At 56.9% G+C, this 451,811-nt stretch carries 436 protein-coding genes, 11 tRNA genes, 1 other RNA gene and 2 pseudogenes (1 of these 450 running past the window's edge); 214 read left to right on the top strand and 236 right to left on the bottom strand.

The window, feature by feature from the left end:
* From AC2TAD_RS02250 to AC2TAD_RS02235, 4 genes are all read right to left on the bottom strand, one after another.
* Positions 1–23, bottom strand: partial view of a beta-ketoacyl-ACP synthase III gene (locus tag AC2TAD_RS02250; RefSeq protein WP_353390221.1) — the 5' end (the start) only. The gene continues 949 nt to the left of window position 1, outside the view; 23 of the gene's 972 nt are visible here — the first part of the coding sequence; its start codon is at positions 21–23; the stop codon falls past the left edge of the window.
* 21 nt (positions 24–44) lie between these two features.
* Positions 45–1,133, bottom strand: coding sequence for a phosphate acyltransferase PlsX (plsX, locus tag AC2TAD_RS02245; RefSeq protein WP_170354442.1), 1,089 nt, complete (start codon positions 1,131–1,133; stop codon positions 45–47).
* A gap of 24 nt (positions 1,134–1,157) precedes the next feature.
* Positions 1,158–1,364, bottom strand: a complete 207-nt coding sequence (gene rpmF, locus AC2TAD_RS02240; protein ID WP_037316137.1) for a 50S ribosomal protein L32 — start codon at positions 1,362–1,364, stop codon at positions 1,158–1,160.
* Positions 1,365–1,570: 206 nt separating this feature from the next.
* Positions 1,571–2,107: a YceD family protein gene (locus tag AC2TAD_RS02235; protein WP_480865719.1), complete on the bottom strand. Its 537-nt coding sequence runs from the start codon at positions 2,105–2,107 to the stop codon at positions 1,571–1,573.
* Between the two features lie 85 nt (positions 2,108–2,192).
* Here AC2TAD_RS02235 and AC2TAD_RS02230 point away from each other — a divergent pair, with 85 nt between their 5' ends.
* From AC2TAD_RS02230 to AC2TAD_RS02220, 3 genes are all read left to right on the top strand, one after another.
* Positions 2,193–2,669, top strand: a complete 477-nt coding sequence (locus AC2TAD_RS02230) for an outer membrane protein assembly factor BamE domain-containing protein (RefSeq protein WP_170354440.1) — start codon at positions 2,193–2,195, stop codon at positions 2,667–2,669.
* A gap of 98 nt (positions 2,670–2,767) precedes the next feature.
* Complete coding sequence (locus AC2TAD_RS02225; protein ID WP_480865718.1) at positions 2,768–3,502, top strand: GNAT family N-acetyltransferase; 735 nt, start codon at positions 2,768–2,770, stop codon at positions 3,500–3,502.
* Positions 3,503–3,543: 41 nt separating this feature from the next.
* A complete protein-coding gene (locus AC2TAD_RS02220) occupies positions 3,544–5,352 on the top strand; it encodes an ABC-F family ATP-binding cassette domain-containing protein (protein ID WP_480865717.1) in 1,809 nt (602 codons plus the stop codon).
* Here the strand turns inward: AC2TAD_RS02220 and AC2TAD_RS02215 are convergent.
* The 3 genes from AC2TAD_RS02215 to AC2TAD_RS02205 form a co-directional block, all read right to left on the bottom strand.
* Positions 5,349–5,597, bottom strand: a complete 249-nt coding sequence (locus AC2TAD_RS02215) for a DapH/DapD/GlmU-related protein (RefSeq protein ID WP_480866636.1) — start codon at positions 5,595–5,597, stop codon at positions 5,349–5,351. The two genes, AC2TAD_RS02220 and AC2TAD_RS02215, sit on opposite strands and share 4 nt — an antisense overlap.
* A 113-nt stretch (positions 5,598–5,710) precedes the next feature.
* Positions 5,711–5,878, bottom strand: coding sequence for a maltose acetyltransferase domain-containing protein (locus AC2TAD_RS02210; RefSeq protein WP_480866635.1), 168 nt, complete (start codon positions 5,876–5,878; stop codon positions 5,711–5,713).
* Between the two features lie 27 nt (positions 5,879–5,905).
* Positions 5,906–6,661 carry a 3-hydroxyacyl-CoA dehydrogenase gene (locus tag AC2TAD_RS02205; protein WP_480865716.1) on the bottom strand — a complete coding sequence of 252 codons (756 nt, stop codon included), beginning with the start codon at positions 6,659–6,661 and terminating at the stop codon, positions 5,906–5,908.
* Between the two features lie 206 nt (positions 6,662–6,867).
* Here AC2TAD_RS02205 and AC2TAD_RS02200 point away from each other — a divergent pair, with 206 nt between their 5' ends.
* Entirely contained in the window at positions 6,868–7,896 is a 1,029-nt protein-coding gene (locus AC2TAD_RS02200) for a hypothetical protein (protein ID WP_480865715.1), read from the top strand.
* 72 nt (positions 7,897–7,968) lie between these two features.
* Here AC2TAD_RS02200 and tyrS read toward each other — a convergent pair whose 3' ends face one another.
* Positions 7,969–9,213, bottom strand: a complete 1,245-nt coding sequence (tyrS, locus tag AC2TAD_RS02195; RefSeq protein ID WP_170752715.1) for a tyrosine--tRNA ligase — start codon at positions 9,211–9,213, stop codon at positions 7,969–7,971.
* Positions 9,214–9,394: 181 nt separating this feature from the next.
* Here tyrS and AC2TAD_RS02190 point away from each other — a divergent pair, with 181 nt between their 5' ends.
* From AC2TAD_RS02190 to AC2TAD_RS02180, 3 genes are read left to right on the top strand one after another with little or no spacing between them, the layout of a single operon-like run.
* Entirely contained in the window at positions 9,395–10,507 is a 1,113-nt protein-coding gene (locus tag AC2TAD_RS02190; RefSeq protein WP_480865714.1) for an anhydro-N-acetylmuramic acid kinase, read from the top strand.
* A 40-nt stretch (positions 10,508–10,547) separates the two neighbouring features.
* Positions 10,548–11,312 carry a hypothetical protein gene (locus AC2TAD_RS02185; protein WP_480865713.1) on the top strand — a complete coding sequence of 255 codons (765 nt, stop codon included), beginning with the start codon at positions 10,548–10,550 and terminating at the stop codon, positions 11,310–11,312.
* Positions 11,305–11,940 (top strand): hypothetical protein, encoded by a 636-nt coding sequence (locus AC2TAD_RS02180; protein ID WP_480865712.1) that lies wholly within the window; start codon positions 11,305–11,307, stop codon positions 11,938–11,940. The genes AC2TAD_RS02185 and AC2TAD_RS02180 overlap by 8 nt, the downstream gene beginning before the upstream one ends.
* Before the next feature lie 6 nt (positions 11,941–11,946).
* Here the strand turns inward: AC2TAD_RS02180 and AC2TAD_RS02175 are convergent, their stop codons facing one another.
* Positions 11,947–12,837, bottom strand: coding sequence for a fatty acid desaturase (locus AC2TAD_RS02175; protein ID WP_480865711.1), 891 nt, complete (start codon positions 12,835–12,837; stop codon positions 11,947–11,949).
* A gap of 3 nt (positions 12,838–12,840) precedes the next feature.
* Positions 12,841–13,260, bottom strand: a complete 420-nt coding sequence (locus AC2TAD_RS02170) for a cupin domain-containing protein (RefSeq protein WP_480844877.1) — start codon at positions 13,258–13,260, stop codon at positions 12,841–12,843.
* Positions 13,261–13,346: 86 nt separating this feature from the next.
* Here AC2TAD_RS02170 and AC2TAD_RS02165 point away from each other — a divergent pair, with 86 nt between their 5' ends.
* Positions 13,347–14,765: a protein adenylyltransferase SelO gene (locus tag AC2TAD_RS02165; protein ID WP_480865710.1), complete on the top strand. Its 1,419-nt coding sequence runs from the start codon at positions 13,347–13,349 to the stop codon at positions 14,763–14,765.
* On the opposite strand, the gene AC2TAD_RS02160 is transcribed toward AC2TAD_RS02165, so the two are convergent.
* The gene (locus AC2TAD_RS02160) at positions 14,741–15,652 is read right to left on the bottom strand and encodes an FHA domain-containing protein (RefSeq protein ID WP_480865709.1); all 912 of its coding nucleotides are present in this window, start codon (positions 15,650–15,652) and stop codon (positions 14,741–14,743) included. The two genes, AC2TAD_RS02165 and AC2TAD_RS02160, sit on opposite strands and share 25 nt — an antisense overlap.
* A 193-nt stretch (positions 15,653–15,845) precedes the next feature.
* On the opposite strand from AC2TAD_RS02160, the gene AC2TAD_RS02155 reads away from it, so the two are divergent.
* From AC2TAD_RS02155 to AC2TAD_RS02135, 5 genes are all read left to right on the top strand, one after another.
* Positions 15,846–16,550: an endonuclease/exonuclease/phosphatase family protein gene (locus AC2TAD_RS02155; protein ID WP_480865708.1), complete on the top strand. Its 705-nt coding sequence runs from the start codon at positions 15,846–15,848 to the stop codon at positions 16,548–16,550.
* 75 nt (positions 16,551–16,625) lie between these two features.
* Positions 16,626–17,039 carry a Fur family transcriptional regulator gene (locus tag AC2TAD_RS02150; RefSeq protein WP_170752731.1) on the top strand — a complete coding sequence of 138 codons (414 nt, stop codon included), beginning with the start codon at positions 16,626–16,628 and terminating at the stop codon, positions 17,037–17,039.
* A 126-nt stretch (positions 17,040–17,165) separates the two neighbouring features.
* Entirely contained in the window at positions 17,166–18,047 is an 882-nt protein-coding gene (locus AC2TAD_RS02145; RefSeq protein WP_480865707.1) for a DMT family transporter, read from the top strand.
* A gap of 124 nt (positions 18,048–18,171) precedes the next feature.
* Entirely contained in the window at positions 18,172–19,449 is a 1,278-nt protein-coding gene (gene eno, locus AC2TAD_RS02140) for a phosphopyruvate hydratase (protein ID WP_480865706.1), read from the top strand.
* A gap of 325 nt (positions 19,450–19,774) precedes the next feature.
* Complete coding sequence (locus tag AC2TAD_RS02135; protein ID WP_170354408.1) at positions 19,775–19,942, top strand: hypothetical protein; 168 nt, start codon at positions 19,775–19,777, stop codon at positions 19,940–19,942.
* A gap of 36 nt (positions 19,943–19,978) precedes the next feature.
* On the opposite strand, the gene AC2TAD_RS02130 is transcribed toward AC2TAD_RS02135, so the two are convergent.
* The 3 genes from AC2TAD_RS02130 to mazG form a co-directional block, all read right to left on the bottom strand.
* Positions 19,979–20,428: a GNAT family N-acetyltransferase gene (locus AC2TAD_RS02130; protein ID WP_480865705.1), complete on the bottom strand. Its 450-nt coding sequence runs from the start codon at positions 20,426–20,428 to the stop codon at positions 19,979–19,981.
* A complete protein-coding gene (locus AC2TAD_RS02125; RefSeq protein ID WP_480865704.1) occupies positions 20,425–21,363 on the bottom strand; it encodes a nucleoside hydrolase in 939 nt (312 codons plus the stop codon). The genes AC2TAD_RS02130 and AC2TAD_RS02125 overlap by 4 nt, the downstream gene beginning before the upstream one ends.
* A 63-nt stretch (positions 21,364–21,426) precedes the next feature.
* A complete protein-coding gene (gene mazG / locus AC2TAD_RS02120) occupies positions 21,427–22,284 on the bottom strand; it encodes a nucleoside triphosphate pyrophosphohydrolase (protein ID WP_170354436.1) in 858 nt (285 codons plus the stop codon).
* Between the two features lie 66 nt (positions 22,285–22,350).
* Between mazG and AC2TAD_RS02115 the strand changes: the two genes are divergently transcribed.
* The 4 genes from AC2TAD_RS02115 (at position 22,351) to AC2TAD_RS02100 (ending at position 25,973) form a co-directional block, all read left to right on the top strand.
* Positions 22,351–23,514 carry a M20 aminoacylase family protein gene (locus tag AC2TAD_RS02115; protein WP_480865703.1) on the top strand — a complete coding sequence of 388 codons (1,164 nt, stop codon included), beginning with the start codon at positions 22,351–22,353 and terminating at the stop codon, positions 23,512–23,514.
* A 12-nt stretch (positions 23,515–23,526) separates the two neighbouring features.
* Complete coding sequence (speB, locus tag AC2TAD_RS02110) at positions 23,527–24,492, top strand: agmatinase (RefSeq protein ID WP_170752744.1); 966 nt, start codon at positions 23,527–23,529, stop codon at positions 24,490–24,492.
* A gap of 63 nt (positions 24,493–24,555) precedes the next feature.
* Positions 24,556–25,497, top strand: coding sequence for an agmatinase (gene speB, locus AC2TAD_RS02105; protein ID WP_480865702.1), 942 nt, complete (start codon positions 24,556–24,558; stop codon positions 25,495–25,497).
* A gap of 71 nt (positions 25,498–25,568) precedes the next feature.
* Positions 25,569–25,973 carry a DUF1499 domain-containing protein gene (locus AC2TAD_RS02100; RefSeq protein WP_480865701.1) on the top strand — a complete coding sequence of 135 codons (405 nt, stop codon included), beginning with the start codon at positions 25,569–25,571 and terminating at the stop codon, positions 25,971–25,973.
* Here the strand turns inward: AC2TAD_RS02100 and AC2TAD_RS02095 are convergent.
* Complete coding sequence (locus AC2TAD_RS02095) at positions 25,914–26,201, bottom strand: hypothetical protein (protein ID WP_480865700.1); 288 nt, start codon at positions 26,199–26,201, stop codon at positions 25,914–25,916. The genes AC2TAD_RS02100 and AC2TAD_RS02095 overlap by 60 nt on opposite strands.
* Before the next feature lie 63 nt (positions 26,202–26,264).
* On the opposite strand from AC2TAD_RS02095, the gene prfA reads away from it, so the two are divergent.
* The 3 genes from prfA to AC2TAD_RS02080 all read left to right on the top strand — a co-directional run bounded on the left by prfA (position 26,265) and on the right by AC2TAD_RS02080 (position 28,970).
* On the top strand, positions 26,265–27,320 hold the full coding sequence (gene prfA, locus AC2TAD_RS02090; protein ID WP_480865699.1) for a peptide chain release factor 1: 1,056 nt from the start codon (positions 26,265–26,267) through the stop codon (positions 27,318–27,320).
* Positions 27,317–28,162, top strand: coding sequence for a peptide chain release factor N(5)-glutamine methyltransferase (gene prmC, locus AC2TAD_RS02085; protein WP_480865698.1), 846 nt, complete (start codon positions 27,317–27,319; stop codon positions 28,160–28,162). The genes prfA and prmC overlap by 4 nt, the downstream gene beginning before the upstream one ends.
* A gap of 238 nt (positions 28,163–28,400) precedes the next feature.
* Positions 28,401–28,970, top strand: a complete 570-nt coding sequence (locus tag AC2TAD_RS02080) for a DUF4167 domain-containing protein (RefSeq protein ID WP_170354398.1) — start codon at positions 28,401–28,403, stop codon at positions 28,968–28,970.
* A 56-nt stretch (positions 28,971–29,026) separates the two neighbouring features.
* Here the strand turns inward: AC2TAD_RS02080 and rsmA are convergent, their stop codons facing one another.
* From rsmA to lptG, 5 genes are all read right to left on the bottom strand, one after another.
* Positions 29,027–29,869, bottom strand: a complete 843-nt coding sequence (rsmA, locus tag AC2TAD_RS02075; RefSeq protein ID WP_170752754.1) for a 16S rRNA (adenine(1518)-N(6)/adenine(1519)-N(6))-dimethyltransferase RsmA — start codon at positions 29,867–29,869, stop codon at positions 29,027–29,029.
* Between the two features lie 81 nt (positions 29,870–29,950).
* A complete protein-coding gene (gene pdxA / locus AC2TAD_RS02070; RefSeq protein ID WP_480865697.1) occupies positions 29,951–30,916 on the bottom strand; it encodes a 4-hydroxythreonine-4-phosphate dehydrogenase PdxA in 966 nt (321 codons plus the stop codon).
* The gene (locus AC2TAD_RS02065) at positions 30,913–32,163 is read right to left on the bottom strand and encodes a peptidylprolyl isomerase (protein WP_170752759.1); all 1,251 of its coding nucleotides are present in this window, start codon (positions 32,161–32,163) and stop codon (positions 30,913–30,915) included. The genes pdxA and AC2TAD_RS02065 overlap by 4 nt, the downstream gene beginning before the upstream one ends.
* Entirely contained in the window at positions 32,154–34,316 is a 2,163-nt protein-coding gene (locus AC2TAD_RS02060; protein ID WP_480865696.1) for an LPS-assembly protein LptD, read from the bottom strand. The genes AC2TAD_RS02065 and AC2TAD_RS02060 overlap by 10 nt, the downstream gene beginning before the upstream one ends.
* A complete protein-coding gene (gene lptG / locus AC2TAD_RS02055) occupies positions 34,316–35,416 on the bottom strand; it encodes an LPS export ABC transporter permease LptG (RefSeq protein ID WP_170752763.1) in 1,101 nt (366 codons plus the stop codon). Before lptG ends, AC2TAD_RS02060 begins: the two co-directional genes overlap by 1 nt.
* Before the next feature lie 240 nt (positions 35,417–35,656).
* On the opposite strand from lptG, the gene AC2TAD_RS02050 reads away from it, so the two are divergent.
* Genes AC2TAD_RS02050 through AC2TAD_RS02040 form a run of 3 tightly spaced genes read left to right on the top strand, consistent with a single transcriptional unit; the run spans position 35,657 to position 38,665 of the window.
* Entirely contained in the window at positions 35,657–37,123 is a 1,467-nt protein-coding gene (locus AC2TAD_RS02050) for a leucyl aminopeptidase (RefSeq protein ID WP_480865695.1), read from the top strand.
* Positions 37,124–37,127: 4 nt separating this feature from the next.
* Positions 37,128–37,586 carry a DNA polymerase III subunit chi gene (locus AC2TAD_RS02045; RefSeq protein WP_170354391.1) on the top strand — a complete coding sequence of 153 codons (459 nt, stop codon included), beginning with the start codon at positions 37,128–37,130 and terminating at the stop codon, positions 37,584–37,586.
* A 32-nt stretch (positions 37,587–37,618) separates the two neighbouring features.
* Positions 37,619–38,665, top strand: coding sequence for an aldo/keto reductase (locus AC2TAD_RS02040; RefSeq protein WP_480865694.1), 1,047 nt, complete (start codon positions 37,619–37,621; stop codon positions 38,663–38,665).
* Positions 38,666–38,758: 93 nt separating this feature from the next.
* Here AC2TAD_RS02040 and AC2TAD_RS02035 read toward each other — a convergent pair whose 3' ends face one another.
* Positions 38,759–39,745: a GlxA family transcriptional regulator gene (locus tag AC2TAD_RS02035; protein ID WP_353390162.1), complete on the bottom strand. Its 987-nt coding sequence runs from the start codon at positions 39,743–39,745 to the stop codon at positions 38,759–38,761.
* A gap of 131 nt (positions 39,746–39,876) precedes the next feature.
* Here AC2TAD_RS02035 and bcoG point away from each other — a divergent pair, with 131 nt between their 5' ends.
* From bcoG to AC2TAD_RS02020, 3 genes are read left to right on the top strand one after another with little or no spacing between them, the layout of a single operon-like run.
* Positions 39,877–40,791 carry a 3-dehydrocarnitine:acetyl-CoA trimethylamine transferase BcoG gene (gene bcoG / locus AC2TAD_RS02030; protein ID WP_170752771.1) on the top strand — a complete coding sequence of 305 codons (915 nt, stop codon included), beginning with the start codon at positions 39,877–39,879 and terminating at the stop codon, positions 40,789–40,791.
* A 47-nt stretch (positions 40,792–40,838) separates the two neighbouring features.
* The gene (locus AC2TAD_RS02025; protein WP_480865693.1) at positions 40,839–42,320 is read left to right on the top strand and encodes a carnitine 3-dehydrogenase; all 1,482 of its coding nucleotides are present in this window, start codon (positions 40,839–40,841) and stop codon (positions 42,318–42,320) included.
* On the top strand, positions 42,317–43,078 hold the full coding sequence (locus AC2TAD_RS02020; RefSeq protein WP_480865692.1) for an SDR family oxidoreductase: 762 nt from the start codon (positions 42,317–42,319) through the stop codon (positions 43,076–43,078). Before AC2TAD_RS02025 ends, AC2TAD_RS02020 begins: the two co-directional genes overlap by 4 nt.
* On the opposite strand, the gene AC2TAD_RS02015 is transcribed toward AC2TAD_RS02020, so the two are convergent.
* Both AC2TAD_RS02015 and AC2TAD_RS02010 read right to left on the bottom strand, forming a co-directional pair.
* Positions 43,075–43,257 carry a hypothetical protein gene (locus AC2TAD_RS02015; RefSeq protein ID WP_209194450.1) on the bottom strand — a complete coding sequence of 61 codons (183 nt, stop codon included), beginning with the start codon at positions 43,255–43,257 and terminating at the stop codon, positions 43,075–43,077. The genes AC2TAD_RS02020 and AC2TAD_RS02015 overlap by 4 nt on opposite strands.
* A 71-nt stretch (positions 43,258–43,328) precedes the next feature.
* A complete protein-coding gene (locus AC2TAD_RS02010) occupies positions 43,329–44,189 on the bottom strand; it encodes a helix-turn-helix domain-containing protein (RefSeq protein WP_480865691.1) in 861 nt (286 codons plus the stop codon).
* A 106-nt stretch (positions 44,190–44,295) separates the two neighbouring features.
* Between AC2TAD_RS02010 and AC2TAD_RS02005 the strand changes: the two genes are divergently transcribed.
* The 3 genes from AC2TAD_RS02005 to AC2TAD_RS01995 are packed head-to-tail and all read left to right on the top strand — an operon-like array spanning position 44,296 to position 46,294.
* Positions 44,296–44,499, top strand: a complete 204-nt coding sequence (locus tag AC2TAD_RS02005; protein WP_480865690.1) for a DUF2061 domain-containing protein — start codon at positions 44,296–44,298, stop codon at positions 44,497–44,499.
* Complete coding sequence (locus AC2TAD_RS02000; protein ID WP_480865689.1) at positions 44,492–45,370, top strand: fatty acid desaturase; 879 nt, start codon at positions 44,492–44,494, stop codon at positions 45,368–45,370. The genes AC2TAD_RS02005 and AC2TAD_RS02000 overlap by 8 nt, the downstream gene beginning before the upstream one ends.
* Positions 45,371–45,391: 21 nt before the next feature.
* The gene (locus tag AC2TAD_RS01995) at positions 45,392–46,294 is read left to right on the top strand and encodes an EamA family transporter (RefSeq protein ID WP_480865688.1); all 903 of its coding nucleotides are present in this window, start codon (positions 45,392–45,394) and stop codon (positions 46,292–46,294) included.
* On the opposite strand, the gene AC2TAD_RS01990 is transcribed toward AC2TAD_RS01995, so the two are convergent.
* From AC2TAD_RS01990 to AC2TAD_RS01980, 3 genes are all read right to left on the bottom strand, one after another.
* On the bottom strand, positions 46,291–47,694 hold the full coding sequence (locus tag AC2TAD_RS01990) for a DEAD/DEAH box helicase (RefSeq protein WP_480865687.1): 1,404 nt from the start codon (positions 47,692–47,694) through the stop codon (positions 46,291–46,293). The genes AC2TAD_RS01995 and AC2TAD_RS01990 overlap by 4 nt on opposite strands.
* Positions 47,695–47,878: 184 nt before the next feature.
* A complete protein-coding gene (locus AC2TAD_RS01985; RefSeq protein ID WP_480865686.1) occupies positions 47,879–48,817 on the bottom strand; it encodes a glycosyltransferase family 2 protein in 939 nt (312 codons plus the stop codon).
* 18 nt (positions 48,818–48,835) lie between these two features.
* Positions 48,836–50,440, bottom strand: coding sequence for a peptide chain release factor 3 (locus tag AC2TAD_RS01980; protein WP_480865685.1), 1,605 nt, complete (start codon positions 50,438–50,440; stop codon positions 48,836–48,838).
* Between the two features lie 109 nt (positions 50,441–50,549).
* Between AC2TAD_RS01980 and AC2TAD_RS01975 the strand changes: the two genes are divergently transcribed.
* The 8 genes from AC2TAD_RS01975 to AC2TAD_RS01940 all read left to right on the top strand — a co-directional run bounded on the left by AC2TAD_RS01975 (position 50,550) and on the right by AC2TAD_RS01940 (position 57,965).
* Complete coding sequence (locus AC2TAD_RS01975) at positions 50,550–50,912, top strand: SnoaL-like domain-containing protein (protein WP_480865684.1); 363 nt, start codon at positions 50,550–50,552, stop codon at positions 50,910–50,912.
* 70 nt (positions 50,913–50,982) lie between these two features.
* Entirely contained in the window at positions 50,983–51,762 is a 780-nt protein-coding gene (locus AC2TAD_RS01970) for an SDR family oxidoreductase (protein ID WP_480865683.1), read from the top strand.
* A 3-nt stretch (positions 51,763–51,765) separates the two neighbouring features.
* Positions 51,766–52,875, top strand: a complete 1,110-nt coding sequence (locus AC2TAD_RS01965; RefSeq protein WP_480865682.1) for a hypothetical protein — start codon at positions 51,766–51,768, stop codon at positions 52,873–52,875.
* Between the two features lie 87 nt (positions 52,876–52,962).
* Positions 52,963–54,021, top strand: coding sequence for a methyltransferase domain-containing protein (locus AC2TAD_RS01960; protein WP_480865681.1), 1,059 nt, complete (start codon positions 52,963–52,965; stop codon positions 54,019–54,021).
* 80 nt (positions 54,022–54,101) lie between these two features.
* Positions 54,102–55,187, top strand: coding sequence for an ABC transporter ATP-binding protein (locus tag AC2TAD_RS01955; RefSeq protein ID WP_480865680.1), 1,086 nt, complete (start codon positions 54,102–54,104; stop codon positions 55,185–55,187).
* 121 nt (positions 55,188–55,308) lie between these two features.
* Positions 55,309–56,091: a 5'/3'-nucleotidase SurE gene (gene surE / locus AC2TAD_RS01950; protein WP_480865679.1), complete on the top strand. Its 783-nt coding sequence runs from the start codon at positions 55,309–55,311 to the stop codon at positions 56,089–56,091.
* Entirely contained in the window at positions 56,088–56,738 is a 651-nt protein-coding gene (locus AC2TAD_RS01945) for a protein-L-isoaspartate(D-aspartate) O-methyltransferase (protein WP_170752802.1), read from the top strand. The genes surE and AC2TAD_RS01945 overlap by 4 nt, the downstream gene beginning before the upstream one ends.
* Positions 56,739–56,801: 63 nt before the next feature.
* Positions 56,802–57,965, top strand: a complete 1,164-nt coding sequence (locus AC2TAD_RS01940; RefSeq protein WP_480865678.1) for a peptidoglycan DD-metalloendopeptidase family protein — start codon at positions 56,802–56,804, stop codon at positions 57,963–57,965.
* 61 nt (positions 57,966–58,026) lie between these two features.
* Here AC2TAD_RS01940 and AC2TAD_RS01935 read toward each other — a convergent pair whose 3' ends face one another.
* Both AC2TAD_RS01935 and AC2TAD_RS01930 read right to left on the bottom strand, forming a co-directional pair.
* Positions 58,027–58,698 (bottom strand): helix-turn-helix transcriptional regulator, encoded by a 672-nt coding sequence (locus AC2TAD_RS01935; RefSeq protein ID WP_353390124.1) that lies wholly within the window; start codon positions 58,696–58,698, stop codon positions 58,027–58,029.
* Between the two features lie 21 nt (positions 58,699–58,719).
* A complete protein-coding gene (locus AC2TAD_RS01930) occupies positions 58,720–59,025 on the bottom strand; it encodes a hypothetical protein (RefSeq protein WP_170774376.1) in 306 nt (101 codons plus the stop codon).
* A gap of 219 nt (positions 59,026–59,244) precedes the next feature.
* On the opposite strand from AC2TAD_RS01930, the gene AC2TAD_RS01925 reads away from it, so the two are divergent.
* From AC2TAD_RS01925 to AC2TAD_RS01910, 4 genes are all read left to right on the top strand, one after another.
* On the top strand, positions 59,245–59,460 hold the full coding sequence (locus AC2TAD_RS01925; RefSeq protein ID WP_170354368.1) for a twin-arginine translocase TatA/TatE family subunit: 216 nt from the start codon (positions 59,245–59,247) through the stop codon (positions 59,458–59,460).
* A gap of 6 nt (positions 59,461–59,466) precedes the next feature.
* Positions 59,467–59,925: a Sec-independent protein translocase protein TatB gene (tatB, locus tag AC2TAD_RS01920; protein WP_480865677.1), complete on the top strand. Its 459-nt coding sequence runs from the start codon at positions 59,467–59,469 to the stop codon at positions 59,923–59,925.
* On the top strand, positions 59,922–60,794 hold the full coding sequence (tatC, locus tag AC2TAD_RS01915) for a twin-arginine translocase subunit TatC (protein ID WP_170752810.1): 873 nt from the start codon (positions 59,922–59,924) through the stop codon (positions 60,792–60,794). Before tatB ends, tatC begins: the two co-directional genes overlap by 4 nt.
* A gap of 111 nt (positions 60,795–60,905) precedes the next feature.
* Positions 60,906–61,748 carry an ATP-binding protein gene (locus AC2TAD_RS01910; protein ID WP_480865676.1) on the top strand — a complete coding sequence of 281 codons (843 nt, stop codon included), beginning with the start codon at positions 60,906–60,908 and terminating at the stop codon, positions 61,746–61,748.
* A gap of 63 nt (positions 61,749–61,811) precedes the next feature.
* Here the strand turns inward: AC2TAD_RS01910 and AC2TAD_RS01905 are convergent, their stop codons facing one another.
* The 10 genes from AC2TAD_RS01905 to alr form a co-directional block, all read right to left on the bottom strand.
* On the bottom strand, positions 61,812–62,456 hold the full coding sequence (locus tag AC2TAD_RS01905; RefSeq protein WP_170354364.1) for an SDR family NAD(P)-dependent oxidoreductase: 645 nt from the start codon (positions 62,454–62,456) through the stop codon (positions 61,812–61,814).
* A gap of 41 nt (positions 62,457–62,497) precedes the next feature.
* Positions 62,498–62,746, bottom strand: a complete 249-nt coding sequence (locus tag AC2TAD_RS01900; protein ID WP_170752815.1) for a hypothetical protein — start codon at positions 62,744–62,746, stop codon at positions 62,498–62,500.
* 265 nt (positions 62,747–63,011) lie between these two features.
* Entirely contained in the window at positions 63,012–64,535 is a 1,524-nt protein-coding gene (purF, locus tag AC2TAD_RS01895) for an amidophosphoribosyltransferase (RefSeq protein WP_170354362.1), read from the bottom strand.
* A gap of 626 nt (positions 64,536–65,161) precedes the next feature.
* Positions 65,162–65,758 carry a CvpA family protein gene (locus AC2TAD_RS01890; protein ID WP_170354361.1) on the bottom strand — a complete coding sequence of 199 codons (597 nt, stop codon included), beginning with the start codon at positions 65,756–65,758 and terminating at the stop codon, positions 65,162–65,164.
* A 41-nt stretch (positions 65,759–65,799) separates the two neighbouring features.
* Entirely contained in the window at positions 65,800–67,161 is a 1,362-nt protein-coding gene (gene radA, locus AC2TAD_RS01885) for a DNA repair protein RadA (RefSeq protein WP_480865675.1), read from the bottom strand.
* 121 nt (positions 67,162–67,282) lie between these two features.
* Positions 67,283–68,065 (bottom strand): DNA repair protein, encoded by a 783-nt coding sequence (locus AC2TAD_RS01880; RefSeq protein ID WP_480865674.1) that lies wholly within the window; start codon positions 68,063–68,065, stop codon positions 67,283–67,285.
* Positions 68,066–68,221: 156 nt separating this feature from the next.
* Positions 68,222–68,668: a paraquat-inducible protein A gene (locus AC2TAD_RS01875; RefSeq protein ID WP_170752820.1), complete on the bottom strand. Its 447-nt coding sequence runs from the start codon at positions 68,666–68,668 to the stop codon at positions 68,222–68,224.
* 536 nt (positions 68,669–69,204) lie between these two features.
* Positions 69,205–69,951, bottom strand: a complete 747-nt coding sequence (locus AC2TAD_RS01870; RefSeq protein ID WP_170724251.1) for an ABC transporter ATP-binding protein — start codon at positions 69,949–69,951, stop codon at positions 69,205–69,207.
* A complete protein-coding gene (locus AC2TAD_RS01865) occupies positions 69,948–70,730 on the bottom strand; it encodes an MlaE family ABC transporter permease (RefSeq protein WP_480865673.1) in 783 nt (260 codons plus the stop codon). Before AC2TAD_RS01865 ends, AC2TAD_RS01870 begins: the two co-directional genes overlap by 4 nt.
* Positions 70,727–71,761: an alanine racemase gene (gene alr, locus AC2TAD_RS01860; protein WP_480865672.1), complete on the bottom strand. Its 1,035-nt coding sequence runs from the start codon at positions 71,759–71,761 to the stop codon at positions 70,727–70,729. The genes AC2TAD_RS01865 and alr overlap by 4 nt, the downstream gene beginning before the upstream one ends.
* A gap of 218 nt (positions 71,762–71,979) precedes the next feature.
* On the opposite strand from alr, the gene AC2TAD_RS01855 reads away from it, so the two are divergent.
* A complete protein-coding gene (locus AC2TAD_RS01855) occupies positions 71,980–72,519 on the top strand; it encodes a GNAT family N-acetyltransferase (protein WP_480865671.1) in 540 nt (179 codons plus the stop codon).
* A 3-nt stretch (positions 72,520–72,522) separates the two neighbouring features.
* Here the strand turns inward: AC2TAD_RS01855 and AC2TAD_RS01850 are convergent, their stop codons facing one another.
* From AC2TAD_RS01850 to AC2TAD_RS01825, 6 genes are all read right to left on the bottom strand, one after another.
* On the bottom strand, positions 72,523–74,013 hold the full coding sequence (locus AC2TAD_RS01850; RefSeq protein ID WP_170354353.1) for a replicative DNA helicase: 1,491 nt from the start codon (positions 74,011–74,013) through the stop codon (positions 72,523–72,525).
* 224 nt (positions 74,014–74,237) lie between these two features.
* The gene (locus AC2TAD_RS01845; RefSeq protein WP_353390088.1) at positions 74,238–74,918 is read right to left on the bottom strand and encodes an orotate phosphoribosyltransferase; all 681 of its coding nucleotides are present in this window, start codon (positions 74,916–74,918) and stop codon (positions 74,238–74,240) included.
* A 129-nt stretch (positions 74,919–75,047) separates the two neighbouring features.
* Entirely contained in the window at positions 75,048–76,229 is a 1,182-nt protein-coding gene (locus AC2TAD_RS01840) for an ammonium transporter (RefSeq protein WP_480865670.1), read from the bottom strand.
* Positions 76,230–76,380: 151 nt separating this feature from the next.
* Entirely contained in the window at positions 76,381–76,857 is a 477-nt protein-coding gene (locus AC2TAD_RS01835; protein WP_480865669.1) for a CinA family protein, read from the bottom strand.
* Positions 76,854–77,351 carry a phosphatidylglycerophosphatase A family protein gene (locus AC2TAD_RS01830; protein ID WP_480865668.1) on the bottom strand — a complete coding sequence of 166 codons (498 nt, stop codon included), beginning with the start codon at positions 77,349–77,351 and terminating at the stop codon, positions 76,854–76,856. The genes AC2TAD_RS01835 and AC2TAD_RS01830 overlap by 4 nt, the downstream gene beginning before the upstream one ends.
* Complete coding sequence (locus AC2TAD_RS01825; RefSeq protein ID WP_480865667.1) at positions 77,348–78,478, bottom strand: bifunctional 2-C-methyl-D-erythritol 4-phosphate cytidylyltransferase/2-C-methyl-D-erythritol 2,4-cyclodiphosphate synthase; 1,131 nt, start codon at positions 78,476–78,478, stop codon at positions 77,348–77,350. Before AC2TAD_RS01825 ends, AC2TAD_RS01830 begins: the two co-directional genes overlap by 4 nt.
* Positions 78,479–78,661: 183 nt before the next feature.
* Here AC2TAD_RS01825 and dusB point away from each other — a divergent pair, with 183 nt between their 5' ends.
* From dusB to ntrX, 5 genes are all read left to right on the top strand, one after another.
* A complete protein-coding gene (gene dusB / locus AC2TAD_RS01820; RefSeq protein ID WP_480865666.1) occupies positions 78,662–79,645 on the top strand; it encodes a tRNA dihydrouridine synthase DusB in 984 nt (327 codons plus the stop codon).
* Positions 79,642–80,709: a two-component system sensor histidine kinase NtrB gene (locus tag AC2TAD_RS01815; protein WP_170354346.1), complete on the top strand. Its 1,068-nt coding sequence runs from the start codon at positions 79,642–79,644 to the stop codon at positions 80,707–80,709. Before dusB ends, AC2TAD_RS01815 begins: the two co-directional genes overlap by 4 nt.
* A gap of 34 nt (positions 80,710–80,743) precedes the next feature.
* Complete coding sequence (locus tag AC2TAD_RS01810) at positions 80,744–82,111, top strand: response regulator (RefSeq protein ID WP_170354345.1); 1,368 nt, start codon at positions 80,744–80,746, stop codon at positions 82,109–82,111.
* Positions 82,112–82,210: 99 nt separating this feature from the next.
* A complete protein-coding gene (locus AC2TAD_RS01805; protein ID WP_170354344.1) occupies positions 82,211–84,499 on the top strand; it encodes a sensor histidine kinase NtrY-like in 2,289 nt (762 codons plus the stop codon).
* Positions 84,496–85,905 carry a nitrogen assimilation response regulator NtrX gene (gene ntrX / locus AC2TAD_RS01800; protein ID WP_480865665.1) on the top strand — a complete coding sequence of 470 codons (1,410 nt, stop codon included), beginning with the start codon at positions 84,496–84,498 and terminating at the stop codon, positions 85,903–85,905. The genes AC2TAD_RS01805 and ntrX overlap by 4 nt, the downstream gene beginning before the upstream one ends.
* A 12-nt stretch (positions 85,906–85,917) precedes the next feature.
* Here ntrX and AC2TAD_RS01795 read toward each other — a convergent pair whose 3' ends face one another.
* Entirely contained in the window at positions 85,918–86,397 is a 480-nt protein-coding gene (locus AC2TAD_RS01795) for a hypothetical protein (RefSeq protein WP_209194490.1), read from the bottom strand.
* Between the two features lie 96 nt (positions 86,398–86,493).
* On the opposite strand from AC2TAD_RS01795, the gene trkA reads away from it, so the two are divergent.
* The 4 genes from trkA to hflX all read left to right on the top strand — a co-directional run bounded on the left by trkA (position 86,494) and on the right by hflX (position 91,045).
* Entirely contained in the window at positions 86,494–87,870 is a 1,377-nt protein-coding gene (gene trkA / locus AC2TAD_RS01790) for a Trk system potassium transporter TrkA (RefSeq protein WP_480865664.1), read from the top strand.
* A complete protein-coding gene (locus AC2TAD_RS01785; RefSeq protein WP_170752841.1) occupies positions 87,870–89,408 on the top strand; it encodes a TrkH family potassium uptake protein in 1,539 nt (512 codons plus the stop codon). The genes trkA and AC2TAD_RS01785 overlap by 1 nt, the downstream gene beginning before the upstream one ends.
* Before the next feature lie 126 nt (positions 89,409–89,534).
* Positions 89,535–89,774 (top strand): RNA chaperone Hfq, encoded by a 240-nt coding sequence (hfq, locus tag AC2TAD_RS01780; protein ID WP_005982826.1) that lies wholly within the window; start codon positions 89,535–89,537, stop codon positions 89,772–89,774.
* Positions 89,774–91,045, top strand: a complete 1,272-nt coding sequence (gene hflX / locus AC2TAD_RS01775) for a GTPase HflX (protein ID WP_480865663.1) — start codon at positions 89,774–89,776, stop codon at positions 91,043–91,045. Before hfq ends, hflX begins: the two co-directional genes overlap by 1 nt.
* A gap of 3 nt (positions 91,046–91,048) precedes the next feature.
* Here the strand turns inward: hflX and AC2TAD_RS01770 are convergent, their stop codons facing one another.
* The 4 genes from AC2TAD_RS01770 to hemB all read right to left on the bottom strand — a co-directional run bounded on the left by AC2TAD_RS01770 (position 91,049) and on the right by hemB (position 95,895).
* Complete coding sequence (locus tag AC2TAD_RS01770; RefSeq protein ID WP_480865662.1) at positions 91,049–91,444, bottom strand: SgcJ/EcaC family oxidoreductase; 396 nt, start codon at positions 91,442–91,444, stop codon at positions 91,049–91,051.
* 108 nt (positions 91,445–91,552) lie between these two features.
* Complete coding sequence (locus AC2TAD_RS01765; protein WP_480865661.1) at positions 91,553–94,015, bottom strand: penicillin acylase family protein; 2,463 nt, start codon at positions 94,013–94,015, stop codon at positions 91,553–91,555.
* A 169-nt stretch (positions 94,016–94,184) separates the two neighbouring features.
* Positions 94,185–94,757, bottom strand: coding sequence for a lipid-binding SYLF domain-containing protein (locus AC2TAD_RS01760; RefSeq protein WP_170354336.1), 573 nt, complete (start codon positions 94,755–94,757; stop codon positions 94,185–94,187).
* 139 nt (positions 94,758–94,896) lie between these two features.
* A complete protein-coding gene (hemB, locus tag AC2TAD_RS01755) occupies positions 94,897–95,895 on the bottom strand; it encodes a porphobilinogen synthase (RefSeq protein ID WP_480865660.1) in 999 nt (332 codons plus the stop codon).
* Between the two features lie 120 nt (positions 95,896–96,015).
* Here hemB and AC2TAD_RS01750 point away from each other — a divergent pair, with 120 nt between their 5' ends.
* Both AC2TAD_RS01750 and mfd read left to right on the top strand, forming a co-directional pair.
* Positions 96,016–96,540, top strand: a complete 525-nt coding sequence (locus AC2TAD_RS01750) for a component of SufBCD complex (RefSeq protein WP_209194497.1) — start codon at positions 96,016–96,018, stop codon at positions 96,538–96,540.
* 21 nt (positions 96,541–96,561) lie between these two features.
* Positions 96,562–100,020, top strand: a complete 3,459-nt coding sequence (gene mfd / locus AC2TAD_RS01745; protein ID WP_480865659.1) for a transcription-repair coupling factor — start codon at positions 96,562–96,564, stop codon at positions 100,018–100,020.
* Positions 100,021–100,156: 136 nt separating this feature from the next.
* Here mfd and AC2TAD_RS01740 read toward each other — a convergent pair whose 3' ends face one another.
* The 4 genes from AC2TAD_RS01740 to AC2TAD_RS01725 form a co-directional block, all read right to left on the bottom strand.
* Positions 100,157–101,815 carry a tetratricopeptide repeat protein gene (locus tag AC2TAD_RS01740; protein ID WP_480865658.1) on the bottom strand — a complete coding sequence of 553 codons (1,659 nt, stop codon included), beginning with the start codon at positions 101,813–101,815 and terminating at the stop codon, positions 100,157–100,159.
* Between the two features lie 56 nt (positions 101,816–101,871).
* On the bottom strand, positions 101,872–103,080 hold the full coding sequence (locus AC2TAD_RS01735; RefSeq protein ID WP_480865657.1) for a multidrug effflux MFS transporter: 1,209 nt from the start codon (positions 103,078–103,080) through the stop codon (positions 101,872–101,874).
* 75 nt (positions 103,081–103,155) lie between these two features.
* On the bottom strand, positions 103,156–103,815 hold the full coding sequence (locus AC2TAD_RS01730; protein WP_170354330.1) for a DsbA family oxidoreductase: 660 nt from the start codon (positions 103,813–103,815) through the stop codon (positions 103,156–103,158).
* Complete coding sequence (locus AC2TAD_RS01725; RefSeq protein ID WP_480865656.1) at positions 103,812–105,329, bottom strand: class I adenylate-forming enzyme family protein; 1,518 nt, start codon at positions 105,327–105,329, stop codon at positions 103,812–103,814. Before AC2TAD_RS01725 ends, AC2TAD_RS01730 begins: the two co-directional genes overlap by 4 nt.
* A 65-nt stretch (positions 105,330–105,394) precedes the next feature.
* Here AC2TAD_RS01725 and AC2TAD_RS01720 point away from each other — a divergent pair, with 65 nt between their 5' ends.
* Positions 105,395–106,018, top strand: a complete 624-nt coding sequence (locus tag AC2TAD_RS01720; RefSeq protein WP_170354328.1) for a helix-turn-helix domain-containing protein — start codon at positions 105,395–105,397, stop codon at positions 106,016–106,018.
* On the opposite strand, the gene AC2TAD_RS01715 is transcribed toward AC2TAD_RS01720, so the two are convergent.
* Entirely contained in the window at positions 106,007–106,243 is a 237-nt protein-coding gene (locus tag AC2TAD_RS01715; protein WP_170354327.1) for a hypothetical protein, read from the bottom strand. The genes AC2TAD_RS01720 and AC2TAD_RS01715 overlap by 12 nt on opposite strands.
* Positions 106,244–106,711: 468 nt before the next feature.
* Positions 106,712–108,526 (bottom strand): extracellular solute-binding protein, encoded by a 1,815-nt coding sequence (locus AC2TAD_RS01710; RefSeq protein WP_480865655.1) that lies wholly within the window; start codon positions 108,524–108,526, stop codon positions 106,712–106,714.
* Positions 108,527–108,818: 292 nt separating this feature from the next.
* Here AC2TAD_RS01710 and AC2TAD_RS01705 point away from each other — a divergent pair, with 292 nt between their 5' ends.
* Together AC2TAD_RS01705 and AC2TAD_RS01700 are read left to right on the top strand one after the other, a co-directional pair.
* A complete protein-coding gene (locus tag AC2TAD_RS01705; protein WP_480865654.1) occupies positions 108,819–109,592 on the top strand; it encodes a 3-hydroxybutyrate dehydrogenase in 774 nt (257 codons plus the stop codon).
* A 15-nt stretch (positions 109,593–109,607) separates the two neighbouring features.
* Complete coding sequence (locus AC2TAD_RS01700) at positions 109,608–110,633, top strand: patatin-like phospholipase family protein (protein WP_480865653.1); 1,026 nt, start codon at positions 109,608–109,610, stop codon at positions 110,631–110,633.
* Here AC2TAD_RS01700 and AC2TAD_RS01695 read toward each other — a convergent pair whose 3' ends face one another.
* From AC2TAD_RS01695 to AC2TAD_RS01680, 4 genes are all read right to left on the bottom strand, one after another.
* On the bottom strand, positions 110,634–111,311 hold the full coding sequence (locus tag AC2TAD_RS01695; RefSeq protein WP_170354323.1) for a DUF502 domain-containing protein: 678 nt from the start codon (positions 111,309–111,311) through the stop codon (positions 110,634–110,636).
* A 63-nt stretch (positions 111,312–111,374) separates the two neighbouring features.
* Positions 111,375–112,280: a pseudouridine-5'-phosphate glycosidase gene (locus tag AC2TAD_RS01690; protein WP_480865652.1), complete on the bottom strand. Its 906-nt coding sequence runs from the start codon at positions 112,278–112,280 to the stop codon at positions 111,375–111,377.
* A complete protein-coding gene (locus AC2TAD_RS01685) occupies positions 112,277–113,170 on the bottom strand; it encodes a PfkB family carbohydrate kinase (RefSeq protein WP_480865651.1) in 894 nt (297 codons plus the stop codon). Before AC2TAD_RS01685 ends, AC2TAD_RS01690 begins: the two co-directional genes overlap by 4 nt.
* A gap of 45 nt (positions 113,171–113,215) precedes the next feature.
* Positions 113,216–113,833 carry a thiamine phosphate synthase gene (locus AC2TAD_RS01680; protein WP_480865650.1) on the bottom strand — a complete coding sequence of 206 codons (618 nt, stop codon included), beginning with the start codon at positions 113,831–113,833 and terminating at the stop codon, positions 113,216–113,218.
* A 153-nt stretch (positions 113,834–113,986) separates the two neighbouring features.
* On the opposite strand from AC2TAD_RS01680, the gene AC2TAD_RS01675 reads away from it, so the two are divergent.
* The 4 genes from AC2TAD_RS01675 (at position 113,987) to AC2TAD_RS01660 (ending at position 118,739) form a co-directional block, all read left to right on the top strand.
* A complete protein-coding gene (locus tag AC2TAD_RS01675; RefSeq protein ID WP_170752876.1) occupies positions 113,987–114,730 on the top strand; it encodes an RNA methyltransferase in 744 nt (247 codons plus the stop codon).
* Positions 114,731–114,789: 59 nt separating this feature from the next.
* Entirely contained in the window at positions 114,790–115,935 is a 1,146-nt protein-coding gene (gene ctaA / locus AC2TAD_RS01670) for a heme A synthase (protein WP_480865649.1), read from the top strand.
* A gap of 1 nt (position 115,936) precedes the next feature.
* Positions 115,937–117,406 carry a carboxypeptidase M32 gene (locus AC2TAD_RS01665; RefSeq protein WP_480865648.1) on the top strand — a complete coding sequence of 490 codons (1,470 nt, stop codon included), beginning with the start codon at positions 115,937–115,939 and terminating at the stop codon, positions 117,404–117,406.
* A gap of 79 nt (positions 117,407–117,485) precedes the next feature.
* A complete protein-coding gene (locus AC2TAD_RS01660) occupies positions 117,486–118,739 on the top strand; it encodes a DsbA family protein (RefSeq protein ID WP_480865647.1) in 1,254 nt (417 codons plus the stop codon).
* 185 nt (positions 118,740–118,924) lie between these two features.
* On the opposite strand, the gene gyrA is transcribed toward AC2TAD_RS01660, so the two are convergent.
* Positions 118,925–121,660, bottom strand: coding sequence for a DNA gyrase subunit A (gyrA, locus tag AC2TAD_RS01655; protein ID WP_170752886.1), 2,736 nt, complete (start codon positions 121,658–121,660; stop codon positions 118,925–118,927).
* Positions 121,661–121,854: 194 nt separating this feature from the next.
* Here gyrA and AC2TAD_RS01650 point away from each other — a divergent pair, with 194 nt between their 5' ends.
* Positions 121,855–122,124 carry an usg protein gene (locus AC2TAD_RS01650; RefSeq protein ID WP_170752888.1) on the top strand — a complete coding sequence of 90 codons (270 nt, stop codon included), beginning with the start codon at positions 121,855–121,857 and terminating at the stop codon, positions 122,122–122,124.
* 4 nt (positions 122,125–122,128) lie between these two features.
* Here the strand turns inward: AC2TAD_RS01650 and AC2TAD_RS01645 are convergent, their stop codons facing one another.
* Positions 122,129–123,673 carry a caspase family protein gene (locus AC2TAD_RS01645; RefSeq protein ID WP_480865646.1) on the bottom strand — a complete coding sequence of 515 codons (1,545 nt, stop codon included), beginning with the start codon at positions 123,671–123,673 and terminating at the stop codon, positions 122,129–122,131.
* A 159-nt stretch (positions 123,674–123,832) separates the two neighbouring features.
* Between AC2TAD_RS01645 and AC2TAD_RS01640 the strand changes: the two genes are divergently transcribed.
* Entirely contained in the window at positions 123,833–124,498 is a 666-nt protein-coding gene (locus tag AC2TAD_RS01640; protein ID WP_170354312.1) for a lipid-binding SYLF domain-containing protein, read from the top strand.
* Here the strand turns inward: AC2TAD_RS01640 and AC2TAD_RS01635 are convergent.
* Positions 124,495–125,448, bottom strand: a complete 954-nt coding sequence (locus AC2TAD_RS01635) for a radical SAM protein (RefSeq protein ID WP_480865645.1) — start codon at positions 125,446–125,448, stop codon at positions 124,495–124,497. The genes AC2TAD_RS01640 and AC2TAD_RS01635 overlap by 4 nt on opposite strands.
* A 163-nt stretch (positions 125,449–125,611) precedes the next feature.
* Here AC2TAD_RS01635 and zwf point away from each other — a divergent pair, with 163 nt between their 5' ends.
* The 4 genes from zwf to AC2TAD_RS01615 all read left to right on the top strand — a co-directional run bounded on the left by zwf (position 125,612) and on the right by AC2TAD_RS01615 (position 131,109).
* On the top strand, positions 125,612–127,060 hold the full coding sequence (gene zwf, locus AC2TAD_RS01630) for a glucose-6-phosphate dehydrogenase (RefSeq protein WP_480865644.1): 1,449 nt from the start codon (positions 125,612–125,614) through the stop codon (positions 127,058–127,060).
* Entirely contained in the window at positions 127,057–127,728 is a 672-nt protein-coding gene (gene pgl, locus AC2TAD_RS01625; protein ID WP_480865643.1) for a 6-phosphogluconolactonase, read from the top strand. Before zwf ends, pgl begins: the two co-directional genes overlap by 4 nt.
* Before the next feature lie 4 nt (positions 127,729–127,732).
* Positions 127,733–129,340 carry a glucose-6-phosphate isomerase gene (pgi, locus tag AC2TAD_RS01620; RefSeq protein WP_480865642.1) on the top strand — a complete coding sequence of 536 codons (1,608 nt, stop codon included), beginning with the start codon at positions 127,733–127,735 and terminating at the stop codon, positions 129,338–129,340.
* A gap of 149 nt (positions 129,341–129,489) precedes the next feature.
* Positions 129,490–131,109 carry a long-chain-fatty-acid--CoA ligase gene (locus AC2TAD_RS01615; RefSeq protein ID WP_480865641.1) on the top strand — a complete coding sequence of 540 codons (1,620 nt, stop codon included), beginning with the start codon at positions 129,490–129,492 and terminating at the stop codon, positions 131,107–131,109.
* Between the two features lie 20 nt (positions 131,110–131,129).
* Here the strand turns inward: AC2TAD_RS01615 and AC2TAD_RS01610 are convergent.
* The 3 genes from AC2TAD_RS01610 to AC2TAD_RS01600 form a co-directional block, all read right to left on the bottom strand.
* A tRNA-Asn gene (locus AC2TAD_RS01610) sits at positions 131,130–131,204 on the bottom strand.
* A gap of 129 nt (positions 131,205–131,333) precedes the next feature.
* Positions 131,334–131,408: transfer RNA gene (locus tag AC2TAD_RS01605), tRNA-Asn, on the bottom strand.
* A 75-nt stretch (positions 131,409–131,483) separates the two neighbouring features.
* Positions 131,484–132,398 (bottom strand): MBL fold metallo-hydrolase, encoded by a 915-nt coding sequence (locus AC2TAD_RS01600; protein WP_480865640.1) that lies wholly within the window; start codon positions 132,396–132,398, stop codon positions 131,484–131,486.
* A gap of 44 nt (positions 132,399–132,442) precedes the next feature.
* Between AC2TAD_RS01600 and AC2TAD_RS01595 the strand changes: the two genes are divergently transcribed.
* On the top strand, positions 132,443–133,762 hold the full coding sequence (locus tag AC2TAD_RS01595; protein ID WP_480865639.1) for an ATP-binding protein: 1,320 nt from the start codon (positions 132,443–132,445) through the stop codon (positions 133,760–133,762).
* Positions 133,763–133,765: 3 nt separating this feature from the next.
* Here AC2TAD_RS01595 and AC2TAD_RS01590 read toward each other — a convergent pair.
* A tRNA-Ile gene (locus tag AC2TAD_RS01590) sits at positions 133,766–133,842 on the bottom strand.
* Between the two features lie 107 nt (positions 133,843–133,949).
* On the opposite strand from AC2TAD_RS01590, the gene purM reads away from it, so the two are divergent.
* From purM to rnd, 3 genes are all read left to right on the top strand, one after another.
* Entirely contained in the window at positions 133,950–134,996 is a 1,047-nt protein-coding gene (gene purM / locus AC2TAD_RS01585) for a phosphoribosylformylglycinamidine cyclo-ligase (RefSeq protein ID WP_480865638.1), read from the top strand.
* Positions 134,993–135,589 (top strand): phosphoribosylglycinamide formyltransferase, encoded by a 597-nt coding sequence (purN, locus tag AC2TAD_RS01580; RefSeq protein ID WP_480865637.1) that lies wholly within the window; start codon positions 134,993–134,995, stop codon positions 135,587–135,589. Before purM ends, purN begins: the two co-directional genes overlap by 4 nt.
* A 116-nt stretch (positions 135,590–135,705) precedes the next feature.
* A complete protein-coding gene (rnd, locus tag AC2TAD_RS01575) occupies positions 135,706–136,863 on the top strand; it encodes a ribonuclease D (protein WP_480865636.1) in 1,158 nt (385 codons plus the stop codon).
* 5 nt (positions 136,864–136,868) lie between these two features.
* Here the strand turns inward: rnd and AC2TAD_RS01570 are convergent, their stop codons facing one another.
* A complete protein-coding gene (locus tag AC2TAD_RS01570; protein ID WP_209194527.1) occupies positions 136,869–137,399 on the bottom strand; it encodes a hypothetical protein in 531 nt (176 codons plus the stop codon).
* A gap of 138 nt (positions 137,400–137,537) precedes the next feature.
* Between AC2TAD_RS01570 and AC2TAD_RS01565 the strand changes: the two genes are divergently transcribed.
* On the top strand, positions 137,538–137,948 hold the full coding sequence (locus AC2TAD_RS01565; RefSeq protein WP_480865635.1) for a SufE family protein: 411 nt from the start codon (positions 137,538–137,540) through the stop codon (positions 137,946–137,948).
* Positions 137,949–137,954: 6 nt separating this feature from the next.
* On the opposite strand, the gene AC2TAD_RS01560 is transcribed toward AC2TAD_RS01565, so the two are convergent.
* Entirely contained in the window at positions 137,955–138,611 is a 657-nt protein-coding gene (locus AC2TAD_RS01560) for a DUF1638 domain-containing protein (RefSeq protein WP_480865634.1), read from the bottom strand.
* A 79-nt stretch (positions 138,612–138,690) separates the two neighbouring features.
* Positions 138,691–139,389, bottom strand: a complete 699-nt coding sequence (locus AC2TAD_RS01555) for a corrinoid protein (protein ID WP_480495167.1) — start codon at positions 139,387–139,389, stop codon at positions 138,691–138,693.
* 291 nt (positions 139,390–139,680) lie between these two features.
* Between AC2TAD_RS01555 and AC2TAD_RS01550 the strand changes: the two genes are divergently transcribed.
* The gene (locus AC2TAD_RS01550) at positions 139,681–140,745 is read left to right on the top strand and encodes a PA0069 family radical SAM protein (protein ID WP_480865633.1); all 1,065 of its coding nucleotides are present in this window, start codon (positions 139,681–139,683) and stop codon (positions 140,743–140,745) included.
* 51 nt (positions 140,746–140,796) lie between these two features.
* Here the strand turns inward: AC2TAD_RS01550 and gltA are convergent, their stop codons facing one another.
* The gene (gene gltA, locus AC2TAD_RS01545) at positions 140,797–142,092 is read right to left on the bottom strand and encodes a citrate synthase (RefSeq protein WP_480865632.1); all 1,296 of its coding nucleotides are present in this window, start codon (positions 142,090–142,092) and stop codon (positions 140,797–140,799) included.
* A 121-nt stretch (positions 142,093–142,213) separates the two neighbouring features.
* On the bottom strand, positions 142,214–143,614 hold the full coding sequence (gene gltX, locus AC2TAD_RS01540) for a glutamate--tRNA ligase (protein ID WP_480866633.1): 1,401 nt from the start codon (positions 143,612–143,614) through the stop codon (positions 142,214–142,216).
* Positions 143,615–143,692: 78 nt separating this feature from the next.
* Here gltX and AC2TAD_RS01535 point away from each other — a divergent pair, with 78 nt between their 5' ends.
* The gene (locus AC2TAD_RS01535; RefSeq protein WP_480865631.1) at positions 143,693–145,738 is read left to right on the top strand and encodes a ComEC/Rec2 family competence protein; all 2,046 of its coding nucleotides are present in this window, start codon (positions 143,693–143,695) and stop codon (positions 145,736–145,738) included.
* Here AC2TAD_RS01535 and lexA read toward each other — a convergent pair.
* The 6 genes from lexA to AC2TAD_RS01505 all read right to left on the bottom strand — a co-directional run bounded on the left by lexA (position 145,732) and on the right by AC2TAD_RS01505 (position 150,557).
* Positions 145,732–146,430, bottom strand: coding sequence for a transcriptional repressor LexA (gene lexA, locus AC2TAD_RS01530; protein ID WP_480865630.1), 699 nt, complete (start codon positions 146,428–146,430; stop codon positions 145,732–145,734). The genes AC2TAD_RS01535 and lexA overlap by 7 nt on opposite strands.
* A gap of 78 nt (positions 146,431–146,508) precedes the next feature.
* Positions 146,509–147,681, bottom strand: a complete 1,173-nt coding sequence (locus AC2TAD_RS01525) for a molybdopterin molybdotransferase MoeA (protein WP_480865629.1) — start codon at positions 147,679–147,681, stop codon at positions 146,509–146,511.
* Positions 147,678–148,151: a cyclic pyranopterin monophosphate synthase MoaC gene (gene moaC, locus AC2TAD_RS01520; RefSeq protein ID WP_170354293.1), complete on the bottom strand. Its 474-nt coding sequence runs from the start codon at positions 148,149–148,151 to the stop codon at positions 147,678–147,680. The genes AC2TAD_RS01525 and moaC overlap by 4 nt, the downstream gene beginning before the upstream one ends.
* Positions 148,151–148,963 (bottom strand): indole-3-glycerol phosphate synthase TrpC, encoded by an 813-nt coding sequence (gene trpC / locus AC2TAD_RS01515; protein ID WP_170354292.1) that lies wholly within the window; start codon positions 148,961–148,963, stop codon positions 148,151–148,153. The genes moaC and trpC overlap by 1 nt, the downstream gene beginning before the upstream one ends.
* A complete protein-coding gene (gene trpD / locus AC2TAD_RS01510; protein WP_480865628.1) occupies positions 148,960–149,979 on the bottom strand; it encodes an anthranilate phosphoribosyltransferase in 1,020 nt (339 codons plus the stop codon). Before trpD ends, trpC begins: the two co-directional genes overlap by 4 nt.
* Positions 149,976–150,557, bottom strand: coding sequence for an anthranilate synthase component II (locus tag AC2TAD_RS01505; RefSeq protein ID WP_480865627.1), 582 nt, complete (start codon positions 150,555–150,557; stop codon positions 149,976–149,978). The genes trpD and AC2TAD_RS01505 overlap by 4 nt, the downstream gene beginning before the upstream one ends.
* A gap of 193 nt (positions 150,558–150,750) precedes the next feature.
* Here AC2TAD_RS01505 and AC2TAD_RS01500 point away from each other — a divergent pair, with 193 nt between their 5' ends.
* The gene (locus AC2TAD_RS01500) at positions 150,751–152,259 is read left to right on the top strand and encodes a divergent polysaccharide deacetylase family protein (RefSeq protein WP_480865626.1); all 1,509 of its coding nucleotides are present in this window, start codon (positions 150,751–150,753) and stop codon (positions 152,257–152,259) included.
* Positions 152,260–152,294: 35 nt separating this feature from the next.
* On the opposite strand, the gene trpE is transcribed toward AC2TAD_RS01500, so the two are convergent.
* The 5 genes from trpE to fabI all read right to left on the bottom strand — a co-directional run bounded on the left by trpE (position 152,295) and on the right by fabI (position 158,303).
* Positions 152,295–153,806, bottom strand: a complete 1,512-nt coding sequence (gene trpE / locus AC2TAD_RS01495; RefSeq protein WP_480865625.1) for an anthranilate synthase component I — start codon at positions 153,804–153,806, stop codon at positions 152,295–152,297.
* An 11-nt stretch (positions 153,807–153,817) separates the two neighbouring features.
* Positions 153,818–155,659 (bottom strand): peptidyl-prolyl cis-trans isomerase, encoded by a 1,842-nt coding sequence (locus AC2TAD_RS01490; protein ID WP_480865624.1) that lies wholly within the window; start codon positions 155,657–155,659, stop codon positions 153,818–153,820.
* Between the two features lie 79 nt (positions 155,660–155,738).
* Positions 155,739–156,914, bottom strand: a complete 1,176-nt coding sequence (locus tag AC2TAD_RS01485) for an aminotransferase (RefSeq protein ID WP_480865623.1) — start codon at positions 156,912–156,914, stop codon at positions 155,739–155,741.
* A 67-nt stretch (positions 156,915–156,981) separates the two neighbouring features.
* Entirely contained in the window at positions 156,982–157,491 is a 510-nt protein-coding gene (gene gpt / locus AC2TAD_RS01480; protein ID WP_170354285.1) for a xanthine phosphoribosyltransferase, read from the bottom strand.
* 5 nt (positions 157,492–157,496) lie between these two features.
* On the bottom strand, positions 157,497–158,303 hold the full coding sequence (fabI, locus tag AC2TAD_RS01475) for an enoyl-ACP reductase FabI (RefSeq protein ID WP_170354284.1): 807 nt from the start codon (positions 158,301–158,303) through the stop codon (positions 157,497–157,499).
* A gap of 136 nt (positions 158,304–158,439) precedes the next feature.
* On the opposite strand from fabI, the gene pdxH reads away from it, so the two are divergent.
* The 4 genes from pdxH (at position 158,440) to AC2TAD_RS01455 (ending at position 160,288) form a co-directional block, all read left to right on the top strand.
* Positions 158,440–159,045, top strand: a complete 606-nt coding sequence (gene pdxH / locus AC2TAD_RS01470; protein WP_170354283.1) for a pyridoxamine 5'-phosphate oxidase — start codon at positions 158,440–158,442, stop codon at positions 159,043–159,045.
* Between the two features lie 142 nt (positions 159,046–159,187).
* Complete coding sequence (locus AC2TAD_RS01465) at positions 159,188–159,694, top strand: cold-shock protein (protein ID WP_174821856.1); 507 nt, start codon at positions 159,188–159,190, stop codon at positions 159,692–159,694.
* A gap of 6 nt (positions 159,695–159,700) precedes the next feature.
* A complete protein-coding gene (locus AC2TAD_RS01460; RefSeq protein WP_480865622.1) occupies positions 159,701–160,168 on the top strand; it encodes a DUF192 domain-containing protein in 468 nt (155 codons plus the stop codon).
* A gap of 43 nt (positions 160,169–160,211) precedes the next feature.
* Positions 160,212–160,288: transfer RNA gene (locus AC2TAD_RS01455), tRNA-Pro, on the top strand.
* A 7-nt stretch (positions 160,289–160,295) separates the two neighbouring features.
* Here the strand turns inward: AC2TAD_RS01455 and AC2TAD_RS01450 are convergent.
* Positions 160,296–160,706 carry a hypothetical protein gene (locus tag AC2TAD_RS01450; protein ID WP_353389949.1) on the bottom strand — a complete coding sequence of 137 codons (411 nt, stop codon included), beginning with the start codon at positions 160,704–160,706 and terminating at the stop codon, positions 160,296–160,298.
* A 559-nt stretch (positions 160,707–161,265) separates the two neighbouring features.
* Between AC2TAD_RS01450 and AC2TAD_RS01445 the strand changes: the two genes are divergently transcribed.
* Positions 161,266–164,880: a vitamin B12-dependent ribonucleotide reductase gene (locus tag AC2TAD_RS01445; protein WP_480865621.1), complete on the top strand. Its 3,615-nt coding sequence runs from the start codon at positions 161,266–161,268 to the stop codon at positions 164,878–164,880.
* A gap of 300 nt (positions 164,881–165,180) precedes the next feature.
* On the opposite strand, the gene AC2TAD_RS01440 is transcribed toward AC2TAD_RS01445, so the two are convergent.
* A complete protein-coding gene (locus AC2TAD_RS01440; protein ID WP_480865620.1) occupies positions 165,181–166,725 on the bottom strand; it encodes a trimethylamine methyltransferase family protein in 1,545 nt (514 codons plus the stop codon).
* Positions 166,726–167,139: 414 nt separating this feature from the next.
* On the opposite strand from AC2TAD_RS01440, the gene AC2TAD_RS01435 reads away from it, so the two are divergent.
* Entirely contained in the window at positions 167,140–167,658 is a 519-nt protein-coding gene (locus tag AC2TAD_RS01435) for an outer membrane protein (protein WP_480865619.1), read from the top strand.
* 6 nt (positions 167,659–167,664) lie between these two features.
* Here AC2TAD_RS01435 and AC2TAD_RS01430 read toward each other — a convergent pair whose 3' ends face one another.
* Positions 167,665–168,852, bottom strand: coding sequence for a pyridoxal phosphate-dependent aminotransferase (locus AC2TAD_RS01430; protein ID WP_480865618.1), 1,188 nt, complete (start codon positions 168,850–168,852; stop codon positions 167,665–167,667).
* 258 nt (positions 168,853–169,110) lie between these two features.
* Here AC2TAD_RS01430 and cysS point away from each other — a divergent pair, with 258 nt between their 5' ends.
* From cysS to AC2TAD_RS01415, 3 genes are read left to right on the top strand one after another with little or no spacing between them, the layout of a single operon-like run.
* A complete protein-coding gene (gene cysS, locus AC2TAD_RS01425) occupies positions 169,111–170,508 on the top strand; it encodes a cysteine--tRNA ligase (protein ID WP_480865617.1) in 1,398 nt (465 codons plus the stop codon).
* Positions 170,508–172,142 carry a citramalate synthase gene (gene cimA / locus AC2TAD_RS01420; protein ID WP_480865616.1) on the top strand — a complete coding sequence of 545 codons (1,635 nt, stop codon included), beginning with the start codon at positions 170,508–170,510 and terminating at the stop codon, positions 172,140–172,142. The genes cysS and cimA overlap by 1 nt, the downstream gene beginning before the upstream one ends.
* A complete protein-coding gene (locus AC2TAD_RS01415) occupies positions 172,139–172,921 on the top strand; it encodes a squalene/phytoene synthase family protein (protein ID WP_480865615.1) in 783 nt (260 codons plus the stop codon). Before cimA ends, AC2TAD_RS01415 begins: the two co-directional genes overlap by 4 nt.
* Before the next feature lie 4 nt (positions 172,922–172,925).
* On the opposite strand, the gene AC2TAD_RS01410 is transcribed toward AC2TAD_RS01415, so the two are convergent.
* Positions 172,926–174,152: an MFS transporter gene (locus tag AC2TAD_RS01410; protein ID WP_170753011.1), complete on the bottom strand. Its 1,227-nt coding sequence runs from the start codon at positions 174,150–174,152 to the stop codon at positions 172,926–172,928.
* Positions 174,153–174,249: 97 nt separating this feature from the next.
* On the opposite strand from AC2TAD_RS01410, the gene AC2TAD_RS01405 reads away from it, so the two are divergent.
* Genes AC2TAD_RS01405 through AC2TAD_RS01390 form a run of 4 tightly spaced genes read left to right on the top strand, consistent with a single transcriptional unit; the run spans position 174,250 to position 176,348 of the window.
* On the top strand, positions 174,250–174,882 hold the full coding sequence (locus AC2TAD_RS01405) for a DNA-3-methyladenine glycosylase family protein (protein WP_480865614.1): 633 nt from the start codon (positions 174,250–174,252) through the stop codon (positions 174,880–174,882).
* Entirely contained in the window at positions 174,879–175,544 is a 666-nt protein-coding gene (locus AC2TAD_RS01400; protein ID WP_480865613.1) for an alpha/beta hydrolase, read from the top strand. The genes AC2TAD_RS01405 and AC2TAD_RS01400 overlap by 4 nt, the downstream gene beginning before the upstream one ends.
* 4 nt (positions 175,545–175,548) lie before the next feature.
* Positions 175,549–176,043, top strand: a complete 495-nt coding sequence (locus tag AC2TAD_RS01395) for an N-acetyltransferase family protein (RefSeq protein WP_480865612.1) — start codon at positions 175,549–175,551, stop codon at positions 176,041–176,043.
* A 2-nt stretch (positions 176,044–176,045) separates the two neighbouring features.
* On the top strand, positions 176,046–176,348 hold the full coding sequence (locus tag AC2TAD_RS01390) for a putative quinol monooxygenase (RefSeq protein WP_170354269.1): 303 nt from the start codon (positions 176,046–176,048) through the stop codon (positions 176,346–176,348).
* On the opposite strand, the gene AC2TAD_RS01385 is transcribed toward AC2TAD_RS01390, so the two are convergent.
* Both AC2TAD_RS01385 and AC2TAD_RS01380 read right to left on the bottom strand, forming a co-directional pair.
* Entirely contained in the window at positions 176,349–176,774 is a 426-nt protein-coding gene (locus AC2TAD_RS01385) for a VOC family protein (RefSeq protein WP_480865611.1), read from the bottom strand. It abuts the gene before it with no gap.
* 31 nt (positions 176,775–176,805) lie between these two features.
* Complete coding sequence (locus AC2TAD_RS01380) at positions 176,806–177,411, bottom strand: pseudouridine synthase (protein WP_480865610.1); 606 nt, start codon at positions 177,409–177,411, stop codon at positions 176,806–176,808.
* 211 nt (positions 177,412–177,622) lie between these two features.
* On the opposite strand from AC2TAD_RS01380, the gene AC2TAD_RS01375 reads away from it, so the two are divergent.
* Entirely contained in the window at positions 177,623–178,210 is a 588-nt protein-coding gene (locus tag AC2TAD_RS01375) for an HNH endonuclease (protein ID WP_170354266.1), read from the top strand.
* On the opposite strand, the gene AC2TAD_RS01370 is transcribed toward AC2TAD_RS01375, so the two are convergent.
* Together AC2TAD_RS01370 and AC2TAD_RS01365 are read right to left on the bottom strand one after the other, a co-directional pair.
* Positions 178,180–178,665, bottom strand: a complete 486-nt coding sequence (locus AC2TAD_RS01370; protein ID WP_480865609.1) for a disulfide bond formation protein B — start codon at positions 178,663–178,665, stop codon at positions 178,180–178,182. The two genes, AC2TAD_RS01375 and AC2TAD_RS01370, sit on opposite strands and share 31 nt — an antisense overlap.
* On the bottom strand, positions 178,662–179,240 hold the full coding sequence (locus AC2TAD_RS01365) for a YqaA family protein (protein ID WP_170752970.1): 579 nt from the start codon (positions 179,238–179,240) through the stop codon (positions 178,662–178,664). Before AC2TAD_RS01365 ends, AC2TAD_RS01370 begins: the two co-directional genes overlap by 4 nt.
* Positions 179,241–179,384: 144 nt before the next feature.
* Here AC2TAD_RS01365 and AC2TAD_RS01360 point away from each other — a divergent pair.
* A tRNA-Leu gene (locus AC2TAD_RS01360) sits at positions 179,385–179,470 on the top strand.
* Between the two features lie 122 nt (positions 179,471–179,592).
* Here AC2TAD_RS01360 and AC2TAD_RS01355 read toward each other — a convergent pair.
* Positions 179,593–181,086 carry a BCCT family transporter gene (locus tag AC2TAD_RS01355; protein ID WP_480865608.1) on the bottom strand — a complete coding sequence of 498 codons (1,494 nt, stop codon included), beginning with the start codon at positions 181,084–181,086 and terminating at the stop codon, positions 179,593–179,595.
* Positions 181,087–181,422: 336 nt separating this feature from the next.
* Here AC2TAD_RS01355 and AC2TAD_RS01350 point away from each other — a divergent pair, with 336 nt between their 5' ends.
* From AC2TAD_RS01350 to AC2TAD_RS01340, 3 genes are all read left to right on the top strand, one after another.
* Entirely contained in the window at positions 181,423–182,391 is a 969-nt protein-coding gene (locus tag AC2TAD_RS01350) for a TAXI family TRAP transporter solute-binding subunit (protein ID WP_170354262.1), read from the top strand.
* 103 nt (positions 182,392–182,494) lie between these two features.
* The gene (locus AC2TAD_RS01345) at positions 182,495–185,104 is read left to right on the top strand and encodes a TRAP transporter permease (RefSeq protein WP_170354261.1); all 2,610 of its coding nucleotides are present in this window, start codon (positions 182,495–182,497) and stop codon (positions 185,102–185,104) included.
* Entirely contained in the window at positions 185,101–185,532 is a 432-nt protein-coding gene (locus AC2TAD_RS01340; protein WP_480865607.1) for a universal stress protein, read from the top strand. Before AC2TAD_RS01345 ends, AC2TAD_RS01340 begins: the two co-directional genes overlap by 4 nt.
* On the opposite strand, the gene AC2TAD_RS01335 is transcribed toward AC2TAD_RS01340, so the two are convergent.
* The 3 genes from AC2TAD_RS01335 to AC2TAD_RS01325 are packed head-to-tail and all read right to left on the bottom strand — an operon-like array spanning position 185,533 to position 189,621.
* Complete coding sequence (locus AC2TAD_RS01335; protein ID WP_480865606.1) at positions 185,533–186,573, bottom strand: lipocalin-like domain-containing protein; 1,041 nt, start codon at positions 186,571–186,573, stop codon at positions 185,533–185,535. It abuts the gene before it with no gap.
* Positions 186,563–188,977: an ABC transporter permease gene (locus AC2TAD_RS01330; RefSeq protein ID WP_480865605.1), complete on the bottom strand. Its 2,415-nt coding sequence runs from the start codon at positions 188,975–188,977 to the stop codon at positions 186,563–186,565. The genes AC2TAD_RS01335 and AC2TAD_RS01330 overlap by 11 nt, the downstream gene beginning before the upstream one ends.
* The gene (locus AC2TAD_RS01325; protein WP_480865604.1) at positions 188,974–189,621 is read right to left on the bottom strand and encodes an ABC transporter ATP-binding protein; all 648 of its coding nucleotides are present in this window, start codon (positions 189,619–189,621) and stop codon (positions 188,974–188,976) included. The genes AC2TAD_RS01330 and AC2TAD_RS01325 overlap by 4 nt, the downstream gene beginning before the upstream one ends.
* Before the next feature lie 170 nt (positions 189,622–189,791).
* On the opposite strand from AC2TAD_RS01325, the gene AC2TAD_RS01320 reads away from it, so the two are divergent.
* Positions 189,792–190,226, top strand: a complete 435-nt coding sequence (locus tag AC2TAD_RS01320) for an ion channel (protein WP_170354256.1) — start codon at positions 189,792–189,794, stop codon at positions 190,224–190,226.
* Here the strand turns inward: AC2TAD_RS01320 and cls are convergent.
* The 3 genes from cls to AC2TAD_RS01305 all read right to left on the bottom strand — a co-directional run bounded on the left by cls (position 190,223) and on the right by AC2TAD_RS01305 (position 194,319).
* A complete protein-coding gene (gene cls / locus AC2TAD_RS01315) occupies positions 190,223–191,635 on the bottom strand; it encodes a cardiolipin synthase (protein WP_480865603.1) in 1,413 nt (470 codons plus the stop codon). The genes AC2TAD_RS01320 and cls overlap by 4 nt on opposite strands.
* Positions 191,636–191,658: 23 nt before the next feature.
* A complete protein-coding gene (locus AC2TAD_RS01310; RefSeq protein WP_480865602.1) occupies positions 191,659–192,633 on the bottom strand; it encodes an HAD family hydrolase in 975 nt (324 codons plus the stop codon).
* Between the two features lie 75 nt (positions 192,634–192,708).
* Positions 192,709–194,319, bottom strand: coding sequence for an arylsulfatase (locus tag AC2TAD_RS01305; protein ID WP_174821779.1), 1,611 nt, complete (start codon positions 194,317–194,319; stop codon positions 192,709–192,711).
* 197 nt (positions 194,320–194,516) lie between these two features.
* Here AC2TAD_RS01305 and AC2TAD_RS01300 point away from each other — a divergent pair, with 197 nt between their 5' ends.
* Positions 194,517–195,197, top strand: a complete 681-nt coding sequence (locus AC2TAD_RS01300) for a Crp/Fnr family transcriptional regulator (RefSeq protein WP_170751334.1) — start codon at positions 194,517–194,519, stop codon at positions 195,195–195,197.
* A gap of 2 nt (positions 195,198–195,199) precedes the next feature.
* Here AC2TAD_RS01300 and AC2TAD_RS01295 read toward each other — a convergent pair whose 3' ends face one another.
* From AC2TAD_RS01295 to AC2TAD_RS01255, 9 genes and pseudogenes are all read right to left on the bottom strand, one after another.
* Positions 195,200–196,351 (bottom strand): hypothetical protein, encoded by a 1,152-nt coding sequence (locus tag AC2TAD_RS01295; RefSeq protein WP_480865601.1) that lies wholly within the window; start codon positions 196,349–196,351, stop codon positions 195,200–195,202.
* A gap of 77 nt (positions 196,352–196,428) precedes the next feature.
* Positions 196,429–197,334 carry a tetratricopeptide repeat protein gene (locus AC2TAD_RS01290; protein ID WP_480866664.1) on the bottom strand — a complete coding sequence of 302 codons (906 nt, stop codon included), beginning with the start codon at positions 197,332–197,334 and terminating at the stop codon, positions 196,429–196,431.
* 9 nt (positions 197,335–197,343) lie between these two features.
* Positions 197,344–197,679 (bottom strand): annotated as a pseudogene (locus AC2TAD_RS01285) (vWA domain-containing protein); the annotation flags it as partial.
* A 251-nt stretch (positions 197,680–197,930) separates the two neighbouring features.
* Positions 197,931–198,914: a vWA domain-containing protein gene (locus AC2TAD_RS01280; protein WP_480865600.1), complete on the bottom strand. Its 984-nt coding sequence runs from the start codon at positions 198,912–198,914 to the stop codon at positions 197,931–197,933.
* Positions 198,914–199,384 carry a DUF4381 domain-containing protein gene (locus tag AC2TAD_RS01275; protein WP_480865599.1) on the bottom strand — a complete coding sequence of 157 codons (471 nt, stop codon included), beginning with the start codon at positions 199,382–199,384 and terminating at the stop codon, positions 198,914–198,916. Before AC2TAD_RS01275 ends, AC2TAD_RS01280 begins: the two co-directional genes overlap by 1 nt.
* Positions 199,381–200,328, bottom strand: a complete 948-nt coding sequence (locus AC2TAD_RS01270; protein ID WP_480865598.1) for a DUF58 domain-containing protein — start codon at positions 200,326–200,328, stop codon at positions 199,381–199,383. The genes AC2TAD_RS01275 and AC2TAD_RS01270 overlap by 4 nt, the downstream gene beginning before the upstream one ends.
* 9 nt (positions 200,329–200,337) lie before the next feature.
* The gene (locus AC2TAD_RS01265) at positions 200,338–201,315 is read right to left on the bottom strand and encodes an AAA family ATPase (protein ID WP_480865597.1); all 978 of its coding nucleotides are present in this window, start codon (positions 201,313–201,315) and stop codon (positions 200,338–200,340) included.
* Positions 201,316–201,426: 111 nt separating this feature from the next.
* Positions 201,427–202,566, bottom strand: coding sequence for an acetoin utilization protein AcuC (locus AC2TAD_RS01260; protein ID WP_480865596.1), 1,140 nt, complete (start codon positions 202,564–202,566; stop codon positions 201,427–201,429).
* Complete coding sequence (locus AC2TAD_RS01255; protein WP_480865595.1) at positions 202,541–203,623, bottom strand: AI-2E family transporter; 1,083 nt, start codon at positions 203,621–203,623, stop codon at positions 202,541–202,543. Before AC2TAD_RS01255 ends, AC2TAD_RS01260 begins: the two co-directional genes overlap by 26 nt.
* Positions 203,624–203,773: 150 nt before the next feature.
* Here AC2TAD_RS01255 and AC2TAD_RS01250 point away from each other — a divergent pair, with 150 nt between their 5' ends.
* The 3 genes from AC2TAD_RS01250 to AC2TAD_RS01240 all read left to right on the top strand — a co-directional run bounded on the left by AC2TAD_RS01250 (position 203,774) and on the right by AC2TAD_RS01240 (position 206,822).
* Positions 203,774–204,640, top strand: a complete 867-nt coding sequence (locus AC2TAD_RS01250; protein ID WP_480865594.1) for a YihY/virulence factor BrkB family protein — start codon at positions 203,774–203,776, stop codon at positions 204,638–204,640.
* Complete coding sequence (locus AC2TAD_RS01245) at positions 204,637–206,535, top strand: cytochrome c3 family protein (protein ID WP_480865593.1); 1,899 nt, start codon at positions 204,637–204,639, stop codon at positions 206,533–206,535. The genes AC2TAD_RS01250 and AC2TAD_RS01245 overlap by 4 nt, the downstream gene beginning before the upstream one ends.
* 98 nt (positions 206,536–206,633) lie before the next feature.
* The gene (locus tag AC2TAD_RS01240) at positions 206,634–206,822 is read left to right on the top strand and encodes a hypothetical protein (protein WP_170751314.1); all 189 of its coding nucleotides are present in this window, start codon (positions 206,634–206,636) and stop codon (positions 206,820–206,822) included.
* A gap of 2 nt (positions 206,823–206,824) precedes the next feature.
* Here the strand turns inward: AC2TAD_RS01240 and AC2TAD_RS01235 are convergent, their stop codons facing one another.
* Genes AC2TAD_RS01235 through AC2TAD_RS01225 form a run of 3 tightly spaced genes read right to left on the bottom strand, consistent with a single transcriptional unit; the run spans position 206,825 to position 209,052 of the window.
* Positions 206,825–207,541, bottom strand: coding sequence for an RlmE family RNA methyltransferase (locus AC2TAD_RS01235; RefSeq protein ID WP_353389861.1), 717 nt, complete (start codon positions 207,539–207,541; stop codon positions 206,825–206,827).
* 49 nt (positions 207,542–207,590) lie between these two features.
* Complete coding sequence (locus tag AC2TAD_RS01230) at positions 207,591–207,926, bottom strand: hypothetical protein (RefSeq protein ID WP_480865592.1); 336 nt, start codon at positions 207,924–207,926, stop codon at positions 207,591–207,593.
* Between the two features lie 13 nt (positions 207,927–207,939).
* Entirely contained in the window at positions 207,940–209,052 is a 1,113-nt protein-coding gene (locus AC2TAD_RS01225; protein ID WP_480865591.1) for a Ppx/GppA phosphatase family protein, read from the bottom strand.
* 241 nt (positions 209,053–209,293) lie between these two features.
* Here AC2TAD_RS01225 and AC2TAD_RS01220 point away from each other — a divergent pair, with 241 nt between their 5' ends.
* The 5 genes from AC2TAD_RS01220 to AC2TAD_RS01200 all read left to right on the top strand — a co-directional run bounded on the left by AC2TAD_RS01220 (position 209,294) and on the right by AC2TAD_RS01200 (position 212,707).
* Complete coding sequence (locus AC2TAD_RS01220; protein ID WP_170354240.1) at positions 209,294–209,590, top strand: virulence factor; 297 nt, start codon at positions 209,294–209,296, stop codon at positions 209,588–209,590.
* A 26-nt stretch (positions 209,591–209,616) separates the two neighbouring features.
* A complete protein-coding gene (locus AC2TAD_RS01215) occupies positions 209,617–210,543 on the top strand; it encodes a methylenetetrahydrofolate reductase (protein WP_480865590.1) in 927 nt (308 codons plus the stop codon).
* A 9-nt stretch (positions 210,544–210,552) separates the two neighbouring features.
* Positions 210,553–211,614 (top strand): methyltetrahydrofolate cobalamin methyltransferase, encoded by a 1,062-nt coding sequence (locus AC2TAD_RS01210; protein ID WP_170354238.1) that lies wholly within the window; start codon positions 210,553–210,555, stop codon positions 211,612–211,614.
* Positions 211,615–211,739: 125 nt separating this feature from the next.
* Positions 211,740–212,567: a polyphosphate kinase 2 family protein gene (locus tag AC2TAD_RS01205; protein ID WP_480865589.1), complete on the top strand. Its 828-nt coding sequence runs from the start codon at positions 211,740–211,742 to the stop codon at positions 212,565–212,567.
* A 66-nt stretch (positions 212,568–212,633) separates the two neighbouring features.
* Positions 212,634–212,707 (top strand) — tRNA-Gly (locus AC2TAD_RS01200).
* Between the two features lie 2 nt (positions 212,708–212,709).
* Here AC2TAD_RS01200 and AC2TAD_RS01195 read toward each other — a convergent pair.
* On the bottom strand, positions 212,710–213,567 hold the full coding sequence (locus AC2TAD_RS01195) for a class I SAM-dependent methyltransferase (RefSeq protein WP_480865588.1): 858 nt from the start codon (positions 213,565–213,567) through the stop codon (positions 212,710–212,712).
* A gap of 18 nt (positions 213,568–213,585) precedes the next feature.
* Positions 213,586–215,631: an ASKHA domain-containing protein gene (locus tag AC2TAD_RS01190; RefSeq protein ID WP_480865587.1), complete on the bottom strand. Its 2,046-nt coding sequence runs from the start codon at positions 215,629–215,631 to the stop codon at positions 213,586–213,588.
* A gap of 217 nt (positions 215,632–215,848) precedes the next feature.
* Between AC2TAD_RS01190 and guaB the strand changes: the two genes are divergently transcribed.
* The 3 genes from guaB to AC2TAD_RS01175 all read left to right on the top strand — a co-directional run bounded on the left by guaB (position 215,849) and on the right by AC2TAD_RS01175 (position 220,925).
* Positions 215,849–217,297 (top strand): IMP dehydrogenase, encoded by a 1,449-nt coding sequence (guaB, locus tag AC2TAD_RS01185; protein WP_480865586.1) that lies wholly within the window; start codon positions 215,849–215,851, stop codon positions 217,295–217,297.
* Between the two features lie 73 nt (positions 217,298–217,370).
* The gene (locus AC2TAD_RS01180) at positions 217,371–218,528 is read left to right on the top strand and encodes an RsmB/NOP family class I SAM-dependent RNA methyltransferase (RefSeq protein WP_480865585.1); all 1,158 of its coding nucleotides are present in this window, start codon (positions 217,371–217,373) and stop codon (positions 218,526–218,528) included.
* A gap of 171 nt (positions 218,529–218,699) precedes the next feature.
* On the top strand, positions 218,700–220,925 hold the full coding sequence (locus AC2TAD_RS01175) for an ATP-binding protein (protein ID WP_480865584.1): 2,226 nt from the start codon (positions 218,700–218,702) through the stop codon (positions 220,923–220,925).
* 4 nt (positions 220,926–220,929) lie between these two features.
* Here the strand turns inward: AC2TAD_RS01175 and AC2TAD_RS01170 are convergent, their stop codons facing one another.
* Positions 220,930–221,523 carry a gamma-glutamyl kinase gene (locus AC2TAD_RS01170; protein WP_480865583.1) on the bottom strand — a complete coding sequence of 198 codons (594 nt, stop codon included), beginning with the start codon at positions 221,521–221,523 and terminating at the stop codon, positions 220,930–220,932.
* 192 nt (positions 221,524–221,715) lie between these two features.
* On the opposite strand from AC2TAD_RS01170, the gene recA reads away from it, so the two are divergent.
* The 4 genes from recA (at position 221,716) to AC2TAD_RS01150 (ending at position 226,845) form a co-directional block, all read left to right on the top strand.
* Entirely contained in the window at positions 221,716–222,783 is a 1,068-nt protein-coding gene (gene recA, locus AC2TAD_RS01165; protein ID WP_170354230.1) for a recombinase RecA, read from the top strand.
* A gap of 138 nt (positions 222,784–222,921) precedes the next feature.
* Positions 222,922–225,591: an alanine--tRNA ligase gene (gene alaS, locus AC2TAD_RS01160; protein ID WP_480865582.1), complete on the top strand. Its 2,670-nt coding sequence runs from the start codon at positions 222,922–222,924 to the stop codon at positions 225,589–225,591.
* Position 225,592: 1 nt separating this feature from the next.
* Positions 225,593–225,880: a DUF1330 domain-containing protein gene (locus AC2TAD_RS01155; RefSeq protein ID WP_209194592.1), complete on the top strand. Its 288-nt coding sequence runs from the start codon at positions 225,593–225,595 to the stop codon at positions 225,878–225,880.
* A 362-nt stretch (positions 225,881–226,242) separates the two neighbouring features.
* On the top strand, positions 226,243–226,845 hold the full coding sequence (locus AC2TAD_RS01150) for a transglutaminase-like cysteine peptidase (protein ID WP_480865581.1): 603 nt from the start codon (positions 226,243–226,245) through the stop codon (positions 226,843–226,845).
* 135 nt (positions 226,846–226,980) lie between these two features.
* On the opposite strand, the gene AC2TAD_RS01145 is transcribed toward AC2TAD_RS01150, so the two are convergent.
* The 6 genes from AC2TAD_RS01145 to AC2TAD_RS01120 form a co-directional block, all read right to left on the bottom strand.
* Positions 226,981–227,610 (bottom strand): hypothetical protein, encoded by a 630-nt coding sequence (locus tag AC2TAD_RS01145; RefSeq protein ID WP_480865580.1) that lies wholly within the window; start codon positions 227,608–227,610, stop codon positions 226,981–226,983.
* Positions 227,611–228,128: 518 nt separating this feature from the next.
* The gene (gene typA / locus AC2TAD_RS01140; protein WP_480865579.1) at positions 228,129–229,946 is read right to left on the bottom strand and encodes a translational GTPase TypA; all 1,818 of its coding nucleotides are present in this window, start codon (positions 229,944–229,946) and stop codon (positions 228,129–228,131) included.
* A 74-nt stretch (positions 229,947–230,020) separates the two neighbouring features.
* Positions 230,021–230,356, bottom strand: a complete 336-nt coding sequence (locus tag AC2TAD_RS01135) for a DMT family transporter (protein WP_170354226.1) — start codon at positions 230,354–230,356, stop codon at positions 230,021–230,023.
* Positions 230,357–230,722: 366 nt separating this feature from the next.
* Positions 230,723–231,880 (bottom strand): HD domain-containing protein, encoded by a 1,158-nt coding sequence (locus tag AC2TAD_RS01130; protein WP_480865578.1) that lies wholly within the window; start codon positions 231,878–231,880, stop codon positions 230,723–230,725.
* Entirely contained in the window at positions 231,877–232,122 is a 246-nt protein-coding gene (locus AC2TAD_RS01125) for a hypothetical protein (RefSeq protein ID WP_170751284.1), read from the bottom strand. The genes AC2TAD_RS01130 and AC2TAD_RS01125 overlap by 4 nt, the downstream gene beginning before the upstream one ends.
* Positions 232,122–232,775: an alpha/beta hydrolase gene (locus tag AC2TAD_RS01120; protein WP_142633729.1), complete on the bottom strand. Its 654-nt coding sequence runs from the start codon at positions 232,773–232,775 to the stop codon at positions 232,122–232,124. The genes AC2TAD_RS01125 and AC2TAD_RS01120 overlap by 1 nt, the downstream gene beginning before the upstream one ends.
* Positions 232,776–232,953: 178 nt before the next feature.
* Here AC2TAD_RS01120 and iscR point away from each other — a divergent pair, with 178 nt between their 5' ends.
* The 9 genes from iscR to AC2TAD_RS01075 all read left to right on the top strand — a co-directional run bounded on the left by iscR (position 232,954) and on the right by AC2TAD_RS01075 (position 240,575).
* Positions 232,954–233,412 (top strand): Fe-S cluster assembly transcriptional regulator IscR, encoded by a 459-nt coding sequence (gene iscR / locus AC2TAD_RS01115; protein ID WP_170354223.1) that lies wholly within the window; start codon positions 232,954–232,956, stop codon positions 233,410–233,412.
* Between the two features lie 48 nt (positions 233,413–233,460).
* The gene (locus AC2TAD_RS01110; RefSeq protein WP_480865577.1) at positions 233,461–234,504 is read left to right on the top strand and encodes a cysteine desulfurase family protein; all 1,044 of its coding nucleotides are present in this window, start codon (positions 233,461–233,463) and stop codon (positions 234,502–234,504) included.
* 18 nt (positions 234,505–234,522) lie between these two features.
* Positions 234,523–236,043 (top strand): Fe-S cluster assembly protein SufB, encoded by a 1,521-nt coding sequence (sufB, locus tag AC2TAD_RS01105; protein ID WP_480865576.1) that lies wholly within the window; start codon positions 234,523–234,525, stop codon positions 236,041–236,043.
* Positions 236,044–236,114: 71 nt separating this feature from the next.
* A complete protein-coding gene (gene sufC, locus AC2TAD_RS01100) occupies positions 236,115–236,870 on the top strand; it encodes a Fe-S cluster assembly ATPase SufC (protein ID WP_170553354.1) in 756 nt (251 codons plus the stop codon).
* Positions 236,870–238,150 (top strand): SufB/SufD family protein, encoded by a 1,281-nt coding sequence (locus AC2TAD_RS01095; RefSeq protein WP_480865574.1) that lies wholly within the window; start codon positions 236,870–236,872, stop codon positions 238,148–238,150. Before sufC ends, AC2TAD_RS01095 begins: the two co-directional genes overlap by 1 nt.
* On the top strand, positions 238,150–238,635 hold the full coding sequence (locus AC2TAD_RS01090; protein ID WP_170751278.1) for a YIP1 family protein: 486 nt from the start codon (positions 238,150–238,152) through the stop codon (positions 238,633–238,635). Before AC2TAD_RS01095 ends, AC2TAD_RS01090 begins: the two co-directional genes overlap by 1 nt.
* On the top strand, positions 238,632–239,198 hold the full coding sequence (locus AC2TAD_RS01085; protein WP_480865572.1) for a YIP1 family protein: 567 nt from the start codon (positions 238,632–238,634) through the stop codon (positions 239,196–239,198). The genes AC2TAD_RS01090 and AC2TAD_RS01085 overlap by 4 nt, the downstream gene beginning before the upstream one ends.
* A 13-nt stretch (positions 239,199–239,211) precedes the next feature.
* Positions 239,212–240,432: a cysteine desulfurase gene (locus tag AC2TAD_RS01080; protein WP_353389804.1), complete on the top strand. Its 1,221-nt coding sequence runs from the start codon at positions 239,212–239,214 to the stop codon at positions 240,430–240,432.
* Between the two features lie 66 nt (positions 240,433–240,498).
* Positions 240,499–240,575, top strand: a tRNA-Arg gene (locus AC2TAD_RS01075).
* 242 nt (positions 240,576–240,817) lie between these two features.
* Here AC2TAD_RS01075 and AC2TAD_RS01070 read toward each other — a convergent pair.
* From AC2TAD_RS01070 to AC2TAD_RS01035, 8 genes are all read right to left on the bottom strand, one after another.
* Complete coding sequence (locus AC2TAD_RS01070) at positions 240,818–241,978, bottom strand: ABC transporter substrate-binding protein (protein ID WP_209197246.1); 1,161 nt, start codon at positions 241,976–241,978, stop codon at positions 240,818–240,820.
* Between the two features lie 29 nt (positions 241,979–242,007).
* Positions 242,008–243,894, bottom strand: coding sequence for an AMP-dependent synthetase/ligase (locus tag AC2TAD_RS01065; protein WP_480865570.1), 1,887 nt, complete (start codon positions 243,892–243,894; stop codon positions 242,008–242,010).
* A gap of 5 nt (positions 243,895–243,899) precedes the next feature.
* On the bottom strand, positions 243,900–244,673 hold the full coding sequence (locus AC2TAD_RS01060; protein WP_480865568.1) for an ABC transporter ATP-binding protein: 774 nt from the start codon (positions 244,671–244,673) through the stop codon (positions 243,900–243,902).
* Positions 244,670–245,434, bottom strand: a complete 765-nt coding sequence (locus AC2TAD_RS01055; RefSeq protein ID WP_480865567.1) for an ABC transporter ATP-binding protein — start codon at positions 245,432–245,434, stop codon at positions 244,670–244,672. The genes AC2TAD_RS01060 and AC2TAD_RS01055 overlap by 4 nt, the downstream gene beginning before the upstream one ends.
* Positions 245,431–246,528 carry a branched-chain amino acid ABC transporter permease gene (locus AC2TAD_RS01050; protein WP_480865565.1) on the bottom strand — a complete coding sequence of 366 codons (1,098 nt, stop codon included), beginning with the start codon at positions 246,526–246,528 and terminating at the stop codon, positions 245,431–245,433. The genes AC2TAD_RS01055 and AC2TAD_RS01050 overlap by 4 nt, the downstream gene beginning before the upstream one ends.
* A 4-nt stretch (positions 246,529–246,532) precedes the next feature.
* Positions 246,533–247,408: a branched-chain amino acid ABC transporter permease gene (locus AC2TAD_RS01045; protein ID WP_170751263.1), complete on the bottom strand. Its 876-nt coding sequence runs from the start codon at positions 247,406–247,408 to the stop codon at positions 246,533–246,535.
* A gap of 75 nt (positions 247,409–247,483) precedes the next feature.
* Positions 247,484–248,512, bottom strand: coding sequence for an alcohol dehydrogenase catalytic domain-containing protein (locus AC2TAD_RS01040; RefSeq protein WP_480865563.1), 1,029 nt, complete (start codon positions 248,510–248,512; stop codon positions 247,484–247,486).
* A gap of 187 nt (positions 248,513–248,699) precedes the next feature.
* Positions 248,700–249,158 carry a hypothetical protein gene (locus AC2TAD_RS01035; protein WP_170724299.1) on the bottom strand — a complete coding sequence of 153 codons (459 nt, stop codon included), beginning with the start codon at positions 249,156–249,158 and terminating at the stop codon, positions 248,700–248,702.
* Between the two features lie 457 nt (positions 249,159–249,615).
* Here AC2TAD_RS01035 and xylB point away from each other — a divergent pair, with 457 nt between their 5' ends.
* Genes xylB through AC2TAD_RS01020 form a run of 3 tightly spaced genes read left to right on the top strand, consistent with a single transcriptional unit; the run spans position 249,616 to position 253,321 of the window.
* A complete protein-coding gene (gene xylB / locus AC2TAD_RS01030) occupies positions 249,616–251,073 on the top strand; it encodes a xylulokinase (RefSeq protein ID WP_480865561.1) in 1,458 nt (485 codons plus the stop codon).
* The gene (locus AC2TAD_RS01025) at positions 251,070–252,023 is read left to right on the top strand and encodes an aldose epimerase family protein (protein ID WP_480865560.1); all 954 of its coding nucleotides are present in this window, start codon (positions 251,070–251,072) and stop codon (positions 252,021–252,023) included. The genes xylB and AC2TAD_RS01025 overlap by 4 nt, the downstream gene beginning before the upstream one ends.
* Positions 252,020–253,321, top strand: a complete 1,302-nt coding sequence (locus AC2TAD_RS01020; protein WP_480865559.1) for a cytochrome-c peroxidase — start codon at positions 252,020–252,022, stop codon at positions 253,319–253,321. The genes AC2TAD_RS01025 and AC2TAD_RS01020 overlap by 4 nt, the downstream gene beginning before the upstream one ends.
* Here AC2TAD_RS01020 and AC2TAD_RS01015 read toward each other — a convergent pair whose 3' ends face one another.
* Together AC2TAD_RS01015 and AC2TAD_RS01010 are read right to left on the bottom strand one after the other, a co-directional pair.
* Positions 253,322–254,833 (bottom strand): CRTAC1 family protein, encoded by a 1,512-nt coding sequence (locus AC2TAD_RS01015; protein ID WP_480865557.1) that lies wholly within the window; start codon positions 254,831–254,833, stop codon positions 253,322–253,324.
* Positions 254,823–256,040, bottom strand: coding sequence for an ROK family transcriptional regulator (locus AC2TAD_RS01010; RefSeq protein WP_480865556.1), 1,218 nt, complete (start codon positions 256,038–256,040; stop codon positions 254,823–254,825). Before AC2TAD_RS01010 ends, AC2TAD_RS01015 begins: the two co-directional genes overlap by 11 nt.
* Positions 256,041–256,191: 151 nt before the next feature.
* Between AC2TAD_RS01010 and xylF the strand changes: the two genes are divergently transcribed.
* From xylF to xylA, 4 genes are read left to right on the top strand one after another with little or no spacing between them, the layout of a single operon-like run.
* Positions 256,192–257,211: a D-xylose ABC transporter substrate-binding protein gene (xylF, locus tag AC2TAD_RS01005; RefSeq protein WP_170354203.1), complete on the top strand. Its 1,020-nt coding sequence runs from the start codon at positions 256,192–256,194 to the stop codon at positions 257,209–257,211.
* A gap of 60 nt (positions 257,212–257,271) precedes the next feature.
* Positions 257,272–258,570 (top strand): sugar ABC transporter permease, encoded by a 1,299-nt coding sequence (locus tag AC2TAD_RS01000; RefSeq protein ID WP_170751253.1) that lies wholly within the window; start codon positions 257,272–257,274, stop codon positions 258,568–258,570.
* Entirely contained in the window at positions 258,570–259,373 is an 804-nt protein-coding gene (locus AC2TAD_RS00995) for an ATP-binding cassette domain-containing protein (protein ID WP_480865554.1), read from the top strand. Before AC2TAD_RS01000 ends, AC2TAD_RS00995 begins: the two co-directional genes overlap by 1 nt.
* 9 nt (positions 259,374–259,382) lie before the next feature.
* Positions 259,383–260,690, top strand: a complete 1,308-nt coding sequence (gene xylA, locus AC2TAD_RS00990; protein WP_480865553.1) for a xylose isomerase — start codon at positions 259,383–259,385, stop codon at positions 260,688–260,690.
* Positions 260,691–261,578: 888 nt separating this feature from the next.
* Here xylA and AC2TAD_RS00985 read toward each other — a convergent pair.
* Positions 261,579–261,668 (bottom strand) — tRNA-Ser (locus AC2TAD_RS00985).
* 123 nt (positions 261,669–261,791) lie between these two features.
* Between AC2TAD_RS00985 and AC2TAD_RS00980 the strand changes: the two genes are divergently transcribed.
* The 8 genes from AC2TAD_RS00980 (at position 261,792) to AC2TAD_RS00945 (ending at position 268,776) form a co-directional block, all read left to right on the top strand.
* Positions 261,792–262,634 carry a DUF2059 domain-containing protein gene (locus AC2TAD_RS00980; protein WP_480865552.1) on the top strand — a complete coding sequence of 281 codons (843 nt, stop codon included), beginning with the start codon at positions 261,792–261,794 and terminating at the stop codon, positions 262,632–262,634.
* A gap of 5 nt (positions 262,635–262,639) precedes the next feature.
* Complete coding sequence (locus tag AC2TAD_RS00975; RefSeq protein ID WP_480865551.1) at positions 262,640–263,434, top strand: DUF2059 domain-containing protein; 795 nt, start codon at positions 262,640–262,642, stop codon at positions 263,432–263,434.
* Between the two features lie 209 nt (positions 263,435–263,643).
* Positions 263,644–264,261: a 50S ribosomal protein L21 gene (locus AC2TAD_RS00970; protein WP_480865549.1), complete on the top strand. Its 618-nt coding sequence runs from the start codon at positions 263,644–263,646 to the stop codon at positions 264,259–264,261.
* An 11-nt stretch (positions 264,262–264,272) separates the two neighbouring features.
* Positions 264,273–264,542 (top strand): 50S ribosomal protein L27, encoded by a 270-nt coding sequence (gene rpmA / locus AC2TAD_RS00965; RefSeq protein ID WP_010440093.1) that lies wholly within the window; start codon positions 264,273–264,275, stop codon positions 264,540–264,542.
* A 249-nt stretch (positions 264,543–264,791) separates the two neighbouring features.
* On the top strand, positions 264,792–265,328 hold the full coding sequence (locus AC2TAD_RS00960) for a GNAT family N-acetyltransferase (protein ID WP_170751240.1): 537 nt from the start codon (positions 264,792–264,794) through the stop codon (positions 265,326–265,328).
* A 37-nt stretch (positions 265,329–265,365) separates the two neighbouring features.
* On the top strand, positions 265,366–266,400 hold the full coding sequence (gene obgE / locus AC2TAD_RS00955) for a GTPase ObgE (RefSeq protein WP_170751238.1): 1,035 nt from the start codon (positions 265,366–265,368) through the stop codon (positions 266,398–266,400).
* On the top strand, positions 266,388–267,494 hold the full coding sequence (gene proB / locus AC2TAD_RS00950) for a glutamate 5-kinase (protein ID WP_480865548.1): 1,107 nt from the start codon (positions 266,388–266,390) through the stop codon (positions 267,492–267,494). The genes obgE and proB overlap by 13 nt, the downstream gene beginning before the upstream one ends.
* Positions 267,495–267,513: 19 nt before the next feature.
* Positions 267,514–268,776, top strand: coding sequence for a glutamate-5-semialdehyde dehydrogenase (locus AC2TAD_RS00945; protein ID WP_480865547.1), 1,263 nt, complete (start codon positions 267,514–267,516; stop codon positions 268,774–268,776).
* Here AC2TAD_RS00945 and AC2TAD_RS00940 read toward each other — a convergent pair.
* Positions 268,773–269,369, bottom strand: coding sequence for a histidine phosphotransferase family protein (locus AC2TAD_RS00940; RefSeq protein WP_480865545.1), 597 nt, complete (start codon positions 269,367–269,369; stop codon positions 268,773–268,775). The two genes, AC2TAD_RS00945 and AC2TAD_RS00940, sit on opposite strands and share 4 nt — an antisense overlap.
* Positions 269,370–269,412: 43 nt before the next feature.
* Here AC2TAD_RS00940 and AC2TAD_RS00935 point away from each other — a divergent pair, with 43 nt between their 5' ends.
* The 5 genes from AC2TAD_RS00935 (at position 269,413) to tsf (ending at position 273,200) form a co-directional block, all read left to right on the top strand.
* Entirely contained in the window at positions 269,413–269,595 is a 183-nt protein-coding gene (locus tag AC2TAD_RS00935; RefSeq protein ID WP_170769740.1) for a DUF3553 domain-containing protein, read from the top strand.
* A gap of 98 nt (positions 269,596–269,693) precedes the next feature.
* The gene (gene olsB, locus AC2TAD_RS00930; protein ID WP_480865542.1) at positions 269,694–270,449 is read left to right on the top strand and encodes an L-ornithine N(alpha)-acyltransferase; all 756 of its coding nucleotides are present in this window, start codon (positions 269,694–269,696) and stop codon (positions 270,447–270,449) included.
* A gap of 3 nt (positions 270,450–270,452) precedes the next feature.
* The gene (gene olsA, locus AC2TAD_RS00925; RefSeq protein WP_480865540.1) at positions 270,453–271,289 is read left to right on the top strand and encodes a lyso-ornithine lipid O-acyltransferase; all 837 of its coding nucleotides are present in this window, start codon (positions 270,453–270,455) and stop codon (positions 271,287–271,289) included.
* A gap of 167 nt (positions 271,290–271,456) precedes the next feature.
* Positions 271,457–272,248: a 30S ribosomal protein S2 gene (gene rpsB / locus AC2TAD_RS00920; protein WP_170751223.1), complete on the top strand. Its 792-nt coding sequence runs from the start codon at positions 271,457–271,459 to the stop codon at positions 272,246–272,248.
* Between the two features lie 76 nt (positions 272,249–272,324).
* The gene (gene tsf / locus AC2TAD_RS00915; RefSeq protein ID WP_170354186.1) at positions 272,325–273,200 is read left to right on the top strand and encodes a translation elongation factor Ts; all 876 of its coding nucleotides are present in this window, start codon (positions 272,325–272,327) and stop codon (positions 273,198–273,200) included.
* A 373-nt stretch (positions 273,201–273,573) separates the two neighbouring features.
* Here tsf and AC2TAD_RS00910 read toward each other — a convergent pair whose 3' ends face one another.
* The 3 genes from AC2TAD_RS00910 to AC2TAD_RS00900 form a co-directional block, all read right to left on the bottom strand.
* Positions 273,574–274,329 carry a helix-turn-helix transcriptional regulator gene (locus AC2TAD_RS00910; protein ID WP_170751221.1) on the bottom strand — a complete coding sequence of 252 codons (756 nt, stop codon included), beginning with the start codon at positions 274,327–274,329 and terminating at the stop codon, positions 273,574–273,576.
* Positions 274,326–274,775, bottom strand: a complete 450-nt coding sequence (aroQ, locus tag AC2TAD_RS00905) for a type II 3-dehydroquinate dehydratase (RefSeq protein ID WP_480865538.1) — start codon at positions 274,773–274,775, stop codon at positions 274,326–274,328. The genes AC2TAD_RS00910 and aroQ overlap by 4 nt, the downstream gene beginning before the upstream one ends.
* Positions 274,776–274,899: 124 nt before the next feature.
* Positions 274,900–275,895: an NADPH:quinone oxidoreductase family protein gene (locus AC2TAD_RS00900; protein ID WP_480865537.1), complete on the bottom strand. Its 996-nt coding sequence runs from the start codon at positions 275,893–275,895 to the stop codon at positions 274,900–274,902.
* A gap of 138 nt (positions 275,896–276,033) precedes the next feature.
* Here AC2TAD_RS00900 and AC2TAD_RS00895 point away from each other — a divergent pair, with 138 nt between their 5' ends.
* Together AC2TAD_RS00895 and AC2TAD_RS00890 are read left to right on the top strand one after the other, a co-directional pair.
* Positions 276,034–276,852, top strand: a complete 819-nt coding sequence (locus AC2TAD_RS00895) for an SDR family oxidoreductase (protein WP_480865535.1) — start codon at positions 276,034–276,036, stop codon at positions 276,850–276,852.
* A 22-nt stretch (positions 276,853–276,874) separates the two neighbouring features.
* Positions 276,875–277,903: a phosphotransferase gene (locus AC2TAD_RS00890; RefSeq protein WP_480865534.1), complete on the top strand. Its 1,029-nt coding sequence runs from the start codon at positions 276,875–276,877 to the stop codon at positions 277,901–277,903.
* A gap of 19 nt (positions 277,904–277,922) precedes the next feature.
* On the opposite strand, the gene AC2TAD_RS00885 is transcribed toward AC2TAD_RS00890, so the two are convergent.
* Positions 277,923–278,528, bottom strand: a complete 606-nt coding sequence (locus tag AC2TAD_RS00885; protein ID WP_480865532.1) for a DsbA family protein — start codon at positions 278,526–278,528, stop codon at positions 277,923–277,925.
* Between the two features lie 232 nt (positions 278,529–278,760).
* On the opposite strand from AC2TAD_RS00885, the gene AC2TAD_RS00880 reads away from it, so the two are divergent.
* On the top strand, positions 278,761–279,936 hold the full coding sequence (locus tag AC2TAD_RS00880) for a serine hydrolase domain-containing protein (RefSeq protein ID WP_480865531.1): 1,176 nt from the start codon (positions 278,761–278,763) through the stop codon (positions 279,934–279,936).
* Between the two features lie 49 nt (positions 279,937–279,985).
* The gene (locus AC2TAD_RS00875; protein WP_480865529.1) at positions 279,986–280,855 is read left to right on the top strand and encodes an acyl-CoA thioesterase; all 870 of its coding nucleotides are present in this window, start codon (positions 279,986–279,988) and stop codon (positions 280,853–280,855) included.
* On the opposite strand, the gene AC2TAD_RS00870 is transcribed toward AC2TAD_RS00875, so the two are convergent.
* The 12 genes from AC2TAD_RS00870 to AC2TAD_RS00815 all read right to left on the bottom strand — a co-directional run bounded on the left by AC2TAD_RS00870 (position 280,852) and on the right by AC2TAD_RS00815 (position 292,571).
* A complete protein-coding gene (locus tag AC2TAD_RS00870; protein WP_480865528.1) occupies positions 280,852–281,619 on the bottom strand; it encodes an SDR family oxidoreductase in 768 nt (255 codons plus the stop codon). The two genes, AC2TAD_RS00875 and AC2TAD_RS00870, sit on opposite strands and share 4 nt — an antisense overlap.
* A 111-nt stretch (positions 281,620–281,730) precedes the next feature.
* Positions 281,731–282,960: an acyl-CoA dehydrogenase gene (locus tag AC2TAD_RS00865; RefSeq protein ID WP_480865527.1), complete on the bottom strand. Its 1,230-nt coding sequence runs from the start codon at positions 282,958–282,960 to the stop codon at positions 281,731–281,733.
* A 110-nt stretch (positions 282,961–283,070) separates the two neighbouring features.
* A complete protein-coding gene (gene phoB / locus AC2TAD_RS00860) occupies positions 283,071–283,760 on the bottom strand; it encodes a phosphate regulon transcriptional regulator PhoB (protein WP_170354175.1) in 690 nt (229 codons plus the stop codon).
* A gap of 3 nt (positions 283,761–283,763) precedes the next feature.
* Positions 283,764–284,474 carry a phosphate signaling complex protein PhoU gene (gene phoU, locus AC2TAD_RS00855; RefSeq protein WP_170354174.1) on the bottom strand — a complete coding sequence of 237 codons (711 nt, stop codon included), beginning with the start codon at positions 284,472–284,474 and terminating at the stop codon, positions 283,764–283,766.
* 16 nt (positions 284,475–284,490) lie between these two features.
* Positions 284,491–285,288, bottom strand: coding sequence for a phosphate ABC transporter ATP-binding protein PstB (gene pstB / locus AC2TAD_RS00850; protein ID WP_170354173.1), 798 nt, complete (start codon positions 285,286–285,288; stop codon positions 284,491–284,493).
* A gap of 10 nt (positions 285,289–285,298) precedes the next feature.
* Positions 285,299–286,660, bottom strand: a complete 1,362-nt coding sequence (gene pstA / locus AC2TAD_RS00845; protein WP_480865525.1) for a phosphate ABC transporter permease PstA — start codon at positions 286,658–286,660, stop codon at positions 285,299–285,301.
* Complete coding sequence (gene pstC, locus AC2TAD_RS00840; RefSeq protein WP_480865523.1) at positions 286,657–288,129, bottom strand: phosphate ABC transporter permease subunit PstC; 1,473 nt, start codon at positions 288,127–288,129, stop codon at positions 286,657–286,659. Before pstC ends, pstA begins: the two co-directional genes overlap by 4 nt.
* A gap of 81 nt (positions 288,130–288,210) precedes the next feature.
* The gene (locus AC2TAD_RS00835) at positions 288,211–289,251 is read right to left on the bottom strand and encodes a substrate-binding domain-containing protein (protein ID WP_170354170.1); all 1,041 of its coding nucleotides are present in this window, start codon (positions 289,249–289,251) and stop codon (positions 288,211–288,213) included.
* Between the two features lie 197 nt (positions 289,252–289,448).
* A complete protein-coding gene (locus tag AC2TAD_RS00830; protein WP_170354169.1) occupies positions 289,449–290,495 on the bottom strand; it encodes a PAS domain-containing sensor histidine kinase in 1,047 nt (348 codons plus the stop codon).
* Positions 290,496–290,517: 22 nt separating this feature from the next.
* Positions 290,518–291,039: a gamma carbonic anhydrase family protein gene (locus AC2TAD_RS00825; protein WP_480865521.1), complete on the bottom strand. Its 522-nt coding sequence runs from the start codon at positions 291,037–291,039 to the stop codon at positions 290,518–290,520.
* Positions 291,036–291,677, bottom strand: a complete 642-nt coding sequence (gene gmk, locus AC2TAD_RS00820) for a guanylate kinase (RefSeq protein WP_170354167.1) — start codon at positions 291,675–291,677, stop codon at positions 291,036–291,038. Before gmk ends, AC2TAD_RS00825 begins: the two co-directional genes overlap by 4 nt.
* A 15-nt stretch (positions 291,678–291,692) precedes the next feature.
* The gene (locus AC2TAD_RS00815; RefSeq protein WP_480865519.1) at positions 291,693–292,571 is read right to left on the bottom strand and encodes a YicC/YloC family endoribonuclease; all 879 of its coding nucleotides are present in this window, start codon (positions 292,569–292,571) and stop codon (positions 291,693–291,695) included.
* Between the two features lie 309 nt (positions 292,572–292,880).
* Between AC2TAD_RS00815 and AC2TAD_RS00810 the strand changes: the two genes are divergently transcribed.
* Complete coding sequence (locus AC2TAD_RS00810) at positions 292,881–293,501, top strand: PAS domain-containing protein (RefSeq protein ID WP_480865518.1); 621 nt, start codon at positions 292,881–292,883, stop codon at positions 293,499–293,501.
* A 217-nt stretch (positions 293,502–293,718) separates the two neighbouring features.
* Here AC2TAD_RS00810 and AC2TAD_RS00805 read toward each other — a convergent pair whose 3' ends face one another.
* Positions 293,719–295,089 carry a class II 3-deoxy-7-phosphoheptulonate synthase gene (locus tag AC2TAD_RS00805; protein ID WP_353389721.1) on the bottom strand — a complete coding sequence of 457 codons (1,371 nt, stop codon included), beginning with the start codon at positions 295,087–295,089 and terminating at the stop codon, positions 293,719–293,721.
* Positions 295,090–295,258: 169 nt separating this feature from the next.
* Between AC2TAD_RS00805 and AC2TAD_RS00800 the strand changes: the two genes are divergently transcribed.
* A complete protein-coding gene (locus AC2TAD_RS00800) occupies positions 295,259–296,263 on the top strand; it encodes a GlxA family transcriptional regulator (RefSeq protein ID WP_170354163.1) in 1,005 nt (334 codons plus the stop codon).
* Between the two features lie 6 nt (positions 296,264–296,269).
* Here the strand turns inward: AC2TAD_RS00800 and AC2TAD_RS00795 are convergent, their stop codons facing one another.
* Both AC2TAD_RS00795 and AC2TAD_RS00790 read right to left on the bottom strand, forming a co-directional pair.
* Positions 296,270–296,797, bottom strand: coding sequence for a GNAT family N-acetyltransferase (locus AC2TAD_RS00795; RefSeq protein WP_480865517.1), 528 nt, complete (start codon positions 296,795–296,797; stop codon positions 296,270–296,272).
* A gap of 80 nt (positions 296,798–296,877) precedes the next feature.
* Positions 296,878–297,978 carry a PQQ-dependent sugar dehydrogenase gene (locus tag AC2TAD_RS00790; protein WP_480865516.1) on the bottom strand — a complete coding sequence of 367 codons (1,101 nt, stop codon included), beginning with the start codon at positions 297,976–297,978 and terminating at the stop codon, positions 296,878–296,880.
* A 150-nt stretch (positions 297,979–298,128) separates the two neighbouring features.
* Between AC2TAD_RS00790 and AC2TAD_RS00785 the strand changes: the two genes are divergently transcribed.
* The 7 genes from AC2TAD_RS00785 (at position 298,129) to AC2TAD_RS00755 (ending at position 304,245) form a co-directional block, all read left to right on the top strand.
* The gene (locus AC2TAD_RS00785) at positions 298,129–299,310 is read left to right on the top strand and encodes an ABC transporter substrate-binding protein (protein WP_480865514.1); all 1,182 of its coding nucleotides are present in this window, start codon (positions 298,129–298,131) and stop codon (positions 299,308–299,310) included.
* Between the two features lie 127 nt (positions 299,311–299,437).
* Positions 299,438–300,226 (top strand): ABC transporter ATP-binding protein, encoded by a 789-nt coding sequence (locus AC2TAD_RS00780; RefSeq protein ID WP_170354159.1) that lies wholly within the window; start codon positions 299,438–299,440, stop codon positions 300,224–300,226.
* A complete protein-coding gene (locus AC2TAD_RS00775) occupies positions 300,223–301,053 on the top strand; it encodes an ABC transporter ATP-binding protein (RefSeq protein WP_170751180.1) in 831 nt (276 codons plus the stop codon). Before AC2TAD_RS00780 ends, AC2TAD_RS00775 begins: the two co-directional genes overlap by 4 nt.
* A 1-nt stretch (position 301,054) precedes the next feature.
* Complete coding sequence (locus AC2TAD_RS00770; protein WP_480865513.1) at positions 301,055–301,489, top strand: hypothetical protein; 435 nt, start codon at positions 301,055–301,057, stop codon at positions 301,487–301,489.
* A complete protein-coding gene (locus AC2TAD_RS00765; RefSeq protein ID WP_480865512.1) occupies positions 301,489–302,499 on the top strand; it encodes a branched-chain amino acid ABC transporter permease in 1,011 nt (336 codons plus the stop codon). Before AC2TAD_RS00770 ends, AC2TAD_RS00765 begins: the two co-directional genes overlap by 1 nt.
* Positions 302,496–303,809: a branched-chain amino acid ABC transporter permease gene (locus tag AC2TAD_RS00760; RefSeq protein WP_480865511.1), complete on the top strand. Its 1,314-nt coding sequence runs from the start codon at positions 302,496–302,498 to the stop codon at positions 303,807–303,809. Before AC2TAD_RS00765 ends, AC2TAD_RS00760 begins: the two co-directional genes overlap by 4 nt.
* Positions 303,810–303,990: 181 nt before the next feature.
* Complete coding sequence (locus AC2TAD_RS00755) at positions 303,991–304,245, top strand: hypothetical protein (protein ID WP_247742620.1); 255 nt, start codon at positions 303,991–303,993, stop codon at positions 304,243–304,245.
* Positions 304,246–304,280: 35 nt separating this feature from the next.
* On the opposite strand, the gene AC2TAD_RS00750 is transcribed toward AC2TAD_RS00755, so the two are convergent.
* The gene (locus AC2TAD_RS00750) at positions 304,281–305,822 is read right to left on the bottom strand and encodes a helicase HerA-like domain-containing protein (protein WP_480865510.1); all 1,542 of its coding nucleotides are present in this window, start codon (positions 305,820–305,822) and stop codon (positions 304,281–304,283) included.
* Positions 305,823–306,259: 437 nt separating this feature from the next.
* Here AC2TAD_RS00750 and AC2TAD_RS00745 point away from each other — a divergent pair, with 437 nt between their 5' ends.
* Positions 306,260–306,856 carry an invasion associated locus B family protein gene (locus AC2TAD_RS00745; protein WP_170751172.1) on the top strand — a complete coding sequence of 199 codons (597 nt, stop codon included), beginning with the start codon at positions 306,260–306,262 and terminating at the stop codon, positions 306,854–306,856.
* A 57-nt stretch (positions 306,857–306,913) separates the two neighbouring features.
* Here AC2TAD_RS00745 and AC2TAD_RS00740 read toward each other — a convergent pair whose 3' ends face one another.
* The 4 genes from AC2TAD_RS00740 to AC2TAD_RS00725 are packed head-to-tail and all read right to left on the bottom strand — an operon-like array spanning position 306,914 to position 311,148.
* On the bottom strand, positions 306,914–308,122 hold the full coding sequence (locus AC2TAD_RS00740; RefSeq protein ID WP_480495711.1) for a beta-ketoacyl-[acyl-carrier-protein] synthase family protein: 1,209 nt from the start codon (positions 308,120–308,122) through the stop codon (positions 306,914–306,916).
* 9 nt (positions 308,123–308,131) lie between these two features.
* Positions 308,132–308,389 (bottom strand): acyl carrier protein, encoded by a 258-nt coding sequence (locus AC2TAD_RS00735; protein WP_170354151.1) that lies wholly within the window; start codon positions 308,387–308,389, stop codon positions 308,132–308,134.
* Positions 308,390–308,421: 32 nt separating this feature from the next.
* Positions 308,422–309,513, bottom strand: a complete 1,092-nt coding sequence (gene lpxD / locus AC2TAD_RS00730; protein WP_480865508.1) for a UDP-3-O-(3-hydroxymyristoyl)glucosamine N-acyltransferase — start codon at positions 309,511–309,513, stop codon at positions 308,422–308,424.
* Positions 309,514–309,546: 33 nt separating this feature from the next.
* The gene (locus tag AC2TAD_RS00725; RefSeq protein ID WP_480865506.1) at positions 309,547–311,148 is read right to left on the bottom strand and encodes a L,D-transpeptidase family protein; all 1,602 of its coding nucleotides are present in this window, start codon (positions 311,146–311,148) and stop codon (positions 309,547–309,549) included.
* 356 nt (positions 311,149–311,504) lie between these two features.
* Between AC2TAD_RS00725 and mepK the strand changes: the two genes are divergently transcribed.
* Positions 311,505–312,074 carry a peptidoglycan L,D-endopeptidase MepK gene (mepK, locus tag AC2TAD_RS00720; RefSeq protein ID WP_170354148.1) on the top strand — a complete coding sequence of 190 codons (570 nt, stop codon included), beginning with the start codon at positions 311,505–311,507 and terminating at the stop codon, positions 312,072–312,074.
* 294 nt (positions 312,075–312,368) lie between these two features.
* Here mepK and rpsI read toward each other — a convergent pair whose 3' ends face one another.
* From rpsI to AC2TAD_RS00705, 3 genes are all read right to left on the bottom strand, one after another.
* A complete protein-coding gene (rpsI, locus tag AC2TAD_RS00715) occupies positions 312,369–312,854 on the bottom strand; it encodes a 30S ribosomal protein S9 (RefSeq protein ID WP_170388395.1) in 486 nt (161 codons plus the stop codon).
* Positions 312,855–312,860: 6 nt separating this feature from the next.
* Entirely contained in the window at positions 312,861–313,319 is a 459-nt protein-coding gene (gene rplM, locus AC2TAD_RS00710; protein ID WP_170354147.1) for a 50S ribosomal protein L13, read from the bottom strand.
* A gap of 162 nt (positions 313,320–313,481) precedes the next feature.
* A complete protein-coding gene (locus tag AC2TAD_RS00705; protein ID WP_480865505.1) occupies positions 313,482–314,885 on the bottom strand; it encodes an aminotransferase-like domain-containing protein in 1,404 nt (467 codons plus the stop codon).
* 99 nt (positions 314,886–314,984) lie between these two features.
* Between AC2TAD_RS00705 and AC2TAD_RS00700 the strand changes: the two genes are divergently transcribed.
* Positions 314,985–315,212 (top strand): DUF1127 domain-containing protein, encoded by a 228-nt coding sequence (locus tag AC2TAD_RS00700; protein ID WP_170751163.1) that lies wholly within the window; start codon positions 314,985–314,987, stop codon positions 315,210–315,212.
* 57 nt (positions 315,213–315,269) lie between these two features.
* On the opposite strand, the gene AC2TAD_RS00695 is transcribed toward AC2TAD_RS00700, so the two are convergent.
* Positions 315,270–315,713: a PaaI family thioesterase gene (locus AC2TAD_RS00695; RefSeq protein ID WP_480865504.1), complete on the bottom strand. Its 444-nt coding sequence runs from the start codon at positions 315,711–315,713 to the stop codon at positions 315,270–315,272.
* Positions 315,714–315,771: 58 nt separating this feature from the next.
* Between AC2TAD_RS00695 and AC2TAD_RS00690 the strand changes: the two genes are divergently transcribed.
* The 4 genes from AC2TAD_RS00690 to gluQRS all read left to right on the top strand — a co-directional run bounded on the left by AC2TAD_RS00690 (position 315,772) and on the right by gluQRS (position 319,682).
* A complete protein-coding gene (locus tag AC2TAD_RS00690; protein ID WP_480865503.1) occupies positions 315,772–316,557 on the top strand; it encodes an enoyl-CoA hydratase in 786 nt (261 codons plus the stop codon).
* Between the two features lie 257 nt (positions 316,558–316,814).
* Positions 316,815–318,155: a methylenetetrahydrofolate--tRNA-(uracil(54)-C(5))-methyltransferase (FADH(2)-oxidizing) TrmFO gene (trmFO, locus tag AC2TAD_RS00685; RefSeq protein ID WP_480865501.1), complete on the top strand. Its 1,341-nt coding sequence runs from the start codon at positions 316,815–316,817 to the stop codon at positions 318,153–318,155.
* Positions 318,156–318,192: 37 nt separating this feature from the next.
* Entirely contained in the window at positions 318,193–318,807 is a 615-nt protein-coding gene (locus tag AC2TAD_RS00680; protein ID WP_480865500.1) for a class I SAM-dependent DNA methyltransferase, read from the top strand.
* Positions 318,804–319,682 (top strand): tRNA glutamyl-Q(34) synthetase GluQRS, encoded by an 879-nt coding sequence (gluQRS, locus tag AC2TAD_RS00675; protein WP_480865498.1) that lies wholly within the window; start codon positions 318,804–318,806, stop codon positions 319,680–319,682. The genes AC2TAD_RS00680 and gluQRS overlap by 4 nt, the downstream gene beginning before the upstream one ends.
* Here gluQRS and hisI read toward each other — a convergent pair.
* Positions 319,668–320,057, bottom strand: coding sequence for a phosphoribosyl-AMP cyclohydrolase (gene hisI / locus AC2TAD_RS00670; protein WP_480865497.1), 390 nt, complete (start codon positions 320,055–320,057; stop codon positions 319,668–319,670). The two genes, gluQRS and hisI, sit on opposite strands and share 15 nt — an antisense overlap.
* 48 nt (positions 320,058–320,105) lie before the next feature.
* Between hisI and AC2TAD_RS00665 the strand changes: the two genes are divergently transcribed.
* Both AC2TAD_RS00665 and AC2TAD_RS00660 read left to right on the top strand, forming a co-directional pair.
* The gene (locus tag AC2TAD_RS00665) at positions 320,106–320,558 is read left to right on the top strand and encodes an iron-sulfur cluster assembly scaffold protein (RefSeq protein WP_480865496.1); all 453 of its coding nucleotides are present in this window, start codon (positions 320,106–320,108) and stop codon (positions 320,556–320,558) included.
* A gap of 58 nt (positions 320,559–320,616) precedes the next feature.
* Complete coding sequence (locus tag AC2TAD_RS00660; RefSeq protein ID WP_170751151.1) at positions 320,617–321,255, top strand: MarC family protein; 639 nt, start codon at positions 320,617–320,619, stop codon at positions 321,253–321,255.
* 184 nt (positions 321,256–321,439) lie between these two features.
* Here AC2TAD_RS00660 and AC2TAD_RS00655 read toward each other — a convergent pair whose 3' ends face one another.
* The 5 genes from AC2TAD_RS00655 to sciP form a co-directional block, all read right to left on the bottom strand.
* Complete coding sequence (locus AC2TAD_RS00655; protein WP_280635687.1) at positions 321,440–321,562, bottom strand: hypothetical protein; 123 nt, start codon at positions 321,560–321,562, stop codon at positions 321,440–321,442.
* 101 nt (positions 321,563–321,663) lie between these two features.
* The gene (gene recG, locus AC2TAD_RS00650; protein ID WP_480865495.1) at positions 321,664–323,754 is read right to left on the bottom strand and encodes an ATP-dependent DNA helicase RecG; all 2,091 of its coding nucleotides are present in this window, start codon (positions 323,752–323,754) and stop codon (positions 321,664–321,666) included.
* Positions 323,751–325,877, bottom strand: a complete 2,127-nt coding sequence (gene ligA, locus AC2TAD_RS00645; RefSeq protein ID WP_480865494.1) for an NAD-dependent DNA ligase LigA — start codon at positions 325,875–325,877, stop codon at positions 323,751–323,753. The genes recG and ligA overlap by 4 nt, the downstream gene beginning before the upstream one ends.
* Positions 325,878–326,001: 124 nt before the next feature.
* Positions 326,002–326,718 carry a response regulator transcription factor CtrA gene (gene ctrA, locus AC2TAD_RS00640; protein WP_170354134.1) on the bottom strand — a complete coding sequence of 239 codons (717 nt, stop codon included), beginning with the start codon at positions 326,716–326,718 and terminating at the stop codon, positions 326,002–326,004.
* A gap of 82 nt (positions 326,719–326,800) precedes the next feature.
* Entirely contained in the window at positions 326,801–327,094 is a 294-nt protein-coding gene (gene sciP / locus AC2TAD_RS00635; protein ID WP_480865492.1) for a CtrA inhibitor SciP, read from the bottom strand.
* Positions 327,095–327,222: 128 nt separating this feature from the next.
* Between sciP and mnmA the strand changes: the two genes are divergently transcribed.
* Positions 327,223–328,368 carry a tRNA 2-thiouridine(34) synthase MnmA gene (gene mnmA, locus AC2TAD_RS00630; protein ID WP_170751143.1) on the top strand — a complete coding sequence of 382 codons (1,146 nt, stop codon included), beginning with the start codon at positions 327,223–327,225 and terminating at the stop codon, positions 328,366–328,368.
* Between the two features lie 3 nt (positions 328,369–328,371).
* Here the strand turns inward: mnmA and AC2TAD_RS00625 are convergent, their stop codons facing one another.
* The 17 genes from AC2TAD_RS00625 to AC2TAD_RS00545 all read right to left on the bottom strand — a co-directional run bounded on the left by AC2TAD_RS00625 (position 328,372) and on the right by AC2TAD_RS00545 (position 344,268).
* Positions 328,372–328,947, bottom strand: a complete 576-nt coding sequence (locus AC2TAD_RS00625; RefSeq protein WP_170354131.1) for a hypothetical protein — start codon at positions 328,945–328,947, stop codon at positions 328,372–328,374.
* 4 nt (positions 328,948–328,951) lie between these two features.
* Positions 328,952–330,106, bottom strand: a complete 1,155-nt coding sequence (gene lpxB / locus AC2TAD_RS00620) for a lipid-A-disaccharide synthase (RefSeq protein WP_480865490.1) — start codon at positions 330,104–330,106, stop codon at positions 328,952–328,954.
* Positions 330,106–330,900 (bottom strand): LpxI family protein, encoded by a 795-nt coding sequence (locus AC2TAD_RS00615; protein WP_480865488.1) that lies wholly within the window; start codon positions 330,898–330,900, stop codon positions 330,106–330,108. Before AC2TAD_RS00615 ends, lpxB begins: the two co-directional genes overlap by 1 nt.
* Positions 330,901–330,904: 4 nt before the next feature.
* Positions 330,905–331,690 (bottom strand): acyl-ACP--UDP-N-acetylglucosamine O-acyltransferase, encoded by a 786-nt coding sequence (lpxA, locus tag AC2TAD_RS00610; protein ID WP_209197038.1) that lies wholly within the window; start codon positions 331,688–331,690, stop codon positions 330,905–330,907.
* Positions 331,687–332,160 (bottom strand): 3-hydroxyacyl-ACP dehydratase FabZ, encoded by a 474-nt coding sequence (gene fabZ / locus AC2TAD_RS00605; RefSeq protein ID WP_170354127.1) that lies wholly within the window; start codon positions 332,158–332,160, stop codon positions 331,687–331,689. Before fabZ ends, lpxA begins: the two co-directional genes overlap by 4 nt.
* A gap of 72 nt (positions 332,161–332,232) precedes the next feature.
* Positions 332,233–332,763, bottom strand: a complete 531-nt coding sequence (locus AC2TAD_RS00600; protein WP_269149602.1) for an OmpH family outer membrane protein — start codon at positions 332,761–332,763, stop codon at positions 332,233–332,235.
* A gap of 61 nt (positions 332,764–332,824) precedes the next feature.
* On the bottom strand, positions 332,825–335,185 hold the full coding sequence (bamA, locus tag AC2TAD_RS00595) for an outer membrane protein assembly factor BamA (RefSeq protein ID WP_170751132.1): 2,361 nt from the start codon (positions 335,183–335,185) through the stop codon (positions 332,825–332,827).
* A 127-nt stretch (positions 335,186–335,312) separates the two neighbouring features.
* Positions 335,313–335,474 carry a hypothetical protein gene (locus AC2TAD_RS00590; protein WP_480865486.1) on the bottom strand — a complete coding sequence of 54 codons (162 nt, stop codon included), beginning with the start codon at positions 335,472–335,474 and terminating at the stop codon, positions 335,313–335,315.
* Between the two features lie 87 nt (positions 335,475–335,561).
* The gene (rseP, locus tag AC2TAD_RS00585) at positions 335,562–336,914 is read right to left on the bottom strand and encodes an RIP metalloprotease RseP (RefSeq protein ID WP_170354124.1); all 1,353 of its coding nucleotides are present in this window, start codon (positions 336,912–336,914) and stop codon (positions 335,562–335,564) included.
* 4 nt (positions 336,915–336,918) lie between these two features.
* A complete protein-coding gene (gene dxr, locus AC2TAD_RS00580; protein ID WP_480865485.1) occupies positions 336,919–338,091 on the bottom strand; it encodes a 1-deoxy-D-xylulose-5-phosphate reductoisomerase in 1,173 nt (390 codons plus the stop codon).
* Positions 338,091–338,873, bottom strand: a complete 783-nt coding sequence (locus tag AC2TAD_RS00575; RefSeq protein ID WP_170751126.1) for a phosphatidate cytidylyltransferase — start codon at positions 338,871–338,873, stop codon at positions 338,091–338,093. Before AC2TAD_RS00575 ends, dxr begins: the two co-directional genes overlap by 1 nt.
* Complete coding sequence (gene uppS, locus AC2TAD_RS00570; RefSeq protein ID WP_170354121.1) at positions 338,870–339,601, bottom strand: undecaprenyl pyrophosphate synthase; 732 nt, start codon at positions 339,599–339,601, stop codon at positions 338,870–338,872. The genes AC2TAD_RS00575 and uppS overlap by 4 nt, the downstream gene beginning before the upstream one ends.
* Positions 339,602–339,608: 7 nt before the next feature.
* On the bottom strand, positions 339,609–340,172 hold the full coding sequence (frr, locus tag AC2TAD_RS00565; protein ID WP_170354120.1) for a ribosome recycling factor: 564 nt from the start codon (positions 340,170–340,172) through the stop codon (positions 339,609–339,611).
* A gap of 186 nt (positions 340,173–340,358) precedes the next feature.
* Positions 340,359–341,354 (bottom strand): acryloyl-CoA reductase, encoded by a 996-nt coding sequence (gene acuI, locus AC2TAD_RS00560; RefSeq protein WP_480865484.1) that lies wholly within the window; start codon positions 341,352–341,354, stop codon positions 340,359–340,361.
* Between the two features lie 100 nt (positions 341,355–341,454).
* Positions 341,455–342,558, bottom strand: coding sequence for a dimethylsulfoniopropionate demethylase (locus tag AC2TAD_RS00555; protein ID WP_480865482.1), 1,104 nt, complete (start codon positions 342,556–342,558; stop codon positions 341,455–341,457).
* Between the two features lie 209 nt (positions 342,559–342,767).
* The gene (locus AC2TAD_RS00550) at positions 342,768–343,472 is read right to left on the bottom strand and encodes a DUF1326 domain-containing protein (RefSeq protein WP_480865481.1); all 705 of its coding nucleotides are present in this window, start codon (positions 343,470–343,472) and stop codon (positions 342,768–342,770) included.
* 4 nt (positions 343,473–343,476) lie between these two features.
* On the bottom strand, positions 343,477–344,268 hold the full coding sequence (locus AC2TAD_RS00545) for a DUF2182 domain-containing protein (RefSeq protein ID WP_480865480.1): 792 nt from the start codon (positions 344,266–344,268) through the stop codon (positions 343,477–343,479).
* 86 nt (positions 344,269–344,354) lie between these two features.
* Here AC2TAD_RS00545 and AC2TAD_RS00540 point away from each other — a divergent pair, with 86 nt between their 5' ends.
* The 6 genes from AC2TAD_RS00540 to AC2TAD_RS00515 all read left to right on the top strand — a co-directional run bounded on the left by AC2TAD_RS00540 (position 344,355) and on the right by AC2TAD_RS00515 (position 348,296).
* Entirely contained in the window at positions 344,355–345,086 is a 732-nt protein-coding gene (locus AC2TAD_RS00540; RefSeq protein WP_480865479.1) for a FadR/GntR family transcriptional regulator, read from the top strand.
* 10 nt (positions 345,087–345,096) lie between these two features.
* Positions 345,097–345,459, top strand: coding sequence for a DUF4345 family protein (locus AC2TAD_RS00535; RefSeq protein ID WP_170751115.1), 363 nt, complete (start codon positions 345,097–345,099; stop codon positions 345,457–345,459).
* Between the two features lie 35 nt (positions 345,460–345,494).
* Positions 345,495–345,841, top strand: a transfer-messenger RNA (tmRNA) gene (ssrA, locus tag AC2TAD_RS00530).
* Positions 345,842–345,932: 91 nt separating this feature from the next.
* Positions 345,933–346,364, top strand: coding sequence for an ester cyclase (locus AC2TAD_RS00525; RefSeq protein ID WP_170751113.1), 432 nt, complete (start codon positions 345,933–345,935; stop codon positions 346,362–346,364).
* 147 nt (positions 346,365–346,511) lie between these two features.
* Positions 346,512–347,765 carry a chromate efflux transporter gene (gene chrA / locus AC2TAD_RS00520; RefSeq protein ID WP_480865478.1) on the top strand — a complete coding sequence of 418 codons (1,254 nt, stop codon included), beginning with the start codon at positions 346,512–346,514 and terminating at the stop codon, positions 347,763–347,765.
* A 75-nt stretch (positions 347,766–347,840) separates the two neighbouring features.
* On the top strand, positions 347,841–348,296 hold the full coding sequence (locus tag AC2TAD_RS00515) for a ClpXP protease specificity-enhancing factor SspB (RefSeq protein WP_170354111.1): 456 nt from the start codon (positions 347,841–347,843) through the stop codon (positions 348,294–348,296).
* A gap of 8 nt (positions 348,297–348,304) precedes the next feature.
* Here AC2TAD_RS00515 and AC2TAD_RS00510 read toward each other — a convergent pair whose 3' ends face one another.
* Positions 348,305–348,868 carry a hypothetical protein gene (locus tag AC2TAD_RS00510; RefSeq protein WP_480865477.1) on the bottom strand — a complete coding sequence of 188 codons (564 nt, stop codon included), beginning with the start codon at positions 348,866–348,868 and terminating at the stop codon, positions 348,305–348,307.
* 206 nt (positions 348,869–349,074) lie between these two features.
* On the opposite strand from AC2TAD_RS00510, the gene fumC reads away from it, so the two are divergent.
* The 4 genes from fumC to AC2TAD_RS00490 all read left to right on the top strand — a co-directional run bounded on the left by fumC (position 349,075) and on the right by AC2TAD_RS00490 (position 351,525).
* Positions 349,075–350,469 carry a class II fumarate hydratase gene (gene fumC, locus AC2TAD_RS00505; RefSeq protein ID WP_480865476.1) on the top strand — a complete coding sequence of 465 codons (1,395 nt, stop codon included), beginning with the start codon at positions 349,075–349,077 and terminating at the stop codon, positions 350,467–350,469.
* On the top strand, positions 350,469–350,645 hold the full coding sequence (locus AC2TAD_RS00500) for a DUF4169 family protein (RefSeq protein ID WP_480865474.1): 177 nt from the start codon (positions 350,469–350,471) through the stop codon (positions 350,643–350,645). The genes fumC and AC2TAD_RS00500 overlap by 1 nt, the downstream gene beginning before the upstream one ends.
* On the top strand, positions 350,642–350,857 hold the full coding sequence (locus AC2TAD_RS00495; protein ID WP_170354108.1) for a ribbon-helix-helix domain-containing protein: 216 nt from the start codon (positions 350,642–350,644) through the stop codon (positions 350,855–350,857). Before AC2TAD_RS00500 ends, AC2TAD_RS00495 begins: the two co-directional genes overlap by 4 nt.
* Before the next feature lie 65 nt (positions 350,858–350,922).
* Entirely contained in the window at positions 350,923–351,525 is a 603-nt protein-coding gene (locus tag AC2TAD_RS00490; protein WP_480865473.1) for a DNA-3-methyladenine glycosylase I, read from the top strand.
* A gap of 6 nt (positions 351,526–351,531) precedes the next feature.
* On the opposite strand, the gene AC2TAD_RS00485 is transcribed toward AC2TAD_RS00490, so the two are convergent.
* From AC2TAD_RS00485 to AC2TAD_RS00470, 4 genes are all read right to left on the bottom strand, one after another.
* On the bottom strand, positions 351,532–352,413 hold the full coding sequence (locus AC2TAD_RS00485) for a fructose bisphosphate aldolase (RefSeq protein WP_480865471.1): 882 nt from the start codon (positions 352,411–352,413) through the stop codon (positions 351,532–351,534).
* A gap of 72 nt (positions 352,414–352,485) precedes the next feature.
* Positions 352,486–353,835 (bottom strand): cytochrome P450, encoded by a 1,350-nt coding sequence (locus AC2TAD_RS00480; protein ID WP_480865470.1) that lies wholly within the window; start codon positions 353,833–353,835, stop codon positions 352,486–352,488.
* Entirely contained in the window at positions 353,832–355,046 is a 1,215-nt protein-coding gene (locus AC2TAD_RS00475) for a hypothetical protein (RefSeq protein ID WP_480865469.1), read from the bottom strand. Before AC2TAD_RS00475 ends, AC2TAD_RS00480 begins: the two co-directional genes overlap by 4 nt.
* A 63-nt stretch (positions 355,047–355,109) precedes the next feature.
* Positions 355,110–355,862: a cytochrome c biogenesis CcdA family protein gene (locus AC2TAD_RS00470; RefSeq protein WP_170354104.1), complete on the bottom strand. Its 753-nt coding sequence runs from the start codon at positions 355,860–355,862 to the stop codon at positions 355,110–355,112.
* A gap of 105 nt (positions 355,863–355,967) precedes the next feature.
* Between AC2TAD_RS00470 and AC2TAD_RS00465 the strand changes: the two genes are divergently transcribed.
* A complete protein-coding gene (locus AC2TAD_RS00465) occupies positions 355,968–356,201 on the top strand; it encodes a sulfurtransferase TusA family protein (RefSeq protein ID WP_170354103.1) in 234 nt (77 codons plus the stop codon).
* Between the two features lie 52 nt (positions 356,202–356,253).
* On the opposite strand, the gene AC2TAD_RS00460 is transcribed toward AC2TAD_RS00465, so the two are convergent.
* From AC2TAD_RS00460 to purC, 7 genes are all read right to left on the bottom strand, one after another.
* Positions 356,254–359,040: an Rne/Rng family ribonuclease gene (locus AC2TAD_RS00460; protein WP_480865468.1), complete on the bottom strand. Its 2,787-nt coding sequence runs from the start codon at positions 359,038–359,040 to the stop codon at positions 356,254–356,256.
* 515 nt (positions 359,041–359,555) lie between these two features.
* Positions 359,556–360,890, bottom strand: coding sequence for a sigma-54-dependent transcriptional regulator (locus tag AC2TAD_RS00455; RefSeq protein WP_170354101.1), 1,335 nt, complete (start codon positions 360,888–360,890; stop codon positions 359,556–359,558).
* A 12-nt stretch (positions 360,891–360,902) separates the two neighbouring features.
* The gene (locus tag AC2TAD_RS00450; RefSeq protein ID WP_170354100.1) at positions 360,903–362,681 is read right to left on the bottom strand and encodes a sensor histidine kinase; all 1,779 of its coding nucleotides are present in this window, start codon (positions 362,679–362,681) and stop codon (positions 360,903–360,905) included.
* 36 nt (positions 362,682–362,717) lie between these two features.
* Complete coding sequence (purQ, locus tag AC2TAD_RS00445; RefSeq protein ID WP_480865466.1) at positions 362,718–363,386, bottom strand: phosphoribosylformylglycinamidine synthase subunit PurQ; 669 nt, start codon at positions 363,384–363,386, stop codon at positions 362,718–362,720.
* Between the two features lie 23 nt (positions 363,387–363,409).
* Positions 363,410–363,640: a phosphoribosylformylglycinamidine synthase subunit PurS gene (gene purS, locus AC2TAD_RS00440; RefSeq protein ID WP_170374301.1), complete on the bottom strand. Its 231-nt coding sequence runs from the start codon at positions 363,638–363,640 to the stop codon at positions 363,410–363,412.
* A 113-nt stretch (positions 363,641–363,753) separates the two neighbouring features.
* The gene (locus tag AC2TAD_RS00435; RefSeq protein WP_353389634.1) at positions 363,754–364,413 is read right to left on the bottom strand and encodes a MarC family protein; all 660 of its coding nucleotides are present in this window, start codon (positions 364,411–364,413) and stop codon (positions 363,754–363,756) included.
* A 128-nt stretch (positions 364,414–364,541) separates the two neighbouring features.
* The gene (purC, locus tag AC2TAD_RS00430) at positions 364,542–365,297 is read right to left on the bottom strand and encodes a phosphoribosylaminoimidazolesuccinocarboxamide synthase (protein WP_353389633.1); all 756 of its coding nucleotides are present in this window, start codon (positions 365,295–365,297) and stop codon (positions 364,542–364,544) included.
* Between the two features lie 185 nt (positions 365,298–365,482).
* Here purC and AC2TAD_RS00425 point away from each other — a divergent pair, with 185 nt between their 5' ends.
* Together AC2TAD_RS00425 and bmt are read left to right on the top strand one after the other, a co-directional pair.
* The gene (locus AC2TAD_RS00425; RefSeq protein ID WP_480865464.1) at positions 365,483–365,800 is read left to right on the top strand and encodes a DUF1476 domain-containing protein; all 318 of its coding nucleotides are present in this window, start codon (positions 365,483–365,485) and stop codon (positions 365,798–365,800) included.
* Positions 365,801–365,917: 117 nt separating this feature from the next.
* Positions 365,918–366,931: a betaine--homocysteine S-methyltransferase gene (gene bmt, locus AC2TAD_RS00420; protein WP_480865462.1), complete on the top strand. Its 1,014-nt coding sequence runs from the start codon at positions 365,918–365,920 to the stop codon at positions 366,929–366,931.
* Between the two features lie 3 nt (positions 366,932–366,934).
* Here the strand turns inward: bmt and AC2TAD_RS00415 are convergent, their stop codons facing one another.
* The 10 genes and pseudogenes from AC2TAD_RS00415 to AC2TAD_RS00370 form a co-directional block, all read right to left on the bottom strand.
* Complete coding sequence (locus AC2TAD_RS00415; protein ID WP_170354093.1) at positions 366,935–367,711, bottom strand: enoyl-CoA hydratase-related protein; 777 nt, start codon at positions 367,709–367,711, stop codon at positions 366,935–366,937.
* Positions 367,712–367,786: 75 nt separating this feature from the next.
* Entirely contained in the window at positions 367,787–368,242 is a 456-nt protein-coding gene (locus AC2TAD_RS00410; protein WP_170751080.1) for a cytochrome c-type biogenesis protein, read from the bottom strand.
* A complete protein-coding gene (locus tag AC2TAD_RS00405) occupies positions 368,239–370,203 on the bottom strand; it encodes a heme lyase CcmF/NrfE family subunit (protein WP_480865461.1) in 1,965 nt (654 codons plus the stop codon). The genes AC2TAD_RS00410 and AC2TAD_RS00405 overlap by 4 nt, the downstream gene beginning before the upstream one ends.
* A gap of 75 nt (positions 370,204–370,278) precedes the next feature.
* Positions 370,279–370,856, bottom strand: a pseudogene (locus tag AC2TAD_RS00400) (holin family protein).
* Complete coding sequence (locus AC2TAD_RS00395) at positions 370,847–371,458, bottom strand: holin-associated N-acetylmuramidase (RefSeq protein WP_480865460.1); 612 nt, start codon at positions 371,456–371,458, stop codon at positions 370,847–370,849. Before AC2TAD_RS00395 ends, AC2TAD_RS00400 begins: the two are co-directional and overlap by 10 nt.
* A 112-nt stretch (positions 371,459–371,570) precedes the next feature.
* Positions 371,571–372,017, bottom strand: a complete 447-nt coding sequence (gene ccmE, locus AC2TAD_RS00390; RefSeq protein WP_170354088.1) for a cytochrome c maturation protein CcmE — start codon at positions 372,015–372,017, stop codon at positions 371,571–371,573.
* A gap of 7 nt (positions 372,018–372,024) precedes the next feature.
* Positions 372,025–373,053, bottom strand: a complete 1,029-nt coding sequence (gene argC / locus AC2TAD_RS00385) for an N-acetyl-gamma-glutamyl-phosphate reductase (RefSeq protein ID WP_480865458.1) — start codon at positions 373,051–373,053, stop codon at positions 372,025–372,027.
* Positions 373,054–373,148: 95 nt separating this feature from the next.
* Positions 373,149–373,958, bottom strand: coding sequence for a glutamate racemase (gene murI / locus AC2TAD_RS00380; RefSeq protein ID WP_170751072.1), 810 nt, complete (start codon positions 373,956–373,958; stop codon positions 373,149–373,151).
* An 8-nt stretch (positions 373,959–373,966) separates the two neighbouring features.
* A complete protein-coding gene (locus AC2TAD_RS00375) occupies positions 373,967–374,845 on the bottom strand; it encodes a lysophospholipid acyltransferase family protein (protein WP_480865457.1) in 879 nt (292 codons plus the stop codon).
* Between the two features lie 80 nt (positions 374,846–374,925).
* A complete protein-coding gene (locus AC2TAD_RS00370) occupies positions 374,926–378,345 on the bottom strand; it encodes an indolepyruvate ferredoxin oxidoreductase family protein (RefSeq protein ID WP_480865455.1) in 3,420 nt (1,139 codons plus the stop codon).
* 169 nt (positions 378,346–378,514) lie between these two features.
* Here AC2TAD_RS00370 and AC2TAD_RS00365 point away from each other — a divergent pair, with 169 nt between their 5' ends.
* The 5 genes from AC2TAD_RS00365 (at position 378,515) to grxD (ending at position 385,234) form a co-directional block, all read left to right on the top strand.
* Positions 378,515–379,420, top strand: a complete 906-nt coding sequence (locus AC2TAD_RS00365; RefSeq protein ID WP_170354083.1) for a LysR family transcriptional regulator — start codon at positions 378,515–378,517, stop codon at positions 379,418–379,420.
* Positions 379,421–379,697: 277 nt separating this feature from the next.
* The gene (locus AC2TAD_RS00360) at positions 379,698–381,947 is read left to right on the top strand and encodes a mechanosensitive ion channel family protein (RefSeq protein WP_480865454.1); all 2,250 of its coding nucleotides are present in this window, start codon (positions 379,698–379,700) and stop codon (positions 381,945–381,947) included.
* A 153-nt stretch (positions 381,948–382,100) separates the two neighbouring features.
* Complete coding sequence (purL, locus tag AC2TAD_RS00355; protein ID WP_480865453.1) at positions 382,101–384,260, top strand: phosphoribosylformylglycinamidine synthase subunit PurL; 2,160 nt, start codon at positions 382,101–382,103, stop codon at positions 384,258–384,260.
* Between the two features lie 125 nt (positions 384,261–384,385).
* Entirely contained in the window at positions 384,386–384,622 is a 237-nt protein-coding gene (locus AC2TAD_RS00350; protein WP_170354080.1) for a BolA/IbaG family iron-sulfur metabolism protein, read from the top strand.
* Between the two features lie 249 nt (positions 384,623–384,871).
* On the top strand, positions 384,872–385,234 hold the full coding sequence (gene grxD / locus AC2TAD_RS00345) for a Grx4 family monothiol glutaredoxin (RefSeq protein WP_170354079.1): 363 nt from the start codon (positions 384,872–384,874) through the stop codon (positions 385,232–385,234).
* Here the strand turns inward: grxD and AC2TAD_RS00340 are convergent, their stop codons facing one another.
* From AC2TAD_RS00340 to AC2TAD_RS00330, 3 genes are read right to left on the bottom strand one after another with little or no spacing between them, the layout of a single operon-like run.
* Positions 385,235–385,582: an MliC family protein gene (locus tag AC2TAD_RS00340; protein ID WP_170751063.1), complete on the bottom strand. Its 348-nt coding sequence runs from the start codon at positions 385,580–385,582 to the stop codon at positions 385,235–385,237. It lies immediately after the preceding gene.
* On the bottom strand, positions 385,579–385,974 hold the full coding sequence (locus tag AC2TAD_RS00335; protein WP_170751061.1) for a cell division protein ZapA: 396 nt from the start codon (positions 385,972–385,974) through the stop codon (positions 385,579–385,581). Before AC2TAD_RS00335 ends, AC2TAD_RS00340 begins: the two co-directional genes overlap by 4 nt.
* On the bottom strand, positions 385,974–386,741 hold the full coding sequence (locus AC2TAD_RS00330; RefSeq protein WP_480865452.1) for a hypothetical protein: 768 nt from the start codon (positions 386,739–386,741) through the stop codon (positions 385,974–385,976). Before AC2TAD_RS00330 ends, AC2TAD_RS00335 begins: the two co-directional genes overlap by 1 nt.
* A 234-nt stretch (positions 386,742–386,975) precedes the next feature.
* On the opposite strand from AC2TAD_RS00330, the gene tkt reads away from it, so the two are divergent.
* Positions 386,976–388,997, top strand: coding sequence for a transketolase (tkt, locus tag AC2TAD_RS00325; RefSeq protein WP_480865451.1), 2,022 nt, complete (start codon positions 386,976–386,978; stop codon positions 388,995–388,997).
* Between the two features lie 160 nt (positions 388,998–389,157).
* Positions 389,158–389,508 (top strand): hypothetical protein, encoded by a 351-nt coding sequence (locus AC2TAD_RS00320; RefSeq protein WP_480865449.1) that lies wholly within the window; start codon positions 389,158–389,160, stop codon positions 389,506–389,508.
* A 42-nt stretch (positions 389,509–389,550) separates the two neighbouring features.
* Here the strand turns inward: AC2TAD_RS00320 and AC2TAD_RS00315 are convergent, their stop codons facing one another.
* Positions 389,551–390,489, bottom strand: coding sequence for a DUF808 domain-containing protein (locus tag AC2TAD_RS00315; protein WP_480865447.1), 939 nt, complete (start codon positions 390,487–390,489; stop codon positions 389,551–389,553).
* 182 nt (positions 390,490–390,671) lie between these two features.
* On the opposite strand from AC2TAD_RS00315, the gene gap (AC2TAD_RS00310) reads away from it, so the two are divergent.
* The 3 genes from gap (AC2TAD_RS00310) to gap (AC2TAD_RS00300) all read left to right on the top strand — a co-directional run bounded on the left by gap (AC2TAD_RS00310) (position 390,672) and on the right by gap (AC2TAD_RS00300) (position 392,974).
* A complete protein-coding gene (gene gap / locus AC2TAD_RS00310; protein ID WP_480865445.1) occupies positions 390,672–391,673 on the top strand; it encodes a type I glyceraldehyde-3-phosphate dehydrogenase in 1,002 nt (333 codons plus the stop codon).
* A 71-nt stretch (positions 391,674–391,744) separates the two neighbouring features.
* The gene (locus AC2TAD_RS00305) at positions 391,745–391,888 is read left to right on the top strand and encodes a hypothetical protein (RefSeq protein WP_170354071.1); all 144 of its coding nucleotides are present in this window, start codon (positions 391,745–391,747) and stop codon (positions 391,886–391,888) included.
* Between the two features lie 81 nt (positions 391,889–391,969).
* Entirely contained in the window at positions 391,970–392,974 is a 1,005-nt protein-coding gene (gene gap, locus AC2TAD_RS00300) for a type I glyceraldehyde-3-phosphate dehydrogenase (RefSeq protein ID WP_480865444.1), read from the top strand.
* Here gap (AC2TAD_RS00300) and coaD read toward each other — a convergent pair.
* The 3 genes from coaD to AC2TAD_RS00285 all read right to left on the bottom strand — a co-directional run bounded on the left by coaD (position 392,966) and on the right by AC2TAD_RS00285 (position 394,922).
* Positions 392,966–393,457, bottom strand: a complete 492-nt coding sequence (gene coaD / locus AC2TAD_RS00295) for a pantetheine-phosphate adenylyltransferase (RefSeq protein ID WP_480865442.1) — start codon at positions 393,455–393,457, stop codon at positions 392,966–392,968. The two genes, gap (AC2TAD_RS00300) and coaD, sit on opposite strands and share 9 nt — an antisense overlap.
* Before the next feature lie 85 nt (positions 393,458–393,542).
* Positions 393,543–393,980 (bottom strand): CBS domain-containing protein, encoded by a 438-nt coding sequence (locus AC2TAD_RS00290; RefSeq protein ID WP_170354068.1) that lies wholly within the window; start codon positions 393,978–393,980, stop codon positions 393,543–393,545.
* Positions 393,981–394,040: 60 nt separating this feature from the next.
* A complete protein-coding gene (locus tag AC2TAD_RS00285; protein WP_174821799.1) occupies positions 394,041–394,922 on the bottom strand; it encodes a LysR family transcriptional regulator in 882 nt (293 codons plus the stop codon).
* A gap of 125 nt (positions 394,923–395,047) precedes the next feature.
* Here AC2TAD_RS00285 and AC2TAD_RS00280 point away from each other — a divergent pair, with 125 nt between their 5' ends.
* Together AC2TAD_RS00280 and AC2TAD_RS00275 are read left to right on the top strand one after the other, a co-directional pair.
* Entirely contained in the window at positions 395,048–396,547 is a 1,500-nt protein-coding gene (locus AC2TAD_RS00280) for a CoA-acylating methylmalonate-semialdehyde dehydrogenase (RefSeq protein WP_170354066.1), read from the top strand.
* A gap of 162 nt (positions 396,548–396,709) precedes the next feature.
* Positions 396,710–397,294 carry a L,D-transpeptidase gene (locus AC2TAD_RS00275; protein ID WP_480865439.1) on the top strand — a complete coding sequence of 195 codons (585 nt, stop codon included), beginning with the start codon at positions 396,710–396,712 and terminating at the stop codon, positions 397,292–397,294.
* 53 nt (positions 397,295–397,347) lie between these two features.
* Here AC2TAD_RS00275 and AC2TAD_RS00270 read toward each other — a convergent pair whose 3' ends face one another.
* Both AC2TAD_RS00270 and AC2TAD_RS00265 read right to left on the bottom strand, forming a co-directional pair.
* Positions 397,348–397,824 (bottom strand): fasciclin domain-containing protein, encoded by a 477-nt coding sequence (locus AC2TAD_RS00270; RefSeq protein ID WP_170354064.1) that lies wholly within the window; start codon positions 397,822–397,824, stop codon positions 397,348–397,350.
* 70 nt (positions 397,825–397,894) lie between these two features.
* On the bottom strand, positions 397,895–398,746 hold the full coding sequence (locus AC2TAD_RS00265) for a class I SAM-dependent methyltransferase (RefSeq protein ID WP_480865437.1): 852 nt from the start codon (positions 398,744–398,746) through the stop codon (positions 397,895–397,897).
* A gap of 130 nt (positions 398,747–398,876) precedes the next feature.
* Here AC2TAD_RS00265 and AC2TAD_RS00260 point away from each other — a divergent pair, with 130 nt between their 5' ends.
* The 6 genes from AC2TAD_RS00260 (at position 398,877) to AC2TAD_RS00235 (ending at position 404,388) form a co-directional block, all read left to right on the top strand.
* A complete protein-coding gene (locus tag AC2TAD_RS00260; RefSeq protein WP_480865435.1) occupies positions 398,877–399,992 on the top strand; it encodes a carboxylate-amine ligase in 1,116 nt (371 codons plus the stop codon).
* A 103-nt stretch (positions 399,993–400,095) separates the two neighbouring features.
* Positions 400,096–401,238, top strand: coding sequence for an acyl-CoA dehydrogenase family protein (locus AC2TAD_RS00255; RefSeq protein ID WP_170354061.1), 1,143 nt, complete (start codon positions 400,096–400,098; stop codon positions 401,236–401,238).
* A 7-nt stretch (positions 401,239–401,245) separates the two neighbouring features.
* Positions 401,246–402,277, top strand: coding sequence for an enoyl-CoA hydratase/isomerase family protein (locus tag AC2TAD_RS00250; RefSeq protein WP_480865433.1), 1,032 nt, complete (start codon positions 401,246–401,248; stop codon positions 402,275–402,277).
* Positions 402,278–402,289: 12 nt separating this feature from the next.
* Positions 402,290–403,162, top strand: coding sequence for a 3-hydroxyisobutyrate dehydrogenase (mmsB, locus tag AC2TAD_RS00245; RefSeq protein ID WP_353389588.1), 873 nt, complete (start codon positions 402,290–402,292; stop codon positions 403,160–403,162).
* A gap of 96 nt (positions 403,163–403,258) precedes the next feature.
* Positions 403,259–403,651, top strand: coding sequence for a hypothetical protein (locus AC2TAD_RS00240; RefSeq protein ID WP_170751036.1), 393 nt, complete (start codon positions 403,259–403,261; stop codon positions 403,649–403,651).
* An 80-nt stretch (positions 403,652–403,731) separates the two neighbouring features.
* Positions 403,732–404,388: a site-2 protease family protein gene (locus AC2TAD_RS00235; protein ID WP_480865430.1), complete on the top strand. Its 657-nt coding sequence runs from the start codon at positions 403,732–403,734 to the stop codon at positions 404,386–404,388.
* 1 nt (position 404,389) lies between these two features.
* Here the strand turns inward: AC2TAD_RS00235 and uvrA are convergent, their stop codons facing one another.
* The 3 genes from uvrA to AC2TAD_RS00220 form a co-directional block, all read right to left on the bottom strand.
* Positions 404,390–407,248, bottom strand: coding sequence for an excinuclease ABC subunit UvrA (gene uvrA, locus AC2TAD_RS00230; RefSeq protein WP_480865427.1), 2,859 nt, complete (start codon positions 407,246–407,248; stop codon positions 404,390–404,392).
* A gap of 179 nt (positions 407,249–407,427) precedes the next feature.
* Positions 407,428–407,504: transfer RNA gene (locus tag AC2TAD_RS00225), tRNA-Asp, on the bottom strand.
* Between the two features lie 45 nt (positions 407,505–407,549).
* A tRNA-Asp gene (locus tag AC2TAD_RS00220) sits at positions 407,550–407,626 on the bottom strand.
* Between the two features lie 340 nt (positions 407,627–407,966).
* On the opposite strand from AC2TAD_RS00220, the gene AC2TAD_RS00215 reads away from it, so the two are divergent.
* On the top strand, positions 407,967–408,704 hold the full coding sequence (locus AC2TAD_RS00215) for a porin (RefSeq protein ID WP_480865425.1): 738 nt from the start codon (positions 407,967–407,969) through the stop codon (positions 408,702–408,704).
* Positions 408,705–408,792: 88 nt separating this feature from the next.
* A tRNA-Val gene (locus AC2TAD_RS00210) sits at positions 408,793–408,867 on the top strand.
* A 101-nt stretch (positions 408,868–408,968) separates the two neighbouring features.
* Here AC2TAD_RS00210 and AC2TAD_RS00205 read toward each other — a convergent pair.
* From AC2TAD_RS00205 to AC2TAD_RS00190, 4 genes are all read right to left on the bottom strand, one after another.
* Positions 408,969–409,982: a tyrosine-type recombinase/integrase gene (locus tag AC2TAD_RS00205; RefSeq protein ID WP_170751028.1), complete on the bottom strand. Its 1,014-nt coding sequence runs from the start codon at positions 409,980–409,982 to the stop codon at positions 408,969–408,971.
* Between the two features lie 107 nt (positions 409,983–410,089).
* Positions 410,090–410,641, bottom strand: a complete 552-nt coding sequence (locus tag AC2TAD_RS00200) for a recombinase family protein (RefSeq protein WP_170751026.1) — start codon at positions 410,639–410,641, stop codon at positions 410,090–410,092.
* Positions 410,642–410,959: 318 nt separating this feature from the next.
* Complete coding sequence (locus AC2TAD_RS00195; RefSeq protein WP_170756474.1) at positions 410,960–411,454, bottom strand: hypothetical protein; 495 nt, start codon at positions 411,452–411,454, stop codon at positions 410,960–410,962.
* A gap of 199 nt (positions 411,455–411,653) precedes the next feature.
* Positions 411,654–412,949, bottom strand: coding sequence for an MFS transporter (locus tag AC2TAD_RS00190; RefSeq protein WP_170751022.1), 1,296 nt, complete (start codon positions 412,947–412,949; stop codon positions 411,654–411,656).
* Positions 412,950–413,416: 467 nt separating this feature from the next.
* Between AC2TAD_RS00190 and AC2TAD_RS00185 the strand changes: the two genes are divergently transcribed.
* The 5 genes from AC2TAD_RS00185 (at position 413,417) to AC2TAD_RS00165 (ending at position 420,328) form a co-directional block, all read left to right on the top strand.
* The gene (locus tag AC2TAD_RS00185; RefSeq protein WP_170724319.1) at positions 413,417–414,448 is read left to right on the top strand and encodes an AraC family transcriptional regulator; all 1,032 of its coding nucleotides are present in this window, start codon (positions 413,417–413,419) and stop codon (positions 414,446–414,448) included.
* A 78-nt stretch (positions 414,449–414,526) separates the two neighbouring features.
* A complete protein-coding gene (locus AC2TAD_RS00180; protein ID WP_170751018.1) occupies positions 414,527–415,627 on the top strand; it encodes an alpha/beta hydrolase in 1,101 nt (366 codons plus the stop codon).
* A 283-nt stretch (positions 415,628–415,910) separates the two neighbouring features.
* Positions 415,911–416,732: a hypothetical protein gene (locus tag AC2TAD_RS00175; RefSeq protein ID WP_170354049.1), complete on the top strand. Its 822-nt coding sequence runs from the start codon at positions 415,911–415,913 to the stop codon at positions 416,730–416,732.
* Positions 416,733–416,775: 43 nt separating this feature from the next.
* Positions 416,776–418,215 (top strand): arylsulfatase, encoded by a 1,440-nt coding sequence (locus AC2TAD_RS00170; protein ID WP_170354048.1) that lies wholly within the window; start codon positions 416,776–416,778, stop codon positions 418,213–418,215.
* A gap of 328 nt (positions 418,216–418,543) precedes the next feature.
* Positions 418,544–420,328 (top strand): Na/Pi cotransporter family protein, encoded by a 1,785-nt coding sequence (locus AC2TAD_RS00165; protein ID WP_170751015.1) that lies wholly within the window; start codon positions 418,544–418,546, stop codon positions 420,326–420,328.
* A 230-nt stretch (positions 420,329–420,558) separates the two neighbouring features.
* Here AC2TAD_RS00165 and AC2TAD_RS00160 read toward each other — a convergent pair whose 3' ends face one another.
* The 5 genes from AC2TAD_RS00160 to AC2TAD_RS00140 form a co-directional block, all read right to left on the bottom strand.
* Positions 420,559–421,104 (bottom strand): hypothetical protein, encoded by a 546-nt coding sequence (locus AC2TAD_RS00160; protein WP_170751013.1) that lies wholly within the window; start codon positions 421,102–421,104, stop codon positions 420,559–420,561.
* 437 nt (positions 421,105–421,541) lie between these two features.
* Complete coding sequence (locus AC2TAD_RS00155) at positions 421,542–422,996, bottom strand: hypothetical protein (RefSeq protein WP_170751011.1); 1,455 nt, start codon at positions 422,994–422,996, stop codon at positions 421,542–421,544.
* A 597-nt stretch (positions 422,997–423,593) separates the two neighbouring features.
* Positions 423,594–426,002, bottom strand: a complete 2,409-nt coding sequence (lon, locus tag AC2TAD_RS00150; RefSeq protein ID WP_480865421.1) for an endopeptidase La — start codon at positions 426,000–426,002, stop codon at positions 423,594–423,596.
* 211 nt (positions 426,003–426,213) lie between these two features.
* On the bottom strand, positions 426,214–427,344 hold the full coding sequence (gene tgt, locus AC2TAD_RS00145) for a tRNA guanosine(34) transglycosylase Tgt (protein WP_480865419.1): 1,131 nt from the start codon (positions 427,342–427,344) through the stop codon (positions 426,214–426,216).
* 63 nt (positions 427,345–427,407) lie between these two features.
* The gene (locus tag AC2TAD_RS00140) at positions 427,408–428,319 is read right to left on the bottom strand and encodes a nucleoside hydrolase (protein WP_480865417.1); all 912 of its coding nucleotides are present in this window, start codon (positions 428,317–428,319) and stop codon (positions 427,408–427,410) included.
* 176 nt (positions 428,320–428,495) lie between these two features.
* Here AC2TAD_RS00140 and AC2TAD_RS00135 point away from each other — a divergent pair, with 176 nt between their 5' ends.
* The 3 genes from AC2TAD_RS00135 to AC2TAD_RS00125 all read left to right on the top strand — a co-directional run bounded on the left by AC2TAD_RS00135 (position 428,496) and on the right by AC2TAD_RS00125 (position 430,121).
* On the top strand, positions 428,496–429,386 hold the full coding sequence (locus tag AC2TAD_RS00135) for an SPFH domain-containing protein (RefSeq protein WP_170751003.1): 891 nt from the start codon (positions 428,496–428,498) through the stop codon (positions 429,384–429,386).
* Complete coding sequence (locus AC2TAD_RS00130; protein WP_170354040.1) at positions 429,386–429,664, top strand: NfeD family protein; 279 nt, start codon at positions 429,386–429,388, stop codon at positions 429,662–429,664. The genes AC2TAD_RS00135 and AC2TAD_RS00130 overlap by 1 nt, the downstream gene beginning before the upstream one ends.
* A 94-nt stretch (positions 429,665–429,758) precedes the next feature.
* Positions 429,759–430,121 carry an SUF system Fe-S cluster assembly protein gene (locus tag AC2TAD_RS00125; RefSeq protein WP_170354039.1) on the top strand — a complete coding sequence of 121 codons (363 nt, stop codon included), beginning with the start codon at positions 429,759–429,761 and terminating at the stop codon, positions 430,119–430,121.
* Positions 430,122–430,171: 50 nt separating this feature from the next.
* Here the strand turns inward: AC2TAD_RS00125 and AC2TAD_RS00120 are convergent, their stop codons facing one another.
* On the bottom strand, positions 430,172–430,498 hold the full coding sequence (locus AC2TAD_RS00120; protein ID WP_480865414.1) for a hypothetical protein: 327 nt from the start codon (positions 430,496–430,498) through the stop codon (positions 430,172–430,174).
* A 190-nt stretch (positions 430,499–430,688) separates the two neighbouring features.
* Between AC2TAD_RS00120 and AC2TAD_RS00115 the strand changes: the two genes are divergently transcribed.
* Positions 430,689–431,054, top strand: coding sequence for a HesB/IscA family protein (locus tag AC2TAD_RS00115; RefSeq protein ID WP_170354037.1), 366 nt, complete (start codon positions 430,689–430,691; stop codon positions 431,052–431,054).
* On the opposite strand, the gene AC2TAD_RS00110 is transcribed toward AC2TAD_RS00115, so the two are convergent.
* The gene (locus AC2TAD_RS00110) at positions 431,051–431,965 is read right to left on the bottom strand and encodes an isopenicillin N synthase family dioxygenase (RefSeq protein ID WP_480865411.1); all 915 of its coding nucleotides are present in this window, start codon (positions 431,963–431,965) and stop codon (positions 431,051–431,053) included. The genes AC2TAD_RS00115 and AC2TAD_RS00110 overlap by 4 nt on opposite strands.
* 123 nt (positions 431,966–432,088) lie before the next feature.
* Between AC2TAD_RS00110 and tpiA the strand changes: the two genes are divergently transcribed.
* Positions 432,089–432,838, top strand: coding sequence for a triose-phosphate isomerase (gene tpiA, locus AC2TAD_RS00105; protein WP_480865409.1), 750 nt, complete (start codon positions 432,089–432,091; stop codon positions 432,836–432,838).
* Between the two features lie 2 nt (positions 432,839–432,840).
* On the opposite strand, the gene AC2TAD_RS00100 is transcribed toward tpiA, so the two are convergent.
* Positions 432,841–433,152: a DMT family transporter gene (locus tag AC2TAD_RS00100; RefSeq protein ID WP_209196907.1), complete on the bottom strand. Its 312-nt coding sequence runs from the start codon at positions 433,150–433,152 to the stop codon at positions 432,841–432,843.
* 152 nt (positions 433,153–433,304) lie between these two features.
* On the opposite strand from AC2TAD_RS00100, the gene AC2TAD_RS00095 reads away from it, so the two are divergent.
* Complete coding sequence (locus AC2TAD_RS00095) at positions 433,305–434,192, top strand: hypothetical protein (RefSeq protein ID WP_480865407.1); 888 nt, start codon at positions 433,305–433,307, stop codon at positions 434,190–434,192.
* 38 nt (positions 434,193–434,230) lie between these two features.
* On the opposite strand, the gene AC2TAD_RS00090 is transcribed toward AC2TAD_RS00095, so the two are convergent.
* The 5 genes from AC2TAD_RS00090 to AC2TAD_RS00070 all read right to left on the bottom strand — a co-directional run bounded on the left by AC2TAD_RS00090 (position 434,231) and on the right by AC2TAD_RS00070 (position 440,716).
* Positions 434,231–435,607 (bottom strand): TRAP transporter large permease, encoded by a 1,377-nt coding sequence (locus AC2TAD_RS00090; protein WP_170354025.1) that lies wholly within the window; start codon positions 435,605–435,607, stop codon positions 434,231–434,233.
* Entirely contained in the window at positions 435,607–436,284 is a 678-nt protein-coding gene (locus AC2TAD_RS00085; RefSeq protein ID WP_170750993.1) for a TRAP transporter small permease, read from the bottom strand. Before AC2TAD_RS00085 ends, AC2TAD_RS00090 begins: the two co-directional genes overlap by 1 nt.
* A gap of 107 nt (positions 436,285–436,391) precedes the next feature.
* Positions 436,392–437,393, bottom strand: coding sequence for a DctP family TRAP transporter solute-binding subunit (locus tag AC2TAD_RS00080; RefSeq protein ID WP_170354021.1), 1,002 nt, complete (start codon positions 437,391–437,393; stop codon positions 436,392–436,394).
* A gap of 363 nt (positions 437,394–437,756) precedes the next feature.
* The gene (locus AC2TAD_RS00075; RefSeq protein WP_480865404.1) at positions 437,757–438,986 is read right to left on the bottom strand and encodes a sigma-54-dependent transcriptional regulator; all 1,230 of its coding nucleotides are present in this window, start codon (positions 438,984–438,986) and stop codon (positions 437,757–437,759) included.
* Positions 438,983–440,716, bottom strand: a complete 1,734-nt coding sequence (locus tag AC2TAD_RS00070; protein WP_170750991.1) for a sensor histidine kinase — start codon at positions 440,714–440,716, stop codon at positions 438,983–438,985. Before AC2TAD_RS00070 ends, AC2TAD_RS00075 begins: the two co-directional genes overlap by 4 nt.
* Positions 440,717–440,763: 47 nt before the next feature.
* Here AC2TAD_RS00070 and AC2TAD_RS00065 point away from each other — a divergent pair, with 47 nt between their 5' ends.
* Positions 440,764–441,945 carry a cytochrome P450 gene (locus AC2TAD_RS00065; RefSeq protein WP_480866630.1) on the top strand — a complete coding sequence of 394 codons (1,182 nt, stop codon included), beginning with the start codon at positions 440,764–440,766 and terminating at the stop codon, positions 441,943–441,945.
* A 4-nt stretch (positions 441,946–441,949) separates the two neighbouring features.
* On the opposite strand, the gene AC2TAD_RS00060 is transcribed toward AC2TAD_RS00065, so the two are convergent.
* A complete protein-coding gene (locus AC2TAD_RS00060) occupies positions 441,950–442,429 on the bottom strand; it encodes an Lrp/AsnC family transcriptional regulator (RefSeq protein WP_170354013.1) in 480 nt (159 codons plus the stop codon).
* Between the two features lie 141 nt (positions 442,430–442,570).
* Here AC2TAD_RS00060 and cobA point away from each other — a divergent pair, with 141 nt between their 5' ends.
* The 7 genes from cobA (at position 442,571) to infC (ending at position 448,193) form a co-directional block, all read left to right on the top strand.
* The gene (cobA, locus tag AC2TAD_RS00055; protein WP_480865401.1) at positions 442,571–443,347 is read left to right on the top strand and encodes a uroporphyrinogen-III C-methyltransferase; all 777 of its coding nucleotides are present in this window, start codon (positions 442,571–442,573) and stop codon (positions 443,345–443,347) included.
* Positions 443,347–443,661 carry a DUF2849 domain-containing protein gene (locus AC2TAD_RS00050; protein WP_170354009.1) on the top strand — a complete coding sequence of 105 codons (315 nt, stop codon included), beginning with the start codon at positions 443,347–443,349 and terminating at the stop codon, positions 443,659–443,661. The genes cobA and AC2TAD_RS00050 overlap by 1 nt, the downstream gene beginning before the upstream one ends.
* Positions 443,662–443,726: 65 nt before the next feature.
* Positions 443,727–445,391 carry a nitrite/sulfite reductase gene (locus AC2TAD_RS00045; RefSeq protein ID WP_480865399.1) on the top strand — a complete coding sequence of 555 codons (1,665 nt, stop codon included), beginning with the start codon at positions 443,727–443,729 and terminating at the stop codon, positions 445,389–445,391.
* Positions 445,381–446,142: a phosphoadenylyl-sulfate reductase gene (locus tag AC2TAD_RS00040; RefSeq protein ID WP_480865397.1), complete on the top strand. Its 762-nt coding sequence runs from the start codon at positions 445,381–445,383 to the stop codon at positions 446,140–446,142. The genes AC2TAD_RS00045 and AC2TAD_RS00040 overlap by 11 nt, the downstream gene beginning before the upstream one ends.
* Positions 446,139–446,546, top strand: coding sequence for a DUF934 domain-containing protein (locus tag AC2TAD_RS00035; RefSeq protein WP_480865395.1), 408 nt, complete (start codon positions 446,139–446,141; stop codon positions 446,544–446,546). Before AC2TAD_RS00040 ends, AC2TAD_RS00035 begins: the two co-directional genes overlap by 4 nt.
* Before the next feature lie 105 nt (positions 446,547–446,651).
* Positions 446,652–447,485 (top strand): ferredoxin--NADP reductase, encoded by an 834-nt coding sequence (locus AC2TAD_RS00030; RefSeq protein ID WP_170354002.1) that lies wholly within the window; start codon positions 446,652–446,654, stop codon positions 447,483–447,485.
* Between the two features lie 117 nt (positions 447,486–447,602).
* Entirely contained in the window at positions 447,603–448,193 is a 591-nt protein-coding gene (gene infC, locus AC2TAD_RS00025; protein ID WP_331251861.1) for a translation initiation factor IF-3, read from the top strand.
* Positions 448,194–448,228: 35 nt separating this feature from the next.
* Here the strand turns inward: infC and AC2TAD_RS00020 are convergent, their stop codons facing one another.
* The 3 genes from AC2TAD_RS00020 to AC2TAD_RS00010 form a co-directional block, all read right to left on the bottom strand.
* Positions 448,229–448,630, bottom strand: coding sequence for a hypothetical protein (locus AC2TAD_RS00020; RefSeq protein WP_170750977.1), 402 nt, complete (start codon positions 448,628–448,630; stop codon positions 448,229–448,231).
* A gap of 71 nt (positions 448,631–448,701) precedes the next feature.
* Positions 448,702–450,018, bottom strand: coding sequence for an aspartate aminotransferase family protein (locus AC2TAD_RS00015; RefSeq protein ID WP_480865393.1), 1,317 nt, complete (start codon positions 450,016–450,018; stop codon positions 448,702–448,704).
* Positions 450,015–450,773 (bottom strand): beta-keto acid cleavage family enzyme, encoded by a 759-nt coding sequence (locus tag AC2TAD_RS00010; protein ID WP_480865391.1) that lies wholly within the window; start codon positions 450,771–450,773, stop codon positions 450,015–450,017. The genes AC2TAD_RS00015 and AC2TAD_RS00010 overlap by 4 nt, the downstream gene beginning before the upstream one ends.
* A gap of 89 nt (positions 450,774–450,862) precedes the next feature.
* Between AC2TAD_RS00010 and AC2TAD_RS00005 the strand changes: the two genes are divergently transcribed.
* Positions 450,863–451,762: a MurR/RpiR family transcriptional regulator gene (locus AC2TAD_RS00005; protein WP_480865389.1), complete on the top strand. Its 900-nt coding sequence runs from the start codon at positions 450,863–450,865 to the stop codon at positions 451,760–451,762.
* Positions 451,763–451,811: the final 49 nt, after the last annotated feature.

Raw genomic sequence — 451,811 nt, 5'->3', positions numbered from 1 at the left:
ACAACAACTGAACGGCCTGCCATGTTGGGGTACTGCCTTTTTTGTTATTCGCCCGCCTTGGACGGTGCGTGGGCGGCATCTTGTGCAAGCTCGACCGTCGATGCAACCCGTGCCGCCAATTTTTCAGAGAACCCGGATTGCGCCAGGGTAAAGGCCAGTTTCACGGCGGCTGAAACTCCGGTGGCATCTGCACCGCCATGAGATTTCACGACCGTGCCGTTGAGACCCAGGAAAACCCCGCCATTCACACGGCGCGGGTCGATACGTTTCTTCAACCGGTTCAGCGAGGTGATGGCCAGAACCGACGCCAGCCGGGACAAGGGCGAGTACTTGAATGCCTGACGCAGAAGGTCCCCGATCAAGCTGGCCGTGCCTTCGCCGGTCTTGATTGCGACATTGCCGGTAAACCCGTCGGTTACAATGACATCCGCCTTGTCACCGGGGATGTCGCTCCCTTCAACAAAGCCCACGAAATCAAAGCTGGCCTGTTCCGCAAATTCCGAGATCATGGCGTGCGCTTCTTTCAATTCAGCGCGGCCCTTGTGTTCTTCGGTGCCCACATTCAGCAGGCCGATCCGGGGACGCTCTAGCGCCATGCCGTTGCGCGCGTATGAGGCGCCCATCAACGCGTATTGCAACAGATCCTTCGCGTCGGCGCGCACATCGGCGCCCACATCCAGCATCACGTTGAACCCCTGCGGGTTGCGCGAAGGCCACAGAATCGCGATAGCCGGGCGGTTCACACCCGGCAGTTTGCGCAGCCGTATCATCGACAGCGCCATCAGCGCGCCGGTGTTGCCGCAGGACACTGCACCATGCGCTTCGCCCTGACGCACTGATTCCAGCGTCGACCACATCGAGGTTTGCTTGCCGTTGCGCACAACCTGACTGGGCTTGTCCTCCATGGTGACCACGTCGGTGCAATCACGAAAAACGACGCGCCCGTTCAGGACACGCCGTTTGGCAACAAGCTTGCGAAGCGGGGCTTCAGGCCCGTGCAGGATGAACGCAATATCGGGGTTCTTATCCGCCGATTTGGCAATGCCCGCCACAACAGCGGCGGGTCCCGAATCTCCGCCCATAGCGTCAACCGAGATGGTGATCCGTCCGGCTTGCGAGGGCTGATCCGTCATGCCTTGGCCTGCGCGTTAAAAGGCTTAGGCCGCGTCTTCGTCCAGGTCGATTTCGTCGGCCTGCGCGACGACTTCGCGGTCATCATAGTGGCCGCAGGACGCACATACGTGGTGCGGGCGCTTCAGTTCGCCGCAGTTTGCGCATTCGTTCGGGTTTGCAGCAACCAGAGCGTCGTGTGCGCGACGGTTGTTGCGACGCGACTTGGAAACTTTGTTCTGTTGGACGGCCATGGTCTCAACCTTTGTCTACTGAGGGTCCGCAGATTCGCTGCCGACCGGGTTTCATTCTTCGTTTTTTACGTGGTTTGACGCGCGTTTAGGGGACGAGCCCCGCAATGTCCAACCCAAATTCCGATGAGCGCGCGAAAATACTGCGATTCTCGACATGTTCAAGCGATTTTTCTGAGGGCGTGCTATGACAGGAAATCTGTCCCGTGTCACTCGTCTTTTTTCAGTGCATCGCGCAGACTGGCAAGCCCGGCAAAGGGTTTGGCATCTTCATCTGTCATCGCCTGTTTGCCCGGCTCCGTATAGTCGGCCTGTTCCAGTTCCGCACCGTCCTTGCGGGGATATTGGGGCAGGGCAAGCGACAGGGCCTCGGTCATTACCAGGCCCGGGTCGATCTCGGGACCCAATGGTTCCGACTCGTCGCCTTCGGGGATTTCGAACTCTTCCTCGTCGGGGTCGGTCCAGTCGGCCAGATAGACCCGCGTGACGGGTATATCGATCCGGGTCGTAACGGGTTCGAGCGTGACCACACAGGGTTGAATCACTGTCGCTCCCAGCTTGCCCGCCAGCACCCAGTCGCGGTTACCCTGAGCCCGGACATCGCCAACAAAGCTCAGCTTGCGCAGGCCCAGCAGGCCCAGATCTTCTCGGATAACCGCAAGCTCTTTGGCGTCAGGGCGCAGGTCAAACGGGGTTGATGTGTTTTGGGGCAGGTCGGCCACCCGCAGAGATGTCTGGTTGCTCATTCGTGACCCTTTCCTGTGTTGAACCGGGGCTGCGGTTTGATGTAAGCGGATAGGGTCCGCAAGGGGCCAAGGCAAGAGGGTGCGCATGTTAAAGGTTGTGAACAGGTTGAAACCGGCGTCCAGAACGCTTGTCTTTACGGCCTGTCTGGCGGTGGCTAGCGCTTGTACACCGATTTTCGAGAATCACGGCTATATCCCTCCGGCAGAGGAACTGGCCGAGATAAAGGTCGGCGTCGATACCCGCGACAGCGTGATCGAGGCGGTTGGCGCTCCCAGCTCCTCTGGTGTAGTGCGGGATTCGGGTTTCTACTATGTGCGCTCGAAGGTGCGCCACTACGGCCCCAAGCGACCCGAGGTGGTCGAGCGTCAGTTGGTTGCTATCAGCTTTGACCAGCGGGGCGTGGTCCGAAATATCGAGCGCTTTGGTCTGGAAGACGGTATTATCGTGCAGCTTGACCGGCGTGTCACCGAGTCGAGCATCGAAGGCACGGGCTTTTTGCGTCAGCTTTTGGGTAATATCGGCAACTTCAATCCGGCAAACATTCCAGGCGCGACCAACTAATTCGTGGTTCTGTCTTGCCGTCGTCATGAGACGGTCACACATAGTGTGATACCCACGCGACAAGTTGAAACGGGTCGGCAACCGCGGAGGATGCGACCATGGCTCTATTGCTTGGCAAAGGCCGATATCGCGCGCGTCTGGCGCAAGACGAACAGGATCTGAGGGCGGCTCAGCGGTTACGCACCCTGGCCTTTGCGACGGATCAAACCGACAGTGACGCGTTTGATCCGATCTGTACCCATGTCCTGGTCGAGGATACCAGATCAGACGGGCGCCTGGTGTGCTGCTTTCGCATGTTCACGATGGAAAATGGGGCCGAGGTCGGTCGCAGCTATTCCGCTCAGTTTTACGATTTGTCCGCACTTGAGGATTTTCAGGGGCGGATGATCGAAATGGGGCGGTTCTGCATCCATCCCGATTGGACTGATCCCGATATCCTACGCATGGCCTGGGGGGCGATGACGGCCTATGTGGATCAGAACAACATCGAAATGCTATTTGGCTGTTCATCTTTTGCTGGCACCGAGACAGACAAGTATCTGGACGCGTTCGCAATGCTCAAACACCGCCATCTGGCGCCGAAACGCTGGCTGCCACGGGTCAAGGCGCCCGACGTGTTCCGCTTTGCCGCGCGTCTGCAGAGGCGGCCTGATGCGAAAAAGGCGATGCTGCGGATGCCGCCCTTGCTACGCACCTATCTGATGATGGGCGGCTGGGTCAGTGATCATGCGGTGGTGGACCGGCACATGAACACGCTGCACGTGTTCACCGGGCTTGAAATCGGGGCGATTCCGCCGGAGCGCAAACGGTTGCTGCGCACAGTGGCCGGGTAATCATCGTTGACGCCTGTGCCGTGCCGGTTTAGCTGGCGGGCATGGCGAGAATTCCTTTGTTGCAGATGTCCGGCATTTCCCTGACCTTCGGGGGCGATCCGGTGTTTTCCGAGCTTGATCTGGTGGTTCAACCCGGCGACCGTGTGGCGTTGGTGGGGCGCAACGGGTCCGGCAAATCGACCCTTATGAAAGTGATGGCCGGTCTGGTCGAACCGGATCAGGGCGACATCGTTGTGCCTCCGGGCAAGTCGGTCGGTTATATGGAGCAAGACCCGGGCATGGAGGGCTTTGCCACGCTGGGCGACTATGCCTCCAGCGGGCTAGAGCCGGGCGAACTGTATAAAGTCGAGCGCGCAGGCGAGGGGTTGAAGTTTGATCCAGCGCGCCCGGTTGAAACCGCCTCAGGCGGGGAGCGCCGCCGCGCGGCGTTGGCCAAGTTGATGGCCGAAGCGCCCGACCTGATGCTGCTGGACGAACCGACCAACCATCTGGATATCGAGGCGATTGCCTGGCTTGAACGCGAATTGGGCGCGACCCGTGCGGCTTATGTGCTGATCTCGCACGACCGCGCCTTTTTGCGTGCTTTGACCCGTGCGACTCTGTGGATCGACCGAGGCGCGGTGCGGCGGCAGGAACAGGGGTTCGACGCGTTCGAGGCATGGCGCGACAAGATCTGGGAAGAAGAGGATCAACAGCGCCACAAGCTGAACCGCCTGATCAAGTCCGAGGCGAAATGGGCCGTCGAAGGCATCAGCGCCCGCCGCAAACGCAATCAGGGCCGGGTGCGTGCCTTGCAAGCGTTGCGGGCCGAAAAATCGGCGCAGATCAAACGTCAGGGCTCGGCCGCGATGACGCTTGAGGCGGGGCCGAAATCCGGGCGAAAAGTAATCGAAGCCAAAGGCTTGGCCAAGGCATTTGATGCAAAACCCATCGTGCGGAACTTTGACCTTTTGGTGCAGCGCGGTGATCGTGTGGCCTTTGTCGGCCCCAACGGCGTGGGCAAGACGACGCTACTGAAAATGCTGCTGGGTCAGGAAACCCCGGATGAGGGCTCGATCACGCTGGGCACCAATCTTGAGGTCGCGGTCTTCGACCAGACCCGTGCCCAATTGGACCCCGAGATGACCCTGTGGGACAGCCTGACCGGGGATCCCGAAATGCGGGTTTCGGGCAAGGCCGATCAAGTCATGGTGGGCGGACAGCCCAAACATGTGGTGGGTTACCTCAAGGAATTCCTGTTCGACGAACGGCAGGCACGGGCGGCGGTTAAGTCCCTTTCGGGGGGCGAGAAAGCGCGGCTTTTGCTGGCCAAGCTGATGGCCAAAACCTCGAACCTGCTGGTGTTGGACGAACCGACCAACGATCTGGACGTGGAAACGCTGGACCTGCTGCAAGAGCTGCTGGACGACTATGACGGCACCGTTTTGCTGGTCAGCCACGACCGCGATTTTCTGGACCGTGTCGCTACGACGACCATCGCCATGGAAGGCAATGGCCGCGCCACGGTCTATGCGGGCGGTTGGTCGGATTACATCGCGCAGCGCGGCGATCTCCTGCCTAATAGGGAAGAGAAATCAAAGTCTTACAAGCCGAAGATCAAGCAGGAGGCACAGCCGAAATCGGGGCTTTCCTTCTCGGAAAAACACCGTCTTGAAAAGCTGCCTGCCGAAATGGAACGGCTTGAGGCCGAGATCGGCAAGCTTGAGGAACTCATGTCCGACCCCGAGCTGTTCACCCGCGAACCGGTGAAATTCCAGAAAGCAACCGAGGCTTTGGTCGAGCGGCAGGAAAAACTCGCCGCTGCTGAAGAGGAATGGCTGATGCTGGAAGAAAAGGCCGAGGGCGCTTAGGCTGGCAGAGCGCGGGCTGGGTTTCCAACCACGGTCTGCCCGGCGGCGACATCCTTTGTGACCACGCTGCCCGCGCCGATGGTGGCATTGTCGCCGATGGTGATACCAGGCAACAGGATTGCTCCGCCTCCGATCCAGACGTGTTTGCCGATTGTGACAGGCAAACCAACCTCCAGCCCCTGCGCGCGGTCTGCCGGATCTTTGGCATGTTGGGCGCAATAAATCTGTACATGGGGCCCGAACATCGTATCGTCGCCGATCCGGACCGGGGCCGTATCCAGAACGACGCAACCGGCGTTGAAATAAACTCTGTCACCCAGATGAATGTTCATCCCATAGGCACAGTGAAACGGTGCTTCTAGCAAACAGTCCGCGCCCACATGACCCAAGAGGGTGCGGAGTTCCGGCCCCATGTCGGTGCGCCGGTCCGGTGAGCTGGTGTTGTGCGCATGAACGCGCGTCTGGCTTGATCGCGCAAGGCGTTCAGTTCCGGGTCCAGACAACAATACCACTGCCCGGCCTCCATTTTCTCGCGTTCGGTCATGAGGCAGGCTTACCGCATCCTGAGCGCACCGTCGATGCGGATGACCTCTCCGTTAAGATAGCCCATTTCCACGATGAACCCGACGAGTCGCCCGTATTCGCGCGGATCGCCCAGACGAGCAGGGTTGGGCACATCGGCGGCCAGCTGTTGCTGTACCTCTTCAGGCAGCCCAGCCAGCATGGGGGTCATGAAGATGCCCGGCGCAATTGCCATCACACGAATGCCCGAGGACGCCAGATCGCGCGCCATGGGCAGGGTCATGCCTACGACCCCGCCTTTCGAAGCCGCGTAAGCGGCCTGGCCTTTTTGTCCATCAAACGCAGCGATTGAGGCGGTATTGATGATCACACCACGCGCGCCATCGGGTTCGGGGTCATTCTTGGCCATCTCGACCGCCGCCAGGCGGGATACGTTGAATGTGCCGACTAAGTTGATGTCTATGGTGCGTTGAAACGCGTCCAGAGGATGTGGGCCCTCTCGTCCAACTGTCTTGACGCCCACAGCGATCCCGGCGCAGTTCACGGCTGCGGTAATGCGTCCCATCCGCTCAACTGCGAAGGCCATTGCTTTGGAAACAGATGCTTCGTCGGTGACGTCCGTTGGTGTGAAATGGCCACCGATCTCGGCTGCGACCTGCGGGCCACGGTCGGCATCGCGGTCCAGAATCGTTACCTGCGCGCCCTTATCCGCGAAATGGCGTGCTGTAGCTTCGCCCAGTCCCGAGGCGCCTCCGGTGATCACGGCGGCGGTGTTCGATAGCTGCATTGCAGGTTCCTCCGAGTGATATGAACAAGTGTTCATTAACTTGGCAACCCCCTCGGTGTCCAGTGATCGAGCATGGGTTTGTTGTGTCTGGGGCGCAAAACCTAAAGGTATTCTCATATTCGGTTAATCCGCCTTTCACGCCCGGTCGCCACTTCGTGACTGAAGAAATTCGGGAATTTGAGTGTTTTGCGATTGGAGGTGCTGTGATGCGAAAATTTTTGAAAGGTAGTGCTTGCGGGCTGCTTGTCGTCCCGTTGGCTGGAGTAATTTATGTAGGCGAGGTCGCTGCTGCGACAGAGACCTGTAACTGGAAAACGGCGCGCGACGCGACCAAACGAGGAGACTACGCGTCTCTGTGCGAATGCGCGCAAGTAACACCCAGCTTTCTGGAACGTCTGCAGCGACAGGCGGATTTCGATACCACGCTGCGGGTCACCAGCGAACAATGCCCGGGCCTGACCGGTTTGCTGACCGATCTTCCGACTGCTTCGATAGGTGCAACGGGTTTGAACGGAGAAAGCCGCAGCAGCGAACAGTTCGCGGATGCTGGTCCCGGAGCAGGGGGCGGCGGCCCCGGTGATGGCGGCGGCGATGGCCCCGGCAATGGTGGCGGCGGCGGTGATGGCCCCGGTAATGGCGGCGGTGGCGATGGTCCCGGTAATGGCGGCGGTGGCGACGGCCCCGGTAACGGCGGCGGCGGCGATGGTCCCGGTAACGGCGGCGGCGGCGATGGTCCCGGTAATGGCGGCGGTGGCGATGGCCCCGGTAACGGCGGCGGTGGCGATGGCCCTGGTAACGGAGGTGGCGGCGATGGCCCCGGTAATGGCGGCGGTGGCAACGGCGGCAACAACGGAGGCCCTGGTAACGGCAACGGCAATGGTGGCAACCCCGGAAACGGTGGTGGCAACAACGGGGGTTCTGGTCCGGGCACCGGCAACGGCGGCGGTAACAATGGGCAGGGCGGCGGCTCTGGAAACGGCGGCGGCGGCAACGGAAATGGCGGAAACAACGGAGGCGGTAACGGCGCTGGCGGTCAGGGGAACGGAGGCAACAATGGTGGCCCCGGTAACGGTAATGGAAACAACGGTAACCCCGGCAATGGCGGCGGCAACACTGGCGGTTCCGGCCCCGGCACCGGTAATGGCGGCAGCAACAATGGTCAGGGCGGCGGCTCGGGCAATGGAGGTGGTGGCAATCGCAACGGTGGGAACAATGGCAACCGTGGGAACCGTTAACTTAACCCGCATATGAAATGACAACGCCCACCCTGCAAGGTGGCCGTTTTTTCAGGAACAGGCGTATGGGTTTTAGCCCAGTTGCACCAAAGCGTGACGTTTCTTCCCGGCGCTCAACTTGATCGGCGAAGACAGCGCGTCTGCGTCGATCATCAACCCTGCGTCGGTCAAGGGGGCGTCGTCCAGCTTGGCTCCGTTCTCGGCGATCAGGCGCTTTGCTTCTTTTCCGGACTTGGCCAATCCAGACTTCACGATCAGCTGAACAATCGAGGCAGGCAACTCAGCTGCTCCGACAGTCAGGGTCGGAAGATCATCGCCCACACCGCCTTTTTCGAAGACCTCACGCGCGGTTGCTTCGGCTGTAGCTGCGGCCTCGGCCCCGTGCAGTAGGGTCGTGACTTCGTTGGCGAGGCGGATTTTGGCTTCGTTGATCTCGGACCCTTGCAGCGCGGCCAGGCGGTCGCATTCATCGACGGGCAGTTCGGTGAATATCTTTAGGAAACGCCCTACGTCTGCGTCGGTGGTGTTGCGCCAGAATTGCCAGAATTCATACGCGCTGAGCATGTCTCCGTTTAGCCAGACTGCGCCCCCCTGCGACTTGCCCATCTTGCGGCCGTCACTGGTGGTCAACAGCGGTGTGGTCAGGCCGTAGATCTCGTGATCCAATACGCGGCGGGTCAGGTCGATACCGTTGACGATATTGCCCCACTGGTCCGATCCACCCATCTGCAGAACGCAGCTATAGCGGCGGTTCAGCTCTAGGAAGTCATAGGCCTGCAGGATCATGTAGTTGAATTCGAGGAAGCTCAGCGATTGTTCGCGATCCAGCCGCGATTTTACGGACTCGAAAGACAGCATCCGGTTGACCGAGAAATGCCGCCCGATATCGCGCAGGAAATCGAGGTAATTCAGGCTGTCCAGCCATTCCGCATTGTTCAGCATCAGCGCGCCGGTCTCGCTGTCATCATAGGACAGGTACTTGGCGAACACCTTCTGCATTCCTGCGATATTTGCGTCGATCTGTTCGGGGCCTAGCAGGGGGCGTTCATCCGACCGGAACGAGGGGTCACCCACCTTGGTCGTACCGCCACCCATCAGCGTGATCGGCTTGTGGCCGGTCTTTTGCAGCCAGCGTAGCACCATGATGTTCATCAGGTGGCCCACATGCAGCGACTGCGCCGTTGCGTCATAGCCGATATAAGCTGTTTGCACCCCGCTGATCAGCGCCTCGTCAAGGCCCTGATAATCGGTGCAGTCGGCGAGAAAGCCGCGCTCGATCATCGTGGCGATGAAATCCGATTTGGGGTGGTAGGTCATATCCGTGCCCTTTGGGTTTATGTTGCGGGGCAGTGTATAGGCGGTGGGGGTGGCAAGGAAAAGGCACCTTTTGCACGAAAAGCGCGCGCCACACCCGATGTGGCTTGCACTGTCTTCGCGTTACCGTGCAGGTTGAGGCCAACGCGCCGGATCAACGGGCGTGAGGAACACGAGGGCAAACATGGGTCGGGCGATCAGGAAAACAGGCGCAGTCAGGGCATTGGGCGCCATGTCGGGCACGTCTCTGGACGGTGTTGATACGGCTGTGGTCGAAACCGATGGTGTGCGCATTCTGGGCTTTGGTCCCAGCGGATACCGGGCCTATTCAGATGCCGAGCGCGCCATTTTACGGGCCGCGCTAGGCCAGTGGCACGGGCCCGACGTCGATGCCGCCGCCGAGCTGGTGACGGTTGCCCATGCCGAGGCGCTGTCCGAGTTTGACGAGATCGACCTGATCGGCTTTCACGGCCAGACCCTGGCGCATGAGCCGCGCGGGCGTGGGACGTTGCAAGTGGGCGACGGCGACGGTCTGACACAGGCGCTGGGTGTTCCGGTCGTGTGGGATTTCCGCAGCGACGATGTGGCGATGGGGGGCGAGGGTGCTCCGCTGGCGCCGTTCTTCCATTTTGCCTGCGCCAAGTGGATTGGCGCGACTGAACCCTTGTGTTTTCTTAACTTGGGCGGGGTGGGGAACCTGACCTATGTGGATACCAGCTTTGACGGCCCCGAGGCCCCCGGCGCGCTGCTGGCCTTTGACACCGGCCCGGCCAATGCGCCCGTGGATGACCTGATGCAGGCGCGGCTGGGCCTGCCGATGGACCGGGACGGCGCGCTGGCCCGCCAAGGGTCGGTCGGGGCGGGTGCGCTGGAGCTGTTTCTGTCCGAGCCGTTCTTTCGCAAGATGCCCCCCAAATCGCTGGACCGGAACGACTTTGCCGAGATGATCCGTCTGGTGCAGGAACTCTCGGACGCCGATGCCGTGGCAACCCTGACCGGCATGTGCGCCGCAGGCGTGATGCAGGGGATGGAGCATTGCCCCAAACCCCCCGCGCGTGTGCTGGTGACGGGCGGAGGCCGTCGAAATCCGGTGCTGATGGACATGCTGCGCGCGGGCCTCGATTGCGCGGTCGAGCCGGTCGAGGCCGTGGGTCTGGACGGAGATATGCTGGAAGCCCAAGCCTTCGCCTACCTCGCCGTCCGCGTGGCGCGGGGCCTGCCGACTTCTTGTCCGGGGACAACCGGGGTCAAAGCGCTTGTCGGTGGGGGTGTGGTGAGTAGTGTCGCCGCAGGCTGAGCCGGTTGTATTTTGAGGTACAACCTATAGGTTAGTTAACATGTTTTCGTTTTTGCGTTTTCGGTTTTTGAATGTGCCTGCATCGGCGTGTTTGTTTGTTTTGGCGAGCGTGGGAATAACCAAGGGCGCGGACCAAAAAATTTCTTTTCGTCAGTATATCCGTGGGGTCGAAGCTACACCGTTGTTGTATGAAAACGAGTCCGGGTGCGAAGCGCCCCAAAGGCTTGTTTCGATAACTTTTCAAAAGGAATATGAATCCCTTGGCACCAACTACGATCCATTTTTGCCACCAGAGTCGCGCCGTAAACCGGTCACAGTAAGAAGGTCGGGCAAGATTGAAGAAGACAAAACTGTTACACGGAGCGCAATAACTGTTTCGAGTGCGCGGTTTTCGAACACGGACACAGCTAGGGTGGAGTTTCGGAAGGCCAGCAGCCTTAACTTGAGCGGTAAGCTCTTTTTTTGCGAATATAGCGGATTTCTTGCTTTTGTGCGCGCAACAATTGATTTGTCGGGAGACCTTGGAGATTTCACCGCCGGATCAGATTGGGTGTTGGAGCCATCCACTGATCAACTTCGGATAGGGTATGGAAGTTCCAATCTACTTTCCGAAGAAGGTGAAATAGAATCCACGGGCATATTTCCATTCGATTTTCACCACGGTAACAGTCCTGGAAGTTTGTACATCGAGTTTTTTGCAGCGGATGTTCCTTTCGACCAAAAGAGTGGCGGGGACACGATGCCAGTGGATGTTCGGGCATTTGTGGATTTTGATATCGTGCTGGCGAGCGACATAGATGAATAGCCGAGCATTTCTCTTGTGTGGCGTATTGTTCGTTGTACTAGGCCAAGTTGTTCATGCGCGCGAATGGAAGGTTGTCCCACCAGAAACACCCGACTCCAACGTTTCCATCCAGGTGGCGGAGCATGCTTGCCCCGAACATTTCGACCCGGTTTCATTGTCTGCGGAACTGAAGGGTTTTCGAAAAAATCCAATTGAAGACAAAAAACCGGGCAATTTTTTCCCCGCGGGGTCCAGTCGGGCGAGGTCAGAAGGCGCACCAGATCTCGATACGCGTGTCGCGGTGACGGCGTGTCTGTATCGATCATATTTTCTTCCAATCCAAGCAAGCGTGACGTTTCTTGGCGATTGGGGCGAGGAACGGAAAGAAGCGCTTGAAATCCAACTGAGCGCTGAGAGCCAAGAAGATGGCCTTCGGCTGGAATACAACACATACTTGTTGAGCGGGAGCCGTGCTTTGGATGGTCTGAGGGATGTCGATAAAGAAGCGATTGAGGCCAATGTGGCTGGTTTTCTGGTCTTTCGCGTCGGGTACGATCCTGTGCGCTTGACTGGGGAAAATCACGATGGCGATTTGGTTCATCTGAAATCCGCAAATTTCAGCTTTTTCGTTCCGGTTTTCACAGAATAATCTGCACTAACGCTCAACCGACCGCCCATACTCCACCGAAAACGCACCATACCCGTCTGACGTCGATTTCAAATGCGCTCGGGTCCACTTGTGTAACGCTGGTAGCTGGTGAAAAGGGACATTCGGAAAAGCGTGGTGCTCGGCGTGGTAGGGCATGTTCCAGGCCAGAAAGCGGATCAGGCGGTTGGTGAAGGTGGTGCGGGAATTCTCGAGCATATTTGCGACCGGCGGGCAGAGCCCGTGTTCGGCCAGAAGGTACAGCCTTAGAAAGGGCTGGCCGACTAGAACGGGGAGCAGCCACAGCCACCACAGCACGGGTGATATAAATAGGCTGACAAGCGCTATGGCGTAGAGGCCCAGCAGCACCCGCGCCTCCAGCCGCATGGCTTTGTGCTGACGCGCCGGTAGATAGGGCGCGTTGATCCGGCCACGAACATTTTGCACCAGAACCTGCGCCATGCCGCGCCAATAGGGCCAGCCGCTGAGGTAAATCAGCAGGCTAGGCCAGTTATCGGGCTTGGGTTTGCCACCCAGTTCGGGATCATTCTCGGGGTGGTTGGTCCATTTGTGATGGGCCAGATGAAAATAACGGAACCAGACAAAGGGCAGGGCAATCGGAGTCGCCACCAGATGGCCCACGACCTCATTCATCCAAGGGGATTTGAACGGCGTCTTGTGCGTGCATTCATGGCTGAGGGTAAAGAGGAAGACCAACAGGATACCCTGAGGCAGGATCAGCAAAGGCCAGAAAGGCACCCGCGCGATGATGCCGATACTGGTGGCAGACAACGCCAGTAGATACAGCGCCAGATGCCGCAGCCCGGCCGTGTTGGACCGCTCTTGTAGCTTGTCTTTAGTCTCGGCTGGAATGGACGCGATGAGGGCGCGGTGATCCATGGCTTAGCTCTTGGGTATATCGAAACCCGGCGCAGCCAGCTCGAACCCGTCGAACTCGAACCCCGGAGAAACCGTGCAGCTGACCAGCGTATAGGCGCCAGTACTGCGCGCAGCCTGCCAGTGGTTTTTGGGAACGATCAGTTGGGGCGCGCCTTGGGTTAGATCTGAGGATAGGAAATGTTCGGTCGCCGGGCCGTCATCCGAGGCGCTGAGCGACAATATCAGCGGATCGCCAGCGTGATACAGCCAGATCTCGGTCGCGTCGACACGGTGCCAGTGGCTGCATTCCCCCTCGGCCAGTAGGAAGTAGATACAGGTGCCGGTGGCGCGGCCTGCGTTGTCGGCGCGCCATGTCTCGCGGAACCAGCCGCCTTCGGGGTGCTGTTGCAGGTTCAGGTGGTCGATAATCTCTTGTGCGGTCATGGGGCCCTCGGGGTGTTTGGGGCGATTATGCACGGGATCGCGCGATCCGCTATGGTATTCACGCAGAGGAGGAATATGTTTGCCGCATGACCCTTACGATCCCGTTTGACAACAGCTACGCCCGCCTTCCCAACAGCTTTTACGCTCGGCAGGCCCCGGTGCCAGTGAGAGCGCCGCAACTGATCGCCTTTAACAGCGATCTTGCGGCGATCCTTCGTGTGAGCCCTGGTGAGGTGCAGGATATGGCCGAAGCCTTTGCCGGGAATACGCTACCCGAGGGGGCAGAGCCGATCGCACAGCTTTACTCGGGGCATCAATTCGGCAACTACAATCCCCAGTTGGGAGACGGCCGCGCGGTGCTTTTGGGCGAGACTGTCGGAACAGACGGCGTGCGCCGTGATATTCAGCTGAAGGGATCGGGCCCCACGCCTTTCAGCCGTCAAGGGGACGGGCGCGCATGGCTGGGGCCTGTGCTGCGTGAATATGTGGTATCCGAGGCGATGCACGCGCTGGGCATTCCCACCACACGAGCTCTGGCGGCTGTCGAGACCGGAGAGATCGTGCTGCGCGAGGGCCCAATGCCCGGTGCTGTCCTGACCCGTGTTGCGCGCAGTCATTTGCGTGTGGGGACGTTTCAGGTTTTTGCTGCGCGGGGACAGTTGGACAGCCTGCGCCGCCTGACCGAATACGCGATTGAACGTCACTACCCACAAGCCGATGGACCCATGGGCCTGTTGCGCGCCGTCGTACAGGTGCAGTCCGAGTTGATTGCGGCATGGATGAGTGTTGGTTTCATCCATGGGGTGATGAATACCGATAACTGTTCGATTGCCGGAGAGACAATCGACTACGGCCCTTGTGCGTTCATGGACAGCTATCACCCCAATACGGTCTACAGCTCGATCGATCGGATGGGGCGCTATGCCTATTCGAACCAGCCCGACATCGCTGTCTGGAATCTGGCTCAACTGGCCACCGCCTTGATCCAGCAGATGGAGGACAAGGACGCGGCGGTTGAGGAAGCGACCGAGATCATTCACGCCATGCCCGACCTGTTGCAGCAGAACTGGTTAGCACGTTTCCGGGCCAAGATCGGCCTTGCGACCAAAGAGGATGGCGATCAGCAGATGATCTCGGACCTATTGGCACGGATGGCGCAGGGGCAGGCGGATTTCACCAATACGTTTCGCGCGCTGGGTAGTGACGCGGCGCGGGATCAATTCGCAGATCCTCAGGCATTCGATGCATGGTCCGAGGGGTGGCATTCTCGCTTGGAAAGCGAGGACGACTCAACGGCAACCATGTCCTCTGCGAACCCGGCCTTTATTCCTCGTAATCACCGCGTGGAACAGATGATACAAGCGGCGGTGCAGGGCGACTATGCACCGTTCCAGCGGTTGAATGACGTTCTTTCACGTCCCTATGAAGACCAGCCCGAGGCAGTTGACCTGACACATCCGCCGTCAGAGGCTGAGGTCGTTCACGCCACGTTCTGCGGCACCTGAGGGCGGCCCAGAATCTGGAATTGCAGACAAGCCTCTGACACGTCGATGGGCAAGGTCGGAGATATCAGCCCACTATCCGCCAGCATGACGGATTCGCGTTTGAGCTGGATTTCCCGTCCGGTTTCCGACTTCACATAGGTGCCCGACGTGCTGCGATCCGACAGGATCAGCTTGCCATCCTTCATGGTCAAAACCATGTGCAGGCGGGACACCCATGGTTGGCTCAATACCACGTCGCAATCCGGTGAACGGCCTATCTTTAACTCGCCATTGTCCTGACACCGCCACGAGCGCTCCTCGTGGGACACAACAAGCGTCAGCCCCTCGGGTGCGTTGAAATGCGCCTCGGTTCGACCATAAGACAAGGGCAGCCGCGTCTGGGTGAAAGTGCTCATGGTCGGGCTGACCAGAGAATGCGCGGCGAATAGCTCAGTCAGGCCCTTGAGGTTCAGCCGACCCAGTGGTTTGAGCATGCGGCGCAGGGAATCCGGCAACAACCTGGCGGCATCTTCACTGACGCATGCCTCACCGGGATTTGCCGCCGTTGCAAGGCGGGCGGTGATATTTACGGCCTCGCCATACACCCCTTTTTCGGCCAAAACGATCTGTCCGGAGTGGACGCCCACGTGAACGGACAGAGAAGTTTCAGGCGATCCCTCGATCAGCTCCAGCACTGCGTTTATTGCGGCATTGGCATCCAGAAAGTAGCTAAGGACATCGTCCCCCTTCTGCCCAACCTGCGTGCCGCCATGTTGGCGCAACACATGTCTCAACCGATCCAGTTCAAGTTGGATCAACCTTTGGGCTTCTGTGTCCCCGACAGCCTTGTAGAGCGGCGTGCTTCCCGAGATGTCGGCAATTACCAGAGTGGCGAAGGTGGTTTCCACGTGAAATCCTTAGGTTCAGTTTGCGGCACTCTAGCTGCGCAGAACAGTTTGCACACGCGATTTGCGCTTGTTTAACGCACTTTGTGGCGAAATTATCCTTTGAAAGTTGTTCTGTGCCTAACTCTTGGAAATTTCATGTTGCGCTGGGCGCAGGGCGTGGCACTGTTGGGGCTGATAATCAGCCCCGAACGCTATGACCTCTTTACCCACACTGCGTATTGCCAGCTACAATATCCAGAAATGTGTCGGTTTGGATTTCCGCCGACAGCCGCAGCGTATCATGCAGGTTATCGATAGCATGAAGGCGGATATCGTTGTTCTGCAAGAGGCCGACAAACGCCTGCCGCCGCGCCCGGCAGCCCTGCCGCACTTCATGTTGGACGAGGCCGGTTGGGAGATTGTCGATCTTGGAGGGGCGGGTAGTCTGGGCTGGCATGGCAACGCCGTGATCTGGAAAGGCGGTGCGATTGAGGTGCGTCAGACAGGCCATCACGATCTGCCGGGGCTTGAACCGCGAGGTGCGGTCAGAGTCGAATTTGACACCCCCATCGGCCCTTTGCGAGTCATGGGGATGCATCTGGGTCTATTGCCGGCTTCGCGCCGACAGCAAATTACTCATATCCGCCGATGTGACGAAGACCTGCACGATATGCCTACGGTTTGGGCTGGTGACTTCAATGAATGGTCGCGCCAGCCGGTACTGGACCATCTGGCGCCGGATATGCGTTTCCTGCCTCCGGTCCCCAGCTTTCCCGCCGCACAGCCGCTGGGTGCACTGGACCGGATCGCACTTGGTGCAGGGCTTGAGGCGGTGGTGCATGGTGTCCACGATGCGCGGCCTGCGCATATTGCATCGGATCACTTGCCCATCTGGGCTGATCTGCGGCGCTTGGCCTAAGATACAAATCCCCGGTGGCGCAGAGTGCGCAGACGTACTAAGACAGAGAACCGAATATATCCCCGAGGGTCACTCATGTCCGATACGATCATCGCCCGTTGCGAAGCCAAGGGCCTGCGCATGACAGGTCAGCGTCGTACAATTGCACAGGTGCTGCAACAAAGCGAAGATCATCCGGATGTCGAAGAACTGTATGCCCGCGCCTCAAAGGTCGATGCGGGGATCTCCATCGCCACGGTCTATCGCACTGTAAAACTGTTCGAAGAGGCAGGGATTCTTGAGCGTCTGGAATTCGGCGACGGTCGCGCGCGGTATGAGGATGCTGAACGGGATCACCATGACCACCTGATCGACATGCAAACAGGTCAGGTCATTGAATTCGTAGACCCCGAGATTGAAGCGCTGCAGGAAAAGATTGCTGCCAAGCTGGGGTATAAGCTGAAAGGCCACCGGCTGGAGCTGTACGGCGTTCCGCTGGAACAAGACTGATTCATCACGAATCCCGAACGGTGATCGCACGCGAATTCATGTTTCTCGCGTGGATATCTCTTGCCTGAGTGATGGGCTTGCGATTTCTGTGAAGGGGCGGGCAGCGCTTTTCTGACGGAACGGATCATGAATAACGTAAACGGCATTCTATTGGTCGTCGGCGCAATGGCGGCCTTTGCGCTTGAGGATATGTTCATCAAGCACCTGTCGGTGTCAGTTTCGACCGGTCAGATCATGATTCTTTTGGGCGCGGTCTGTGGATTGCTCTTTGCCATTATGGCAGTCGGCACACGCAAACGGATCTTTGACAGGGTCGCATGGCGCCCTTTGCCGCTGATCCGCGCAGGCAGCGAAGGGATAGGCGCGATTGCTTTCGTGACCGCGCTGGCTCTAGTCGATTTGTCCACGGTGGCTGCGGTATTTCAGGCCATGCCGCTGGCCGTGACTGTCGGGGCGGCGCTGTTTCTGGGGGAACAGGTCGGCTGGCGCAGGTGGAGCGCGGTAGGCGTTGGTTTCGTCGGGGTATTGATGATCATCCGACCGGGGCTTGAAGGGTTTCAGCCTGAGACCCTGTTAGTCGTTATTAGCGTTGTTTGCATTGCCGCGAGGGATCTGATCACGCGTCGATTGGATGCCGACATTGCGTCGTCGGTTGTGGCTCTGCAGGCTTTTATCGCGGCGATTTTGGGTGGGCTGGTGCTTATGGTAGTTCAGACGCAACCGCTTGTCCCACTTGGTTTTGCGCAGATGGCGCCACTGATCGGGGCCGTCATCTTCAGTGTCATCGGCTACTATGGCATCGTCACCGCTATGCGAGTGGGCGATGCGTCGGCGCTGACTCCGTTCCGCTACACGCGATTGGTTTTTTCGATTGCCGCGGGCATGATTATGTTTGGAGAGCGACCGGACCTGATGACGATTGCAGGGGCCTCACTCATCCTTGGCTCGGGCCTTTACACTTTCCTGCGGGAACGTCGTTTGGCGCGGGATATGGCCGCTGTGGCCTGACGGATCGTCGCAGGTTTGCGCAAACACCTGCCGTGAATCATGTTAGCGATAACATGCGTGGTTTACTTTTTGCCTCGTGATGCTATGAGGCGTGCAACTTATTGCAGCCACAGGGACGGGCCTCATGAGCACGATTATCGACATCCACGCACGCGAAATTCTGGACAGCCGGGGCAACCCGACGGTCGAGGTGGACGTGATCCTGGAAGACGGAACCATGGGCCGGGCGGCTGTGCCCTCGGGCGCGTCCACAGGGGCCTATGAGGCGGTGGAAAAGCGCGACGGTGATAAGGCGCGCTATATGGGCAAGGGCGTGCTGGAAGCGGTTGCTGCCGTGAACGGCGAGATCGCCGAGGAACTGGTGGGTTTTGACGCTACTGAACAGGTTGCCATCGACCAGGCGATGATCGAACTGGACGGGACCGAGAACAAGGGCCGTCTGGGCGCAAATGCCATTTTGGGCGTGTCGCTGGCCACAGCCAAGGCGGCGGCGGATTTTACCACCCAGCCTCTGTACCGCTATGTTGGCGGCACCTCTGCCCGCGTTCTGCCGGTGCCGATGATGAACATCATCAATGGTGGCGAGCATGCGGATAACCCGATCGACATTCAGGAATTCATGATCATGCCGACCTCGGCCAGCAATATCCGCGAGGCGGTGCGCATGGGGTCCGAAGTGTTCCACACACTGAAAAAAGAACTGTCCTCAGCCGGACTGGCCACCGGTGTCGGCGATGAGGGCGGCTTTGCGCCGAACATCGCCTCGACCCGCGAGGCGCTGGATTTCATCCTGAAGTCCATCGAAAAGGCGGGCTACAAGCCGGGTGAGGAAATCCATCTGGCGTTGGATTGCGCCGCCACGGAATACTACAAAGACGGCAAGTACGTGCTGGCGGGCGAGGGGATCACACTGACGTCCGAGGAAAACGCGGCCTATTTGGCAGCGCTGGTCAATGACTACCCGATCATCTCGATCGAAGACGGCATGTCCGAGGATGACTGGGACGGTTGGAAAGCCCTGACCGACGCCATCGGCAACGAGGTGCAACTGGTGGGTGACGACCTGTTCGTGACCAACCCCGAACGTCTGGCCGAAGGCATTGATCGCGGCTGCGCCAACTCGATGCTGGTTAAGGTGAACCAGATCGGCTCGCTGACCGAAACGTTGCGCGCCGTCGATATGGCGCACCGTGCGCGCTACACCAACGTGATGTCCCACCGCTCGGGCGAGACTGAGGACGCGACCATTGCCGATCTGGCCGTAGCGACGAACTGTGGCCAGATCAAAACCGGCAGCCTCGCGCGCTCGGACCGTTTGGCCAAGTATAACCAGCTGATCCGCATCGAAGAGTCACTGGGTGAAGTGGCCGATTACGCCGGGGCGTCGATCCTGAAGCGCTGATCAGCGTGAAACAGATAAATCTGACCCGGTCTTTCAAGGAAGGCCGGGTTTTTCATTTTGAAACCCGAATCCTGTGGCAACTAGAGAGCTGTGTGCCTTTAGTCGCACCCCCGAAGTACGCTGCCGGGCCGTTCTTGTTCGCCTCAAAATTGCAGTCAGGTGACGCTAGGTAAAGAATCTTCAATTATTTCTAGAAAAATTGTGCTTCGATTCTAATCCCTTGGCATAAGATTGAGGCCATAACTCCAATTATGTGTGAACTTTTACCTATTAGCGAGACCCCGCCGCCAAGTATCTTGGAGGAACTACAGAAAAGGAGAATACCATGTCAGGTTCGAAATTCCTTCTCGCGGTTTCGTTGATCGGTACTGTTTTCATGGCGGCCTGTTCGGCGCCCGGAGTGTACCCAATTTCAGGTCAGTCGGTCTCGACTTCCGACCCCGTGAAGAACATGGATTCCCCCACCTATATGTACAGCGGTGAAATGCGCTAAGGCGCGTTCTCCGGGGGGCTGAACAAACAATTGCTATCAGAGCTTTTTGCTCATCAAAACATACCGATCGCGCGGTTTGAAGCCAGTGCGCATATACAATTTCTGCGCGGTTTCATTGGTGCGGTCGACCTCAAGATGCAAAGCGGTTAGCCCGGCTCCGGCCAAGGCTTTCGGCAAATCTAACAGGACCTCTGTGGCGATGCCGCGCCCGCGCACTGCGGGGCGGATGTAAATCTCGTCGATGAAGGCATCCATGCCGCCGAACTCGATTGACCAGCCGAAGGTCAGTATGACGTAGCCAAGCGGCGCACGGGCAGGGCCAATCAGGTAGACGCAGCCATGTGGAATGCCCTCAAGCAGCGGTGCCAGTGCTGCGCGCCTGTGATCGGTATCTTGGTCGATGCCAGCTTCGGCGTGGAATGCCGAGACGAGGCCGATCAACCTGTCCAAATCCTCGGGGCGGGCGAGTTTTAATGCTGCGCTCATAGTCTTGCCAGCCTTTCGGTGAGCAGGTCAAAGAACCCCTGCGCGTCGACGTCACCCATGAACATGGCGTTTGCAGGGCGATCTGTGACGCGCCACCAATCGGCTACGGTCATCCCCAGTGTCAGCTCCGATTGGGTTTCGATCTCGACATTGATAAGGCGACCCGAGAACAGTTCGGGGCGGATCAGATAGGCGGTGACGCAGGGATCGTGCAAGGGTGCGCCCTCCGATCCGTATTTTTCCTTGTCGAACCGTTCGAAGAAATCAGTCATCTCGGCCACTGCGTGTCCGACCTTGCTGTCCAGCGCGCGGAAGGCGTCGTTGCGGTGTGGCGTGACCAGCGCGTCATGGGTCACGTCCAGTGGCATAACGACGATGGGCGCGCCGGATTTGAACACGATATCAGCGGCTTCTGGATCGACATAGATATTGAATTCCGCCGCCGGAGTGATGTTGCCGACCTCGAAATAGGCGCCGCCCATCAGGATGATTTCCTGTATGCGGTCGACGATATCAGGGGCCTTGGTGAAAGCCGTCGCGATATTGGTGAGGGGGCCCAGCGGGCACAGTGTCACCGTGCCCGGTTCCTGCGCGCGCAGGGTGTCGATGATGAAATCAACCGCGTGCCCTTGGGCCAGCGGCATTTGCGGATTGGGCAGAATGGGACCGTCCAGGCCGGTTTTGCCGTGCACATGTTCTGCCGTAACCAGGGGGCGGTTCAGTGGCCGATCACAACCTGCAAAAACCGGCACGTCCGTGTGGCCGGCCAGTTCGCAGACGATGCGCGCGTTCTTGGCGGTCAGCTCAAGTGGCACGTTTCCGGCGACAGCGGTGATGCCCAGCACGTCGATCTCATCCGGGCTGGCCAGCGCCAACAGGATGGCGACGGCGTCGTCCTGACCGGGGTCGGTGTCGATTATGATTTTGCGCGGCATGGGGGTCTCCGAGGGGCTAGAAGCGCGGACACTCGCAAGTGTCACAGCACTTGTCCAGCGGTTTCAGGCCCCGGTGGGCACATCTACCGGCGGGAGTTTGCCATTGGCGCGATGCTCCTCGGTTTTCACCTCGTCCCATAGGGCGTCCATCTCGGCCAAATCGCTTTGGCTGGGTGTTTTACCGCGTTCGGCCAGGCGGGATTCGACCTGTTCAAAGCGGCGGGTGAACTTGGCGTTGGTGCGGCGCAGAGCGGCCTCAGGCTCGATCCCCAGATGACGGCCCAGATTGACGATCACGAACAGCAGATCGCCGAATTCATCTTCGAGCGCGTCGGCATCCATGCTGTCGCGGGCCTCTTCCAACTCGGCGGCTTCTTCGGTGATCTTGGCCAACACATGGCTGGCATCGGGCCAGTCAAACCCCACGCGCGCGGCGCGTTTTTGTAGCTTATGGGCGCGCAACAGGGCAGGCAGGTTGGCGGCCACACCGTCCAGTGCGCCTTTCAGTTCCTTTCCTGCACGTTCAGCGGCTTTGATCGTCTCCCAATCCAGAGTCTGTTGTTCAGCCGACTTGTCACGGGATTCGTCACCGAACACATGCGGATGACGCGCGACCATCTTGTCCGACATGGTGCGGACCACGTCCTGAAAGGTGAAATGTCCCGCTTCTTCAGCCATTTGCGCGTGAAAAACCGATTGGAACAGCAGGTCGCCTAACTCTCCCTTCAGCTCGTCATAAGCCTCGCGTTCGATGGCGTCGGCGACCTCATAGGCTTCTTCGATCGTGTAGGGGGCGATGGTGGCGAAATCCTGTTCGATGTCCCACGGGCAGCCGGTTTGCGGGTCGCGCAGGCGACGCATGATTTCCAGCAGACGTTCCATGCCAGCGTCGCTATCGTGGATCAGAGGATTTTCGGCCATTGCGAACCCTTTCGTTCCGGTGTCAGATGCATCCATTCCGCAGTCCTGATCAGGAGTCCACCCCAGATGCCCGTCGTCAACCGAATTGCCGATTTTGCCGCCGACATGACCGCATGGCGGCAGCACCTGCATTCGATCCCCGAATTAGAGTTTCAGTGCCACCAGACGGCAGCTTTTGTCGCCGACCGGCTGCGTGAGTTTGGTGTAGATGAAATACATGAGGGCATCGCTACAACCGGTATCGTCGCAATCATCAATGGGCAGGCCGAGGGGGCGACGATCGGATTGCGCGCCGACATGGATGCGCTGCCGATCCCGGAAGAAACGGGCGTGGACTATGCCTCGAAACACCCCGGTAAGATGCATGCCTGCGGTCATGATGGGCATACTACGATGCTGCTGGGAGCAGCCCGTTATCTGGCCGAGACGCGAAACTTCGCGGGCCGCGCGGCGTTGATCTTTCAACCTGCCGAAGAAGAGGGCGGCGGCGCGGATATAATGGTGCAGGAAGGCATCATGGACCGGTTCGACATCGCGCAGGTCTATGCGCTGCACAATGCTCCGAACCTGCCCGAAGGCGCTTTTTACACCACGCCTGGGCCGATCATGGCCGCGGTTGATACGTTTCACGTTCACATTCAGGGCGTGGGCGGTCATGGTGCCATGCCCCACGAAACCCGCGATCCGGTGATGGCCGCCTGTGGCATCGCTCAAGCACTGCAGACCATCGTCAGCCGCAACCATTACGCGCTGGACGATCTGGTGGTTTCGGTCACCCAAATTCATACCGGGTCTGTCAACAACGTGATCCCAGATACTGCCTATATCAACGGCACCGTGCGCACCTTTGACCCGGAGGTGCAAAAGATGGTGATGGAACGCATGGCGCAGATCGTTGCCGGGCAGGCGGCCTCATACGGGGTTGAGGCCGAGCTGGATTACGAGGTCAACTATCCCGCCACCATCAATGATGCAGGCAAGGCCGGATTTGCTGCTGAGGTGGCCCGCGAAATCTCGGGCGAAGGGCTGGTGGTCGAAAACATGACCCGCAACATGGGGGCCGAGGATTTCTCGTACATGCTGAACGCGCGCCCCGGCGCGTATCTGAACCTGGGGCAGGGCGAGGGCGCCGGGCTGCACCATCCTAAATACAACTTCAACGACGAAATCGCGCCTGTGGGGGCTTCGTTCTTTGCGCGGATCGTCGAAAAGGCACAGCCGCTGGGCTGACAAGGAAAAGACATGGGACTGGAAGACGCAAAAACTCAGGTGGATGAAGCATTCACCAACCCCGATCTCAAGGGGCTGTCGTTCGAGAATACGTTTGGCGGGGCAACCTCATTCCTGCGGCGGCTCTATACGAAAGATCTGAAGGGCGTGGATATCGCCGTGACGGGCGTGCCGTTCGATCAGGCCGTTACCAACCGCCCCGGCACAAGGCTGGGTCCGCGCGCCATGCGTGAGGCGAGCGCGCTGCAGTCGCCAGACGCGCCCTATGGTTGGCCCTTTGATGCGCTCAGCGAGCTGGCCATCGTGGATTATGGAGATATGGCCTATGACTATGCCAATATCCCGGCCTTTCCCGACACGCTGACGGATCATATCCGTACCATTCTGAATGCCGATGTGGCCTCGGTCACTTTGGGCGGGGATCACTATATCAGCTTTCCGATCCTGAAAGCCTATGCCGAGAAATACGGGCCGATGTCGCTGCTGCAATTCGATGCGCATACCGATACCTGGGCCGATGACGACATGACCCGCGTGGACCACGGCACGATGTTCTACAAGGCGGTGAAATCGGGGATCGTGGACCCGAAACGCTCGGTTCAGGTGGGTATCCGCACCACGAACGAGGACACTCTGGGCGTCAACATCATCGACGCGCGCGAGGTATACGAGTCCGGCCCTGCCGCTGTTGCGCAAAAGATCAAAGGCATTCTGGGCGACAGCCCCGTTTATCTGAGTTTTGACATCGACGGGTTGGACCCGGCCTTTGCGCCGGGCACCGGGACGCCCGTCTGGGGTGGGCTGAGTTCGATCCAAGCGCAGATCATCCTGCGTGACATTGCCGGGATCAACATCAAGGGCGGTGATGTGGTCGAGGTCTCTCCGCCCTATGACACATCGGGCGCGACGGCGATTGCCGGGGCCCACGTGGCGACGCAGATTATTTGCCTTTTGGGGTGGAACAAGCTCATGCCTTAACCATTGGTTAGCCATCTTTCCGGTATCACCTTAACCAAAAGGTCGGACGGGAGAGATACGGGCATGACACAGTTTAACCAACCCATCAGCGGCAATGATCTGGCGCGGTTTTCGGGTCCGAACACGTTCATGCGCCTGCCGCAGGCAGACTCGTTGGCCGGGCTGGATGTGGCCGTGCTGGGCATCCCGATGGATATCGGCACCTCATGGCGGTCGGGCACGCGGTTTGGTCCGAAACAGATCCGCGCCGAAAGCGCGATGATACGGCCCAACAACATGGCCAGTTTTGCCGCGCCCTTCGACAGCCTTCAGATTGCGGATATCGGCGATCTGGCAATCAACACGTTTTCGTTGTCCGAAAGTTTGAAAATAATACGCGAAAGCTATGACGCGATTCTGGCGCAAAACGTGACACCAGTTGCGATGGGAGGCGATCACTCGATCACATTGCCGATCCTGCGCGCGATTGCCGCCAAACACGGGCCGGTGGCGCTGGTCCATGTGGACGCCCATGCTGACGTGAACGATGAGATGTTTGGTGAAAAGGAAACTCACGGCACCGTCTTCCGCCGCGCCTATGAAGAAGGACTGATCGTCCCCGACAAAACCTTTCAGATCGGTATCCGAGGCTCGGGCTATTCCGCGTCGGACTTCACCGAGGCCAAGGGCTGGGGGTTCAAGCAGTTCCCTGCGTGGGAACTGTGGCAACAGAATCTGACCGTGATCGGCGCACAAATCCGAAAAGAAATAGGAGAGCATCCGGTTTACGTTTCCTTCGATATCGACAGTCTCGACCCATCCTTTGCCCCCGGCACCGGCACACCCGAGATTGCCGGTCTGACCACCCCACAAGCGTTGCAGCTGATTCAGGCTTTGCGAGGGATGAATGTGGCAGGGTGCGATCTGGTCGAGGTGTCTCCGCCCTATGATCCTACGGGGAACACGGCGCTGACCGCTGCCAACCTGCTGTTTGAAATGTTGTGCATTTTACCCGGAGTGACGTGACGGTACGGGGTGTCAAACCTTGCAGAGGGGGCGCGTGCCGTTAGTTTGCCCTCAAAGCAAAGGGATAAATGATGAAGATGGTTCTTTGGCTGATCGTGGGGGCGGTGATCGCACTTGGGTTCTACATCCGACTTGCACCCTCGGACCCTGCGCGCTGGCATGTGGCGGTTGCTGGTGCTACGGATGAGGACATGCAGGGTGGGGTCATCCGTGTGGTCGAAACTGGGCCAGACGGCCTCGCAAAACTGGACGTGATAGCACAAGCCACACCCCGCACGACCGTTCTTGCCGGATCTGTCGAAGATGGAATGATCACCTATGTCACCCGTACCCAAGTAATCGGCTTTCCCGACTACACCACGGTTCAGCAGGACGGCGACGTTCTGCGTATCCATGCCCGCCTGCGCTTTGGACGTTCAGATTTTGGGGTAAACCGAGACCGTGTTGATGGGTGGCTTGCTGCGCTCCAGCTCTGAGGACAAACACCCTTCCGAGACCTCGCGCCACATCGGGACGTTTAGTGACATCTGGCACTGCGCCATGAACATGCGGCCATCGACTTGAAGGCAGATCATCTGGCCCAGATCCACGCGCGCGCCTGACTTGTCCGTGCAATAGCAGTCGCGCACCTTTCCGTCCGGCCCGACGTAATCCGCCATGGCAGGCACCGCAAACAGCGACAAAATCAAAATCAACCCCTTCATGACGGGTAGCTTAGCACAAGCTCGGCCCTTGACCAAAGCCGCAGATTAGGGGACACCGCCGGGATGATCCCCGAAGAACGCCTTGAGCAGATAACCCAGCGATTCCAGTATCTCGAAGCGGCCATGTCAGATGGTGCCTCGGGCGGGGATATTGCTGCTCTGGCCAAAGAATATTCCGACCTCAAGCCTGTGGTCGACCAGATCATGGCTTGGCGGCAACTGCACGCCGATCTGACTGAGGCTCAGGCGATGCTGGCTGATCCCGACATGAAGGAGCTGGCCGAAGAGGAAATCCCCGATCTACAAGCCCGTATCCCACAGGCCGAACATGCGCTGCAACTGGCGCTTTTGCCTAAGGATGCTGCAGACGCGCGCCCCGCGATGTTGGAAATCCGCCCCGGCACTGGCGGGGATGAAGCCGCCTTGTTCGCCGGTGATCTACTGCGCATGTATCAGCGCTACGCTGAGGCGCGTGGCTGGCGGTTCGAGATTATCGAGGAGCAGGCTTCGGACCTCGGTGGGGTCAAGGAAGTCGTGGCCCATATCAAGGGTGACAATGTCTTTGCCCGCATGAAATACGAATCCGGCGTCCACCGGGTGCAGCGCGTGCCCGAAACCGAAAGCGGTGGGCGGATTCATACATCGGCTGCGACGGTCGCAGTTTTGCCCGAGGCCGAAGATGTCGATATTCAGATCGACGCGAATGACATTCGGATCGACACAATGCGCAGCTCGGGCGCGGGGGGACAGCACGTGAACACCACCGACTCGGCGGTGCGGATCACTCACTTGCCGACAGGGCTGGTTGTGACCAGTTCCGAGAAATCGCAGCACCGCAACCGAGAGATTGCGATGCAGGTTCTGAAAACGCGTCTCTATGACCTGGAAAGGCAGAGGATCGACAGCGAACGTTCGGCAGATCGCGCCAGTCAGGTCGGTTCGGGTGATCGTTCCGAGCGAATCAGGACGTATAATTTCCCGCAGGGCCGTATGACCGATCACCGCATCAACCTGACCTTGTATAAGTTGGATCAGGTGATGCAGGGCGATCTGGATGAGGTGATCGACGCGCTGACCGCCGATGATCAGGCGCGCCTGCTGGCCGAGATGGCCCTATGAACGGTCTGCAAACAGCGGCTCAGGCGATGGTGGCAGCCACGTCTCGCCTGCGGGCTGCAGGGGTCGATGATCCGGCACGTGATGCGCGCGTCCTGCTGGCCCACGCTGCCCGAATCGAAGCCAGCCGGGTCACCCTGATTGCGCCGGAAGAACTGTCGCACGAGATCGCTGAACGCTATGATCAGCTTATTTCGCTGCGCGCCATTCGCGTTCCGGTGTCGCACCTTTTAGGCGAACGTGAGTTTTATGGCCGCAGGTTTCGCGTAAGTCGTGATGTTCTGGATCCGCGCCCTGAAACCGAGATTCTGATCGAGGCCGCGTTGAGCGCACCGTTTGATCATCTGTTGGATCTTGGAACGGGTTCGGGCTGTATTCTGATCACGCTGTTGGCCGAACGCGCAAGTGCTTCGGGTGTTGGTGTTGATCTAAGCGAGGCCGCCTGCCTGCAGGCGAGCGCCAATGCGGTTCAACATCAGGTCCAAGCCCGAGCCGAGATACAGCAATCAGATTGGTTTGAGAGCATAGAGGGGCAATTTGACCTTATCGTCTCAAATCCGCCCTACGTTTCGCTGTCAGAAATGAATGACTTGTCACCGGAAGTCCGCGAGCACGAGCCTCGTATGGCGCTGACGGATGAAGGGGACGGGTTAGGAGCCTATCGTCGCATTGCTGCCGATGTCCCGGATTATCTGGTCCCCAGCGGTCGGGTGCTGGTGGAAATCGGCCCGACGCAAGGTCACGCGGTTGCCGCGCTATTTCAGGCGGCTGGGCTGGCAGAGACGCGGATTATTCCTGATTTGGATGGCCGTGACCGTGTTGTCTTGGCCAGAATGCCTGGGTGACGGCACATACTGAGGCTGAAAAGCGCCGATTGATGTAAAAAAGCTGCGAATTTTGGGATAAAGCCCTTGTCTGAACGCGCAGGACATGTTTACTCAGGATTAGTCGGAGAGGTTGACGCTATTGCAGCGCACCCCTGACGCCAAGCCCAAAAAAGTCGACATCGCGTTCCGGCTAAAGCCTTTGAGCAATGCAAGATGCGACGTGATCGACAGTGAATGACAAGGCTGACGAAAGTAGATGAGATCTTCCAAATCCCGCTCGCGGGCCAAGAATAACCGCAATCGTCCTTCTGGCGGCAACGTTGTAAACCGGGTTTTTGACAGCTCGGGGCCGGAAGGCAAAGTGCGCGGCACGCCCCAGCAGATCATTGACAAGTACAACCAGCTTGCCCGCGACGCGCAGCTGTCCAACGACCGTGTGGCTGCTGAGAACTTTCAGCAACACGCCGAACATTACCTGCGTTTGCTGAGCGAAGCGCAGCGTGAAATGGAGGCACGTCGGGAAGAACAGGAACGCCAGAACCGCGAACGGCAGGCCGAACGTGACCGAGAACGCGCGGAGCGTCAGGAACGTGAAGCGGCCCGCCAGGCCGATCCGGCCGAAGCACCGCAACCAGACGTCATGGATTTCAACGCCGAAGCGGCCCCGGAATCCGGTTTGGTGGAAACGCCCGAGGCCAAGGGGTCTGATGTTCCCGAAAAGAAAGAAAAGCCTGCCCGCAAACCGCGTGCCCGCAAGCCCAAACCAGCACCTGCCGCTGAAGAGGCTACTGCCGACAAGGGTGATGCACCTGAGGCGGCCGAGTAGGCCACGTTGAATATGGAATGGAAAGCCCTGGTCAAGTGACCGGGGCTTTTTTGTTTTCAGCCCGCGCGGATTTGGCGCGCCAGTGCGCAGAAGGCTTCTAGCGGGACCTGTTCTGCCCGCTCGGTTGGTTGAATACCGGCGGCCAATAGGCGGTCTTCGATATCGGAAGCGACCCCTTTCAAGGAAGCGCGCAGCATCTTGCGGCGTTGGTTGAATGCGGCTGCGACGACACGCGACAGGGTTGCAGCATCCGCGGGATGCCGAGGTTCGGGCAAGGCGGTCAGATGGACAACGGCGCTTGATACTTTCGGCGGCGGGGTGAAAGCCCCAGGCGGTAAAGACATGGCGATACGCGCATCCGCCCGCCATTGCGCCAGGATGGCCAATCGGCCATACGCCTTGCTGCCGGGTCGGGCAACAATACGCTCGGCCACTTCGCGCTGAAACATCAGAGTCAGGCTTTGCCAGAATGGCGGCCACTCCGGAGGGGTCAGCCAGCGGACCAGCAGTTCGGTACCGACGTTGTACGGCAAGTTGGCTGCAACTCGAATCGGCGGGGTGAGATGCGCCATGGGGTCGATTTCCAGCGCATCACCATTGATGATTTCCAGTCGACCGGGGTAGGCGGCAGCAATCTCGTTCAAAGCTGCGATACAGCGCGTGTCTTTTTCAACTGCCACAACCTTGCGCGCGCCCTCTGATAAAAGCCCACGGGTCAAACCGCCGGGGCCGGGGCCGATTTCGAGAACGTCACAGGCGCTGAGATCACCGGCCTGCCGCGCGATTTTTGCCGTCAGGTTGAGATCCAGCAGGAAGTTCTGCCCCAACGACTTGCGGGCCGAAAGTTGGTACGCCGCGATGACCTCGCGCAGGGGGGGGAGTGTGTCGATTGCGCTCATGATCCGATTACCGTGGCGCGGGCTGAGGTAAAGCGCCAGTTTTTTTGCCTCTGGCGGGGATATTTTTTGCCAGGTGAAGGATCAAGCGCTTTTTGCCATGCGTTGGGCCAGTTTAAGGGCTTCGATCATACTGGATGGGTTGGCAATGCCTTTTCCGGCAATATCCAGCGCCGTGCCGTGATCCGGCGAGGTGCGTATGAAGGGCAATCCCAGCGTGACATTCACACCCATGTCGAAATCGAGGGTCTTGATCGGGATAAGCGCCTGATCGTGATACATCGCAACTGCTGCGTCGTACCTGGCGCGGGCCGCTGCGTGAAACATCGTGTCGGCAGGATGCGGGCCGGTGACCGTGTAGTCATCTTGCGGCAAGGCTTGGATCAGCGGCGCGATCCAGTCAAGCTCCTCATGTCCCATTTTGCCGCCTTCGCCTGCATGTGGATTCAAGCCAGCCACACTGATGCGAGGTTTTCTGATGCCGAATTGTGCACGCAGACCTTTGGCTGTGATCTCGATCGTTTCGCGCAAAAGATCTGGTGTCAGAGCGGCAGGAACGCGGGACAGAGGAATGTGGATCGTGGCAGGCACCACCCTAAGTTGGTCGCTGGCCAGCATCATCACGACGCGTTGCTGTCCTGCGAGGGCTGCAAGAAACTCGGTATGTCCGGGGTAAGCAAAGTCCGCGCCTTCCATCAGGGCCTTTTTATGGATCGGTGCCGTACAAAGCGCTGCGGCTCGACCGGACTGAACCATAGATACGCCGAGTTCGATCGCGTCGATAACGCTGGGCGCGTTGGCCGCAACGGGTTGGCCTGGTGTGTTGGCAGACGGAAAATCAAGGTGCAGCACAGGCAGGGCCGTCGCGCAGATCGCGGTCGCCTCAGAAAAATCTGTGATCCTCTGAATGGGCGTACCGGCAGGAAGATGGTTGGCATCTCCAATGTAGACAAAGGGGCATGTTCCGCGTAGCTCTGCCCAGGCTTTTGCGGCGATCTCTGGACCTATGCCTGCGGGATCACCACAACTCAGCGCGATTGGGGCTATCATTGCTCGATGATCGTTGCGTCCGCACGCAATTGCTCGAGTAGGCTTTCGGCAAAGGCAGTCAGACGTTGTTGGGTCAGAGCATTGGCGACATCCGCGCGCGAAGTTTCCTCGCCCCGGTCCAGAGTACGTGTGCACAGCATCAGGAATTTCAGCGTCTGGCCATTGTTGCCGGTCAGCGCGGTCGAGACCTCGTTCAAGTCCAGTTTCGATAATTCAAGTGCGACATCGCGAGGGATTTCCGACGGGCTGGCTTCAATCCGTTGCAGAACGTTTTCCGGTTGGTCTTTTGCAAGGCCATAGAGATCATCGCAATTATCAACCTCTTCGCGCAGATCGGCAGCACGGGCCAATGTTTCCGCGCTGCGGCCACCGGGAAGGTTGTAGATCGCGTAGTCGATTTTTGAATAGGTCGGAGTACCCGACGCAAGTTCGCGTAGGCCCCGAAGCTGAAACAGAGCGACTGCGTTTGGCAAAGAAATGGGTTGCGTTATTTCGCCATTCTTCAAACCAATGATGACCGGTTGCAGGGCGGGTGGCAGGTCGGTCAGGTTCAGCCAGTCTAACCGCCCCCCGTTGGTCCGGGTACCTGCCGCGGAATACTGCGTCGCAGCTGCCGAGAACGCATCGAATCCTTCCAGAAGTGCGATCTCTTCAGCCAACAATTCGACCTGTGCAACCGTTTGCTGATTTACGGGAATGATGACTTCGGACAGCAGAACTTGCAGCCCGCCACTGCCCGATTGACCAAGAGCACGGTTGACCTCGTCTTCTGATGGGCGCGCCTGCGACAGGAATCTCGCGCTGATAAAGTCGCGCCACGACAGTTGGTCGGCCACAAAATCGCGGACGGTCTCGCGCGAAACACCTGCCTCGGACAGAAGCTGAAGGAACTCATCCGTCGACAAGCGACCGCGGGCAGCAAATTCGTCAATGCCCAGCTGAACGGCCTCGGGGCTGGCAGATATCCCAGCTGCGCTCATGGCTTGTTTGCGCAGACGATCGTCGATCAGGGCTTGGCGAACCTCGGCGTCCGACGCTCCGGGCGCGCCAAGTACGGTCAAAAACTGCTGGCGCTGCTCAAGTTCGTACCATGTGACGATATCCTGATTGACCTTGATGGCTGGGGAAAACAGGCTCTGGGCCAGGCCCGGCGACACGCTCAGACACAAAGATACGACCGCAACATATGCGACTGGCCTGATCACAGCGGATCGGATGAGATTGGAGAAACCTGAAATCAACTGCATCTTCTCTTGAACTCTTGGCCACCACCTTCAACGGAGTATCCCGTCAGGGCTACCGTAAAGCCGAATTCAGTGGAAGGCTCAATACTAGATGACGAAGTAAAACGTCTGCTGACGGTCATGTTAACCTGCACGCATTCATTCTGGTACGTAACACCCAAGCCATACCGAATGGGTTCAGACTCGCTCAGATCGTAACGGGCGACGGCTTGGGTTAGCCAGTTCTGGTCGACCCTATAGCGTCCATCCAATCGAATTTCGGATATTTCATCGTCCACGTTCTCGTCTGGGTCTGGCTCCTGCCAGATATAGCTGCCCGACAACCTAACGGTTTTTTGCTGCCAGGCCGCGCGCATTTCGGCTTTGGCAAAACTGAAATCTCCGTTCAGCAAGCCGCGGCCTGCAAGTGACCACCCATTTGCGGTTTGCAATTGACCTGCAAGCAGCAGATCCGACGATGTTCCCTGCAGTCCCGATGTCAGATTGAACTCTGGGTCGGGATCTGCGCGAAACACTTGCCCGACAGTGGCCAAAGCCCGGCGACCGTTCGCTCCGTAGCGCGCCCAGTTGACACCAATGACGCCGGTTGCCCCATCTTCGCGTCGATCCGGGGCTGGAAATCGGGACAGCGACAGCAAGTTGCCCTGATCGAATTCCTGAAACGTACTTTCGTCGATTGGCACATCATTGGTCGAGACTTGCGTCCAACCGATCTGAGCAATTGGCTCCAGCACCTGCGTAGCCCCGGATTGCTCGCGCCGTGCCATGGGATAGCGCAGGGTCAAAGCCGCCCGGGGGGTGGTGCGGGTTTCTTGATCAGGGAAATTGCTGTCGTGGCGGATGTTGAACGTGTCAATCGAGGCCCCGAACCGTGCGTCCGCACGCAGACCCGAGGTGAAGATCCAACTGCGCAGCCATTCCGCGTCAAAGGTTGCTCGGGCCACATCTCGACCAACGACGTCCTCGTCACTTGTGCGTTCATGGGCGTGTGTAATGAAACTCAGCCGTGTTTCGCCGCCGATCGAAGTCGGAAAGTGGCGTTTCTGATAGTACAGATCGAATACACGAGATGGAATTTCGTCCTGATCTTCGCTGTCGCGCAAGGTTTTGTAGTGGATAAAGCTGGTGCGGAAGGCGGTGTCGCGTTTTATCCGCTCTAGCGCAACTTCGCTGCGCAGGCGGTCGAAATCGGGCAGGCCATAATCGGCCAGGTAGGCGTCATCGGACGTGGTTTTAATGTTGAACGTGAACCGATAGCCGTCATTCAGATTGAAAAAGCCATCTGCGAAGAAGTAACCGCGATCCTCTCCGGGCTGAAGATCGTCACGGGTGTGTGCGCCCAACAAGCGAAGTCGCCCACGCTTGAACGCCTGACGATACCGATACCCCAGCGTCCGAGTTTTTGAGGACAGATAGGGCGTCAATGTCAGGTCTTTGTGGTCTCCTAGCTTGAAGAAATATGGAACCTGAAGCCCCGTGCCCAACTGCGACGTTGTGCGAATCGAAGGCACCAGGAAACCAGTTGCCCGGTCCAGAGTGGGGTCAGGCAGACGCAAATAAGGGAAATAGAAGACCGGCAGGTCCAGAATTCGGAATTGTGCGCCTTCGAAATATAGTTGTCGTTCAAGCTGATCGTGGGTGACCTTGCGGGCCCTGATTTGCCATAAAGGCGGTCGGCCATCAGAACAAACATGACATGACGTGGCCGATACCTTGCTGAACTGTGTGTATCTGCCACCTGCGCGCGTAGCTTGAACCGATGCGACTTGGACCTGTTGGTCAAACACCATCCGCGCACCGATCAGCAAGCCGTTCTGAATACCGTCGTCCAGTTCAGCCGAATCCGCCAGAATCGTGGTTGAGCCGCCCTGATCAATGCGCACGGGGCCATCTAGGGTGAGTTGCCCGGTGTCCCGGTCATATGTGACCCGTTCAGCGGTAATTTTTGCATCGCCTTGAAATGCCTCGACATTACCTTCGGCGACCAGAACACGTTCGGGCGTGATGAAAATCCTGTCCGCAACCAGCAGGGCTGGCTGCTCTTCCTGCGTGGCGTCCGTAGGCGCGTTCACACCTGTTGGGGATTGTGCGTAGATCGTCGCGGGCAAGGTGATCGCGATGGCTGCCGACAACAGAAGGCTGGGAAGCAACCGCATCAGCCATCCTCCGCGTGAAGCAAGAGACCAAGCGACAACAGTATAGCAGCGAAAGGCGGAGCCCAGGCCGCGACGATAATAGGCAATTGACCGTTTTCCCCCAATATTTGGGCAAAGTTGCGCACGAAATAAATCGCGAATCCCAGAAGAACTGCAGATAGGACCGCAATTCCAGTGCCGCCAAATCTCACATGGCGCATGGTGAAGGCCGCGCCGATAAGAACCATCGAAACCAGAAAGAAGGGCCGCGCCAGTTGCACTTGCAACCAGACTTCGTATTGCTTGGTTGAAAAACCAGCCTCGCGCAGATCCCGGATCAACTCGGGCAGATCATAAACCGAAACGGATCCCTGCTGCCCCAATGTGTCGAGAATGCGCTGCCGTGTAAGCGACGTCGGAACCTCGAGCTGTTCGTGAACGACCGAGTTACTCTCGGGGTTTGTGTCTTCCTCGAGGGACCAGACCTTGGCATTGTCCAATACCCATTTGCCCGGCCTCAGCTCGGCATTGTCGGCCGAGACTTGCTGGGTCGGGGTTCCTTCCTGTGAGAAAGTGATGATCGTCACGTTATTTAGCTTCAGTGTTTCACCGTTGGACGTACCTTTGGCGTGAATTACGGACTGACCGTTCTGTGATCCCTGGCGTAGCCACAAGCCCTCGCTGCTGATTGAAAACGCTGACGTGCCGTTGTTGCGGTAAGAGTCGGACAGGCGATTGTATTCCTCGGATGTCGCCGCGGAGATCGGGTTCAGCAGAGCTACGGCCATGGCTCCGATCAATAGGGCCAGTGCGACTGGCGCTAATAAAGACCGTATGCCTGAGCGACCAATCGCGCGGGTAACGACCAGTTCAGAACTGCGCGCCAGCCCAACGAACAGAGCGATCGTTGCTAGGATAACCAGCAAGGGCAGCATTTCGCTGATCGCAGCTGGTGTGTTCAGCAAGGTCAGATGCAGCAAGCGCCCGAATGAAAGGTTTTCGTCGTCGAACCGGCGGGCCTGTTCGATCAGGTCGATCAGAATCAGCAACGTCAGGAAAATGCCGCCGATCACCATAAAGTTCTGCAAGAAGCGGCGGGCAAAGTATCGGTCGAGGATCACGGCAGACCCCTCGCCATTCCTGCTAACGCGAAAAAACCACTAGCCCTCAGGTCAGAATCACAACCGTTCGCGCCTTGCCGCGACGGCATATGCCTGCCCTGTCTTGCCACTTTGTTCTCCCCCGAACCTGCCGGAATTTTTTCTGGACTGTACTGCAATTGAAGTGCGGGGAAAACTGCTATCTGGTCAAGTTGATCGGGGCGGGCTAGGTCTTGGGTCACAGATTTTCAGGAGTTCCCAATGAGCAGTCTAATCCCGATCCAGTTTCAGGCTTTTGACGTTGGCATGATGGCACAAGCCGAGGGCCGAGTCGCGATCATCATTTCTGACGAGGGCAAGATGGGTCCTGCCGCGCGCCGGGCCAATCGCCTGACTCGTGGTGCTGTCGCGCGGCTGGTCGAAAGCGAACAGTTCGAAAAGGTGAAATCGGGCGAGGTGATCTCGTTGGCATGGCCCGGTGGCATGGCGGCCGAGGCGCTGGATATTCTGATCCTGCCGCGCCGCCCGGATGCGGCCGAGGCCCGCAAGGCTGGTGTCGCGCTTGCGAAACTGGCCGGTGGCAAGGCGCTGTTGGTGATGGCGGCCAACCAGACCCGCTCCGAGGATCTGGCCATGGGTATCGCTCTGCGCAGTTATGAGTTCGACGCGCACAAAACCAAAGACTCTGATCCAGCCGCGACGGTCACTATTGCGCATCAGAAATCTGACGAGGTCGAAGCCGCCTTTGCGCCGCTCTATGCTATTGCCGACGGCGTGCGTATGACGCGTGATCTGACGAATGAGCCCGCCAATATCCTGACAACAACAGAATTCGCTGACCGCTTGGCCGAGATGAAGGATCTGGGCCTTGAGGTTGAGGTTCTGGAAGAAGACAAACTGGAAGAGCTGGGAATGCGCACATTGCTGAGCGTCGGTCAGGGCTCGGTCAGCCCGTCGAAGGTTGTGGTGATGCAATGGAACGGTGGCGACAAGGGCGATGCCCCGCTGGCGCTGGTCGGCAAGGGCGTTGTGTTCGATACCGGCGGGATTTCGTTGAAGCCTGCGGGTGGCATGGAAGACATGACCATGGATATGGGCGGCGCGGGCGTCGTCGCAGGCACCATGCGCGCGCTGGCCAAGCGCAAGGCCAAGGCCAATGTGGTCGGGCTGGTGGGGCTGGTCGAGAATATGCCCTCGGGCAATGCCACGCGTCCCGGCGATGTGGTCACGTCGATGAAGGGCGATACGGTCGAGATCATCAACACAGATGCCGAGGGTCGTTTGGTTCTGTGCGACGTGATGTGGTACGCGCAGGAGCGGTTCAGCCCTGTGGGCATGGTTGATCTGGCGACCCTGACCGGAGCGATCATCATTGGTCTGGGGCATGAGAATGCGGGCGTCTTCTCGAACAATGACACCTTCTGCGAGGCCTTCCTGAAATCGGCCAAAGCCGAGGACGAAGGCGCGTGGCGGATGCCCTTGGGCGCGGCATATGACAAGCAGCTGAAGTCTCGCATCGCTGATATGAAGAACGTAGGCGGGCGGCCTGCGGGCTCGATCACCGCTGCGCAGTTCCTGCAGCGTTTCGTGAAAGAGGAAACGCCGTGGATTCACCTGGATATTGCCGGTGTTGCTTCGGTGGCTTCCGAGACGTCCTATGCTCCGAAGGGTGCGACTGGCTGGGGCGTGCGCGCGTTGAGCCGTTTTGTGCAGGACAATTTCGAGTAATCGGATGGGTGCTGTCTATTTCTACCACCTGACCCGGCAGCCGCTGGAATACACGCTGCCGGTTTTGCTGGACAAAGCCCGGCAGGCCGGGTGGAAGATTGTCGTGCGGGGAACAGATCCCGCACGGATGGACTGGCTGGATGAAAAACTGTGGCTGGGGCCGGATGACGGGTTCCTGCCGCATGGGCTTGCCGGTGGGCCGCACGATGCGGCGCAGCCCATTTTGCTGACGACCGGACCGGATGTGTCCAATGACCCGGCCTGCGTAATGGCGGTGGACGGTGCGCAGGTAGGGCCGGACGAAGTGAACGCTCTGGAACGGGTCTGTATCCTGTTCGACGGCAATGACGAACAGGCCGTTCAGCATGCGCGCGGGCAGTGGAAGGCCCTGACCGGCGCGGGGTGTTCAGCGCAATACTGGTCCGAAGAAGCGGGCCGTTGGGAAAAGAAAGCCGAGGCTTAAGCCTTGTGCGCAAGTTTTCAGGAGATCGATACATGGAAATGAAGCCCTTGGGCCGAACAGGCGTTATGGTGACCGACCTGTGCCTCGGAACAATGACTTTTGGATCGCAGACATCCGAGGCGGACGCTCATCGCCAGATGGATATGGCTCTGGAAGCTGGGATCAATTTTGTCGATGCGGCCGAAATGTATCCGGTCAACCCCATCGCCAAGGAAACCATCGGACGCACCGAAGAATACCTTGGCAACTGGAACGCAGCCAATGCTGCGCGTCGTGAGAGTTATGTTCTGGCGACCAAGCATTCGGGCGCCGGCATGGTCCATGTCCGAAACGGCGCGCCGATCACCGGTCAGACGATCCCCGAAGCCATCGAGAATTCTCTGCGACGATTGCAGACCGATTACATCGACCTCTACCAATTCCACTGGCCGAACCGGGGCAGCTATATGTTCCGCCAGAACTGGAACTACGCTCCGTCCGGCAAGAACACGGCCGATGTGTTGGACAATATGTCGGAATGCCTCGAGGCGCTGCAGGCGCAAGTTGATAAGGGCAATATTCGCGCTTTTGGTCTGTCGAACGAAAGTGCATGGGGCACAGCACAGTGGCTGCGTCTGGCCGAGGCAGGCGGCGGGCCGCGGGTGGCATCGGTTCAGAACGAGTATTCATTACTGTGTCGGCATTTCGACACTGACATGGCCGAATTGAGCGCGCATGAAGACGTTGGATTGATGGCGTTTTCGCCTCTGGCGGCAGGGTTCCTGACGGGCAAGTATCAAGAGGGCGCAGTTCCCGAGGGCTCGCGCATGTCCTTAGTGCCCGATATGGGCGGTCGACACCGTGATCGGGTTTTTACGGCGGTGAGCGCTTATCTGGACATCGCCGAGAGACATGGATTGGACCCGGTGCATATGGCATTGGCCTGGTGCCGCACGCGCCCATTTGTGATTACAGCCATATTCGGGGCAACAACAGTCGAGCAACTTGCCCATATTCTTGACGGGAAAGAGTTGAAACTTTCCAAAGAAGTGATGCGCGAGATTGGCGATGCGCATCGGGCACATCCCATGCCGTTCTAAAATCTTTCCAGAGGTGGATAGGGGGCTCTGCCCCCGCCGCCCGTTCCGGGCGACTCCCCCGAGATATTTTTGGCCAGATGAAGGGGGATCCGGTCAGTGATGGGTGGGGTGCGCGCGCTCTTGCCTGAGATCGCGGGCAGAAAGGCCGTGAGCGGTGCGAAAGGCGCGGGCAAAGCTGGATTGTGATCCAAAGCCAGTGGCCAGCGCCACATCCATCAACGACATGTCTGTGTCGGTGACCAGACGGCGGGCCTCGGCCAGGCGCAGTTGCAGGTAGTGGTCCTGCGGTGTGGTGTTCAGGCGCAGGCGGAATTGTTGCTGCAGGGTGCGGGGGCTAGTGCCTAGTGTTTCGGCGATATTGGCCAGCGGCAGCGGGTCATCCAGCGCAGATTGCATCAGGCTATTTGCCTTGGCCGTAAGGGCCGTGTGGCGGTGTGGCGCACCGGTACGGCTTTGCGGTTTTGCGGGGTCTGGCGCGCCGTCATAAAGGAACAGACCAGACACGCGCGCGGCAAAGCCTGCGCCGTGGCGCGCGGCGATGATGTGCAGCATCATTTCGACCGCCGGGATCGCGCCGCCTGAGGTTAGGCGGTTTTGAGAGACGGTGAAGCGGTCCGGGCGCACGTCGACCTCGGGGAAACGGGCTGCGAAATTGTCCAAGTCTTCCCAATGGGTTGTAGCGGCGTGGCCGTCCAGAAGGCCAGCTTCGGCCAGTAGCCAGGGGCCTCCGTCGATGCCGGCCATTGTGGCGCCAGTGTTTGCGACCCGGCGGAGACCAGCCAGCAGGCTGGGGGTGGCGTGGCGTGCCAGTTGGAACCCGGCAACCACAATCATCAGGTCGCAGCCTTGCAGGCGGGCCAGAGGGATGCCCGGCACGGTCAGGGCGCTGGTCAGCATCGCGGGCTGGGCCGTGGCGGTGACATAATCCCAGTCGAAGGCGGGGCGATCGGCCAGACGATTGGCTGCGCGCATGGGGTCTACAGCGGATGCAAAGCTGAGCGTATTGCAGTCGTCCAGCACCAGCACCGCCGTTTTCAGGGCGCGATGTTCGGGTTGCAGTATGTTTTTTGCGGATTTCATCAAGTTCGATTCGCATTCTGCCAAGTGTTTCCCCAAGGCTGCGTCAGAGTCGCGGGCAACGCAAATCGATTGCCGGGGAGAAGTCTGGGGAAAACTCAGGGCAAAACCGGGTATAAGCTGGGGAGAACGCCATGCCTTTGGAAATGAACCGCGAGGTCTTTATCACCTGTGCCGTGACCGGCTCGGGCGGGACGCAGGATCGCAGCCCGCATGTGCCGCGCTCGCCGCAGCAGATTGCCGACAGCGCGATTGCGGCGGCTAAGGCCGGGGCGGCGGTGGTACATTGCCACGTGCGCGACCCCGAGACCGGCGCGCCCAGCCGTCGGCTGGACCTTTATCGCGAGGTGACAGACCGGATTCGCGACGCGGATGTCGATGTGGTGCTGAACCTGACCGCCGGGATGGGCGGGGATATCGTGTTCGGTGGCGTCGAGAGCCCGTTTCCGGTGGCTGAGGGCACCGACATGATCGGTGCGTCAGAGCGCGTGGCGCATATCGCGGAGTGCCTGCCCGAGATATGTACGCTGGACTGCGGCACCATGAACTTTGCCGAGGCGGACTATGTCATGACCAACACCCCCGGCGCGCTGCGGGCGATGGGGCAGATGATGACGGATATGGGTGTGAAGCCCGAGATTGAAGCCTTTGACACCGGTCATCTGTGGTTCGCCAAACAGTTGGTGAAAGAGGGAATTCTGGAGCCGAACGCTCTGGTTCAGCTGTGTATGGGGGTGCCGTGGGGCGCACCGGATGATCTGAACACTTTTATGGCGATGGTGAACAATGTGCCTGATGACTGGACGTTCAGTGCGTTTTCCTTGGGGCGGAACCAGATGGCTTATGTGGCGGCTACTGTGCTTGCGGGCGGCAACGTGCGTGTGGGGTTGGAAGACAATCTGTGGCTGGACAAGGGTGTTCTGGCTGAGAACTGGCAGTTGGTCGAGCGTGCAGGGACCATCATTGAAAATATGGGCGCTAAGGTCATTGGGCCTGCTGAGGTACGCAAGAAGCTCGGTTTGACCAAGCGCGCGCCGGTGGCGAAGTAAGCGTGATTGGGGGCTAGCCCCCAAACCCCCGAGGTATTTTTAGCCAGATGAAGAGGCGGATCGATTTGAAAACAGCGGCAATCATTGGTGGTGGTGTGATCGGCGGCGGATGGGCCGCGCGGTTTTTACTGAACGGGTGGGATGTTCGGGTTTTTGACCCTGATCCTGAGGCTGAGCGCAAGATTGGGGAGGTTCTGGACAATGCGCGGCGTTCTTTGCCAGGGCTGAGTGATGTTCCGTTGCCACCCGAGGGTTCTCTGAGTTTTCATGAAGATATGGTTGAGGCCGTGCAGGGCGCGGAGTGGATTCAGGAAAGTGTGCCCGAGCGGTTGGACCTTAAGTTGAAGGTTTACAAGGGGTTGCAGGAGGCGTGTGATCCGGGCGCGATCATCGGCTCGTCGACCAGCGGGTTCAAGCCTTCGGAACTGCAGGAGGGCGCGCTGCGGCCTGAACAGATTGTGGTGACGCATCCGTTCAACCCGGTGTACCTGCTACCGCTGATCGAACTGGTGCCGACGGACAAGAACCCGTCCGACATGGTCGAGCGCGCGCAGGGGCTGTTGAAATCCGTGGGGTTCTTCCCGCTGCACATCAAGAAAGAGATCGACGCCCATATCGCCGACCGGTTCCTTGAGGCCGTCTGGCGCGAGGCGCTGTGGCTGGTCAGGGACGGCATCGCCACCACCGAAGAGGTGGATGAGGCGATTCGTATGGGGTTCGGCATCCGCTGGGCGCAGATGGGCCTGTTCGAGACCTACCGCGTGGCGGGGGGCGAGGCCGGGATGCGGCACTTTATGGCGCAGTTCGGACCAGCGTTGAAATGGCCCTGGACCAAGCTGATGGACGTGCCCGAGTTCACTGATGAACTGGTCGATATGATCGCCGATCAGTCGGATGCGCAATCGGGGATGCATTCGATCCGCGAACTGGAGCGGATTCGCGACAACAACCTCGTGGGGATGATGCGCGCGCTCAAGGCGCAAGATTACGGGGCAGGGGCTGTGCTGAACCAGCATGACGCGATGCTGAAACCCGGTGCGCTGCCGACGATGGAGGAGGCCGATCTGAGCCAACCGATCCTGACCTTGTCGCGCGCGGTGCCGCTGGATTGGACGGACTATAACGGCCACATGAATGAGGCGCGCTATCTGGAGGCCTTCGCCGCTGCCACCGACCGGTTCATGGAGATCATCGGTTGTGATGCGGACTATATCGCGTCGGGTGGCAGCTATTTCACGGCTGAAAACCACATCCGCTATGTGGATGAGGCCCATGCAGGCGCAAAGATACAGGTGCGCACGCAGATGCTGTTGGGGCAGGGTAAGAAGCTGCACGTTTTCCACAGCATGTGCGAGGGCGACAAGCTGCTGGCCACGGGTGAAAGCTTTCTGCTGCATGTCAGTCTAGACACCCGCCGTCCAAGTGCTCCGTCAGCGGAGATCGAGGCGGCCATGGCCCGTATTGCCGAGGCGCAGGCCGGGTTGCCTTATCCCGAGGGCGCGGGGGCGGCGATCCGTAAACCTGCATGAGCGCGCGGGTTCTGATCACGGCCGGGGCCTCGGGCGTTGGTCGGGCCATGGCAGAGGCTTTCGACGCCGTTGGCGCGCAGGTCTGGGTGGTCGATCTGGATGCAGAGGCGTTAGGTGCTTGCCCGAGCCATTGGAAACGGTCGCAGGTGGATGTGGCGGATGAGCCCTCGGTTGCTGCCCTATTCGCCGAGATTGCGGCGCATTGGGGCGGGCTGGATACGCTGTGTGCCAATGCCGGGATCGCCGGGCCGACGGCGCTGGTCGAGGATGTGGCGCTGGAAGACTGGCGTGCCTGTCTGGCGGTCAACCTCGAGGGGGCGTTTTTATGCGCGAAATACGCGGCACCTATCCTCAAGCGTCAGGGCAGTGGGGCGATTATCATCACCTCGTCTACGGCCGGGCAATACGGATATCCCAATCGCGCGCCCTATGCGGCGGCGAAATGGGGTGTCATCGGGCTGGCCAAAACACTGGCGATGGAGCTTGGCCCCCACGGCGTGCGTTGCAACACGATCTGCCCCGGCGCGGTCGAAGGCCCCCGGATGGAGGGCGTTCTGGCCCGCGAGGCCAACGCCAAAGGCATGACCCGCGACCAGATATATAACGGCTATGCCGCAGGTACCTCGATGGGGCGGTTTGTCGAGGGGCGCGACATTGCCGATATGGCCGTGTTTCTGGCGTCAGACGCGGCGCGGCTGGTATCTGGGCAAGTGATCGCGGTGGACGGGCATACCGTCAACCCCGACCCCAAAATTTAGCCCTGATTGGGACCGCGAATCTGGCGGATGGTCTGGCGGACCGCCTGCCAATCCTGCGCCTGTTGTATATTCCCGGCGGCCTCGCATTCGCGCATCTTCTGCGCGGCTTCAGCCTCGGCTCTGTCTCCGTGGGCGGAGTATAAGGCCCGTGCGTATTGGGCGGTTTGCATTGCGTCCATTCCTGTGCTCCTCCGTTCATAATCGGAATGCGAAAGGGTTCGCGCCCAGCGACGTTAGCACAGGATTGAGTTTAACGCATACTGTCACGTAATGCGCGCAGATGGCCGGGAAAATCCCGCGCGGTGACGTCGGCCTCGCGGACCAGAGTGTCAAAATGCCGGGTGAACGTTTCGATCCGGTCGCGGTCGCGGAACGCCATATAGTGGCTGCCCGCATAGAAAACGCAGAGCAAGGGGCCAAAGATCGTGACTGGTGCCGAATAAAGCCTTTTTGCATCAAACAGATAGATGCGCAGGCGGGGATAGAGTTGGTCGCACAGAGCAAGTAGATGGTCGATCTGATCCTGACGTGTTTGCAGATCCAGCCCTCGGTAGTACCCGGATGCGCTTGCGAAGCTTTCGATTTCAAACAAGGGCATGGCTATTTCGTAGTCCGATTGCGCCCGGCGCATCCAGGTCAACCGGTCTTCAGATGCGCCAATGGCCTGATCTGCCGTCCGCCCCAGATGTGGTGCATACTCCCATTCCAGAACGGCGCGAGTCTTTAACATATCCGGCAAAGTCGCTGGAACGTAACGGATTTTATATCCGGCGGCCTCTTGGTGCCATTCGAAAATCCGCTCATCCACCAACGCGCGGGCGGCCTCGGTCACAGTTAGCGCACCCGCCAAAAGTTCGGCCGCGCTTTCGGGTCTGTCCGATAGCGACAGGAGCCAATCCGCCGAAACCCCCAGCGCTGACGCGCAGCCACCCACCACATGGGCGTTTGGCAACCGGGCTCCATCGCCGGTCAACAGTTGAGACACGGTCGAGCGGTCAACGCCGATGTTCCGTGCCAGAGCACTTTGGCTAACGTGCCGCTCCTCCATCGCGCGGGCAAGGCGGAGGCGGAATTGTGCGGCACGGTCTCGTTTGTCGATATTTTCGGACATGTGTTTGGTTTTATCACAAATGATGAATTTTGTTAATCACATTCAGAATGTTCACCATCTGCGTGATCCGTAATTCTTAAGCCATAACAAAAATATGGGTGACGGAATGGAGACACGACGCAGATCAGTCGTGAAGGCCGTATTGTGGAATGCGGTGGGCCTTGTCGTGATGACCGTTGTGGGGTTGGTCGCAACCGGATCAGCCGCGATCGGGGGCGGTTTGGCATTGGCCAACACGGCCATCGGCCTGACGCTCTACGTGATTTACGAGCGTATATGGGCAGGTATCTCATGGGGCCGCAATGTCTGAGCGTGCAGGGCCTGAATGGGGCACCTTCGCCCTGATCCTTGGGTGCTATGGGGCGTGGTTGGTGATGCTTTTTTATTTGCCGCTTTGGGCCGCCGTGCCATTGGTGGGCGTCGTGGCGGCACTGCATTCTTCGCTGACGCATGAAGCGATCCACGGCCACCCCTTTCGGAAAAAGGCGTTGAATGAGGCGTTGATGGCGTTGCCGTTGACACTGTTCATTCCGTACCGCCGGTTCCGCGACCAGCATCTGGCGCATCATCGTGACGCGACGCTGACCGACCCCTATGACGACCCGGAATCTAACTATCTGGATCCACAGGTCTGGGCAGGTCTGCGCGGTTGGCAGAAACGCTTGCTGGCAGTGAACAATACGTTACTAGGGCGCATCGTTTTGGGTCCGGCCATTGGTCAATTTGTGTTCATGCGAAATGAGTTACGCTGCGTTTTCAAGTCTGAAATCCTGCGTGCCTGGGTATTCCATCTATGCGGTGTTTTGGTGGTGCTGTGGATTGTGTCGCTGTCGCCCATGCCAATCTGGGCCTATGTTCTGGCTGCCTATCTGGGGCTAGGCTTGGTGAAGATCCGAACCTTTCTTGAGCACCGCGCCCATGATCGGGCTTCGGCTCGTACGGTGATCATCGAAGATCGGGGGCCCTTGGCATTTCTCTTTCTTCACAACAACCTGCACGTGGTTCATCACATGAATCCAGCGGCGCCGTGGTACCGATTGCCCGCCCTTTATCGCGCAGGGCAAGACACGTACTTGGCGCGGAACGAGGCTTATGTCTATCGCTCTTACGCGCAGGTGTTTCGAGCCCATTTCCTAAGGGCCAAAGACCCAGTGCCCCATCCGCTCTGGCCAAAGGGGTAAATTGCGGCCACAAGGGGCGGTATGAGCCTCTGGATACCCGTCACCATCGCCGCCGCTTCGTTTCAGACCGTGCGGTTTATGCTGCAAAAATCACTGAGCAGCGTGAAATTGTCCGCCGCAGGTGCGACCTTTGCCAGATTTGCCTATTCGATGCCGTTGGCCGTTCTGGCGCTTTGGGTCGCGCTGCGGCTCAGCGAGCTGTCTTTGCCTTCGATGCCACCGATGTTCTGGCTGTTCGCGACCATTGGCGGCACAACGCAGATCTTGGCAACCATCTGTGTGGTCGCCTTGTTCAAGCAGCGCAACTTCGCGGTCGGAATCACCTTCAAGAAAACCGAGGTGATCCAGACCGCTATCGTCGGTTTCCTCGTTCTAGGTGATCAGATTTCAGCCGGAGCGCTAGTCGCCATTCTGATGGGCCTGACTGCAGTTCTGCTGCTGTCGAAAAACCCCGGAGGCGACGGCGCGTGGTGGAAACACCTGACCAATCGCGCGTCACGGCTGGGGCTGGGGTCGGGGATTCTGTTCGCCATTTCCTCGGTCAGCTACCGGGGCGCATCACTACAGCTTGGCGAGATCGACGCATGGTTCCGCGCTTTGGTGACACTGGCCGTTGTTGTGACATTCCAATTCGTCAGCATGGGGCTGTGGCTGCTTTGGCGCGACCGCGCAGAACTGCGCGCGGTGTGGGAGACGCGGCGCACCGGCATCTTCGTGGGCCTCACCAGCCTGAGCGGGTCGTTTTGCTGGTTCTTCGCCTTCACATTGCAGAATGCGGCTTATGTGAAGGCGCTGGGGCAAGTCGAACTGATCCTCAGCCTGTTTGCCTCGATCCTGTTCTTCCGCGAAACCATCACTCGGCGCGAGATCGCCGGTATGGCATTGCTGGGGGCTTCAATCCTGGCACTTGTGTTGACGATTTAAGAGGCGTCCGCCTCGGCCAGCGCCGTTACGCCTGCGCGGCGTTCGTCAAAGCTCAGCGCGATGAAGCTGGGCAGGTGATCACCCATGCCAACAACCGCCGGACCTGAATCATTGCGGCGGCCCCGGCCACGCGGTTCTTTGTCCTTTTTGCGGTCCGAGTCCTTCTTGCGCTCGGGCTTTTTGTCGGCCTTTGCCTCGTCGGTCGGCTTGGCCTTCTTCTCGCGTTTGGGCTTTTCGTCCTTGGGCTCTTCCTTGACCGGATTGTCCAGCCGGGGAATGTCCTTCTGGATCAGCTTCTCAATTGCGTCCAGCGCCTTTTCATCGCGGCCCGAGCAGATTGTGATCGCCTTGCCCTCGCGCCCCGCGCGACCTGTACGACCGATGCGGTGCACGTAATCCTCGGCATGGCCGGGGACGTCAAAGTTGAACACATGGCTAACAGAAGGGATATCCAGCCCTCGCGCCGCCACGTCCGAGGCCACCAGCAGGCGCAGTGACCCGTCGCGGAATCCGTCCAGGGTTTTCATGCGCTGCGACTGATCCAGATCGCCGTGAATGGCGGCGGCGTTATAGCCGTATTTCTTCAGCGATTTCGCGCAGATATCCACATCCGTCTTGCGGTTGCAGAAAATGATCGCGTTGGTGCAGCCTTCACCCTCGGAGTCGATCAGCGCGCGCAGAACCTTGCGCTTGGCGCTGGCCTCGCGGTCGCGGCGGCCACCTTTGAACATGACCACGCCTTGTTCGATCGTCTCGGAAGCGGTGGCCTGACGGGCAACCTCGATCCGGGCAGGGGCGGACAGGAACGTGTCGGTGATGCGCTCAATCTCGGACGCCATGGTGGCCGAGAAGAACAGCGTCTGACGGGTGAAAGGTGTCAGTGAGAAGATGCGCTCGATATCGGGGATGAACCCCATATCCAGCATCCGGTCGGCCTCGTCCACCACCATGATCTGAACACCGGTCAGCAGCAGCTTACCACGCTCGAAATGATCCAGCAGACGACCCGGCGTGGCGATCAGCACGTCGACTCCTCGATCAATCAGCGCCTCTTGTTCCTTGAAGCTGACGCCGCCGATCAACAGTGCTTTGGTCAGTTTCAGGTGCTTGGTGTAGGTGTCGAAGTTCTCAGCCACCTGCGCGGCCAGTTCCCGCGTCGGGCACAGCACCAGCGAGCGCGGCATCCGCGCGCGTGCGCGGCCACGGGCCAGCAGGGTGATCATCGGCAGCGTGAAGCTAGCAGTTTTGCCGGTGCCGGTCTGGGCGATGCCCAGCACATCCTTGCCCTCAAGCGCAGGTGGAATCGCTCCGGCCTGAATCGGGGTGGGGGTCTCGTATCCGGCTTCCTCAATGGCTTTGAGGACCTTCGGGTTCAGGTTCAGTTCGTTAAACTTTGTCATGTATGTCCGGTTTTTGCGGACACTAGACCTGGCCCGCGCGTATGAATGTGTGCCGGGCCCGGATGGCCATGCGCATCCCGCGCATTTCGGCTGAGGCGGGACATAACAAAAACGTTGGGCAGGGTCAAATGAAGAGGGTTTCAGACCCCTGTGCTCCGATACTGTGCAGATTTAATGCAACAATTCAGATGCTTCCAGGGAAGTGTTTCGCAAGCTTCCGGTCCAGATCCAGTGGCCGATGCCGGATCAACCCGTGTTGTTCAAGCCGTGCCAGCACGTCGGGCTGCGCGCCGCTGATCTCATCGAAAAACGCGCGCAAGCCGTCGATACCGTCCTCGCTTTCGATCCAGCTGAGCAGTTCGTTCATGTTCATCCCACCCTCATCCCGCGGGACATTTGGCGTCATTCCGGGTTTGTATGACCCACGCTCAAGTCGGAACCGGTAATGCGCCAGCCAGTGATCCCAATCCGGGGCGTGCCGGTGGCAGAGCGCAGCCTCGGCAAGTTCCGCTTTGCAGATCAGGCGTTCTCCATGCTGGAACAGCCCGTGAATGCGAAAGTTGATGCTCGGCAAACCGGTGCGGGCAAAAACCTTGCCTTGCAGGTGACTGAGAAACCCGCCCTTCACGAAAGAGCCATAGTTGGGATAAAGCGCTTGCACCGTCGCGGCGCGATCGGGCCCCGAGCGAATATACACTTTGTACAGGTCCTTGGCTTCGGCCACCGCCTCTTCCGGGCGGACACGGACAAAGGGGGTGTCCGGTGCTACCCCGGCCAGCAGATCGGCCACCGGGCGGTCGGGCCACAGAAACTCGTCCAGATCGATATGCAGCAACCAGTCTTCGCTAGCCTTTCGATAAGTGAAAGAGGCATTGGCTGTCTGGCGCACCTGATGCTTGTCGGGGCGCACCCGCTGACGATTGGCCCAGAACCCGTCGTCGCAATTGCGAACCTCAACCTTTGGATGCCGATTCAAGGCATTGAACGCCTTGGGGCAGGGCTCGTCCAGATAGACATGCATCCGATCAACCCCAATGTCGAGGTGATAGGCTACAAAGCGCAGAATGTCCGGGGCCGTCCCCCGGACCGTCGAGACGATACCCCAGGTCGGTTTAGCGCCCATGCGCGGCCCTTTGGCCGGTCACGTCATCATTTCCTTGGTGGCCGTTAGAGTCAGGTCAGGATAGTCCCGCACCACCCGGTCGATATCCCATTGCAGACGTGTCAAGTAGACGATGTCGCCGTCATGATCATGTGCGATGTGCTGTTTGTTGGCGTTGACGAACTTGTCCACCGCCAGCTTTTCACCGCTGACCCAGCGGGCCGAGGTGAACTGAGACGCCTCAAACCGTACAGGCAGGCCGTATTCCATCTCGATCCGGCTGGCGAGCACTTCGAATTGCAGTGCGCCGACGACGCCGACGATAAAGCCCGACCCGATCGAGGGTTTGAACACCTTGGCCGCGCCTTCTTCGGCGAATTGCATGAGGGCTTTCTCGAGATGTTTGGCCTTCATCGGGTCGCCAGGACGGACGGTTTGCAGCAGTTCTGGCGCGAAGGACGGGATGCCGGTGACGCGGATTGCTTCGCCCTCGGTCAGCGTGTCGCCGATGCGCAGCTGGCCGTGGTTAGGGATGCCGATGATGTCACCGGCCCAGGCTTCCTCGGCCAGTTCACGGTCGGATGCCAGAAACAGCACTGGGTTTGAGATTGCCATGGGCTTCTTGGACCGCACATGGGTCAGCTTCATGCCGCGCTTGAAATGGCCCGAGGCCATCCGCACAAAGGCCACGCGGTCGCGGTGCTTGGGGTCCATATTGGCCTGCACCTTGAACACAAAACCGGCCACTTTCTTTTCATCCGGTGCGATCTGGCGCGGTTCAGCCGACTGAACCTGCGGCTGCGGGCCATAGGCACCAATGCCTTCCATCAGTTCTTTAACTCCGAACGAATTGATCGCCGAGCCGAACCAGATCGGGGTCATATGCCCCTCCAAAACGGCTTGCGGGTCCAGCGCGGGCAGCAGCTCGCGCGCCATCTCGACCTCTTCTAGCAGTTTTTCCAGCAGGTGTTCTGGCACGTGTTCAGCCAGTTTCGGGTCATCCAGACCGTCGATCTGAATACTCTCGGCCACTTTGTTGCGGTCGGCGCGGTCCATCAGCTCCAGCCGGTCGCGCAGCATGTCATAGCAGCCGATGAAATCGCGGCCCACGCCAATCGGCCACGCGGCGGGCGTGACGTCGATTGCCAGCATTTCCTGAATTTCGTCGATGATCTCGAACGTATCGCGGCTTTCGCGGTCCATCTTGTTACAGAAGGTCAGGATCGGCAGATCGCGCAGGCGGCAAACCTCGAACAGCTTCTGCGTCTGGCTTTCCACACCTTTTGCACCGTCGATCACCATCACGGCGGCGTCCACAGCCGTCAGCGTGCGATAGGTGTCTTCAGAGAAATCGCTGTGACCGGGCGTGTCCACCAGATTGAACCGGAAGGTGCCATAATCAAACGACATGGCCGAGGCGGAAACCGAGATACCGCGATCCTTCTCCATCTGCATGAAGTCCGAGCGCGTGCGCCGCGCTTCGCCCTTGGCGCGTACCTGACCAGCCATCTGGATGGCGCCCCCGTACAACAGGAACTTTTCCGTCAGCGTCGTCTTACCCGCATCGGGGTGCGAGATGATCGCAAAGGTCCGGCGACGGGCGATTTCGGGCGGCAGGGTGGGTTGGTTCGAGGTATCAAGCATGACCGCGCGTATAGGCGGGGAAACCCGCCGAGGCAAGACAAAGGGGGTGGTTCGAATCGAGCACCTATGGCAATAAGAACATATAGAGAACAAATAATGGAGAGTATCAATGAATTTGAACGAAATTGCCGCCGAACTGGTCGCAGGCTGCCGCGAGGACCGCGCCAAGGAAAATCTTGAAAAGCTTTATGCCGAGGATGCCGTCTCGGTCGAGGCGCAGGATTTCATGGATATGGGTCGCGAAACCCATGGCCGGGATGCAATCCGCGGCAAGCATGAATGGTGGGAAGGCGCGCATGAGGTCTCGGGCGCATCGGTGAGTGATCCGATGCCACATGGTGAGGACCGCTTTGCCGTGATCTTTGAAGTGCAGGGCAAGGTGAAGGAAACTGGCGAAGCCTTTGATATGAAAGAAGTTGGTGTCTATCACGTCGCAAATGGCAAGATAGTGCGGGAAGAGTTCTTTTACTGATCTCTAACGACTGGTTTTCCCCATCTGGCCAGTGCTAGACATGTGGGCAACAACAGATGGGGAGGATCACATGGATCTGGGTATCAAAGGAAAACGCGCGCTGGTCTGTGCCAGCAGCAAGGGTTTGGGTCTGGGCTGTGCCGAAGCTTTGGCCGAGGCCGGTGTCAATCTGGTCATGAACGCCCGCGGAGCCGAGGCGCTTGAGGCGGAGGCCGCGCTTTTGCGGTCCGAGTACGGCATTGATGTGCAGACGGTGGCCTGCGATGTGACCTCGACCGAGGGGCAGGCGCAGGTGATCGAAGCCGCGCAGGGTGTTGATATCCTTGTGACAAACGCCGGTGGTCCGCCTCCGGGCATGTGGTCGGATTGGGAACGTGAAGATTTCATCAAGGCCATCGACGCCAACATGCTGACGCCGATTGCTTTCATGAAGGCGCTGCTGCCGGGAATGATGGACAAGGGTTGGGGTCGTGTGGTGAATATCACCTCGCAATCGGTGCGCGCACCGATCGCTGTGCTGGGGCTGTCGAACGCGGCGCGGACTGGGTTGACCGGCTACGTCGCGGGAACCGCGCGGCAGGTAGCCCCGCAAGGGGTGACAATCAACAATCTGCTGCCGGGTATCCACGCCACCGACCGCGCGGAGTCCTTAGATAGTGCAGTTTCGCTGCAGAAAAACATCTCGATGGAAGACGCCCGTGCCGAACGTGCCGCCACAATCCCGGCGCGCCGCTATGGCACACGGCAGGAATTCGGGGCCGCCTGCGCCTTTCTGTGTTCGCAACATGCGGGCTTTATCGTGGGCCAGAACTTCCTCTTGGACGGCGGCGGAACTAACTTGACGATGTAGGCGATGGCGCAAAACTTTTCACTGAAAGACCAGCTGTTTAATGCAGAAAAGACCCGCTATCTGGCGGGGCTTTTTTCGGCAGCCGACCCCGCTTTCGAGGCAGAGGCGTTCGAGGTTCAGGTCATGTCCCGCCTGCTGGATCTGGAATTGAAAGAGCGCATGGCGTGGATAGCCGACTGCCTGCAACAGGCTTTCCCTGGCGCGCTGCCGGACATTGCGCCCACGCTGCTGCGCGCGCTGCCGCCGCCACTGGACCCGTCAAAGAAAGATGATGATTTCGGTGATTTCATCTTTGCACCCTTGGGCGATTGGGTAGTGGCCGCTGGCCTCGATCATCCCGATCTGGCCTTAGATGTACTTGAGGAGCTGACGCAGAGGTTTTCGATGGAATGGGCCATTCGCGCGTTCCTGAACGCTCATCAGGAAACGGTGTTGGAACGGATGCAGGCATGGTGTGCCCATGACAGCTACCACGTGCGCCGTCTGGTCAGCGAAGGCACCCGCCCACGTTTGCCATGGGGGCAGGCGGTGGGGTTGGAACTGACCGACCCGCTGCCTTTGCTAGATCGGTTACACAGTGATCCGACGCGATACGTGACGCGCTCGGTCGCGAACCATCTAAACGACATCACCAAGAAAGACCCCGATCTGGTGCTGGACCGTCTGCAGCAATGGCGCGAGGGCGGGCAGGACGCAGATGAGTTGCGCTGGATGACCAGCCACACCCTGCGTGGATTGGTGAAATCGGGACATCCCGGCGCGATGAAGATGCTGGGCTATGATCCTGACGCCGCAATCTTGGCTGACATTCAGGTGCAAGGAGATGCCCGGATCGGGGGTGTGCTGAATTTCGATGTGGCGCTCTGTGGTGCCGGAGACCAGCCCGTTCTAGTGGATTATATCATTCACTTTCAACGCCCTGGCGGTAAAACCTCAGCCAAGGTGCACAAGTTGAAACAGACCGCGCTGCGGGATGGTGCGCTGACGCTAAGCAAGACCCACAAGCTCAAGGGCAATGCGACCACGTTCAAACTGGTGCCCGGCCCACACCGGCTGGAGGTTCAGGTGAACGGGCAGGTGCGCGCTGCCGTGGATTTCGATCTGCTCGGGTAACGCTTTTGTAAAATCGCACATGTGCGGATTGCGCCACGGCCCTTGCTGCATTAGCTGATCCCCTACCAGACACAAGGGATACCTTCGATGAAGCATGAATCGGTGCAGAACTATTACGGTGACGTCCTTCAAAGTAGCGCGGATTTGCAGACCAATGCCTGCTGCACGCCCGATGACATGCCGGATCATGTAAAGAAAATTCTCTCAAAAATTCATGATGATGTGCTGACGCGTTACTATGGCTGCGGTCTAATTGCACCGCTGGATCTGGAAGGGATGAGCATCCTTGATCTGGGCTGTGGTGCCGGGCGCGACGTCTATGCGCTGTCGGCGATGGTCGGCGAAAATGGCCGCGTGGTCGGCGTGGACATGACGCCCGAACAGTTGGATGTGGCCCGCGCTCATCAAGAATACCACGCGCAGGCGTTCGGCCATGGTGCGTCAAATGTGGAATTCCACCACGGCTATATCGAAAAGCTGGACGAGCTGGACCTTGAGCCCGGTTCCTTCGACATCATCGTTTCGAACTGCGTGATCAATCTGGCCACCGATAAAGAGGCCGTTCTGCGCGGCGCGCACCGTCTGCTGAAAGATGGCGGCGAGATGTATTTCTCGGACGTCTATGCTGACCGCCGCATCCCCGCCGCCATGGCCGAGGATGAGATTTTGTATGGGGAGTGCCTGTCGGGCGCGCTCTATTGGAATGATTTCCTGTCGATCTCGCGCAAGGCCGGGTTTGCCGATCCGCGCCGAGTGACACATCGCCCGCTGACCATCGAAAACCCGGTGCTGGAAGAGCGGGTTGCGCCCTTGAGATTCCTGTCGGCCACGTATCGTCTGTTCAAACTTCCCGAGCTGGAACCAGCTTGCGAGGATTACGGCCAAGCGGTGATTTACAAAGGCACGATCCCCCACGCGCCGCATCTGTTCGAGCTGGACGACCATCACGCGATCGAGGCGGGCAAGGTCTTTCCGGTGTGTGGCAACACCTGGATGATGCTGAAAGACACGCGATTTGCGCGCCATTTCGAGTTTGTTGGCGATTTCTCAACCCATTACGGCATTTTCGAAGGCTGCGGTGGCGAAAGTCCGTTCGAAGCTACTGGTACAAACACTGGTGAGGCCGCCTCGGGCGGTTGCTGCTGATCGCTTGCGCCTGACGGGCGGGGTTGCTATCCCCGCCTAAGCCCGATGGAAATGATCGGGAAAGGCTACGGGGTCCTTCGGTGACAGTGAATTCAACTCCTCCACGTCTGGAAATCCGCAATCTGGTCGCCCGGTACGAAGGGCGTGTGGTGGTGGATGACGTCTCGCTAAGTGTTCAGGCGGGGCAGGTGACGTGTCTGCTAGGGCCGTCTGGCTGCGGCAAGTCGACCACGCTGCGTATGATCGCCGGGGTCGAGATGCAGGAGTCCGGCCAGATTTATGTGGATGGCAAGCTGATCTGCGACACGGTGTTTCGTGTCCCGCCCGAGCGGCGCGAGATTGGGCTAATGTTTCAGGACTTTGCCCTGTTTCCCCATCTAAGCGTGGCCGACAACGTGGCTTTTGGTCTGAAGGGCCACAAGGACGAAAAACGCGCGCGGGTCGAGGAGTTGCTGACGAAGGTTGATCTGATGCGCTTCGTCGACAGCTATCCGCATCATCTGTCGGGCGGCGAACAACAGCGGGTCGCACTGGCGCGGGCTTTGGCGCCGCGTCCCCGGATCATGTTGATGGACGAACCGTTCTCGGGGTTGGATAACCGTTTGCGCGACGGTATCCGGGATGAGACGCTGGCGATCCTCAAAGAAGAAGACGCCGCCGTGGTTCTGGTCACGCATGAGCCCGAAGAGGCGATGCGCATGGCCGATGAGATCGCCCTTATGCGGCGTGGCAAGATCGTGCAGCAGGGCGCGCCCTATAATGTCTATACCCGGCCTGCGGACAAAGCGGCGGTGGCATTCTTCAGTGATGTCAATGTGTTGAAGGCGCAAGTTAATGGCGCTTTGGCAGAGACGCCATTTGGGCGCTTTTTGGCTCCGGGCGTACCTGACGGCACGGATGTTGAGATCGTCTTCCGCCCGCAGCATGTCAAACTGGATTTCGACCGTAACGGCAAAGGGCCGCTGCCCACGCCGACCGATGGCGTGGCCGCGCGTGGCGTTGTCCAGCGGGCGCGCTTTCTGGGCAATGAAAGCCTGGTCGAATTTCGCATGGACTATGACGGTTCAATCCTGAAAGCCACTGTGCCGAACGTCTTTGTTCCGCAGCCGGGACGTGTCATGTGGCTGACCATTCGCCGCGACCGGTGCTTTGTTTTCCCCGAATAATTCCTGACGTGGCAATTTAGACCCAGCTGATGCGTGAAAGCCGCAGTTTGCGTGTGCGCGTCGCTTGCCGAGGCGCGGGGCCGGGTCTATCAAGGGAAAAACGCAGGGATGGATGGGGCATATGCGTATTCTTCTGACCAATGATGATGGCATCAATGCACCGGGCCTGATCACGCTTGAGGCGATTGCCGCCGAGCTTGCCGGGCCGGACGGAGAGATTTGGGTCGTTGCGCCCGCGTTCGAGCAATCCGGCGTCGGACATTGCATCAGTTACACGCACCCGATGATGGTCGCTAAACTGGGTGAACGCCGATACGCCGCCGAGGGCTCGCCCGCTGATTGCGTGCTGGCTGGTTTGCATGACGTGATGAAGGATGCGCCGCCAGATCTGGTGTTGTCAGGGGTAAACCGGGGCAATAACTCGGCCGAAAACACGCTGTATTCCGGGACGATCGGTGGCGCGATGGAGGCCGCTTTGCAGGGTGTCCCTGCGATTGCCTTGTCGCAATACTTTGGCCCGCGCAATTTGGGGCTGGATGACCCATTCGAGGCCGCAACGCGGTTTGGGGCCGATCTGGTGCGCAAAATCTTGGATGCGACGCCAGCCGAGCAGGGCGATTATCGTCTGTTCTACAACGTAAATTTCCCGCCCGTTCCCGCCGACGAGGTTCTGGGCACTCGCGTGGCGGCCCAAGGATATCGCCGTGACACACATTTCTCTGTCGAGCCGCACAGCTCGCCATCGGGGCGGCGGTTCTTGTGGATCAAGGGCGGGTATCAGCACAACCCGACCGCGCCGGGGACGGATGCGGCAGTCAATCTGGCGGGTTATATTTCGGTCACACCGATGCGGGCGGATTTGACAGCGCATGACACGCTTGAGGCACTAAAGACAATCGAATGACCGGGTTGAGTGCAGAAACAAAGATGCAGTTCCTTTTTGCCCTGCGCTCTCGCGGGGTGACGGATGCGCGCGTATTGGCAGCGATGGAGCAGATTGATCGCGGCAAGTTCGTCAAGGGTTTGTTCGCGGACCGAGCGTATGAGGACACGCCGCTGCCGATTGCTTGTGGCCAGACGATCAGTCAGCCTTCGGTCGTGGGTCTTATGACTCAGGCGTTGGATGTGCGACCTCGGGATACGGTGCTCGAAATTGGGACCGGGTCCGGATATCAGGCGGCTGTCCTGTCTAAACTGGCACGCCGGGTCTACACGGTCGAGCGACATAAGCGGCTGGTGCGCGAAACCGGCGACCTGTTCCGCGAGTTGGGCCTGACCAATGTGACAGCGATGCTGACCGATGGATCATTCGGTTTGCCTGAACAGGCTCCGTTTGATCGTATCATTGTGACTGCGGCGGCCGAGGACCCGCCAGGGCCGCTCTTGGCGCAGCTCAAAATCGGCGGTATCATGGTTTTGCCGGTCGGGCAGTCGGATACGGTTCAAACATTGATCCGGGTTCGGCGAACGGAAACCGGCCTGGACTATGATGAATTATTGCCCGTTCGGTTTGTTCCCCTGCTTGAGGGATTGGGCAAAGACGAGGCGTAGAGGCTTTTTGAAAACCCACCGGAACCCCGATCAACAGGGGCAGGTGATGAGGACAGAAAAAAGATGAGAGCAGTTTCCAAATCAGCGATGATGCGCTGCGCGACCGGAATGGTTGCGCTGGCCGTATTAGCCGGGTGCGAAGGCCCGCTTGACTATGATCTTCGCGGTCAGATCGGAGGGTTTTCCACCACGGATGCGGCCCAGACGGCCACCACGAACCGCCCGCCGCCGGATGCGCGCGGCGTGATTACCTATCCGACTTATCAAGTTGCCGTTGCGCGCCGGGGTGACAAGGTCAGTGACATCGCAGCGCGGGTGGGTTTGCCCGAAGCAGAGCTGGCCACGTTCAACGGCCTCAAACCCACTGATACGTTGCGGGACGGTGAAGTAATCGCTCTGCCGCGAACGGTCAGTTCGGCAAGCTCGGTCGATATTGCGACAATCGCAGGGACCGCCATCGATGAGGCACCAGCGGATGGCTCGGTCCGCACGTCGACCTTGGCGCCTGCGCAGCCTACCGCGACACCAGCACCTCCTGCTGCGCCGTCAGGACCCGAACCCATCAGGCACAAGGTGAAACGCGGCGAGACTGCGTTCACGATCTCGCGCCTTTATGACGTGCCAGTGGACGCGCTGGCGGATTGGAATGGTCTGGATTCGGACTTTACGGTTCGGGAAGGTCAGTTCCTGTTGATCCCGATCAAGACGCAGTCCGCGCCGCAACAGGCCGCTGTGCCAGCAACCAATGTCACGCAGCCGGGGCAAGGATCACCCACTCCAACGCCGCCAAGTGCGACTCAGCCTTTGCCAGACGAACAGGTCGCTGCGCCGGTTCCTGCGCCGGATGTAACGGCTGAGGCACCGACCAATCAGAGCAACTCGGCGCTGGGTTTGCCGGTGACCGGGACAATCATTCGTACCTATAAGAAAGGTCAAAACGAAGGCATCGATATCGCTGCTGCACCGGGCGCCGCCGTTAAGGCCGCCGAGGCCGGAACCGTGGCTGCAATCACCGCGGATGCCGATCAGGTGCCGATCATCGTGGTCAAGCACAACAATGACCTTCTCACCGTGTATGCAAATGTCGAAGGCATAACAGTCAAAAAGGGCGATCGGGTGCGGCGAGGCGAGAGAATTGCAGCCCTAAGGGATGGTGACAATGCCTATGTCCATTTCGAGGTTCGCAAAGGGTTCGAAGCGGTCGATCCAGAGCCGTTTTTGAAGTAGAAAATGGCCCGGTCCGGGCCATGCTTCTGGCAGGGATATTCTCTGCCAGATGAAGGACGGATCAGGTTTGCGGATCGAAGTCGCTGAGGCGTTTTCCGGGCTCATCTGTGAACAGTTCGGGCAGGGGGCGGATGGCTTCGATCAGGTCAATACGGAAGACGCGGAAGCTGTCTCGCAGCTCACACCATGCGGTGAGTGTCCAGACGCGGCCCCAGTATTCCATATGAAGCGGGCGGATCGTGCGCTCGGTCAGCACGCCGTCGATGCGGCGGTAGTTGAGGTGCAGTTTCTGGCGTGATTTGATGGCGGCGCGGATCGGGGCCATATGCGCCAACCCACGCGCAGCATCGGCAAAGGGGTAGACGGCGAATTTCCAGGTATCTGCTTCGGCGACGACTTGCGTCGGCAGCACGGCGTCGATCTTGTCGGCCAGCGTCTCAGCGGCGGCTTTTAGCTCGGGGTCGGCGGCTTGGGCCACGATGGCCATGCCGAGGTTCAGCGCCTCAAGCTCGGCTGGGGTCAGGTTTACCGGGGGCAGGGTGATCTGTTCGCGCACCATGTAGCCGACGCCGCGCTCGCCCTCGACCGGGACGCCTGAGGCGACCAGCGTGTCCATGTCGCGATAGATCGTGCGGACCGACACCTCGAGCCGGTCCGCGATGTCCTGCGCGCGGTGCAGTTTGCCATCGCGCAGGATCTGGATGATGTCGAACAGACGATCCGTGCGGCGCATGTCACGCCGTCCGAACCGTGTTTAAGCAATCATGTTCCAAAGCACTTTCTCGTGACGCATCTGGATGCTGTCGGGTTTGATCGCCGTCATCAAGGCAGCGGCGAAGTCTTGTTGTGGGAACTGCGCGGCGGCATTCTGTGCCGCTTTCATGTCGGTCCAGACAACGTAGTCGGTCCAGCGGCCATCCTCGCCTTGGCTCAGCTGTCGATGCGCAAAGCCGGGGGCCGCGCGCACGAAGGCTTCGGTGGATTGGCTGAGCTTCACGAACGCCTCGGGCGTGGTGCTGTCTGCGAGCGAAAAGGTGACGATTTCGGCAACATGGGTCATTTCAATCTCCGTTGACCAGGTTTCGATGATCTCTTCCTAGTCACGTGCAACTGACATAAACCTGTCAGTTGAGAAAATCCAGCGCCCAAAAAACGCGTGAACGGATCGAATTCGAACGCGGATTTGATCTGGCGCACTGTTGTCCACCGCTCGTCAGGCGTAGACACATGGCCAAACAACATTCCCGGCGCGTGGCGTCGATGTAGAAGGAGACAAGACATGCTTAACAATATCGGCCTTCCCGGCCTACTGCTGATCGCCGTTGTGGTTCTGGTTCTGTTTGGCCGCGGCAAAATCAGCTCGCTGATGGGCGAAGTGGGCAAAGGCATCACCTCGTTCAAGAAGGGCGTCAAAGAGGGCGCGGATGAGCTGGAACAGGACGCGTCCGAGATGGCCAAGGACGTCACCCCCGAGACCGATAAAGACAAGGCCTAAGCGCAGATGTTTGATCTGGGCTGGACCGAGCTTCTGGTCATTGGCGTTGTTGCCCTGATCGTTGTGGGGCCAAAGGACCTGCCGGTGCTGTTCCGCAATGTGGGGCGGTTTGTTGGCAAGGCCCGTGGCATGGCGCGCGAGTTTTCCAGCGCCATGAACGAGGCTGCTGACCAGGCGGGCGTCAATGAGATCAAGAAGGGTCTGAACGCTGCCACCAACCCTGTCGGCAGCGCCATGGACGGCGTGAAAGAGGCCGCGCAGGATTTGGCCAAGAGCATGGACCCGACCAAGTTCGACCCCGACAGCGAGACCGGCAAACTGGCAGCCGAGCGCGCCGAGCAGGCCAAGAAGATTCAAGCCTCGACCGCGCGCGCCGCCGCCGAGCGTAAGGCGAAAGAGGCCGCAGACGCCCTGGCCAAAGCCGAAGAAGCCGAGGCTGCGTTGAAAACCGAAAGCAAATCATGACCAAGACCGACGAGATCGAGGACAGCTCGGCCCCATTGATCGAGCATCTGGCAGAACTGCGTACGCGGCTTATCCACTGCGTCGTGGCGTTTCTGATCGGGATGATCATCTGCTTTACAGTGGCCACCCCGCTGTTCAACTTTCTGACGCAACCGTTGTGTGACGTTCTGGCCGAGCGCGGGCAGGATTGTGGGCTGATCTTCATCTCGCCGCAGGAAGGGTTCTTTGTAGCCATCAAGGTCTCGCTGCTGGGTGGGTTCATTCTGGCCTTTCCCTATATCGGGATGCAGATGTGGCGGTTCGTGGCTCCGGGATTGTATAAGTCTGAAAAGAACGCGTTCCTGCCGTTCATGCTGGCCTCGCCCTTCATGTTCTTATTGGGGGCCAGCTTTGCCTTTTACGTGGTTACTCCGCTGGCCTATGACTTCTTCCTTGGCTTCCAGCAGTTCGGCGCTGAAGGGGAGGCCGTGACGGATGGCGTAACCGCCGCACCGCTGAGCGTGGTCTTTCAGGGCTCAGCACAGGAATATCTGAACCTGACGATCAAGTTCATCGTAGCGTTTGGTCTGTGCTTCCAACTGCCGGTTCTGCTGACGCTGATGGGCAAGGCGGGGCTGGTAACGGCCGAAGGTCTGGGTTCAGTCCGCAAATACGCGGTGGTCGCTATTCTGGTGCTTGCCGCGCTGGTAACACCGCCCGATGTGATTACTCAGGTGATCCTGTTCGTGGTGGTATACGGACTGTACGAAATCTCGATCTTCCTCGTGGCCCGTGTCGAGAAAAAGCGCGAAGAACAGCTGCGCGCTGACGGCTACTATGACGACGAAGAAGAGGCGGATGCCGAAATCGTCGACGAAGAAAGCAAGTAAACCGGCTTAACCCGGATCAGGCGCGCCCATTCGTGGCGCGCCTTTTTTATGCGCGGGTCTTGCCGCTTGCATCTGATCATGGTTTGAACCCCAAAACAGCCGGAGGCCCTGATGGATGACCAAGCCCTGAACCGCATTGCTGATGCCTTGGAGCGCATGGCTCCAGCCCCCTTGGCAGCCCCTGATTTCGGCGCGGCCCCGGCTTTTGTCTGGCATGTGGACCCTGACCGGCTCGAACCAGTGACCAAGGTTAACCGAGTCGATTTGGACCTGCTGGTGGGCATCAACCGCTCGCGCGACACGCTTCTGGACAACACACGGCGCTTTGCGGCTGGGTACAAGGCAAACAATGCGTTGCTCTGGGGTGCGCGGGGTATGGGCAAGTCCAGCCTTGTCAAAGCGGTCCACGGGAGCCTGCAAAATGAATACCCCGATCTGAAACTGGTCGAACTTCAGCGCGAGGACATGGGCTCGGTCGCGCGTCTGCTAAACCATCTGCGGGCCGCACCGCATCGGTTCATCCTGTTCTGCGATGATCTTTCGTTCAGCCATGATGACCAACACTACAAATCGCTCAAGGCGGTGCTGGACGGCGGTATCGAAGGCCGCCCGGAAAATGTGGTGTTCTACGCCACCTCGAACCGCCGACACCTGATGCCGCGGGACATGATCGAAAACGAACGCTCCAGCGCCATCAACCCGTCCGAGGCGGTCGAGGAAAAAGTCTCACTCTCCGACCGCTTCGGCCTTTGGCTGGGCTTCCACCCCTGCGATCAGGACGAATACCTCGCCATGATCAACCGCTACTGCGCCGCCTATGGCGTCAACGTCGCCCCCGACACCCTGCGCGCCGAAGCCATCGAATGGCAGGCCACACGCGGCGCACGTTCTGGCCGCGTAGCGTGGCAATTCTTCGTCGATCTGGCCGGACGCACCGGCGCGCATATAGGCTGATCCGCCCGCTTCATCTGGCCAAAAATACCTCCGCCGGAGGCATGGCCCGCAAGGGCCATTCTCTTATAGGGACGCCAAAATTCGGGCCGCCTCATCCGCAGGGCTCGTCAAAGCATCACGGTCCTCGCCGGGATGAAACCGCGCGCGCACGGCCGTAGGCATGGGCGCAGGTTCCACAATCGACACACGTGGCCCTGTGCGCTCGGTCTCAGCCGCCCAACTGCGGGCCAACGCCATCTGAGCGCCCTTGGTCGCGCCATAGATGCCATAGAACTTGTCGCCCGCTTTGGGGTCGTCAAAGAACACGGCATGACCGCTCTCGCCCAGCAACGGAGCGATATAGGGAATCAAAACCGAAGTCGCCGTGGCATTCACATTGACGGCCTTTGCCCATTCCTTCGGGTCGATAAAATGCGCAGGCGTCAGAGCCGAGCTGTGAACAGCCGTGTGCAGCCACAGATCCACCTTGCCCCAACGATCATGAATACCCCGGCACAGCGTCGCCATGGCGTTCGGGTCGGCGATGTCCATGGGGGCCAGCGTGGCCGCGCCACCTTTGGCCTGAATACGGTCATCCAGCTCTTCCAGCCCACCGGTGGTACGGGCGACAGCGACAATGTGGTACTCGGGGGCCAGCGCCTCGGCCAGAGCAGCGCCCAAGCCCCGTGACGCCCCAGTGATTAGGGCAATTTTGGTCTGATCGGTCATGACAGCGGTTTGAACCCCCGCAGGCAGGGCGTCAAGACGGTTTAGCTGCCGGGAATGGCGATGCGCCGGGTCTGGCCGCTTTGTCGCAGCATCACGCCATCCGGATCAATTGCCACCACAGTGCCCGAGGATACGCGGCTGCCGGGCTTGACCTCTTTCACTCGTCCCGACGACAATCGCATGAGCGCGCGCAAATCCGATTTCGGGCCAAAGACCCCAAGGAGGGATACAGAGTTCTTTTTAAGCGCGCTTTTTTGCGTGGCCGCGCTTTTGACGGTGGCGTTCGACATAAATTCCGGCCGGGCCGCAGCGGCCCGATCCCTTGTTGTGAGTGCTTGGTAGGCGGGGCCTTAACAAAGCCAACCAGTAAGAAAAACCCCCTTGGGGGATCACGAAAACGACAGCGAATGTGCCCGTGGAGAAGCCCTTGAGCTTACGTTTTCTTCGCCGCAGAGTTGTGGGCGAAAACCCACCGATCCAGTATGCACGGGCAAAAAGAAAGCCCGCATCACTTCAGTGACGCGGGCCTTCGTCATTACCGATTCGGTAGATAAACTAACCCGAGGCCAGTTTTGCGGCGTTCCACGATCCGCCGGGTACCTGCATATCCTCGCGTTTTTTGCTGACGCGGCTGCTGTTTTCCAGCGTGTCCAGGTAATCCCCACTGACGCTGCCAGTGATGTAATTACCGTCGAAACACGAACAGTCAAAAGCCTCGATCTCGGGGTTTCCTTCCTTGGCCGCCCAGATCAGATCGTCGAGGTTTTGATAAAACAATGCATCCGCGCCCAGTTCCTGCCGGATTTCTTCAATATCCTTGCCATTAGCGACCAGCTCATGCTTGGTGGGCATGTCGATGCCATAGACATTGGGATACTTCACAGGCGGCGAGGCGCTGGCGATATAGACTTTCTTCGCTCCGGCCTCGCGGCACATCTGCACGATTTTCTTGATCGTGTTGCCGCGCACAATGGAATCGTCGATCAGCAGCACGTTGTGACCTTTGAACTCCAACGGAACCGCGTTCAGCTTGCGGCGCACAGATTTTTGACGCTCTTCCTGACCGGGCATGATGAAGGTCCGGCCCACATAGCGGTTCTTTACCAAACCCTCGCGGTATGGGATGCCAGTTGCCTTGGCGACCTCCAGCGCGACGGGACGGGCGCTGTCCGGCACAGGAATAATGCGGTCGATATCCAGACCGGCGGCCTCGATCTGTCGGGCCAGTGTTTGACCCATGCGCATTTGGGTTTTGTAAACCGAAACCCCATCCAGCAGCGAATCCGGACGCGCCAGATAAACATACTCGAAAATGCAGGGCGTCAGTTGCCCATCAACCGCCTGGAATGTGTGCATGTTGCCGTCCAGATCGATCAAGATCGCCTCGCCGGGTTTCACATCGCGTAGTTTGTCAAAGCCGTTGATGCCAAAGGCCACATCCTCAGAGGCAAAGGCATAGTCGTCACCCTTTCCATCCACATCACGCTTGGCGACCGAAAGCGGTCGGATGCCATAGGGATCACGGAAGGCCAGCATTCCGACGCCTGCGACAAGACAGATCACCGAATAGGCGCCCTGTACCCGCTCCATTGTCATCTTGACGCCGGCAAACAGGTTGCGGATCGGTTCTGCATTGCCGTTAACCTTGATCGCATCGGCGACCTTGTCGGCCAGCACGTTCAGCAGGATCTCGGAATCCGAAGTGGTGCGCAGGTGGCGGCTGTATTTAGCGGTCACCTTTTCGCGCTGTTCGGCGGTGTTGGTGATGTTGCCGTTATGGACCAGATAGATGCCGTAGGGCGCATTGACGAAAAAAGGCTGTGCCTCGGCCGCGCTGAGCGAGCCTGCGGTCGGATAGCGTACATGGCCCATGCCAACTTTGCCCAGCAAGGTTTCTGCGTCCTTGGCGTTGAACACGTCTTTGACCAGACCGTTGGCCTTTTTCTCTCGGAAGAACTCTCCGGTATATGTGACGATCCCCGAGGCGTCTTGCCCCCGGTGCTGCAGCATCAGCAGCCCGTCATAGATTTCCGCAAAGACATCATGTGTCCTGCTTGCGATCCCCAAAATCCCACACATGTACGGGCTCCAATTTTCTATGACGATTTGAGAGGTTTCGGTGACTGGTGGTGCTGGATGGCAGTATCTGAGGACTCGATCGCCTGACAGGCGTTGAATGCGCGCGCTTTGTCCTTTGCAGGGGCGGGCACGTGAGAAAACAGATACAGCAAGATCGGCAGCTCCGATTCCATGTCAGTTCGGCTCTCACATAATGCCTTACGGTGCCTGTGTCATCAAAGGATCACAATTGCGATTTGACGCAGGTGGTTTTTGCGGGAATTGCGCTTCAAACAGTGACAGGTCAGGCCGCATGTGCTGTCATTTCTGTGATTACCAATTTTCTGTTTTGATACCATTCGGACGGACCTACCCATGTGGCAACACAAACAAGGACAAAAAAAAGAAACACAGCCAAAACGCAGATGTCACCGATGCCGTGGCATGGGTCGGTCTCCTTGTCCGATTTGCAACGGCGCGGGCGAAGTTGTCAAAAGCCGAGACATTCACGGAAAACCAATCTTTACACGGTGTACCGGGTGTTTTGGGCTCAAAAACATCAAATGCACGGTCTGTGCGGGTGAAGGGTTCACCTGAGCAATACAGTCTTGCCCAAAAAAAAGCCCGGTCCATGCCGGGCTTTTCGCTTATTCTGTGGTTGCCGGGGCGGCTTCGGGTGTGACCTCGCCGCCTTCTGTGCAGCTTGCCACCAACTCCTCGTATTGGCGTGTCACCCAACCGAGCGCTTCTTCGGGGTTCTGTTCTTCGATCTGACCGCTGAACTGTTCAAACACCTTGGCCGAGCGGCTTTCATCGACGATCGTATATGACTGACCTGTCATGACGGTATCGTAGACAAAGAATGCGATTGCGACCAGCAGGATGCCGCGCGCGATCCCGAAGAAGAAGCCAAGTGCTTGATCCAAACCACCCAGGGCTGAGCGTTGCACAAGCGACGAAAATAGAGGGGTGAAGATGCTGACCACGATCAGCGCCACCGCAAAGACCGCCGCAAAACCGGTGATAACAGACAATTCACAACTGTCTTGCAGGAAATCTCCGACGACCGGAATCTCTTTCACCAATGGCACCGCTTGAGGTGCAAAAATAAAGGCCAGAACCGCGGCGGCGACCCATCCCGCAATCGCCAGAATCTCACGCAACAAACCGCGGGAATAGGCCAGAAGGCCCGACACCACGATGATCAGGGCAACCACCCCGTCAATAATTGTAAAACCTTCCATGGCCCTCGCCTGTAATTTTTTCAGCCTCTTAAGGCGTTACCTTAACCTGCTCCGAAGGTTTCGCCAACAAACCCTACCAAATCAGAGGGGCGGGTGAGTGTCAGACCTGCCACAGTGCCAGTTTTGCCACCTGCCGGAGCTATGGCTGATGTGAAACCAAGTTTCTGGGCTTCTTTCAACCTATTTTCGGTTTGTGCAGCTGGTCTTAGGGCACCTGACAGAGAGATTTCCCCGAATACAACGGTGTCTGAAGGCAGAGCTGTATCCTCGCGCGCGCTCAGCAAAGCTGCGGCAACGGCAAGGTCGGCCGCCGGCTCGCTGATTTTTAGTCCGCCTGCAACGTTTAGATATACGTCCAAACCAGTGAAGGGGACGCCACAGCGGGCTTCTAGCACCGCCAGTATCATAGCAAGTCTACCGTTGTCCCACCCGACGACCGTGCGACGCGGTTGCGAATGTGGAGATGGCGCGACAAGTGCTTGTAATTCAACCAAAACCGGGCGCGTTCCTTCGATTCCGGCAAATACCGCCGAGCCAGGGCTGGGTGTTCCGCGCTCGGACAAAAACAAGGCAGAGGGGTTCGTGACCTGGGCCAGTCCTTTACCCGTCATTTCGAAAACGCCGATCTCGTCCGCAGGACCAAAACGGTTCTTCACCGCACGCAGGATACGGAACTGATGGCCACGTTCCCCTTCAAAATAGAGCACAGTGTCAACCATGTGTTCGACGACACGGGGGCCTGCGATCTGACCCTCTTTGGTTACATGGCCGACCATGATGATCGAAATGCCATGTCGTTTCGCAAACGTGGTCAATTCATGCGCTGCTGCCCTTACTTGTGACACCGATCCGGGGGCGCTGTCGACATTGTCGGCCCACATGGTCTGAATCGAGTCGATAATGGCAAGGCTGGGTTTTTCCGCTTCAAGCGTGGTAAGGATGTTGCGCAGGTTTGTTTCGGCCGCGAGTTGCACCGGCGCGTCCTCCAGTCCCAGACGGCGGGCGCGCATCCGCACCTGGGCGCTGGCTTCCTCGCCCGAGACATAGATGGTCTTGACGCCAGCACGAGCAAACCGTGCGGCGGCTTGCAACAGAAGGGTGGATTTGCCGATGCCTGGATCTCCGCCCACCAGCAGGGCCGAGGCGGGGACAAGGCCACCGCCCAGCACGCGATCCAATTCCTCGACCCCACACAATGTGCGAGGCGGAGGGGTTTCCTCGGTCGACAGGTCCGTGAGTGCGATGGTCTGGCCCCGCTTGCCGCCGAGGGATTTCTTGGCCGGGCCAGCCGAAAGGGGGGCTTCTTGTATGATCGTGTTCCACTCGCCGCAGCCGTCACAGCGGCCGGACCAGCGGGAATGCGTGGCGCCACAGGCCGAGCATGAAAAAGTCGTCTTTGCCATGCGGCCCTTGGTGCCTTAGGTAGGGCGGTTCTTCAAGCCCTTGCGGGCTTTCATCGCCGCCGGTGGCGCGCCACGTCCTCAAGCCCTGCGGGCCATCGTCCGCGGCGGGCGCCTGTGGCGCCTATTCAGCGGCGCGAGGGGGCGACATCGCGATGACACTGGATTCGGTGGACTTGTGCTCGTCCGACTGCGATTGCAGTTGCGTGGACAACTCGGGCAACAGGTCGAACAATTCGTCACGTAGGCGGGCGAGTTGCGATTTGGCGATGGACTCCTCGATCTCGACATCGCGGGTCCATTGCCGCAATTCTTGCTGGATGATTTGCGCGTCACCGATGCGCTGTTGGAATTGCTCGATCTCTTCTTGGCGCTGCTGGAGGAACGTACGTGCCCGCGCCACGCGTTCGTCGCTGTAGGTGACGGCGAGTTCGTGGCTGATCTGGCTCATTTGCGCGGCCAGTTCGAGGATTTCCGGCTCCAGCGATTGGAGGTCGGGATGTTGACGCAGAAAGGCAATACGCTCTTTGACCGCGTCGAATTCAGACGACATCATGAACGTGTCACCTCGGTCCGCAGCATGGGCCATTTGGTAGGCGTAGGTGATGTCATGCATGTTCATCGCGAACTTGCGATGCGCATTCTCAAGCGCCATCATTCGACCGTTTGCGGGCAGATAGAAGGCCAGCATGAGAATCAGTGCGGTCAATCCGATCTGGATAAACATGCCCGCATCTATAGCCGGTGTGGTGCCGAATCCGGCTTGCATGGACAGCCAGGGCAGGACCCCAAATGCCGATAAGGCGGTGGTCGTCACGGCCGCAAGCGCAGCCGCGCAGATTACGATAAAGGTCAGTCTTAAAAAGGCATTCTGAAATTGCAATGTTATGTTTTGGAGGGCGGCCATGGTTGTCGATCTCCTTCTAGAACCGGAACACACCGGAGCCGAAGCGGAGTAGACTTAACTTACAGACAGAGATCCGCCACGGACCCGAAAACTACTATTTGTTGCTGCTCGAAATATTAAGATGATACTTGGGTAAATGTTTTCAATCAATTAGCTTTAAGCTTTTCGTGAGGCGGATGTCATCTCTGTAATATGTCCCAATGCCAGTGAAGCCAGAATGCAGCCTGTAAACAGGTAGAGACCCCATGCGGTTTCGATGGTCGCGTAAGAGATGCCCTTGGCCAGCGTGATGTAGAGCGCGATCAGGAAAATATCGGCCATGGCCAGCTTGCCGAGGATGTTGAGCGCGGGCTGGACGCGCGGGTCCAGCAGGTTCCATTGGATCAGTGCGGTGCCGATGGTTTTGACGTAAGGCGCGAAGAGCGCGAAGACGGTGACGACCAGTGCGAGGAAGATATCGGATTTCCAGAGCGATTGCAGGCCAGTGATGACGCTGATTTCGCTTAGGCCGAAGATCGGCAGGAGGCCCGCGCGCATCAGCGGGGCGAACCATGCGATGGGGTAGAGGATCAGGAGCGAGAGGGTTGCGAGGCGGAGGGTCATTGCATTGGTAAATCCGGTTCTTGTTGCCAACACCTATGGGCCGACAAATCCAGTCGCAAGTTTTTCATTGAGGTCGCAATTGTCTATGTTTAAGTGTTTTGGGGCTTAGTCATTCTTCTTGGAGTTGTATTGCCTGATCCTGTGACAAAAATTGTATACGGTCCGTCTGCACTGAGCAAAGGTGTCTCTAATGCGTCGACAGGAGGACTAGGCGCTCTTCTGTCCGCCGGCAGTTCGGTTGCTGACAGATTGCCCTTCGACCGGGAGCAGCTTTTTGAAGTGCTGCATTTCCGGTTGTACAAAACGAACCGTGCTAGACAAAGGGCCAATTGGTTTGGAGGACGGATTTACAACAAGTTTTCTGGCGAAGATCCCGAATATATACCAGTTTCGGGAACACATTTGACGCAAACACTGGATGCAATCCGAATTCAGGCTCCGGACATTGTAGTTGCTAGTGGGCACTACTTGCTGAGGTATGACTACGCTAAACGGGCTTATGACCAATTGAAAAGCGAACGGCAGCGGGAAGGCGATTAACGCACCGCCTCAATCGGCCCCTCAGCACTGCCACTGATGAACTGCTCGACATAGGGATCACCCGACGCATCCATCTGCTCAACAGGGCCAGTCCACTGTATGACGCCTCCGTGCAGCATCGCCACATTATCGGCAATGGCGCGGACGGAACTCATATCGTGGGTGATGGTCATGGCCGTTGCGCCCATCTCGGTCACGATCTCGCGGATCAGGTCGTTGATGACGCCGGACATGATCGGGTCCAGCCCGGTGGTGGGCTCGTCAAAGAAAATGATCTCGGGCTCGGCAGCGATGGCACGGGCAAGGCCCACGCGTTTTTGCATCCCGCCCGACAGTTCCGAAGGGAACCGGTCGGCAACGTCCGATTTCAGGCCCACACGCCTCAGTTTATCAATCGCGATCTCGCGGGCATATTCCGCGGGGCGCTTGAGCGGGCCGCGCAGCAGACGGAACGAGACGTTCTGCCAGACGGGCAGAGAGTCAAACAGAGCCGCCCCCTGAAACAGCATCCCGAACCGGGCCAAAAATGCATCGCGGTCGCCTGTTGCGGCATCCTTGCCATCCACATAGATCATGCCGCTGTCGGGTTTGATCAACCCGAGAACGCATTTCAGCGCCACAGACTTTCCGGTTCCCGAACCGCCTATGATCACCATCGACGTGCCCTTGGGGATATCGAGGTTCATGCCTTGCAGGACTCGGTTATCACCGAAGGCTTTGTGTACATTCTCCAGCCGTATCATACCGAAAAGAACACCCCTGTGAGAATGAAGTTGGCGGCCAGGATCATGATCGCCGCCGCTTCGACCGAGGATTTGGTCGCACGGCCCACGCCCTGCGCGCCGCGGCCCGAGTTCATGCCATAGTAGCAGCCCATCACGGCCGTGATGAGGCCAAACGTAGCACCTTTGACCAGCGATGAAATCACGTCGTGCAATTCCAGAAAATTGACCGTGTTCTGAAGGTAAGCGGCAGAGTTGAAACCTAGGTTCTGAGTGGCAACCACATAGCCGCCTGCGATGCCGATCACGTCGCCCACGGCAACAAGCACTGGCACGGTCAATATGGCTGCCAGAACACGCGGTGCGGTTAAGTATTTCATCGGGTGCGTGGACAGGGTGACTAGCGCGTCGATTTGTTCGGTCACTTTCATCGTTGCGATCTCGGCCGCGATAGAAGAGGTCACGCGTGCCGCGATCATCAGACCACCAAGAACTGGTCCCAGCTCGCGTACCATGCCGATGGCCACGATCTGAGGTACCACGGCCTCGGCGTTGAAACGGGCGCCGCCAGCATAGATTTGCAGCGCCAACGCGCCGCCGGTAAAAATGGCGGTCAGGCCGACCACGGGCAGAGAAAGCCAACCGATATTCATCAGCGCAACGACAAATTCGCGTGGATAAAACGGAGGGCGGAAGACGTGCGATAGCGCATCCACTGTAAACAGTGCCACCTTTCCAAAGGTGGCAAACACAGTCAGGACGGCACGGCCTATACCGCCCAGCAGTCTCAAAGGGTTCATTCCACGTAACCTCGGGAATAGCGCGCACCGAGCGACGTGAGGATCTCGTAGCCGATAGTGCCTGCGGCCTCGGCGAGGTCGTCTACGGTCTGGTGGCCGTTGAGAATGCGCATTCGTTCTGGGTCCTCAGGCAAATCAGTGACATCCACGGTGATCAGATCCATGGAGATACGCCCAACGACGGGGCAGGGTTGACCACCTGCGAACGCATCAATGCCGCCCCCGATCGCGCGGTGCAGACCGTCAGCATAGCCCGCTGCAACGGTCGCGATACGTGACGGACGGCGCGCGGTCCAACTGTTGCCGTAGCCAACAGTCTCGCCCTCGGCCAACTCGCGGACCTGAATGACGGGCAGGTCCACAGTCACCACAGGTTTCGCGTCGGCAAAAGGCAGACCACCGTACAGACCAACACCGGGTCGGCAGAAGTCGAAATGGAATTCCGGCCCCAAAAGTAACCCTCCGGTCGCAGCCAAGGACCGTTGGGCCGAGACTCCATCAGTTATATCACGGAAAGTCTTTAGTTGTTGCCGGTTCATCGGGTGATCCGGCTCGTCCGAGCAAGCCAGATGCGACATAACAACCACCGGGTTCAGATCCTCAACCCGCGTGCGCAGCTCGGCCCAATCGGATGGTTCAAAGCCAAGTCGGTTCATGCCGCTGTCGAGCTGGATGCCAAATGAATGCGAGGGCAGGCTTTGTTCGTGGCGCAGAAACTGCTCGGGCGAGTTCAGCAAAGGTGTCAGGTCGTTCCCGCGCAGCAGTTCGGTATCGCCTTCCATATGCCCTGAGAAGACGCCGATCATCGGACCTGGGCCAACAGCTTCGCGGACGGCTGCGCCTTCTTCGGCGACGGCAACAAAGAACTTGCGAACACCTTCTTCGGCGAGGGTGTCACAGACAGGACCCGCACCCAAGCCATAGGCGTCTGCCTTGACCACGGCGCCGGTCTCGACATTCGTTTTCGTATCTAGTGCGCGCCAGTTGCTGGCGAGCGCATGCAGGTTGATCGTCAGACGTGCGGTACTCATGGAACTGTTCATGACATTGGATCGCTGCAGGTCAAGGGGGTACGCACCGTTTATTGCCGGTTTGACGGGAACGTGGGCGAGGAATGGCTTGTCAGTATGGCAAACAAGGAACCTATGCGCCGAAAAGATCAGGGCTTATTGTTTTCACTGCGTCATCAACACAAGATTGGTGCGAGAATCATTTACGCTCATCCTGAGCGTCGGCAGGAGTAGAATTTGTGCAGTTTTCATCAGGTGTTACTGGCATGGAAGCCGAAATCCCCGAGTTCTTCCGGGCCGTTTTCAGCGCATCCGAAGGCTCGGACGAAGGCGAAGCGTTGAAGGCGCTGACTGTTGCACTGATCAAGACCACTGAGGCCGATGATTTGCTGTGCGTGACAGTGCATACATCCGAGCGCCTGTGCGGGTGCATTTTCTTTTCTCGCCTGACCTATGACGAAGACCCGCGCAAGGTGGTGCTGATGTCCCCGGTTGCGGTTGCTACAGATCGTCAGAAGCAAGGGATCGGGCAGAAGTTGATCGCGTACGGGTTGGAACAGGTTCGCCAAGCAGGGGCCGAGGTCGCGGTGACTTATGGTGACCCGGCCTATTACGGTAAGTCGGGGTTTCAGTCGATGACACCAGAGTTCGCGCGACCGCCCCACGATCTGAGCCAGCCGCATGGGTGGCTTGGCCAATCGCTGAACACCAAGGAATTTAGGCCAATAGCCGGGCCATCGCGCTGTCTGCCAGCCTTCGATCAGCCCGGGTTGTGGTGACTGTCAGTAGCCTTCGATCTGGCCGTCCTGCTGCCAGGGTTTGACCAGGTTGCCAAAGCGAGTGAACTGCGCCTCAAACGACAGTTCGACCGTGCCGATGGGGCCGTGACGCTGCTTGCCGACAATGACTTCGGCCTTGCCATGCAGGCGGTCCATGGCCTGCTTCCACTCTTCCATTTTTTCCAGCTCATGATCGCCGGGCTTTTCACGCTCTTTGTAGTATTCCTCGCGGAACACGAACATCACAACGTCGGCGTCCTGTTCGATCGAGCCCGATTCCCGCAGGTCAGACAGTTGCGGGCGCTTGTCGTCGCGACTTTCCACCTGACGCGAGAGCTGAGACAGGGCGATCACCGGGATATTCAACTCCTTGGCGATGGCCTTCATGCCCATCGAAATTTCGGCAATTTCGTTGACGCGGTTGTCGGACATGCCCCGGCACAGCTGCAGATAGTCGATCACCAACAGATCCAGCCCATGCGTTCGCTTGAGCCGCCGCGCGCGGGCGGCAAGCTGCGAGATCGGCAGGGCAGGGGTGTCGTCGATGAACAGCGGGCAGGCTTCCAACTCTTTGGCGGCGTCCACGAACCTGCGGAACTCGGCCTCGGTCATATCGCCTTGGCGGATCTTGTGGCTTGAGATTTCAGAGGCTTCGGCCAGAACCCGGCCGGCCAGTTGTTCCGCGCTCATCTCCAGAGAAAAGAATCCGACCACGCCGCCATCCACAGCCCCTTCGGACCCGTCCGATTTGGTGCCGCGCTTATACGCCTTGGCCACGTTGAACGCGACGTTGGTCGCCAATGAGGTTTTCCCCATCGACGGACGCCCGGCCAGAATGATCAGGTCCGACGGGTGCAGGCCCCCAAGCTGTTTGTCCAAATCGGCCAGACCGGTGGAAATCCCCGCCATGCCGCCACCGCGCTGATACGCTTCGTTGGTGACGTTGACGGCTTCTGTGACCGCCTTGAGGAAGGATTGAAATCCCTGTTCGGTCTGGCCCTGCTCGGATAACTGGTAAAGCTGTTGCTCGGCCTCGACGATCTGTTCCTTGGGCTCGCTGGACACATCAACCCGTGCCGCCTTGTCCGAGATGTCGCGGCCCAGCCGGATCAATTCGCGCCGGATGGCGAGGTCATAGATCATCTGGGCATAATCATGCACCGCAAACGCACTGATCGAAGCACCCGCCAGTTTGACCAGATAGGCGGGGCCACCCAACTCTTTCAGGCCCTCATCCTCGGCCATGAAGGATTTCAGCGTCACGGGCGAGGCCAGCGCATTCTTGGCGATGCGATTGGCCGCGACCTCATAGATGCGGGCATGGACCGGATCATAGAAATGCTCGGCCCCAATGATCGAGGCCACCCGGTCATACAGATCGTTGTTCGTCAGGATGGCACCGAGAAGCTGTTGTTCAGCCTCAATGGAATGCGGCATGGTTTCGGCGTTCTGAATCTGCGCCGCTGCCTGCTCGATACTGCTTATCTCGTTCATTTTGTCCCCACTGCCCTGATGAGGTTCTACACGCGAATGGCCGTCCCAATCCATCTGGAAATCCCTGTGGTTAACTTGGGGTAAGACCTAGGGATAAGTTTCCAGACAGATAGGATATCTGAATGTGTATCGCTTATTATGTAGGAAAGGCGGGGAAAGTCACCAGATATCGTGCTTGGTGCACCGATTCTTCCGGGCTTATCCCCAAATTACCCACAAGAGGTTTATGTGGATTTATTGGCTTCCTGCCATCCACGCGGATCGTTCAGGAAGGCCTCGACCCCGTCAAGTGTCTCAGTGTCAAAGGCTTTCTGCGCCTTGGCCTCGGCCAGAACGTCCCACCACGTACACAGCGAATGCAGCTTCACGCCGTGGTCGCCCAGCGTCTTTTCGGTCTCGGGGAAGATGCCATAGTAGAAGATCACCGCCGTATGGCCGCAGGTTGCGCCGGTTTCGCGGATTGCATCCACAAAAGACAACTTGGACCCGCCATCGGTGGTCAGGTCCTCGACAAGCAGCACGCGCTCACCTTCGGACATTGCGCCCTCGATACGGGCGTTGCGGCCGTATCCTTTGGGCTTTTTGCGCACATAGGTCATCGGCAGGGCCATGCGCTCGGCGACCATGGCGGCAAAGGGGATGCCTGCGGTTTCGCCACCGGCGATGTTGTCGAACGCCTCGAACCCGGCATCGCGCATCACGGTGACCGTCAGGAAATCCATCAGAGTCGAGCGGATACGCGGGTATGAGATCAGCTTGCGGCAGTCGATATAGGTCGGGCTGGGCAGGCCCGAGGCCAGCGTGAACGGCTCGCGCGAATTGAAGTGGACGGCCTTGATCTCCAGCAGCATCCGCGCGGTCAGGCGGGCGATTTCGGTGCTGTCGGGGTACGAGCTGGGGATCATGGTGCAAACCTCTGGGCTGAAAACAGGTTGCGGGCTGATAACGCGCGGTGCCCCCCAGAGTCGAGAGGGCGGGCAAAAGAAAAGCGGACCCGCAAGGGGCCCGCTTAGCACGTTTAGTATGGCGCGCGATCAGCTTGTCATGTCATAGGCGCGTTCACCATGCACCGACAGGTCGAGGCCATTGGTTTCTGTCTCGGCATCCACACGCAGCGGCGTGATCAGAGCGACCAGTTTGATCAGCACAAAGGTCACGACGGCGGTGAAGACACCAACGATGACCAGGCCACCCAACTGTGCAGTCCAGGCCCCTAGGCCAAAGACGGCGATCATGATGGTGCCAAAGATGCCCCCAACGCCATGCACGGCGAACACATCCAGTGTATCGTCGATTTTCAGAACGTTGCGGATGACATTCACCGCTTCCTGGCACAGCACACCAGCCACGGCACCGATGATCAGCGCCTGAACCGGATCCACATAGCCCGAGGCAGGTGTGATGGAGGCCAAACCAGCGATCGTACCGGTCACCAGACCGACCATCGACGCCTTACCGTATTTAATCCGTTCGTAAAGTGCCCATGTCAGCGAGGCGGTTGCAGCCGAGATATGCGTCACGGTCATCGCCATCGCGGCGCCCCCGTCAGCGGCAAGTTGCGACCCGCCGTTAAAGCCGAACCAGCCGACCCACAGCATCGCGGCGCCGATCATGACAAAACCCGGATTGTGCGGCGGCGTCGTGCGGTTGCGGCGCGGGCCCAGCACCACGGCAATGATCAGCGCGGCCAGACCGGCGGTTTCATGTACCACGATACCGCCTGCGAAATCGCGCACGCCGACCTCTCCCAGAATGCCGCCATCGGTCAGCATGCCGCCGCCCCAGATCCAATGCACCACCGGCGCATAGCACAGCAACATCCACAGGCCCGAGAAGGTCAGCACAAAGCCAAAGCCCACGCGTTCCACATATGCGCCTACGATCAGCGCGGGCGTGATGATGGCAAAGGTCATCTGGAACGCGAAAAAGAGAACCTCAGGCAGGTTGCCTGACAGGCTGTCTGCATCGACCCCATTCAGAAACGCCTTGCCCAGACCGCCCCACAGCCCAGATCCACCGTCGCCGAACGCGATGGAATAGCCTGCGACCAGCCACAGGATGCTCATCAGGCAGGCGATGCTGAAACAGTGCATGAAAACGCTCAGCACGTTGCGGGCGCGCACGAGGCCACCATAGAACAGGGCCAGGCCCGGAAGTGTCATAAACAGGACCAAGGCGGTTGCCACTATGATCCAGGCGGTATCGGCTCCATTCATCAGCCGCTCTCCTCTTCAGCTTGCGTGGCGGGGCTTGAAGCGGAGCACGGGTGGGGAAAAAAGAGGCAATCGTTAAAAAAGACGCCTATTTATGGGGCTTTTGTCTTATTGATGATTAAATGTGCGTCATGTTTGCAGGGTTGCGAAAAAATTAGGCGATATTAGAAAGCGCATCTGACAACAAATTCAGCGCGTGATCGCGCGCGGCCAGCCGGACGGCGTCACGGCCAAGTGCACCAAATTCGATGGTTTGCGTTTGGGTCAGCTGCCCTGTAGCGGCGATTCCGAAGCAGACGCGCCCCTCGGGTTTGAACTCGGACCCACCGGGGCCCGCGATGCCGGTGATCGATACGGCCAGTTGCGCGTTGGAATGCTGCAGGGCGCCCTCAGCCATCTCGCGGGCAACCTGTTCCGAGACCGCGCCGTGCGCGTCCAGAGTCGCCGCCTGTACGCCCAACATCTGCTGTTTTGCGGCGTTGGTGTAGGTCACGAAACCTCGGTCCACCACGGCCGAACTGCCGGGGATGTCAGTCAGCGCCGCGGCGACCATACCCCCGGTGCAACTTTCGGCGGTGGCGATCATCACTCCTTGCGCCTTGGCGCGGTCCAGTAGCGCGGCGACGGTCATAGCCCCAAAACCCCATGCGCGATCCCGGCCAGGATCAAGACGCCGATGGCGGCAAAGACCCCGGCGATCACGTCATCCAGCATCACGCCCATCGCATCCCCCTTGCGGTCGGCCCAGCCAACCGGGCCCGGTTTGGTAATGTCGAACAGACGGAACAACAGGAACCCTGCAACCCAGCCGGGCCACAGCGCCGTGATCTCGATCCCATGCGCCCATGAAGGGTATGAGATCGCCCAAAGCGCGATGAACTGGCCTGCGACCTCATCTATGACGATCTCGGACGGGTCGTGGTCCTCTTGCCCTGCGGTCATCAAGCGGGTCGCCCAGAGCCCGCCAAAGAACACCGCGAACGTGGCGATCATCAGCAGGGGGAAACCACCCAGTGTATGCAAGACCCACGCCAAGGGCAGGGCGGCGAGCGATCCCCATGTGCCGGGCGCAGGGCGCAGATAGCCCACACCGCAGACGGTGCCGATCAGGCGCGCGGCGGTCATGATTTCACCAGGCAGGCTGTAGCCAGCGAGGCAATGCCTTCGCTGCGGCCCGTGAAGCCCAGCCGTTCGGACGTTGTCGCCTTGACCGAGACCTGATCGGTCCGCAGCCCCATAATCCGGGCCATCTCGATCCGCATCGCCTCGGCATGCGGGCCGATCTTGGGGTATTCGCAGACCAGCGTGCAATCGATATTCGAGATCGCGTATCCCATCGTCGCTGCCAGCTCGACCGCGTGGCGCAGGAAAATCTCGCTGGCGACCCCTTTCCATTGCGGGTCCGAGGGAGGGAAGTGTTGGCCGATATCTCCCTGCGCCAGAGCGCCATAGATCGCATCGGTCACGGCATGCATTCCCACGTCAGCGTCCGAATGCCCCTGAAGGCCGCGATCATGCGGCACCTGAACGCCGCACAGGATTACATGATCCCCGTCGCCAAACCGATGCACGTCATACCCGTTGCCCAGCCTTACATCCATATTCGTTCCCAATATGCGTTCCGCCCGTGCAAAATCCTCGGGCCTTGTGATTTTGATGTTATCCGCGTCGCCCGGCACGATGGCCACGTCCAGTCCTGCGGCGCGGGCAACCTCGACATCGTCCGCCGCGCCGCCCGCATGAGCGGCATGGGCCGCGACGATGGTGTTATAGTGAAAGCCCTGTGGTGTCTGTGCGGCGAAAAGGCCGGTGCGATCCTGCGTGCCGGTCACCGTTTGTCCGTCTCCGGTCCAAAGCGCATCCGTGACTGCCAAGCCGGGGGCGGCAGCGGGGCTGGCTTCGAGCGCCTGCAACACGTTGTGAATAGTCTGAGCGCTAACACAGGGACGGGCGACATCATGGATCAGAACTCGGGTCACATCCAGATCGCTAAGGGCGGCCAGCCCATTGCGCACCGAACCCGGACGATCTGCGCCACCTGCGGTCAGGATCAGATCTGAAGCGGCAAATTCTTCCCATGCGGTGCTGTCCTCGGGGGACAAGACCAGCACGATGTGATCGACTTGCCCGTGAAACTGCTCAATCGTCCAGTCCGCGACGCGGCGTCCGCCTAGCGGTCGCCATTGTTTCGGGATACCCCCTCCGGCGCGCAGGCCACGTCCTGCGGCAACGATTATGGCTGCGGTGGTCATGGGCGGTGTCTCCGGTAAATTCGGGGCAATGTTTAGGGTGCGGTGAATGCAGAGGCAATCACCCGCGTTATCCCGCCTAAAAATTAAGCAAGTGATGATTTTGCGGGCTTTTCAGCTGCCGTTTTGTTGTTCATATACGCTCAATTCGATATCTAAGTCGCAACTGCCCAAGGATTAAGCACGTTGACTCTTCAACTCGCAGACAAAGACCTGACTCCGCCGGTGCTGCTGGCCCCGATGGCCGGAATCACCGACCGCCCGTTTCGCGATTTGGTGATGCGCTTTGGCGCGGGTATGGTGGTCAGTGAAATGGTTGCAAGCCAGGAAATGGTGCAGGCCAAACCCGGCGTGCGCGAACGGGCCGAGCTGTCGGCCGACGTGGAAAACACCGCCGTTCAACTAGCCGGGCGTGAGGCGCATTGGATGGCCGAGGCCGCCCGGCAGGTCGCTGATCGGGGCGCGCGGGTGATCGACATCAACATGGGGTGTCCGGCCAAGAAGGTCACGAATGGCTATTCCGGCTCGGCGCTGCTGAAAACGCCGGATCATGCGCTGACATTGATCGAGGCGGTGGTCGCGGCGGTTGATGTGCCGGTCACGCTGAAAACGCGGTTGGGGTGGGACGACAAATTACTGAATGCGCCGGACGTCGCGCGGCGCGCGCAGGCGGCAGGGGTGCAGATGGTGACGATCCACGGGCGCACGCGCTGTCAGTTCTACAAGGGGCAGGCGGACTGGCAGGCGATCCGCGCGGTGAAAGAGGCGGTCGATATCCCTGTAGTCGCAAATGGGGATATCGTGGATACGGAAACAGCGGGAACCGCGTTGGATCAGTCAGGCGCGGATGGCGTCATGATCGGGCGGGGTGCTCAAGGTCAGCCTTGGGTTCTGGCTCAGGTCTGCCACGATCTTTATGGCGCGCCTGCGCCGGTGGTGCCTCAGGGCGAGGACCTGATCGAGATGGTCCGCGCGCATTATCAGGCGATGCTGGGCTTTTACGGTAGCGATCTGGGTCTGCGCGTCGCGCGCAAACATCTGGGTTGGTATATGGATCAAGCTGGTACGCCAGCAGCCTTGCGCCGCGCCGTTCTGACCTCTCGCGATACGGAAGAGGTGATCCGCCTGCTGGGTGACGCCGTAAGCACTGAGGCGGAGGCTGTCGCATGAATTCAGACCAGAGTATTTGGACTTCGCTTCCGGTACCGGCCTTCATAATTGATGGCGATGATCGGATATCCGACGTTAATTCAGCCGGCGAAGGATTCCTTAATGCCTCGCGTAAATCGGTGATCGGGCACCCGGTTTGGGATCAGATTGCGGTCGACGCGCCACTAGAAGAGGCGTTCGAGCGCGCGCGGGCGCAGGGAACACCCTTGTTCGTGAATGATGTAGATGCGGGCTCGGGCAATCGTGCGCCGCTGCAATGCGCGCTGCAGATTGCACCATTGGTTGGTCATCCGGGTTCAATGATCATGATCATCTCGCCGCGAGAACTGGCAGGGCGGATGACGCGGGGCAATACTGTTAAATCGGCGGCGCAGTCGGCGATCGGCATGGCCGAGATGCTGGCGCATGAGATCAAGAATCCACTGGCCGGCATCACTGGCGCGGCGCAACTGCTGAGTATGAACATCTCACAGCAAGACCTTGAACTTACAGACCTTATCGTCGCTGAGAGTCGTCGTATCGTAAAGCTGTTGGAACAGGTCGAGCAGTTCGGAAACCTGTCGGAGCCTGATTTCAAGCCAGTGAATATTCATGATGTCCTGGACCGCGCACGCCGGTCGGCCTTGCTAGGATTCGGCGCGCATATGAAAATCATCGAGGAATACGACCCTTCGTTGCCGCTGGCCTATGGTGATCCGGATCAATTCCTGCAAGTCATTTTGAACTTGTTGAAAAACGCGTCTGAAGCTGCTGATCCCAAAGGCGGAATAATTCGCATCAGGACGTATTTCGAACATTCCTTCCGACTTCGGCGCAGTGATGGTTCGGGCCATTCCCTGCCATTGCAAATCGAGATTATCGACGACGGGCCGGGCCTGCCCGAGAAAATCCGTAGCGATATCTTCGACCCGTTCGTGTCGGGCAAGGAAAACGGCACCGGCCTCGGGCTGGCGCTGGTGAGCAAGATCATCTCGGACCATGACGGCTGGATTTCCGCCGACTCGGTGCCGGGCCGTACGGTGTTCCGCATTTCGCTGAGGCGGGCACCGAAGGATGCAACGTAAGACAAAGCCGGAAAGAGCTTAAGGAGAGCACCAAATGGATGGAACAGTTCTGGTCGCAGATGACGACCGCACGATCCGCACCGTTTTGACACAGGCCCTGACGCGGGCTGGATGCAAGGTGCATGCGACCTCTTCACTGACCACGCTGATGCGCTGGGTTGGTGAGGGCAAGGGGGACGTGGTGATCTCGGATGTCGTAATGCCGGACGGCAACGGTCTGGAAATGCTGCCAAAAATCGCTCAGGACCGTCCAGGTTTGCCAGTCATTGTAATCTCGGCTCAGAACACGATCATGACGGCAATTCAGGCGGCCGAGGCGGATGCTTATGATTATCTGCCCAAGCCCTTTGACCTGCCGGATTTGATGAAGCGCACTGCGCGCGCGCTGGAGCAGAAACAGCGCGTTCAGACCGAAGTGGCGGAACCTGTCGACGAGCGTCCGGAAGAATTGCCTTTGGTCGGACGGACACCGGTAATGCAAGCGCTTTATCGGCTGGTTGCACGGGTTATGAACACTGATCTTTCGGTCATGATATCTGGTGAAAGTGGAACGGGTAAATCGCTGATTGCAAGGGCAATTCATGACTTCTCGGATCGTCGGACGCTGCCATTTGTAACTGCAACTGCGGCCGATCTGCGGGATCTGGAAGGCCCCGCGCGGGTGATGGCCCGTGTGCGTGGCGGTACGTTGCTGATTGATGAAATTGCCGATATCGAGGATGAACTGCAGGCCCGTATCGTGCGCATGATGGACACGCCCGGCGATCACGTTCCGCGCTTTATGGCAACCAGCCAGTCCGACCTGACCGAGGCGATGGAGAGTGGGCGCGTGCGTCAGGATCTCTATTACCGTTTGTGCGGTGCGACCATTCATGTGCCGGCATTGCGGGAACGGGTTGATGACATCACCTTGCTGGCCGATCACTTTCTGGCACGGGAAGAACGTGAGCACGGCACCAAGCGCTGGCTTAGCGCTGACGCGGTGGAACTGGTTCGACGCTATTCCTGGCCGGGTAACGTGCGGCAGCTTGAAAACGCAATCCGCCGTCTGAGCCTGACCAGCCGCGCCGATGAAATCTCGAAAGCCGAGGTTGAGATGGTGCTGGGCAGTCAGCCCGAGGCTGAACCTGTTCTGGGTGACGGCGAACGCGAAAAACTATCGGCGTCGGTTGCGCGTCATCTGAGGCGGTACTTTGATCTGCACGGTAATTTGCTGCCACCTCCGGGTCTCTACCAACGCATTCTTCGCGAGGTCGAAGCCCCGCTGATCGAACTGGCGCTGGATGCAACTGGTGGGAATCAGGCAAAATGTGCTGATCTTCTGGGGATTAACCGGAATACGCTGCGGAAAAAGATTACAGACCTCGATATTCAGGTGACACGCAGACGCAAACTGATGTAATATGGCCACACAAAGCGTGGCATCCGGGTTCTGACCCGGCAAGGACCACGAAATATGGCGGTTAGCCGCGAAAGCGGCGCATCAGGATGAGGGCAGACGGTGGCATCCCGAGCACAGAGCGGGCTGATCCTATCGATTAATCGGTGGCGAAAATCCCGAAAGCTGCGCAATTTTAGCACCTTGGGTCTGGTTCTTCTGGGCCCTGCTTTGGCGTTGGCGACGTATCTTGTGATCGGCCCCTTTGACCTTGGGGCTTCTGCACCAACTCTGCGGCTCATCCTGCTTGCGGACTTGGTCTATGTACTGGTCGTTGCGGCGCTTGTGCTCAGTCAGGTTGGTACGTTGATTGCGGCACGGCGCGCGAAATCCGCGGGCTCGCGCCTGCACCTCAGACTGATCGGCGCATTTACGCTTTTGGCGTTGGTTCCAACCGTGACAGTTGCCATCTTCGCCGGATTGACGGTGAACATCGGGCTTGAGGGTTGGTTTTCAGACCGTGTTCGGCAAGTTGTGGGCTCATCTCTCACGGCCGCTGAAGCTTACGAGCAAGAGCACCGCGAGGGCTTGACGCAGGACGCCACAGTTCTTGCGCGGTTCTTGGACAATTCACGCGCAGTAGATTTCTACATCTCGGACGCCGAATTGCGGTCTGTGTTGGCACAGGGACAATCTCAGATTCAGCGTGGTCTGCGCGAGGCTTATGTCATCGACGGCAGTGGCGAGATCAAATCGCGCGGCGACAGGTCGTACCTGTTCAACTACGAAGCTCCGACGCCAGAGCAACTGGTCGAAGCCGCTGATACGGGCCTTTTGATCATTGCAGATTGGCAGAACAGCGAATTCCGGGCGTTGGTTCCTCTGCGCGCCTTTCTGGATCGATACCTTTATGTAAGTCGCGAAGTCGACGGGCAGTTGCTGACCTTGCTGGACGACACCAAGGAAACGGCACAGTTCTATCAACAGCTTGAAAGCGACCGGGGCCGGGTTCTGTTCGAGTTCGGTCTTTTATATCTTGGCTTTGCGGTCATTTTGATCCTTGCTGCGATGTCTTTGGGAATGTGGTTTGCCGAGCGCCTCTCGCGCCCGGTGGGGCGGTTGACAACGGCGGCCCAAAGGGTTGGTGCGGGTGATCTGAGCGTTCAGGTGATTGAAGAGGCCAGCGATGATGAGATCGCGATGCTGGGCCGTTACTTCAACCAGATGACACGGCAGTTGAAAGGGCAGCGCGATACCCTTCTTGAGAATACGCGGCAAATCGAACGCCGCCGGCGATTGTTTGACTCGGTTCTCAGCTCGGTCACGTCCGGGGTTGTCGGCGTAGATCCGGATGGTTGCGTAACATTCGTGAACCGCTCGGCTGAACGGTTGCTGGACTGGTCGCGTGGCGAAGAACACTTGGCCATCGGCATTGCCGTTCCTGAATTCCTTCCCCTATTCGAAACGCTGAAGGACAGCGGTCAGGAAGCGGTTCAGGGTGAGGTCAAGGTGACCCGTAAAGGGCGCTTGGAAAACCTGTTGGTACGTATGGCCACCCGCCGCGGCGAGGACGGTGGACTTGAAGGATACGTGGTTGCATTTGACGACGTAACCGATCTGGTCAGTGCGCAGAGGTTGGCAGCCTGGGGTGACGTGGCGCGCCGGATCGCGCATGAGATCAAGAACCCTTTGACCCCGATCCAACTGAGCGCGGAACGGATCAAACGCAAATTCTCGACCAAGCTGGATGAAGAGGATTGCGACAAGTTGGTGTCGATGACGGATGTCATCGTGCGTCAGACCAATGATTTGCGCCGGATCGTCGACGAATTTTCGAAATTCGCCCGGATGCCCGAACCCGAGCGGCGCGAGGAAAACATTGTTGAGCTGGTGCAAGAAGCGGTCTTGTTGCAGCAATCGGGACAACCGGATGTCGAGATTCTGGCCTCTTTGCCAGACCAGCCCATCCAACTGGATGTGGATGCGACGATGTTGAATCAGGCTTTGACGAACCTGATCAAAAACGCGGGTGAAGCTATCGAAACGCTGAAAAGAAAGGGCGCCCCCGACAATCTGAAGCCACAGATAAAAGTGGACGTGACGCCCGATGACGCAGGTACGGTGATAACGATAGCAGATAACGGAATAGGTTTACCGGAAGACAGGGCGCGATTGTTCGAGCCCTATGTGACCACACGAGACGAGGGGACGGGCCTTGGCCTGCCCATCGTTAAGAAAATAATCGAAGAACATGGCGGTGCACTGACTTTGGAAGATGCACCGGTATTTGACGGACAGGACCATTTTGGCGCGATGGCCGTGATCCGGTTGCCCGGGGGCAATTTCCCCCAATCCTCGGCGCCACAAAAGCAGGCAATTAAAACAAACAAACTGAAAGCAGGCCAAAGATGAGTGACATTCTAATCGTAGATGACGAACGCGATATTCGCGAGCTGGTGTCCGACATTCTGGAGGACGAAGGCTATTCAACCCGGCTGGCTGGCAACTCGGACGAGTGCATGGTCTCGATCAATTCCGAGCCGCCGGGTCTGCTGATTCTGGATATTTGGCTGAAGGACAGCCGTATGGACGGGATCGACATTCTTAAGGCGGTCAAACGCGACAATCCGGATGTGCCCGTGGTGATCATTTCGGGTCACGGGAACATCGAGATCGCCGTCGCGGCGATCAAGCAGGGGGCTTATGATTTTATCGAAAAGCCCTTTAACATTGATCAGTTGATGGTTGTTATCCGTCGCGCGATGGAAACCTCGCGCTTGCGCCGCGAGAACGCCTCGCTCAAGCGCAAGGAGGTCACGAGTTCCGACATGATCGGCAAGTCCGCCTCGTTCCGCGCGATGCAGGGACAGTTGGACAAGGTGACCAAGTCGAACGGTCGCGTAATGCTCAGCGGTCCTGCCGGATCCGGCAAAGAGATCGCCGCGCGGTACATTCACGCCCATTCGAACCGGGCAAACGCGCCATTTGTGACGGTCAATTGCGCCGGTATCGAACCAGAGCGTGTGGAAGAGGTTCTGTTTGGTCGAGAATCATCAGAGCGCGGCGTCGAATCCGGATTGCTGGAAGAGGCTCATGGGGGCGTTGTCTACTTTGACGAGGTTGCCGATATGCCGTTGGGGACTCAGTCCAAGATCCTGCGGGTGCTGGTCGATCAGCAATTCCAGCGTGTTGGCGGCTCAGACAAGGTGCGCGTGGATCTGCGTGTCATTTCATCGACCAACAAGAACCTCGACGAAGAAATCGCGGCAGAACGGTTCCGCGAAGAGCTGTATCACCGCCTGAATGTTGTTCCGATTGACGTGCCCTCGTTGGAGGATCGGCGCGAGGACATTCCGGTTCTGGCGCAACATTTCATAGAAATGTGCAATGAGTCTCAGGGTCTGCCGGTGCGCGAGATATCGGATGAAGCCGTGGCCTTGTTGCAAACCATGACCTGGCCGGGCAACGTGCGTCAGCTGAAGAACTTGATCGAGCGTGTGTTGATCCTTGGGGATGGGACCGGCCCGATTGAGGCCAGAGAACTGCCGACCGAGGATGAAAAATCCGACGACTCCGGTCGTGTGGTTTTGTCGGGTGCACTGGCGACTCTGCCGCTGCGCGAGGCACGCGAGGCGTTCGAGCGTGAATATCTGCTGACGCAGATCAACCGGTTTGGCGGGAATATTAGTCGCACCGCCAGCTTTGTCGGGATGGAACGCAGCGCGCTGCATCGCAAGTTGAAGTCGTTGGGCGTTGTGACATCGAACAAGTCGGGTGCGCGGGTTGCGCAGATTGACGAACCTGAGCCGGCGGAATAATCCGCCGGGTCTTTAACCTGCCTGGCCAGGTGTGATGATCTGGAAAGAGCCATCGTCAAATTTGACGAAACAGGACTCGGTGCTCAGGGGTGGTAGTTCGGTTGTACGAACGGCGGGCACGCGGCTTTTAACGCTTTGCTTACAAGGCGGCAGGCTGATCGGGCGATAACCTTTGGCGGCCATGCACTGTGCTTCGACCGTGTTGCGCAGGCCTTGGTTGACATCGACTGTGTAGATCTGACCAGGTTGCCACCAACCGCCTGTGCGGTGGCATCGACCGCGGCTGTCGCAATATGTTCGCCCGGGCCAATAAGTCGGCGGTCCCTGACGAACCTGATTGGCGACTGGCGCATCATTCAGGGCCTGCACCTGACATTGCGTCGTCTCGGTCTGCACGCGCGATACACTTTCGCCCTCGCGATAGTACATCGACAATGGCCCGCATGCGGTCAGGACTGTCAAAGGAATGAGTAAACGAATTACTGTTTTCATGGATTTAGAATGCCCTGACCTCAGGGATTTTACAATTCAATTGACCACTTCGGGACCATCTGTCATTCAAAACGTTCAGGCAGAAGGGCCCACGATATGAAGGTCATCATTTGCGGCGCTGGCCAAGTAGGCTGGCAGATTGCACGGCATCTGTCGGGCGAATTGAACGACGTGACGGTAGTGGACAATAACCCTGATCTTGTCCGCAGGGCTACTGAAACGCTGGACGTTCAGGGCATTGCCGGCTTTGCCAGCTACCCGGATGTCTTGGAACGCGCTGGTGCGCGTGACGCCGAGATGATCATCGCCGCGACCCATTCGGACGAGGTGAACATGGTCACCTGTCAGATGGCGCATTCCGTTTTTTCAATTCAGCGCAAGATCGCGCGTTTGCGGTCAAAATCCTACCTGCAAGCTATTCACTCAGATCTCTACCGTCGGGATCACCTGCCTATAGACGTCGTAATCAGTCCCGAGCGCGAGGTGGCCGCTGCCGCCATGCGCCGCCTTTCGGCGCCTTCGGCATTCGATACCGAGATGTTCATGGATGAGAAGGCACAGCTTTTGGGCATCCGTATCGATGAGGATTGCCCGATCGTGAACACGCCCCTGAGGCAGCTGACGGATCTGTTTTCGACCCTCAGTTCCATCGTTGTCGGGGTGCGGCGCGAGGGTACGTTGTTTGCGCCGGAATCCGAAGATCAGCTGTTCGTTGGTGACGAATGCTATGTCTTTGCCAATGTCAAAGACGTGGACCGCACGATGGAGGTTTTCGGCAAAGCGCAGAGGAAACAGGATCGCGTGGTGATCGTTGGAGGCGGCAATGTCGGGCTGGAAGTCGCGCGCACATTGGAAGAACGCGAAAGTCGTGTCCGCGCCAAGATTATCGAGCGGGACCGCAGTTGTGCAGAACAAGCCGCCGAAGCATTGGAACGGACAATTGTTCTGAACGGCGATGGTCTGGACGCTGCACTGCTGCGTGAGGCCGGGATCGAACGGGCGGATGCCATGCTGGCCGTGACGGATGACGACCGCGCCAACATGTTGGCTGCCGTGCGAGCCAAAGCTGAAGGATGCGCATTGGCGATTGCTTTGATCAACGACCCCAGCATGGTCGCGCTGATGGGGCCGCTTGGCATTGATGCATATATCAACCCGCGCGCGACAACGGTCAGTTCGATCCTGCGCCATATCCGGCACGGACGGGTGCGGCAGGTCTATTCGATTGGGGACGCCGAGGCCGAGGTGATCGAGGCCGAAGTCCTCTCGACCTCTCCAATGGCCGGGCAAAGGCTACGCGACATTGACTTCCCGGAAGGTGTTCTGGTGGGTGCGGTCCGCAAGGGCGATGAGTTGGTGCGTCCCTCGGGCAGTCTGCGGATCGAGGAAAAAGACGTGGTCGCGATCTTTGCGATGGCCAAGGAAGTGCCAGAGGTCGAGCGCTTGATGCAGGTTTCGATTGATTTCTTCTGATGGCGCGGGTTGTTGCACATCAGATCGGACTGGTGCGGCGCTTGCCGTTGTTCTTGCTGATCTGGGGCATCGCCGCAGTGTCGATGTGGATACCTGCGGCTTATGCGCTGGCTTTGAATGACCACGATACCTCGCGGTCGTTCTTCTACTCTGGATTACTGGGTTTGTTCGTGGTGGCCACGATTGCGTTGGCCTCATCCAATCGTATTCCTCGCCGGGGAACTCTTGGGCAATTGGCCGTGCTTCTTGGCTGTTTTACCGTTCTACCGTTGTTTTTGGCGATTCCTTTGCATGATGCGCTTGGAAACACCACTTTTCTGAACGCCTATTTCGACATGGTCAGCGCCTTGACTACCACGGGGGCGGATATCTTCCCTGACCCCGAACGGTTGAGCGCCCCACTGCATCTGTGGCGGGCCCAAGTAGGCTGGATGGGCGGGTTGCTGATGTGGATTTCGGCGGCGGCCATTCTTGCGCCGTTGTCGCTGGGCGGGTTCGAGGTTACGGCACGTGGTCAGCCGGGACGTCCTGTGACAGGCGTGGCGCAAAGTGAACGTGTTGATCCGCGTGGCCGTCTCATCCGCGTAACCCGGACGCTGACCCCGGTTTATGCCGGGTTAACGCTGGTGATCTGTTTGTTGCTGCTGATTACCGGGGAAACCGGCCTGACCGCGATCTGTCATGCGATGTCCACGATGGCGACGTCGGGTATCTCTCCGGTCGGGGGATTGGAAGGAGCGCAGGCTGGGATCACTGGTGAGGCGATCATCTTTCTGTTCCTTTTCTTCGCGTTGTCGCGTCTGACGTTTTCCACCGATACGGCAACAACCGGGTATTCGCGGTTGGACAAAGACCCCGAGTTCCGGATCGGCCTTATGATCGTTGTCGCTGTCGCCGCACTGTTGTTCACCCGCGTTTGGGCCGGAGTGAATGAAATCGGCAACCAACTGACGCCGGTTCAAGCGCTCAGTGTGATCTGGGGGATGGTTTTCACAGTATTGTCCTTTTTGACCACCGCTGGGTTCGAAAGTGCAAACTGGAACGATGCGCAACAGCTGTCGGGGTTGGGGACTCCGGGCCTTGTTCTGTTGGGAATCGCGCTGATTGGCGGTGGTGTCGCGACCACGGCCGGAGGGGTCAAACTGCTGCGTGTGTTTGCTCTTTACCTGAATGGTGCGCGCGAGATCGACAGGCTGATCTACCCGTCTTCTGTTAGCGGGGTCGGGGGCGGAAATAAGCGCATCCAAAGCGACGGCGCCTTTATTGCGTGGATCTTTCTGATGATGTTCGCGTTGACGGCTGCATTGTTCAACATGTTGTTGGCGGCAATGGGCGCGGGGTTCGAGCAGGCGATGGTTTTGACAGTTGCCGCCCTCAGCACCACGGGCCCTCTGATCGAATTGGCGACTGACGTGCCCATCAGACTGGTTGATCTATCGGGGGGCGCAAAGCTGACAATGTGCGCCGCCATGGTGATTGGACGGCTTGAGACGCTGGCAATTATCGCCTTGATCACACCGTCCTTGTGGCGGGACTGAGAATCAACACTCGTGTTAATGATTGATTTTTCATCTGGAAACTCGGTTAACGACACTCCATACTCTGCCAGAGGGAGCGCGTTGGTCCGCAGCGCGTAGCAAGAACAATGGCGAGTTTATAAAAATATGGCTTCGGACAGACAGAATCTGCAGGACGCGTTCCTGAACAATGTACGTAAGGCAAAGGTCCCGGTCACAATTTTCCTGATCAACGGTGTGAAATTGCAAGGTGTGATCACGTGGTTTGATAACTTTTGCGTGTTGTTGCGCCGCGACGGACAGTCGCAGCTGGTTTATAAGCACGCGATCTCGACCATCATGCCATCACAGCCGATCAACCTGTATGAGGGCGAAGACGCCTCTTGATGGAACATGACAGGACGCGCACCCGGGCTTGGGTGCTGCATCCGGAAATCAAGTCAGATGAACAGCGCCGTGTCCCTGAACCGGCGCTGGCAGAAGCGGTTTCTTTGGCCGCTGCTTTGCCCGGCCTTGACGTGGTCGGGTCAGAAATTGTGCGCTTGCCGCGGGCGCAGGCCGGTTTGTTGTTCGGCAGTGGCAAGATTGAAGAACTGGCCGAGCGGCTGCACGACAACAAAATCGAACTGGTGCTGATCGACGGTCCGGTGACGCCTGTCCAGCAGCGCAACCTTGAAAAGGCGTGGAAAGTCAAAATCCTCGACCGGACGGGGCTGATCCTCGAGATTTTCAGCGACCGCGCCCGGACACGTGAAGGTGTTCTACAGGTCGAGATGGCCGCACTCAGCTATCAACGGACACGATTGGTACGCGCCTGGACCCACCTGGAACGCCAGCGGGGCGGTTTGGGTTTTGTCGGCGGCCCCGGCGAGACGCAGATCGAAGCCGACCGGCGCGCCATTGACGAACAACTTGTTCGCTTGCTGCGGCAATTGCAGAAAGTTGTCAAGACACGCACCTTGCATCGTGCGGCCCGTGCCAAGGTGCCGTATCCTATTGTGGCGCTGGTGGGTTATACAAACGCGGGCAAGTCCACTTTGTTCAACCGTCTGACCGGTGCCGAAGTGATGGCCAAGGACATGCTGTTTGCCACGCTTGATCCAACTATGCGCCGGGTCGAACTGCCTGATGGTCCCGAGGTGATCCTGTCGGATACGGTGGGGTTTATCTCGAACCTGCCGACCGAGCTGGTGGCTGCCTTTCGCGCCACGTTAGAGGAAGTCCTGGGTGCCGATATCGTCGTCCATGTCCGCGACATCAGCCACGAAGAGACTGAAGCACAGGCGCAGGATGTCGAAACCATCCTGACGTCTCTTGGGGTCGAGGATAACCGCCCGCGTCTGGAAGTTTGGAACAAGATCGATCTGTTGAACCCCGAAGAACGCGAAGCGGCTGTTGCCCGTGCGGATCGTGACCCTGAGGTTTACGCGATTTCGGCGGTCACAGGAGAAGGCGTTGGCCCGCTTTTGGCCGACATCGCGACCAAGCTTCAAGGGGTTCGACACGAAACGACGCTGTTGCTGGGCTATGCCGAGGGTGACAAGCGGGCATGGTTGTTCCGTCAGGACGTGGTTCGGGCCGAAAAACAGACCGAGGATGGTTTCGAACTGACCGTTCTATGGACGGACAAGCAAGCCGCGCAATTCGCAGCGCTTTAGGCGTTATTTCCCGTCGATCTGGCGTTGATAATCGTCGGTGTCGAACCATCCCAGCGAAGTTTTCACCTTGTGGTCCTCGGTCAATTCCCACTCTTCCCAGCCGCGGGTGATGACATGGTTGCCGGTTTGCGCGTGATGACCTTCCAATGTCCAAACAAAGATGGCGTGACTACCTGCCCATCGCATCATGTCGCAGCGCACCTCGAGGTCAGGAAAGTCTGCGTAGAACCCGCGCGCCATTTCAGCAACTGCGGCCCGTCCGACAATCGGATCTCCTCGGTTTATCGTGATTTGCCCATCAGGAGCGTAAAACCGTGCCACTTCGTCAGGGTTGCCTGAACTCCAGGCAATCGCATAGTCGCGCGCGAGATTGTTCAACCTATCCCGAATGCTGGCCATAAATACCCCCAAACCAAATGTCTTTGCCTTAGGCGAGGGTACGGCAAAACCACCGCTTTCGTCCACGCAAGCTGAAAAAAGGGGCAAGGTCTTGCCGAACAGGGGAAATTAGCGCGGGATCAGGTTGGTAACGCCGACCGCAGCCGCGCGGGCGAGATCCAGGTCCAGCGACATCGGAATATACTCTCCGCGGCGCCACAGTTGGGCTTGGTCATCATAATAGCGGGATAGAAAATGACCCGACTGACCGGTTGCCGTTATAAAGACCGAACTGTCGGGGTCGGCAAAATCATAGACGCCCCGATATCCTGCACCATGAACGTTCTGGAACGGGTCCGGCCCTTCGCCCGAGGTGCGCCCGCGTAGCAAAGTATTGTCGCCGCCGCTGGTGGATTGGCGGATATTGACGAAGAACCGCAGAACCGGGACCGAGCCCAGAACCGGGTGATCATGGGTCGCCTGATGCGCATCGCCCCAGCGTAAGGACTGTAGCGCGCCGCCGTATTTCTCGGTGATCCAGATCAGCGCATCATCCAGTGCAAGGCGGGCCATATCACTACATGTTTCCGTTGGTGCGCTTTGCCGAACGTCGCACCAGACCGCCGCGCCATCAATGTTCCGATAGACGCGTTCGATGAACAGCGGCTCGACATGTTTAAACTCTGCCGCAATCGGCCCCAATTCGTCCGAGATCAAACGGATCTGAAGCGCCCGCAGCCACGCCGCATAGATCAAAGGTTCAGGCAGATGTTCGTTCATCTCGCCATTCCACTCGGCCAGCAAATTAAGTGCAATCTGACGTTGCCGTTCTGGTGTACCTTCGGGGGCCGAAGCTCCAGTGAACCACAAATCTGCCCCGATCAGCGGCAACAGGGACCGGGCAGTGAAGCTTACGGTGTCCAGCTGTGCCTCGATAAAGCTGTCGCGCGTATGGACCTCGCGCGATTGCATCAGCCTTTCCCATCTGTGAATGCGTTGGGTATCGCCCCATTCATACGACACATGTCTCGGAAATGGGCGGTTGATGACCTTGTTGTTGGTATTACCTAGGATACCGCCTGCAGGGGCCACGAATTCGGGGTTATCGCCATAGGGCAGACGTCCCTGCCAGCGGTTCTCGTTCAGCCAACCCGGTGTTGGAATGCGTCCCCGGCTTTGGTTTCGCAGGTCGCGGCGGGGCATCGCACCGATCAGTTTCATACCAATGGTATCCGTATCGACCAGCGAAAGGTTCTGGGACGGAGCAATGAAAAGCTCGGCCGTGTCAATCGCCTGTCGCACTGTGTCCGCATTCATCAGCGCCATTGAAGCAGACATCGAGGTATCCTGCGCGCTGAGCGCAGTCCACGACAACGACGTTACATGCCCCGGAGGCGTGATGGTTCCCAAGTCAAAGTCACTGCCGGGCAGGACAGGTCCGTTCTCTGTCCAGCGCAAGGTCAGTGTAATGGGCGCTTCGTCCTTTATTTCTATGATCGATGGACGGCTGCGGAACTGTTTGAAACCGTCAGGCGTCAGGTATTCTTCAGGGTTGTCGGGGTTGAGCTGTTCGATATGTATGTCCTGGTCGTCCAGATAGGACGATGTCAGCCCCCATCCCAGACGATCGCTGCGCCCGGTCATGATTGCCGGAACGCCGGGGATACTTGCACCGATCACCCCACCCTTGGCCAGTTGCAGACGGGCCAGATACCAAATACCTGGCGCTGTAAAGCCCAGATGCGGGTCATTGGCCAGCAAGGTGCCCCCGATGGCCGAACGTGAAGGTGCGGCGCTCCAGGCGTTGGAGGCTCCGGCCAGTCCGCGCTTGGGAAATGGTGATAACGGGGTATCGGGCCTTGGGGTTCCCGCCGCGTAGCGGGGAACGCCGGGAAACAAAGTTGCGTATTCGGGTAGGGCTGCGATCCCCGACCCCGGAACATCGGGTAAAATATCAGCCAGTCTTTCGGCATCGTTCAGCATTAGCGATGTGCGCGCCCGCAGCACCTCATCCTCAAGATGTCCGGACAGTTGCAATGCCATCAGCTTGATGACCGCTAGGCTGTCGCCGGGTTGCCAAGGAGAGACCGACGCGTTGAAAAGGAACATCTCGGGTGCGCCGCGACCCAACGCGCTTTCGTTGATCTCGGCCAGACGTGCGTTTACCCCCGAGGCATACGCCCGCAGGGCCGCTTTGGTATAGTCGTCCTGAACCGTGACCGAACGATGGGCCAGCCCGTACAGGTCCAGTCTGCGCAACAGTTTGTCGATGTGAACGGTGCGTGCGCCAAAAACCTCGGATAAACGCCCCTGTGCCGTTCTGCGCAGAACGGTCATCTGCCAAAGCCGGTCCTGAGCATGCGCATAGCCCAGCCCAAAGAACACATCCGGGTCAGTCGCACCCAATATATGAGGAACATTTGCAGTGTCGCGGACGATCTCGACCGGGGCTGTCAGGCCCTGAACTTCGACCGTCTGATCATATTCCGGCAAGGATTGACTGGCCAGAAAATACACCAGCAGGACAGCGGCCAAAGTTAACAGAACGAGGCCCGATGCGATACGCACCAGCCAGCGAAATACTATAGCCATCTGCGGTCCAATTTCCTGTTCATCCGTCGAATGGCGCAAGAGTAAAGGAACCCATCGCGAACCGAAAGAGCAGCGCGGGCAGTTTGTTCCACTGCGCCGTTACGAAACGCAAACCCCGCCGCTGACCGGGGTCAGGGCGGGGCGAAACCGGGGGTCTCCGGTTCGGGTCTTACGGAATGATCCGTGTGTATTTCGTGCCTTCTACGGTGGCGCCAATCTGCAGGCCGGCTTGGCCAAATACAGCAGCCAACACGGGTGAACGCAGTGTTGTTGTGTCGGTCGAAAGGCTATCGCCCTGATCGCTGACCACATAGCCGATATCGGCCCCAGCGGTCCAACCGCTGGAACGGCGGAAATCGTTTAGCGCGTCTTGCGTCATGAAGAACAGGACATGTGCATATTGCTGCGCCCCGATCTGCAACCCGGCGGTGCCTTTGACTGCCGAGTAGTAATCGACAGTGGCACCGTTGATACGCAGTGCGCCGCGGCCATATCCGCCACCAAATACAAATCCGGCCTCTGTTATCAGCGGCATGACCAGCATGCCGTTGGCTTTTTCGGCGATCTCAACCGTGTTTGGGTAGCGCGCGTACATTTCGGTCAAGGTCGCATCGACACGCGCATCAATCGTGGCTGCGTTCGAATTGCCGACACCGTTGCCGCAAGCGGCAGTCAGGGTCAGGCCGGCCATGCCAATGGCAAAGCCACGACGGCTTAGTCGGGGGGAGTTGGAACTGCTCATGTTTTTTCTCTGTATAACTGCCTGAATTGTCGGGTGTTCCCGATCTTATCTGCAAGGATACGCCGATTGATTCTGCGTGTCACGGGAAAGCTGGCCCCGTACCGATCACAATCGGCGAAAATTCGCGACAATATGTCTTTTAACCTTGCAACAGCTTAGCGACCGCGGGTGCGAAATAAGTCAGTATGCCGTCGCAGCCCGCGCGTTTGAATGCAAGCAGGCTTTCCAGCATCACTTTTTCCCCGTCGATCCAACCGTTCTGCGCCGCGGCCTGAACCATCGCGTATTCACCCGAGACCTGATAGGCATAGGTCGGTGCCCCGAAGGTGTCTTTTGCTCGGCGGCAGATGTCCAGATAGGGCATCCCGGGTTTGATCATCACCATATCCGCGCCTTCAGTCAGGTCGCGTTCAATCAACCGCAGGGCCTCGTCCGAGTTTGCCGGGTCCATCTGGTAGGTCTTTTTGTCCCCGGTCAGCGCGCCTGAGGCACCCACCGCATCGCGGAACGGACCATAAAAGGCGCTGGCGTATTTGGCAGCATAGCTCAGGATCATCACATTATGGTGCCCTGCCGCTTCCAAGGCCTGACGCATAGCCCCGATCCGACCGTCCATCATGTCCGAAGGGCCGATGATGTCTGCTCCGGATTCGGCCTGCGCCAGCGTCATTTTGACCAATGCCTCGACGGTCTGGTCATTCACAATCTCGCCATCTACGACATAGCCGTCATGGCCATTGTTGTTGTAGGGGTCCAGCGCCACGTCGGTCATCACTGCGATATCAGGCGCCGCTGCCTTGATGGCCCGTATTGCCCGGTTGGACAGATTGTCAGGGTTCCAGGCTTCGGCACAGTCCTCGGTTTTCAGGCCGGGATCGGTGTAAGGAAATATGCAGATTGCCGGGATTCCAAGCGCCTGTGCCTCGACAGCGGCCTTTGCGATCAAGTCGACCGAGCGGCGGACGACGCCGGGCATCGATGGAACGTGCTCTTCCACACCCTCTCCATCGCGGACAAAGACCGGCCAGATCAGATCATCCGTGGTCAGAGTGTTCTCGCGCACTAACCCGCGTATAGCTGGCGATTGACGGGCCCTGCGAAAGCGGGTCTGGGGATAGGGGGCGATGGTGGGTTTCATGTCGCACTCTCCTTGAATATTCCCGCATTGGGTGGCATGAATTCCGCGTAGTCTCAAGGGTAACGATGGACGCGCCGGTGCGAAGAGGGTCCCTGGTGACAGTGAACAAGGGGCCGATGCGTGAACTTATACTCTTCGATCTTTGAAGTCATTGACATGCGCAGCTTTTCCAATCTTTGGTATTGGATCGTGCTGGCGGTGCTTTGGTCTTCAGCTAGCCACTGGGCGATGGGGGTTCCGTTTGATCTCGTTTCGCGCGCCCGTCGCAACGGAGGTCAGGCCGAGCAGGATCTGTTGGATATCGTTCGGATAAACGTTAATCGGCTGATTTACATCGTCGAGGTTTCGGGACTGGTTATTCTGGCGTTTGGCTGTTTCTTTTTCACAGGTCTGGCTACGCTTGGCTTTTATTACGGGATTGAACTTGCACAGGCGGTATTCTTGTTGTTGTTTCCGGTCGGTTTGGTCATGCTGATCAACATCTCGGCGGCTCGTAAGTTGCAGCGAACCGAGGTTGGCCTTGAACCGGTTGCTAAAATACTGACCCGGTGCAGGATTTATACGCAGATTGTCGGAATGATTTCGATCTTGATCACCTCGCTCTGGGGTATGTATCAGAACTTTTCGATTGGCGTTCTGGGATAGAGAATTCGGAAAGGCAGGGCGATGAAGGCTCCGAACCATGTCACGGTTGGCGGCGCGCCCGAAGGGTTTGACGCGCAGCTTGTCCTGAATGAGATCACCCGCTCGGGCGGACCGGTATGCCATGTGGCGCGTGATGACAAACGGCTTGAAGCGATGCGCGCCGCGCTGGCGTTCTTTGCGCCCGATATGCCCGTCTTTGTATTTCCGGGCTGGGATTGTCTGCCCTATGACCGCGTCTCGCCCAATGCCGATATCGCCGCCGCCCGTGTGGCGACGCTGGCCGCGCTGGTGCATCAGATGCCCGACCGGTTCGTGCTGCTGACCACGCTGAATGCCGCCACCCAACGCGTGCCCGCGCGCGAGGTTCTGCGCGAGGCCGCGTTTACCGCCCGCGTCAATCACCGCGTGGACGAGGCCGCGTTGCGCAACTTCCTTGTCCGCATGGGTTTCACCCAAAGCCCCACGGTGATGGAGCCCGGCGACTATGCCATTCGCGGCGGCATCATCGACATCTTCCCTCCGGGCGAGTCCGGCCCCGTGCGTCTGGACCTGTTCGGAGACGTTCTGGACGGCGCGCGCCGGTTCGATCCCGTCTCGCAGCGCACCACCGAAAAACTGGAGGTGGTGGAACTGGCCCCGGTCTCCGAGGTTATTCTGGACGAGGCCGCCATCACGCGTTTCCGCCAGAACTATCGCATCGAGTTCGGAGCGGCGGGCACCGATGATCCCCTGTACGAGGCGGTCAGCGCAGGGCGCAAACATCAAGGCATTGAACACTGGCTGCCCTTCTTCCACGACAAGCTGGAGACGCTGTTCGACTACCTTCCCGAAGCATCGATCACCGTCGATGATCAGGTCACACCCGCGCGTCTGGCGCGGTGGGATACGATTGCCGATCAGTATGAAACCCGAAAACTGGCACTAGCCAACCGATCCCGCATGGACACGGTCTACAAGCCGACCCCGCCCGGATTGCTCTATCTGGACGATACGGCTTGGGAGGCTGCGGTCGGCGATCGTCGGGTGATGCAATTCAGCCCTTTACCTAAGGCCAGCGGGCCGGGCGTGATCGACGCGGGCGGGCGGATCGGACGCAACTTTGCACCCGAACGGCAGCAGGAAAGCATCAGCCTGTTTGGGGCTTTGGCCGCGCATATCACCGACAAGATGGCCAAAGGCCCGGTGCTGATTGCGTCTTATTCCGAAGGCGCCCGCGAACGCCTGACCGGTTTGATCGAAGACGAAGGTCTGGCCGAGGCGATCCCTGTCACCGATGGCACCCGCGTCGGTAAACGGGGCCTGCATCTGGCCGTCTGGGCGCTGGAGCATGGGTTTGAGACGCCCGACCTGACGGTCATTGCCGAACAGGACGTGCTGGGCGACCGCCTGATCCGCCAACCCAAGAAGCGTCGCAAGGCCGAGAACTTCCTGACCGAGACCCAATCCCTAACCCCCGGCGATCTGGTCGTCCATGTGGATCACGGCATCGGCCGCTATCAGGGGATGGAGGTCGTCACCGCCGCCGGCGCCGCCCATGAATGCCTGCTGCTGGAATACGCCGAACAGTCGAAATTGTATCTACCGGTCGAAAACATCGAGTTGCTATCGAAATACGGCCATGACGAAGGTCTGCTGGACCGTCTCGGCGGTGGCGCATGGCAGGCTAAAAAAGCCAAGCTGAAAGAGCGTATCCGCGAGATGGCGGATAAGCTGATCCGCATCGCCGCCGAACGCGCGCTGCGCAAAGCACCGGTGATGGACCCACCGCCCCACGCGTGGGAGGAGTTCAGCGCGCGCTTTCCTTATCAGGAAACCGACGACCAGCTGCGCGCGATTTCCGAAGTGATGGAGGACATGCATTCCGGCGCGCCGATGGATCGACTGATCTGCGGCGATGTGGGCTTTGGCAAGACTGAGGTCGCCATGCGCGCCGCCTTTGTCGCCGCCATGTCCGGCGTGCAGGTGGCGGTGATTGCGCCGACAACGCTGCTGGCCCGCCAACACGCGGCCTCGTTCAAAGACCGCTTCCGGGGGTTCCCGCTGGAAGTGCGCCAACTGTCGCGGTTCGTGTCCGCGAAAGAAGCGCAGCAAACCCGCGACGGGCTGGCACGCGGCACAGTCGATATCGTGATCGGCACCCACGCACTGCTGGCCAAGGGCATCCGTTTCAACAATCTGGGCCTGCTGATCATCGACGAAGAGCAGCATTTCGGCGTCGGCCACAAAGAACGCCTGAAACAGCTGCGCAGCGACATCCACGTCCTGACCCTGACCGCGACGCCGATCCCGCGCACCCTGCAGCTGTCTCTGACCGGCGTACGCGACCTGTCAATCATCGGCACGCCACCTATCGACCGCCTGGCCATCCGCACCTATGTCAGCGAATTCGATGCGGTCACCATCCGCGAGGCGCTGCTGCGCGAACATTACCGTGGCGGGCAGAGTTTCTACGTTGTCCCGCGTATCTCGGACCTGCCCGAGATCGAAGAGTTCCTGAAAGAGCAACTGCCTGAACTGACCTATGTTGTCGCCCACGGTCAGATGGCGGCGGGGGAACTTGATGACCGTATGAACGCTTTCTACGACGGCAAATACGATGTGCTGCTGGCGACTACGATTGTGGAAAGCGGGCTGGATATTCCGACCGCAAACACGATGGTCGTACATCGGGCCGATATGTTCGGCCTGTCACAACTCTATCAAATTCGCGGCCGGGTGGGGCGCTCAAAAACCCGCGCCTATGCTTACCTGACCACCAAACCGCGTAAGAAACTGACGGCCACGGCCGAGAAACGCCTGCGCGTTCTGGGCTCGCTGGATACACTGGGGGCCGGGTTCACGCTGGCCTCACAGGATCTGGACATTCGTGGCGCTGGCAACCTGCTGGGCGAGGAGCAATCGGGTCAGATGCGCGACGTGGGCTATGAACTCTACCAGTCCATGCTGGAAGAGGCGATTGCCAAGATCAAATCCGGAGAGATGGAGGGGCTGTCCGACAGCGATGACCAATGGGCGCCGCAGATCAATCTGGGCGTTCCCGTCCTGATCCCGGAAGACTACGTACCCGATCTGGATGTGCGTTTGGGTCTTTACCGTCGCTTGTCCTCGCTGTCGACCAAAGTTGAGCTAGAGGGCTTTGCGGCCGAGTTGATCGACCGGTTCGGCAAACTGCCGAAAGAAGTGAACACCCTGATGCTGGTTGTTCGCATCAAAGCCATGTGCAAACGAGCAGGTATCGCCAAGCTGGACGGGGGGCCGAAGGGCGCGACCATTCAGTTCCACAACGACAAGTTTGCGTCTCCGCAGGGGCTGGTTGAGTTCATTCAAAACCAGCGCGGCATGGCCAAGGTAAAGGACAACAAGATCGTTGTGCGGCGCGACTGGAAGAATGATGGCGACAAGATCAAAGGGGCTTTTGCCATCGCTCGTGATCTGGCCGAGAAAGTCATCGCCCAGAAAAAGAAGGCCAAAGCAGGCTGATGCCGGTGCAGGGGGCGCTGCCCCCGCCGCGCGTGCCGCGCGACTCCCCCGAGGTATTTCGGACAAGATGAACAAGGGATCCCAGTTTCATCTGGCTAAAAATACCTCCGCCGGAGGCATCGCGCGTCAGCGCGAATTAACTGCGCATCGCGGCTTGGGCGCAGAAACACGAGGCTGCGACTGCCCGATCTGCCCGAGCCAAGGCAAGGTCCAACCGTTGTCTGATCTGTTGGATTTCGACCGTTTCGTTCCGCGCCTTGAGGCAATCGTGTAGGCCCTTGAGGCTCCAGACGTTGTCCGGGTGGATCGACGCGCGGCTGAGTGTGCCGCCAAGGCCAAGGTCTTCGCGATAGATGGCCTCGGCTTCGGTCACGTGGCCTTGTTCGAACAAAAGAGCGCCTAGCGCATGACGGGTGGGCTGCATCCAGCCCCACGGCTCGTCATAGGGCAGGTTGTCGTCCAATTCGACCGAGCGGCGCAGGTGGGCATAGGCCGCGTCGAAGTTTTCCTTTCGGTATTCGATCTCACCCCGCAGCATTTCGTGGGCGATCTCCAGCAGGTCTACAACACGGTTGTTGTGCATCAGACGAGTTTCGGGGACGCGGGCTTTGGCTGATAGAAAGAGTTGTTCTTCGGTTTCGGCCTCGGCCACGTCTCCGGTCGCGGCATAGGCAATCGCGCGGGCGTAAAACGTGGTCGCAGTCAGTGTTCGATATAAGTCGGGGTCCGAGGGCAGCTCCAGCGCTTTGGCCTCATCCCATCGACCAAAGCGGATCAGGATATGAGGGCCCATGGACATATAGCTTTCGAAGTAATCGGCCATGGGCGGGCTTTCGATGCGCAACATGTCTTCGGGTGTGGTGTCCCAAAGGCCCTGATTGGCGCGCAGGGCAGGTTCCATCTGCCCCAGAAACAGCGCGCCGTAGATGACGAAGTGGTAGTCGTGCTGACGGTAGCCTGTGTAGATATTGAACGCGCCTTCGCGTTCATAATACTTTAAGTCGGCCTCGATGGCCTTTTCGTTCCAATGAACCACATTGTGATAGTGGCCGCATAGTACGTCTATATGGGTGGGCATATGCACCAGATGACCCGCATCAGGGACCAGAGTGCGCAGGACATCGCCCGCTTTCAGGGCTTTTTCAGGGGTCGGAGACATCTCCATCAGATGCACATAGAGATGCAGAAGCCCGGGATGGGACATGGCGGCGGGATCATTGGCCATGGCGTCTTCTAACGCCTTTTGCGCTTCGATCGTGGCGGCACCTTTGGCGGGCTGGCCGGTTTTCAAGTCCCACATTTGCCAGGGGGTCAGGTTCAGCAGCGCCTCGACATAGATCGTTCGCAGGTCCAGGTGATCGGGCTGTGCGGCAAAAGCGTGGCGCATAGCGTCGGCGAAGTTGTGGTCCCAGACATGCATGTCGGGGATCGGATCGCGCTGAGGATACCGCGCGGGCAGGGCGTGGATCAGGGCTTGCTCGACTGGTGACCCACTGTCTGCCAAAGCAACCGCCTGCTGTGTCGCGTCATAGGCCAGCACCAGCGCCTTTTTCTGCCCTCGATTATCGCGCAAATCCCAGGGCAGGTTGTAATTTGGCCCTGCCGCATAAGCGATCCCCCAATAAGCCATCGCACAGTCGGGGTCGGCATCGGCAGCCTTTTGAAAGCAAACGACCGCTTCGTCATGGTTATAGCCATAGGTCCAGTTTAATCCGCGGTCGAACCACAGCTGTGCCTCGGGTGAGGTGGTGGTGACCGGGCAGGAATATGTGCCCAAATCGTAATAATCGCTCATCGGAGTCTCCCCTCGGGTTGGGAGAAGCCTAGCGCGATTTCAAAGTCTTGCACAGATCAGGCAGGCAGTCGGTTTTCGATCCGCCCCATATGCAACATCAGGACGAAACCCAGTGTGCTCATGGTCAGAATGCCAGCGCCCAGCGGCAGAATTGACCCATCGAACAGCAACCCGATCGAACCGGCAATGACGGCAGCCAGAACAGTTGAGACCGCGCCGATGACCGAGGCCGCCATGCCAGCGATGTGGCCCATCGGCTCCATCGCGATGGCGTTGAGGTTACCCATGGTCATTCCGGCCATGAAGAACACCGCCGTTTGCCAACTGACGAACAGCGCGAAGGAGAGGTTGGCCGACAGGTCGAATGAATTCAGCAGCAGCACAGATGAAGTAAACAGGATCTGACCGCCCAATACCCAGGTCACGATGCGCCGCATTCCCAACCGTACCACCAGCGCCGCATTCAACAGGCTGGCCGAGCCGGACATCAGCGCGACGAAGCCAAACCAAAACGGGAAGCTATGGGCGCTGTCGTGGATCTCGCCATAGACCTGCTGAACCATTGTCAGCATCGTGAACAGCATTCCAAGGCACAGGGTCTGAACCAAAATCGACACACGGACCGAGGGATGGGCAAACATCTGATGCGCCGCATCCAGCATCAGCGGAAAGCGCAGGGGGCGGCGGTCCTCGGGTGTCAGAGACTCGGGAAGGCGTAGGCCCATCCAGACGATGGTAATCAGCGAAAACAGCATGAAACATACGAAAATGCCGCGCCATCCCGTCAAAGCGATGACACCAGCGCCCATCATCGGAGCAATCGCAGGGACCAGGGTAAAGATCATCATAGCGATAGAGACGATGCGCGCCATTTCACGCCCGGAATAGAGATCGCGGATGATGGCCATCGCAACCACGCGCGGGGCAGAACAGCCCATTCCCTGAAAAATGCGGGCGATGAGTAACATCTCAAGCGATGAGCTGACCCAAGCAACAGCCGCTGACACAACGTAAAGCGCCGAGCCCACATAGATTACGGGTTTGCGGCCAAACGCGTCTGACAACGGGCCAGTGAAGAACGTGCCAATCCCCATCCCCAACACAAACGAGGTCAGGATCAGTTGCGCCTTGTTGATGTCATCAGGGCTGAACTGCGCGCCGATATCAGGCAGCGCAGGCAGGATCGAGTCGATGGAAAAGGCGATCGTCGCAAACATCATTGCGACAAGCGCGACAAACTCTCCGCGTGACATACGATGCGCCATTGGGCCCTCCTGATCTGTTCGCGCTATCACGCGCGGTCAGGGGGCGCCAGCCATGTCGATGCACAGGGGGTTGTGCTAATTTGCAGAGGAAGCCTCAAGTTGAGACATGATGTCAGCGATTACACGTTCCCACATCTCGGGCGGTTGCGCACCGGGAACCGCATGCTGGTTGGCCACGATAAAGGTGGGGACCGAGTTCACTCCCATCTGACGTGAGTGGCTGTCGCGGTTGCTGATATCTTCCCGGTCCGCGTCTGACTTCAGCAGTTTCAGAACGACAGCGGCGTCCATGCCGATTGTATCTGCGATATCGGCCAGAACCTCGTGGTCGCCAATGTCACGGGTCTGCACGAAATAGGCATCAAACAGGGCGTCCACGGCCTGGGTCTGTTTGCCTTCGATTCCGGCCCAGTGAATAAGGCGATGTGCGTCCAGCGTGTTGGGGGTTCGCTTCATCCCTTCAAAGTCGATTTTCAGACCCGCGTTTTCGGCGTGTTCCACCACCGGCGCATAAGCGCGCACCGCGCCCTCTTTGCCACCGAACTTGCGTTCGAGGTATTCGCGGCGGTCCATACCGGCATCGGGCATGTCGGGGTTCAGTTGGAACGGGTGCCATTCGATAACGAACGGATGATCAGGGATCGCAGCCAATGCCTTGTCCAGGTGGGTCTTGCCGATGTAACACCACGGGCAGATCGGATCGGACATGATATCAAGCTTGACGGTCTGGGTCATGGTTGGCTCGCCTTGAAATAGGCCGGAAGCGCCCGGCGCAGGAGTTTTCCGTTGCCGCCAGTCGGAAGCTCGGGCAGGTGGATGAATGCGCGAGGTTGTTTGTACCGCGCCAGGTTGGCCTCCACATAGGTGCGCAGGACCGTCTCGTCCAGCTTTTCCGGCCCGGTGTAGAAGGCTGCTATCAGGAACGTGTCCTGTTTGACCTCGACTGCGGCAGCGCCGACCTGTGTGATGCCGGGATGCTGGGACAACACGGCCTCAACCTCGACAGGTGACACGCGATAGCCGCCCGCGTTCATCATGTCGTCATCGCGCCCGAGATAGGTGATCTGACCGTCTATGGCCATGGCACCCTGATCGCCGGTCAGAAACCAGTCACCCTGCATCCGGGCCTGTGCCTCTTCCGGGGCATTCAGATAGGTCAGCATCAAACCCGGATCATCGCGGTGAATGGCGATGGTGCCTTCCTGACCCTGCGGGACTGGACCATCCGGGCCCAGGATCGCCACGCGGCGACCGGGTTGCGGTTGTCCCAGCGCCTCACCCCGTGCCGGATGGTCGGGGCTGGACGAGATGAAGGTCGAGCATTCAGACATTCCGTAGGCTTCGAACAGCTCAGTCCCTGTGGCGCGCAGCCAATGCTGGTGCAAAGTTGGCGACAGCTTTTCGCCTGCGCATAAGCCGTGGCGCAATTCGGGCAAATGCAAAGTACCAGTCGATGCGACAATCTTGCGGAATACGCCCGGCGCGGCTGCAAAGATCGAGACCCTGTGGTCGCGTATCACATTTGGCAGTGAGGTAAGCTCGGTGCCGGGGTCGGGGATCAACGCGGTCGCTCCGATGGTCCAGGGGTCCATTAGCCCCGTGCCCAAGGTGTAGGTCCAGTTAAATGCACCCGCATGACAAAGTCGGTCATCCTCGCGCAGCCCATACCAGCCGTCGACCATCATTTGTCGCGCCCAGATCGCACGATGTGCATGCGCCACGGCACGCGGTTTGCCGGAAGTACCAGACGTATAGACCACATAGGCCATACGATCGGGGTCACCCATCTGGAACGCGGCGGGCGATAGGTTCCGCATCACGGCAAGGTCTGGCAGGGTGATCTGCATCGGGTGATCCGTGCATGCGACCGAGGGGTCTCGGAGCACAGCGGTGGGGTTCAGATCTTGAATGATCTTCGCCGTCTCGGGCGCAGTCAGCTGCGACGAAGTAGGAACGGGTACAATCCCAACTGCGATCGCTCCAAGATAGGCGATTGGGAAATCAACAGTATTCCCAAGGCGCATCAACGCGATATCGCCGGGATGCAAACCGGTTTGAAGCAACCCGGCCCCTGTTCCCAGAATAGCCTGTTTGAGCGCGGCATAGGTCCAGTCCTGAGGATCATCTCCGCCGATGACGGACAAGGCCGTCTTTTCCGCCAGACGATCTGCATGACGCAACACATGGGCCGCCAGATTGAAGGGCGCGGGACAGGGCGGGGGAGGGCCTTGATCAAACACAGACAGCATGGGCCTTGGCTAACGTGACGACTGCCGCGTTGCAAGCGGGACAGCCTGCCCCTATAGAATGACGCATGAGCAAAGAAGACCAGACATCGCTGATCCGCATCGCGCGCGAAACCGGAGAACACACGGAACTAGAGCCGCTGGACCTGGGTGCCCGTGTGCGCGAATTACGCAAGGCGCGCAGCTGGACGCTGGAACAGGCGGCCACGCAGGCGGGGCTGGCGCGATCGACGCTTAGCAAGATCGAGAACGGGCAAATGTCCCCTACCTATGACGCTCTGAAAAAACTGGCTGTAGGGTTGGAGATTTCGGTGCCTCAGCTGTTCACGCCTCCGCAGCGCGAACAGGTGATCGGGCGGATGTCAGTCACGCGGATGGGCGAGGGCGCGGCACACCCGACCACGACCTATGAGCATGAGTTGCTGGCCGAAACGCTGACAAAGAAGCAGATGCTCCCTTACCGCGCCCGCGTTCGTGCCCGGTCAATGGATGAATTCGACGGCTGGGTGCGTCATGACGGTGAAGAATTTCTGTATGTGCTGACTGGGGTAGTGCGGCTGTATACGGAATTCTATGAACCGGTCGAAATGCGCCGTGGCGACAGCGCTTATTACGACGGCAGCATGGGGCACAACGTCGTATCTGTCAGTGATGAGGACGCGATGATCCTTTGGGTGACGTCACTTGCCTAGCCCGCGGCTGAACTCGCGGTTCAGTCCTTCGGTGAACAGGAAGTCTTCCAGCTCTTCCCGAGCTTCATTTACGGTCAGGTGGTGGCGCTTGGCCAGATAGGCTTCAAATCCCTTGCGATCTTTGCTGAGTTGCGTCTTGTCCTGTTCGCGCAGGTTCGGAAAACGCCGTTTTGCCCGCGCGTACATCGCATCCCAGTCTTGCGTCAGGTCAGTCCAGTTCAACATCTGTTCGCATCCCGTTTTTCAGGTTCCATCGCTGCCCGGCCTTCCAATAGGTTACGAAGGGGGGGCTGCGCGGGTCGCATGACAAAATGTCGCACCCTGAGGGTGCTTTGGGCGCAATACAAAAAAGCCCGTTGCAGGCAAACCGCAACGGGCCGACGGACCGGTGTTTGGAGTGAGTGGAGGCTGGTCCGTGATTGTTGTGCGCCGCGCGGCAGGTGGAACGTTATGGTATTAAAAACAAATGAATATTATGGCCGCGCGAAGCGTATCTCTGTCAAAAGGCTACAACGCAAAGATGTATTTCGTAAAGGTATTTCTGCGATTGTCGTTAATATGATGAAAACCAAAGGCATACGCAGCTTTTGGTGGCTGGCAGTCTGCAACACACACCATGTAGGGAATGTTGCAGTTTGTGCTGATTTCCGCCGAGGGCCTTTTCTGACCTTCAGGTGCCAGAGTTGAAAGCCGCTAGGGCTCGTACCACCAAACCTGAGGCATGTACTCCGGCCCGTCGCCGTAGATTGGCAGGACCTCTGGCTGCTTCAACTCTTTGGCATGCGCAATACGCCCGACATCGAAGTTCCAAATTGGAATGACATAACGGCCAGCGGTCAGAACCCGATCCAACGCCCGTGTGGCGGCCACGAAGTCCTCGCGACTTTCTGATGCCAGCATAGCGTCGATCAACCCGTCGACAGCAGGTGACGCCACCCCCATCAGGTTGCGTGTTCCTTGCGAGTCGGCATTGTCGCTACCCCAGTACAAGCGTTGTTCATTGCCGGGCGACAACGACAGCGCTCGGCGGAAGAAGGTCATGTCGAAATCCAGATCGCCAGTCCGTCCAGTGAACTGAGCGCTGTCGACTTGTTCGATGTTGACCTGAATCCCAAGGCGTTCCAGTGCGCGGGAATAGATTTCGATTGCAGTCTCACCCTCGCTGTCGCCTTGTTGCAAGAGGACGTTAAGTGTGAATGGCTTACCTTCCGCGTTGCGCAGCATTCCATTTTGAATGGTCCACCCAGCTTCGGCAAGCAATTGGGATGCTTTGCGGATATTGGCCCTGTTGCGCGCGGATCCGTCGCCTTCGGGAAGAGAATACCCTTCAAGGGTGCCTGGCAGCAAATCCTCCTCGAATTGCAGCAAAAGCTCCTCAACCCGCCCCGTCGCCGCGCCGGGTTGCATGGCCAATTCCGAGCCTGAGAAATACGAAGTGATCCTTGGTTGGGCGCCGCCAGTGATTGTGTCGTTGATGAACTCGAAGTTGAACGCCAGCATCAATGCCTCGCGTACACGCCAATCGTCAAACGGCGCCTTGCGTGTATTTATCACAAACCCTGTCATTCCTGAGGGCTTGCCGTGGGGTATCTCGGTCTTGATGACATCTCCACGCTGAATTGCCGGGAATGTATATTGCGTGTCCCACTTGTCCGCGTTGAACTCACGAACGGCCGTCAGTTCTCCGGCCTTGAAGGCTTCGAACAGGACAGTCCCGTCGCCATAGAACTCAATCCGTATTTCATCCAAGTTCATCGTGCCGCGGCGGAAGGGAATATCTGCCCCCCAGTAATCTGGATTGCGACGCAGGTTCACGTAGCGGCCAGCCTCATAGCTGTCGACCAAATACGGTCCGGTACCTAGGGGAATGTCTTGCAACGGGGCATTCGCGAAATCCTTTCCCTCCCACTGCGCTTTTTGAAGGATAGGTCTCAGACCGGCGATCAGGGCCAATTCGCGATCGGGTTCATTGAAGGTGATCCTGACAGAGCGGGGGCCGGTCTGTTCGATACTGTCTATTTTGCCCCACAAGCCGCGATAGCGCAGGTGACCTTCAGTTCCCAATATCTCATACGACCAGATGACATCGTCTATCGTGACCGATGTTCCATCCGAGAAGCGAGCGTCTTCGCGCAGCGTAAATTCGACCCAAGAGCGGTCCGGCGCAGTGTCGACTGATTCGGCTAACAACCCGTAAAGTGTGAAAGGTTCGTCCCAAGAACGTCCCATCAGGCTTTCATGGGTCCAAAATCGCAATTGCCAAGGGGAGGTCCCTTTTTGCACAAACGGGTTCAAACTGTTATAGCCGCCGGTATTCCCGAAAACGACTTTGCCGCCTTTGGGCGCGTCTGGATTTGCATAGGGCAAAGACACAAAATCCGGTGGTAGTGCCGGGTCGCCGTACATAGCTATGCCATGGGCCGATTCTGCATTGCCTGACGCAGCGGCAAAAACAATAGTGATTCCCGTGATCACAAGGCGAACGGGACGAAGAAAATCGGGGCTCATTTTGGAAACAATCCTGCTCTGGCCTTATTTTGTTGGGATTCATCGTACCGATGATTTTTCTTATTATCAAACTTTTAGCTTGGACGAAGGCGTGGAATTGCTTATAAAGGGTGCACTGCTCGATAGGTTTCTTGCCTGTATGAAACCTGCCTCAATAACTTAACGCCCGCTTCGTGCGGGCGTTTTTTTTGGGCGGTATGCATGTCTGAAACTAAGCTTCGATGTTTCCCGTTCCCTTTGCAGGTGCAGCATGGCACTGTGCGCCCAAAGTGGTTTGCAAGGGAGAGGCGGCATGAGCCTGACGGGAAAAACGGCGATTATCACGGGGTCGAATTCTGGTATCGGACTTGGCGTCGCACGCGAGCTGGCCAAGGCCGGGGCGAATGTGGTTTTGAACTCGTTCACCGACAGGGATGAAGACCATGCCCTAGCCGAAGAGATTTCAAAAGAGACCGGTACAAAGGCGCGCTACATTCAAGCTGATATGTCCAAAGGTGATGAGTGCCGCGCCCTGATCGAGCAGTCTGGGGCCTGCGATATTCTGGTCAACAATGCCGGCATTCAGCACGTCGCACCGATTGATCAGTTCCCGGTCGACAAGTGGGACGCAATCATCGCGATCAATATGAACTCGGTCTTTCATACAACTGCTGCGGCGCTGCCGATGATGCGGCAGGCAGGGTGGGGGCGTGTGGTCAATATCGCCTCGGCTCATGGCCTGACGGCCTCGCCTTTCAAAGCGGCCTATGTGGCGGCCAAGCATGGGGTTGTGGGTATGACCAAGACGGTTGCCCTGGAGACGGCGCAGGAGCCGATCACCTGCAACGCTGTCTGTCCTGGCTATGTGCTGACGCCTCTGGTCGAGGCGCAAATCCCTGATACGATGAAGGAATACAACATGAGCCGTGAGGACGTCATCAAAAACGTCATGTTGCAGCGCCAGCCATCCAAAGAGTTTGCGACGGTCGAACAGCTTGGCGGAACGGTGCAATTCCTATGCTCGGACGCGGCGGCGCAGATCACGGGGACGACGATTTCTGTGGATGGCGGCTGGACCGCGCTCTGAGTCAGGAGTTTTTCGGTGAAACGCATCAATCTGGCTTTGCAAGGCGGTGGCGCGCACGGGGCGTTTACCTGGGGCGTATTGGATCGGATTCTGGATGAAGAGGATATCGAGGTTGCGGCGATCACCGGAACCTCGGCCGGGGCGCTGAACGGGGCGGCGTTCAAGTCTGGCATGGTGCGTGATGGGCGCAACGGGGCGCGTGCCATCCTGAACGGATTGTGGGAGCGGATGGGCGCTGTGGGCGACATGCGGTTGGCCAACTGGATGCAAGCGATTGAACCCGCTCAGGTCGCGCAGGCGATGGAATATTCGCTGCCCTTTTCCGTGGGCGATGCGTGGTCGCGGCTGGTTTCGCCCTATGCCTACGGCCCGTTCTACCGCAATCCGCTGGAGCCTGTGGTCGACCGATTCAATTTCGATCAGGTCTGTGCGGATGAAGGCCCGCGCCTTCATGTCTGCGCCACTTGTGTACGCAGCGGCAAGATTCGTGTTTTTACGGGGGATGAGATTTCAACCGACGCGATTTTGGCCTCGGCCTGTTTGCCGACGCTGTTTCAGGCGGTTGAAATCTTTGATCCCAAATCGGGCCGGACCGAAGCCTATTGGGATGGGGGATACACCGGCAATCCGGCGCTGTATCCTTTGTTCAACAAAGACCTGCCAGATGACGTAGTGATCGTGAATATCAACCCGCTGGAGCGCGACGAGGTACCGAAGACCCCACAGCAAATCCAGAACCGGGTCAATGAGATCAGCTTCAACTCATCTCTGTTCCGAGAGCTGCGCGCGATCAGTTTCGTGCAGCGCCTGCTGGCCGAGGGCAAGCTGCAAGCGGGTGAGATGAGCCGCGTTCTGGTCCATATGATTGCCGATGACGACTTGATGAACGATCTGTCGGTGGCGACCAAGACGGTGCCGAACCCGGTGATCCTGCACAAATTGAAAGAGGCCGGGCGCAGGGCAGCTGATCGTTTTCTGGCCGATCACAAGGGTGATCTGGGTCAGAAAAGTACTGTAAACCTGCCCGAAATGTTTAGCTGATCACTCTGGCGGCTGGGTCGGGTCTTTATCATTCGGATAAACCAGCCCGGCCGAAATCACCAGTTTGGCAGCGTCCTCGATTGACATGTCCAACAGGATCACATCCTCTTCGGGGAAGAACAGCAAAAAGCCCGAGGTCGGGTTAGGCGTGGTTGGGACAAAAATACTCAGCAAGTTGCCGCCGGTCTCGGCCCGGTCGTTGACCTCGCCCCGGGCCGTGGTCGAGACGAAGCCAATCGCCCAGATGCCCCGGCGGGGATATTGGATCAGGCAGGCTTTCTCGAACGAGCGTTCAGTCTGGGCAAAGACCGTCTCCGAAATCTGCTTGATCCCTGAATAGACCGACCGCACCACAGGCATCCGGTTCACAAGGCTTTCGGCAAAATGGATCAGCGAGCGGCCCAGAATGCCTTTGGCGATCCAGCCGACCAGCACAGTGAAGATCAGGAAGATCACCACGCCCACGCCGCGCAGGTTGACCCCCACATATTCGGATGGCTGGAATTTCTGCGGGATCAGCGGCAGGACCGCGCTGTCGATCCAGCCCACGACGGACCAGATCAGCCAGATGGTCAGCCAAACCGGCGCAATGACAACGATGCCCGTCAAGAATGACGCGCGCAGCCGGGAAAACAGGCCCGGTCGGCGGTGAGGTTCTTCGTCAAAGGGCGTGTTCATTGCGGTCCTGAGTGATTTGCCGATTTAGTTAAGCAGTCCGGGGCCTTGGTACAATAGCCTTGCTCACTCGGACAGGGCGCGTGCGATTCCAGCGGCCAATTTTGCGTTATTTCTGACCAATGCGATGTTTGCGGTCAGCGAACGCCCCTCGGTCTGTTCGTAGATGCGCTGCAACAAGTAAGGGGTGACGCCTTTGCCTGTGATCCGATGCGCGTCGGCGTCTGCTTGGGCCGAGGCGATGATTGGGGTCAATTCCTCGGCCGGGATTTGATCTGCGTCGGGGATCGGGTTGGCCACAAGTTGCCCACCGGGAAGCCCGAGGGCGCGACGGGTGGCGTGGGCCTTGGCGATAGCTTCGGCTGTGTCCATGCGCAATGGTGCCGCATACGGGGATTTGGCGGACCAGAAGGCAGGGAATTCGTCCTGTCCATGCGAGATGACCGGAACGCCCAGCGTTTCAAGAACCTCAAGCGTTTTGGCCAGATCGAGTATGGCTTTTGCACCGGCGGCCACAACAGTCACAGGGGTTTGAGCCAACTCATGCAGGTCCGCTGAAATATCGAATGAGGTTTCGGCCCCTTGATGCACGCCGCCGATCCCGCCGGTGGCAAAGACCTGTATTCCAGCGTAATGCGCAGCGATCATTGTGGCGGCGACGGTGGTGGCTCCGGTCCCGCCGGTCGAGATGCAGGCCGCCATGTCCGCGCGCGAGATTTTGGCGACACCTTGCGCCTGACCAAGCGCTTTGAGCTGATCCGCTTCCAGCCCGACGTTCAGCACGCCGTCGATGACTGCAATCGTTGCCGGAACCGCACCTGCGTCGCGGATATCCTGTTCCACCTGTGCCGCGACCTCGATGTTCTGAGGGTAGGGCATCCCGTGGGTTATGATGGTGCTTTCCAGCGCAACGATGGGCTGGCCTGCGTCTTTGGCGGCGCGGACCTCGGCCGAGTAGTGGATGTCGATCACAGTGGGGTTTCTCCGGAAACGTAAGTGGCGGCGGCGTGCAAGGCGCGGGTCAGGGCAGCGTCGGGGGTGGCCCCGGCGGCCTCGGACGCGATATGCGCCGCCATGAAAGTGTCGCCCGCACCGGTCACGCGTGTCACCAGAACAGACGGGGGTGTTTGGGTCAGAATCTCGTCTGCGGTGCCCACGGTGGCCGAGTTGCCGCCATCCGTGACCAGCACCCGCAGCGCGCCGCGATCCAGCAGACCTTTGGCGGCGGATTCGGAATCGGTGAACTCACGCTGACACAGGAGCCCTGCCTCTTCGAGGTTCACGTAGAGCGTCGCGCGGGCGTGTTTGAGGAAGGGCAACAGGCGCTCGGCCTTACCGGGTGACGCAGGGGCCACGCGCAGATCGGCTTTTGCGAAGGCCGGGCTTTGGGCGATTTCTTCCAGCAAAGATAGCGTCAGGTTACCATCCAATGCGATGGGGCCTTCGAACGGTGTGTTCTCGTAGCCCAACGGTCCGTGCATCAGCGGGCGTAGGATTTTGGCCCCTGCGGCCTCTAGCGAATGGGCATCCGCAATGGCGGCGATCAGCCCGTTGGCGCCTTCGACCGCCATATAGCGGTCGGTCGGCAAATCCTGCGAGCGGTAGATGTGATCCGTGACCATGCCCAGCCGTGCGCAGGCATTGACCAGTTCGTCGCCTTCAGGGTCGCGGCCAATTGCGGTCAGCAGTGTAGGCGTCATACCGAACCGCACCAGCGTCATGGCGATATTCATGGCCACGCCGCCGGGCAGGCGGGTGATCCGTCCCGGCACGTCTGACCCCTGCCGCATGGCGCTGGCAGACCGCCCGATCACGTCCCACAGGACCGAGCCGATACACAGTATTTCGCTAGTCTGAGTCATGCCCGTGTCATGCCGCAGCGTCACGGCAGGTGCAAGGGTTAACGCTCACATCGCGTCGGTCAGAGCTTTCAGCGCGGCAACCGGATCGTCCTGCGACCAGATCTCATCGCCGATGCCGAAGAAATCAGTGTGCGGCGACAGCGCGCGGACCAGCTCGGGGGTCAGGCCGCCTTCGGCCACAACCGGCACTTCGATCATCTCGGACCACCACTGGAACAGGTCTTTTTCTGCGATTGTGCCATCGCCCAAGGCAGACGCGCCAACCGGGCCAAAGGCCACGTAGTCCGCGCCGTTCTCGCCCGCGGTCATACCATCATGGCTGGAGGCAGCGCAAAAGCTGCCGACGATGGCATCCGCGCCCAGTTCTTTGCGTGCTGCCCGGACCGAGCGCGCACCGTCATCCAGATGCACCCCGTCCAGCCCCAGCCGCTGCGCCAGCAGGACATGGTTCGAGATCACGAGCGCCACATCCCGCGCATGGGCGACCTCGCGGCAGGCATCGGCGGCGCGGGCGATAGTGTCTTCGTCGTTGCCCGCCAAGGCGAGGCGGATGCAGGCGATCTCGGTGCTGTCCAGCACGCGGCCCAGCTGCTCGGGGAAGGTGCTTAGGGTGATCGTGGGCGGGGTGATCAGGTAAATCTGCGGCTGCTCGGGGGTGTCCATTGGCGCGTCCTTCGCTTTCAGTCTTTGGCGCGGTTTAGCGGATTGGGCCGGGGAAGCAAACTTTTTAGCCGGATATTGGCGCAATTGGCCGCCCGGACGGCTTGCCCTGCGCCAATGTGCCGATTACAGCAGGCGGAACTTTCGGAGACAGCCATGCCCAGCGACAAATCCCAGCCTTCCTTTGTGCTCGTGCGCCCTCAGATGGGCGAAAACATCGGTGCTGCCGCGCGGGCGATGTGGAATTTCGGGCTGGACCGGATGCGGATTGTTGCGCCACGTGACGGTTGGCCGAACCCCAAGGCCGTAGCCATGTCCAGCGGGGCGGGGCGGTTGCTGGATGAGGCGCAGCTGTTTGATGATCTGGCCGGGTCTTTGGCTGACAGCACCTTTGTCTTCGCCACTACCGCACGTCAGCGCGGGTTGACCAAGCCGGTCTACAGCCCCGAACGCGCCATGCAAATCGCCGCCGAAAAGGTTGCGGCGGGCGAAAAGGTTGCCGTGCTGTTTGGCCCCGAACGCGCGGGGCTTGAGAATGAGGATATCGCCAAGGCCAACGCCATCATCTCGGTCCCGGTGAACCCCGAATATGCCTCGCTCAACCTCGGGCAATGTGTGCTGCTGACTGCCTATGAGTGGATGCGCCAAAGCGCCGATGTGGTGCATGAGGCCACTGATTTGGGCAAGGGCGATTGGGCGACAGGTATTGAGGTTGAAAAACTGGTCGAACATTACGAAGACCGGCTGGAAGAGGCGGGGTTTTTCTACCCGCCCGAAAAGGCCGAAGGGATGAAGACCAACCTGCGCAACCTGTGGTCGCGTATGCGGATGACGCGGGCCGATGTGCAGATGCTGCACGGGATCATGCGGCAGATGGTCCGCTGGAAGGACAAGGGCTAAGGCTGGACCTATCTTCCGCTTCACCCTAGCGTGCGACGAAACAAGGACATGAGGACAGCATGAGCGGCAAGCGCAGCATCTTCGAAGAGGTCTCGGGCGACCAGAAACAAGAAGCGGTTCAGCCCGGTATGATTGACCGTGGCCGAGGTGGCGCGCGTAAGGCGATCCGGGCGTGGCTGATGGTGCTGTTTGCGCTGGTCGTGGTGATGATCGCTGTGGGTGGCCTGACGCGCCTGACCGATAGCGGGTTGTCGATTACTGAGTGGCGACCGATCACCGGGGCCATCCCGCCGATGTCCGAGACCGACTGGCAATCCGAGTTCGACAAGTACAAGGAAATCGACCAGTGGCGCATCCAGAACCAGTGGATGGAGTTGGACGATTTCAAATTCATCTACTGGTGGGAATGGGGCCACCGCCAATTGGGGCGCGTGATTGGTCTGGTCTGGGCCATCGGGTTCTTTGGTTTCCTCGTCGCGCGAAAAATTCCAACGGGTTGGACCGGCAAGCTGTTGATCCCCGGTGTTCTGGGCGGTGTGCAGGGGGCCGTTGGCTGGTGGATGGTCGCTTCGGGCGTGACGCAGGGCGAGGGTATGACCGCCGTTGCCAGCTATCGCCTGGCCACCCATTTGGGGCTGGCCTTTGTGATCCTTGGGTTCCTGGCGTGGTACATCTTTGAGCTGGGTCGCGAGGAGCGTGACCTGATGCAAGCGCGCCGCGCGAAAGAGGCAAAGCTGTTTTCGCTCTCGACCGGTTTAATGCATTTCGCATTCCTGCAAATTCTGATTGGCGCACTGGTCGCCGGGATCGACGCGGGGCGCTCTTATACCGACTGGCCTCTGATCGGCGGGCAGCTTTTGCCGCCCGACGCCACGATGCTAGAGCCGATGTGGCGCAACTTCTTCGAAAGTCCCGGTCTGGTGCAGTTCATTCACCGTTGCGCGGGCTATCTGCTGCTGATCTTCGGCGTCATCGTCTGGCGGCGCGGAGGCACCAGCGCGCATCCGCAAACACGGTTTGCCTTCAACGCGGCTTTTGCAGCGCTGGCGCTGCAAGTGGCGATCGGGATTGTGACCGTGGTCTATGCCGCGCCGTGGCAGATCGCGATTGTCCATCAGTTCATGGCCGTTGTTGTCTGGACCCTGATCCTGCGTGCACGTTTCCTGACCGCTTACCCAATCGCAACCTCGATCCGCGGAGCGTGACATGACCGCCTTTGACGACCTGATGGCCTTTCAACGGGAAACCTCGGCGCTGGGGCAGATTGCCGGGCGGCTGGGCTGGGATCAGGAAACGGTGATGCCGCGCGGAGCTGCACCGCAACGGGCCGAAGAAATGGCTGCGATCGAAGCTGTCCTACACGCTCGACGCTCTGACCCGCGCGTGGCCGAGTGGCTTGATCAGGCCGACCCGCAGGATGAAGCTGGCAAGGCGCAGATCCGAGAAATCCAGCGGTCCTATGAGCGCACGGTCAAAGTTCCCGCTGACTTGGCCAAGGCGATTGCGCGTGTCACATCCGCGGCGCAAGGCACATGGGCGCAGGCCCGTGCGGACGAGGACGTGGCGACCTTCCTTCCCGTGCTGCAAGAGGTCGTTGCCCTGAAACGCGAAGAGGGTGCGGCGCTGGCCCAAGGCGGTGATGTTTATGACGCCATGGTCGAAGATTATGAGCCCTACACCACGGGCACTCAAATTGCCGAGATATTCGACCAGATGCGCCCGCGTCTGGTGGCCCTGCGCGCCGCTGTTCTGGATCGCCCCGCGCCGCAAACCCTGACCGGCACTTTTGACGAACTGATCCAGATGCGCCTGTCGCAGAAACTGGCGACCACCTTCGGCTATGATCTGAACACGGGCCGCGTGGACAAGGCGGTGCATCCGTTCAGCTCGGGCAGTGGTCTGGATGTGCGCATCACCACCCGCACCAGCGAAACCGACCCGTTCAACTGCTTCTACTCGACTATTCATGAGGTCGGCCATGCCGCTTATGAGCAAGGCATCGATCAAGCTTATGCGCTGACCCCGCTGGGCAGTGGGGTGTCGATGGGTGTGCATGAAAGCCAAAGCCGGATTTATGAAAACCAGCTGGGCCGATCCCGCGCCTTTACAGGCTGGCTGTTCGATCAGATGACAGCGGCGTTTGGCGATTTCGGGATCAGCGACGCCGACGCATTCTATGCAACCGTCAATGGTGTCCATAACGGCTATATCCGGACCGAAGCCGATGAGGTGCAATATAACCTGCATATCATGCTGCGCTTTGATCTGGAACGCGCCTTGATGGCCGGAGACCTGCAGGTCAGCGATCTGGAAGCCGCGTGGAATGACCGTTTCAAGGCCGATTTTGGCTATGCGGTCGACAAGCCTTCGAACGGGTGTTTGCAGGATGTGCATTGGTCGGTGGGGCTGTTTGGCTATTTCCCGACCTATTCGCTGGGCAATGTCTATGCCGGGTGTCTGTATGAGGCTCTGCGCGCGTCGCTGCCCGATCTGGACGCGCAATTGGCGCAGGGCGACGCGTCCGCCGCGACCGGTTGGCTGCGCGAGAACCTGCAACGCCACGGTGGGCTGTATGCCCCACGCGAAACCATACAACGCGCCAGCGGGATCGAGCCCGAGGCCGGTCCTTTGCTGGACTATCTCGAAGCCAAATTCGGCCAGCTTTACGCGCTGTAATCCTCACGTTCTTGTGTTGAGGCATGGGAATTACCGCCTCAACCGATAAACTATCCCGGATATGTTCTGGGAGGAGCGCATGTCGTTCAGAAATAAGGTCAAATCGCACGCTGCCGTCGTCCTGACAAGCGAGGGATTGCAAAGCGCACGCCGAACGGTGCGGGAAACACGTCGACGGCTAAGCGGCACACCTCATGTCGTTCAATACTTCCACGACGTGAGCGATCCTTATTGTCACCTGAGTGTGCAACTTCTTGGCCAACTTCGCGACAAATATGACGTGCGGATCGAACCGCATCTCATGTCTCGCCCGACATCAGATATCCTGCCTGCGCCAGAACAATATCGGCACAACGTTCTGCTGGATTCTGTTAGATGGGCAAAACGATTGGGTTTGAATGCGCCGGGAAATATTTCGCCGGAAGGTCCCGTATTTGATCTGGCCGAGCGGCGGCTTGCAGCCGAGCTGAACGGGGCGGATTTTGTCAAAGCGGCTTCGCAGATTAGCCAAATGCTTTGGTCAGCCAAGGACATACCCGATGGGCCGCAGGCCGATCCGATACACGCGCGTGCAGATGGCGATCGGGCGTTGCAGGCCGCGGGGCATTACCTGGGTGGTACGGTTTCCTATGGTGGTGAATGCTATTGGGGGCCAGACCGGCTCTCCTATTTGGAAACTCGGCTTGAGACGCTTGGGCTGGGGCAAGCAAACCCGTTTATCGTGCCCGAGATCAGCGAACCCAAGCTCGATGCTGCGGGACAGGAACTGGAGTTCTTCTTTTCTTTCCGCAGCCCTTATCCCTACCTCGCATTTGATCGCGTCCGGGATTTGACGGCCCGATCGAATGCGAAACTGATCCTTCGACCCGTGTTGCCGATGCTGATGCGGGGGCTTCCGGTTCCGAGTGCCAAATCGTCATACATTCTCAAGGATTGCGCCCGCGAGGCGCGACGGCTGGGCATCCCGTTTGGACGCATCAGCGACCCGTTGGGTGCGGGGGTCGAACGTGGATACGCTTTGTTGGACCATGCCGAGGCCCACGGGCGGCTGGCCGAATATTGCTCGTCCTTCATGACGGCGGTCTGGTCCAAGGGGATGGATGCCAGCACCGATGCTGGGCTGGCCTATATTGTCACGGCTGCCGGCCTGGATTGGAACGCGGCGAGGGGGCAGATTGAATCCTCACACTGGCGCGACAGGGTTGAAGCCAACCAGGCCAGACTGCAGCAAATAGGTCTTTGGGGGGTTCCTAGTTTTCACCTCGCGGGTCAAAGCGTATGGGGCCAGGATCGGCTTTGGGTTCTGGCAGACCTGTTGCGTGGCAAGGCTTAGTTTCACGGCCGAACGGATTGGAAAGACGCTGTAAATTGCCCAGAACATGATCGCGCAGGCCGCCCCCAAGCGTTTCCAAGTTGAGGTAATTCCTCAGCACATTCAGCCACAACACCAAGTTTCTCATTCAGAAAAAAGCCCCGCAGCAAAAGGTGCGGGGCCGGATTTGTTGTTAGCAGTTTTGCCTATTCCTCGGCTTCTTCGTCACCCTGATCGGCGATCCATGCGACGCTAACGACCTCTTCGCCTTTCCCGGTGTTGAACACCCGCACGCCGCCCGCGCTGCGCGACCGGAAAGAAATGCCGTCGACCGGAACCCTGATCGACTGCCCCTTGGAGGTGGCCAGCATGATCTGATCGTCGATCTCGACCGGGAACGAGGCCACAAGCTCTCCGCCGCGCATGGCTTTGTCCATCGCCGCAACGCCCATGCCGCCACGCCCGCGCACGGGGTAATCGTGGCTGGAACTCAGCTTGCCTGCACCGCCCTTGGTGATCGTCAGGATCAAGTTTTCGGCTGCCGACATCTCGGCGTAGCGTTCCTGCGGCAGAACACTATCTGCGTTGCCTTCCTCGTCATCGCCCTCGGCCTCATCGGTGACACCGGCCATCAGGCGGCGCATCTTGAGGTAAGCCGCGCGCTCGTCCGAGCTCGCGTCGAAGTGACGGATGATCGACATCGAAACAACCTCATCCTCGCCGTTCAGGCGCACGCCCCGCACACCAACCGAGGATCGGCTGTTGAACACCCGCACATCCGTGGACGGGAAGCGGATCGCGCGGCCGGATTTGGTAACCAGCATCACGTCGTCATCTTCGGAACAGATGCGCGCGTTGATCAGCTTGGTGTCGGCGTGCTCGTCCTCGAACTTCATGGCGATTTTGCCATTGCGCTTGACGTTGGTGAAATCCGACAGGCGGTTGCGCCGCACGGTGCCCGCGCTGGTGGCGAACATGATCTGCAGGTTTTCCCATTCCTCATCCGGCACATCCACTGGCATGATGGCTGCGATGGAGACACCGGTCGGGATCGGCAGGATATTGACGATCGCCTTGCCTTTGCCGGTGCGCCCGGATTGCGGCAGGCGCCAGGTTTTGAGCTTGTAGACCATGCCGTCCGTGGTGAAGAACAGCAGCTGCGTATGGGTGTTGGCCACGAAGAGGGTGGTGACTACGTCCTCTTCCTTGGTCTGCATTCCCGACAAGCCCTTGCCGCCACGCTTTTGCGCCCGGAAATCGGCAAGCGGCGTGCGCTTGATATAACCGCCCGAGGTGACGGTTACGACCATGTCTTCCCGCTCGATCAGGTCCTCGTCTTCCATGTCGCCCGACCAATCGACAATCTCGGTGCGACGGGGGACGGCAAACTGCTCACGGACTTCGCGCAGCTCATCGCCGATGATCGACATGATCCGTTCGCGTGAGGACAGGATATCGAGGTATTCCTTGATCTTGGCCGCCAGTTGCTCCAGCTCGTCCGTGACCTCTTTGACGCCCAGTTGGGTCAGTCGCTGCAGGCGCAGTTCCAGAATGGCGCGGGCCTGAACCTCGGTCAGGTTATAGGTGCCGTCGTCGTTCATCTTGGACAGAGGATCGTCGATCAGACGCAGGTAGCCCTCGATCTCGGCCGCAGGCCAGCGGCGCGTCATCAGTTTCTCGCGCGCCTCAGCCGCGTCAGCCGACGAACGGATGGTGGCAACCACTTCGTCTACGTTCGAAACGGCCACAGCCAGGCCACACAGGATATGGCTGCGTTCGCGCGCTTTGCGCAGGTCATAGGCGGTACGGCGGGCGACGACGTCTTCGCGGAAGTCGATGAATGACGTCAGGAACCGGCGCAGGGTCAGTTGCTCGGGCCGCCCACCGTTCAGGGCCAGCATGTTACAGCCGAACGATGTCTGCATCGGCGAGAAACGATAAAGCTGGTTCAGCACCACCTCGGGCGTCGCGTCGCGCTTGAGTTCCACCACGACGCGCACGCCGTTGCGGTCGGATTCGTCCTGCACATGGGCCACGCCTTCAATGCGTTTTTCACGCACCGCCTCGGCGATCTTTTCGATCATCGAGGCCTTGTTCACCTGATAGGGAATCTCATCCACGACGATGGCGTAGCGGTCCTTGCGTAACTCTTCCACGCGGGTCTTGGCGCGGATGATGACGCTGCCGCGTCCTTCCAGATAAGCTTTGCGCGCACCGGACCGACCCAGCATGACACCGCCGGTCGGGAAATCAGGGCCGGGGACGTATTCGATCAGTTGCTCCGACGTCAGGTCCGGATCGTCGATCAGCGCCAGCGTGGCGTCGACCACCTCACCTAGATTGTGCGGAGGGATATTCGTCGCCATACCCACGGCGATACCGCCGGCACCATTGACCAGCATGTTCGGGAACCGGGCGGGCAGGACGGTCGGCTCTTTATCCTTACCGTCGTAGTTGTCCTGAAAATCGACCGTCTCTTTTTCGATATCGGCCAGCAGAGAGGCGGCGGGCTTGTCCATCCGCACTTCGGTATATCGCATGGCCGCCGGGTTATCGCCGTCCATCGAGCCAAAGTTGCCCTGACCGTCAAGCAGTGGCAGCGACATCGAGAAATCCTGCGCCATCCGCACCAGCGCGTCATAAATCGCGCTGTCACCGTGCGGGTGGTATTTACCCATCACATCGCCGACCGGACGGGCCGATTTGCGATAGGCCTTGTCATGCGTGTTGCCGGTTTCGTGCATCGCATACAGAATCCGCCGGTGCACCGGTTTCAGCCCGTCGCGCAGATCAGGGATCGCGCGGCTGACGATGACCGACATGGCATAATCCAGATAGGACGTGCGCATCTCGGATTCGATAGACACCGTCGGACCGTCATAAACGGGGCGCTCGGGCGGGGTTTCATCCATGTTTTCTGGGGTTTCTGGCGTATCGCTCACGTAAACTGCCCGATCTTTAGCTTGGGTCTATATCTTGTGGATGCACTCTATCAGACCCGGCACATAAGGTGCAAGCAAGCTGATCATTTCCGCCGAAAAAGCCAGGGTAACAGTTGGGTAACATATTGTTATCCAAGTATTAGGTGGTTTCCGTGCTACCCTAAAGAGACCTTGCAATAAACTTGGAGGTCTGAATGACGCAAAGCGAAACCGAATTGATGCTGAAAGGGTACGGGCTGACAACGGCGGAATTCTTCTATCACATGCCCGACTATATCCACGTCCTGAACACGTTCATCTGGCAGGATTACGATCTTGCCCCGGACCATCCGAAACTGTTCGATTTCATCGAATTCTGGCAGCGTGAGATCGACGGCCCGCTGCATTCCGTGCGCTATACGCATCGCAAGATGATCGCGCCGGGCGAATGGCGCAACATGGTGGGTGAGTTTCGAGTAAACTAGCGGATCAGCCGACCCGCCATGCATAGACTGAGCAGCCGGTTGAACCGCTGCCTGTAAAGCTGTTGCCATCTTCGGACAGGCGTCCACGCCAAGTCACCGTTATGCCCGGGAAGTAATCTGTACCGCTGAGTTGCTGATCGTTCAGAAAGACCACAGTGTTGGCGTTCTGTCCCAATGAATCAGTGAGGCTTCCGGTAAACTTATTCCCGCCCGCGTTGGCATAATTGATTGATCCCGTAACCTTGATGACCAAGGCGCAGGTCGCTTTGTATTTCCAGCTTCCGGTCAGGGTCACAGCCGGTGCTGTCGGTGTTCGGGCAGAGGCCACGGCTTTGCAAACCGTTCCGCTTTTTGCGTCAAGCTCCTCGAGCGCGTGTTTCGTGCCCAGATCATCAGCGCCCAGCTCCGAGCCACTGGCGGACAGATAGTTGGCAAAAGCGCGTCGGGTCCTGGGGCCGGCGATTCCGTCCGCTCCACCGGCGCTACATCCAAGCCTGTTCAATGCAGCTTGTGTTTCGCGCATGACCTTAATGTCATCGGAAACAACTGGCAGCTCATTGTCGAAGGGAACAGTGTCATCGGTCTGCGTTAAGGTATCTGAGCTGACCAAAACCTCTCGGAGTTGCAGTGCAACTTGATAGGAATAGTCATCAGATTGATCCGAGTAGTTTTCAAGAAACGTGTCGAAAGCGGCAATCGTGCCGACGGACCGCGCAATGCTAAGATCGGCGCGAATATCCGTTGCGGGCGCCGCTGCGGCTGCTGTTGTCTCCAGAGCGGCGGGCGTGAAATAGAAATCACCCAGCAATTCGTCATAATACGCAGGGACTTGGTTATGCTGAACGGTCCGGGAAAGGTCGCGCACTTCGGTGCGCAGGTCGGCGACCATACTGCGCAATTCCAGCCCGGGTTCTGACAGACGCGGCAGCAGGGCGCGGGTGAACACCGAGTTTTGCGCCGCGTCCTCATCGCTCAGCCGGTCCAGGGCCATCTGGCCAGCGCCAGCCGAGAAAATCACAAACATCCCTTGCGGTGTGTTGATCCGACCAAGACCACGTGTTCCGCCGATGCTGCGCCCATTCGTCGTTTCAAAAGGGTTGTCGCGGCATGCATCGATGATCGCGATAGAAGTTCGCGCACCAGTGGCGCGCACACGATCCAACAGGCTCGACAGGGCTATGGACTCGGCTTTTACAAAGCCGGTCTCGCCGGACGTGGGGGTTACAATGTCGGTCGGCAGCAGATAATTCTCTCCGTCGATTTCAACGCCATGTCCTGCGAAGAAAACAAACGCGGTATCGCCCGCATCCAGTCGAGATGTGAATTCTGAAATGCGCTGATTCATGCCGCGACGATCAAGGTTGAGGCCGGTGATTGTCTGGAAGCCCAAACCTTGCAGTTTTTCCGACACTGCCTCGGCATCGGCCACGGCCTTTTGCAAATCGACCACCGTATCGTAGCTGTCATTTCCGATGACGAGGGCCAGACGCTCTTGCGCGAACAAGGGCATGCCAATGACCGCAAACCAAACGATCCAAAACCATTTCATCCGGGCTACCTTTCATAAGTCGACCTGCGGAAAACATAGCGTGTAGCAGTGAAAAGGTCAGTGACTTCGATTACATTGCCTTGTCGGGCATGGATCGTAGATTTTGAAGCGTGTTTGCTTATGATCTGTTCTAAAGAGTGACCGTTCGAGGAGGAGCAGATGAACAGGTTAAGTTTCGTGATCGCAGTCGCGACCATGTTGGGCAGTCCGGTTTTGGCGGACGGCATAATGGGAAACCTAAAAAAAGGCGCGGAAAAGGTCGGGCAAACTGTCGGCAAAGGTGTCGATGCTGTCGGTGATACCGTAGATTCGACCACTGAACTTTTGTCAAACGAGGCCACACCGGAAGAAACGCGTGCCAAGTTAGACGCTATGGCCAGCCAGATCTTGAACCAGCTCATGGTCGAAAACCCACAGGCTCAGGCGCTATATGACGTTAGCGCAGGGTATGCTGTGTTTGATTCCCGTAAAATCACTGTATTCCCGGTTGCCGCAGGTTACGGGCGTGGGGTGGCCGTTTCGAAAGAAACGGGCGAGCACACCTACATGAACATGGGCACGGGCGGTGTAGGAGCTGCGCTTGGCATTGGCGGATTTGAAACGAAATATGTGATCCTGTTCGAAACTCAGGCAGATTTGGACAAGTTTATCGACCAAGGATACGATGCAACTGCAGAAGCCGAAGCCATGCACGGCTACGAAAAAGAGGGCGACACCCTGCGTTTTACCGATGGGCGGTCATTCTTTGTGCTCAGTAAAAAAGGCTGGCGCGTGTCCGCAGGGGCTTCGGGAACAAAATACTGGAAGTCTCCTGAACTGAACTAGCCTGAACAGCTCGCACCACCCAACACGCAAAACTTGGCGCAATGAGGATGGTTCAGATGCACGTCCGCTTCGGCTTCGGCCAGAGTGGACCCCATTTCGAACTCGGGCTCATACGCCAACAAGGTGCAGGCCAGAACCGCGGGCTTTTCCGCGCCTTTGCGTTTCACGACCATCCGCGCATTTGAACACATGACGGCTTCGGGGGATTTGTCCAGAATGCCCCAACAAGCTGTTGTGATCTCGGGTACTTCGATGGTTTCATCCATTTCGGGGAACAGAACGGTTTGAGCCGGGTTCTGCGCGTCAATGTCAAAACCGTGTTGCTGGAAGAATGACGCAAATCCGGTCCGGCTGTCAGCATCACTGTCGCCCCACACGGTACGACCGGCAACTGCCATCTGAAACCCGTTGTCGCGCAACCACTCCATTCCGGTTACAGTCTTGGCAAAGCTGCCTTTGCCGCGCTCCTCATCATGCAGGGCAGGGTTGTAGTGGTCGACGGAAATCCGAAGGGTCAGCTTATCCCCATAATCCTGCTGCAACGCCAGCAGTCCGTCGCGCATCTTCCGGCGCATCATTGGCACCATCGCATTGGTCAGAATCAAAACCTCATAACCGCGTTCAAGAGCGGCGCGGGTCATGTCGATCATCTCGGGGTTCATGAACGGCTCGCCGCCGGTAAAGCCGATCTCGCGTATGGGCCAGTTTCGCTGCTCGATCTGGTCCAGATAGTCGCGCACGTCGTCAGCAGTGATATAGACCAGCGCGTCATTGGTCGGGCTGCTGAGGATATAGCAGTTCTGGCATTCGATGTTGCACAAGGTACCAGTGTTGAACCACAACGTTTCGGGGTTCTTCAACGCCACCGTCGCACGGGTTTGCCCGTCCGCCGTTACCAACTTGTCTTGAAATTTGCCGATATTGGCGCTGCTTGGGGCGTTGTCTTTCATTCCGGTATCCGGTTCTTTGAAGTCATGTCACTGAATTAGCTGTTTGATATGGGTTCGTTAAGTGCGACATCAACGACCTGACAAAGTTTTGAAGATGAGGATAATGGCCCCGATGGTTGCGCTAACATTGGACATAACCCAGAGGGCAAGGTAAGGAAAACACATGGTTTCTCGTGTTATCCCTGTTGATCCGTTCGACCTGGTCATATTTGGCGGAACCGGTGATCTTGCGCAGCGCAAGATCCTGCCGGCGCTGTTTCGCCGGTTTTACGCCGGGCAATGGGCCGAGGGCGCGCAACTCATCGGGGCTGCGCGGACCAATTATGACAGCGTTTCGTTTCGTAAAGTCGTCCGCGAATCGCTTTTGAAATTCGCTGCAAAGCAGTGCAAAAACGGTCCTGCGTTGGAGGCATTTTTACAGCGTATCGATTATGTCGCGCTTGACGGTTCGTCAAAGGATGGGTGGGCGCAATTGGCGGACAAGCTCCAACCCGATCGGGTCCGGGCGTTCTACTTTTCAGTAGGGCCAAACTTGTTCGGACCCTTGGCTGAGAGGATCGAGGCTCATGACCTGATTTCACCATTGACGCGGATCGTGGTGGAAAAGCCTTTTGGCCATGATCTGGCCAGTGCTCAGGCGCTGAACGCGACTTTGGCCGCTTATTTCTCGGAAAAACAGATTTACCGGATCGATCACTACCTTGGAAAAGAGACGGTCCAGAACCTGATGGCCGTGCGCTTTGGAAACATGCTGTTCGAACCGCTCTGGAACAGTCAATATGTCGATCACATCCAGATAACGGTGGCCGAGTCCGTCGGGATTGACGGGCGCGAAGAGTATTACGAGCGCGCGGGTGCGATGCGTGACATGATGCAGAACCACCTCATGCAGCTGTTGTGCCTAATCGCGATGGAGCCTCCGGCGAAGTTTGACCCCGACGCCGTGCGGGACGAAAAACTCAAGGTAATCCGCGCTCTGGACCCGGTCGAGCCGCACCATATCGTTCGCGGCCAGTTCGAGGATGAAGATACCGGGTATCGCCAAATCGTAGGCAATCCGCGCTCGACCACGGAAAGCTATGTGGCGCTGAAGGCGCATGTCAGCAATTGGCGATGGGCGGGCACTCCATTCTATTTGCGCACCGGCAAGCGGTTGGTCGCGCGGTCTTCGGTGATCAACGTAATGTTCAAGGACGCGCCGCACTCGATCTTTGGCGCTGACGCCGGCCGGCACGCGAATGTCTTGTCAATCCGGTTGCAACCAAACGAAGGCATTACCTTGAAGGTGACGATCAAAGAGCCGGGGCCGGGCGGTATGCGTTTGGTCGACGTGCCGCTGGACATGAGTTTTGCCGAGGCATTGGGGCCGGAAAATCAGGACCCACCCGACGCGTATGAGCGGTTGGTGATGGACGTCATACGCGGCAACCAGACCCTGTTCATGCGCGGCGATGAGGTCGAGGCCGCATGGGCGTGGACCGATCCGGTTATTGCAGGTTGGCAGGCGCGCGGCGATGTGCCGAAACCATATGATAGTGGCAGCACAGGTCCGGGCGACGCCGAGCTGCTGATGAAACGAGACGGTCGCCGCTGGCAAGGAATAAACCCATGAAAATTCAGGAATACCCCGACCGGGACATGCTGGCTATCGACGTTGCCAACGCGTTGGCCGGAGAGCTTGAGGCCGCCTTGCTGCACCATGACATGGTCTCGTTCGCGGTGCCCGGCGGCACCACGCCGGGGCCGATCTTTGACGGATTGTGCGCCGCTGATCTGGAGTGGGACCGCGTTCGCATCCTGCCCACCGATGAACGCTGCGTCCCCGGTGACAGCGAGCGTTCGAATGAACGACTGATCCGTCAACGCTTGCTGACAAATCGCGCTTCGGTCGCGCAATATGTTCCCCTGTATGTCGACGGTAAAGACCCGGACGCAGTTCTGCCCGAGATCGAAAGCCTTATCTCCCCGGTTCTGCCCTTGTCTGTCCTGGTTCTGGGCATGGGCGAGGACATGCACACTGCCTCGCTGTTTCCGGGGATGGAGGGGCTTGCCGCTGCCTTGGACAGTCACGCACCGCCGCTGGCCGTTGCGCGTACACAGACCCAGCCCGAGGCACGCATTTCGCTGACGGCACCCGTACTGGACGGAGCGCTGTCCAAGCATCTGGTTATTTTCGGCGCGGCCAAGCATGACGCTTTGAACAAGGCGATGGCCTTGCCACCGGAAGAGGCGCCGATTGGTGCTGTTCTCAGCGGTATGACAGTTCATTGGGCGGAGTGAGACGATGAAACTGGATGATCTCAAGAGCCTGTCGGACGACAGTAAGACCATTCTGCAGCTGTTCGATCTGCACCCCGACCGGGCGCAGGCGTTTTCAGCCTCGACCGGTGATTTGTTGTTCGACTATTCCAAGACCCAGATTGACGCCGATATTCGCACAGCTCTGATCGGTCTTTGCGACCAATCGAATCTGGCTGATCGTCGTGATGCCATGTTCTCGGGCGCTAAGATCAACGAAACCGAAGGCCGTGCGGTTTTGCATACAGCGCTGCGTAACCTCGACGGTGGCCCGGTCGAGGTCGACGGGCTGGATGTCATGCCCGACGTTCTGGACACTCTGCAACGAATGCGGGTCTTTGCGGAAGAAGTGCGTGGGGGAACCTGTGCTGGGGCAGGGGGCAGTTTTACAGATGTGGTGAATATCGGCATTGGCGGGTCCGATTTGGGACCGGTGATGGCGACGCACGCGCTGTCGCCGTATCACGACGGCCCTCGGCTACACTATGTATCCAATGTGGATGGGGCGCATATCGCAGATATTCTGCGCCAGCTGGACCCGACGCGTACTCTGGTGATTGTGGCCTCGAAAACCTTCACAACGATCGAAACCATGACCAATGCCCGCACGGCACGGGCTTGGATGTCCGAGGGGGGCGGCGATCCGGCACGCCAATTCGCTGCCGTCTCAAGCGCCATGGACAAAACCCGGGCCTTTGGCATTCCCGAAGAGCGCGTGTTCGGGTTTGCCGATTGGGTCGGCGGGCGATACTCGGTTTGGGGGCCGGTGGGCTTGCCGGTGATGATCGCCGTGGGATCGAACGCGTTTGATGCATTCCTGCGCGGCGCTCGGTCGATGGACGTTCATTTCCGAGCCGCCGATTGGATCGAGAATATGCCTGTTATGCTGGCCCTTGTGGGCATCTGGCATCGGCAAATTCTGGGGCACGCCAGCCGAGCGGTTTTGCCCTACGATCAACGTCTTCTGCGTCTGCCCGCCTATTTCCAACAGCTTGAGATGGAGTCGAACGGCAAATCCGTCGCGATGGATGGTTCAACCTTGGATGTACCATCGGGGCCTGTGGTCTGGGGGGAACCCGGAACCAACGGTCAGCATGCCTTTTACCAACTGATCCACCAAGGCACCGACGTGATCCCGTGCGAGTTCATGGTCGCAGCCCAAGGGCACGAGCCTGAATTGGCCCATCATCATCGCTTGTTGCTGTCCAACTGTCTGGCGCAATCCGAGGCGTTAATGCGAGGTCGATCCTTAGAGGAGGCGCGAAACCGGATGGCCGCCAAGGGGCTGGACGGGGCCGAGCTAGAACGTCAGGCGCGCCACCGTGTCTTTCCCGGTAATCGTCCGTCGACCACGTTGATCTATCCGCAGCTTACACCATTTGTACTGGGTCAGATCATTGCGCTTTATGAACACCGCGTCTTTGTCGAAGGTGTTCTGCTGGGTATCAACTCGTTCGATCAATGGGGTGTCGAACTGGGTAAAGAGCTTGCGACTTCGCTGGGTCCGATCGTGGACGGAGAGGAAGACACCGCTGGAAAAGACGGTTCGACTGCCGCTTTGGTCGAATACGCGTTGCGACACCGGGCTGAGTAACCCTCTGCTTGCCGCCGTGCGGGCGCATAAACTTGTTGTAAGGCAACGGATTGCTTGGCAGGGTTTTCCCAATCACTTGGTCTTTCAACTGGCCGAGCTAATATGTGGTGCCGCCGACAAGAAGCGGTATCAATAAAGGGAGGATGTCCATGCTAGGACAAATGATGACGCAGCCGCTGCTGATCTCGTCGCTCATTGTGCACGCGGATCGGTACCACGGCCAAACCGAGATCATCTCGGTCGAGACAGACGGGTCGGTGACCGAAAGCAACTGGTCACAAGTGTCCAAGAACGCGCGCAAGCTGGCGTCGGCGCTGACGGCACTGGGGCTAGAGCCTCAAGCGCGGATCGGTACACTGGCATGGAACAATCGTCGGCATCTTGAAATCTATTATGGAACCTCTGGTGCCGGGTTTGTCTGTCATACGATCAACCCCCGCCTTTTCCCTGAACAGCTGACTTACATCATCAACCACGCGCAGGACCGTGCGCTGTTCTTCGACGCGACCTTTATTCCTCTGGTCGCGGCGTTGAAGGATCATCTGACCGAGGTCGAACACTTTGTTCTGATGGGACCGCGAAACGAGGATGTGATTGCCCAAGTCCCCGGTGTTCAGTTTTATGACGAGCTGATCGAGACAGGCGATGCGGGCTTCGAATGGCCGAGTTTTGACGAAAACACCGCATCCAGCCTGTGTTACACCTCTGGCACGACCGGAAACCCCAAAGGGGTGCTGTATTCCCATCGCTCGACTGTGCTGCATAGCTTTGGTTCAAACACGCGCGACGTGATCGGGTATTCGGCGATGGATGTGGTCATGCCTGTAGTGCCGATGTTCCATGTGAACGCGTGGGGCTCACCCTATGCTTGCGCCATGTCGGGGTCTCGCATGGTTCTGCCTGGGCCGGATCTGCATGGTGAAGCATTAGTCAAGCTGATCGACGCTTATGGTGTCACGCTTGCAATGGGGGTTCCGACGATCTGGCAGGGCTTGTTGGCCTATGCACAGAAATCGGGCAGCAAGTTAGACAGCCTTGAACGTACTGTGATCGGCGGCGCCGCGTGCCCACCGTCGATGATTGAGACATTCCGCGAAACCTATGGCGTGGACACGGTTCATGCTTGGGGCATGAGCGAAATGAGCCCGCTTGGAACCGCGAATTACCCCTTGGCAAAGCATGGTGACCTGCCAATCGAAGAACAACACAAGCTGCGCGAAAGCCAAGGACGCCCGTGTTATGGGGTCGAACTGAAGATCGTGGACGATGACGGGAACGAACTTCCAAATGATGGAGAAACGCAAGGTGACCTGATGGTGCGCGGCCATTGGGTTTTGGATAACTATTTCCAGATGCAGGATGATGATCTGCTGCAGGATGGTTGGTTTGCTACTGGCGATGTCGCCACGCTGGACCCAGACGGTTACATGACCATTCGGGACCGATCCAAAGACATCATCAAGTCGGGTGGCGAGTGGATCAGTTCGGTTGAGCTGGAAAACATCGCCGTGGCTCATCCCAAACTGGCTACGGCTGCCGTCATTGGCGTTCCCCACCCGAAATGGGATGAACGCCCTTTACTTGTTGCGGTCAAGGCTGAAGGCCAAGACCCGAGTGAAGATGAGCTGTTGGCGTTTTTTGACGGTAAGATTGCCAAATGGCAGGTGCCGGACAAGGTGGTCTTTGTGGATGCACTGCCGCTGAACGCGACGGGAAAGGTGCTTAAACGCAATCTGCGCGCAGATTTCGAAAACGCACTGACAGCTTAGGTCCGTAGAACTAGAGAGAATGGCTCCGGCGGTAGGGATCGAACCTACGACCAATTGATTAACAGTCAACTGCTCTACCGCTGAGCTACGCCGGAACGGTTCGCGCCGTATAGCAATCACAATCTCTGCCGTCCAGAGGGGAGAGGGAAGTTTTTTGACGAAAAAAATTCGACCGCAGGACGACGATCGTTTCATGCCAAATCAGTGTGCCTTCGAAGGGGATTTGGCTCCGGCGGTAGGGATCGAACCTACGACCAATTGATTAACAGTCAACTGCTCTACCGCTGAGCTACGCCGGAACTGAGGGCCGTATAACAACCTCGAAAATTGCCGTCCAGAGGGGAACGACCCGAAATAACGAAAAATTTTTCTGATCATGCAATTCGATGGAATTCGGCGTCTATAGCTAGGTTCCCTTTCGGTGAAGCCATTGAATTTACGGTTAAATCGACCAAATGAGCGAACACGTTGCGTTCGGCGGCAGGAAGCAACGCTTTGGGAGTTTCGATGTAGATACGCTCAGCCAATTGTCTCGCCGTGCCGGGTTGATCGGCAAGCGCACCCAGAATCTGTGCCTCGCGTGTCAGGCGATGCTGTATCAGCCAATCCAGCCGGGCAGCTGGATCAGTGATAGGAGCACCGTGTCCTGCGTGAAAGGTTGACCAAGTGCGGTCGCGCAGACGGTGACAGGCTTGCATAAAGTCCGTCAGATCTCCGTCCGGGGGTGAAACCAATGAGCTGGCCCATCCCATGACATGATCGGCGGTGAAACAGGTATCACCCCAGCCCAAAGCGATGTGGTTGCCCAAGTGCCCCGGGGTATGAATGACTTCAAGCTGCCATTCGTCACCTTCGATGGTTTCGCCATCGGCGAGTTCGATATCCGGACGAAAGGCGGTATCGATTCCTTCGCCGCCTCCGGCCAGGCCCTGTTGCGCCAGGTCCGCCATCACTGTACTGCGCCCGGCTTCGGGGCCTCCAAAAGCCAGAATCGGCGCGCCGGTGCGCTGCGCCAATAGAGCGGCGAGCGGAGAGTGATCCAGATGGGTATGCGTGACGATGATATGGCTTATGCGTTGACCCGCTTGAAGGGCGGATAGAATCGCGTCCAGATGTGTCTCGCTCATCGGTCCGGGGTCGATGACCGCGCAATCCTTTGTGCCCAGCAAATAGGTATTCGTCCCGCGATACGTCATCGGCGACGGGTTCGGCGCCAGAATGCGCCTAAGCCCGGTTTGTAATTCGACCGCTTGGCCGGGCGGTGGGTTGAAATCATCGGGGGCCTGCATTCTGCGCTCTTTCTCTTGTCCGATCAGCCCGTTAGGTTTAGCGCATGTCGAGTGCATGGCTCAAACCCTATATGCCGCGAAGTCTTTATGCGCGAGCGGCCCTGATACTGGTTCTGCCAGTGATCGTGCTGTTGCTTGTTGTTGGCATCGCCTTTTTGCAGAAACACCTTGAAGACGTGACAGAGCAGATGACCCGCACGGCTTCCCGAGAGGTGATGCTTGTGCTTGCGACGATGCAGGATGCCGAGACCCAGCAGCAAGCCATGGCCGAGATTCGGCCTGATCTGAGCGCGCTTGAGATGAAGGTGCGTTTCCTTGGCATCAATGAACGCCCCGAAGTTGGTTATCGCCGATGGTACGATTTCATTGCGCCGCAGGTCGATTCCGATTTGCATGCCTTTCTACCCAATCTGGTGGCAATTGCGCTGCCCAGCGGGGATGAAGCGCGCCTATATTTGAATACAGATTTGGGATTGTTGCAGCTTACAATGGATCGGCGACGCTTGTCTCCGGCTGCTCCGCACCAGTTGATCGTGACGATGGTGTTTTTTGCGGTCATCATGACGTCGATATCGTTCTTGTATATGCGCAACCAACTGCGTCCGATTACACGGTTGGCTGATGCAGCGCAGGCGTTTGGCCGTGGCAGGGTAGTACCGTACGCGCCCGGAGGCGCAATTGAGGTCAGAGCTGCGGGAAACGCCTTTCTCGATATGCGCGCCCGAATCGAGCGGCAAATGGAACAGCGCACCATGATGTTGTCAGGTGTCAGCCACGATCTGCGCACTCCCTTGACCCGTCTGAAACTGGGGCTGTCGATGTTGCCCGAAGATGAAGCCACGCCGTTGCAAAAAGACGTGGACGAAATGCAGCTGCTGCTGGACGCGTTTCTCGACTTTTCACGCGGTGCGGCGGAAGGCGCGCCCGAACAGGTGGATCCGTCTGAGTTGTTGAAACAGATCGTCAACGACGCCCAACGGGCCGGGCATACCGCTGAACTTGTCGCAACCGAAGGCTCTGGTACCGCCATGTTGCGTCCAACGTCGATCCGCCGGGCTGTCGAGAATCTGATCGGAAATGCTGTTCGATACGGAAATCGAGCTGAGGTCAGCCTATCGCTTACCCCCAAAACGCTGCGTATCCGGGTCGAAGATGACGGGCCGGGCATTCCGCCAGAACAGCGCACCGAGGCCGTGAAACCGTTCTCGCGCCTGGACCCGGCGCGCAACCAGAATCAAGGCAGCGGTGTTGGCCTGGGGCTTGCAATTGTTGCGGATATTGCCCGCGCACACGGGGGTGTTTTGCGGCTTGGGAAAAGTGCACGCCTGGGCGGGCTCAGCGCGGATATCATCATAGGACGGTAAATTTGGTAGGCCCGGCAGGACTTGAACCCGCAACCAAAGCGTTATGAGCGCTCTGCTCTAACCAATTGAGCTACAGGCCCGTCTGAGCGCTTTGAGTATCACGGTGAACGCCCGCGTCAAGCCTGACCGTTGCAACGACGGCCACAATCGACTAACCCGCGCGGGAACCATTCATAAGGGGTTGGCCATGACAGCGGGCAAGAACGGAATCACCTATGCGGACGCGGGTGTTGATATTGATGCAGGCAACGCGCTGGTCGACCGGATCAAACCTGCGGCCAAGCGGACCAACCGCTCGGGCGTGATGAGCGGGCTGGGCGGGTTCGGCGCTCTGTTCGACCTCAAGGATGCGGGCTACACCGATCCTATTCTGGTGGGCGCGACCGATGGTGTGGGCACCAAGCTGCGTATCGCTATTGATACCGGCGTGGTTGATGGCGTTGGCATTGATCTGGTGGCCATGTGCGTCAACGATCTGATCTGTCAGGGCGCCGAGCCTCTGTTTTTCCTCGACTACTTCGCCACCGGCAAGCTGGACACGGATACTGCCGCGCGGATCATCGAAGGCATCGCCGAGGGCTGTGTGCAGTCCGGCTGTGCCCTGATCGGTGGTGAGACGGCGGAAATGCCCGGCATGTACCCCGATGGCGATTTTGATCTGGCCGGGTTCTCGGTCGGCGCGATGGAGCGTGGCGCGCATCTGCCCGCAGGCGTGCAGCAGGGCGACGTGCTGCTGGGGCTGGCGTCGAACGGGGTGCATTCCAACGGCTATTCGCTGGTTCGCAAACTGGTAGGGATTTCGGGGCTAGGATGGGACGCCGAGTCGCCGTTCAGCGACGGTACGCTGGGTGAGGCACTGCTGACGCCCACGCGTCTTTATGTCAAGCAGGCGCTGCAAGCGATCCGGGCAGGGGGCGTTCACGCGCTGGCCCATATCACCGGCGGCGGTTTGACAGAAAACCTGCCGCGTGTCTTGCCCGAAGGGCTGGGTGCCGGGATCGACCTGAACGCCTGGGATTTGCCGCCCGTCTTCCGTTGGATGGCTGAAACCGGTGGGATTGCCGAGACTGAGATGTTGAAAACCTTCAACTGCGGTGTCGGCATGATCGTAGTCTGCGCCGAAGACCGCGCCGATGAACTGGCCGATCTGCTGGTCGAAGCCGGGGAAACCGTATCGCGCATCGGCACAGTCACCGAGGCGGCCGGTGTGGCCTACACTGGCAAACTGCTGTGAGCCACAAGCGCGTTGCCATCCTGATCTCGGGCGGGGGGTCCAACATGGTGTCGCTGGTCGATTCCATGATCGGCGACCACCCCGCGCGACCCTGTCTGGTGCTGTCCAATGATGCGCAGGCCAGGGGGCTGGTCAAGGCGGCTGAGCGGGGCATCCCGACGGCTTCGGTCGATCACCGTCCGTTCAAAGGCGACCGCGCTGCGTTCGAGGCAGAGCTGCTGAAACCGCTTGAGGCCGCGCAGCCTGATATCGTCTGTTTGGCTGGGTTCATGCGCGTTCTGACCGGTGATTTTGTATCGCGCTTTCAGGGGCAGATGCTGAACATCCACCCTTCACTGTTGCCGAAATACAAGGGCCTTAACACGCATGCCCGCGCGATCGAGGCAGGCGATGAGGAACATGGATGTTCGGTTCACGAGGTAACGGCGGCATTGGATGACGGTCCGATCCTTGGCCAAGCCCGTTTGCAGATTGAGCCAAACGACACACCTATGACTTTGGCGGCACGGGTTCTGGTGTGGGAACATAAGCTTTATCCAGCCGTGCTGCGCCGCTTTAGCTCTGGCGACCACACACCCGTGTTGCTGCCCTGATCGCCGCAGAGTGATTTACACGCCAGTGTTATTCGGCCTATGGTTTGGGCTATCGCCCTGAACGGCACAAAAGCGACGGGCTACTACGAAAAACAAGAGCAAGAACACCACCGCGCATGAAGACCCTGACAACGACGCAAGAGCTGGCCGAATACTGTAAGGCCGCTGCAAGCTATGACTATGTGACAATCGATACCGAGTTCCTGCGCGAGCGGACGTATTATTCGAAACTCTGTCTGGTGCAATTGGCGGTGCCATCTTCGGACGAGAACAGCGCAGTGCTTGTTGATCCACTGTCTGAGGGATTGTCGCTTGAGCCTCTTTACGAACTGTTCAGAAACGAGGGTGTGGTAAAGGTTTTTCACGCGGCCCGCCAGGATCTTGAGATCTTTTGGGTTGAAGCAAATGTGTTCCCGACGCCCCTGTTTGATACCCAAGTTGCCGCGATGGTTTGCGGCTTCGGAGAGCAGGTCGGTTATGAAACGTTGGTGCGCAAGATTTGCAAGCAGGGTTTGGACAAGACCTCGCGCTTCACCGACTGGTCTCGCCGTCCGTTGTCGGACGCGCAAAAGACCTATGCCTTGGCTGATGTGACCCACCTGCGACAGATCTACGAACATCTGGCGAAAGAGTTGAATAAAACGGAACGCAGCCATTGGGTTGCTGAAGAACTGCGCATACTGACCCACCCCGAAACCTATGATATCCGCCCGGCAGATGCGTGGAAACGGGTTAAGACACGAACGAACTCGGCCAAGTTTTTGGCTGTGGTACGTGAGTTGGCCCAGTTTCGTGAGGCCTATGCGCAAGAAAACAACGTACCCCGCAGCCGTGTGTTCAAGGACGACGCGCTGATCGAGTTGGCCTCGACCAAGCCGAAATCCCCGTCTGATCTTGGTGGCTCGCGTTTGTTGCTTCGCGAGGCGCGCAAAGGCGCGATTGCCGAAGGTATTTTGGCGGCCGTTAAAAAGGGTGTGAATTGCCCGCCTGACCAGATGCCGCGTGTTGATAACAGCCGCGACAAGCTAAAGGTCAACCCGGCATTGGCCGATCTGCTGCGGGTATTGCTAAAGTCCAAGACCGAAAGTTCGGGCGTGGCAGCAAAACTGATCGCCACCAGTTCGGAATTGGATCAGATCGCGGCGGGAGAGCGTGACCTGCCTGCGATGTCAGGTTGGCGGTTCGAAGTGTTTGGTGAAGACGCCCTTAAACTGTGCGAAGGTAAGATCGCCTTGGCAGCCAAGGGCCAGTCGGTCAAGGTTGTGTCGTTGTAGCCGACTTAGCGCCGCCGCGATTCCAGAGCATTTTCCTGACCGACTACGCGAACCAGACGGATGCCTTGCAGATCGTCTTGTGACACGTTGATTGCATCCAACACCTGACGTGAACGTTCAGAGCCTTGATTGGTTGCTGTGGCCGGATACGAAACGCGGAAGGTATATTCCAGTACGCCGTTCTTCTGGTTTTCTTCACTTTCAACACGAACGAGTCGGGCATCATAGGCGCCCTGACGTGCGGCGACGCCAGTGACCAGAATGATCGCCCCCCCGGGTGTTGGGTCGATCCTCAGCTCATCAACGCGCGCAATAGCAACGCTGTTGTCCACGGGGTCTGGCCGACTGAATAGGCCGGCGCCTTCACGCTGTTGGGGCACCAGTGCGTTTGGGTCATTGGCCAAAGTCTGTGTCGGTGCAGGCGCGGGTGTGCTGGACCCAAACCAGTTGGTCGGATTTACACGCGACTCGCGCCATCCGCTACAAGCCGACAGTGTTAGCGTGGCGACCAAAAGAACAGACAGTGTTTTTTGCATGGATTTAAAGCTCTGACCGGTATTTCCCGAACTGGCCTAACGCAAATTCCCTGCTTTGAAAACCCACGCTGGGGCTGGACAGGCAGGGGGCAGAGGCATAGGTCACGATTGTGACCGCAATGAAAGGACCGCAGGGATATGGCAACGCCTGCCTTTGAAGACATCGTCGAGGATTTCGAGTTTCTGGAAGACTGGGAAGACCGCTATCGCCATGTCATTGAGCAGGGCAAGGCTATGGAACCCCTTGAGGACGCGCTGAAAGTTCCCGCAACCAAGGTTCATGGCTGCGCCAGTCAGGTCTGGCTGCATCCGGTTATCGAAGCTGGAGTATTTAGGTTTGACGGAGACAGCGACGCGCTGATCGTGCGCGGCCTGATCGCGGTTTTGCGGGCTTTGTACAATGGCGTGCCAGTTGCCGAGGTTGCCAAGATTGACGCCGGCGCAGAATTGGCGCGATTGGGCTTGAACGACCACCTCTCAGCGCAGCGGTCCAATGGTCTGCGGGCGATGATCGAGCGTATTCGCGAAGTTGCGCAAGAGAACGCGTGACGCAACTCAGCCGCGATTGGCCCAATCTGTTAACGTCGACTCGAGATCGCCATATCCGGTGAAACGCCTTTCGAATGCCAGGCCAAGGCGGTCGGCGCATTCCTGAGCGCGTTTCGTCAGCAACGGGTCGTCAGTCTGAGCCTGATAGACCAGTTTCGTGTAGTTGCCGAAATACATGTCGCGCAATTCGGGATGCCGGTCCAGGCCCAATGGCTTCCAAACAAAGGCGTCAAACTGGCGTGCCAGAAAATCGGTCAGGTAGAAGGCAGTTGTTTCATCCTCGCCGCGTGCGTCGAAAACATCATTGCCTTCAAAAAACGAATAGCAATGCGGGCCTTTTACCATCTCGACGCCCAATTCTGCACACGCGTTTTGCAGCAGGCCCCCGGTGCCGCAATCGGCATAGACCACATAGATCGTGTCGTACTGCGCGCGATGTTTGGTGATTGCATCCTGCACGGCCTGAGTAATCCGCTCGGGATGGACATGTAAGATGGCGGGCAAGCAGGTCAGGTCCATATGGTCCCAACCATTGAGGTTCTTCAGGTCCAGAATCTCGCGTGCCAGCGCGCCGCAAGCCAGCAACAGAATTTGCCCTTGCGCAGCGGATTCGTATCCGTCTGTCGTCAAGCTTGCATCGTCTGGCAGATTGTCCTGCGGCATGGCTTGGCTCCTGCGCCAAAGATGTAAACGAAAAAGGCCGCCCGTTGCCGGACGGCCCTGAATTCAGATGTCCGTCTGATCAGCCCGCCAGTTGGTTGTGCTTACGCGACACGAAGTCTTTCGCGGTCTCAACGGCGACGGCCGCGTCGCGGCAATATGCGTCGGCACCAATGGCTTTTCCGAACTCTTCGTTCAGCGGAGCGCCACCGACCAGTACGATGTAGTCTTCGCGCAAACCTTGCTCGACCAGAGTATCGATCACGACTTTCATGTACGGCATGGTGGTTGTCAGCAGGGCCGACATGCCCAGAATGTCGGGCTTTTCGGTTTCCAGTGCTTCCAGGTAGTTCTCGACCGGATTGTTGATGCCGATATCGACGACCTCAAAACCAGCGCCTTCCATCATCATCGACACAAGGTTTTTGCCGATGTCGTGGATGTCGCCCTTGACGGTGCCGATCACCATCTTGCCAACGCGCGGAGCGCCGGTTTCGGCCAGCAGCGGTTTCAGGATGAACATGCCGCCCTTCATCGCGTTTGCGGCCAGCAGAACTTCGGGGACAAACAGGATGCCGTCGCGGAAGTCGTGGCCTACGATGGTCATACCGCCAACCAGCGCCTTGGTCAGAATGTCATAGGGGGTCCATCCGCGTTCCAGCAGGATGTTCACACCTTCTTCGATTTCTTCCTTCAAACCGTCGTAAAGATCGTCGAACATCTGTTCGACCAATTCCTCGTCATTCAGTTCGGACAGGACGATGTCTTCTTCATCGGACATTGGGTGTTTCCCTAGAGCTGTTCGGGCTTAGCGCCCATTGGTGGCATTTTTTTCGTTTTGGCCAAAACGTCGCACTTAGACTGTGACGATTGCGACCTTGGCGGTTCCGAGACCGACCTATACGTCAAAATATTGATCAACTCGACGTCATAATCTGCAAGATGATCCTGCATTCGGTTCAATTCCAGCATGTTTGGCCAAGCAATTTGAAATCAACACGTAAGACGAGGGGCGCTTGCCTGAACCGCGTATGGCGAGTATACCTGCAAAGGGAACATAAAGAGAACAAATATGACTGACGCGCAAATCCGGGGCCGAGGTGTCGCTACAAATGTTGCTGGTCGGTTCGAAGCGTTTACCACTGAACGCTGCGCGGATGGATGGCCCGAGGACGATGATCTACCGCCATTGCGCACCGAGTTGCGCGACGAGGTCGCGCGCAGCATCATAACCTACAACCGGTCGCCCGATTTGCCGTTTGACCGCTCGATCAACCCGTATCGAGGATGCGAACACGGGTGTGTTTATTGCTTTGCGCGGCCGTCCCATGCCTATCTCGGTCTGTCGCCGGGGCTGGATTTTGAAACACGCCTGATTGCCCGGCCCAACGCGGCCGAGGTGCTGCGGCGGGAACTGTCCTCGAAATCCTACAAGGTGGCCACAGTGGCGTTGGGCACCAATACTGACCCTTACCAACCAGTCGAAAAAACACGCTCTGTCACAAGGGATTGCCTGCAAGTCTTAAGCGATTTTCAGCACCCGATCGGACTCGTCACCAAAGGTGCTTTGATCGAGCGTGATCTGGACATTTTGTCCCCCTTGGCAGCCAAGGGGCTGGTACGGGTGGGGATTTCCCTAACAACTTTGGACGCCGGCCTGTCGCGCCGGATGGAGCCTCGTGCCCCTTCGCCCCGGCGGCGTCTGGCGATCATACGGCGGCTGACCGAGGCCGGGATACCGGTGCGGGTCATGACCTCGCCTCTGATCCCCGGCTTGACGGATCATGAGCTTGAGCAGCTGCTTGAGGCCGGGCGCGACGCAGGCGCCGATGCGGCCAGTTGGATCATGCTGCGCCTACCACGAGAAGTGTCCGAGCTGTGGCAGCGTTGGTTGGCAGATCATGAACCGGCCCGGGCGGAGAAAGTCATGTCGAAACTGCGCGAGATGCATGGGGGCCGCGACTATGACCCGCGCTGGGGGCATCGGATGCGGGGTGAGGGCGAATATGCCGCGCTGATTGCGAAACGATTTACCGTGGCGGTCAAACGGTTGGGGCTGGCCACGCGCACCCCGGCGTTGCGTCTGGACCTGTTCACAAGGCCACCACAGGCGGGCGACCAACTGGCTTTGTTCTAACGAAAAACGCCCCGGAACCGGTCCGGGGCGTTCTGCAATCTGTAACCGCGATCAGCGGTTTTCGATATCCACATAGTCACGAGTGGTCTCGCCCAGATACAGCTGGCGCGGACGGCCGATCTTGTTCTGGGGGTCGGCGATCATCTCTTTCCACTGGCTGACCCAGCCCACGGTGCGCGACAGGGCAAAGATCGGAGTGAACATCGAGGTCGGGAAGCCCATCGCCTCGAGGATGATACCCGAATAGAAGTCCACGTTCGGGAACAGCTTTTTATCGGCGAAATACGGATCTTCCAGAGCCTGCTTTTCCAGCGCCTTGGCAACCTGCAGTTTCGGGTTGTCTTCGATACCCAACAGATCCAGCACTTCGTCGGCGGACTGTTTCATCACTTTGGCGCGCGGGTCAAAGTTCTTGTAGACGCGGTGGCCAAAGCCCATCAGGCGGAACGGATCGTCCTTGTCCTTGGCGCGGGCGATGAATTCTGGGATGCGATCAACGCTGCCGATTTCTTCCAGCATCTCCAGACATGCTTGGTTTGCGCCACCGTGCGCCGGACCCCACAGGCAGGCGATGCCAGCCGCGATACAGGCAAACGGGTTGGCACCCGAGCTTGACGCCAGACGCACGGTCGAGGTCGAGGCGTTTTGCTCGTGATCTGCGTGCAGGGTAAAGATGCGGTCCATCGCACGGCTGAGGATCGGATTGACTTCATATTCTTCGGCCGGAACGCTGAAGCACATGCGCAGGAAGTTCGATGCATAGTCCAGATCGTTGCGCGGATATACGAAGGGCTGGCCAGTGTGGTACTTATAGGCCCATGCCGCGATGGTTGGCATTTTTGCGATCAGGCGGTGCGATGCGACCTCACGCTGGCGCGGGTCTGCGATATCAGTTGAGTCGTGATAGAAGGCCGACATCGCGCCCACAACACCGACCATGATTGCCATCGGATGCGCGTCGCGGCGGAAGCCACGGTAGAAATACTGCATCTGCTCGTGCAGCATGGTGTGGCGCGTGATGGTGGTTTCGAACTTTTCCAAAACGGGCGCGCTCGGCAACTCTCCGTACAGCAGCAGGTAGCAAACCTCGAGGAAGTGAGATTTTCCGGCCAGCTGGTCGATCGGATAACCCCGATGCAGCAGCTCGCCCTTTTCGCCGTCAATATATGTGATGGTGCTGTCACAGCTGGCGGTCGACGTAAAGCCGGGGTCATACGTGAATACACCTGCCGTTCCGTAAAGCTTACGGATGTCGATCACGTCAGGCCCAGCGGTCGGTGAATGAATCGGCAGCTCATAAGTTTCGCCATTAAGTGACAGAGTGGCTGATTTGTTGCTGTCGGTCATAGTGTCCCTTCCTCAATCATGCGCAGTATGGATCGCTGTCCGATCCTGCGGGCAACGGATGCGCGCAATCGCGCAAACCGGGTGTTAGCGGAGCAGCGTTACCCAAATGTGAACCTTTTACTCAGGTCGCTGCGTCAGAAAGCCGTGCCAGGGTTTCATCCCGCCCAAGCACCAGCATCATGTCAAAAACCGAAGGTGTCACCGCGCGGCCTGCCAGTACGGCGCGCAACGGCCCCGCCAGCTTGCCGAACTTGATGCCTTGTGCTTCCGCAAAGGAATTCAGGGCGTCCTCCAGTTCGCTTCGCGTCCAGCTAACACTTTGCAACTGCGGCGTCAATTCATTCAGTATACCGTCGGATACTGAGGCAAGCGCCTTGGCCGCTTTTTCATCCGGTTGAATAGTGCGGGAAGTCAGGGCAAAATGAGCCTTTTCAAGCAGTTCGGGGAATGTGCGCGCCCGATCCTTGAGGCAATACATCGCACGTTCCAGATCACTGGATTGTGTTTCTGTCAGCGCAGGCAGGTCAGCCGCGGCCAGATACGCCTCGATTTCCTGCCGCAATGCGGCATCATCGGCGACGGCAATATGCTGACCGCACAGGTTTTCCAGTTTCTTCAGATCGAAACGGGCCGGGCTTTTGCCGATTCCGTCCAGATCGAACCATTCTTTCGCCTGCGCGTCGGTAAAGAATTCGTCGTCGCCGTGACTCCAGCCCAGACGCGCCAGATAGTTGCGCATCCCGGCCGCCGGATAACCCATAGCCTGGTATTCCTGAGCGCCCAACGCGCCGTGGCGTTTCGACAGTTTCTTGCCATCGGGCCCGTGAATGAGCGGGATATGAGCCCAGACGGGAACATCCCAGCCCATCGCCTGATAGATCATCATCTGGCGCGCTGCATTGTTCAGGTGGTCGTCGCCCCGGATCACATGGGTGACGCCCATATCGTGATCGTCTACCACGACGGCCAGCATATAGACCGGCGTCCCGTCCGAACGCAGCAGGATCATGTCGTCCAGCTGCTCGTTGCGGATGGTCACGTCCCCCTGAACCTGATCGCGGATCACCGTCTCTCCGTCCTGCGGGGCCTTGATGCGGATCACGAAAGGCGCGTCGGGGTGGGTCGCTGCGTCGGCGTCGCGCCAAGGGCTACGGAACAGGGTTGATTTGCCCTCGGCCTTCGCTTGTTCACGGAAGGCGACGATTTCTTCTTGCGTCGCAAAGCACTTGTACGCTTTGCCCTCGGCCAGCAGCTGGTCGGCCACCTCGGCGTGGCGAGCCGCGCCCTCAAACTGGCTGATCACATCGCCATCATGGTCAAGACCCAGCCACGCCATACCCTGCAGAATGGCTGCCGTCGCCTCGGGGGTCGAGCGCTCGCGGTCCGTATCCTCGATCCGCAGCAGGAACTTGCCACCGCGACCACGGGCATAGAGCCAGTTGAACAGCGCGGTGCGGGCGCCGCCGATATGCAGAAAACCGGTGGGCGAGGGGGCGAAACGGGTGACGACCTGATCGGACATTGTTTGGATTAACCTTTTGGTAACCGTGTCGGGCATAGTTTGACGCCTGTCTAACGAGGCTGAGAGACGGGAGCAACCATGCGTGTTCTGGCCCGGGTCGAGGCCGCTTTGCTGAACCAGACAGGTTACCTGTTTCAATGGTCTCCGGTCTGTCTGGCGATCGGAATCGGCCTGTACTTCGGTTTGCGGTCTGAGCCGGAATGGCAGGTCTATGCCGGCTTGTTCGTGGCGGGTATGGCAGCTTTGGCGGCTGCGCGCTGGATGCGGCCAGGCTGGGCGTCGTTGGCAATCGGGGGGGCGCTTGTTTGTGCGGGGTTTATCTTTGCAGGAGTCCGCGCCCATACGGTGGCAGAGCCGGTCTTGTCATGGCGTTACTACGGCCCGGTCGAGGGGCGGGTCGTTGCCATTGACCGCTCTGCGTCGGATGCGCTGCGGGTAACGCTGGATCGGGTGCGAGTAGGGGACGTGCCACTAGATCGCAGACCGCAGCGCGTCCGGCTATCTTTGCATGGCGGTGATGCTTCGCTTGTGCCAGGACAGCGGATCATGACCACCGGTCACCTGTCTCCGCCACAAGGCCCGGTCGAGCCCGGCGGGTTTGATTTCCGGCGTCATGCTTGGTTTCAGGGTTTGGGTGCGGTCGGTTACACCCGCGTTCCTGTTCTCACGGTTTCGGGTCCGGATCCGGCCGGCGTCCGCATCACCGCGTTAAGGCTGGCATTGTCCGAACATGTGCGTGCCGTGTTGCCCGGAGAGATTGGAGGGTTCGCCGCCGCAGTAACGACAGGGGATAGAAGCGGAATGGGGCAACAAACGCTCGCGTCTTTGCGGGCGTCGAATTTGGCGCATTTATTGGCGATCTCCGGTCTGCATATGGGGCTACTGACCGGTTTTGTTTATCTACTGTGCCGAGTTGCTTTATCGGCGTTTCCTGCCATCGCGCTTCGGGTCTCGGTCCGAAAGATCGCGGCGGTTGGTGCACTTATTGCCGCAACGCTGTATCTGCTGCTGTCTGGCGGAAACGTGGCAACCGAACGCGCCTTTGTCATGGCCACTGTGATGCTGGGTGCGATCTTAGTCGACCGGCGGGCAATCTCATTGCGCGCGGTTGCCGTGGCCGCGTTGATCGTTTTGATCCTGCGGCCGGAATCCCTCTTGAACCCCGGATTTCAGATGTCCTTCGCGGCAACTACGGCGCTTGTGGCGGTGTTTGGGGCGTTGCGAAATGTCGGCCCGGTTCCGGGGCCGAAATGGCTAAAGCCAGTGATTGGATTGTTGATGTCGTCTGCCATCGCTGGGCTTGCGACGGCACCGATCGGAGCTGCACATTTCAATACGATGTCCCATTATGGCTTGCTGGCCAACATGTTGTCAGTCCCTGTGATGGGGACCGTCGTTGTACCTGCAGCCGTCGTTGCAGCCCTGTTGGCACCGTTTGGTCTGGACTGGGTCGCGCTCGCCGTTATGGGCCTGGGGTTAGAGTGGATATTGCTGGTTGCTGAGACCGTATCAAACCTGGATGGAGCGCAAGGCTATATCGTCAGCCCGCCTTACTATGTATTGCCTCTGTTCGCTTTGGGGGCGTTGTGGACGGTTTTGTGGCGTGGGCCCGCGAAATGGGTTGGTTTGGGACCATGTATCGCGGCCGTGTTCATATGGGGTCAGGGTGAACGTCCCGATGTCTTGGTCGCGGATTCAGGTGGATTGGTCGGGGTCTTGACGGACAAAGGGCGCGCCTTGAGCAAAGAGAAAGGCAGCGGGTTCATCGCCACAGTATGGTTGGAAAATGATGGCGATGGTGTGAACCAGAAGACAGCCGCCGACCGATGGCCCCCAGCTGACGACCTTGTCCAAAGATATGTGTGGAAGGGGCAGGAGGTGATCCACCTGACCGGAAAGCGATCTGCAGGTAGCTTTACCGAGTGCCACCAAGGCCAGATTGTTATCTCAGCTGTGCCAGTTGTACTAAGCGGAAATTGCGTGTTGTTCGACCCGGATAAATTGATGGAGACCGGGAGTCTGGCTTTTCAGAACGGTAAAATAAAGACCAGCGCAGAGGTCATCGGTCGCAGATTGTGGTCCCCGAAGGAAGCCGAAGACCACCAGACACAAAAAGGTCAGTAGCTGCGGATCAGGCCGACCAATCGGCCTTGCACCTTGACCTTGTCTTCGGGCAAGACGCGGGTTTCATAAGCCGGGTTCGCGGCCTCAAGCGCAATGGCTTGACCGCGGCGGAAATATCGCTTCAGTGTTGCTTCTTGATCTTCGACAAGTGCCACTACGATATCGCCGTTGTCTGCGACCGATGTCTCGCGGATCACCACAACGTCGCCGTCATTTATGCCTGCATCGATCATCGAGTCGCCCCGAACCTCAAGCGCGTAGTGCTCGCCCTTGCCTGAAACCATTGATCCCGGCACAGCGACGCGGTGCGAGACGTGGCTGATCGCTTCAATCGGAACACCCGCTGCGATACGGCCCATGACTGGCAATTCCATGGCATCGACGGTAACGGGTTCGAAATTCGCCGGTCGCGGCCCTTCGGGCTTGTCGCCTTCGATCACACGCGGCTTAAAGGCGGCTGTGGGCTCGCCGCCAAGACTTTCGGGCAGTTTGACGATTTCGATCGCCCGCGCCCGGTGGGCAAGCCGGCGGATAAATCCGCGTTCTTCCAGCGCGGTGATCAGCCGGTGAATTCCGGACTTGGATCTGAGATCCAGCGCGGCCTTCATTTCGTCGAAACTAGGGGGAACACCATCCGCTTGAACACGTTTGTGGATGAATTCCAACAAATCCAACTGCTTCTTGGTCAGCATTGCTCACACCTCGTCGGTCATGCGTTTTCTTTTGTTCTACGCATGTTCACGTTTTGTGTCAATGGATTTGAGCGTTTGCTAAATCGGTAGGTACAGGACCTCATCACCAGCAGGCCGCGCCGGATCATTCGGCTGTCGAACCAACAAAGCATTGGCCTGCGCCAGGACGCTTAAAAGCGAGCTGTCCTGATCGTCGCAAGCCCGTATGCCATCATTGTCAAGAATGGCGCGCATATAGTGTTCGCGCGGACCATTCTGGCCGAGCGGGGCAACCAGTCTAGCCGTTTGGAACGGCGTCAAAGCCTCGGCCAGCCCCACCATGCGGCGTACCATTGGTACCAAAAAGAGATAGCCGCAAACCATTGCGCTGACAGGATTTCCCGGCAATCCAACCATTGCAGCTTTGCCAAGCCGCCCGGCCATCAGCGGCTTTCCGGGGCGCATGCGTATCTTGTAAAATGACCGCTCCATCCCGAGATTGGCGGATACGTCCGACACCAGATCATAATCCCCGACCGAGGCTCCTCCGATCGTGACGACCAGATCCGCGCCTGTTGCCAGATCAAAGGCTGTTTCAAGCGAAGCGACTGTGTCTCGCGCGATAGGCAGAATGCGAACTTCCGCTCCAACATCCTCTAGCAACGCCTTGAGACCAAAGGTGTTTGACGCGATGATCTGATCAGGTCCGGGCGTATCGCCCGGCATGACCAATTCGTCTCCGGTCGAGATCAGTGCAACGATCGGCTTGCGGGCGACGGGAACCTCGGGGATGTTCATTGCGGCCATAAGGGCCACATCCTCGGGGCGGATGCGACGAGGGGCAGAGATCGTTGTGCCGGATTTAAAATCAACACCCTTGGGTCGAATGTTGGTCTTGTCGCCGGGCATGTCCGTGATTGTAATCAGATCATCCCTGCGTTCAGTATCTTCTTGGATCACGACAAAATCCGCGCCGTCTGGCAAGGGGGCTCCGGTGAAAATGCGAACTGCCTGACCAGCGCCAACTTGACCAGAATACCTGCGCCCAGCGGCGGCCTCTCCGACGACTTTGAACATTGCGTGCAGTTCGACTTCGGATGACTTGACTGCGTATCCATCCATCGAAGATGCCGCAAACGGAGGTTGATCGCGCTTGGCCGCAACGTCCTGCGCCAAAATCCGACCGGCCGCTTGCGAGAGTGAAACGGTTTCTGCGGGCAAGCGGTCAACCAGGCCAAACAGAAGGGCCCGCGCGTCTTCGACAGTTATCATTTCGCTTCGTAACGGCCTGATTTACCGCCATCTTTTAGCAAAACTTTTATGCCGCCGATCTCCATTGCTTTGTCCACGGCTTTGGTCATGTCGTAAACCGTCAGGGCTGCGGTCGAGGCCGCAGTTAGCGCTTCCATCTCTACACCTGTTTGACCCGAGGTCTTGACGGTCGCTTCAATCTGAACGCCCGGTAGATCGGGGTCCAACGTCAGTTCGACGGCCACCTTGGTCACGGGCAAAGGATGACACAGCGGGATCAGGTCAGGGGTTTTTTTCGCGCCCATGATACCAGCAAGACGTGCAACGCCCAGCACATCACCCTTTTTTGCACGCCCTTCTGATATTAAATCAAAGGTTTCCTGCGCCATCTTGATGTGCCCAGCCGCCACGGCAACCCGGTCCGTTACCGCCTTATCGGACACATCCACCATGTGGGCTTGGCCCTGTGCGTCAAAGTGAGTGAGCGACATTACATTACTCCGGGGATCAAAGGGTTAGCCAGCAAGTTTCGCGTCGCCGCAGTGACATTGTCCTGCCGCATCAGGCTTTCGCCGATCAGGAAGGACCGTGCGCCATAGCGGGCGATGTCGGCCAGGTCGGCAGGCGTGCTCAAACCGCTTTCGCAAACAATAGTCCGATCGCCGGGCACCAGTTTTGACAACCTGCGCGTTGTATCAAGAGTTGTCTCAAACGTCTTGAGATTACGATTATTTATCCCAATCAGACTGCTTTTGAGCTTGGTCGCGCGTTCCAGTTCGGCCTCGTCATGCACTTCGATCAGGACATCCATGCCCCAGTCAAAAGCCGTTTGCTCCAACTCGGCGGCTTGTTCATCTTCGACCGAGGCCATGATGATCAGAATACAGTCGGCGCCCAAAGCGCGAGCTTCGACGACCTGATACGGGTCGTACATGAAATCCTTACGCAGCGCAGGCAATGACGTCGCTGCGCGGGCCGCCGTCAGGTATTCTTTGGCCCCTTGAAAGCTGGGCGTGTCCGTCAAAACCGACAGACAGGTTGCGCCGCCTTCTTCGTAGGCTTTTGCCAGTACCGGAGGGTCAAAATCCGGGCGGATCAAACCTTTTGAGGGGCTCGCTTTCTTCACCTCGGCGATCAGACCGTAGCCGGATCGCGCGGCGGCGGTCAGTGCTGTCGCAAAACCGCGCACCTCAGACGCAGACTTGGCTTCATCCTCCAAATCTTCCAAAGACTTATTGGTCTTGTCTAATGCGACTTCCTCAAGCTTGTATGCTTTGATCTTGTCCAGAACCGTCTCGGTCATGCGGCCTCCTGAGTGATGCGGGCCAGTACCGCGATTTTTTCTTTGGCAGCGCCGCTGTCGATGCTGTGCGCGGCCTTCTCGACCCCGTCCTTGAGGTCGCTTGCAGCTTCGGCCACCACCAGTGCAGCGGCAGAGTTCAAAAGGACTGCGTCCCGGTACGCGGACGGAGTGCCATCCAGCAGGGCGCGGAAGGCAACAGCGTTTTCTTCAGGTGTTCCGCCCAGAATGTCCTCGAACGGGTGCACTGGCAGGCCAGCATCTTCTGGATGCAGTTCAACCTCACGCACACCGCCGTTTTCCCATGAGGCTACCCAGCTGACACCAGTGATGGTTAATTCGTCGGTGCCATCGGACCCGTGAACCAGCCATGCGTGTTCGGTACCAAGCACGCCAAGCGTCTCGGCCATTGGGCGGATCAATTCGCGGCTGAACGCGCCCGTCAATTGCCGTTTCACTCCGGCCGGGTTTGTAAGTGGCCCCAGAATGTTAAAGATCGTACGTGTCCCAAGTTCCTGCCGTGTTGGCATCACGTGGGCAATGGCCGGATGGTGCATGGGGGCCATCATAAAGCCTATACCAGCCTCTTTCAGCGCTTTTTCAACGACTTCTGGCCCGACCATCACGTTGATACCCATCTGACCCAACGCATCGGCTGCACCGGATTTCGAACTTAGGTTCCGGTTCCCGTGTTTTGCAACTGTGACGCCAGCGCCCGCGACGACAAAGGCTGTTGCGGTAGAGATATTCAGCGTTCCCTTGCCATCGCCACCTGTGCCGACGATATCCATCGCGCCGTCCGGCGCATTGACCGCGTTGCATTTGGCCCGCATCACTGCCGCCGCCGCCGCATATTCGTCGACCGTCTCGCCTCGGGTTCGCATCGCCATCAGCAAACCGCCGATCTGGCTGGGTGTGGCGGCGCCATCGAAGAGGATGCCAAAAGCCTGTTCGGCTTCGGCGCGCGTCAAAGGCCGATCAGCAGCAGTGCCGATCAGCGGTTTCAATTCGTCGCTCATGCGGGGACTTTCATCTCGGACAGGAAGTTCTTGAGCAGGGCATGGCCGTGCTCGGATGCAATCGATTCTGGGTGGAACTGAACGCCGTGTATAGGGAGCTGCTTATGTTGCAGACCCATGATCGTGCCATCTTCCAGCTCAGCTGTGATTTCCAGGCAATCGGGCAGGGTGGTTCGGTCGACCACCAGCGAATGGTACCGGGTTGCCTCGAAGGGGGAAGGCAGCCCAGCGAACAGACCTTTCCCAGTGTGATGCATGGTGCCCATCTTGCCGTGCACAATCTCATGGCACCGAATAACGTCACCGCCGAATGCTTGCCCGATGGTCTGATGCCCAAGGCAAACGCCCATCAAGGGGGTCTGGGTTTCAGCAACTGCCTGTGTCAGCGCCAGGCAAATCCCAGCCTGATCCGGGTCGCATGGTCCCGGGCTAAGAAGGATTCCGGCCGGGTTCATGGCCATGGCCTCTTGCACATCCAGCGCGTCATTTCGCCGAATGACCATTTCGGCACCAAGTTCGCCTAAATAGTGTACCAGATTGTAGGTAAACGAGTCGTAGTTGTCGATCAGCAGCAGCATTTGGGCACTTGTCTCGGATTGGGCATTTGGGACTGGCGATACAGCCCCGAGCCGCGATATAATGTCGGGACATACATGCTCAGGCTTGCGAGGCAGCGTCAAGAGGACATCCGGTTCCATACGCGCTTGCGGGTGAGTGTCGCAGAAGACGACGCAGGCAATCGAAGCAGGAATTAGTCGAAAGGCAATTAGAATGGGCGGATTTCTAGGAGGGATGATCGCAGGTGCGGTCGTGGTAATGCTGTTGGGAGCGGCGTTGTCTCTAACCACGCCTCTGTCGCGCAAACCCGTTGTTGCGGATGTTGCACCCGAACCTGCACCAAGCGAAGTACCCGAGGTCGAGGCAGACAAGCCCGAAGCCATTGCAGATGCCGATTTGGTCACTTTGCCCGCGACAGAGCCTGAATCAACCGATCAACAAACAGATACGCTGGCAGGGCTTTCGGAAATTGAAGAGGCTCCGGATGATCAGCCGCAGGTCGACGAATCCGCGCCCGTTGTCGAAGAGGCAGCCGTCGTCGAGCCTGATGAGGTGGCAGTGACGAGTGAGGCACCTGTTCAGCCGCAAGCGCCTGCAGTTTTGCCAGATACGCCTATTGCCGAAGGGCAGCCCGAGTTGATCGAGGAGCCCCCAGCCCCTCCAGCCCCTCCAGCCCCGGAAGTCGCTGCACTAGAAGTACCTGTCGAACAGCCCCAGCCTGAGTCTGTCGAGCCGGAACCAGACCAATCCCAGGCTGCCGAGTTGGAACCGGCCCCTGACTTTGAACCAGAAAGTACAGAAGCAGAGCCATTGCCGGAAATTGCCGCGCTCGAGCCGAAGGAAGATTTACCTGAAGAAAATCCCATCGCGGTCGAGGGTGATGAAACGGACCTCAACCGCCGTCTGCCGCGCATTGCAGCCGTTCCACAGATCGGTGGCGACCAAAACGGCGCGGGGGGATCAACGGTTGGTCGGCGCGTTGTCCCGCTGACCGAACGAGACAACGCTCCGGCTGATCAGGACGGATCAGGTCAGACTGCGGTGCCGGGAAAACCGATCGAAGCCTATGCGGCCAAATTCGATAACCCCGACGCCAAACCGCTGATGTCAATTATCCTGATTGACGACGAAGGCGCTTATGGTGCCGAAGCGTTGCAGGATTTCCCGTACCCGATCAGCTTTGCCGTCAGCCCCTCCGACCCCGACGCTGCCGAAAAGATGGCTAGACATCGCTCTGCAGGTTTCGAGGTTCTTGCGATGGCGGATCTTCCTAAAACCGCCAGTGCGCAGGATGCCGAAGTGTCAATGGCCGTATGGTTGCAGACCTTGCCAGAAACGGTCGGTATTCTCGAAGGGGTCGAGACAGGCATTCAGGGCAATCGCAAGCTGGCTGATCAGGTTGCCGCTATTGCTGCCGGGACAGGCCGTGGCTTGATCACCCAGGACAACGGTCTCAACACGGTTCAGAAGCTGGCTGCCCGCAATGGGACGCCGTCCAGCGTGATTTTCCGAGACATAGACGGCGCACGTCAGGACCCAAAGATCATGCGCCGCTTTCTGGATCAGGCCGCTTTCCGGGCCGGGCAGGAGGGGACGGTTGTCATGCTGGGACGGTTGCGCCCTGACACCATCTCGGCCTTGCTTGTCTGGGCCCTGGAAGACCGGGGAGGGCGTGTGGCCATGGCACCGATTTCCGCCGTCATGAAACAAGCCGTCCAATAAGCCCGTGTGGCTGGCCGGTTTGGCCAGCCGTTTGATCAGCTGTTACCCGGTCCCGTAAAGCGCGCAGCATCAGCAGCCGCGCGTCGGATGGCATTGGATTTGTGCACTGTCTCCATGAATTCCGCCTCGGGGTCGCTGTCATAGACAACACCGCCACCGGCCTGAATATACAGCTTGTGATCTTTCACAATCGCTGTGCGCAGGGCGATACACATATCCATGTCTCCACCCGCGCTGAAATATCCGACCCCGCCGCCATAGACACCGCGCTTTTCCGGCTCCAATTCGTCAATGATCTCCATCGCGCGGACCTTGGGCGCGCCTGAAACCGTGCCTGCAGGCATCCCGGCAAAGAACGCATCCAGCGCGTCTTTCTCTTCGGCCAGTTCGCCGACCACGTTCGACACAATGTGCATCACGTGGCTGTAGCGTTCGATGATGAATTCTTCGGTGGGTCGCACGGTGCCAATCTTGGCCACGCGGCCCGTGTCATTGCGGCCCAGATCCAGCAACATGAGATGCTCGGCCAGTTCTTTCTTGTCGGCCAGCAGATCGGCCTCGTTCGCCTTGTCTTCCTCGGGGGTCGCGCCACGGGGACGGGTGCCTGCAATGGGGCGGATCGTGACCTCATTGCCAAAGACACGCACCAGAATTTCGGGGCTGGCGCCCACAACCTGAAAGCCGCCAAAGTTGAAGTAGAACATGAAGGGCGACGGGTTCGTGCGGCGCAATGACCGATACAGTGCAAAAGGCGGCAGCGGAAAATCCTGCGTCCAACGTTGGGCCGGAACCACCTGAAAGATATCGCCTGCGCGGATATAGTCTTTGGCTTTCTCGACCGCTTCCATATAGCCCGACTTGGTGAAGTTCGAGACAGGCGCGGCCACTTCGGACGCGTCGCCCAGATCGCGGGTTTCGGCGGGCATGGCGCGTTCCAGATCGCGAACGGCATCCATCACGCGCTCGGCCGCTTGGGCATAAGCCGCTTTGGCGGACTGACCTTTACTGACCCATGCGGGGGAAACAACTGTCACCTCACCTTTGACGCCGTCCAGAACGGCCACGACCGAGGGACGCAACATCACCGCATCTGGTAGCTCCAGAGGGTCAGGGTTCACGTCTGGCAGATACTCGACTAGGCGCACCATGTCATAACCCAGATAACCAAACAGCCCGGCGGCCGCCTGAGGCAGATCATCGGGCAGAGCGATCCGACTATCAGCAAGCAGTGCCCGCAAATTATCCATCGGGTTGCCATCCTGAGGCTGGAACGCCTCGGGGTCGAAACGCGCCGACCGGTTCAGCTCGGACACGTCGCCCTGGCAGCGCCAGATCAGATCCGGTTTCATACCAATGATCGAATAGCGCCCGCGTACCTCTCCGCCGGTAACCGATTCCAGCATGAACGCGTCTTTTTGCGCGCCCGTCAGCTTGAGCATCAGGGAAACGGGCGTATCCAGATCGGCCGCAAGTCGCGTATAGACTACCTGATTTTCGCCAGCCTCGTAGGCGCGGGCGAAACTGTCAAACTCAGGGGTAAGGGCCATATCGGTCTCTTTTAATAGCTCGCCTGAACGGCATTCAGGGCACGCTGGTCCACGGTTGGTCGGGCACGAACCTGCGCATCGCGGACAAAAGCGTCGAAAATATTCTGTGCCAACGCCTGGTCCAACTGCGCAGCAAGGGCCTCTCGGGCTTGCCGCAGTTCGTCTGTTTCATCTGGCGGCAGCAGCTCTTCCAGACGGACGATCAGAGCAGTACCCTCACCGGAAACAACACGCAGTTCGCCGGGCTCCATTTCAAACACCTGAACCATGAAATCGGCAGGAACATCTTCAAGGAAAGCTGTACGCGTTAGGGCGTTCTCGACCCGGAATGGCAAACCCGTTGCGGTGAAATCGCCATCGCCCTCAAGCTGCTCAAGGACAGTTGCGGCTTGCTCCTCCAGCGCCTTGTTCGTCTCGGCCTGAGTCCATGCGGCGATTACACGGTCGCGCGCGCTGTCCAGCGGTTCGGGGCGGCGAGGTAACACTTCGTTCAAGCGCATCGCAAAGATCGAGCCGTCTTCCAGGAACGCGACCTCGGGGAAATCGCCCTCGTTCACGGCTTGTGCAGCAGTGCGGAACCCGTCATAGGCCGCCACCCCGTCCTCGCTTTGCGTGGTCCAGTCGATCTGACCCAGTTCCATCTCGGTTTCGCCGACCAGCTCTTCAAGCGTGGCACCACCTGCCAGCAGGTCGTTGATGTCTTCGGCTTGCGCCTCAATCTGGCGACGCGCGCGATCTGCGGCCAGCTCTTCGCGCAGGGCTGGGGCCGCGTCTTCGAATGAGGTGTTGTTTTCAGCCAGCGATCCATTGATGCGGAACAGAGCCGGCCCCAGAGAGGACGGAAGCGGGCCGACCACGGCGTCCAGATCGGCAGCAAAGACGCCGTCAGCTGCGTCCCCCAGATCGTCGCGGGTGACGTCGCCCAGATCAACATCGCTTAGTTCAAGCTCGCGCTCACGCACCAATTGCTCGAAAGTTGTTCCTCCAACCTCAAGCTGCGCTTTGGCTGCTTCGGCGGCGGCTTCATTCGCAAAGGGCAGGCGTTCGACAAGACGGCGTTCGGGCTGCAGATATTCGTCAGCACGCTGGTCATACAGACGGCGAACCGAGTCTTCGTCAACGTCTACACTGTCCAGCAACATCTCCGGAGAAAGGATCGCATATGTCAGCTTCTTGGTGCGGGGCAGGGTGAACAGATCCCCGTTTTCATCGTAATATGATTGAATTTGCGCGTCTGTCGGCGCTGCAATCGGCGCTGCCAGTGCGTCCGGACCCAGCGTTGCCACTGTAAAGCTGCGCCGCGCGCCAACAAAGTTCATCATCGCATCCGTCAGGGTTTCGGGCATTTCGATACCCCCCATGACCGCGCCCTGAACGATGGTTCGAGCCGACTCTTTGCGCAGGTCGGCTTCGAATTCGGCATCGGACATTCCGACCTGATCCAGTTGGAATTCATAGGCGTCGCGGTCAAAGTTCCCGTCGATCCCCTGAAAGGCCGGGATTGCGACAATTTCCTGTTGCAGGTTTGCGTCCCCGATCGAGATGCCCAGCAGCCCAACTTCATTGTCCAGCGACGCCAGCGCCGTCAGACGCGACAGTGCCAACTGATCCAACCCGAATTCATGTGCCTGCGCGATCTGCAGCGGCTGACCGGTCTGTTGTTCCACGGCGCGGATTTCGCGTTGCAGCTCGCGGACATATTCATCGACCGAGACGCTTTCGTTCCCGACCTGTGCGACTGTGCGCACTGTGCCGGACAAGCTGGTTGCGCCAAACCCTGCGAGCCCCAACATCAAAAGGCCCATGAGGATCCAGACAAAGGTCTTCGATAGCTTTTTTACGCCTGCGGCCATGGTGCCCTCTTGTTTTGTGGCAAAGGTCTGCCCTGTCGGTTGCGGCCCTGAATACGATGCGCGCCGCCGAGGGGCAAGCTCAGAAGGTCAACGCTTCGAGCCGGTCGAACAATTGCGCCAGTCCGGCGCGGTCCAGGTTGGCAAAAGCCACTCGGACTTGCTGCTTTCCAGCCGGGTCTGTGTCGGGCATGAACATCGTTCCAGGCAGCAACAGAATGCCTGCCTCGGAAACCAGTTTTTGCGCCAATACGTCCGAAGGCATGTCGAACGGGTGTTCGAGATAGGCAAAATACGCGCCCAGTCCCAGCAGGCGCCAGCCTTTTGAGGTCAGGCGCGGCAGCATCTCTTGGATGGCGACACGGCGATCAAGGATCTCATCCCGCTCGCCCGCAACCCACTGGGACAGGTTTTGCATCCCCCAGAGCGCCGCAAACTGCCCCATCTGGCCAGGGCAGATGGCGACTGTATCCAGAAACTTTTCGATTTCAGCCAAAAGGTCGGGGCTTGTCGCGATGGCACCGACGCGGTGGCCGGTCAGCCGATAGGCTTTGGAAAAGGAATACAGGTGAACCAGCGTTTGATCCCAGTCGGGCTGGCTGAACAGGCGATGCGGCGGACCGCTGCGGCTGTCGAAGTCGCGGTATGTTTCGTCGACCAGCAGCCGGATGCCGGTTTCGCGGGCGAGATCGTAAAAGGCTTGGACCAGATCGGATGGGTATTCCACACCGCCTGGGTTGTTCGGAGTAACCAATGATATTGCGCGGGTTCGATCCGTGATCAGCGCCCGGGCGGCGTCGGGGTCAGGCAGAAGGTCGTCATTGGTTTGCAAGTCGACCGCCGTCACCCCGGCCATATCAAGCCACATTTTATGATTGAAATACCATGGGGTTGGCAGGATAACCTCATCCCCTTCATCAGTGAGCGCCGAGATCGCCGCGGCGAAAGCCTGATTGCACCCCGAGGTGATCGCCACCTGGGATGGTTGTACTTCGGCGTCATAGTGCTGGCTGATTTGTGTAGCCAGCGCCTCGCGCAGGTCAGGATTACCCAGAACGGGGCCATACAAATGCGCTGCATCTGTATTGACCGCGAAATCCGCCATTGCCTGACGCAAGGCCAGTGGCGGCGGGTCAACAGGGGCCGCTTGGCTGACATTGATCAGGGGGCGGTTTTCGGGGAAGTCCACGCCTTCAAGCCAGCGACGCGCCTCCATCACCGGAGGAGGAAAAGTGGCGCTGGTGCGGGTCTGTGTCATGGCGTGGCTGCTGTTTGAGAGGCGTTGCCTCGCATTCCCAAGTATTTTCGGCGGAAAAGGCTACGGATCAGTCCGTGCCTCGATATGGCTCGACATATTGTAGGGCCATATCCCAAGGGAAGAAGATCCAGGTATCTTGGCTGACCTCGGTGATGAATGTATCCACCATCGGGCGGCCCTTGGGCTTAGCGTAAACGGTGGCAAAATGTGCGTTGGGGTACATCGCACGCACCAATTCCAGCGTTTTTCCACTGTCGACCAGATCGTCAACGATCAGCACGCCGGTACCATCGCCCATCAACTGAGCATCGGGGGCTTTCAAAACCTCCGCCTCGCCTTGTTCCTGGTGGTGGTAGGAGCGAACACTGATTGTATCGACGGTGCGTATATCAAGCTCGCGGCTGACGATCATAGCAGGCGCCATGCCGCCGCGGGTGATTGCGACCACAGCGCGCCACGCGCCGTCATCGGGGCCTTGCCCGTCCAGACGCCAGGCTAAAGCACGGGAATCACGGTGAATCTGATCCCAACTGATATGAAAGCCTTTTTCGTGGGGTAGGCGGTCTTTGGCGCTCATCGGTGTTAACCCTTCTCAACGTCTGGTGCATCGACGGCCTTCATACCGACAATATGATAGCCCGAATCCACGTGCAGGTTTTCACCGGTCACGCCACTGCTGAGGTCGGACAACAGGTACAAGGCCGAATTGCCAACATCGTCGATGGAGACATTGCGACGCAGGGGCGAGTTATACTCGTTCCACTTCATGATATAGCGGAAATCGCCGATGCCGCTGGCGGCCAGCGTCTTGATCGGGCCGGCCGAGATTGCGTTGACGCGGATACCGTCTTTGCCCAGATCTTCGGCAAGGTACTTGACCGACGCTTCCAGTGCCGCCTTGGCCACACCCATGACGTTATAATGCGGCATGACCTGCTCGGCCCCGTAATACGTCAGCGTGATCGCGCTGCCGCCGTCGGTCATCATCTTCTCGGCGCGTTGCATCACCGCTGTGAAAGAATAGACCGAAACGTCCATGGTGAGTTTGAAGTTGGCACGAGACGTATCCACGTACCGACCACGAAGCTCGTTCTTGTCCGAAAAGCCAATGGCGTGGACGACAAAGTCTAATTTGCCCCACTTTTCTTCAAGCGCCGCAAACAGCGCGTCAATCGACTCTTCGTCACTGACGTCGCAAGGCAGCACAATCTCACTTCCAAGCTGAGCGGCCAGAGGGTCAACTCGTTTCTTCAGCGCGTCGCCCTGATATGAGAATGCAAGATCGGCCCCCGCGTCGGACAATGCGCGGGCAATCCCCCATGCAATTGATTTGTCATTGGCCAGTCCCATGATGAGGCCGCGCTTGCCGGCCATCAACTGATTTGACATGTTCGGTTCTCCGCCTGTCCTTCGCATTATGTCTGGATGGTTTATGCCATCGGATGGCCTGCATCAAGGCCGTGTGCTCTTGCTCGTGGCGGGTTCTGGCCGTAGTGTGGTTAACAAGAGTTTCCAGGGGATGGAAATGAGTGAAAGAGACGGCATTTTTGCTGGCACCGATCCGTTTGAAATCGCGACTCGGTGGCTGGAGGACGCCAAGGGCAGTGAACCAAATGATCCTAATGCGATTGCCTTGGCGACCGTAGACTCTGAAGGGTTGCCCAATGTGCGGATGGTCCTTCTCAAAGAGATCGAGCGGGATGCGTTTGTGTTTTATACAAACTATGAAAGTGCAAAGGCAGCAGAGCTGGACAGCGCTGGCAAGGCAGCTTTCGTGATGCATTGGAAATCTTTGCGGCGTCAAATCCGAGTTCGTGGTACAATTACGCGTGAAACCGGGCCGCAGGCTGACGAGTACTATGCGTCCCGCTCACTCAAAAGTCGTCTTGGGGCCTGGGCTTCGAAACAGTCACGCCCCCTGAGCAGCCGATCGGCCTTGATGGCTGAAGTTGCAAAAGTTACGGCAAAACTGGGTCCGAACCCTCCGCGTCCGCCGTTTTGGGGCGGATACAGGCTGGAACCAAACGAAATAGAATTCTGGGCCGACGGTGCGTTTCGGCTGCATGACAGGTTCCAATGGCGGCGCGATCAAGCGGGCTCTGGGTGGCAAGTGCAAAGGTTGAATCCATGACTTTCGCGTATCGTGAAATGCAACACTCAGAGATCAAAGGGTTTTTTCGGCTTGAATTTGTGTGCCAATCCCATACACATCGGACCCTTAACAAATTGAAAAAACTCGCGATGGAAACACCGTGCCAGAAGATCTGAACAACATGTACCGCGTTCGCGGGCACGTAAAATGGTTCGACCCCGCCAAAGGTTACGGGTTCGTCGTGTCTGACGAAGGCGGTCCTGATATTCTGTTGCATGTGAACGTGTTGCGCAATTTCGGTCAAAGTTCGGTGGCTGATGGCGCCGGGATCGAGATCATGACGCATCGCACGGATCGGGGTGTCCAGGCAGTTGAAGTGATTAGCGTTGATCCGCCTGCGCGAGCCGACTCGATGTTGTTGGCGGACTTCGCGGAACTTGACCCGGTTGAGATCGCCCAAGCCCCACTTGAGGCGGCACGGGTAAAATGGTTCGACAAAGGCAAGGGATTCGGTTTTGCCAACGTCTTTGGTCGCGGTGAGGATGTGTTTCTGCATATCGAGGTATTGCGTCGGTCAGGTTTGGCCGACCTTCAACCCGGAGAAGCGCTTGCGATGCGTGTCATTGATGGAAAACGCGGACGTATGGCGGCTCAGGTCATGGCCTGGGAAGCGGCGCTGGACGACTGAATCACCATGAAAGGGCGGCTGGCGGTTCTGACGACTATTGCAGTTCTTTGGACGAGTTCAGCGTTTGCCGCATGCAGCCCGGACCGGGTCACACTAAAAAATGACAAATCCCAGGTCAGTTTCGATATCGAGCTGGCTGTAAGCCCTCAGGAAAGAGCGCAGGGTCTTATGTTCCGCGAGTCTTTGCCCCAACGGGCAGGGATGATGTTTATTTTCGATCCGCCTCAGCCCGTCGCGTTCTGGATGAAAAACACGCTGATTCCATTGGATATGATTTTTTTGGATCGCAGTGGGTCGGTCGTACATGTCCACAGCAACGCCATTCCTGGCGACCTGACTCCGATTGAGGGGGGAGATTCGGTCTATGCGGTCTTGGAAATCAATGCAGGGCTGGCCGAACGTTACCTGATCACGCCCGGAACTCAGATGCGGCACGAAGTTTTTTCACAAGGTCCTGCAATTTGGCCCTGTTAGGGCTTTTCAAATCAGAACAGCGCGTTTAGGAAGGCGCACGGTCCGGGGCGTGGCGCAGTCTGGTAGCGCACCTGTTTTGGGTACAGGGGGTCGTAGGTTCGAATCCTGCCGCCCCGACCACTTCTTCTTACAATGTTGGTGATCCACCCATTGCCTGGTAGAGCGCACTTAGCGCTTTATCCAGAGTCTTGCTTTCGACTGGCACCTGCACAGGCGGGCCTGTCCTTTGGGGGACATTAAAAAACACCTCGGCATCGATCCGATAACCAGCAGTGTTTTTGGTCGATGTCAGGCGCATGACACTTTGAGGCAAGTCCTGCGGATATCCCTCGTAGTTGAGAATCAGATAAGCAGTCGTGTCCGGAGGCAAAAGCTCGGTGCATTCAAACACTTGATTCCCGACCCGTTCGAACTGCTCTCCTGGACCGCTACAGCTGACTTCAAACGTATCGAACAGACGCTTTGGATAGTCTTGAAACTGCGCGCTGCGGGTTGGAGTGGGCACATCTTGTGCTGTGCACGCCACGATCAGGCCCATTAGGGATAGGATTCCAAGCCTCGGTATCAATTCCTGTATCCTCGATCTGTCGTTTGTCGCGGTATGCCCGGATGTGCTTGTCCGATATGGGCCGTGCTGATTCTGTTTCAGTTTAAATACCTTAACGTAGGTTTATCAAATGCCGATAACTGTGCCGGAAATCACAGTTAATTGCGCGTTAGATTTAGTCGGCGGCTGACCAATACCGGTGGATGAACTTGTGGAGGAATCGGGAAACACCTCGTTTCACGAAGGCGTTACAATCCGGTCAACAAAAAAGATTTCAAAAATGACGGAAAAATGACGTTGACGATCTATGGCTGAATACGTCAGATTGTATGGGCCGAATGTGGTGCCACTAAATCTGGTAGAAAAACCGGTGTTGGGCACAGGGCGAGGGTCGGAAAGCACATAATAGTAACGTGCAGCCGTTTGGACGGGTTTGCGCTGCCGCGGGTAGCGCAGGGTTCGTTGCGCCCGAATTTTTTGGCAGGTGGGCGATCCTTGATTTGGGGGTCAATCACTAAGGGACAAGTTGATTGAATCTAGGGCGGCGGACATGCAGATTGACAGGAAATTCACTAAATCGGGACAAGATGCCTACGCGGATTTGGACTTTGTGTCCGCAACGTCTGAGATTCGGAATCCTGATGGCACGATAGTCTTCCGGCTGGAAGATATCGAAGTGCCGTCAAGCTGGAGTCAGGTGGCCAGTGACGTCATCGCTCAGAAATACTTCCGCAAAGCCGGTGTGCCCACCAAGCTGAAGAAAGTTAAGGAAAAAGACGTGCCCGAATTCCTGTGGCGCTCGGTCCCGGCCGAGGGTGCAGAATTCGACGGAGAAACGTCTTCGAAACAGGTGTTCGATCGACTGGCTGGTGCCTGGGCTTATTGGGGCTGGAAGGGTGGCTATTTCTCGACCGAGGAAGACGCACGCGCCTACTTTGACGAGATGCGCTATATGCTGGCTACCCAACGCGCCGCGCCGAACTCGCCACAGTGGTTCAATACGGGCCTTCACTGGGCTTACGGTATCGACGGTCCTGCGCAGGGTCACCACTATGTCGACTATAAAACCGGCAAACTGACCAAGTCGAAATCCGCTTACGAACATCCGCAGCCGCACGCGTGCTTCATCCAGTCTGTCGATGATGATCTGGTCAACGAAGGCGGCATTATGGATCTGTGGGTGCGCGAGGCGCGCCTGTTTAAATATGGCTCGGGCACCGGGACCAACTTCAGCCATCTGCGGGCTGAGGGCGAAGCGCTGTCGGGTGGCGGCAAGTCTTCGGGCCTGATGGGCTTTCTCAAGATCGGCGACCGCGCCGCTGGCGCGATCAAATCAGGCGGAACAACCCGTCGAGCAGCAAAGATGGTAATCGTCGATGCAGATCATCCCGATATCGAGCAATTCATCGAATGGAAGGTGATCGAAGAGCAAAAGGTGGCCTCGATCGTTGCCGGATCGAAGATGCACGAGAAGATGCTGAACGGCATTTTCGAGGCCATCCGCTCTTGGGACGGCGCCGCCGATGACGCCTATGATCCGAACAAGAATGACAGCCTGAAAATGGCTGTGCGCGAGGCCAAAAAGGTCGCAATCCCCGAGACTTACATCAAGCGCGTGCTGGATTACGCGCGGCAAGGCCACGACAGCATCGAATTCCCGACCTATGACACGGACTGGGATTCGGAAGCTTACAGCTCCGTCTCGGGCCAAAACTCCAACAACTCGATCCGCGTGACCAACGCGTTCCTGACCGCCGTCGAAAAAGACGCCGATTGGGAGCTGATCAACCGCACCGATGGTAAGGTCGCCAAGACCGTCAAGGCCCGCGATCTGTGGGAAAAGGTCGGTCACGCTGCATGGGCCTGTGCCGATCCGGGCATCCAGTTCCATGACACCGTTAACGAGTGGCACACATGCCCGGAAGACGGCGAGATTCGCGGATCGAACCCGTGCTCGGAATACATGTTCCTCGATGACACGGCCTGTAACTTAGCGTCGATGAACCTGCTGACCTTCCTCAAGGATGGTGAGTTCCAGGCGGCGGACTATATGCACGCTTCGCGCCTGTGGACCCTGACGCTGGAAATCTCGGTGACGATGGCGCAGTTCCCGTCGAAGGAAATCGCGCAACTGTCTTACGATTTCCGTACCTTGGGCCTGGGCTACGCGAATATCGGCGGTCTGTTGATGAACATGGGCTACAGCTATGACTCGGATGAGGGTCGGGCGATCTGCGGCGCGCTGACCGCGATCATGACTGGTGTGGCCTATGCGACTTCGGCGGAAATTGCCGGTGAGCTGGGTGCTTTCAAAGGCTATGAGCGCAATGCCGACCACATGCTGCGCGTCATCCGCAACCACCGCCGTGCGTCGCAGGGTGTCACGACCGGCTATGAGAAACTGGCCGTGAAGCCGGTGCCTCTGGACCATGGCAACTGCCCGGACAAGCGTTTGATCGACTTGGCCATGTCGGCTTGGGATGAGGCGCTAAGCCTCGGCGAAAAGAACGGGTATCGCAACGCGCAGGCTACTGTGATCGCACCGACCGGCACCATTGGTCTGGTGATGGATTGCGACACCACAGGGATTGAGCCGGACTTTGCGCTGGTTAAGTTTAAAAAGCTTGCGGGCGGCGGTTACTTCAAGATCATCAACCGTTCGGTGCCTTCGGCGCTGGAGAAGCTGGGTTATTCCTCGTCTCAGATCGAAGAGATCGTGGGCTACGCGGTAGGTCATGGCACCATCGGCAACGCGCCGGGGATCAACCATACCTCACTGACTGGCCACGGCTTTGGCCCGAATGAGCTGGCGAAAGTGGACGCTGCGCTGGAAAGCGCGTTCGACATCCGGTTCGTCTTCAACCAGTGGACACTGGGCGAGGATTTCTGCACCGGCGTTCTGGGCATCCCGGCCACCAAGCTGAATGACCCGACTTTCGACCTTCTGCGTCATTTGGGTTTCACCCGCGCGGATATCGAAGCGGCGAATGATCACGTCTGCGGAACCATGACGCTGGAAGGCGCGCCGCACCTGAAAGAGGAACACTATTCCATCTTCGATTGCGCCAACCCGTGCGGCAAGAAAGGTAAGCGTTTCCTTGGGGTTGATAGCCACATCACCATGATGGCGGCGGCGCAGAGCTTCATCTCGGGTGCGATTTCCAAGACGATCAACATGCCGAACGACGCGACCATCGAAGACTGTCAGAAGGCATATGAGTTGTCGTGGTCGCTGGGTGTGAAGGCGAACGCGCTGTACCGCGACGGCTCGAAACTGTCTCAGCCTCTGGCCGCTGCATTGGTTGAGGATGATGATGAGGCCGCCGAGGTTCTGGAAAGCGGCACACCGGCCGAAAAAGCTGCCGTGCTGGCCGAGAAGGTCATCGAGAAGGTCGTCGTCAAGGAAATCGTCCGCTCGCACCGCGAAAAGATGCCCGAGCGTCGGAAGGGTTATACTCAGAAAGCCATCGTGGGCGGCCACAAGGTCTATCTGCGGACGGGTGAATACTCGGACGGCTCGCTGGGCGAAATTTTCATCGACATGCACAAGGAAGGCGCTGGCTTCCGGGCCATGATGAACAACTTTGCCATCGCGGTCTCGGTCGGCCTGCAATACGGCGTTCCGCTGGAAGAGTTCGTGGACGCCTTTACCTTCACCAAGTTCGAACCGGCGGGGATGGTGCAGGGTAACGACTCGATCAAGAACGCGACGTCGATCCTAGACTACATCTTCCGCGAGCTGGCCGTCAGCTATCTGGACCGCACTGATTTGGCCCATGTGAAGCCCGAAGGCGCGACCTTTGACGATATCGGCCGGGGCGAGGAAGAGGGTGTCTCGAACGTCTCGGAAATCAGTGTAACAGCGGCCTCCAAGTCATTGGAAGTATTGAAGCAAATCAGCTCGACCGGGTATCTGCGCAAGCGGTTGCCGCAGGATCTGGCCGTGTTCACACCGCAAGCAGATGCGACCGGGATGGCGGAACCTGCCGCCGTGTTCGAAGCGCCTGCTGAAACTGCAGTGGCGACCGGCATGGACGCCCGCACCAAAGCCAAGATGCAAGGGTACGAGGGCGATCCCTGCGGTGAATGCGGAAACTACACATTGGTGCGCAACGGCACCTGCATGAAATGCAACACCTGCGGTGCGACCAGCGGGTGTAGCTAAGGCAAACGCCCCGTCAGGCGGGGTGTAGGGACCTGGGCTTTCCCCCGAATGCCCGGTCCCGACGAATACGGAAGAAGGCGCCGAGACTTACCGACGATGCCTTTTTCCACTCGGCCGACATGCCCGTGTCGGCCGGGAACAGGGTGGGGCGGAATATTGCTCTTTCCCACTCTCTCACGGGACGGGTGCGCTCGTCCCATGCGCAGTCCAGGCCGCAGGCAAAAAAACACCGGGCGGTCAACGATATGAGCCTGGATGGCGAAACTTAAAGGGGGCTTCGGCCCCCTTTTTTTCCTACACTTACGTTGGCAAGTGAATGTTGAATTTCTCGCGAAGGGCCGCGTCCAGCATGGGATCGAACCGTGCGGGTGACGGCGTGGACAAGATTTCCTCTTTCCGGGCCGTGGCCTTGGCGATCAGATCAGGCTTGTCCAATTCGGCCCATTCTTTGGGAGACGTGCGGTCGCCATAAGTCGGATACACGTAATCCGCTTGCATTCGGCTTAGCGTTGCATCGGTGCCGAGGTAATGGCCCGGGCCGCCCATGCAGACTTCGGCGATCTGGTCGAGCGCCAGCGTTTCATCCGTGACTTCGATCCCACGAACACAGCGCTGCGCCTGTCCTATAATGTCATCCCCTAGGATCAGGCTTTCAAAACAGAAACCCAGCAATGAGGCGTGCATTCCAGCGGCCTCGTACACCATATTCACGCCAGACAATCCCGCCATGACATTCGAGCACATCTGCTCCCAGCCGGCCTGCATATCTGGCATTTTCGAGTCCGATGCGCCGGCCGCCGCGCCGCCGGGAAGATCATAGAACTGGTGCATTTGTCCGCACCCGGCAGTCAGCAGGGCTTGCTCGCCCGAGCCTATGGACATAGCGCCGGTTCGCAGGTCCAACCCAAAGGGCCAGGTGCCAAAAACTGCAGGTGCGCCTGGGCTTACGGCATTTACATAAACCAGTCCGGCCAGGCATTCGGCGGTGGCCTGTGTGATTGCGCCCGCGATGGTCGAGGGGGCCGTCGCACCGGCCATACCTGCGGACAACATTAGTACAGGCATTCCAGCCTTGATACACTCCTCCATCACTTCGCAACTTTCGGTGGCGAATTTCATCGGAGGAACAACGAAACAGTTCGAGTTCGATACAAATGGTCGCTCGCGCCACTTATCCTCTCCGCCCGCGATCATGTGCAACATCTCAACCGCTGGGGCGACATGGCTGGGCTCTGTGAACGACGTGCCGATGTGTTTGAACGTGCCAGAACAGGCGGCATACACGGTGTTCAGGTCCATCTCCATGTTATCCGTGATGTCACGACACACCATAGGGCGTTGAACGAAATGGATATTATCCAGTTGCTGACAAATCCGCGCTGCATCGTGCAGGTCTTGAACGGTCGAGTCCCGATACTCCCGACCATGGACGTCGACCATGCTGACAGCAGCGCCCGCGGTGCCATAGTGGACGCGCGTGCCCGACAGATCGAGATCCATCTGCCCATCACGGCTGTGCAGGGTCACGGAACGATTGGCATTGGCAATCGTGTCTTCGACCAGCGCCCGCGGAAAGCGAATGCGCCCGTCGTCGCCCAAGGTGCATCCAGCGCCGACCAGATAGTCAATCCCGCTTTGCGGCGCGTCCGCAAGCCCGATCGTTTCAAGCGCGGTCAGCGCGGCCTCGTGTATCTGTTCAACCTGCCGAGGGGTGAGCGGTTTCAGTGTTCCGCCTTCAAGGCCAGGGCGAACGGGGCGCAAGTGGTCGGGAAGGGCCGAGGCACGGGCCGCGCGACGTGCGGCACGGCCGCCGCTGCGAGAGGAGGTACGGGATTGGTCGTTCATATCAAAGTCCGATTGGTGAGTTGCGAGTGGTCTAAGGGCGGTTCAATCCCGGACTGGTCGCCCTCGGGCCGCGCGACCACGATCCGCACCGATGGTGCGGCTGATCAGCCGGATCTTCCAAACGTCACTGTGCATGAGGCTCCTCACCTTGTGGCATGCAGTGTTCCAAGTTGGGTCGCCTCATTCTGTTCTGTTTGCGACTTCGATGACCAAAAGCGAAACAAACCTGAGTTTTTCGGCACATAGATTACCTTAGGTAAAGAAATTACCCGTTTGATCCGGAAATCTGTTATACTTCGGTCACTTATTTAGCAGCAATTCGTGATCTCAATTGATTTTTAACGATTGGCTTCCAGTTGTATGGCACTCTGAAAAGAATACTCGAATGTTTTGATGAAAGGCTTTTGTAGTCTAATGAACCATCTGCTGCCCATCATTGTCGCGATGACACTGACCGGCACCATCTCGGCTTTCGCCGAGGATTGGAGCGGGGCTTATGCAGGATTCAGCTTTGGTTATGCGGATGCAGATGGCCGGAACGGCGCAAGCGGTAGTGATTCTAGCTTCGGTCCTCATGTCGGGTATGACCACGATTTTGGGAATTTCGTTCTGGGAGGCGAGCTTGAGTATAATCGGCTGTCTTTGAATCTGGGCCAGAACGAAGGTAGCCTAGACGGCATGACCCGCGTGAAACTGCGTGGCGGGTACGATTTCGGATCTGCGCTTGGGTATGTAGTTGTGGGAGCCGCACGAGTAGATTCGTCGGTCGAAAATGACACGGCTGCGGTCTACGGAATCGGTGTTGCCTATCCGGTCACCGATAGATTTGTCATCAGTGGTGAGGCTTTGCGTCAGAACTTTGACGACGTGACCCGTTCCGAAGGCGGCCTCGATTCCAACGTGTTCAATTTGAGAACGACCTTTCGGTTCTGACCACGGCTACTCTGCTGCATTCTGGTCAGCCAACTCTTTCGCGAAATCACATATGGTTTTTAAAGCAGACGCAAAGCGCACGTCTTCGATTGTCATGGCCACGCGAATATGTCCTTTAGCAGCAGTGCCAAAACTTTCACCAGGCATCACTGCGATTCGACGTTTATCCAACAATGCATTTGCGAACTCTAAACCACTGAGGCCGGTCGCTCGCACGTCCAGCATCAGGTACATCGCGCCTTGCGCGGGCACTAAACCGACTGTGGTCTGCGCGCTCAGAATTTCGACTGCCAGCGTCCGTCTGCGGCGAAACGGAGCCGCGATGCTGTTTTCAAGTTCATCTCCGGCGGTCAGCGCAAAATGAGCCGCGTCCTGAACGAAGCCGGGTACGCCGTAGGTCGTGTGTGTGGCCAATGTGATCAGATAAGAGATCACTTTTTCAGGTCCGACGACCCACCCGCATCGAGAGCCCGTCATGGCATGCGATTTGGACATTGAGCCAACGACCAAAGTGCGGTCCGCCATATCAGGCAGGCTGCGGGGCGAGATGTGCGCTCCATCCCAAACCTGCGTGTCGTAAACTTCGTCGGAAATCAGCCACAGGTCGCGTTTACGGCAGACATCGGCCAGGCCCTCGAGGGTCTGGCGGGAATACACGACCCCGGTAGGGTTGTTTGGCGTATTGATGAGCAACGAAACCGCACCGTCAGAGGCGGCTTCGATCTGCTGGGGGTCTGGCTGAAAGGCTGCCTTGGCTGTGGTTTGAACCGCCCGGTCGATGGCGCCGGCGCCGCGGATCGTTCCAGGGTAGGTGGCATAGTACGGGTCCAGGTACAGGCCAACATCACCCGGATCGCAAACCGCCATATGGGCCGCGAACAGAGCCGATTGACCGCCGGGTGTAATCAATACGTTGTTACGTGTGGTGGGAACACCGGTTCGCGTTTGAACGCGCGCAGCTACTGTATCGCGCAGCAGATCCGTACCGGGCACCAATGCGTATCCCGTGTGGCCTTGTCGGGCGGACAGATTCATCGCACGCAGAATTGACGGGTCTGTGCGGATATCATGTTCCCCAATGGTCAGTTCGGTGATCGCAAGGCCTTCGGTTATCATTCGTCGGGCGCGGTAGAATACGTCCCACCCGTCGCCGTCGCCTCTGGTCAATTGCTTAATACGCCGTGACAGTTTCATGATGCGCCTCTGCCTGTTTTGTAGCCGAAAGGGCCAGAGCGTTTTGTGAATGTCAATTTGAGGCAGCGTGAAAACAGGGGCTTGGCGGAACAATGCCCGCATGATAACCGAACTCTATGAAACTGACGTTCTGCATCATTACCTGCTGCATTTCCTGCTGATTTATCAAGCGGGCCAGTTTCTTTCGTTTTCATCCCTGAGACAAGTTGCTAAGCCCGCGCCAACGCGAGACGCCACGCCGTTCTTAGGAGCCGACCGATGACCACGATCAAACTGCACAACACAAGGACCCGGACGAAAGAGGATTTCGTGCCGATCAGTGCTGACAACGTGCGGATGTATGTCTGTGGTCCGACGGTTTATGACCGCGCCCATCTGGGCAATGCGCGGCCCGTAGTGGTGTTTGACGTGCTCTATCGGTTGCTGCGCCACACCTATGGCGCGGATCACGTAACCTATGTGCGCAATTTCACCGACGTGGATGACAAGATCAACGCGACTGCTCTGGCTCGGCAGAAAGCGGGTGCAGCGGGCACGTTGGAGCAGCTTGTGCAGGAACGCTCGGACGAGACGATCGGCTGGTACCTGCATGACATGGGCGCTTTGGGCGCGCTGGAGCCCAACGAGATGCCGCGCGCGACGCAGTATATTGGCCAGATGATAGCCATGATCGAGGACTTGATCGCCAAAGGCCACGCCTATGCAGCCGAGGGGCATGTTCTGTTTGCTGTGGACAGCTGGAAGGCTAAATACGGCGCGCTGTCTGGTCGTTCGGTCGATGACATGATCGCCGGGGCGCGGGTCGAGGTTGCGCCTTACAAGAAAAACCCGATGGATTTCGTGCTTTGGAAACCGTCGAGTGACGAGTTGCCGGGCTGGGACAGCCCGTGGGGACGGGGACGTCCGGGATGGCATATCGAATGCTCGGCCATGAGCTATGAACTGTTGGGCGAAAGCTTCGATATTCACGGCGGCGGAAATGACCTGATGTTCCCGCATCATGAGAATGAGATCGCCCAAAGCTGCTGCGCCCATCCCGAGGGCGAGTTCGCGCGGGTTTGGCTGCACAATGAGATGCTGCAGGTCGAGGGTAAGAAGATGTCCAAATCGCTGGGCAATTTCTTCACCGTCCACGACCTGCTGGATCGGGGTGTGCCGGGTGAAGTGATCCGGTTTGTGTTCCTGCAAACGCATTACCGCAAGCCGATGGACTGGACCGAGAAAAAGGCGCGCGAAGCCGAGGCGACGTTGCGCAAGTGGCGGGCGCTGACAGCGGGCTTCGAGCCCGCCGCCAGCGCGGCCCCCTCGGTGATCGCCGCGCTGGGTGATGACCTCAACACGGCGGGGGCTGTCGCGGAACTCCACCGTCTGGCGGCAGAGGGTGACGCAGCGGGCCTGTTGGCCAGTGCGCAAGTTCTGGGGTTGTTGGAGCCTGAAATGGGCGCTTGGGCCGATACGGGCTCGGCAGATCTTTCTGGTCATGCGGCGCGTCTGGCCGAGGCGCGGGCCCAGGCGTTGCAAAGCAAGGACTTCTCGGAAGTGGACCGGTTGAAGGCGGCCTATGTCGCAGCAGGGCTGGAAGTGAGGATGAGCAAGGACGGTGTGGAGCTGGTGCCCGGGGCCGGGTTTGACGCTGCCAAGCTGGAGGGTGTGTGATGTCGAAGGAACGGCTTTATCTATACGACACCAGCCTGCGCGACGGGCAGCAGACCCAGGGTGTGCAGTTCTCGACTGCTGAAAAGGTGCAGATTGCCAAGGCTCTGGACGAGTTGGGCGTGGACTATATCGAGGGCGGTTGGCCCGGTGCAAACCCCACCGACAGCGCGTTTTTCGAGGTTGCGCCAAAGACCTCGGCCCGGTTGACGGCCTTTGGTATGACCAAACGGTCGGGCCGGTCGGCCGAGAATGATGATGTGCTGGCCGCCGTGATGAATGCTGGCACGCAGGCCGTCTGTCTGGTGGGCAAGTCCCATGACTACCACGTGACCCACGCGTTGGGGACCACGCTGGAAGAGAATGTCGAGAATGTCCGCGCCTCAGTCGCGCATATCGTGGCGCAGGGGCGCGAGGCACTGTTTGACGCCGAGCATTTCTTTGACGGCTACAAGGACAATCCCGCCTATGCGGTTCAGGTCTGTCGGGCCGCGCTGGACGCAGGCGCGCGTTGGGTTGTTCTGTGCGACACGAATGGCGGCGCGCTGCCAGCCGAGGTGTCGCGCATTGTGACCGAAGTGATCGCCGCAGGTCTGCCGGGCGATCGTTTGGGTATTCATACGCACAATGACACCGAAAACGCAGTCGCCTGTTCCCTTGCAGCTGTGGATGCAGGCGCGCGACAGATACAGGGCACGCTGAACGGGCTGGGCGAGCGGTGTGGCAATGCGAACCTGACCGCTTTGATCCCGACCTTGTTGCTGAAAGAACCCTATGCATCGAACTTTGATATAGGCGTCACCACACAGGCGCTGGCCGGTCTGACGCGGATCAGCCGGATGCTGGATGACATCCTGAACCGGGTGCCCAGCAAACAATCGGCCTATGTGGGGGCCTCGGCCTTTGCGCATAAGGCGGGGCTGCACGCCAGCGCGATCCTCAAGGATCCCTCGACCTATGAGCATGTAGATCCGGGGGCAGTCGGCAATGCGCGGATCATCCCGATGTCAAATCAGGCTGGGCAATCGAACCTGCGCAAGCGCCTGACCGAGGCGGGGCTGTCGGTGGAAAAAGCCGACCCTGCGTTGGGGCGCATCCTTGACCGGATCAAACAGCGCGAGGCCGAGGGCTATTCTTATGACACCGCACAGGCCAGTTTTGAACTGCTGGCGCGGGATGAGTTGGGGCAACTGCCCGAGTTCTTTGAGGTCAAGCGGTACAAAGTGACCGTTGAACGGCGCAAGAACAAGTACAACAAGATGGTCAGCCTGTCCGAAGCCGTGGTCGTGGTGAAAGTCGACGGCGAAAAGAAGCTATCGGTCAGTGAGTCTCTGGATGAGGATGGCAGCGATCGCGGACCGGTGAACGCGCTTGCCAAGGCGCTGGCGAAAGATCTGGGGCAATATTCGCAGGTTCTGGCGGATATGCGGCTGGTGGATTTCAAGGTGCGCATCACCCAAGGCGGGACCGAGGCTGTGACCCGCGTCATCATCGACAGCGAAGACGGGCAGGGGCGGCGCTGGTCGACCGTGGGCGTCAGTGCGAACATAGTCGATGCCTCGTTCGAGGCTCTGCTGGATGCGATCCAGTGGAAACTGGTGCGTGATTGCGGGCCGCAGGCGGTGGTGGCCGAGTGAGCGTTGCCTTCGACGATGACGTAAAGGCCTGCGCCGCACTTGTGCATCGCGCTGATCCGGATCGGTTCATGGCGGTGATGGCGGCTCCGGTTGCGGTGCGACCCAAGCTCTTTCCGATTTACGCACTAAATGCCGAGGTGGCGCGCGCGCCGTGGGTCACGCAAGAGACGATGATCGCCGAAATGCGTCTGCAATGGTGGCGCGATGCGTTGCAGGAAATTGCCGAAAGTGGAACTGTGCGCCGCCACGAGGTTGTAACGCCCTTGTCCCGTGTGCTGTCGCCTCATCTGGCCGCGCAACTGGATGAGTATGTGGCTGTAAGGCGTTGGGATATATATCGTGATCCGTTCGAAGATCAGGCCCATTTCGACACCTATCTGGACCAGAGCGCAGGTAGCCTAATGGTTGCTTCTGCGCAGGTTCTGGGGCTAGCGGATGAGGGAGTTTTGCGCGACTTCGGCTATGCGGTTGGCGTGGCGAATTGGTTGCGCGCGATCCCCGAGCTCGAGGCACGCGGGCGCATTCCATTGTTGGACGGCACACCTGACGGGGTGCGGGCGCTGGCGCAAGCAGGGTTGGACCGGTTGCGGCGGGCGCGGGCGAATGCGGCGATGGTGTCGGCACAGGCACGTCCGGCGCTGTATTCCGGGTGGCAAGCCGAATGGGTGCTGCGTCGCGCCATTGCCAAACCGGATCGTGTGGCTGCCGGGGATATGGCGCAGGGGGAAATGCGGCGCAGGTTGTCCCTGATGTGGACGGCCGCGCGGGGGCACTGGTAGGCGATCAGGCGGCCTCGGGTTCCGTGGGCTTCAACACCAGCCACAACAGCGCGCCACCGGCCAAGGTCAACAGAGGGATCATGGCAAGGTTCACCGCCGTCCACCCCTCGACCGCCGAACCGCCCGAGCAGTTCATCAACCCGCCCGAAGCAAGCGAGGCAAAGGTTACGCCGCCGAACACCAGCAGGTCATTCAGGCCCTGCATCCGCCCGCGTTCATTCACGTCATGGGCAGAGGCCAGCATCGTAGTGGCCCCGATAAAGCCAAAGTTCCAACCGATACCCAGCAGGATCAGCGCGATGAAGAAATTGCCAAGCTCGACCCCTTGCAGGGCGACCACTCCGGCTGCGCCCAGAATGGCAAGGCCAAGGGCTACGATTCTCTCGACTCCGAAGCGGGCGATCAACTGACCGGTGAAAAAGCTGGGGATATACATGGCCAGAACATGCCCAGTCACCACATCGGCCGCGTCATTGGCCGAATAGCCGCAGCCGACAACCGCCAGCGGGGTTGAGGTCATGACAAGGTTCATCAGCGCATATGACACCATCGCGCAGATGATCGCGACCGCGATGCGCGGGGTTTTCAACATCTCAAGCCGGGTGCGACCTTTGGGTGCGCCCTCTGCCATTTTTGCCGGGGTCGGGATGTCGAGAAAGAAGAACAGGACAGAGCCGATCACATTCACCGCAATCACCGCCATATAGGTGCCGAGGAACGGGATCACATAGGCGGTTGAGGTCAGCTTGACGATCTGTGGCCCGATGATCGCCGCCGCAAGCCCTCCAGCCATGACATAGGAAATCGCTTTGGGGCGGAAAGCGTCCGAGGCCGTATCGGCGGCGGCAAAGCGGTAAAAGCCGTGTGCGCTCATATAGATACCGGTCAACAGGCTGCCTAGCAGAAAGATGGGGAATGACCCCAGATACAGGCCGTAAGCCCCGACCAGACCGCCAAGCGCACCTGCGGTTGCACCCACCAAAAAGCCAACGCGCCGTCCCCAGCGCTGCATGATGGCCGAGATCGGCGTGGCCGCCAGCATCGAGCCCAGCACGATCAGTGAGATCGGAAGGGTCGCCAGACAGGCATTGGTCGCCAGCGACTCGCCCGCCAAGCCGCCGACGATAAAGATCATCGGCATCTGTGCGCCCAGCACCGCTTGCGCGGCCACCAGAACGGCGACGTTGCGTTTGGCCTGGCTGTCATCGGGGGTAGTGGCGGTCATCGTCATGCGCTCATGGGTATCCGCGAAAAGCATGTCGCACAAGCGGGTTGCATATGCGTCAAAGCAGCCTAACGTGTGCGCAATCAAACAGCCTGAGGCCCGCATGTCCGTCGGACGTATCATCGAAACCAACGACTGTGTGCGTGAGGGGGCCGAGTGGCTGGGCAATGCCTGCCCGCGCATGGCCTATGCGCTGGATCAGGTGGGACCGTTGCCCCTGCGTCGCAAGCCTGACGGGTTCGCGCAACTGCTCAGCGCGATTGTCAGCCAGCAGGTCAGCGTGGCCTCGGCCAATGCGATCTGGAAACGGTTGCAGGACGCGAAACTGACCGGCCCGCGCAAGATCATGTGGGCCACGGATGATGACCTGCGCGCCGTTGGGCTGAGCCGTCAGAAAATTCGCTATGCCCGCGCGCTGGCCGAGGCGCGTATTGATTACAAGGTGTTACGCGATCTTCCTGACGCGGAGGTGGTCGCCGTTCTGACCGAAGTTCCCGGCATCGGGGTCTGGACCGCCGAGATCTACGCCATGTTCTCGCTGGGCCGCGCCGATGTGATCGCACCGGGCGATCTGGCGCTGCAAGAGGCCGCGCGTATCCTCTACGATCTGCCCAAGCGCCCGACCGACAAAGAATTACGGCAGATGGCCGACGCTTGGTCGCCCTGGCGGTCGGTTGCGGCGCGGGTGTTGTGGGCCTATTACCGGGTGGCAAAGGAACGAGAAGGGATCAGATGACTCGAGTATTGAATGCGCTCCGAAAAGAGCCTGTTTCGGGCGACACGCGCTCGGTCGTGGTGTTTGTGCATGGCTATGGCGCCAACGGGGCCGATCTGCTGGGGCTGGCCGAACCACTGGGTGAGCATCTACCCGACACGCTGTTCGTGGCGCCCGACGCGCCCGAGCAAATCCCTGGTATGCCCAACGGATTTCAATGGTTCCCGATCCCGTGGATCGACGGCTCGTCCGAAGAAGAGGCGCGCCGCGGGATGGAGATGGCGGTCGAGGATTTCAACGCCTTCCTTGACGCGCTGATGGTGGATGAGGACGTGCTGCCCGAACAGGTGGTGCTGTTCGGCTTCAGTCAGGGCACGATGATGAGCCTGCACGTGGCCCCGCGCCGCGAAGACCCGGTAGCTGGGATCGTCGCCTTCTCGGGCCGGTTGCTAGAGCCTGATCTGCTGCCCGATGAGACGGTCAGTCGGATGCCGATCCTTCTGGTGCATGGAGACGCTGATGATGTGGTGCCGCCGCAATCGCTGCCTGAGGCGGCCGAGGCGCTGCAGGCTGCCGATTTCAAAGAGGTTTACGCCCATATCATGAAGGGCACCGGCCACGGTATCGCGCCTGATGGCCTGAGCGTGGCGTTGGCCTTCATGCGTGACAAGCTGAGCCTTTGATCCAATGATCGCAGTCCGGCCAATGATGCCCGAGGATGTGGCAGCCGCGTGCCGGATCCTCAACCAGATTATCGAGATCGGGGGGACGACTGCGTTCGAGATCCCGTTCTCTGAGGCACTTTTTGCGCAAAGTTACCTGGAAGGGCCGGACAAGATTTGTTGTCATGTTACGCTGGACCGTGATGGCGAGGTGGCCGGTTTTCAGTGGCTGGGATCGCATGCAGAATTGCCTGACGACTGCGCCGATATCGCCACTTTTGCGCGCCGCGATCCGGTTCTGAAAGGTGTTGGGCGCGCGCTGTTTGCCGAAACCTCGAAACATGCGGCGGCTTTGGGGTTCAGCGCGATCAATGCCACGATCCGGGCAGATAACCGGCAAGGGCTGAGTTACTACGACAAGATGGGTTTTCTGGACTACTCGGTCGCTTATGGCGTTCCCCTTCGTGACGGCACACCGGTTGATCGGATTTCCAAACGGTTTGAACTGAGAAAGGGTTAGGAATGCTAGTCGTTACTGGAACGGTTGAGGTCGCGCCGGAAGGCATTGAACAGGCGGCAAAAGCCGCGCAGGAAATGGTGGCGGAAACGGTGAAAGAACAAGGCTGTAACATCTACGAATTCAGCCAGGTTCTTGGGCATTCCAACCGCTTCCGAGTGTACGAAGAGTGGGAAAGCCAAGCTGCGCTTGAGGCGCATATGGCCACGCCGCATATGGCCGTGTTTCAGGATGCTTTGGGTGAGGTTGGGGTCACATCCGCAGATATTTACCGCATCGTAGGCGGCGAAAAACAGCCGCTTCGGTGATCAATTCCAAAGGTGGGGTTCTGTGAACTCCACCGAGTTGCCCGCCGGATCGCGCACGTAAAGCGAGTGCGCACCGTTCGGCCAATCGAACTCGGCATCCAGGGGTACGTTCCAGTCCAGCAGGTGTTTGCGCATCACCGCGATCTGGTCGCGGGGCATGGACAGGCAGACATGGCCCGGTCCGCGCGCTCCATGAGGGGGCACGGGCAGGTCGGGGTTCAGTGGCGTTTTCTCGGTCTCGTCAGCGTTGAAGATCAGCAGAACCGTCGCACCCACGCGATAGAACACATGCCGGTCGGTGACCCGCTGGATTTTTTCAAGTGCCAGAACCTCACCATAGAATTGTTCGGCCACGTCAAGGTCATCGACGTACAAAGCGGCCTCAAGAATGCCCTGCGGGGTGGGGATATCCGACGTGATTTTCATGGCCTAAGCCTATCACAAACGGAGTTTTTTGTCACCGACGGGGTCGGCGGTCACGTTTACGCTGTGGTGCCGCGTTGATCGCGGGTTCGGGCAGGCTGTCCCATTGGCCGGGATCCAACCCGTCCAGCGTCCAGTCGCCAATCCGGGAGCGGATCAGGCGCAGGGTCGGGTGGCCTACAGCCGCCGTCATGCGCCGAACCTGCCGGTTCTTGCCTTCGCGCAGGGTCAGTACGATCCAGCAATCGGGCACTGTCTGACGTTCGCGGATCGGAGGGGTGCGCGGCCAAAGACCATCGGGTTCATCCATCATCCGGGCCTTGGCGGGGCGGGTCACGCCATCTTTCAACTCAACCCCGTCGCGCAGCGCCTTTAGCGCGGCGGCATCGGGCAGCCCTTCGACCTGTACCCAGTAGGTTTTGGCCATCTTGTGCTTAGGGTCGGCGATATGCGCCTGCAGCCGCCCATTGTCGGTCAGCAGCATCAGCCCTTCGCTGTCACGGTCCAACCGCCCGGCAGGATAGACGCCCGGTAGGTCGATGAAATCCGACAGGGTGCTGCGCGGTGTGTCCGCGTTCGCCCGGTCGGTAAATTGCGGCAGCACGTCGAAGGGTTTGTTGAATCGAATAAACCAGCTCATGGCCTTCGCCATAGCGCGGCGGATACTGTCGTGCAACCTGTGGATAACTGTCATGTGCCTGTTACGCAGGCAGCTTACCCATTCCCCGAGATATTGTGGATACTCAGGGCTTGTCAGAGTTTTAACACGATATATAGTTAACTTAAGGCCGGGGCGGGTGTTCCCCGCTCTGATGTCAAACGGGCAGAGCAGAGCGAGGAGCGATTCTGATATGGACGCAGACTTCAGGACCGAATTTGTCAGGGAACCCGGTGCGCTAAAGCATCATCCGGCACTGGTTTTGAACGCCGATTATCGCCCCTTGTCTTACTATCCACTGTCCCTTTGGCCATGGCAGGAGGCTGTGAAGGCCGCCTGGCTGGATCGGGTGGACATTGTGGCCGAGTATGACGAGGTTGTCCGAAGCCCCAGCACTGAAATCCGAATACCGTCGGTTGTTGTGCTGAAAGACTATGTAAAACCCAGAAAGCGCGTGGCCTTCACGCGCTTTAATTTATTTCTAAGGGATGAATTCCGCTGCCAGTATTGCGGCAGCCGGGGGGATCTGACGTTTGACCACGTGGTGCCGCGTGCCGCAGGCGGAGTGACCAGCTGGCAGAACGTGGTGGCGGCGTGCAGCCCTTGCAACCTGCGCAAAGGGTCGAAATCGCTGCGGCAGGCAGGAATGACCCTGCGCAAGCCGCCGCGCCAGCCCGATGCTGAAGCCTTGCGCAATGTCGGGCGGAAGTTCCCGCCCAATCACCTGCATGACAGCTGGATCGACTTTCTTTACTGGGATGCCGAGCTGGACGAGTTCTGACGCCAGGCCAGCATCCAGAATACAATCAGCACAGTCGAGATTACGCCGTTCCAGGCGGCCATGGACAATCCAAACATCTCCCACGGGATGTCATCGCAGCGTACAAGGGGCGCGGTCATGATCTGGTCGAACAGGTCCTGAGTCGATAGTCCTCCGATATCACCGGAAGTGCAGCTTGAGGGGCCTTCCCACCACCCTTGCTCGACCCCGGCGTGGAAAAAGCCGATAGCCGCAGTGGACAGCGCAGCTAGTGCTCCGACGAGGGGCAAAAAGTTCAAACACGGCAGCGCCAGAGCCAACGCGCCTACAACAAAAGCTACGGCATGAGGATAGCGCTGCCAAATGCACATTTTGCAAGGTGCCATACCGCCAAGGTATTGAAATGCCCACGCCCCCAGCAGCAACGCGCCAGAGCCGCCGGCAGCGACCAAAATCAGTTGAGCTCTTCGTGTCATATGTATTTCACCACAAGAAAGCCGCCGAACAGCAGGATTATGAACAACGTGAACATCAGGCCCAGTCGCTTTTCGATGAAGGCGCGGATCGGCTCTCCAAAGCCCCACAAAAGACCGGCTACAATGAAAAAGCGCAATGCACGAGCCAGAATCGACGTCGCAATGAATGTGCCCAGAGGCATGCCGGTCCAGCCCGACATGATGGTGATGACCTTGTAGGGAAACGGGGTCACGCCCGCCGCCAGCACAGCCCAGAACCCGAAATCGTTGAAACGGGTGTTGAATTCCTCCATCGCGTGAGCCTTGCCCATGGATTCGAGGATGGGCTGACCGAGGCTTTCATAGAAAAACGCCCCAATCGCGTATCCAAGCAACCCACCGAGCACCGAAGCGACCAACGCAACTGTCGCGATCAACCACGCGCGTGACGGTCGCGCCAGGATCATCGGAATCATCAGCACATCGGGCGGAATCGGAAAGAACGAGCTTTCAATAAAGGCCACTACGGCCAATGCCCACAAAGCGTGCGGGTGTTCGGCCAGACGAATAGTCCAGTCATAGAGTGATCGTATCATTCGGCGCCAAAATCCCGGTCAACAGATGGGTTAGCCAAATCACGCGGTCATCCTAGGGTCAACTGCCGCCGGAAAAACAAATGACGATGGGTTGTTTTTTGCCTCTGGACCTTCCTGAACTTGGGCGCTAATCCAGTGTTCGTGGCCCAAGTGGCGGAATGGTAGACGCAGGGGATTCAAAATCCCCCGCCTTCACGGGCGTGAGAGTTCGAGTCTCTCCTTGGGCACCACATCTTCCGTTAAGCAAAGTGTGTTGGCGACCCTTAAGGGTCCGGTCGGAGGCTGAGCCAGACCAGAAAGCCGATGAACAGGAACACATTGATGTTTAGAAGCGTGTCAATCAGGGAAGTGCTCATGAGTGGTCCTCGCGGGCCAGTGATTTGATCAGGCAGATAACCAGTACCGGAACGATGAAAACAAAGGCTATGGCCGACAAGGCTATGATCGACCGGACAAGCCCAATGTCACCGACAAATATCATAGCCAGCCCTAAAGCTCCGAGAATCGCCCCCCAGATTGTGCGTATGCGGGGCGAGGGGTTCTCGTCCCCACCGGTTCCGATCATCGCCAAGGTGAATCCGGCGCTGACCACACTGGTAATGACGAACAGAAATGCCGCCAAAACCGTTGCGGCCCTCGTCAAGCCGTCCAATGGAAACCGTTCCAGCAGAGCAAAGGTCGTGGCGTCCAGATTTTGCGCGTTTATCGCAGACAGTTCTGCGTCTTGGCGCAGGGCGTCGTAAAAGCCTAAGCCTCCGAAGATTCCGAACCACAAGATCGAAAACAGGGTGGGTGCGACGATAACGCCTACCAGAAACTCACGAATGGTTCGCCCGCGCGAAATACGAGCGATAAAGATACCCACAAAGGGCGACCAAGCTAACCACCAGATCATGTAGTTCAGCGTCCAGCCCTGAAACCAGTCGACGATGATGTCATCGAAAAACTCGGCGGTCGAAAACCCGGCGGGTAGAACTTCGAACAGGTACCGGCCAAACCCGGCGACGATGTCGTTCATAAGGAACGATGTTGGGCCAAGCAGCAGCAGATAGATCATCATACTGACAGCAATCAGCATCGCGGCGTTTGACAGCAGCGCCATCCCGTCGCCAAGGTCCTTGCGCAGCGGAATAATGAACGCAACACAAAGCGCGACAAAGACCGGTATCGTCAGGGTGTCGGGGTTTTCAACTCCGATCAGCCCTGCCAACCCTGTTTGTATCTGGAAAACCCCCATTGCCATTGACCCGGCCAACCCCACAGCGATCGCAACGATTGACAAAAGATCGAACAGCCAGCCCAGGGACCGGGTCCAGGGCATATCGCCAAAAGTGTCCAGCACTGGTGCGCTCAAAAGCAAGGCCCTGCCTTTGCGATAGGCGAAATAGGCGATGACCAACGCCACGATTCCGTAAATGGCCCATGCATGAAACCCCCAGTTAAGGTAGGTGACGAACATGGCGTAGCTGGCCGCATCCGGCTCGTCGCGGTATTGCCGCAGTACTTCGAAGTGGGTCAACGGCTCGGCGGCTCCGTAAAATAATAGGCCGACGCCCATCCCGGCGGCAAAAAGCATAGCGATCCAAGCCGGGGTGGAAAATTCGGGCGTATCCGTGTCTTTGCCCAACCGAGTGTTCCCGAACCGGGAAAAGGCTAGAAAGAGCGCGACGAACAGCAACCCGCTGACCTCGAGCATGATAAACCAGCCGCGGCTGTTGAATTGAGTCGCCACTGCGGCAGCGGCCAATTTGCCCAGCCCTTGCGGGTCGGCAAGCCCCCAAACTGCGATGGCGGCACTTAGGGCAAGCGCAATGGCCAGCAGCGGGCTGAACGATGTTTTGTTCACGGCTTTTCGCCCTTTCTACTCCGGGTTTGAACGAACCAACCAAACCATTCCGTTAGGACCGGCCAATGGCTGAGTTTGAAGCGGTATACACTCAAATTCGACCAATGGGGAAACTTTGGCAGATTCCGTCATATATGCTGATTGAGGACGTTACGTCATGTGCAGGGGTTGACAAGATGAGTGTCTGAATGAAACGTCGTCTAAGTTGGGAGATTTTGGAATTTCAGATGCTTGACCCTGTTGCATGATAGGGTGGCTTGCCGTACCGGCATGGTCCCAGATGGGGGGCCGCTGACATGTCTCTCATCCACAATAAGAGTTTGGGAGTTCTCAAAAATGAAAAACAGCAGCAAGCTAAGCCTTGGCGCGTTTGTCACGGCAGCCATGATGGCTCCGGCAGCTTATGCGGAAGAGTTCATCACCATCGGTACCGGCGGTGTGACCGGCGTGTACTACCCGACCGGTGGCGCGATCTGCCGTCTGGTGAACAAAGGACGCAAAGAGCATGGCGTTCGGTGCTCGGTCGAGTCAACGGGCGGATCGGTTTACAACATTAACACCATCCGCGAAGGCGAGCTGGAGTTCGGTGTGGCCCAGTCCGACTGGCAGTACCATGCCTATAACGGCACCTCGAAATTCGAAGATGCTGGTGCGTTTGAAAATCTGCGCGCTGTGTTCTCGGTCCACCCCGAGCCGTTCACTGTTGTCGCCCGTGCCGATTCCGGCATCAGCAGCTTTGAAGACCTTAAGGGCAAGCGCGTGAACATCGGCAACCCCGGTTCCGGTCAGCGCGGCACCATGGATGTTGTTCTGGACGCCATGGGCTGGACGATCGATGATTTCGCCCTGGCATCCGAACTGAAAGCAGCCGAACAGTCGGCAGCCCTGTGCGACAACCAGATCGACGCGATGATCTACACCGTGGGCCACCCGTCGGGCTCGATCCAGGAAGCCACCACCGCCTGTGACTCTGTTCTGGTCAACGTAACCGGCGACGCGATTGACGGCCTGATCGACGGCAACTCGTATTACCGCACCGCGACCATTCCGGGCGGCATGTATCGCGGGTCTGACGGTGACACCACGACCTTTGGTGTTGGCGCGACTTTCGTGACCTCGGCGGATGTGTCGGAAGACGCGGTCTATGCGGTTGTCAGCTCGGTTTTTGAAAACTTCGACGATTTCAAAAAGCTGCACCCGGCTTTCGCCAACCTCAAGCCCGAAGAAATGATTTCCGACGGTCTGTCGGCTCCGCTGCATCCGGGCGCCGAGAAGTACTACAAAGAAAAAGGCTGGATTCAATAATCCAGACCTGATGCGGAGTGCCTTCGGGCGCTCCGCCACCCAAGCCCGGCGTAACCGGGTAGCGAATAAGGCCAAAAAGGTCGCATGACGGGGAGACATCCTGATGAGTTCCGACACCCAATCCAATCGCCCTCTATCCGAAGAAGAGCTACAGGAGCTTGTAGCCTCGTCCGATGCAGGGGGGCGTAATCCGGTTGGCAGTGTCGGGATTTTTCTGGCTGTCGTTGCAGCGCTTTGGTCGGTGTTTCAGGTCGTTCTGGCCTCGCCGATTTCCAACGTGGCTCTGCCGGGCAGCGTGGTGAACAACTCGCGCCAGATCCATCTGGCTTTTGCGATGTTCCTGGCCTTTGCGGCCTATCCGGCACTGAAATCTAGTCCGCGAAACTACATTCCCATTCAAGACTGGATCATGGGCGCTCTTGGGGCGTTTGTGGCGCTTTACGGGTATTTCTTCTACGACAAGATCGTAAACGCCGGTGGTCTGGCGGATGATACCGACAAGTGGATCGCGCTGGGTGGCCTTTTGCTGCTGTTCGAGGCCGCACGCCGCGCGCTTGGCCCGGCTATGGCAATCATCGCGACGATCTTCCTGCTCTATGTGTTCTTCGGTTCCTCGGAATGGGTGCCCGAGGTGATCCGCTGGAAGGGCGCAAGCTTGAAAAAAGCCATGAGCCACATGTGGATCACGTCCGAGGGTGTGTTTGGCATCGCGCTTGGTGTGTCTACGAAATTCGTTTTCCTCTTCGTGCTGTTCGGCGCATTGCTGGATAAGGCCGGGGCAGGGAATTACTTTATCAAGATGGCCTTTGGCGCGCTTGGCCACCTGCGGGGTGGTCCGGCCAAAGCGGCTGTTGTTGGGTCGGCCGCAACCGGCCTGATTTCGGGCTCGTCGATTGCGAACGTGGTGACCACCGGCACCTTCACCATACCGCTGATGAAGCGGGTGGGCTTTTCCAGTGAACAGGCGGGTTCGGTCGAGGTGGCGAGTTCGGTGAACGGACAGATCATGCCGCCGGTGATGGGGGCTGCGGCCTTCCTGATGGTGGAATATGTGGGCATCTCCTATGTCGAGGTGATCACCCACGCCTTCCTGCCCGCCGCGATTTCCTACATCGCGCTGGTCTATATCGTTCACCTCGAAGCCGTGAAGCGCAACATGCCGACGCTGGGCAATCGCGAGGTGCATCTGGCGCGGACCGTTGTCGGGATGCTGTCCTTTTTCCTAGTGTTTGCAGGGCTGTGCTATAGCTCGCAATTCCCGGTCGAGGCGGTCACGGCGTGGGCTCCGTCTGCGGCGGGTCTGATCCTTAGCCTGATTGTGTGTGCGGTTTATGTGGTCCTTCTTTATCTGGCTTCTCAGGTCCCGGATCTGGAGCCGGACGATCCAAATGCCAAAGAGGTAGAGCTGCCCGTTATCGCCGAGATTTACAAAGCGGGTCTGCACTATCTGCTGCCGATCATCGTGTTGGTCTATTTCCTGATGATCGAACAGAAATCGCCCGGCTTATCGGCGTTTTGGGCCACCGCGCTGCTGTTTGTAATTCTTGTGACGCAGAAGCCGCTCAAGGCAATCTTCCGGGGTCAGAGCAACCTTTACGATACGTTCATCGACGGCGTGGCCGATCTATGGCAGGGCCTGATTGACGGCGCGCGGAACATGATCGGCATCGCGCTGGCCACCGCCACGGCGGGCGTGATCGTGGGCACCGTGACGCTGACCGGCGTGGGGCAGGTGATGGCTGATCTGGTCGAGTTCCTGTCGGGCGGCAACCTGATTCTGATGCTGGTGATGGTCGGACTGCTTAGCCTGATTCTGGGCATGGGCCTGCCGACCACTGCGAACTATATCGTCGTCAGTTCTTTGATGGCCGGAGTGGTGGTTGAGCTGGGCGCGCAAAGCGGGCTGATCGTGCCGCTAATCGCCGTGCATCTGTTCGTGTTCTATTTCGGTATCATGGCTGATGTGACACCGCCCGTGGGTTTGGCAAGCTTCGCTGCAGCCGCCGTTTCTGGGGGTGACGCGATCAAGACAGGCTTCACCGCGTTTTTCTACAGCCTGCGCACCGTAGCGCTGCCATTTGTGTTCATCTTCAACACGGATCTGCTGTTGATCGACGTCACTTGGGTCGAGGGCATAATCGTCGCTATATTCGCGACCATTGCCATCCTCGTCTTCACTGCGGGGACAATGGGCTATTTCCTGACCCACAGCCGTATCTATGAAAGCATCGCGCTGATCGCTGTGGCTTTTGCACTGTTCCGACCGGACTACTTCATGGATCGGATCGCGCCTCCGTACACATCGGTCGAACCGGCTGCTTTGGTCGAAACGATCGGCCAAACCCCACCGGGAACCGAGATGCGACTGGTCGTTGCTGGCCCCGATTTTGACACGCTTGAGATGACTGATACCACGGTAGTCGTGACCGTCGGCGACGAAGAGGGCGGCGAAGCGCGGGTTGAAGCTTTGGGGCTGTTGCTGATCCCAGAGGATGGGTTGGTCAAATTGGAAGAACCCTTGTTCGGTGCGCCGGTTGCCGATGATCTGGACATCTTTGACTATTACGGGGATGAGGCGGTCCGTCTGACCTCGGTCAGTGTGCCGTCCAGCCAGCCTCCGAAACAACTGATCTATATCCCGGCGATGATATTCCTGGGTCTGATCGCCTTCCTGCAACGTGGCCGTGCCACCAGACAAGAGGTGCCCGCATGACAAACTCTGTCCTCTGTGCCGTTGACATCAGCAATGGTGATCTGGATGTCCATGTCTTCAAAAAAGCGGCTGCCTTAGCCCAGATGGAAGACGCGCAGCTTGATGTTGTAACTGTTCTGCCGGATTTCGGCGAAAGCTGGGTGTCCGGTTTCTTTCAAGCCGATTTCCATGAAAAAGCGTTGGAAGAAGCGCAGACGAAACTGACCGATATGTGTGTCGCGGCGCTGGGTGCGGAACGGAACGAGACTGTCCGCCATGTGGTTGCAACCGGTACAGCCTATCAGGAAATCCTGAAAACGGCCGATAGTGCCGGGTCAGATCTGATCGTGATCGGAGCGCACAAACCGGATTTCAAGGACTACCTTCTGGGTCCGAATGCGGCACGGGTAGTGCGACACTCTAACGTCTCGGTTTTTGTCGTTCGCTAGTCAGTATCCGGTCATTTCAAGGTAGCCACGACCACTGTGGCTGCCAGTGACGGTAACCGGACCCTCCCAATATTCAAACATCGTCGCCATCCATGAATCCGGTGTCATAGCCGATACCTCTACATCAAGATCGCGATCCGGCAGCGTGACCTGCCACCGAATGGGCACATCACGATCAGCCACCTGTGCCGTGTCCAACGGAAGGACCCGTACAGCACCATCGGGCAAAGAGATGGTTGTACCGTCAGGGGCAATCCACGTGGCGGCGGTAAAGTCCCCACGGCCCCCCCTTAGGCGGAAGGCCATCAGCTTGTCACCGTCATCGAAGCTGAGGGAAAACCAATCCCACCCGGTCTGGTCGGCAGCCAGCGGCTGCGATGACCATTCGCGGTCCAGCCAGGCTTGCCCCGTGACAGCGATATCGCCGTCAGGCAGCCGCAGCGTCCCTTCAACGGTGTAGAAAGGTTGCGAGTAGTAGTAACTGGCTTGCCCGTCTGCGGATTTGACGGAATACCCGCCGTTTCCATGGAAAACCAACGGACCCTGCGCGTCGAGGGACACATCATACCCAAAGTCAGCCCCCTGAGCGCGAAGGTTCAGACGATCCAGATCGTCCCCCTGCATGTACCATTCATCGATCCACGCCGCGAACGGGTCGGCTGTGACGCCCGCCTGACCAATACCGCCACGCGACAGGCGCTCTGCAAAGTGATGCGCTTCGGGTGTGGTGACAGCTGCGTGGCCCATCCAGATTTGAGGGCTTTGCCACCCTTCGACTTCGTTTGGTCTGAGGGCCGATCTGAACAGGGTCCATTGCAAACCATAGCTGCGCCCATCCTCTCCGCTCAGGTTTGCCGTTAGATACCACCATTCGATCCGGTATGACGGGTGCGGACCGTGATCTTGCGGAAAGCTGAAATCATAACCTGCTTGAGGTACGTCGAACCCTTCGGCCGAGCCGCCCAAACCGGCATAGCCTTGGCTCTGTGCCGTGCTTGGCAACAGCAAAGTCAGTATCAAGAGGACATATTTAACGCTCATTGGCGAACACCCTTAAAAGGTCGGCTGGCGGCAGGCGTAACAGGCGAAGTGCAGGCAGGGCAGCCGCGATGAGAGCGGCCACAAGGGTGAGCACCAGAAGATAGACCCAATCCGATGGAAACAGATACATCGGCAATCGCCAGCCGAAGGCCTCGACATTTATGACCGCAAGTAGGGTCCATGCCAACACCAACCCAAGCGGCAGCGCGAAAACCGCCGTCAGCGCCGCAAGCAACACGCTGCGCAACAGCTCTAGCCGGGCCAGACGCGCTCGTGTTAACCCCAGCGCCCAGATCGGCGCAATTTGCGGCAAGCGCTGCGTCCACAGTGTTAGCAGGCTTGTCAGAATCGCAAATCCTGCGACACCAAGTGTCAGGATGTTCAGCGCCGAAGTGACGACGAATGTTTTTTCAAAAACCGCCACGGATTGCGCCTTCATCGCCGCCTGTTGAACGACCGACCGCGATGGCAGATCAAAGCGGTCACGCACGGTCTGGGCCAGTTCCGTTGCCCGATCTTCAGGGACTCGGATGCCAAAGCCACGGATTTTCGCGCCGGGGGCGATTTTATCAAGGCGATCCATCGAAACGATGGCTTGTCCGGTGGGGTTGCCATAATCAGAATACACCCCTGCTATGGGCAAACTGAGGTTCGCGCCAAGGCTTAGAACGTCACCCGGCCAAAGGTCTTCGCGCCGGGCCAATTGTTCGTTGATCAAGATTGCAGTTCCGTCCATCACACGGTCCCACGTTTCTGATGAAGATGCGATCAGGGGCCATTTTTCGCGATAGGTCTGATCGTCGACAACGCCGTACAAAAACAAAGGTCCCGAGCTATGCGACAGCTCCACGTTGCGAATAGGTAGTAATGCGTGCACTTGTGGGGCAAGCCATTCGGCAATCTCTTGCGCCTGTTGTTGATCGGAAGGTGTCAGGTACAGTTCGGACGTCAGGCGTTGATCCAGCCATCCGGTAAAGGTCAGTCGAAAGCTGGACACCATCGTGCCCACACCGACATTGGCAGCCAGGGCCAACAACAGGGCCATCAAGGCCAAGGACAGACCGGGAAGCTGAGCGCGCATGTCGGACCATACCCATTGGGCGATCGGGCCTGTTGCACGGCGTTGCAGCACTTGCAGCGCGAGGGATAACAACGTTGGCAAAATGAGCGCGGCACCGACCAGAAAGCCGGCGACCATGGCAAAACCGCTTACCAGGCCTCCGACCAAAAGGTGCGCCGCGACACCACCTAGGATCGCCACAGAGCCCGCAATAGGGGAAAGCCACCTGTCTGACGACGCTACACGCCACGTCTGAAGCTCAGCGCCCGACAGCAATGGCATTCGGGACAAGCGGAACAGGGCTTGCCCGCTGGCAAGCAAGGTGCCACCGACGGCCATCGCAAGGCCCGCCAGAACCCATTCAGGTTGCAAGGCGATCTGGCCACTCACAGGTGCCCCGTACAAACCGCGCAAAGTGGCTGCAACATCAGGCAGCAAAGCGCCCGCAATGAAGAACCCAAGCATCAGGCCAAGGATGCCTCCGACGATGGCAAAAAGGGTCAGTTCCGCCATGATCATCCAGACCAGTCGCCGCATCGAGACTCCAAGTGCCCGTAAGGTGCGGATCATTGCGCGCCGCTGAGCAAAGGCAAGCCCGACCGTACCGTGGACGATGAACAGCCCAACTGCAAAGGACAGCAATCCAAAAGCTGTCAGGTTCAGATGGAAACTGTCGGTCAGTTGGGCCGTGTCCAGTTGCGAGGCTGCGTCTATCCGTTCCAGAGACGGAGCGACGGCGGCAAGATCTGGCAGGTTGCGTGGTTGGTTCGGTAAGATGATGACACGGGACAAAAGACCGGGGCGGTTCAGCAAAACCTCGGCCACACCAATATCTGTAAGGATCAGGTCTGATGGAAGGTTATCTGTCACCACCATTGGTGGCAGGTCCTGGGTTCCAGTTAGCAACGTTGCCAGCTCAGGGTGTACCAGCAATCGGCCTGGAGCGGTCAGTATCTGGGCCGGATCAGGAGGGGTTTCGCCTTCCTCCATCTGGGTAACTGCGGGCAGGGCAGGGTAGCTAAGCATATCTACACCCAGCACTCGAACCGTGCGGCCGTTTATGCGCATAGAGCCCTCTAGCGCGGCGGCCACTTGCCATCCTGCACGCCTCAGCTCGGTGTAGCGTGCTAAGGGAAACAGGCCCGAGGGGTCTTGAAGGGTATCGAATTGCCCCAGAGCCAACTGGTTGTTCGCCCTTTGATAACTGGCCCTGGCTTCGGCATTGATGGCTTGTACAGCCGACCACAGCGCTGTCGCCAGCGCGATCCCGATCAGAAGGGTGGCGAGTTGTATTCGATGTGCGCGCCAATGGGACAGCAGGGCCTGAATAACGGCTTGCGTCATGCTATGCGACCACCGCTGAGATGCGCGCGCTTGTCCAGCCGGTCTGCAATCTCGCTTGAGTGTGTCACCAAAAGCAGAGCGGTCCCTGTCTCGGAGACCAGCGACAACATCAGGTCCAAAACATTCGCGCTGGCGGTTTCGTCGAGATTGCCTGTCGGTTCGTCGGCAAGCAGCAGCTTGGGTCGAGACGCCAGCGCGCGCCCGATAGCGACGCGTTGTTGTTGGCCGCCCGAAAGCGTCTCGGGGTAGCGATCCAAAAGATCAGACAGGCCCAACCGGTCGGCCAGATGGGCGTTCCAGTCTTTATCCTCTTGCCCCGCAAGCCGGGCGTGGAAGGATAGGTTGTGCCTGACCGTCAAAGATGGGATCAGATTGAACTGCTGGAAAACAATCGACAGGCTATGCCGGCGTAGATCGGCCCGGCCGGGGTCGTCGAGCGACGACAAACCTGTGCCATCCAACGTGATCTCTCCGTCTTCGAAACTGTCCATCGCCGCCGCGAGGTTCAGAAGGGTGCTTTTGCCGCTGCCGCTTTCACCGGTCAGCGCCAAAGTTTGGGCCGTGTCCAAGTCAAGCGAAACACCCTGAAGCACCGGTCGTCCTCCAGGATAGGATTTTCGAACATTCTCGATTTTCAGCAGCATTCTGATCGCTCTCTTACCGTGCGCCACAATGTGGACCCAACGCAGTCGGAGTCCAGCACTGACACGGATTCGTTTCCATTCGTCGCAGCGGATCACGCAGGGTTGTCCCGATGGGCCTAACCAGTCATTGTTGCAGAGCTTTTTCAGAAGGCAAAACGAGATACGGACACATGACCTTACTTGAACAGATCGTATGGGGCAGCATCTATCTTGGGATTTGCTTCGTTTTGGAAATCATTCTGCTGACGTGGTGCACGCAGGTAATCCGCATCTTTGCGTTGCGACTGGAGAACAGCAAAAGGTTTTTCACCATTGCAGCTCCGTTATGTGTGGCATTGGTGTTTATCGTCGCGATCCATACGTTTCAGGTCTGGCTATGGGCGGTGGTCTGGATCCTGGGGGATATTCTACCCGACTGGAACACAGCGCTGTATTTCTCGTTGGTGACGTTCACGACGCTTGGGTATGGCGACATCGTCTTGGGCGAACCCCTGCGTATCTTCGGTGCTTTCGCGTCGGTGACAGGTTTGTTGGCCTTTGGTCTGTCCACAGCCTTCATGGTGGCCGTGATGACGCAGGTCTTCAAAGAAGAGCTTATGGGTTAAAGGATCGGCGCAAACAGGCGCGCCAGGGGCGATCCGAACCGGATATAAGCGCGCTGGTCGGGCAGGTTCCGTTCAAGCTCATAACTGTTGTCAAAATCGTTCTTAAGCATTTCGGCGACGGCCTCGGCGGCCCGGCTGTCAAAAAACAGGGCCATCGCTTCGAAATTCAGCCGGAATGAACGGTTGTCCAGATTTGTCGTGCCCACGGCAGCAAGAGTGTCGTCCACCACGAATACCTTTTGATGCATAAACCCGTCCGTGTAGCGAAAAACACGAGCACCGCAGTCCCGGATTTCGTCGAAATAAGCAAAGGCAGCCAGCCATGGAAGGCGGTGGTCAATGACTTCGGGGACCAGAATGCGCACATCGACGCCGCGAAGGGCGGCGTGTTGAAGGGCCGTCATCACATCGATATCGGGAACGAAGTATGGCGATGCGATCCACAGGCGTGTTTTGGCCTCGGCGATGGCGGCAAAAAACATCATGGCTCCGGTCTCGGTCTCGTCGCCCGGGCCGGTTGCTACAAGAAGGGCGTTCATGTCTTGATCGGACTCCGGCCCTGCCCAGACCAGTTCGTCAATCAAGTCTTCTTCATGCGCCCAGTGCCAGTCTTCCGTGAAAATCAGTTGCAGCTGGCGGACAATGTGACCGGTCATCCGGATATGCGTGTCCCGCCAATGGCCAAAATGATTGTCCTGGCCCAAATACTCGACACCGACGTTGTGGCCGCCGATGAACCCGATCTCACCATCAATAATCACTGTCTTTCGGTGATTGCGATAGTTCAGCTGAAACCGATGCTGGGGGCCGCGGCGATCACGCGGGTTGGCGATTTCGACACCTGCCTCGCGCAACTTGTCCAAATAGGCTGTCGGCAAACTGTAGCTGCCAACCGAGTCCGTCATAAAGCGAACACTGACGCCTCTTTCCGCTGCAGCGATCAACTTGGCTTGCAAACGCTGCCCCAAAGCGTCGTCGCGAACGATATAGAACTGTATAAGAACGTAGCTGCGCGCTGCGTCAATGGCCTCGAAGATCGCATCGAATGTGGCCTGTCCGTCGACCAGCAACTGTGCACCGTTGCCGCGCGACACAGGCAGATGGGCCAAAGCCTCGAACGGCTTTGGGTTTATGTTCATTGTTTTGGGGTCGGGTTTAGAAAAATCAGCGAAGGTCTTGATCCCCTCGACCACGCTTTCGCTTTGCTTGCGCGCGATGCGGTAGCCCCGAAACCGGTGATGGCCCAGAAACAAATACAGCGGGACACCAAAAACAGGGGCCGAGATCAGGAAAACCACCCAACCGACGGCCCCTTGTGGTGTTCTTGCAGTTTGGGCCGCGCGTAAAGCAAAGATGGCCGCCGTCACGTAAAGGCAAAAGACGGCGACAGAAACAAGCAGTGTCCACATCGTGTTAGCGGCCCTTCTTCAATCTAGTCGGAGCCAGTGTAGACGCGTTTCCAATCCTCGGCCATACCTACGATCACCCATCCCATATCCGGCCCCTTGTCCAACCCGTCCACCAGTTTCCCGATTGGACTTTCACGGTCATAGGCCCATTCACGCGCCGCGTCTGTATGATGGATCAACACTCCTAACCTTGGTCCGTCTCCGGCAGTTGTCCATTCAAGCATTGCGAAATCTCCGTCGGAGTTGCCCGCGGCAAAGATCGGCCGCCGCCCGATAGTGCGTTCGATGTTGATGGGCTTGCCTTCCTTGTCGTCGATGAAGGCGATGCCCGGCGATTTGACGATAGCCGGTTTGCCATCCAACGTTTCGTAGGTCGAAGCAGAATAGGTACCCAACACCTGTTCCGGCGGAATGCCATAAGCTTCTTCGGCGAAGACACGCATGAAATGCAACCCACCTCCGGACACGATATAAGTTCGAAATCCTTCATCTCTGAGGTAGCGAAGAAGCTCCACCATCGGTTGATAGGTCATCGCATCATAGTTTAGGCCGGTTTCAGGATGTTGTGCGGTGTTTAGCCATTCCTCGACCGCCACCTGGAATGCGTCGACGCTTGTGCCAGAATGCGACGCGTTGATCACTTCGATCAGCGCGTCATGCCCACCTTCCGCGATGGCTTGCACATCGCGTTTGGCGGCGGCTTCCAGAACAGGGCTGCTCAGAATGGTCGGATCTGCTTCAGCCATTTCTGACAGACGGTCCATTGCAAAAATGAGCTGAAAATAGACAGGCTGTTCCGCCCAAAGGGTGCCGTCATTGTCAAAAACGGCAATTCGGTCGGCCGGTGTTACATAGTCCATCCCCTGGGGGTCAGTGACAGAGCGTACAAAATCGATAATGCGGGCCTTGGAGTCGGCATCCTGCCAACTGGGCAGCGGATCAGCATAAGCAAAAACCGCTGAAACCGAGAGAAGCCCAGAGAGAAGAACGGCTTTCATGATCAATTCCTTATGTCTGAAAATCGCAAGGGGCCGTTGTTGTTGAAACGGCCCCCTGAAGTATTGCTGTCGACATTAGTTGTTTGTCGGAGTGGCCAATTTCTCCATCACCTGATCCAGATTGAAGCTGGCAGCTTTCTGGCGTGGAGGGAACTCTTGGAATGTTGCCAAGAAGTTACCAACATATTGCTGGGCAGGTACCAAGAAGTACGCTCGATCCAGCAGCCAGTCGTAATAGGTGTTGGACGTCCGATAGGCGCGTTCATATGGGTCGCGACGCAGGTTGATGATCAGAGGGATACGAAGCTCTGTCCACGGTTCGATCCATGCGCGCAGGGTTGCCCATGCTTTCTGCTCAAGGAAGATCAGCTTCCAATCATCAAAACGCAGTGCCGTAAGGTCGCCATCATCCGAGAAATAGAAGATTTCACGACGTGGGCTTTCAGCCGCCTCACCAGTCAACAACGGTAAGATGTTGTATCCATCCAGATGCACTTTGTAGTCACGGCCCATAGCAGCCGAGCTATATCCGGCTTTCAGCTTTTCTTTGATATCTGCGTCACCGGCGACCGCCAGATAGGTTGGCAACCAATCCATATGATGCACGATTTCGTTTGTGACGGAACCGGCTTCGATTTTGCCAGGCCACCGCACCATCGACGGCACGCGCCAGCCACCTTCCCAGTTCGTGTTCTTTTCACCCCAGAATGGCGTTGCGGCCGCGTCTGGCCACGTGTTCATGTGTGGGCCGTTGTCGGTCGAGTAATGCACGATCGTGTTGTCGGCGATGCCAAGCTCATCCAGTAAATCCAGCAATTGGCCGACATGCATGTCATGCTCGATCATACCAGCAGTGTACTCGTCTGCCACACCGCCAAAGATCTCGTTCGCCTGGGCGCGCATTTCGTCTTTGACATGGGTTCGAAAGTGCATGCGAGTACCATTCCACCAAACATAGAAGGGTTGACCCTGTTCGTTCGCGCGCTTGATGAAATCAATCGCCGCAGCGACCGTTTCTTCGTCAACCGTCTCCATACGCTTTTTAGTTAGCGGGCCGGTGTCTTCGATTGTTCCATCGGCTTTGGACTTAATGACGCCTCGGGGACCGTAGGCTTCGCGGAACGTGCGACCGTCAGCAAGAACAGCATCACCGGGGTAGTCTTCATTTTCCGGTTCTTCTTCGGCGTTCAAATGATACAAGTTTCCGAAAAACTCATCAAAACCGTGGTTTGTGGGAAGATGTTCGTCCTTATCACCAAGGTGGTTTTTTCCGAACTGCCCGGTTACATAGCCGTGGTCCTTCAAAAGTCCGGCTATGGTGGGGTCTTCGACCTGCATACCCAGATCAGCACCCGGCAAGCCAACTTTTGACAATCCAGTCCGGAATACCGACTGACCCATAATGTAGGACGAGCGGCCGGCCGTACAGGATTGTTCGCCGTAATAGTCGGTGAAGATCATGCCTTCCTTGGCTACACGGTCAATATTCGGAGTTTGATACCCCATCAGTCCCATGGTGTAGGCTGAGATGTTGGACTGGCCAATGTCATCGCCCCAGATCACCAGAATATTGGGCTTTTGGTCCTGCGCCCAAGCTGGCAGCGCCAAGGCCACGGCGAAAGTCGCCACAGCAATCCGGCGAAGCCCAATTCGCCAATTCTTGGTCGTCAAACGTGGTGGTGACATGGTTTTCTCCCGATCTATATGGGTCAGAAAGACCCAAAGAGTCTTGTTGAAAAAAAGGTTCAACATAAGGAAATTGAACCGTTTTAGAAAATTTGCTCGACCTTTTGGCAGAGTAGCTCGTGAAGGAATCGAACTCTTTTACTGTATGGTAAAAGGTGGACTTTAAATTTATCATATGATCACATTGGAAATTACTAATGTTTGATAAAGTTAATAATATGAACCTCTTGCGGGAAGCCACTTGGTTTGCCGAGCGCTCGCAATGTTTCCAGGAAGATTTATTGAGCTGCGGGATGGTGCGGGCGTTTGAAACTGGTGAAACGCTTTACCATCACGGTGATCCGGTCAATGGGCTGTACGCAGTGTTGGATGGTGGGGTTTTGTTGGCCGTTCCTGCGGATGATGGACAGGACTTAGTCTTTCACCGCCAAGGCGTTGGTTTCTGGTTTGGTGATCTGGCAATGTTCGCGAACTCATTCAGATTGATGAGTGTCGTGACAACTTGCGAGACCACAGTACTGTTTTTTCCAAGTGCGCGGATCAATAGCCTTGTACAGAAACATCCGGACTACATCCGAGATTTCTACGCATTGACCCACTACAATATGCGGACTGCTTTGAGGGTTATTGCCAACCTTCTTGTAACCGGGGCCGAGAAAAGGGTGGCTCTTCGTTTGCTTCATCTGGACGAGGGAACGTCCAAATCCGATGGCTGGATCATAGTATCTCAGGAAGAATTGGCAGAGATGGTGGCTGTTTCCCGTCCTACGCTACACAGAAGCCTTCACCGATTAGAGGATTTGGATTTAATTGAAATCGGTTACGGCCGCATCCTGATAAAAGACAGGGCGGCCCTGTTTGCAAATTGCCAAACCTGAACTCAAGGATTTAGCGGCGGAAGTGCCGTCGGTTTACGCTGTGTGCTCTTTGACAACGAGCCGATAGCCGCGATGGCACCTGACCAATCCGGCTCAGCACCCGATTTCGTCGCAGCGTATCTTGTTGCGGATATCGCAGCCAAGTGGCGTTCCATGACACTGGTATCGACCGTTTCCACCGTGCGCGACTTCCATAAATCCAATGCTGAATAGGCTTTTGACAGGTCCTGTTCATTTAGCGCAGTTCTTAGTTGCGCTAACGCGAACTCCGGCGACGCATTGTAGATTTGTGCTTGCACCTTGCGCCTGCGTCGATACCAAGGAACCATCAAACGAAATACGGCAGCCAAGACTAACGTAAAAAATATAACGTAGGGAGTGACCTGCAGAAGGTTCCGTATGCCAAATTGCTGCTTGGCTGGCCCCGTCAATTGCAGGTCTATTGCTGGTACCTCGGCTGTTTCAACGCTGTCGGATTCAAGGTTATACCAACGCAAGGTTACAGGCGGCAGCGTCGTTTTTCCTGCTGCTTGGGCAAGATAAACCACCTCGTCAACGCGCTGGCCCGAAAGGATCCCACGGTCCTCGGATTCCGAAAACCGCGGGTCTTTCGGGTAAGCCTTCAGCAGCGGATCGTCCGTATCCACCAAAAGCGGGGGTATTAGTATTGAGCTGGTTCCATAAATATTTGCCGTTAACTTGCGCGTAATGGCGTCTCCCGCATGTAGTTCGGAAGGCCCTTCAATGTCTTGGTTTAGTTCAAAGCCGTTGGCGATGATCAGCGGGTCCAACCCTTGTGCGCCTTCAGGCACTTCGACTGACAAAGAGATTTTCGGAAGCGTTACGGTGCTCTGCACGGGCTTATTCGTGTCAGGATCCGCAAAAGTGACTTCGACATCTTGCTCGCCAAAATCCAATTGGCCGGGTGTCAAAGGGTAAAGTCGATAACTGCGCTGGACCCCGGACCAAGTTTTACCATCAACTGTGTCACTTACTGGGCCCGAGGCGCGCTCAGGCAAACGAACCAGTAGATTTTCTTGTTCAAGGGACGGAAACACCGGTGGGGACGGCATGAAGGTTGGAACAAGAACTTTCACACGAACCAGGGCGGGTTGGCCGACGATAACACTTTCTTCTGGAACTTCGACAGACACGCGTGGTTCACTGGAGCTTTCCGATTGTGGTAGCGCGACTGATGGAGCGACCAAACATATGAGAAGAACCAAGTATCTCATTGTTCTTGAGCCTGATTGTCCAGAAGGAAGCGGTTGCGCAAGAAATCCTGCATGTCAGTGTCAATCGCACTGATCCATTGATCCGCTGGCAACGGAGCGGACCCGTCTACAGGCGCCTGGGCGGTCGTATCTTGGCCGCGTCCATCCTCATTATCGAAAACGGTGTCGTCCGCTCCGATACCTGCTTCTTCTCCGGTGTCGGACTGCTCTCTGGTGGTTTCAACATAAGCAAGAATAGCCTGTGAAACTTCAAGGTTGTGTTGTGCCTCAGGCCAGCCTGGTCGCCTCTCCAGAGCAGTTTCGAACGCGGAAATTGCAGGCCGGTATTCTCGGTTTCGAATTCTTGCCAAGCCTTCTGCAAATGCGGCCTCTGGGGTGTTTAACTGGGTCAAAACGGTGATCGCCTCGGGGTATTTTCCCGCTTTCAACAGTGCATAACCTTGGTGGTACGGGTCTTCGAATAGGTCAGCAGCCTTTGCAAACTCTTTGTTATTCAACGCGATTTGCCCCTGTTGATCCGGTGTCCGGAACCAATCTCGCCAACCTTCGGCCTGGGCTGGACCTGACGGAGAAGCTAAAAAGCAAACCAGCAATACCCATTGTATTACCCAACCGCGCCTGAACCACAGCAAACACATCAAGGCCGCGGGCCAAGCAAAAATCCACCCCTGATCGCGCCATTTCACAAGGTCGTTGTCGTCCAGCGCGCTGGTATAGGAAGATTTGATAAGCTTTTGTAATTGCCTGATGTCTTGATCATCGTTTGAGAATTGAACAACTTGTGCACTTTCAAAATTGTCCAATTGAACGATTGTGTCACCCTCAGGAAGCATGGTCAGAAACAAAAGCTGAGTTTCGGTTGTTTTCATGTTTTGCAGCTGGGATGGTGCGATATCATCCAAGACAAAAAGGATGGCTCCTGCCGTCGTGTTGCCTTGCAGTATGTCTTCGCCAATTGCCAAAGCGTCAGTGGCTGAATCCCCGTCTTTGGGCATGACTGCCGGTTCCAAACCTTCAAGCAAGGGGCGTAGGATATTGGCGTCCTCAGTCAAAGGGGCTACGCGGTGCGGTGACCCGGCATAAGCCACGAGCGCGGTCTGAGCACCGGCGCGAGCGTTGATGAGATCGGTGATTTTGAACTTTGCGCGCTCTAATCTGGAGGGCGTTAAGTCAGAATTCTCCATACTTTCCGCTACCTTCAGCGTAATTACTAAAGGAGCGGTATCAGCAATCAATGGGTTTTCCATTCGAGACCAGGTCGGGCCTGCCGCAGCCAATACAATAAACGCGCTCGCTATCATCGCGATGTCAGCTGGGTAAACTCCGCGGGTTTCTGCAGCGCCAACCCGCAACGCTTCTGCAAGGTGCGGGGCGATACTTTCCGAGAAATCCTGTTTCTGTGATTTCTTGGGGCGGGTTATCCTCCAAAGAAAGAGGACTGGGATAAGAAAAAACAGCCAATACGCTCGAATAAAATGAAATTCCGCCAGTGCCTCAATCATTGGGGCCACCTGCGGTGCTGAAAAACGCTGAGATAGGTTGAGATCGCAAGTATCACAATCACCGCGGCCAACAGCGGGTATTGACCGAGGTTTTCCCTTGGGCGGAAACTTTGCGTTTCTACGATCCTTGGGTTTTGCGCATCGATCTGCCGGTAGACATCGGTCAGGGCTTCTTCATCATCTGCAAAAAAGTACTGGCCACCCGTGCGTTCCGCGATATCCTGCAATGCCTGAAGATCGACACGGTCTTCTCCGGTCGCGCTCGGATCGCCGACGCCAATCGTGTACACGGCAACCCCTTTCTCGGCCGCAATGGCGGCTGCATTGATCGAGGTCATCCTGCTGGATGTGTCGGCTCCGTCGCTTAGGACGATCATCATACGCTGATCAACGTCGCTGGATTCGAACGTACGAATGCCCAAGCCAATAGCGTCACCAAGTGCGGTGTTGGGGCCTGCCATTCCAACCGCGGTCTGATCAAGAAAGCCGTTTAAACTTTTGGTATCCTGCGTAAATGGGGCTTGTATGAATGCTCTGGTGCCGAAGACTATCAAAGCCATTCGATCACTTTCACGTTCGGATATGAAAGTGCGCATGACATCTTTCACAGCCTCTAACCGTTGTTTCGGCGCACCGTCGGTTGACGTGAAGTCTCGCTGATCCATTGATCCTGAAATATCGAGCGCCAGAACAACGTCGCGCGCGGATTTTTCGAGTGTTATCGGGTCAGCCAGTCTTTCAGGTCGCGCAAGCGCTAGTACCAGAAGAAACCAGATTAGTATGATTGTAAGCTTGGGTAGTCTGGCGCGATTGCGTATCGACGAACCGGACCGCGGCTCTATGCCACTCGCTTTAGCCACGCGGCGGAAAAAGGGTATTCGGATCGAAGCCGCTTTTTCGCGATATGGCGGAGCGAACCAATAAACGACCGCAGGTACCGGTAAAAGAAGGAAGGCCCAAGGCGCAGCGAAGGAGATCATCAGGACACTCCTTCAACACGATGTGTTTTTATCCATTTTTTCGCAATTTCAGCGACTTCTGGATCATTCCTCGTCGCTTTGTAGGGCGCTTCGGTAAGAACATGTCCTAGGGCATCAGGAAAGACCGCAGCCGAAGATCGGTTCAGGAAATCAATCCACTCTCGACCATAGAGACCTGCAACCAGCGAGCGCGGATATACCGCCAGTGCCGTTCGGCGCAAAACGTCGGCAATTTGGGCTACATCGCCTTGAGCGTCGTCAATATTTGCTAGAGCCAATCGGCGGTATGCATTCAACTTGCGGCGTCGACGTATCAGTAGCGCCGCGCAAAGAACTGCAAAGATTAGTAAAACCGCCAAAATTAGCCACCCCACGGTTTGCGGTGTCATCGCGATCACCTGTGGCTCTGGCGCGGGTTTCAGCATGTCCAGCAGTTCGACAAGGGACTTGCCTTCGACGTCGGCACTCATCTCGGACCTCCGCCATGACCGAACAGTTTCAAAAGTTGTCCCAGCGCTGGTTCAGCAGTTGTCAACGGAACGATGGGGAACCCATATCTTAGGGACCATTTGGACAACTGGGCCAGCCGATCTTCCATAGCCTCTCGGATTCGCTTTGCCAGATCGGGGGTCGAGCCATCGATTTCGATCTGCTGTTCTCCATCCGAGACGGTCAGCCTTGCCTCGGTCGGAACTGTATGTGCGCTGGGATCAGAAATGTTAAACAGGATCAGGTCGTTTGCGTGTGACAGTCTGCGAAACAGGCTCTCCGAGTTCTGGTCCACACCGTCGAAATCAGAAAATACGCAGACTAGCGCATTGGTATGAGCGATACGCGCTGCCTGCTTCAAAACTTCGTTCAACGTAACGGACGTTTCGAACCGCAAATCTGCATTCAGATTGCAGTTCATGGCTCCGACAGAAGTTAGAAATCGCATAAGCGCCGCCGCACGTCTTTGAGGGCGGTGTTCTGCTAGACCAGTGTCACCGAAAACAATACCTCCTACGCGGTCGCCCTGCGCCAATACTCGATGCGCTGCGATTGCTGCTGCCTCTGCGGCCACAACAGATTTCATGAATTCCTTGGTTCCGAAGAACATCGAAACCCTTTGATCAACCAACAACAGGACAGGGCGGTCACGCTCTTCGGTGTAAACGCGGACGTGGGGGGCACCTGTTCTGGCTGTGACTTTCCAATCAATGGTTCGAATATCGTCGCCGGGCAGGTAGTTGCGCAGTTCTTCGAAATTAAGACCACGTCCGCGCAATCGCGAGGAATGCCGCCCGTTAAGGATCGAACGGGCTGGTTGTTTTGGCAGCAAGCTAAGCCCGGTAGACCTGCCACCAAGTTGCAGCAAGTGCTGCGCAGTCACATGGATGCGGGGATCAGAGGGATATGTGGCATTTCGGGCCACGGCGCCAGCTTAGGGCAGGGCCACAAGGCGAAGAATTTCTGCGACAACATCGTCAGCCGTTTTCGCCTCGCCTTCGGCTTCGAAACTAAGTGTAATGCGGTGTCTGAAAACGTCATGCGCGATGGCCCGGATATCAGCTGGGTCCACATAGTCGCGCCCGTTCATCCAGGCTTGCGCACGCCCGCATTTGTCAAGTGCCAGCGAAGCGCGCGGGCTTGCACCTATCTCGATCAAGTTGGCCAAGTCCTCGCTGAACTTGTCGGGTGTTCGTGTCGCTTGCACCAGATCGGCCATATACCTGTCCATTGCGTCTGACACATGTATTTGTGCAATTTCCGCCCTTGCGGTGAACACAGCGTCTTGAGGGATCGGCGCAGGAGCTTCGGTTCGGGATGAAGAAGCGGTGGCGTTGTCTTCACCGCGCACAAGCCGAATGACCTCGACCTCGTCTTCGACGGGTGGATAAGTGATCTGTACGTGCATCAGGAAGCGGTCCATCTGCGCTTCGGGCAGGGGGTAGGTCCCTTCTTGCTCGATGGGGTTCTGGGTTGCCATCACTATGAATAACGGGTCCATCGTGTGGGTCGTACCCGATACCGTGACCTGACGCTCTTCCATGGCTTCAAGCAACGCGGCCTGAACCTTTGCCGGCGCTCGGTTAATTTCGTCCGCCAGAACAATATTGGCAAAGATGGGGCCCGGCTCGAAGCGGAATGTTCCGCCGTCCGGTGTTTGTTGAAACACTTCAGTTCCGGTGACGTCAGACGGCAATAGGTCTGGAGTAAACTGAATTCGGTTGAAGTGGGCATCCAAATTTCGGGCCATTGCTTTGACGGCCCGGGTTTTCGCCAAGCCTGGCAAACCTTCGATTAGCAAGTTTCCGTTCGCCAAAAGTCCAATCAACAGGCGGTCGATCACGTCGGCCTGGCCGATAATCGACTGCCCCATCCGAGATTTCAGATCATTTATTTGATTGTGTGCATTCATTGCTTGTTCCAGTTGAAGCTTCATGCTGCAGGGATGCAATTGGGATAGTAACGGTTGCTCGGAATTGCGCTGTGCTAGCATCAGGTTAGCAGCCCGCTACGTTTCGTTCCACTATGGAATTCTTGCCCTGATGCGAGCCAGACTAGCGGACAATTCAGAACGAACTGGTCCAAGGTGTGGCTTGTCCCGAAGCGTTTTTACCCAGTGTTTGGGCGGCTGTTTTCCCCCTCCGCGGCTCCATGTCAGGGATTTGAGGATGATCTGCGCATTTGCATCCAGAGCGTCCGGTATTTCATACCCATTTAGCGTTGCCCAAACGCCGCTCCATAGGCGGGCAACTGACCACGGGTTGTAGCCGCCGCCACCTAAAACGAGGAACCGCGGCGCCAATTTCTGCAAACTCGACACTGCCCTCCAATGCGCATTATTGGACAAGGTCAAACGCGAGAGGGGATCTTCGACCACAGCATCGGCACCGCATTGAAGAAGGATGGCTTGAGGGCGAAACGCAGCGGCGGCAGGTAGTATCAGCTCTTCCAGGATGGCAAAGAATTCGTCGTCATTCAGGCCCCGAGGGACGGGCAGGTTGAAAGCCGCTCCTCCCGCAGTGTCATCCAGTGTTCCACTGAATGGCCAGCGGCGCTCTTCGTGAATTGATATCATTCTGACCTTAGTGGAGCCGTGGAACGCAGCCTCGACTCCGTCGCAATGATGGGCGTCGATATCGACGTAGACTATCCGGCTCAATCCGTAACGGATGAGGGACTGAATCGCCAAGACAGGATCGTTGAGGTAGCAAAACCCGTTGGCTCGGTCGGATAGACCGTGATGAGTGCCGCCGGCAGGGTTAAAGACAACACCGCCATCGCGGATTAGTTCCGCGCCCAGCATCGAACCACCGGCAGCGGTGGCTGGTCGACGATACATCTCGGGGAAAACCGGGTTGGACAGGGTGCCCAGCCCGTGTTTTTGTCGGGTTTCGTCTGATACGAATTGCGACGCCTCTGCCTTTTGCAGCGCATCGATGTATGCAGGCGTATGAAACGCGTGCAGCGCCTTTGGTTTGGCGCAGGGGCTCACGCGATAATTTTCAGCCTTCAGCCAGCCCAACGCGCGACACAGATCAATAACTGTTGAAACGCGGGGAATCGCTAGGGGATGTTTCGCACCGTAGGTGGACTTCCGATAGATTTCGGCACCAATGAAAAGAGGGTGCTGCATCGCTTCAGGTTTCTGTGTTGCCCTGATCATCCCAAATCCGACCGTCCAGCGACATCAAAACCGCGATTGGGCGCAAGGCGGAAATGTGGCTGAATACGATCAGGATGCAGACCGTTAAAGGCACACTCAGGAACGCTCCTATCATGCCCCAGACTGTTGTCCAGAAAGTCAGAGCTAGGATCACGAGGAAGGTCGACATATTGAGTGACCGGCCCAGCATCGCAGGGTCCAGGAAGTTGCCGATAGCGAACTGAATCGTCCCGCAACCGAATACGATGATCAGGAAAGGGCCGATGGTTTCGAATTGAACCAATGCAATCATTGCCGGAAACACCACCGCAATAATCGACCCGATTGAAGGGATGAAGTTCAGTGCAAATGTCAACACGGCCCATGTTTCGGAATATTCTAGGCCAAGAACTCGGAACACCGAGTAACTGATCCCCGCCGTAATTAGACTGATGAAGGTTTTCACGCCCACATAGCGTTGAAGGCTGAACGAGATCGCATCCAACACCGCAGCGAACTCGGCACCGGTTTCTGGGTTCCCGGCGGCTAGCCGGATTTTCTTGCGAAAGGCCAGTCTTTCGGCCATCAAAAATGCGACGTAAAGGCTGATCAGGAAGAATTGGTTCAGCAGTGATGTGGCGCTGCCTAGCAGTACGCGCGCGACATAGGTCATGTCGATATTGATCAGATTGTCGCGTATGAAGGTTGTTACATTGTTGCCCACAAGTCCGGTGATCCGATTGACGGCTCCGTCGAACTGGCTTTCGTAGTCGCTGATCGAGCGTGCGAACTGCGTCGCCTGACTGCCCAGAATATACATGATCATGAACAACCCTGCCAAAACCACGGTAACGCCTGCAATATTGGCCAACCAGACAGGCGCGCGGGTCAGGGCGATCACACGGTCGCTAAGCGCCATGATCAGAACGTTGATCAAGAGGGCCATGGTCAACGGGATTAAAAACGCCGCCCCCGCATAAAGCGCAAGCACTGTCAGCGTCGCCACAATGGCCGCATCGCGCACGACAGCCAATTTTATACGCGGCGAGGACGCGGAGTTTTCTGGATCCAGGGTCATTTAGCTGCCTGTGACGTTGCAGGTTGGATTACCTTGATCCTGCACAGACCAGAAAATTATGCAATGCATCCAGATGTTTGGGGAAGTTAATTTGCCCATTTTGAGGTTTTGACGGTTCTGTGATCGCGTTGGGCGGGTTAGGCTTTGATCATGATTTCTCAAGTGATTCCTTCGCTGAGTCGCCCAATCCAAGCTTTGTGGCTGGCCATTGGACGGTTCGGTGGCAAAAACGGCCTTGTCATGAGTAGCCATGTCGCCATGTCGTTGATGTTGGCACTGTTCCCATTTGTTCTGTTCACAGTGGCATTGGCCGGGTCCTTGTCACAAGGTTATGTCACCGAAGAACTGATCGAATTGATCTTTGGCGCATGGCCCAAGGATGTAGCCGATCCCATCGTATCCGAACTTCGCGCAGTGCTAGAGCAGTCGGGGTCGGGCGTGATTACTTTGGGCGGCCTTTTGGCGATCTTCTTTGCCTCGAACGGGGTGGTTGCTGTCAGGGCGGCTATGAATCAGGCTTATCATGATCAAGACAGTTGGCCATTTTGGAAAACGCGGCTGCTGTGCCTTGGTCTGGTGATCATCGGTGGGGCGACAATTCTGGCCATCGCTGCAGTCGAGGTCATCTTGCCGGTTTACACCAAACTGGTTTCGGAAAAGACAGATGTAAACGTATCGCATTGGTTGTCCGTGGACCGCCTGCGCTGGACGTTTACCGTAGCCGTTCCAGCCGGAACTGTCTTTTTGGCGCATTTGATCCTGCCCACTCGGCGCCATTCCATGTCACAAATTCTGCCGGGGGTCTTGTTGACTTTGGCGCTTTGGGCCGCGGGCGGGTGGGGCTTTTCGATCTACATCAGCCAATTCGCATCCTACAGTGCCACCTATGCAGGCTTGGCCGGAGCGATGGCTGCCCTGATCTTTTTGTATCTGTGCGCGGCGATCCTGATATTGGGCGCGGAATACAATGGCGCGCTCATGGATTTGCAAGTTGGCGATGATGGGGACCAACCGTGAAAGCTCTTTGGATTATCCTTGGTCTGATGCTGCCGACCTTTGCCGCAGCCCAGGTGCCCGTCTATGTCGGTTCCGATCAATGCAAAGATTGTCACGAGGCTGAGGCCGCGGCGTGGTCGCAATCTCATCACGCCTTGGCCTGGACAGATGTGGAGGACGGTCATGTTGTTGCAGATTTCAATGGTACGCAGTTCGACCATGATGGGATGTCTGTCCATTTCTCCGATGACGGAGATCTGCGCGCCAGGGTCACGGAGAAAGACGGGGTATCAAACGATTACACGGTACACTCGGTAGTCGGTATCGAACCCCTGCAACAATATCTGTTCGAAACCCGACCGGGGCAATTGCAAAGCTTTGATGTCGTTTGGGACACTGAAGAAAACCGTTGGTTCCACTTATACCCGGATCAGGACCTGCCGCCCGATGATGGGTTGCACTGGACCGGCCCCTATAAAAACTGGAATGCGCGTTGTGCCGAGTGTCACGCCACTGGCTTTGACAAGAACTATGACGCGGGCACGCGCTCATATGCGTCTACCCAGGCGGAAATCGGGGTTGGATGTGAAGCATGCCATGGGCCAGGCTCGGCGCATATTGACTGGACGAACGGGCAGGGGGGCAGCCCCGACCTGACGGAATATGGCTTCACGATGGAATGGGGCGCGGGGCGGACTGATGCCGAGATACAGCAATGTGCCGGTTGCCATTCCCGCCGCGAGGCGCATGGGGATGGCAACCCGTTGCCGGGCACGGCGTATCACGATGCCTACAACCTGGCGGTTTTACGGCCGGGGCTCTACCACCCGGATGGCCAAATTCTGGACGAGGTCTACGTCTATGGCTCATTCCTGCAGTCGCGAATGTACGCGCAAGGGGTCGGCTGCATGGATTGCCACGAGCCACATAGCGCGATGCTTAAGGCCGAAGGAAACGGGCTGTGTACGCAATGCCATTCGGGTGCGGGGAATGACCGCTTTCCGACCCTCGCCCGCGGAGAATACGACACGTCTGCGCATCATAACCATCCCGATGGCAGCGCAGGGGCACAGTGCAAATCGTGCCACATGATTGAACGGGTTTACATGGGTGTGGATGGCCGTCGCGATCACAGTTTTCGCGTCCCGCGTCCCGATCTGGCACTGGGTCAGGATGCCTGCACCGATTGCCATACGGATCAAAACCAATCCTGGGCTGCCGCACAAATAGCCGATTGGTTTCCGGAATCGTCTCACCGTGGTCCCCATTATGGAACTGTATTCAACGCTGCAGTGACGGGGCAGGCCGAAGGACCATCGGCGCTGCTGGGTATTGCGGGTGATCAGACGCAACCGGGTATTGTCAGGGCGACAGCTGCATATCTATTGCAGAACTACGGCTCGGCGGAAGTTGCTGCACAGACTGCAGGGTTGCTGTCTGACCAAGATCCTTTGGTCCGTGCGAACGCTGTGGTGCTGCAACGTTCCGCCGAGCTCCGCGATCAGATTGAGCGGCTGGAACCTTTGTTGTCCGATCCGCTGTTGAACGTGCGTATTGCTGTCGCCAAAGAGCTTCTGACCATTCCGCAACAAGCCCTGACCGCCGGGCAACAGTCAAAGGCGGGTCAAGTGATGGCAGAATGGCAGGATGCCATTGCCAATCGGCTGGACTTTCCAGAAACCCATATGGTGCTGGGCGGGATGGCTTTGACCTTTCGGAACGCGCCAGCGGCCGAACGCGCCTTTCGCGAGGTGATACAACTGGATCCGCAGCGAGCTGAGGCATGGCCCATTCTGGTGCAACTGGTCCAACTCAACAGCGGAACTGAAGCGGCTCTGGACGTCCTAAGCCAAGGGTTGGACCGGGTACCCGATCACCCGGATCTGCTGCAACTGCAAAGGCAGTTGACCCGCTAAAACGGCACCGCTTCGCCCGGTTTCGGCCATTTTAGCGGCAAATTTCACCTGTAACAGGACGGGGCGGGTAGAAAACCCGTCGTGTTAAAAGGTGCTCCATGTCCGACAAACCGGTCCATACGTCGCAACTGCAACGGCCACTTTCCCTATCCCAACGGATCGAGGATCTGCGAACGCGCAAGCCGGAATACTTGAACCATGGTGAGGCGCTGTTGATGCAGGGGATTGCTACAGCGTCACTGCGTCAACAGGTACTGGCGGGTGATTTTATTTCGCTCGAAGATTAAGGTCAGCCACGAAAGCCTGTTGCTACAACAAATTTTTCGGAACTGTCCGACCGTGAAGCGGGCGGTTTTACGTTGGCGACCTTGTTGAACTTCTGTTTTAGCAATTTTTGCAAGTCGCCTTCTGCGCCCCCGGCAAGCACCTTGGCCACAAAGGTTCCACCTTCCTCAAGGACATCAAAGGCGAAATAGGCGGCGGCCTCGCACAACGCCATGATACGCAAATGGTCTGTCTGCTTGTGCCCAGATGAGGCTGCGGCCATGTCCGACATGACCACATCGGCCTTGCCGTCCAACCACTCTTTGACCTTGTCGTCCGCGTCGTCTTCCATGAAGTCCAAAACGTGGGCGATCGCACCTGCGACCGGTTCGACCTCTTGCAGGTCCACACCCAGAACTGTTCCGATGCGCTTACCGCTTTTCTCACCCAGCGCATTCACTCGTTTGACGGCGACCTGCAGCCAGCCGCCGGGAGCACAGCCCAAGTCAACGACACGAGCGCCGGGGACCAAAAAACGGAATTTGTCGTCCAGTTCCAATATTTTGAACGCCGCGCGCCCCCGATACCCCTCGGCCTGCGCACGCTTGACATACGGATCGTTCAACTGCCGCTCGAGCCAGCGGGTCGAGCTGAGTTTGCGTCCTCGGGCGGTTTTTACCTTAACCTTCAGATCGCGTTGTCCGCGTCCCGAGTTGCTTTTTCCAGTCGGTGTTTTGGCCATGTGTGGTCTCCTGAAGACTGGGGGCGTTTACCGGCTTGGTCTAGGGTTATCAAGTTGATCCTGTCGGTGCGTCCATCAATAGCAGATCTGGCCAAGGAGAAGAAACACCAAAGCCCAGCCAGCCCAGACAGTTTGCCCCCGTGGACAAAACGGAGGACTTCGGTACATCAGGGTGCGAAACCTCGTTCAAAAACGCCAGCGCATCCAGACCTTGGTTGTAGGGCACTGACAGCGCAATTCCCCCTATGGCCAGTGCATAATGCGGTAGGGCGTTTGCAATCTGAAAGCCGGGGCAGAACACGTCAAATCCGGCTGCTTCCAGACAACAAATCGTGGTTGCTGCGGTCGATGTGCGATAGGCTAGGGCAACGACGGTCAGCGGCATCGAAGATATGGTCCTAAAAAGGTCCGTCTTCCAACACACCGTCCGCGCTCATTTGCGCGTACAGCAGACCTTCGCGAAGTCCGCGATCGGCTACCGAAAGACGGTCGGTGGGCCAGCAGCGCAGCAACGCCTGCAAAATGGCCGAGCCCGACATGATCAAAGCCTGTCGGTCATCGCCGATCCTTGGGTCACGGCGCCGTCCCTGAGGACCAAGCTCCAGATACCCGCGTATTACCTTGTCAATCTGATCGCTGGTCATACGCAGACCGTCCACTTTGGTTCGGTCATAGCGCTTTAATCCCAGATGTGACGCGGCAACAGTTGTAACCGTTCCGCTGGTGCCAACGATCTGGAAGCCTTCTCGTGTCTGTTCGTCCTTGTAAGGGGCAAAATCTGCAAGGTTTTCCTCGAAAAACCAGCTCATAAGAGCAAAGCGGGCCGAGTCGTCTTCGACATCGTTGAACTGATCGCGCAGGGTTGCGACACCCAAGGGAACACTGATCCAGTCCACAACTTTGGCAGACGGAAAGGGGTTGTCGGCGGTTTGAAACCCGTGATGCAGTCGCATGATCGTTGCGGGCCTATCGCGGCGCAACACCGAAGAAAGGTCGATCCACACAAGCTCTGTCGAACCGCCGCCGATATCAACGACCAGCAACTGCTCGGTCTTGGTCGACACAAGTGGCGCGCATGAGATAACGGCTAGACGGGCCTCTTCTTCGGGCTTGATGATCTCAAGGGTCAGGCCGGTTTCCCGTTTGACCTGTCGGATGAAATCGCGCGAATTCTTTGCGCGGCGGCACGCTTCGGTGGCAACCAGTCGCATCCGTTTGACTTTGTTACGTTTCAGCTTCTGCTGGCAGATGCGCAATGCCTGAATGGTGCGAGCCATCGAAGACCGAGACAGCCGTCCGGTCCGTTCGAGCCCCGCGCCAAGCTGCACGGATTTCGAGAAACTGTCGACCACATGAAAGCCGCTGCCCTTGGGCTGGGCGATCAACATGCGACAACTATTTGTACCCAGATCCAGCGCTGCGTATAGCGCATCGGGATCGGGCCTTGCCGGCGCGGGGCTTTCGACCGCTTTCGGGAACGCGCCCGCACCTTTGGGACGCTTGGGCGCCATTCGTAACGCCCTCCGATTTTCGAGTTACCCCGACCATAGGTCGCGTGTTCTGATCGCGCAAGACACTCATTATAGTGATGAGAATTTTGATATGCGTGAACGTTGAACTATTCGTTACAAACCCGCTATCCCATCGTGAGCCAAAAGGTCGTTTGAAATACGCCTTGTGTCGAAAACCGACCGACTTGTGCCCATATAGAAGTCTAGAACCGGTCCATCTGGTTAGGAGGAATCAACAGCGATGCCTGACGTCACCATCGTATACTGGCGCGATATTCCCGCCCAAGTCATCGTCGGCAAAGGCCGGCGGGGCGCAAAGCGGCAATTGGAGGAACGGTTCGAGCAAGCCATCGACCGGGCGGCCATGAAGGTGAACGCCAAGGATAGCGATGCCTACCTGGCCGAATGGCGCAAAGCCGAGCCTTTTGCGGTTGAGGGCGATCCGTCCGACATTGCCGAGGCCGAGGCAGCGCGCTTGGAAGCTGAATATGATCAGGATCGCATCAAAGCTCTGATCGCGAATGATGGTTGGGCATGAGCCCGAGATCTTTATGGGAGGCCACGATGGCTCTGTTGAACTTCAAGAAACGTGCTGCCGTCGAAAACGGCCCTGTGAACCCGACCGTCGAAGCCTTTTTGCAGGGCTACTCGATTGAAGTGATGCCCCGCACCGCCGAAAAGGTCGAAGACTTCAAAGCGCTGCTGCCCGAAGGCACCCGCGTCTACATCGCTCATATCGAGGGCACGCCCATCGAGGACATGGTCAAAACGGCCAAACGTCTGGCCGATGACGGCTATCCGGTCATGCCGCATTTTCCTGCGCGGATCATCAAGGACGCAGCCATGCTGGAAAACTGGATTTCGATGTATCAGGGCGAAGCAGGTGTTGAGCAGGCTTTGCTGCTGGCTGGCGGTGTCGAAAAACCACATGGCGATTTCGAAAGCTCAATGCAGTTGCTGGAATCTGGCCTGTTCGACAAAGCTGGTTTCAAACGCCTGCACGTGGCTGGCCACCCCGAAGGCAACAAGGACATCGACCCTGACGGCTCGACCAAAAATGTCGATGACGCGCTGCGCTGGAAACAGAAATTCAGCGAAACGACGGATGCCGAAATGGCGCTGGCCACACAGTTCGCCTTTGATGCCAAGCCGATCATTGCATGGGCGGATGGCTTAAAAGAGGCGGGCATCGACCTGCCGATCCATATCGGTATCGCGGGCCCGGCCAAGCTGCAGACTCTGATCAAATTCGCTATCGCGTGCGGCGTTGGCCCCTCGCTGAAGGTGCTGCAGAAGCGTGCCATGGACGTGTCCAAGCTGCTGTTGCCCTATGAGCCTACCGATGTTCTGACCGAGTTGGCCAACCACAAGGCGGCCAACCCCGATTTCAACATTACCAACGTACACTTCTTCCCGCTGGGTGGCATCAAGACCAACGCCACCTGGGCGATCAATAACGGTGGCGCTTCGGCAAAGCCTGCAAACTCCTAAGGAACGGATATGACCCGTACAGTCGTAGAATCAAAAACAAAAACCGCCGTTCTGGGCTTTGATGAACCGTTCTGCGTGATCGGTGAACGGATCAATCCCACCGGCCGCAAGAAACTGGCTGCGGAACTGGAAGCGGGCGATTTCTCCACTGTCGAGAAAGACGCCATCGCGCAGGTTGCAGCAGGGGCAACCGTTCTGGATATCAATGCGGGCGTCGTCTACAACTCGAACCCCAACCCGAACGAGACCGAGCCACCGCTGATGACCAAGATCGTCGAGCTGGTGCAGGGTCTGGTCGATGTGCCGCTGTGTATCGACAGCTCGGTTCCTGGTGCGCTTGAGGCGGGACTTGAGGCGGCTGAAGGCCGTCCGCTGCTGAACTCGGTCACGGGAGAGGAAGAGCGTCTGGAGCTAGTGCTGCCGCTGGTCAAGAAATACAACGTACCAGTTGTGGCGATCTCGAACGACGACACTGGGATTTCCGAAGACCCGGATGTGCGGTTTGCCGTGGCAAAAACCATTGTTGAACGGGCTGCCGATTACGGGATCCCCGCCCATGACATCGTGGTTGACCCGTTGGTCATGCCGATCGGTGCGATGGCGACCGCTGGCCAGCAGGTGTTTGCTCTGGTCCGTCGTCTGCGCGAAGAACTGGGCGTGAACACCACCTGCGGTGCGTCCAATATCTCGTTCGGTCTACCCAACCGTCATGGCATCAACAACGCGTTCCTGCCGATGGCGATGGGCGCTGGCATGACTTCGGCGATCATGAACCCGGTGGCCTTGCCGGTTGGCCCCAAGAAACTGGCTGAAAAGAAGGCCGAGGTTGAAGCCAAGGGCATAGTTCTGCCAGCGGATATGGACGATGAGACCTTCTGCCAGTTGTTCGGACTGGGCTCGACCCAACCGCGTGCGGGTAAGGAAATGGAGGCCATCCGCGCCGCCAATCTGTTGACCAACAATGACCCGCATGGCGGGGCTTGGATCAAATTCAACAAGTCGCCTGAAGAAGCCGCTGCAGCCGGTGGGGCAGGTGGCCGTCGCGGCGGTGGCCGCCGGCGCCGCGCCTGATCTGTCGGGAACGACCTTCAAGGCCGGGCCAAGTGCCCGGCCTTTTTCGTTTTGACACCGATCAAGGCTGCTTTCGGTCGTTATTGCGACACTGCCCATGATTATTACCAGATCAGGGCATTGAAATGACCATACACTTTCCTCCGAAACTGGCCGAGGCCGATCTGTCGCTGCGGTTGGGCAAGAAAGAATATTTCGAAGAGCTGGTCGATCTGCAGGCGCAGCTGGCACTGATTCAGCAGGCATTTCTGTTTCACGGGCTCAAGGGCGTGTTGGTGTTCGAAGGCTGGGACGCGGCGGGCAAGGGCGGCACGATCCGCCGTATCAGTCAGGCTTTGGACCCGCGCAGTTTCAAGGTCTGGCCCATCGGGGCACCCCGCAATTATTATCTGAACCGTCACTACCTGTTGAGGTTTTGGGAGAGGTTGCCGCCCGAGGGCGCGATCTCGGCCTTTGACCGCAGTTGGTACGGGCGGGTCCTGGTCGAGCGGTTGGAAAAGTTCACGCCGGAACACCGCTGGCGTGCCGCCTATGCCGAGATTAACGATTTCGAACGGATGCTGGTGGATGACGGAACGCGGATCGTAAAGCTGTTCTTTCACATCTCACCCGAGGAACAGATGGCGCGGTTCACTGAACGACTGCGCAATCCGATGAAACGCTGGAAACTGACCTATGAGGATTTCCGCAACCGCGAACGCTGGGCCGAGGCCGAGGTGGCGGTGGATGAGATGTTGGCGCGCACCTCAACGGAAATCGCGCCGTGGCATGTGATCCCGGCCAACAACAAGAAATACGCGCGGATCAAAGCGATGCGCGCGATTGTTGATGCGTTCTCGGACGGGATCGACCTGAACCCGCAGCATCTGGATCGGCGCACGCTGGACGCGGCCAGCGAGGCCTTGGACGTGGAACAATCGTTGATAGACAGCCTGCGTGCCCGTACGGAATAATCGCGTGTTAGTCTGCGGAATGGCGCTTGCGGTCTGGTCGCGCGGGATGTTATCCCGATCCAAGCGGCGGGTATGGTGAAAAGGTATCACACGAGCTTCCCAAGCTCTTGTTACGGGTTCGATTCCCGTTACCCGCTCCAGATCAGCCCGGCCTGCGTGCCTGAAACAGATTTATCAGGGCCGGTATTGCAACAACATCTCCAGCGACATAGGGCCTGAACTCCTCGGCCACAGCCTGCCGAATTGCAGAGACATCTTCCGGCGTTCCGTCGAAATGGGCGATCACCCGTGCGGCGGGTCCGATCCGCGTACATAGCGCTGCGCTGTCTTCAAGCGTGCCTCGAACGAGCAGGGTGAGGGGTACGGCATCGACAGTGATGTCGGTCAGGCCAGCCTCGGCCAGCAACCCGCTGACTCGATCCTGATCGTGAAATGCCAAAGGGCCGGGGGCATTGCGGTCGACCTTGGGCGGGGTGCCAAGCCGTTCGGTCGCTGCGATATGGGGCAGGCGGAACCACGGGTTGCCAGATAGCGGCCCCCAAGCGGCGAAACACATCCGACCGCCGGGTTTCAGCGCGCGCGCCATGTTGGCAAAGGCGGCTACGGTGTCCTCAAAGAACATCACCCCAAAGCGCGAGATCATGATATCGCGGTCGCCCTCCTCAAACGGATGGGTCTGCGCATCGGCGAATTGAAAGCCAATATTCGCGTGCCCGTCTGCCAGCGCGCGCTCGGCGGCGCGATCCAGAAAAGGCTGCGAGACATCGGCGGCGAGAACATGCCCATCCGGACCAACAGCCTGCGCCGCCAGAACCGTGCTGGCCCCTGTGCCGCAGCCGATATCCAGCACGCGCTGCCCCGGTTGCAGGGCGGCGCGCTCTAGCACCAGATCAAGGACCGGGGCCAGAAGCGCATCCATCTGGTCCTCATAGGTCAGCCATTTCGCACCCGAGGGGGAGTTGCCCCAGAATTCGGCCTGTTCTTCGTTTGCTATGGTCATGGTGCCTCCTTCCGGGGACTATGACCTGCGGCGACGGCGACGGCCAGATTTTTCCTCATCCCCACCGCCAGTGTTGAACGAGGGTGAGGGCAGCGTGACCACCTGCGCCAGTTCCGGGAACGGGTCGGTCTTGTGCGGGATAGCGTTGGCGGCGACGAAATGGTCCTGAAACTTGGGCTCGATGGCGGTTTCGACCTTGGTGATCTCGCGCACAACGCGTTCGATTTCCTTGCGCGATCCGATGTTGCACAGCGCGATCCGCGCGCCGGTGCCAGCGGCGTTGCCCGCGCTTGAGACCTTGTCCAGTGGTGCGTCGGGGATCATGCCCAGCACCATCGCGTGTTTGGTCGAGATATGCGCGCCAAACGCCCCGGCCAGAACCACGCGATCCACGGCGTCGACCTTCATCTCGTCCATAAGCAGGCGCGCACCGGCATAAAGCGCCGATTTCGCCAGTTGGATGGCGCGGATATCGCCTTGGGTTACGGTGATACGCGGGCCGCCTTCGGCGCTCGCATCGTGGATCAGATAGGAATGCGTGCGGCCTTCGGGGATGCAGCGCGCGGTGCCGGTTTGTTCAGCCGAGCCAATCAGGCCGCTTTCATCCAGCAGTCCGGCGATACGCATTTCGGCAACAGCCTCGATAATGCCCGAGCCACAGATGCCGGTGATCCCGGTGGTGGCGATATCAAGATCGAACCCGTCCTCATCGGACCACTTGTCCGACCCGATGATGCGGAAGCGGGGTTCCTTGGTGACGGGATTAATTTCGATGCGCTCAATCGCACCGGGGGCGGCGCGTTGGCCGGAACTGATCTGCGCGCCTTCAAACGCGGGGCCCGTGGGCGAGGAACAGGCGAGCACGCGTGTGGTGTTGCCCAGCAGAATTTCGGCATTGGTGCCCACATCGACGATCAACACGAGGTCTTCGGACTTGCCGGGTTCCTCGGAGAGCGCAACGGCGGCACAGTCGGCGCCCACATGTCCCGCAATACAGGGTAGGATATAAACCTGCGCGCGCGGGTTCATCTTAGTCAGATCCATCTCACGTGCGGGCAAGGACATGCTCTCGGATGTGGCCAACGCGAAGGGGGCCTGCCCCAGCTCGACCGGGTCCAGACCCAGCAGCAGGTGGTGCATGACCGGGTTGCAGACGAAAACCGTCTCCACGATCAGCGCGGTGTCGATCCCGGCCTCCTCGGCGATGGAGATGGTCAGATCGTTGATCGCCTCGCGCACCGCGCGGGTCATTTCCTGATCACCACCGGGGTTCATCATGGCGTAGGACACGCGGCTCATCAGGTCTTCACCAAAGCGGATTTGTGGGTTCATCAGGCCAGACGAGGCCTTGACCTCACCGGTCTCCAGATCGGTCAGGTGTGCGGCGACCGTGGTTGATCCAAGATCGATGGCCAGTCCGTACAGCCCTTGTTCATGCAGGCCGGGCCAGATTTCCACGATCCGTGCGACCTCATCCTTGTGGCCTTTGTGGACGGCTACCGTGACCTCCCATTTGCCTTTGCGCAGCACCGGTTGCAGCTTGGCCATCAGCGACAGATCGGCGGTGACGGCCTCAATGTTCCACTGCTGGCGCAGGGCGCGTTCCAGCCGCTCCAGATCTCCGGTGGGCGAGTGCATGTCGGGTTCCTCGACCACCACGAAATACAGCCGCGTCGCCGGGTCCATGGTGATGGCGCGTGCGGCAGCCGCTTTGCGGACGACCTGACGATGGACCTGAGACTCAGGCGGCACGTCGATCACGATATCGCCCTGAACCGTCGCCTGACAGCCCAGACGGCGGCCAGGCTTAAGCCCGCGTTTGTCGTCATAGCGTTGTTCGACCGCGTTCCATTCGCTCAGCGCGTCCTCAGATACGGTGACACCGTGCTTGGGAAACTCACCATAGCTGGGCGTGATCTGGCACTTCGAACAAATCCCGCGTCCGCCGCAGACCGAATCCAGATCGACACCCAACTGCCGGGCGGCGGTCAGAACCGGGGTGCCAACGGGGAAATGCCCGCGTTTGCCCGAGGGGGTAAAGACAACAAGGGGGTCGGTGGTCATGTCGGGCCTGCCTTTTGTATTCGCGCGTATGCCGGGGAAGATATGGGTTTGTGCGCAAAGGGAAAGGCCAATCAGCGGCAGGTTTTGCGCAACTTGCGTCGTTTTTCAGCGTGGCATCGGCTCGCATTGGACAACTAGTTTAGGTCAGGGGCTTTTCCTTAGCTGCAATCCATGTCATAGGGTCGCCGTCAAACGGGGTTTTGCATGGGGTTAGCAGATGCAGATTCGTGAGGCACTCACCTTTGACGACGTACTTCTGGTTCCGGGCGCATCTTCTGTGCTGCCCGCAACGGCGGATACGACCACGCGTGTGACGCGCGAGATTACCATGAACATTCCGCTGCTCAGCTCGGCGATGGACACAGTGACCGAGGCGCGAATGGCGATTGCTATGGCGCAGACCGGAGGGATCGGTGTGATCCACAAGAACCTGACGACCGAGGAACAGGCCCGCGAAGTGCGCCGGGTCAAGCGGTTCGAATCCGGTATCGTTTATAACCCCGTGACATTGCGCGCCGATCAGACGCTGGCCGACGCGCAGGCGCTAGTCGAGCGGTACAACTTCACCGGCTTCCCTGTGGTCGATCCTGATGGTCGCGTCGTGGGTATTGTGACCAACCGTGACATGCGCTTTGCGACCTCGGACGACACGCCGATCCACGCGATGATGACCACCGACAATCTGGCAATGCTTCAGGAGCCGGCTGATCTGGAAGAAGCCAAAAGTCTGATGAAGGCGCGCCGGATCGAAAAGTTGCTGGTCGTAGATGGCGCAGGCAAGCTGACCGGCCTGCTAACCCTGAAAGACACCGAACAAGCGGTGCTGAACCCCACCGCCTGCAAGGACCGTCTGGGTCGTTTGCGCGTTGCGGCGGCAACCTCGGTAGGCGATGCGGGGTTTGAGCGGTCGGAACAGCTGGTGGATTCGGGCGTCGACATCATCGTTGTGGACACCGCGCATGGCCACTCGCAAGGCGTGCTGGACGCGGTGCGGCGGGTGAAAACCCTGTCGAACGAAGTGCAGATCATCGCGGGAAATGTCGCCACGGGCGACGCGACCAAGGCGCTGATTGATGCCGGTGCAGATGCGATCAAGGTGGGGATCGGGCCGGGCTCGATCTGTACCACGCGGATGGTGGCCGGTGTGGGTGTGCCGCAGCTGACGGCGATCATGGATTGTGCCTCGGCTGCAGGAGACGTTCCGGTGATTGCCGATGGCGGCATCAAGTTCTCGGGCGATTTCGCCAAGGCGATTGCGGCGGGGGCGTCCTGCGCCATGGTCGGTTCAATGATCGCGGGCACCGATGAAAGCCCCGGTGAGGTTATTCTGTATCAGGGCCGCTCGTTCAAATCCTATCGCGGCATGGGCAGCCTGGGCGCAATGGCGCGTGGCTCGGCGGATCGCTATTTCCAGAAGGACGCCGCCAACGATAAGCTGGTGCCCGAAGGGATCGAGGGGCAGGTGCCCTATAAAGGGTCTGCCAGCGCTGTTGTGCACCAACTGGTCGGCGGTCTGCGCGCAGCCATGGGATATACCGGCTGTGCCACCGTGGAAGAGATGCGCAGGAACTGCAATTTCGTAAAGATCACTGGCGCAGGGCTGAAAGAAAGCCACGTGCATGACGTGCAGATCACTCGTGAAAGCCCGAACTATCGGGTGATGTAACCTGCTTTAAATTGCATTGCGGCGTCCCGTTCGGGCGCCGTTTTGTGTTTCTACAGACGCATGGGACGAATTTATGACCCCCGCAGCCCGCTTTCAGGCCTCTATTGAAATCCTTGACGAAATTCTCAGGGATGTTCCGGTCGAAAAGGCCCTGACAGGATGGGCGCGGCGCAGCCGTTTTGCCGGCTCCAAGGACCGGGCGGCTGTTCGGGATCACGTGTTCGGAGCGTTGCGGTGCAAGCGGTCTTTCGCGGCGTTGGGCGGGGCCGAAACTGGTCGTGGCTTAATGCTTGGGGCCCTGAGGGCGGCAAAGAGTGACCCGAGCGATCTGTTCACGGGAGTTGGGCACGCCCCTTCGCCCGTTGGTGAGGACGAAACTGGGCGCGCATTCCTGTCTGACGCCGAACAATACGACATCCCCGACTGGTTGTGGCCAGTGTTTAAAGCCTCTTTGCAGGACCAGGCAATCAACGTAGCGCAGGCCTTGCAAACCCGCGCTCCGGTGCATTTGCGTGTCAACCTGATCAAATCGGATTCGGATCGCGCGATTGCTGCGTTGGCGGCAGATGGTATCACTGCCCGCGCGCATGACGCCTGCGACACGGCGTTGGAGGTTCTGGATGGCGCGCGTAAAGTCGCCCAGAGTCAGGCATTTTTGACTGGGCTGGTCGAATTGCAGGACGCAGCCAGTCAAGCCATCGTTGCCGATCTGAATTTGCAACCAGGTCAGCGCGTTTTGGACTATTGCGCGGGCGGAGGTGGAAAATCACTCGCCATTGCGGCGCATGCCGGGGTCGAAGTTTTTGCTCATGATGTTAATCCTGCGCGAATGAGAGATTTGCCTGATCGGGCCGAACGCGCAGGGGCGAAAATCACAATCCTGACGCCTGATGCGGTGCGGTCGCAAGCACCTTTCGATGTGGTGCTTGTTGATGCTCCATGTTCGGGCAGCGGTTCCTGGAGACGCGTCCCGGCAGGAAAATGGGCTTTGACCCCGGAGCGTCTAAAGGAGTTGAGCGCGCTGCAATTAAGCATTCTCGAGGCAACATCTGGTTTTGTTTCCCCGGACGGAACGTTAGCTTATGCGACCTGTTCTATGCTGAACCCGGAAAACCAAGAAGTCGTTGAAAATTTCCTCGATTCGCATTCCGGCTGGAACATGCCCTATCAGAAATTGTGGCTCGCAGCACACGGAACAGACGGTTTCTTCACCGCACACTTGACGCGGTAGTTTTGATAAAAATGGCAAGCATAGGTAGAGTGGCCGCGATTTCGTTAAGCGGTCTTTAACCTTATTTGGGCTTACTGGCGACAGGCCCAACGAGCTGAGTTCTTAATGACTGAAGTTTCAAGTTTTTTGTCGGATCCTTCCATAAGGAAATCTCCGATTCCACTGCGACTGATGTCCGTGTTGGTATTTGGCATCGTCATCGGACTTGCACCTCTCACAAATGTTTTGCCGACCGGCTGGAAGACTGAGTTCGCCGTCGCCGGAATTTCATTGTTCACGGCAGGAGTTCTGGTCGCGCTCAAGGGTTGGTTTGCGGATTGGTCTATCCGACGTGCCATTAAAGTTATGAATACTTTCACTGAACAGGACTTGTTTCCAGGCGTCATTGCCAATGTGGACGGGCTTGTTCTTTCGTCAAACGCAGCGGCCAGAATCCAGTTACACGCTTTCCCCGGTAACCGATTGGAAAACTGCTTGATGTCAGTTTTCGCCAATCCAGCGTCAATCCTTTTACGTCTTCAGTCTCTGGCTGAGATTCACGGAAAGTCCAGCGAAGACGTGGTGACTATCGGGTCTACTATCCCGGTGACAGTATTCTCGGTCGGGCACGATCTGTATTGCTGGCGGTTTCACCTTAGGGCTGAAGGCCGTTGGGATGATGTGGCAGTTCCAGTTTTGACACTTGGGCGAAACGGAACTGTGCTGAGGGCCAATGGAATGGCCGAGCATGTATTGGGCTACAAACCGGAAAACACAGATCAAGTCTTCAATTCCGGCCAACCTGCACCGGGTGAGATCACACAGGCCAACGCCTCAAGCGCCCTGTTGAATGTCACCGTGGCCGAGCTTTCTCGTTCGGGGTCTGCGCGTGAAATGTTGGTTCTGCCTCTCCAGGTAACCACGGCACCGGCAACAGAAACACGTTTTGCGGACTTGCCGGTCCCAATCATGTGCATTGCATCGGACGGGGTCGTTCTGGATGCAAACAGATTGGCAATCAAACTGGTTGGCGACTTTCAGACAGGCGAGACGAATGTCTCGCAAATGATGCAGGGATTAGGTTACCCGATTCAGGAGTGGTTGTCGCGCGCCGCTGTCGAGGACGCCACCCCCAAATCCGAGTTTTTGCGCCTGACACGGCAAGACAAAGACGTATTCGTTCAGGTGACGCTGAACAGAGTGGTTAATGATGGTCAGGTGTGCCTGATTGCCGTTCTCAACGATGCGACCGAGCTCAAGACACTTGAGGCTCAGTTTGTGCAGGGACAAAAGATGCAGGCTGTCGGGCAGCTTGCCGGCGGTGTCGCGCATGATTTCAACAACTTGCTGACAGCAATATCCGGTCATTGTGACCTGCTATTGCTGCGGCACGATCAGAATGACCCGAACTACGGTGATCTGGTGCAGATAAACCAGAATGCGAACAGGGCGGCTGCTCTGGTCAGTCAACTGTTGGCTTTTTCGCGCAAGCAAACACTTCAGCCAGAGGTTCTGGACCTGCGCGACACAATTTCGGATCTGATTCACTTGTTGAACCGGCTGGTCGGTGAGAAAGTGCGTTTGACACTCAGCCACGATCCAGTCCTAAAGCCCGTGCGCGCCGACAAAAGACAGCTTGAACAGGTGTTCATGAACCTCGTGGTCAATGCCCGTGACGCGATGCCCGAAGGCGGGGAGGTTCGGATCGAAACCGAAGTCGTTTCGCTGACGGATTCTTTGCGCCGCGACCGCGCGACAGTTCCGCCGGGCGAGTATGTGACTGTAAAAGTCGTCGACAGTGGGGTGGGTATACCGGCAGACAAGCTGCAAAAAGTCTTTGAGCCGTTCTATACCACAAAAAGAACCGGCGAAGGTACGGGTCTGGGTCTTTCGACGGTGTATGGCATAGTCAAACAGACGGGCGGGTTTATTTTCGTCGACAGCGTGCAAGGGCAGGGCACGGAATTTACGGTGTTCTTGCCGATTTCAGCCACGCCGCAGAAGATCGAGCCCAGCCAAGAAGTACAGCCCGAAGTTCTGAATGCCCGCCAGGGCGAAGGCGTCGTCCTACTGGTTGAGGATGAAGCACCGGTTCGTGCGTTTGCTACGCGGGCTCTGCGCTTGAAAGGTTACACGGTGCTCGAGACCGACTCGGGTGAAGAAGCGTTGAGACTGCTAGAAGATGAAACATTGCATGTAGATGTGTTTGTAACCGATGTCGTGATGCCCGGACTCGATGGTCCAACCTGGGTACGAACTGCGATGGAAAAGCGCGCAGATGTGCAGGTTATCTTCATGTCCGGTTACACCGAAGGCGCGTTCGGAGATTCGGAACCTGAGATCGCAAACTCGGCCTTTTTGCCGAAACCATTCTCATTGAACCAATTGTCCGAAGCAGTGTTTCGGCAAATGAACTGATACGCTACTGGGCTTTTTCGTGGCACTCAAATTCCAGCGCATGACGTTTGCGGAACTTCTGTTCAGTCTTTGCACTAAGCGCCAAGTCACGGGTTGGAGAGACGTTTTCGCGCTGCAGAGCAATCTTCATGTCCAGTCGGTTTTCCAGAAAATCCAGAATCTTGTCTTGGTTTTCGTATTTGAACACATGATCCGCACCGCGGCCATTGCTGCGGGTGCGGAAAAACTGACTCTGACTGCCGACATCTGCGTATTCGGGGCGGGGTGACTTCATATAAGCCTGAATGTAGTCATCGAAGCTCATGTCGCGGGTCGAGTGCGGATGCCCAATCCGTTCGTCACGGCTACGAAACTTGTACCAACTGCCTAACCAGTCGATTGGTTCCCGAACGACGGCCATGATCTCCATGTCAGTGTCATACATTTTTCGGAAGATATTCTGAAAAAACCTGTCATATCGCCGAACTGGAGCGTGTTTCAATGCCGGAGGACCGGTCACGACAAGGTCCGCCCGGTCTTTCAGCGCTGAGTGATATGCGGTGCTGCCGGTTTTGGGAACAGCCAGAAACGCCAGGCGTTCCTCATAGAAAACAAGCATTTATGTGTCTGCCAGAACGATTGGTTATCTTTGTACAGTGGCGTAAACGACTCTTTAACACAATTGCCCAAGAGTAAATATTGTAAGTTTTAGTTGAAATGTTCTCTTTTTGATCTCATAAGGAACAAGAGGCGAACAAAGCAGTGATTGCCGCCCGTTCAAGGGTGTGACACAAGGGAAGGCGACAGGACAATGGCGGATCTTCTGACGATGAGCGACAAGAAAAACGCAGACAAGCAAAAGGCGCTCGACAGCGCGCTGGCCCAGATTGAACGGCAGTTCGGCAAGGGTTCGATCATGAAGCTGGGTGAGGACTCCAAACAGGATATCGAGGCCAGCTCGACCGGTTCGCTGGGTCTGGATATCGCGCTGGGGATCGGCGGCTTGCCGATGGGCCGGATTGTTGAGATTTACGGGCCAGAAAGCTCGGGCAAGACGACGCTGACGCTGCATTGTATTGCAGAACAGCAAAAGCGTGGCGGTGTCTGTGCGTTCGTTGACGCGGAACACGCGTTGGACCCGCAATATGCTCGTAAGCTGGGTGTCGATCTGGATGAGTTGCTAATCTCGCAGCCCGACACCGGAGAACAGGCGCTTGAGATCACCGATACGCTGGTCCGCTCGGGCGCGGTGAACATGGTTGTGGTCGACTCGGTTGCAGCGCTGACGCCGAAATCCGAGCTTGAGGGCGACATGGGCGACAGCAATGTCGGCGTGCAGGCCCGTTTGATGAGCCAGGCAATGCGCAAGCTGACCGGTTCGATCAGCCGTTCGAACTGTATGGTGATCTTCATCAACCAGATCCGGATGAAAATCGGTGTGATGTTTGGCAGCCCGGAGACGACCACTGGTGGTAATGCGCTGAAATTCTACAGCTCGGTGCGTCTGGACATTCGTCGTATTGGCGCGATCAAGGACCGCGATGAGGTTGTCGGCAACCAGACCCGTGTCAAGGTGGTCAAGAACAAGGTGGCGCCGCCGTTCAAACAGGTGGAATTCGACATCATGTATGGCGAGGGCATCAGCAAGATGGGCGAGCTGCTGGATCTGGGCGTTAAGGCCGGTGTGGTTGAGAAGTCGGGCTCTTGGTTCAGCTACGGGGACGAGCGGATCGGGCAGGGGCGTGAGAATGCCAAACAATATCTGCGCGACAACAGCCGCTCGGCGCTGGAGATTGAGGACAAAATCCGCGCTGCGCATGGGTTGGATTTCGATATGCCGCCCGGTGCCACTGAGGACGACGATATTTTAGAAGCCTGACGGCATCCCTGAATTGTGAACGCAGGGCGGTCCATTGGGGCCGCCTTGTTTCGTTTGCGCAGCCTCACCTGTGGACTATCCGCAGGGACAGCGATAAACCCGTTTTCGAACAAGATGATTGCGCGCTGAGAGAGCCTAATGCCCACGCTGAACGATATCCGATCGACCTTTCTGAACTATTTCGCCAAACAGGGACATGAAGTTGTGGCGTCCAGCCCGCTCGTGCCGCGCAATGACCCTACCCTGATGTTCGTGAACTCGGGCATGGTGCAGTTCAAGAACCTGTTCACCGGGCTTGAGACGCGCGATTACAGCCGGGCGACCACTGCGCAGAAGTGTGTGCGCGCAGGTGGCAAACACAACGATCTGGACAATGTGGGCTATACCGCGCGCCACCATACATTCTTTGAGATGCTGGGGAATTTCTCGTTTGGGGATTACTTCAAGCATGAGGCGATCCCCTTCGCGTGGGAGCTGATCACCAAGGAATTCGGCATCGACAAGAACCGCCTGCTGACCACGGTCTATCACACCGACGATGAAGCGTTCGAAATCTGGAAGAAGGTCGGCGTGCCCGAAGACCGGATCATCCGCATCGCCACCAACGACAATTTCTGGCAGATGGGCCCGACTGGTCCCTGTGGTCCATGCACCGAGATTTTCTATGACCACGGCGATCACATCTGGGGCGGCCCTCCGGGCTCGGCCGAGGAAGATGGCGACCGGTTCATCGAAATCTGGAACATCGTGTTCATGCAGAATGAACAGTTCGAGGATAGCTCGATGGTGGAGCTGGACATGCAGTCCATTGACACCGGCATGGGGCTGGAGCGGATCGGCGCATTGCTGCAAGGCAGCCATGACAACTATGACACCGACCTGTTCAAAACGCTGATCGAAGCGTCTGCCGATGCCACCGGTGTTGATCCTTATGGCGATCGGAACGTGCATCACCGCGTGATTGCGGATCACCTGCGGTCGACCTCGTTCCTGATTGCCGATGGCGTGATGCCCAGCAATGACGGCCGCGGTTACGTTCTGCGCCGGATCATGCGGCGCGCCATGCGCCATGCGCATTTGCTGGGTGCAAAAGATCCGGTGATGCATCGCCTCGTGCCCTCGCTGGTGCAGCTTATGGGTGCGCAATATACGGAACTGGGACAGGCGCAGGCACTGATCGAAGAAACACTGCTGCTTGAGGAAACCCGGTTCAAGCAGACCTTGGATCGCGGTCTGAAACTGCTGGATGATGAGGTCGCGGGCCTGCCCGAAGGTGAGGCTCTGCCCGGTGATGCGGCGTTCAAGCTCTATGACACCTATGGCTTCCCGCTAGATTTGACGCAGGATGCGCTGCGTGAAAAGGGCCGGACCGTGGATACCGACGGGTTCGATGCAGCCATGGCCGAACAAAAGGCCAAGGCGCGCGCTGCTTGGGCGGGCTCGGGCGAGGCGGCGGATCAGGCCGTTTGGTTTGACGTGCTGGACAGCGCCGGGGCCACGGATTTCCTTGGCTATGATACCGAAAAAGCCGAAGGGCAGGTGGCTGCTCTTGTCGTGGATGGCGCGCTGGTCGACACCATCGAGCAGGGTGGCAACGGTTGGGTTATCGTGAACCAGACCCCGTTCTATGGTGAGGCCGGTGGTCAGGTCGGGGATACCGGCGAAATCCGGCGGCTCGAGAATATGCAGGACGTGGCCAAGGTCGAAGACACGCGCAAATTTGCCGAAGGTAAGGTCTATGCGCATAAAGTGACCGTCGGCCAGGGCACGCTATCCAATGGCGACGGGGTCGAGCTTGAGGTCGATCACACCCGCCGCAGCGCAATCCGGGCGAACCACTCGGCTACGCATCTGCTGCATGAGGCATTGCGCGAAACACTGGGCGATCACGTGGCGCAGCGAGGGTCGTTGAATGCGTCGGACCGGTTGCGGTTTGATTTCAGCCACTCCAAGGCGCTGAGCGTCGAAGAATTGCAAAAGGTCGAGCGTGAGGTGAACGCGTTCATCCGCCAGAATTCGACCGTCGAGACGCGGATCATGACGCCCGACGACGCGCGGGATCTGGGCGCGCAGGCGCTGTTTGGTGAGAAATACGGTGACGAGGTGCGGGTTGTCTCGATGGGCAAGGCGGCCACGGGTAAAGGTCAGGATGGCGAAACATGGTCGATTGAACTGTGCGGCGGCACCCATGTGCGCCAGACCGGGGACATCGGAACGTTCGTCGTGCTGGGCGACAGCGCCAGCAGCGCCGGCGTGCGTCGGATCGAAGCCCTGACCGGGGATGAGGCGTTCCGCCACCTGTCGGCGCAGGATCAACGGTTGGGCCAGATTGCGTCCGAGTTGAAGGCGCAGCCCGATGACGTGGTTGGGCGCGTGAAATCCCTGCTGGACGAACGCAAAGCGCTGCAGAACGAAGTGGCCCAACTGCGCCGTGATCTGGCGATGGCGGGCGGCTCGGGGCAGGGCAGTGCCGAGGCGAAGGACGTGAACGGTGTGCCGTTCTTGGCGCAGGCGCTGACCGGCGTTTCTGGAAAAGACCTTCCCGCGTTGATCGATGAACACAAAAGCCGTTTGGGCACGGGCGCGGTTCTGCTGATCGCGGATGCGGGTGGCAAGGCGGCTGTAGCGGCTGGAGTGACCGCGGACCTGACCGAAAAGGTCTCGGCCGTGGATCTGGTGCGCGCCGCAGTGGTCGAGCTGGGGGGCAAGGGCGGCGGTGGTCGCCCGGACATGGCGCAAGGCGGCGGCCGAGATGCGTCGAATGCGGATGCGGCCATCAAGGCCGCCGAACAGGTATTGGAGGGGTAACATGCCCGCACTTTGGATCGCACATGTCACTGTGACGGACAACGAGGCTTACGGAAAATACGCCGAGTTGGCGGGTCCGGCGATTGCAGCCCATGGGGGGCAATTCATTGCACGTGCTGCACGTTATGTGCAGCTTGAGGGAAAAGAGCGCCCGCGTAATGTAGTAGCCAGATTCCCTTCGGTCGAAGCTGCTGTCGAGTGTTACAATTCGCCCGACTACCAAAAGGCCCTTGACCACGCACGTGGTGCGAGTGAACGCGAATTGGTTGTCGTCGAAATCACCGAATAGAATCATCAAGGCCGTCTGGTGAATGCTGCCGGACGGCCTAAAGAATGCGCGGATTTCGGCCTATATGTTATCTGGCCGTTTCAGTGAATTTAGTTTTGAAATTTTTTTCTGTTTTTTAAATAATAACAATACCTTGTAACTTATATATGCACTTTTTCGCTCTCGTTGGTTGCCTCAATTGTGGCAGTAACCCGACAAATTCAGCGCGAAATGGTCATGAAAAGTGACGAATTTCCGCCTCTTTTTCCATCCACCTTAAGCCCAGATTGCGCTGCCGCGTCCGTTTACCGATAGTTTCCTAAATCGGAATACGGTCCTGTCTGTCGACAATCGTTCGGAGAGACCAGGATCGAGGGACAGGCATGAATTCGTTTGTAGAGCAGGCGTTCACCGCGACAGGCAAGTTTTTGGGTGTTTGCGCGATTCTCGCGGCGGTCAGTGTCGTTGGGAAATCTGTGGAAGCCAGCGAAGGAGACTTCATCAGAAGCGTGGCATCTACACCTCCGCCTGCCGGAGCAAGACAGCTGTGTCGCCAATACTCATGGGCATGTTCCAGCACTGCTTCGGTGGCGATGACAAGCCAGCAGGAATTGCAGATTGTTAAACGCGTGAATCGTAAGATCAATCGGACCACGCGTGAAGTTACGGACCAATCTCAGTATAGAACCGTAGAGAGATGGGCGTTGCCGACCAGACGCGGTGGGGACTGCGAAGACTTTGCTCTTTTGAAAAAAAGAGATCTAATTCGCGCAGGAATTGACCCAAGTAAATTGCTGATTGCGACGGTGCTGGATACGCGAAGAAATGCGCATGCCGTTTTGGTTTACAGATCCGCAGCGGGTGATCTGGTGCTGGATAATTTGACCAACACGATCAAACCGTGGTCGGATACCCGATATCTTTTCCTACGGATGCAAGACCCACGACAGCCAGAGAATTGGGTGGGTGTCTACCGCCGTAGTTAATTTGTGACCACTCGGTCGATGGAGACTACCAAACAAACGGGGCGCCAATTTTGGCGCCCCGTTTATTTTGATCTTTGTTTGTAGTGTCCGCAATAAGAGTGTTTTACGATCCTCATTGCGTTCAACCAGAGTCAGTTAGTTGAAAATACCACCTGACCCGCGGTTGCCGCCGCCGACACCACCGACATTGCCACCATTGCCGTTGCCGTTGGTGCCGCCGCTGTTGCCGTTGTTGTTGCCGCCGTTTCCGGAACCTTGGCCTGATCCATTTGTGTTACCGCCGCCGTTGCCGGAATTGGGGCTATTCCCGTTGCCATTTCCGGGTCCGCCAAAGATGCTGCCACCGTTTCCGTTGCCGTTCCCGTTTCCGGTCCCGTTGCCACCACCATTGCCATTGCCATTGTTGCCGCCACCATTGCCGGTGCCGGGGCCGGACCCTCCGGTGTTGCCACCGCCGTTACCGGGGTTGGGGTTGTTACCATTACCATTTCCTGGGCCGCCGGTTCCGCCACCGCCGCCGCCGGTTCCGCCACCGCCGCCGCCGGTTCCGCCACCGCCGCCGCCGGTTCCACCACCGCCGCCTGGGTTCGTCGGGCCACCGCCTGGATTAGTTGGGCCACCGCCTGGGTTCGTTGGGCCATCGCCTGGATTAGTTGGACCACTGCCACCGGTACCACCGCCAACAGTTGGGCCCTCGCCAGGATTTGCGTTTCCATCACCGGATCTTTGATTGTTTGAAATGCTGGCGGTGGGAATATCAGTCAACACCGCTGCGAAAGCCGGACAACTTTCCAATGTTCTGGCCAAGATGTCATCAAAATCAGGCCTGCGTTGCAGGTACCTCAACATTCTGGATTCAACGACCTCACACGCACAGAGCGTTTCCGTGTCAACGGACTGGCGAGCTGTTTTAATAGTGCACCTCTCGGCAGCCGTAGCTGCCGTTGTCGACACAATTGGAATAGTTGCTGACACAAAAACAATAGATAATAAACGACTTTTAACGCGCATGATTACGCCCCCTGGTACTCTTTAACCTGTGCTACCTGAGCACACCGTTGCCACAATTTAAACATAAATAGATCAATCCCTCGCCGTATTTTCAAGATGTGTGACAACAAGAAAACGGGAAAAAACTCCCGTTATGGTGGAACGATGTTGAAAAACAAAAGAAAAGCCCGCCGGGGTGGCGGGCCTTGTTTTTGTTAATTTTGCATTAATGTACGCAAAAATGTCACTAACGGGGCAATGTTTCCAAACAGTGAACTATTTCACTGAAAGGTCTACGCAGATTTTGCCATGCGCTTGCGTTCGTGCGGATCCAAAAAGCGTTTGCGCAACCGGATGGCGTTAGGCGTCACCTCAACCAGTTCGTCATCGTCGATATAGGCGATGGCTTCCTCAAGTGAGAACTGAACATGAGGTGTCAGGCGGACGGCGTCATCCGATCCGCTGGCACGCACGTTGGTCAGTTTTTTGCCCTTAAGTGGGTTCACTTCCAGATCATTGTCCCTTGAATGCTCTCCGATGACCATACCTTGATAGACATCCGTCTGCGGACCCACAAACATGCGGCCACGTTCTTCGAGGTTCCACAGGGCGTAGGCGACGGCCTGTCCGTTCTCCATCGAGATCAAAACACCAGCGCGGCGGCCGGGAATCGGGCCTTTGTGTGCTGCCCAGCCGTGGAACACGCGGTTCAGAACACCGGTTCCGCGCGTGTCGGTCAGGAACTCTCCGTGATAGCCGATCAGTCCGCGCGAAGGCACATGCGCTATGATGCGGGTCTTTCCTGCACCGGCGGGGCGCATTTCGACCAGCTCGCCTTTACGCGCGCCTGTGATCTTTTCAATCACAGCACCGGAGTATTCATCGTCAACGTCAATCGTGACTTCCTCAATGGGCTCCAGACGCTGGCCGTCTTCTTCGCGGAACAGAACCTGCGGGCGAGAGATGCTGAGCTCGAACCCCTCGCGGCGCATGTTCTCGATCAGAACACCCATCTGCAATTCGCCGCGGCCTGCAACCTCGAAGGCTTCGCCGCCGGGAGTGTCGGTGATGCGGATGGCGACGTTCGATTCGGCCTCTTTCATCAGGCGGTCGCGGATAACACGGGACTGCACCTTTTTGCCGTCTCGACCGGCCAGAGGCGAGTCGTTGATGCCGAAAGTCACGGTGATAGTCGGCGGGTCGATCGGTTGGGCGGGCAGCGCCTCGTCCACCTGCGGCGCGACCAGCGAGTCGGCTACAGTGGCTTTGCTCATGCCCGCGATAGTGACGATGTCACCAGCTTCGGCCACGTCGATGGGTTGTTGCGCCAGGCCGCGGAACGCCAGGATTTTCGAGGCGCGGAAGTTTTCGATCAGCGTGCCGTCGCGCGACAGCGCCTTGAGGCTGTCACCCGCTTTCAGCGTACCGCTTTCCACACGGCCGGTCAGGATACGGCCGATAAACGGGTCGCTTCCCAGCGTGGTGGCCAGCATACGGAACGGCTCGTTTTTCTTTTCGGCTTGTTTGGGGGCCGGGACGTGGTCCACGACCAGATCAAACAGCGCGGTCAGGTCCTTGCGGGGGCCGTCCAGCTCCATATCGGCCCAGCCAGACCGACCCGAAGCATACATGGCTGGAAAGTCCAGCTGATCGTCATCGGCACCGAGGTTGGCGAACAGGTCAAAGCACTCATCAAGTGCGCGGTCAGGTTCGGCGTCGGGCTTGTCGACCTTGTTCAACACCACGATCGGGCGCAGGCCCAGCGCCAGCGCTTTCGAGGTCACAAACTTGGTCTGGGGCATCGGGCCTTCGGCGGCATCGACCAGCAGAACAACACCGTCGACCATCGAAAGGATACGCTCAACCTCGCCACCGAAATCGGCGTGGCCGGGGGTGTCAACGATGTTGATACGGGTGCCTTTCCACTCGACCGAAGTCGCTTTGGCAAGGATGGTGATCCCGCGCTCGCGCTCCAGATCGTTGCTGTCCATGGCGCGTTCCGCCACAGCCTGATTTTCCCGGAACGCGCCGGATTGTTTAAGCAGCTCATCCACCAGGGTCGTTTTGCCGTGGTCAACGTGAGCGATGATTGCGATATTGCGCAGGTCCATGAGGTCAGCCTTTGAACGGGAAGTTGCCGCGCGCATAACGCGACGCGGCAAAATATGCCAGCCCTAACCGCCCGTCAGTGACCCGTAGTGTTGGAAAACAGGTGAATAACCAGAATTCCAGACAAAATCATGACCAAACCTATCACCGCGGGCCAGTCCAGCCTCTGCCCAAAAACGATAAAACCGATCACAGCAATCAGCACAATGCCCAAGCCCGACCAGATGGCATAAACGATCCCAACTGGCATGAACTTTAGAGTCAAGCCAAGCAGATAGAACGCGATTGCGTAGCCAACCACGACCAATACAGAGGGCCAGAGCCGCGTGAATTGCTGACTGGCTTGCAACGCGGTTGTGCCAATCGTTTCTGCGACCACTGCAAAAAGCAGGAAAAGATAGGCTTTAGGCAAAATAAGTCTCGGATTGAGTGTTGTTGAGCTCGTTGAACACAGATTTCAGGCATCTGGCAAGTCGTTTCGTTTGTTACTGTGCACAAGTGAGGTGAGGTCAGGATAACCATACTGTTTTTACACGAGCTTTTTGAGATACTGTTCGACCAGTTATCAGTGTTTTTTTAATCAGTAAGCTATGACGAATTTTGCTAAATCTGTCATCGTCGTATCGGCGATTGTTGTGGCGCTTGGGTGGCTAGCTGGCGGGGGGTCCGCTGAGAGAAGCGCAGCCAAAGATGTTGAGCGGGTAAACGGTTCTCAGGTTTGAGCGTCCGCTGGTACTTGGGGGGGAAAGAGGCGACGTGCCTCTTTCTCTTTTACCGTTCAAGTGGTCATCTTTTCTGAGAAATAGTTCTTGAGCTGTGGTTCCAACCAATTCCATAGTTGCGGTGCGCCACGGGTAATCGGGGTTCCAACGCGCGACTCGATCTGCGCGAATGTCACATCGTAGTCGACCCATGATCCGCCACCGGTGGCAAGGTTGCCAACAGGTGTTTGAAAACGGTCGACGGCCTTTGCAAATTTGGCATCGGGGCTCTCGGCGGCTTCAAACTCAAGCCACAAGGCTAGGCATTCAGTTCTTTGCTGGTTCGGCAATAGCCCGAACAGCCGATCGGCCGCCGCTTGTTCCTCGGCTGCTTGCGCCGCGTGGTCGACATGACCATGAATTGGATGATCACCTGCGTCGATTTCGACGATGTCGTGTAGCAGCAACATCCTTAGAACGCGACCAATGTCGACGTCAAATTCGGCGCAGTCTGCTAAGACCCAAGCGAACAGCATGATGTGCCACGAATGCTCGGCCGAGTTTTCAAATCGATCACCAGACAAAAGCCTGGATGCGCGATAGACGGATTTCAGTTGATCGCATTCCGCAAGGAACGGCAGCCTATCAGAAAACTCTGAACGTGGAGCAGGTTGGCCGTCGAACAAAGCGTAAGCGGCCTTGAAAGCGTCAGGAAGAGCGGTCTCGAGATAGGCCGCGCGTCCACCGTTCAGATTGTCGCGGACGACCGTCAGATGCTCTGGTTTGGGTTCCGGAGCGTTTAGGACCTGAAACAGAGGTTGGCAGCGATCAAGGCATTTTGCGAATTTCGCATCGGGCGTAGAATCCGCTTCGAACTCCTGCCAAAGCGTCAGAAAAGCGTCGGATTGGTCATCGGGTAACATTCCGAACAGTTCCTGAGCGGCTTTCTGTTCAGCGCGCTCAACCGCCTTCCAGTCGGTTTTCAGATGGATGGGATGGTCACCGACGATGATTTCGACCAGATCATGCAGCAAAAGCATCCGAATGACCCGGTCAATCCGAACATTTGCGTCGGCAAGTGGGGCCATTACCAGTGCCCACAGCGCCAGATGCCAACTGTGTTCCGCCGAGTTTTCTTGCCGGGATTGATCCAGCAGCGTGTTCGCGCGTTCGACCGATTTCAGCTGGTCCGCGCGTTTCAGGAATTCTATTTGCGCGGACAGCCGATCCATCATTTCTTTTCTATCGCCTTAACTTTCTTGCGATGTTCCGCAAGGCGCTGGATCACGAATTGGCGGGCCTGACGCTCAGACAGCCGCACTCGAATTTCGGTCAGAAATGCCTCTTCCAGCGACTGTGAGGATGCCCCAAGCAGCTCGCCAACTTCGACATAAAAGCGATCCTCGCCGGTTTCATCCATCACCTTCAACGTGTCTTCGGCTAGTCTGCCGGCAAGTGTGGTGACTGTATCCGACATCAGCGTGTGTTCTCGGTCAGGCGGCGCTTCACGTAGTCACTGACATCTGTGATCAACGTGTCCATGTGGCGATCCTGGAAGAAATGGTCGGCGCCTTCCACTTCATTATGAGTGATTGTGATGCCTTTTTGCTCGTGCAGCTTGTTGACCAAGGCAGTGGTGTCTGCGGGCGGGGCCACGCGGTCCGACGACCCATTGATGATCAAGCCCGAGGACGGGCAGGGTGCGAGGAACGAGAAATCATACATGTTCGCCGGAGGAGACACGCTGATAAAGCCAGTGATCTCGGGGCGGCGCATCAGCAGTTGCATCCCGATCCACGCCCCGAAGGAAAACCCTGCTACCCAGCAGTGTTTCGAGTTGTTGTTCATCGATTGCAGGTAATCCAGTGCGGATGCCGCATCGCTGAGCTCACCCACGCCCTGATCGTACTCACCCTGGCTGCGACCCACGCCACGGAAGTTGAACCGCAGAACGGTGAACCCCATGTTGTAGAACGCGTAGTGCAGGTTGTAGACCACCTTGTTGTTCATCGTCCCGCCGAATTGTGGATGCGGGTGAAGCACGATGGCGATCGGTGCGTCTTTTTCCTTTTGCGGGTGGTAGCGGCCTTCCAGGCGGCCTTCTGGTCCGGGAAAAATCACCTCGGGCATGTGTGCGATGGTCCTGTCTTTTTCTTCTGGGTGCCCGGAAATACTTGACGATAATCGTCGGACACCTTAGAACGGTTCTAATTGTGATACTGGGCGCATGAGCGCTGCTTGTCGGAGATACGCACTGGCAGCGGCGGCGTCAATGATTTCGCGCGTGAACTGCCATGAGGGAATGCAAATGAAGCTGTCGACCAAGGGTCGTTATGCGATGGTGGCTCTTGCCGATATCGCCCTTCAGCCCTCGGACGGGCTGGTGACACTCAGCGAGATTTCAGCACGGCAAGACATTTCTCTGCCTTACCTCGAGCAGTTGTTCGTCAAGCTACGCAGGGCCGAGCTGGTGTCTTCGGTTCGGGGGCCGGGTGGTGGTTATCGCCTTGCCCGTCCAGCGTCCGAAATTCGCGTTGTTGAGATTCTGGCCGCCGTTGATGAAACAGTCGATGCTTTACAAAAAGGCGCTGGCGCAACCGGAGCTTTGTCCGGCAGCCGGGCGCAATCCCTAACCAATCGTCTATGGGAGGGCCTGAGCGCCCATGTGTATGTGTTCTTGCATCAAACGCGCCTTTCGGACGTGATCAAGAATGACCTCGCACCTTGTCCGGCCGTACCCAGCCTTTTTGCAGTTGTGGACGAATAGGATGGCATTTGCTGAAAACGAACTTCTGCGCTCCGAAAAGGTGAATCCGTGAATCGTATTTACCTGGATCACAATGCCACCACACCTCTGCGTCCAGAGGCTCGCGAGGCGATGATCTCCGCAATGGAGATTTGCGGCAATCCATCCTCGGTCCACGCTGAAGGGCGCGCAGCTAAGGCGCTTGTCGAGCGCGCAAGAGCACAGATTGCGGCTGCCTTTGGGGCCGAAGGGGCTGATGTCGTGTTTACTTCGGGTTCGACCGAAGGGGCTGCTCTGACACTAGAGGGGCGGGGCCTGCATGGGGCTGCAATCGAACATGATGCGGTCCGCGCGTGGACAGTGGAAGATTTGAGCGTGTCGAAAGAAGGTATGGTTGCGGTTTCAGCGCCGGACCAATCGACGCTGCAATACGCGAATTCCGAGACGGGTATCGTTCAATCATTGCCAGCAGGGTTGGCGGTGACCGATGCGACTCAGGCGTTTGGAAAATTACCAATCGCGTTCAACTGGCTGGATGCCCAGATGGCATTGATCTCGGCCCATAAGCTTGGCGGTCCAAAAGGCGTTGGCGCGGTTGTGATGAAGCGCGGAACCGATCTGCCCGCCCGGATCAAGGGTGGCGGTCAGGAAATGGGACGTCGCTCCGGGACAGAAAATGTTATTGGAATCGCAGGGTTCGGGGCCGCAGCTGAAGCGGCCGCGCGCGATCTGGCCAATGGTGTTTGGGAGCAGGTCAAAGAATTTAGAAATATTCTAGAAAAGGCCCTTGAGGCCGGTTCTAAATCTACTATTTTTGTCGGGAAAGATCAGGAACGCCTGCCGAACACTCTGTGCTTCGCCACGCCCGGTTGGAAGGGTGAGACGCAGGTCATGCAGATGGATCTGGCTGGATTTGCGATTAGCGCAGGTTCGGCCTGCTCCAGCGGCAAGGTACGTGCAAGTGCGGTACTGACCTCGATGGGATTTGACGAGGTAACAGCTGCCAGCGCAATTCGCGTTTCGCTGGGGCCTGCGACAACGGAAGAAGATGTGCTGCGTTTCGCGGAAACGTGGCTGGAAAAAGAGAAAAAGCATCGCGCGCGGGCCGCGTGATCAGACGGAGGGTGTCTTATGGCCGCTTTGGACCAGACCCAGGTAAAAGAGGGTGTCGATCAGGAAACCGTGGATGCGGTACGCGAGGTCGGAACCTATAAATACGGCTGGGAAACCGATATCGAGATGGAATACGCGCCCAAGGGCGTGAACCCTGATATCGTCCGCCTGATCTCGGAAAAGAACGAAGAACCAGAGTGGATGACCGAATGGCGTCTGGCCGCGTTCGAGCGCTGGACTCAGATGGATGAGCCGAACTGGGCGATGGTCAGCTATCCCAAGATCGATTTTCAGGACCAGTATTACTATGCCCGTCCCAAGTCGATGGAGGAAAAGCCCAAGTCCTTGGATGAAGTCGATCCTAAGCTGCTGGCTACTTACGAAAAGCTCGGTATCCCTCTGAAAGAACAGATGATTTTGGCGGGTGTCGAAGGTGCCGAGGATGCGCCGGCTGAGGGTCGCAAGGTTGCCGTGGACGCGGTGTTCGACTCGGTTTCTGTTGGAACCACGTTTCAGGAAGAGCTGAAGAAAGCGGGTGTGATCTTCTGCTCGATCTCTGAGGCTATCAAAGAGCACCCCGAATTGGTCAAGAAGTATCTGGGTTCGGTGGTTCCGGTCTCGGACAACTTTTACGCCACTCTGAACTCGGCCGTGTTCTCGGATGGCTCGTTTGTTTACATCCCGCCGGGCGTGCGTTGCCCGATGGAGCTGAGCACCTATTTCCGTATCAACGCGGAAAACACAGGCCAATTTGAACGCACGCTGATCATTGCCGATAAGGGCTCGTACGTGTCGTATTTGGAAGGCTGCACCGCACCCCAGCGTGATACCGCACAGCTGCACGCGGCTGTGGTCGAGATCATCATCGAAGAAGACGCTGAGGTGAAGTACTCGACCGTTCAGAACTGGTTCCCCGGTGATGAGAATGGCAAGGGTGGCATCTATAACTTTGTGACCAAACGCGCCGATTGCCGGGGCGACCGGTCCAAGGTGATGTGGACGCAGGTCGAGACCGGTTCGGCTGTAACCTGGAAATACCCGTCCTGCATCCTGCGGGGCGAGGAAAGCCAGGGCGAGTTCTATTCGATCGCCATCGCCAACAACTATCAGCAGGCCGATACCGGCACGAAGATGGTTCATCTGGGCAGGAACACCAAGTCGCGCATCGTGTCTAAGGGTATCAGCGCGGGTAAGGCGCAGAACACCTATCGCGGTCTGGTTTCGATGCATCCCAAGGCTAAGAACAGCCGCAACTATACCCAGTGCGACAGCTTGCTGATCGGCGACAAATGCGGGGCGCATACAGTGCCTTACATCGAGGTCAAGAACAACTCGTCCCGTGTGGAGCATGAGGCGACGACGTCCAAGGTGGATGACGATCAGCTGTTTTACTGCCGACAGCGCGGTATGGACGAGGAAGAGGCTGTGGCGCTGGTGGTAAACGGGTTCTGCAAGGACGTGTTGCAGGCGTTGCCGATGGAGTTTGCCATGGAAGCACAACAGCTTGTTGCGATCAGCCTTGAGGGTTCGGTCGGCTAAAGCCGCATCATTTCGAAATTCACAAAATATCGGGGCCGCGCGGTCCCTTGCGCTACGCAAAAGGGTAAAAAATGCTTGAAATCAAGAACCTGCACGTGAAGCTTGAGGAAGAAGAAAAGCAAATCCTCAAAGGTGTCGATCTGACGGTCGAGGCCGGTAAGGTGCACGCGATCATGGGGCCGAATGGCTCGGGCAAGTCGACGCTCAGCTATGTGCTTTCGGGGCGCGACGGGTATGAAGTGACCGATGGGTCGGCGACTCTGGACGGCGAAGATCTGCTGGAGATGGAACCGGAAGAGCGCGCCGCCGCTGGTGTCTTTCTGGCGTTCCAATACCCGGTCGAAATTCCTGGCGTGGGCAACATGACCTTCCTGCGCACCGCCGTGAATGCCCAGCGCAAGGCGCGCGGCGAGGATGAGCTGTCGGCGGCTGACTTCCTGAAAGAAGTCCGCGCCAAGGCCAAGTCGCTGAAGATCGACGCAGACATGCTGAAACGCCCTGTCAATGTTGGCTTCTCGGGCGGTGAGAAAAAGCGCAACGAGATCCTGCAAATGGCGATGCTCGAACCCAAGATGTGCATCTTGGACGAAACCGACTCGGGTCTGGATGTGGACGCGATGAAGCTGGTGGCCGAGGGTGTGAACGCGTTGCGCGACGAGGGACGTGGGTTCCTGGTGATCACGCACTATCAGCGTTTGTTGGATCACATCAAACCGGACGTTGTACACATCATGGCGGACGGCAAGATCGTCAAAACCGGTGGCCCCGATCTGGCGCTGGAGGTTGAAAACAACGGTTACGCAGACATTCTGGCCGAGGTGAACTGATGGCATTGCCCGAAGTGAAACAAACCGCAACCGAGGCGCGGCTGGCCAATCTGGTCATGCCCGACGCCGGTTGCACTCGAGCCGCGCGCGAAGACGCGCTGGCCCGTGTGCTGGAAATGGGTCTGCCCGGTCGCCGGGATGAGTATTGGAAATACACCCGCCCGGATACGCTGGTAGCGCCCGAGGCCCCTCGGGCCGCGCTGTTCGATCCGGATGAGGCCATGCTGTTCGCCGATCTGGACCGTTTGAAGATCGTTTTCGTTGATGGTGTTTTCAGCCCCGAACAGTCTGATGATTTGACGCTGGAAGGTGTCACTATCGATCGGATCGAGGATATCTGTTTCAAGGATATTCATTGGGCGAAAGAGCTGTACGGCGTGCTTGAAGCGCGTGGTCAATCGCCTGTGCAACGTCCTCTGGCGGCGCTGAACACGGCCTTCGCGGCGGATGGGATCGCGATCCATGTCTCGGGCAAACCGACCAAGCCGATCAGCTTTATCTATCGCCATGCCTCTGAAACCTCGGACGCGATGCTGCACCATATCATCCGTGTCGAAAGCGGTGCCGAGGTGACGATCCTTGAAAACGGCCCGGCGGCTTCGCGTTTCAACAAATGCATGGAGATCGACATTGCCGATGGTGGGGTGTTGCATCACGTGCGGGCGCAAGGCCGCGACCACGAGCGTCGTGCCGCGACCCACATGTTCACGCGTCTGGGGCAGGAATCGGTCTACAAATCCTTCACCCTGACTGTGAATGGCGTGCTTACGCGCAACGAACAGGTGGTCGAGCTGACCGGAGACGATGCGGTGGCCCATGTTGCCGGTGCCTGCGTTGGTGACGGCGATTTCCATCACGACGATACCGTCTTCATCACTCATGACGCTGTGAATTGTGAAAGCCGTCAGGTGTTCAAGAAAGTGCTGCGCAACGGCGCGACAGGTGTGTTCCAAGGCAAGATTCTTGTGAAGGAGGGCGCTCAGAAGACTGATGGTTATCAGATCAGCCAGTCTCTGCTGCTGGATGACGACAGCCAGTTCCTCGCCAAGCCCGAGCTTGAGATCTATGCGGATGACGTGGCGTGTTCGCACGGCTCGACCTCAGGTGCGATTGATGAAACGGCGCTGTTCTATCTGCGCTCGCGCGGGGTTCCGACCAAAGAGGCGACCAACATGCTGACGCTGGCGTTTCTGGCGGAGGCCGTGGACGAGATTGAGGACGATGCCCTGTCGCAGGCCATTGTCGATCGCCTTGAAGGCTGGATGTCGCGGCACAGCTAATGCCGGTAACGTCGGATATAGTGGCCACATATCGGGGGCCGGGGCGTGTTGTGCGCCGGCTTCTTGAACTGGGACAGCGCGAAGATCGGGCTTTGGTCTTTGTGATGGCGTTTTGTGTGGTCGCGTTCATCGCGCAACTACCCAGTTTGTCCCGCCGTGCGCATCTTGAAGGTCTTGAGTTGAACATGCTTATGGGCGGTGCGCTTTTGGGCACTGTAATCATCCTGCCGCTGTTTTTCTACGCATTGGCCTTTGTGTCATATGGCGCGGCACGGCTGGTCGGAGGCAAAGGATCAGCCTATGGCGCCCGGGTGGCGCTGTTCTGGGCGCTTTTGTCGTCGACACCTTTGGTGTTGCTGAATGGCCTTGTGGCAGGCTTTATCGGGCCGGGTCCGGCATTGACGGGTGTTGGATTGATCTGGTTTGTGGTCTTTCTGTGGTTCTGGCTCTCGGGCCTCAGACAGGCGCAGAGGGTGTCGCAATGACAGTTCAGTCCGTACTAAACCTAGCGGTTCTAACAGTGACCAAACCTTCTGATGCCGCGCGGCGATTACTGGCTTTGCAGCCGGGGCGAGAGGTTCTTTGGCTGGCATTTTTCCTGGCTATTGTGATGAACAGCTTGGGCCAGGTTGGTATCCAGCAGCTTGTCCCGGTGCCGCCAGGTGAAATCGCCTTACCACCCGAGCCTGTTGTCCTGGGTTTGCTGAGGTCGGCAGGGGCAATGATGTTCAGTATCGTTGCGTTTCTTGTGATCGGGCGCTTTCTTGGCGGGGTGGCCACGTTCAACGACTTCATGATCCTGATGGTCTGGTTGCAGTTCCTTCAGGTTGCGGCGCTGGTCTTAACGCTGGTGGTTTCGTTGGTGTTGCCCTTCTTGCTGGTGATGTTTGTGGTGGCGACTTTGATAATCAGCCTTTACGTCACACTCCATTTCATCAATGAAGCGCATAAGTTCGGTTCGATCTTAAAATCCTTTGGGGTCATCGTGTTGTCTGCACTGGTTGCAGTCCCATTTGTCCTCGTGTTGGTGCCCAGCGGCCCTGTCTAGGGAAGAAAATACCATGTATGATGTACATAAAATCCGTGCGGACTTTCCGATCCTGTCCCGAGAGGTAAACGGAAAGCCACTGACATATCTGGATAACGGAGCATCGGCGCAAAAGCCGCAGGTTGTGATTGATGCAGTCACACGCGCCTATGCCGAGGAGTACTCCAACGTACACCGTGGACTGCACTATCTGTCCAATCTGGCGACCGAGAAATACGAATCCGTGCGCGGCACCATTGCGCGCTTTCTGGGCGCGGCGGATGAGGATGAGATCGTTCTGAATTCGGGTACGACCGAAGGCATCAATCTGGTCGCTTATGGTTGGGCGATGCCGCGCCTGGAGGCCGGGGATGAGATCGTGCTTTCCGTGATGGAACACCACGCCAACATCGTCCCTTGGCATTTTCTTCGGGAACGGCAGGGCGTTGTCCTGAAATGGGTTGATGTGGACTCTGAAGGAGGGCTGGACCCTCAGGCTGTCATTGACGCTATTGGCCCCAAGACCAAGTTGGTCGCCGTCACTCAGTGTTCGAATGTTTTGGGCACTGTGGTTGATGTAAAGGCGATCACCCAAGGCGCGCACGCCAAAGGTGTCCCGGTTCTGGTCGATGGCAGCCAGGGTTCAGTACATATGCCGGTCAATGTTCAGGACATCGGTTGCGACTTTTACGCGATCACCGGGCACAAGCTCTATGGCCCCTCCGGGTCTGGTGCGATCTACATCAAGTCCGAACGTATGGCTGAGATGCGTCCCTTTATCGGGGGCGGCGACATGATCAAAGAGGTCAGCAAGGATCAGGTGATCTATAATGATCCACCGATGAAGTTCGAGGCCGGAACGCCGGGTATTGTGCAAACCATCGGGTTGGGCGTGGCGCTGGACTACATGATGGATTTGGGGATGGAGAACATCGCCTCCCATGAAGCGGGTATTCGTGATTACGCGATGGAGCGGCTGACGGGGCTCAACTGGTTGCAGGTTCAGGGCACCCGTGCTGACAAGGCCGCCATTTTCAGCTTTACGCTGGACGGGGCGGGGCACGCGCATGATGTTTCCACCATTCTGGACAAGAAAGGCGTCGCGGTGCGCGCTGGTCATCATTGCGCCGGTCCGTTGATGGATTTCTACGGAGTCACTGCCACCTGCCGGGCGAGCTTTGGCCTCTATAACACAAAAGAAGAGGTCGACACACTGATCGACGCGCTGGAATTGGCGCATGATCTGTTTGCGTGAAACCTGACTTATCCGGGCAGATTTGCAGTTGCACCCGGATCGGAACAAGGTTAGCTAACAGCCAAGGCACCTGTAGCTCAGCTGGATAGAGCGCTGCCCTCCGAAGGCAGAGGCCAGAGGTTCGAATCCTCTCAGGTGCGCCATTATTCCGCTAAAAACGCGTTGAAAAGATTGGGTGTTACCATTTTGGGAATTCCCATGCGTTTGATTTTTCGGAAAACTTGCAGGCTTTTGGGAAAAGCTCTTGTTCGGTCTCTATCAGGGGATCAACGGAACTCTAAGGTTCGACTGTCGATGTTGAGCGAGAAACACCCGCCACGTGTGGCGACTATTTGAAAAGGGCCCGCATGAGAGGGCCCTTTGTTGGTTTACATCTACCGGTGTTTCACTCTTCGTAGACGATCTTCCATGCGCCGTCCTCTACAACGCTCACATAGACCGAGTCTGCGCCCTGGTGATCATCGGGGCCGTAGGTGATATGGTTGCCAACCAGCTCGTCCTGATAGTCCAGAGATTCCATTGCGGCGATAAAGCTCTCATGAGTCAGGTCGGGACCGGCGGCCTCAAGCGCCTTGACCATCATTTCGGCGGCCGAATAGCCCAGCATGGAAAAGCCAACCGGGTCTTCGCCGGTCGCAGCTTTGTATTCTTCGATGAAGGCGGCCGGGGCAGGCTCATCAGCACGCGCCCATAGATCTTGCCAGGACGCGGCCGCATAGAACCCGTCTGTCACACCACCAGGTACCTGCGCCACAACGGTCAGAAAGCTGGCGGACGTTCCGAGGAACTTCATATCAGCCAAGCCCATCTTTTTGGCCGTTCCAACCACGGTGATCGCCTGCCGTACGCCCAGCGCCATGGTGACGATATTGCATCCTTCTTCCTTGAGCTTGCTTAAAGATCCAACGAAATCCGTTTCATCCGGCTTATGCGTGGTTTCCGCCGCGAAGGCGATCCCGGCCTCTTCGGCACCGGCTTTGCTGCCTTCCAGAATTTCCTCACCGAAATCGGTTGGCAGATACATGGTGCAGACCTTTTGCCCTCCGAATTGCTCGGCCAGGTATTTCACGCCCACGCGGCTTTGGTCGAAATAGGTCGAGAAGGACGTGAATTTGTTGTCCATCGGTTCCTGCAGCATCTGCCGCGCTGCGGTCAAAGGCGCAACATTGGGAATACCTTTAGGGTCTAATAGCTTGAACCCAGCAACGTTCATGGGTGTGCCCAGCGATTGCAGCATCGCAAACACTTTGTCGCGGTTCAGCAGCTTGTTATAGCCCTGCATCGCACGCGGCATCTGGTACCCGTTATCCTCGACCACGAAACGGATTTTGCGACCATGCACGCCGCCTTCTGCATTCACGCGGTCAAAAACCACATTCGCGCCCTTGGTTGCGGGAACACCCACAGCGGCGAAAATACCGCTCAGGTCGTTGACCGAGCCGATGACGATTTCATCGTCGCTCACACCCTGCGTCTCGGCATTTGCGATTGTTGCCGCAGCCGTCAAAGCGGTGGCGGCCGCCAGTCGTTTGATCACGTTCCTCATGTTTTTCCTCCCTTTGGGTAGACCCTTATCTATTTGTACATGTCTTCAATCAGATGTGCGTGTTTCTTCTCAACAAAGCTGCGTTTGAGTTTCATCGTGGCGGTCAGTTCTTCGTCATCAGCGGTCAGCAGCACGTTGATCAGGCGGAAGTCCTTGATCTGCTCGACCCGCGCGAATTCCTTGTTGACGGCATCAATCTCGGCCTTGATCTGATCCAGCACCTCGGGCGCGGCGCAGAGTGAGGCAAAGTTCGAAAACGGCACCTTGCGATCCTGCGCGAATTTTTCGACGTTTTCTTGATCGATCATGATCAGTGCCGTTAGATATTTGCGCGCATCCCCGATGATCACCGCGTCCGAGATGTAGTGGCTGAACTTCAGGCGGCTTTCAATTTCGGCCGGGGTGATATTCTTGCCGCCTGCCGTGATGATGATGTCCTTAAGGCGGCCGGTTATGGTCACAAACCCGTCGGCGTCGATCTTGCCCATATCGCCGGTGCGCAGCCAGCCATCGGCGGTGAATGTTTCAGCGGTTTTGGCATTGTTGCGCCAATAGCCCTGAAAGATGTTCAGACCCTTAACCTGGATTTCACCGTCATCCGAGATGCGCACGTCATTGCCAGGCACTGCACGGCCGATGGTGCCGACCTTGTTATCTTCGGTGGTGTTCAGCGTCGCCAGACCCGAGGTTTCGGTCATCCCGAACCCTTCGACCAGTGGCACACCAATGGCCCAGTACCATGTCAGCAGATCGGCCGAGATGGGCGCGGCCCCGCTGCCGCCGCGGCGCAGTTTGTCCATCCCCAGCATCCGCCGCAGATTGCGCAGGACCAGCCGATCCCACAGCCAAAACTGGGCGGCTACACCAGCGGGCACCGGTTTACCTGCCAGCAGGTATTCGGCCCGTGCAAACCCGGCTTTCAGTGCCATACCAAAGGCGGCGCGGCCTGTGGGGGTGGCCTCTTGCGTCAGGATTTTGACCTGCGAATAGATCTTTTCCCAAACGCGTGGCACGGCGGTGAATGTGCTGGGCGATACCTCTTGCAGGTTGGCAAAGACGGTCTCGGGGCTTTCGGCGAAGTTCACCACGCATTTCGCGGCCAGCGGGAAATACACCGACACGTCGCGTTCAAGGATGTGGCACAGCGGCAGGAAACACAGCTGCTCATCGGTTTCGAATGTGGGCAGGGAATGCGCCCCGGCCTCGATCGCGGCCAGAATATTCTCATGGCTCAGCATCGCGCCTTTGGGCGCCCCGGTGGTGCCCGAGGTGTAGACCAGCAAGGCCGTGTCCTGCGGTGAGGCCAGCGCGATCTCGGCGTCGAACCGGGTGGGGTCTTCGGCCTCGGCTTGCCGCCCGATCTCGTAGAGGTCGGCAACCATCATGCAGCGGTCGTGGTTCAGGTCGTGCAGGCCCTCATCCTCAAGGATGATGACGTTCAGCAGGCTGGGAAGCTCGGCCTCGACCTCGAAGAACTTGTCCAGATGTTCCTCGTTCTCGACGATCAGGAACCGGCTGTCGCTGTCATTCACGAGGTATTTCAACTGCTTGGCGGAATCCGTGGTATAGACGCCCGAGGCAATCCCACCAACGCATTGAATGCCCATATCGAACCACGCCCATTCCTTGCGGTCCTCTGACAGGATCGAGACGACCTCACCGCGTTGCAGACCCAGTTTGCGCAGGGCCAGTCCGATCCACTTGGCGTGTTGCCAGTAATCGGCCCAGGAATAGGATTTCCAGATGCCGAAATCCTTCTCGCGATGCGCGGTGCGGTTGCCCAGATCGGCGCAGCGTTTCTGGAACAGGTGACACAGGGTCGTGCATTCATCCACCAGCACCGGGCGTTGTCCGGGGGTGGCGTTGAGCTGGATTCCGTTGATCTTGGTCTGAGGGGGCAGGGTGCTGATATTCATGCCGGTCACCTCCATGTCTTTTTGCGCTTCCAGCGGCGGTTTTCCCGCGCGCCTTCTTCCTGCACGCCCAGATAAAAGTTCTGGACGTCCTCGGATTGCATCAACACATCCGCCGCGCCGTCCATGACGATGCGCCCGACCTCCATCACATAGCCATGATGGGCCAATTCCAGCGCCGCATTGGCGTTCTGTTCGACCAGCATCATGGTCATGTTCTGTTCGTCATTCAGGCGTTTGAGGATGCTGAAAATCTCCTGCACCAGCAGCGGCGACAGACCCAGCGAGGGTTCGTCCAGCAGCATGATCTTGGGGTTCGCCATCAACCCGCGCCCGATTGCCAGCATCTGTTGCTGTCCGCCCGAAAGGGTTCCGGCCTCTTGATTTCGGCGTTCCTTCAGGATCGGGAAGTAAGAGAATACCAACTCGCGGTCATGGTCGATCTGCCCCTTGTCGGTCGCCGTATAGGCCCCGAGGCTGAGGTTTTCGTCCACGGTCATCAGGGGGAACACCTCGCGCCCTTCGGGGACATGGACGATGCCTTTTTGCACGACCTTATGCGGCTCGGACCCTTGGATTTCGTCGCCATCAAAGGTGATCTTGCCCTTTTCGGGGTCCATCACGCCGGACACGGTCTTCATCAGCGTCGTCTTGCCCGCGCCGTTCGCACCCAGGATCGACACGATCTGCCCCGGATGCACGTCCAGCGACACGCCGCGAATGGCCATGATCGGGCCGTAGAAGCTTTCGACATTGCGGATGGTCAGGATCGGCGCGCTCATGAGGCTTTCCCCAGATAGGCTTCGACCACCGCCGGGTGGGATTGCACCTGAGCCGGTGTTCCCAGCGCCAGCATCGCGCCATCAGCCATCGCCAGCACCCTGTCGGACACGCCCGAGACCAGCCCCATATCGTGTTCCACCATCAGCACCGTGATCCCCATCTGCCGTCGGATGTCGTCGATCCACCAGCGCATATCCGTCGTCTCCTCGACCGACAGGCCCGAGGCCGGTTCGTCCAGCAACAGCAACTTGGGATCGGTGGCCAGAGCACGGGCGACCTCGACCACTTTGCGCACACCGTAAGGCAGGCCCGAGATCATCTTGTCGCGATAGGCCTGCAGGTCGAGGAAATCGATGATCTCTTCAACCTTTTCGCGGTTTTCCAGCTCTTGCCGCCGGGCCGAGGGCAGGAACAGAACCTCTGAGACCAGGTTGGTTTTGCGGTGCCGGTGCCGCCCGACCAGCAGGTTCTGCAACACGGTGGCATGTTCGAACAGTTCAATATTCTGGAACGTGCGCGCCACTCCATAAGTCGCCACGCCCGAGGGTTTGACCTGCAGCAGATCATGCCCGTCAAATCGGATCGACCCGGCAAACGGGTCGTAGAAGCGCGAGATCAGGTTGAACACGGTCGATTTGCCCGCACCATTGGGGCCGACGATGGCAAAGACCTCGCCTTCCTCGACCGAAAAGGACAGGTCATTCACCGCCGTCAGGCCGCCGAATTTCAGGGTGACGTTTTCGAACGCGAGCAGGCTCATCTCAGGCGCTCCGTCTTGAGGTAGGATTTCTGACGCTTGAACATGTCCTTGCGGTAGAAGGGGAACAGCTCGAACCAGGTGCGGATTTTCAGCCAGCGGCCATACATGCCCATCGGTTCAAACAGGATGAAACCGATCAGGATCATGCCGAAAATGCCGAATTCCAGCCCCGGAATTGCGACGGTACTGCCGCCGAACAAGGCACCCACATATTCCTTTGAGATCGACAGGAATTGTGGAAGGAACCCGATTACGATGGCGCCCAGAAACGCGCCGTGAATCGAGCCCAGCCCACCGATCACGATCATCATCAGCAGCTGGATCGAGATCAGGACGCTGAACGTTTCGTTGTTGATCGCACCCGCATACATGCCCATCAACGCACCCGCCCAACCGGTGACGGCGCAGGACAGCGCGAATGAAATCATCTTGGTGCGCGCGATATCTACGCCCATCGCCTGTGCCGAAACCTCGGAATCCCGCACCGCGATAAAGCTGCGGCCCAAGGGCGCGCGCAGCAGGTTGATGTAGCCCAGCGTCACCAGAAATGCGACCGCCAGCACCAGCCAGAAAAACGGGGCGGGGGTGCCCCAGCGGTCGATCGTCAGGCCAAATATATCGACGCCGCCTATGAACTTGCCACCAACGCCGCCGGTGATCGGCTCGGCCAGGACGATGACATCATCCATCAGGATCGACAGCGCCATGGTGAAAATCGCCAGATAGATGCCGTGCAGTCGCAGAGCAGGGATGGCCACCGTCACACCTGCGATGCCGGTCAGGATACCGGCCAGCGGAAAGGCGATCAGGAAGGGCACACCGGCCTCAAGCAGGATAACATTGGCATAGCAGCCAAAGGCTAGAAACGCCGCGTGACCCAGACTGACTTGCCCCGTGTGGCCCGTCAGAACCATCAGGCCCAGACCGGCGATGGCCCAGATCAGGACGTTGGTCAGCTCACCCAAATAGAAATCGTCCAGCAACCATGGGGCTGCGGCCACTACGACCAGAAGGATCAAGTAGAGGGTCAATTGATAGCCGTCTTTCCACGGCCGGATATCCTGCATGTAGTTGGTTTTGAATACAATCCGCATCTGCCTAGACCTTCTTGATCCGTACCTGGCTGAACAGCCCGTTGGGGCGGAAGATCAGCACTGCCAGCAACAGCGCATAAGGTGCGATCTGGCTGTATCCGGCCGCGATATAGCGGCTGGCAAAGGGCTCAATAACGCCGACGATCAACCCTCCAGCCAGTGCGCCGGGCAGGCTGCCGAACCCGCCGATCACAGCGGCGGCAAACGCCTTGATACCCAGCAGACCCGTGGTCGGATCGACCGAACCCTTGGCGGCAAACAGGATACCCGCAATCCCAGCAACCACGCCCGCCAGCCCCCAGATAAAGCCCTGCACACGCTTGACGGGAACGCCCATGTAGTAGGCGGCCAGCTGGTTCTGCGAGGCGCCCTGCATTGCCAGTCCCAGCTTGGTCCGGCTGAAAAACAAATACAGTCCCCACGTCAGCAGGATGGTGACGATGATGACGGCCACATCCTCCATACCCAACACAAGCCCGCCGAACCGCACCTCTTTCCCGGCCAGCGGGTTCTGCAGCGTCTGCGGCTCGTGCCCCCAGATCAGCCCGGCGACAAATCGGATCACGAAGCCAAGGGCGATTGTCAGGATCACCACTGCCGTCTGGCTTTCGCCGAACAGCCGCCGAATGATCAGCCGATCCACCAGATACCCCAACGCCCCCATGATCCCCAATGAGATCGGCAGCGCGAGCCAGAAGGGCAGCCCCATATATTCGGTATTGGTCAGCCCGATGGTGACAAAGGCCCCCAGCATCATGAAATCGCCTTGCGCGAAATTCACCGCTTCGGTCGCCTTGTAGATCAGAACAAAACCGAGCGCGATCAGGCCGTAGACACAACCATTCGCCAGCCCGCTGATCAGCAGCTGTGCGTTATCCAAATTCACCTCCCAATGCCGGTTTGTCCGGCTTTTTAGTGCCTCTGACCATCCTCCTTGGTCCGACGCGTTATTCTACTATGGCGTGATGATCACCTTTCCGTCACCCTTTTTTAGAGCATTAGCCAGATTTTTAATCACATCCTTCAACGCAACCCTCTGGGAAACGTCGGTTTTCCAGCGCCCATCGGCGAACCGCGCCTGTACCTCGGCTACCACACGCATCTGATCGGTGGGTGGTGTGGTGGTCATCCACTGCGTCAGCCAGAACCCCTCGATCTGCTTGCCCATAAAGATCAGTTGACCCATCTGTGTCAGCTTGGGCAGGTCAGAGCTGAGCTTGCCATAACACACCCAGCGCGCGCCGTTGGGCATGGCGCAAAAGACCTGTTCTGATATCTGATCGGCCACGGCATCCAGAAACACACGAGGCTTCAGGGCGTGGCCAAGCGCGACCAGTTTCGTTCGCATCTCGGGGTCGGACGTGACCAGAACCTCATGTGCGCCCAGCTCTTTCAAGGGTGCAATCGCATTGTCGCGGCGGACAAGCGCGATGGGCTTCAACCCCAGGTCTCGGCCCAGACTGCACATCAGTTTGCCCAACTGGCTGGTCGCGGCGGAAACGATAAAGGCATCTCCTGCATTTCGCGCGATATCTATCATCGCCATTGCGGTCATGGGGTTCACGATCTGCGCTGAGCCGTCCTCGTCCGAGATGTCGGGGCGCAGTGGTATACACATCATCGCTGGTGTCGTGATGTACTCGGCCCATGCCCCCGCCTGCGCGGCCACAAAAGCCACACGCTGTCCTTGCAGGGCTTCAGCCCCTGCTCCGGTTGCAACTACGTCGCCGCAGCCCTCGAACCCGGCGGCTGTGCCTTGAACGCGGGGCTGGCCGTATTCACCCTTGATGAAGTGAATATCCGACGGATTAACGGAAGCCGCGCGCAATTTGATAAGAACCTCTCCAGGACCTGGCACAGGAACTTGCATCTCGGCTGCTGCCAGCCAGTCAGCGGCGTCATTAATGGTCGGACCGGTAGCCGTTTCGGAATAGCCATCATGGGTTTGAACAACCGCATACATGGTCGAGGGAAGGGTGGTCATGATCTATCCTGTACTTGTATAGGGCCGCCCCTTGTACTCGGCAGATTGCATCGAAAAGGGGCGGCACCAAGTTTGAGTAGCCAAGCAAACGGTTATCGAAACGTCAACTTTGCTGCTTGGTGACGTTACAGGAGGTCTGCCTGAAACTCTGATTTGCATGCAAACTCTGCGCCTCCGCCGGTCGTGATCACTGTTGGGTAAGAAGTGCCCTCAGTTCCTCGAGCTTGGCGGCAAACACTTCGGGAGAAGCCTTGATTTCGTCCAGAATGGCTATCGCGCGAGTTTTCAGATCATTGGTCAGTGCGCTGTCCTTCACCGATGCGACCATTTTGTCATAGTCAAAGTTTTGAACGGCTAACGTGCCGTCCTCGATCCAGCTGTTCAAAAGATCCTGACCTTGGCTGGCCAAGGCGGCGACATCTTCGGACGCCTGATTTGCCAAGTCGGTCGCGGATTGCTCGACCTGGTCGGACGCGTTTGCAGCCTGTTCTGCAACGGATTCAACAGCGTCGCTGACCGCATCACCTGCGTCCTGAGCCGCGGATTGCAACTGTTCGGCCGGCGTGGGCTCGGGTTGTGTGAGATAATAGTAGATACCGGCGCCAATACCGGCAACGAGAACGCCGAGAACAAGAGTACGTGACATAGTAGTCTCCTGATTTATGAATAAGAATGAGATGTGAAAACGCTAAGAGGAATTTAAGGGGAAAACCTTAAGCACGGCAGCAATTTAGAAAAATGAGCCATGCTACGCCCATTGCTTGTCAGCGCGTGGCAAGAAAGTGCCGCAAATTTGCCTCGCGTCCAAGCCATTGTACGAAGCATGGCGGACAGATGGCGGCTGTAACCGTGTTGGGACTTGCACACACGACGGTTTTCGAGACCCTTTTCGAAATCAAATCAGACGTTTTTGCATCAAAAAAACGGTTTTAGTGGCGGTAAAACAGGCAGGTTGGGCTCAGGAAACTGCGTCACGCTATTTTCTAATGTCCTTAGTGGCGAAGGTTTAATGCACTGGAAACCAAATTGCTTGAAACTTTTATTGACAATATCTTTCCGTAAAATAATTTTAGTAACTAAAATAAAATATGGGTGGTTTGAAAATGTATCTCGGTCTGGACTTGGGAACATCCGGTCTTAGGGGAATTCTTGTCAACGACGCGGGTATCGTTGAAGGTAGTGCCGGGTCTAGAATTCTCACGTCTTGCCCAAAGCCTGGTTGGTCCGAACAGTCGCCTTCGGACTGGATAGAGGCTTGCAAAGAAGTTGTCCTTCAGCTTCGTGAAGCACACGGAACGTCGTTTTCCGCGCTGCGTGGCATTGGTTTGAGCGGACACATGCATGGTGCGACCCTTCTGGATGCCAATGGCAACGTGTTGCGGCCGTGCATTCTTTGGAACGACACAAGGGCTTCGAGAGAAGCAGAGATTCTTGATCAATCACCCGGTATGCGTGCCAGTTCAGGCAATATCGTTTTTCCGGGTTTTACGGCGCCCAAGTTGGAATGGGTTCGTGCAAATGAACCTGACCTGTTCGTCAAAATTGCCAAAGTTCTGCTACCTAAAGACTACTTGCGGCTCTGGCTGACAGGGGATTACGTCAGTGACATGTCTGACAGTGCGGGGACTTCATGGCTGGACGTAGGTGCACGGCGATGGTCGGAAACTGCCCTGGAACAAAGCCACATGAACATCAAACAAATGCCCCGATTGGTCGAAGGCAGTGATCCGGGAGGAGAGTTGCGGTCCGAGTTGCAGAAAGAATGGGGGGTGTCTGGACAAGTCGTGATTGCTGGCGGAGCAGGGGACAATGCCGCTGCTGCCTGTGGGATAGGCAGTATCAGCGACGGAACTGGCTTTTTGTCTCTCGGAACCTCGGGTGTGCTGCTGGTGTCCAGGGACAAGTATGCTCCAGCGCCAGAAACAGCTGTACACTGTTTTTGCCATTCTGTCCCTGACAGGTGGATTCAGATGGGTGTTATCCTGTCTGCGACAAATAGTTTGAACTGGCTCTCCCGCAACCTTGGCCAGCCCGTTAGCGACTTGGTCGCTGCGCTGCCTGCTGATCTGGATGGCCCATCAGAGATCACGTTTCTACCTTATCTTTCAGGTGAGCGGACGCCGCACAATGACAGTGCAATCCGTGGTGCGTTTCTGGGTGTGGATATTTCCTCGGAGGCCACCGATTTGACGCGGGCAGTCATGGAAGGCGTCGCCTTTGCAATGCGGGACTGCCTAGAGGCCCTCAAGAGTACCGGAACAAAACCAACGAGCCTTTTGGCCGTTGGCGGCGGTGCGCGATCTCATTATTGGTTGAAAAGTCTGGCCACTGTGCTCAATACGCCCCTGGCCTTGCCGCAGGGCAGTGAGTTCGGAGCCGCCATCGGTGCCGCCCGTCTGGCAATGTGCTCGGTCACTGGTGCACTCCCGGGCACAATAATGACGTCTCCCAAAATCGACAGGGTCATCGAACCTCGTCAGGACTTGGTCGATGCTTTCGAAACCGAGTACCAACGCTACCTGCAATACTATTCGGCGTTAGCATCTTTTGCCAAACGATGAACACAAGACGGGACATATCTCCTCAGATCGACAGGGCCGTTCTGAGTGATGGCGATATGCGAGTGTCGCTGCTCAGCTACGGAGCCACAACTCAAAGCTGGTGGTACAAGGGTTTGCCAATGATCCTTGGATACGAGAACCCGCAGGACTATGTCGCCGACAAAAATTATCTGGGCGCAATCGTCGGGCGTGTCGCCAATCGGATCGGACAAGCGTATTTTGACATGGGAAACGTTCGTTATGAGCTTGACGCGAACGACGGTCAAAATTCTTTGCATGGTGGGCGCGCAGGGCTATCGCATCAGAATTGGGCTCTTGAGAGGATAACAGTAAACGAGGCCATATTGCGCCTCACTTCCCCAGAGGGTTCCGGCGGGTTTCCGGGAGAAATCAAATTTGAAGTGCGGGTAAGGCTGGACTACCCGCGTTTGACCTATTCCATTTCGGCGCAACCGGATCGGCCGACACCCATAAGTATAGCGCAGCACAACTATTACTGCCTCGGTGGAGCGGCGGGCATTTCCGAGCATTGTCTGCGGCTGACCTCAAGCCGCTATCTTCAAGTTGACAATCGGGGAATTCCCTCTGGCAAATTTGAGGATGCAAGTGAGGGTGAGATGCAATTCACTGTGCCGAAAGCGATCGGTGCCGCTTTGACGGACTTGGACAACTATTTCGTTTTTGACTGCACACGAGATAATGGGTTTCCGGTCGCTGACCTTACTGCACCCAACGGTTTGAAGTTGTCTGTCTGGTCAGACCAGGCAGGGGCGCAGGTTTACTCTGGCGCTCACCTGACGAAACCCTTTCACAAAAGCGCCGGTGTGTGCATCGAGCCGTCAGGTTATCCCAATGCGCCTAACATCCCCGAATTCCCGTCGATCATTTACACGCCCGAAACCCCTTACGAGCAGACCTTGATTTTGGAAATTTCCGAGGGTGGCTCATGAGGTTTGCTGCTCCGATTATTGCTTTCGGCGTGGTGATTGCGTCCATCACGTCCGCAACGTCTCAGAACCTCGGTCCGAACCCAGAATTTGTTGAATCTGATCCGGCTAGTGTCCAACTTGGACGGCTGCTTTTCTATGACCCGATCTTGTCCGGAAACAGGAACATCAGCTGCGCAACTTGTCACCACCCCAAGCTTGGCACGTCAGATGGGCTCTCGCTTGGGATCGGAGAAGGGGGTTCGGGTTTGGGGGCAGGGCGCAAAATTGACACGGACAACCCGCCGGAGCAACGCATTCCGCGCAATTCGCCGGGGCTTTGGAACCTTGGTGCAACCGAATTCACAACCTTCTTTCATGACGGGCGCCTTGAAACTGATCCGACGCGCGAGAACGGTATCAGGACGCCGCTGGGCACGCACATGCGGTCAGGTTTCAATTCAGCTTTGGCAGCTCAGGCAATGTTTCCAGTGCTTTCGCCCGATGAGATGGCAGGCCACTATTCCGAGAATGATGTCAGTCAGGCTGTACGTCTAGGGATGCTTACTCAGGAAGGGGGGGCGTGGGATCTGATTGCAGCTCGCGTCGCGGCCATCCCAGAATATGAACACCGTTTTTCCTTAACCGCTCCTGGGGACGCGATAACGTTCTCGGCTATTGCGAATGTAATTGCAGATTTCATTGCGTTCGAATGGCGCGCCGACAACAGCCCGTTTGACCTTGCGATGCGGGGGGAAGCAGCATTGCCCGAAGAGGCACAGCGCGGCATGCAGTTGTTTTACGGGAAAGCAGGGTGCAGTACCTGTCATTCGGGCTGGTTCCAAACAGACCATAAATTTCACTCGATTGCGCTGCCGCAGATCGGACCGGGAAAAGCAGCGCGATTTGAAAGCCATACCCGAGATGATGGACGCCTGCGCGTGACTGGTGACGCAGAGGACGCGTTTGCGTTTCGCACGCCCTCGTTGCGCAATGTAACGCTGACGGCACCATATGGGCACAACGGCGCCTATGCACGGCTTGAAGATATCGTGCGCCATCATCTCAACCCAGAGGCTTCACTGCGGTCGTACACGTTGGAAATGGCGAAACTACCTTATTTTCCTGGTGCGCAGGATCAACGGTCATTGTTGAACCCAGAGAATTTGGATGCGATTGCCAGAAGCAGCGATCTGCCGAGGATAAGTTTGACGGATCAGGAGATCAGCGCACTTCTGAGCTTTTTGGGCAGCTTGGAAGATCCCGCAGAGCGCCTTGGAGTTCCGGATCATGTTCCAAGTGGACTGCCAGTCGATCAATGATCAGCGCTCAATGCGAATGATCTGGTTCGATTGGTATTCCTTCCATGCTCCTTTTTCACCATCTGGCCAAATTACGCGAACTTCTATTGCTTCCGCATCCCCCAGCCCAAAATGATGCAGCCCTGCAATGCCGCTTGCATGCCCTCCACCGATTGTGATTTCTCGGGTTTCCATACCTGACGCGGTTTTGGCCTCGATAAAGCTACCGACCGCGAAGCGATTTGACTTGTTTTGAGAAATGTCCAGCATCACCCAATTCTCGGTGTCAGGCTGGTTTTGGTAGACCTCAAGTTCCGAGCCTCGGTTAACCACCACCAGATCCAGCCAACCGTCATTATTGAGGTCAGCCAAAGCCGCACCGCGAGACTTGGCCATAGAGGCAATGCCAGCCTCGACGGAAGCTTCTAGAAATTGACCATTTTCCTTTTGTAAAAGCAGGTTGTTGGGGTCATCCAAAGCCGCATCTGGCATCTGCTCGACATTTCCCTTGGCGACGAAGATATCGTCCAGACCGTCGTTGTTGACGTCCCCAAATTGTGCATGCCATCCGGTCGATGGGCGGCCGTCGCCTCCCGTATGTGGCCTGTGAGCGGTTGTGCCTTTGCCGAAGGTGGCGTCGCGCCAGGTCGGACCACCGGCTTTGGGATCGAAAATCTGCAACTTCTGATCGCCCATCGAAGTCAGGTAAACTTCGGGAAAGCCATCTCCTGTCAGATCCCGCGAAGCGATGCCCATCCCCCAGATCGAGTATGGCAACCATCCGTCTTCTTTAGAATAAAGGCTTGGTGTTTCCTCCATTGCCCATAACTGCTCTTGGCCGCCGCGCACATAGTAATGGCGATCGTTGCTGACGCGCAGATCCGCTTGCCCGGTGCGCGACCAGTCAGAAAACAGAATAGAAAGCGCGCAATAGCCTGGTTCAAGGAGTTCCGGTGGCCGGTAGCTGTCACCAGTTGGCCGGAATAGGACCGTGGGTCCGCAAGTTTCAAATGGGCCGTCGGGATTGCGACGATCAACATAAGTTCCGAAGGCCAGTGTTGGCAGGGTCTGATTGGTTTCCCATGTGGCAGAGAATCCGGTTGTCCAATGATCCTCCGATTGGAAGCCCAGGGTGCTGAAGCGGCGGAACTTGCAATCAGGCTCACCCTTCAAAAGCAAATCGGGGCCCACGCGCAAAACGGCCAGATCCAGAATTCCATCACTGTCGATATCCAGCGGGTAAGCCCCAGTTACGCCGGTTATGGCAAGCGGCTCGGGGGTGTCGGCGCGAAACGATAATCCTTCGCGCGATGTGTTTCTGAACAGTTTGGATGTGTTGGTGCCGCCCGCGGCAAAGAGTTCGGGCAGCTCATCGCCGTCGCAATCGAAAACGGCGACCCCGCCGCCCACAAAATGTTCCCAGCCGCCGTCATAGATATGAGAACCTATGTCATTCTTTTGGAACTGAGGAGCGCGACTTTCTGCACTGGCCGCAGATGCAAAAGCGAGCAGGATAAAAAGCTCAGGGCGCATTTTTTGCCAGCTCTTTTACCTTAAGGATCGAGACCTGCTCAATCCCGTACGCCGCAGCACCCTTAGCCCACATAAGATCGCCCCAGTGATGCGCTTTGATTTCCGGCAAGAGGGTGTCGACATTCACGACGCCACTGCGGATTCGGGCCATCACCTCGTCCGAATACAGGTGCTCCAAATCCATTTGAGTCCCGGACAGGATAATGCATTCAGGGTCAAACAGGTTGATCAGGTTGGATATCCCCAGACCAAACATCTGGCCCGCGCGGGTCAGAACGGACTTCGCTCTTTCGTCTCCGGATCGCGCGTTTTTGTGGATCTCTGCAACCGTTTCCGTTCCAGTGCCTTGATCGGCAACGGTTGCTTCCCGGATCAATGCATAGTCGCCGACATAGGCTTCAAGGCACCCTCGCTGGCCGCATTGGCAAAGCGCGCCGTCCAGTTGAACTTTGGTGTGGCCAAACTCTGCTCCGCAGCCTCTTTCCCCGCGATACAGCTTGCCGTCCAGCACAATTCCAAGCCCTACGCCGTGTTCGATCGTCACGACCAAAAAATTCTTAAGACCCTTGCCTAATCCGAAAAGTTGTTCCGCCTTTGCCACCAGGTTGGCATCGTTTTCTATAAAGGCAGGGCAGGGCAATTCTGTTTCCAGAAACTGGCTGAAGTCGACGTTTCTCTCGGTAAGGGATGAGGACCAGTGTACAAAGTTCCGTTCAGCGTCTACGAGACCGGCAATCCCGATTGACACTCCGGACAGGGAGCCCAGGGTCGCGTTTATCTGTGCACAGGCTAGATCTATGGCCGTGCGAATGGTTGCTACGAATGCGCCTGGCGTCATCCGGACGTCATCCAGCGGATATTTGTATGACGTAACTTCGTTTCCTTCGAAATCTGCAAGGATGACCGAGATCATGTGGCGCGCGACTTTAAGGCCCGCAATAAGATAAGATCCGCCATCCAACTGAAGTAAAACTCTGGGTCGACCCCTTTTGGCAGACTTGGATTGGCGTTCGGTTTCGATCTCTTTGATCAATCCTGCCGAAATGAGATCGGCTGTCGCTGCAGTAACTGTCGCCGGGCTGGTTTGCAAAGCGCTGGCGATATCTATCCGGGAAATCGAGCCTTCTGTCCGGATATGTTCCAGCACCCGAAGTCGGGTGATGTTCCGCTGGTCCGCGGCATTTTGAGAAGCTTTGCTTTTCAGCATCTTGGTCTCGCGAATCTGGTTCTTAACTCAGTCTATTTGGATTCCGCCCGCCCTAACAGAGTAAATATTTTACCCGCTGAAATAAATATGGTATTCAATTTCGTGAGAGCCGCGAATCGAAACACGATGGCTCGGCAAATGGGAGGAAAACATGAAAAGAATTCTCAGCTTCTCTGCTGTGGCCACGCTGTTGGCTTCGACCGCATTCGCAGAGCCAGTGGTCGGTGTGAGTTGGTCGAACTTTCAGGAAGAACGCTGGAAGACGGATGAAGCGGCCATCAAGTCTGCGCTTGAAGCAGGCGGCGCCGAGTACATTTCGGCAGACGCGCAATCGTCTTCCGCAAAGCAGTTGTCAGATATTGAAAGTCTGATTGCGCAAGGCGTGGACGCGCTTATCATTTTGGCGCAGGACGCGCAGGCAATCGGACCGGCTGTTCAAGCTGCGGCCGACGAAGGTATCCCGGTCATTGCCTATGACCGCCTGATTGAAGACGACCGTGCATTCTATCTTACCTTCGACAACGTGGAAGTCGGCAGAATGCAGGCCCGAGCTGTTTTTGAAGCCATGCCCAAGGGTAATTACGTGATGATCAAGGGCTCTCCTACTGATCCCAACGCTGATTTCCTCAGGGGTGGTCAGCAAGAAATCATCGGGGCTGCCGTTGACAGTGGCGACATCGTTATCGTTGGTGAAGCCTACACGGACGGCTGGTTGCCCGCGAACGCACAGCGAAATATGGAACAGATCCTAACCGCCAATGAAAACAATGTGGATGCAGTCGTGGCATCAAATGATGGCACTGCAGGTGGCGTTGTGGCAGCTTTGACTGCACAAGGTATGGAAGGCATCCCGGTGTCCGGTCAGGACGGCGATCATGCAGCATTGAATCGTGTCGCGCTGGGAACTCAGACCGTTTCGGTTTGGAAGGATGCCCGCGAACTTGGTAAGGCAGCAGGTGAAATCGCAGTCGCGCTGAGTGGGGGAACAAGCCCCGCCGACGTGGAGGGCGCGGCCAGTTGGACGTCGCCTGGCGGTACCCAGATGAACTCGGTCTTCCTTGCACCTGTACCGATCACGAAGGACAACCTGTCTGTTGTTGTGGACGCCGGATGGATCCCATTGGAGGACTTGTGCCAGGGTGTCGAAAACGGACCTGCCCCTTGTAACTAAACTTCAAAGTCCCTGGCCCTGTCTGGGCCGGGGACCATTGCTGAATATGAAAGATCGGAAATGACCGAAACTTCGTCTCAGCCGATACCGGAAAAAGCAAAACCCAGCCTGTTCCAGCAGTTGGAACTGGATATGCGGCTTTTGGGAATGATCGGCGCGTTTGTCATCCTGTGTATAGGGTTCAACATCTTTACGGATGGACGATTCCTTACGCCTCGGAACCTGTTCAATCTGTCCATTCAGACGGTTTCGGTGGCCATAATGGCGTGCGGGATGGTGTTCATCATTGTCACGCGACACATCGACTTGTCCGTTGGAGCGCTGCTTGCAACGACGTCAGCCGTGATGGCAATGACGCAAACCGAGCTTTTGCCGCAGGTACTTGGGATGGGTTTGAACAACCCTGCAACCTGGGCGATCACCATTGTCGTCGGGCTGTTTGTCGGCACGCTGATTGGTGCGTTTCATGGCTGGATGGTTGGGTATCTGACGATACCAGCCTTCATCGTTACGCTTGGCGGGTTTCTGGTTTGGCGAAACGTGGCGTGGTATTTGACCAGCGGCCAGACGATTGGCCCTCTGGATAGTACGTTCCTGATGTTTGGCGGGACGAACGGCACTTTAGGCACGACGACAAGCTGGCTGTTCGGCTTGTTCGCCACCGCAATCGCGATCTGGGCTTTGTGGAGCAGTCGTCGTGCAAAGGCGGCACATGGTTTTCCTGTCAAACCCGTTTGGGCAGAGGCCACTCTGGCCGGGATAATCGCAATTGCCATCCTTGGGTACGTTTACATCGTAAACAGCTACGCTATTCCGACGCGTCGGTTGCAACGTATGTTCGAAGCGCGCGGAGAGACAATGCCAGAGGGGCTGGTCGTCGGATACGGTATACCGATTTCTGTCCTCATATTGATCATCGTAGCCGTAACCCTGACAATTGTGGCGCGGAAAACCCGGTTTGGACGCTACATCTTTGCCACCGGTGGAAACCCGGATGCGGCAGAGCTTTCCGGCATCAATACGCGGCTGCTGACCGTGAAGATTTTTGCACTGATGGGTTTCCTATGCGCCGTTTCTGCGGTGGTTGCTTCTGCACGCCTCGCGAACCATTCAAACGACATTGGCACGCTGGATGAATTACGGGTTATTGCTGCCGCTGTAATTGGTGGTACCGCGTTGTCCGGTGGCATCGGGACGATCTACGGCGCCATCCTTGGTGCATTGATCATGCAAGCGCTCCAATCTGGTATGGCCATGGTTGGCGTGGACGCGCCGTTTCAGAATATTGTAGTCGGCAGCGTTCTTGTGTTGGCCGTCTATATCGACATCGTCTATCGCAAACGATTGGGGGCCAAGTGATGCAAGATCAAGGCACGCAGAAAACACCCTCAAAATCTGGGCGCGGCTCCGGCGCAGCGCCATTGGTCGAAATGCGAGACATTTCGATCTCGTTCGGTGGGATCAAGGCTGTCGACCACGTGTCAGTCGATCTCTACCCGGGCGAAGTGGTCGGTCTGCTTGGGCACAACGGGGCTGGAAAATCGACGTTGATCAAGGTTCTGTCCGGCGCATATCAAATGGATCACGGCGAGATTCTGATCGATGGCAAGCCAGTCGAGATTGGCAATCCCCGTGACGCCCGGGCGAACAATGTTGAGACGATCTACCAGACGCTTGCTCTGGCGGACAATCTGGACGCGACATCAAACCTTTTCCTGGGACGCGAGATGACGACGCCATTGGGGTTGGTCAACGATGCCGCCATGGAGGCCGAATGCCGAAAGATTATGGCGCAGCTCAATCCGAACTTTCAGAAGTTCAATGACCCTGTCTCTGCGCTGTCGGGTGGTCAAAGACAGTCGGTCGCGATTGCCCGGGCCGTCTATTTCAACGCTCGTATTCTGATTATGGACGAGCCGACAGCGGCGCTGGGGCCGCATGAGACACAAATGGTGGCCGACCTGATTCACCAGTTGAAGGCGCAAGGTATCGGCATCTTCCTGATTGATCACGACGTGCATGCTGTAATGGAGCTATGCGATCGCGCTTCGGTCATGAAGAACGGAAAATTGGTTGGGACCGTCGATATTGCAGACGTAACAGATGACGATTTGTTGTCGATGATCATTCTCGGCAAGCAGCCAGAACAAAAAGCAGAATAGGGGGCAGATATGCCAAGCGGATTTTTTGAAGGGATCGAAGAGATCCGGTTTGAAGGCGTAGACAGCGACAACCCCATGGCCTTCCGCCACTACAATCCCGACGAAGTTGTCATGGGAAAGCGCTTGGAAGACCATCTACGGTTCGCGGTCGCTTGGTGGCACTCCTTCGCGTGGGAGGGTGGAGACCCCTTTGGCGGACCTACATTCGAACGCCCATGGCATCCTCAGGACGACATGGGACGGGCCCGATTAAAGGCGGATATTGCTTTTGAACTGTTCGAGCTGCTGGGTCAGCCCTTTTTCTGCTGGCACGACGCTGACATTCGGCCCGAGCAGGGCAATTTTGCCGATAACTTGAAAACTCTGGAAGAAATCACCGATTACATCGGTGAAAAAATGCAAACGTCCAGCACCAAGCTCCTTTGGGGTACCGCCAACATGTTTAGCCACCGTCGGTGGATGTCAGGCGCAAGCACCAACCCCGATCCGGATGTTTTTGCTTTTGCGGCAGCAACGGTAAAGTCGTGCTTGGATGCGACCCACAAGCTTGGTGGCGAAAACTATGTTCTGTGGGGCGGGCGTGAAGGCTACGAAACTCTGCTAAACACGGACCTGAATACTGAACTGGATCATATGGGCCGGTTCTTGAACATGGTCGTAGAGTACAAACACAAAATCGGCTTCAAAGGCACCATCCTTGTAGAGCCCAAACCACAGGAGCCGTCCAAGCACCAATACGACTACGACGCCGCGACCTGTATTGGATTCCTCAGAAAATACGGTTTGGAAAGCGAAGTGAAGTTGAACCTTGAGCAGGGACACGCGATCCTCGCCGGCCATAGTTTCGAGCATGAAATAGCAGTTGCTGCTGCCGAGGGGATGCTGGGTTCGATTGATATGAACCGAAACGACTATCAGTCAGGGTGGGACACAGATCAATTTCCTAACAACACGCCAGAGGTTGCTTTGGCATATTACTACATTCTGAAAGCCGGAGGTTTTACAACTGGTGGCACCAACTTTGACGCTAAAGTACGTCGCCAGTCGCTTGATGCAAAAGATCTTGTTGCAGCACACATCGGCGGAATGGACATCTGTGCAAGAGGCTTGAAAGCCGCGGCTGCTATGATTGAAGATGGCGGTCTGGAGGATGCGCTGTCTGAACGGTATTCCGGTTGGAACGCTCCGGAAGCGGCGTCTATGCTGAACAGTAGTCTCGAGGACATCTCTGCGCGAGTTTTACAGGACAATATCAACCCGGAACCACGATCTGGGCGTCAGGAAATTCTGGAAAACTATGTGAACAGGTTTGTTTGACCGAGGAAAAATATCAGCTGAAGTATTGTCAAAAGAACTTGGGGTGAACTGAGCAGAGGCTTTTGTAGTCATCACGCATGACTAAGTGATTGCAATCAGATCACTTTAAGCCGGAAGGATCACGTGCTGTTATAGTGCGCTTAAGTGGATCAGCGCTAATGGCCTGCCTAACGCAGGACGGAGGTTTTAAAGCTGCACTGGACGGCGCAGATGGCCAGTACCCGCCAACCTAAGCAGTAGTTTATTTGTCAACGCAACAGGCTGCACAGGTTTTACTATTCGTTTTCGTCCAGACGCAGCGACCTGCTGGCTTGATGCGTCGAAAAACACGCGTGTTTTAAAAAGTAGGCGGCGGGACCAAGTTGCAATAGTTGCCTCACGCCCATTCCGGCAGTCAAGAAATGCAGGTTGGTAAGGGCAGTGCCCTCGCTGTTCATGGCTGAGCCGACTGATCGCGCTCAGGAGCCACGATCGATAGGCGGGAATTCCTCAGTCTCGACTGTGTTTTGGCATCTTTCTCAATTGATTTAGTCTGACATGTTCCTGCGGAATTTCAGCAAGGGTGCTTAACATAGAGTGCTGTTTCCTGCCTTGCCTCACACTTGTGTAAATCGCCCGGGTGCAAGCTGATGGCGACAATGAGTCTGTTGAAGTCGACAAAAACCGCAAAACTCAAAAGTTGTCTTGCGGACGCAGGGTATCTTTTGGTTGTCCGACTAAGTGTGAGAATAGAGCAAAATCGCCGTAGTAGGCTTCAAAAGGAAAACAGTTGGCTTTAACAAAGTTCAAAAGCCTATCAGTATGACGGCTTTGATCCAAACTATCGCAACAACGGAAATCTCATCACGCTCGGAAATGCGTTTTTTTCCGCTTTTTGCGTTAGGATAGTGGCGGAGAGACAGGGATTCGAACCCTGGGTGGGCTTGCACCCACAACGGTTTTCGAGACCGCCCCGTTCGACCACTCCGGCACCTCTCCGCGGGGGTCTGTGAGGGGGGGATTTAGTGAGGAACGGGCAGGGGTGCAAGCAGAAAATTCCCGAAATTCACTAAGAAGGGATTTTCCATTGCCTGACGGCGTAAAACACCTAGGCTCTGTGTCATGACATATATCTATCGCACCGCCTTTCTGCCCCTTTGTATGTTGGTCGCAACGCTATTCGCCCTTCCGGTTTCATCGCTCGCTGCCGAGCGGGACAGGATCGAGGCATTTCTGGCAACCACCGGCTTTGACGTCGCGTTGGAAAGTATCGCGCTGGCCTCGGCATCAGCACCGGAAATGCTGGGGATTGACCCAGACGGATTCGGTTTGGATTGGGCACGGTTGACCGAAGATGTGTTTGACGTCCAAGAGATGCATGAAACCGCCGTTTCAATTCTAGAGCAGACACTTAGTGATGACGCTCTGAATCATGCAGTCGAGTTTTATGCGTCCGATCTGGGTCAAAGACTGGTCGAGGCCGAAAACGCGTCGCATCTGATTGAAGATGAAGACGCCAAACAGCTTGAGGGTCAGCAGATCGTGTCAGACCTGATCCGTGAGGGCTCGATGCGGGTGGAAGAGCTGAAGCGGATGAACGCAGCCGTTGATTCCAGTGGAACAGCCCTGCGTGCCATTCAAGAAATCCAGCTGCGGTTCCTTCTCGCAGCAAGCGCTTCGGGTGTTATTGACCTACAGATGGGAGCAGACGACCTAAGACTGTTGATGCGCCAGAACGAATCCGGGATGCGTCAGTCGCTGCAATTGTCTGCTCTGGCAGGCGCGGCTTATACGTACCAGGATTTCTCGGATGCGGATATCATCGCGTACTCAGACGCGCTTGAGGAACCCCTAATGCAGGAGGTTTATGAACTTCTGAACGCCATTCAGTATGAAATCATGGCCATGAAATTCGAAGATCTTGCAGCACGTATGGCGGATCTGCATCCGGCTCAGGATATCTGATGCGAGTGGGTGTCCTTTTTTTGGTGATCACGCTGTGGGCGACAATTGGGTCGGCCTCGGAAAAAGTGGATCGTCTGATGGATGCCATACGCCTTGAACAGGTAATCGACATTCTTCGAAGCGAAGGGCGCGAACAGGCCAAGGAGTTAAACGAAACGCTTCTGGGCAATTCCGGTGGGTCATATTTTTCGGCACAGCTGGACGTCATTTACGATGCGGAATGGATGCATGATCAGATCAGCGATGTTTTCCAAGAGGCGCTGACTGAAGGTCAACTGGATCGCGCAATCGTTTTCTATGAAAGTGACCTTGGCCAGACGCTTGTTTCCCTTGAGAATTCGGCGCACGAGGCGATTGGCGACGAGACCATCCTAGAGATGGCCAAGGACAGCTTTTTGACGGGCAATCACGATTTGTCTCTTTACCGCCTTATTGACGAATACATCGAGGTTAACGATCTGATCGCCAAAAACGTCCACAGCGCCATCAGTGCAGATTTCCAATTCTTTCGAGGGCTGAACGAAGATGTCGGCGCGGATGATCAGGAAATATTGGCCCAGCTGCTGACCGAAAAGGACGCCATCACTCAAGATACGGAAACATGGCTTTATTCGTTTTTGTTGATGGCCTATCAGCCGTTAGAGGATGGGCAGATGCGCGAAAACATCGCCTTTTCGCGTACCGAGACGGGGCGCGCCGTGAACAAAGCCTTTTTTGACAGCTTTGACCAAATGTATGACGACATCTATTACCGACTTGGTCAGGCGGTTTCACATGCGTTGACGGCTTCGGAGCTGTAAGCGGGCTTTTGCTGTTGACTTTCACCAGCATTCCGGGAATAAGCGCGCATCCCGGCCGGTTCCTCCGCGCCGGGTCTCGTTATTATTGACCCATCGGGCCTGTCCCAAGGGTCGTCACATAGCCCGAAAAGGGCGCGCTGTTCGAGGTGGCGAAAGCCGGCAACACCCGTAAGGGGACCACAGAACGCGGGTTTGAAAAGGAAAGACGCATGTTTGCGGTCCTCAAGACTGGCGGCAAGCAGTACAAGGTTCAGGCGGGCGATGTGCTCCGCGTTGAAAAGCTGGCTGCCGACGCAGGTGAAAAAGTTCAATTCAACGATGTTCTGATGCTGGGCGGCGACGCTCCGGTTGTTGGTGCACCTTTCGTTGAAGGCGCAGGCGTACAGGCCGAAGTGATCGAACAGATCAAAGGTGACAAGGTCATCAAATTCGTCAAGCGCCGTCGTAAGCACAGCTCGAAGCGTACCGTTGGCCACCGTCAGAAGCTGACTCTGGTCAAAATCACCGACATCCTGGCGTCGGGCGCTGACAAGTCGGGCATCAAAGCGGCAACCGGTTCTGCACCTGCTGGCGAAGCGGCACCTGTTGCAAAGCCTGCCAAGAAAGCTGCCGCCAAGGCAGAAGCACCCGCCGCCGCTGCAGCTGCTGCTGACGATCTGACCAAGCTGAACGGTGTCGGCCCCGCCGCTGCCAAAAAGCTGAACGACGCAGGTATCGAGAGCTTTGCCGCTCTGGCCGCCTTGTCGGACGAGCAGATTGCTGCTATCGACACCATCAAAGTGAAGCCCGAATGGGTTGAGCAAGCCAAAGAGCTGGCTCAAGGCTAAGGAGAGAGAGAATGGCACATAAAAAAGCTGGCGGTTCCTCCCGTAACGGTCGCGACTCAGCTGGTCGCCGCCTTGGCGTGAAACTCTATGGTGGCCAGGCGGCCATCGCAGGCAACATCATCGTACGTCAGCGCGGCACCAAGTTCTGGCCGGGCGAAGGCGTGGGCATGGGCAAAGATCACACTATCTTTGCGACTGTTGATGGCGCCGTGAAGTTCCACAAGGGACTCAAGAACCGCACCTTTATTTCGGTCCTGCCAGTGGCGGAGGCCGCAGAGTAAGCCGAAACCCTAAAGGTTTAGAAATAAATGGGGGACCGGCAGAAAATGCCGGTCCCCTTTCTCGTTTTTAACACAGTTTTGACCTATGAGCCCGATGACACACGCAGCAAGCACAATACCGCCCCTGTTTCAGGGACGCATTGCCCATGCGGTTGAAGATCGTCTGGGCCGCAAATATCTGATGTGGACGTTAATTGGTTTCACTTTTGCGTCCGTAATTTACGTGTTGTTCGGAGGAGGACCGCACTCATGAAGTTTGAGACAATAATAAACCAGCCGGTGATCGAAACCGAGCGGTTCGATCTACGCCCCTTGCGTCGTTCGGATATGGGTCTCATTGAACACTATGCAGGCGATGAACGTGTGGCGCGGATGACCACGGCTATTCCACATCCATTGCCGCCTGGCTCGACCGAAGCGTTCGTTACCCGCGCCATGTCCGAGGAGCGGGACGAAGACGTTTGGGCCTTGGATGCCACCAAAGATGACGGACCAGAGCTGATTGGCCTGATTTCGTTGACTCGGCTGGATCGCAATCAGTCCGAGGTTGGGTATTGGGTCGCGCCGATCTACTGGAACACCGGTGTGGCATCGCTGGCGGTTGAGGCGTTGGTCAATGCAAACCCGTTGGAGAACGCCAATATGTTCGCCAGCGTGTTCCAGGACAATCCGGCCTCGGCCCGGGTATTGACCCATTGCGGGTTTGAATATCTTGGTGATGCCGAAAACTATTCGGTGGCGCGCGATGCGAATGTGCCCACCTGGACATATACAAAGAAACTGTGACTTGTGGCCGATGGGGCCTTTGCAGTAGGGGACAGCTATGAAATTTCTCGATCTTGCAAAGGTCTACATCCGGTCCGGGGCCGGTGGGGGCGGCTGCGTCAGCTTCCGGCGCGAAAAATACATCGAATATGGCGGCCCTGACGGCGGGGACGGCGGCAAAGGCGGCTCGGTCTGGGTTGAGGTTGTGGACAGCCTAAACACCCTGATCGACTTCCGCTATCAGCAGCATTTCTTTGCCAAAAACGGTCAGCCCGGTCGTGGGCAGCAGCGTACCGGCAAGGATGGCGATGACATTGTCCTCCGCGTGCCTGTTGGGACCGAAATTCTGGACGAGGACGAAGAGACCGTCATCTGCGATCTGACAGAGGTCGGGCAGCGCGTGCTGCTAGCGAAGGGTGGCAATGGCGGTTTTGGCAACCTTCATTTCAAGTCAGCTACCAACCAGGCTCCGCGCCGGGCCAATCCGGGGCAGGCGGGGATCGACCGCACCATTTGGCTGCGGCTGAAGCTGATCGCCGATGTGGGTCTGCTGGGCATGCCCAATGCGGGCAAATCGACCTTTCTGGCGGCCACTTCGAATGCACGGCCCAAAATTGCGGACTATCCGTTTACGACCCTGCACCCCAATCTGGGCGTTGTGGGAGTAGATAACGTTGAGTTCGTTGTTGCCGACATTCCTGGCCTGATCGAGGGCGCGCATGAGGGCCGCGGCATTGGCGACCGTTTTCTGGGCCATGTCGAACGCTGCGCCGTACTGCTGCATCTGGTCGATGGCACCTCGGAAACCGTGGCCGAGGATTACCGCACCATCATTCACGAGCTTGAGGCTTACGGTGGTGAGTTGGCCGAGAAACCCCGGATCACCGTGCTGAACAAGGTCGATGCTCTGGATGATGAGGAACGCGAACTGGCCAAGTCTGAGTTGGAAGACGCCGTGGGCGGCCCCGTCATGACCATGTCCGGCGTCGCGCATTTGGGCGTGACCGAGGTTCTACGCGCCCTGCGTTCAGAAATCGACGACAATCGCCTTCGTCACAAACCCGCCGAGGAGGCCGCGCCTTGGCAACCCTGACTTCAGCCAAACGTCTGGTTGTGAAGATCGGGTCTGCCTTGCTGGTGGATCGGGATACAGGGTTGTTGCGGTCTGACTGGCTGAAGTCGCTGGCGCAGGATGTGGCGTGGCTTAAAGGGCAGGGGACGGACGTCATTTTGGTGTCCTCCGGCTCGATTGCTCTGGGGCGTGGGGTTCTTAGCCTACCTATGGCGACATTGCCGCTGGAACAGTCTCAGGCGGCTGCGGCCGTTGGGCAAATCCGTCTCGCCCGCGCCTATGAAGAGGTTCTGGCCCCGCATAACATCACCACCGCGCAGGTTCTGGTCACGCTTGAAGACAGTGCCGATCGCCGTCGTTACCTGAACTCACGCGCGACGCTTGAGACGCTGCTTGGCCTGGGCGTCGTCCCGATTGTCAACGAAAACGATACAGTTGCCACGGATGAGATCCGATATGGCGACAATGATCGTCTGGCTGCTCAGATCGCTGTCACCGTAGGCGCAGACCAGTTGATCCTGTTGTCTGATGTGGATGGGTTCTATACCGGGAACCCGACCGAGGACAGCTCGGCGACCCGTTATGATGTGATCGAACAGATAACGCCCGAGATTGAGGAAATGGCCGGTGACGCCGGTTCGGGTCTTTCGAAGGGCGGGATGAAGACCAAATTGCTGGCGGCCAAGATGGCGACAGCTGCAGGTTGCGACATGGCGATTACTGAAGGGTCGACCTTAAACCCGCTGAAAATGCTCGAAAATGGCGCAAACTGCACGTGGTTCACGGCCACCGTCGATCCGCACGCGGCGCGCAAACGTTGGATATCAGCCATGAAACCCCGTGGTGAGATCGTGGTGGATGCCGGCGCGGCCAAAGCACTTGGCAATGGCAAAAGCCTTCTACCTGCGGGTATTGTCGAAGTGACCGGCGATTTCGGGCGCGGCGATCCGGTGGCGATCATAGATCCGCAGGCGAGGCGTTTGGCCCAAGGTCTCAGCCGCTATACCGCGCAGGAGGCAGACGCGATCAAAGGGCGCAAATCATCCGAGATCGAGGCGACGCTAGGCTATCCGGGCCGCGCCGTGTTGATCCACCGGGACGATCTGGCGCTGTAGTTAAAGAAAGGCATGTAAGATGAAGGATTTCGACAGCATTCCCGCCCTGATGACTGATTTGGGTGTGCGCGCCAAAGCGGCCTCGGCCGAACTGGGCTTTGCCAGTGCCGAGCGTAAACACGCGGCCCTGATTGCCGCTGCCGATGCGGTCTGGACGCGACGCGCCGAGATCATTGAGGCCAACGCGAAAGACCTGGAGTTTGGGCGCAACAAGGGTCTGAGCCCGGCGATGATGGATCGCCTGATGCTGGACGAAGCCCGAATTCAGGGCATGGTCGACGGTCTGCGCACCGTTGCCGATCAGGCTGATCCGGTGGGCGAGGTTCTGACCGAATGGGACATGCCGTCAGGTCTGCATATCCAGCGCGTACGGACGCCTCTGGGCGTGATCGGCGTCATTTATGAAAGCCGCCCGAATGTGACAGCGGATGCGGGTGCGCTTTGCTTGAAATCGGGCAATGCGGTGATCCTGCGTGGCGGTTCGGAAAGCTTCCATTCCTCAAGCGCGATCCATGCCTGTCTGGTCGAGGGTCTGAAGGCTGCCAACCTGCCCGAAGACGCGATCCAGTTGGTGCCCACACGCGACCGAGCAGCCGTTCAGGAACTGCTGACGATGACCGACTATGTCGACGTGATCGTCCCGCGCGGTGGTAAAGGGTTGGTGGGCCTTGTCCAGCGTGAGGCGCGAGTGCCCGTGTTCGCGCATCTGGAAGGCATCGTGCATATTTATATCGACAAAGCTGCCGACCCCGCCAAAACAATCGAGGTCGTTCTGAACGCCAAAACCCGCAGGACGGGGATCTGTGGAGCAGCCGAATGCCTGCTGATCCATCAGGACGTTGCTGAAACTTTGGGCCGGGATGTCATCCAAGCTTTGTTGAGTTCAGGTGTCGAAGTCCATGCCGAGAGTGGTTTGGAGATGAACGGAACGATTGCAGCGTCGGCCGACGATTGGGGAAAAGAGTTTCTCGACGGTATCATCGCCGCCAAACCTGTTGCCGATATTGACGCGGCTATTGCGCATATCCGGCAGTACGGCTCTGACCATACAGATTGTATCATGACCGAAGATGCAGAGGCCGCTGCGCGGTTCTTCGAACGTCTCGACAGTGCAATTCTGATGCACAACGCCTCGACGCAATTTGCCGATGGTGGAGAGTTTGGCATGGGCGCCGAGATAGGTATCGCCACCGGCAAGATGCATGCCCGCGGACCTGTGGGCGCTGCTCAGTTGACCAGTTTTCAGTATCTGGTCCGCGGAAACGGGACTATTCGGACCTAGAACCGTATCTCAACGCGGGTTGAGGTTGTATCCACCGCAACCCGCCGTCCCATATAAGTCGCGGTATCGGGGAGCAGGGCGAACTGAACGTGGGCAGGCGTGACCTTGTTGGCAAACCGCCCGCGGGGCAGGTTATTCCATAAGTCGTTGTCGATGTTCAATTTGTCCGCGATACCCGTGACGGACCAGCGGTCTACATCATTGCGAATGAAGACTTCGCCGCCGAACGGCATTGCGCTTTCGCAGCACATCAATGCCAGAAACGCCAATTTGACCTGATTGCGCGGCACAGCTTCGGTGAGGTTCCAGTTCACCCGCACACGTCCGGCTCGTTCTACATCTTTCAGCAAATCGCTGACTTCAGTCCGCCCCAAGGGTTGATCCCCAGCGGACCCAAATGCCACGCGAAAGAATCTGATCCGCGCGCCAGCGCTGCCGACACTGCCCGAGATCAGCTCCATCTCGGGGCCTCGGGTGCCGCCAACCATTTCCAGCAGTTCAAGCCCGTTGGTGATCGCGCCAATAGGGCTGGTCAGGTCGTGACAGATGCGCGAGCCGATCAGCTCGGCCAGGTTGACGTCTGTAGCGCTCATGCGTACCTCCTGCTGTATCTGCCGCCGGACCTGGAGCCCAGTCATGTCAGACCTCAATGCCATTCTTGCACCGGGCATGTTTGTCCGCCACCCCGATTTCCCCGATTGGGGCATTGGACAAGTGCAGTCCAATATCGGTGGCAAAATCACCGTGAACTTCCGCGAGCAGGGGAAAGTGGTGATTGACGGATCGCGCATCGCCCTGATGCCCGTCTTTGATCCGTGAAACTGGTTTAGGAAAGGTTAACGCGCGGTCGGTTGCGGCCCATGTTGCCATTCCCCCGATACCTGCGGTATCAGCCCTGAAACCACAGGGACGTTCTGATGTCGGGTACAGGCCCATCCTTCACCGTCAAACTCGCCGAGACCGAGGCCGAACTACGTGCCGCGCAGCGGCTGCGCTATGACGTCTTCGTTCGCGAACTGGGTGGTGGCGGAGAGATGGTTGATCACGACGCAGGGCTGGAACAGGACCGGTTTGATCCGTATTTCGACCATATGCTCGCCATCGACGACCAGACGGGCGAAACTGTTGGTGTTTACAGACTGTTACCGGGTGAACGTGCAGCAGATCTGGGTCAGTTTTATTCCGAAGACGAATATGATGTCAGCGTCCTTAAAGACAGCGGTCGCAAGCTGTTGGAATTGGGGCGATCCTGCCTCCACCCTGACTATCGCGGCGGCACGGCAATGTATTATCTGTGGAACGGTCTGGCCGCCTATGTGAACGCGCGCCAGATTGAAGTTCTGTTCGGCGTCGCCAGCTTTCATGGCACTGATGTTCAGGCGCTGGAGCAGCCTCTGTCGATGTTGCATCACAACCACCTCGCGCCGCCAGACCTGAGGGTGCGGGCGCAACCCGATGTGTTTCAGCCGATGGACTTGGTGGACGTGGATGCGCTGGATCGCCGTGCAGCCATGGTGCAGGTTCCAGCGCTGATCAAAGCCTATCTTCGGCTGGGCGGGTTCGTGGGCGAGGGCGCTTTTATCGACCATGCTTTCAACACAACGGACGTGTGCCTGATCCTGGACACAGCGCGTATGAACGAGCGCCAACGGCGCATCTATACCGGAGCATAACACTTGAGCGACGCATCCTGGCACAGCGAAGACGCGCCTGATCCCATTGAGTTGGGCCTTATCGGCTGGATTCTGGTCATCTTGCGTGGTCTGCCTCTGGCGGTGTTAGTCTTCGGCGGTCTGATTGTTCTACTGACCCTGCGCCTGATCGAACGACCGATTTACGGTGTCCGCCGCCCCATCACGCCCTTCATCACACAGTTTGTCTGTCGCAACGCTTTTCGCATTCTAGGAATGGGGTTCCGCAGTTCCGGAGAGTTGATGACTCAACGTGGGGCAGTGGTGGCCAATCACTCCTCGTGGTTGGATATTTTCGCGCTAAACGCCCGCAAAAGGGTCTATTTCGTCTCAAAAGCCGAAGTGGCGAAATGGCCTGGTATCGGCTGGCTTGCCCGCGCCACGGGTACCGTCTTCATCGAACGCAACCGTAAAAAGGCGCGCGAGCAAACCTTATTGTTTCAGGAACGCTTGTCCGCAGGTCATAAGTTGGTGTTCTTCCCGGAAGGCACCTCGACCGATGGAATCAGGGTTTTGCCCTTTAAAACAACACTCTTTGCAGCGTTCTTTATCGATGAACTGCGCGAATTCATGTATGTGCAGCCCGTTTCCGTGATCTATCATGCGCCCGTTGGGCAACCCAACAGGTTCTATGGCTGGTGGGGAGATATGGATTTTGGCCCGCATCTGCTGAAAACGCTGGGCGCCCGTCGACAAGGTTGGGTCGAGTTGATCTACCACATACCCGCCAAGGTCAGCGATTTTGAAAACCGCAAAGCGTTGGCTGCTCATTGCGAGGAAGCCGTCCGTCATGCCCATAGCTTGGCGCGGCTTGAAAAATAGGGGCGAAAGCCTCTTGCGTTGCACCAAAACCTGCCGTATACGCGCGCCATTCAAACCCGCAGGCGGGGTTTGGGCCTTTTGGAGGGAGACATCCTCATCAGGCCCGCCGGTTGGAGCATCCGCTTCTTTCACCCCCGCCAAGGCGTAAACCGGAAAAGGAAAATAGCATGGCTCTTCCCGAGTTCACCATGCGTCAGCTGCTGGAAGCTGGCGTTCACTTTGGTCACCAGACACAGCGTTGGAATCCCCGCATGGGCCCGTTCATCTACGGCTCGCGCAATGGCATCCACATCATGGACCTGACCCAGACCGTTCCGATGCTGGATCAGGCGCTGCAGGCCGTTCGTGACACCGTTGCAAAAGGTGGCCGCGTTCTGTTCGTTGGTACCAAGCGTCAGGCCGCTGGCCCGATCGCCGAAGCAGCTGAAAAGTCAGCTCAGTACTACATGAACCACCGCTGGCTGGGCGGTACGCTGACCAACTGGAAAACCGTTTCTCAGTCGATCAACCGTCTGAACCAGATCGACGAAGCAATGGAAGCCGGCGCAGAAGGCCTGACCAAGAAAGAGCGTCTGGGCATGGAGCGTGACCAGCAGAAGCTGCAGGCTTCGCTGGGCGGTATCCGCGAGATGGGCGGCGTTCCTGACCTGCTGTTCGTCATCGACGTCAAAAAAGAAGCACTGGCCATCGCCGAAGCCAACAAGCTGGGTATCCCGGTTGTGGCTGTTGTCGACACCAACTGCTCGCCCGACGGTGTTGACTACATCATCCCCGGCAACGACGACGCAGCCCGCGCCATCGGTCTGTACTGCGACCTGGCCGCACGCGCGGCTCTGGACGGCATGACCGCTCAGATGGGTGCTGCTGGCGTGGACCTGGGTGCATTCGAAGAAGCACCGGTTGAAGAAGTAGTCGCCGAAGAAGCCCCCGCGGAAGCAGAAACACCTGCCGAAGCGTAAGCTGCCCGTCACGTAAATGACATATGGGGCAGGGTAGACCTGCCCCAATTCCGTTTGATTTGAGGAGAGCCGAAAGATGGCAATCACAGCAGCAATGGTTAAAGAACTGCGCGACAGCACAGGCGCAGGCATGATGGACGCGAAAAAAGCGCTGACCGAAACCGGCGGCAACATGGACGAGGCCGTTGACTGGCTGCGTACCAAAGGTCTGGCCAAGGCGGCCAAGAAATCCGGTCGTACTGCCGCCGAAGGTCTGGTTGCTGTTCACGTCAACGGTGGCAACGGTGTTGCTGTCGAGGTGAACTCGGAAACCGACTTCGTTGCGAAAAACGCTGAGTTCCAGGAAATGGTCGGCAAGATCGCATTTGCAGCCGAAGGCGTTGCAGATGTTGACGCTCTGCTGGCGGCTGACCTGGGTGGCAAATCCGTTGCCGACACTCTGACCGACAAGATCGCCACCATTGGTGAGAACATGTCGGTGCGCCGCATGGCGAAACTGTCGGGTGACACTGTTGTGTCTTACGTCCACAACGCAGCCACCAACGGCATGGGCAAAATCGGCGTTCTGGTCGCTCTGACCGGTGGCGACGAAGCGATCGGCAAGCAGGTTGCGATGCACATCGCAGCTGTGAACCCGGCAGCTCTGTCCGAGGCGGACATGGATCCAGCTGTTGTCGAGAAAGAAAAACAGGTTCAGATGGACATCGCCCGCGAATCCGGCAAACCGGAGCAGGTGATCGAGAAGATGATCGAAGGCCGTATGAAGAAATTCGTCGCGGAATCGACCCTTCTGAACCAGTCGTTCGTTGTGAACCCTGACCTGACCGTTGAAGCAGCCGCCAAAGAAGCAGGCGCAACCATCACCGGCTTTATCCGTCTGGAAGTTGGCGAAGGCATCGTAGTCGAGAAAGAAGACTTCGCAGCCGAAGTTGCTAAAGCCGCGCAAGGCTAAGATGTTTTGTCGGAACCCTTACGGGGGTTCGGCACCTTATCGGAACCGGTCACGCATAGCGTGGCCGGTTTTTTCGTTTGGCAATAAAAAAGACGCCGCAGCGCCTGGAATTTAAGGATAGGGTTGGGGGGCCCCGCATGATGGGGATGGTCGAGGCCCCCCAGTGTTTCCGGCAAAGGTACGTGGACGAATAGACGCCCCTGTGCCAGAGCGGTTGGAGAGCCCTGAAATTACAAAGATCCAACCAAATGTTCCCAGGCTAAAGCCACCACTCACGGAACGATCTCATTTTGCAACTGTAGACCCGGATTCGGAAAGTCATGTTTTCCTTACCTAAGGTAAGTTGATGCAAATTAGCGTCAAATTCCTGGTGTTATGCCTCTATTTTGAACATCTGATTCTGCAATGACGCCTTCAGTACAGCCTGAGCGGTGGTTTCAACCGACAGCGATTCTCGGGCTAGCCTCAAATGCTTTTCGACTGTCGCTGCGGTTAGGCCCATCAACAGGGCGATATCTTGCGTGGTCTTACCATCCCCAACCCATTCCAGCGCTTCACGTTGGCGATTGGTCAACGCTCGATTCGGAGCATTGTAGGGCAGCGTAAGAATTTTCAGATGCGCCACGTTATTCATGAGAAGAATGTCATCGCCATGTTCAGCCCAGATCGCATCGACTTCTTGTTGTGACCGGCCGCCAGAGGCAGAAAGCGAGATCGCACCTTTCGATCTAAAAGAAACCGAGTTGAAGCTGACCGTATAGCCGGCAACGACCCCCAACGACCGATTGAACTCGACCACTTTCCGTTCTTGCGGCGATAGGGTGCCATCCAAAAGCATGTCCTGCGTCATTTGCCAGCTTGCAGCGCCTTCGTTCTCAAGCGCCCATTTCAACATAGGGGCATTGAAATAAAGCCCATCTCGCAGGAACCCATCCAAGTAGTCCTTGCCATGGTTCGTCAGGATCGTGAAGTCCTCGGGGTCACCCAGGGAAGTTTCCGTTTTGTAGCGCGTAAAGCCGTATAGCAGGCGATCAAACCCATATCCGGCCATCTGACGGCAATGGGCATCCCAAAGCTCCTCAAGCGATTTGACATAGCTGAGAAAGTGCAAATAGGCGTCCAGCTTCATGCGCCAACCTCGCCGTCCAGATAGCCCACCAGTGCGTCCAGTGCCAATACGTAGCTTCGCGTTCCAAAGCCGCAAATCTGACCCAACGCAACCTTCGAGATATAGGATTTGTGTCGGAATTGCTCTCGCGCATGAATGTTTGACAGATGAACCTCAACCACCGGCAGGTCGACAGAAGAAATCGCGTCCATCAGAGCAATAGAAGTATGCGTATAAGCTCCAGCGTTCAGAATAATTCCGTTCTGGACACCTTTCGCTGCATGGATCGCGTCGATCAATTCGCCCTCATGATTTGACTGCAAGGTTGAAACGTCAATTCCTATTTTTTTTCCATGGTTAAAGCACAATTCCTCAACCATTTTTAAAGTGGCGCTACCATAAACCTCGGGCTGGCGCGTCCCCAGCAAATTCAAGTTTGGGCCGTTCAAAATCAGAGCTTTGTGCATCGTCTCACTGTTCCCATTTATGAGTTTCTTAAACACGAAGGGGTGCCCGAGTCTACTGCCCGCGCACTTATCGCGCGAGCAGGTGTGTTTCTAAACAACGTAGACCGCCTCTGATGTGGAAGTTTCAGGGCATCGACACGACGACTTTACCCAGCACGGACCGATCTGCCAGCTTCACCAGCGCGTCTTGCGCTTGTTCTAGTGGGAAAGTGGCGCTGATTTGCGGTTTGATCTTGCCTTCGCCATACAACCTGAACAAATCGTTGATGTTTTGCGTGTGACCCGCTGGATCCCGGAACACGGATGCTCCCCAGAAAACACCGACAATTTGGCACCCTTTGAGAAGCGGTAGGTTGAGGGGTATCTTGGGAATTCCGGCGGGAAACCCGACTACAAGGTATCGACCATTCCACGCCATACTGCGCAGTGCAGGTTCGGCATAGTCGCCTCCGACCGCGTCATAGACCACGTCCACACCCAAAGGTCCGGCCATTGCCTTGATTTCACCCGAAAAGGCTTTCTGCGCATCGCGGTCCATCTGATGGTCGTAGACGATCACCTCATCTGCACCAATCTTACGGCAGAATTCGGCTTTTTCTTGCGAAGATACAGCCGCAATCACCCGCGCACCCTGTGCCTTTGACAATTCAATCGCAGCTGTCCCAACGCCGCCCGCTGCGCCCAAGACCAAAACAGTTTCGTCTGCCCGCAGGTGCGCCCGGTCTTTCAATGCATGGTAAGAGGTGCCGTAGGTAAATATGAAACAAGCCGCATCCTCGAACGGCATCGATCGCGGAAACTTAACCGCTGTCGACGCCTTGATCGTCATATGAGTTGCGAATCCCCCATGGCCGGTCAAAGCAAGAACACGGTCCCCGACCTCGTAACCCGCGACATCCTCACCAATGGCCAGAACTTCGCCCGCAATCTCACCACCGGGTGCAAAGGGTCTGGGGGGCTTGATCTGGTACAGGTCTCGGATCATCAGAGTGTCGGGGTAATTGACCCCAGCGGCCTTAACACCAATCAGCAACTCGCCTTTTCCCGGTTCCGGATCGGGCAGGGTGGTGAGTTCCAAAGTTTCCGGTCCACCCGGGGCGACGCTGAGTAAAGCTTGCATGTTGGCCCTATTGTCCTTGTTATTGATTCAGGAGGAAGTTTGGCGCAGCAGCGGGTGTTGTCAAGAAACCGACGAGGTGCAACCCTCGGTCGATCAACAGCATGCGATTGCGCCAAATAAATGATCGAGGAGCACACTATGACGCCCGAAGCCCTATTTTCCTTGCATGGAAAGACAGCATTTGTGACCGGGGGCGCCACCGGAATTGGACGCATGGCTGCAGAGGCATTGGTTCGGGCCGGTGCGCGGGTTCTGATTGCGTCGCGCAAGGCTGACGCTTGTGAAGCCGTCGCCGCGGAACTAAACGCTCTGGACGCGCCGGGAACCGCCGAAGGGTTCGGTGGAGACGTTGGGACAAAGGAGGGCATCGAAGCGTTGGCGTCCGAGGTTCAAAAGCGGACGGACCGACTTGATATCCTTATGAATAATGCCGGTGTATCTTGGGGTGCGCCGATGGGACAATTTCCCTATGAGGCATGGGACAAAGTCATGTCGGTCAACGTTGCGGGTATCTTTGATCTGACCCAAAAACTGTTGCCAATTTTGATGAAGTCCGGAACCCCCGAGGACCCGGCCCGCGTGGTCAATGTGGGCTCGGTGATGGGTGAGGTGCCAATGGGCGATGGCGCATACAGCTATTCGGCTTCGAAAGCGGCTGTATTGCATCTGACCAAGATCATGGCAAAGGAACTGTCTCCGTATCACGTGACCGTCAACGCGCTGGCTCCTGGTCCTTTTGTGTCGCGGATGACCGCCTTTGCAACGGCCGACACAGATACACGGGACAGGGTGGGTAAATCGGTTCCACTGGGCCGCGTCGGCAGCGAAGACGATATCGCAGGATGCATGCTGTTCCTGTGCGGCCGGGGCGGGAGTTATGTAACGGGCGCGGTCATTCCTGTCTCTGGTGGGATCAATGTTGTGACCGCCGGAAACATTTTCGCCGAAGCGCTTTAAGATCGCATTGGAGGGAGCTGAAATGGCGAATAGTTCGACATTGGACCTTGATGCCGTTGACCGGTATCTCAGCGCACATTTGGAAGGGTATCAAGGCCCTCTGCAAGCCACCAAGTTCGATGTCGGGCAATCCAATCCCACCTTCGAATTGCGCACGCCTGCGAAGACTTATGTGCTGCGTCATAAACCGCCCGGTACGTTGCTGAAATCCGCGCATGCTGTCGATCGCGAGTTTCGTGTTCAACGCGCGTTGGCAAACACCAACGTCCCGGTTCCCGAGATGTACCTGCTGTGCGAAGACGACGGCGTTATTGGTTCAGAATTCTACGTGATGGAACGTCTTCAGGGGCGGGGTTTTCTCGAGCCCACCATGGACGGCGAAAGCAATGAAACCCGAACAGGGGTTTTCGCCGAAATGAACCGTGTGCTGGCCGAACTGCACATGGTCGATATCGACGCGGTCGGCCTGTCTGACTACGGGCCTCCTGGAAACTACTTTGAACGGCAGATAGCGCGGTGGACCAAGCAGTACCGAGCCTCGGAAACCGACCGGATCGATGAGATGGACAGGCTGATTGCCTCTCTTGAAACGTCGTTGCCTGCGGATGACGGGCAACGGACATTGGTTCATGGCGACTACAGGATCGACAACATGTTGTTCGAGCGTGACGGAACGCGTTGTATAGGTGTTCTTGATTGGGAGCTATCGACAATCGGACATCCTTACGCAGACCTGGCCGCTGTCATCATGCAGTGGCAAATGCCGCCCGGAAAAGAAGGCCGCGGATTGGCAGGATTAGATCGAGAAAGCCTTGGTATCCCTTCGGACCATCAGTTTATCGCAGAGTACTGTGAGCGCCGAGGGCTTCCGGCCATCGACAATTTTGGGTTTTATCTTGCTTTCAACTTCTTCCGCATGGCCGGTATTTTGCAGGGCGTTTACAAACGTGCTCTAGACGGTAATGCCTCTGATCCAAAACGTGCTATGAAATTAGGATCTTATGTTCCGATGTTCGCGCAATATGGATTGATGGCGATGAAGGCATCCTAACGATTTTCAAATGCTGGCCCTATGCAAGTTCCAGTTCGAGGTTCCCCAAACTGTTCTTGCCGAAAAACATCTCGGGCCCGCTGAAGAGGGTCGGCACCCCGAACACTCCGCGCCTGACAGCAGCTTTGGTTTGATCCTTCAGCTGCTGTTTCACATCCGGACTGCTGATGGCTTCGCGTAGTTTGCGGACAGGCAAGTCGTTCTCTTGCAGGATTTCGGTTAGTACATTGATCTCATCAACTTTTTGCCCATGCACCCAAATTGCATCAAAAACAGATTTTATGTATCTGTCTTCCCACGATTTTCCAGAGGCATAGATCGCGCCGCGCATGGCGAATTTTGTATTGATTGGAAAATGTGGACTCATGTGAAAGCTCAGGCCGCGGCGCCTGGCAAAACGATGCAGGTCATGCGTCAGATATGCTGTTTTTTGTCTGTTTTCGGAATAAGCTTGAAACGGGCCCTGATTGTTGGTGGCCTTGAATATTGTGCTTAGCAAAACCGGGACGTTGGTCACTGAAACATCGTGGCGGTTCGCCAGTTCAGGAAGAACCTTGTGTGCCAGATAGGCATTTGGACTGCAAAAGTCGTAAACGAATTCTATGGTTTGTGTCACTTTTCTCACTCCCGACCGGTAATCGTTGAAAAAGCACTCACCACAAAAACGAATCTGTTGTGTGACGAGCTTACCATCTCGCCGCAGTATTCAGCCCAGTCTAAATGGGTTTGCTTGAATTTCTCTGTTCATTTTGGGCGTCCTTGCGCAGTGTAAGGCACGTGTATTTCAGGAGACCTAGCCCCCTATGATTTGTGCGCCTAGCTTTGACGCTGATCGATTGGATCGTATCCGGATCTGGATGCAGCGCTACGTTGATGACCGGAAATATGCCGGTAGCTCGTTTCTCTTGCGCCAAGGGCAAGACGAGGTTCTGTTCCGTGCTGCCGGACACCGCAGCAAAGAACATAACCTGCCATTCGAAAGAGATACGATCGCTCGCATTTATTCGATGACAAAACCCGTTACATCGGTCGCTGTTATGATGTTGGTTGAACAAGGGTTGATCCACTTAGATGCGCAAGTATCAGACTTTATTACCGAATTTCGGAATGTTCAGGCGCTGATCCCCGGTGCCGAACGTCTGGATCAAACCGAGGATACGCAACCCCCGACACTGCACCATCTTTTGACCCATACCAGCGGTCTAAGCTATCCGTTCAACCCTGGTGTCCTTCCCGCAGCGATGAACGAGATGGATCTCATCTTTTCAGCCGACCAAGGCCTCATTAAGGACCGGGTACGTGAATTGGCGACGCTGCCGCTCGCGTTTCACCCGGGCTCCCGTTGGGAATATTCAGTCGGGATAGACGTTTTGGGCCGCGTCGTCGAAATCGTATCTGGCCAACCGCTGGACAAGTTCTTCCAGGCTCAAATATTCGACCCGTTGGGAATGACCGAGACGGGATTCAAGGTTCCCAAAGGGGCAGGGGACAGGTTTGCGTCGCTCTACACACCTCTTTCCGGCGACGCCATGGCGCTGAACGCCGCCAAAGAAAGCACGGATACTCTGCGACTGGTGGACGAACCGGGCGCATCGCCGTTTGAACGAACCACCACCTTCTCGGGCGGAGGAGGTCTGGTCGGAACGATTGACGATTACGCAAAATTTGCGGACATGCTCAGAAACCGAGGCAGCCTGAACGGGCAGCGTCTGCTGGGGCCAAAAACTGTAGACTTCATGATGGTCAATCACTTACCGGGTGACATTGCATCGATGGGTCCACAGAGTTTCGCCGAACAGCCGATGGAGGGAACCGGGTTCGGTCTGGGCGGAGCAGTAGTTATGAACCCTGGCCGCACACGCACTCCGGGCTCGGTCGGAGATTTCAGTTGGGGTGGTATGGCCTCGACATTCTTCTGGTTGGATCGGCGCAATGACCTCACTGCCGTGTTCTTTACTCAGCTTTCGCCATCCAGCTCTTATCCGTCACGCGCTGAGCTCAAGGCGCTTGTCCTAGGGGCAATGTTTGATTGATCGGAACAGCGCTGATACCTGTCTCACACGACCCTAACGGAGAGCTGTCATGACCGAAGCCGAACGCGTTCTGCTGGACCTGTTGAATGTCGAAAGGCTGGAGGTTGACTTGTATCGCGGCACCGGTTCCGGCGGTGAAACGCCTAAACGGATCTTTGGCGGGCAGGTCGTATCGCAGGCCCTTGCCGCAGCGTACAGGACCGTCGATGATCGGCTATGCCATTCGCTTCATGCCTATTTCATAAGACCGGGCGATCCAAGCATTCCCGTGATTTATCAAGTGGATCGCGCCCGAGATGGAGGTTCGTTCACAACCCGCCGCGTGGTTGCCATACAGCATGGCAAACAGATTCTGAACATGTCTGCTTCGTTCCATATTGTTGATGAAGGTTGGGATCATCACCACCCAATGCCCACGATGGAGGCGCCTGAAAGTTATCCAGCGCGCACTGATCTGAGGAACAAGTATGTCGATCTTGTTCCTGAAAAACTGCAGGGTGAGTTATTGCGAGAGCGTCCGATCGAAGTTCGTGAGGCAAGCCATTTAAATCCTTTTGCGCCGGAAAAGTCCGACGATCGAAATCAGGTATGGTTTCGGATGAATGCCGCAGCACAAGCAGATCAAATCACTCAACAACTCCTTCTGACTTATGCGTCGGATATGTATCTGATGAGCTCGGGGATGCGCCCCCATGGGTTAAGCTGGTTCACCGGCGAAGTGAATGGTGCCAGTCTGGACCACGCGCTTTGGTTCCATGCACCTGTTCATTTTGAGAACTGGCATCTCTATGCGATGGATTCGCCTTGGACCGGGCGAGGGCGCAACTTCAACCGCGGATCAATCTATTCTCTAGATGGCACACTGGTCGCTTCGGTTGCGCAAGAAGGTTTGATGCGCAAAGCCAAGAGGACAGTTTAGTTATTCTCGATAAATACTTGGTTTAACTTCCGCATTCCGCCAAGCCAGCGCTCATAGTCCCCGGCTTTGTGTCGGATGTAGTCCAACACCTGAGGATGCGGAAGGATCAGAAATTGCTCGGCCTCTATGCCTTTGACGCACGCATCAGCAACGTCCTCCGGCTCAAGCATGCCATCGATTGAGGCTACCGAGGTCTCATGACCTTTGGTCATATCGGATCGGACGGCCTGAGGACATAAGACAGACACGCGGATTCCTTTGTGACCATATGTCAAAGACAGCCATTCGGCGAAACCAACGGCGGCGTGTTTGGTGACGCCGTATGGTGCTGCGCCGGGCTGATTCAACAATCCGGCTGCAGACGCAGTCGTAAGGATGTAGCCGCCGCCACGCAACACCATGCGCGGCACCAGATGGCGCGCGGTCCAAACATGAGACATGACATTGATCTTCCAGATCCTGTCCCAGTCCTCGTCGGGGACATCCAGACCTCCTAACGTCAAAATACCGGCATTCGCGCAGAAAAGATCAATGGGTCCAATGTCTTCTTCGACGGTATTGATTAAGCCTCTGACGCTGGCTTCGCTGGATACGTCGCAGTGAAATGCGTGGCCACCAATCTCATTTGCAATGTCCGCAGCACCGGCGTGATCGAGATCCGAGCAAACAACTGTCGCACCTTCGGCAGCAAATCGACGGGCGAGACCTTCGCCGATACCTCCGGCTGCACCTGTTATAACGACGGTTTTGTCATTCAATTTCATAAATCACTCCAGAGCCACGGGTTCAATTCGTGATCCTATGGTATTGGTAAAGAATGGAAAGTTGCATTTCATTCCATGCTCGAAATTACCATAATACCAATTACGCGACAATTAGTAGAAGGCTTGTAGGCCCGTTTGTGCGCGCCCAAGGATCAACGCGTGGACGTCATGGGTGCCTTCATAAGTGTTTACGGTTTCGAGGTTCACCATATGCCGGATCACTTGGAATTCGAGCGATATTCCGTTGCCGCCATGCATGTCCCGCGCCAACCGTGCGATGTCCAAAGCTTTACCGCAGTTGTTGCGCTTGACGAGCGAGATCATTTCAGGCGCAGCTTCGGCTTGGTCCATAAGACGCCCGACCCGCAGACTGCCTTGAAGCCCAAGCGCAATTTCAGTTTGCATGTCGGCCAGTTTGCGCTGGAACAATTGTGTCTGGGCCAAAGGTTTGTCGAATTGCTTGCGATCCAACCCATATTGACGCGCAGCGTGCCAGCAGCATTCAGCAGCCCCCATCACACCCCAGCTGATGCCATAGCGTGCGCGATTCAGGCAACCAAACGGACCTTTTAGGCCCTGAACATGCGGCAACAGTGCTGTCTCATCCACCTCAACGCCGTCCAGAACGATTTCTCCGGTGATCGAGGCGCGTAGACTTAGTTTGTTCTGTATCTTCGGCGCGCTCAGACCCTTCAGCCCCTTGTCCAGGACAAATCCACGGATTTTCCCATCATGGGCGTCGGACTTGGCCCAGACTACGAAAACATCCGCAATGGGCGCGTTCGATATCCACATTTTGCTGCCGGTCAAACGGTAGCCACCATCAATTTTCTCGGCGCGGGTCTTCATACCGGCCGGATCCGAACCCGCATCAGGTTCGGTCAGGCCAAAACAGCCGATCCATTCGCCGCTGGCCAGTTTCGGAAGGTATTTGCGGCGCTGCTCTTCGCTGCCATAGGCATAGATCGGGTACATAACCAGCGAGCTTTGGACAGACATCATGGAACGATAACCCGAGTCGACACGCTCGACCTCGCGCGCAACAAGGCCGTATGAGACGTACCCGCCCCCTAGCCCGCCGTATTCCTCGGGGATCGTCGTTCCCAGCAGGCCCATCTGGCCCATTTCGCGGAAGATTTCAGGGTCTGTTTCTTCATTCTGAAACGCCTCGGTGACGCGTGGTTGCAGCTTTTCCTGCGCGTAGGCCCGCGCGCTGGCCTCGATCATGCGTTCATCTTCTGTAAGCTGATCTGTCAGCCGGAACGGATCGTCCCAAGCAAACCGGCCCATGTCCGGAGCATCCTTGGCGCGCAGGGTCGGTTTGGTATCGGGGGCATTCATGGTCCATCTCCGCTCTGTCAGGTTTGACGCAACCTAGCTTTACCGACAGGTAAAAGACAGAAAGAGTTTGGCAATACCTTATGAGAAAAACTCATAAGGTAACATGCGCCCTACCCCAACGCGTAACCTGCGCCGCGAACAGTTCTGACCGGGTCTGCACCGCCATGCTGAGTCAAAGCCTTTCGCAGGCGACCGATATGCACGTCCACGGTGCGTGTATCGACATAGATGTCGCGTCCCCACACCCGGTCGAGCAGTTGTTCGCGGCTCCAGACACGGCCGGGTTTTTCCATGAACGTGCTCAGTAGCCGGAACTCGGTTGGGCCAAGTTTCAGCGGCTTGCTGTTGCGACTGACTTTATGCGTTTCCGAGTCCAGGATGATATCGTCAAACTCTAGCCGAATGCCAACAGTCGCCGGGCGCACACGGCGCAATTGCGTGCGCACACGGGCCATCAGTTCGACCACCGAGTACGGCTTGACCACATAGTCATCCGCACCGGTTTCCAGACCACGAACCTTGTCGACCTCTTCCGTGCGGGCCGACAACATGATGATCGGAATTGAACGTGTGTCAGGGCGCGATTTGAGGCGGCGGCAGACTTCGATCCCGCTCAGGTTGGGCATCATCCAGTCCAACACGATGATATCCGGGCTGTCTTCATCCACCAGCAGCATGGCTTCGTCACCGCTGGCGGCCTTGGAGACGCGGAACCCTTCTGCCTCGAGGTTATAGGCCAGCACTTCACGCTGTGCCGGCTCATCCTCAACGACCAGAACTGTAGGCTGATCTGCAGACATGGATCAGATCTCCTGCGGGATTTGGGACGTCGTGTCCGCCTTTGGGCGGGCCTCGGTCGGGCGTTCGCCGGTCACCAGATAGACAACCTGCTCCGCGATCGCGGTGACATGGTCACCCATGCGTTCGATGTTCTTTGCGATGAAATGCAGGTGCATACAGGACGAGATGTTGCGCGGGTCTTCCGCCATGAATGTCAGAAATTCCCGGAATAACCCGTTATACATCTGGTCCACTTCTTCGTCGCGGTTAATGACGTCGGTCGCCAGTTCCGCGTCGCGCTGGATATAAGCGTCCAAAGCGTCGCGAAGCATCCGCTCGACTTCGCGCGCCATGCGGCGCAGGGCGGCGGCGCTGCCGTTGATCTCGCCCGCATTGACCAGAACCGTCGTCCGTTTGGCGATATTCTTGGAATAATCACCGATGCGCTCAAGGTTACCGGACACTTTCAAGACAGAAAGGACCAAACGCAAGTCGCTCGCAGTCGGCGCTCGCAGCGCGATCAGACGCGCGGTTTCCTCGTCAATCAACTCTTCCAACGCGTCGATAGCCTTGTCGCCCTGCCGGACTTCTTGGGCCAATTCTTCGTCTCTGGTCTCCAGTGATCTCGCGGCGCTCATGATGGCGGCCTCGACCAGCCCGCCCATCTTCATGATATGAGCCTGAATCGCCTCGAGGTCGCGGTCGAATGCGGATGCAATATGTTGTTCGCTCATGGTCTGATACCTGTCCTCAGCCGATCCGGCCGGTGATATAGCTTTCGGTGCGGGGATCTTCGGGGTTGGTGAAGATTTGCCCCGTCTCGCCGAACTCGACGAGGTTGCCGAGGTGGAAGAATGCGGTTTTCTGGCTGACCCGCGCGGCCTGCTGCATCGAGTGGGTCACGATCACCACCGAATAGCGCGAACGCAGTTCGTCGATCAGTTCTTCGACTTGCGCGGTTGCAATCGGGTCCAGGGCCGAGCACGGCTCGTCCATCAGCAGAACCTCAGGCTCGGTCGCGACGGCGCGGGCAATACATAGGCGCTGCTGCTGACCGCCTGACAGGCCGGTTCCGGGGGCGTCTAGACGATCCTTGACCTCATCCCAGATCGCACCACGACGCAGGGATTTCTCAACGATCTCATCCAGTTCCGCCTTGTTCTTGGCAAGGCCGTGGATGCGGGGGCCATAGGCCACGTTGTCATAGATCGACTTGGGGAACGGGTTCGGCTTCTGGAACACCATGCCCACCTTGGCGCGCAGCTGCACCGGGTCGACGCGCTTGTCATAGATATCCTCGCCATCCAGCAGGATATCGCCTTCGACCCGGCAGATGTCGATCGTGTCGTTCATCCGGTTCAGACAGCGCAGGAAGGTGGACTTGCCGCAACCCGACGGACCGATAAAGGCGGTCACGGTCTTGTCTTCGATCTGAACATCCACGTCCTTGATGGCGTGGGTGTCGCCGTAATAGACCTGAACCTTGTTCGCGGCGATTTTAATGGCTTTGGAGTCCACGGCTCTCTCCACTCGTGTCATGTCGTTCATAATAAGCCCCTTACCAGCGGCGTTCAAAGCGGCGGCGCAGAATGACCGCGATGGTGTTCATTGTCACAAGGAAGATCAACAGGATGATGATGCCCCCCCATGCGCGTTCGTAAAAGGCCGGGTCGGCGCGTTTGGACCATTCGTAGATCTGCGCCGGCATGGCCGAGTTCGGAGACAGGAAGCCCGCCACCAGCCCGTCGGGCGGGTTCGAGGCGATAAAGCCCACCATCCCGATCAGAAGCAGCGGCGCGGTTTCGCCAAGCGCCTGCGCCAGACCGATAATGGTCCCGGTCAGGATACCGGGCGCGGCCAGTGGCAGAACATGGTGGAACACCGCCTGCATTTTCGAGGCCCCTACCCCAAGCGCTGCATCCCGGATAGACGGCGGAACCGCCTTGAGCGACGCACGGGTCGAGATAATGATCGTTGGCAACGTCATCAGCGTCAGCACCAAACCGCCAACCAGCGGCGCCGAGGTCGGCAGGTGCATGTAGTTGATGAAGACAGCCAGACCCAGAATACCGAACACGATCGAAGGCACAGCGGCCAGGTTCGAGATGTTGACCTCGATGATATCTGTCAGCCGGTTCTGCGGCGCAAACTCCTCAAGATAGATCGAGGCGGCCACCCCAATCGGCAAAGCCAGCGCCAACACAACGAACATCATGAACAGCGATCCCAGCATCGACACACCGATCCCCGCGGCCTCGGGCCGTTGGTCAGAGGCATCAGAGCCGAAGATGAAATCTGGATTGAACGCTTTGTACAAAACACCCGCGTCCCGCAGTTGATCGACGAAATCCAGCTGGGCCACCGTGATACTCTTGTCATTGGCGATGGACTCGCGGGTCACACGGCCCTTCATGTAGCCATCGACGCGGCTGTTGACCAGAAAGCGGAAGCTGACGGTTTTGCCGATCTCATCAGGGTTTGCGATCACATAGTTCCGCAGCTCGGCCTGCGCTGCTTTGGACAAGATGCCGCCCATTTCTTTGGGGGTCAGGTCGGTCTGGATGCCCAGGTTTTGCACCTCAGCTTCCACAGCAGCCGCGATCAGCGGCGCGTAACCAAAGGTCGAGACCTTCTTGATATCCTCGATATTGCGGTTGCCCTTCTTGTCCAGCTTGTCTTCTTTCAGCTCGACATTCAGCTCAAGGAAAGACTGCTGGAACGCTCCGGTGCCCGCGGTCACAATGTTTGTAACCAGCACGATCAGCATCAGCAGGCCGATACCGATGGCAGCAATCCCATACATCTTAAACCGGGATTCAGCCGCATTGCGTTTTTTGGTACGGGCATCCTTTTCGAACAGCGATCCATGTTTGGAAGGTGCCGCAGGTGCTGAGCCGGGGGTTTGGGAAATATCGGTCATTCGTACTGCTCCCGGTATTTGCGCACGATGTAGAGGGCGAAGATGTTCAGCCCCAGCGTGATGATGAACAAGGTCAGACCCAGCGCGAACGCCACCAACGTTTCGGGGCTGGCAAAGTCGGTATCGCCGGTCAGCTGGCTGACGATCCGGGTTGTGATCGTGGTCATCGCCTCGAACGGGTTGCCCGAGAATTTGGCGATTGCACCGGCGGCCATCACAACGATCATCGTCTCACCGATAGCGCGGCTGGCGGCCAGCAGGATCGCACCCACGATCCCCGGCAGTGCGGCCGGCAGAACCACCTGACGGACGGTTTCAGAATGCGTCGCGCCAAGGCCTAACGAACCGTCGCGCATCGACTGGGGTACAGCGTTGATAATGTCATCGGACAGCGATGACACGAACGGGATCAGCATGATGCCCATCACCAGACCCGCCGTCAGAACCGCGTTGGAACTGGCCATCCAGCCCACTCCGAATGCACCGCCTTCGCCGAACATTGACACTAACGCGGGGCCAACCGTCAGCAGGGCAAACAGACCGTAAACGATGGTTGGAATACCGGCGAGGATCTCCAGTAGCGGTTTGGCAATCGAGCGGGTTGCTCCCGATGCATATTCGGACAGGTAGATCGCTGCGAACAGGCCGATTGGCACAGCCACCAGAAGCGCAATCAATGAGATATAAAGCGTGCCCCACAACAGCGGTAGGATTGATAGTTCCGAGCCCCCTCGGAAGTTCGGGGCCCAGGTACTGCCGAAGAAGAAATCCTTCCACGAATGCAGCCGGAAGAAGTTCATCGTCTCGAACAGCATCGACAGAACGATGCCCACGGTCGTCAGGATCGCGATGGATGCAGCCAACAGCAGCAGCGCCAGAACACCCTGTTCTACCACGTTACGCGCGCGGAATTCCTTGTGGGTACGGATATAGGCAAAGGCCGCGCCCAACAGTGCGACCGCGAGCACGATCACCTGCATTGCCACCGAACCGGTTCCGGTCATGCTGCGATAGGTTTGTGCAGCAACCAGAATGGGTTGCGTGATATCCTGCGTCAGCACCTGCCCTGCGTCTTTCAGCGTCTGGGTCAGCTGCGCGATGTCTGCATTTGCGTCTTGAGCCTGCGCCTGCGTCAAGGCACCGGCGGCCACCGCGCCCTCAAGACCATCCGCCACCCTGCGGACTTCGCTCATGATCAGGCCCCGGTCGGACCCTTCGGGGATCGCGCTGTCGGGGATCATGCCCGTCACTGTGCTGTTCACGAAAACAGGTTGCGCCAGCAACCAGACAATCAGTACCCCGATGGCAGGGACCAGCGCCGTCAGCGCGACATTATAGCCATAGTAGGACGGCAGTGAGTGCAGATCACGCGCATCCCCTCCGGCACTTGCCAAAGCACGGGACCGGCCCGTGAAAAATCCGATCACTGCCAGTGCAAGCAGGATGATCAACAGCCAGGATAATGCCATGGGAACTCCGTGGGGATGGCAGTGGTGGAGTCAAAAAGAACCGGGGCGCGCGAAACGCCCCGGTTCTACAGTGTTAAAGGCTTAGGAGCCGCCGCCCAGAACTGTTTCGTTCGCAACAGCTTCCTGAACTTTTACCAGCTCGGGATCCGAAACCAGACCGTATTCGGCCAGCGGGCCGTCGGGGCCAGCGATCTCGTCTGCGACGAAGAACTCAGCATACTCTTTCAGGCCAGGGATCACGCCGATATGGGCTTTCTTGACGTAGAAGAACAGCGGACGCGACACAGGGTATTCGCCGGTTGCGATCGACTCGGTCGAAGGCACGATGCCGGACATGGTCGCAACCTGAAGCTTGTCGGTATTGTTCTCGTAGAACGCCAGACCAAAGACGCCGATGCCGTCTTTGTTGCTGTCGATACGTGCCAGAGTTTCAGTGTAGTCGCCGTCAATGTCGACCGACACGCCGTCGGTGCGGATCGCGATGCACTGTTTTTCGGCTGCTTTCTTGTCGTCGCCGGCTGCTGCCTTGAACACTTCGAAATCGCCCAGGTGCTCACAACCTGCCAGGATGACCTTGTCTTCGAACACTTCACGGGTGCCGTGCTTGGTGCCCGGGATGAAGGTTGCGATCGGCTGCGCCGGGAAGTCCGGGTTCACGTCGGCCCAGGTCTTGTTGGGGTTGTCGACAACTTCACCATCTACGACGATTTTGGCTGCCAGCGCTTTGTACCAGTCTTCCGGCGTGAACTCGAAAGAGTTGCCGTTGATGTCGGATGCGAAAACGATGCCGTCATAACCGATCTGAACTTCGATGATGTCGGTTACGCCGTTTTCGGCGCAGGCTTTGATCTCTTTTTCGCGGATGGCGCGTGATGCGTTGGCCACGTCGATGGTGTTTTCGCCAACACCTTCGCAGAAGCGCTTGAGGCCAGCCGAGGAACCGCCCGATTCAACAACCGGTGTCGGGAAATCAAAGTTTTCACCGAAGGCTTCGGCAACGATCGAGGCGTAAGGCAGAACGGTCGAGGAACCGGCAACCTGAACTTGATCACGTGCAGCAGCAGTAGTGGCCGAAACGGCAGCAATCGCCAGAGCAGAAGCCGACAGTTTTACAAAGGACATCTCAGTCTCCTTGAGAAAGATAACAAATGATCACCCCCATGATGATCTTGGGCGAACCCCTAGAAGCCGCGCGTAAGCCTTTTGTGACAAGTTTGTAACGGTTTTATGACAACTGAATTTGTTTCAACGTGACCCAGCGTAAATGTAAAGAAAGCAGACAACCTGGTCAGACTTTCAGGGGTATCATGACCTTGATGTCATCGGGGCAGAATGACTGTAAAAACAGAGCCTTTACCCAAGTCGCTTTCGACCCTAAGCCGCCCGCGGTGGCGATTCACGATGTGTTTCACAATCGCCAGCCCCAGCCCTGTTCCACCAAGTTGCCGCGACCTGTGACTGTCCGCGCGATAGAATCGTTCTGTCAGGCGCGGCAGGTGAACGGGATCAATGCCCGGCCCTTTGTCTATCACCTGAACCCGCACCGCGGGTCCCCGCATCGCCGTATCCCGGTCCGAGGCCGTTGCATGAACGTCTACACGCCCACCACTGCCGCCATACTTTATTCCGTTTTCAATCAGGTTGGTAAAAACCTGCCGTAATTGATCGCTGTCACCAACTATCGACACAGGCCCGTGCGTTTCGCTGAGAACCAGCTCGACGCCCGCGTCCTCTGCTAGGGGGCGCAAGGAATTGATAATGGATTGCAACAGCCCGATCAGTTCCAACTGCTCTTTCGGGCGCACCCGTTCTTCACTTTCCACGCGGTTTAGTGAAAGTAAGTCGTCGACCAGACGGTTCATACGGCTGGCCTCGTCGGTCATGATCTGCAGAAACCTGTCCCGGGCGGCGACATCATCGCGTGCGGGTCCGCGTAGCGTTTCGATGAACCCCATCAAAGCCGTTAGCGGCGTGCGCAGCTCGTGGCTGACATTGGCGACAAAGTCTCGTCGCATCTGGCTGGCCTGTTCCAGATGTGTCACGTCCTGAAACGTCGCCAGAACCGCCCCGCCCGAGACGGCCCCCACCCCGTTCATATACCGGCATTCAACTTCGAAGGTTGTATCCTGCGCCCCGTCATTTGCCAGATGTCGGGTTCTGGTGGTGCCTTTCGAACGCAAGCTCTGTTCCATCGCGTCGATGACCTGCGGTTGCCTCAAGATCGTCGCGAAGTGGCGCGTCTCGATGTTTTTGCCCAACATCGTAGTGGCGTCCGTGTTCGCAGCAATGATCCGCTCGGTCTGATCAACCAGCAAAGCAGGCATGGGAATGGCCGACACGAATTCGGCAAGAAGGTTTTCGGACATGGACGTCAACTCTTGCAGGCACTCAGACCGGTTTCATGGTGTCCCGGAATTTGCGCATATTGCTTTGGTAGTGCAACGCACTGAGCGTCAGTTTCTGCGCGGCCGCGTCATCCAACTGACTAATGACCTTACCCGGCGATCCCATGACTAACGAGTTGTCGGGGATTTCCTTACCTTCAGTGATCAGGGCTCCGGCTCCGATCAGGCAGTTCTTGCCGATTTTGGCCCCGTTCAAAACAATGGCTCCCATTCCGATCAAGGAGTTTTCGCCAATCGAACAGCCGTGCAGCATGACCTTGTGACCAATCGTACAGTTCTTGCCAATGGTCAGCGGAAAACCCGGGTCGACATGCATGACGCAGTTTTCCTGAACGTTACTGCCCTCGCCTACACGGATTTCCTCGTGATCGGCACGCAGTGTGCTGCAAAACCAAACCGAGGCCCCCTCTTCCAACACCACTTTCCCGATCAGATTTGCGTCAGGTGCGACCCACGTATCCTGATGAAGCTGCGGTGCGTGATCCCCCAAGGCGTAGATGGTCATGATTGTTCCTCAAATTCATTTTGCAGGTTGCGAACGTGGTTCTGAAGGCTGGGTTGCTGGATGCGGCGCATCCGCTCGGCGCTGACGATGGTTTTCAGCTTTTCCTCAGTTGAGTCTAAATCATCATTTACCAATACGTAGTCGTAATAGCCCCAGTGGCTGATCTCGTCCCAGCTTTTCAACATCCGTTTTGAAATCACGTCGTCGCTGTCCTGCCCGCGCGTCTCAAGTCGGCGGCGCAGTTCCGGGATCGAGGGCGGAAGAATGAATATTGAAAGCGCGTGCTTGCCCAAATCCGAGTTTCGGATCTGTACTTCGCCCTGCCAGTCTACGTCGAACAGAACATCCTTGCCGGATTCGATCGACTCACGCACCGGACCGGCGGGTGATCCATAGAAATTGCCAAAGACATGCGCGTGTTCCAGCATTTGTCCGTCGGCAACCTGCTGTTTGAACGCATCCTCCGAAAGGAAATAATACTCGCGGCCGTGTTCCTCGCCGGGTCGTGGTGCGCGAGTGGTGGCCGATACCGAGAATTTCAGGTCCGAATCCCATTGCATCAACCTTTTGGCCAGCGTCGATTTCCCTGCCCCTGAAGGCGAGGACAGAATGATGAGAAGGCCGCGTCGATCCGCCATTTGGGGCTCCTGTCGTTATTCCACGTTCTGCACTTGCTCGCGCATCTGATCTATTACGGCCTTCAACTCAAGCCCCACCGACGTCAGATCAGCGCTTTGCGCTTTAGAACACAATGTATTGGCCTCACGGTTGAACTCTTGCATCAGGAAATCCAGCTTGCGCCCGACCGCGACATCCTGCGCCAATAGGTCCCGAGCTGCACTTACATGGGCCTTCAGGCGGTCGATCTCTTCGGTGATGTCGGCTTTGACAGCGAGTAACGCCAGTTCTTGCGCAACCCGGTCAGGTTCGACCCCCTGCGCGTTGTCCAGAACCCGCGAAAGGTTTTCGCGCAGGGCCTCTGCCATTTTGTCTTTGCGCTGTTCGGCAAGATCTGCGGCCTGGTCGGTCAAACTGGCAACTTGGTCCAGCTGTCCACCCAAGACCCGAAACAATGCCTGACCTTCGCTTTCCCGCATTTGGATGAAATCGCTCAGGACGTCCTTAAACTCGACCACCAGGTGCGCGACAAGAGGCGCGGGGTCGTCAATATCACTGCCTGCATCCAACATACCTTTGAGCGATAACAACTCGGCCGCTGAAGATGGGGCAAGTGTCACACCACGTGCCGACGCCAATTGCTGAGTTCGCATTAAAGCATCCAGCACCGCAGACATTGCGGTTTCGTTCAGCATTAGATCAGGTGCGGTTTCGTCTTTAGACAGTCGCAGAGAAAGGGTTACGTTTCCCCGGCTCAACGATTTTGACAGCTCTGCCCGTAAGGCGGCTTCAAGTCCGCTTAGCCAGTCCGGCATCCGCAATCGCAGATCAAGACCCTTGCCGTTGACGCTGCGCAGTTCCCACGTCCAGCTATGCGGGCCCAACGCGCCTTTACCCGATGCAAATGCGGTCATGGATCTGATCATGCCGGTTCCTTCTGTTTACGCCTGCGTTTGCCTGCCTGGCGCACCTAATGGCATTGGCCGCTTCAGAGCAAGAGTTTGCTGAGTTTGACGGCAAAGCCGACAAGTTAACCATTCATTAAAGAATTAGTCCAAAATTGACTCAACCCGTGTCAATTTGATCACCGTCAGGACTGGTCAGTCAGTGATGCCCCCGGTATCTGGCATTTTATGAAAATCGTGGTCGATTGATGCTAGGGTGATGAAATGCAAACCTTTTTCGGGAACGGATCCGGGTCAAGTTTTGGAAGGATCGTCGCTATGGATCGATTCGACAGTGGGCGCAGCCTGTCGCCCATCCGGCAGGCCGAGGCATATTGGACAGCGCTGCTGACCGGCGACAGTGTTCCTATGCGCGCGCAAATCGACCCGCGTGGGCTTGAGAGCATACTGGAATATACCTTTATCCTTGAACGCATCGCGCCCGGCTTGGCACGTTTCCGACTGGCGGGCAGTCATCTGAACAAACTTGCGGGTATGGAGGTGCGTGGAATGCCTCTGACCGCGTTCTTCGAAGCAGAAGCGCGTGAACAGGTCACCGATACACTGGAACAGGTGTTTGGCGGCCCTGCGATTGCCGAGCTGGGTCTGATGTCGACCGGAGCGCTGGGTCGTCTTCGGCTGGAGGCGCGGATGATACTCTTGCCGCTGAAAAGCGATCTCGGCGACATCAGCCGGGTGTTAGGCGTTATGGTCAGCGACGGCCCAACAGGCCCCACACCACGTCGGTTTGGCGTGCGCGATCGCAAGCTCCGCCCTGTGTCCGAAGTTCAGGCCCCCAGCAAGCGTCCAGCGCCGGAACCGGCAGGTTTTGCGGAAGACACCGCAGAATTCAGCCGTCCCGGTTCGCATTTACGATTGGTCGTTTCGCGTGACGACTAACGGAGTTGGCGTCTGGTCCGAGTTGGCGCCTTCGGAAAAAGGAAGTTGGAGGATCTGACCGGTTTTCCAGTAGCGCCCGACCTTGCGTTGGGGCGCTCTGTCCATACGCAACAGCGTGCGAGGATCGGATATTGGTTCAAGGTTCTGCAAATAATGCGTCAAACAACAAAAGTCATTTGACGCCTTGCTTTCATTCGTTTGGAATATCCGCGCCCCGTTAACCGGCTTCGCGTTTGGTCCGATTGCGCCGCAATGACGTAAGCTCTTCCGCGACAAGGAATGCCAGTTCAAGCGACTGCGACGCATTCAGGCGTGGATCGCAAGCAGTATGGTAACGATCCGAGAGATCCTCTTCCGTAACGGCGCGAATACCTCCGGTACATTCGGTGACGTCCAGACCAGTCATCTCGAAATGCACGCCACCGGGGATCGTGCCTTCCGCCTGATGGACGCCAAAGAAGTCGCGCACCTCGCGAAGGACCGAATCGAACGGACGGGTCTTGTATCCCGTGGCCGACTTGATCGTGTTGCCATGCATCGGGTCGCAGACCCAAGTGACCTGGGCGCCCTCTTCCTTGACCGCTTTGACCAGACGCGGCAGATGCTCACCCGCTTTACCGGCACCGAAGCGTGCGATCAGGGTCAGGCGGCCCTCTTCATTTTCGGGGTTCAGTTTGGCCATCAAAACCTTGAGGTCTTCGGCGGTCGTGGTCGGACCGCATTTCAGACCGATCGGGTTCTGTACGCCCCTGCAGAATTCCACATGCGCACCGTCGGGCTGACGGGTACGGTCGCCAATCCAGATCATGTGACCCGAGCCGGCCAGCCAGTTGCCTGATGTTGAATCCAGACGGGTCAGCGCCTCTTCGTATTCCAGCAGCAGCCCTTCGTGGCTGGTGTAGAACTCGACAGTCGAGAATTCATGCGTGGTATCGGCATTGATCCCGGCAGCATCCATGAAGTCGATGGAATCCTGAATGCGGTCTGCGATTTCCGAGTATTTCTGAACGTCCTGATCGTCGGTAAAGCCCAGCGTCCAGGAATGGACGCGGCTCATATCGGCGAAACCACCGGTCGAAAATGCCCGTAACAGGTTCAACGTGGCCGCCGCCTGAGTGTAGGCTTGCAGCATTTTGGATGGATTCGGAATACGGGCTTCGGGCGTAAAGGCCAACTCGTTGATGATGTCACCACGGTAGCTGGGCAGCTCCACGCCATCAATCACCTCGGTCGGCGCGCTGCGCGGTTTGGCGAATTGACCCGCCATGCGGCCCACTTTGACCACTGGCACCTTGGCGCCATAGGTCAGAACCATGGCCATCTGCAGCATTACTTTGAAGGTGTCACGGATCGCATCCGCGCTGAATTGTTCAAAGCTTTCAGCACAATCCCCGCCCTGCAGCAGGAATGCCTCGCCGCGGCCAGCGGCACCCAGTTGCTGTTTTAGGCGTCGCGCCTCGCCCGCAAAAACCAGCGGGGGATACTGTGCAAGCTGGGCCTCGACCTTGGCCAGCGCGGCCGCGTCGGTATAGTCTGGCATCTGAACCCGGGGCTTGTTGCGCCAGTTCGATTTTTGCCACTCGGTCATAGCTTTGATCTCCGCTGAAGTATTCAGGTCGTCTCTATACAAAATGCATTGCAGAGTGACCATATCCGATTTGCGCCCCTTGACGACCTAAACAACCTTTGATCATGGTGGCTGTCACATCTGTCGCCAGACGCAACGTCATCAGGCGCCGAATCAAGGACACCTCGCCATGCAAGAGCAACGCCAAGTTGTCACGGTGCAAGACACTGCGGCCAACCCCCGGAATTTCGTGTTTGTCCTGCTGGACAAGTTTTCGCTTTTGTCATTCGCTTCGGCGTTGGACAGTTTGCGTATCGCGAACCGGATGGCTGACAAAGATCTGTATTCCTGGACCTTCGCGGGCGAAGGAGGCGAGACTGTCAAATGCTCGGCCGGGACCGAGTTTAAGTTGGACACCGACCTGAATGAGTTGCAGCGCGATGACGTTGTGATGATTTGCGGTGGCGTCGACGTGCAGGCCGCGACAACCAAAAAGGTTCTGAACTGGGTGCGGCGTGAAGCACGGCGTGGCCTCAAGATCGGGGGGTTGTGCACAGCTGCCTACACGCTGGCCAAAGCTGGTTTGCTGGACGGTAAACGCGCAACCATTCACTGGGAAAACGCAGACAGCTTTGTTGAAGAATTCGATGAGGTCGAGCTGACCAAGTCTGTTTTCCAAATTGACGGCAACCGGATGACAACGGCGGGCGGGACGTCGTCGATTGATCTGATGCTGAAGATTATTGCCGATGACTACGGTGAAGATCTTGCCAATGCCGTCGCCGATCAAATGATCTATTCCTCGATCCGTACCGATCAGGACACTCAGCGTCTGTCCACACCTACCCGGATCGGCGTTCGGCATCCAAAGCTTAGCCAAGTTATCCTGATGATGGAAAAGAACATCGAAGAGCCGATCTCGCCCTCGATTCTGGCCAAAGACGTGGGTATGTCGACCCGTCAGTTGGAACGCCTGTTCCGCCGCTATCTAAGCAGGTCGCCCAAACGGTATTACATGGAGCTGCGCCTGCACAAGGCGCGCAACTTGCTGATGCAAACGGATATGAGTGTGATCAACGTGGCCCTGGCCTGTGGCTTTGCCTCACCCAGCCATTTCTCGAAATGCTATCGTGCGCATTACAACACTACGCCTTACCGCGAACGCGGAGCCCAAGCCGGGCGGCTTTCCGTCTGACCGGGCTTACAGGGTCTTAGCAAAGTAGTGTAGATGCGGCCTCAGCATGGGCTGATCCAGATAGGTGGTCGTCTCGATGGGTTCGGAAAGCTCTAAAAATCCCAATTTCGGATAGAGGTTCCGCATCTCGATATTCGGTGTAAGCGTGTCGGCCACCAGGCGCTTTAGTCCCAAGGAACGCGCCGCGTCCTCTCGCGCTTCAATCAAGGCTCGCCCTGCACCTGTGCCGCGTGCAGTTTCGGTCACGAACACCCGTTTCAATTCACCAGTTTCCTGATCCAGACGTTTCATCATGCCGCATCCTATGATCTGACCCGTGCGGTCTCTCGCCAGAACCAGGCACCCGTTCGGCGGTAGATAGTCATCCGACCGCGCCCAAAACTCTGCCAATGCGCTTTTCGGAGCAGCCGGGTCTATTTCAAACCCCATGGCCGTCATGCGTTGAACGATCAACGCATAGTACTGAGACAGGATTCCGTTCAGCTCCTCGTGATCTGGCAGGTCGTCACACATTTCTATCGAGAAGTCGCGCAATGGACAGCACCCTGATATGACCCTGATGCCCCAAAACAAGCCTGGTTCAGGGTCAACAGTCAAGGATAGAGGCCAGCACCTTATGTGTCAGGTGAAAGCCGGAAAACCGCTCCTTGTCCCACGGAAATGAACCAGATCGTTCCGTCCGGTGCTTCGACGATATCCCGAACGCGTTCCGTTTCGGGGCCTTTGATCTGTTCGACTTCTTTCAGGGGGGCACCCGTTAGTCGGGCGATGTAGTTGAATTTGAGCGATCCAACGAAAATATCCCCTGCCCATTGCGGCCACAGTTTTCCCGAATAGACCAACAAGCCGGACGGAGCGATGGACGGATCCCAATAGTGACGCGGCTGCTCCATTCCGTCCTTGGCGGTACCTTCGCCAATACTTTGTCCGGAATAGTGCTTTCCGTATGAAATCACGGGCCATCCATAGTTTAAGCCGGGGCGGATCAAGTTCACTTCGTCGCCTCCGCGCGCACCATGTTCCGATGTCCAAAGCTGGCCTTGGGCGTCCAGCCCCGCACCTTGTGGATTTCGGTGCCCATAGGACCAAATCTCGGGCCGAATATCGGCTTGGCCCACGAACGGGTTATCCGCGGGGACAGAGCCGTCGCGATTGATGCGGACCACCGTACCAATATGGTTCGTCCTGTCTTGCGCCTGAGGACGATCACCGCGATCTCCGATTGTGACGAACAGTGTCCCGTCCGTCGCTTCGACCACCCGCGAGCCGAAATGGCGACCGCCCGAGCCTCCGGGCAGCGCCTCAAAAATCACCCGTAGGTTCGTCAAACGATCTCCACTTTGCGACAAACGCGCCACGGCAAGTGCAGTGCCAGCACCACCCCGCTGTGATTTTGAAAATGTCAGGAAAATTTCACGGCTCTGGTCAAAATCCTTTGGTACCGTGACATCCAGCAACCCACCTTGCCCGTTCGCAACCACTTTCGGAACACCGCTCACAGGGTTGGCTGTTCCTTCTGCGACATACAACAACTCACCATCCCGTTCGGTCACGAGAAATGCGCCGTTGGGCAGAATACCGATGGCCCATGGCGTATCCAGGTCCTCGACCATCGTGTCCACCTGAACATTCCCGGCGGAGGTTTTCAGCGTATCCGCCAAAGCGGAACCCGTGCCGAACATAAAAACAAGAATCGCAAATACCCGAACCGTCATGTTTTTCACCTTGGAACCGCTGTGTTAGCACTAAGAAAACAAATAGGTTTCCTCTCGACAAAAACACGTTTTCGTTAGGACTTTTCTTTTCCGAACAGCTTGCCTAGGGTCGTGACCAGAACGAATACGTTCACAATAGGGAGTAACCATATGAAAAAGCTGCTTACTGCAACTGCAGCATCCGCTCTGCTGGCTGGTCCGGCACTGGCCGAAGACATTTCGCTGGGTGTTCTGTTTGGCTTCACCGGACCGATTGAATCGCTGGCCCCGGCCATGGGTTCGGGTGCCGAGATGGCGATGGCCGAGGTCACCGAATCCGGCAAGCTGCTGGATGGCACCAAAGTGACCGCGTCGCGTGCAGACACTGGCTGTATCGACAATGGTTTGGCCACCTCGAACGGGGAACGCATGATCGCGGATGGTGTTGCTGGCATCATTGGCGGCGATTGCTCGGGCGTGACCGGCGCGATCCTACAGAACGTCGCGATCCCGAACGGCATGGTGATGATTTCGCCGTCGGCGACCTCGCCCGGCCTGTCGACCATGGAAGATAACGGCCTGTTCTTCCGCACCGCCCCGTCGGACGCGCGTGAAGGTCAGGTGATGGCGGACATCCTGAATGACCGTGGCATCAGCTCGATTGCTTTGACCTACACCAACAACGACTACGGCAAGGGTTTGGCAGACGCGATCCAGTCCTCGTTTGAGGCGTCAGGTGGCGAAGTGACCATCGTTGCCGCGCACGAAGACGGCAAGGCCGACTACTCGGCCGAAGTGGGCGCACTGGCCTCGGCCGGTGGCGACATTCTGGTTGTTGCAGGCTATCTGGATCAGGGCGGTTTGGGCATCATCCAATCTGCGCTGGACAGCGGTGCGTTTGACACGTTCGGTCTGCCCGGCGGCATGATCGGTGACTCGCTGCCCAACAATGTTGGCCCCGACCTGAACGGCTCGTTCGGTCAGATCGCAGGCTCGGGTGGTGAAGGTGCCGAGAAGTATTTCGCCATGGCCGAAGCCGCAGGTTTCGACGGATCGTCGCCCTACTCGCCGGAAAGCTATGACGCGGCTGCGCTGTTCATGCTGGCGATGCAGGCGGCTGGATCCACCAACCCTGCCGATTACGGCGGCAAGATCATGGACGTTGCCAATGCTCCGGGCGAGAAAATCTATCCCGGTGAGCTGGCCAAAGGTCTGGAGCTGCTGGCTGCCGGTCAGGACATCGACTATGTCGGCGCATCAGGCGTTGAGCTGATCGGCCCCGGTGAAAGCGCGGGTTCGTATCGCGAGATCGAAGTGACCGACGGCGAGAACAAGACCGTCAACTTCCGTTGATCCAAGGTTAACAGTCATAAAAACAAGCAGCCCGGGCCTTGTGTCCGGGCTGTTTCAATGACAAAAGCCCGCACCATTCGTACAGGGATGTGGCAACAACGCCGGAAAACGGCGGCTAGGGGAAAAGATGATCGTCGTCGAAGACGTGCACAAGCATTTCGGCGGGTTTCATGCGGTGGACGGGGCATCGCTGGAAATCCAAAAGGGCTCGATCACCGGCCTGATCGGGCCGAACGGGGCCGGAAAAACCACTCTGTTCAATGTCATCGCGGGCGTTCTGCCGCCGACCAGCGGGAAGGTCCATATGGATGGTGAGGATATCACCGGCCTGCCCCCGCATGAGCTGTTTCACAAGGGCCTGCTGCGCACCTTCCAGATTGCGCATGAATTCTCTTCGATGTCCTGCCGCGAGAATCTGATGATGGTTCCGGGGGCGCAATCGGGTGAATCGCTTTGGAACACGTGGTTCGGCCGAAAGCGTATCGCCGATGAAGAACGCGCTTTGAAGGCCAAGGCCGATGAGGTGCTGGAATTCCTGACCATCGAACATCTGGCCGATCACAAGGCCGGTCAGGTCTCGGGCGGGCAGAAGAAACTGCTGGAACTGGGCCGCACCATGATGGTCGACGCCAAGATCGTGTTTCTGGACGAAGTTGGCGCGGGCGTTAACCGCACCCTGCTGATGACCATCGCCGACACGATCCTGCGCCTGAACAAGGAACGCGGCTATACCTTCGTGGTCATCGAGCATGACATGGATTTCATCGGCAAGATCTGCGACCCGGTCATCTGTATGGCCGAGGGCAAGGTGCTGGCCGAAGGCACTCTGGATCAGATCAAGGCCAATGAGCAGGTGATCGAAGCTTATCTGGGCACCGGCCTCAAGAACAAAGACAAGCTGGAGGCGGGCGCATGAGCGACAACCCCTACCAGGACGACAAGGGCAACAAGGACGCCTCGATCACCAATACGCATGGTGTCGGCACCATGACCCCCGCCCATCGCACAAGCGGTGAGACGCACAAGGTCGAAGGCGGCCCCTTCCTGATCGGCGACACCATGACTGGCGGGTATGGCAAGGGTCCAGACATCCTGCACGACTGCACCATCGCCGTGGAAAAGGGTGAGATTGCGGTAATCGTCGGCCCCAATGGCGCGGGCAAATCCACCGCGATGAAAGCCGTGTTCGGCATGCTGGACGTGCGCTCGGGCGCGGTGCGGCTGGACGGTGAGGACATCACCAACCTCAGCCCGCAAGACCGGGTGATGCGCGGGATGGGCTTTGTGCCGCAGACCTCGAACATCTTCACGTCGATGACGGTGGAAGAAAACCTTGAGATGGGCGCTTTCATCCGCCGCGACGATATTTCGGGAACGATGGAGCAGGTCTATGACCTCTTCCCCATCCTGCGCGACAAGCGCAACCAAGCGGCGGGAGAGCTGTCGGGCGGTCAACGCCAACAGGTCGCCGTGGGCCGCGCGCTGATGACACAACCTAAGGTGCTGATGCTGGACGAACCGACCGCTGGTGTCTCGCCCATCGTTATGGATGAGCTGTTCGACCGGATCATCGAGGTCTCGCGCACCGGGCTGCCGATCCTGATGGTCGAACAGAACGCCCGTCAAGCGCTGGAGATCGCGGATAAGGGATATGTGCTGGTTCAGGGGCGGAACGCCTATACCGGCACGGGCAAAGAACTGCTGGCCGATCCTGAAGTACGTAAGAGTTTCTTGGGGGGGTGAGGTGAGAACCGTATTGATTGTCGTATTTACCTCTTTTTGCAGTTCAGCATGGGCAGCCCCCTGCATACTGCAAGAAATCTGCACAAACGTGGAGAACTGTGAGGGCGATGAGTTCACGCTTGAACTATTGGGCACACCTCCCGAGCGAATAAAAAGTAGCTTCGGAGATTTTTCAGTCGATAGGATCGCCAGAGCAGGCGAGATCACCTCGAAAATTCGCTTGTCCGATGGGCAAGAGTGGACCGCCACTTCACAAAACGATTTGCTGACAGCGTTCCGGGTCGAAGGTGATAAACACGAGTATATGTATGTGACAAAGACTTCGACCACCGAACTATCAGTGACGTTTCTAACCCAACCGCTGCGCTATGCCGACTATACGAAAGCTAACAACGGACGACGCGCATTCTCAGGCAAATGCGAGCAGGAGTTTTAATGGACTTCCTCAACGCCCTTGTGGCGCTCTCCAACTTCGTTCTAGTTCCCGCAATCGCCTATGGCAGCCAGTTGGCGTTGGGCGCTCTTGGGGTGACGCTGATCTATGGAATTCTGCGGTTCTCGAACTTTGCCCATGGCGACACGATGGCCTTTGGCGCGATGATTGCGGTTCTGGTCACGTGGGGCCTGCAGGCCGCTGGGGTCAGTTTCGGACCGCTGCCGACCGCTCTGCTGGCCCTGCCCTTTGCCATTCTGGGATGCATCGTGCTGGTGCTGGTCACCGACCGGTTGGTTTACCGCTTTTACCGCGAACAAAAGGCCAAACCGGTCATTCTGGTGATCGTGTCGATGGGGGTGATGTTCATCATGAACGGCGTTGTGCGCTTCATCATCGGCCCGGATGATCAACGCTTTTCGGACGGCGCGCGGTTCATCGTCTCGGCGCGTGACTTCAAAGCGATGACCGGCCTGCGTGAAGGGCTGGCGATCAAGACCTCTCAGGGTATTACCGTGGTCGTGGCCGTTGTCGCCGTGGTGCTGCTGTTCTGGTTTCTGAACAAAACGCGCACCGGCAAGTCGATGCGGGCATATTCGGACAACGAGGACTTGGCGTTGCTGTCTGGCATCAACCCGGAACGCGTGGTGATGATCACATGGATCATCGTTGCCGCGCTGGCGACCACTGCAGGTGTGCTCTATGGCCTCGACAAAAGCTTCAAGCCCTTCGTCTATTTCCAGCTTCTGCTGCCGATCTTTGCCTCGGCCATCGTGGGTGGCTTGGGCAACCCACTAGGCGCCATCGCGGGTGGCTTCATCATCGCGTTTTCCGAAGTGACCATCACCTATGCGTGGAAAAAGGTACTGACCTATCTGGCCCCTGAAAGTCTGGAGCCTTCTGGATTGGTCCAGTTCCTGTCCACCGATTACAAATTCGCCGTCAGCTTTGCCATCCTGCTGATCGTGCTTCTGTTTAAGCCCACGGGCCTGTTCAAGGGGAAAGCGGTATGACCGAGCCCGTCAAAAACACACTGCTTTTTGTGGTCGTTGCCAGCCTGATCCTGCTGTCCGGTTTCACGCAAAGCTGGAACTCGGCCATATTGATCCTGAACATGGGGCTGATCTCGGCCATCATGGCGATCGGGGTAAACCTGCAATGGGGATTTGCCGGTCTTTTCAACGTCGGCGTCATGGGGTTTGTGGCCTTGGGCGGGTTGGCGGTTGTTCTGGTCTCGACACCACCGACACCCGGTGCGTGGGTCGCAGGTGGGTATGGGGTCATACTGTCGCTGGTGCTGGGTGCCGCGACCGTGGTTGCGGCCGTCGTGACCGCCCGGAAATTACCAAAAGGTCGGGTTCAGACACTGACGATTGTGGCCATACTCATTGTGGGGTTTTTTATCTACCGCGCGGTATTTGACCCCAATGTCGCAGCGATCGAGGCGATCGACCCGGCCGTAGCGGGTAACATCGGCGGCTTGAACCTGCCGGTCCTGATCGCGTGGCCTGCTGGCGGTCTTCTGGCAGCCGGGGCAGCCTGGTTGATCGGAAAAACTGCACTGGGGTTGCGATCCGATTATCTTGCCATCGCGACCTTGGGGATTGCCGAAATCGTCATCGCCGTCATGAAAAACGAGGATTGGCTGGCCCGCGGCGTCAAGAATGTCTACGGCATTCCGCGCCCGGCACCTGTGGTGGGATATGAGGTCGAATTGCAAGCAGATCCCGGTTTCATCGCTCGCGCCGAATGGCTGGGTCTTGATCCCGTTACTGCCTCGACGCTTTCGGTCAAGCTGGGCTATTCGCTGCTGTTCACCATAGTGCTGCTAGTGCTGCTATGGATGGCGCAGATGGCGCTGAAAAGCCCATGGGGCCGCATGATGCGCGCCATTCGCGACAATGAAGTCGCGGCCGAAGCGATGGGCAAGGACGTCACGCGCCGGCACCTGCAAATCTTTGTTCTTGGCTCTGCAATCTGTGGCATCGCTGGCGCAATGATGACCACCCTGGACGGGCAGCTGACACCGGGCACCTACAACCCGCTGCGTTTTACCTTCCTTGTGTGGGTCATGGTGATCGTCGGCGGTTCGGGTAACAATTTCGGAGCGGTTTTGGGTGCGTTCTTGATCTGGTTCCTGTGGGTTCAGGTGGAACCCATTGGTCTTTGGCTGATGAACCTGATCACGTCCGGAATGCCCGAAGGAAGTGCGCTGAAAGACCACTTGATCGAAAGTGCCGCGCATATGCGCCTGTTCACTATGGGGCTGATATTGCTGATCGTTCTCAGGTTCAGCCCCCGTGGCCTCATTCCGGAAAAATGATCACTTCATCTTGAGAGGCACTACAATCACGCCTGATTTCGGGCGTGATTTCTTGATTTACCCGCCTCTCCCGTCTAGAGCACGTTACACACCATGCGGCCCCAGGAAAATTTCCGGTGTTTACCGGAATTTAGACAAACCGCTTGAGACTGCGACCAAACACTCACAATAAAGAGTTCACATGATTATGACACTAGCCAAACCAATCCTTTTTCTGACGCTGATCGCTGGGCTGACAGGGTGTGTTCCAAGCCCAGAAGATTTTGAAACCACCCCGGTGAAAATCCAGACGCCCGAAGGTGAAATCACCTGTCAGCTTTATCGCCAGGATCGCGTGAACTGGGACCGGGCCATTGATTTCCCCGCGACCAAGCTGACGGTTCCTCAGGCCGATGCCTATTGCAAGCAGGAAGGCCAGCGCCGACTGAAAGGGTGACCCTTCGGCCGGGAAAGCAGCCTGTTTTCCCGGTTTTACCTGCTTTTGAATAAACCCCCAAGAATTCCGCGGACAATACGCCGGCCAGTGGTTCCTTTCAGCTCTTTGATGACAGCTTCACTCATGGCGGTCGCGAACGTGTCTTTCTTGCGCGATACTCGGGAAGATGAGCGTCCAACACGACTGCCTGAATATCTGCGGGCTGTTGCGAACTCTCGCTCGGCTACGGACTTGGTTTCGATCTCTTCCTCGGCCTGTTGAGCCGCCTCAGCAGCGGCATCCGCCCGTGACTGCAAAATCTCGAACGCCGACTTTCGGTCTTTCAAGTCGCGGTATTTCTGTTGCATGGGCGAAGCATCAATGAGCGTTTGCCGCTCGGCTGAGGTAATCGGCCCAAGGTGAGTCCCTGGCGGGCGGATCAGCGTGCGCTCGACAATTCCGGGCACGCCCTTTTTTTGCAGCATCGAGGTGACAGCTTCGCCGACGCCGACTTCACGAATTGCTGCCTCGGTGTCGAAGGCGGGGTTTTCTCGATATGTCTCTGCGGCCAGACGCAGATTTTTCCGATCCCGTGCAGTGAACGCACGCAGCGCATGTTGAACGCGGTTTCCAAGCTGCCCAAGAATATCCTCGGGGATGTCAGCAGGGTTCTGCGAGATGAAATACACTCCCACACCTTTGGATCTGATCAGGCGTGCGACTTGCTCGACCTTGTCGACAAGGATCTTTGGCGCGTCTTCAAACAGCAGATGCGCTTCGTCGAAAAAGAACACCAGCTTAGGCTTTTCGGGGTCGCCGACCTCGGGCAGTTCCTCGAACAACTCGCTGAGCAGCCACAGAAGGAATGTCGCATAAAGGCGGGGCGACCCCATCAGCTTGTCCGACGCCAGAATGTTGACCATCCCCTGCCCCTGTGCGTCGGTGCGCATTAAATCCGCCAACTCGAGCGCTGGTTCTCCGAACAGGTTGGTCCCGCCCTGATTTTCAAGCACCAAGAGGCGCCGCTGAATAGCTCCGATCGATGCCGTCGAGACATTTCCGAACCGAAGTGACAGTTGCGACCGGTTCTCGCCGATCCAAACCAGCAACGACTGCAGGTCCTTCAGGTCCAAAAGGGGCATTCCTTCATCGTCTGCCACTCGGAAAGCTATATTCAGGATGCCTTCCTGCGCCTCACTAAGATCCATCAGGCGGGACAAAAGCAGCGGGCCCATTTCAGTCACTGTTGTACGGACCGGGTGGCCCTGCTCGCCGAACAAATCCCAAAAGGTAACCGGGCAAGCGCCGTATACGTAATCCGTAAACCCAATACGCTCGGCGCGTTCCTGAAAAGCCCGTTGAAGCTTATGAGTTTCGCTTCCCGCCTTGGCCAACCCGGACAAATCCCCTTTGACGTCGGATAGGAAAACGGGAACGCCGGCTTGCGAAAATCCCTCGGCCAAAATCTGCAATGTCACTGTTTTGCCAGTTCCTGTCGCTCCGGCGATCAGGCCGTGCCGGTTGGCGTATTTCAATGCAAGGGCCTGCGGCTGCCCATAATCCTCACCACCACCGCCCAAGAAGATACTGTTTTCCATAGATTTTCAGCCTTGATTTGAACCGATCTGTCCTCACCATACAAATTTAACATTTGCCTGCGATAGTCTAATCGCTGCCTTCGCGTTTAAGCGCGTGGGTGGCAATCTTCCTCCCTGTCGACTGGCCGCGCCTTATGGCGCGGCTTTTTTGGACAAATCACGCTTTTGAGATTAAAATTTCAGGTTAGCAGTTGACCGTTGCGCTCCCCTTTCGTAACGTCTGCGCATAACTAAGTCGGCCAGTCCGACGGGGAGAAAATTCTATGAAAGGGAGCCGCTCCACCGGCTCCCTTTCTACATCTGGTGCTGGTTTCACGATATCGTATAAACCGGCAAAAATCCGACCAGATTATCGGCTTGGTCCACCTTAGCGACTGACACTGCCGATCAGGGATGCTAGACGAGAAAAAAAGATCAATCACCTGACCGAGGCATTCATGATCAAGAACACTCTATCTTATAGCTTGCTTGCGACCGCGCTCTGGTGCGGTGCTACTTTTGCACAGGAAGCCGCGCAAGACAGCGAAACGCCACAAACACAGGTCGGAAGCGATCTGGACCTGGGCGAAGCCGGCCCGCGCGTGGGCGAGCAATATGTCAAGGAACAATCCGGCGACTGGGATATCACTTGCCTGAAGACAGAAAACGGAGATGATCCCTGCTTGATGCGTCAGGTTCTGAACGGTCAAGAAGGGCAGCCCATTGCGGATATCACGGTCACCAAACTGCCCGAAGGTTCCGCCGCGATTGCCGGCGCAACCGTTCTTGTCCCTCTGGAAGTTCTTCTGCAGGCGCAGATTGCGCTATCAATAGATGGTGCCCCAGGCCGCCGCTATAATTACCACCACTGCAACCCTGTGGGTTGTCTGGCGCAGCTAGGGTTCACGCAAGGCGATGTCGACGCGATGAAAGCCGGAAGCAAGGCCGTGCTCTCGCTGGTATCTGTGGTAGCGCCGACGCAGTTGTTGGAACTAGAAGTTTCTCTGGCCGGGTTCACTGCCGGATTTGACGGACTGCAAGCGCAGCAGAATTGATACCCGATGCAAAAAAGAGGCGGCTTTTCAGATCAGCCGCCTCGAATGTTTAGGGCCTTAGACCTGCTTTAATGCCAGCACAGCGTTAAGACCGCCGAATGCAAACGCATTGCTGAGCGCGACATCAACCTTAGATTCTCGCGCCTCGTTTGGGACTACGTCCAGTGCGCATTCAGGATCGGGTTCTTCGTAGCCAATAGTCGGAGCAATGACGCCGTCGCGCAGCGCCATTATACAGGCCAACAACTCAACCGCACCGGTTCCGCCGATCAAATGGCCATGCATGGACTTGGTGGATGAGATCATCAGATCATCCGCATGTGGACCGAACACATCCGCAACCGCCGCGCATTCTGTTTTGTCATTGGCCGCCGTTCCGGTGCCGTGGGCGTTGATATATCCCACCTGATCCGCATTGATACCCGCATCAGACAAAGCACCCGAAATCGCACGTGCAGCCCCTTGTTTGCTGGGCATGACGATATCGGCCGCATCCGAGGTCATGGCAAAACCGACCACTTCGCACAGGATGTCAGCGCCGCGCGCACGTGCGTGTTCGTATTCTTCAAAGACAAAGACGCCCGCGCCTTCGCCTTGGACCATTCCGTTGCGATTGGCACTAAAAGGACGGCAGGCATCTTTGGACATCACCCGCAGCCCTTCCCATGCCTTGACCCCGCCAAAGCACAGCATGGATTCCGCGCCACCGGTCAACATTGCCGGGGCCGCTCCGCTGCGGACCATCTGAAACGCCAACGCCATGGCATGGTTGGACGATGCACAGGCTGTCGATACGGTAAAGCTGGGCCCCTTGAGGTTATGCTCCATCGAAACATGGCTGGCTGCCGCGTTGTTCATCAACTTTGGCACGACGAATGGATGAACCCGGTTCTTACCATCCTCATAGACCGAGCGGTAATTGTCGTCCCAAGTCGATACACCGCCCCCTGCGGTTCCCAGAACAACGCCTGAACGCGCGGCCAAGTCGCCGTGGAACTCGATGCCAGACTGTTCGATCGCCTCTTTCGCAGCGGTCAGAGTGAATTGCGTGAACCTGTCATACAGGCTCATTTGTTGACGGTTAAAACGGCCCTCGGCTTCGAATCCGCGGACTTGACCGCCAATTTTGATGGCCAGCCGTTCGACGTCACGAAACTCGAGGTCCGAAATGCCGCAACGCCCTTCGCGCATCGCCTCAAGCGTCGCGGGAACGGAATGGCCCAACGAGTTGATCGTTCCGGCCCCGGTAATAACAACGCGTTTCATGATCCTGTGTCAGACCTTTTCCGACACGAGTTTTTCAATGCCCGCGATGATTGCCGCCACGTTCGAGATGTCAAAATCGCTGGCCGACGGTTCGTTCGCATTGAACGGGACCGAGATGTCAAACTCTTCCTCGATGGCGAAAATGCTCTCGACCAGTCCAAGGCTATCGATTCCCAGATCCTCGAGCGTACTATCGGGCGTCACATCCGAAGGTTCCAGCACGGCCTGCTCGGCGATGATGGCGATGACGCGGTCGGTGATGCTCATGTCGATCCTCTGATTATCACATTGAGGATGATTTAATCGCTCGGCGACTGTTTGAAAACAGCCTTTTTCAGCGCCTCGACGTCACGCGCCATGCGCGGCAAACGCCGTTGAGCTTTGTATACGTCCGTATGAGTTTCCATCTTGATACCCGGATACCCCATGATCACACGGCCTGCTGGTACGTTGGACAAGATTTTTGTACCGCCGCCCGAAATCACCCCGTCACCGATAAATATGTTGTCGGCAACGCCGGTCTGACCGCCCAGAACAACATTATTTCCAATATCAACCGATCCAGATACGCCGGTCTGACCGCACAGAAGGCAATCGCGACCAACCCGCGTATTGTGGCCGACATGCACAAGGTTATCCAGTTTGGAGCCATCGCCGATCCGGGTGTTCCGGATTGTGCCATTGTCCACGGTGCAATTCGCTCCGACCTCGACATCATCCCCAATCTCGACGGCACCAAGCGAGTGGATGCGCAGCCAGCTTTGCGCGCGCGCATCGCCCTTGTCGCCCATAGTCTTGCGTACGTTTTCGACGTCCGAGACCTCGGGGGTCACAAAGCTGAACCCGTCCCCGCCAATCCGTGCGCCTGGTTGCGCGATAAAACGGTCCCCAATGACAGCACGGGCCCCTATGCTGACCATCTCGCGCAGCAAGGCGTTTTTGCCAAGAACAGCGTCCATACCAACGACGCAATGGCTGCCAATCACTGAACCATCGCCGATCTTCGCTCGCGCTCCGATCACTGCGAGAGGGCCAACCGATACATCTTCCCCTAGCTCTGCCGACGGGTCGACAACGGCTGAGGGGTGAATGCCCGGGTCAATCCCCTGCCCGCGATCCAACATCGCAGTAATACCAGCCATGGCCATACGAGGGCGTGGAACAAAGATCGCGGCGGACAATCCCAAAGCCTGCCAATCGGCCCCTTCCCACAACACCGCCGAACGGGCCGCTCCGCCACCAAGTGCCTCGGCATATTTGGGTGACATTGCCATTGCCAGATCATTCGAGCCCGCATCTGCGGGTTCCGCGGCGCGTTGGATCGTCAGCGATGTGTCGCCCTCGCAGGTCGCGCCCAAAGCGTCGGAAATCTGCTGGATGGTATAGTTCATGTCGGGTTCCCCGGATTAAGGATAACCCGGTGATTACCCCTGAACGTCCGGCAGGGCTACCCCTGCTTTCTGCAGAGCCTCCCAGATTTTCTGATCGCGGCCGTAAACGTCACGGCGATACTGCACATCCCCTTTCGGGCCGATATAGGCTGTCCGGTAAATCAAGTGAACCGGCACATGCTGTTTGAGCGGAACAGTTATTTCCTTACCGGTGGACAAAACACGTTGAAAGAATGCTTTGGGATCTTCTTCCTGCTTGGCCAGCAACGCATAGGCAAACTCGAACGGTTGGGCCAGTCGGATGCACCCATGCGAGAACGCGCGCGTTTCCCGGGCAAACAGGCTTTTCTGCGGCGTATCATGAAGGTAGATGTTGTACTGGTTGGGGAACATGAACTTCACCAACCCCAACGCATTGCTTTTGCTGGGGGGTTGACGCATCGCGAATGGGAAGTTCCGTGCCGTGTATTGCGAAAAATCAACTGCTCCACGATCGATCTGACGACCACTGCGATCTGTAATGTGGATATGATTAACTGCATTCGGGTTGGATTGCAGTTGCGGTAAATATTCCTTGGTGATGATCGAGCGCGGCACATACCAGCTGGGGTTGATCACCATATGCTCCATCTTATCCGAGAATTCCGGGCTCCGACGATCGTGAACATTTTTGCCAATAACAGCGCGGGTTTCAAAGGTTACCAGCCCATCATCCACAATTTTGGCGGAAAAATCCGCCTGATTTACCAGGATATGACGCTCTCCCCGCTCGCGGGGCAACCAGCGTTCGCGTTCGAGCGCTACATATACGGATTTCAGACGGTCTGACGCGCTTCGGTTCAACTCGGTGATCGTGCCCTGCCCGGCCACCCCATCCGATGCGAGACCATGCGCGGTTTGGAAAGCCTTCACTGCTGCAAGTAGTTCTTTGTCAAACTTGGGGCTTGCCGACGGTTTCATATATCCCATCGTGATCAGCCGATTGCGCAGCTTGATGACGTTTGGCTCGGTGTCACCGAATTCCAACTTGTCGATGGGCACACCAGCGCCCCATCCGCCCTGATCCACCAATGTCTGCAGGGCTAGCTTTTGCTTCATCAATGCGCGGTATTGCGCAGTCTGGGGCGGCAAACCGTCTATATAGGACGCACCGCCAGCAATGACGCCGCGCAAATGATCTTTGGTTGATCTTCTCTGGACTTTACGCACCAGACCGTCGTCAATTTCGGAAGGGCGCAACGCCCCCGAGTACATGTCATTTGCATAGCGAACAAAAGCACGGGTCAACGAGATCTCGATTGCGCCGATTTCGCGCAGAGAACGAGCATTTTCCATTTTGGCCATAAGGCCCTGCGCGCCATATTTGTCTTCCGGCAACCCGTGTAAATGTACCGAAGTCAATGCCCGCATTAAATGCGCGCGGCGCGTTTGGTGTTCTTTCGACGTCCCTGTCCAGATTGGCGCGAACCCGGTTTCTCGATAGAAGTCCGCAATACCAGATCCCGCAGGTGCAAACTCGGCAACGGCCATTTGAAAGCTGGTCGCAGGCGCACGTTCCGCATGCGCAAAGCTGACAGATGCGGTCACACAAGCCGCGACTACAAAACCGGTATAAGCACGAAAAAACGTTCGCATGGGATGACCTTGACTAAACAATGACTTATGCGTCGCACTGGACGCGTTCAGACAATATGGTTTTCCTCATAACCTTATGTCCATTCACAAATACCTCAATTTGACGCTTCTTTATCCGCGTGATGCGCGTTTGCATCGGACACCCAAAAACCGAAGTAACCTGCCCTAAGTTTAAACAGAAAAGCGTCATCTGCGCAAAAAACTGCCGAAAATTCCCCCTTGAAAAGATGAATATGAAAGACTTCTTGGCGCTCTTCCGCGACTGTGCCATAAATTCGCCACCTGGGATGGGAAAAAATTAAGAACGCGCGCGTAACATCGTGTGCAGGCAGGAACAGTACGGGACGAAACATAAAATGACTACGAGCAGTTCCTCGGGCATGACCCGGCGGGCCCTATTGGGCGCATTTGCGGCAACAGCAGTGGTTGCAGCACCGACATATTCAAACGCAGCAGGTTTCCTCCGCGGTGGCGGCGATATTCGTCGTATCCGTATGTATTCCGGTCGCACAGGCGAGCGGATCGATATGATATATTGGGTTGATGGCAAGTACATCAAGGACGCTGTCAAAGAAGTGAACCACTTCATGCGTGACTGGCGGACGGACCAAGTCAAAGACATGGACCTGCGCACTATCGACATCATGGCCGCTTCGCATAATCTGCTGGACGCAAACGAACCTTATATGCTGCTGTCGGGATACCGGTCGCCACAGACAAATGCTATGCTGCGGTCTCGCTCGCGTCGCGTGGCAAAGAACTCCCTTCACATGAAAGGCCAGGCTGCAGATTTGCGTCTTGCTTCTCGGTCGGTTTCGCAGATGGCGAAGGCTGCGATTTCATGCCGTGCGGGCGGTGTCGGTAAATACTATCGTTCGAACTTTGTTCATATGGATTGCGGCGAGGTCAGGTCCTGGGGCGGTTGATACCTGCTAAAGACCATGTCTTCTCTAGCTGGCAGGCGCGATTCTTTCGCGCCTTTGTCTTTGCCGGGTCATCCAACCGAGATACCGACCAAGTGTTTGGCCTGAATTGTTCTGGTTGACGTAAAATCGGCCCCGTTGCGCCTTTTTCGACGCTACAAACAAGTTACTTGCCGATGATTCAGCGCGGGGGTGCTGTCATCTGCACATCGAAAACCGGCCACACCTCGCAAAAGGTTTCGACAAAAAAACGGCCGCAATTTCTTGCGACCGTTCGGAAATCGGAGTTCGAAACGATTAACGCTTCGAGAACTGGAACGAACGACGAGCTTTGCGCTTACCGTATTTCTTACGTTCCACAACGCGGCTGTCGCGGGTCAGGAAGCCAGCGGCTTTCAGAGCGCCACGCAGCGAGGGATCGTACAGTTGCAGCGCTTTCGAGATGCCGTGCTTGACCGCACCGGCCTGACCGGTCAGGCCACCGCCTTTGACGGTTGCAACAACGTCGAACTCACCTTCCACACCGGCAACCTGGAACGGTTGGCGCAGGATCAGCTGCAGAACGGGGCGAGCAAAGTACTTGTCCTGATCTTTGCCGTTCACGGTAACCTTACCGGAACCCGGCTTGATCCAAACGCGGGCAACAGCGTCTTTACGCTTGCCGGTGGCGTAGGAACGGCCCAGCTCGTCACGGACGGGCTCGCGCGCGATGACTTCTTCAGCCACGGTTTCAACGCCTGCGACGGCGCTCAGCTCTTCGAGAGTATTGATCTGATCAGCCATCGGTCATTAGCTCCGGGTGTTTTTCTTGTTCATGGACTTCACGTCCAGAACTTCGGGCGCTTGCGCCTCGTGGGGATGCTCGGCACCAGCGTAAACGCGCAGATTGGTCATCTGCTTGCGCGCCAGACGGTTGCCCGGCAGCATGCGCTTGACCGCTTGGGTTACGACGCGCTCGGGGTGTGCACCTTCCAGGATCTGCTGTTTGGTGCGCGACTTGATGCCGCCCGGGTGGCCAGTGTGCCAGTAGAAGTTCTCTTCGCGCTTCTTGCCGGTCATCTGGATTTTGTCAGCGTTGATCACGATGACATTGTCGCCCATGTCCATGTTCGGGGTGAACGACGCTTTGTGCTTGCCACGCAGGCGCATGGCGACGATCGAGGCAAGACGGCCCAGAACAACGCCCTCAGCGTCGATCAGGATCCATTTCTTGTCGATGTCTGCAGGTGTTGCAGAAAAGGTTTTCATGGCAGGATAGTCCTGTTTGATGTGAAAGACCGCCCCAAGTCAGAGCGGTCCGAATTCGATGGAGCGTATGTAGAGGGGAGTGTGGCGCAGGTCAACAACAGCAATGTCTTTTAAATCAAGCAATAACAGAAACTTATAAAATAGGTATTATTTTACCCCAATCTAAACGCTGATTTGCTCGGGCGGATTGTCTAGTAGGTTGCGCAGGCGTTGCATTGCGTCCTCGAACCTTTCCAAAGAGACATGGCCGTTCATTGCAATACGCACTGCGTTCGGCGCACGACCATCCCGTAAAGCAAATTCATCAGCCGAACGCAGTTGGATGCCTTCCCGCTCCGCCGCACGACTGAACGCTGCGGCGCGCCAACCGGAGGGCAGGTTTAGCCAGACAAAAGGCACGTCCGGTGCCCAATTCAGGTCAAACCCTCCCAAAGCATTCACAGTCACGCGAACATATTCACCCATTTTCAGTCGAACATCGCGTGCAATGCGCCGCGTGCGGGGGTCGGACAACATTAACCGAGTTAACTCGGCAAGCGGCTGCGCAAGACCGAAATAACCGTATTCAGCCGACCGACGCAGATCTACACTTCGTTCGCGCGGCGCAATAGCGAAACCAACACGCAGCGCGGGCGTCAGCGTCTTGGAGATGGAGGACACGTGCCACCCCCGCTCTGGTGCAAGAGCGCGATAGCTGGGTTCACGCGCTTCGCCCATTCGGTAGCAATCATCCTCGATGATTTGTAGATCAAAGCGTCGCGCGATTTCGACAACCTCTTTCCTTCGCTCAAGTGGCGTATGCGCGCCGGTGGGATTTTGCACTTCAGGTGACACGCAAACAGCCTGGGCAGGGTTCTGGTGCAGAACGTGCTCCATTGCGCTGGGGTCGATTCCCCACTTGTCCATCTTTACGCCGACCACTTCAGAGCGCATGAGTTCCCCGGCTCTGCGGAATCCCGCGTAAGACAAGTCTTCCACCAAAACGATGGGCTTGGGTCCTCGCAGGATGGTTTGGAAGACAAGGCAAAGGCCGTTCTGCCCCCCGTGCGTAAGTACAATGTCATCATGGGACAATGCGCCCAAGGGCAGATCCGACAACCACTCGACCACCGCCTGACGCATGGGTTTGTAAGCATCTCGGGTGGGGTAGTTCAGAAACAATCCCGGATCCGCATGCGAAACTTTTTGCAAGCACTCGCGGATCAGGGCCACTTGCCCCACATCGGCTAAGCGTGGGCTGAACAGGCTGACATTTGCGCTATACTTGTCCTCGCGCAAATGCAGTTGCCGTGCCCAAACGTCGTCCAGTATCGGCGATTTTGGAGGGGCGACAAATGTACCACGCCCCACCTCGGCATGCAGCAACCCCTCATCGGTCAGAATAGTATAGGCGCGCGCCACAGTGCCCGGTGTGATTTGTAACCGATACGCCAGCTCCCGGACCGGAGGCAACTTGGCTCCGACTTCCAGTAAATTGTTATCAATAGCTTTTCGAATTGTATCGGCCACCAGAGTATACTTGGGGCCTTTGGATTTCGGCAGTGATTCCGGCCAAATTGTATCCATTACAATTCTTCCTTTGATTTTAATACAATGTGGAATGTATCAATCAAACATACCGAACATATTACGTTTGTGTCAATACAATTTGAAAGGATACCCAAGATGACACGCGCAATGCACACCCCTGCCCTTTTGTTGCTGAACGACAGCCCTCGGTTGCCGCTGATCGCATCGCTGGCCGTGCGGTTTGCGGCGACTGTCACCAAGTGGGAGCGACAGCGCCGCAGCAGGGTAAATTTGTCAAAGCTGGATGATCGGTTGCTGCGTGACGTCGGGTTGACCCGCCATCAGGCCGACCGCGAAATCAATCGCCCGTTCTGGCACGGGTAGCAAATCCCCAGTCCCATTTGGGACCTCTTCCTTGGCCGGGCTTGACCCGGCCATTTTTTATCCGAATGCTGCTGCAGCCGAGCCTTCTGGGGGCAGAGAATAAGTCATTGTCGCACGGGCCACAGGTTTATCTGAGCCCTCCGAAAACATCAGCACATCACCAACGGCCAAAGTTTTTCCAAGTTTCAGCAAGGTGCAATGTGCGATCATGTCCCGCGCTCCATCTGGTTTGCGCATAAAATCCATCGAGCAACCTGTGGTAACAGCCAGAGACTGTCGGCCTTTGCGTGCAAGAATAATCGCGTAAACGCAGACATCCGCCAGACCGAACATCGACGGACCCGACACAGTTCCCCCCGGCCGCAAATGACGGTCTTCAACGACCAGCCGCATGGTGATTTTGTCTTCGGTCAGATCTTCGACTACGAAATCGCGATGAACTTGCGGAAAGATCTGATGCATGTAGTCGCTTAACTCTGCCCGGTTCAGAACCAATGACATACTTCCCCTCCTCGATTTGCCGACCTAGAGTTGGCCCCACATCAGATCGGAGGGCAAGATGGGAATTCTGGAACGTCGCGACACGGGTGCGGTTGCAAGGTTGAAAATGAACGCACCAGAGCGGCTTAATGCCCTGAGCGACGAAATGCTGACCGCCTTGCAGGATGAGTTCGACACGTTGCGCGAAGACCAGACGATCCGCGCTGTTGTCCTGTCGGGCGAAGGCAAAGCGTTCTGCGCAGGGCATGACCTAAAACAAATGACTGCCGGTCGTCAGAGCGAAGACGGAGGCAAAGCGTATTTCCAGGATCTTTTTGCCAGATGCGCGCGAATGATGTTGTCGATCCAGTCCCTACCCCAACCCGTCATTGCGCAGGTTCATGGTATTGCGACCGCGGCCGGGTGCCAATTAGTGGCCACCTGCGATCTTGCCGTCGCCGCCGAAGGCACAAGGTTTGGCGTAAATGGGGTAAATATCGGGCTGTTCTGCTCGACGCCGATGGTGGCGCTCAGTCGCAACATTCCGCGAAAGAAGGCGTTTGAAATGCTGACCACAGGCGATTTCATATCCGCTGAGCGCGCAACAGAGCTTGGGCTGGTCAACCGCGTCGTCCCTGAAATGCTGCTTGAACACGAAAGTCAGGCACTGGCGGAAAAGTTGGCAGACAAGCTTGGGTCGGCGGTCAAGATCGGCAAACAAGCTTTTTACCAACAACTCGATATGCCAATCGAAAAAGCCTATGACTATGCCGGTGAGGTAATGGCGCAGAATATGCTGCATCGGGATACCGAGGAAGGAATATCAGCATTTATCGAAAAAAGACCGCCAAATTGGCAGCAATAACGCAATTGTTCTTAAGTATTTTATACACTGTTCGCATTTTTGGACTTTTCAAAAGGGCAACACTGTGGCAATGCTGAGACAAGGCTAAGGCCGAATTACGTATTTTGGGTCGCCGTAGGCGGAAGGTCCCTCCGAGCTGGTCTCTCTCACCAGCGTTGACATTCCCGCAGCGGCGACCCCAAAATTTCCCAGAAAATGTAAGAGTTCCGCCCCATGAGGGTTTGCGTTGCTTTGTGCTGTGCCCTATGTGGCAGCGCATGACACAGAAATTGCATATCGTGGGCGGCGGCATGGCCGGGTCCGAGGCAGCCTGGCAGGCTGCGGAAATGGGCGTTGACGTGGTGATCCATGAAATGCGACCCAAAGTAGGCACCTTTGCGCATCAGACTGGAAATCTGGCCGAAATGGTGTGTTCGAACTCGTTCCGGTCCGACGATGATGAGCAGAACGCTGTGGGTCTGTTGCATTGGGAAATGCGGGCAGCCAACGGATTGATCATGACAACCGCAGACACTCATCGCTTGCCTGCGGGCGGAGCGTTGGCCGTGGACCGCGACCCTTTTGCCGAGTCTGTCACAGACAAGCTGCACGCCCATCCACGTGTCGAAGTGACCGGAGAAGAAGTTACTGCCCTGCCCGATGACGGCCATTGGATCATTGCAACCGGTCCACTGACCTCGGCCGCGCTTAGCGAGTCGATCCGTTCTGAGACAGGGGCCGAGTCACTGGCGTTTTTCGATGCCATTGCTCCTATCGTCTACGCGGACAGTATCGACATGAGCAAAGCCTGGATGCAGTCGCGATATGACAAGGGCGAGACCGAGGAAGAGCGGACCGCATATCTCAATTGCCCCATGGACCGAGACCAGTACGAGGCATTCATCGACGCTCTGCTGGCTGCCGATAAGACCGAATTCCACGAGGGCGAAACGGCGGGCTATTTCGATGGATGTCTGCCGATCGAAGTCATGTCCGAGCGTGGCCGGGAAACGCTGCGCCATGGCCCGATGAAGCCGGTCGGTCTGACCAACCCGCATCAGCCCGAGGTCAAGCCGCATGCGGTTGTACAATTGCGTCGGGACAATGCGCTGGGGACGTTGTTTAACATCGTCGGCTTCCAGACCAAGATGAAATACGGCGCGCAAACGGACGTCTTTCGGATGATCCCCGGGCTTGAGAATGCCAGTTTTGCCCGTCTGGGCGGCATTCATCGCAACACGTTCATCAACTCTCCAACCCTTTTGGATGAGCAGATGCGTCTGAAATCACGCCCTAATATCCGGTTTGCGGGACAGATCACCGGTGTCGAAGGTTATGTCGAAAGTGCAGCCATGGGGTTGTTGGCCGGACGGCTCGCCGCAGCAGAGATGCTGGGTCGCACCCTTCCGGACGTTCCGCAGGACAGCGCCATGGGGGCCCTGATCCACCACATCACAGGTGGGGCCGACGCCAAGACGTTTCAGCCTATGAACGTGAACTTCGGCCTGTTCCGTCCTGTCGACGGTTTTAAGGGCGGACGTCGGGGGCGCAAAGATCGCTACAAGGCTTATACGGATCGCGCCAAGGCGGCTTGGACTGACTGGCTCACCCAATGCTGACTGGACGTGTGACGCTGAAGAAGCCTAACATGGTGATATGAGCGATGATTATCTAAAGGACGTCTATGGCCTCGACACGCCCGAGGCCACGCGCGATCACTATCAGAAATGGGCCTCATCCTATGATTCAGAAGTCGAGGCGCACGGGTATGCAACCCCCGGCCGCGTGGCCGAGGCGCTCTGGTCCAAGCTTCCCGAACCTCAGACGCCAATTCTGGATTATGGATGTGGAACTGGCCTGTCTGGCGAGGCCCTGAACGCTGTCGGATTTCAGGTGATTGACGGCATCGACCCAACGCCGAAAATGCTAGAAGGCGCAAAGGCCAAAGGCGTTTACCGAACCCTAAGCACTTTTGATATCGCGGATCCAAACCCGTTGAAAGTCGGAGGCTACAAAGCCATCGCGGCAATCGGTGTAATAAGTGTAGGCGCCGCGCCGCCCGAGACGTTTGATATGCTGATGAATGCTTTGCCCACAGGCGGTCTACTCGCATTCTCCTTTAATGATCATACGCTTGAGGATCACACCTATACATGCCGCCTGAACGATTGGCTTGATATGGGGGCCGCGCGGCTGCTATTGCGCGAATATGGTCCGCACCTTCCTGGAATGGACCTTCAATCCGACGTCTACATTGTTGAAAAAGCGTGACATTCACAACCAGGTTTGCACCTTCTCCGACCGGCCCATTACATCTTGGGCATGCCTATTCGGCACTGCTGGCCAGCGATATGGCTACGGATCAGCAAGGCGTATTCCTGTTGCGGATCGAAGATATCGACCGATCCCGCTCTAGAACGCATTGGGAAGATCAGATTTATGATGATCTTGAGTGGCTTGGATTAAGCTGGCCAAGCCCGGTTCTGCGTCAGAGCGAACGCCTGCACGTATATGAAGCAGCACTTGAGGACCTCTGGTCGCAAGGCCTGCTGTATCCTTGCACATGTAACCGCAGGGATATCGCCGCAGCTGCCAGCGCACCGCAGGAGGGTGCTCCTCTCTTAGGGCCGGACGGGCTTGTCTATCCCGGAACCTGTCGTAACGCAGCCATTCGGACGGGTGCTATGCCGCGAAAGGTTCCTCTGCGATTGGATATGGAACAAGCCGGTCGGGTCGTCCCCCCCGAAATCGAGATGAGTTTCCTGGAAACCGGCTTTGGACCGAACCGTGAAACCGGGCAAATTTCATTCAGCCGGGCAGATTTGGTTAATACGATTGGAGATGTCGTTCTCTCGCGCCGAGATATGGGTACGTCTTATCACCTATCGGTGGTTCTGGATGATGCCGAACAGGGAGTAACGCGGGTCGTGCGTGGGCGCGATCTGTTCGAGGCAACTCGAATCCATATTCTTCTACAAATTCTTCTGGGGCTGCCGCGCCCCTCTTATCACCACCACAGCCTGATCCGCGACGATATCGGTAAAAGACTGGCCAAGCGGGATGATGCCCGCGCTATTTCCAAATACCGGGCTGATGGAGCCAGCCCGGAAGACATTCGTGAGATGGTGGGCCTACACCATCGGTGACATCAGCTCGACCTCGTCACCGTCACGAACTGCAGTGTAAAAACAGCTGCGCCTGTTCGTGTGGCAGGCCGGTCCTGATTGTCGCACGACGACCAGCAGGCAATCCCGATCACAGTCGACGCGAAAATCAACCAACTCCTGCACATGGCCCGAGCTTTCGCCCTTGATCCAGAAGGATTGCCGGGATCGAGACCAATAAGTTACGCGCCCGGAGGACAGCGTTTTTTCAACCGCCTGCATGTTCATCCAGGCCATCATCAACACCTCGCCCGAGTTTTCGTCCTGGGCAATGGCGGGGATTAAACCGGCCTCGTTGTATTTTAAGGTGGAAGGGTCGAAGGCGACTGTTCCTGTCATGGTAAAAACCTTTTGCATCCCGATGGATGCTGACTATGTATGGGGAACAGTCAATGAGGGAAAGCCATGTCCGGCGAAAATGACCTGATCAAGCTCTACTCCGGCCGCATTCTTGCTTTGGCTTCCGATATTCCGCATCTGGATCGGTTGGAAAACCCGGATGCCACAGTGAAAAAACGGTCGCCTTTGTGCGGGTCAACGGTAACGGTTGACGTCAAGCTAGAGAATGGGCGCGTCTCCGAATTCGGGCAGGATGTTAAAGCGTGTGCTTTGGGCCAAGCCTCGGCTGCTGTCGTCGGAGCTGGCGTTATCGGAGCCACACGGGCACAGGTCGAAACTGCGCGCGATCAGTTGTCGGCAATGTTGAAGCAAAACGGCCCTGCCCCAGACTCGCCATTTGATGCCCTTGAGGTTCTGATGCCCGCGCGAGACTATAAGAACCGACATGCCTCGATCTTACTGGCGCTGGATGCCACCGCCGAGGCAATGGAACAGGCCGAACAAGCCAATTGCGCCTAAGCGTAGCGTTTTCTTGTGATCCGGTCTAACTTCCTGTGAAATCAGCGGAGCGACCGATTTGAATAATCTGCTCGAACACTTTGTGACGCTTTGGGTCGTTATTGATCCCATCGGTACTATTCCCGTCTTCATCGCAGTCACCGCCGGGCTCGAGGCCGCGGCTCGGCGCAAAATGGCGCTGCTGGCGTCAGTTATCAGTGCCGGTGTTCTGCTGTTCTTTCTTGTCTTTGGCCAGTTGTTGATTGAGGCGCTGGATATCGGCCTTAATTCCTTCCAAGTGGCCGGAGGGATCATCCTGTTTCTATTCGCACTCACAATGATATTCGGCGAAAGTAAGCAAGACGTTGAACAGAAAGCGGCCGAGGACGACGAGCAGGACAAGTTACATCAGCACAATCCCGCGATATTTCCTCTGGCAGTTCCATCTTTGGCCTCGCCTGGCGCGATGTTGGCTATTGTCATTCTAACCGACAATAACCGCTACAGTGCCGCGGATCAGGGCATCACTGCGCTGGTCATGCTTTCAGTTGTCGCGGTCGCGTTTGTGCTGATGCTGTTGGCCGAGCCTATTATTCGCCTGATCGGACATTCCGGAGCAGCGATAATCAGCCGCGTAATGGGCATGATACTTGCTTCGGTCGCGGTGAATTCCGTCCTGTCGGCGATGTTGGAAATCATGAAAACCGGTCAGCTATAAAAAAGCCGCCGCACCTTCCGGGCGGAAAGGGCGGCGGCAGGCTGTGCGTGTCTCATGTGGGGTCCGGAGGTCCGCGCAGGGCCGAGGCATGGCCCTTCAAGGGAATTAGGACAGGCAGGTCACCCTTGATTCAGATGGGGATGACAGCGCGGGATATTCGGCACGAGATCGCAGGCAGAAAGGGTCAGAACACTGCAGGAAGGTGAAGAGCGACCATCAACATGACCACCAAAGACACCGCACCCACCGCATCTTGCAGTAAAGTTGTGTGCGAGCGGCTTATCGCGGTCTTGATCTGGGTCAGCATGGGTCACCTCCGGTCAGGGTTTTAATCCTTTGTTGACCTTTTGTTCTCATATTTCCCCGAGTCGGTAAAGAACTTTTTGAGAACATTTGCGAACTTTGTTGTTAACCCACTGAAATTAAACGGATCGCTTCATCCTGCTTCATTAACCACAATAGAACGCGAACGGCTTTGCCCCGTTTTGTCGTAAGTTTTGGATCCTTACCCAGTAAATTCCGGGCATCGCTTTGGGCGATCGCCATCAACCCGGCTTGCCGCTCAAGATCGGCAATTCTGAACTTAGGCAGACCAGACTGCGCCGTGCCGATCAGATCACCGGCGCCGCGCATTTGCAGATCGGTCTCGGAGATTCGAAACCCATCTTCTGTCTCGCGCAGTACCTCTAGCCGCTTGCGTCCCCCGTCGCTCAGCGGCGCTTGGTACATCAACAAGCAAGTCGAATCCGCCTCTCCTCGCCCGACTCGACCCCGCAACTGATGTAGCTGGGCGAGTCCAAAAATTTCCGCGCGCTCGATCACCATGATGGAGGCGTTCGGGACATTCACCCCGACTTCGATAACTGTCGTCGCCACAAGAACTTTGGTGTGACCCTCTTGAAAGGTTTTCATCGCGGCGTCTTTTTCGGCAGCGGGCATCTGGCCATGTACCAAACCGACCACATCTTCACCCAATATGGCGCGCAGCCGCCTGAACCTTTCTTCAGCCGCAGTCAGATCTGAGACCTCGGATTCGTCTACCAATGGACAAACCCAATAGCATTGACGACCTTCGTCGATGGCACGGCGCAGATGGCTGACAACTTCCTCCATCCGATCGGTGCTGACGATGGCGGTTTTGATGGGCTTTCGACCCGGTGGTTTTTCGTCAAGAACCGAAACGTCCATGTCGCCATATTGCGCCAAAGCAAGGCTGCGGGGGATAGGGGTGGCCGTCATGACCAATACATCCGCGCCCTTCCCTTTCTCAGAGAGTTCCATTCGCTGACGCACCCCAAACCTGTGCTGTTCATCCACAATCGCCAACCGCAGCGCGTTGAACTCTACATCACTTTGAAACACCGCATGTGTACCAACAAGGATATGAATGTTCCCCTGTTGCAGCGCCGCCAACTTGGCGCGCCGCTCAGTCCCTTTGTCGCGTCCGGTCAGGATTTCAAGCACGATACCAGCCTGTTCGGCCAGCGGGCGCAAGCCTTCCAGATGCTGTCGCGCCAAGATTTCAGTCGGTGCCATCATGACACCCTGACCACCGGCTTCGACGGCAACCAACAACGCCATGAACGCCACCAGTGTCTTCCCGGCCCCGACATCGCCTTGCAGCAATCTGTTCATACGCGCATCAGAGGCCATATCGGCCGTGATTTCGTTGATCGCCCGCATCTGCGCACCAGTCGGAGTGTATGGCAGGTTTTGCAGGACCTTGGATTGTAATCGCCCTGTGCCGATGCTCACTATACCGCGGGCCTTGCGTTCGCGTTGCCGTGCCAGTGCCAGTGTTACCTGATGCGCAAACAGCTCATCATAAGCCAGCCTTTGCCGCGCGGGAGCATGCGCGGACACATCGTCGGCCCCGTTCGGTCCATGCGCGGCTGTTATTGCATCGATCCAACTTGGCCACTCCTGCTGTCCCACCTGAGCCGGGTCGATCCACTCGTCCAAAGCGGGAGCGCGGGACAAAGCACTACGGGTCGCCTTGAACGCGACTTTTTGCGTCACGCCTTGCGTCAAATGATACACCGGTTCGAATTCGGGGATGTCACCAGCGCTTTCGATGGGCAGGATATGGTCGGGATGAACCATCTGAGCCATTCCATCAAACAACTCCAACTTACCCGAAATGATCCTGCGCGCCCCCTCAGGAAGCATCTTTTTGAGGTAATCGCCACGTGCATGGAAAAAGACCAACTGGAATTCCGTTTGCGCATCCTCGACATGGATGCGGTAAGCACCGCCCTTGTTGCGCGATGGGCGGTGCACACCAATGGTTACCTCAACCGTCAGTGTAGATGGCAGATCGACACCCTGAATCGTGTTCCTTCTACGCCGGTCGACAACCGCATAAGGCAGCCCGAATAGAACATCGCGCGGAGTTTCGACACCAGATTGCGTGAGATTTTGCGCAATTTTGGGGCCGACGCCGTCTAAAGTTTCCAACCGGGCAAATAGGGGAAACAGAAGTTCAGGACGACCACTCATGCCGAACCAATCAGTTGCAACCAGCCATCTTCATCAAGGGTCTGAATGCCAAGTTCGGCAGCTTTCTGTGCCTTCGATCCGGCTCCTGGTCCCGCCACAAGAATATCGGTCTTTTTACTGACAGACCCAGATACTTTGGCACCCAATGCCTCTGCCCGGGCCTTGGCCTCGGCTCGGGTCATTTTTTCCAATGTCCCTGTGAAAACGACAGTTTTCCCGTCGACGGGGCTGCCACTTGTATCGGGGCGTTTTGCATCCTCAACGTCCAGCTGAGCAACGAGTGAATCAATCGTTTCACGTTCTGCCACTTGCGCGAAAGCCGAGACCAGAGCCCTGGCCATGACCTCACCCACGCCATCAATGGCCAACAGGTCTTCCCACTCAGGCCCGTCAAAGCTGCTGGCTGCCGTGATTGCAACTTCGAACTCATCCCAAGCGCCATAATGGTTCGCCACAAGGTTCGAGGCGGCCTCTCCCATATGTCGGATGCCGAGTGCAAATAGCAGGCGACCAAACGGAATGCGCCGCTTTTCATCAATGGCGTCCCACAGGTTACCGACGCTTTGTGCGCCCCAACCCTTTCTGTTTGCCAGCTTGTTAAGGTTCGCAGAATCCCGCAGTTGCAATGTAAAGATATCGACCGGAGTTTTGATCGGCAGATCCGGGTCATCATAGAACATTTCTATTTGCTTGGCGCCCAACCCCTCGATATCGAACGCCTTGCGAGATACAAAATGTTTCAATTTTTCCACGGCCTGCGCGGGACAAACGATTCCACCTGTGCAGCGCCGGACGGCATCCCCTTCCTCACGCACTGCATCACTGTCGCACTCGGGGCATCGTGTCGGGAAGATGAATTTTTCCGCGCTGGCTGGTCGTTTAGCTATATCAACGTCGGCCACTTTTGGAATGACGTCCCCAGCGCGATAGACCTGAACCCAATCTCCGACGCGAATATCCTTGCCGTCGCGAATTGTCCCGCCTTTGGCATCACGCCCAGCGATATAGTCTTCATTGTGCAAGGTCGCATTGGACACGACCACGCCGCCCACGGTGACCGGATGCAGCCGGGCAACGGGGCTAAGCGCTCCTGTGCGTCCAACCTGAATATCGATAGCCTCTAACCGGGTCCAAGCAAGTTCCGCCGGAAACTTATGCGCAATTGCCCATCTTGGTGTGGTGGATCTGAACCCAAGACGCGCTTGCAGCGAGAGGTCGTTTACCTTGTAGACAACTCCGTCAATGTCGTAGCCTAAAGTCGATCTCTGAGCCTCGATATCGCGATAGTGGTCCAGCATCTGCCGGGTTGTGTCGCATAACGCGGTCAATCGGTTTGTTGAAAAACCGTAAGCGGCCAGTTGCTCAATCGCCGCCATCTGCGTCGTCGCCAAAGGTTGAGATAGATCGCCCCACGCATAAGCAAAAAACCGCAACGGTCGTGCGCGCGTGATCGATGCATCCAACTGCCTGAGAGACCCGGCGGCCGCGTTCCGAGGATTGGCAAAAGTCTTGTCCCCTGCCTCGGACTGCCGTGCATTCAGAGCGTCAAAATCAGCGTGCGACATGTAAACTTCGCCGCGTACCTCCAGAATCTCTGGTGCATTTTTTAGAACATGCGGAATGTCTGCAATAGTACGCGCATTGGCCGTAACATTTTCACCAACCTCGCCGTCGCCACGCGTCGCCGCCTGAACCAATTCCCCATTCTCGTAGCGCAATGATAACGATAACCCGTCGATCTTCGGTTCGGCAGTAAATGCCACGGGTACAGCATCGTCGAGTCCTAGATATTTCCGAATCGAGCGTGTAAAATCAGCGACATCCCCGTCTTCGAAGGCATTTCCAAGGGACATCATGCGAACCGCATGTGTCACCTTTGAGAATCCATCAGCCGGGCGCGCACCGACTTGCTCTGATGGGCTGTCGGAACGTTTTAGATGTGGGAACCTCTGCTCAATGGCAGAGTTTTTTGCTTTGAGCGCGTCGTATTCCGCATCGGAAATATCCGGTGCATCTTCTGCATGATATTTTTGGTTTGCCTGTGCAATCAGCTCTGCCAACCGCGCAAGCTCTGCCTGCGCCTGACCTTCTGTCAGCTCTGAAACCGGAATTGAATTGCTCATGGCCTCGCCCCGTCACGTCTTCTTGGACCTCAGTGATAGGGCGAGGCCATGGTCAGGTCCAGATGTGCTGTTCAGTGAGTGAGCAGGCCGCCACGGACCAAAGCGGCTGTTGTTTTGGAAAAAGTCAGGCCCCGACGGCAAGTCGGCGGTCATCCATACTGTTGCTTTGCGGATCGCGAAGCACATAACCCCTGCCCCAGACGGTTTCGATGTAATTTTCTCCGCCGGTTGCATTGCTCAGCTTTTTGCGGAGTTTGCAGATGAAGACGTCAATAATCTTAAGTTCCGGCTCGTCCATTCCGCCGTACAGATGGTTCAGGAACATCTCCTTGGTTAACGTCGTGCCTTTACGAAGGCTCAGAAGCTCCAGCATTTGGTACTCTTTGCCTGTCAGGTGAACGGTTTGCCCCTCGACCTCTACCGTTTTCGCATCCAGGTTAACGGCGACACGTCCTGTATGGATAACGGATTGCGAATGCCCTTTTGAGCGCCGGATGATCGCGTGGATACGGGCCACCAGTTCTTCCCGATGGAATGGCTTGGTCATATAGTCGTCAGCACCAAATCCGAAGCCTTTGATTTTGCTTTCGGTATCGTCGGCACCCGAGAGGATTAGAATAGGCGTTTCCACCCGCGCAATGCGCAACTGCCGCAAGACTTCATGGCCATTCATGTCCGGTAGGTTCAGGTCCAGCAAAATCAGATCATAATCGTAAAGCTTGGCCAGATCGATCCCCTCTTCGCCCAGATCCGTCGCATAGACATTCAGGTTCGCGTGGGTCAGCATCAACTCGATGCTCTTCGATGTTGTGGGATCATCCTCGACAAGAAGTATACGCATTTACTGCTCCAATTCGGTTCAATTTACCAATTCAAATCAAACCTGCTCAAAAATGGTTAATCTGACGTTACCGTTGAATCATTTATTTACTTTCATCTTTAGGTTGTCGACATTTTTTTAATGCGGTCGCCTTCAAAGCTTCTGTTCCGTGTTCTGCGACCGCGGAAACCCACGAATTGAATTCTTCATCACTAAGCCCATAGCGTTTTTTGGCATCGGCCAAGGTGATCAACCCATAAAGGACGCCACGTACAACAATCACCTTTCGCGACGCCACCCAACGTGTGGTGGTTTCCGGAGGTAGGTCCGATCTGGATAAAACCGTTCCATCCGGCAGGGTTACGGAGCGTGGCCCTTCAACTTTGTGCAAATACATCTTTCCAACCTTTTCTGCTGCGACAAAGCTGACACCACCCTACTTAATGTGCGGTGAAACCGCCCCTTGAGAGTGTGTAGAATTTTCCTATATTCTGCCGGTCTTTCTTAACCCGCACTGGAATCGTCATGGCCCTCGATACCGAGACACCGCTAAACTCGCTTGGCTTTGCCAAACCGCCCTCGGAAACGCGGGTGGTTGTCGCTATGTCAGGTGGCGTGGACAGTTCCGTTGTGGCAGCGCATCTGGCCGATCAGGGCTATGACGTGGTCGGCGTCACCTTGCAGCTCTATGACCATGGCGCGGCCTTGGCCAAGAAAGGCGCCTGCTGTGCGGGTATCGACATCCACGATGCGCGGCGTGTGGCGGAAGAACGTGGCTTTCCCCACTACGTCCTGGACTATGAGAACATCTTCAAGGACGCGGTGATTGACGAATTCGCCGACAGTTATTTGGCCGGTGCCACCCCGGTGCCCTGCATCCGTTGCAATGAGCGGGTGAAGTTTAAGGACCTGCTGGAAACCGCCAAGGACCTTGAAGCCGACTGCATGGCCACCGGTCACTATATTCAGCGCAAGATGGGCCCCAACGGTCCCGAGTTGCACAGCGCCGAGGATGCGAACCGCGATCAGTCCTATTTCCTGTTCTCGACCACACCCGAACAGTTGTCGTTTCTTCGCTTTCCCTTGGGACACTTGCCGTCCAAGGACGCCACACGTGAAATGGCTGCGCAATATGGGCTGGCAGTAGCGGATAAGCCCGACAGTCAGGACATCTGCTTTGTGCCCAACGGCAATTACGCAAGCGTCATCGAAAAGCTGCGCCCGGGTGCGGCTGAACCCGGCGAGATTGTTCATGCCGATGGCCGCGTGTTGGCGCAGCATGACGGTGTGATCCATTATACGATCGGGCAGCGCCGCGGTCTGGGTATTGGTGGTCTGACTGAGCCGCTTTATGTGGTCAAGCTGGACGTGGATAAAAAGCAGGTCGTCGTTGGTCCAAAAGAAATGCTGGCCACCCGCACCATCCCCGTGCGCGAGATCAACTGGCTGGGGGATGAGCCCTTTACCTCGCGCGACGAATGGCACCTAAAGGTCAAAGTCCGCTCAACCCGTCCCCCGCGCGAAGCGATCCTCCGCCCGCTTTCGGACACGACGGCCGAGGTCGAGTTGCTGACCCCCGAAGAAGGTGTCTCGCCGGGGCAAGCCTGTGTGTTTTATGCGTCTGAAGGAAGCCGTATTTTCGGCGGCGGTTGGATCTGGCGTGGGTACTGATTGCTAAAGCACGTCGGTTGGCGTGTTAAGCAAAATATAGAGACCGACCAAGATCATGACATAGGGTGTGATCCTCTCTAGCCGTGCGAAACGTGGCGCAAGGCTTTGAGCATGCGGCGCCCCTATCACGGCGATTGCGGAAACCCCCAAAATGGCGACAACCGCTCCGATCAAGGCAGCAAGTCGAAACGTCGTGGTTGAATCGGCAAGTAACGGGGTCATTGCAGCCAATGTGTCGATGGACAGGCTGAGGAACAGGGCAATAATCGACGAGACGTGGCTGTAATCCTGCGTCTCAGTCGAGCCGTGTAGGGTGAATTGCCGCCAGAGACCGCGCAGGCCCAAAACCAAGGGAATGACGCCCAGATAGCCGATCCACGACAGTATGCCAGTTTGGCTCAGCCCGCTGGCAATGGCGAGCGACACGATCAGAATACCGAGTTGGGCGATGATAAAGCCCATCGCAGCGCGACGGGCGCTGACCACCACGATCAGACCAAGTAATACCGCCAGATTGTCCAGATTGGTCGACACTGTGACCAAAGCCGCGGAAATTGCGAATAGCAGATGCTCTAGCATCGGTTCAGCGCATTCTTTCTAAGACGGCACGGGCAGCGCGCAGGCCGGGTGCCTCGCCGCCTCGCCCAAGCCGGTCCATGGTCAAATCCATCGCATGTTTTTGCGCCTCCGGCGCATTGGCCACGCCTGACAATGCCGACGCAATTTTCTCTGGCTGACACTCGTCCAGCAGGCACTCAGGCACCGTGCGGGTTTCAGACACCAAGTTGACCAGCGTAACCGTGTCAAGTTTCACCATCCGTTCGGCCATTTTCTGCGTCAACCAACTGAGCCGGTAGGCGATAACCATAGGCGTCGCCTGTGCTGCCAGTTCCAACGATACGGTGCCCGACGCGGCCAATGCCAGATCGGCAGCGGCGAAAGCAGCCCGTTTCTGAGAGACCGCCTTGTACGAAGGTATGTCACGCGGGTCGACAACGACCGGGTTGCCGGGCCAGTTCTGGATATGGGTTTGGACAGTATCAACCATATGCGCCACAGCCGGCACCACGACGCGCGTATCTGGGCGGTCCTGCAAGTACAGGGCCAAAGCCTGACCAAAGACCGGAGCCAGCCGGTCAACCTCACCGCGCCTGGAGCCGGGTAAAGCAAGCACCAGCGGCGAATTTGCTAAATCATAGGCGTTGCGAAACGCCGCGATCTCGTCGTTGGTTGCAACAGGTTCGCTGGCGACAGGGTGCCCGACGAAATCGCACTCCATACCCGCGCGCTTCATATAGGGCGGCTCGAACGGTAACAGCGCCAACACGTGGTCGATCACCTTGGCCATCTTGTCCGCGCGCCCCGGACGCCACGCCCAAACACTGGGGGCCACATAGTGGACCGTGCGGATGTTGCTTTGCGCTTTTACCAACTTGGCGACCCGTAGCGAAAAGTCTGGGCTGTCGATGGTGATCAGAACATCGGGTTTTGTATCCAGAACCGCCTGCGCAGTCTCGGCAATACGGCGTTTCAGATGGAAGAATTTGGGCAGCACTTCGACCAGCCCCATCACCGACAGTTCCGACATTGGAAAACGGCTGTCCAAACCCTGCGCTTGCATCAAAGGGCCGCCAACCCCGTCAAACTGTACCTTAGGTTCAAGGGTGCGCAGCCCCTCCATCAAAGCGCCGCCCAAGCGATCGCCCGAGGGTTCACCGGCGACCACGAAAACACGCATCAGATGGTCCGCTCGCGCACGCAAAGGAACAGACCCAACCGGTCACATTCGGCAATGACCTGTTGGCGTCGCAGCACCATCACCCCACCCTTTTCGATGACAATCCCCGCTAAACCGGCGGCGACCGCGTCCGAAACAGTATCCGGCCCAATCGCGGGCAAATCCACACGACGGTCTTGATCGGGTTTTGGGGCCTTGAACAGAACACCCCCGCCTGCATCCGGTCGTTGCGTCAGAGATTGCAGCATCCAGGCTGTGCCGAAAATCCCCTCAACTGCGAGCGCCTGTCCCTTCGAGACAACGCAGGCTTGCCCAATATCCGCAGCGCCCATGCCACGCACAATGCCTGCTGCGCGATCGGCATCGGTTAGGTCCGCCTCTGATGGCCGGGCCTTGGTCAGTGACCCAAGTTCAGGCAGCAGATTGGGGGCTATTTCATGTGCGGCGCGGACCTTGAGGCCCGCCTCCTCGAAGATCCCTATCACGGCGCGCAACGCTCCATCATCGCCAGACATGATGGCCTGCTGCAAAATGGGTACCAAAGGCATGGTTGCAGCATCGATACGGCTGGGATCAATCGCTGGTCGTTGGACCGCGCCAGCCATACAGATTTGCGTTACGCCACGCGCTTTCAAATCTGCAATGAAAGTCCCCAACTGCTCGAGTGGAAAGGTGACGTCGGCATCCAGAACATCAGGGGGAAACCCCTCCATCGCACAGATGACAGGACGTTCAACCAGTTGGGCAACCACCTCGGCGGGCAAAGCCCCTGTTCCCGCGATCAATGCCAGCATCGGTTCATTTCCTCGGGGTTAGGAAGGATCGATCTGATTGCCCGGTTACGAAATCCACGATCCGCTGGACATATTCACTCTCATTTTCGGCACCGACGCGATGCGCGCGCTCCATGAACGTCCCGTCTCCGGTCGACAGCTCTTTGAACGCGGCACGCAGAGCCGAGATATCCTCGCGCGAGACGCCTTTGCGTTTCAGGCCGACCAAATTGAGCCCGTCCAGTTCGCCCCGCGGTGCCTGAACCAAACCGTAGGGAATGACGTCATTTGGCACCATGGTCAGAGCACCAATAATGGCCCCTCGCCCGACCCGCACCCATTGATGCAAGCCCGAGATACCGCCCACGATCACGTCATCCTCGATGATGCAATGTCCGGCGGCTCCTGCGTGGTTCACCATGATGACCCGATTGCCAATCTGCACGTCATGCGCAACATGCACACCGGCCATCAACAGGCAGTCATCGCCGATCCGGGTTACGCCGCCACCGCCCTCGGTTCCCGTGTTCACGGTCACATGTTCACGGATCCGGTTACGTTTCCCAATTTCCAGCCGCGTGTTCTCGCCGCCGAACTTCAGGTCCTGCGGGATCTCTCCAATGACCGAGAAATTGAACACAACGGTCTCATCACCGATAGCTGTGTCGCCTGTGACAACAACATGCGATTTCAATTCAACGCGCTCGCCCAGCTTGGCTTGCGCACCGACATAGCAGAACGGACCGATGATACAGCCTTCACCAATCTGCGCGCCGTCTTCGATAATTGCGCTTGGATGGATGCCGTTCATGTCGTCTTTTCCATGTCCCAGTCTACATAGGCCGAGAATTCAGCTTCGGCGGCCACTTCGCCATCTACAGTCGCGCGACCTGCAAACTTAAAGATCTTCCCGCCCTTTTTGCCCCGCACGGTTTCAACATGCATTTCCAGCACATCGCCTGGAACCACTTTGCGGCGGAATTTGCATTTGTCGATGTTCATGAAGTAGATCAACAGCTCGCTGTCGATCACATCCATACCCACCCCCAGCATTACACCTGCAGTCTGTGCCATCGCTTCAACAATGGTAACGCCGGGCATGATCGGAGTACCGGGAAAGTGACCCTGAAAATGGGGTTCGTTCATTGTGACATTCTTGATCCCAACAGCAGACTGATAGCCGGAAATATCAACGACTTTGTCAACCAGCAAAAACGGATAGCGATGCGGCAAGATCCGTTGGATCAGCTGTATGTCTGCGCTCTTGGTTTCCGTCGTCATCGTATCGTCGTCCCGTACTGGATTGCTGTTTGACGCGTGGTTAGCAACACCGCGCCTTGAGGGCAAGCAAACCTATTCGTCAGTTTGGCTTTCTAGCGCTTGACCGTCTCCGATCGCGGCGTTTATCCGCGCGATGGCTGTCTCGGTCACATCCGTACGGTCCGAGCTGAGAAAAACGCTCGACCGTTCGATGATGACCGTGGCCCCGGTCTCGCGCAACAGGTCGATCAGGACTGGTTGGATCGTCTCAAAGAACAATTGCTGCGCTTCTTCACTTCTGCGAGACAAAGCGTCCAGCTTGGCGCGTTGTCCATCGCGGTGTGTCTGAACCTTGTTGTCGAACGCCTCGGCCAAAGGACGGAACTCTTCTGGAGTCACTTGCGTGCGCAGTTCCGTCAGATCCTTTTCCTCTTTACTAAGTTCGACGACGATCCGCTCATTCTCCTCCGCCAGCAAAGTTCCTTCGGCCTCGATCTCACGCAAAACGCGCTGACCGAATTCCGAGTCCGCAAACAATCGCTCGCTTGAAATAGTCAAAACCGTCGACGATGGAACCGAGAGTTGCTGCGCCTGTGTCGCAGAAACGAAAAATGCACTCAGCAAAACGCACAGGGCCCATAAAGGGCCCTGTAACTTAGACTGTATCAAGTATGACATCGCCTGATCAGAACCGCGCCTGAATGGTCAGGTCAAAGTTCTGCTCTTGGTCAAAGTCCTCTTTCACCAGTGCCTTCGAGAAGTTGAAGCGCAGCGGACCAAACGGGGTGTCCCAAAGAAGGGACACACCGATGACATGACGGATCGACCCGTCCTCACCCACAATGTCAGCACCGGCTGTGTTCACGTCGTCAAGATTGTACAGGTTGCCCACGTCGTAGAATACACCACCCCGCAGACCTAGCTCTTCAGGTAGGCCAAGGGGAAAATCGGATTCAAACCGCGCGACCCAGTAATAGTTCCCACCGATCGCGTCGTCTTGACCATTGGACAGGTCACGCGGGCCAATACCCGACGGCTCGAAGCCACGGAACGTGCTTGGGCCCAAGACAAAGCGGTCAAGTGTTCGGCTGAAGTCATCTCCGGTCCAATGAAGCGCGCCCAGTTCAAGCGACGCCCGCAGCACCACTTCTTCACTCAAAACTCTGGTCTGCGCGATTGCACGTGCGGTGGATTTGAAGAACTCATTGTCTCCGCCCAATCCCGCGGCATCGACACCAACTTCAAACAGCACGCCCGCGTTGGGGTTCAAGCCACCAAGTCGGCTGTCATACACATAAGACACGCCCAAAGAACTGGTCGAACGCTCACCCTGAGCAATCTCCGACGCAATGACAGCTCCGTTTATTTCATCGTCCTGCTGCGTCATTTCGCTGTTTTCCCAATTATAGCGAAGGCGCAGCGACGACAGTTCACCGATTGCATAGCTTAGCTGAGGGGCAAAGAAGAGACGCTCGGTGTCAAAGCTGGCAAAGCTGGAATTGGTTGTTGCCAGACCAAGCCCCAAGTCAAAACGCAGCCTACGCCCCAGCAAGTAGGGTTCGGTAAAGTTGACAACGTATTGTTCCGAGTCCTGAGCCGTTGAAAGGGTAAGGCCAAGGTTTTGACCCCGTCCCAGAAAGTTAGACTCGTTCAAGCCAACGGCGATACCAAAACCATCCGAGACCGAGAAGCTACCACCGAGGCTAAGCGACCCGGTAGGCTGTTCCTCCACATCAACGTCGACAATGACCTGACTTGGAGTAGACCCTTCGCGGGGTTCAACATCAGCCACAGCAAAGAACCCAAGGGCACGGATACGTTCAGCGGCCTGCCGGATTTCACGGGGATTGAACGGATCACCTTCAACTGTGTCAAACTGGCGGCGGATAACCCGATCCAGCGTGGTTGTATTCCCTTCGATATCGATCCGTTCAACAAAAATGCGCGGCCCGCGGGTGAGTACAAATTGCACATCCAGGGTCAGATCGCTTGGATTGCGTGTGACGCGCGGTTCGACCCGCAAGAAATCAACACCCTGCTTGATCCCTAGACGCTCTTGCCGGGCAATCGAGTTTTCGATCAGTGAGGGCGAATAGGTGACACCCGGCTTGATCTTCAAAGCAGCCTGATAGTCTGCGGCGTCAACGCCGGGAATTTCACTGACTGTCGAAATCTGTCCAAACGAGAATTTTTGTCCTTCGGTGATATTCATCACCAGAAAAAACGCGTCCCGTTCCTGAGTGAATTCGACATTTGTGCTGTTGACGCGAAAATCGACATAGCCCCGCGACAGATAGAAATCCCGAATGACCTGCTGATCAAACTCGATGCGGTCCGCGATGAAGGTGTCTCCGCGCAGGAAGGTACGCAGGAAGTTTGCCTGTTTTGTTTCCAACACACGGCGCAACCTGCGGTCGGTATATGCCCGGTTGCCTACAAAACTGACGCGCTCGATCTCAATGGTTGTACCTTCAGCCACCTCGAACACCAGATCGACCCGGTTATCACTGCGGCGGATAATGCGCGGGATCACCGTGGCAGATACACGCCCTTGGGCTGAATAGATCTGAGCAATCAGGTCCGCATCTGCTTCGGCGACCTGCGGCGTAAACACCCGACGCGGCTCAGACGATATGGCTTCGATCAAAACGTCATCTTTGACGCGACGGTTCCCCTCGATGCTGATCTGATTAATGGTCGGATATTCCTCGACCTCAATCACCAGAGTATTGCCGCGCGGAGTCAGCTCGACTGTTTCAAAAACACCACTGTCAAGCAAACGCTGAAAGGCATCGTTCAGTTCTCCAGCAGTGACAGTCTGTCCGGGTTCGATTCCTGTCCTGGTGATAATCGTCGAGGTTTCGATGCGCCTGTTGCCCTCGACCTCGAACGAATTGATGGTAAAGCTTTGAGCGTGCGCGGACTGCGGTGCAGCCATCAAACCCAACAAAACACAAAAAGAAATTACGGATAGCGCTCGCCACAAAATGTTGTCTGCTTGCGTCTGCCCCCCGCAGGATGTGCCTGCGCCTCGCCTATCAGTCATATTTTTCTCTACCCAAAAATTTAGGACTTTAATGCTGAGTAGCGGGATTAATATTCCTTGTCAAAAGGCCAAAAAGCAAAGCGGCCCGATGGGCCGCTATGATATTAATTCTGATGCTGGTTAAGAATCACAACAGCGTGTCGCAGACCGCGCAAAGATTGGCTGCGAGAAGGAGATACCAGCATGCCAGCAACGCCAATGCAGTCGCTCCAAAGAACAAAATCGAATCCCAGTTCAGCGTGAACAGACAGCTGAAGCTTCTGTACGAATCTTTCAATACACGTGTCATGGCTACCTCTGCGGCATTCAAACTCGTCAGAAAGTTAGTCGAAAAATGAGGCAGGAATGGGGCTTTCGCAGGTCGGTTGCGCCTTATTTAGCAGAACAGATCATTGGTGACGGAAAAGACCATCAAGCCAAGGATCAAGGAAACGCCCACACCCATCAGTACACGCAAAGCACCGTCACTGGGCGGCTTGCCCGCCACGGCTTCGTATGCATAGAAAACCAGATGTCCGCCGTCCAAAGCAGGGATTGGGAACAGATTCAGCAATCCAACGGCCGTGGACAAAACCGCAATGAAGAATATGAAACTTTGCGCGCCCTGACTGGCCATCGCGCCAGATGTTTCGGCAATTCCGATAGGACCTGACATATTACAGGTGCTGATTGCGCCCGTAATCATGTGCCACAGTCCCGACAACGACCCGTCAATGATACGCAGTGTTTGCTGTACTCCGCCGCTAAGGGAGGTGATGAGTCCAGCCGGCTCGCGTTCGGGTTCCAACATCATGCCGCCGACAATTCCGATACGCCAATGAGTCACGAACCCGCCTTCTTCCTGCGGTTCGTCCGTTCTGCGCGGCGCCAAAGCAAATTCCAATTCGGCCCCGTCGCGCCACACATCCAGCAAGAGAACCTTGCCGTCGGACCGCTCCACGTGTTCTTTAAGTTGCTCAAAGGCATAGATGGGGTCGCCGTCGACTGCGTAGATGACGTCTCCGGCTTGCAGGTCGATATCCATGGCAGCACTGCGCGGTGCAACTTGCTGGATAAGGGGCGGATACAACCAAGGACCGACAACATCCAGCGTCTGATCATCCCGAAGGACTGTGTAATCCAGAACAGGTTTGACCGGCAATGTATCCGTAAAGTCCGTCCACGATTCACCCTCATCAAACGCAGGCAGTGGCTGACCTTCGATGGCCAAAATCTCATCGCCTTCACGCAGTTCCTGAACAGTGCCAGGAAGCGGGTAGAGCTTTCCGATGGTCAATGGGCTTTTGGTAACACCTTGTGACAGGAATATTAGCCCGAACACCAATATCGACATAACGAAATTGAACACCGGTCCGGCCGCAACGGTTGCCGATCGTGCCCAAAGCGGGGCGCCATGCATTGTGCGTCGAAGCTCTTCTGGGCTTTGTTCCCGGATTTCAGACATAGCAGTCTCGTCCTTGCCGGACGCCGCGTTGGCGTCCCCAAGGAATTTGACATAACCACCAAAGGGCAAAGCCGCGAATTGCCACCGAGTGCCGCGCTTGTCTACCCTGCTCCAAAGAACCGGACCAAAACCGATCGAGAAGACCTCGGCGTGTATTCCCGACCAGCGACCAACGATATAGTGGCCATATTCATGAACAGCGACAATCGCCGACAGAGCGATCACAAACGCACCGATGGTGTACAGCAAATTACCAAACTGAGGGATCAGCGAAAATACGTCCAAAATTCTATCCTGCTCTTTGGGTCACGGCTTCATCTACCCACATACGTGCCAAATGGTCCGTTTGCTGTATGTTATCAAGTGTCATAGGGGCATCAATAAGGCCATTTTCGGCGTCAAACCGGTCCAGCACTGCAGCGACCATGTCTGCCATGGCCAGAAAACCGATATGACGCGCGATAAAGTGATCAAGCGCCCGCTCCTTCGCGGCGTTGAACACAGCACCCGCGAGGCCACCGCGCTCCATCACCTGTCGCGCCAATGACAGCGCGGGATACCGCGTTTCGTCCGGTTCAATAAATCTAAGCTGACCAAGTTTAGCGAGGTTCAGGCGATCCACCGGAAGGTGACGTCGGTCCGGCCAATGTAACGCATATCCGATGGCATGGCGCATGTCGGGCGCGCCCATATGCGCCATAACGGCCCCGTCATCGAAACCCACCAACGCGTGGACGATAGATTCCGGGTGCACAACTACTTCTATCTGATCAGGCGAGACGCCAAAAAATTCTTTGGTTTCTATCACCTCCAACGCCTTGTTGAACATCGAGGCGCTGTCGATCGTGATCCGTTGACCCATGTTCCAGTTGGGATGGCTTGATGCCTGTTCGACCGTGGCACCTTCAAGATCTGCGATCGGCCAATCCCGAAATGCACCACCGCTTGCTGTAATGACAATACGCTCGACCGTCGCCATGTCCTCGCCGACAAGAGCTTGAAAAACGGCTGAGTGCTCGCTGTCGACCGGCAACAAACGCGCGTTGTGGTTCTGGGCCGTCTGCATCACCAAAGACCCGGCACACACCAGAGTTTCTTTGTTCGCCAAAGCCAACGTAGCGCCTTGTTTCAGCGCCTCTAAACCCGGCGGCAAGCCTGCCGCCCCGACAATCGCCGACATCACCCAATCCGATTTTCGCGCAGCGGCTTCGATCAGAGCGGTCGCGCCTGCGGCGACTTCTACACCGCTTCCGTCCAGCGCGGCCCGCAAGTCGTCCAGTTTGTCTTCATGGGCGGTCACCGCAATATCGGCATTCAGTCGGCGCGCATCCTGCGCGAGACGCTCGATATTCGCGCCTCCGGTCATCGCCACGATATCGTAGGCTTCGGGGTTGCGGTTGATCAGATCAATTGTGTTCTGACCGATAGAACCGGTCGCCCCGAAAATGGAAATCTTGCGCATTACATGGCTCCTGGCGCGTAGAGCATCCCAGCAATCAAAACGAACAGCGCGGCGCCCATCATACCGTCAAAACGGTCCAGAAACCCTCCGTGACCCGGAATAAGGTTCGAGCTGTCCTTGACGCCAAATTTCCGCTTTGTGGCGCTTTCGATGATGTCTCCGGCCTGACTGGCCATCGAAGCCAAGACCGAGACAACCACAAACAACAAGCCAAACCCGGCATAGCTGGCAAAGATAACGCCGACAATAGCTGCTGCAACCCAGCCTCCAGCCGTGCCGGACCACGTCTTCTTTGGGCTAACTTTGGGCCAGAACTTGGGGCCACCTACAGCTTTGCCAACGAAGTACCCAGCCACATCCGTGGCAACGACAACGGCGATCAGCCAGATCATCCAACCAAAGCCCATATTCTCGCGGATCGAGATGAACCCAAGACCTGCTGCTGCAATCCAGAAAGCGAACAGCGCATAGGTTCCCTTGGATCGACTAACCTGCCCTGCCCCAACCAAGGCCGGCGCGGCCAAAAACGGCAATGTGTATAAGGGTGGTAAGTGATAGCTGAGAACGACCGCTGCGCCTGTCAGGACGCCAAGCTGTACCGCAACACCGGGTTTGCCGGGGTCAACCATACGGACCAGTTCCCACGTCATGAGACCACAGGCTACCGCGATGAAGGCTTCGAACCAAAGCCCGCCCAGCCAAACTTCGACAGCGCCTATGGCGACCAAAACAGCCGCCGACAGCACACGCGCGGTTAAATCAGACCATCGGCCTTCGCTCATGCTGGGATCGCTCCGAACCGGCGATCGCGTGCGCCATAACTGCGGCACAGCCGTTCCAGTTCTTCTGCCGTAAAATCCGGCCACAGAGTGTCAATGAACTCGTATTCGGAATAGGCAGACTGCCAGAGAAGAAAGTTAGAAATCCGAGCTTCTCCGCTGGTGCGGATGACAAGATCCGGATCAGGAAGAACGTGCGTATCCAAATACTTGGGTAGCGTCTCTTCATCCACGTCTTCAGGCTTCAGGCGCCCTTCGGCCACATCCAATGCCAGGCGTTTCGTTGCGCGCGCAACTTCATCCCGCCCACCGTAATTCAAAGCGATGGTCAGGTGTACCAGGTCGTTGTCCTTCGTTGCCTCTTCGAGCGTGTCCATCAAGTCGACCAACTTCGAATCCAACCGCAAACGGTCACCGATAAAGCGAACCCGAATCCCGTTTTGGGCCAACGTTTTGGTTTCTTTGATGATATACCGCTTGAACAAGCTCATCAGGCCAGCAACTTCGGCCTGCGTCCGTTTCCAGTTTTCGGTCGAAAAGGCAAAGACAGTCAAATATTTGATCCCGAGACCCGGGCAAGCTTCGACCACATCCCTCACACGTCGTGCACCTGCCTGATGCCCGAAAAGTCGCGGCCTACCCCGTGCCTGTGCCCAGCGTCCGTTGCCATCCATAATGATCGCAACGTGATGAGGGCCGTCAATCGGCGCTGTATGAGGGGTATCAGGCATAATTCCGTCAGACCTGCATGATCTCGGCTTGCTTGGTTTCAAGCGCAGCGTCGACGGCCTTGATCATCTCATCCGTCAGGTCCTGAACTTCACTTTCCCAAAGCTTCTGGTCATCTTCCGACATCCCATCCGATTTGGCTTTCTTGATCTGGTCCATCCCGTCACGGCGCACATTCCGAATAGAGACCCGTGCGTGCTCGGCGTATTGGCCGGCGACTTTACCCAACTCGCGGCGGCGTTCCTCGTTCAGTTCCGGAATAGGCAGCATGATGATCGTGCCGTTCAGTTGCGGATTGATCCCCAACCCGCTTTCGCGAATGGCTTTTTCAACTTTACCGACAAGGCCCTTGTCCCAAACGTTTACCGTAACCATCCGCGGTTCAGGAACGTTCACGGTCCCGACCTGATTGATCGGTGTCATCGAGCCATAAGCATCGACCATAACAGGTTCCAACATTGATGCTGATGCGCGCCCGGTACGCAAAGACGCAAATTCGGTCCTGAGGTTCGCCATCGCGCCGTCCATGCGGCGTTTCAGATCATCGGTGTCCAGTTCGAAATCGTCAGACATTCTGCTCACTCCCCGTCTTCAGGTGCTGTTTGAAAGGCTCATAAGCCATCACAATCGGGATGTATAGCAATGATGCTCGGGAATTGTGCCAATGACCAGAGGTGTTTCCGGCTTTTTCTCGGTCATTAAATGGCAGGTGGCCCGGCCAGTGGCGTGTCCGGCCGGGTCGCAGGATAAAGTTCCGGATCAGGCGTTTACGTCAATCACAACGCGGCCTTTGACCTGACCCTTGAGGATGTCAGCGCCCAATTGTGGCAGATCGCTCAGCGTCGCGGGGTGCACCATTACCTCAAGCTTATCCATCGGCAGATCGGTTGAGACGCGTTGCCATGCACGAACACGGTTTTCGTAGGGCTGCATGACGCTGTCGATGCCCAGCAGGTTCACACCGCGCAGCAGGAACGGAATGACGGTTGCTGGAAGCCCGGCGCCCCCCGCCAGACCAACGGCCGAAACCGACGCACCGTATTTCATCTGCCCCAGAACGCGTGCCAGCATATCACCTCCAACGGCGTCAACACAGCCTGCCCAAGTCTCGCTTTCCAACGGGCGCTTGGTTGTCTCGTTCAAGTCATCACGGGGGACAATGGTCGTGGCCCCCAGAGATTTGAGATAGTCGCCCGCTTCAGCCCGGCCTGTAACTGCCGCGACCTCGTAACCCAGATTCGCCAGGATCGCCGTCGCGACCGAGCCAACGCCGCCCGCAGCACCGGTTACCAGAACCGGCCCGTTGCCAGGCTTAAGGCCGTGATCTTCAAGCGCCATAACGGCAAGCATCGCGGTGAAACCGGCGGTTCCGACTGCCATTGCCTGACGCGTATCCAGCCCGTCCGGCAGCGGCACCAGCCAGTCCGCTTTTGCGTTAGCCTTTTGGGTATACCCACCCCAATGGGCCTCACCCACACGCCAGCCGGTCAGCACAACCTTGTCGCCGGGCTTATAGCGATCGTCCGAGGACGCCTCGACCGTACCGGCATAGTCAATGCCGGGCACATGCGGGTAATTGCGCACCAGACCGCCACCCTTGGGCGACATGCACAGTCCGTCCTTGTAGTTGACCGTCGAATATTCGACAGCCACCGTGACCTCACCCGAAGGCAGATCATCGGTTGAAAGTTGTTTGACCACGGGGCTGGCCAGTCCGCTCTCGTCGTCTTTTTCCATCACCAATGCATTAAACATCTGATTTCCTCTCGTTTCAGAAAAGCCAGGCCCAATTCTTCACCTGGCGAAAAATATCTCGGGGGAGCCGCGTAGCGGCGGGGGCAGAGCCCCGACCCCTTTAGATCCAGAACTTTTCCTGCACCTTGGCGCGGCGCATTCCGTCCGGCGTTTCCACTTCAACAACCGAACCCGCGTCCCAGTGGCTCAGCCGCAACATGCCAATGGCGACGTTTGTCTGAAAGTCGGGGGACCACGCCGCCGAGGTCACCTGACCCACGCGCTTACCACCGGCCATCACCGACCACGGTTGATCGCAAGCAGGAACCTCATCGCCATCAATCGCAATGGGGCGAATTTGCTGAACGGGGCCTTCTTTCGCGACGCGTAGGAGCGCATCCCGCCCGATACAACCGATCGCCGTGTGCGTGTTGCAGAACTTGCCCAAACCGCACTCATGTGGCGTGTTGTCGTCTGTCATATCGTTACCATAAGACAGCAGCCCACCTTCGATCCTCTCGATCAGGTTCGGGCATCCTGCGCGCACGTTCAGGTCTTCTCCGGCTGCAAACAGTGCGTTCCAGAGGGGCATCCCGATATCCGAGCCCTCGACATAGATTTCGAAGCCGCCCTGCTTGGAATAGCCCGACCGCGCGACCGCCAGATCGCGGCCTTCGAATTCGAACATGTCAAACTTGAAGAAACGGATATCGCGCACGCGATCACCGAAGACACGCGACATCAGTTCATCCGCTTTGGGCCCCTGCACTGCGAGTGGCGACACATCGGGTTCATCCACCAGCACATCCAGCCGATACCCGTTGGCAATCCCCTTGACCCAGAGCAGCAGATCGCTGTCCGCAATGGAAATCCACCAGCGGTCATCAGACAGTTTCACCGCCACAGGGTCATTCAGCATACCACCTGTCTCATCGACGATTGGCACGTAATAGCACTGCCCTGGCAGCATCCCCCGCAGATCACGCGGGGTCAGCATTTGCATAAGCCGCGCCGCATCTGGCCCGCGCAGTTCAACCTGACGTTCGCAGGACACGTCCCAAACCTGAACATGTTCCTTCAGGTGGCGGTAATCTGCCTGGACACTTTCGAAAACCGTGGGCAAGCGCATACGGTTGTAGATGGTGTATGCTTTGACACCAGCTGCCTCGACACCTTCCGAAAACGGGGTGCGACGCAACCGGCGCGAGAGCGAAACTTGCGGCATTCAGGCCTCCTGCAAGATGGGGACCGGATCGTTGACAGGCCGCGTTGATCCATTTTCGGTCAACATCTTCTGGACCTGCCCGCGATGGTGGGTCTTGGGGTTAAGAGTGTAAGAATTCCATTGCCACCACAGCAATGTAGTGAAACATTCAGGACCCATTGGCGCTTGGGGGGATCAGCCTTGACCGCCCCGCTGCGCCATCAGGATCATCACTTTGGGCCAGTCCAATCAATCGGGCAAATTTCAGCCGACTTACCTCCGAAATCCCATACGCGTCCGTAGTCGCGCACCTTGGATTTCGTACCCCGCGCAACGATGATGTCAGGTCCCATCCAGTACTTCGAATTTGATACCATAACAGGGTGGCCAGCGTCTTTCCCGGCCAGCATCTCGACCTCGCCCTGAATCTTTCGACCAATCGAAATGCGGCGTTTATTTCCGTCGCGCTCGATCTGGACCGGCGCTTTTTCGGCGCCAATAATCTCGCTCACCAGCATGGTGAACAAACCCGTGGTTCCGCCAGCTTGACCGCTGAAGATCTGTAGTAGCCCGTTATAGGCCTTGCCGCTTGCTCTTTCGTCAACATACGCAGCAACTTTCCACTGACCTTCACCCATCCGTCCGGGAATATCGACCAAAAGCCCAACATTCAGCCCCGACAGATCTTCGCCCTCATAGTGCCCTTCGTCGATAATGATACCCATCCAAGCATGACAATGCCCTTCGGTCGGAGGGTGCGCGCCAAGCGACACAACACACGGACAAAACACATCGCAGGAACAATTCAGGATTAGCTCACCCTTGATCGCCCAGTTCGTTGGCGACATCTCACGCCGTTTGGGATTTGGCATACGACTGTCAATACGTTGACTGATCGGCAACCTATCAGCTTCGGGTTTTCTGTTTTTTGCCATTAGCTTATCCTCCGAAAATATAGGGATAGATCAACAGGATTATACCGCCCGTGATCAGTGCAAACCCCAGCGGACGCGTGATCGCGTGCCCGATTTGGGGAAGTTTTTCGAGTACCATGAAGAAGGTCGCAAGACCCATCCACAACAGGCTCATGACGCCGCCCACAAAACCAAGCGCCATAAAGCCCCAGCAACAGCCGACACAGAATGCGCCAAGACCCAGACCCATGCGCAAGCCGCCAGTAAAGCCGGTTTTCCAATGCCCAAGGAAATAGGTCATGGGGGCGTGACAGACGCCGTGACAGACCTCTTTCGCGCGGGTGAACTGAAAAGCTCCGACCGCAATCATCAAGCCGCCTGCCACAAGCCCGGATTTGGCAATGCCCAGCATGTCCACGACGCCGCCGAACAACAAAGCCAATTGCACCCCGGTGATCAGGGCGGCAAATCCGACCCAGACCACGAAATATCCGGTCAGGACACCGAACCACCCCGTGCGCGAGCCGTTTGCGCTGCGGATCAGATCGTCATAGCTGCGCAAGGTCGGGACCAAAGTTGGCAGCATCATCGCCGCCATCATGATTGCCCACATCCAGAACAAGGGGCCGAATTCGGCCATGGGCATATACATGTCCATTCGCGGGTCCATGGCGGCCATCGCCTGCCCCATCGGACCGGGGCGGCCGATAAAATCCAAATCCATATTGCGGCTCATGGTGAACATCATCCACCACGCCCACAGGATCAGAATGTAGAATCCCAGCCACAAGCCACTGCGAAGTACAGCGCGACTCATATGCTCCTCCCGACTCAGTTCTTGCTTTTCAAATGTCAGACTTTTAAATGTCAGACAAATAAAAAAACACAGGCGGTCACAGGATTATGAAAATCGACCCTCGGAAACCTGCAGATTTATCTGCACAAATCGCGCAAGCGATACGCGACGCCATCGTATCAGGCGAATTGATCGTTGATGAGCGTCTGCCGTCCGAAGCCGAACTTGCCGATCAGTTTGAGGTCTCGCGCCCCACGGTTCGTGAAGCGCTGAAAAGACTTGCTGCTCAGTCTCTTATTCGTACGCAACGTGGTGCTACCGGTGGCGCTTTTGTCAATCGCCTGAGTTTCGAAGACGCCTATTCCCAACAGATTACAACCTCAACCTTACTGTTGTCGATGAACACTGTCAGTTTCGATACTGCTTGCGAAGCGCGCTATGCACTGGAACGCGCCTGCGCTCGCCTTTCGTCGGAACGTCGGACGGCCGATCAGCTGGCCACGATGCGCGCCGAAATCTTCAGACAAGCACAGCCGGGCCTGACGGACGAAGCCTTCTGCGCCTCAGACGTGGCCTTCCACCGCGCTTTGGTCGACGGCGCCGGAAACCCCGTCCTGTCCTATCAGCTGGCCGGAGCAGTCGAGGCGATGCAACCGCTTATGAACATGATCACCTTTACGGCCAGATCCCGAGAAGAGATCATTTCGCTGCATACGCAGATCGCGGATGCCTTGGAGCGCAGTGATGTGGAAGAAGTTGACGATAGCCTTTTAAGGCTCGAGAAATACACAAGAAAACTGGCGCGCGATGTCGCCGAAAAAAAGCGTAAACCAGCTTGATGAGGAACAGATGGTACCGGTCCTTAATATTGTCGCAGCCTTACTAACTATTGCCTTTGGTCTGTTCGGCTTTCTTGCACCGGCGTGGACAGCAGCTTCGTTGGATTTAGCACCAACAAGCAGCACCATGGGCCTAAGTGAGATGCGCGCGTCGGTGGGAGGGCTTTTCGTCGTAACCGGGATAGCAGTTCTGTGGCTTAACGCGCCCATGGCTTATACGATGCTGGGTGTTGTTTACGCGGGCGCGGCACTCGGGCGGTTTGTGTCAGTCCTTTTGGACAACCCGCCTTTGATCAAAGCAGTGACATTCGGTGGAATCGAGGCTGTTCTGGCTATTTGGTTGATTTTGGCCAACCTAAACAAAACAACGTAAGTATCTGTTCTGGCGCGCTTCACCCGAAAAACTCGGGAATTGCATCCCGATAGCACCTCACCTATATAGAACAGGTCCTTCGGGACTATGGACATAAACGCGCTCGTAATAAGCGGATCGGACCCGGGGGCGGTACCCGGCGGCTCCACCATAAACCTTCGTTTGGGGTGTTTGGGGCCGAAATAGGATCGACGAACGTCTAAAGGGGTTAGCTTTGTCTCGGCTGTCTGCCACCGTTATCGGCGAAACTAGTACAATTGCAAACGACAATCGTGCTCCGGTTGCAGTTGCTGCGTAAGCAGTAGCAAGACCGAAACTTAAGCCCTTGCGCCTAGCCGCGTAAGGCGGGGTTCGCAGGTACCTGGCAACAGAAACCTGCATTTTCCCCAATATGTTTTTCTACTGTCTTTCGGGCGTTCAGACTTTTTTCACTCCTTTTGCGCATGCTTGACCCACAATAAAGGAGAGCTGAGATGTCTCACGCAAAGGTGCTCAGAGAATGGTATTCCGAAGTCTGGGAAAAGGGGAATACCGATGCCATTGATACCTATTTTGCGCCGGAAACAATGGCCGAAGGGCTGATTCCTGAAATGCAGGTAGGTGCTGACGAATTCCGAGACCTCGTGATAGCTTTTCGGCATATCCTGGGCGAAATCGAAGTCGACATGCCCAAAATCGTTGAAGATGGGGATTGGGTGTCAGCTATCATTCATCTGCGTACCACACGCGCCGACAACGGCGCTCCGTTGCAGGCGACCGGTAGTATGATGGGCCGGATTAGAGATAATCGCGTGGTTGAGGTCTATAATCAGTTCGACTTCATCTCACTGTTTGAGCAGCTTGGCCAGTTTCCTCAGGATACCTTACCCATATGTATGACGGGTCAGAGGTTGGATTGGGCGTAAACCGCAGTTCCAATCTTTAAGCTGCGCTGTTTCCCCAACAACTCTGAACCCGCCCTGACAATTCTTGTCTGATCCCTGCTAAAAGCCTGTAAAGCATGACGGTATCCGGATAGAAGACCCGCATAACAGGTCAGCGGATCAAAAACCATGGCGCCAAACACAGCGGAAATGATCAAAGTGTTCGGGCGCATCGGTCTTTTATCTTTTGGCGGCCCTGCAGCGCAGATTTCCCTAATGCATCAGGAGTTGGTCGAGGAACGTTCATGGTTGGACGAGCAAACATTCTTGCGCGCGCTCTCGTTGTGTATGTTGCTTCCCGGCCCAGAGGCAATGCAGTTGGCAACCTACGCAGGCTGGCGGCTACGTGGCGTTTTGGGCGGGTTGATTGCCGGCTTTCTGTTCGTTCTGCCCGGAGCTCTGGTTATTGCAGTGCTGGTATCACTTTACGCGAGTTACGGCGCGCTTCCGCTTGTGCAATCCGGGTTCGTGGGGATCAAAGCTGCGGTGATCATCATTGTTTTGCATGCCCTTAGAAACCTGTCCCGAAAAGCGCTGAAAGATACCGAGCATATTGGCGTTGCCGCTCTGAGTTTTCTGTCGATCTTTCTTCTTAACCTGCCCTTTCCACTGATAATCGTGGCCGCCGCGGTTTGGGGTTTTATTAGGTTCCAGAGCGACAGCCCAACTCGGACAATCAATAAGGTCGACACTCCCACAGGATATATCCGCACCGGACTGACCTGGGTGACACTTTGGTTGGCGCCTTTGATTTTGCTTAGTCTGACGGGTCAGAAATTACTGGCGGACCTCGGCTGGTTCTTCGCACGTCTTGCAGTTGTGACCTTTGGCGGCGCTTACGCTGTGTTGGCGTATATGACCCAAACGGTCGTGGACAAGTACCAATGGATTAGCACACCGCAGATGATTGATGCACTTGGATTGGCCGAAACGACTCCAGGTCCTTTGATTTTAGTGACCCAATTCGTGGCTATGCTTACCGGTCAGGCGGATGGAGGGTTTCCACTTGCCCTCGCGGCCGGTGCAGTTGCGCTTTGGGCAACATTCGTCCCATGCTTTTTATGGATTTTCATTGCCGCACCTTATCTGGATCACCTCGCAAGCCGCCCAAGATTGTCAGCGGCTCTGAACGGAATCACAGCAGCGGTCGTAGGTGTGATTCTCAACTTGTCGGTGTGGTTTGGCTTAAATGTGCTGTTCCACAATGTCCCGCAGAAAACATGGGGTTTCTTTTCGTTTCCTTGGCCTGACTATGCATCCGCGAACCTGATCGCTTTGTGTCTTGTAGTGCTGGCTTGGGTGTTGATATTTAAATTCAAATTTGGCATGGGGCGAACATTGGCCATGATGGCGGCGGCCGGAATGGCCTCTCACCTCCTATGAACAATCCGCCCAATCGTGGTCTTTCGTTTCCGGCGAAATCGCTTATGCTTAGAACATCAATTTTGAGGAAGACACATGTCGCAGGACATTGATTACGGGAACCTTATGCACACGGCGATGCGTGGGCTAATCAAGAAGGTTCTGACAAGCGTTTCGAAAAACGGCCTGCCAGGGGCGCATCATTTCTTTATTACCTTCGACACCCAACAAGATGGGGTGGAATTAGCTGACTGGCTGCGCGACAGATATCCCGATGAAATGACAATCGTCGTGCAGCACTGGTTTGAAAACCTAGAGGTCGGCGACAAGGGGTTCGCGATCACACTGAATTTTGGCGACGCGCCTGAGCCGCTTTATATCCCTTATTCGTCCATCAAAACGTTTGTTGACCCCTCGGTCGAGTTTGGTTTGCGCTTCGAAAGCCCGGAAGAGGAAGAGGTTGCTCAATTCATCGAAGACGCTATCGAAGTTGAGGAAGAAGAAGAGCAACACGACGCCGACGTCGTTTCGCTCGACAGCTTTCGCAAATAACCGCTGGATTATTGACGCTTTAGAAAAGTCTCGACTGATCGGGACTTCACTCCGTTTCTGAACCGCGAAAACGACAGATTCAGACCGCCTTCAGTCAGCGTTCGATCGTATTGCTGCAGCTCGTAGCCACCGTTTTCGTCGATGAACAAGGAAAAAACTGTCATTGTTTGCCCATCGATCCGGCCCCATACGAACGGTTCGCCCTGCATCGGATCCAAAGGCACTTCGTGTCCAAAGACATTACGTCTCATTGCGGCAGAAAATACGTCTGTACGCTCGGACTCTTTGAAATCAATGGAAAACGATTGCTCTTTTATCCGACCGTCTGCTTTGTAGGTCGTTGTTTTCCAACTGACATTAAACCCATCTTTAAGTTCGTGGATCGAGACGCTCATGTCCCTGGGGACTTCACCTCCATCCGCGTCCACCATGTTTGCAGAGCCAACATAGTCACCAACAAAGGGGGCGATTTCGTCAGCAAGAACAGGTTGAGACGAAAGCGTAATGCACACGAGCGCAACAACAGAGAACGTGAGCATTTTTAGGGCAAGTAGCCGTTCTGAAAGTAACACGAGACTCTCCGCAACATTGACTAACTTATTCTAGCCCACCTGTTAGCACGCACAATGGGTCGAATTGTAATCCCCTAAATAAAATGAAGCATTTGTCGATCTATACCTTTGTGAACCATAAGTTTAAGGTGCGCGAAATTGCCCGATTGCACGGTGGCGTAGTGGCAGGTAAATGGCATACGACTGTATACAAGACGGAGTGACAGATGTCCCAGACCCGCACAGAATCCGACAGCTTTGGCCCGCTGGAGGTTCCTTCGGATAAATATTGGGGTGCGCAGACCCAGCGCTCCATCATGAATTTCCCCATTGGATGGGAGAAACAGCCTGTGGCCATCGTGCGGGCCTTGGGCGTTATCAAAAAAGCCTGCGCAATGGAGAACAAGGCGACTGGTAAACTGGACGCTCGGATCGCTGACGCCATCATTCAGGCAGCCGGAGAAGTCTTCGAAGGCAAGTTCGACGACAACTTCCCACTGGTCGTGTGGCAAACCGGGTCGGGAACTCAGTCCAACATGAACTCAAACGAGGTCATCGCGAACCGTGCGATCGAGATTCTGGGCGGCGTTATTGGATCCAAGGATCCCGTGCACCCCAATGACCATTGCAACATGGGACAATCTTCGAACGACACCTTCCCCACCGCCATGCACATCGCAACAGCCATGAGCGTGCGTGACGTTCTGTTGCCTGGGCTCGAAAAGCTAGCCTTGGGGTTGGAGCGGAAATCCGAGGAATTCAAAGATATTATCAAGATCGGGCGGACTCATACACAAGACGCAACGCCGCTGACTCTGGGTCAGGAATTCGGTGGCTACGCCCATCAGATCCGTCAGGGGATCGAGCGCGTAAAGGCCGCTATGCCTGGTATCTATGAGCTAGCTCAGGGTGGCACTGCCGTGGGCACCGGTTTGAACACTCAAAACGGCTGGGGCGAAGCCGTTGCAGCAAATATGGCCGAGATAACCGGCCTGCCCTTCGTGACCGCGCCTAACAAGTTTGAGGCGCTGGCCGCGCATGACGCCATGGTCTTTTTGTCGGGCGCTTTGGCGACAATCGCGGGTAGCTGTTATAAAATTGCCAACGATATCCGTCTGTTGGGATCGGGTCCTCGTTCAGGTCTGGGCGAATTGATCTTGCCGGAAAACGAACCGGGTTCGTCAATTATGCCCGGCAAAGTGAACCCCACACAGGCCGAGGCACTGACACAGGTCGCGGCGCATGTCATGGGCAATGACGCCGCAGTAAAGTTTGCCGGAAGTCAGGGCCACTTCGAGTTGAATGTTTACAACCCGATGATGTCCTACAACCTGTTGCAGTCAATCCAGCTTTTGGGCGATGCCGCCGATAGCTTTACCGAACGGATGCTACTGGGCATTCAGGCAAACGAGCCGCGCATTGAAAAGCTGATGAAGGAGTCGCTGATGCTGGTGACGGCTCTGGCGCCCACCATCGGCTATGACAACGCCACGACGGTTGCAAAGACTGCGCATAAGAACGGCACGACCCTCAAGGAAGAGGCCATCGCCCTGGGTTTTGTGGATGAAGCGACATTTGACGCCGTGGTCCGCCCCGAGCAAATGATCGGTCCAAAGGACTGATGAGTAAGCCGGTCAATCTGAACCGGTACCGAAAGGAAAAAGCGCGGGCTGAAAAGAAGGCCCGCGCCGACCAGAATGCTATTACCTTTGGGCGTAAAAAGCCTGAAAGAGATGCAGCCGAGAAAGTACTGAACAAACAACGCCGCGACTTGGACAACCATGAGTTGGAGGAATGAGCGGCCGCCCCGTCAAACGGTCCCTGACCCTGAAGGGACACCGTACTTCGGTATCGCTCGAGGATGAGTTCTGGCAGGCATTCCGTGACATTGCCAAAATAAAGGATATTCCAATCAATGCGCTAGCGGCTGAAATTGACGTGTCTCGTGATCCTGAAATCGGCTTGGCATCGGCAATTCGTGTGTACATTTTGAACTGGTATCGCGCCTGACATTGGGTGCTTGATTTAAAACTACCGGGCTGTGTATGCTCGACCGGAACAAAAGTGGTACATACATGAGCCAGACTACACAAGGACCGGACGGTCAGCCTCGCTGCAAATGGTGCCAGGCCGCGCCTGAGTTTTTCGATTATCATGACAACGAATGGGGATATCCCGTTGCGGATGACCAACGCTTGTTCGAAAAGCTATGTCTCGAAAGTTTTCAATCCGGGTTGAGCTGGCGGACAATCCTATCCAAGCGCGAGAATTTTCGGAGAGCGTTTAAACAATTCGAAATCAACGCTGTAGCGGCGTTTGATGATGCAGACATTGAACGTCTTTTGCACGATGAAGGAATTGTCCGACATCGCGGCAAAATTCAAGCCGTCATAAATAACGCCCAATGCGCACAATGTCTGATCACTGAGTACGGATCACTTGCTGCTTATGTCTGGCAGTATGAGGCAGATATGCCACCCGAACCTCAGACAGCGTCAACCTCGGCTGAGTCTGTGGCCATGTCCAAGGATCTTAAAAAGAGAGGTTGGAAATTCGTTGGGCCAACCACTGTTTTTGCGTTCATGCAAGCGATGGGGCTTGTAAATGATCACGCAAATGGATGCGTCATGCGCGAAAAAGCGGCGCAGATGCGCCGCAATTTCATTGCGCCAACGTAGATCTGTTTAAATCGACGCGCGGTAGATTTTCTCGATATTCCCACCCAGAGCTGCGTTGAACTCATCATTCGATTGCTTTTTCGACAGTCCCTCAGTCAAAGCACGCGAGAAAGATGCGATCATTTTACCGTTCTGTCCCAACAAATCGCAGGCTTGTTCTGTTGAATATCCGCCCGACAAAGCAACCACACGCACCACGCGTGGATGATCGGCAACGGCGTCATACAGGTTCGCATTGGTGGGGATCGTCAATTTCAGCATCACATCCTGTCCCTCGTCCAATTGATCAAGGTTTTTCAGGATCTCGGCCTTCAGAATGTCTTCGGCCTCGGCTTTGGATGCCGAATTGATGTTCACCTCAGGCTCGATGATCGGAACCATATCAGCCGCTATCACTTCCCGCGCAATGTCGAATTGTTGCGCAACTACAGCTGCGATGCCCTCGGCATTGGCTTCATGAATAACCGAGCGTTCTTTGGTTCCAAACACGCCCGACGCCTTCGCTAGGGTGTCGGCCAGACCAGGGATCGGCTTCATCATCTGAACACCATTCGCCTCGTCCTCTAACCCTTTGTCGATCTTGAGAAAAGGAACGATGCGCTTTTCCGACCAAAGGAAATCAGCGACTTTTCGGCCATTAATTTCTTCACCCAGAGTCCGTTCGAACAGGATGGCTCCGATAACTTTTTCATTGGTGAAATCATCTGCCAGGATAATCCGGGCGCGCATCTTCTGAATTTCCCCAAACATCTCCTCGTCCGAGGAATAGTCTGAAGCCTCAACCCCATAGAGTGCCAGCGCTTTGGGAGTCGAGCCGCCGCTTTGATCCAGTGCTGCAATAAAGCCAGCTCCATTGGACATTTGCTCGCGCTGTTCTGATTTGGACATATGATATTCCCGTTCGAAATGATTCCGCTGTTTTCAACCGCATACAGCATGGCGCATCGCGATGGTAGTTTGTTAGCGCTCAACGATGCGCAACCAAATTCCGTCTTTCGACCGGACAGTCAGATGCGCCACCGGAATCGGCGTTTTGCCCTCGATTAACTCGAACCGGAAGTGCTGCAGCAATTTGGACAGGATCAATGGGCCCTCGATCATGGCAAATCCAGCGCCCGAGCACACACGAGGACCAGCTGAGAACGGAATGAAGGCTTCTCGCTGGCAACGCTTGCCGTTTTCCGTGGCCCATCTGTTCGGATCAAACTCATCCGGATGATCCCAAAGGCGTTCGTGCCGGTGAACATGCCACGGGCTAATAACGATTTGAGCCCCTTTTGGAACGTCGCGGTCGCGAAAGCGTTCGGTGCACGTAGTTTCCCGCACCATCATAGGGACAGGCGGATAAAGTCGGAGCGTCTCGCGAAAGACATCTCTGCTCAGCTTTAGTTTCGACATCTCCGAGATATCGGAGAGATTTACAGCCTGAGCTTCGGCAGCAAGCTTATCTTGCCACTCTGGGTATAAGGCCATCAGGTACAACGCCCAAGCCAGAGCCGAGGCGCTTGTTTCATGGCCTGCCAGAAAGAAAATCGCAACTTGGTCGACCATCTCATTTGTGTCGAAACATGTCCCGGTCTCAGGGTCCGGAGTCGTCATGATTTTAGTTGCCAGATCGTTGGGCGCACATCCTCGCGCAATTAATTCAGCACGTTGTTGCGTCAGCTTCCCAATCAAAGCCCTTATTTCATTTGCGTTTTTTCGAGTTCTTGAAGAATGGAACCGAGGCATCCACCGTGGTAGCGGAACAAATGCGGCCAGGTTCAACAAGGGTTGCTGGCGTTGGTAATCCCTGAACTTCTGAAAGACTTGCGCTGCGACTTCATGTTCGATCGGCACTGAGAATAAGGTTCGAAAGATAACATCGGCGGCAGCATGGCTTGTTAACTCTTCACATTCGATATCGGTGCCGACCAGAGGGCGTATTCGTCGCACTGCTGCTTCCGCGGCCTGAAGCATCGCAGGGAACGTATCTTTAAGCCGTCCCCCCTCAAACGCCGGGTCGATGATCCTGCGTTGTCGTTTCCACGTTTCACCATTGGTTAAAAAAACAGACTCTCCTAAAAGTGGTCGTAAGCCTTCGCTGATGCGTTCAGATTTAGGAAAACCTTCCGCTCGTTTTTTCAAAACAGTTTCAACAAGTTCAGGCTGGTTCATCATGTATGAACGGAAGAACGGAGTCCGAAACTCGGCCATCCATGCGCGATACAGGCGTTGCGGTTGTGCCGAAAGGATATCTTGACGAAACAGCTTGAGGTACCGCCACAGCGAAACATGGTTTGGGCGTGAGGGCGGCTTTGGCGGTATCACAGCATCACCGTCCGGTGCTTTGAGACTGCGATATCGATACGAGACTTAGACGAACTACGTTCGCGGAATCTCTGGGCCAAAGACTGAGGTCCGGCCGTGATGCGGAAATAGTCGTACGCCCCGACACGATCAAAGGCGCACAAATACTGAAAATGAAGACGAAAGAAACGCCACCGCAAAGCCTGCCAACGCTCTGGCGAAAGTGTTTGCGTGAATGCTGCCGACAAGACCAAGGGCCATTTTTTACTTTCGGTTGCGACGCCGGAAACGCCGACAGGGTCGCAAAGAGCAAAAGAACATCCGTCACCCGGAGCCGATACGTCCACCCAGGTGAGATTGTACTGAACGGAAAGAAATTGAAGATCTGTCCGCAACTCTTTGGCATTTGGGAGAAACGACACCATTGGCACGACCTGACCCAAGGATAGGAAAGATAGAGCTGGTCGGAAACCTGTATCCGGTGCATTCCTGATTACATCAGCCAGAACTGAGACCCCGATATGTGCGCCGGAACTGTGGCCAACAACCAAGACTTCATCCACGTCCGTAACCAACGCCTGCTTAATAAGTTCGGTGAATTCGGTCATGCGTTTTCGCAAAGCAGCGGGCGTTTCACCCTTTAAGCTCGCCGAATAGGCGTAGTCGTGCATCAGATAATAAGCGAATAGCTTGTTGTCGATCTTTTGAAACCAACGCAAAAGCAGGCAGAACGTCAGAATGGCTGGAGCAATGGCAAAGAGGTCAAAAAATTGGCTGCCGCCTTTCCAGATGCCCCAAGCGATGGCCAGTGCTGCGGCCAGCTGGAATACAAGCATCGCAAACGGATAAAGTGCAGCGATTACAGGCCCCTTGCGTAAACGCATCAGTCGTCCAAATGTCCCATTCGCAAGGTAAATCCACGCGGTTCTAACCAGTTGCACATAAGTCGCAACAACCGAGTTGGACATGCTGTCCCTGACAATATCCGACCAGACCAACACCTGAATCTGTGTCTCAACCTCGGTTCCGTCTTGTTCCGAATGGACATGCCATCCAAAGGGACCGTCCCCCATTTTGGCTGAAACCGATATCTGATATCCTGACAACGCGGACTGCGCCGCCCCTTCCGAGCGGTACAGTTCGCGGTATCTGCGAGGATGTATAGGATCATAACCGGGAATGTAAAACACCCGGCGCCGTTTGACCTGCTCTTGGTTTTCGTGACTGTTCATAGTCTTACCTTCTGCTGAGCAGATTAGCGCAGCGTTATTATCAAGGTAAGTCAGATCAGTACTTTAGCCAAAATTTGCCAGCGCCGGGAAAGCTTCCAGCAACCACCAGCTAAACTCGGTGAACAACCCGGTGATCAACATGATGCCAACGAACAACAACAACCCACCCATCACTTTTTCGATTGTCGCCATATGAGGCTTGATCTTGTTCATAACGGTCATCGAGCGGTTAAGGAACATTGCAGCCAGCAAGAACGGTATGCCGAGTCCCGCAGCGTAAACACCCAAGAGCAACGTTCCACGGGCCACCGAGGCTTCAGACGCCGCCAAGGACAGGATCGCGCCAAGCTGAGGACCGATACACGGCGTCCATCCAAAAGCGAAAGCCAGTCCGAGGATGTAAGCTCCAAAAACAGAACCGCCCGAATCTCCGGTTTCGATCCGCGCTTCACGGTCCAGGAACGGGATGCGGAAGACATTCAGAAAGTGAAGACCGAACACAATCACCACAGCACCTGAAAGCTTCGCGAAAAGCACTTGGTTTTGCAGGACAAACGCGCCAAAGGCCGAGGCCGTGAAGCCCAGTAACAGGAAGACAGTCGACAAGCCCAGCACAAAGAACAATGCGGTCAGCGTCGCTTTGCGCCGCGCCGCAGTCTGGTCCTGCATTTCGTTGATCGACACACCGCTCATATAGGCAAGATACGGTGGCACGATCGGCAAGACACACGGCGAAAGGAAACTAATCAGTCCGCCCAGCATCGCGATGAACATGGCAGGCAGCAGGCCCGCGTCGATGATATCTATTCCAAACATAATTCAGCACATATGGTATGATGTGGCGAACGTCACGAGGCCATTCAGTCACATCCTCGTGGTTGCACGCTGGACACCCGGTCAAAGTGGAAATATTTCATCTCTATGTCAAACCCAACTGAAACTCTCGACGCATTGGGCCTGCTTTGTCCCCTGCCCGTTCTGAAAGCTAGAAAACGTTTGAAATCAATGCCCTCCGGGGCAGTTCTGCGTGTTCTGGCCGACGATCCTGCTGCGATTATTGACGTCCCGCATTTCTGCAGCGAAAGCGGTCACCACTTGCTGGCGCAAGAAGAAACCGAAGGCCATCAAGTCTACCTGATCCAGAAAAAAGGCTAAGTTTAAGTCGCGAATGTTACAAAAAAGGCGGGTCTTTCGCCCGCCTTTTTGTTTATTGCCCCAGTGACCACCATCCGCGCCGCTTGGGCTTCGTAGGTTCTGCAGGTTCCTCGGCAACGACCTCAAGTACCGGCTCTTCTGTTACTGGTTCCGGTTCCGGCGCTACCTCCGGTTCCTGACTTTCCTCTGCGACTGCTGCTACAGGCTCTTCCGCCTCCGCCTCGGGTGACTCAGTGCTTTCAGCAACAATATCGTCAGCGAGTTCGACTTCATTCGATTCCGCTGGTGCAGCCGATTCCTTTACGGTTTCTTCGACCACTTCAGTTTGCACCTCAGCAGTCTCAACTGACTCGCCTTCGGCATCAACCGGTGTGGTTTCCTTCTTTTTACGACGTGGCGCTCGGCGGCGTTTAGGCTTAGCCTCTTCCTCGCCGCTTTCCGCCGGAACGGACTCTGCAGCGTCGGTTTCGTCTACTTCGACCGGTGCTTCTTCTCCAGTGGGCGCCTCTGCGGCCTCAACGTCATCTGCGCTCACCTCAGCCGTTTCGCCATTTCCATTTCCCTTCTTGCGGCGGCGGCGGCGGCGCTTGCGCTTGGGCTTGGCTTCTTCGTCTGTCTGAGGCGTTTCGTCTTCGACCTTTTCCTCTTCATCCGCGTCGACAAGATCCATCAGCGATGCATCTACGGAAACGACCGGCGCTGTCGCTTCGGGTACAATCCGGCTTGCAGTCTTGAACTTCTCCATCGAGAAATCCGGACTGACCAGATGGATATCCCCTTCCACACGAACTGAAAGACCATAGCGCGACTCGATTTGGGCGATATGCTCACGTTTCTGGTTCATCAGGAAATTCGCGATGCTGACGGGGCAGCGCACCAAAACCTCGCGCGAGCGGCGCCGCGTACCTTCTTCTTCGATCTGACGCAAAATGGTCAACGCCATGTTGTCGTCCGAACGGATCAGCCCAGTTCCATGACAGGATGGGCAAGGCTGCGTCGTTGCTTCCAGCATACCCGGGCGCAACCGCTGGCGACTCATCTCAAGCAGGCCGAAGCCGGAAATACGACCAACCTGAATGCGTGCCCGATCCGTTTTCAACTTATCCTTAAGGCGCTTTTCGACGGCCGAGTTATTCTTGCGCTCGTCCATGTCGATAAAGTCGATGACAATCAGACCGGCCAAGTCGCGCAGGCGCAACTGGCGCGCCACTTCTTCGGCCGCTTCGAGATTTGTCTTGAGCGCGGTTTCCTCGATCGAGCCTTCCTTGGTCGCCCGTCCCGAGTTGACGTCGATCGCTACCAATGCCTCAGTCACACCGATTACGATGTAGCCACCCGATTTCAACTGCACAGTCGGGTTGAACATCCCGGCCAGATAGCTTTCCACCTGATAACGCGCAAACAGCGGCAGAGCATCCTCGTACCGTTTCACGTTCTTGGCATGGGACGGCATGATCATCTTCATGAAGTCCTTGGCGATGCGGTACCCGCCCTCGCCTTCGACCAGCACCTCGTCGATATCGCGATTGTACAAATCGCGGATCGAGCGTTTGATCAGGTCGCCCTCTTCATAGATCTTGGCCGGCGCTATGGACTTGAGCGTCAACTCGCGGATCTGCTCCCACATACGCTGCAGGTATTCGTAGTCACGTTTGATCTCGGATTTGGTCCGTTTGGCCCCAGCGGTCCGAATGATCAGGCCGGCACCTGTCGGCACGTCAATATCGGCAGCGATCTCTTTCAGTTTCTTGCGGTCCGGCGCGTTAGTGATCTTGCGGCTGATACCGCCCCCCCGCGCTGTGTTTGGCATCAAGACGCAATAGCGACCGGCCAACGAGAGATACGTGGTCAGCGCTGCGCCCTTGTTGCCACGCTCTTCTTTGACGACCTGAACCAGCAAAACCTGCCGGACCTTGATCACCTCTTGGATTTTGTACCGGCGCGGGCGCGGCTTGCGCGGAGGGCGAATGTCTTCGCTATCATCCTCATCCGCAACAGATTCGATCGTGTCGTCTTTTGCGGTAGCATCCGCGCGGGCTTCGGTATCGTCCGGCTCATCGGAGTCAGCCTTGTTTTCAGCTTGCTCAGTGTCGGCATCCGCCGGCGCGTCTTCCGACGCAACAGCGTCGGCGTCGGGTTGAGCATCAACCTGACCCGCCTCGTCGGCGGAGGATGTTTCCAAGTCCTCTGTTTGGGTCTCTTCACCCGCCGAATCCGAGGCCACTTCTTCCTCTACAGTGGGGTCGGCACTTTCCGGTTCGTCTGCTGCTGCTACAGTTTCCGCATCCAGTGCTTCCACGTCGTCGAGCGGTTCCTCGACAGGAGTGTCCGCCACGTGATCCGCTGGGGAAGTCCCTTCGGGCACAGCCATCTCGGGTTGTTCGTCGCCCTCATCCAGATCAATCGTTTCCATACCCGAGGGTTCCGAAGACACCTCAAGCGTCTCGACTGCATCATCCGTTTTGACGTCGGCAGCCTTGGTCCGCGACCGCGAACGGCGTTTCTTGGGCTTGGATTCTTCCGCCTCATCCCGAGCCCTCATGGCCTCGGCATAAGCGCGTTCTTCCTCCATCAGCGCTTCACGATCGGCAACTGGGATTTGGTAGTAGTCGGGATGAATTTCGGAAAACGCCAGAAAACCGTGCCGGTTTCCGCCGTAATCCACAAAAGCCGCCTGCAAAGACGGCTCAACCCGCGTTACTTTTGCTAGATAGATGTTGCCAGCAAGCTGGCGTTTGTTTTCGGACTCAAAATCGAACTCTTCGACCTTGTTTCCATCGACCACCACAACCCGAGTCTCCTCGGTGTGGGTGGCATCGATAAGCATTTTCTTAGCCATGTGTCCTTGGTGCACCGCGCCAAACGCGTTGTCCTGACCCGTCCAGGCGGACAGGCACTTTTGGGGAGGTGTCTTGTACGGGCGATTTCGGACGGCGCGCGGCAGGGTCTGGCACTGTGGCCCCCTGCCCGTATAGTCAATCGTTGCGCGCGCGTCATCGCGGTTCTTCTCCGACAGACGCGCCTTGACGCTGTCTGCCCATTATATTCCTTTCGCCCGCATCCACGGGCTCAGGCGTTCAACTGCCCCGGTTCGGGGCACAATCGGTCTGCGCGGCCTGTGTGGGATTAGGTCACCACCTGCGGCGTTGCAGCGAAACTCAAAGATTCGGGACTTTTGGGCACCAAAAACGGCCCGGCCCGTTCAGGTACAATAAAAGCAGTCCTGTGGAAAAGACAATGGGCAAACTGCAATCCCTGCACTTCTGACAACAGGGATCGCTTCATCTGGCCAAAAATATCTCGGGGGTGAATTGAGCTGAAGGCTCAAGAGGGGGCTGGCCCCCCTCTCTTCCGTCACAAGTAGTCCGAACGTTGCAGCCCGTATTTGGCCATCTTTTCGTTCAACGTTCGCCGCGGCAAACACAGCTCGTCCATCACAGACGCGATCGAGCCTTTATGACGGCGCATAGTATTGTCGATCAGCATCCGTTCGAACGCCTCAACATATTCCTTCAGGGGCTTGCCTTCCGTTGTCATGACGGGTTGCATTTCTTCATGATCCGACATGAGCAAAGAGGCAATCGTTCCAGAGCCGCGACGCGATTGCAAAACTGCGCGCTCGGCGATGTTGATCAGTTGTCGCACATTCCCCGGCCAAGGCGCCTGCAACAACTGCGCGGCCTCTTGTGCACTGACTTGCGGCGCATCACAGCCATATTCTTCGGCGAATTGTTCGCTCAGGCGGGTGAACAATGTCAGGATATCTTCGCCGCGCTGGCGCAGCGGCGGCATGGTGATACGCAACGCCGCCAGCCGATAGAACAAGTCCGGCCGCAGAACATCTTCAGAGGTCTTACCGGCTTCCTGAAGGTTCGAGATCGCGATAATCCGCGTCTCGGCAGGCGTACCCTGATCATTCATCACGCTCAGCAAGCGCGCTTGCAGCGTATCGCTTAGCGCTTCAACGTCTTCCAGAACCAAGGTACCGCCGCGCGCTTCTTCAACGGCAGGCAGTTGCGCGTCCTCGGGCATCATGGGGCCGAACAACCGTTTGGAAAGCGCCTCTTCTTCCAGGGCCGCACAAGAAATCAGAACGAATTTCTTACCGGCCCGACTGCCCACCGCATGCAGGGCGTGCGCCACCAAGGTCTTGCCGGTACCGGTTTCACCGTCGATCAGCACATGACCATCGGCCTGCCCCAGATCCAGAATATCCTCACGCAGGCGTTCCATGACCGGGCTGGCCCCGATCAGCTTGCTCATGATTTGCGTGCCATCCGACAGCTCTCGCCGCAGTGCCCGGTTGTCCAAGGTTAGGCGCCGAGCGTTACTGGCACGTTTAGCCAATTCCGACATCCGGTCGGGATTGAAGGGCTTTTCCAGAAAATCGAACGCGCCCACGCGCATGGCTTCCACAGCCATCGGCACATCCCCGTGCCCGGTAATCATGATCACCGGCAGCGTACTGTCCGCTCCCATGAGTTTTTTCAGCAACTGGATACCGTCCATTCCCGGCATCTTGATATCCGAAATAACGATCCCTGGATAATCCGGCCCCAGAACTTTGAGCGCATCTTCGGCGCTGGCAAACGTTTCCGTGTCATATCCTGACAGTGCCAGCCATTGACTGATTGACTGCCGCATATCCTGTTCGTCGTCCACAATGGCGATCTTCATGGCCTGTGCCATAGTCTTTCCCCGTTATTCCGCGGCCTCTAGGCCATCGCTTCCAAGTATAGGCAGCTGCATCTCGAACACCGCGCCCCCGTTGGGGCTGTTGCGGGCAGTCAGCCGTCCCCCATGGTCGTTCACGATCCCGGAGGAGATGGCAAGCCCCAGCCCGACGCCATCGCCCGGCTGCTTGGTGGTATAGAAAGGCTCGAACAGGTTTTCGATATCCTCGATTCCATGGCCATTGTCCCGCACCGTCAGCACCGCCATATCCCCTGCGGCCAGAATGATTTCTACATCCGGTTCAGATACTGATTTGGTGGCGTCCAGTGCATTACGCAAGAGGTTGACCATTACCTGCTCAATCCGCATTCGGTCCCCCAGTGCAAACACCGGTTCTTCGGGCAGAATCTGAGTGATCTTGACGTGTCGCTGACGCAATTGCGGCTCCATCATCGACAGGGCAGAAGCCAGCGCTTCGCCAAGATTTACAGGGGAAAACGCATCCGCGCCCTTCCGAGCATAGGATTTGAGCTGACGGGTTATCGCACCCATCCGCTCGATCAGTCCATCGATACGACCAAAGCTGGCCAGTGCTTCTTCGGGACGGTTCCTGCGCAGCAGCAGGCGCGCGCCTGCCAGGTAAGTTTTCATTGCAGCCAGAGGTTGATTAAGCTCGTGACTGACAGCGGCCGACATCTCGCCCAACGCGGCCAGTTTCGAGCTTTGCGCCAGCGTCTGTTCAGCAACTTCCAGCGTCTTTTCAACCCGTTCTCTCTCAGCGATTTCCCGCTGCAGGCGCGCATTCAATGCGCGAAGCTCTGCCGACTCGCGCTGAAACAGCGCCATGCGGAACGTCGCCCGGCGGCTGAGAGCGTAGAAAGCCAAAGCAAGAAGAATCGCAAACCCCATGATTTCCAGCGCAATTACACTGTTCACCTTTTCCCGGATGGACGAGTAAGTTGTGAAAGACGTGATCGTCCAACCACGGAACGGTATGCGTGAGTCCATACGCATAACAGCTTCGCCCTGCAGATAAGCATCCGGCGGCAGCGCGGTCCAATCAGCGGTTGCGCGGATCGCCCGCTCAATGGCGTTTTCGGGCGGTTGCCGCTGAATGGCAGTGCTTTCCTCCAATCCGCGCCACCGCGGTTCGGTCGACAGAATGACCGTACCCGTACTATCTGCAACCATCACAGCATCAGAAATACCCGCCCAGGCGCGTTCGAATTTCTGCAAATCGACTTCAACGACGATGACGCCCAGAATATCTGCTCCAGAGTCCATGCGGCGCGAATAGACAAAACTGTATCCCCCCGCCTCATTCTCAATGACCGAAAAAATCGTGGCATTGGAACGAACAGCATCCACATAGTAAGGCGAGTTTCGATGCGCTTCGCCTAAGCGGTTCCTGTCGGTTGCAGCCACGGTCCGCCCGTCGCTGTCCAACAACATCAATGATGCGGCGCCGATCTCCTCGACAAACGAGATAAGGCGCTGAGTGGATAGGGTATAGTCGCTGGACTGAAGCGCCGATATCAGTGTCGGATCACGAGCCAGTAGTTGCGGAACAATCGCGTTCCGCCGCAGTTCGCTCAGCAAGTTTCCCGAATACAGCGCAAGGCGTACTTCGGCTCTGTTTCGGGTCGATTCAGTAAAACGATCCGTCAGCAAACGGTTGGTCACCCAAATCGTTCCAACGGTTGCAATCAAAAGGATCGAAACCGCGACACGCAGGCGCCACCCCAAAGGAGCGCCCCGGAACGGATTTTTGATAGAAGACCAGCCAGATTGGGTGTCGGAGCTCATGCCCGGAAACTACGCGGGCTTGAGTGCAACCTCAAGTCACGCCGGTGCTAAAACACCCGACAATGCGCGGAACAATGCCGTGCCGTCTGTGCCGCCGTGACCTTCGTCTGCAGCGCGCTCGGGGTGTGGCATCATGCCAAGAACGCGACGGTTTTCCGACAAGATGCCCGCGATATCGCCAACCGACCCATTGGGATTCTCGGTATAGGTGAACGCGATCCTGTCTTGATCACGAAGTGTGGACAGTGTTGCGTCATCGGCGAAATAGTTTCCATCATGGTGCGCAATCGGAATACCTATGACATCGCCGGCATTATAAGCGTTGGTGAAAGCACTGTCGCTGGTCTCTACCTTCAAGCCTACAGTCCGACAGATATATTTGAGCCCGGCATTGCGCAGCAAAGCGCCCGGAAGGATGCCGGTCTCGGTCAGGATTTGGAAGCCGTTACAAACACCAACCGCATAGCCACCGCGTTCAGTGTGTTCCACAACAGCCTTGCAGATCGGCGATTGCGCCGCGATAGCGCCACATCGCAGGTAGTCACCGTACGAGAAACCGCCGGGGACTCCGATGATATCGACGCCCTCAGGCAGAGACGCGTCTTTGTGCCAGACCATGTCGACCTGAAAACCGGCTTGTTCAAAAGCGACGGCCAAATCCCGGTCACAGTTGGAACCGGGGAATACGATGACTGCAGCGCGCATGGCGGGGCCTCCGGAGGTAAGGGTCAGACCAGTTCGATCTCGTAGCGTTCGATGACCGTATTGGCCAACAGCTTTTCGCACATCTCGGTTACGTCTGCCTCGGTTGCACCTTCGGCCAATTCAAGGTCAATCACCTTGCCCTGACGTACGCCTTCGACCTGGTCAAAGCCCATGGCACCCAATGCGTGGCGCACGGCCTCGCCCTGTGGGTCGAGAACCCCATTCTTGAGCATCACATGCACACGTGCTTTCATTCCTGCAACTCCAGCTAAGGGCCAGCGGATACGGCCCGTTCCGTTGCGCGGGGGATAGCGCGCCTTTTGCCATTCGACAACCCTTGTCCGCACGCAGTTTGCCGCAGGCCGCGTCAGCTCTTGCCTGAAAGCCCGGGGTAATGGGCATCAATCGCGTTGAATGTCCCTGTCAGCACCATTTCAACGGCAACCGCGACAAGAATAATAGCCATGACCCGAGTGACCACATTTATCATCGTCGGCCCAAGAACGCGCGAAATCGGATCGGCGAACAACAAACCAAGCCCCACAATTGCGCAGGCTATAAGGACCGCTGAACCCAATGTTACAATCTCGGCCCCGTCTGGTAGGCTATGCGCAAACACGATGGTGGTTGCGATTGTACCGGGGCCAATAGTCAGGGGGATCGCCAAAGGCACAACGGCTATGTTGCTTTTCTTCGCCCCATCTTGCACGGCCTGCTGATCCCCCTTTGGCCGGTCCGATGCATTCAGCATAGACATGCCGACCCCGAGGATGATCAACCCGCCCGCAATACGAAATGACGGGATGTCGATCCCGAAAACGGCCAGAATTTCTTCGCCAATCAAAACGGCAATCAATGCGACAGCGACAACCGTGGCAGTCACGATCAGCGCGACCCGTTTGCGCTCGGGTGCCGTGTAGCCATCGGTCATACCCAGGAAAATCGGGATACCGTACAACGGGTTGAAAATCGCGAGCAAAGCCGCAAGAAATTTCAGAAAAACTGCCTGGTCAAATAGTTCAGCCATTTCACGCCTAGCTTACAATTACCTCGGCAGACAATGCGAGACAATCCATGGCACTGTCAAACGCCACCAACAAAAGAAAAAACGCCGCTTGACTAAGCGGCGTTTCGACTTGTCCTGAGGGCAGAGATTCAGTTGATCAGCGTCGGCTTGGTTACATTGCTTTTTGGCAAAACACCCAAACGACGGGCAACTTCGGAATAGGCATCTGTAAGATTGCCCAAATCTCTCCGAAACACATCTTTATCCAACTTTTGGCCACTTTCGATATCCCAAAGGCGACAGCTGTCAGGGCTGATTTCATCTGCAACGATCAAACGTTGATAATCGCCTTCGAAAACACGCCCGATCTCGATCTTGAAGTCGACCAGACGAATGCCAACGGCCAACATAATGCCGCTCATGAAATCATTTACGCGCAGCGCAAGGCTTAGAATATCGTCCATATCCTGCTGGCTGGCCCAGCCAAAAGCAGCGATGTGCTCTTCGGTCACCAGCGGATCACCCAGCGAGTCATCCTTATAGCAGTACTCGACGATGGGGCGCGGCAATTGAGTACCTTCGGCAATACCCAAACGTTTGGACATCGACCCTGCAGCATAGTTACGCACGATGACTTCTAGCGGCACGATTTCACAGCTGCGCACCAATTGCTCACGCATATTCAGGCGGCGAATAAAATGTGTGGGCACGCCGATCTGGTTCAGGCCGTTCATGAAATACTCGCTCAGGCGGTTGTTCAGCACGCCTTTACCGTCGATCACGTCCTTCTTTTCCGCATTGAATGCGGTCGCGTCGTCCTTGAAGTACTGAACGATCGTACCCGGTTCGGGACCTTCATACAGAATTTTGGCCTTGCCTTCGTAGATTTTCTTGCGACGCGCCATAAGCGACCCTTCCAGACTGTGAAGCGAGAGATTTCCCACTTTGTTGCGCCCTCATAGTCCAAGCCCCCCTTTCCCGCAAGTTCAGTAAGCCGAGGGCCTTTGACGCAGCGCAAATCCCTTGCGTCGAAGCCTTGCTATGGTCATATCTGCAAAAGACAAGATGTAATCCAAGGGGTCCCCAACCAATGACCACATTTGACGAACGCGAAAACGCCTTTGAAGCGAAGTTTGCCCATGACGAAGAAATGCAGTTCAAAGCACAAGCACGCTGCAACAAACTGCTGGGTCTTTGGGCCGCAGAAAAGTTGGGAAAAACCGGCGAAGAGGCTGAAGCTTATGCTAAAACTGTCGTGATCGCCGATATGGAAGAGGCAGGCCACGAAGACGTCGTCCGCAAAGTGTCGGGTGACTTGGGATCACTGTCGTCTGACGACGAAATCCGCGCCAAAATGACTGAACTTCTACCCGAAGCCAAATCGCAAATCCTGAGCGAGGCGAATTAACGCTCTGCCCTTGAACTCATGATCTTCATGAGTTTTATGAATTTGATTTGAAGCCCCGGTCATGAGACACGGGGCTTCTTATTTTTTTCGGCTCCGCCGACTTTTCGGGAACGCCCAATGACAAACGCGCTGACTGATCTTCTTGCCGCAAATGATGCCATCCTTGCCGACGGTGCAACCGGCACAAACTTGTTCAATATGGGATTGCAGTCCGGGGACGCACCAGAATTGTGGAATGTGGACGCGCCAGACAAGATACGGGCTTTGTATCAGGGATCAGTTGATGCGGGCAGCGACCTGTTTCTGACCAACACGTTCGGTGGTACGTCAGCACGGCTTAAATTGCACGACGCCCAGAACCGTGTGGGTGAATTGAACCGTATTGGCGCCGAGCTTGGTCGCGAAGTTGCTGACAAGGCGGGCCGGACGGTCGTTGTGGCTGGTTCGGTCGGTCCGACCGGTGAGATAATGGAACCTGTCGGAGCTCTGTCCCATGCCGGGGCGGTCGAAATGCTCCACGAACAAGCTGAAGCGTTGAAAGCGGGCGGCGCGGACGTCCTGTGGCTGGAAACGATCAGCGCCCCCGAGGAATTCCGCGCGGCGGCCGAGGCGTTTGCTCTTGCTGATATGCCTTGGTGTGGCACCATGAGCTTTGACACCGCCGGTCGCACCATGATGGGCGTCACGTCGGCCGACCTGGCGCAGCTGGTTGAGACCCTGCCAAACCCGCCCGTCGCCTTTGGTGCAAATTGCGGAACCGGCGCATCGGACATCCTGCGCACGGTTCTGGGTTTTGCCGCGCAAGGCACCGAACGTCCCGTGATCTCGAAAGGGAATGCGGGCATTCCTAAATATGTGAATGGGCATATCCATTACGACGGTACACCCGAACTGATGGCGCAATACGCCGCAATGGCGCGTGATGCGGGTGCGACGATTGTTGGCGGTTGTTGCGGTACGATGCCCGACCACCTGCGCAAAATGCGCGAGGCGTTGGATAGCACGCCCCGTGGAGCGCGCCCAACACTGGATCAGATCACTAATGCGCTGGGGCCGTTTTCGTCCGCCTCTGATGGCACCGGTGACGACGCGGTGCCAGAGCGCCGGACCCGCCGCCGCCGCCGCGCGTGAAGCTCAACGCCCTTCGAATTTCGGGGGGCGTTTTTGCATGAAGGCTACGACGCCCTCGGCAAAATCCCGAGACCGTCCGCATTCACCCTGAAGGTGGGCTTCGATCTCAAGCTGTTCACCCAGCGTCTTTTCGTAAGTCCCGCGGATCGCCTTTTTGATCGCGCCAAACCCAGCGGTCGGACCGCTGGCCAGATAGGCGGCTCGGCGTCGCCAATGGGCGTCGAAATCGGCATCCGGGACGGCCTCCCAGATCATGCCCCACTCATCGGCTTGCCGCGCGCTGATCTTGTCCGCAAACAGAGCGGCCCCCATCGCTTTGGCAAAGCCCATTTGGCGCGGGGTAAACCATGTCCCGCCAGCATCCGGCAACAAGCCGATCCGGGCAAAAGCCTGCAGGAAATAGGCGCTTTCCGTTGCAATCACTACATCCGCGCACAAGGCCATATTGCAACCAGCCCCCGCAGCCGGGCCGTTCACAGCGGCAATGGTGGGAACCGGACAGTTGTAGATCGTTTCGAGCATCGGCTCGTATTCATCCCGCAACGTGCGTTCGAGGTCGATTTTTCCTGTGGTCGAGGAATCGCCCAAGTCCTGTCCGGAACAGAACGCGGCCCCTGCCCCAGTAAGCACTACGGCGCGTGCATTGGCTGCCGCCTCTTTCATGGCATATGCAACTTCGGCCCGCATCTGGGCGGTCATCGCATTCATCTTGTCCGGTCGATTCAGGGTCACTACCGCCAAATCGTCCGAGATGTTCAGCAGCACGGTTTCATAATCCATCAGGTTCCCCCCCAAGCACTATTCTTGAGGACAAGCCTGACTTAATTCACAATCAAGGGAAAGACCGACCAAGGGTCAGTCCTTCAGAATTTGCTCTAACCGCTTCTTTTCAGCGTCGCTAAGCCCGTCAGTGTCCGCGGTCGCGTGCGCATCTGCGCGCTTTCGAAGGAAACTCCAACCCACCGCTGCAGCAATCAACAACATGATCGGTCCCGCAAGCCACAGCAGCAGGTTTGAACCAGTTATGGTAGGCTTCAACAGCACGTATTCCCCATAACGGTCTACAATGAAGCTGATTGCTTCTTCGTCGCTATCGCCCGCAACAAGCCGTTCCCGCAACAACAGGCGCAAATCCCGCGCCAGCCCGGCATTGCTTTCGTCAATACTTTCATTGCGACATACCAAACAGCGCAAACCGGTACTCAGGTCACGTGCACGTTGCTCCAAGACCGGATCGTCCAGTACCTCGTCTGGCTGCACGGCGTATAAAGGCGACGCGATAATCGCCAGGATCAGGATCAGGCGTTTCATTCTGCTGGCACTCCGCCTGTTGGGGCCTTGCGTGCGCCTGCAGCCACGCGGAACCTTCTGTCGGACAGGCTAAGGAACCCACCCAAAGCCATCAGGATACAACCACCCCAGATCCAGTTTGCCAGAGGCTTGATGTAGGTTCGCATCACCCAGCCTCCGTCAGCCTGCTGATCGCCGATCACAACGTACAGGTCCCCTAAGAACCGGTAGTCGATCGCCGCTTCGGTCGTTGGCATTCTGGCAACAGGATAGTCCCGTTTTTCCGGGTGCAACATACCCATGGGGCGGCCGTTCTTTTCCACCCGAACATCGGCGGTGGTCGAGAAGTAGTTGGGCCCTTGCACGCGGCGGACATCGTCCAGTGTCAGGGTGAATTGACCAACCTCAAAAGGCTGACCAGGCTGCGCCACTCGGATATCCTCAACCTCCCACGCGGTCAGACCGGCAATGGCAAACATGGTCACGCCAAGCCCGGTATGCGCAACGGCTTTGCCCCAATCGGCTCCGGGCAGCCGGAACAGGCGACTTAGGCTTCCGTTGCGGCCTGTACGGCTCCACAAATCAACCGCAGCGCCAAAAGTGACCCACGCCCCAAGGAACAGACCAATAGGGCCAAGCGCGCTACGCCCCGTTTGCATGACCCAGACCAGTATCGCCAAAGCCACGGCCAATACAAAGGCGTAGCGAAGCGAATACGCCGCCTTGCCAATCTTGCCGCGTTTCCACGGCATCATTGCGCCCACAGGTAGAACGATCCCCAAAACGATCATGAAGGGTGTAAAGGCCGCATTGAAAAACGGTGCCCCGACCGAGAGTTTCCGGTCAAAAGCCATCTCGGCCACCATCGGCCACATGGTCCCGAAGAACACCACAAAGCAACTGACAGCCAACAAAATATTATTCAGTACCAGTGCGCTTTCACGGCTGACCATGCCAAAGACGCCCTTGGCCTCCATCGCTTGCGCGCGTGCGGCAAACAGCGTCAGCGCACCACCGATGAAGATGACCAAAATGAACAGGATAAAAACGCCGCGTTCCGGGTCGTTGGCGAAGGCATGAACCGAGGTCAGCAAACCCGAGCGCACGATGAACGTGCCAATCAACGAGAACCCGAACGCGATGATCGCCAACAGGATCGTCCAGCTTTTCAGCGCCTCGCGTTTTTCGACAACGATGGCGGAATGCAGCAACGCAGCAGCCAGAAGCCAAGGCATGAACGACGCATTCTCGACGGGATCCCAGAACCAGAAACCACCCCAACCCAGTTCATAGTAGGCCCACCAAGACCCAAGCGCGATCCCAATAGTCAGAAAAACCCACGCGGCCAGTGTCCACGGGCGCACCCACCGACCCCACGCCGCGTCGACACGGCCTTCGATCAAGGCAGCAACGGCAAAGCTGAACGCCATGCTGAGACCCACGTAACCCAAGTACAAGAACGGAGGGTGGAACGCCAAACCGGGATCTTGCAGCAATGGGTTCAGGTCCCGCCCATCAAAGGGTGCAACAACAAGCCGGTCAAAGGGGTTCGATGTGAACAGGATAAAGGCATAGAACGCCACGCCAATCGCGGCTTGAACAGCCAGCACGCGCGCCTTCAGTGTAGGTGGCAAACCCGCCCCGAAAACCGCAGCCATCCCACCGAATATGGCCACGATATAAACCCACAACAACATGGACCCTTCATGGTTTCCCCATGTCCCGCTGATCTTGTAAAGCATTGGTTTAGCCGAATGACTGTTCTCGACCACGATGCGCAGCGAAAAATCCGAAGTGGCAAAGGCCCAAACCAGCGCACTGAAAGAAAACGTCATGAGCACCAATTGGGCTACCGCGGCGGTTTCCCCAAAAGTCATCCAACCCGTCCACCTTTTGGACGCGCCAACCAGCGGAATGACGGACTGCACGATCGCCACGAGAAAGGCGAGGATGAGGGCGTAGTGACCAAGCTCTGTAATCATGGCCCTGCATATAATCCTGTTGCACAGAAAGCACCAATAACTTTCGCGTCCTGAAGGCGCACATAGTGTCGCGGCTCATGCCGTGCGGGCGCGCCTCCAATCGTCCAGTGCCCGGTTTTCGTCAGGGTTCAGCGCGTGCTCGGCAAGGGTTACATCGGTCCCCGGATCAGCCGCGCCGACGGAATTCGCCCGCATATGTCTGAGTTTCGCGATATTCTGCGCAACCACAGGCGCGCGCCGCACGGTCGCCGAAATCTCGCGTTGCCAGTCCTGCATTTTGGCTTGGTGCCGCGCGCCGAAATAGAACGAAACAATAACCCCCAAAAGCCACCACAGCGGTTCAGGAACAAGGGCGATGCCCTGCATCCGCGCCGCAAACCAAAGGGGTCCACCATTGCCGCCACAAATAGCGCAAGCGTACCAAGCGCCAGAGCAGGACGCGGCAATCGGTTCAGGCCGTCCATAAAACGGTCGAAACCACCCTTGCGCGGCACAGTATATTCAGCACCGAACTGAACCATTGCCTGCTGTTGAAGCGACAGGTCGCGTTCGGCACCTTTTTCCGCATTTTCACGAAACACTTCGGCAGTTTCGCGAACAACATTCCTTCCGTCCCCAAAAAGGAACGACAAAAAACCCGAGATCAATCCCATCCCGCAACCCTCTGCTGAAATTCCGCATCGCTCAGGTGGTACCCCGGAGAGACAAATTCTTCTGCTCTGCGAATCCATCCACCCTTGTGTCCAGTTTGCGTGCGCGCGTATTTCCGCGAAGCAACGCGCCCATCGGCAATCCGGAAATAATAGTTCCGACGCGCCACACCATACGCGTCTCGCAGGGCAATCGGGTCGGGCAGCGCGGCAGTCTTGCTGGCCTTCGCAGTTTGTGGGCCGACAACACCGTCAACTGTGATCTTAAAATCCATTTTCCTCAGAAGATATTGAAGTATTTTAACCGCTTGCGCGCCTGCGTTGACATACATGTCAAAGACAGAAGGTTGCAGTACCTCTGGCAACATGCCCAGTCTTGGGCCCTTGAAATAGTGAGACACGAAAATATCTACAGCCTGCGTTTTTGAGAGACGCTTAACGTCTTGGCGTGTAATGAATCCATCGCCGGTCAAGTCCAGCCCCAAGCGCCGCATTGTGTGGATCGTGACACCGTATTTTGTCACTCCGCCCGGATCATCCGGGTCGTCTACAAAGCCACCTTCGCGCGATACGATATCAGTCGCGATCTCTTGAACCGTCTGCATTGAATCCTCCGCTTGAATTCGCACAAAGGCTGCAGTCTCTGGGTTAAGAGCGATCTACGAAAAAGGGCGCTGCTACCGCAACGCCCAATAACATTCCTATCTATTCGAGGGGTCAGCCTTCGCTCGGCTCCACATACACGCCTTGCTCCTTCAGCGCGTCCACAACCTCTTTGGGCATGTAGGTTTCATCGTGTTTGGCAAGAATCTCGGTCGCCTCGAATACGCCATTCACATAAGAACCAGTCCCGATCATGCCCTGGTTTTCTTCGAACAAGTCCGGTAATACGCCTGTGAAAGCGACTGGTACACTTTCCCCGCCATCGGTTACGACAAACGTCACCGTTTCACCCTGCCCGCGAACGATCGAGCCCTCTTCGACCAAACCACCAATCCGGAACACTTCGGTGGACTTTGGCGGCTCTGCGATTACCTCGCTAGGCGAGCGGAAAAAGTTGATACCGTCCTGCAAAGCCCAGCCGATCAATGCTGTAGATGACACAAGGGCCACGACTGCCAGCAGTATGATCTGTACGCGGCGGCGTTTCTTGAGCGACTTCATGATATCCTCATGGGAACAGAGGGGCCATCATCAGGCCCGTTGTTTCAGCTTCACCTAACATCAGGTTGGCGTTCTGCAAGGCTTGGCCACTGCTACCTTTTGTCAGGTTATCCAGAGCACCGATCACGATCGCGCGACGTTCGATCCGGTCGCCAACTACACCGATATGGCAAAAATTCGAGCCCCGCACGTGGTGGGTCGATGGCGTCTCGCCAAAGGGTAGCATCTGGATAAAGGGTTCGTTTTCATAGGTCTTGGTCAACGCCTCGTACACGCTGGCCGGATCGCCTTTGACATAGGTGGTGGCCAGAATCCCGCGGTTCGCGGGCACCAGATGCGGCGTGAACTGGACCTTGACCGGACGGCCTGCCAACGCCGAGAATTCTTGATCGAACTCACCCAGATGGCGGTGGGTGCCGCCGACGGCATAGGCGTTGTACCCCTCGCTAAGTTCGGCGTGCAGGAGGTTTTCCTTGAGCGACCGCCCCGCGCCGGACACTGCGCACTTAAGATCCAGAATGATGTCATCCAGATCGATCACGTTGGCTGAGATCAGCGGGCGCAGCACATATTGCCCCGTCGCCGCGTTACAGCCAGTGCCCGCCACCAGACGGGCGCTGCGGATGTCGTCGCGGTAAAACTCGGTCAAGCCGTAGACTGCCTCGTCCTGCTGCGCCAGAGCGGCATGTGGGTTGCCGTACCATTTTTCATATTCCGCCGGATCACGCAGACGGAAATCGGCGGACAAGTCGATGATCTTGAGGGTCTTGGGCAGATCGCGGATCACTTCCTGACTGGTCTTGTGAGGCAAGGCACAGAAACACAGGTCGATCTGCGAAAAGTCGATTTCGGAAATCTTGCACAGGGTCGGCAGGTCCATGTGGCGCAGATGCGGAAAGACCTGCGCTATGGTCATCCCGGCCTTCCGCTCGGCGGCCAGTGCGGCGATCTCCATGTTGGGGTGTTCGGCAATCAGCCGTACCAGTTCAGCGCCTGTATAGCCCGAAGCCCCTAGAATTGCGATTTTATGGGTCATGTCAGACCTCTTGTTTGCGTGGTGTCACATGTCACGACCGCCGATGCGACGGTCCGGGAATAAATCAGCACAAGGCTGGGCGTCCTTGACCTAAGTCAGACAGCCTCGAACGTGATTTGTCGTCGCAGGAACTGTGTTGCGCGGTCGCTGACCGTGTCGGGCTTGCCGGTTGTCAGGAATCCGCCCTGCCCCCCGCCCCGCATGTTTGGATGACGTTCCAGATAATCCGCAAGGCTTTCGGCGACCAATGCGCCCTGGCTGAATACCTGCACATCCTCACCCAGCGCGGCCTGAAACTCGTCAGCCATCAGCGGATAATGGGTGCAGCCCAGAATGGCCGCCTGCGGTTCGGGCATTTTACGTTTGAGCGCGTCCACATGGCTGCGCACCAGCGCCTCGGCCAGGATCATATCGCCGTCTTCGATGGCATCGACCACACCGCCACAGGCTTGCGCCTCGACATCCACACCGATGGCGCGGAAAGCCAGTTCGCGTTGGAACGCTCGGCTAGAGACCGTCGCAGGCGTTGCAAACAGGGCCACATGCTTGACCGCAACCTCGCGCGGAGGGCTGTTGTCTCCCCATTGCCGTTCGGTCAGCGCCTCGATCAAAGGCACAAAGACGCCGAGCACTCGCTTGCCCTCGGGCACGCCCTCTTCCTGCATCCGGCGCAGAGCCGCGGCGCTGGCCGTGTTGCAGGCCAGAATCACCAGATCACAGCCCCGGTTCCAAAGCTCATTAACCGCGCCGCGTGTAAGCTCATAGATGTTCTGTGCATCCCGCACGCCGTACGGAGCGTGCGCACTGTCCGCGTAGTACAGGAAATCCAAGTCCGGCAGACGTTTCTGCGCGGCGTCCAGAACGGTCAGACCGCCCAAACCAGAATCAAAAATACCTACTGCCATTAGCCCCTTCAGGCGCGATGCCGTTCCTCAAACTCATAGCCGTAGTCATAGGACTCCAACGGCGTTGGAGACAGCTCATACGTGGCTTTGCGCAGGAAATCCATCATCTTGCGCGTGTCCTTGGAAAGAGGGTCCAAAACGTCGCGGCCAATGGGCTCTCCGACCACCACTTTGACCGGAGTGTCGACGCGCTTTTTGAACTCTTTGATCAGCAAGCCCATGCGCAAAGTGTTGTGCAGATGGCTGGCGACCTGAAACAGGCGCGAGGTGTGGCCCTCAAAGAATACCGGCACCACCGTTGCGTTCGACTTGGCGACCATGCGCGCCGTAAACCCGCGCCAACCCGGATCCATGGGGTATGAGAACGGTTTGACCCCGGTGCTAACCGTGCCACCGGGGAAAATCCCGATCGCTCCACCCTCATCCAAATAATTCAGCGCGGTTTTGCGGGTATCCAGATTCAGCTTCATCGCCTCTTTCGTCTCATCGAACGAGATCGGCAGGATGATGCGGTTCAAATCTTCGGCTTTGCGGAATACGCGATGGGCCAGTATGCGGAAATCGCCCCGAGCCTGAGACAGGATGTGGCCCATCATCATCCCATCCAGAATGCCGTAAGGATGGTTGGCGATCAGGATCAGCGGACCGGTCTGAGGGATGTTGGATAACGCGCCACCGACTACATCCAGCGACAAACCATACCGGTCCACCATAACCGACCAGAAATCGCGCCCCTGCGCGACCTCGTGCTCGTACCCATCCGCACGCTTGATCAGGCGCATGCGGCCTGTGGTATTCTCCATCAGTTTGATCACCATCCGTCCGCCTTTCGTTTCGGCGGAATGGGCATAAGAAATGTCACGAGCGACGTGGCGGCGCGAGGGCATGGTTGTCTCCGAAACTTGCTGCCTGCAATCTATGTGCGGCTAACAATCTTGCCTAGTGACCGTGACAGTGTTGTGACGATTTACTCGGCCGCTGCGCGCAAATTGGGCCCTCCGCTACGGATCGTTGACAAAAGTTCCTCTCGGCGTTTCGCTGCCTTGGCTTCGTTTTCCTGAAGCACCGGGCCGAAGCCGCGAATATCCAGTGGCAGTTCGGCCAAAGCGATGACGGCATCGCGGGTCTCAGAACTGATCAGCGGAGTGATCTCTTTGAGATCACGCTCGTATTGCTTGATCAGAGCTCGTTCCATTCGGCGTTCTGCGCTGTACCCGAATATATCCAGGGGCGTCCCACGCAAGGCTTTCAACCGGGTCATCAGCTTCAATGGCCCCAGCATCCACTCGCCATAAGTTCTTTTGCGCGGCCGACCATCCGGGCCTGTACCACCAAGGATCGGCGGCGCGAGGTGGAACGTCATCTTGAAGTCACCATCAAATTCGGTCTCCGCTTTTTCGCGGCTGGACAACAAAAGACGCGCGACCTCGTATTCATCCTTATAAGACAGCAGCTTATGATACCCTTTTGCAACGGCTTCACGGATACCCTTATCTTCGAATGTTTCGACCAGTCTGCGGTACCGTTTCGCGAGCCGCGCACTTTGATAAGCGGTCAGGTGATCGGCGCGAAAACTGATCATTTGATCCAGCGTCTTGGGTAGTTCAGCCACACTGGGCCGCAGAATCTCCGCGACTTTTTCCGGATACAGAACCGCCCAGCGACCGATATCAAAAGCCCGCTTGTTTCGCTCTACAGCCGTTCCGTTCAGTTCGATCGCCTGAAGGACAGCCGAATGTTTGATCGGAAGCAAACCACGCTGCCAAGCGGCCCCGAACACCATCATGTTGGAATAGATCGAGTCGCCCATCACTGCCCGCGCCAGATCAGTTGCGTCGAACAGCCAGACATCCTCTTTCAACCGCGCCTGTAAAGCCAGCTCGAGACGATCACCCGGAATCCGGAACTCGGTGTCGCGTGTGAAATCACCAGTGACCGTTTCGTGGCTGTTGACGACGGCACCAGTTTGCCCCGACCGGGTCAATCCCAGTGTCTTGGCCCCGGCAGAGACCACCAGATCACCACCTATCAACGCATCGGCTTCTCCTGTGGCGACGCGGATCGCGCTGATATCTTCAGGCCGGTTGGCCAGACGGCAATGGATGTGTACGGCACCCCCTTTTTGCGCCAGCCCGGCCATCTCCATCATCCCGGCTCCTTTGCCGTCGATCTGAGCGGCCTGAGCCAAAACAGCACCAAGCGTGACAACACCCGTACCGCCGATACCCGTGATGACCACGTTATGCGTGCCTTTGATCTTAGGCAGTGTCGGCATCGGAAGGTCTGGCAGGTCGATCTCGGTGGTTGCCTCCTTGCGGATTTTCGCACCTTCCAGCGTCACGAAGGACGGGCAGAACCCCTTGAGGCAGGAAAAGTCTTTGTTGCAACTGGACTGGTCGATCGCGCGCTTCCGGCCGAGTTCAGTCTCTTTGGGCACAATCGACACACAGTTCGACTGAACGCCGCAATCGCCGCAACCTTCGCAGATATCGGTGTTTATGAATACCCGCTTGTCGGGGTCAGGAAAGGTACCGCGCTTACGACGGCGGCGCTTTTCGGCGGCACAGGTCTGTACATAAACCAGGACCGAGACACCTTCGACACCGCGCAATTTTTCCTGGACCTGCATCAGCTCGGCGCGTTCGTGTGTTTCGACACCTGCAGGCAAGGCTTTGAAGTTCACATCTTCCTTTTCATCATAGACCAGCGCGACGTCTTTGACGCCCATAGCCTTAACCTCTGTCACGATCCGTTCCGCGGTCAGATCGCCTTCATTTCCCTGACCACCAGTCATCGCGACGGCATCGTTGAACAGAATTTTGAACGTGATGTTGGTGCCAGCCGACAGGGCCGCGCGGATCGCTTGAACGCCCGAGTGGTTATAAGTTCCGTCACCAAGGTTCTGGAAAACGTGATCCGTGGTCGAGAACGGCTCTTCCCCGATCCAGTTGGCCCCTTCTCCACCCATCTGCGTAAAGCCCGAGGTGCTGCGGTCCATCCACTGGACCATGTAGTGGCAACCGATCCCGGCATAGGCCCGGCTTCCATCCGGCACCTTGGTCGAACTGTTATGCGGGCATCCCGAACAGAAATACGGCAGACGCGTTGCGATCTCCTCCGCGTTGTCGGCACGCCGGGCCTCGGACAGCTTGGTTAATCCGGCGCGAACTCCATCGGTGTCACGGCCTTCCTCAATCAGAATTTCGCCAAGCTTTTCAGCGATCATGTTGGGGTCCAATGCCCCTCGGGTCGGGAACAGTTCTTCGCGATGCAGAGTACCCGCACCGCCCTTATACCAGCCATACACACGACGCCCCCGACGGTCGTCAAAGATTGCCTCTTTAACCTGAACCTCGATCAGCTTGCGCTTTTCCTCGACGATTACGATCAGATCCAGACCTTCTGCCCAATCGTGGAACCCGGCCATGTCCAATGGGAATGTCTGCCCGACCTTGTACGTCGTGATGCCCAAACGCTCGGCCTCGGCTTCATCGATGTTCAGAAGAGACAGCGCATGGGCCAAATCCAACCAGTTCTTGCCTGCGGCAACAAACCCGATTTTTGCGCCGGGTTTGCCCCAGACACGTTTGTCCATCTTGTTGGCGTGCGAGAACGTCTCGGCCGCGAAGCGTTTGAAGTCTATCAGTCGTGCCTCTTGCAGGTGCGGCGTGTCCACCAGCCTGATGTTCAACCCGTCCTGAGGCGTATCAAAGTCAGGGACGACAACGGACATCCGATCTGCGCTGCCATCCACGACCGAGGTGACCTCGATCGTGTCCTTCATGGTCTTTAGACCGACCCAAACCCCGGCAAACCGGCTAAGGGCAAATCCATAAACACCATAATCCAGAATTTCCTGTACGCCTGCGGGGCTGACGATCGGCATATACATGTCAACCAGCGACCATTCTGACTGATGCAGCACGGTCGAGCTTTCACCGGTATGGTCATCCCCCATAGCCATCAATACGCCGCCATGGGTCGCAGTGCCCGCCATGTTGGCGTGGCGCATCACGTCGCCGGAACGGTCTACTCCGGGCCCTTTTCCGTACCAAAGACCGAAAACCCCATCAAACTTGCCATCCCCTCGAAGACCCGCCTGCTGACTGCCCCACAAAGCAGTTGCAGCCAAATCTTCGTTTAGACCGTATTGAAAGGTGACATCGCTTTCGGCCAATTGCTTTTGAGCGCGCATCATCTGTTGATCAACCGCCCCAAGCGGAGAACCACGGTAGCCGGTTACAAGCCCGGCAGTATTCAGCCCGGCCTGACGATCCCGTGCCTTTTGCATAAGCATCAGACGCACCAGCGCTTGGGTGCCATTCAACAAAACCTGGTTCTTTTCCAAATCGAACCGGTCATTCAAAGTTACTTGTGGCTTACTCATCAAACGCCTCCCCACGTCAGATCAGTGTGCTTTCTTTAATTGCATATTAGGTCATAAACTATGACCTGTATAGGGATTTTCCCATAAAACATAAGGATTTCACCGTTTGAATGTAGAAGTTGTTACCTATTTCATATAGGCGTTCCGAAGGATAACGAAAGTTGCGGCGATGGATTGGGATAAGCTTAGGATATTTCACGCGGTTGCAGATGCGGGCAGCCTGACCCATGCGGGCGATAGGCTGAACCTGTCGCAATCCGCCGTCAGTCGACAAATCCGAGCGCTGGAAGAGTCTCTTGATTCGACTCTTTTTCATCGCCACGCGCGTGGTCTGATCCTGACCGAACAGGGTGAGTTGTTGTTTGACGCCACCTCGGCCATGTCTAAACGCCTGGACGCAGCGGCAGCGCGCATTCGCGACAGCGAAGAAGAAGTCTTTGGTGTTCTTCGCGTCACCACAACTTTCGGTTTTGGAACCCTATGGTTGGCCCCGCGTCTGCCAAAGCTGTACGAACAGTATCCCGACCTCAACATTGACCTGATGTTGGAAGAGCGGGTTCTGGATCTTCCTATGCGCGAAGCCGACGTGGCCATTCGGATGAAAGAACCCAGCCAGGCAGATCTGGTGCGCAAAAGACTGATGACAGTTCAGATGCAGCTATACGCGACACAGGAGTACATTGAGGAAAACGGCACCCCTCAAACGTTGGAAGACATTTCCAACCATCGACTGATCTGCCAGACCCCCGCTGCCCCACAAGCTGGGGCAAGCGCTGCCATGGTGCGGCATCTTATGACTTATAATCCGGGGTCCTTGCTAACGGTGAACAACTATTTCGGTGTTCTACAAGGCGTACTGCACAATTTGGGCATCGGCGTGTTGCCAGACTACGTGACACAAGATTTCCCCCACCTCGTTCCGCTTCTGGCAGATATCGAAACTGCGGATGTCCCCGTTTATCTCGCCTACCCAGAAGAACTGCGGCACTCCAAGCGCGTGGCCGCGTTCCGCGATTTCGTTCAGGACGAAATTATTGCGCAACGTAAACAGTTGAAGCAGTTGGGAAAGCTGTAGCTATGCGCCTTAAGCATAGCGGGCATGATCACTCAACAGCATGAAACATCTTGATCGTTCATAAACTGATCCCTAAATGAGCACTCGAAGACGGTGATGCTGAAACGCTCATCATCTTCATACCTCCCTGTTGGACTACGGCCGAGCTTAGTGCTCGGCCTTTTTTTGTTCGAACTTTAGATTTTCGCACGCCACAGGGGAAACATCTGGGAAAATCTGACACTTATCCCTATTATCACGAAAAAATCATCAAGACGTGAGTTCGAGGACAGATTCGATGTTTCACCCCATTCGCCTCATTTTGGCGATCATTTCCGTCATTTGCCTGTCGGGGCCAGTGCTGTCACAAGAAAGCAGTACAACCAGTCCGACTACGCCTATCGCTATTCCCGAAGACCTCACACCTGAACAGGTGGATGATCTGGTCGCGCGGATGTCTGACGACCAGGTTCGCGCCATTTTGCTGGACCGGCTGGACGCCGTAGCAGAGGAACGCGCCGCCGAGGCCGCTGACCGCGAAGACCCCATCAAGGAATTAAATGCCATCTGGGAGGCAATGGTTGCCTCGTGGACGCATGTGTTGACGACCATTCCGAACCTGATCAGCGCTCAGGTTCATGCTACCGAGAACTTTATCGGCACATTTGGTTCAACAGGCGCCCTGACCCTGATGGGTATTGTTCTTAGCGTATTGGTCGTTGGTTTCATTGCTGAAAAGCTGTTCTACCTTTTGACGCGAAAATGGCACGAAAAGTCGGGCATGCACCAAGACAACGACCTGCGGGGAGCTGTTCGTTTTCTATTCCGCCGCTTTTGCCGAGAAATCGCCGGACTGGTAGTGTTTTACGTAGTCATCCGAGCAGTTGGGCGTGGATTGATGACGCCAGAACAGATCACTTATGCCGCACCTTTCGTCTTCTATCTGATCTGGGTTCCCCGTCTAGGTGCTGCTGCGTCGCGTTTCGTACTGGCGCCCAACCAGCCGCATTACCGACTGGTCAACATTGACGATCATTGGGCAAAGTTCCTGCACCGCAACCTGATTGGGTTGCTGATCCTGATCGGTTTGACGCTGTTTACAGTGCACTTCAACGCGCTTAACGGCATCACCCCCGGCGAAACCCGTATCGGTTTCTGGCTGAACGCAGGCATTCACATCTATATTGGTGTCATCGCCTGGAAAGCTCGCGAAGGCCTGACGCAGATGATGCTGGGCACTGACCCGGATCACACCAAGTTTGACGAGGAAGTTGCCTACTATTACCCCTATTTCGCCATTGGCGTTTCAGCGGTGATCTGGCTGCTGGTTGAATTCCTAGCCGCACAGCGAGATCCAGTTCTTCGATCGCTGTTGCTGCAAGGTGCGCATTTCACCACTATGTTCTGGCTGCTGATAGCGCCCGCACTGGATACGCTGATCCGCGGTCTGGTGCGTCACTTGCAACCTCCGATGCTAGGTGAAGGTCCGGTGGCCGAACGCGCGTATAAATCGACCAAGCGCAGCTACATCCGTATCGGGCGCGTTTTGGCCGGTATTCTGGTCATCTTGATGATTTCACGCGCGTGGGATCTGAACCTTCAGGAAATCGCTGGTGGCGGAGATGAGTCCGGCAGCAAACTGGTGCAGTTTTTCATTATTATCGCCATCGGCTATATACTTAATGAGATCATATCGCTGTGGATCAACCGCCGTCTGGCCAAAGAACACACCGCCAATGGCCAAAGTCCTGATGAAGAGGCTGGCGAAGGTGGCGGTGCCGGTGGCTCGCGTCTGGCGACGGTGCTGCCGCTGCTACGAGTCACCGCGCAGGTCGCGATTGCAGTGATCTTTGTGTTGTTGGCGTTGGGCGCGTTGGGCATCAACATCACACCACTGCTGGCCGGTGCTGGTGTTCTGGGTCTGGCCATCGGCTTTGGGGCACAGAAGCTGGTAGCAGATATCGTTGGTGGGATTTTCTTCCTGGTCGATGACGCTTTCCGTGTGGGCGAATACGTCGATGTGGGCGGCACCACCGGCACGGTCGAAAAGATCTCGATCCGGTCCATGCAGCTGCGTCACCACCGAGGCCCAGTCCACACCATCCCCTATGGTGAGATCCAGAAGCTGACCAACTACAGCCGTGACTGGGTCATCATGAAGCTGAAATTCACCGTGCCTTTCGATACTGATCCCAACAAGGTCAAGAAGATCTTCAAGAAGATCGGAGCCGAGATGATGGCCGACGAAACCCATAAAGACGGGTTCCTGCAGCCCTTCAAATCACAAGGCGTATTCGATTTCGACGATGTGGGCATGATCATCAGGGGCAAGTTTATGGCCAAACCAGGCAAGCAGTTCACGCTGCGCAAAGAAATCTTCAACCGGGTGAAGGCCTCGTTCAAGGAAAACGGCATCGACTTTGCCCGCCGTGAGGTGCGTGTTGCCATTCCGGGCCTGGAAGACGCCGACCACCTGACTGAAGAGCAGAAGGCCGCCGTTGGCGCCGCGGCTGCCGACGCAGCGAACCAACAGCAGAACCCGGCCTAAGCCAAAACCTGACTGCAAAATAGGCGGAACCGGCCTCTGGTCGGTTCCGTTTTACTTTGGCGCGTAACGCCTGCGCTGACTTGACCCTTCCCACGGGCGCATCCTTGCCCTACAAGGCGCGCAATCTCGGCCCATTTGGACACAGGACAGAAGATGCAAGAGCCCGCAATCACACCCGATCTGATCGCCGCACACGGGCTGAAGCCCGATGAATATGACATGATCCTCGAGATCATCGGGCGCGAGCCGACCTTCACCGAACTGGGCATCTTCTCGGCCATGTGGAACGAGCATTGCTCGTACAAGTCCTCCAAGAAATGGTTGCGCACCCTGCCCACCTCTGGTCCGCAGGTGATCTGCGGTCCGGGTGAAAATGCGGGTGTGGTCGATATCGGCGACGGTCAGGCCGTGGTGTTCAAGATGGAAAGCCACAACCACCCCTCGTATATCGAACCCTATCAGGGCGCGGCGACCGGCGTGGGCGGCATCCTGCGTGACGTCTTCACCATGGGCGCGCGGCCCATCGCGTCGATGAACGCCCTGTCCTTTGGCGAACCTGCACACCACAAGACCCGCCAGCTTGTGAATGGCGTGGTTGAAGGTATCGGCGGTTATGGCAACTGCTTCGGTGTGCCCTGCGTGGGTGGCGAAGTGCGGTTCCACCCCGCCTATAACGGCAACTGCCTTGTGAACGCCTTTGCTGCCGGTCTGGCCGACAGCGACAAGATTTTCTACTCAGCCGCGTCTGGCGTCGGTATGCCCGTCGTTTATCTGGGTGCCAAAACCGGCCGTGATGGTGTTGGTGGTGCGACCATGGCCTCAGCCGAATTCGACGATAAAATCGAAGAAAAACGCCCCACCGTTCAGGTCGGCGACCCCTTCACCGAAAAGCGCCTGATGGAGGCGACGCTGGAACTGATGCAGACTGGTGCTGTGATCTCGATTCAGGATATGGGTGCAGCTGGCCTGACCTGTTCCGCCGTAGAAATGGGCGACAAGGGCGGCCTTGGCGTGCGTCTGGATCTGGAAAACGTACCCCAGCGCGAAGAAAACATGACCGCCTATGAGATGATGCTGTCGGAATCTCAGGAACGGATGCTGATGGTCCTAAAGCCCGAGCTGGAAGCCGAGGCCCGCGCCGTGTTCGAGAAATGGGATCTGGACTTTGCCATCGTCGGCGAAACGATTGCCGAGGACCGTTTCCTCATCGTCCACAATGGTGAGGTCAAAGCCGATCTGGTGTTGTCGAAACTGTCCTCGACCGCGCCGGAATATGACCGCCCGTGGGTCGAAACACCTGCGGCCGAGGAATTGGCCGAGGTCCCTCAGATCGACCCGATTGACGGTCTGCGCGCCCTGCTCGCCTCGCCCAACTATGCAGGCAAGCAATGGGTGTACGAACAGTACGACACAATGGTGATGGCCGACACCGCCCGCACCCCCGGCCTCGGCGCGGGCATGGTTCGCGTGCATGGAACTGACAAGGCGCTAGCCTTCACCAGCGACGTGACGCCGCGTTACGTGCGCGCCAACCCGATTGAGGGCGGCAAGCAGGCAGTGGCCGAAGCCTATCGCAATCTGACCTCCGTTGGGGCCACTCCGCTGGCGACCACCGACAACCTGAATTTCGGCAACCCCGAAAAGCCCGAGATCATGGGCCAGTTCGTCGGCGCGATCAAAGGCATTGGCGAGGCTGTCGCCGCGCTGGATATGCCGATCGTATCGGGCAACGTCTCGCTCTATAACGAGACCGACGGCCAGGCGATCCTGCCGACCCCCACCATCGGCGCGGTTGGTCTGCTAAACCACACTGATGAGATTATCGGCAATGAGGTTCGCGAAGGCCATGTTGCGCTGGTCATCGGCGAAACCAAAGGCCATCTGGGTCAATCCGCCCTGCTTGCTGAGGTGTTCAACCGCGAAGACGGTGACGCGCCCCATGTCGATCTGGACGCCGAAAAACGCAACGGCGACTTTATCCGCGCCAACCGCGAGATGATCAAAGCCTGCACCGATCTGGGCGACGGCGGCCTTGCGCTGGCCGCGTTCGAACTGGCCGAGGCGGCTGGCGTGGGGGTCTGCCTCGATGATGCTTCGACCGAGTTCCTGTTCGGCGAGGATCAGGCGCGCTATCTGGTCGCCTGTAACTTTGATCAGGCCGAGGCACTGATGATCGCCGCCGGTCAAGCAGGTGTTCCGCTGGTCTCGGTTGGTCGTTTCACCGGCGAGACAGTCAAGATCGGAGGATCCGAGGCCGCTCTGAACGAATTGACCGCCACCTTCCGCAGCAGCTTTGCCGACGCTGTGGCCTGATATCGCCTTCGCAAACCAAGATGAAACCCGCGCTTGGACCGGCGCGGGTTTTGTCGTCTCAGGACCACTTGCGCGCCCCGCTTTGGCGCTCTACATCTTGGGAAAGACCTTCAGGAGTGACCTACATGCCGATGAGCGCCCACGAAATCGAACACCTGCTGCGCGAAGCCTTTCCCGATGCGGAAATTCAGGTCGGCGGCAGCGACGGCGTGCATATGTCAGCCATGGTCGTGGACGAAAGCTTTCGCGGCAAAAACCGGGTTCAACAACAGCGGGCGGTCTATGCGGCCTTGAAAGGTAAGATGGACGGCCCAGATGGAGAGTTGCACGCGCTGGCGCTGACTACAAAAGTGCCGGAGTAACATGGAGCATTTGATCGCACTCACAATTGCGATTTCTGTCTTTGTCCTGCTAATCGGACTGTTAGCGTGGAACCACTCAAAGACCGGCCGCAAAACAGGACGAGGATCTCTGCCTGCGCAGGACAAACACATTCTGCACTCGTCTTACAAGTCGCATGACGGTGCAATTCGTTCAACGCAGACCCATATTCCAAAAGACCCCCAAGACTTCGCCAAAGCGATGATGCCGAAGAGCAAAGGAAACGCGAAATGACTGACGTGAAAACCCAGATCGACGAAACCGTCAAAGCCAACGATGTGGTGCTTTATATGAAGGGCACCAAGGAAATGCCTCAGTGTGGGTTTTCGTCCCGCGTGGCTGGTGTGCTGAACTATATGGGCGTCGACTATGCCGACGTGAACGTTCTAGCGGATGAAGAGGTCCGTCAGGGCATCAAGGATTATTCCGACTGGCCGACCGTGCCGCAGCTTTACGTCAAAGGCGAATTCGTCGGCGGTTGCGACATCATCACCGAGATGACCCTGTCGGGTGAGCTGGACACGCTGTTTGATGACAACGGCGTTGGTTACAACAAAGAAGCCGCCGACAAGATCCGCGAAGCAAACGCCTGATCACCGGCTGGAGCAATTCTCTAATATAACCTGCTCGCTGGCGGCATCCCCTGTCGCCAGAAAGCTGACCGTTGCATCCCAACCTTTAGACCGCAGAATATAGGTGCCGCCGTTGCCTTCGGATCTGTACTGGATTCCCGATCCACTTATACTCTGCTCTAACGCGATCAGTTGATTGTCGACCAGCATGGCCGCGGCGCTCGAGCCGTCCGAGGCATTAAAGAACACCACCTCAAGCGGAACGGCATTGTCGCAGGTGAAGGTAACAGGGAGAACGTCGAGTTCCGCCCAAGCGGTGTTTCCCAACACCGTCGCCACGAAAACAGCAGATATCCGACGCAACATCATCCCGCAGTCTTTTCTTCCACAACCGAGGCAAGCGCTTCGGCCCGAGCCGCCAATTCAGCTAGCGTGTCTGTCACGGAAGGCGGCACAACCGCTACCTCGACCCTTTCGGGTTCAGGCTGCGGTTTGTTGCGCAAAGCCTGAATTTCGGCCTCGGCCTCGGCCAATTTTGCTTGCAGGGAACTAATCTGATCTTCCGACGCGGCCGTTTTGTCAGCAAGCATGAGGCCGGCCATCAGCAGCATTCTGGACTCGGGCATTCGTCCTATTTGATCAGAAAGAACCTGTGCTTCGTCGTCCAACATCTTAGCGGCGGCTTGCAGGAACACTTCTTCCCCGTCCTGACATGAGACGTCAAAACCCCGCCCACCGATTTGAATGGTTACCTCGGGCATTACTCCACCTCTCCTTCAGCCAGCTTGGCTTGCGACAAAAGCGGCTCCAGTCGCGCCAGCACAGCATGCGCTTCGGCCGCGTCCGTGGCCTGAGCGGCTCGGGTCGCTTCCAGTTCGGCTACTGTTGCGCGGTTTAGAAGTTCGGCATCCGGCAAACCGCCCTCGGACGCAACGCGCAGTTCATCGACCGAATTGCGCAACTGTTCATTAGCCTTGCGCATACGCTGCAGATCGTCATCCAAACGGGACATAGCCGCGCCATGACTACTGCGTTCAGCGCGCAACATCTCAAGCTCGGCACTTAACTCAGCGACCCGCTCGCTATCAGCCAGTTCCGATTTCAAACGCGCATTCTCGGCCTTCAACCGATCGTTCTCCGCCTTCAAAACGGCAAGCTCGTCCTGATCTTCCAGGGCCGCTTTGGCGTCCGCAAGCTCTGCACGGGCGGCTTCCACCGCGGCCAGTTTCGCGGTTGCTTCAGCCAATTGCTCGCGCAAAGCTCCATTTTCTGGGTGTTCAGCAGGAACCGAACGCAAGCTCTCCATATCGGCGCGCATTGCGTCGACTTCCTGTTCATGACGTTGCTTGAGGGCTCTAAGACGCTCTTCCAATTGCGCATTTGCTACACGTTCGTCATCCAGCGCGGCACGCAACGTTTCATCTTGCGCGCGCGAAGGTTCTGACATTGCACCAATGGCGTCCACGCTTGCACCGATACGTTCCATCGCGACAACAATACGGCGCTGTAATTCTTCGATCTGGCTCATGCCCCTGCCACCTCTTCATCAAGGTTCCGTGTGCTGCGGTTCATCCGAATCAACTTAATTCACGAATTGGTCTAGTCTAACCGAATGGCGCGGAAAATACCCACTGTTTGCTTTCAAATACTTGAGCCGCGTTCTTGAAGCAGTTCGCCCTTGTAACCCCCGGTTCTGCTTGCACTTTGAGGACTGAGTGGTATTCAGCGCGCAATCTGCCTGTAATCCAAAGGAATAACGCCCGTGGACCTGACTGCGCTGCGCAATGCAAACCCCGAACATTGGGACAAGGCTGCGGCCATCCGCACATTGACCCTTGATGCCGTCGCCGCCGCCAATTCCGGCCATTCCGGCATGCCGATGGGCATGGCCGACGTCGCGACCGTGCTGTTCGAAAAGCACCTGAAATTTGACGCCTCGGCGCCGAACTGGCCCGATCGCGACCGGTTTATCCTGTCTGCAGGTCACGGCTCGATGCTGATCTATTCCTTGCTCTATCTCACAGGCCACGCTGACGTCACTCTGGACGAGATCAAAAACTTCCGCCAGCTGGGCGCAAAAACCGCGGGCCACCCCGAGAACTTCTTGGTCAATGGCATCGAGACCACCACCGGCCCATTGGGTCAGGGCATCTCGAACGCTGTAGGCTTTGCAATGGCCGAGGAAATCCAGCGCGCGCAATACGGTAAGAAGGTCGTTGACCACTATACCTATGTGATCGCGGGCGACGGCTGCCTGATGGAAGGGGTCAGCCAAGAAGCCATCACCCTTGCCGGACGTCATGAGCTGAGCAAGCTGATTGTTTTCTGGGACAACAACAACATCACCATCGACGGCACCGTGGACATCGCAGACCGCACCGATCAGGTGCGCCGTTTCGCGGCCTCAGGCTGGCATGTGATCGAGATTGACGGACACGATCCGCAGGCCATCGACGCGGCCATTGTGCAGGCGAAAAAGTCGAACAAGCCGACCATGATTGCCTGCGAAAGCCACATCGCATTGGGTCACGCAGCGCAGGACACTTCGAAAGGCCACGGTGCGCTGACCGATCAGGATCAGTTGAAAGCCGCCAAAGAAGGCTATGGCTGGCCGCATGGCGCGTTTGAAATCCCCGCCGATGTGAAATCCGCATGGGAAGCCATCGGTGCACGCGGTGCCGCAGAGCGCGCGGCATGGGAAGACCGTTTCGCACAAATCTCGGAACGCAAGCAGGCAGATTTCAACCGCGCCTACGCATTTGAAGCGCCCAAGAAACTGGCCGGCGCGATCCGCGCGTTCAAGAAACAAGCCTCAGAAGACCAACCGAAACTGGCCACCCGCGCCTCATCGGAGAAAGTTCTGAACGTCGTCAACCCGATCCTGACCGAGACCGTGGGCGGTTCGGCCGACCTGACGGGCTCGAACAACACCAAATCTGCTGACATGGGCGTGTTCCTGCCGGAAAATCGCAAGGGCCGTTACATCCACTACGGTATACGTGAACACGGCATGGCCGCTGCGATGAACGGCATGGCGCTACATGGTGGCATCCGCCCGTATGGCGGCACGTTCATGGCCTTCACCGACTATGCGCGTCCGTCGATGCGTCTGGCAGCGTTGATGAAAATCCCTTCGGTCTTCGTGATGACTCACGATTCGATCGGTCTGGGCGAAGACGGCCCGACCCACCAGCCGGTCGAACATCTGGCCATCAGCCGCGCGACGCCCAACACCTATGTGTTCCGCCCCGCCGACACGGTTGAAACAGCAGAAGCCTGGGAACTGGCGCTGACCTTCAAGGAAAGCCCCTCGGTCTTGTCGCTGACTCGTCAGGGCGTACCGACCGTGCGAAAGGATCACAAAACCAAGAACCTGTCCGCGCAAGGCGCCTATGTTCTGGCCGAGGCCGAGGGCAAACGTCAGGCCATCCTGATTGCCACCGGCTCTGAAGTGTCGCTGGCGATGGAAGCCAAGGCGATGCTTGAGGCCGAAGGCATCGGCACCCGTGTCGTCTCCATGCCCTGTATGGAGCTGTTCGCCGAGCAGGACGAAGCCTATCGCAAGCGCGTGCTGCCCGCTGGTGCCGTCCGCGTCGGCATCGAGGCCGCTGTGCGCGCCGGTGGCTGGGATCGCTGGCTGCTGGGCGAGCGTGGCCGTGAAGCCAAAGCCGGGTTCATCGGCATGTCGGGCTTTGGTGCGTCGGCCCCTGCGGGTGAGCTGTATAAGCATTTCGGCATCACTGCCGAGGCCGCCGTTGCCAAAGTCAAGGAACTGCTGGGTTAAATCCCGACATCAGTCCATAGGAAACAGGCGGTCCGCATGGGCCGCCTTTTTTGCGCCCCACCCTCACAGACTGGTGAGTCGTCGTGATCCCACCTGCCCTATTTCGTAGGCCGTAACGTCTTAAGTGCTGGAGGCAATGCAGTTACAGGGAAGTTTAGAAATGAAGAAACACGCCGTACTGAGCGCCATAGCAGTGATCCTGGCTGCCCCAGCATTCGCGGGGGATTTCGCCAGCAAGGAAGAAATTCAAAAAACGATGGCCGACCACACCTATGCAGGCGGTATGCTGTCAGGCGCGTTTACAGAGTATTATGCAGCCGACGGTACCATCAAAGGCGAAGGCTATTCGGGCAAGTGGGAAGCAACAGATAATGGGATGTGCTTTCAGTATGGCGATGATCCCAAAAACTGCTGGGATCTGAAAATTGACGGAGCCGCCGTTACCCTGGTCAAAGATGGTAAGATTGACGGGTCTGGCGTCGTGGTAAAAGGCAACACTAACGGGTTCTAACTCCAATCCGCGCCGCCGAAACTGCGGCGCGGATTTTATTGTTCAGTGGGATTTTAACAGTTTCGTCGCCGGTGGGATTAGTACCATCCCCCAAGCCAGTCCGAATACTCCGTCCATGGCGGCCTTGACGATCCACTCGACTGCGCCTTCATATTGCGCCGAAACCATATGGCCGACCGCATAAGCCCAGTCGTGAATGTGGTGGCCCAGCCAGCCAAAGCCCAAAACCTCGAGCCCGTGGATGATGATCGACCCGCCGACCCACAGCATCGCGGCGGTCCCGACGATAGAGAGTACTTTCATTACAATCGGCATGGCTCTGACCAAGCCTCGCCCGGTTCCGCGCCCGATCGGGGTTGGTGCGTTCTGCGCCAGAAACAGGCCCACATCGTCCATCTTCACGATCAACGCCACCGAGCCATAGACCGCCACCGTCACACCTATCCCGACGACAGCCAACGTTGCCGCCTGCATCCAGATGTTCGGCGCCTCGATGGCGGCAAGCGCGATGGTCATGATTTCGGCTGACAGGATGAAATCGGTCTTTATTGCACCTTTGACTTTTTGCTCTTCCAGATGGCCCGGATCACGGATTTTCATATCCTCGTCGATGACGTGGCTGCCATGGGGGAAGAGGACATGGAAAATTTTCTCAGCCCCCTCGAAACATAAATATGATCCGCCCAGCATCAGCAAAGGCGTGATCAGCCAAGGTGCGAAATTAGCCAGCCACAGCGCAACGGGCAGCAGCAGCACGATCTTGTTGAAAACCGACCCGCGCGCGATGCGCCAGATGATAGGCAACTCGCGCGCCGGGGCGAAACCTTGCACGTATTTCGGCGTCACGGCTGCATCGTCAATGATTACACCCGCCGTTTTGGCCCCCGCCTTGCCAGCCGCTGCAACAACATCATCAACCGACGATGCCGCAACTTTTGCAATTCCGGCAACATCGTCCAGCAATGCCAAAAGACCGCTCATGCCTAGTTCCTTCCTGTAACCAGCCGCAGGTGGACCCTACCTGATCTTTCAGCTAGCGCAAGCGTTAGCGATACCGGCCAAGGTTTGCGCTAACACGTTAAAAATATGTCACTTTTACTCTTTTGAGAACGCGCTAGGGCCGCTATATCGCCTGCAACGCAAGCGCATTTTGGAGACGTCATATGACCATCAAGGTCGGCATCAATGGTTTTGGCCGTATCGGCCGCTGCACCCTGTCACACATCGCGGCATCAGCGCGCAACGACATCGAAGTGATCAAGGTCAACGCAACCGGCCCGCTGGAAACCACGGCGCATCTGCTGAAATATGACAGCGTCCACGGGCGCTTCCCCCGCGACGTCTCGATCGAGGGCAACACCATGGATCTGGGCCGCGGCCCCATGGAGATGTTCTCGACCTACGACATGAACGACCTGGACTGGGAAGGCTGCGACGTCGTTCTGGAGTGCACCGGCAAATTCAATGACGGCCTGAAAGCCAAGACGCATCTTGAGCGTGGCGCGCAAAAGGTTCTGCTGTCCGCACCGGGCAAGAATGTAGATAAAACCATCGTCTATGGCGTGAATCACAACAGTCTGGCTGCTGACGATAAAATGGTCTCGAACGGGTCTTGCACCACGAACTGCCTTGCTCCGCTTGCCAAGGTTCTGGACGAAGGCGTCGGGATCGAACATGGCATCATGACCACGATCCACGCCTATACTGGCGACCAGCCTACGCTGGACCGTCGCCACAGCGACCTGTACCGCGCTCGCGCTGCCGCTATGTCGATGATCCCGACTTCTACCGGTGCTGCCAAGGCGCTGGGTGAGGTTCTGCCGAACCTCAAAGGTCGTCTGGATGGCTCGGCAATCCGGGTTCCGACCCCGAATGTATCCGCTGTTGACCTAACATTCCGCGCCGGTCGCGATGTGACTGTGGATGAGGTGAACGCGATTGTCCGTGAAGCCTCGCAAGGTCACATGCAGCGCGTTCTGGGTTACGAACCTGCTCCACTGGTCTCGACAGATTTCAACCACACCGAGGAAAGCTCGATCTTCGCTCCGGACCAGACCCGTGTTGTCAATGACCGCATGGTGCGCGTTCTGGCATGGTACGACAACGAATGGGCCTTCTCAGTTCGCATGGCCGATGTTGCTGTGGCAATGGGTCGCCTTAACTAAGACCCGTTTGAATTCTTGAACCTTTTTGCCCGCTCAGGTTATCTGGGCGGGCATTTCTGTTCGGGGCCTTGATGACCAATCAAATCGCTATCTGGCTGGGTTTTTTGATTCTGGGCATCATGATTGCCGATGTCGCTGTCTATGGAACCGAGCATCTGCTTTTCCTGGGCAAAAAACTCTACGACTTTTTGGATTGGATCGCATTCTGGCGATGAGTTAGGTTTTGCTTGACTTTTTGACCAATTTAGCTTTGTTAGCGCTAACCTTTTATTGGACGACACGCGACGGAGCGGATCATGACACTAAAGCTTGCAATCAATGGATTTGGACGGATCGGACGTGGCGTCTTGCGCGCCGTGATGGAAAGTGGCCGGACAGACGTTGAAATCGTCGCGATCAATGATCTCGCCAAACCCGAGATGAACGCCCACATGTTTGAATTCGACAGCGTCCATGGCCGGTATTTCAAACCTGTAAAGCTCACCGAAGCTGGCTTGGATGTGGGCGCTGGCCCTATTCGCCTGACAAGCGAGCGTGAGCCTGAAAAACTGGACTGGTCAGATATTGATGTCGTGTTGGAGTGCACTGGAGTGTTTCGCACGCGCGAAGCCGCAGCTCGTCATCTTGAAAACGGGGCAAGCAAGGTGCTGATTTCAGCCCCCGCACGCGGGGATGGCGGCGTCAAAACCGTAGTTTACGGAGTGAATGATCACGAACTGACAGCCGATGATATTATCGTGTCAAATGCATCATGCACGACGAACTGCCTTTCGCCAGTTGCAGCCGCGTTGGACGATGGCCTGGGAATTGTGCATGGCAACATGACAACCGTCCATGCTTATACCGCCAGCCAACCCGTCCATGATACCGCCGGCAAAGACCCCTACCTTTCCCGCGCTGCGGCATTATCGATGATTCCTACGACAACCGGCGCAGCCGCCGCAGTGGGCTTGGTGCTTCCACAACTTCAGGGGAAACTGACGGGACAAGCCATTAGGGTTCCAACCCCGAATGTTTCGGTTGTTGATCTTGTTGCCGAGGTTTCACGCCCAACGACGGAGGATGAGGTAAATGCCTTGTTTGTCGCTGCTGCCGAGAAGATTCCGGGTGTTCTGGCGGCTGAGAAACGCCCCTTGATATCGGTCGACTTCAATCACGATTCCCACAGCTCGACCGTGTCACTTGCAGAAACAAAGGTAACCGACGGGACATTGGTCCGGGTTCTGGCTTGGTATGACAACGAATGGGGTTTCTCGAACCGCATGCTGGATACTGCAAAGGCAATGGGTGCGTCAGCTTAAGCGGTTCTGTAAGGCTGTAGCAACACGGGGCGTAACGAATTTGGATACGTCCCCGCCCAGCCGTGAAATTTCCTTGACCAGCTTGGACGCGATCGCCTGATGGCGCGCCTCGGCCATCAGAAAGACCGTTTCGATCGAATCATCCAGCGCGCGATTCATTCCAACCATTTGAAATTCGTACTCAAAATCAGCCACGGCCCGCAATCCGCGCACAATGGTTTGCGCTCCAACGTCGCGTGCGCAATCGATCAGCAGGTTTTCGAAGGGATGCGCGACAATCACTGTACCGGTCTGCTCGGATAGTTGGGCGCACTCGGCTTCGATCATCGATACGCGCTCTTCCAAAGAAAACAACGGGCCCTTGTCTCGGTTGATAGCCACACCAATCACAAGCTTGTCGACCATCGCAGCAGCGCGGCGAATAATGTCGATATGGCCCAGTGTGATCGGATCAAAAGTTCCGGGATATAATGCGACCCGCATCGCGCCCTCCTGCGCAATAAAATTTCGGCGCAAGCAAACACAACTCTGCCGCGGGTGCAATAGGGCGCTTTGGCCCTGTCTGAAATTAGTGGCCCATGATCATTGTCTGGAGCGCCTCTTTCTCCATCGCCAATTCCGAAAGCTGTGCTTTGACCACATCCCCAAGTGTTACGATACCGATCAGCTTCCCATCTTCGACGACAGGCATATGGCGGAAACGCCCTTCGGTCATGCGGCTGAGGACATCCTGAACCGAGTCCTGACGCGTCGCAGTTACAAGGTCGCTGGTCATGTAAGCGCTGACCGGTTTCGCCAGACAACCACTTCCACTTGCAGCCAACTCTCGCACGATGTCACGTTCCGACAAAATTCCAGATGCCGTTTCCCCCCCGTCTTCAGAGACCACAACCGTCCCGATCCGCTTTTCTGCAAGGATTTTTGCCGCATCGGACACAGTGAGATCGGGCGTAACCGTTTCGACCCCTTCCGTAGCCTTTGATTTCAGAATGGCCTGAACCAGCATGTGCGAAACCTCCGAAATAACTCGCTGTTTTACAAAGCGTTGCCGGAATGCCCATATGTGTCAAGGTGAAGCTTCAGCTTCCAGACGCACGACTTCCTCGCGGATTCCGGCAGTCAAAGCCTGTGCGAACCTGTTCAAGCGTTCATTTCGTTGATCGCCCTGATGTCGGATTAGAAAATACCTGCGGGTCAGACTAAGCTGATCCGTTAGGATTTTCCGCAGGTTTGGATGGAATGGCAGCGCAAAATCGTGCCCCACACAAACCCCTGACCCGAGCGATGCTTGCCCTAGCTGAACCGATATCGAATTCGATGCAAGGGCAACTCGTTCAACCCCGATATCGACCAGATAGTCGAGTTCCCGGTCAAAAATCATATCCGGGATATAGCCAATAAATCGATGCCTTCTAAGAGCTTCCAGGTTCTCAATTTTGGCTTGCGCATTCAGGTATTCCTGACTGGCAACCAGATGTAGCCGGTAGTCCGTGATCTTTTGCACCAGAAACCGACCAGCCGTGGGCGCGCTGACCGTTATGGCCATATCCGCCTCACGGCGGGACAGGTTAATCACACGGGGCAAAGACAGAATCTGAATATCCAATTCGGGATTCGCGTCGCAGATTTTCGCGCAGACTTGTGGCAAAAGATACGTAGCGCAGCCATCCGGAGCACCGATCCTGATTTGGCCACTTAGTGTCTTGGATGATCCAGAGACAGAACCGGATGCGGCCCGCATGGCTTCTTCGGCCTTCAAGCCGTGATCAAGCAAGCGTTCCCCGATTGGCGTCAGAACATAACCTTGCTGCGACTTGGTAAACAAAGGCGCATCCAGCGATGCCTCAAGCCGTGCGACCCTGCGCCCTACCGTCGCCGGGTCGATCTTAAGACGCCGACCTGCGGCTGATAGACTTTCCTCACGCGCGACGGCCAAAAACACCCGCATGTCATCCCAGTTTGGAACCACCGCTCCTCCTTTTGCATTTTTGCAAAATATTTTTGAATTATTGCCTCTGTTCACGCGATTTATGCAAGCCTATTCTGCGCCGAAACAACCCGGAGGAATTCGCAATGACCGAACTGTCCCATTTCATCAACGGTGAGAATGTCGCCGGCACATCCGGTCGCTTTGACGATGTGTTCAACCCGGCCACTGGTGAAGTTCAATACAAATGCCCGATGGCCAGCGCTGCCGAAACCACAGCCGCCATCGAAAGCGCAGCTGCAGCGCAACCCGCTTGGGGCGCAACCAACCCACAAAAACGCGCGCGCGTGATGATGGCCATGGTTGGGCTGATCAACCGTGACATGGACAAGCTGGCCGAAGTCCTAAGCCGCGAGCACGGCAAGACTATTCCGGACGCCAAGGGCGACCTGCAACGCGGTTTGGAAGTGATCGAATACTGTGTCGGTGCCCCACATATGCTGAAGGGTGAGTACACAGACAGCGCCGGCCCCGGCATTGACATCTATTCGATGCGTCAGCCCCTTGGCGTCGTGGCTTCGATCATGCCGTTCAATTTCCCGGCCATGATGCCTTTGTGGCACGTTGGCCCCGCGCTGGCGTGCGGCAACGCCATTGTTCTGAAACCTTCAGAACGTGATCCGTCGGTCCCGTTGATGCTGGCCGAGCTGTTCATCGAAGCGGGTCTTCCGAAAGGTGTGTTCCAGGTTGTGAATGGCGACAAGGAAGCAGTCGACACCCTTCTGGACAGCGAGATCATCCAAGGTGTTTCGTTTGTGGGTTCGACTCCGATTGCGCAGTATATCTACAGCCGCGCCTCTGCGAATGGTAAGCGTGCGCAGTGTTTCGGTGGGGCCAAGAACCACATGATCGTCATGCCCGATGCCGATATGGATAAGGCTGCCGACGCGCTTGTTGGCGCCGGTTTCGGTGCCGCTGGCGAACGCTGCATGGCCGTTTCGGTTGCTGTTCCGGTCGGTGACGACACTGCAGACGCGCTTGTCGAAAAGCTGATCCCGCGCATCGAGAAACTGAAGGTCGGTCCCTATACGGCAGGTGACGACGTGGATATGGGCCCCGTCGTGACGGCCGCCGCAAAAGAACGCATTCTGGGTCTGATCAACTCTGGCGTGGAACAAGGTGCCAAGTTGGTCGTCGACAACCGTGATTTCAGCCTGCAAGGCTATGAAGATGGGTTCTTTGTTGGCCCGCACCTGTTCGATCACGTGACGCCGGAAATGGATATCTACAAGCAAGAGATCTTCGGCCCGGTTTTGTCCACCGTGCGTGCAGGTTCGTACGAAGAGGCGATTGGTCTGGCAATGGACCACGAATACGGCAACGGTACTGCAATCTTCACGCGTGATGGTGACACTGCACGTGACTTTGCCAGCCGGATCAACATCGGCATGGTCGGCGTCAACGTTCCGATCCCGGTGCCGTTGGCCTACCACACCTTTGGCGGCTGGAAGAAATCCATGTTCGGTGATCTGAACCAGCACGGCCCTGACAGCTTCAAATTCTACACCCGCACCAAAACCGTCACGGCCCGCTGGCCGTCGGGCATCAAAGAAGGTGGCGAGTTTAACTTCAAAGCGATGGACTAAGTCACCTGCCTACGAAACCGGCCCCAAGCGGGCCGGTTTTTTAACGCTTCACGATAAATTCAGACCTCTATATCTGGAAAAACCCGATCAACAGGAATACTTTCAACACAAACTATTGTTTGAGCAGTTCCTGATCCGGAGGCAAAATTGTCGAAATCCAGAATGACCCGTCGCTCTGCGGTGCTGGGCGTAGCGACCCTAGTGGCCACACCTGCTTTGGTGCGCGCGCAAAGTTTGGATGCGTTCCCGCAAAACGAAGATGCAATCAGCACTCAGCTTCCGGTTCGTAGAAACGCCTCATCTTTTTCACAACAAAACTGGCAGGATCACTTCGATGAGCTCGGAGTAGGTGCATTGTTGGCGGATATCACAAGCCGCGCGGTGCACTACTGGGGGCCTGATGGGACTTACAAACTGTACCCCAGTTCGGTTCCCATGAGCGAAGAATTGACCAAGCGCGGCTATACCGAAGTCGTACGCAAGCGCGAAAATCCAAGCTGGACGCCTACCGCTTCGATGCGCGAGCGTGATCCTGATCTGCCTGTTCGAATGGAAGGCGGAGAACCGGGGAACCCACTTGGAACGCGCGCGATGTATTTGGGTTGGCCCGCCTATCTGGTACATGGCACCCATGATACGCGAAAGATTGGTCGACAAAGTTCGTCTGGTTGTATTGGCCTATACAATCAACATGTCGAAGAATTGTACCCTCTGGTCCAGGTCGGAACCCAAGTCCGTCTGGTCTGACAAAGAGCCCCGGACCGTCAAGGACCGGGGCTTTTTGTTAATGCTTGGCTTTATTATTCAGGCAGGATCACAGCGTCGACGACGTGGATCACACCGTTGCTGGTTTCGATGTCTGCCTGGATGACTTCGGCATCATTCACCTTGACGCCACGCTTGGCATTCACGCTCAGACGGTCACCCTGTACGGTTAGAACCTTGGCGCGTTTTCCGGCAATGTCACCAGACATGACCTTAGCAGGAACAACGTGGTATGTCAGGATTTCAACAAGTTGGTCCTTGTTCTCGGGCAGAAGCAGTGTTTCGACCGTACCCTCAGGCAAAGCTGCGAAAGCTTCGTCAGTCGGAGCGAAGACAGTAAACGGGCCGTCACCTTTCAACGTTTCAACAAGACCTGCGGCCTGAACGGCGGCAACGAGAGTTTCGAACGAACCGGCCGAAACGGCGGTATCCACAATGTCAGCGGCTTGTGCTTTGACGGGCAAAGTCAGTGCAAGTGCGGCGGCAGCGCCCATCAGTGTTTGGCGGAACATGGCTGTATCTCCTCTCCAGCGTGTTATGGAAAGGGGTACGGGGCCTCAGCCACAGCGGATCACTTTGAGTTCAATTTTCTTTGATCTGCACCCAGATACTTTGCGCACGACCATCGCCCAGGAACGGCAAAGCCTCGACCGCATCGGGGCGATCCTGTTGCAGGTAATACCCCGGCCAAAGCATTGAAAACGAACCAGATTGCAGCAATGCGTGCAGCATGTACTGCTCGCCCCACCCTGGGCAGTCATAGAAGAATCGCTTGGGATATTCATAAGGTAGAAAAACATCATGCACGTGAATCACCACACCGGGTTTCAGTGCAGGGATGATGCGGCAAAACAAATGCGCGACGTCATTGCTCATCCGGACTACATGGCTGGAATCGATGAACAGAACGTCGCCCGCCTCCAACTGATCGAACAGCGCGGGATCCACTTCTTCCAGCCGTCTCTGCTCGAAATGATCTACCACATGAGCGATATCAGCACGCGGATAGGGATCAATCGCGGTGATCTGCGTCTCAAGCCCGCCGTCGATGATCGCCTGCCGAGTAACGCGCGTGGAGTTTCCGCAGCCAACCTCAATCACACGCCGGGGTTTGAATCGGCGGATCATCAAATACAGCGCGTCGGCATCGGGACTATCGTAGTAACCGTTACCGACCCGATACCCCGTCTGATTGCGCTCGGGGTCCTTGAGGGCCGCAAGCGCATCCGCATGTTCGGTGTATTCTGCGACGAGAGGCGCGATATCAAACCCCTCCATTCCCGGTGACAACGCATAAGCGGGACGGGTCAAGCCACCTGCCCGTTCAAATGCCTCAAGCCGGGCGCGCTCGTCGTCTTCTGGTCCTTTGTCGACCAATTTAACTCCAAGCTCCGAAAGCGTGTCGTTGATCTTTGGGAATTTCCTGGGTTTCACGCGAACGCTCCGGGGTTTGGACAGTTTACTGAAGGGTTCTTATCGCCGGCGCCGGGGGCTTCGCAAGCCAAACACTTGGCAAGGCGGTCATTTCCGTATTCACTGTTTGGAATAACCGACGAGGGCGACCATGCAGCAGGAATACACGCTGGGCATTGAAGAAGAGTATCTTCTGGTCAATCGGGACACGTTCGAGCTTGCCGAAGCGCCCGAAGCTTTGATGGAGGCCTGTCAGGCCGATTTCCAAGGTCAGGTCAGCCCCGAATTCCTGCAATGTCAGATCGAGGTCGGCACCCGCCCCCATGCGACCATTGCCGGCGCGCGCGAGGATCTGAAACGCTTACGGTCTTGCGTGGCCAAACGCGCAGCGGACTACAACCTCGCCCCAATCGCGGTATCGTGTCATCCGTTTGCCGATTGGAAAAAGCAAAGCCATACGCGAAAAGATCGCTATGACGCCCTGCACCATGCACTTGGCGGCGTAGCGCGACGAATGCTGATCTGTGGAATGCATGTCCATATCGGAATTGATGACCCTGCCCTGCGCGCCGACCTTATGCCGCAGATTTCGTATTTTCTGCCCCACCTTTTGGCCCTTTCGACCTCATCCCCCTATTGGAACGGCGAGGATACGGGGCTGTCGTCCTACCGCCTGACAGTCTTCGACAACCTACCCCGAACTGGCTTGCCCCCGACCTTGGCCAGTTGGGCCGACTATGAGCGCACCACGGGCATTTTGGTCGAACTAGGTGTGATCGAGGATACGTCGAAAATCTGGTGGGACCTGCGCCCATCACACCGCTTCCCAACGCTTGAGACGCGCATAATGGACGTGCAGCCCCGACTGGAACACGCCTTGTCTTTGGCTGCGATGGTCCAGGCGCTGACCCGGATGCTATGCCGGTTGAAAGCCAGAAACTTACGCTGGCGCAACTATGACCAGTTCCTGATCGGAGAAAACCGTTGGCGCGCGCAGCGCTATGGGGTTGGTGAGGGCATGATCGACTTTGGCGACCGCTCGATCAAACCCATGCCCGAATTGATGGGCGAACTGATGGGACTACTGGCCGAAGACACCGAGGCACTTGGTACAATGACCGAACTGGCGCGGTTGCAACAAATCGCGCAGAACGGAACATCGGCCACACGTCAGCGACGCGTTTATGCCGAGGCATCCGCCCGTGGCGAAGATCCGGGAAAAGCGGTTGTCCAACACCTGATCGAGGAATTTCACCACGACCTTTAATCCCCAAGAGACAGATGCTGGGAATTGCTGGCCGTGAAAAATTTCTGTAAGGATTAGGAAATAAACACTCGTTCAATTCATCCGTCGGCGTGGGAGGGAAGCCATGGATTTCGCTTTGACCGAAGAGCAGACTGCGATCTTCGACATGGCCTATGAGTTCGGGCAGGAGAACATCGCCCCCTATGCTCGACAGTGGGAGGCCGAAGGCACCATCCCCAAAGACCTGTGGCCCCGTGTCGGAGAGCTTGGGTTCGGCGGCCTCTACGTCTCTGAAGACAGCGGTGGTTCTGGTCTGTCGCGTCTGGATGCCACCATGGTTTTCGAGGCGTTGTCGATGGCCTGCCCGTCCGTTGCAGCGTTTTTGTCGATTCACAACATGTGCGCCAAGATGCTGGACAGTTTCGCCGGGGATGCGCTGAAAGCGCGCATTATGCCCGATGTTCTCAGCCTGAATACCGTTCTCAGCTATTGTCTGACCGAACCGGGCTCGGGCTCGGATGCTGCTGCGTTGAAAACCCGCGCGGACCGCAGCAATGAAGGATACACCCTGAACGGGACCAAGGCATTTATCTCGGGCGGCGGGTATTCCGATGCTTATGTCTGCATGGTGCGCACCGGACAGGACGGCCCCAAGGGAATCTCAACGGTCTATGTCGAAGACGGTGCGCCCGGCCTGTCCTTCGGCGCCTTGGAGCAGAAGATGGGGTGGAAAAGCCAACCCACAGCACAAGTGCAGTTCGATGATTGCAAAATCCCGGCCGAGAACCTTGTCGGCGTCGAAGGCGATGGATTCAAATACGCCATGATGGGGCTGGATGGCGGACGGCTGAACATCGCCTCATGCTCGTTAGGGGCCGCGCAAGCGGGGCTGAATATGACGTTGCAATATATGTCCGAGCGGCAGGCGTTCGGTCAGTCCATCGACCAGTTTCAGGCGCTGCAATTCCGTCTGGCCGATATGGAGATCGAGTTGCAGGCAGCCCGAACGTTCTTACGGCAGGCGGCCTGGAAACTGGATCAGGGCGCGCCGGATGCCACCAAGTTCTGCGCCATGGCCAAGAAATTCGTGACCGAGACCGGATCAAAAGTTGTGGATCAATGCCTGCAACTGCATGGCGGCTATGGCTATCTGGCAGATTACGGGATCGAGAAACTGGTCCGCGACTTGCGCGTGCATCAGATCTTGGAAGGCACGAATGAAATCATGCGCGTGATCGTGTCGCGCCAGATGCTTGCCAATCGCTGAGGGGGCCATGGCTGATATCGACATTCGCACCACTGGTCGCGCCGGACGGATCACACTGACCCGGACCAAAGCCCTGAACGCGCTCAGCTATGACATGTGCATGGCCATAGACACTGCTTTGCGCAACTGGCGTGAAGATGACTCGGTTGAACTTATTGTTATGGACGCCGAGGGCGACAAGGCATTCTGCGCTGGCGGCGACATTGCGGAACTGTACGAGACCGGCAAGAACGGTGACTATGCTTACGGCCAGACGTTTTGGCGCGATGAGTACCGCCTGAACGCGCTGATATTTGAATTCCCAAAGCCCGTCGTCAGCTTTCTGCAAGGGTTCACCATGGGCGGTGGCGTTGGCATTGGCTGTCACGGCAGCCACAGGATTGTAGGCGAAAGTAGCCAGATCGCCCTGCCCGAATGCGGGATCGGATTGGTTCCGGATGTCGGTAGCTCGCTGATGCTGGCGCTCGCACCGGGACGGGTCGGCGAATACCTTGGCATGACCGGTCATCGGATGGGCCCGGATGATTCCATTTTCGCAGGTTTCGCGGATCACTTCATCCCCATGGCTCATTGGTCGGACTTGATCGAACTGTTGGAAGCATCCGGAGACGCCAGCCTTCTGACCACCCACGCCCAAACACCCCCGGAGGGCGTGTTGACCGGATTGCAAACCAAGATCGACGCGCATTTTGACGGCGAAAGGCTGCAAGACATCCTCAATAGCCTCAAAGGCAGCGAAACGGACTTCGCGACCGCCGCGCTTAAATTGATCAACCGGGGTTCGCCGCTGGCTATGGCCTGCTGTATCGAGATTCTGCATCGCTTGCGCACCCCCAGCCTCACCATCCAGAAGGCGCTGGAACACGAGTTCCGCTTTACAAGTCGTGCGATGGAACGCGGTGACTTTCTGGAAGGTATTCGCGCACAGATTATCGACAAAGACCGCACTCCGCGCTGGAGGCACCCCGACCAGAACGTACCCATTGTCGAGGTATCGAGGATGCTTCAACCAATGGGCGCTAAAGCACTGACATTCTAGGAGGATTGAGGAATGAAGATCGGATTTATCGGGCTTGGGAACATGGGGAATCCGATGGCTGCCAATCTGGCGAAAGCCGGTCATGACGTGGTCGGGTTTGACATGGCGGATGTGGATGTTGCAGGCGTGACCCTTGCCTCATCGGGCGCTGAGGCTGCAGGCGGTGCCGACATTGTTATCACCATGCTTCCGAACGGCCAGATCCTGCGGGCCGTGGCGGATGATATTTTACCAGCGATGAATTCCGGTTCGGTTTGGATTGATTGCTCGACCGTGGATGTCGACAGCGCCCGCGCCGTGGCCGAGCAGGCTGCACAAGTCGGTGTCTTGGCAGTGGACGCACCCGTATCCGGCGGGATCGGAGGGGCTGCGGCCGGTACCTTGACCTTTATGGCAGGTGGCAGTGATGTCGCCTTTGGCAAGGCTGCCCCCCTGTTCGAAATCATGGGACAAAAGGCCGTGCATTGCGGCGGATCAGGCGCAGGTCAAGCCGCCAAAATATGCAATAACATGATTCTGGGCGTGACCATGATTGCCACCTGTGAAGCGTTTGCATTAGCAGACAAGCTGGGTCTGGACCGACAGAAAATGTTTGACGTAGTCAGCACATCCTCGGGATATAGCTGGACAATGAACGCTTATTGCCCCGCACCGGGGGTCGGCCCCTCCAGCCCTTCGGACAATGACTACCAGCCCGGCTTTGCCGCCGAACTGATGCTCAAAGACTTGCGCCTAAGCCAACAGGCCGCGGAAAGTTCAGATGCGGATACGCCACTTGGTCAGGCGGCTACGGCTCTTTATGAGCAATTCGTGGAATCCGAAGACGGTTTGGGCAAAGATTTCTCTGCCATGCTGCCCCGTTTTGAAAAACGAGGAAGAAGTTAACCTTCGTCCGTGGGCGACAAACTGCCCACGGGGTTGACCCGCTCTGATCGGACCGCCATCTATCGGCGTAGATCAATTCGTGTGCCGGAGGTTTCTATGTCCCGTGTTTTGAAAGTAATAATGGTTGCTTCCATGTTTGTCGCAGCGCCCGCAGCGGTGATGGCAGGCAATGGTAAAGGCAACGGTCAAAACGCCGACAAGGTCTTTCGCGTGCCCTCGCAACCTGTGATTCAAACCAAAGGCAAGGCTGGGCATTGCCCTCCGGGATTGGCCAAGAAAAATGTCCCCTGCGTTCCACCTGGACAGGCAAAAAAGCTGTATCGCAACGGTGACTTCATCAACAACGATTACCGCTGGATCAATGATCCGTACCGCTATGGCTTGAACCGAGGGTCATATGTCCGCGCCGGGGACTATGTCTACCGGGTCGATCCCGAGACCCGCAAAGTGCTGAACTTGATCGGCGCCGTTGCGGATATCCTTAACTAAGTCACACAACCTCTGCGTTAGCTCCCTACTTTTGACGCAATTCAGCGTCATTTCAATTCTCATTATTGCGAGGATTGAATATGCATAGTGACAATTCGATTTTTGAGTTCCGCGGACCGTGGAACGTACCCATTCAGTTAAACCAAAGTCTGATTTTTCTAGTTTTGCTCATAGTGGGGTTCAGTTTTGATCCCGAATCCCTGCCCTATGCGCTTGGTTTTGTGGCCATTTTATTGACCTCAATCCTGCTGCATGAGCTCGGACACGCCTGGGGGTGCTTGATACAGGGTATCCCCGTCAATCGCGTCGTCCTGTATGGAGGTGGCGGGTTTTGCGAACATCGCCGCTCGACCTCATCCTACGAAGACGAATTGATCGTCGCTATGGGGCCGATCGTCAACCTGACGCTGTGGGCATTGTGTTCACTGCTGGAACCCTTCGTCACCTCGCCCGAACTGGGCTGGGTTCTAGTCGTGACCGCCCAATTGAACCTGTTTTTGGCGGTATTCAACATGTTGCCCCTGATGCCGTTGGACGGTGGCCGTCTGTTTCACGCTGTCCTTAACCGCATGGTCAAACCTGTGACTGCGACACGAATTGCCGGGCTTGTCGGACTGATCGGGGTCGCACTTTGGTTACCTATGATAGTATTCGCCTACGTAAACTTCGGCTTTGTGTTCCTGTTCTTTCCACCCTTGCTGCGTCATTGGCACATGCTCAGACACGCACAATACTAGCTTATTCAGCCGCAACCTGTTCCGGGTTCAACATCTGTTTTAGGTACCGACCGGTATGACTGCGGTCAACAGCGGCCACATCTTCGGGTGTGCCGGTGGCCACGATCTCACCGCCACCATCACCGCCTTCAGGGCCAATGTCGATGATATGATCGGCGGTTTTCACCACGTCCAGATTATGTTCGATCACTACAACTGTATTGCCCTGATCGACCAGTTCATGCAGCACTTCCAACAGCTTGCGCACGTCTTCGAAATGAAGACCCGTGGTCGGCTCGTCCAGAATATAAAGCGTCCGCCCGGTCGAGCGTTTGGACAATTCTTTTGACAGCTTCACCCGCTGCGCCTCGCCCCCTGACAGGGTCGTGGCCTGCTGGCCCACCTTGATATAGCCCAGCCCAACACGCGCCAGCGCATCCATCTTGTCGCGGATTGAAGGCACGGCCTTAAAGAACTCCTGCGCGTCTTCCACTGTCATATCAAGGACGTCGGCAATGGACTTGCCCTTGAACTTGATTTCAAGCGTCTCACGATTGTACCGCGCGCCTTTGCAGGTCTCGCAGGTCACGTAGACGTCGGGGAGAAAGTGCATCTCAATCTTGATAACGCCGTCGCCCTGACACGCCTCGCACCGGCCACCTTTGACGTTAAAGCTGAACCGACCGGGCTTGTACCCCCGGGTCTTGGCCTCGGGCAGGCCGGCGAACCAATCGCGGATCGGGGTGAAGGCCCCGGTGTAAGTCGCTGGATTCGAACGCGGAGTTCGCCCGATAGGCCGCTGGTCAATGTCGATGACTTTGTCCAGATGCTCCAGCCCTTTGATCGTCTCGCAGGGCGCAGGCGTCTGGCGCGCGCCGTTCAACCGCATCGAAGCCGTCTTGAACAGCGTCTCAATCGTCAGGGTCGATTTACCGCCGCCGGACACGCCAGTCACGCAGACGAACTTGCCCAGAGGGAACTCGGCCGTGACATTCTTTAGGTTGTTTCCAGTGGCTTTGACGACCTTGAGCTTTTTCTTGTTACCCTTGCGTCGGTCACCCGGCACAGCAATCTCGCGCGTGCCCGACAGGTACTGCCCGGTCATCGAGGCCGCATCCGCCGCGATATGTTCAGGCGTACCGTGGCTGACCACCTGCCCGCCATGCACACCCGCGCCGGGGCCGATATCGAACACATAATCGGCCTCGCGGATGGCCTCTTCGTCATGCTCAACGACGATCACCGTATTACCCTGATCGCGCAGGTTCTTGAGCGTCCCCAGCAGCCTGTCATTGTCGCGTTGGTGCAGACCAATCGAAGGTTCGTCCAATACGTAAAGCACCCCGGTCAGGCCCGAGCCGATCTGGCTGGCCAGACGAATACGCTGGCTTTCGCCGCCCGACAGCGTACCACTTGAGCGCGAAAGCGTAAGATATTCCAAACCCACATTATTCAGGAATCCAAGGCGTTCACGGATCTCTTTCAGAATCGCCCGCGCGATCTCATTCTTCTGTACGCTCAGATGGTTCGGCGCGTCCTCGACCCAAGCTAAGGCCTCACGGATCGACATCTGCACGACCTGCCCCACATGCAGACCCGCGATCTTGACGGCGAGCGCTTCGGGCCGCAAGCGGTAGCCTTCGCAGGCCCCGCAAGGACGGTTGTTCTGATAGCGTTCGAACTCTTCACGGATCCACGCGCTGTCGGTTTCGCGATAGCGGCGTTCCATGTTTGGAATCACGCCCTCAAAGCTGCGCGTCACCTGATAGACACGGCCGCCCTCGTCATAACGGAACTGGATTTCCTCATCACCAGAGCCGCGCAGGAACACCTGTTGCACCTTGGCGGGAAGGTCTTTCCACGGGGTGTTCTTGTCGAACTCAAAATGCCGCGCAATGGCTTCGATGGTTTGCAAGAAATAGGGCGACTTACCCTTGCGCCACGGGGCCAAGGCACCGTCATACAGCTTGAGCGTCTGGTCCGGCACCACGAGGCGTTCATCAAAGAACAGCTCGACCCCTAACCCGTCGCAATCGGGGCACGCCCCAAATGGCGCGTTGAAGGAAAACAGGCGCGGTTCTATCTCGGGGATGGTGAAACCGCTGACCGGACACGCAAAATTCTCACTGAAGGTGATGCGCTCGGCGTCGCCTTCCTTCGGCGCAGTTTCCAGAATCGCGATGCCATCCGCCAAATCCAATGCGGTGCGCAGGCTGTCGGCCAGCCGTGTCTCCATCCCTTCGCGCACGACAAGGCGGTCCACCACCACGTCGATGTCATGGCGGAATTTTTTGTCCAGCGTCGGCGGCGAGTCGAGCTCATAGAACTCTCCATCCACCTTCACACGCTGAAAGCCCTGTTTGCGCAGTTCCAAAAACTCTTTCTTATATTCACCTTTCCGGTCGCGCACGATGGGAGCCAGCAGGTAGCCGCGTGTGCCCTCCTCCATCGTCATGATGCGGTCAACCATATCCTGTACCTGCTGCGCTTCGATCGGCTGGCCTGTGGCGGGGCTATACGGCGTGCCTGCGCGGGCGAACAAAAGGCGCAGATAGTCGTAGATCTCAGTCACGGTACCGACGGTCGAACGCGGGTTCTTCGAGGTCGTCTTCTGTTCGATCGAAATCGCCGGGGACAGCCCGCTGATGTGATCCACATCCGGCTTTTCCATCATGTCCAGAAACTGCCGCGCATAGGCCGACAGGCTTTCGACGTAGCGACGCTGACCCTCGGCATAAATCGTATCAAAAGCCAGCGACGACTTGCCCGAGCCAGACAGCCCCGTGATCACCACAAGCTGATCCCGCGGAATATCCACATCAATGCTTTTGAGGTTATGTTCGCGCGCGCCGCGCACCTCGATATTCTTCAGCTCAGCCATTTTGGCCCCCAAAACGTAAGTCTCCTAGAGATAGGCGAGCGGCGCTGAGTCTCCAACACAAAAATTAGAACAAAGTGAGAACGAACGAATTATTGCCGAACTCTCCTGACAGAACGCACGCACGGTTTGTAGTGGATGGTTGTTATCTGACTGATCAGGGAAGATTTTGATGAAATAAATGGCGCGGTTGACGGGGCTCGAACCCGCGACCCCCGGCGTGACAGGCCGGTACTCTAACCAACTGAGCTACAACCGCGCATCTATTTTAGTGGCCTTTAACCTGGACCAAGGATGGCAGCGATGGCGCGGTTGACGGGGCTCGAACCCGCGACCCCCGGCGTGACAGGCCGGTACTCTAACCAACTGAGCTACAACCGCCCGCTGCCCGTTCGTTGCTGAACGTTTGGGTGTATTATGGCTACGCTCGGGCAGCGTCAAGCGGCGTTTTGAAGTTTTTTCTGAATTGCGAAATTTTACTGCGAAACCCTGTCGACCTTACTCTGCGTGTTTCAAAGAAAACTGCCGCTTTTTGATCACTGGCGACAAACCAACGGGAGACTCATGATCTCCACAACCTGAACCTGTGTCACCCTCGCCACACAGGCTGAAATTCGGTCTGTTTAGATACACATTCAGGCACCACCTAGATAAAGCGACGACTGCTCATCAGGTCATAGTGTGACCCTTAGCAAACAAAACAAGCAAACGGAGCAGAAACGTGACAAAACGTATTATTTGCAGCATTTTGGCAGCATCAACAACAATCGGAGCCGCACAGGCCGCGGAAATTTCCGGTGGTTACCTGAATTTGGATTACTCGACATTTACAGACACCGACTTTGGTGATGCCTACAACCTAAACGGCGCTGCGGAATTGGCGTTTAGCCGCGCCTTCAGCGCACAACTCGACCTTGGCGTACAGCGATTCCAAGACCTGAGCGAAACCGCGACCAACTGGACTTTGCACGGCAACTTGCACACCGCCAACAACGCGTCCTTCGGCCTGTTCTACGGCCAGGAAGACCTAGATGATGCGGATTTCGAGTTCTACGGGATCGAAGCTGGATTTGATGCTGGCCCTGCCGAAATCGAAGGGTACCTGGGACGCCAGGATCTGACCAATGCTTCGGACCTAGATGGCACCTTGTTCGGAATCTCGGCCAAGACCGAGCTGACCGACGCTTGGGAACTGAGCACCAGCTTCGACATCGTCGACAACTTTGGAGGCGCGCTGGACTTCAACCTGTTCGCGATTGGCGCGTCTTACGCGGCGGCTGACAATGCCGAAGTTTATGGCAACCTAGGCGTAGCTCATATCTCGTCCCCGCTTGTTTCGGGCAGCTCAAACGAAGCCTATGTGACTGTCGGCGTTCGCGTAAACTTTGGCAACGACCGTGGCACCACATTCGGTCGTCGCGGAGTGTTGACCCAACTTCCGGGTTTGCCGGGACTTTAAAGCCAAAAGCCCCGAGTTTACCTCGGGGCTTTTGCCTCCAAAATGGCACTTGCAGCAGTTTCAAAGTCGCTGTAATACGCCGCCTTACGGGTGATTAGCTCAGTGGTAGAGCGCTTCGTTCACATCGAAGATGTCAGCGGTTCAAATCCGTTATCACCCACCACTCCATTTTTCATTTACTTTTCAGCCCTTTACAGCCTGATTTTCCTACCCCAGAAGTATTGTCCGCACATACTGTGTGGGTTTTTGTACTAAGATTGCGCGTCAGGCGTCGAGCGCCAAACGTGCCTGAGCAACCACGTCTACCTTTTCAAGTTGAGCGTATTTCATGGTCTGGGAGATATTTGAATGCCCCAGAAGGACCGAGACTTGCTGTATCGAAAGGCCACGTTGGACCATCCGACTGGCATAAGTATCCCGAAGGCTATGCACCGTGGCGCTACCCCGTGTCAGGACAACCCGCTCCGACTTGTTGCAGTTGTCACGGATCACCTTACGCAGAAGTTTGATTGCTTCCTCTACGCCCTCGAAAGGCTGGTCCTGATTATGCAACCGTCGAAACAGGTCATGAACCCTTTGCGAGATAGGCACCAACGATACCGTTCCGGTCTTGGTCCGGTAGACTTCGATTTCCCGTCTGTTCAGGTCGATGAATTCCCATTCCAGAGTTACCGCTTCCATCAGGCGTAAACCCGTGTCAATCAGCACCACGCAAAGCTGTTCCGCCTTACGTGCCGTGATAGTTTCGTTCTGCGCCAGAACATCGAAGATGATCTTTTCCTCACGGTCAGACAGATACCGTGTCTTGGTAAAGCCTTTGATGCTCGGGTACTTCAGCTTCGGGCAGTTGTACCGATGCTCAAGCTTGTTGAACGCACGACGGATCGCTCGAATATCACCTTTCAGAGTGTTTTCCTTACGGCCCTGTTGACGACGAAAGTCCAGAAAGTCTTCCAGCATGTCTTGCGTGAAGTCAGAAGCGTTCATGTCCTTTGACGAAACGTATTCATACAGGACACGATAGGACGCCCTGTAGATGCGTCTGGACTGTTCCTTGTCCAGATCAACCAATGCATGTTCAAAGCAGTCCTCAAGGCTGATTTCAGGCAGCTCTGCAAACTGAACTCGGTCAAGCGCATCTTGGTAGGCTTTCTGCATGACTGCCTTTGCCCCCTTTTTGTCGTTGGATAACCGCTTTGTTGAACCCCGGTATTGCTTTCCATCAACGGTGAACGAATACCACCAGAATGAAGAACCATTGCGTTTGTACAGTTTCATGAGTTGGTCTTTCTTGCGCTGGGCGTACAAAAAAGCCGCTCAGAATTATCCAAAGCGGCTCGTACGACGATTGTTTTTTTAAGTGATCTGATTGAGGTGGTGAGGTGTCAGGACAGCGACGTCACGACTCGATAGACTGACCTTTCGGAGATGTTCAGGTGTCTGGCTATCGCCCGTTTGCTAAGCCCCTCAGAAAGCAACTGCTCAATGTCCGTTGCCTTAGCTCTGGCAGTGGGCTTTCTTCCCTTGTACTTGCCTTCGGCCTTTGCCTTGGCGATGCCTTCCCGTTGACGTTCCAGCATCATCTCCCGTTCAAACTGAGCCACGGAACCCAGAACATTCAGCATCAGTTTCCCGGTGGCATTTGACGTATCCAAGCCTAGGTTCAGCACCCAAAGGCCAATATTCCTTGCTTCTAGGTCGTCCACAATTTCCCCGAGATGCTTCACAGACCGGGCCAGTCTGTCCAGTTTGGTCACTACCAGAACGTCACCTTCCCGGCAGAACTCCATAGCGGCGTTGAGGGACTCTCTGAGGGCCACAGAGCTTATCTGTTCCTCGTACACCTTCTCGCACCCAACGCCCCTCAGTGACTCTCTCTGAGCCTCTAGGGATGCTTTCTGTTCCAGTGTCGACGTGCGAGCATATCCGATCATCATGTGATGGTCTCCTTGTTTGCCAATGATGTTTTAGAAGTTGCGGCAGGGTGTCTGCCAAAAGTCGAGACCGACTCCATGGACAGACATTTGCGCCACGCTCTGAAGCTGACACATGGGCATGGTTTATCGGCAGAGGCCAGCAAGCCGTATAGCGCTGGGCAGTTGGCCAGACAGAATTCATATCCGAATAATGAGGGGGCGGGGGTTTTCAGAAAGCGACTTCAAAAATCGGGGGTTTTAAGTGTTGTTATTGTTGTTGTTTGGAAGTCGACCATCTCACGAAGGACGATTGTAAATATTTGTACTCAAATCCATTTCTCATTCTTCAGGGAATTCAATTAAAAAACTCTGTCCGGCTACAAGAGAGTAGCGCAATCCCGATTCAACGACTTTAGCAACTAGAGTCACACAGTTAGAATTCACCACTTGTACGTCTTTTCGTTCTATCATCGGCAAGAAGCCACCAGCGACTCCTTCATAGTGTCCAACGAAGTCTTCCAAGGACTGCAGCCCGTATACATCTCCCTTTATTCGTACGGTGCTCGATCCCGTTTCGCCGAACTTCAACCCTCTTACTGTAAACTCAACCTGCTGACCGTTGTTGAGAGTAAGGACGCCTTCTCCCTGTCTAAAAGCGACGAATATTCCTCTCTTTTGGCCTTCCAATGTGAAGGTTCCTGATTTGTCGGGGTTTTCTGGACATTTCCTGCTTGCGGTTTGGGCGAAAGACTGAGCCGTAGGTTGATACACCATCCAACCTACAAATAAACCTACGCACAGATAAAATACAGAAGCTTTTGTTTTATTGCGCATTTTTTCCTCACTCAATGAGTTCCCAACACTTAACGTGAATTGCATTTCAAAAATTTTCTTATCGGATTGTGACCGCGTGATGATGCTTGTATCTGCGGGTGTAAGGCCTCATCTTGGCTACTTCGCAATGTGATACCAAGCGGCACCCGACACACTCGCCTATCCGAAACAAAGCTGAAGCTCGCGAAGCTAATAAGTATCATAGTTCCTCTTCTGCCCCCAAAATCGTGGCAGAAACCGGTACTCGCTTTTGCTCAGGCGTCATCTCAACGCTTGTCGCGGTACCGGGCACATGAGTAGCTCGAGCAGCTTGCGGTACACTATCGCGGCGATTCCTACGCCAAACGACAAACAGTGAGAACGTGAGCGCGATGACCAAGCACATCAAGAATATGTTTCCATCGCCAAATAACTTACTCACAATTGCTGCAAGAACAGGCCCCGTCACACCGCCGAGCGTCCAAACGAAGAGTAGCGTTACTGCTGCAGAAGGAACGTAGACCGGCACAGTTCGATCCATTCCATGCGCGACTAGCAACGAATAGGTTGGGAGAAGCAAGCCACCCAAGAGGAAAACCAAAGCAAACCCAAAAAGCTGCCACCCTATACCATAGTCGCCCTTGGCAGCCGCGGCGTCGCCCTTGCCCAAAACAACGAACAGTAACAGTATCATAGCGGTAAATACAGAGACGCCAGCAATCAAAATCCGACGGTCCATTTCGTCAGAGGCTTTTCCGAGCGGGAACTGGAAAAAAATGCGGCCCGCGTAGGCCAATCCAATTCCAATAGCAATTGTCCTGGGATCGAGCCCCAGCACGCTGGCACGAAACGGAACAACTGTTAACATAACAGTGACTAGAAGACCGTTTATAAAAGCGCCGACGAACGCTGTGGGCGACTCTCTGAAGACTTCGCTAATCCTAATATTCGCTGTTCCTCCGGGACTCGCAGGATTGGTCCGCGTTGTTGCAAGCACGACAATTGCGAAGCAATAGAACATCGAGACAAGAACAAAGGCTTCTGAAAGCTCGGCTGATTGGTTAATGACAATCCCTTGGCTCAGAACCGACACGATGCCGAGAACGATTGCGTAAACTGCGAGTATGCGTCCTCGGTTTTCAGGTCCGGCAGTGTCATTGATCCAAGCATCGCCGATAGCGTATAGACCTGCCGTCGCGAGCCCGGTGATGAACCGAACAAACACCATTATGACTGGTTCTTGGGTACTCGACAGAATTAGAGTGAAAAGCGTGCAAATCGCAGCGGCCGCCGTGAAGGCCCGGATGTGCCCAATCCGAGCTAGCGGCTTAGCGATGTAAAAACAGCCAACCATAAACCCAAGCGAATAAGCTGCAGCGACAATCGAAGCGGCTTCTTGAGTTCCTCCAATCGACGCGATTTGAAGAGCGACTAGCGTTCCCAGGGCTGCTGTTGCTAACTGTATCGCACCAACAGAAACAAATAGTGCGCGTAGTGACAGAATTTGGGCGTTCACTTTTCTTTCCCTAAATACATAACTACTCCAACGTCGCTTGCTTTTGCATTGGCTTGCGAGGAGGCTCACTTGCTGGGATTGCTTTCCAAGCCAGCCACAAGTGTCTCATTCGACCAGTTTCTCTCAAACCGGAGGAAACCTATTGCAATCGCTCGGGCTGGACTGAGTAATCCAACCATTGAGCAAATACGCTTTGTCGCCGTCCACCGCTTCTGGAATGGTAGATCGTAGCCTCATGCCGATGTTATGATGATCAAGTTTCGCTTGCTCTATCTTTCTGAGGAACGGCGTTACCATTTCACGACAAAATCCCGGCAATGGCTTGATCGATTGCAAAACTTTGCTTTGCAATGGTCATCAAGCCGCGTGTTTTCTCACAGCGCGGCGGCGTTCCGTCTCGAAGCTAGAGGAAAGCGCTGAATCTACGCCAAGTTGACATAAGGCTCCCGCAGCCATGATATTTAGTTATGAGTGAAATGACGTTTGGGCGCGTTAGCGATTTAAATGGGCTACCTGAGTTAATTCTAGCTTGGGGTGGAGAAGAAGCGCTGCGCCGCACGTTAGATCGGCAGATTCTTCCTTACGAAATTTTGGACGACCGTGACGCTGTCATCCCCATGAAAGACATTATCGGGCTGTACCGAAACGCCGCTGAAGTAACAGGCATTCGATCTTTTGGCCTTAAGGCTACTGAAGGAATAGAACTGAGCGAATACGGTGCAATGGCAGATTTTGTCCTTTCCGCAAAAACGCTGAAAGGTGCGATCGCTAAGTTTAAAACCGGGCTACCGTATTACGAAAGTGGGAGTGAAATCTCAGTACAGTACTCAGAAAATGAGTGCACTATAGGTTATCAGAACCTTTTCCAGTCTATTGTTGGTTTTCGCCAAGCAGGTGATATGACCCTGCGTATTCTTGAGGCCGTTATTCGAGCCTATCTTGGTCCTGAATGGTGCCCGAAGAGCATAAAATTAGCGTGTTCAAGTGGACCTTGGGAGCAAGACTATGAAGATACATTCGAAGCGCCTGTGCATTTTTGTTCGGACAGCTTTGCGTTCGTTTTGGACCGGGATCAATTCGAAGAAGCACGGGCCATTCAAGCCTCCAATGGCGATGCACTGGTTTCCCTCGCCGACCTAAAGCATTTGGGTGAAGATTTGCCGCTAGATTTTATTGGGTCGGTCGCTCACCTGATCAAGATACACTTGCCGGATGGAAAGAGCGGTCTTGAGGAAACCGCCCGCGCTTTGGCAATGGGCCCTCGCACCTTGCAACGTAGGCTTGAGGCACACGGTATCGGATTCCGAGATTTATTGGAGCGAGTTCGAATGCAAAGGGCATGTGAGCTTTTACGAGGAAGTGAGGCGACAGTGGCGATCATTGGCAACGAGCTTGGTTACTCCGCCACTTCACATTTCACACGCGCGTTTACACGAGTATTCGAAGTTTCACCAAGCAAATACAGATCTGAAATAACCGCGTCAGCACGATTGATGTAGACCCAGCTTGCAAAATCTTGCGGAACTTTCCTGACCGAATGTGGAGGTCTCATTTACTAACAGGGAGCGCGCTTTTTGATGGGCATACTTCGGCAAGCATTGTTCTCCCTAGTTTTGTGCCTTGCACTACTAAGTTGTACGCGTCCGCCGGATCTTATTGGCATTGAAAATCCGGATGTGTCGCCATCCCAGGTGCCGGGTATAACAAGCCATAAAGTTTTCATCATGACATCCAGAGCTCGAAGTGGCGTTGAAGCTGAACTATATTCTCGTCAACGATCAGGGCAACTCGGCCTTTCGTCAGTCGTTGTAACCGTGCCCCCTAACCACACGACCTCAAAGATAGAGAGATCGAAAACAAATCCACCAGACCCGCGCAAGAACTTCACTGTAATTGAACCTGTGGTGTATGAAACCGACGGTAAGTTCCTATCAAGTATGAATAGAGAATTGGAAAGAAGATCTCCAGAAGATCGAACGATCTTAGGTTTCGTACACGGGTATAATATGACCCTGAGCGACGCGACACTTAGGTTAACCCAATTCGTGCAAGACTCAGGTTTCGAAGGCGTTCCGGTACTTTTTTCCTGGGCATCTTACGCTAGCGCCACACGATATGTTTACGACCTTAACAGTGCACTTCAATCTAGAGTTCAAATGGTGACTGCCGCAGATTTGCTGACGCGCAGCAATGCGAACAGGGTTGATATCTTAGCATGGTCCATGGGCAGCTTTGCCATAATGGAAGGCATTGTCTACGCAACGACAACTGGCCATTTTGATCGTAAGAACCGACTGAAGAACATTATTCTGGCTTCACCGGACATCGATCTCGACCTGTTTCGTGCTCAATTGCAATTGATCCCCGAAGTCGTAGATGACGTATACATCCTTACTTCGAAGGCCGACTACGCGTTGAAGCTTTCAAGCTTAATTGCTGGACGACAAACACGACTTGGGCAAGCAAACATTGAGCAATTGGAAGACCTTGGTGTTTCAGTAATTGATCTCAGCGAAGTCGACGACGTTGGAACGAAGAGCCACGGAAAATTTGCTGAGTCGCCTAAGGTTGTTCAACTTATTGGCCGAGGCTTGAAGGAGACTAATTCTCTCGGAGAGGTCGCAGGCAGCGAGGCTGTGAGCCTTCCGTCTCTGCTTATCCAAGAACCGCGAAGATGATCCCCAATTGCCGCGGTTCAATAAGCTGTTTCGCTAGCTTTCTCATTTTCACTTCTGAGTATGCCTGTAGTCCTTTCCACAGAGTTTGACTCAATATTCAATTTGCGTGGCCAGTTTTCTTCACTTTAGCATGTGAAACCGCGAAAGCTGCATTGGTAGTGCCGCAAATTTTGTCGTGAAATGGCAACGACTTCCTAAGACCAAGGATAGTAGCGTAACCGCTACAAGTCTTCCTGATCGCCACTTCAGAAAGTGGCGAACCCAATGGAATTCGGAGTGCGTCATGAAATATTATTTTTTGTCCCTAGCGTTTTCTGTTTGCCTAACCGCATTGCAGACAATCAATCCTGCTCTGGCACAAGAAGCTTCAGAAGCAGAACAAGCTTCCGACGAAAAATTCCGTTCTAAAGATGACAAAACCGGAACAAACCCGATTAATTTTCAGAAAGACGTCCGCCTTTATCATGAATATCAAGATTTAGGAGGCGGAAACACGGGAAACGTTACTACGTTTGAATACCGAACGCCGTTCGCCAAAGGTAAATGGCAGTTTCGGATAAAAATTCCTCATCGATCAGTTGATGTTACTGGCCCCGGCTTTTTTTTTGATGAGGCGGGCCTTGGGGATATCAACTTTCGCGTCTTGACCGTTCCCTATCTGAATCCCGAGACTCGGCAAGCTTTCGCATACGGATTAGAGGTATGGTTGCCCACCGCGTCAGAGGACATCCTCGGCGACGATGACGTTGTATTGGGTCCGCAGTTATTTTACGCGTTCTTCAATCCGTTCGGCATTAAGAGTTCCGGGCTCTTCCCCGGCATACAGCATGCTTTTAATGTGGGATCAAACGTCGGCGACGATGTCAATGAGACCCGATTTGATGTCTTTTTCCTAAAGCAATGGCCTGAGCAGCAGCTCTATATGCTCTTGAATCCTCAATACATTGTGGATTGGGAAAACGATACCCAGGGCGGTGTTTTCGATGCGGAGGTTGGATACACGTGGAAATCCGGCGTCACTCTTTACGGCCGCCCTGGTGTCGGCTTGGGACCAGACGAACCACTGGATTGGAACTTCGAGGGCGGGGTCAAATATATATTCTGATCCTGAGCCCCTGCATTACTCAAATTTCGTTTTGGAGAGCAAGATGATGGGTCGAACATTCATAGCATTTGCAGTTGCAGTCACGACTCTGTTCGGCACGGCGGCTTACGCGTCCGAGAAACCCAACATTGTTTTGGTGTTCATGGACAACTTCGGTTGGGGCGAGCCTGGATTTAATGGCGGCGGAATAACGCGTGGTGCAGCGACTCCACGTCTAGACCAATTGGCTGCTGAAGGTTTGAGACTCACAAACTTCAACGTCGAGTCTCAATGCACACCATCACGCGCAGCGATAATGACCGGTCGCTACGCTGTTCGGACCGGCAATGGTACAATCCCTTTAGGAGGGGGCGTATATGGCTTGGTGCAGTGGGAAGTTACCATGGCCGAAATGCTGTCTGATGCGGGGTATGCAACTGGCATGTTCGGCAAGTGGCACCTTGGTCATACAGAAGGTCGATTTCCTACTGATCAGGGTTTTGAGGAGTGGTACGGAATCCCAAACTCAAGCGACGAAACACCTTGGTCCATCCTTGATGGGTTTTCCGAAAGCGGTGTTGCCGGAACCCACATTTATGAAGGCATTCGAGGTTCAACACCGCAGCAGGTTTTGGACTATGATCTTGAGCAGCGGGCATTGATCGACGGTGAGTTAACTAGGCGCGCGATCGACTTTATGGCTCGTCACGCCGCATCTGAAACGCCTTTTTTCCTCTACCTGCCTTACACAATGACACACTACCCCCTCATTCCCCATCCGGATTTTGCGGGCTCTACCGGCAACGGTAGATTTGCAGATGTGCTGGCACAGATCGATGCTTACAATGGTATGCTATTAGACGCGATTGACGATCTCGGAATACGAGACAACACGATCTTTATTTTCACGGCCGACAATGGTCCTGAAATCTTGCCTGAAGGATCAAATACTCCCTCCGTTGAATATTTCATACCGGGCAATGCAGGTCCTTGGCGCGGCTCGCTATTCACCGGGTTCGAGGGCAGCTTGAGAGTGCCGTTCGCAGTGCGTTGGCCAGGCAAAATTCCGGCTGGTGTAACCAGTGACGAAATTATTCATGAAATGGATTTATTCCCCACATTCGCCAATATAGCGAGCGGCTCAGTTCCAGACGACCGGATAATAGATGGTATCGACCAGACCGAGTTTTTCCTTGGAAATAAGGAGAAATCAAATCGGGAAGGCGTAATTGTTTATATGGGTAACGACGTTTGGGGCGTGAAATGGCGGAACTGGAAAGTACACCTCAAAGAGCAGCAGAACATTCTGACAGGTACCGTAAGTTACGGCGTGCCGCGGATCTACAATCTCTATAAAGACCCCGGTGAGACACAGAATGTCTTGTTTCCTGAGACTTGGGTACCGCAGGCAGCTCTGAAACAACTTACTCAGCACGCAATCTCACTTCAAAAAGAGCCTCCAATTAAGCCTGGCACTAAGGATCCATACATCCCCGCTGAATAAGCAAATGTGTTCTGTTGAACTTTCTTCACAAACTCTTCGTTCCCTTGATGCCGCGCGATTCTGCTTCGCTTGAAGGTCTGCTAAGCTGTTCGCAATGCGCGGAAATTACTTAATCCGTCGACGTGTCTGGAACAAAGTAGGTCCAAAACGCATATTGCGTCAGACTGCCGACGTTTATTCGGAATCTGACCGAATTCCTGCAACTTTATCTACCAAGGACCAATCTGTTGTTTATGGATTCGGAAAGCAGGCGAGAAAGGTATCCAGCTTCAGTTTGCTAACTTTAAATCCTGTCTATGCAGTTCGGATGAAAACGGGAGGGTGACCCATGCCGAAAACGATAGTTCGTTTGCTGCCATATCTTTTTATCAGTTTCGCTTTCTTGAGTTTCAATGCAGCCTATGCACAGCCCACAGAAACAACAGAGCAGCAAGTAGATTGGCTCCAATTGGGGATGGGACTTTTTGGCGGCTTGGCGCTCTTTTTAGCTGGATTGGATCTTTTGTCTGAGGGCTTAAAAAAGGCCGCAGGAAACACCCTGCGCGATGTTCTTCAGAAGTTGACAGTGAATCGATTCACGGGCGCCGCCACCGGTGCATTTGTTACCGGTGTACTGAATTCTTCTTCTGTTACGACAGTGTTGGTCGTGGGGTTTGTTACCGCCGGTGTCATGACATTGGCGCAATCCGTCGGCGTAATCATGGGAGCAAATATCGGCAGCACTGTCACGGCGCAGCTGCTGGCTTTCAACCTCTCTACGTATTCCCTTATTGCAGTTGCACTAGGTTTTTTTATGACTTTTGGCAGCAAAAATGAGCGCCCCAAATACATGGGTATGATGATAATGGGCCTCGGTTTGGTGTTCTACGGAATGGGTCTGATGAGTGAGGGTATGAAGCCTTTGCGCAGCTATGAACCCTTTCTGGAAATCCTTGCTAGCATGGAACGTCCGCTTTTTGGCATTCTGGCGGGAGCACTATTCACTGGGTTGGTTCAATCCTCCGCTGCCACTGTTGGTATTGCAATTGCGATGGCAAGCGAAGGTTTGCTGTCTCTTCAGGCCGGGATAGTTTTGGCCTTAGGAGCCAATATCGGGACCTGTGTCACCGCTTTGCTTGCGGCACTTGGCAAGCCAGTCGAAGCGGTTCGCGCATCTGTTGTCCATGTCTTGTTCAATATTGCAGGCGTCATAATTTGGCTTCCGTTTCTGAGCATTCTTGCGGACATAGCCGTAAGTGTTTCGCCCGCCGCTGCGGAAGGTCTGGTTGGAAAAGACAAACTTGCGGCGGAGGTTCCTCGGCAGATCGCAAATGCCAACACCATGTTCAATGTCCTCAACACTATGATATTTATTGGTTTCACAACGGCCTTCGCGCGCCTCGCGGAAAGACTGGTCCCAGATCGACCTGAGCCAATGGATAAAATCATTAAGTCCGAATTCCTCGATGACGCGGCGCTGGAAGCGCCCACGATCGCACTTGAAAACGCCAGAAGAGAGATTGAGCGGGCCGGACATATCGCCTTGGAAATGATGGACGCGTTGGGTGAAGGGGCTCAACGCTACGAAAGAGGAGCGTTGGATGCGGTCGCAAAGCGTGACGACGAAGTGGACATTCTAAGTTCAGAAATCATGAAGTATCTTGGTCGAATACGACAAAATTCACTCACGGAAAGCGAGAGCGATACCCATCAGCAACTTGTCGCCGCGATTATGAATATCGAGAGCGCAGCTGACATCGTTGAGGCGGATATGGTTGGGTTGCTCAAAATCTTCATCGATGGCGATTTTTCCGAAAGTAGTGAAACAACGCGAGATATGGTGCAGGGTCTTTGGACTTGTGTGAGAGAAAGTCTTGAACTCGCAGTCCAGGCTGTGGGGAATAGTGACGAACGCTCTGCCCAAGAAGTGCTCTTGCTCAAAGACGATATTAGAACCCTTTCCGACCAGCTATTCGAAAGGCACGCCAAGCGACTAAACATCGACGAACCCCGGTACTTGGAGCGTGTTCGACTACTGATGACTTTTATTGAGCAGTTGCGCCACATGTACACACTGACAAAACGGGTCGCGAAGACACAGTTACCAGTCGAAATCGCCGCAGAGGCGGCATAATTGGTTAATAGGTCAATTTCGGCAATGCGGCGAAGTTATTTGTTGTCCACACGAATTCTTGTTTTGCATATTTCCGCATGGAACGACTGTACCAAACGTGCCCCCACAACGGCCACAACGATAAAACTGTGGGCTTCGTTGGGGCGCTTGAAGCGGTTGGACAAGTTGTTCCAACGGTGGCGATATAACAATCTCAAGACGTACGCCTGATGAGGCTGCGCTGCGGACACCTATTCTTCGACAATTCCCACAGCAAGACCTTCCGTGAAGCTCAGAGCTACTCTGTCTCCCTGGCTAAGTTGCTCAACAAACTCACGACCAACTTCTGTTTCAACCTCGATCATTTGTTCTGTGCCGCTGCTGTCCGTCACAGTGGCTATTGAATTCGCGGCGTCGAAGGAAACAAAAGTCAGAATTAACGTGACCATCGTTCCAGCGGCTACGCCCGGTGTTGATCCCTCTGCCGCCCGGCCTTCCAATTCAACCATACTGTCGACCTCGCCAGGGAATGCCATGTTTGCAGCTACCCCCAGTGTGTAAACCGCTTTGACCTTGTCGCCTTCTTCAATTTGGTCGAAGTTTACGACTTCCGCTCCTGCAACAATGGTCTCTTCTTCGCCTGTCTCTGAGTTTTGCAGCACTATAAGCCGAGTGTCCGGGTCAACCGACTTAACTGTCGCATCGGCTTCGATGGTCACGCTGCGCTCAGCTGTTTGAGCAAAACTGAACGCAGGCATAATCAAGAAAAATGCAGAAACAAGAAGTTTAGTTAGCATGTCTTCTCCTAATAAAATTCATGGTTGAAGCCTGCAAAGTAGCACACAGTTTTGCAGTATAGCAAAACGTTGTCACACCGCTTAGCAGTTTCAAAGATGTATGTCAGTCAGTGTCACCAAAGACCGAAGTTCTTGAGCATCAGAATTGCGCCATATATCGAACGATTAGTCTAGAGCACTTAGGCGGAGAACGCTTGTTCGGCTGAAGCGATGTCAGTTTCGTCCGCTTTTTAGTCATTCCGATGGGCTCAGGTCCCAGACACGCTCAGGCAACCCGAAGTTCTCAGTGACAGCATTTCTGTCCTTACGCTTCAGAGTAATGCCTAAGATACTTCTTATAGGACAACGTGTCGGATGACTTGCAATAAGGGGGATAGTACCCCCTCCCAATAAAGTACCTTACCTAGTGGACTACATAAGGTAGCCTCAAATAGCCCTTAGGCGGCCATGGCAAAACCACTGTCCAAGGTCATCTTCACTTGAGGGATGAAGCCCAACCGTTCTTTATACTCATCCTTCAGCACAGTTGACGCCAATTCATGATCCCGTTGCTTCACGATCAGACTGTCATGAACCGGAAGGGACGGTATGTCTTGCAACTCATAGAGGCACTGCATTGCTTTTAGAAAACACTCTGCTTCTTCAAACTGCAAAATAGCCCAATCCAGTTTTTCGGGTTCGAGACTGGACAAAACCGGGTGTCGGGCCAAGATCGACGAAACCACGTCCTTCAGCTTGTACCGATCCCTAGGGTGGTAGCCATGTTCGGAAATGAAGTCGTCGTTGAAAGACCTCGGCCAGCGGGATGGGGGTTTCCCCCGCCCGATAGAGGCGACAATGATCCGTTTTGTGACCTCTCTCGATATCCCGTCGATCTGATAAGGATCGGGATCATAGGCGAGGGTCTCACCTTGGATTGCGTACAGAATGGATAGCTGACTGGAAGAAACATCAATTTCACACGTTGGTTCACCATCAATCATAATGGCTTTCCGTTTTTCCTTCGGCATCTGCATCCAATCGTCGTCAGAGGCACAATAGAAACGGCCCCCGAGATTGAAGTCGAACCCTTTCCGGTCACCGCAATTGAAGATACGTCGCAACATTGGTTGATCTGATAGGTTAAACTTGTGACGGGCGAGATACCTGTTCAGGGTCTCTACTTCGGTTCTGCGCTCCTGAAATCTGGGGCCACTCTGCTTGATGAGCTTGCCACCTTTTGGGAAATTGTAGTCGCCGTCTTTGGTACTGCGTACCTGCAAGACACTGGCGTGACTGTGACAGCGTTCAAAGTGCTCGGTGACGTTGGCCGCTGTGAGTTGGTAGCTCTGGGCCAGTTCCAACAGAGCTGGTGTGGCTCTGAACCTCCGCGCTTTTTTGTACGTTGTGTTTTGGTCACTGTCGTCAATCGAAGCTCGGAAATGCACAAAGCCAGTTTCTTCCATCAGCCCCATTCCCATCCAGTAGGTTCGAAGCTTGATAAAGGCATCACTACTCACCAAGGTCTGTGCAAGTTCGTCTTTGTCGGATGGTCGATACATGTAGCCTTTGGCGGCCTCATTCGCGCTGTGCTTGATTAGATCGGCAGCCAACGCTCCAACTGCCAATTTGAAGTTGTCCAAGTCGTTCTGTCGTCTGGCACGTTTTCGGGGGTGGTATTGTGCTTCGTAAGCAATAGTTCGGTTTATCAACTCGGATACAAAGTTCTTCGATGCTTCGGTTACCGTAGACCGATCTAACGAAGCAAACCGGGCTTTGTTGAATGTGTGTCGAAGTAGACGTGTTACGTCGTTGTTTGTTTTGCGCATACATTTTCCGTATTGGGCGGTTTCAAAAAGAGAGGAAAGATTTAGGGAAACTTCCTCCTTTATAGGCTCAATATCCGAACACACACTTTTTCAGGCACCAAACGTCTGGAAAACTGAATGCCATAGCCGTTACTCGAGCAACGCCAATCAGACCACAATTGCTGTGTACACCCGACTAGCGTGCATGTCGTTGAGAGGGCGAGACTGTCCTAAATGTTGAAGGCTTACCAACTAACTTTGTTGAAGATCACGATAGAAGTGTGCGGACACCAGTTTCAGGCTGATCTTCATCAACCATCTTCGCAACCAAACGTCCGCTAGTCAGTGTCGGCTTTCCACAAAAAAAGAGGTGTTGAGTTTTGGTTTCGCTGACCTTTTTCCTTTTGACTCATCTCAAGGAAGGCAAATTGTCCTGTGTGGGTTTATGTACCACAACATCTAGTATTGGATGTATGGAGGGTCAAGTTGTGACAGACATAACCCTTTGATGTTATTGGGTATGGGCTTCCCTAACTACTAGGTCTTGATAGGCGATTACATATCGAAGATGTCAGGAGTTCAAATCTCTTATCACCCACCATTTTTTCCTTTTAGCGATTCATCAAAAGGCCCCAGGGCTTTGGTAATCCGAATAGAAAAAGGGCGGAGTTTTCACTCCGCCCTTTCCACAGCACTCTCAATTTAGTGTGTCGTTGCAGAAGCCGCCGAATTATCAGAAGCCTTAGCCGCAGCGGCAGCGGCTTCCTCGGCCGCTTCGTCCCACTCAATCGGCTCTGGTTCGCTGACCAAAGCCTGTTTCAGCACTTCCGAGACATGCGAGACCGGGATGATCTCTAGCCCTTCCTTCACGTTATCCGGAATATCGGCCAGATCCTTTTCGTTTTCCTCGGGGATCAGAACCGTTTTGATGCCACCACGCAGAGCTGCCAGCAGTTTCTCCTTCAAACCACCAATCGGCATCGCATTACCGCGCAACGAAACTTCGCCGGTCATGGCGATGTCCTTGCGCACCGGAATACCCGTCAGCACGGAAACGATCGATGTGACCATCGCCAGACCTGCCGAAGGCCCATCCTTTGGCGTCGCCCCATCCGGCACGTGGACATGGATATCCAGTGTGTCAAACTTCGGCGGCTTAACACCGATCTGCGGTGAGATTGACCGCACATAGGACGAGGCTGCATCGATGGATTCCTTCATCACATCGCCCAACTTACCAGTGGTCTTCATCCGACCTTTACCCGGCAGTTTCAGCGCCTCGATGTGCAACAAATCGCCGCCAACAGAGGTCCATGCCAGACCAGTGACAACACCGACCTGATCATCCTGTTCGGCCAAGCCGTATCGGAACTTGGGTACACCTAGGAAGTCATCCAGATTGTCTGGCGTCACCGTAACGGATTCAGCCTCTTTCTTGATGATCTTGGTCAGCGACTTCCGGGCAACCTTGGCGATCTCGCGTTCCAGATTCCGCACGCCTGCCTCGCGGGTATAGGTGCGGATAATGGATTGCAGCGCGTCATCGGTCAGCTCAAATTCCTTAGCCTTCAGGCCGTGGTTCTTGACCTGCTTGCTGATCAGGTGCTGCTTGGCGATCTCGGATTTCTCTTCCTCGGTATAGCCAGCCAGTGGAATGATCTCCATCCGATCCAGCAGAGGCCCAGGCATGTTGTAACTGTTCGACGTGGTCAGGAACATCACGTTGGACAGGTCATATTCGACCTCAAGATAGTGGTCCATGAACGTGCTGTTCTGTTCCGGGTCCAACACTTCAAGCATGGCCGAAGCCGGGTCGCCACGGAAATCCTGCCCCATCTTGTCGATCTCATCGAGCAAGATCAGCGGGTTAGTGGTTTTCGCCTTTTTCAAAGCCTGAATGATCTTACCGGGCATCGACCCGATATAGGTCCGACGGTGGCCGCGGATTTCGGATTCGTCGCGCACACCGCCCAACGAGATGCGAATGAACTCGCGCCCCGTGGCTTTGGCGACCGACTTACCCAAAGACGTTTTACCCACACCCGGAGGGCCAACAAGGCACAAGATCGGGCCCTTCAGCTTTTTCGAACGCTGCTGAACCGCAAGGTACTCGACGATCCGTTCCTTGACCTTTTCAAGGCCGTAGTGATCGGCATCCAGAATGTCCTGCGCGCGACCCAGATCTTTTTTGACGCGGGATTTGGTGCCCCACGGCAGTGCCAGAATCCAGTCCAGATAGTTGCGCACAACGGTGGCTTCGGCCGACATGGGCGACATGTTCTTGAGCTTCTTCAGCTCACCTTCGGCCTTTTCGCGCGCTTCTTTCGACAGCTTGGTCTCGGCGATTTTCTCTTCCAGTTCGGCAACTTCATTGCTGCCGTCCTCGCCATCGCCAAGTTCCTTCTGAATGGCTTTCATCTGCTCATTCAGGTAGTATTCGCGCTGCGTTTTCTCCATCTGAGATTTGACGCGGGTCTTGATCTTTTTCTCGACCTGAAGAACCGACATCTCGCCCTGCATGAGGCCATAGACCTTTTCCAGCCGCTCACTAACCGAGAGCGTCTCAAGCAGTTCCTGCTTTTGCTCGACCTCAATGCCCAGATGGCCCGAAACTAGGTCGGCCAGCTTGGCAGGCTCGGTGGTTTCACCAACGGAGGTCAGCGCTTCTTCGGGGATGTTCTTGCGGACTTTGGCGTAACGCTCGAACTCATCCGCGACGGTGCGCAGCAGCGCCTCGGTCGTCGTCACGTCACCGGGAATCTCGGTCAGATATTCGGCACGAGCTTCGAAGAAATCTTCGTTTTCCAAAAATTCGGTGATCTGCACCCGCGCCTGACCTTCGACCAGCACTTTCACGGTGCCGTCGGGCAGTTTAAGTAGTTGCAAAACATTGGCCAGCACACCCGACCGGTAAATCCCATCAATCGAGGGATCATCGTCACCTGGGTCAATCTGGCTGGACAGCAAAATCTGCTTGTCGTCCTGCATCACTTCTTCCAGTGCGCGAACAGATTTTTCCCGACCCACGAACAGCGGCACGATCATATGTGGAAAAACCACAATATCGCGCAGCGGAAGCACCGGGTATGAGGAATTCAGAGGCTCTTGCATGCTCAATCCTTATCATTGGCAAGACGGTACTGGTCCCTATTAAGGCAACGCCCGACCGTCTCCTGTTTGGACGATTAAGGTGGGGTTCAAATACCCCATTTCAACCTCATCGCCGTATGTCGTGATCCAGAATGACCCGAGGTTTTTCGGACTGCAAGGCACCGCGCCGGAATATCCACCGATTTTAACACAACTGACTCAATGTGCGGCATCAAATCGGTTCAATATCGCCCTGAGCGCGCTGCGCGTGGAACTCGGCCTGCCATGCCTCGAATGTTCCAGTTGCAATGGCGTCGCGCATTCCCTGCATGATATCCTGGAAATAATGCAGATTGTGCCACGTTAGCAGCATCCCCGAGATCATCTCGTTCGAACGGAACACGTGGTGAAGATACGCGCGGGAATAATTCGAGCAAGCCGGGCATTTGCATTGCTCGTCCAGCGGTCGCGGATCGTCGGCGTGACGGGCGTTTTTGATGTTCACCACACCATACCGCGTAAACACCTGCCCTGTTCGGCCGGAACGCGAGGGTAGAACACAGTCCATCATGTCAATACCGCGTGCAACCGCGCCTACGATATCATCGGGTTTGCCGACGCCCATGAGGTAGCGCGGCTTGTCGACTGGCAGCATATCCGGCGCAAAGTCCAGCACATCGAACATGGCCTCTTGCCCTTCACCTACAGCCAGTCCACCGACGGCGTAACCTTCAAAGCCGATTTCCTTCAACGCTTCGGCAGATTCTTCGCGAAAATCCTGCTCTAGCCCGCCTTGCTGAATGCCGAACAGCGCATGGCCCGGACGGTCGCCAAAGGCATCACGGGATCTCTGCGCCCATCGCATCGACAGCCGCATGGACGAGGCAATCCGGTCTCGGTCAGCAGGCAACGCAGGGCATTCGTCAAAGCACATAACAATATCCGAGCCCAAAAGCCGCTGAATCTCCATCGACCGTTCCGGCGTCAACTCGTGCTTGGAGCCGTCAATATGCGATTTGAACGTCACACCCTTTTCGGTCAACTTGCGCAACCCGGCAAGCGACATGACCTGAAAGCCGCCCGAATCCGTCAAAATCGGACGATCCCAATTCATGAATTTATGCAATCCGCCCAAGCGGTCGATCCGCTCGGCGGTGGGACGCAACATCAGGTGATAGGTGTTGCCCAGCAGAATGTCCGCACCCGTCGCACGTACGCTTTCCGGCATCATCGCCTTGACCGTCGCCGCCGTTCCGACCGGCATGAAGGCCGGAGTACGCACTTCACCACGCGGAGTGTGGATTACTCCGGTTCTGGCTTTGCCATCGGTGGCCTTCAGGTCAAAAGAGAAACGTTCGGTCATTCGGTGCCTCGGGGTCGCTGAACCGGGCAGCGTTTGCCCGATCCGCGCGCCCAATGCAACCCGTCAAGGAAGAGAGGCGACGCGCTCGGTGAACAGCTGCACAACCCCTGCCCCATCCACATCGCGGCAAACTCGGATTGGCGGGCGAGAGGGGTCGGGGCGCGTGGCACCGATTTCAGAGCCAGTTGTGGTAACTTTCACCCCGGTGTCAACCATGTCGAACATCCCATCATGCGTACAGGCGATCACAGCCGTGGAGTCGTGGAGCCCACACCCCTCAAGACCCCCAATTTCCTTGTAGAAATTGAGATAGAACCGAGAGATATCCCGCAAGAACCCGCCAATATCCGTAGATTGTCTCGCCAACGCTTCGAAATCGGCGGTTTCGTAAAGGGTTTTAAGCGTGACATCTAAGCCGACCAGAACAGTATCCGGAGGCGAAGAGAACACCTCATCCGCTGCTGCAGCGTCGTGGTAAATGTTAGCCTCGGCGTGTTCGGTAATGTTACCTGGGCAAAACACGGCCCCACCCATAATGACCAACCGCTTGATGTTGCCTGAAAACTCGGGGTCCAAGCGCATTGCCGCAGCGATGTTGGTCAGCGGTCCCACGGCACAGACCACCAATTCACCACGATGCGCTTTCGCCATTTCCACAAGGAATGCGGCGGCGTCCAGCGAATGGTTTGTCCCTACCTCTGGAATATCCGTTAAGTCACCAAAGCCTTCGGGACCATGAACACGCTCGGATGGCGCGTGATCGGTCCTACCCAGCGCGAAAGGCGCACCTTCGGCGACCGGTGCTTCTACAGCCAGTCGATGCAAAAGGTAACGCGCATTTCGGCTGGATTGGTGAACATGCGTGTTGCCGAAAACGGTGGTCAGCCCCAATAGATCAATTTCCGAGGCCGCCGCCGCATAAGATATGGCCATGGCGTCGTCGATGCCGGGATCGGTGTCGATAATAAGTTTCATGCACGTCCGATAGCGCAATCACCAAGGGATGCAAAGCGGCCACATTCGGAAATTTCCCCCTTACATCCGAACGTTCATAGATTTGAATCTAATCCTATACCCGCCATACCTGACTTGAAATTGGGCAAGTCAATCCCCTAATGTATACTATAGTACACAATAATGAGAGGACAGATATGACCGAAGACCAGATTATAGGATTGCTTTCGTCGAACATCATTTTCGTTCTTGGCGCCGTTCTGATTGTCGTTGTTATCTTCAAAGGCATTAAAATCGTGCCTCAGTCGGAAAAATACGTGATTGAACGCTTTGGCCGCCTGCATTCGGTCCTTGGACCGGGTATCAACTTTATTGTTCCGTTTCTTGATGTTGCACGTCACAAGATATCCATTCTGGAACGCCAATTGCCCAATGCGACGCAAGACGCGATTACTAAGGACAACGTGTTGGTGCAAATCGACACCTCGGTCTTTTACCGCATTCTTGAGCCTGAAAAGACCGTCTACCGCATCCGCGATGTAGATGGTGCGATTGCCACCACTGTGGCTGGGATCGTCCGGGCCGAGATCGGCAAAATGGACCTGGATGAGGTTCAGTCGAACCGTGCACAGTTGATCAACCGCATTCAGGAAAGTGTGGAAACTGCCGTAGATGACTGGGGCATCGAGGTGACCCGTGCCGAGATTCTGGATGTGAATCTGGATCAGGCGACGCGCGATGCGATGTTGCAGCAGTTGAACGCCGAACGCGCCCGTCGGGCACAGGTCACCGAGGCCGAGGGGCAAAAACGCGCTGTCGAATTGAACGCCGACGCCGAGCTGTATGCGGCCGAGCAAACCGCCAAAGCTCGTCGTATTGAAGCTGAAGCCGAAGCGTATGCAACCGGTGTTGTGGCCAAGGCCATTCAGGACAATGGTATCGAGGCTGCGCAATACCAGGTGGCGTTGAAACAGGTCGAAGCGCTGAACGCGCTGGGCGCTGGCAATGGTTCGCAGACAATCGTTGTGCCTGCAAATGCATTGGAAGCATTTGGCGATGCCTTTAAGATGCTGAAGGGAGGCAAGTAATGGCAGACCCGTTCTGGCTGACATGGTGGATTTGGTTGGCGGGGGCATTGGCCCTCGGCATCCTCGAGATTGTGCTGCCGGGATTCATCTTTCTGGGCTTCGCAATCGGCGCGGCAATCACTGGGTTGTTGCTGATCATCCCAGGTGTGGCGCCGTCCCTGCCGGTTCTGCTGCTGATCTTTGCTGCATTGTCGCTGATAGCATGGCTGGTTCTGCGACGGATGTTCGCCCTGCCCCACGGTCAAGTGAAGACCTTTCGGCACGACATCAACGAATGAACCCACTGGTGCCCGCTTTGGGCACCACGCCACCTCTGGACGCTGCCCATAGCTTTCCCTATATAAAAGCTCAGGAAACAGACCCGAGGCACGAATGACTCACCCCAGCGAACAGTTTGAAGGCACGCCATTGATTGCGCCTTCGACAATTGAGCACCCCCTGTATGACGCAGTGGTCGAGGCCTGCCGGTCAGTCTATGACCCTGAAATTCCAGTTAACATCTATGATCTGGGTTTGATCTATACCATCGACATTTCCGGCGAGAACGCGGTGAAAGTGATCATGACCCTGACTGCACCGGGTTGCCCGGTAGCAGGCGAAATGCCCGGCTGGATCGTCGAAGCCGTCGAGCCGGTTGCGGGCGTCAAGGAAGTCGATGTCGAACTAACTTGGGAACCCCCCTGGGGAATGGAGATGATGTCAGACGAAGCCCGTTTAGAGCTGGGCTTCATGTAAGCACGATCTGATATCTTGCCGAAAAACCGCCCGTCTGACCGGGCGGTTTTTTATTTGACGTCGCAGGTTGTTCTGATCTCGGCGGCCCTTTCGTCCAGCGCTTTGACGTAGTCGCCTGAAAGCATTGATAGCCGCTTCTTCTCCGTCCCGGTCACCAGCCCCAACAACGCACCTGCGGGCAATATCGACACGACACTTTCAACTTGCTGGTCCTGTGCATGTTTCTTTTCTGCTGCGATGGCGCGTAAGTCGCCTTCGGCCGTCGCACAGTTTACCGGGTGCCGCTTGCCGTCCACAGCTGCGGATGCAACGCCTGCGACCACTATTGCAATCGAGATAAACAGGCCCGCCTTCAACACCTTGGAGAGTTTATGCATGTCCATGCACCTTTCATTATCCACTGCCATACCCTGTTCGCAGGCTAGGCCGACCCATTGTCTGAACGCAAGCTTGGGTTCCGTCTGACGGCAACCTTACTGGAAAAGTTAGGTAAGCACGGCTGCTATGTCTTGAGACTGTTTCGCCTAAGCACTAAATTGAAGATAACGCGCGATAACGGAGACCAACATGTTCGGCATTCCCGGGAAACAAGCGGTGACGATCACACCGAAAGCTGCGACCCAGATTGTGAGCCTGATGAAATCAGGTGGACATGCCGGGCTGCGCATCGGTGTCAAGAAAGGTGGCTGCGCAGGCATGGAATACACCATGGACTACGTGGACGAAGCCGATGCCAATGACGAGGTCGTAGAACAGGATGGCGCACGGGTGATGATCGCCCCTATGGCACAGATGTTTCTGTTCGGAACCGAGATCGACTATGAGGTTTCGCTGCTGGAATCCGGCTTCAAGTTCCGCAACCCTAACGTTGTCGATGCCTGCGGTTGCGGCGAGTCGATCAAGTTTGACGAAACGCTCTCGGCCCAGCGTTAAGACGCTTCTTTCAGGTGAACATAGGTTTCGTTGAACCGCGTCGTCAGGTGTTCTCCGGCACGAATAACCTTGTCTGAATTCGGCGGAGCAACATTTGTGTCGTAGGACGGATTGAAGAACAGCGGCACCGAGATCCGTTCTTCAGACCCTCCTACCACCCGGTGCAACGTGGCTTTGACCCGACCGTCGGTCCAGAATTCCAGCATTTCACCAAAGTTGATAATGAAGGTTCCGGGTCGGGCTTCGGCCGGTTCCCATTTTCCATCAGGCATTTGAACCTCTAGCCCAGCGGTACCATCTGTCGCCAACAGTGTCAGACACCCATAGTCAGTGTGTGCGCCGATTCCAAAATCCTGATGCCCTGCCCAAGCGGGGCGCTGAGGGTAGTAATTGCCGCGCAGCAAGGCCATGGGCGTTTCAAATGCGCTGTCGAAGCTGGCTGCATCTCGACCCAGGGCCACAGCGATTGCCCTTAGAACGCGCATCGCGACTGCACTGGCGTCGGTGTAGTAGGGCTGGATGGTATCTTGGAAGCCGGCCGGCGCCTCGGGCCATTGGTTCGGCGCATAAACGCTCAGGTCCTTGGCTGCATAGAGGTTTCCTGCTGGTAGTTCGTATCCGCAGTCAAAAACCTCTTTGAAGTCGGGGTTGGCATTCGGGTCGACCTGTTCGGATTGTGAAGCGCCCCACCCTCGGTTTGCCCCAGTCTTAGCCATATCAACGCGCGCTTTCTGGGCCTCGGGTAAGTGAAAGAACTTTCGATAGGCTTCAATGACCGACGTGCACCGTGATGCATCCAAGCCTGTATTGGACACAGTCAGGAAACCCACCTCACCGATTGCGTGCAGCAGGCGGGCCAACTCATCGGGCTCGCGTCGGTCCAGTTTTTCTAGGTCCAGGTTGTTGATCATGAGGGCCTCGGAAATTGCGCGGGAGTTGTGCCGTTTTGGCAGCTAATCCGCAACCAGAATTGTCAGTGTGTCCGCACGGTGCTATCCGATGTGCAAACAATAGCTTAAATGGGGGATCCTATGATGCGGCGCAAGCTTGCGGCAGGGAATTGGAAGATGAACGGAACGGCTGCGGATTTAGCCGAGTTGGAGGCGCTGTCAAGGACCTACCCTTCCCCATCAGTTGATGTGCTGATTTGTCCACCCGCAACGCTGATACACCGTGCCGCGCAAACGGTCGGTGAAGCCGGGATCATGATCGGCGGTCAGGACTGTCATACCGCGTCATCCGGCGCCCATACTGGCGACATAAGCGCCCAGATGCTGATGGATGCCGGGGCATCAATGGTGATCCTTGGCCACTCTGAACGGCGCGAAGATCACGCCGAACAGAACGAAGATGTTCGCGCCAAAGCGCGTGCCGTTATGGATGCTGGCCTAAAGGCCATCATCTGCGTCGGTGAAAGCCTTGAACAGCGCGAAGCGGCCAACACGCTGGACATCATTGGCGGCCAGATGTCGGGCTCGATCCCGGACCAATCCACCGGCGAGAACCTGATCGTAGCCTATGAACCCATTTGGGCCATCGGCACGGGAAAAGTTCCCACATTGGACGAAATCGGAGAAGTCCACGACTTTATCCGTGCGCGTCTGGAACGGCGGTTTGGCGAAGGCGTGGGGCGGTCCGTCCGGTTGCTTTACGGCGGGTCAGTCAAGCCCGGCAATGCGGCGGATATCTTTGCCGTATCCAACGTGGATGGTGCCTTGGTTGGTGGCGCCAGCCTTAAGGCTAACGACTTTTCCGGCATTATCGACGCATTGCAGAACGCCTGAGACTACGCCAGTTTCATGGTAACCAAACCGGCCACAATCAGGGCGGCTGCGATAAGGCGCGGGGCTGTCACGGCCTCGCCCAGAAAGACAACGCCAACGGCAAAAGCACCGATGGCCCCAATTCCGGTCCAAATCGTGTAGGCTGTGCCAAGTGGCAGATCACGCATTGCCAAAGCCAAAAGTCCGAACGATGCGACCATGGAAACACCCATAATGGCGGTTGGCCAAAGACGGGTGAAACCGGCAGATTGCTTCATGGCAACAGCCCAGCCAATCTCGAGAACACCGGCGAACAGAAGAAAAATCCAAGGCATTGGGACACCTCTCATATCTTCGAGTCGTCCCGAACGATACACAGGTTTAGATGAGGTCGTCCTCGGCCCTCAATCTGGGCACTAAAAATCCCTCATTCAAGAGCATTTCTTTCACAAAACTGTAGCCTGACCGTCACATCCCGCCTCTAAAGATGCAGAAATCGCATTTTTACACCGCGAACTTGAAGTCGCGCGGTGGCCGTAACAAAACGGATGGAAACCTGCTGACGGAAACCTCTGGCAAAGCCTGTGTTCCGTGCATGAAATGGGGTACGCCGTTCAGTGCGCATGATGTCAACATGCTGTTCGCGGCTGTCCGCGATCATTTGCCCGTAGACCATGACGTCATTTGCATCACAGATGACACCACCGGGCTTGATCCCGCCATCAAGACGCGCGCCCTGTCCTTTCCCCAATTGGATCAGTCGGAATGGGTTCACGGTAAATGGCCCAAATTGCTTATGTTCGACAGACGGATTGTGCAAGGCTACGAAACAGCGCTGTTCCTTGACCTCGATCTCTTAGTAACCGGTGAACTCACGCCCCTGTTGCTCAGCGTACGTGAACGCGGCGGGCTTTACCTTATGCCTAAGTTTCGCGCCTTTGTGTGGCGTGCGATACCCGCAGCGTTCTGGGATCGTGTTCCGGGGCTTATGAACCTGGTCACACGTGGGACTTCTTCTGTGGTCGGATTTATACCCAGGAAGCAGTTCCACTTGTATGATGACTTTGACGCGGCCCGCGACCTGAAGGCTTACAAGAATGATCAGGACTATATCTCAGGGCGGGCGTGGCGGCGTCGGTGCTACCCGAAGGATTGGTGTATCGGGATAATACACCTGGTCCCCTATTGGCCGTTCAATCTGATTTTCCGAAAGTACCGCAACCTGCCAAAACGCCCTAAAATCGTTATCTTCAAAGGAAACCCGAAAGCGCTTGAGCTGGCGGGGCAGAATGTCGGGGAATGGGGAACGAAGCGCCGCCGTGGCTTTGGCAGCATTGGCTGGGTTGAGACATATCTACAGAAATACAGCACGTAAGAAGAAAGGCCGGGCCCAAGAGGGTCCGGCCTTTTTCTTTAGTTCGTTATGATCTCTGGCCCCATGAAGGTGTTGGGCAGGAAGGTCGATATCCACGGTATGTACGTCACCATGATCAAGAAGACGAACAGCACGGCCAAGAACGGCAACGCCGCTTTCACAACGCTCATCATCGGCATCCCGGCCACGCCCGAAGTCACGAACAGGTTCAACCCGACCGGAGGTGTAATCATCCCGATCTCCATGTTGACCACCATGATGATGCCCAGATGGATTGGGTCGATTCCCAGCTCGATGGCAATCGGGAACACCAGCGGTGCGACGATGACCAGCAGGCCCGAGGGCTCCATGAACTGACCACCGATCAGAAGGATCACGTTCACCACGATCAGGAAAGTCACAGGACCCAGACCTGCAGACAACATTGCGCTAGCGATGTGCTGTGGCACTTGCTCGTCCGTCAGAACGTGTTTCAGGATCAGCGCGTTGGCGATCACGAACAGCAGCGTGACAGTCAGCTTGCCGGCCTCGAACAGCGTATGCTTGGTGTCCGGGTGAAAGAACGCGGTTACCAGCGCATAAGGCTTTTTGATCAAAGGCAGGTTCTGCTGGCCCTCTTCGGTGCTGAGCGGCCCCATATCTTTGTAGACAAAGCTGGCAATCAGGAAAGAGTACACCGCAGCGACGGCTGCCGCCTCGGTCGGGGTGAAGATACCGCCATAGATACCACCCAGAATGATGACGATAAGGAACAGGCCCCATCCGGCCTCGCGCGCCGAGGCAAAGATCTCACCCCACCCTTTCCAATCGCCTTTGGGCAGGTTCTTGACCTTGGCCATGACATAGATGGTGATCATCAGCATCAGACCCGCCATCAAGCCTGGAATAACGCCTGCAAGGAACATGCGCCCGACCGACACCTCAACGGCGGCCGCATAGACGACCATCACGATCGACGGCGGGATCAGGATGCCCAGAGTACCAGCGTTACAGATCACACCAGCGGCGAATTCCTTGGAATACCCCACCTGACGCATGCCCGCGATCACGATGGAGCCGATGGCCACCACGGTCGCCGGGGACGAGCCTGACAGCGCCGCAAACAACATACAGGCAAACACACCCGCAATCGCCAAACCACCCGGAAGATGCCCCACACAGGCAATCGAGAACCGGATAATCCTCCGCGCCACACCACCCGTCGTCATGAAGGACGACGCGAGGATAAAGAACGGGATCGCCAACAAGGTGAAATGGCCCTCGAATGCCTCGAACAGTGTGCCTGCGACCGAGGCCAGCGAACTGTCAGAATAGATCAGCAGGAACAGGGTCGAACTGAGGCCAAGCGCCACCGCAATCGGAACACCGATCAGCAGCAAGCCAATGACCATTGAGAAAAGAAGAACGACGTCCATTAGTCATGCACCCCTTGTTGTGCGCGGACTTCTTCGATCTCGTCCTCGACTTCGTGGCTGGCGACAAGGCGGTCGGCCTCTCCGCGCCAGATTTGAATGGCGGCTTGCGTAAACCGGATCACCAGCAACAGCATGGATACGGGCAGCACCAGATACGGAATGACCTTTGGGATTTTCTCGTACCCTTCACCATAGTTGATCAGGTCTTCCAGAAAGCGCAGCGGCGCGACCATCGGAATATCGTCAACCTCATAAAAACTCTGACTGCGCGCCCCGGTATCAAACCCGGTTGGGAACCAGCGCCCCGACGTGGGTGGCAGATCCGCAAACACAGCCCAATAGTCATACGACCCCTTCAGCAACAGCAACGAAAAGACCAGACAGCAAGCCACTGCGATCAGAGCCAGCACACGGCGCGGTGCAGGTGGCAGCATGTTAAGGATCGCATCAACGCCCAGATGCGCATGTTTCTTGACCGCATAAGACGCGCCAAGCAGCACCAGCCACCCGAACATGAACACAGTCATTTCAAGTGCCCACAGGATATTGGAATTAAAGGCAAACCGCGCGATCACGTTGGCAAACGTCACAGCCGTCATCAGGCCAAGCAACACCGCGATCAGGGTTTCCTCGATATGGTCGATCAGCCCGCCTTGGCCGGGATTCGCACCAGACATCTCTCTGTCCCCACATTTTTAGGATGATTGATTGGGGCGGGCCTGATGCGGCCCGCCCGGCCTGCGCGTCGATAACTCCCCAGTCCCCCGACGCGCGGCGATCCGGATCAGAACCCGGCGTTGATCGCCTGAGCGGCGTCGATTTTGTCTTGGCCTACATCACCAGCGAATTTGTCCCAAACAGGCTTCATGGCATCGACCCAAGCCTGACGCTGTTCAGCGTTCAATTCACGGATGGTGCCACCAGCGTCGATAACCGACTGCTTGGCCGCTTCGTTGACTGCAAAGGCTTCTTTGTTGCGCGTCTCGGTGACTTCACCCAGGATCGTCAGGAATTGATCGCGCACTTCGGGGTCCAGGCTGTCCAGCCAGTCAACCGAGGTCACGACCAGATAGTCGATGATACCGTGGTTGGTTTCGGTGATACCGTCCTGCACCTCGAAGAACTTCTTGCCATAGATGTTCGACCAGGTGTTTTCCTGGCCATCCACAACACCCTGCTGCAGAGCGCCATACACTTCCGAGAACGCCATCTTCTGCGGGCTACCACCGATCGCTTCCATTTGCGCGACCAGCACGTCCGACGACTGCACGCGGAACTTCAGACCATTAGCATCTGCCGGTGTTTCCAGTGGCTTGTTGGCGGACATCTGCTTCATGCCATTGTGCCAGAACGCCAATCCCTGCAGGCCGCGGCGCTGCATGCTGTCCTTCATGGCCTGACCGTCGGCCGAGGCTTGGAACGCATCCACTGCATCGATGTTCTTGAACATGAACGGCAGGTCAAATAGCCGGAATTGCTTGGTGAATTTTTCAAACTTGGACAGCGACGGCGCAGCTAGCTGAACATCGCCCTGCAACATAGCCTCAAGGACCTTGTCGTCATTATAGAGGGTCGAGTTAGGGAAAACCTCCATACACATGACGCCATTCATTTCATCGTTCACACGCTGCTCAAGCAGCGACGCTGCTATACCCTTGGGGTGCTTGTCGGTGTTCGTCACGTGAGCGAACTTCACCACGATCTCACCATCGTCACACGCTGCCATACCGGCAGTTGCCGTCACAGTCAGAGCAACTGCTGTCGCGGCTGTTGTCAGGAATTTCATCTGTCTTTTCCTCCCAGACTTCTCAGAAACTTCTCAAGAGCGCCGCCAAGGCGCCTTATGCCGGGCAGTGAACCGAATCGCCTGCCACCGCTCAACTTTTTGTTGGGGATGCGCGCGCTTCGTTTTAAACCATTGTTTTTATTACACGTATCAGCGTTTCAACTAAGTCTGCCGTGAACCAACCTGGACTACGTGCGAAATTCCACACAAGGAAATCTGCCTTTGTGCGGATTTTCGCACATATTTCGAACCGTACGATTAGAATCACCCGACAACACCTGCGCCACCGCAGTCCGCACCAGCGGACTGCCACGCCCAAAGCCTTGAATTGCATGAAAATGGAGTGACAGGCGGCGGGAGAACCTACCTTCGGTAATCCTCGGGGCGAATGCCATAACGCGCTAGTTTGTCGTAGAAGGTCTTACGCGGCAGTTTTAGCGCTTTGGCCGCGTCCGAGGCCTTGCCATTGTGGCGCCCCAAAGATGCAATCAAAAGCGAACGTTCGACTTGGGCCATCTGCTCACTCAGCCCCAGCTCAGCGGCCGAAGCGACCTCGTCCGGCATCCCAAGAACAAACCGCATGGCCGCTGACATCAGGGATCGCGCATTGCCCGGCCAGTCCTGCGTCATCAATGACGCCAAATGTTCCGACGTGATATCCGGTGCAGCAATCCCGGCCTGCTCGGCCGCTTGTGCAACATAGTGGCGAAAGATCACCGGAATATCCTCGGGGCGTTCAGCAAGCGACGGTATCCGAACCCGCATCACGTCCAAACGATAGAAAAGGTCGGCATGAAACTGTCCCGCATCAGACAAGCGCGCGAGATCAGCAGTGGTTCCGGCGATGATACGCGCGCCGACCCCTTGCTCGACGATTTCAAGGGCAGCGTACTGGGTTTCAGTCGGCATCGCCGAAATCTCATCCAAAAACAATGAGCCCCCCGCGGCGTCCTCGCAAACATGTCGTAACTCCTGCACCGTCAACCCCGAGGCAGGGCGCTTGACAAACGGGCCTTGCGATTGCGGAGACATCAAATGCACCACTTCAGCCACCTTTGAAATGCCGCTGCCTGCGGGGCCGGTCACGAGAACCTCTACCCCTGTCCGGGCAACCGTACGAACCCGTTCCCTAAGCCGCTCGGCTTGCGCAGACAGGCCGAACAGAAGCCGCGCGGCTGGATCTCCTTTTTCCAACTCAGTTTTCAAGGCACGCTGTTCCAGAACGTGTCGCCGCGCCGCCTGTGCGCGTTCCAGAACCTCGAGCAAGTCCGAGGCAGCGCATGGTTTTTCGAGAAAATCAAATGCACCTGTCCCCATCGCACGAACGGCCATGGGGACATCACCTTCGCCAGTCAACAAGATCACCGGCAGATCGGCATCAACCTCACGCGCGTAGTTCAACAGGTGAAACCCGTCACGTCCGGGCATCCTGATGTCCGACACGATAACACCTGCAAAATCAGCCCGAATGTGATCCTTGGCGGCTACGAAAGACCCAGCAGTCACGGGCGCGTAATCCGCCAGCTCCAGCGTTTGGGCCAAAGCCTCGCGCACCGCCGCATCGTCATCGACCAAAAGGACCTTTCGTGTCATGCGACCTCATCTTCCCGGTAATACTCAAGCTCGACCGTGAACATCGCCCCTGTCTGCGCGTTGGTTCCACGGATGTTACCACCAAAACTCTGGACCAACCCGTAAGAGATCGAGAGGCCCAACCCCATCCCCTCGGACGATCCCACAGCCTTGGTGGTATAGAACGGCTCGAACAGTTTTTCAGTGTTTTCGATACCTGGGCCGATATCGCGCACCGTGACCGCCAGTTTGTCACCCGTCTCGATCGCAATATTGATCAACTTGTCATCCTGCTGGCTCATGGCATCGGCGGCGTTGTTGATCAGGTTCACAAACACCTGAACAAGCCGCACCTCGCCGCCCCAAGCAAAAACAGGACCAGAAGGCAGCTGCCATTCCAGTTCGACCCCTTCGGACCGCAGGCGCGCATCGGTCAGTTCGACAGCCGTTTCGATCACCTGAACCAAGTCGACCTTACCCATAGGTTCACTTTCGTTTCGGGCAAAGGCCCGAAGGTTTTTGATGATGCGCGCCATCCGCGCCGCCATGTCGGATATGCGTGTCAGATTTTCAGCCGCACGCCCCTCGCGCCCACGCGACAAAAATGCTGTGCCATTATCGGCAAATTGCTGGATCGCCATGAGCGGCTGGTTTAGTTCGTGGCTGATCCCGGCGGACATCTGCCCCAATGCGCTTAGTTTTCCGGCCTGTATCAGCTCGGCCTGGGCTTTCTTTAATGCGGTTTCAGCCTCTTGCCGCTCATGAACTTCGCGCCTGAGAGCGGTGTTGGCAGCCGTCAGAGCACGGGTTCGCTGCGCAACACGACTTTCCAGAACGACATTGGCCTGCGCCAGCGTCCTGCGCCGCTCCGTCGCCAGGAACAACAAGGCACCAAAAGCAAAACAGATCGCAGCTACCGCGGCAGCCTGCAGCCCCGCCAAACGCCGCGCCGGAGCTACATCGACCAAAACCTCGGCCGTCATGTCGATCACGGGCAAATCAAGCGTCAGGTGCAGCGCACGTTCAGGCAGATACCTGCCCCACCCCAATCGCCAAAGCTCGTGCCCACCGATCATGGTCGAGGCGAAATCGGTCGCATTCCCTTCTGGCGGAGACAGGCCCTGCTGACCCTCGGACCGATACCAGAACAGAAGGTCGGACCGGTTCGAGATAAAGACCACCCCTTCGGAATCCACAAAGAAAACGGCCTCGGTACTGCCGCGCCATGTTTGTTCGACATCCTGAACATCGGCGACGACCATCAAGGCCCCTTGCACCCGACCCAATGCATCAAATGTCGGTGCTGCGTAAGAATAAATGCGCGCACCGCTTTCGGGAAGGACCCCGTGCGCACTCCCCAAAGCGCCCTGCAATGCGCGTTCGAACGCTGGGTGACCCGCCAGACTGCCCTGCGCGATCGGCTGTGCAGCGGTCAGAACCCGACCATTGCGGTCCAGATATAACATGTTGACGGCAGCTGTCTTATCGGCCACGTCCAGCAACATGGCTTGTGCCGCCTGACGTTGTGAGGGTGTGTCCAGCGTAGCCAGCGCAGGATGGCCCGCCATCAGAACGGCCAATTCCTGATAGACCTGCATCTGAGTGCTTAACCGGTCCGCGGCCAGTTCCAAATCGGCCTCGGCCTTCTCGCTAAGCTGCGACAACGCCTGCCTGAACCCGTAGGACCAGACGCCCGCCGACAGCAGCGCGACCGAGAACAGAAAACCTATGACGACGAATGCTCTGTGCATATCCTAGGGTCTTGCATTCAGCGCGGCCTATGGCAAGTCTGCGCGGCATGAAGAAAATCTCGCAGTCGCCGGTTGATCCCGTATTCGTTCAGGACCCCTATCCTTTTTATGACCATGCGCGCAGGTTCGGAGACCTGTTTTTCTGGGAAGACTACAACAAGGTTGCCGCAGTATCGCACAGAGCCGTTCAGACATTACTGAAAGATCGACGATTTGGGCGCGAGAAGCCAACCGAATTGCAAACCCCCGGCCCCGATCATCTGGCAGCTTGGCAGGCGATCGAGGATCATTCTCTTCTCGAACTGGAACCTCCGCGCCACACGCGATTGCGTAGTCTGGTCATAAGGGCCTTTACGTCCCGCTCTATTGCCGCGATGACCCCAGACATCGAACAACTGTGCCGCGACCTTATCCACGAATTTCCCGACGAACCGTTCGATCTGCTGCAGACATATTGCACGCAGGTGCCGGTGATCACCATTTGCCGGTTGCTGGGCGTACCCGAGCATATGGCCCCTGACCTTCTGCAATGGTCCCACGATATGGTCGCGATGTACCAGGCAAACCGAACCCGCCAGACCGAAGACCGGGCAGCGCAGGCATCAGCGCAGTTCACTGAGTTCCTAAGCAATTATATCGACCTGCGCCGCGTCGAGCCGGGTCCAGATCTGATCACAAAGCTGATCGCAGCCGAGGAAGACGGCGAAAAGCTATCGCGGGACGAATTGATTGCGACTTGTGTGCTTTTGTTGAATGCCGGACATGAGGCGACGGTCCATGCGTTGGGAAATGGCGTGAAGACACTGCTTCAGACCGAAACAAGGCCAGACGTATTGGATGAGAACCGGATTGACGGCACCGTTGAGGAGATCCTCAGATATGACCCGCCCTTACACATGTTCACACGCTACGCCTATGAGCAGGTTGATCTTTTCGGCCACAGCTTCAAACGCGGCGATGAGGTCGCCTTGTTGCTTGGCGCTGCAAACCGCGACCCTTCCGTTTGGGCCGATCCAAATCAGTTCTTACCCAGCCGAGACGTCGTAACAAATACCAGCTTTGGCGCAGGGCTGCATTTCTGCGTCGGCGCGCCACTGGCGCGCCTCGAGATTCGCATCGCCCTCAAAACCCTATTTGATCATTGCCCGTCCCTGCGCCTAGAGGGCGATCCGGACTATTCCAACACGTACCACTTTCACGGGTTGACCCGCCTCATGGTCACGACCTGAAGGATTATTCTGCGACCAGAGCGTTCAGCGGCAGCATTGTGGTCGATTTGATCTCTTCCATGGACAGCAGTGCGGTCACATTGTGAACCCGCACTTCCGAGATCAGCGTTTGGTAGAATTCGTCGTAAGCCCGCGCATTTTTGACCCGAACCTTGAGGATGTAGTCAATGTCACCCGCCAAACGATGCGCCTCTTGCACCTCGGGACGGTCGCGAAGGGCCTTAAGGAATTTGCGCTGCCAGTCTGCTTCGTGTTCGGACGTGCGTATAAGAACGAAGAACGTCGCTTCAAAACCCAGTGCCTCGGCATCCAGCAAGACGGTCTGTTGACCGATCACACCGGCCCCCTTCAGCTTGCGGATTCGGTTCCAGACCGGGGTCTTCGAACTGCCAACACGCGCGGCAATTTCGTCCAGTGATTGGCTGGCATCGCGCTGCAGCTCAACCAGAATTTTCCGATCTGTGTCGTCAATTCGCACCGACATCCCAATTTTTCCTTTGTTTCGAAACCCACGTTCTCCAACGCGCCGTCGAAAGAACATTTGTTCTTATTTATGCACCCATATGGCGCAATACCGGGAATATTTCCTATATTGCAGGTCAAGTCAAACGAACCGGAACCAAACATGCAGAACGCGCATTCACATAACGGAGCAGGACATGTCGACTTTGTCGGCGCGGGTCCGGGCGATCCTGAATTGCTGACGCTCAAGGCGTTGCGCGCGTTTGAATGCGCGGATGTGGTTTTGCATGATCGTTTGATAAGTGCCGAAGTTTTGGAATTGGCCGGCAAGACTGCTGTTCTGGTTGATGTCGGCAAAGCCGGGTTCGGTCCCTCGTGGAAGCAGCAGGATATCGACGCACTATTGGTGGAACATGCGCTGAACGGACAGCGCGTCGTCCGGTTGAAATCCGGTGATCCTACCGTGTTTGGGCGTCTGGACGAAGAGATCGAGGCCGTTGAAGCCTCGGGCATCTCGTGGGCCATCATCCCCGGTATTACTGCGGCGTCCGCAGCTATTGCTGGGATCGGTCAAAGCCTGACCCGACGTGGCCGAAATTCCTCGGTCCGGTTCTTGACGGGGCACGACATGAAGGGTTTTGCCGATCACGACTGGGCTGCTTTGGCGCGCCCAGGTTCCGTCGCAGCAATTTATATGGGTAAGAAGTCAGCCCGTTTCATCCAAGGCCGACTGATCATGCACAGTGCGGATCGAGAAACCCCCGTTACGTTGATCGAAAACGCATCGCGTTCCGACCAACGCGTTATGGCCACCAATTTGGATCGCCTACCCGCTGATCTGACCGCCGCCGAAATGGACGGCCCTACCCTCACATTCATTGGCCTTGAACCGCGCCAAGCGGCCCAGGCCCTGACCGAATTCAATAAGGAGCACGCCTGATGGCCCGCGCTTTTACCCCCAAAATCGTCACCGCAAATGACTTGCTGGAAGGCGACGTGATCTACCTGACTGAAGATGACCGCTGGTCGCGTGATCTGGCCGAAGCCGAACTGATCACCGACGAAGCCCACGCACAGGTCCGTCTGCTGGACGCCGCACGTCAGGCCAACAAGATTGTTGGAGCCTATCTGGCCGATGCCGTGGCTGGTGAAAACGGGCCCGAACCCACCCATTTCCGCGAGGACTTCCGCCGTACTGGCCCGTCCAACTATGCCCATGGCAAGCAGGAAACAGCAACGCAGCCCCGGGCCTGAGCTCAGGCCCTCTCTCTCCCCTTTCAAGGCCCCAGGTTCGGGGCTGCAACTAAGGACAGCTAATCATGTATCGCTACTCCGAGTTCGACACAGCATTTTTGGCAGAACGTAACAAGCAGTTCCGCGCGCAGGTTGAGCGTCGCATCGACGGCTCGCTGACCGAGGATGAATTCAAACCCCTGCGCCTGATGAACGGCCTGTATCTGCAGTTGCACGCGTACATGCTGCGCGTCGCGATTCCCTATGGCACGCTGTCCAGCGCACAGATGCGCCAACTGGCCCTACTGGCCGAGAAGTGGGACAAGGGCTATGGCCATTTCACCACCCGCCAGAACATCCAGTATAACTGGCCCAAGCTGAACGACGTTCCCGATATGCTGGACGCGCTGGCCGAGGTCGGCATGCACGCCATCCAGACCTCGGGCAACACCATCCGCAACGTGACTGCGGACCATTTCGCCGGTGCCGCCGCGGATGAGATCGCCGATCCCCGCCCCTATGCCGAGCTGCTGCGCCAGTGGTCCACTGATCACCCGGAATTCCAGTTCATGCCGCGTAAGTTTAAGATCGCCATCACCGGCAGCGAAAACGACCGCGCCGTGATCAAGGCACACGATATCGGCCTGCAACTGGTCGAGCGTGACGGCGTTCTGGGTGCCCGCGTGATCGTAGGTGGTGGTCTGGGCCGCACTCCGATGATCGGCAAGGAATTGTCGGATTTCGTCGCCTTTGACGATCTGCTGGCCTATCTTGAAGCGACTGTGTCCGTCTGGAACCAGATCGGCCGCCGCGACAACAAATACAAAGCGCGCATCAAGATCACCGTCCACGAAAACGGCATCAACACCATCCGCGCCAAGGTCAACGAGCGCTTCCTGCAGGTTCGCCCGCAGTTCAAGGGTGCCGATATGGCATTGTTGGAAGAGATCAAAGGCCACTTTGCAGCGCCTGATTTCCGTCAGGGCTCGGTCGCGTCGTTTGAAAGCGCCTATACCAACGATCCGGTCTTCCGTTCGTGGGTCGACACCAACATCGCGCCGCACAAGAACGCGGATCATGCGATCGTTACGATCTCGATCAAGAAACACGGCGCGACGCCGGGTGATGCGACCGCTGAGCAAATGCGCGTGATGGCTGATCTGGCCGAAGCCTTCGCCTATGATGAGCTGCGCATCAGCCACGAGCAGAACGTGATCCTGCCGCATGTCCACAAATCGGACCTGCCCGCGATCCACGCCAAGCTGAAGGAATACGAGCTGGCGACCGCCAATATCGGCCTGATCAGCGACATCATCGCCTGCCCGGGCATGGACTACTGCGCATTGGCCACCGCACGCTCAATCCCCGTTGCGCAGGAAATTGCGACCCGCTTTGACGATCTGAAGCTCGAGCATGATATCGGCCACCTGAAGATCAAGATCTCGGGCTGCATCAACGCTTGTGGGCATCACCACGTGGGCCACATCGGCATTCTGGGTCTGGATCGCGCAGGCGTCGAGAACTACCAGATCACTCTGGGCGGCGACGGCACCGAAACAGCGGCCATCGGCGATCGGACCGGCCCCGGCTTTGCCTATGATGAGATCGTTCCCGCGGTCGAGCGGATCGTGAACACCTATCTGGAACAGCGTGACAGCCCCGAAGAAGAGTTCCTGCAGACCTATCGTCGTGTCGGCATGGCTCCGTTCAAGGCGGCTCTGTACCCCGAGGCTCAGGCGAATGCCGCTTGATCTGATCCAGACGGAGCTGGGTAAAGACCGCAGCGAACTGACCGAACAGGTCGAGGCGCTGAACGCCCGGTTCCGGCACCACAGCGCGCATGACGTGATGCATGGTGCCATTGAACAGATTGAAGACCTTGCCCTAGTGTCCAGCTTCGGGGCCGAGTCAGTTGTGTTGCTGCATATGGCGGCTGTGGTCGACAAGATGACCCCGGTGCTGTTTGTGGACACGCAGATGCTGTTCACCGAAACGCTGGAATACCAACAGGAGGTCAGCGAACGTCTGGGGCTGAAAAACGTCCACATCATCCGCGCCGAAGATGAGGATGTGCAGCGCGATGACCCTTACGGCGCGCTGCGTCTGCGGGATACGGATGCATGCTGCAACTTGCGCAAAACCTTCCCGCTGCAAAAAGCCCTGACGGGCTATTGCGGCTGGATCACAGGGCGCAAGCGGTTCCAGTCCGGCACACGCGCCGCGCTTGACTTCTTTGAGGTCGAGGACGGCACCGGTCGGATCAAGGTTAACCCGCTGGCCCATTGGGCGCCCGAGGACGTGCGCGCCTATATGGAAGAAAACAACCTGCCCCGGCATCCGCTGGTGGCCAAAGGATACCCTTCGATCGGCTGTGCGCCCTGCACCTCACCGGTCAAAGAAGGCGAAGACCCCCGCGCCGGACGCTGGCGCGACCAGAACAAGGAAGAATGCGGCATCCATTTTGTCGATGGCAAAATGGTGCGCGCCGGAGAGACAACATGAACGTAATCGTAACTGATGAGGGCTTTGCCCCCGACGACTGGACCGATGGGTTTGTCACGCTGGAAGACGCCGCCAACGACGTGGTTGCGCTGGATGTGGCTTCGGACACCGACCCGGATGAACTGTATGACCGCCTCGGCAGCGCCAAAATGGTTCGCGTGGACTTTCCGTCCTCGGCCGATGGGCGCGGGTTTACCATCGCGCGCATTCTGCGCTTGAAAGGCTATACCGGGCGTTTGCGCGCGCGCGGCCATGTCTTGGCCGATCAGTTTGCGATGGCCCGTCGCAGCGGCTTTGACGAAGTCGAGATCGACCAGGCCCTTGCGCAACGTCAGCCCGAAGATCAGTGGTTGGCCCGCGCCAACTGGCAGGACAACAATTATCAATCCCGCCTGCGCGGATAACTGAACTTTACGTCAGTCAGTGCGACGTTGGGGCAACTGCCCCTTTTCCTGACGTGGATCAAAGATTAAACGGAGATGTCGGTTTACCCAACCGGCAGTGAAACGATGACAGAGATGAAGCCCGTGACCGAAGCAACCGCCGTAAAGGCCCCCGTTCTGCCGGACGCGCAGACCGTAACCGACGTCAAACATTGGACCGACAGCCTATTTTCCTTCAAGGTGTCGCGCCCTGCCTCGCTGCGTTTCCGCTCGGGCGAGTTTGTGATGATCGGCTTGCTGGGCGACAATGGGAAACCTTTGCTGCGCGCATATTCCATTGCATCGCCGTCCTGGGACGAAGAGCTGGAGTTCTATTCGATCAAGGTGCAAGACGGCCCTTTGACTTCGAAGCTGCAGCACATCAAGCCCGGCGACCAGATCATCCTGCGACCCAAGCCCGTTGGTACGCTGGTCCATGACGCTCTGCTTCCGGGCAAACGTCTGTGGTTCTTTGCCACCGGCACCGGCTTTGCCCCCTTCGCCTCGCTGTTGCGCGAGCCGCAGACCTATGAGGATTACGATGAGGTCATCATCACCCATACCTGCCGCGAAGTGGCCGAGCTGGAATATGGTCGCCAACTGATCGAAAACATCCGTCAGGACGAGATGCTGGCCGAGTTGATGGGCGAAGGTTTCGCCGACAAGATCCGGTATTACCCGACCACCACTCGGGAAGAGAGCCCCAAGATGGGCCGCATCACCGACCTGCTGAAAGACGGCACTGTCTTTGCTGATCTGGGTATCGAAGGCGGCATTAAGCCGGAAACCGATCGCGGCATGGTCTGCGGGTCGCTAGCTTTCAATCTGGATATCAAGGAGATTCTGGAGGAGTTCGGCCTGCGCGAAGGCGCCAATTCCGAGCCCAAGGAATTCGTGATCGAAAAAGCCTTTGTAGGCTAAACTGACTGCGCCGGGCACAGGAATGACTGTGGTCGGCGCATAAAGCTGCTGTGATACCTAAGAAATTCGGCCTTTTCGGCGCGGATCACGCTTGAATCAGCGCGCCGGGCGGTCTAAATTTCGGGCTCGAATTTCTGCAATCATCAAAGGAATGAACCCATAGCTCGCAGACCTCACAACGCGCCGCCTCAGAGAGATACCGGCCCGCGCGTCAATGAAAAAATCCGTGCCCCCGAAATCCGCCTGATTGGCGCTGACGGCGATAACGTCGGGGTGGTTCATCCCGCCAAAGCCATGCAACTTGCCGCAGATGCGGGCCTTGACCTGGTCGAGATTTCGCCCAATGCGAACCCGCCGGTCTGCAAGATCATGGATTTTGGCAAGTTTAAGTACGAGACGCAAAAACGCGAAGCCGAGGCGCGCAAAAAACAAAAAGTCATCGAGGTGAAAGAGGTCAAATTCCGCCCCAACACCGATACGCATGACTATGACGTCAAAATGAAGAACGTTTTCAAGTTTTTGGAAAAAGGCGACAAAGTCAAAGTCACTCTGCGGTTCCGTGGCCGTGAGATGGCGCACCAGAACCTTGGGCGCGAATTGTTGGAACGTGTCGCCGAGGACATCAAGGAACTGGGCAAGGTCGAAAACATGCCCAAGATGGAAGGTCGTCAGATGATCATGATGATCGGGCCGCTTCCTCAGAAGTAATCAGGACCGCGTAAACCCTGAAGAAGCCTCCTTTTTTAAAGGGGGCTTTTGTTTTGCGATCTGGCTTTTACCCAGTGGAATGAATCGTGCAGGTCAAAGCCAAGCGATATCGTATCAATGATAAGAAGCAACGTCAGGAAACCGGCGTATTCAGGCGAAAGCGCCGAATCTGCGGACAACACCATCGCGATGACAATCACCAAAGGCCCCCAGCACAACAGGTGCGGCAAAGCCATCGCCTTGCTCATCCCTCGGGCGGCTAGCATGATCGGAATATTCAGGGCCATACCGGTTACTGCCAAAACGGCGATTAACTCACCGTGTGGTTGATCCATAAAAGCCAAAGGTGCAAGGTTAACCGGGATTAAAACTACGAGAACCCAAATCTGAACCCATGTTGGAAGACTTCGAAAACTCACCCAAATATCGTTAACCATTACACTCGCCCCAATAAAAAATTTGACTAATACTTTATTGAGTTAAAAAGAAAAGTCAGTTCACAAGGGTGTTATAGCACGGTCGAAATCGCTTTGCCCAGCTTCCAGGTTAATTCTTCGATTTGTGTGTCTTCAATGACAAATGGCGGCGCCAGAAGAATGTGGTCCCCCACACGTCCATCGCGAGTACCAGCCATAGGATAGCAGATCAGACCTTCGGCAAATGCGGCCTGTTTGATCTTTCCAGCCAGTCCATTCGCCGGGTCAAATGGACGCTTGCTGCCCTGATCAGCGACCAGCTCGATCCCCCGGAACAAGCCTCGACCTCGAATATCCCCGACATTGGGATGCTGACCAAAAGCGTCTTCTAGTGAACGCTGGAGCTTTTGACCCATCGCCCCGGCTCGGGCGGGCAAATTGCGTGAGGTTAGCTCCTGGAGAACGGCCAAAGCTGCCGCCGTTGCGACGGGGTGGCCAACATAGGTATGGCCGTGCTGAAAGAACCCCGTCCCGTCACGGATCGCGCTGTAAATCCCATCTGTACAAAGCATCGCGCCTATCGGTTGATAGCCAGCCCCTAGGCCTTTCGCGATACACAATATGTCAGGCACAACTCCGTCGTGATCGCAAGCGAACAAGTGACCCGTGCGCCCCATTCCGCACATCACTTCGTCCAAGATCAAAAGCACACCGTATTTGTCGCAGATTTCACGGATTCGCCTGAAATAGCCGTCAACAGCTGGGACAGCACCCAGAGTTGCCCCGACAACGGGTTCAGCCATAAAGGCCATAACGCTGTCCGGACCCAGGCGCAAAATTTCATCTTCCAACTCGTTGGCGACGCGTTGGCCGTAGTCAAAGCTGCTCTCTCCGTCAGTTTTTTCAGCATATTCGTAACATGGTGCGATATGCGTCATCTCTATCAGCATGGGCGCAAACTGCGCCCTACGCCAGGCGTTGCCGCCAGCAGACAGCGCGCCCAACGTATTCCCGTGGTAACTTTGACGCCGCGCAATTACATGCCGTCGATCCGGCTGACCAACCTCAAGGAAATACTGTCGGGCCAACTTGATCGCAGCTTCCGTCGCTTCGGATCCTCCGGATACAAAGTAGACGCGGTCCAGACTTCCCGGCGCATTTTGTATCAACATCTCGGCCAATGCTTCCGCCGGCTCCGAGGTCATGAACCCCGTATGAGCAAAAGCAATTTTCTCAACCTGATCCTGAACGGCCTTGATGACCGACTGGTTTGAATGCCCCAGGCACGACACGGCTGCATCTCCGCAATCCAGGTATCGACGTCCCTGACTATCGATCAAATACGCCCCGTCACCCGCGACAGCGACCGGCAGTTTCGACTTCGTGTGTCTCGGAAATATGTTGCTCATAACGAACCTTTCTTAAGTGATGTAACCAAAGTCGACACGGACGCCGCATTGTCCGCCCAAACCGTTCCGTCTGGCCTGTACAAACTGTTTTCAAACCCGACCCGTACGTCTCCCCCGCGCGAGGCCGCCAGACGCAAACAAGCGTGTTCCTGTTTACCGAATGCGCAGACCATCCAGGGCGACACTCCCAAGGGAAACCGATCCAAATCTTCGAGCGCGGATTCTTGCCCCTGCATATACCGTCCCAGTACCAGAAGTCGGTCTGTCTGAGCCGATTTCACTGTTCCATTGGCCCGCCAATAGGACAGCAGAGCCGCATCTTCAGCATCATAAAGGATATGCTGCACGTGCGCTTCCATATCCGCACACACTGCGTACACTTTTGCAGCCAATTCTGGTGATCGAGCGATTTCGCGCACCGAGATTGAGACCCATTCAGGTTGAACCTTGGTAAGACAGTCCAATTGCTCGGCAACATCGTAAATACCGGCGGCCTCGGTCGTGATCTGGATATCCATGCCGGGAACGGCGCGCCGCAACTCGCTTATCGCTTCGAGATATCGCCCCGGATCCAACGAATGCACTCCTTGTTCGTCACGCACATGCAGATGGAGACCGTGTGCTCCGGCAGAAAAACATGCCTTTGCCGTCGACACTATATCGTCGATCCAAACAGGAAGTTCTGCGTGGTCTTGCGACGTGCGACGCGCGCCATTTGGCGCGACCAAAACGTAAGGACGGGGTGTGCGCTTCATCGATGCGGCCTTGATTGCTTGGGCTCACTCTAGTTGTGTGCGAACACGTTTTTAATTTACAATTTTCATAACTAATGTTTTTTTACACTATGCCAGATACACCGACCCAAATTACGCACAAGCTGCGAGACGACATCTCATCAATGCCACCGGGCCTTCAGGCGGCGGCTAAGTATATTATCGATCACCCCGGCGACTTCGCGTTGGACTCTATTAGGGTTACGGCCAGTAATATCGGTGTCAGCCCGAACGTCTTGGTTCGGTTGGCTCAGCGCATGGGGTATGATGGCTTTGAAGCGTTCCGCACACCCTTCCGCAAAACTCTGGTCACGGACCAAGAATCCCAGCTGGGCCAAGAGTGGCTGGACACCACAGAGTCCGGAAGTGAACTGGATCGGGCACAAGCGAAGTTCGCGCACAATTCATTGAATGTCGTGACCCGCTCTCTGAGACTTATGCAGCCTGCGAAGGTTTCAAAAACCATTCACTACATCACCGAATCAAACAGATGTTTTGTGACAGCAACTCGGGCAAGCCATGCCTTAGCCTACTATTTTTCATACGCGGGTCGCATGGCGCATCCTGGCATACAGCTTGCTCCGCGACATTCGGGGTCCGTCATCGATGACCTGTTGGACTCGAATGATCGGGACTGCCTGATCGCCATCACGTTTCATCCCTATTCCGCCGAAACAATCGCCGCGATGCGCTTTGCAACACAAAGGGGGTTGAAAGTCATTTTGATTTCCGAAAGCGACGTGATCGCCCCAGGCATCGAACCTGACGTTGTTTTTCAGGTCAGCACCCGATCTCAGCATCATTTTTCCAACTTCGCGGGTGCTACGGCGGTTCTGGATTGCCTTTTGGGACATCTATTTGAAACCTGTGGCGAAGATGCGCGCAAAAGAGTCGAGCGCTACCAAAAAGCGCGCGAAGATACCGGCGCGTATTGGCAACCGTCCAAACTCCCGCGACTTCGTCGATCCTAAAGTCAGCCCTGTTTTTTGCTTCAGGGCTGACGTTTGATTTAGCTACAGG

This window comes from Ruegeria sp. HKCCD7628 (assembly GCF_057221005.1).
This window is presented reverse-complemented; position numbering and strand designations above follow the sequence as displayed.

Coding starts and splice junctions, on each gene's coding strand:
- moaC (WP_170354293.1), bottom strand. CDS start 148,151: ATGTCGCTCACTCACTTTGACGCACAGGGCCAAGCCCACATGGTGGAT.
- AC2TAD_RS01930 (WP_170774376.1), bottom strand. CDS start 59,025: ATGACCCATGTTGCCGAAATCGTCACCTTTTCGCTCGCAGACAGCACC.
- AC2TAD_RS01435 (WP_480865619.1), top strand. CDS start 167,140: ATGAACCATCTGCTGCCCATCATTGTCGCGATGACACTGACCGGCACC.
- AC2TAD_RS00085 (WP_170750993.1), bottom strand. CDS start 436,284: ATGTCTGGTGCGAATCCCGGCCAAGGCGGGCTGATCGACCATATCGAG.
- AC2TAD_RS00555 (WP_480865482.1), bottom strand. CDS start 342,558: ATGCCGCAAGTTTCGCTCTCGCGCCGGTTGCGTCGCACCCCGTTTTCG.
- AC2TAD_RS01070 (WP_209197246.1), bottom strand. CDS start 241,978: ATGAGGAACGTGATCAAACGACTGGCGGCCGCCACCGCTTTGACGGCT.
- AC2TAD_RS01170 (WP_480865583.1), bottom strand. CDS start 221,523: ATGCTTGTTTTCTATGAGGAACGCCTGGCGTTTCTGGCTGTTCCCAAA.
- AC2TAD_RS01730 (WP_170354330.1), bottom strand. CDS start 103,815: ATGACCCAGACCGTCAAGCTTGATATCATGTCCGATCCGATCTGCCCG.
- AC2TAD_RS01125 (WP_170751284.1), bottom strand. CDS start 232,122: ATGTCGGATACAGTCACCACACTTGCCGGCAGACTAGCCGAAGACACG.
- AC2TAD_RS00790 (WP_480865516.1), bottom strand. CDS start 297,978: ATGACGGTTCGGGTATTTGCGATTCTTGTTTTTATGTTCGGCACGGGT.
- AC2TAD_RS01945 (WP_170752802.1), top strand. CDS start 56,088: ATGACCGGGTTGAGTGCAGAAACAAAGATGCAGTTCCTTTTTGCCCTG.
- AC2TAD_RS00540 (WP_480865479.1), top strand. CDS start 344,355: ATGAAAATCGACCCTCGGAAACCTGCAGATTTATCTGCACAAATCGCG.
- frr (WP_170354120.1), bottom strand. CDS start 340,172: ATGTCTGACGATTTCGAACTGGACACCGATGATCTGAAACGCCGCATG.
- AC2TAD_RS02230 (WP_170354440.1), top strand. CDS start 2,193: ATGTTAAAGGTTGTGAACAGGTTGAAACCGGCGTCCAGAACGCTTGTC.
- AC2TAD_RS02220 (WP_480865717.1), top strand. CDS start 3,544: ATGGCGAGAATTCCTTTGTTGCAGATGTCCGGCATTTCCCTGACCTTC.
- AC2TAD_RS00495 (WP_170354108.1), top strand. CDS start 350,642: ATGAGCGGCCGCCCCGTCAAACGGTCCCTGACCCTGAAGGGACACCGT.
- AC2TAD_RS00545 (WP_480865480.1), bottom strand. CDS start 344,268: ATGAGTCGCGCTGTACTTCGCAGTGGCTTGTGGCTGGGATTCTACATT.
- AC2TAD_RS01560 (WP_480865634.1), bottom strand. CDS start 138,611: ATGCCGCAGGACAATCTGCCAGACGATGCAAGCTTGACGACAGACGGA.
- AC2TAD_RS01155 (WP_209194592.1), top strand. CDS start 225,593: ATGCCCGCACTTTGGATCGCACATGTCACTGTGACGGACAACGAGGCT.
- zwf (WP_480865644.1), top strand. CDS start 125,612: ATGGTTTCTCGTGTTATCCCTGTTGATCCGTTCGACCTGGTCATATTT.
- AC2TAD_RS00185 (WP_170724319.1), top strand. CDS start 413,417: ATGAGTGAAATGACGTTTGGGCGCGTTAGCGATTTAAATGGGCTACCT.
- AC2TAD_RS01040 (WP_480865563.1), bottom strand. CDS start 248,512: ATGACCACCCTTCCCTCGACCATGTATGCGGTTGTTCAAACCCATGAT.
- AC2TAD_RS01760 (WP_170354336.1), bottom strand. CDS start 94,757: ATGAGCAGTTCCAACTCCCCCCGACTAAGCCGTCGTGGCTTTGCCATT.
- AC2TAD_RS01050 (WP_480865565.1), bottom strand. CDS start 246,528: ATGCGGATTGTATTCAAAACCAACTACATGCAGGATATCCGGCCGTGG.
- AC2TAD_RS01980 (WP_480865685.1), bottom strand. CDS start 50,440: ATGCTTGATACCTCGAACCAACCCACCCTGCCGCCCGAAATCGCCCGT.
- AC2TAD_RS02080 (WP_170354398.1), top strand. CDS start 28,401: ATGAGATCTTCCAAATCCCGCTCGCGGGCCAAGAATAACCGCAATCGT.
- AC2TAD_RS01870 (WP_170724251.1), bottom strand. CDS start 69,951: ATGATACGGCTGGAGAATGTACACAAAGCCTTCGGTGATAACCGAGTC.
- AC2TAD_RS00090 (WP_170354025.1), bottom strand. CDS start 435,607: ATGGACGTCGTTCTTCTTTTCTCAATGGTCATTGGCTTGCTGCTGATC.
- AC2TAD_RS01380 (WP_480865610.1), bottom strand. CDS start 177,411: ATGAGCTGGTTTATTCGATTCAACAAACCCTTCGACGTGCTGCCGCAA.
- AC2TAD_RS02190 (WP_480865714.1), top strand. CDS start 9,395: ATGGGTCGGGCGATCAGGAAAACAGGCGCAGTCAGGGCATTGGGCGCC.
- AC2TAD_RS01220 (WP_170354240.1), top strand. CDS start 209,294: ATGCCTGACGTCACCATCGTATACTGGCGCGATATTCCCGCCCAAGTC.
- bcoG (WP_170752771.1), top strand. CDS start 39,877: ATGCCTTTGGAAATGAACCGCGAGGTCTTTATCACCTGTGCCGTGACC.
- AC2TAD_RS02015 (WP_209194450.1), bottom strand. CDS start 43,257: ATGGACGCAATGCAAACCGCCCAATACGCACGGGCCTTATACTCCGCC.
- AC2TAD_RS01925 (WP_170354368.1), top strand. CDS start 59,245: ATGCTTAACAATATCGGCCTTCCCGGCCTACTGCTGATCGCCGTTGTG.
- AC2TAD_RS00690 (WP_480865503.1), top strand. CDS start 315,772: ATGGGAATTCTGGAACGTCGCGACACGGGTGCGGTTGCAAGGTTGAAA.
- AC2TAD_RS01405 (WP_480865614.1), top strand. CDS start 174,250: ATGTCCGTCGGACGTATCATCGAAACCAACGACTGTGTGCGTGAGGGG.
- AC2TAD_RS00165 (WP_170751015.1), top strand. CDS start 418,544: ATGCCGAAAACGATAGTTCGTTTGCTGCCATATCTTTTTATCAGTTTC.
- pdxA (WP_480865697.1), bottom strand. CDS start 30,916: ATGATAGCCCCAATCGCGCTGAGTTGTGGTGATCCCGCAGGCATAGGT.
- AC2TAD_RS00160 (WP_170751013.1), bottom strand. CDS start 421,104: ATGCTAACTAAACTTCTTGTTTCTGCATTTTTCTTGATTATGCCTGCG.
- tyrS (WP_170752715.1), bottom strand. CDS start 9,213: ATGACCTACCACCCCAAATCGGATTTCATCGCCACGATGATCGAGCGC.
- prmC (WP_480865698.1), top strand. CDS start 27,317: ATGAACGGTCTGCAAACAGCGGCTCAGGCGATGGTGGCAGCCACGTCT.
- gap (WP_480865445.1), top strand. CDS start 390,672: ATGACCATCAAGGTCGGCATCAATGGTTTTGGCCGTATCGGCCGCTGC.
- AC2TAD_RS01680 (WP_480865650.1), bottom strand. CDS start 113,833: ATGGACACCCCCGAGCAGCCGCAGATTTACCTGATCACCCCGCCCACG.
- AC2TAD_RS01840 (WP_480865670.1), bottom strand. CDS start 76,229: ATGAATGGAGCCGATACCGCCTGGATCATAGTGGCAACCGCCTTGGTC.
- AC2TAD_RS00315 (WP_480865447.1), bottom strand. CDS start 390,489: ATGAGCGGTCTTTTGGCATTGCTGGACGATGTTGCCGGAATTGCAAAA.
- murI (WP_170751072.1), bottom strand. CDS start 373,958: ATGGCAGTAGGTATTTTTGATTCTGGTTTGGGCGGTCTGACCGTTCTG.
- AC2TAD_RS00615 (WP_480865488.1), bottom strand. CDS start 330,900: ATGCTGGCATTGATCGCGGGAACAGGGGCTTTGCCCGCCGAGGTGGTT.
- AC2TAD_RS01275 (WP_480865599.1), bottom strand. CDS start 199,384: ATGAGTGCCGACGTCGAAGGCAAGTCCCTTGTCGAACTGCTGGACATG.
- AC2TAD_RS00625 (WP_170354131.1), bottom strand. CDS start 328,947: ATGCTAGAGCATCTGCTATTCGCAATTTCCGCGGCTTTGGTCACAGTG.
- mazG (WP_170354436.1), bottom strand. CDS start 22,284: ATGGCCGAAAATCCTCTGATCCACGATAGCGACGCTGGCATGGAACGT.
- AC2TAD_RS00500 (WP_480865474.1), top strand. CDS start 350,469: ATGAGTAAGCCGGTCAATCTGAACCGGTACCGAAAGGAAAAAGCGCGG.
- AC2TAD_RS00100 (WP_209196907.1), bottom strand. CDS start 433,152: ATGCCTTGGATTTTTCTTCTGTTCGCCGGTGTTCTCGAGATTGGCTGG.
- uppS (WP_170354121.1), bottom strand. CDS start 339,601: ATGCCTGATACCCCTCATACAGCGCCGATTGACGGCCCTCATCACGTT.
- AC2TAD_RS00940 (WP_480865545.1), bottom strand. CDS start 269,369: ATGAGCGCTACAGACGTCAACCTGGCCGAGCTGATCGGCTCGCGCATC.
- AC2TAD_RS01600 (WP_480865640.1), bottom strand. CDS start 132,398: ATGCAGGCCCCCGATGATTTCAACCCACCGCCCGGCCAAGCGGTCGAA.
- AC2TAD_RS00745 (WP_170751172.1), top strand. CDS start 306,260: ATGATCAAGAACACTCTATCTTATAGCTTGCTTGCGACCGCGCTCTGG.
- AC2TAD_RS00765 (WP_480865512.1), top strand. CDS start 301,489: ATGGACTTCCTCAACGCCCTTGTGGCGCTCTCCAACTTCGTTCTAGTT.
- AC2TAD_RS01375 (WP_170354266.1), top strand. CDS start 177,623: ATGGACGCAGACTTCAGGACCGAATTTGTCAGGGAACCCGGTGCGCTA.
- AC2TAD_RS00435 (WP_353389634.1), bottom strand. CDS start 364,413: ATGGCTGAACTATTTGACCAGGCAGTTTTTCTGAAATTTCTTGCGGCT.
- AC2TAD_RS00175 (WP_170354049.1), top strand. CDS start 415,911: ATGAAATATTATTTTTTGTCCCTAGCGTTTTCTGTTTGCCTAACCGCA.
- AC2TAD_RS02050 (WP_480865695.1), top strand. CDS start 35,657: ATGAGCAGTCTAATCCCGATCCAGTTTCAGGCTTTTGACGTTGGCATG.
- AC2TAD_RS01410 (WP_170753011.1), bottom strand. CDS start 174,152: ATGACGATGACCGCCACTACCCCCGATGACAGCCAGGCCAAACGCAAC.
- AC2TAD_RS00890 (WP_480865534.1), top strand. CDS start 276,875: ATGGCGAATAGTTCGACATTGGACCTTGATGCCGTTGACCGGTATCTC.
- AC2TAD_RS01880 (WP_480865674.1), bottom strand. CDS start 68,065: ATGGCCGCCCTCCAAAACATAACATTGCAATTTCAGAATGCCTTTTTA.
- AC2TAD_RS01225 (WP_480865591.1), bottom strand. CDS start 209,052: ATGGCGCCCAAGCGTCCCAAAGGTGCGGGCGCGTTCCCGAAAGCGGTC.
- lpxA (WP_209197038.1), bottom strand. CDS start 331,690: ATGAACGGCATCCATCCAAGCGCAATTATCGAAGACGGCGCGCAGATT.
- AC2TAD_RS01260 (WP_480865596.1), bottom strand. CDS start 202,566: ATGATCAGGGCAACACAGAAACCTGAAGCGATGCAGCACCCTCTTTTC.
- AC2TAD_RS01065 (WP_480865570.1), bottom strand. CDS start 243,894: ATGAATATCAGCACCCTGCCCCCTCAGACCAAGATCAACGGAATCCAG.
- prfA (WP_480865699.1), top strand. CDS start 26,265: ATGATCCCCGAAGAACGCCTTGAGCAGATAACCCAGCGATTCCAGTAT.
- bmt (WP_480865462.1), top strand. CDS start 365,918: ATGACAAACGCGCTGACTGATCTTCTTGCCGCAAATGATGCCATCCTT.
- AC2TAD_RS01345 (WP_170354261.1), top strand. CDS start 182,495: ATGAGTTCCGACACCCAATCCAATCGCCCTCTATCCGAAGAAGAGCTA.
- lpxB (WP_480865490.1), bottom strand. CDS start 330,106: ATGCGTGTTTTCGTGGTCGCCGGTGAACCCTCGGGCGATCGCTTGGGC.
- AC2TAD_RS01130 (WP_480865578.1), bottom strand. CDS start 231,880: ATGATGGATCGGCTGTCCGCGCAAATAGAATTCCTGAAACGCGCGGAC.
- AC2TAD_RS01385 (WP_480865611.1), bottom strand. CDS start 176,774: ATGAAAATCACGTCGGATATCCCCACCCCGCAGGGCATTCTTGAGGCC.
- AC2TAD_RS00270 (WP_170354064.1), bottom strand. CDS start 397,824: ATGTTCCGCCAAACACTGATGGGCGCTGCCGCCGCACTTGCACTGACT.
- AC2TAD_RS00115 (WP_170354037.1), top strand. CDS start 430,689: ATGTTCGGCATTCCCGGGAAACAAGCGGTGACGATCACACCGAAAGCT.
- AC2TAD_RS00205 (WP_170751028.1), bottom strand. CDS start 409,982: ATGAAACTGTACAAACGCAATGGTTCTTCATTCTGGTGGTATTCGTTC.
- AC2TAD_RS01900 (WP_170752815.1), bottom strand. CDS start 62,746: ATGTCGAACGCCACCGTCAAAAGCGCGGCCACGCAAAAAAGCGCGCTT.
- mepK (WP_170354148.1), top strand. CDS start 311,505: ATGACTACGAGCAGTTCCTCGGGCATGACCCGGCGGGCCCTATTGGGC.
- AC2TAD_RS00050 (WP_170354009.1), top strand. CDS start 443,347: ATGGCCCGCGCTTTTACCCCCAAAATCGTCACCGCAAATGACTTGCTG.
- speB (WP_170752744.1), top strand. CDS start 23,527: ATGGGACTGGAAGACGCAAAAACTCAGGTGGATGAAGCATTCACCAAC.
- AC2TAD_RS00970 (WP_480865549.1), top strand. CDS start 263,644: ATGTTTGCGGTCCTCAAGACTGGCGGCAAGCAGTACAAGGTTCAGGCG.
- AC2TAD_RS01960 (WP_480865681.1), top strand. CDS start 52,963: ATGAAGCATGAATCGGTGCAGAACTATTACGGTGACGTCCTTCAAAGT.
- AC2TAD_RS02155 (WP_480865708.1), top strand. CDS start 15,846: ATGACCTCTTTACCCACACTGCGTATTGCCAGCTACAATATCCAGAAA.
- phoU (WP_170354174.1), bottom strand. CDS start 284,474: ATGAGCGAACAACATATTGCATCCGCATTCGACCGCGACCTCGAGGCG.
- gltX (WP_480866633.1), bottom strand. CDS start 143,614: ATGTCCGATCAGGTCGTCACCCGTTTCGCCCCCTCGCCCACCGGTTTT.
- sufB (WP_480865576.1), top strand. CDS start 234,523: ATGGCCGCTTTGGACCAGACCCAGGTAAAAGAGGGTGTCGATCAGGAA.
- AC2TAD_RS00125 (WP_170354039.1), top strand. CDS start 429,759: ATGACTCACCCCAGCGAACAGTTTGAAGGCACGCCATTGATTGCGCCT.
- AC2TAD_RS00200 (WP_170751026.1), bottom strand. CDS start 410,641: ATGATGATCGGATATGCTCGCACGTCGACACTGGAACAGAAAGCATCC.
- AC2TAD_RS01940 (WP_480865678.1), top strand. CDS start 56,802: ATGAGAGCAGTTTCCAAATCAGCGATGATGCGCTGCGCGACCGGAATG.
- AC2TAD_RS01500 (WP_480865626.1), top strand. CDS start 150,751: ATGGGCGGATTTCTAGGAGGGATGATCGCAGGTGCGGTCGTGGTAATG.
- AC2TAD_RS01440 (WP_480865620.1), bottom strand. CDS start 166,725: ATGAACGACCAATCCCGTACCTCCTCTCGCAGCGGCGGCCGTGCCGCA.
- AC2TAD_RS00725 (WP_480865506.1), bottom strand. CDS start 311,148: ATGCGAACGTTTTTTCGTGCTTATACCGGTTTTGTAGTCGCGGCTTGT.
- trkA (WP_480865664.1), top strand. CDS start 86,494: ATGAAGGTCATCATTTGCGGCGCTGGCCAAGTAGGCTGGCAGATTGCA.
- AC2TAD_RS00375 (WP_480865457.1), bottom strand. CDS start 374,845: ATGCCCTCGCGCCGCCACGTCGCTCGTGACATTTCTTATGCCCATTCC.
- AC2TAD_RS01340 (WP_480865607.1), top strand. CDS start 185,101: ATGACAAACTCTGTCCTCTGTGCCGTTGACATCAGCAATGGTGATCTG.
- AC2TAD_RS01320 (WP_170354256.1), top strand. CDS start 189,792: ATGACCTTACTTGAACAGATCGTATGGGGCAGCATCTATCTTGGGATT.
- AC2TAD_RS00740 (WP_480495711.1), bottom strand. CDS start 308,122: ATGAAACGCGTTGTTATTACCGGGGCCGGAACGATCAACTCGTTGGGC.
- cobA (WP_480865401.1), top strand. CDS start 442,571: ATGCAGAACGCGCATTCACATAACGGAGCAGGACATGTCGACTTTGTC.
- AC2TAD_RS01725 (WP_480865656.1), bottom strand. CDS start 105,329: ATGCTGTCTGTGTTTGATCAAGGCCCTCCCCCGCCCTGTCCCGCGCCC.
- AC2TAD_RS01195 (WP_480865588.1), bottom strand. CDS start 213,567: ATGACCATAGCAAACGAAGAACAGGCCGAATTCTGGGGCAACTCCCCC.
- AC2TAD_RS02115 (WP_480865703.1), top strand. CDS start 22,351: ATGCCCGTCGTCAACCGAATTGCCGATTTTGCCGCCGACATGACCGCA.
- AC2TAD_RS00810 (WP_480865518.1), top strand. CDS start 292,881: ATGGATCGATTCGACAGTGGGCGCAGCCTGTCGCCCATCCGGCAGGCC.
- AC2TAD_RS00075 (WP_480865404.1), bottom strand. CDS start 438,986: ATGACACGAAAGGTCCTTTTGGTCGATGACGATGCGGCGGTGCGCGAG.
- AC2TAD_RS01325 (WP_480865604.1), bottom strand. CDS start 189,621: ATGCTGCTGAAAATCGAGAATGTTCGAAAATCCTATCCTGGAGGACGA.
- AC2TAD_RS00305 (WP_170354071.1), top strand. CDS start 391,745: ATGACCAATCAAATCGCTATCTGGCTGGGTTTTTTGATTCTGGGCATC.
- AC2TAD_RS01080 (WP_353389804.1), top strand. CDS start 239,212: ATGTATGATGTACATAAAATCCGTGCGGACTTTCCGATCCTGTCCCGA.
- AC2TAD_RS00680 (WP_480865500.1), top strand. CDS start 318,193: ATGAGCGATGATTATCTAAAGGACGTCTATGGCCTCGACACGCCCGAG.
- AC2TAD_RS01445 (WP_480865621.1), top strand. CDS start 161,266: ATGCAGATTGACAGGAAATTCACTAAATCGGGACAAGATGCCTACGCG.
- AC2TAD_RS00780 (WP_170354159.1), top strand. CDS start 299,438: ATGATCGTCGTCGAAGACGTGCACAAGCATTTCGGCGGGTTTCATGCG.
- AC2TAD_RS00410 (WP_170751080.1), bottom strand. CDS start 368,242: ATGAAACGCCTGATCCTGATCCTGGCGATTATCGCGTCGCCTTTATAC.
- AC2TAD_RS01365 (WP_170752970.1), bottom strand. CDS start 179,240: ATGATACGATCACTCTATGACTGGACTATTCGTCTGGCCGAACACCCG.
- AC2TAD_RS02020 (WP_480865692.1), top strand. CDS start 42,317: ATGAGCGCGCGGGTTCTGATCACGGCCGGGGCCTCGGGCGTTGGTCGG.
- AC2TAD_RS01150 (WP_480865581.1), top strand. CDS start 226,243: ATGAATTCGTTTGTAGAGCAGGCGTTCACCGCGACAGGCAAGTTTTTG.
- cysS (WP_480865617.1), top strand. CDS start 169,111: ATGACCACGATCAAACTGCACAACACAAGGACCCGGACGAAAGAGGAT.
- gmk (WP_170354167.1), bottom strand. CDS start 291,677: ATGGCGGATCGACGCGGCCTTCTCATCATTCTGTCCTCGCCTTCAGGG.
- hfq (WP_005982826.1), top strand. CDS start 89,535: ATGGCTTCGGACAGACAGAATCTGCAGGACGCGTTCCTGAACAATGTA.
- AC2TAD_RS00005 (WP_480865389.1), top strand. CDS start 450,863: ATGCCAGATACACCGACCCAAATTACGCACAAGCTGCGAGACGACATC.
- AC2TAD_RS00455 (WP_170354101.1), bottom strand. CDS start 360,890: ATGGCACAGGCCATGAAGATCGCCATTGTGGACGACGAACAGGATATG.
- argC (WP_480865458.1), bottom strand. CDS start 373,053: ATGACCCATAAAATCGCAATTCTAGGGGCTTCGGGCTATACAGGCGCT.
- AC2TAD_RS00180 (WP_170751018.1), top strand. CDS start 414,527: ATGGGCATACTTCGGCAAGCATTGTTCTCCCTAGTTTTGTGCCTTGCA.
- AC2TAD_RS01765 (WP_480865661.1), bottom strand. CDS start 94,015: ATGGCTATAGTATTTCGCTGGCTGGTGCGTATCGCATCGGGCCTCGTT.
- AC2TAD_RS01035 (WP_170724299.1), bottom strand. CDS start 249,158: ATGTCACGTACTCTTGTTCTCGGCGTTCTCGTTGCCGGTATTGGCGCC.
- AC2TAD_RS01810 (WP_170354345.1), top strand. CDS start 80,744: ATGGATGGAACAGTTCTGGTCGCAGATGACGACCGCACGATCCGCACC.
- AC2TAD_RS00830 (WP_170354169.1), bottom strand. CDS start 290,495: ATGTCCGAAAACCTTCTTGCCGAATTCGTGTCGGCCATTCCCATGCCT.
- iscR (WP_170354223.1), top strand. CDS start 232,954: ATGAAGCTGTCGACCAAGGGTCGTTATGCGATGGTGGCTCTTGCCGAT.
- AC2TAD_RS00870 (WP_480865528.1), bottom strand. CDS start 281,619: ATGAAATTGAATGACAAAACCGTCGTTATAACAGGTGCAGCCGGAGGT.
- AC2TAD_RS01770 (WP_480865662.1), bottom strand. CDS start 91,444: ATGGCCAGCATTCGGGATAGGTTGAACAATCTCGCGCGCGACTATGCG.
- AC2TAD_RS00290 (WP_170354068.1), bottom strand. CDS start 393,980: ATGCTGGTTCAGGCCATTCTGAAATCAAAGGCTACGGAAGGGGTCGAA.
- AC2TAD_RS00960 (WP_170751240.1), top strand. CDS start 264,792: ATGAAGTTTGAGACAATAATAAACCAGCCGGTGATCGAAACCGAGCGG.
- xylF (WP_170354203.1), top strand. CDS start 256,192: ATGAAAAGAATTCTCAGCTTCTCTGCTGTGGCCACGCTGTTGGCTTCG.
- gap (WP_480865444.1), top strand. CDS start 391,970: ATGACACTAAAGCTTGCAATCAATGGATTTGGACGGATCGGACGTGGC.
- AC2TAD_RS00935 (WP_170769740.1), top strand. CDS start 269,413: ATGTCAGACCTCAATGCCATTCTTGCACCGGGCATGTTTGTCCGCCAC.
- AC2TAD_RS00195 (WP_170756474.1), bottom strand. CDS start 411,454: ATGCGCAATAAAACAAAAGCTTCTGTATTTTATCTGTGCGTAGGTTTA.
- AC2TAD_RS01795 (WP_209194490.1), bottom strand. CDS start 86,397: ATGAAAACAGTAATTCGTTTACTCATTCCTTTGACAGTCCTGACCGCA.
- AC2TAD_RS02125 (WP_480865704.1), bottom strand. CDS start 21,363: ATGCCGCGCAAAATCATAATCGACACCGACCCCGGTCAGGACGACGCC.
- AC2TAD_RS02135 (WP_170354408.1), top strand. CDS start 19,775: ATGTCAGGTTCGAAATTCCTTCTCGCGGTTTCGTTGATCGGTACTGTT.
- rnd (WP_480865636.1), top strand. CDS start 135,706: ATGAAGACCCTGACAACGACGCAAGAGCTGGCCGAATACTGTAAGGCC.
- aroQ (WP_480865538.1), bottom strand. CDS start 274,775: ATGCACAAAGCTCTGATTTTGAACGGCCCAAACTTGAATTTGCTGGGG.
- AC2TAD_RS02040 (WP_480865694.1), top strand. CDS start 37,619: ATGGAAATGAAGCCCTTGGGCCGAACAGGCGTTATGGTGACCGACCTG.
- AC2TAD_RS02175 (WP_480865711.1), bottom strand. CDS start 12,837: ATGGATCACCGCGCCCTCATCGCGTCCATTCCAGCCGAGACTAAAGAC.
- AC2TAD_RS01090 (WP_170751278.1), top strand. CDS start 238,150: ATGCCGGTAACGTCGGATATAGTGGCCACATATCGGGGGCCGGGGCGT.
- AC2TAD_RS01640 (WP_170354312.1), top strand. CDS start 123,833: ATGAACAGGTTAAGTTTCGTGATCGCAGTCGCGACCATGTTGGGCAGT.
- AC2TAD_RS01570 (WP_209194527.1), bottom strand. CDS start 137,399: ATGCAAAAAACACTGTCTGTTCTTTTGGTCGCCACGCTAACACTGTCG.
- AC2TAD_RS01300 (WP_170751334.1), top strand. CDS start 194,517: ATGTTTGATAAAGTTAATAATATGAACCTCTTGCGGGAAGCCACTTGG.
- AC2TAD_RS01000 (WP_170751253.1), top strand. CDS start 257,272: ATGACCGAAACTTCGTCTCAGCCGATACCGGAAAAAGCAAAACCCAGC.
- mfd (WP_480865659.1), top strand. CDS start 96,562: ATGAAGGCTCCGAACCATGTCACGGTTGGCGGCGCGCCCGAAGGGTTT.
- AC2TAD_RS01660 (WP_480865647.1), top strand. CDS start 117,486: ATGTCGTTCAGAAATAAGGTCAAATCGCACGCTGCCGTCGTCCTGACA.
- olsB (WP_480865542.1), top strand. CDS start 269,694: ATGTCGGGTACAGGCCCATCCTTCACCGTCAAACTCGCCGAGACCGAG.
- AC2TAD_RS00980 (WP_480865552.1), top strand. CDS start 261,792: ATGACATATATCTATCGCACCGCCTTTCTGCCCCTTTGTATGTTGGTC.
- gpt (WP_170354285.1), bottom strand. CDS start 157,491: ATGAGCGCCAAAGACCGCCTACCCCACGAAAAAGGCTTTCATATCAGT.
- AC2TAD_RS02210 (WP_480866635.1), bottom strand. CDS start 5,878: ATGGAGGCCGGGCAGTGGTATTGTTGTCTGGACCCGGAACTGAACGCC.
- trpE (WP_480865625.1), bottom strand. CDS start 153,806: ATGGCCCTTACCCCTGAGTTTGACAGTTTCGCCCGCGCCTACGAGGCT.
- phoB (WP_170354175.1), bottom strand. CDS start 283,760: ATGTCTGCAGATCAGCCTACAGTTCTGGTCGTTGAGGATGAGCCGGCA.
- AC2TAD_RS01180 (WP_480865585.1), top strand. CDS start 217,371: ATGACCCCCGCAGCCCGCTTTCAGGCCTCTATTGAAATCCTTGACGAA.
- AC2TAD_RS00280 (WP_170354066.1), top strand. CDS start 395,048: ATGACCGAACTGTCCCATTTCATCAACGGTGAGAATGTCGCCGGCACA.
- AC2TAD_RS01350 (WP_170354262.1), top strand. CDS start 181,423: ATGAAAAACAGCAGCAAGCTAAGCCTTGGCGCGTTTGTCACGGCAGCC.
- AC2TAD_RS01710 (WP_480865655.1), bottom strand. CDS start 108,526: ATGAGCCCCGATTTTCTTCGTCCCGTTCGCCTTGTGATCACGGGAATC.
- AC2TAD_RS00340 (WP_170751063.1), bottom strand. CDS start 385,582: ATGATGTTGCGTCGGATATCTGCTGTTTTCGTGGCGACGGTGTTGGGA.
- AC2TAD_RS00020 (WP_170750977.1), bottom strand. CDS start 448,630: ATGGTTAACGATATTTGGGTGAGTTTTCGAAGTCTTCCAACATGGGTT.
- AC2TAD_RS01020 (WP_480865559.1), top strand. CDS start 252,020: ATGAGGTTTGCTGCTCCGATTATTGCTTTCGGCGTGGTGATTGCGTCC.
- AC2TAD_RS01210 (WP_170354238.1), top strand. CDS start 210,553: ATGACCCGTACAGTCGTAGAATCAAAAACAAAAACCGCCGTTCTGGGC.
- AC2TAD_RS01085 (WP_480865572.1), top strand. CDS start 238,632: ATGACAGTTCAGTCCGTACTAAACCTAGCGGTTCTAACAGTGACCAAA.
- AC2TAD_RS01390 (WP_170354269.1), top strand. CDS start 176,046: ATGCTAGTCGTTACTGGAACGGTTGAGGTCGCGCCGGAAGGCATTGAA.
- AC2TAD_RS01305 (WP_174821779.1), bottom strand. CDS start 194,319: ATGTCACCACCACGTTTGACGACCAAGAATTGGCGAATTGGGCTTCGC.
- AC2TAD_RS01650 (WP_170752888.1), top strand. CDS start 121,855: ATGACGCAAAGCGAAACCGAATTGATGCTGAAAGGGTACGGGCTGACA.
- tatB (WP_480865677.1), top strand. CDS start 59,467: ATGTTTGATCTGGGCTGGACCGAGCTTCTGGTCATTGGCGTTGTTGCC.
- AC2TAD_RS00320 (WP_480865449.1), top strand. CDS start 389,158: ATGAAGAAACACGCCGTACTGAGCGCCATAGCAGTGATCCTGGCTGCC.
- AC2TAD_RS01850 (WP_170354353.1), bottom strand. CDS start 74,013: ATGAACGAGATAAGCAGTATCGAGCAGGCAGCGGCGCAGATTCAGAAC.
- AC2TAD_RS00370 (WP_480865455.1), bottom strand. CDS start 378,345: ATGAGTAAGCCACAAGTAACTTTGAATGACCGGTTCGATTTGGAAAAG.
- AC2TAD_RS00835 (WP_170354170.1), bottom strand. CDS start 289,251: ATGTCCTTTGTAAAACTGTCGGCTTCTGCTCTGGCGATTGCTGCCGTT.
- purQ (WP_480865466.1), bottom strand. CDS start 363,386: ATGCGCGCTGCAGTCATCGTATTCCCCGGTTCCAACTGTGACCGGGAT.
- AC2TAD_RS02005 (WP_480865690.1), top strand. CDS start 44,296: ATGGAGACACGACGCAGATCAGTCGTGAAGGCCGTATTGTGGAATGCG.
- tsf (WP_170354186.1), top strand. CDS start 272,325: ATGGCAATCACAGCAGCAATGGTTAAAGAACTGCGCGACAGCACAGGC.
- pstC (WP_480865523.1), bottom strand. CDS start 288,129: ATGGCATTATCCTGGCTGTTGATCATCCTGCTTGCACTGGCAGTGATC.
- AC2TAD_RS01890 (WP_170354361.1), bottom strand. CDS start 65,758: ATGGAAGGTTTTACAATTATTGACGGGGTGGTTGCCCTGATCATCGTG.
- AC2TAD_RS02095 (WP_480865700.1), bottom strand. CDS start 26,201: ATGAAGGGGTTGATTTTGATTTTGTCGCTGTTTGCGGTGCCTGCCATG.
- AC2TAD_RS01060 (WP_480865568.1), bottom strand. CDS start 244,673: ATGAGCGCGCCGATCCTGACCATCCGCAATGTCGAAAGCTTCTACGGC.
- AC2TAD_RS01490 (WP_480865624.1), bottom strand. CDS start 155,659: ATGGCCGCAGGCGTAAAAAAGCTATCGAAGACCTTTGTCTGGATCCTC.
- tpiA (WP_480865409.1), top strand. CDS start 432,089: ATGCGGCGCAAGCTTGCGGCAGGGAATTGGAAGATGAACGGAACGGCT.
- ligA (WP_480865494.1), bottom strand. CDS start 325,877: ATGAGCAATTCAATTCCGGTTTCAGAGCTGACAGAAGGTCAGGCGCAG.
- mnmA (WP_170751143.1), top strand. CDS start 327,223: ATGGCCCTCGATACCGAGACACCGCTAAACTCGCTTGGCTTTGCCAAA.
- AC2TAD_RS01615 (WP_480865641.1), top strand. CDS start 129,490: ATGCTAGGACAAATGATGACGCAGCCGCTGCTGATCTCGTCGCTCATT.
- AC2TAD_RS02100 (WP_480865701.1), top strand. CDS start 25,569: ATGAAGATGGTTCTTTGGCTGATCGTGGGGGCGGTGATCGCACTTGGG.
- AC2TAD_RS00070 (WP_170750991.1), bottom strand. CDS start 440,716: ATGCACAGAGCATTCGTCGTCATAGGTTTTCTGTTCTCGGTCGCGCTG.
- AC2TAD_RS00080 (WP_170354021.1), bottom strand. CDS start 437,393: ATGAAATTCCTGACAACAGCCGCGACAGCAGTTGCTCTGACTGTGACG.
- AC2TAD_RS00895 (WP_480865535.1), top strand. CDS start 276,034: ATGACGCCCGAAGCCCTATTTTCCTTGCATGGAAAGACAGCATTTGTG.
- AC2TAD_RS00010 (WP_480865391.1), bottom strand. CDS start 450,773: ATGAAGCGCACACCCCGTCCTTACGTTTTGGTCGCGCCAAATGGCGCG.
- AC2TAD_RS00040 (WP_480865397.1), top strand. CDS start 445,381: ATGCCGCTTGATCTGATCCAGACGGAGCTGGGTAAAGACCGCAGCGAA.
- AC2TAD_RS01970 (WP_480865683.1), top strand. CDS start 50,983: ATGGATCTGGGTATCAAAGGAAAACGCGCGCTGGTCTGTGCCAGCAGC.
- lpxD (WP_480865508.1), bottom strand. CDS start 309,513: ATGAACTATACCATCCAGCAGATTTCCGACGCTTTGGGCGCGACCTGC.
- AC2TAD_RS00350 (WP_170354080.1), top strand. CDS start 384,386: ATGCCGATGAGCGCCCACGAAATCGAACACCTGCTGCGCGAAGCCTTT.
- AC2TAD_RS00095 (WP_480865407.1), top strand. CDS start 433,305: ATGCAGAAATCGCATTTTTACACCGCGAACTTGAAGTCGCGCGGTGGC.
- AC2TAD_RS01215 (WP_480865590.1), top strand. CDS start 209,617: ATGGCTCTGTTGAACTTCAAGAAACGTGCTGCCGTCGAAAACGGCCCT.
- AC2TAD_RS00065 (WP_480866630.1), top strand. CDS start 440,764: ATGAAGAAAATCTCGCAGTCGCCGGTTGATCCCGTATTCGTTCAGGAC.
- AC2TAD_RS00775 (WP_170751180.1), top strand. CDS start 300,223: ATGAGCGACAACCCCTACCAGGACGACAAGGGCAACAAGGACGCCTCG.
- hemB (WP_480865660.1), bottom strand. CDS start 95,895: ATGAAACCCACCATCGCCCCCTATCCCCAGACCCGCTTTCGCAGGGCC.
- AC2TAD_RS00405 (WP_480865461.1), bottom strand. CDS start 370,203: ATGATTACAGAGCTTGGTCACTACGCCCTCATCCTCGCCTTTCTCGTG.
- AC2TAD_RS01715 (WP_170354327.1), bottom strand. CDS start 106,243: ATGTTGAACTGGACTGACCTGACGCAAGACTGGGATGCGATGTACGCG.
- hisI (WP_480865497.1), bottom strand. CDS start 320,057: ATGCAAAAGGTTTTTACCATGACAGGAACAGTCGCCTTCGACCCTTCC.
- AC2TAD_RS01235 (WP_353389861.1), bottom strand. CDS start 207,541: ATGGCCAAAACACCGACTGGAAAAAGCAACTCGGGACGCGGACAACGC.
- AC2TAD_RS00235 (WP_480865430.1), top strand. CDS start 403,732: ATGCATAGTGACAATTCGATTTTTGAGTTCCGCGGACCGTGGAACGTA.
- AC2TAD_RS01830 (WP_480865668.1), bottom strand. CDS start 77,351: ATGACCGCCGCGCGCCTGATCGGCACCGTCTGCGGTGTGGGCTATCTG.
- AC2TAD_RS01825 (WP_480865667.1), bottom strand. CDS start 78,478: ATGACCACCGCAGCCATAATCGTTGCCGCAGGACGTGGCCTGCGCGCC.
- AC2TAD_RS01910 (WP_480865676.1), top strand. CDS start 60,906: ATGGATGACCAAGCCCTGAACCGCATTGCTGATGCCTTGGAGCGCATG.
- AC2TAD_RS02150 (WP_170752731.1), top strand. CDS start 16,626: ATGTCCGATACGATCATCGCCCGTTGCGAAGCCAAGGGCCTGCGCATG.
- AC2TAD_RS01975 (WP_480865684.1), top strand. CDS start 50,550: ATGAATTTGAACGAAATTGCCGCCGAACTGGTCGCAGGCTGCCGCGAG.
- ctrA (WP_170354134.1), bottom strand. CDS start 326,718: ATGCGTATACTTCTTGTCGAGGATGATCCCACAACATCGAAGAGCATC.
- purF (WP_170354362.1), bottom strand. CDS start 64,535: ATGTGTGGGATTTTGGGGATCGCAAGCAGGACACATGATGTCTTTGCG.
- pdxH (WP_170354283.1), top strand. CDS start 158,440: ATGAGTGAAAGAGACGGCATTTTTGCTGGCACCGATCCGTTTGAAATC.
- AC2TAD_RS00465 (WP_170354103.1), top strand. CDS start 355,968: ATGTCAAACCCAACTGAAACTCTCGACGCATTGGGCCTGCTTTGTCCC.
- AC2TAD_RS01595 (WP_480865639.1), top strand. CDS start 132,443: ATGTCGAGTGCATGGCTCAAACCCTATATGCCGCGAAGTCTTTATGCG.
- hflX (WP_480865663.1), top strand. CDS start 89,774: ATGGAACATGACAGGACGCGCACCCGGGCTTGGGTGCTGCATCCGGAA.
- AC2TAD_RS01205 (WP_480865589.1), top strand. CDS start 211,740: ATGACCATACACTTTCCTCCGAAACTGGCCGAGGCCGATCTGTCGCTG.
- AC2TAD_RS01190 (WP_480865587.1), bottom strand. CDS start 215,631: ATGACCACCGACCCCCTTGTTGTCTTTACCCCCTCGGGCAAACGCGGG.
- AC2TAD_RS01330 (WP_480865605.1), bottom strand. CDS start 188,977: ATGACGCAAGCCGTTATTCAGGCCCTGCTGTCCCATTGGCGCGCACAT.
- sufC (WP_170553354.1), top strand. CDS start 236,115: ATGCTTGAAATCAAGAACCTGCACGTGAAGCTTGAGGAAGAAGAAAAG.
- guaB (WP_480865586.1), top strand. CDS start 215,849: ATGCAGATTCGTGAGGCACTCACCTTTGACGACGTACTTCTGGTTCCG.
- AC2TAD_RS00945 (WP_480865547.1), top strand. CDS start 267,514: ATGAAGGATTTCGACAGCATTCCCGCCCTGATGACTGATTTGGGTGTG.
- acuI (WP_480865484.1), bottom strand. CDS start 341,354: ATGTTTAATGCATTGGTGATGGAAAAAGACGACGAGAGCGGACTGGCC.
- AC2TAD_RS01735 (WP_480865657.1), bottom strand. CDS start 103,080: ATGGCGCATCGTATGTCACGCGGAGAGTTTGTCGCGCTTGTCGCAATG.
- surE (WP_480865679.1), top strand. CDS start 55,309: ATGCGTATTCTTCTGACCAATGATGATGGCATCAATGCACCGGGCCTG.
- alaS (WP_480865582.1), top strand. CDS start 222,922: ATGCCCACGCTGAACGATATCCGATCGACCTTTCTGAACTATTTCGCC.
- AC2TAD_RS02045 (WP_170354391.1), top strand. CDS start 37,128: ATGGGTGCTGTCTATTTCTACCACCTGACCCGGCAGCCGCTGGAATAC.
- AC2TAD_RS00335 (WP_170751061.1), bottom strand. CDS start 385,974: ATGCCCGAGGTAACCATTCAAATCGGTGGGCGGGGTTTTGACGTCTCA.
- AC2TAD_RS01835 (WP_480865669.1), bottom strand. CDS start 76,857: ATGACCGTCGCCGCGCTACTGGACCGCGCCAAGGCGCAAGGAGTGATG.
- trpC (WP_170354292.1), bottom strand. CDS start 148,963: ATGACCGAGACGGTTCTGGACAAGATCAAAGCATACAAGCTTGAGGAA.
- AC2TAD_RS02205 (WP_480865716.1), bottom strand. CDS start 6,661: ATGCAGCTATCGAACACCGCCGCCGTGATCACCGGAGGCGCCTCGGGA.
- AC2TAD_RS00240 (WP_170751036.1), top strand. CDS start 403,259: ATGTCCCGTGTTTTGAAAGTAATAATGGTTGCTTCCATGTTTGTCGCA.
- AC2TAD_RS01465 (WP_174821856.1), top strand. CDS start 159,188: ATGTACCGCGTTCGCGGGCACGTAAAATGGTTCGACCCCGCCAAAGGT.
- AC2TAD_RS00110 (WP_480865411.1), bottom strand. CDS start 431,965: ATGATCAACAACCTGGACCTAGAAAAACTGGACCGACGCGAGCCCGAT.
- AC2TAD_RS00260 (WP_480865435.1), top strand. CDS start 398,877: ATGCAGCAGGAATACACGCTGGGCATTGAAGAAGAGTATCTTCTGGTC.
- AC2TAD_RS01815 (WP_170354346.1), top strand. CDS start 79,642: ATGAATTCAGACCAGAGTATTTGGACTTCGCTTCCGGTACCGGCCTTC.
- AC2TAD_RS02130 (WP_480865705.1), bottom strand. CDS start 20,428: ATGAGCGCAGCATTAAAACTCGCCCGCCCCGAGGATTTGGACAGGTTG.
- rsmA (WP_170752754.1), bottom strand. CDS start 29,869: ATGAGCGCAATCGACACACTCCCCCCCCTGCGCGAGGTCATCGCGGCG.
- AC2TAD_RS02235 (WP_480865719.1), bottom strand. CDS start 2,107: ATGAGCAACCAGACATCTCTGCGGGTGGCCGACCTGCCCCAAAACACA.
- rplM (WP_170354147.1), bottom strand. CDS start 313,319: ATGAAAACCTTTTCTGCAACACCTGCAGACATCGACAAGAAATGGATC.
- AC2TAD_RS01525 (WP_480865629.1), bottom strand. CDS start 147,681: ATGATAACTGTCGAAGACGCGCGGGCCCTTCTGTTTGGCCTGGTTGAC.
- trmFO (WP_480865501.1), top strand. CDS start 316,815: ATGACACAGAAATTGCATATCGTGGGCGGCGGCATGGCCGGGTCCGAG.
- AC2TAD_RS01265 (WP_480865597.1), bottom strand. CDS start 201,315: ATGAATGCACACAATCAAATAAATGATCTGAAATCTCGGATGGGGCAG.
- AC2TAD_RS02060 (WP_480865696.1), bottom strand. CDS start 34,316: ATGCGGTTGCTTCCCAGCCTTCTGTTGTCGGCAGCCATCGCGATCACC.
- AC2TAD_RS00755 (WP_247742620.1), top strand. CDS start 303,991: ATGATTATGACACTAGCCAAACCAATCCTTTTTCTGACGCTGATCGCT.
- plsX (WP_170354442.1), bottom strand. CDS start 1,133: ATGACGGATCAGCCCTCGCAAGCCGGACGGATCACCATCTCGGTTGAC.
- pstA (WP_480865525.1), bottom strand. CDS start 286,660: ATGACCGATATTTCCCAAACCCCCGGCTCAGCACCTGCGGCACCTTCC.
- AC2TAD_RS00910 (WP_170751221.1), bottom strand. CDS start 274,329: ATGAAGCTGGACGCCTATTTGCACTTTCTCAGCTATGTCAAATCGCTT.
- AC2TAD_RS01230 (WP_480865592.1), bottom strand. CDS start 207,926: ATGCCGCTGACCGTCGTTGCCCTAGCCTATCGCACATCGACCGCAGCA.
- AC2TAD_RS01505 (WP_480865627.1), bottom strand. CDS start 150,557: ATGCTGCTGCTGATCGACAACTACGACTCGTTTACCTACAATCTGGTA.
- AC2TAD_RS01705 (WP_480865654.1), top strand. CDS start 108,819: ATGAGCCTGACGGGAAAAACGGCGATTATCACGGGGTCGAATTCTGGT.
- grxD (WP_170354079.1), top strand. CDS start 384,872: ATGACTGACGTGAAAACCCAGATCGACGAAACCGTCAAAGCCAACGAT.
- AC2TAD_RS01555 (WP_480495167.1), bottom strand. CDS start 139,389: ATGTCCGATGAAGAAGACATCGTCCTGTCCGAACTGAATGACGAGGAA.
- AC2TAD_RS01550 (WP_480865633.1), top strand. CDS start 139,681: ATGACTGACGCGCAAATCCGGGGCCGAGGTGTCGCTACAAATGTTGCT.
- AC2TAD_RS00140 (WP_480865417.1), bottom strand. CDS start 428,319: ATGAAACTTATTATCGACACCGATCCCGGCATCGACGACGCCATGGCC.
- purM (WP_480865638.1), top strand. CDS start 133,950: ATGACAGCGGGCAAGAACGGAATCACCTATGCGGACGCGGGTGTTGAT.
- AC2TAD_RS02145 (WP_480865707.1), top strand. CDS start 17,166: ATGAATAACGTAAACGGCATTCTATTGGTCGTCGGCGCAATGGCGGCC.
- bamA (WP_170751132.1), bottom strand. CDS start 335,185: ATGACTGATAGGCGAGGCGCAGGCACATCCTGCGGGGGGCAGACGCAA.
- AC2TAD_RS01485 (WP_480865623.1), bottom strand. CDS start 156,914: ATGACACAGACCCGCACCAGCGCCACTTTTCCTCCTCCGGTGATGGAG.
- cls (WP_480865603.1), bottom strand. CDS start 191,635: ATGTGGACACTGCTTGTTTCTGTCGCCGTCTTTTGCCTTTACGTGACG.
- purL (WP_480865453.1), top strand. CDS start 382,101: ATGCAAGAGCCCGCAATCACACCCGATCTGATCGCCGCACACGGGCTG.
- cimA (WP_480865616.1), top strand. CDS start 170,508: ATGTCGAAGGAACGGCTTTATCTATACGACACCAGCCTGCGCGACGGG.
- AC2TAD_RS00655 (WP_280635687.1), bottom strand. CDS start 321,562: ATGCTGACCCAGATCAAGACCGCGATAAGCCGCTCGCACACAACTTTA.
- AC2TAD_RS01175 (WP_480865584.1), top strand. CDS start 218,700: ATGTCCGTGTTGGTATTTGGCATCGTCATCGGACTTGCACCTCTCACA.
- AC2TAD_RS02200 (WP_480865715.1), top strand. CDS start 6,868: ATGCGAAAATTTTTGAAAGGTAGTGCTTGCGGGCTGCTTGTCGTCCCG.
- AC2TAD_RS01395 (WP_480865612.1), top strand. CDS start 175,549: ATGATCGCAGTCCGGCCAATGATGCCCGAGGATGTGGCAGCCGCGTGC.
- AC2TAD_RS01335 (WP_480865606.1), bottom strand. CDS start 186,573: ATGAGCGTTAAATATGTCCTCTTGATACTGACTTTGCTGTTGCCAAGC.
- AC2TAD_RS00035 (WP_480865395.1), top strand. CDS start 446,139: ATGAACGTAATCGTAACTGATGAGGGCTTTGCCCCCGACGACTGGACC.
- pstB (WP_170354173.1), bottom strand. CDS start 285,288: ATGAACGACATGACACGAGTGGAGAGAGCCGTGGACTCCAAAGCCATT.
- AC2TAD_RS00700 (WP_170751163.1), top strand. CDS start 314,985: ATGACACGCGCAATGCACACCCCTGCCCTTTTGTTGCTGAACGACAGC.
- pgi (WP_480865642.1), top strand. CDS start 127,733: ATGAAACTGGATGATCTCAAGAGCCTGTCGGACGACAGTAAGACCATT.
- AC2TAD_RS00865 (WP_480865527.1), bottom strand. CDS start 282,960: ATGAATGCCCCCGATACCAAACCGACCCTGCGCGCCAAGGATGCTCCG.
- AC2TAD_RS01990 (WP_480865687.1), bottom strand. CDS start 47,694: ATGACAAAGTTTAACGAACTGAACCTGAACCCGAAGGTCCTCAAAGCC.
- rpmA (WP_010440093.1), top strand. CDS start 264,273: ATGGCACATAAAAAAGCTGGCGGTTCCTCCCGTAACGGTCGCGACTCA.
- radA (WP_480865675.1), bottom strand. CDS start 67,161: ATGGCAAAGACGACTTTTTCATGCTCGGCCTGTGGCGCCACGCATTCC.
- AC2TAD_RS00425 (WP_480865464.1), top strand. CDS start 365,483: ATGACCACATTTGACGAACGCGAAAACGCCTTTGAAGCGAAGTTTGCC.
- AC2TAD_RS00460 (WP_480865468.1), bottom strand. CDS start 359,040: ATGGCTAAGAAAATGCTTATCGATGCCACCCACACCGAGGAGACTCGG.
- AC2TAD_RS00415 (WP_170354093.1), bottom strand. CDS start 367,711: ATGGATTATGAAACCGTGCTGCTGAACATCTCGGACGATTTGGCGGTA.
- AC2TAD_RS00490 (WP_480865473.1), top strand. CDS start 350,923: ATGAGCCAGACTACACAAGGACCGGACGGTCAGCCTCGCTGCAAATGG.
- AC2TAD_RS01995 (WP_480865688.1), top strand. CDS start 45,392: ATGAGCCTCTGGATACCCGTCACCATCGCCGCCGCTTCGTTTCAGACC.
- AC2TAD_RS00785 (WP_480865514.1), top strand. CDS start 298,129: ATGAAAAAGCTGCTTACTGCAACTGCAGCATCCGCTCTGCTGGCTGGT.
- AC2TAD_RS01120 (WP_142633729.1), bottom strand. CDS start 232,775: ATGCCCGAGGTGATTTTTCCCGGACCAGAAGGCCGCCTGGAAGGCCGC.
- AC2TAD_RS01985 (WP_480865686.1), bottom strand. CDS start 48,817: ATGGGCGCTAAACCGACCTGGGGTATCGTCTCGACGGTCCGGGGGACG.
- AC2TAD_RS00750 (WP_480865510.1), bottom strand. CDS start 305,822: ATGGAAAACAGTATCTTCTTGGGCGGTGGTGGTGAGGATTATGGGCAG.
- AC2TAD_RS00550 (WP_480865481.1), bottom strand. CDS start 343,472: ATGGCAAAAAACAGAAAACCCGAAGCTGATAGGTTGCCGATCAGTCAA.
- gltA (WP_480865632.1), bottom strand. CDS start 142,092: ATGACCGACAGCAACAAATCAGCCACTCTGTCACTTAATGGCGAAACT.
- AC2TAD_RS00515 (WP_170354111.1), top strand. CDS start 347,841: ATGTCGCAGGACATTGATTACGGGAACCTTATGCACACGGCGATGCGT.
- AC2TAD_RS00825 (WP_480865521.1), bottom strand. CDS start 291,039: ATGACCATCTACGCCTTGGGGGATCACGCACCGCAGCTTCATCAGGAT.
- AC2TAD_RS00525 (WP_170751113.1), top strand. CDS start 345,933: ATGTCTCACGCAAAGGTGCTCAGAGAATGGTATTCCGAAGTCTGGGAA.
- AC2TAD_RS00760 (WP_480865511.1), top strand. CDS start 302,496: ATGACCGAGCCCGTCAAAAACACACTGCTTTTTGTGGTCGTTGCCAGC.
- AC2TAD_RS02010 (WP_480865691.1), bottom strand. CDS start 44,189: ATGTCCGAAAATATCGACAAACGAGACCGTGCCGCACAATTCCGCCTC.
- AC2TAD_RS00485 (WP_480865471.1), bottom strand. CDS start 352,413: ATGTCCAAATCAGAACAGCGCGAGCAAATGTCCAATGGAGCTGGCTTT.
- recA (WP_170354230.1), top strand. CDS start 221,716: ATGGCGGATCTTCTGACGATGAGCGACAAGAAAAACGCAGACAAGCAA.
- AC2TAD_RS01665 (WP_480865648.1), top strand. CDS start 115,937: ATGACCGCCTTTGACGACCTGATGGCCTTTCAACGGGAAACCTCGGCG.
- AC2TAD_RS02035 (WP_353390162.1), bottom strand. CDS start 39,745: ATGAAATCCGCAAAAAACATACTGCAACCCGAACATCGCGCCCTGAAA.
- recG (WP_480865495.1), bottom strand. CDS start 323,754: ATGAGTGGTCGTCCTGAACTTCTGTTTCCCCTATTTGCCCGGTTGGAA.
- AC2TAD_RS00365 (WP_170354083.1), top strand. CDS start 378,515: ATGGATTGGGATAAGCTTAGGATATTTCACGCGGTTGCAGATGCGGGC.
- AC2TAD_RS01010 (WP_480865556.1), bottom strand. CDS start 256,040: ATGCTGAAAAGCAAAGCTTCTCAAAATGCCGCGGACCAGCGGAACATC.
- mmsB (WP_353389588.1), top strand. CDS start 402,290: ATGAAGATCGGATTTATCGGGCTTGGGAACATGGGGAATCCGATGGCT.
- AC2TAD_RS00575 (WP_170751126.1), bottom strand. CDS start 338,873: ATGAGCGAAGGCCGATGGTCTGATTTAACCGCGCGTGTGCTGTCGGCG.
- AC2TAD_RS00395 (WP_480865460.1), bottom strand. CDS start 371,458: ATGCAGACGGTTCAAGAGATCGCGACTGATATCGTATCGCGCGAAGGT.
- AC2TAD_RS01935 (WP_353390124.1), bottom strand. CDS start 58,698: ATGCGCCGCACGGATCGTCTGTTCGACATCATCCAGATCCTGCGCGAT.
- xylA (WP_480865553.1), top strand. CDS start 259,383: ATGCCAAGCGGATTTTTTGAAGGGATCGAAGAGATCCGGTTTGAAGGC.
- AC2TAD_RS02180 (WP_480865712.1), top strand. CDS start 11,305: ATGAATAGCCGAGCATTTCTCTTGTGTGGCGTATTGTTCGTTGTACTA.
- uvrA (WP_480865427.1), bottom strand. CDS start 407,248: ATGGCTGAGCTGAAGAATATCGAGGTGCGCGGCGCGCGCGAACATAAC.
- fabZ (WP_170354127.1), bottom strand. CDS start 332,160: ATGACGACGGAAACCAAGAGCGCAGACATACAGCTGATCCAACGGATC.
- AC2TAD_RS01565 (WP_480865635.1), top strand. CDS start 137,538: ATGGCAACGCCTGCCTTTGAAGACATCGTCGAGGATTTCGAGTTTCTG.
- rpsI (WP_170388395.1), bottom strand. CDS start 312,854: ATGGCTGATCAGATCAATACTCTCGAAGAGCTGAGCGCCGTCGCAGGC.
- lon (WP_480865421.1), bottom strand. CDS start 426,002: ATGCAAGAGCCTCTGAATTCCTCATACCCGGTGCTTCCGCTGCGCGAT.
- AC2TAD_RS01865 (WP_480865673.1), bottom strand. CDS start 70,730: ATGAACCCTTTGAGACTGCTGGGCGGTATAGGCCGTGCCGTCCTGACT.
- AC2TAD_RS00735 (WP_170354151.1), bottom strand. CDS start 308,389: ATGAGCATCACCGACCGCGTCATCGCCATCATCGCCGAGCAGGCCGTG.
- AC2TAD_RS00360 (WP_480865454.1), top strand. CDS start 379,698: ATGTTTCACCCCATTCGCCTCATTTTGGCGATCATTTCCGTCATTTGC.
- ctaA (WP_480865649.1), top strand. CDS start 114,790: ATGAGCGGCAAGCGCAGCATCTTCGAAGAGGTCTCGGGCGACCAGAAA.
- AC2TAD_RS01460 (WP_480865622.1), top strand. CDS start 159,701: ATGAAAGGGCGGCTGGCGGTTCTGACGACTATTGCAGTTCTTTGGACG.
- AC2TAD_RS01685 (WP_480865651.1), bottom strand. CDS start 113,170: ATGACTCAGACTAGCGAAATACTGTGTATCGGCTCGGTCCTGTGGGAC.
- AC2TAD_RS01400 (WP_480865613.1), top strand. CDS start 174,879: ATGACTCGAGTATTGAATGCGCTCCGAAAAGAGCCTGTTTCGGGCGAC.
- AC2TAD_RS01255 (WP_480865595.1), bottom strand. CDS start 203,623: ATGACCCTGGATCCAGAAAACTCCGCGTCCTCGCCGCGTATAAAATTG.
- AC2TAD_RS01675 (WP_170752876.1), top strand. CDS start 113,987: ATGCCCAGCGACAAATCCCAGCCTTCCTTTGTGCTCGTGCGCCCTCAG.
- AC2TAD_RS02225 (WP_480865718.1), top strand. CDS start 2,768: ATGGCTCTATTGCTTGGCAAAGGCCGATATCGCGCGCGTCTGGCGCAA.
- dxr (WP_480865485.1), bottom strand. CDS start 338,091: ATGCGCAAGATTTCCATTTTCGGGGCGACCGGTTCTATCGGTCAGAAC.
- AC2TAD_RS01785 (WP_170752841.1), top strand. CDS start 87,870: ATGGCGCGGGTTGTTGCACATCAGATCGGACTGGTGCGGCGCTTGCCG.
- AC2TAD_RS00450 (WP_170354100.1), bottom strand. CDS start 362,681: ATGAGCTCCGACACCCAATCTGGCTGGTCTTCTATCAAAAATCCGTTC.
- AC2TAD_RS00815 (WP_480865519.1), bottom strand. CDS start 292,571: ATGACCGCATTTGCATCGGGTAAAGGCGCGTTGGGCCCGCATAGCTGG.
- alr (WP_480865672.1), bottom strand. CDS start 71,761: ATGAGTACCGCACGTCTGACGATCAACCTGCATGCGCTCGCCAGCAAC.
- AC2TAD_RS00995 (WP_480865554.1), top strand. CDS start 258,570: ATGCAAGATCAAGGCACGCAGAAAACACCCTCAAAATCTGGGCGCGGC.
- AC2TAD_RS02215 (WP_480866636.1), bottom strand. CDS start 5,597: ATGTTCGGGCCCCATGTACAGATTTATTGCGCCCAACATGCCAAAGAT.
- AC2TAD_RS00250 (WP_480865433.1), top strand. CDS start 401,246: ATGGCTGATATCGACATTCGCACCACTGGTCGCGCCGGACGGATCACA.
- rpmF (WP_037316137.1), bottom strand. CDS start 1,364: ATGGCCGTCCAACAGAACAAAGTTTCCAAGTCGCGTCGCAACAACCGT.
- AC2TAD_RS00170 (WP_170354048.1), top strand. CDS start 416,776: ATGATGGGTCGAACATTCATAGCATTTGCAGTTGCAGTCACGACTCTG.
- AC2TAD_RS02000 (WP_480865689.1), top strand. CDS start 44,492: ATGTCTGAGCGTGCAGGGCCTGAATGGGGCACCTTCGCCCTGATCCTT.
- AC2TAD_RS02185 (WP_480865713.1), top strand. CDS start 10,548: ATGTTTTCGTTTTTGCGTTTTCGGTTTTTGAATGTGCCTGCATCGGCG.
- AC2TAD_RS01635 (WP_480865645.1), bottom strand. CDS start 125,448: ATGAAAGACAACGCCCCAAGCAGCGCCAATATCGGCAAATTTCAAGAC.
- purS (WP_170374301.1), bottom strand. CDS start 363,640: ATGAAAGCACGTGTGCATGTGATGCTCAAGAATGGGGTTCTCGACCCA.
- lexA (WP_480865630.1), bottom strand. CDS start 146,430: ATGCTGACCAAGAAGCAGTTGGATTTGTTGGAATTCATCCACAAACGT.
- AC2TAD_RS01310 (WP_480865602.1), bottom strand. CDS start 192,633: ATGAAAGCCGTTCTTCTCTCTGGGCTTCTCTCGGTTTCAGCGGTTTTT.
- ntrX (WP_480865665.1), top strand. CDS start 84,496: ATGAGTGACATTCTAATCGTAGATGACGAACGCGATATTCGCGAGCTG.
- typA (WP_480865579.1), bottom strand. CDS start 229,946: ATGGACCTGCGCAATATCGCAATCATCGCTCACGTTGACCACGGCAAA.
- AC2TAD_RS02165 (WP_480865710.1), top strand. CDS start 13,347: ATGACCCTTACGATCCCGTTTGACAACAGCTACGCCCGCCTTCCCAAC.
- AC2TAD_RS01095 (WP_480865574.1), top strand. CDS start 236,870: ATGGCATTGCCCGAAGTGAAACAAACCGCAACCGAGGCGCGGCTGGCC.
- AC2TAD_RS00475 (WP_480865469.1), bottom strand. CDS start 355,046: ATGAACAGTCACGAAAACCAAGAGCAGGTCAAACGGCGCCGGGTGTTT.
- AC2TAD_RS00900 (WP_480865537.1), bottom strand. CDS start 275,895: ATGCAAGCTTTACTCAGCGTCGCCCCGGGTGGACCGGAAACTTTGGAA.
- fumC (WP_480865476.1), top strand. CDS start 349,075: ATGTCCCAGACCCGCACAGAATCCGACAGCTTTGGCCCGCTGGAGGTT.
- eno (WP_480865706.1), top strand. CDS start 18,172: ATGAGCACGATTATCGACATCCACGCACGCGAAATTCTGGACAGCCGG.
- AC2TAD_RS01250 (WP_480865594.1), top strand. CDS start 203,774: ATGATTTCTCAAGTGATTCCTTCGCTGAGTCGCCCAATCCAAGCTTTG.
- AC2TAD_RS01535 (WP_480865631.1), top strand. CDS start 143,693: ATGCGTGTTCTGGCCCGGGTCGAGGCCGCTTTGCTGAACCAGACAGGT.
- AC2TAD_RS00275 (WP_480865439.1), top strand. CDS start 396,710: ATGACCCGTCGCTCTGCGGTGCTGGGCGTAGCGACCCTAGTGGCCACA.
- AC2TAD_RS00875 (WP_480865529.1), top strand. CDS start 279,986: ATGACCGAAGCCGAACGCGTTCTGCTGGACCTGTTGAATGTCGAAAGG.
- AC2TAD_RS01450 (WP_353389949.1), bottom strand. CDS start 160,706: ATGGGCCTGATCGTGGCGTGCACAGCACAAGATGTGCCCACTCCAACC.
- chrA (WP_480865478.1), top strand. CDS start 346,512: ATGGCGCCAAACACAGCGGAAATGATCAAAGTGTTCGGGCGCATCGGT.
- AC2TAD_RS01370 (WP_480865609.1), bottom strand. CDS start 178,665: ATGACACGAAGAGCTCAACTGATTTTGGTCGCTGCCGGCGGCTCTGGC.
- AC2TAD_RS01055 (WP_480865567.1), bottom strand. CDS start 245,434: ATGAGCCTGCTCGCGTTCGAAAACGTCACCCTGAAATTCGGCGGCCTG.
- sciP (WP_480865492.1), bottom strand. CDS start 327,094: ATGTATTTGCACAAAGTTGAAGGGCCACGCTCCGTAACCCTGCCGGAT.
- trpD (WP_480865628.1), bottom strand. CDS start 149,979: ATGAGCGACGAATTGAAACCGCTGATCGGCACTGCTGCTGATCGGCCT.
- AC2TAD_RS02025 (WP_480865693.1), top strand. CDS start 40,839: ATGAAGAGGCGGATCGATTTGAAAACAGCGGCAATCATTGGTGGTGGT.
- AC2TAD_RS01875 (WP_170752820.1), bottom strand. CDS start 68,668: ATGACCCTCCGCCTCGCAACCCTCTCGCTCCTGATCCTCTACCCCATC.
- AC2TAD_RS01280 (WP_480865600.1), bottom strand. CDS start 198,914: ATGATCTCCTTCGCTGCGCCTTGGGCCTTCCTTCTTTTACCGGTACCT.
- AC2TAD_RS01240 (WP_170751314.1), top strand. CDS start 206,634: ATGTCCGACAAACCGGTCCATACGTCGCAACTGCAACGGCCACTTTCC.
- pgl (WP_480865643.1), top strand. CDS start 127,057: ATGAAAATTCAGGAATACCCCGACCGGGACATGCTGGCTATCGACGTT.
- fabI (WP_170354284.1), bottom strand. CDS start 158,303: ATGTCAAATCAGTTGATGGCCGGCAAGCGCGGCCTCATCATGGGACTG.
- AC2TAD_RS01965 (WP_480865682.1), top strand. CDS start 51,766: ATGGCGCAAAACTTTTCACTGAAAGACCAGCTGTTTAATGCAGAAAAG.
- AC2TAD_RS00030 (WP_170354002.1), top strand. CDS start 446,652: ATGACAGAGATGAAGCCCGTGACCGAAGCAACCGCCGTAAAGGCCCCC.
- AC2TAD_RS00330 (WP_480865452.1), bottom strand. CDS start 386,741: ATGAGCCAGATCGAAGAATTACAGCGCCGTATTGTTGTCGCGATGGAA.
- AC2TAD_RS00695 (WP_480865504.1), bottom strand. CDS start 315,713: ATGTCATTGGTTCTGAACCGGGCAGAGTTAAGCGACTACATGCATCAG.
- AC2TAD_RS00665 (WP_480865496.1), top strand. CDS start 320,106: ATGTCCGGCGAAAATGACCTGATCAAGCTCTACTCCGGCCGCATTCTT.
- AC2TAD_RS01015 (WP_480865557.1), bottom strand. CDS start 254,833: ATGCGCCCTGAGCTTTTTATCCTGCTCGCTTTTGCATCTGCGGCCAGT.
- AC2TAD_RS01845 (WP_353390088.1), bottom strand. CDS start 74,918: ATGATCCCCAGCTCGTACCCCGACAGCACCGAAATCGCCCGCCTGACC.
- AC2TAD_RS00130 (WP_170354040.1), top strand. CDS start 429,386: ATGGCAGACCCGTTCTGGCTGACATGGTGGATTTGGTTGGCGGGGGCA.
- AC2TAD_RS00060 (WP_170354013.1), bottom strand. CDS start 442,429: ATGTCGGTGCGAATTGACGACACAGATCGGAAAATTCTGGTTGAGCTG.
- AC2TAD_RS02170 (WP_480844877.1), bottom strand. CDS start 13,260: ATGACCGCACAAGAGATTATCGACCACCTGAACCTGCAACAGCACCCC.
- AC2TAD_RS00590 (WP_480865486.1), bottom strand. CDS start 335,474: ATGACACGTGTATTGAAAGATTCGTACAGAAGCTTCAGCTGTCTGTTC.
- AC2TAD_RS01905 (WP_170354364.1), bottom strand. CDS start 62,456: ATGACCGATCAGACCAAAATTGCCCTAATCACTGGGGCGTCACGGGGC.
- AC2TAD_RS01025 (WP_480865560.1), top strand. CDS start 251,070: ATGAACACAAGACGGGACATATCTCCTCAGATCGACAGGGCCGTTCTG.
- AC2TAD_RS00470 (WP_170354104.1), bottom strand. CDS start 355,862: ATGTTTGGAATAGATATCATCGACGCGGGCCTGCTGCCTGCCATGTTC.
- AC2TAD_RS00255 (WP_170354061.1), top strand. CDS start 400,096: ATGGATTTCGCTTTGACCGAAGAGCAGACTGCGATCTTCGACATGGCC.
- AC2TAD_RS00880 (WP_480865531.1), top strand. CDS start 278,761: ATGCAGCGCTACGTTGATGACCGGAAATATGCCGGTAGCTCGTTTCTC.
- AC2TAD_RS00135 (WP_170751003.1), top strand. CDS start 428,496: ATGACCGAAGACCAGATTATAGGATTGCTTTCGTCGAACATCATTTTC.
- ccmE (WP_170354088.1), bottom strand. CDS start 372,017: ATGAAGTCGCTCAAGAAACGCCGCCGCGTACAGATCATACTGCTGGCA.
- tatC (WP_170752810.1), top strand. CDS start 59,922: ATGACCAAGACCGACGAGATCGAGGACAGCTCGGCCCCATTGATCGAG.
- rpsB (WP_170751223.1), top strand. CDS start 271,457: ATGGCTCTTCCCGAGTTCACCATGCGTCAGCTGCTGGAAGCTGGCGTT.
- AC2TAD_RS01695 (WP_170354323.1), bottom strand. CDS start 111,311: ATGAACACGCCCTTTGACGAAGAACCTCACCGCCGACCGGGCCTGTTT.
- xylB (WP_480865561.1), top strand. CDS start 249,616: ATGTATCTCGGTCTGGACTTGGGAACATCCGGTCTTAGGGGAATTCTT.
- AC2TAD_RS00535 (WP_170751115.1), top strand. CDS start 345,097: ATGGTACCGGTCCTTAATATTGTCGCAGCCTTACTAACTATTGCCTTT.
- AC2TAD_RS02065 (WP_170752759.1), bottom strand. CDS start 32,163: ATGCAGTTGATTTCAGGTTTCTCCAATCTCATCCGATCCGCTGTGATC.
- AC2TAD_RS00805 (WP_353389721.1), bottom strand. CDS start 295,089: ATGACCGAGTGGCAAAAATCGAACTGGCGCAACAAGCCCCGGGTTCAG.
- obgE (WP_170751238.1), top strand. CDS start 265,366: ATGAAATTTCTCGATCTTGCAAAGGTCTACATCCGGTCCGGGGCCGGT.
- purC (WP_353389633.1), bottom strand. CDS start 365,297: ATGGCGCGTCGCAAGAAAATCTACGAAGGCAAGGCCAAAATTCTGTAT.
- AC2TAD_RS00045 (WP_480865399.1), top strand. CDS start 443,727: ATGTATCGCTACTCCGAGTTCGACACAGCATTTTTGGCAGAACGTAAC.
- coaD (WP_480865442.1), bottom strand. CDS start 393,457: ATGCGGGTCGCATTATATCCCGGAACTTTTGATCCGATCACACTGGGC.
- AC2TAD_RS01720 (WP_170354328.1), top strand. CDS start 105,395: ATGAGCAAAGAAGACCAGACATCGCTGATCCGCATCGCGCGCGAAACC.
- speB (WP_480865702.1), top strand. CDS start 24,556: ATGACACAGTTTAACCAACCCATCAGCGGCAATGATCTGGCGCGGTTT.
- AC2TAD_RS00285 (WP_174821799.1), bottom strand. CDS start 394,922: ATGCGGGTGTTTTTGGCCGTCGCGCGTGAGGAAAGTCTATCAGCCGCA.
- AC2TAD_RS00800 (WP_170354163.1), top strand. CDS start 295,259: ATGCAAGAGCAACGCCAAGTTGTCACGGTGCAAGACACTGCGGCCAAC.
- tgt (WP_480865419.1), bottom strand. CDS start 427,344: ATGACCGAACGTTTCTCTTTTGACCTGAAGGCCACCGATGGCAAAGCC.
- AC2TAD_RS00120 (WP_480865414.1), bottom strand. CDS start 430,498: ATGCATAAACTCTCCAAGGTGTTGAAGGCGGGCCTGTTTATCTCGATT.
- AC2TAD_RS01430 (WP_480865618.1), bottom strand. CDS start 168,852: ATGAAACTGTCACGGCGTATTAAGCAATTGACCAGAGGCGACGGCGAC.
- AC2TAD_RS00015 (WP_480865393.1), bottom strand. CDS start 450,018: ATGAGCAACATATTTCCGAGACACACGAAGTCGAAACTGCCGGTCGCT.
- AC2TAD_RS01645 (WP_480865646.1), bottom strand. CDS start 123,673: ATGAAATGGTTTTGGATCGTTTGGTTTGCGGTCATTGGCATGCCCTTG.
- AC2TAD_RS01740 (WP_480865658.1), bottom strand. CDS start 101,815: ATGAGCGATTATTACGATTTGGGCACATATTCCTGCCCGGTCACCACC.
- AC2TAD_RS00705 (WP_480865505.1), bottom strand. CDS start 314,885: ATGGATACAATTTGGCCGGAATCACTGCCGAAATCCAAAGGCCCCAAG.